A 461373-nucleotide genomic window follows, 5' to 3' on the forward strand; every position below is an offset into this window, starting at 1 on the left:
GTGTCCCCATTTTAAAAAAAAAATATCAGTGTGGTTCATGAGACAAGCTGGTAGGTATTTGCCCGAATACATACAAATGTCTAGAAATCATACATTCTTTCAAATGTGTGACTCGCCTGAGATAGCAGCAGAAATAACAATGCAGCCTATAAAAAGGTTTGACTTCGATGCCGCAATAATCTTTTCAGATATTCTTGTTCTACCAAGAGCCCTTGGATGCAATATAGAAGTTAAAAAAGATATCGGACCCGTTATAGAAACCATAGATAAAGTCGAAAGTCTTAATTACGATGAATTCGCGAAAAAAATTTCTGGAACATTAGATGCAATCCGTATCACAAGAGGGCTACTTTCCAAGGAAAAGAAGCTAATAGGTTTTGCTGGAGGACCGTGGACAATAGCACTCTACATAATAGAGGGTAAATGGGATAAAACTTTTCTTAAAACGAAGAGTTTCATAAATAAGCGGTATTCCGACTTTAAAAACATAATAGATATATTGACGGATGCAACAATATCCTATCTTAAAAAGCAAATCGAATGTGGCGCGGATATAATACAAATATTTGAAAGTTTTGCTTCCGCTGCTTCTTTTACTGAATTCGAAGAATTCATCATTGAACCAACGAAGAAGATAGTCAGTTCTATAGATGTTCCTGTAATAGGCTTTCCAAAGGGTGCTGGGGCTTCGTATTTGAATTATGTCAGGGATACGTCTGTGGACATTATAAGTACGGATTATAGCCTCTCCCTTGACTGGATAGTGCAAAATCTACAACAGTATGCTACGATCCAGGGAAACCTTGATCCGTATCTCTTGGCTTTCAACAAGGATAAAGCACTTTACCAGACAGGGAAAATACTTGATTCACTTTCTGGTGAGGATTTTATATTTAATCTTGGGCATGGCATCTATAAGGAGACTCCAATAGCAAACATAGAGTCTGTGTTGGATAAAATAAGATCGAAAAACTGATTCTGCATTCTATACATTTGTGGTTCTGTTTGTTATTAATCTGGTGTATGTATTAATAAATGAAGTTTTTGACTAGTCTCGAAGAGAAAATCTTAGATATTAAAAAAAAAAAAATGCTGTAATACTATCTCATTATTACCAGGACAGTGAGATACAGGATTTAGCCGATTTCATTGGGGATTCACTTGATCTTTCAAGGGCTGCTGCAACCACGGATGCGGAAATAATAGTATTCTGTGGTGTGAAGTTTATGGGAGAGGTTGCAAAGATACTTAGTCCGTCTAAGAAGGTTCTCATGCCTGATCTGGACGCAGGGTGTTCACTTGAGAAATCTTGTAAGGTTGGTCCATTCAAGCATTTTATAAGCAAAGTTGATAATCCATTTGTTTTGACTTACATAAATTCCTCTGTTGAGGTGAAAGCTGTTTCGGATTCAATATGCACCTCTTCTAGTGCTGAAAAGATAATCAGGAATATTCCAGCTGATAAGACCATAGTATTTGGTCCAGACAGATATCTAGGTGATTATCTACAGAAAAAAAACAGGGAGAAGTATGGAAATCTGGAACGGGACTTGTATCGTCCATGAGAACTTCTCTGAAAAGCATGTAATATCACTAAAAATGAGTAACCCTGACGCAAAAGTTATCGCTCATCCTGAATGTAAAGATACACTTCTGAATTATGCTGACTTTATAGGGTCTACATCTCAACTTCTTTCTTATGTTAAATCATCTGGTTTTATGGAGTTCATAATACTTACTGAGCCAGGTATAATACACCAAATGAAGAAAGTATTACCCGGTGGTAGGTTTTATGAAGTCGGTGCAAGTGGTGGCGTCTGTGAAATGTGTAGTAAATGTCCTTACATGAGATTGAATACCATTGAAAAGTTATACAACTGTCTGAAGAAGGAAGAACCCTATATAACTATAGATCAGAGTATCGCACATGCTGCTCGCTCTTCAATTGACAAAATGTTTTCCTTGTTAGGATTAGAATAGTGTCATATTACTGTGATAGTACATCAGTAGATGTGGTAGTATGACTCATGTAATCATTTTATATTCAAGCCTAATGGACTGGACTAATACTTTTCTGTTAGGTCAGTACAGTATCCATGGTGATAGGTTTATTTGCTGCAAATAGATTTTCTTACCTTATTGATTATCTGAGATGGTAGTAATTGTGACAAGTCACCATTTAGTGTTGCAACTTGCTTTACTAGCGTCGATGAGAGAAATTGTGTTTCATTTGATGCTGGAAGAAATATCGTCATTATGTCTCCAGCAAGCTTGTGATTTAGCCAGCTTATTTGGAATTCGTATTCAAAGTCTGATACTGCTCTGAGGCCACGTATTATTATTCTACAGTTCTCGTTCCTCATGAAATTAACTAAAAGACCGTCAAAAATTTTTACTTCTATGTTTCCGGATATTTCACTGATTGACTCAGTGACAAAGTCGAGCCTTTCTATACTCGAAAACGTTGGATTCTTTGAACTTTTTTCTGCTATTCCTATGATCAGCTTATCCACTATTAGCAGTGCCCTCTTAATTATGTCTAGGTGTCCCAAAGTTACTGGATCAAAGGTTCCAGCATATACGCCAATTCTCATAATAAATTATCCGACTAGCTCAATAACCAAAATTTTTAATTCATTTTGAAAATCTTCCTTTATTAAATTTCCATTCATTATCACAGTTCTTTTTGTCGAAGGTTGCATTCCTATCACGAAGTTCTCAAATAGAGCAGATTTTCCACCTATTTTTATATTCGCCTTATCCGAAATTATTTTTTTTCCTTGTAGATCATACACTTTGTATTTTATTTCCGCTCTATCACCACACATCTTTGCTTTTTTGTTAGTTATTCTTCCATCTAATATGATAGGTTCTGATTCTTGTATTGAGATATCGCTATTTTCAATATCTACTATCTCCATTTTGAAGGATGTGAAATCACTAATATCACTATTCGGGAACATCTCTCTTGCTATATAGTTAGAGACTCCTATAGTTGCTTCCTCAGTTTTTTTCATTCCTATTGGAGCTATATTAAATACAGGAATGTTGTGCATTCCGACCTGATATTCAAGTTGTTGTATTACACCTATTTTATCCCCAAAAGCATTGATCTTAATTTTATCACCACATTTTATAGGAGTACCTTCTCCAGGCTTTATTACTGAATGGTAAATGAAGTTATCATAAAACAATCTATTCCTTATTCCGTCAAATAAACCATAATTGTCTAATCTAGAATCTATGTAGAGTTCAAGTATTGGCTTAAATATGTAATATCCAATAGAGATCAATATGTTATTCCCGCTGTGTACCTGTAAATTATACTTATTTTCTGGGTCTGAGTCCCTTACGTAAATTGCGAGAAACAACGATGAGAAGAATAACAAAAGCAGTAATATTATTACCTTCAGAAATTTTGACATTTTATATGGAGCGCTTATAACCAACTTAAGCATAGTATAATGTTCCACGTGGAACAATTATAAAAAGCTGTTCGTAATTTATGGAATTTTTTTCCTAAAATTTAGTTATACTGATACTACCCGAGGTGCTATGATTTTTTATCGAGTGATATGCAGATGTTAGATGAAATCGTTAATCTTAATACTGATGAAATAGATGCAAATGAAAATCAACCTAGGAGGAGTTTTGATGAAGCATCACTATTGGAATTATCAGAATCAATAAAAAAGAATGGAATAGTACAACCGATCGTTGTTAGAAGAAAAGGAAATAGATATCAGCTAGTTGTTGGGGAAAGACGACTCAGAGCTGCAAAGAAATTGGGTTTAAAAGTCATACCCGGAATTATAAAAGAATTTACAGATCAATCATCGCTGGAAATTGCTATCATAGAGAACGTACAAAGAGAAGATTTAAATTCGATAGACGAGGCGATTGCATACAATAGACTCATAGAGGAGTTTAAATATACTCATGAGGAAGTTGCAAGTATTGTAGGAAGGAGTCGTAGCTATATTACGAACCATGTAAGGATATTATCGCTTCCTGATAATGTAAAAATACTTTTAAGAGATAAGAAGATTTCTCTTGGCCACGCGAAATTATTAATAAGTGTGGAGAATAATGAGTACATAGCTGACGAGGTAGTAAGACTTTCTTTAAACGTCAGGCAGACCGAGGATTTAATAAGGAAGATTATTAATAAGAAACAAAGTTGTTCTGATATAAAGAAGAGCAGCGAACTGTTGATGTTGGAGAGAAAAGTCTCTGAGAGGTTAGGGATGAGAGTAGTAATAACCGATACTAATGGGAAGTATGGTAGTGTTAAAGTGACTTTTAAGAATCTTGATGAATTACGGAACGTATTAGAGAGACTGAGTCAGTAAATATTTTTATGAATGCTAGGATATATGATATTATATATTATATGTGATATTAAAAAAATGTAACTTATGCAACAGAATAGAAGTCGGTTTGGGAGAGTTTTGGACAGTGTTGGATCCTTTTTTAGAATTAGAGTCGGGGAGTCAATGAGGAACTTGTCCAATACTATTCTCAGAGAGAAACCAAAGGGGAAAGTATCTCTAGGTTTCTACTATGCTCTATTCAAGAGTTTGTTTTCCACGGACTTGGCGAAGAGATTAGAGAAAGCCGAATATTTTACTCTATCCTCTAGGAGGAATTTTTATAACAAGGACAGGGTTATGAAGATTCCTCATTTTCTTGCTGAGTTCAAGGATGAGGAAGTAGTAAAAACGAATAGAGATACTCTAACAATTAATGTAAGAGGAAGACCGTATACTCTTGAGCCGATAGCTATAAATGATGAGCAGAGCGTATCAGGAAAGAGATTGTATGAGATAAAGGGACTAACTGATGGATTGATAACTACGCGAAGAAAGGAACTATCTGCATACTGTATATGGGTGGATGCAGATAATAAGATTTCTGATCCGCCATACAATACTCCAGGTAACCTGAAGATGTTATTTCATGGCTCCGTCAAAGCATTTAGTCCGGTTGTCAGGGGCAAAAGAGATAGAAGTATAAATATTGTTGCCACTCTAATAGCGTTTCCTGTTCATGTTGGTACGTTAGTTACGAAAGGAGCTGTCTACGCTGCTATAGAATTATTAAAGGTAGCTGTACGCCTTACAACTCATGTTGTTATACCAGTCTTATTTATTGTAATATCCTCCATTGCCTTGACTGTTGGTCTTTTTACGATGCCTTTTCTCAGCAAGCAGGGAAGAAAAGATTATCTTTCTCATTATCCCACTGTCCTGAAGACGGCAGGTGAAATGTTTTGTCTTGGTACTTTGGGTTATGTGAAAAAAAATCTGCTTGATTCAGAGAATATCTATTATAAATTGGAAAGTATAAAGAATGGGGCTCTCGAAGTAAGTGACGATGAATTAAAAATACTTAATTCAAAAAAAACAGCACTATCAGTACTTAATAAAATATCAATAGTATTGGAGTTCCCGATCGTTGTACTCAGGGGTGTGACAAATTTTTCGTGTTCATTACTGAGGGCGGTAGCAAGTTCCGCGATTGGGGTACTTACCCTAAATCCCGATTATTTTAAGGCTTCTAAATTTTTAGTAAAACAGCCTTTCCAGGAAATAAAGGATGATGTTTCAGCAACTTTAAATGGAAAGGGGGTATCTAGTCCTACTAAAATGGAACAGGTGATAGGTTTTGACGAAACTGCCTTTAATGAAGCTATCAAAAAAATGGATGAAACAAGCTCTAGTATGGACCTCGATGGAGTTGCATTACTCGGGATGAGCTTGAGATCAACTGGCTTCTCCGAAGCGGGCGAAGATAGTGGGACACCACCTTTTGTTCCTAGAAGCTGCATAACAGCGATGCGAGGTCAAGCTATATAAATAGTCCTGTAATGTTGTGGTCCTCCATGAAATGGCTACTACTACACAAAATTGACTTAGTAGTGAAGTTCTGTATTTCTGCATTCAAAGGTCGATGGATCCTATGCTAGATCAAATCCTTCTCGTTGTGAGGTAGACGTATCTTCACAATAGTTCCACTTCCCTCCTTACTGTTTATCTCGAACACTCCCCCCATTAGTTCGACTAACTTCTTACTGAGCGGGAGTCCTATACCTGTGCCATCATATTTTCTCGATAGTTCAGTATTTGATTGTCCAAATACTGATAATGCCTTTGCTATATCCTTTTCTGGGATTCCCACACCGTTATCAGATATTTCGATTTCAATTTCGGATGGTAATTTACGTATGGAAATGTTTATATCTCCATTCTCATCAGTGAATTTCACTGCATTCGAAAGTATATTAAGTATCACCTGTTTGACCCGTTTGTGATCGCTTTTTATCAGAATTTTATTTGAGAAAAAGTTCTTCGATACCTTTATATTTTTCCTCTTGGTAGTCGTCATCCTGATACAAGTCTCCATGAGACGTGTTAAGTCAAATAGACTCGGCTTTATCTTCAGACTGTTCAATTCTGACTTCGAAAAATCCAGTATATCATTGATTAGATTAAGAAGGTGATTCCCAGAATAGTATATATCATTTGCATAATCTTTATGCTCTTTACTTGCTGTATCCGCTGTACGTATCAGATCTGAAAATCCTATTATCGCGTTTAATGGTGTTTTTAATTCGTGACTCACGTTCGCCAAAAACTGTGATTTTTGCAGACTGATCTCTTCTATATTTTCCTTAGCTTTTTTTAGCTTTGTATTTATGGAAAATTGTTCATTTAAGACTCTTGAGCCTTTTATTATCTTCCTGACACTCCAAGCGAAAATAGCGATGCAAACTAGAATGACGACTAGTGTAAAACTGATCCATAGAAAGCGAATAGGTCCTACTATATTATTCGCATTGTAAGTGATCTCCATAATAGATGGAGTTTCCTCATCTGCATCTAGGGAAACAGTAGCTATGATATTTCCTTTGTTATCGCTTGATAGGAGTGAGATATTTTCTTTGAAGTCATAATTCGACGGGTGATGGACATGTTCGAAATATTTATTCAAACTGAATATTTTCATTTCTCCCTTGTATAATACTTCCACTTGTACAACATCCAATGTTTCGAAGAAGAGTTTTGCTTCATTTTGGAGATGTATAAATTGTGGTTTTCCCTCTATTTTTATTGGATCGGAATCATACATTTCCAACATGAATGAGTACTTCTCCCAGATCAAGTGATTAAAAACATTGCGAATATTTATGGCATTTTTCCCCACAGTATTTGCCAATACCACTTCTTCAGTTTTTACGTACCCTATAAATGATGTTATTAATATTAGCGCTACAATGAGTATAAATGATGTTACGTAATTCGACATTGGAGACCAGCTAGCATTATGCAATAATAATCAATGAGATAGTTAAAGTATATAATTTTTGTTCAAATCATACAGATGTACGATTATGTAGTGATCGGTGGCGGTGTAGAGTCATTTCTTTTCAGTTTTTTTGTTTTATCTAGATTTGGTGGTTCTAAGATAGCATTCGTAACAAAAAGTACAGCTGACATATCAGATTTTTCATCTGTTTCAAAAGTAGGTTTTAGGCATGTTAGTAAGTTCGAGTACACGAATTTTTTATCAGGATCCTATCTTAGACTTCTAAAAAGAAGGATATCTTTAGGCGGTTGGAGAAGTACAACCAGAACCCTCAGAAAGTATGAGAAGAATTGGTTAAAAAAGAGATTTCAAGCAAAGCTTTCGGATAGGTTTATTGGGGATATAGATCGCAGATTGGGAATTTTAGCTCATGAAAGTGGAGTTTCATGGGATGAGTTTTTACAGAACCATGCAGAATTTGGATTGGATGTTGACTTGAAAAGGAAAGTATATCGATTTTCAAATTGTCCGGAGGAGGCTGAAGAGAAGAATGATTTAAGTCCTATTGAGATAGATGGCGTAGAGAAAGATAGCCCATTTCTTAGAGGTGCTATATATGATGATAGATCTTTTAGTTTTAATTCTTTAAAATTTTGCAGAAAAATCTTGAATTTTTTACGCTCTAATGGTGTCGATTTTTTCTGTAATACGGAGATTTCGAAATTAAATTTCACTTTAGAAAGAAAGTTAAAAAGTGTTGTATCTTCCAGTGGGAAAGTATTTACTGGACGGAATTATTTTATTGCCATAGGTGCGAATTCCTTCGGTTTGAATGATTTTTTTGGGCTTAAATATTTGACTCAACCTATCCTAGGATTATGGTTTCTTATCGATGGGGTCAGAGCAGAAAATCCATTCAAGTATCATCATTACGTTAATTCGAATCTAGCTTTTTGCCAGAGTTATACACCCATATCTTCAATTTCTGATGGGTTTGGATATTCGACAGGAGATAATGCTCTAGTTGTAGGAACAGGCTGCGCATGGACGAGATCTCTGTATGGAAAAAGTTGTTCTGGAAACGCTTTCGTTCAGATGAACGAGAAACTACTTAGGAAGCTGTTTCCTGGGAAAAAAATAGTGCAGATACATGGTAATTGTATCAGAAATTTTTCATATAACGGGCTACCTATAGTATTCTCTGGGGATAGCCTGAACGGAAAATATTTTTTGATTTCAGGTACTGGGACTTTCACAACTGCCGCTTCAGTTAGAAACGTCGAAAGGGCAATAGAATTCTTCAATAGTTAGAGACTTCCTAGTAGAATGATAAGTCATTACTTCCAACCATTTTCGTCTGCTATGAGTATTGCGACTGACATATAAGGAGCTATTTTAGAGAGATCTGTAGAATCAAGCTTGTAGGCTCCCCAACTCTTCAGTATCTCGGAATTTTCCACAGAAGCTAAAATAGGATACTCATGGTTTTCTGTAGCATACATCTCTTGTGCTTTTCTACTAACCATGAATTGGAGAAATTTTATTGCGTTTTCCTTGTTTTTTGCATATCTAGTCACTCCAGCACCGCTTATATTGACCATCGCTCCCCTGTTATCCTGATTCGGAAAAATGACCCCTATCTTTTCTGCGACTTTCTTGTATACATTCTTGTCTGACGCAAGGATCCTGGCCACATAATAGCTGTTAACGACAGCCAGGTCTCCCTCGCCGGAAGCAACTCCCTTAATTTGATCTATATCCCCACCATAAGGAGGCCTGGCCATATTTCTAACCACTCCCTTTATCCAGCTTTCAGTTTTCTCCAGGCCGTTCGCAAATATCATGGATGCTATAAGAGACTGGTTATACGGAGAATTGGAAGATCTGAGCAATAATCTGTCTTTCCATTTTGGATTAGATAGATCCTCATAATCCTTGATCTCGGAGGGATTAACTCTATCTTTTGAGTAGACTATCAGTCTTGTGCGACGTGTAAGACCAAACCAATAACAATTCCTCAGATTTGAAGGGATTGCTGATTCAAGTACAGCAGAAGAAATACACTGCAGTAGATTCTCACGTTCCGCGAAAGCCAAGTTGACGACATCCGCTGCTATGAAAACATCCGCAGAAGTGTTCTTGCCCTCACTCTTCATGCGCGAAATCAGTTTTATTGCATCATCAGTGATGTAATTCACCTTTATACCTGTCTCCTCAGTGAAAGCAGCAAAAACGTCTCTGACCATCTGCTCCTTCCTTGAAGAGTAGACATTGACAACATTGGACTCTGAAGAGGAATCTTTATCCTGGTCAGCGTCTTGTCTTTGATAAAACAAGAAACATAGAAGCAACAGAGCTATCGGTACCAGATAGTACAGCTTATTAGACATTATGAGGGAATTTTATCACAGCACCAGCAATTCATGATTGTACACAACGTTTCTTCTAATATGCAATATGCAGAAAGTTTATCTTTCCATTTTCTTTGCCTGTTCCTGGATGTTTTTCCGATTATATTTAGGGCCTTAATAGTCGATAGAGATTCATCCTGCATAAGAATCGGTTTTCCTGTTGTATCACTCAGTTTAGCTGAAAATTTATCTATAAAGGATAACCAGCCGTTGTTTCTTGTATGAGAGAAAGGTGTACCAACTACTATCCCTGAATAATCTTGCTTGATTTTTTGTATATACCAAGCGTCACAACTCCTACCTCTTGAATCAAACTGAAAATAGTCCTGGACATATTTCAGTTGAGGATCGCTCACTGCTACTCCTATACTTTTTCTCCCCAGGTCAACAGCTATTATTCCCTTACCTTTTTCGATTGCAGCCAGGAACTCCAGTAAATTGAACGTTATCATCTGCGGACACGAAAACCCGGATAACCTAAGTCATATGATATCCACACTAAGGATATTACTTCACACTCTGAGATTTCAAGTGCTGAAAATAGCTAGAGGAATAACGTTGGATTTCTTTTGTGGGACGAACCAATAATTGCTTCCTGTAAGGATCCTTTAAAATGTATCTATAAACTTCTATTTATTTTTACTGAGGGATGCTAAAAAGCATCTTAAAAAAAAGCACGAAGGGACAGAGCCCCATGTCTAGAGAATGTACTCAACAGCATTACATGTAGGGGAGGTGCTTGCAACGAAATCTGGAGCGGGCGAGATTACAGCGCATTCGCTGAAAAAGCGTATATAAAGAACGTGATTGCCTCGTGAGCAATCAGTATAGTAGCAGTGGCCGCCTCTTCTGTGCCAATACAGCTCTTCGAGTGTAGAGGGACGGAGAAGAAACTTCGCTTAATTTCGCACCCGCTCATTGATTTATTAAATGAGCCTAATCCAAATATGTCAAGAGTAACATTGATAAAGAATGCTGTTACGTACAAATTGATAAGTGGGAATTTATACTTCCTTAAGATAGGTGAAGAGGTTCCAAGAGAACTACATCTTTTACGGCCTGATAGAGTTACTGTAATTCCGGGGAATGAATGGGTTATGGGTATAGGATCGGGGATTATGAAAGAGAGTACTATATGAACAGATTCACAGGTGATTGTGATGTCCTACATATAAAAAACTTTCATCCCTACAACGATTGGTATGGGCTCTCACTAGTGGAAGCTGCTTCTTACAGTATGATCAGCATAACCAAGCTAGCCTCTGGAATCAGGCGATGCTCAAAAATAGCGCAAGACCAAGTGGTGCATTCGTTACTAAATCAAAAGAACCACTTCCTAAGGAGCAGTTCAGACATCTCAGCAGACAGATATGCGACTATACCGGAACAGAAAATACCAGAAGACCAATGCTCCTGGAAGATGGTATAGAATGTGGTATAGAATGGAAGGAAATGAGTGTATCACCAAGAGAAATGGATTTCCTTCAAAGTAAGTGCAACTCCGCCAGAGAAATTGCTTTAGCATTTGGTGTTCCGCCACAATTGTTAGGCATACCAGGGGATAATACTTACAGCAACTTGATAGAGGCCAGACTATCATTGTGGGAGGAGACCGTATTACCTATCCTCGACGAAATAGTAGATAGTCTTAATGTTTGGCCATCTCCGGTCTTTGGTGATAATTTGGAACTCGCATACGAAAAGGACGGCATAGAAGCATTATCCAAGAAACGTGGAAGACTCTGGGATTATATAGAAAATGCTTCATTCCTAACAGTCAACGAAAAGAGGCAGGTCTTTGGATATTCGACCATAGAAGATGAGGATGTGATCACAAGAAAAAGTAAGAGTATCAAAAAGAATAGAAATAAAAACGGATAGACTATGAGGTAATTACGATAAGTAGAACTTTTGATTAGTTGTACCTCCACGCATTTCACCTGGTTGTCTTGATTCCAGCACGCGTTCTACAAGCACGTCACTCAGGGAAACATGAATCGTTTTGAGTCCTTACTCTCTTCGGCGCCTGATTACGTAATCAGGTTTTTTATCTCCATCCGAATCTATACCAATGTATGAAGGTGTACTTATTATGTTTGTATCTGGATTATGTTTGTATCTGGAATTCCATCGTCTGTGATATCAACTCCAACTGTTATATGCAAGATCTCCGCTAATTTGCATAGCATCAGAATAATAAAAGCTATCCAGAATGACTTCTTCTTAAATATCAGAGCCGCTGCATAAATCTACTCATTATAACGTGGATGAAAAACAGCAAGTATAAGGTATAAAGGGGTTCTAAGGGCAACAATAAATGTTTCTGATATAATTGAGTAAATTTTTATCTCTTCAGTAGGGCATCTTTGTTTTCGTAGAAGTACAGACATGCAGATGCAAGACTGGTCAGGCCAGCTACCCAGATAAAGAACGTTGGTAGAAAATCTGGAATCCAATCTTTATGCAGAAGGTACAAGAGTATCGCTACTATTTGCGAAATAGTTTTCAATTTACCCAAGCTGTTCACTGGAAAAGTTTTATCATCTCGAGCTAAGTACTCTCTTAAACCAGAAACGAAAAATTCCCTGCAGACAATAATGATTGCAGGTATCAAGGTGGTTCCAGTGATATATTGCAGGTGCACTAACATCAGGATTGCAGTAGCAACAATCATCTTATCAGCTATTGGGTCGAATAGTTTCCCGAATTTTGATTGAGCTTCTAGCGTTCTTGCCAAATATCCATCGAAAAAGTCGGTGAGACTCGCGCTTGAAAATATCAGCACTGTCACCAGCCAAGAGAATTTGCTCTCGATATAGAAACTCAAGCAAAACAAAGGTATCAGAATTATCCTCAGGATCGTGAGCAGATTGGGTAAATCCTTCATTTGAATTCGTTATAAGATCCACGAGTATTGCACCAGCAACAAACCCTATCATCTAATTAATAGTCTTGGAAGGTTCATATGCTTAGGCAGTTTTCCTTTGGTTGATGCTGCAACACGTAATGGATGCTTGCGATGCCTAAATTCCGCGATTAGCATAAACTTATTTCTCAATTGAAATACGACCACTAATCGTGGTAGAAATACCATGTCAATATGTGGAATTCCAGTGGCTTTGATCATCTATTTACTAGCCTTTGTAGTAATTTTTTCCTCTATTAGGGCAGTTTCTTGTAGAAATGCAGTCCATTCAGTCCTGTATCTAGTGCTGACGTTCTTTACGGCTTCCATCGTGCTGTTGGCGTCTGGTGCAGAGGTAATCGCGTTTATGCTACTTATCGTATACGTAGGAGCGATAGCTATACTGTTCCTTTTCGTCGTTATGATGCTCAGAATTGATGAATTTGATCTATCTGTCAAATTCTCCGTAAGGAAATGCGTAGGTTGTGGAATTCTGGCATCAGCTTTTTGTTTTTGGTTAGTTGATTCGTATACGTTTCAGGGACTTGAGCGTCCTCACGTGAGCATCAAAGACGTAGGTCTAGTGCTATATACGGATTATGTATATCTTTTTCATTTGTCTGGGGTGTTGTTGCTTTTCGCGATGATTGCTGCAGTGATTATCACTCTTGCTAGGAAGAAAAATGTGAAACGTCAGGTGATCAGAGAACAGATCTCCAGATCATCCGAAGTACGACTTTTGGATGTACCATCAGGGAAAGGAGTGGATTACTGACATATTTATGCTGGAGTAAAGAATGTCCTATCCAGTGAAATTGCAGTATCGTGATTAGCTGACTCTAATTATGAGTGTGGTTTTCGTGGTAAGGTTGGGAAGTACCAAAGTACCCATAACTTTGCTAGAATGTCGGGATCTGTATGCGAAAGTCCTATGAATCTTGTGTTCGTGACATTTTTTATTGCTAGTTGTCTATTTTCAGTTGGTCTTTTCGGAGTCCTTCTCTCTACGAGGAATCTAATTAGCGTACTCGTATCGATAGAGGCGATACTGTTAGGTGCGGTGCTGAATTTTTGTGCTGTTGCGACTAGCGTACTTGAGGGTCATGTGGCTGCTATTCTGGTGATTACGGTCGCTGCAGCTGAAGCCGCGATAGCGTTGGCAATAGTCGTCGTATACTTTAAAAAGTCTGGTGCCATAGACGTAAGAAGTATGAGCCGACTAAAAGGCTAGAGCGCATTTTGTGCTGTTCTTCTACTACTTGGAAAAGGTGTGGATGCCTCAGGTTTTGTGGACTTTGAGTTTCGTGAGTTTACTTTAAAGTTGGAAAAACTATAATGGTTAGTGTGATTCGACCTGATTGGTCGCTCTCCGTTTTTGCACTAGTGGGGTCTTATACTTTTTGCTTTCGTGCTTAGTTCAATTTACGAGGTCAGGAAGTTCATCCATGTTTGAGTATCTAGTAGTTTTTCTGCCGCTCATATCATTTTTCTCCTGTTCGCTTCTGATAAAGTTCAGGGAGTCAATATGTCTCCAGCTTTGGAGTTCACTTCTTGTTGGGGTTGCTGCTATTCTTTCATGGAAGCTTTTTTACTCACTTGGGGATGGTGAGACCCTCTCGCTTCCCGTTTATACCTGGATTTCTGTGGGATTCTTGGAATCCAATTTCAGCTTGCACGTGGATCGATTCATTAGTCTGATGTTCGCAGTTGTGAACACCGTCTCCTTCGTTGTTCACTGCTATTCCATCGGGTATATGAAAAGTGATCCACATAAATCCAGATTTTTCGCGTATCTCTCGCTTTTCACTTTTGCGATGCTTGTCCTAGTGTCCGCTGGGGATTTTCTTCAGCTTTTCCTAGGCTGGGAAGGCGTCGGAGTTTGTTCCTATCTCTTAATAGGATTCTGGTTTAAGAAGGAATCAGCGAATTTAGCTTCCATGAAAGCTTTTATAGTCAACAGGATTGGAGATTTTTGTTTTTTAGTTGGTATATTCGCGGTATACAAGATTTTCGGAACTCTAGATTTTACTGATGTTACTTCCAGTATAGAGTTGCATCTGGATACGAAGATACTTGGTTTTGATGCTATTAGCTTCATATGTTTGATGCTCTTTATTGGATGTATGAGCAAGTCGGCACAACTTGGTCTACACACGTGGCTGCCTGACGCAATGGAAGGCCCTACACCTGTGTCAGCACTTATACATGCTGCTACCATGGTTACAGCTGGTGTTTTCTTGGTGGCGAAATTATCATTGCTATTCGAGAGTGCACCTCTGGTAAGGCAACTGATTATGTGGATAGGTATCGCTACGGCAATATTCGGGGGCGTGATTGCCCTATATCAGGATGATATTAAGAAGACAATTGCTTATTCTACTTGTAGTCAGCTCGGATATATGTTTGCGGCTTGTGGTGCTTCCGCGTATGTAGCTGCTGTTTTCCACCTAGCGACGCATGCCTTTTTTAAGGCTCTGCTGTTTTTGTGCGCTGGAAATGTTATCCATTCTGTTCATGGTGAGCAAAATATGCATAAGATGGGTGGTCTCAGGCGTAGAATGCCATCAACTTACTACATGATGCTCATAGGAAGCCTTGCTTTATGTGGCATTTTTCCGTTTGCAGGGTTTTATTCAAAAGACCTTATAATCTTGTCTTTATCATTTTCGGAGGTACCTTTTATACTTTCGATTCTTGCTGTACTTTGTACTTCTCTTTACTCTTGCAAGCTGCTCATACTAGTCTTCTCCGGGAAAGAGCGTTTTGATGTTAAGAAATTCCATTCCCCATCTATAAGTATGACACTACCTTTATCATTGTTGGTATTCTTTTCCGTGACCTCGGGCTATTTTGGTGCACCCTTCCTCCTTGAAGGAAATTTTTGGGCCAATACGGGATTGGTTTTCAAAGCCCCTATAGAGGTCCATGGATTCAAGCATTTTCTGCCAATAACTTTCGCTTTGGCTGGCTTGATTCTTTCTTATAGTTTCAGAGATGTCCTATTACAGGTAGGTTACCTTTCTCGGAATAGGTGGTTCTCTCTTTTTGGTCTGCTGTTGTTCCTGCTCCTATTTTTGAGTATCGATCTAGCGATAGTAGCCGGTGTGCTTCTGATAGGGGTGCTAGTTGTCGATCGTAAGAGTTTCATCTTTTCTAATCTGTGTAAGCTTCTACGCTCCAAGTTCTACTTCGATGAGATCTATCATTTCCTCTTTGTCAAAAGGATTGCGTGGCTAAGTAATTTCTTCTGGAGAGATATCGATATTGCCTGTATAGATTCCATACCAGGATTGTGTGCCAAGATCGTTGACAAGACTTCTTCTGTGACACTCAGCTGGCAGACCGGTCTCATATACCATCACGCTCTATTTTTTATACTCGGATTGCTGCTTTTCTTGTGGGTTATCTGAAAACCTTTTCATTGTACTCCTATAGGGTTCGCTTTTGTGAATCTGAGTATTGCTTTGCGCCAGAAAACTAGGCTCTTTTTTTGTAAATGAATATATCAATTATGAGATTTTATACCAATATGTATTATCATATCAAGTATATTCCTAAATTTATAAAATCTCGGAGAAATAAATGAAGCTTACCAATACTTGTTCCTTCGATGAGTTAAAAGAATCAGTTTTAGAGCAGAACACGGAGCTTTTCAGTGATCTTCTGGATAGTTCTGAGGTGACTGATATATTCAAAATGACCGATATTCAAGGTGAGACAATACTTCATATTGCTTGTGGCGCAGGTAATGTAAAGGCAGTCATCTCTGCCCTGGAGTATGATGCGGATCTGAATGCCAAGAATAAAGTCGATTCTGACACTCCACTTCATATTGCGGCAAGGAATGATAATTTGGTTATACTCATGCATTTACTGAATAGTGGCGCATCCGTTATCGAGAAGAATGCTAAAGGTAATACTCCCCTGCATGAAGCGGTTCTGTTCAATGCAAAAAGGAAAGTGTTGAATAAAATGGTTGAGTGCTGCATTACCACTAAGGGACGAGGAATTGCTTGTGATATGCTCAATAATGACGGGAAAACACCACTGGATCTTGCGCTTGAATCGCTGAACGTAGGAGCTATTGAAGCATTGGCGCCTCTCAAGGATATCCTAAAAGTTAAAGTGGAGCGACTAAGTCCTCAGACTCTTTATTTAAGCTCGGTGGAAGGACAAAGAGTTCATTTGCGTAGTAGATGAGCAGAAGAATAAAAAGTTTATTCATTAACCGCAATAGTGTTTTTGCAGTTGCTTGAGGTCTAAATTGTTCTTGAGGGTATATCGGATTTTTTCCATCAGGACGTTCATGAAGTACACATTGTGGTATGTGATTAAGCTAAAGACGATATTTTCCTTTACTGATAGCAGATAATTCAAATACCCCCTGGAGTAAGTTTTACATATTTTGCAATCACAAGATTCTTCAATTGGGAGATCACAGCGTTTAAATACACTGTTCCCTAGATTTATGTATTCTCTATTGATGTACTCCAAACTGGAAGAATGCTTTACCAGTGCTCCACCATGTCTAGCTATCCTCGTGGGATGGACACAGTCGAAGGTATCTATACCTCTTGCCACACCCATAAAGATATCGGAGATGCCTCCTATACCAAGTAGATGGACCGGCCTTTCTTTACTGAGGTCTTCCATGGACATCTCTACGACGTCCATCATCTCCTTTTTATCTCTTCCGAGTGATCCTCCTATCGCGTGTCCAAAGAATTCCCTGCTATTATTAAATGCAGCACTTTCCCTTCTTAGATCGTTGAAGGTTCCACCGTGTATGATCCCGTATAATCCCTGCCATCTTTTTTTATGCATTTTTGCGTAAGCCAAACTTCTATCAGCCCACCTTTCGTTCCTTCTGAGCGCTTTTGTGTTGTAGGTCTTGTCCTTCGAAAATTTAGTGCACTCATCCAGTACTACTATGAGGTCTGCTCCTAATTTTATCTGTACATCGATTGATTTCTCCGGTGAGAGAAAAAATCTCGTGCCGTCATAATATGATTTGCATTCTATTCCCTCTTCGGAAATTTCGATAATGCCTGACTTGTTTTGCTTACATGAATATTTTCTTTTTAATTCATCTACTTTCGCTGTATCCTTTGAGTTTAGACTGAAAGCCTGGAACCCTCCAGAATCTGTTAACATTGGGCCATCCCAGCCTGTGAATCTTTGTATACCCCCTGCATTTTCTATATACTCTCCTCCAGGCTTAAGCATCAGATGATATGTATTCGAAAGTATAATCTGTGAGCCGGCTTCCTTTACTTGATGTGTTCCTAATCCTTTGATGGTCCCCCTGGTCGCACAGAATATAAAGGCTGGCGTGTGAACAACGCCGTGTTTTGTTGTAATTGTTCCTATCCTTGAGGGTCCCGCCCCATTTTGTATATATTCGAATCTAGGGAAAGTTTCAGAATCGGTCATGAAGTTTTCTGTCTCTTTGTAGATATTATACCTTTTAGTGTCTTTTTGTCTTTATATAACAACGTCTATGAAAAAGTGTTCAGAACTTTTCCAGGAGTCGATAATATGGCTGCTGTGTTGCAAAAACTATTTTCTAGTAGGATGCTGTCCTCTTGTAGGAACTAGATGAAATTTATGCCCAGTATACAAGAGCTGATAAATGGATATAGAAGATTCTATGGACAGTATTTTCTGGATAAGAAAAATCCTGTTTATAAATCCCTTATTAGAGGGCAGAGTCCTAGTACTTTATTTATAGGATGTAGTGATTCCAGGGTGGATCCAGCCATACTCACTGATGCCAATCCAGGAGATATTTTCGTAATCAGGAATATTGCGAATCTAGTACCGAAGTATGAACCAGAATGGTCTACCTGTCATGGCGTAAGTGCTGCTATAGAGTTTGCGGTTCAGATCTTGAATGTTAGCGATATCGTAGTCATGGGTCATAGCTGCTGTGGCGGAATAAGAAGTCTGATTGATAACGATTTTAAAAAGAACAGTTTCATAGCCGGGTGGATCGATATCGCGTCTCCAGTAAAGACAGCTATTCCAGATATAATGAAGAAAGGAGAGTGCAAATATTCCCTATCCGAACAACTTGCGATAAAGCTGTCACTCAAAAATTTGCTGACGTTTCCATACGTGAGCTCCAGGGTTGAAACCGGGACAGTAAAGCTACATGGTTGGTACTTCTCGATAAATACAGGGGAACTGAAAATCTATAGCCAAGAAGAAGATGTATTCGAGCCAGTACGCGGAGTCTGAGCTTGGAAATGCGTAAGGAAGATCAGCGCTAGAGAAAGTAATACTGCAACCACCTGGCTCGAAAGAGAAGCATTGAGATATACGACAGTATATCTCAATGACATGGACTACTTTTTATCATCATCCTTGACTTCTTCGTACTCCGAATCTACAACTTTTTCCTCTCCCTCGGATTTTTTCTCGTTATCGGATGAGCCTGCCCCAGTCGAAGTACTTTGCTGATTCTGGCTCTGTGAATCTTTATACATTGCCTCACCTAATTTCATGGAGGCTTTGGAAAGAGCATCAGTTCTTTCCTTAATTGCTACAGGATCTTCATTTCCCATTACTTCCTTCAGGGCCTTAATTGCCTCCTCGATGTTTTGCCTGTCGGATGCTCCTATCTTGCTACCGTACTCGCTGAGAGATTTTTCTGTAGAGTGGATTAAGCTTTCTGCATTATTCTTTGCTTCTACTAGTTCCCGTTTCTTCCTATCTTCATCAGCTTTGGCAGCGGCCTCATCCACCATCTTCTTGATCTCTTCATCTGTCAGACCACCAGAAGCCTGTATTTTCACAGTTTGTTCTTTCCCAGTGCCCTTATCTTTCGCTGATACATGTACTATACCATTCGCGTCTATATCGAAACTTACTTCAATTTGCGGCACTCCCCTCGGTGCTGGAGGGATTCCTTCTAGACTGAATTGACCGAGTAGTTTATTATCATTAGCCATCTGTCTTTCGCCCTGGAACACCCTAATTGTAACTGCAGATTGACTGTCCTCAGCTGTAGAGAAGGTCTGAGACTTTTTAGTTGGGATGGTAGTATTACGATCGATCAACTTTGTGAACACTCCACCAAGTGTTTCTATACCTAGGGAGAGTGGTGTGACGTCCAACAGCACTATATCCTGAGCATCACTTCCTCCGGCTAGGATATTCGCTTGAATCGCAGCTCCCACCGCTACTACCTCATCTGGATTTACGCCTTTGTGTGGCTCCTTACCGAAGAACTCAGTAACTTTCTTGATAACAGCCGGCATTCTTGTCATACCGCCGACTAGCACCACATCGTGAATTTCTTCGCGTTTCAGGCCAGAATCTTTCAGGGCCTTTTTACATGGCTCTATTGTTCTATCAACCAGATCGGAAACTAACGACTCGAGTTTTGCCCTGGTGAACTTAATATTCAAATGTTTAGGACCAGAGGCATCAGCTGTGATGTATGGTAAATTAATATCAGTTTCCTGTGTACTTGAGAGTTCTTTTTTCGCCTTTTCTGATGCTTCTTTTAACCGCTGTAATGCAAGAGGGTCAGTCCTTAGGTCCATGCCGTTCTCTTTTTTGAATTCTTCGACCAAAAAATTGAGGATTACCCTATCAAAGTCTTCACCGCCGAGGTGCGTATCACCGTTCGTTGCTTTCACCTCGAAAACACCATCGCCTAGCTCCAGAATAGAGACGTCAAATGTACCACCGCCCAGGTCAAATACTGCTATGTTTTTGGTTGTGGAAGTTTTATCCAGTCCATAAGCAAGTGCTGCAGCTGTAGGTTCGTTAATGATTCTAAGGACATCCAATCCCGCAATCTTACCGGCATCCTTTGTTGCTTGACGCTGTGCATCATCGAAGTAAGCCGGAACAGTGATCACCGCTTTTGTTATCTTGCTTCCTGAGTGTGCTTCGGCTGCCTCCTTTAGTTTGATCAGAATGTTCGCTCCTATCTGACTAGGAGAATATACCTTTCCACCAGCTTCTATCCAGGCATCACCGTTTTTCGCCTCCGCTATTTTGTATGGATAATCTTTCTGTGCTGCCTTGACCGCTTCATCACTGAAGCGCCTACCTATGAGCCTCTTTGAAGCCATTACAGTATTCTTGGCATTAGTGACTGCCTGCCTCTGTGCTGGAGCACCAACCAATATCTGATTATCCGCTGTAAAAGCAACGACAGATGGAGTCGTACGTGCACCCTCAGCGTTTTCTATTACCTTATCCTTGATAGCTACGCATGAGTTGGTGGTTCCCAAATCTATACCTATTGCTATTTCGCCTGCCATAATATTTTTATATTTCTCTATGGCAGTATATGTAATGATCAAATACCTGAATTACAAGATAAACATCTGTAACACATGAATATTTTCTTCTCGGAAAAGGATGCCTAGCTAAATTGGATATCACTTTGCTATAGGATAATAAATCTCAGTATGTCTATCAGTATGTCTAAATTCTATAACCTTCATGCTAGGTCAATTTTTCGTGCCATAATTTTCCGGATGTCTGAAAGGGATAAGTACTCTCATTAGTCAACTCAAGAAACTAACCATGCGTTATAAAGCGACTATAGAATATAATGGATCCGAATTCTCTGGCTGGCAGAGACAGAAAGATGCCAGATCAATACAAGGAGAACTCGAAAAAATCCTCCAGCTCCTGTTCAGAGAGGAAATCACAATAACCGCTGCTGGCAGAACCGATTCAGGTGTACATGCCCTAGGGCAGGTGATTCATTTTGATGTTGAGTATCCGAGACTACAGCCCTTTCAGATAATGAATGCAGTGAATAATCATTTAAGAGATAGTCTGATTGCGATCACTAACGTAGAAATTGTCGATGAAACCTTTGATGCCAGGTTCTCTGCTAAAAGGAGGCACTATCAATACAGAATCATCAACAGGAGAGCTCCATTGACTATCTACAGAAAACTTTGTTGGCATCTCTTCCAACCTCTAGATTTTGATCTGATGCTTGAGCAAGCAAAGTATCTGATAGGAAAGCATGATTTTCAGAGCTTCCGCTCTGCAAAATGTAGTGCCTCGAATGCGCTAAGGACACTTGATCAGTTCGATATAGTCAAGAATGGTGAGGAAATATTATTTTCAATATCTGCTAGATCATTTCTGCATAATCAGGTTCGAATCATGGTGGGGACTTTAGTTGCTATTGCTTTGGGCGCACAGAGTAGTGTTCCAGAAATTCTTTTGAAGCGAAATCGTTGTTATGCAGGTCCAACAGCGCCAGCTCATGGACTCTATCTAGTGAAGATAGATTATTGATTTCTTGAAAGTTGTGCTTAAAATTTCTGAACTTAGTATATAATATAGCCGATATCGTAGTATAGCTTAGAACAGATTAGTATAGATGTTCATAATTAATCCTGCTTACTGCCGCTAGCAGCGCCATGCGGCTTATCCACAGAAATGTGTCAGAATGTGTTTTGTATTTACAATTAATCGAATTGTACACTTATTAATCAAATTGTATACTTATAGCGTGTATTATATAAATAAATTCACAATTATCACTGATTATCTTCAACAGCAGAAGGAAAAGTATCATCTTATAGGGGGAGGAGAAAATGAATAATAATCCACATCAGGGGGTCAATCAACCACAAGATCAACAACCACAAGATCAACAACCACAAGATCAACAACCACAAGATCAACAACCACAAGATCAACAACCACAAGATCAACAACCACAAGATCAACAACCACAACCAACAACGTCTAATCTTGTTCTCTACTGTGGTAGTGCATATTCTCTTTCCGGTGATGATACTTCTGAGATTTATAACTGCGTGCTTCAAGGTGTTCCTAGTTTTCCAAACATTTCTGATCCAAATTTGTCTGCTGAGAGGTGCCTGCTTCTTGCTCTGAGTCCAGTTACTTATGTGGGTGGCGGCAGTGATGGGTCATGCGTTCTTGATCATATTGCACGTACCGGTGATACAGAAGGATTAAGGCAAGTAGCCGTAGCTATAGCGCAGGGCAAGCAAACCGGAGGTGTTAGCCCTCTGCATATATTGTTTGTGTTTCTGAGTGCGCGTTCTGTTCCGATTGCAGCCAGAGCAGGTAATGTAGATTTTCTCTCGACCATTTCTGCTCTTGCTCGTAGCGCAAGTTTAGATCCTGTTTACGCTATACACTCTCCTATGCATGCACTCGGACCGGAGTTGTATGCAGCAGTGTTGGCGTCTGGGCTCTATAGGGAAGCAACTGGAAAGGGTCTATCTCCAGTTGATTACGCGGGGCGCTCTGTCTGTGGTTTACTAATTGAAGGCGGTGTGTCTTGTGCGACACTGCAAACTTTCTTAGAGAAATTTCCTAAAAGTCGGCGTCATTCGTTGTTTGTATGCATGGATGAAGTCCCTGGTTTACCTGCTCCAGATGGAATCCAGAGAGACAGCGGCTCTGCTTTTACAGATCTTGGATACTCACTGTTCAATAGATTTTGTAATCCTACAAGTGCTCAATCTAGAGAATCTGCATTTGGGATCCTCATGAGGCTTGCGAAGCTGCTAGCGCCGGAAGATCTGGAGCGTATTTTCACTTCTCAAGATTCAACTGGCGCTTCCTTAGCTGTCTTGTGTCCGAGAATGGTCAGTCACGGAGAGTTTAAGAAACTTGCTGCGCGTGTGCCTATTCTGCTGTGTAATGATGTAGTTAGGCAAATGTTACTCTCTCCTGGCTGTGAAGGGACGCTTCTACATTGTCCGATGAATCCAGAGCGGCGTCCTTTAATTAGGCATCTAGTCAGGCGATTCAGTCCTGAGGAGAGGGCCAAGCTCCTGTTTGACCTGTTGGTAATGCGCGGTCCTTGTGGGGTTTCTGCTGCTTACAGCTTAGCATTAAATGGGGAAAAAGGGCTTCTTGAAGAATTTCTAGGCTGGATCTCAGATGGAGTAGAGAAAGAGAGGGCTGCTCGAATATTTGCGCACATTTTTAGTGCACCCTTAGACCTCCTAGTCAGCTCTGGCACTCTGCATCCAGTCCGCCCCGGTGAGAGGGGTGTGTCAATGCGTGAATCGTTGCTGCAACTTACTGCTCGTACCGGCAATATACAACTTCTAGAATTGTATCTGAGATGTCCTGGTGTACAGTTGGATGTATTTGACGTTAGAGATGACAACGGTTACGGACCAGTCGGTGCGGCACTTGTAGGGGGACATGAAGGTCTGGCTGTCAGAGTACTGGGCGCACTTGTGCAGTGTTCTGACCAACGACTTAATGTAGGTGAGATACTATGCGGTCCGGGCCCAGGTAGTGCACCACTACTAGTTGCAGCTATGCAGGGACAGAATGCTGCTCTTGCTCTAATGCTTGAACTTATAAGGAGAAAGTGTCCTGATGCGCAAGTGCGCGATCTCATGACTTCCTCTAATAGTGCTGGCCAGACCACTCTCCACATCATGATGGAAAATGAGTGTGGTGCCGCCATTGGCCCACTCCTTGTAATGCTTAGAGAAAGAATCAAAGCAGATGCTGGTACTGCTACAGCCTTGCTGATGCCGCTTCTCTGTGCTCGTGATGCAGATGGTAATACACCACTACACCTTGGATTACAGCGTGGAAATGGTGGTCTGGTATTGTCTCTGCTTAAGTTGCTATCTCCAGGAGATCTCCTGGAGGTGTGCAAAACCTCTAATTCTGGTGGTGTGTCAGTTTTACAGGCAGCCTTGCTATGCGGTAATCGTCAAGTTCTCAAACTGTTGCAAAAGTCTCTGAATCCAGATCAGCTTGGGGAAATCCTTGTGTGCGAAGATCATACGAGTAGAACACCTCTCCATGCTGCCACACTCTCTGGGGATGTAGAGCTCTTTAGCCTTGTTCTGGGTCTACTCGGTAGTGAGGCTGCGGCTGGTCTGGCGAGTCTTTGTGATATAAATGGTAATGGTCTGCTTACCGCAGCTGTGGGCAGTGGGAACGGTGGTATGGTTAGAGCAGTTCTTGCTGCTTTCCCTGACTTTCTGAAGGAGACTCACGACCATAACAATGAAGGTCAGAATATTCTGCACGCTGCCGTTGGTAGTGGGGATCCGGCAATTCTACATCTGATTCTTGGGCAGTTAAGTGCGAATAGTGTAGTGCAGCTGTGTTGTTGTAGCGATAGGTATGCGAACACCCCTTTACATATGGCCGTTGCTATGCGGAATATTGCACTGCTCCGTTTGATGCTGCAGAAAGTGAAGCAATGCAGTCTTGGAGATCGAGACGGTATATTTTGTACGACCGATTCAAGCGGGAGTACTGTTCTACATCTAGCGGTAGCCCTCGGAGATGTGGAGATGGTGAAACTAGTTGCCGATACTATGTCTACAGAGGCGTTATACGGTGTAATGCTACTTGATGATGTTAGTCAAGCACGTGGACCACTTCATACAGCTGCCGTTTTCGGTAATGTAGAGATTGTTAAATGTCTTGTTGAGCGTTTGTCACCCGAGCAGCTATTCAAGGTGCTAAGTCGCGTTGACCTGTCGGGTAACACACCTTTCTGTTTGGCAGCTGCTCACGGCAATGTGGAGATAGTAAAGCTCTTTATTAAGAGACTGGGTAAAGAGTGTTATTGTAAATTCCTGAGTTCTTCTATTCGCGAAGTACTTGCTGAGACGAGTGAAAGAGCGCAGGAAGATCCAAGTTCTAGGGGCGATGCCGCACTGAATATATTAGTCAATGCCGCAGTAGCCAACCATCCTGGGGTTATCACGCAAATACTAAAACCACTATCTGCGGAGCGTAGGTTTGCCATTTTGGCACACTATACGTATGGATGTGCCTTCACCCCACTACATATGGCTGTTCTCCATAATAATTTAGACTGTGCAAACGCACTCCTTAGGAGTCTGATGTTGTCCGGTGGAGATTCGTCGTATGTGTGTGCGATTCTTGCACAACCTGTGTCTGGGTTAACCCCATTGCACTGTGTTACCTCTGTGAATGCTGTTCAGACAATCGCCAGATGTAATATTGGACGTCCTGATATGTGTGAAATGCTCAGGATTGCAGCAACTACACCACAAGTTCCTGGCGCACCAGTTTGTGTTCCTAATGGGATGAACCCTATGCAGGCGATCATAATGGGTCCGAGTGGTGATGGTAGTACTGTAAACCCGAACGCAGTTGATATTGTTATTGCAATGCTAGGGCTCCTTGGAGATGATCCGCGTCTAATTCAGCGTGCTGTTGCATCAACTGACAGTCTAGGGCGTAACCTACTTGGTGTTCTGGTTAGTTCTGGGGGCATCTCATATGGGGCTGCGCGTAGGATGTTTAGCTATTTGGTTCAACATGATGTAAACGTTACAGCTCTACTTCATTACAAGGGTGAGCCTATTGGCAAGTCTGCCATGGATATCATCAATGAAAGAGCTGTTGGCGAACCCGATATGTTCCAGTTTATCCTGAGAGATTATGCCGCTGAGGTAGTAAGAGCGCAGTACAAAAGGAAACATATAGATATACCTGCAAGACGCAGAAGAATAGAGGTGTCTACTTGTCTATTACTTTCCACGGCGCTGGTGTTGACACTTGGGGTTGCCGCCTTGGCTGTATCACATGCGTCGCGTGATAAATCGGATATGCTTCTTGTTAATGTTTTGATCGGGGTTGTGGTTGCCGCTGTGCTCTGTGCACTGTTCGCGCTTGTTGTGTCTTGTATGCAAAGCAGCGACAGTCCAGCCCTTGAAGGGCAGGATGTTGTGTGTAACACGGGAACTTTCCCTGCACCAGGTCTGCCACCAGCAGGTGAAGGTGCCACTCAAAGGCCGCCTTTGTCTGGATCGCGAGATCCAGTACTGGGTTTGCGCGCTGATAGTTTTGTCCCAGATTCCAGTGGTGGCTCCAGCGGCTCTGTTGTGTTAGCTGAATCGGAGGGGGGCCTTTCCGAGCAGCCAGAGCAGGGTCCTTCTTCATCAGTCGATCCAGTGGATGGAGTTGTGTCACGGCCACAACGACGACGGAGTATCTAGTAGGTAAACAGATAGGAGCTCCTGCAAAGCTCCTACCGCTGCATGTCTATCCGATTCAGAGAAGAGGGACGCTATTTTCTTTGGCTGATCGGAGTGAAGTACCACTGAAGTTCTTTATTCAATCCGTTTTCCGGAAAGATCTAATAATTCAAAGAAAGTCATTACATATTACATTGGTAGTTTCACTTCCTAAGAAGGAGTGCTATGTGGGTTTATCCTGCCAGTGCGTGAATACCATGTGAAAATCACAAGAATATTTATGGATTTAATAGTCTTCTGAAGCGAGTTGGGCAGCCGATAATAGGAGTGCTTCGCTTCTTACACAATTCTGATTACTATCTTCAAATCCAGGTGAGTCTATAAATAGGAATTCTGTGGACCTTAATCTTAGAGCTTTCCGGATAGTGGTCTTAACTATATAAGGCTTTTAGCCTTCAAGATCATAGTATTACGCTATATAAAAGCGAAAACTTATAACCGGGAACGGCTTGGAGAGATTGCTGAACCCGTGAACTATGCGGATTGTCTAACTCTCGACTGATTGTTTTAGATATTCTAGCTCTTTTGCGGCTATGGAGAAGAATCCTTTAGGTCGCTCTAAAGGAGCTAGGGTTATTAAGAGCTCCTTTTCATCAATGATGCATCTTACAGAAAAACTTTTATTCTGATCCAGGCTCCTTATACAATCGTAACACTGTGACCTATCCAGCCCTATTTTTGTAAGGAACTCTTCCATATTGAGTTTCCTCCAACCCTTTCCAACGCGCTCTGCACAAGGGGCATCCATGTAAAGAATGCTTGCTTTCGAGATTATAGCGTAAAAGGTCGTACTGTCCCTCATAGCGCTCGCGAAAAGAAGATTTTGAAACTCGGTTATGACGAGCATCCTCTGCATTCTATAGATCAGATAAGTTGCTGCAGAAATCAATAATGAGAAAATTAGCCCCATCACCATCATAGATACTGCTAGGTTGTCTAAAGAATACTTAGATAAATCAGCAGTCAATATGCCAGAAGTACAATACATCAGGGTAAACGTAACCATGATAATAATGCAGAGCCAGTATATAGCCTTGATTGGGTTGAAGCCGTGAGATCTAATATGAAAGTCTCTGGAGCTCCTGATAATATTGTATATATTCCTATGTGAGACGATCCGCCTAGAATGCATATTGGACTCGCAGACTTATCTTATACGGATATTTTAAAACAAATAAAGTAAAAATTTTCTTGAGTATAAAACTTTTAATTGGCTCGAAAGATTAGCGTTGAAGATGTCTATATAATATACCAGAATGGCGCTAATAGGTCGTGTTATACTGAAAGTGTGGATCGAATCAGGCACCTTCATGCAGCTGTGCGAGAAGCTGGATCAATGATTCTATTGTAAGACGCTTTTTTTATTTAGAGTGACCTTTGTTTCTTGCCAGATGGACCAAGATCTTGAAGGTTTTCTGCGATTTTAGGACCACCGCAGAATCCAGCCTCGCATTCTCGTACGAGAATATTGAGGTTCCCTGATGCGAAAGGTGAACCCATGATATTTTGTGGCAGGTTGCAGAGATCCCAGATAGCTAATGCCGGCCAAACCATCATTACGATAGGAAACATAGTCAAACCAGCTCCAGCGAGCGGGATACCTTGAGGTGCAGCTACTGCGACCATTATACCCTTCACTAGAGTAAGTGGCATACTAACACTCTTAGCCCCTTTGATTGCTAATAAACATTCCATGTCACTTTTTGTTTTTGTTGGATCGCTATCTCCGCCTTTTGGTCCGATTTTACTCGCGAGTCCCTTCATTAAACCAGAGAATCCTTTTGACATATCTATCCCAGTCACGCTTTCTAGACCCGACATGAGCTTTGCAGCTACCGTCCCTGAGTGACCAATTGCTTTTAGATCCTCTACAAGCATCTTTTTGGCTTTAGGGTTTGCCTTGCCGAGATGCTCGCTTGCTTTGAGCATCTTAGCTTGTAGTTCCTTTACCTCATCTTTCATTGCGGAAGCAGCTTCATAGCCCTCAAGGAAAGACTGTGCCTGAGTTCTGACTGCCTCTTCTGAGATCTTACCCAGATCCTGCAGACCAAGGAATGTGGCATGTCTTCTACAAAACTCTGCTAAATCCGGGTTATGGAGCGCCACCTCGCTAAAGAAGATTTCTTTATGCTTCTCTAGGGTCGCACTACGAGTTGTAATGCCTTCTGCAAGTTGACCTATGATCCCAGACCCTTCTAATTTTCTTTTCAGCGCCCTAGATATTTTACCATCTTTCCCTTGCATAACCTGACCCAATAAAAATTATCTAAAACAGAGGTACCCTCATAAGCTGGGTTCTGTTAGTCATAGTCATTCATCTAGGATGCACATTGCTATGCACCTCAAGCGACCCACCCGAAAGATCAAACGTGCGAGAGTACACTTTCTTTCTAATTTGGTCTTGCTCCTGGTAGAGTTTACTTTCGCCATCCATGTTGCCACGGACGCGGTGTGCTCTTACCACACCTTTTCACCCTTACCTGAAAACAGGCGGTTGTTTTCTGTAGCACTTGTCCTGAAGTCACAGACTCCGGCGGACGTTATCCGCTACCATTCTCTCGTGGAGCCCAGACTTTCCTCTCCTCAATCCCACAAAACGCGGGAACAAGCAGCGACTATATCAGGTACCTCAATTTACATTATATCATACCAATTAACTTATAAAAAATGACTTCCCAGTGATGTCTATTTTTGACGGATATGTGTATGTTTAGCAATGTAAAGAAAGGGTGTCCCAAAAAGACCTATTAACACTCTGATCCAGTACGTACCCAGTATATACGTGAATATCAATGCACTTATCTCGACTGGGTTTGTTGTTAACACGTACCAGGCAAGCGTGGAGAATATTATGTTATCCACCAATGAAGAGATCATTACGCCTATCAAACTACGTAACCATAGAAATCTCGGTAGAAGATGCTTCAGTCCTGCAAATATATAGATATCTGAAAATTGACTAATCAAATATGCGGTCACCCCTGAAATCAGTAGGGTAGCACTGTTCTGAAACAACTTTTGCATGCAAGGATAGTACGCATCTGTTTTGGGCTTGTAGCTGAGTGTGATTATCATTGCCAGAATGAAGAATGCGTATAGTGCAAAACTTAGAAATACATTTCCTTTAGCAACGCCAATTCCATATCTCTCGGTTAGGATATTGTTTGCCAGAAAAATTGTTGAAAATGCAATAGTCCCGAGCGCTATTGGCGTCTCCTGAAAGAAAAAGTGAGCTTGTCTCAAAACTTGTATATTCGCCAATATAAAGATACAGCTGCTAAAAGCATAGATTCCCATTTTTCCAAAGTACTTGAAACTTATCATCATCATTGTCATACACAAGAGAAATTCTAGGATTCCAAGTATGTGTGAAGGAAAAGTTCCGATGTACTCTACTAGTCTGAGAAATATTTGTTCCAAGATATTGAGGAAGTTATACGGAGTCCTATCATTATCTAAGATTTTAGATCCCATGCCAATCCAAGATTTGCCTCTCTATATAGTTCTATAAGCAGGATCCTAGCTCCAGCAAGAAGACATTCCATCTCATTGAGGTTGGTATAGAGTGGATTCATAGAGGGATTAGTACAGGAGGCCAGTTTGAATCTAGACTTTAATGAATGATGTGACCCCTGCGTTAATTAAGTCTGCCCACCAGGTGATGGAACCACTTTACTCGAGATGTCCAAGGATTGAGGCTTCCGTATCGAATATTTTCATTACGGTGTCCACGTTTTCCTGCGCGACGACTAAGATCATTCCAATACCACAGTTGAAGGTACGCAACATTTCTTCTCGCTCAATCCGGCCGTTGACCATTAACCAATCGAAAATATCTGGAAATTTATACGGCTTCATGTGAATTCTTAATTCTTCCGGGACCACGCGTCTTAGATTTTCTAGGATGCCGCCCCCGGTAATATGTGCGATTGCTTTTAGAAATTTCCTTGCTTCCAACACTTGTTTTACATATATCCTTGTTGGAGTCAAAAGTATTTCACCCCAGCTTCGTCCATGGTGTATCGTGTCGTATGTGATCCCGAGCGTTTTAAAGACCTTTCGTATTAACGAGAATCCATTCGAGTGAAATCCTGAAGATTTCAAAGCAACAATGACATCTCCACCTGCCACATTTCTAGGAAGGATTTCATCCTCTTCTACTATCCCAACCGCGAAACCAGCTAAATCATAATCACTTTTACTGTACAAACCTGGCATTTCAGCTGTTTCACCCCCTATGAGAGAGATACATGCTTCTCTGCAACCGTCCGTAATGCCGGATATGATAGCTTTTGAAGTTTCAAGGTCTAATTTCCCAGTTGCATAGTAATCTAGAAAGAATAAAGGCTCGGCACCATGACAGATCAAGTCATTTACACACATTGCGACTAGATCTATTCCAATTGTTGCATGATTATTCAGTTCATTAGCTATCAACAATTTTGTTCCTACGCCGTCAGTGGATGAGGCTATGACCGGTTTCTTGTAGTTCAGATTGCCCAGAGAAAATAGCGATGCAAAACCCCCTATTCCATTAATGCAGTGCCTATTAGAGCCAGCCTTCTGTTTGATAAATTGAATAAGATGGTCGGAGGCATCAATGTCCACACCAGAACTTTTGTATGAGAGTTTTTCTTCCATTTAAGCGACGAATTTAAGAGAATCAAACTATAGTGAGTCTTGTATTTTCCTCCATCTCGAGAAGCCACCCCAAAATATATGGCTTTCCACTCAGTGAGAGGCCTAGCAACAAGGTCTGCATTCTTCTGCAGCATCCCAGAGGTCTCATAAAGGAAACTATAGCAGTTTTTCGCTTGGCAGTCTCTAGTCTTGCTAGGCTGGACCTAATAGATTGAGTGATACCTCTATTACAGAGCTCCAGAGAAGCATTCTACGTTAAATAGCGTGTATGAATCCTCTGAGAGGAGCAAGGCGTGCCTAACTCGACGACTTGTTTATCAACACCACTAGTGCTAGTCCCAGTGCTAGTGTTGCCACGCCAACAACGATTGCTGTAAGCATCAGAACATGAGGTAGTGGATTGACGTAATGTTGTGTTTGACTGGCAATAATGGGGACAGCACCTCCGTCGATATATGAGAGAGATATGTAGAACAACAACACAGATGACTGAAATACACTTAATCCAATGAGTTTTTTTATGGCCCTAGGGCTTGCCATAATGATATAGAGTCCGACCATCATCAACCACACTACCACAAAGTAGTTGTAAAACGTGAACATGGGAAGCCACTTACCTTGAATCTCGCGATGATGGTAACAAATAACAACGATGTAATAAAGACAACCGAGTTTGGAGCAAAAATTCACAAGATGCTACTCTTTCCAGATTGCTTTACTGGAAACCAGATCTGCGAAACATAAATAGAGCGCCAAAATAGAACTGAATACTGTCAAACCTACACCTAATTCCAGGATGAAAATACCAATCTCTTGAGACAATAGTGGCATACCCTCAATGATATGAGAATGCTGAAGAAAGTTCCCTCCCCTTAATACGGGGGCTAGTCCTACGAATAAGTAAATCAGTGCTCCGATGGCACCATAGTGAATCAGTGTAGTAAGTCTGAAAAGTCTAAGAATGGGCTTCCTACCAAAGGCAAGTGAATATCCAATAAATGCAGCAGCCAATAGCACTCCAGCCTGAAATCCACCACCAGGTGTTATTTCTCCGTGCATCTGAACGTATATAGCAAACAGGATGATGATCGGCACCATTCCTGATACTACAACTTTGAGTAATTTATCACTTATCATCTTTTTCAGAAGCGCTTAGCAGAAAAATCAACGAAAATGCAGCTGTAAACACAACTACAGTCTCTATCATAGTATCATACCCTCTGAAACCTGCTAATATCGCAGTCACAACATTTGGGAAGCCGAAGAGTGATTCTGTGTTTTCCAAGTAGTATTTGTAGATTTCATTGTTCGCTGGTGCGGCTAAAAGACCATATGTAGGAAGGTCATACGTTACACAAACCAGTGCACATCCAGCTGTGACACTCGCCAACAGAGCCAACCATTTATCTGACCTAGTAGGAGTGGGATCATTTTTTTTATCGATTACCATACCAACCAGAAGAATGAATACAGTAGTAACATAACTCCCTACCGCGCTTTCGGTTATAGCAACATCCGCTGCATTCATGGTCATGTACATCAAGGTTAGTAACAGACTTATTATTCCTGAATATACAACTTCAGTTAGCAGATCCTCGGTTGCTGCTAGCGCGATGGATATCAGTACTAGACCCAATAGCAGTACAACTTTTATTATTACTAATTCCATAAAAATTACCGTTTCGAGTGGCGCTTTTACTGAGAATCATGCTTATCTTGGTTGAGCCTTGATTTGCATAACAGGTAGGAACCAACGGACGAAGTAATCCAAAGTATTGGTATGATCAGTATCACCTTCAAAGATGTCATAGAGATTCCAAACTTTAATGCACAGCCGAGTATAGTGAGTGGTGCTCCAAATGAATCAGTCATACTCGCTGCATGTACCTTAGAAAAGAAATATGGAAACCGTACAATACCTATAGTCCCACTAAGCATGATAAAAGTCCCAGCTAGCATGACCATTAAGCCTAAATACTCAGAGACAACCATCTTCTATGACCACGTAATTAATATTAATTCTTTAGTAAGACTCACTACTGACTCTAAATGTCTAAGTCATATTAGCCTACTGTACCTAGTAAAGATAGGATACGCTCCTTATCCAAAGCAACTACATCATGCCAATTTACACTGATCTCGCGAGCGATAGATGGGACTTGGACACTACAAATGAAGTTCTTATGAAATAGGTCTAGTGAGATGACTATGCACTGCTCTAATTTGAGATATAGCAGCAACCACTGCGGTATCACAGCGTAGCACCATTTTTCCCAGGGAGATTCTGTGACCCTCTAAAGAAAGTTCTGCAGGTGAAAAGCCTCCTTCAGGGCCAATCACTATGGTGTATGAATTCAGAATGGGAATATCACAAACAGTGGCATCCTCTGAAGTTTCATCACAAATTATTACGTTCTTGTACTGGATAGAGATCTCTTGGAAGGAAATGGGGGATAAAATACGCGGTATGCTCATCCTGCGACATTGTTGAGCTGCTTCGATACTCCAAAGCTCAAGTTTGTCTGTATCTTTGATTCTGTTTACTGTATGGTCGGAGTGGATTGGCTGTAGAGTCGTTGCCCCTAATTCCGTGGATTGCCGTATTATAGTCTTCAGTGTCTTACTCTTTGGAATAGCAAAACATACGGTAATCTCATATGAGTATTCCTGCACCTGAATCCGGGATTGTTGGTGGGGTATCACATAGTCTTTTTCGAATTTAGCTAACCATTCTCCGTCTTTGCTATTAAAGATTAGGACATCACTATTCTTAGGAAGGCGTATCACATTCGATAGATAGTGTTGTTGACCCTGATTTAAGAGAATTTTTTTGTATTTCTCTATCGTGGTGCACCCAACAAATATGCGTGTGATCCTCATGAAACCAGTTAGAATGAAGTACTTAGTATTCTACACGGTAAGTGGATTCTGACACAGTGGCTTAGGTTCTGGATTCTGCGACGAAAATAAGCAAGTATCTCCTCCACTCAAATGCGGTGGCATGGACGAGTAGAAATGTTTCCTTTGTAAACTATAGGAACAGGTAAGCTATAAATTGTCAATTCTTCTAATGGAATGATTAATCATAACAGAATGATTAATCGGAAAATAAGTAGACATCTCTAAATAATTCTGCTCTAATACAAAGCGCGGATTTTTTAGTAGTCCTGACACAAAGCTTCGCGTGCCTACTGGTATGGACTGGCTTCAAAAGATTCCCACGACCGGTTTTAGGCGTTTATACTGCGACTTATGTGTGAAGTTCATAATAAATATAGTGTTTTTTCAAATTAAGAAATGTTATGTAGTATATTATTTATGGATAATTTACCTAATATTGTTTATAATACCATTCAGTATAGTAGTTGGGACGGGAAGAATGATGTTAAAAGATGTTATTAGAAGTGACGAAACAGAAGAAGGCGACTGTGTCGATATAGATCGCTTCAGTATTTCTGATACTAGCCAGCTTAGCGACGTTAGAAGCATTCTTGTTAAAAGAATCTCGCAAATTATAGCTTATAATAATTGGAGCCAAAAATATGCTGCTAGTCTTCTAAAGATCGACCAGCCTAAGATTTCACAGATAAAAAATTTCAAAACAGAGGGTTTTTCTTTGGAGAGACTACTGAAGTTTTTTATCCTTCTTGGATGGAAAGTAGATGTGAGGTTGACTAAATAGGTTGTTAGCTTCAGTTTTTCGTGATACCATAAGACTTTACTTTCTCTTGCAATGGGCGATTGGCGTTTCTTTGAGGATAATGATCTTGCTTGTTCTAAGTTTGAGCTCGTTGTACTTACGAGCCAGAGGGCTTACGATCTTCAGAGCGGGGCTCTGGCTGAGATTGAGCACGATGAAAGCGATAAGAGTCCTATAATTGCATTGAAGGAGCTCTACTCCAAAACACTGGATCATGAAAAGCTTTTTCGCTCTGCCGTGAAGCGAGTTGTACACTTCTCTGGGTCTGGATACTCAGGTGTGTCCGCTGGTTGTGGTGTAGCGAAACTGCCTGCTCAGGCTCTTGTTGAGTCCATAGATCGTGAATTGATTAAGGAAAAGGAGCCAGGAAATTTTGTTGATACCGGTTTTTCCTTTATTGAGGACGAGGAGGGTGAGTAGAAGGTCTTTCTAGCTATCTCTAACTCCCGCTAATGGAAGTTTATTCTGTTCTTCAGCGGATCCAGTATCCGTCTGTCGTAACTTTCGGGAATTTTGATGGTGTTCATTTGGGGCATGCCGCACTCTTTTCTGTTGTCTGCGATCTCGCGAGAGTGCACTCACTGCACAGAGTTATTATTACTTTTGACCCTCACCCCTCGTGCTATCTGGAAGGAAAGGACGATTTTCTGATTCTCGATAAAATGTCGAAAATCGAACTCTTGGCTCCATACACGGACTCATTATATTTCATTAGGTTCGACCAAAGTTTCAGTAAGCTTTCTCCTAGAGACTTTTTAGCTCTACTATCCTCATACATAGATATCAAGTATTTAGTGAATGCCGAAAACTGTAGATTTGGTAATGGCGGTTCCGGTAGTATACAGGATGTAAGGGATTATCAGGAAACATTTTCCTATAAATCAGTTGTTCTCGAGGTAGAATCTAATGGAGGCGCAAAATATTCTTCAACTCTAATTAGGAATGCAATAAAAAATGGTGATCTAACTGGAGCGAGACAATTTTTGGGACGCTTCCATAGCATACGTGGTGTTATAGAAAAAGGCAGAGGATTGGCTGCTACAATTGGATTTCCAACAATCAACATCTCCATTCCTGATGAGATCATTAAACCTAAATTGGGTGTGTACCTGGCGGAAGTTGTTCTTGGTCCTGAAGTACACCAAGGTATTGTTAATATAGGTAAAAGGCCTACTACATGTAGTAGTGGAAAAGTCATCTTGGAGATGCATATTTTCGACTTTGCTGCTGAAGTATATGGGGAAATCGCCCGAGTATATTTAAAATCTTTTTTACGTGAAGAGAGGCAATTCGATTCTCTCGCTCAGCTGAAAGAGCAGATTTCTCGCGACATTGGAGCTGCTCTTTCCAATAATTTTCTTTCTTAACCAATCTATCTATCTTTGCCACCTGAACACAATCTTCTCGGGATTTTGCGCCCCTTTTATACTAATATAAAAATCTCATAATAATTTTATTTAAGCTTAAATCTAATAAACTATATTTACATTGCTAATCTCTTAATATTAATGCTATAATTAAAATATACTAGAAGTAGGCAATAATTATGGATATCAACGAATTGGCGAAGCACATGCAAACTATTTTTGCGGAGAAATTGAAATTAAACCTCGATGTTGGGGTTTTTCAAGATGCATTAGGTAAGCTTGACCCTTTTACGCTTTCAGACCTTCAGGTTTATGTGGATAAGGTCATGAACTTCAGTTCGAATGATTCAGTGGTGATGCAGTTATTGAATGCTGTATCTGCTGAGAAAGGCAGTCAGGAAAAACTACAAGATTTGATTGCTAGGTGGAATGGTCACTTTCCAGATAAACCACTTCCTTTTATTCCTCTTTCTCCTGCGTCAGCTAGTCCTGCAGCACTCAGTTCCGGACCAGACGTTGGAACCATAATCTCGGGTATCAGTATTGTTTTACTGATGATTGCAGTAACGTTCACTATCTACCAGACGCATAAACTAAATAAGCTAGAGAATGTATGGCCTGGAGCGAAAGGTGGGCATGAGGTGCCCAAAGATGTCGCAGCCCGGAAAGAAGAGTTAAAAGCAGTAGCAGGCGTAACGCAGAGTACGTTTGATGCTCTTGATCGAGTTGTTAGGGAGCTCAAAGAGCGAAACAAGGGAGATGATAGCCTTAAAGCCAAAATTAAGTATTCCAATGAGAAGGTAAAGGCTGCGTTTAGTAAGCTTGGTGATAAGATTGCTGAGAGCAATGAGAATCTTAGAACCAAAGTTAAGTATTCCAATGAGAAGGTAAAAGGTGCGCTTAATGAGTTTGGCGAGAAAATTAAAGACACACTCACTACGAAGAAGGGTAGTTTCACACTTCCTACAATAGATCCTGTTGCCTTACGGTACACTTCTTATGACGGTGTCCGCGAAAATGCCTCAGGTGCTGGTCCTCGTGGTGAGGATGCCCGAGCGAATGTAGGTGACCCAAACTTACCTAGATCAAGTTCTCTACCAAACCCTAATGTTTCTCATGGACAAGAAGCTGGTGAGGATGCCCGAGCGAATGTAGGTGACCCAAACTTACCTAGATCAAGTTCTCTACCAAACCCTAATGCTGCTCCTAGTGGAAAAGTAAATGGCGTAGAACTCGAGCAAACTATTAGGGAGGGGCAAGTAGGTCGGTCGTAATCTTCTAGTTGCCATTCCCTTTTAACTGACCAGCATCGGTTTTCTCTTGCTTGTGATGCTCTGAAAGTTGCGCAATGATGTCGTCCTTCTCTCCCAATAGGGCAATCATTCCATCTTTCACCATCATGAGCCAATCCACCTCACTCAGTAGGGAAAATTTGTGTGTCATTACGAAGGTAGTGATCTTCATTTCTTTTGCATATCTCAGGGCCATTATCAAGTGTGCTTCACCTACTGAGTCTAAATTTGCATTAGGCTCATCCAACACTAAAAGTTTCACGTTTCCGTAGAAAGCCCTGGCTATTCCTATGCGCTGACGCTGTCCACCTGAGAGAACAGAGCCACCCGCCCCTATAACGGTGTCATACCCATCAGGGAAACGGAGGATCATTTCATGTACACCAGCGATTTTCGCAGCTTTTACAACCTCAGCCGGATCCATGTTAGGATCAAATCTTGAGATGTTTTCCTTGATTGTGGCGTTGAACAACTCAATATCTTGCGGCAGATACCCAACGTGCCTACCGAAGTGTTGCCGTTCCCAGGTATATGTATCTGCTCCGTCGAGGCGTGCTACACCTGCTGCTGGCTTCAGTACTCCCACGATGAGCTTGGCAATAGTGGATTTCCCTGCAGCACTACTACCTACAACTCCTACGATTTTACCTGCGGGCACTGTAAACGAAACGCCCTTGATCGTTGGTCTGACGCCCCCAAACGGAGTGTATATTACTTTATCAAATTCGACTTCCCCTACAGGCTCAGGTAACTCCATTGCCTGATTTCTTCTTGGGGAGGTGATAAGTAAGTTCTGTAGTCTGCCATAAGAGGATTTTGCTTGTGATAAATTCTTCCAGTTCGAAATTGCAGCTTCAAATGGTGAAAGAGCTCTGCCCATAAGTATCGAAACCGCTATTATGCCACCAGCAGTCTTATAGCCAGAAAGCGCTAAATAAGCACCAATTCCTATGACCGCAATCTGCAATATGAACCTCACTGCCTTAGTAAAGGACATGATCATATATGAACGGCTCAGCACTAATGTCTGTGTATTGCGCACCAGTGTATTTCTCTTACTCCACTTATCGACAATATACCCCATCATTCCCATGGCCTGTACCACTTCTGAATTCCTGGTTGCTATCTCTATTTCATTTAAGTTACGTACGTTTGCCTCATTGCTTTGTCGCGCGAGGCTCCTAGTGGCAAAATCGTTCAACAGCGCAATACTAATGAGTACAACTATCCCTATTACCGCAACAAAACCAAGTACAGTGTTTATCAGGAATATCGCTATCAGGTACAAAAGTGACCACGGGGCATCGAAAAAGGCAAAAACACCCTGTCCAGTGAGGAAACCTCGAATTATTTGTAAATCCCGCATGGCTTCACCGCTTGAAACTCCAGGTTTCACAGATATGAGTGCAATTGTGTTCTTAAGAAGATGCGGTGTAAGTGTACTATCAAGCCAATCCCCGACTTTGACCGTGATCATCGAACGTGATGAATCGAGTACTGACGAACAGAGGAGCGCACATAATGTGATAACGGTAAGCATAATCAAAGTGGACGTGCTGCCACTCGATAGAACCCTATCCAGGACCTGTGAGGTATATAGAGGCAAAAATAGTGCCAATATGTTGCTCCCAGAACTGAACCAAAATAGAGTCCAAAAAACGGATTTACACTTTTCTAACGTCTTGTGTAGAACAGTATTCTTGAGTGTTTCTTCAAGAGCCGCATCCACTGTTCTCATCATTCTGGATAGTATCTTCTATTGTGCACTGTAGGATTATCACAGAAGACTTGGGGTTATTCAAATGCAATCATTAACGCTCAGTTAAGCAAGCAAGAGATTTTCCCCGAATGCCTGATCTGTTTTTGACTTCCTCAGTCTTCGTTAAGCAGATGGTACATCAAAAAATACAGCAGGCAAATAGAATGCTCTTTTTAGAAGTCAGGGGCATTTCTGGCAAAAAAGCCCAGGATAGATAGATCGAATCTAAGTTCTATTTTCTGTGTCGCTATAGTACAATACTCAAGTTGTTTTATTCAGCACTTGCTCGATGTTAGAAGGAAAATTAGGATTAATACTCGGTATAGCAAATGACCGCTCAATCGCCTACTCCATAGGGAAAATCTGCAACGAGAATGGTGCTAACTTGATACTTACATATCCAGTTGATCAGTTTAAAAAGCGCTTAGTCCCTATAGCAGAGGAATTCGGTGGTGCTGAACTCGTGTGCTGTGATGTCTCTAAAGAAGAAGGAATAGCAGGACTTTTCCATATCATCGCGGAAAAATATGGTAAGTTAGATTTTATAGTTCACTCTGTTGCTTTCTCGGATAAGGAAGAACTCCAAGGCGAATACATAAATACTTCGCTTGCGAACTTCTTGAATTCTATGCACATTTCATGCTACTCGCTGACAGCGATTTGCAGGTATGCCCTGCCATTGATGAAGGAAAATGGTGGTAGCGTCCTTACATTATCGTATTACGGCGCTGAAAAAGTCATTCCACACTACAATGTGATGGGTGTCTGTAAGGCAGCACTCGAAGCAAGCGTCAAGTATCTGTCTGTCGATTTGGGTAAATATAGCATCAGAATAAATACTATCTCTGCTGGCCCGATTAAGACTCTTGCTGCTTCAGCGATTGGAAAATTCTCCTACATACTAAAGTGGAGTAAACACAATTCCCCCATAAAAAGAAATACCACTAAGGAAGATGTCGCAGGTGCAGCCTTATACTTTTTGAGTGACCTAAGCAGCGGGACTACAGGTAGTACCCTGCACGTCGACTGTGGATACCATGTTGTTGGTATGAGAGCCGTCGACCTCCCCGAGGATATTATGGACGTCTAAGATCTAGACGCGGAAAAGGCAGGACAATACGAACTCAGCCACCGCCGACGAATTCTACTATTTCTATAGAATCTCCTGCTTTTAAGGCGTGTTCTTTGTACATGGACTTTGGAATTATCGCTCGGTTAACCTCGATTGCAAGCTGCGATGTATCAAGATCCAGCCTGATTACTAAATCGAACAGTGTGCAGCTGTCTGCCACCTCAAGATTTTTGTCGTTTACCTTGATTATCATTCTCTCGACCCCGGGCGTCAATCGTACTATGAATACTACGTATCATGAAGATTAAACAACGAAAACTCCGAATCAGATATAATCTACATTCTATGAGTGCAATACCAATATGGCATGGATCATCTCATGTATTGTCTTGCGAGTATGGAATACTTCTCTGCTGATTTCCTGATATGTGAAATTTCATCTGTTGTGAGTCTCCTAGCGAATTTCGCCGGTCTACCTAGCCAAAGCTCACCTGATCTTATATGTTTTCCCTCGGTTAGCAGCGAGCCTGCTCCAAGCATTGCATTTTCTTCAATCAGCGCACCATCCATAATAAGTGATCCCATACCCACAAATGTGTTGTCCATGAGTGTACATGCATGCAGTAGACAGCTGTGACCCACTGTCACACATTGTCCAATGATAGTACTACCATCCTTGTGACTTCCCACATGTATGGTTGTTCCATCTTGTATGTTGGTGGACTCACCGATAACGATTCGATTTACATCTCCGCGAATGGTGCAGCCATGCCATACACTCGAATCAGCTCCGATGGTTACATCACCTATGATGAATGCATTCTGAGCTATAAAAGTCAGCTCGCCAATAATAGGGGAAATTTCCCCAAATTTTATCAGTGGCATAAGATGGAAATGTAAATACCACCAGAAAAAGTCGCTGGTGATTACGATAAAATATTTTCTTCATTATCCTGAACTCATTAATATTTGCCAAGTGCGTTTCGCTTCGGGATGAAGTGTCCTCTCCCGAAATTGATATAAAAACAACAAAATAAAATCAAATGTGTTGACTCGTAACACTTTGTATAGTATCTATAACTGGTATGCGTCCCGGTGGGGTGCATGGGAGCGAAGGCTCGCTCAGTTGTTTGAATAGTAAGAAAGTAAGTAAAGACAGCGAAACGTTAATTTATAGAGTTTGAATTAAATCGAATTCTCTTTTTTGAGAGTTTGATCCTGGCTCAGAACGAACGCTAGCGGTAGGCTTAACACATGCAAGTCGAACGGACTTTTGACTGCTTGCAGTCGAAAGTCAGTGGCAGACGGGTGCGTAACGCGTGGGAACTTACCTGGTAGTAGGGAATAACCAATGGAAACATTGGGTAATACTCTATACGCCCTCAGGGGGAAAGATTTATTGCTATCAGATAGGCCCGCGTTAGATTAGCTTGTTGGTGAGGTAATGGCTCACCAAGGCGACGATCTATAGCTGGTCTGAGAGGATGATCAGCCACACTGGAACTGAGACACGGTCCAGACTCCTACGGGAGGCAGCAGTGAGGAATATTGGACAATGGGCGAAAGCCTGATCCAGCCATGCCGCATGAGTGATGAAGGCCCTTGGGTTGTAAAGCTCTTTTAGTGGGGAAGATAATGACGGTACCCACAGAAGAAGTCCCGGCTAACTCCGTGCCAGCAGCCGCGGTAATACGGAGGGGGCTAGCGTTGTTCGGAATTACTGGGCGTAAAGGGTGCGTAGGCGGTCTCGCAAGTTAGGTGTGAAATCCTCGGGCTCAACCTGAGAACTGCATTTAAAACTGCGAGACTCGAACGTGAGAGAGGGCAATGGAATTTTTGGTGTAGGGGTGAAATCCGTAGATATCAAGAGGAACGTCAGGGGCGAAAGCGATTGCCTGGATCATAGTTGACGCTGAGGCACGAAAGCGTGGGGAGCAAACAGGATTAGATACCCTGGTAGTCCACGCTGTAAACGATGAGTGTTAAAAGTGGGTTATTTTATCTGCTTTGTAGCTAACGCGGTAAACACTCCGCCTGGGGACTACGGTCGCAAGACTAAAACTCAAAGGAATTGACGGGGACTCGCACAAGCGGTGGAGTATGTGGTTTAATTCGATGCAACGCGAAAAACCTTACCACACCTTGACATGTAGATCGTATCTCCCTGAAGGGGGAGAGTCAGTTCGGCTGGATCTAACACAGGTGTTGCATGGCTGTCGTCAGCTCGTGTCGTGAGATGTTGGGTTAAGTCCCGCAACGAGCGCAACCCTCATCCTTAGTTGCCAGCGGTTCGGCCGGGAACTTTAGGGAAACTGCCAGTGACAAACTGGAGGAAGGCGGGGACGACGTCAAGTCATCATGGCCCTTATGGTGTGGGCTACACACGTACTACAATGGCAATTACAATGAGCTAGCTATACTGCAAGGTAACGCAAATCTTTGAAAAGTTGTCTCAGTACGGATTGCCTTCTGCAACTCGAAGGCATGAAGTTGGAATCGCTAGTAATCGCAGATCAGCATGCTGCGGTGAATACGTTCTCGGGTCTTGTACACACTGCCCGTCAAGCCATGGAAGTTTATTTTACTCGAAGCTAGTGAGCTAACCGCAAGGAGGCAGCTATCTACAGTGGGATAAGTGACTGGGGTTAAGTCGTAACAAGGTAGCCGTAGGTGAACCTGCGGCTGGATTACCTCCTTTTATTTAGGCTTATGCCTAACAAATCTTTCGCTGTCTTTACATGCGTTCTTTCCGTCGCTCTTTATCATGGAACCTCCTATTTCTCCTCATCTTCAGATCTATAGGCTTCCTTTTGCTGCGCTTTTATCCATAAGTCATAGGATCACCGGTTTCCTCCTGTCTCTCCTTCTTATTTCCTTTATCTGGTATGTCTTTGCTTTCCTGTATTTTCCATCCTCTTTTTTCTGTTCCATTTTAGGCTTTTTCTTTTCGGGACTTATAGGAAGGTTTTTTTCATTCTCTTTTTTGTTATTTTTTTGTTACCATTTTTGTAGTGGTCTCAGGCATCTTTTTTGTGATTATTGCGGTGGTTTTTCCCAACTTGCCGTAAAGCTTGGCAACTTTTTTGTTGTTGCTTCTTCCATTTTGCTCTTTCTTTTCGTACTTTTGTCTACTTCTCTGGTTTTATGAAGGCTGATGTTAGATTTTGGCAGATGCAGCGTCTTACTGCTTTCTTGCTAATTCCATTATTCCTTTTTCTTCTAATTTCCTTGACTCTTTCTATCGAGGGGGTTCTCCCACTGGATCTGGAGATCTTGAAGGATCGCTTTTTTGTCTTATCAGCGATTCTCTTGTTTGCTTTGGTTTCTTTATACCACTCTATGTTGGGTCTACGTGTGATAGTTGAGGATTATATTTCTTCAGTTTTTTTGTGTAAGCTTTGTCTTCTATTGGTGAATTTATTTGTTGGATTTTCCGTATTTGCGGTTATCGGAATTATTTACAAGCTCCTGTAGTACCTTTTTATGGACTTGATATCAAGACTGGATCTTCTTTTGGCTGAGCTTGTGAGTTCAACTTTCGGGTTTGTTCTTGATCCTAGGCTTTCTTTTTGGGTTCCAGCGAAGAAAAGGGAACATGGGGATTTTTCTACGAATGTCGTGTTCTTTCTCGCGAAAGAATTGATTATGCCTCTTGAAGAGCTGGCTCAGCGTATTGCCATAGCTCTTGAAGAAAGAGGGAATTTGATCAAGGTAGTTGCTGTTGCTTCAGGTGGATTTATAAATATCGTTTTGAACCCTCTGGTTTGGGAAGATTTTCTGAGATCCGTGAACCAGCAAGGCTCAAATTATGGTTTTTCAAATATTGGCTGTAATACTCCAGTTAATCTTGAATTTGTTTCCGCAAACCCTACAGGGCCGTTACACCTAGGTCATGTTAGAGGGGCAATCATCTTTGATGTGTTTGCAGAATTGCTCAGCAAGTTTAATTTCTCTGTGACACGTGAGTACTATATCAATGATGCGGGAAAGCAGATAGATTTGCTTCTTTTGTCGGTTTTCATACGCTGTACTGAACAAGTGACAGGAAAGTCCGTGGAGAATTTTCCTGCTGGCTGTTATGCTGGTGATTACATAAAAGAGATAGCAGCGGAGTTACAACTCGTTTGTCCTGGGGTGGATTATGGGAAGTTGAATTTAGATGAGTTCATAGAATCTTTTAAGGAAATAGTGCTGGATCTGATGATGAAGATGATCAGGGTAGATCTGGAAAAGCTGAATATCAGTTATGATTGTTATGTTAGGGAGCAGGATTTGCATAAGGACGGCTATATCGAGAGTGCTATAAGCATTTTGGCTGAGCGTGGCTGTATAAAGGAAGAGGAGCTTCCGGCTCCAAAAGGTAAGGTGGCGGATTGGGTAGAAAGAAAGCAATTAGTTTTCCTTTCTAAACACTTTGGGGATGATGAGAATAGAGCGTTAAAAAAAGCTGATGGAAGCTGGACATATTTTGCGTCGGATATAGCTTATCACTTTCACAAAATCCAGAGAGGTTTTATGAATATGATAGTTGGGTTAGGAGCTGACCATGCTGGGTATGTAAAAAGGCTTTCTGGTATAGTAGAGGCTTTATCTAAGAACACTGCAAGCATTTATGTTAAGCTGTATAATCTTGTGAATCTGTTTAGGAATGGTAAACCGGTAAAGCTCTCTAAGAGGAATGGTAATCTCATTACAATCGAGGATGTACTTGAAAGTGGTATAACAGTAAACGAGATAAGATTCGCTATGTTGACCAAGAGCAGTGAGGTTGTCTTGGATTTTGATTTGGATAGATTTGTCAATACTTCATATGACAATCCATTATTTTATGTCCAATATGCGCATGCTCGTTGTGCATCGCTTCTGACGAAGCATAAAATGTCCGGTGAGTGTAATGTTTCTCTAATGCAAAGTGGGTACGAACTCGAACTAATGAAGGTACTGAGCAAGTTGCCGTCATTGTTCAAAAGTATTGTTGGCTCAGGGGATGTACACAAGCTGACTTTCTATCTGCAGGAAGTCGCAGAGAAATTCCATGCCTTATGGAATGCTGGGATGAAGGATAAGCAACTTAGGTTCATTGTAGAAGAGAACCCAAGTCTTACCAATTCGAGACTATTCTTGGTGAGTGCAGTGAAGAACACCATAGCATCAGTGCTCGGAGTGCTGAAAATACAACCAGCTGAAAGCATGTAAGGAAATACCCGACAAAGGGAACTCAGCTCCACCTCTGGAGAGAAATGGAGCACAAGAACAGCACAAGCGGGGTCCAGATGCCACTGTATTACTTCCGCTCACCCATTAAGTTCAGAAGACTGATGAAAATATTGATGAAATCAAAATATAAAGTGAGTGCACCCAGTATAGCAACCTTGGAGAGTGCCGATTCACCAGCGTTGCTTGCCAAGTAATATGAATCTTTGATGCGCTGTACATCATAAGCAGTGAGTCCTGTGAAGATTATCACGCCAAGAAAAGATACCGCAAAGTACACAGCAGCGCTTTGTAGAAAAATGTTCACTATAGAAGCGATCAGAATACCGACTACCCCCATTATCAGAAAAGAGCCCATAGCTGTAAGATCGGCCTTTGTATTGTTTCCAAAAAGTGCCATCGCCCCAAACATCGAAGCTGAAATAAAGAAAACCCTTGAAACGCTAGTGCCCGTGTATGCGACAAATATCCAAGATAACGAGAGTCCCATAAGCACCGAAAATCCCCAGAAAAGTAACTTAGCACTATCAGAGGTCATACTTGACACCTTCGCACTAAAGATGAAGACGAAAACAATGGGTGCGAACATAACTACCCACTGAAGGGGAGTCTGATACAATAGCGATAGCATACTAGGAGAAGTCGAGACAAGGTACGCAGTAACGCCAGTGATGCCTAAAGCAATGGCCATATAGTTGAAAACCTTTACCATATATGAGCGAAGACCCTCGCTCTGAGAAGTCGATTCCGCAAAGGTAGAGGAATAACGATTTATAAAACTCATATAAGCACAACTTCCTAGATAAACAAATGTAATTGTACAACAACTGAGTGTGTTATTACACCCCTTTATTTTCGAGAGTGAACCTTCTACTTGCTGTTAACAAATTCTGTACATATTTTGACTTCTGAGGAAAGTAAGAAGCATCCTCCAGTGAAAGCTGGAGGAGTGCACCAGTTTATTTTTCATTCCTGATGCTATCAAGCCTCATGAAACGAGGCTTGATAAACGATAAACTGCTATAATGACCGTGGTGAGTCTTGATTTCTAAGGTTCCTTTGCGCTGCGAGAGGGTTTTGCGCATCAGAGAGACTGCTCATTTTAGACTTTCTTAGATCTGCTATCACACGCGGATGGCTCAATAGTTCCCCGAATTTTTCTGAGTCCCAAGATATTTTTGTTGGACTTTGTTCCCTGCTGAGAGCTTTTCTCATTTCGGTTAAATCTCCGTGTGATCTTGTAGGAGAAGGTTCCCTGCTGAGAGCTTTTCTCATTTCGGTTAAATCTCCGTGTGATCTTGTAGGAGAAGGTTCCCTGCTGAGAGCTTTTCTCATTTCGGTTAAATCTCCGTGTGATCTTGTAGGAGAAGGTTCCCTGCTGAGAGCTTTTCTCATTTCGGTTAAATCTCCGTGTGATCTTGTAGGAGAAGGTTCCCTGCTGAGAGCTTTTCTCATTTCGGTTAAATCTCCGTGTGATCTTGTAGGAGAAGGTTCCCTGCTGAGAGCTTTTCTCATTTCGGTTAAATCTCCGTGTGATCTTGTAGGAGAAGGTTCCCTGCTGAGAGCTTTTCTCATTTCGGTTAAATCTCCGTGTGATCTTGTAGGAGAAGGTTCCCTGCTGAGAGCTTTTCTCATTTCGGTTAAATCTCCGTGTGATCTTGTAGGAGAAGGTTCCCTGCTGAGAGCTTTTCTCATTTCGGTTAAATCTCCGTGTGATCTTGTAGGAGAAGGTTCCCTGCTGAGAGCTTTTCTCATTTCGGTTAAATCTCCGTGTGATCTTGTAGGAGAAGGTTCCCTGCTGAGAGCTTTTCTCATTTCGGTTAAATCTCCGTGTGATCTTGTAGGAGAAGGTTCCCTGCTGAGAGCTTTTCTCATTTCGGTTAAATCTCCGTGTGATCTTGTAGGAGAAGGTTCCCTGCTGAGAGCTTTTCTCATTTCGGTTAAATCTCCGTGTGATCTTGTAGGAGAAGGTTCCCTGCTGAGAGCTTTTCTCATTTCGGTTAAATCTCCGTGTGATCTTGTAGGAGAAGGTTCCCTGCTGAGAGCTTTTCTCATTTCGGTTAAATCTCCGTGTGATCTTGTAGGAGAAGGTTCCCTGCTGAGAGCTTTTCTCATTTCGGTTAAATCTCCGTGTGATCTTGTAGGAGAAGGTTCCCTGCTGAGAGCTTTTCTCATTTCGGTTAAATCTCCGTGTGATCTTGTCGAGCACGATTCTGCCTGGCTGCCGATATCCTTTTCCGTTGAACTCAGAACACTATTCCCTTTTCTAGAGGGTGCCACTACTCTTTGTTCGTCTTTATTGATATTGCGCTCTTTATTGATATTGCGCTTCTTAACGACAGGGCTAGCGGAACTAGAAGAGTTAGGACTTATTTGCGTAGAATTGCTGCTTTCCAGGAAACGTTTTCTAGGAGTTGGTTTTGGTACTGTTCCGTTGATATCTGTCTGAGTTATCCCCCTGATGTTGTTCTGCGTGATAGTTGGAGCTGTAGCACTCGATGGAGTAATACCTTTAGCGCTATTCACTTGAGTTGTTGCATGCGTCCTATTAACTTGCGCATAGATTGGAATAGCCTTACCGGACTTCTCCATTGCGGGATGATCAGTTCTGAAAACCGGGTGGTACACTACTTGTTCACGGGTATTTAGTATATAATGCAGAGGTTTTTTATCCCAGGGTTCGTCATAAATTTGTTCTTCATTATTACTGTTGCTTGGCACTGTCTGTTCTGATAGAAAATTGTCTGGGCATATCTGATTAGTAATGCCATCTACATCTTCGTATATTCCATGTATAGTACTGTTACGTTTGGTATCTTTATGGGGCTCTTTATCTACGCTACTGATAGGATCTGAGTGATCAAGAGCGAGATTCGTGGATTCACTAGTATTTGTTCGAGTGGCATCAATATAATCTGTTCTCAGCGAGGAAAGAATATTTTCGTCATTTAGGGCATCTGGTGATGCACTTGCCGTTAATAGCTCTCTTGATATATTGACGCTATTGCTCTGTACTACCACGTCAATATCCACTGCTGAATCTTTTGTTGATGTGTTGTTCTCTATAGAAGTCTTGGACGCAACGTTTTCTTCAGTGGCAGAATGATGCGCTGAATTTTTGTTTCCTGAAAAAAATTCCGCCATTTCCACGTCTTTTACTGTGCCATTGACGTATTTTTCTAGATGCTTACTTGTAATAGGGCGTCCATTGACTACAACTTGATGCATTACCACGTCTGTTGGTGAAGAAATTTCTAGCCCCTTTTCTGGCTCCTTTGTAGCTTTGAGCGCGTTTCTAAGACTGCCGAAGAAGGATTTGATGAGACTTGTAGCTGGAGAACCACTCTTTCTCTTTTTGAGGTCACTCTTTGAGTGTGTCGAATCTGTATCTCCGTCAGATAGACTAGAGTTTATAGATCTTAGTGTTCCTTCAGATTTATTTGAAGACAAGGATTCGTTACTACTTGAATTGCTTTCTTTTGACTTGTCTTTCCTTTGGAATCCGCCTGGAAGCTTGATCAGTGGGGTCCCTTGAACTGTGGGCATGTTATAAGTGAATAATTAGATTATTCTAATGGTAGCATATTATTACTAATAAAATCTTGTAATTCTATATTTCTTCATAAAAGCCACTAGCAGGATCCTAGAAATTAATACTTCCAGGCTTCTAGTTTACGGATGTAAATGGATTCTCCTTCGCGATGTAAGTCAATTGAGGTAAAACCTTGCAGATTCCGATCAGAATGTTACACTGGACGGGTGTGGTCAGCGTAAGCTTTTCTATAGTAAAACTTAGTACGTTACTTTCACAATCATGTTAGAGAGGTTTTGTATATGGCTAAAGTAGCAAGTAAAACAAACCCAGGTAGACAAAAGGGTTCGAAAGCCACAAAAACTTACAACGGGAAACCGGTGCAGCCCTCTATGTATATTCACAGACACTCCAAGGGGAAGAATATTTCTTACATGGGTGCGGAGTATGAGAATGGAGATCCTGTAGAGGATGGTGATTCATCCAGTGGGATGCCAGTAAGGTGGGATAGTATCTGATTCTATGATAAGCGTTACTATCAACGGCAAAAAGCTGTCTGTGGAGCCTGGATATAGTGTTATCCAGGTCTGCCAGATGGCGGGTGTCGAGATCCCGAGGTTTTGCTATCATGAACGTCTAAAAATCGCTGGAAATTGCAGGATGTGCTTGGTTGAAATCGAAGGTGGTCCTCCAAAGCCGATTGCATCTTGTGCCATGCCTGTTGCTGATGGTATGGTGGTTCACACTGATACACCTAAAATCAGAGAAGCTAGGGAAGGAGTAATGGAATTCCTTCTTGCAAACCATCCGCTTGATTGTCCCATATGTGATCAGGGTGGTGAGTGTGATCTCCAGGATCAAGCGATGCTCTATGGTAAGGGTGTGAGTCGTTTCCCCTACCAGAAGAGGGCGGTGTCCAGAAAGGATTTCGGGCCCTTGATTGCCACGGAAATGAATCGGTGCATACTCTGTAGTAGATGCGTCCGTTTTCTCTCTGACGTCGCTGGTGTGGACGAGTTAGGCATGACCGGAAGGGGTGGCGATGCTGAAATAAGTACTTATATCAAGAAAGCCATTTCATCGGAAATATCAGGTAACATCATCGATCTCTGTCCTGTTGGAGCACTCACCTCTAAGCCATATGCATTCACTGCGCGCTCGTGGGAACTCAATAAGATTGACAGCGTAGACGTGCTTGATGCTGTTGGTAGCAATATCAGAGTGGATGTCAGAGGGCAATCCGTGATGCGTATATTGCCAAGATTAAATGAGGAGATAAATGAAGAATGGCTCTCTGATAAAGCGCGATTTTCCTATGATGGTCTCAGGGTGCAGCGATTGGATAGATGCTACATCAGAGTTAATGGAAAACTCGAGGAATGTACATGGGATAGAGCTCTTTCCGAGATTGTTAAGCGGATTGATATCGTGAGCCGTGAAGAGATCGCGGCTATTGCTGGGAATCTGATTGATGTTGAATCAGCTTTTCTCCTGAAAAGAATGATGGATAAACTTGGTGTTTCCAAGCTTGAGTGTAGGCAGGATGGCGCTACTTATCCCGTCTCTGATCGGAGTTTGTATACCTTTAATTCCACTATTTCTGGAATAGAAAAATCAGACTTGTGTTTCCTGGTGGGCGCGAATCTCAGAGTGGACGCTCCACTCATCAATGCAAGATTAAGAAAGAGATGGTTAGCTGGTGATTATAAGGTGATTGGTCTCGGCTGCGGTGATGTTAAGCATACCTTTGATGTTCATGACCTAGGTGATTCGGTGTCTACGCTGGTGGACATAAAAGAGGGAAAACACGAAGACTTTCTGAGTTTAGTCGGAAAGTCCATGAATCCGATGATGATAATTGGTCCGGATATGCTGGCTCGCCCAGATGCTAGTTACGTTCTATTCTTGCTGCGTTCGATTGCTGAACAATTTTCTTTCATTCGCGATGACTGTAATAACTTTTCCGTCTTGCAGCGGCACTCCGGTACTGTTGGAGCGCTGGATATAGGTTTCCACCATCAAGGTGGCTTGAGTTCGGTTTTATGTGGGGATACCAAGGTGGTGTATCTCCTCGGTGCTGATGAGTGCGTTGACAGCATACCAGAGGATGCCTTTGTTATATATCAAGGACATCATGGTGATAGAGGTGCAGGTAGGGCAGATGCGATTCTTCCAGGATGTTCTTATGTGGAGAAGGACGCAATATACGTCAATACTGAAGGTAGAGCACAGCTTGCCTTTAGAGCGATCTTTCCTCCTGGTGAAGCGAAAGATGATAGAGAAATAATAGCGGACCTAGCACAGAGACTTGGTGTTCCATTCAGTAAAGCCGGCCTTCCTGAAATCAGAGAAAAATTAAGAAAATTGGGTCCCCAGTTTGGGCATATAGGATCTGCTGTGAAGAACAGTGTTACTCCCTATAGGTTCAGTGGTGATTCTGTATTTTCAAGCGATAAAATCACTTTGAGGAGAATAAGTTTTTATATGACAGATCCGATAAGTAGAGCTTCCAGTACTATGGCTAAATGTAGAGAAGAATTCGATGCTTTTGCTAATAATTGTTAAGTTACTACATATAATCTTACTCGCGCTGGCAGTGATACTCTCTGTGGCGTATCTCACGTACGCAGAGCGAAAAGTAATCGCTGCGACGCAACTACGTATAGGTCCGGATCTAGTTGGTCCATTCGGGCTATTGCAGCCAATCGCTGATGCCATGAAGGTGCTGCTCAAGGAGATAGTCATTCCAAGAGCTGCTGGTGCTAAATTGTTTCTCCTTGCACCGGTGATTGTGTTTGTCCTAGCATTAGTTGGTTGGGCTGTGATACCACTCGGTACCTCAGAAGTCGCTGGAGTCGAAGTCCCCACAGTCATAGCGGACATTAATCTCGGTGTGATGTACTTGCTTGCCATCGCTGCCCTCGAAGTATATGGAATAATTATTGCTGGTTGGTCAAGTAAATCTACTTACTCCTTTCTTGGAGCTCTGAGGTCAGCATCGCAGATGATCTCATATGAAATAGTTATTGCACCAGTCATCATAAGTGTCATTCTTCTTGCTGGTTCTCTCAACTTAGCTGAAATAGTGATTGCCAAACATAATCTGCCTTATTGGGTGGACATCTTAATGCTTCCGATGGCCTTTATCTTTTTTGTCTCGATTCTGGCGGAGACAAATAGGCATCCGTTTGATCTGCCGGAAGCTGAAGCTGAGTTGGTCTCTGGATATAATGTTGAGTATTCTTCCATACCATTCGCGTTGTTTTTCCTAGGGGAGTACGCAAACATGATACTTAGCAGCAGCATAATGACTGTATTGTTTCTGGGTGGTTGGTATCCTCCAATTGACTCCTACTTCTTCTCATTCATTCCTGGGTTCGTTTGGTTTATAGCCAAGGTTTCCTTTGTGCTGTTCTGGTTCATAATAGTGAGGGCGACGCTTCCGCGCTATCGTTATGATCAGCTCATGAGGCTGGGCTGGAAGATTTTTCTACCGGTGACTTTTCTCTGGATTCTTATTGTGGGTGCACTGGTATCCTTCGGTTTTATTTAGTGCTTGCCTGTTTTATTTTTGGGGTCAAGTGTGATACCCATACTCGGTGGAGAGGTTTTCTGATTCCATTAATGGGAAGGCCGTCATAAGAAGCTATTATTTGATTTTTATTTTGTATGTCCTGGATGCGTACTTTTTTTGGTTTCCTATTAGTAGTATCTTCTTTGTCCTCTTGTACACCGCTTCTTATAGGTACTACGGCTGCGACCCTTGCAGTGACTTCAACGCAGGAGAAGAGCATCGGTGCAATCATCGATGATAAGGCGATCTGGTTTAGAGTTGTCAGGGCTCTATCCAACAAAGGTTTTGGTAAAAATATTACGATTTCCGTGAATGAGGGAAGAGTCCTAGTGTCCGGTAGCGTCCCAAGTTCTATGGATAGGATCGCAGTCAGTAAAGTGATATGGACCCAAGAAGGCGTAAGGGAAGTAATGAATGAGCTACAGGTTGAGAAAAGAGAGCAATCTTTTGCTAAATCTGCATGGATTACTGCTCAGATAAAGTTATCCATGCTTTTGAAAAGTTCCGTGAAATCGTTCAATTACACTGTCGAAACCCACGACGGTACAGTCTATCTTCTTGGTATTGCACAAAGCAAGGATGAGCTTAAAAAGGTATACGATATTGTGAGAAGAGTCGACGGAGTGAAGCAAGTTGTCAGCCATGTTAGACTTAAAAACAGTCCTATACGGAAGATGTAGTGGGTGCATTATCAGCAAAGTGATGTTACAATCAGCTAAGCCCGGATGGAATTTCATGGGAACCCGGTCAGGGTAGGAATACAGCAGCCGTGCCTTGAGATTCCAGGCTGGGCTTCCGGCTTAGTTGCGTGGCTCCACCATGGTTTCTGGGTCAACTATTTTATCGAACTCCTCACCTGAGATCAGTTTTAACTCTACTGCTGCTTCTTTCAGAGTGCAGTCCTTTGAGTACGCTAGCTTAGCAATACTAGCTGCCTTGTCATATCCGATGTGTTTGTTCAGTGCGGTTACTAGCATCAGTGACCTTTCAAGTATAAGGCGGATCTGTTTCTTATTTGCAGTTATACCGCAGACGCACTTTTCAGCGAAGCTTTTCATACTATCTGCTAATAAACGTGCTGATTGCAGCACATTGTATATTATCACTGGTTTGAAGGTGTTTAGCTGAAGCTGTCCGCTTGCTCCAGCGACTGTGACTGTAAAATGATTCCCCATCACTTGTGTACATACCATAGTCAGAGCTTCACACTGTGTTGGATTGACTTTGCCCGGCATTATAGAAGACCCTGGTTCATTTGCGGGCAGAGTAAGCTCCCCTATGCCACATCGTGGACCGGAAGCAAGTAGTCGTATATCGTTACCTATTTTCATCAACGACGTTGCTAACACATTCAAATTGCCGCTGAGCTCAACTAGTACATCGTGTGCAGCAATCATCTCACACTTATTTCCGGCTGGAAAGAAAGATACACCTGTGATTTTTGAAATCTCGTCGACTATCTTTTTATCGAATCCCTTCTTCGTATTGAGACCAGTACCTACTGCCGTGCCTCCTTGTGGTATTTCATATAACCTATTTAGATTCTCATTAAGGCGTTCTTTACTCTTAGCAAGCTGGGCCCGGAAACATGAAAACTCCTGTGCAAGTGGGATAGGAGTTGCATCCTGCATGTGAGTTCGTCCGATTTTTATGATACCTTCGAAGTCTGTTATTTTTTCCGAAAGTACATCCATAAGATATGATAGAGATGGTATAAGCGATTCTCCAATCATCTTTACAGCAGCAATACGCATGGCTGTAGGGAATGTATCGTTGGATGATTGGCACATATTGATGTGATCGTTCGGATGTATTGGGCTTTTACTACCTAATACACCATTGAGTTTCTCTATTGCCCTGTTTGCAATGACTTCATTAACATTCATGTTTGTTTGGGTCCCTGAGCCAGTTTGCCAGACTGAGAGTGGAAATTGATCATCTAATTTCTCAGAGATAATTTCATTACATACTTCCTCTATAACCGGTAAATATTCCTTTCTGAGTAAACCTTCATTTGCATTTACACGCGCTGCAGCCAGTTTTATCACAGCAATAGCTCTGATCACCTCAATTGGAATCTTTTCCGTACCTATCTTAAAATTCTCTATAGATCGCTGCGTCTGAGCTCCCCAGTAACTCTTTTTCGGTACATTTATTTCCCCTATTGAGTCCTTTTCAATTCTGTAGTCCATTGGCGCTAGTGAAGATGTACACACGGTATTATAATCCCTCCTTTAGCGATCCTCAAATAGAGCTCCTTTAATTTTGGTATATAGGCAAGGGCCAATCACTTATGATGTGAGAGCCTATACAAGTTTAGTAAAGCATTTATGATACATTCTCGATTTGAGTAAATTCAGTGTTCGAATAGGATATTTGTCTAAGTGTATTTATGATATTTTTTTTTACGTGAACAAAACTCTCATCTGGAAGGCCGATCACAATCTTGATCTCGGTTGTGATGAGATACTTTACATCAGCCGATTCAAGCACACCAAGAACCTTGTTTAAATTCTCGAATTCCGTCAGAAAAGAAGAACCAACAATCGTAATGAGTGTTAGGTTGGGGGTGCACTTGAATCCAGCTGGTAGATCTATTTTTCTGTACTCAGAGACCTCAAGAATCGCTGAAGCATTGCTCCCTATTACGGAAATGGATTCAACTTCTATTAAGGATTGTTCCAGAAATGTTAATAAGCACTGTTTCTCAGCGTCGATCATAACTCTTTCTTCGCTGAAGGTCAGGCCAAAAATTTGTAGTTCTTCGATGTTATCTACGATCTTTGTTTGTACAGACGTGCTTGGTTCAAAACTGGATTTGATAAGTATATTACTTACACCTTTCCGTGCGATATCAAGGGCCCTACTATGTAACACTTTTTCCTTCAGCGACATTTCCAACAGCTGTGAATATCCGATTTGTGGAAGATGTTCGGCTTCTTTAGCATGTGCCCTAGGGTCCGTAGAAAATACACCTTCGACGTCTGTATAGATCTCGCAGCTGATTGCATTGAGGGATTTTGCCAAGGCAGTAGCAGTAATATCTGAGCCGCCACGACCAAGTGTCGTCAATCTACCAAGATACACACCCTGGAAACCAGCTACTACCACTACATACTTTTGGTTTATGTAATCTAGTATTTTCTCAACACAAACACTCCTTATTCTCGCTTTTGAATGGAATCCATCTGTTTCTATTGGTAGCTGCCATCCCATCAAGGATATCGCTTTGATTCCTATCTCCCCGAGTGCCAGTGTAAAAAGTCCACAGGAGACCTGCTCGCCAGCTGAAAGCACGACATCTGAGGAATCATTATCTTGAACATCGAAAGCCTCAATATAGTCAACTAGGGAATCAGTGTAACTTCCCATAGCGGATACAACCACGACAACTGAGAATCCTTCGGACACGGCACGCTCAACTATTGATACACACCTCCTTATATGCTTCAGGGAGCTCAGTGAAGAGCCCCCGAATTTTTGTACCTTGACCTTAAGGGCACCTTCTTGTGAAATAGGCACAGTTGCTGGATTCCCTAAAAGAAGCGCTTCCTGTTACTATAGCCATCATCACCATCTGTGGCGTGAGACTTGTCAGCACGTGGTCTTCTGTGACCTGAACCCGAGCTCGAGCTTGAGCTCCGCTGATCCCTATAAGATGGTCTACTGGTACTACTGCCAGAGCGTCCCCCAGATCCCGAATCTCCACTAGAACCCGATCTATCCTCAGTGACACGCATAGTCAACTTGATCTTTCCGTCAGGGCTGATGTCCTTGACACGGACGGTTACAGCTTGTCCCTCAGTGTGAGACGCACGAATATCATTGACACGCTCTTTACTGATTTCACTGATGTGGACCAGCCCCTCCTGCCTGTTTGGAAGAAGAACAAATAAACCAAAATCGACTATGCTTACTATTTTCCCTTCATATATCTTGCCGATGCTGATTTTTACAGGAGCACTACCCGTATTCTCAGTGAAGCCAGAGACTGCATCAATTCTGGCTTTCGCCTTCATTAGCGTTTCTTTGCTGTCGGCCATGATATGCACGAAGTTATTTGCATCGATATCGATCTTACTTGCAGTATCGCATGAAATCCCTTTGATTGTTTTTCCTCCGCTACCTATGACCTTGTGCACAACGTCTTTATTGATTTCATAACAAAGTATTTTTGGTGCGGAGCTCTTTACATCTTGTCTAGGGGCACTTATTGCATCTAGCATCTTTCCAAGGATGTACATCCTTCCTTCTAATGCCTGATTTAACGCCTTTTCGATGATCTCAACACTGATTCCTTGGACCTTCATGTCCATCTGCAGTGCTGTGATACCACTTCCCGTTCCCGCGACTTTGAAATCCATGTCACCAAGTGCATCCTCATCTCCAGAAATATCACTTAGGATGGAATACTTCTCGCCATCGGTTATTAGACCCATAGCGATCCCAGCAACATGCTTTGTCACCGGAACACCAGTGTCCATGAGTGCCAATGAGGAGCCACAGACTGTAGCCATAGAGGAAGAGCCATCAGATTCCGTGATTTCAGAAACTATTCGTATGGTATACGGGAAAGTAGCCTTTGTTGGTAACATAGCTTTTAGTGCTTTGAGTGCCAAGCGTCCGTGACCGATTTCCCTTCTTCCAGGGGCGCGCAACGCACCGACTTCCCCAACTGCATAAGGTAGGAAGTTATAATGTAAAAGCACAGACTCTCTTCTTTCACCATCGATGTCATCCATGATCTGCTCGTCCTGGTAAGATCCGAGTGTTGTGACGACAAGACTTTGTGTCCCACCACGTGTGAACAAAGCAGAACCATGCGTTCCGGGTAAGTAGTCTAATGAGATGCTAATAGGACGTATTTCAGAAAGACCTCTGCCATCGATTCTTACTCCGTTTTCTAGAGTATTTCTCTTGACAATTTCCTTCTCCACTTTCTTTATGAAGAATCTGACCTCAGCATCAGTGAAACCCATCTCTCCAAATTTAGCGTAGGCATCAAGGTAAATCACATCGAGTAAGGTGTAACGCTCCTCTTTATTCTTTATCTGTGCATCATACACTGCCTTCAAGCTTTCCTCATATGTCTCCTTGACTTTGCTATAAAGCTCAGCATTCTCATATAACACACCGACAGACTTCTGTTTAGGAATACCAACAAGAAACTCATTGATGAATGCCACGACTGGCTTAGTACTTTCCAGTGCATCTTTGAGTGCAGAAACCATCTCCGGCTCTGAAACTTCATTAGCTTCAGATTCGACCATGACCACTGAATCTTCTGTACATGCAGCGAACAGTTCTAGTACAGAATCAGATTCCCTACTTTGGTTATGTGAGATTGTTCCATCAGCATTTTTGACGATATTCACTCCGACGACTGGTCCTTCAAACGGAATTCCGGACAATTTCAATGCCACGGAAGCCGCTATCAAGGCAGGTACCTCGGGTAGGACGCTCTTGCTATCATGTGCGAGCAGTTTACATACGATATTTACTTCATTAACCAGGTTTTCCTGGATAAGTGGCCTGATCGCTCTATCAATGACCCTAGAAGCTAGAATTTCTCTTTCTGTGAGTTTGCCCTCGCGCTTAAAAAAGCCGGTCGGAATACGGCCAAGAGCATAAGACTTAGCCAGGAAATTTGTCACCAGAGCTAAGCCCGATAAATCAGATGGCTTACCTGCAACAGCAGAATCTTTCTGAACTGTCACAGCAGCCAGTATTACAGTTCCACCATAAGATACGGAAGCAACTCCCGCAGTTTGGCGTGCCACCTCGCCCGTTTTTATGTGCAGATCTTTACCTTTCCATTTTATGGAGGATTCCTTTATTTCAAACATTATTTATTTTCTTATATTGAGCATTTTTATCAAATTTTTACAGCCCTGTTGATCATTTTTTGCAAGATAGTTGAGTAACCTGCGTCTCTTGCTGATGATTTTCAGCAAACCCAGTCTGGACGCATAATCTTTCTTAAACTCCTGCAAATGCCTGGTTAAGTTGTTTATACGCTCGGTGAACAGAGCAACTTGCACAAAAGCAGAACCCGTATCATTGTCTGCGATTCTGAACTTTTTTATTATCTCAGATTTTTCATTAATCATAATCTCCTACAAAAAGTCACGTAAAAGGCGAGTCCACATAACACCCTTTGTTAAAAGAAATTAGCAGACTAGAACACATTCTAATACGAATTACTGAAAAGATCTATGAGGATGATCCTTCCATAGAAAACACCACTTTGACGATCATCACGATATCATTCTGCCGGATGATGGAGATTTGAAGGTAATCATCTATAGAGCAGACAAGCTAACCCCTGCTTTGTGATGATATAATTGTTTTTGATATTACTCGCCAAAGACATTCTCGAATATGTAATCAACATGTTTCAGATAGCCTTCATAACAAAAAAGCCTTTCTATGTTATCAAGATCAACACGCGCATCTTTTTTCAGGTGTTCGATAAACGAAGAATTCTTATCGTTCCAAGTTTTCATAGCGTTTTCCTGGACTATTTCATAAGCTTCTTCCCTAGTCTTGCCAGATTCCACGAGTGCCAGCAGCACTTTTTGCGAGAAGATAAGTCCACGAAGAAGATTAAGATTATCAGTAATATTATCCTCGAAGACTAGTAGTTCACTTACTACTTTGGAAAGTCTATCTAACGCGAAATCCAGGGTTATGCATGCAGTAGGTGCAAGAACTCTTTCAACTGAGGAATGGGAGATATCCCTTTCATGCCACAGGGGAACGTTCTCAAGGAATGGAATGACAGTGCTTCTGACTATACGTGCTAACCCCGTCAGGTTCTCACTGAGAACGGGATTTTTTTTGTGTGGCATAGCAGAACTACCTTTTTGACCCGGGGAAAAGAATTCGGCGCATTCGAGGACCTCAGTCCTTTGTAGATGCCTGATCTCAGTTGCGATATTTTCCATGGAAGACGCTATCACAGCCAGTATTCCGAAAAAAACTGCATATCTGTCCCGTGGTATTACTTGTGTCGCCGGAATCTCAGGAACTAGATCTAACTCTTTTGCGATGTATTCCTGTATGAAAGGGTCTATACTAGCGAACTGCCCTACAGCTCCTGAAATCTTGCACACGGATATTTCCTTTATTGCATCTAGCAGTCTAGCACGATTTCTTTTGAACTCTTGGTAAAAACGTGCGAATTTTAGACCTAAAGTCATTGGCTCAGCGTGGATTCCATGACTTCTACCAACACAGGTAGTATCTTTATATTTTAGAGCCTTCTCCTTGATTGCCCCAAGGACGCGATCCAGATCATCCAACAGCAACAATCCTGCTTTCCTAAGCTGCAGCGAGAAGCAGGTATCTATGACATCGGAACTAGTCATGCCCATATGTATATATCTGGAAGCAGGGCCGACAGACTCAGCGACGCTTGTCAAGAACGCTATCACATCATGTTTGACTGTTGCCTCGACAGCCGCTATTCTCTCGAGGTTGAATGAGGCTTTAGAAAGGATCACTTCCAAGCTATCGGATGGGATGTTGCCAAGCTTACTATGCGCCTTGCATACGAGAAGCTCTATTTCCAGCCACAGCGAAAACTTAGTCTCATCGCTCCAAATAGAGGCTGCCACCTCCCTGGTGTACCTGGGGATCATAAGGGAAGAATTATAAATTACACTTCCAGCGTATCTCCAGCATCTGACGGTCTCTCTTTAGATGCATCAAGTACATGGACCCTGAGAAGGCACTCAACCTCTGGATGTAGGAAAATCTTGACTTCATGAGCACCCAGCTCTTTTATGGGTGAACCGAGGACTATATTTTTCTGCGATACTTCGATTCCCTTTTTGGATAGCGCTGCGACTATATGCTTGGCATTAACTGCCCCGAACAGGAAACCCCTCTCTGCCTGTGCGTATATAGGGAGGACATCAATCGCAGAAAAAGACTCTGCTAATTTCGAAGCAGCCTCCAATTCTGCGGCTTGCTGCATAGCCAACTTTTCCTTTTCCTGTTCCAAGATGGCCAGATTAGCTTTCGTGGCACGGACGGCCTTGCCGAGAGGAATAAGGTAATTCCTGGCGAAACCCTTCTTTACAGTCAAGACATCACCTACACTACCGAGTTTCCGCGTAGTCTCCTTCAGAATAACTAACATAATGATTGAATATTATCTATTTTTTGTGACGATCGCAGTAAGGCACAAGTGCGAGAAACTTCATCTTTTTCACTTCCTTTGCCATTTTTCTCTGTTTTTTCGCTGGTAGACTCGTAAACCTCCTCGAGAGCGTACGCCCAGCTGAAGTCATAAAACGCTTCATAAAAGCTACGTTTTTGTAGTCAAAGTTCTCAATTGCCAGGTCGACTTCTGACTCGCTTTCCGGATCGATCGGGGCGTCGGTACGAGATTTTCTAGCTTCTTCCATAAATCTGGTTATAAACTCTATGATTGCTCTACTGCTGATACTGAGGGAGTTTTAGTGAGATACCCTCTTCAGACAATTTTAATTTCTTCTTCTTCTGTAAGAGATAGCGTAACACGAGGTCGTTGTACTTTAACTTCGCTTCGAACTTGTGCAAGGAAGACGGCTCAGCCGAGATCACAAACATGAAATAATTCGCTTTAGTATGATTCTTTATCCTATATGCGGGACTTAAAAGTCCCCAGCTTTCTTGCCTGAGAACCTTAATGTTATTCTCAGCGAATATAGCATTGAAGTTATCCATCAAGTTGCATACACCACCCTCGGTGAGAGAGCTACTGGCAAGAAACACACATTCATAAATGTGAAAGCCCATACAACACCAGTTACACTTAAAAGGTCAATGCTAGCAAGAAAATTTCTATTTGACAAGTATGACCTGGCTATCCTCTCGAGTTGAGATGTTGTTCTTTTCAGAGGGATATTTTTGATATTTTTTGGAATTCAATCTCTGAAATTCTTCTCGAAAAATTATGCTTGAGGCCATGGTTAGTATTTACTGAATAATGAATATCTTCAGTATTCTCTTAGTCGCGCGTTTTTGCAAAGAATCCAGTATGGGTGTAGTATTGTGGATGCGTGCTTTATATGTCAGTGGATGTTTCGTCTTTTTTTGTTTTGCATTCTCCTTACCAACTTTGTCGGTGCTAGGGAACACGTACAAATTGTTGGTTCGAGCACTGTGTTTCCATTTATAAGCGTCATCTCTGAGGAGTTTGCGCGGACCTACAGGGTGCAGACTCCAATGGTGGAATCCACAGGTACTAGTGCTGGATTCAAGCTTTTCTGCATGGGTGTCGGTGAAGCTCATCCTGACATTGCAGTTTCGTCGCGCAGGATTGATGAGACGGAGTTGGCCTTGTGCAAGGTGTACTCAGTCGATAAGGCAGACATATTGGAGATAAAACTTGGTGAGGATGCCCTTGTCATAGCCAGTGATGCCGGGAGTAATTTTCGTTATCAATTTTCCAGTGATGATATTTTCAGAGCGATTGCGTTTTATATTCCTAGCGGGATGAGCCTGATTAAGAATCCGAACAAGCGCTGGATTGATATAGATAGTAAAAGATTCTATGATTCAGAGATAAAGATATACGGACCACTCAAGAATACTGGTACCTTTGAATCGATAAAACAGCTTATTCTGTTTCGCCATTGTTTGAGTGATCCTGCATTCAAACTCGCTTACGAAAAGGATAAGCTTAGGGGAGCGTGCTCAGTCATACGAGATGATGGTGTCTATGTCGAAGCAAGTAGCGATGAAAACGTAATAGTCCAGAAGCTCGTACGCAATCCTGATGCGTTCGGTCTATTCAGCTATAGTTTTTTTATTAGGAACGCTAGTAAACTTAAATCGCATCAAGTGGATGGTGTGCAACCCAGTTATGAAAGCATAATGAGTGGTGAGTATGGTTTAACCAGGCCGATATATCTTTATGTAAAAATTCCGCACTTGGATTTTGTTCCGAACCTTAAAGGTCTCCTGAGGGAGGTTCTGAGTGATAATGCGCTTGGGACTTATGGTTATTTGCGAGCTCTTGGTATGATCCCGGTTCCCGATAAAGATCTGCAAGCTGTGAGGGAGCATGTTAGAGATTTAACTTCTTAACCTTTCTGTGAACTATTTATTGCATACAACCCTGATTACCTTAGTTGTACTCGTGGCTGATATTGCTGTGGAAATCTATGTTCCTGCTCTTCCGAGTATAGCAGCTTTCTTTTCTGCTAGCGCTGAAATCATAAAATTGACTATGGGCAGTAATATACTTGGTATTGCCGTTTCTAGTCTATTCTATGGGGCTCTTTCCGATGCATGGGGCAGGAAACCAGCGCTTATCTTAGGTCTTTCGATTTTTGTAGTGGCTAGTCTTCTTTGCATTTTTTCGACCAGTGTTTTTGTTCTGATATTTTGGAGATTCTTCCAAGGAGTAGGGCAAGGTGTAGCCATGGTTGTCGGATTTGCTAGTGTCAAGGATTTCTACTCTGGTGAAAGATGTGCTCAGATCATATCCAGGTTATCTACTGTAGTCGCAGTTTCCCCTGCATTTGCACCGCTTTTAGGAAGTATGATCCTCGTACATTTTACTTGGCATTACATTTTTCTCTTCCTTGCTTTGATTGCTTCTATATGCCTGTTAATGCTGATTTTTTTCTTCCAGGATACGCTGAAGCATAAGAATCCTTTATCTCTGAGGGCTATATTTGCATCTTATATGCGGGTGATAAGGAATAAGAATTACATTTTATACTCTTTTGTGGTTGTTATAACGTTCATGTGGCTATGGAACGTGATTACTTCTGCTCCATTTTTGCTACTCGAAGACATGAATGTGCCTATGACTGAGTACGGATATCTTGTCGCGATTAACGTCTCTGGATTCGTGATTGGAACGATCTTGAATCATAGATATCTTCACTATGTTGGTCTGAGGAACTTCATAAGATTTGGTTTAACACTTCCATTACTGAGCGAAATACTCCTCATTATTCTCCACTATACTACAGGTTTTTCTGCGCTTCTCCTTGAGTGTATATGGTTTTTCAGCGCTATGGGCCTAGCCTTTGTTATAGGGAATGCTACTACCCTCGTCCTAGATCAAGTAGATGAGCGCGATAATGGCAAGGCAACTGCGTTACTTGTCTTTTTTGAGATGGTTTTTGGTGCTTTAGGTGTCTACATAAACGCACCCTTTTATGATGGAACAATAGTTCCGTTAGCTATTTTCACAATCGGGTGTGTACTTGCCACTATGTTGATGTTGTTAATACTTTTCCGTGTCGATAGAAAAGAAAACACTACCAATCAAGTAGTCCGTTGAGTATGCATTTAAATTAATCTTGTACTCTTCTGTTTCTCCATAGACTTCTTTATTTGGTATTCGCGGTATGCAATATAACTCGTACTTCCTAGGATAATAGTGGCTCCAAATGATGTAGATAAGGAAACGCTTTCTGAGAAAACATAATATCCAATAGCAGTCGAGACGACCAATACAAGGAAATAAAATGGCATCACTACACTGAGTTCGTTTGCGTGCATGATTGCTGCTATTCCACTGACAAAGTAGAACACCACAATCAGACCAAAATAGTGGAAATTCTCCCAAAACAGTGGAGAAACATTCGTGAAATCTTTGAAAGACGCAGGTAACGCGGAAAATAAAGTGACAAATAACATCACGAAAAATGATTGTGTTATGAGGGACTCAGTTTTGCCCCACTTGGAGGTTGCAAGATCGTATGCAACCCATAGGAATGTCACAAGAATGACATACAGCGAGTAATGATTAAAAGCGTGGTAACTAGGGTTTATAATGATTACCGCTCCAATGAAGCCGGTGACTAATGCAGAAGCTCGTCTGATACCGACTTTCTCTCTGAAGATCATGCATGATGCGGCGCTACACATAAGAGGATAGAGAAGAGTGATTGCTGATACCTGAGCAAACTCCATATTGTTATATGCGTACACAAGTAATATCTGCGACGATGCAGTCAGGAGTGCGCGTAACATGTATATTCTCCATAGGGTACTTTGCGCAAGTTCCTTCCTTTTCCAAAGCGCGAAGGGTATGAGAAAGATAAATCCAATTACATTCAAATAAAAAGCAACTACTGCTCTATCCATTTCTGCTCCCAGAATTCTGTAAGACGCGCAAATGAGGGCAGCCGTAAACATATGAAAAAGCATCCATAGTATTGCTCTTAAGTTATAGTTTTTGTGATTCGCATTCATACTCTCAATATTCCTTGCAGTGTCTTTGTAGCAAAAGAATCTCCACAATAATCAGGAGCCCATATTCTACTCCAATTTGTTTTGTCAGAAAGACTCCAATTTTCGTGAAAATTTTATCACTGTACAATACCAGGGAACCGGAAAGATTCAAGTAGATAATATGGTGCCAGATGTCTTCGAAAACTCTGTAGTAAACTTTTGTTAACATAAAGTTATCCTAAATTGCGACTTCTTAATTGTAAGGTCATAACTTATACTAAATTGAAATTAATAAGTCCAACTGCATGGGCGAGAAGATGGTGCAAGTAGGTCTCCATCGATGACTTTTATGTAGAATCTTTTCTGTCATGAGGGGGTCAAAGTGAGATTGACATTCATCTTTTGTATAGTACTGGCTTTCTTATTAGGAGGTTGGCAGGTTAAGAGGTTCCTTATCAAGCGAGGGTTTACAGATAATTTGGAGCGTTGTGCTGTCACGACACTCAACTCTTTCGGTCAGTACTGCAGTTTTACTGGTAAGTTAGTGATCCGGAAGGATAATGTATATTTTCTTTATAAGGATGGTGAGCACTTTTATGTACTTATCTCTGGTGCTACTGATAAGGAATCTTTCTTGGTAAACATCGGCTACGTGAAGAAATCGTCAAAAGAAGAAGCTATAGATATAATCAATCAAAGGCTCGAGTATCCGAAGGAGATGAATCTTGTTGGTCATTTAATACCAATGCGTAGCACGAAGGTCCCTTTCATCAAAAACGACTTGACTAACCTGGAATTATACTACCTGAATTCAAAAGAGCTCTCGAACGTGTTCCAGCTGCCTATGTCTGACTATGTGATTTATTCCACCTCAAATGATTTGATAGAAGATTCTCCCGAAGTATTTGTCCAGCTTCCGAGACCCATTATAAAGGTGATTATGCATCTCTGGTATGCAATCATGTGGTACTCCATCTCTGGCTTCGGATTAGTTTACTACGTGTGTATTTCGCGCAGAAGCAAAAAGTAGTAACCCGAAAAAGATCATAACGCATGCGTCAACCACACTGAAATAGTGTGCTTGATGAGCCCCCTGATGGATATTATCCATTTGCCTTCTTATCCATGAACAAGAAAAACTCTTCGTTATTTTTTGTTCTTTGGAGTTTATCTATTACAAACTCAATGGCATCCGCATCTGTCATCTGGTTCAGGATGCGTCTCAGCACCCACACCTTGTTTAGAATAGATCTATCAAGGAGGAGCTCCTCTTTTCTCGTACCCGATTTAGTTATATCAATGGCCGGGAATAGTCGCTTCTCAGCTAGTTTCCTATCAAGAATTATTTCTGAGTTGCCAGTGCCTTTGAACTCCTCATAGATGAGCTCATCCATCCTGGAACCAGTATCAACAAGTGCCGTACCAATGATTGTCAGCGAACCACCACCTTCAATATTACGAGCTGCGCCGAAGAGGCGTTTCGCCTTTTGCAAAGCGTTGGAATCGACACCGCCGCTTAGAAGCTTCCCAGAAGAGGGAACCACGGAGTTATACGCCCTAGCCAAACGAGTAATTGAATCAAGCAGTATTACCACATGTTTCCCTTGCTCGACGAGTCTCTTTGCCTTCTCAATTGCGAATTCCGCTACATATACATGCTTATCAGCTGGCTCATCGAATGTTGAACTCACAACTTCAGCATTTACAGATCTACGCATATCGGTGACTTCTTCGGGACGCTCGTCGATTAGTAGAATGATGAGATGTATGTCCGGGTAATTACTAGAAATAGAATGTGCGATATTTTGTAATAAAATGGTCTTACCTGTCTTAGGCTGTGCGACGATCAGCGCTCTTTGCCCTCTTCCTAGAGGGGCAATGATGTCAATAATTCTTCCACTTAAATCGCTACTTCTCGAATCTGAAGATTTTTTGGGTTTCTCACATTCCAGTTTTATGGGTGTGTCAGGATAGAAAGGTACCAAGCTCTCAAATGCAATGTACCTCCTAGAGGTGGAGACCGGATTATTATTAATTTCCAGGGCCTTTGCAAGAGCAAAATATCTCTCACCTTTTTTTGGTGCTCTGACCTCACCATAAATTGAGTCACCAGTTCTGATTCCGAGTCTTCTAACTTGTCCCGGGGAAATGTAGACGTCGTCCTGACTTGCCAAGTAGTTGTATGCTGAGGATCGCATGAAAGCAAAACCCTCATTTAAGACCTCTGCTACTCCAGAACTCACTATAGTTTTCCCATTTGGATGATCTGCGACCTCTTTCTGTGCGATCAGGACTATCAAATCCTGCTTAGATGTTCCAGCTAGATTTTGTAAGTTCAGGTTCTCTGCTCTTTTGAGGAGCTCACATGCGGTTTTGGAGCGGAGTTCAGACAGATCTATGAATGCCCCATGATCTGCTTCTTCATTTTGTTCGGGTTGTTCTGCAGGCGTATCCAATTCCTCCTTGCTGCTCCTGTTGGAAAGTTTTAAAGTATTTCTTTTGCCTGACACGTCATCTTGCTTATCTTCTACTAACAATGTGTCATTGGTCCGTGTTTTTAATGCGCCCTCTTGGGCTAAATCTTTGATTAGGGTCATATACTAAATCAGGATGGGGAGTACAAAAATACCAAGTAAACTATAGCGAAAAGAAAATGGATAAGAAAGAATGCAGCTAAACTTGGTACATCCGAGCAAAGGATGTAGGACGAGGAAGTCCAAAGCTAGTCATTAACACGTTTCATCTACCTAGTCAAGCCGGAGATCAGGCCGCAGCACTACGAGGCGCTCACAAGAAAACAATGGGAACCCCCGATCGAGCTTGGAAAATAAATGCACCCAAGGGCAACTAACTGAATGAATTCTATCACCTTATAAACGACTTTAGAAGCGAGCAAACGATTTTGACATCCCATGTATAAGTATCATACTATATTACCATTTATTAATTAAGTAAGTGATAAAATGATCAAGCGCGTTGCGGAATAAAAAAAGATGCACTACGTTCACCTAAGTGTTGTAGATAGGTTAGATCGATTAATATTGTCTTTTCTGTGGATGCAGTCGCTTGTTTGTTGAAATTAATACCGTTTCGATTCAGGGTATTTATCCGTAAAGATAGTGGTACAGATTTCTATAGTGCGCGGACTCCCATGTTTTAATATTGTTGGGTTGCCGGATAAGACAATCAGTGAGTCCAAGTAAAGGATCAGAGTAGCACTTTCTCATATAGGTTTTCCACTACCTAGTAAGAGAATGACTATCAACCTCTCACCAGCAGGGATCATAAAGATGGGTACATATTACGACCTACCTACAGCTTTGGGTATTCTCAAACTACTGGATGTCATTCCCTTTAGAAAATAGCTATCGGAATTCTTCGTTATGGGCGAGCTTGCTCTTGATGCATCTATAAAAGGCGTGCAAGGTGTATTACCGGCAGCCATTTATGCTAGAGATGCCTCACTTGGAATAATCTGTCCTTGGGAAAATAGAATTGAGGCACGTGTTTCCAAGAATAAAAAATATTGGCAGTCCAGTCTTTAAAGGAGTTGATATCCTGTCTGACTGGTGATACAGAACCACAGAGAATCGATGATGCTTTTGTCCTAGAAGAGGAATCCTATCCTGATATGGAGGAGGTCAAAGGACAAAAAATCGCAAAACGTGCGATCGAAGTAGCTGCTGCTGGAGGTCGCCATATTCTCATGCGCGGTCCACCAGGTACGGGTAAGTCGATGCTCGCGAAGAGAATTGTTGGTATTATGCCACCCCTGTCCTCTAAGGAAACCATGGAGATCAACATGATCGCGAGTGTCGCAGGTAATTTCACGAATAAAATCTATAAAAGAAGACCATTCAGGAGCCCTCATCAATCAGCTTCAGTGGCAGCAATCATTGGTGGTGGAGCCTTCGCTAAACCTGGTGAAGTGACACTCGCACACAACGGTATATTGTTCCTTGATGAGATAGCTGAATTCCCGCGACATCTGATAGATACACTGAGACACAGGTTCTGGAATCAAAGAAGGTCGTAATCTCTCGTGTGAATGCTAAGGTGAGCTATCCTGCTTCCTTCCAGCTGGTCGCCGCGATGAATCCGTGTAGATGTGGCTATCTGGGCTATTACCCCGATAAGGAATGTAGAAACGCTAGAAGATGTGGACAAGAATACTCGAAAACACTTTCTGGGCTAATTCTTGATAGAATAGACCTATTCGTGAACATATCCAGGATAGAAAGTAGACAAATTCTTGATTCGCTACCTGAGGAATCGTCAGGCCAAATAAGACAGAGCGTGATCTCTGACAGAGCAAAGCAGCTTGAGAGATATCAAGGGATGCACTTTAATCTGAATTGTCATATAGATGCTGCCGCAATCGCTGAGTATATCTCTCTTGATAGGGAGACCACGGAATTCTTAACTCATGTTGTAGAGCAGAATTATCTTTCCTTACGTGGGTATGATCGTATCTTAAAAGTTGCTCGTACGATCGCAGATCTGGAAAATTCAGATGAAGTTAACAAATCCCACGTTACTGAAGTACTGTATTACAAACTAAGTGTGTGATCCAGAGTTATCAGATGAACCTGATTGCATTTCAGGGTTGCTAGGTATGCGCTACTAGCATTGGCAGATTCCAAGAACTCTGATTTGTGCGCCATCTTTTAAGTTTTCTCTTCCTCTGTCCACTAAGCCTGAGTCTGCTTGTTTATCAAAAGAGATTGCTTTGTTTGGAATGCTAATTTGGGACTTACTTTTTTTTTGCGTATACAATCTCTGGTAAAGAATTAAAAATTAAACGTAAAGATGCCAAAAACAAAACAAGAAGTTACTACTCAGGGGTCAAAACGAGGCATTACTTCTAAAATCAGATGTGCATTTATTGCATTTATAGCTCTTGCTACTCTGCTTATGTATGTTGCGGTGCGTATGCCTTTTACTACCAATGGGAAATATCTCGTACCTATGATGGATTTTCTTGTAGGGATCTCGCTTTGCCTTTGTGGGGCGGCCATTATGAAATTTTGTGAGGAGTCTCCAAGAGCATATGTTCAAGAGGGCCGAGTACCAAGAAGCGGAAACGGGAGTGGTGCCCGTGTGATGGTCACCACTAAGAACGAGACGCCAGCTTTTGTATTTCTAGCTTTGATACTCTCCCTGATTGGACTAGTGGTTATGGGTTGCTGCAATGATGTCTTTCCGTCTGATTCGTTGCTTCTGGGAATCGTAAGACACGCTGCGGAGATAGTGTTTGGAGTTGTTTTCGTATGTTTGACGGCTTACGTTGCGATTGGGCACCCAGAGCCCAATACGCAGGTCCAGGTCACTCCTGATGTTGAACGGAGCGCTGCAGGTCGACAAGTGGCACGGCAGAATCGTCCTATTACTCAGGATGCACCTCAATGCCCTATTCTGAATGGGGTTCCGGAGGGTGCGTTGCTTGTATCGGAAGAGTTCTTAGAAGAGATACTTGATAGCTCTCAGCAGCATCATGGGGGACCTAGAGGCGCAGTTCCAAGCGCACCGCCATACGATGATCCTCATGGAAGGGGGAGTTGTCCAGGCAGGATGTACAATCCTAGGATAAGCCAGCTCTATCCTAGGTTTTGTTCCGAGGATCTCATCCAATTCTGATGCATAGGACCTAGTAGGACTTAAAGTACCTACTAGTGCCCGTTGTAGTACAAAAATGTTGAGTTAATTGGATGCGAGAGTTGAGGTCTCGCTCCAAAGCTTGATGAGTTGATAGTTAGCATAATAAGCATAGATATAAATATGAAGAGATCAAATGAAAAAGTGACGGGCGAAAGTAATGCAAGTCTATTCCAGATATGGGAACCAAGGTCAGATGGTATTGAGGTAGTAGCCCGCGTATTCTTTGCTGTATTGGTGCTCGGGATGTTGCTGGCGTACATTACGCTACGTACATATGGATCTAGGGCTGGTCTACCAGGCTATCTGGCTTGGATTATTGCAGCAGCTTTTGTTGCGTCAATGTTTTTATTACCGATTGTTAATCGCCCTACAGGCAGGGAGTCTTCTGAAGGCGCAAGCATCGGGGGCCTGACTGCTCTACCGGGGCAAAGAGGTAAGTGTGTCGCCGCATTTGGCGTCTTGTCTGCAGCGTGTTTCATAACTGCTCTCGTCTGTACTATCTGTCTGGATTGTAGTGTTGCGACAGATCCCGCCCTCAAGTATGTGGAGCTGCCTTTCTTTATCCTGGGTGTTCTACTTGCTGCGCTATCATACTATGTTTCCCATGTACGACCCAGTCCAGTTTGTCCAGATCCTGATCTTGGAGCTCTTAGCGTGCTGCCATCTGATTATGAGGAGCCAAGGAGAAGAAGAGCACAGACTGGTCCTTGTGGAGACTTGGGTTAAGGTGGGGGAACAAGGTCGTCATCATTGTCATCAGTATCTTTCTCTAGCAATGTAAGTTACGGATCCATTCCATTGACTTGCCCATTCCATTGACTTGCTGGTCTGGCCTAGATGATGGGGGGTGATGTTACGCTTATAAGCTACGCACAGCTTCCTCCATCGCCTTGCCTGTCTGATACGGAGTGCACTCGGGAAGTGGATTCTGCTGTGGAGCATTCTTAGTGATAATCACTGCTCTATCCACAGAAGTGATTGGTCAGAGAATTTGTCTGGACACGTTCTCCTACCATAAGTGGATGTAAAACACCACGAACTTTAATTGCAAACCTTGCAAATCAAGTTAGAAAAGATTCCCCGGTTGCAAGTGTTGCAAATCCTGTTGGAACAGCGCCGTTTGAGATGTTTTCCATGGCGAGAGCTGTAATAATGAATAAAATGAATGATGTAAATGGAATAAATCAAGGAAATCAAGATTTTAAAGCAGCACTGGATCCAAATATTGGAGTTGGATCTGGAGAGCGAAGTGCCATGATCTTTTTCTTAGCGATAGCTTGTTTGGATATCTTGCCATACTGGCAGGGTGCATCGCTTCACGTGCGCCTTGGAACGGTATGTGTCCTGTAAAAGGCTGGCGTATTTGATTAGTTGCGATCTTTGTGCTACCGGTGACTGCTGTGCTTGATAACGTAAGAAGAAAGGCTGCTGATTCGTGCATTACGTGCGACCGATGTGTGCAAATCGCTAAGCCCGATATGCGCTATGGCTTGTCTTCATATGTTTTGCTTGATTACCGCTGGCGTCACCGCTGGCGTCCTTTCTGCGATCGTGGACTACGCTGCGAATATTGCTGAGAGCACGCAGAAGAATCTTGCTACCGCAGAGGTGCGCCTCTTTGCCATCTCTAATCTTGCTGTGTTAGTTGTGTATGTGTGGTTTTTATGTCTTGCATGTGTAGTGCATCGATCCGTATATGCAGAGCGTGAATGCGCCTCTTCTATAACTATTGAGCAAGTATCCGGAGAAATTCAGGCAGGCATGGAAAAGTAAATCTCTACATTCTGAACACTATTTACATGGTTAATCAGAGGTTTGGCTTTTTCTGTTAGAAGCGCAGTTTAAGGTGGCCCTTATTACGTGGAAGGATGCTCAGTACTTCAGCGCGAAGGTGATAAAGTTCAGCTCGGAATCCAGCCAAAGAGTTCAGGACTGCAGTAACAACAAACCGACTTAAGTGTTCTATTTCTGATGCTTACCCAGCTGTGATGCACCGCGCTTTAGATGCTTACTGGCCCCAATTTTAGCACAAAAATTCTTAAATTAGTTAAGCTATAGTTTGAAATTATTATAAACTTGTTGTACAACTCCTAAAAGTCGAGTTATAGATACAGGGATGCTAAAGAGGTTAATTGGGGGTATGGATCTCCATAATGAGGTTGAGGATCGCACTGGACAAAATGATGGTGCGAATTCCCGTGATGAAAATGAAGATTGCACCGAAGGAGATCCTCTCGTAGGAGGAGGCGAATCAAGAGGGTATAAGTGTGTTTTGTGTGCGCCTGGTGTTGCAGCGAGTCTGTCCGTCTCGATGTTACTATTGATGGCGGCAGCATACGTTGTTTTGCGTGCACCTTGGAAGGATGGTGACCCTATTGCAAAAAGCTATCATGTCTTCCCAGTTATATTCGCAGCGGTGCTGCTAGCTGGTCTAGTGTACCTTTCTTTATTCATTAAGAAGGTGCTCGCACCTGTGCGCGCTGCATACCGAGAAGGTGGGCGAGTCGGCAGAGAGGTACTACATGAAGAAGTGCGAAAAGCGACGTGGGGGGTGCGGCCAGGGTTTACAATGGTTTGCATGGCTGTCCTCTTTCTTGCTGCTGGCACTGTTTTTGCTGCTTTCCGGGATCGCTGCAGCGGTTCTCCTACCTCAGTGGATCAGGTCGTTTGTTCTGTCCTGGAGCTTATGTGCGCTAGTATTGCCTTCCTGGCTATCATAGGTACTGTGTCATTGCAATGCTGTCCTGTAAGAAAGGATCCGGGTTCTTGCTATGAGCTCCCAGACGGCGGGCCATGCGATAATGTCTCTTGTGAGCCTGTGGGCGTGCCCCAAAGCTCTGCGGAATGCTGTAAAACATAGGGCGCTCTTGTGCCAGAGTCATTATCTGAAGTACCGCACGGTGCTTTTTGTGTGGAAGGGAGCTCAGTACTTCAGTGTGAAGGTAGTGGGGTCCATGTTTGATTCCGATCCGAGTGTCTGGCATCGCAGTAACGAAGAACCAGACGGCTCGGGTGTTCTGTCTCTTTTTCCCAACACTCATACGGCTGTGATGTATAGTTGCAACACTTGCCATTGGTTGGAACTTAGGGTTGAAATTTTGTCCAATTTATCGTACAGTTAAAATAAGAACTATATCATAGCGTAGCAGTAAGATATGAAAACGCTTGGTAATACGAGCGACAAGAAGGCAGCTGAAGAAAAAAGGATAAGACAAAAGAAGTTCTGGCGCAACTGTGGGCTTGCTACATGTTGCGTTTTATGGTTACTTGTGCTAGCGGCATACAGCGCTTTGCGTCCACCTTGGAAAGATGGTAAAGGTATTGCAAAGGGCTTGCATCTTTGGGTAGCCATACTCTCTCTTATGGTAGGGCTTTGGGTGCTATCTTGGCTGCTGGATGCGAACAGGTCGCGCGGTGCAGGAGAATCTGAAGATTCGGACACTCGTGCAGCCGTGTTCGCAGGGTTCTCACTCTTCCCTTTTGTTCCTGCTGCTATGATTTTTATCGTCCACGACGCTCTCTTTGTGGGTGCTTACCCTGGTTACTACGATCCGGCTGCGGTAATTGCTGAAGTGTTCTTCCTTTCTCTAACTCTCCTTATACTGTTTATAGGATCACTTGTGGCGCTCTTTGAACGGCGGCCTTCAGAAGAACCAAATGAGTGGGTGAGGGAGGGTACTCCTTCTCCACGAAGCGAGCTGTCTCAGCCAAAAGGAGAATCTGTTGTAAACAGGAGTATGCACATCTTTAGTCCTGACTAGCACTTCGTATTGGTGATTGACTAGAGAACGCACCTGGATGTATTTTCCTATTGGAGCAGATATCCGTAATACTGCTTCGTGACGATTATGAGGTGAGTCCAGATAAAATTTTAAGAGGAATGTCCGCTACAGGAGTCGACTCATTCTGTCGTGCTTAGAAGATGATAATTATAGGAAACTTAGGTAGTTATCTGGTTTAATCCCATTAGGATTCATCTAGTTTTCCTCGAATCGAGTCCTCTCTTTATCAAGATTGTCTACAGCCAGAATTTGAAGTTTTGCATGTTAGTGATAGACGTTTTCCTTTATCTTGGAGTTCATCTTATACGTCGCACCGCATTAGGTGTAAGAGCAAAATAAATTAATCTATATCCAAAATTAACTCAGATTTTACTCCTCCTAGTGTATGATGCTGAAACTAGAGTTTAAGACATCAAAATGTGTACAGAAGTAAGAAAAATAAGACCGAGTTTCAAACGCAGAGTTTTCTTTCTCATTTTTGGATGGCTAGCTGTACTAGTGGCACATGTAACCTTGCGTGCACCTTGGAAGAATGGGGAGAGCCTTATGAAGGCTTGGAAGGTATCTCTGTTCCTTATAGTGCCGGTGCCGGTGCTAATGTTTGCGACACTTGCATTAGAGACATCTCCTATTCTAAGCTGTGATATCTGGGACGAACTTGATCCAGAGGAGGAGAAAAGACGTCTTGCTAAGTACTATAAGGGGTGCATGGATCACTATCTATCAAATAAAGTACAAGTATGGCTTGTAACACTGTGTTGCTTTGCAGCTGTCTGTATTTTAGCCAGTATCATTGATTGGGTACCTATTCAAGATAATAGACTGAAGATCGGTCTCATAGTTGCTGAATCCCTCTGTGTAGGGTTCGCGATCTGTTTTTTCTTGTGTCCTTATCTTGTTTTAGCCTTTAAAGTGGAAAGATTTCGCTGTGATTATGATCCTGAATATAGGATTTCAAATTCAGAGTCCGAACTTCTTTTCTCGTACTCCGAAGAGTCTTTGTTATCTCAAGAACTCAATAGCTCTCTATCTAGCCTGGGGTAGCTGATCTAGGGGTTCATTGTGCATTTCATAGGATTTTACAGTATTGGGCTACATTCTGCTATTGTGATACCGCCCTGAAGTGTTCGCTCGCCAAGATGTGAAATAGTCTAGGGCGGTGTCGCTTTAGATTTTTCTCTGACCAAATGTGCATTTCCTAAAGTGAGAGTTGTAAGCGTCAAAATACGATAAAAGCTACAGGCTCTATGGAACTGGTAACTGTAGGGAGACAAGAAATTCATTAAAGACAGAAATGATCGTTCTTTTAGGTGGGTGCGTATTTTGTGGTGTATATGATGCTGAGCCTACCTCCTGTGTGTGCAGTCTGCAATAAAGTGCTTACATATTTGAGTGACCATATTCCAATCGTGGCAGTGCTTATTATGCTCTCATCCGAGGTGCGATGCAGGTTTAAAGAATATGTCATATTTCGGCAACGCTCCTAGAGCTGTAGTTAAGAAGACAAACGAAGAATTGTTGCCATTATTGTTGTAGCTTTACCTGAGTGTGTGAGTGTTCCTGACAAAAGGTAGGGGATTATTGAGGGCGCTGTGTTTTTGTGCGGTTGCAACTTAATATTCAATGTTATGCTGCTGGAATAGATGGCTCCTAAGAAAGAGGCATTGTGAATCCACAGCGGGGATTCAGTCGGTGTTCGGGTAGAAGCGTTTCTTAAAGGAGATCTAAAGCGGGATAGCTCAGCATAACTGATACAGAAGCTGACTGTATAGGGGTGAATCAGGTGGTAGCGTTTCAAGGTTGTCCTTCCTGTGATGCCGGGAATGGGTAACTCAAAACAAGCTAACTAGGATTCAACAGGAAAGAGTGCTCGTGCGGAAAGGCTGTGGTTTCTTTAGTGCGTATAGGATTTCGAAAAAATAAGAATCCAGTGATAGCGGTTAAATGAAAGTGTACTAATACCTGCTAGAGCGCTGTTCTTGCGGTTCTTAGTCTGCTATTGGTGATCCGCCGTTACTGGTAGCCTTTGTTCATTTTCTACTAATGTCTCTAGTGTTTCTACGGATAGACCTGTTATGAATGTACTTTGATTCTTATTCAAATAAAAACACATCGTAGCCATGATGCAGCCAAATATCACCCCGAGAAGTACTGATTCGATGAGTGCAAGCGCTATTTGCGTCCTATAATCCACGGCATTTTCCAAGAATCCGGTTACTATACAGCATCTTATTGCAGCAAGAACAAAACAGAGTAATAATGCAACCGGATATTTCTTTCTAGTGGCTGTAAGTGCTGCATCCTGGATTTGTATCAAACTCTCTTCAGCTTTTTGATCAGTCTCCTCATACAAAATTTCCAGATTTTTTCACAAACTCTGAATTTGTTGAGAATCTTGGTTGCACCAGTATCGCCCTAGCAAGGGTCAGAGCAAGTAAGAGTAAAGCCGGGACAGACAGGTAAAGAGAAGACCAACCGATATGCACGAACTTATTGTTATGAGGTATTCTGCAAACGACGTGACAAGTAAGGAAGGCTACCCAACCTAGTGTCAGGGCAGCTATAGTCAGCTTGCATTTCCAATGAAAAATGCATCCTCTTAACGCACGAACAGTTTCCTTGGGAATTAGTCCCTCCGTCATATCACAAAGGCACTTGTTACTCAATCAAGGATTTGCCCCTTATGGCAGGTTGTTAACTGAGAAAGGGTGAAACCGCAAAAAGGAACTATTGACTGTGATATCATATTTTGGCCTCTATTTAATAGACTTCTTGTATAAATACCACCCAGAGTATTGAGGAACATTTAGATCTCATCTACTGTACTTTCTCAGTCGAATTGTCATAAGAGTATCGCTAATCTTCCTCTGGGCACTAAGTGTCGGTGTTATAAAGAGTCTCACTACCTTCGATTCTGCCAGTCGTTTTCCGTATAGGAGTCCTATTAGTTTTTTGCTACACATTCATCGTTAGATCATTTGTAGCATGCATCACAAAAAGAAGAAAAGTAAATGTAATTATAAAAAATCTCACGATGATTCTCATTAAAGCTGAATCAAATCTTATCTTGGTTATATTAGTTGATATATTATCATCTGATGGTTGACATTATCTATTTAAAAATTTACAATCAGTAGCTGAGAGTCGCGCACTATTTGATCTTTTATCAATAACCTTTTTGGATAAAAGCAAGTCAATACCCTCAGTTTAAAGTAGCTCTAATTGTGTGAGTATTACAAATGAGTCCTGCCTATATGAAGCCTGAAAGTGGTCGAAAACGTAGATTGCCGCTTGTGCACGCTTTTTTGAGTTGCACTCTTTTTCTCGCTGCTACTGCAATGACGTTCCTACAGCATTGCAAAAGTGGGTTGATTGCACATTGTTGTCTTGGACTGGCTATGGTTTGCTTGGTCCTATCTTTCGTTGCTGGGGTGGCTAGTATATCGCAGATGATTCAGAATCCCAGACCTCTAGACCCTGAAGATGAGTCGGAAATAGATATGCTTGCTGGAGAGTACGTAATCCCAGACTTTCTCGATGGTATAAAGAAAGGACATTTTTCCCCTGAGTCGGTTAGCGCTTTAATGACGGATCCCTCAAAAACACCATCTGGCTTTAGATTTGCGTGGCTTGCTTTCAAAACGAGATTTAAGGTCGGATGGGCTGGGTTAGTTAGTGCAGTGTCATGTGGGATTGTTATCTCTGCCGGCTTGTGCGCTGCGTGTTACCTTGGCTTTTGGGTAGCTCAGCGCGGTGACTCAAGCACTTTGGCATCGTGGGCTCTAATGTTTGTGCAGATAGTAACACTACTTGTTACTGCTTGCGCACTGTGTGGTTTCATCTACTCAATTGAGACTTGCTGCCACGAGGGACTACAGTACAAAAGAGTACTGGCTATAGCTTCCGAGAAAGCTTGTGGGGGTAGTGGTGACAAAAGTCGATCTCCATCAGACGATTCCCCAAGGGGAAGACTTGAGAGTCCAGAATCATTCTGTTGTCAAGATAATGTATGTTATCACTGAGACGTGTAATTCTCGTGAGTGGATTTCTTGAATTTGGATTCCACTTTTCATTGAACGTTTTTTCCCGAGTATTCTGTCCAGATAATCTGGTAGCTGTTTCCGTTAGATAGTAGTGTTCGCGTTGAAGGTGGTCTATTACCTTTGGTGCATGTAGCTATGTGATTACTTTTTTGTAATTCCCTGTACCTGAGGCTGGGGTTCGAATAGAATAGTCTTTTGATTAGATGCTCTAGTGCCATGTACTATATAGAAGGAAATACATCTAAGTGGGAAGTTGTCATTGGATTAGAGGTGCATGCCCAAATTCTTTCTAAGAATAAACTTTTCTCCGATGCTCCGTGTGACCACCGTAAAGAGCCTAATACATCAGTTACACTCTTCGACGCGGCAATGCCTGGTGTACTTCCTGTACTGAACTTCAATTGTATCGAGAAAGCAGTAAAAGCTGGCCTTGGGTTGCAGGGGAAGATCAATTTGTACTCAGTGTTCGAAAGAAAACACTACTTCTATCCGGATCTCCCACATGGATACCAGATCACACAGAATACCTATCCACTTATTACAGGTGGTTGTGTGAGGATAAAAAATCCTGAAAAAGTCATTAGAATACATCATATACATATCGAACAAGATGCTGGAAAAAGTATTCATGATCTCTCACCGGATAAGACTTACATAGATCTTAATAGAGCCGGCGTCCCCTTAATGGAAATAGTTTCAGAGCCTGATATAAGATCTCCTGCTGAAGCAGTTGCGTATGTGAATAAATTGAAACTCATCCTACAGTGTGTTGGTGCCTCTAATGCGAACATGGAAAAAGGCGAATTGCGCTGTGATGTAAATGTCTCGGTCCGCAAATTGGGCGAGGAAAAAATGGGAAATAGATGCGAGATCAAAAATCTCAATTCGACAAAGAGTCTCGCCCAGGCCATAGAATATGAGGCACGAAGACAAGTCGAGATTCTAGAAAGTGGTGGCTCAATTGAAGTAGAAACAAAATTGTTTGATGTCAACAACTTGAACACAAGAGCAATACGCTCCAAGGAGTCCGTGATGGATTATAGGTATTTTCCAGACCCTGATCTGCTACCGCTAGTCCTGGAAGAGGAATATATCGAGAAAATTAAGAGCTTCCTGCCAGAGTTACCTGATGCAAGAGAAGAAAGGTATGTGAATGATCTGAAGTTGCCAACATACGATGCTGAGGTGATTGTTTCGAATGTACGGGCTTCGCATTATTTCGATTGCTTATTGGAGATGGGTCACGCTGCGAAGCTTGCTGCTAGATGGTTGACTGTTGAGCTGTTTGGCCTGTTGAACAAGAATAATATTAGTTTTGAAGACAATAAGATCACGCCTGAAATATTAGGAGAACTCCTTACACTTGTAGTAGATGAAGAGATTTCCGAGCGTACAGCAAAAGAGGTTTTAGCGAAAAGTTTGGATGGCGTAAGTTCACCAAAGGAAATTGTCAAACGTGATGGTCTACAACAGATTACAGATCAAAATATTATTCTTGGTCATGTAGAGACTGTACTGAATGAAAATCCGGATAAATTGCAGGAATATCTCTCTGGTAGGGATAAAATTCTTGGATTTTTTGTTGGTCAGATAATCAAGAGAAGTAATGGGAATGCCAGTCCACACGTAGTCAATAAGATACTTATGCAGGAAATCGCAAAGCGTCGGTAGTAAATGTGAATATGAAATTTATGAAACTGGCCTTAGAAATTGCGCGTGAATCGGATAAAGAGGTGCCAGTTGGTGCGGTATTGGTACAAGATGGTGTAGTTGTAGCATCATCAGGGAATCGTATGTTTCGGGATTCTGATCCTACAGCACATGCTGAAATGATTGTGATCAAGGTCGCTCTAAAGAAATTAGGTAGTGGGTTTCTTGATGAAGCAGAGCTCTATGTCACTCTGGAACCATGTCCCATGTGTATGTATGCTATCTCTTTAAGTAGGATCAAAGCACTTTATTTCGCTGCTTACGATGAAAAGCGTGGCGCCATTTCGAATTGTTGTTTGGGCAATGATGTATATTTCCATATACCACAGGTGTATGATGGCCTAATGCAGGAAGAGGCTAGCTCGTTGTTATCCGATTTTTTTAAAAAGCTTAGGAACAAGAAGGACAGCACTTGAGATATGTAAGAAGTCTATTCAATGTCTAGAATTCCAAGTGCTTTAAGTGGAAAAGTATAAGTGGGAATGGCATTTTCCAAATTGTGGGATTCCTTGAATTTAGTGTTATGGCAGTCCTCTAAGGTATCACGGGTAGTATCTGTCGCGACTTTGTAGACGAATGTGATAGCTCGATAGTCTAACTCTTTAATATGTCCAGGACTTTTTGTGTTGCCTGTTGATGGCTGAAAAGAGTCAATTTCTCTAGATAGAATGGGAGTCCAGTGAATACTTTCTCCATTGCAGCGATCAGTGATTCTTGAGTGAAGTTCTTCTCCTCGAGCAGAATACCCATATGGTTGTCATCAACGAATTTCGCATTGAAGAATTGGTGGTTATCCTTTGCTTCGGGGTAGGGGATGAATATACCGGGTCTCCCTATTGTAAGGATTTCGCTGATAGAGATTGCTCCACTACGGGAGATCACTAGGTCTGCGTGTTCAATTTTCTCCGGGATGTTATTGAAAAAGTGTGATACTTCCGCCGTTAATTTATTTTCTATGTAAAAATTCCGCAGTGCTATGACGTCTGCCTCCTTGCATTGGTGTGTTATCTCGAGATTTGTTTTTTCAGCGAATTTTGCTAATATCCTGGCTACTGCCAGCCCTAAGACACTACTACCCTGACTTCCTCCAATGACTAAAATACATCTTTTTGAATTCTTGGGATATGGTTTTGGAATTACGTCCCTTGTTAGAGGGTTGCCGGTTTCCACAGTCCTACTTATTTTATCTTTCAAGGGAAGTCCTATCATGATCTTCTTCGCGAATCTCATAAAGATCCTATTCACTCTGCCAGGTACAGTATTGGATTCGTGTAGGAAAATTCGTCGTCGTGTCAAGAGCGCTGCTGTCAGAACGGGAAGACATGGATATCCACCAAATGATAGTATTCCTTCTGGTCTATGAATGATTATAAGCTTAAGAGTCTTAAGGACGCTCGGTAGAAAGGAGATCAGAAACTTGAATTTTCTTGCACTAGAAACAATTGGCAGAACACTGCATGGAGCTATAATGTTCCTATTACCGTAGTTTCTGGATCGTTTATCCGTTATGAAGAGTCCTTCATTTCCGAGTGCCTCTGCTACCGCTAGTGCTGGAAAAATATGTCCGCCCGTCCCGCCGGCAGCAATAAAATACCTGTACTTCGTTGTCATATAGTGATAGCAAAGTCTCTGGACGAACATCATTCTAGACGCTGCTGCCCAAGTTACAATAGTAGGAAAATAAAATCATGGTCCATAAATGGAGAGTCTGATGTTTTCGGGATTTTGGATGCATCAAACTACCGTGATGCTATCATAAATTGGATTCTATTGGAGGAGTCCCTAATTGATATTTTTTCCGCCAGCCGGTTGCGTACTCTTCCTCAGTATCCTTAAATCTGATCTGGACTCAGAGATTCACTATGTTGGATATCCCATTCAGGAAATCTCTTACTGGCATCTTTTTCTTGTTAACTGGCTGCACGATCTTTATCAGTACTTTTCCGTCCCTGAATTGTAGGAACAATTCTTTCGTTTCTTTTTTGAAAACCAATCCTAGTTCGTCTGTATACAGATGTGCATCGGATAACGAAGCTTCCACTATCTTGATACGCATATCAAAGGCTTCTGCGAAAACAGCGCCAAAAACTCTGAGCTTTCTAAAGAAGATTTCCACACTTTCCTCAAAATCGACATCCACAGAGTTTGGGAGTTTTTTTGTATATGTTGCCTCCTCAGCAATTTGCGGTATGGGCTTAATATTTCTTATATTTCTAACAACGTCGCAGAGCATCGAGGCACCAAGTATTGCAAGTCTGTCGTGTAGCGCACTATAGGTCTCCGTGCCATCCAGAATTATGAATTCCTGCGCATATATGGCTCCAGCGTCTAGCTCCTGTGTGACGTCTATTATTGAGACACCTGCCTCTTTGTCTCCTCCGAGAAGTGTGTACTGGATAGGAGAAGGTCCTCGCCAGCGAGGTAAAAGGGATGGATGAATGTTGATCGCCGCAATTCTAGGGTGTGCCAAGACGCTATTTGGAAGAATCAAGCCATACGATACTACAACTATTACATCGCAGTCCTGGAGTATCTCTTCCTTCAACGAACTAGGTGTCTTCACAGACAAATCATGCTGCAGTGCTATAGAATGTATCGGTGTAATAACGGTCTGCAAGCCGCGTCCCTTTGGTTTTGGAGGTTTGCTGTAAACCTCTACTACTTCAAGCTCAGGAATTGTCAGAAGCTTCAAAAGCGTAGGGATCGCAAACTCCGATGATCCCATGAAGATTATTTTCACTCTCGATTTACAGAAAAAACTGGAACACCCAGTAGGGCTAACTGGACTTGAACCAGTGACCTCTCCGTTATAAGCGGAGTGCTCTAACCGACTGAGCTATAGCCCCAAGCACTGGAATTCTATCAAGAAATTTTTAACATTACAATTTGGGAGAGTTCTGATGTTCGTTCGAAGTGCTGAACATGTTCCAATATTTGCTCCATGCAAGGCAACTTATGTTAAGGGAGGAAAGAAACGGGTTGCCTTGCAGCGTATGATACAATATCAATACAAGGTTGATGCTAAGCACTAAATATTAAAAATAAGTTGTGGCATCTATATTCAATTTTTAGGTTAGGCAAAAAAATTTTTAATCCAATAAAGAGAGATTCGGACTGACTGGTAAATATCTTCGTTTATATTCGGATTTCTTTACCATATCAGCAACTCTAGACACTACTTGTTCATCAAGCTGTAGTGCTTTCGCTACATCTTGGATACCCTGTTTCTGCAGGTCCAGTGCCAGAATCTGATCAAGTATTTTGTACTCTGGCAATGTGTCCAGGTCTTTCTGTGAGTATCTTAGTTCAGCGGTTGGTAATTTCTCGGATATTGTTTTAGGGATAATGTATCTTTTTTGTAAATTTAATCCCTCAACGATGTTTTCGTTGCGCCACCTAACCAACTCATACACTTGTGTTTTAAAGAGAGAGGAAATAGGCGCATAGCCACCGCATGTATCGCCATGCAACGTGAAGTAACCAGTAAGAATCTCAGATTTGTTACTTGTTGCGAGTACCATCTTGTTGGTTTTGTTTGATAGTCCCATTAGTATCACGCCTCTTATACGCGCTTGAAGATTTTGTTCTGTGATATCTTCAGGTTCCCATTCCACGACTCTTGAGAGTGAAGCCTCAAATGATTTCATTATGTGGTTTATGGGGATAATGGTATGTTCTACTTCCAAACGTTTTGCGATTTCTTCTGCGTCTTCGATACTTTGCTTGCTTGTGTAGGGTGAGGGCATCATAACCGTGTAGACACGTTCACTGCCAAGCGCGTCGACTGCAATTGCAGCGACCAGTGCTGAGTCTATCCCTCCAGAGAGACCAATCAAGACGTTTGAGAAACCTGATTCTCTCAGATATTTTTGCAATTCCTGTACTATGAATAAGTAGTATCTTCTCATTTTTTGTGAGACCTCAGACAGGATTTAATTGTACTCCGTACAAGCCCATATTGAAATTGTGTTGTATATCTGGTGATGATTATGTGCATGTTAAGCTTTGAATCCCATACAAATAAGTAGTAGAAAACTGGTCTGGAAACTGAAATCAGTGGCATATGGAATGGAGAATTGATACGGGTTTTGTTGATTATCAGGAATCACTAAAGCTGATGCAGGAGAGGGTAACTCAAATTATCTTTGGGACAGGCGATGAGTTAATCTGGATGTTGCAGTATCAGTCATTATACACAGGTGGTTCGAGCGCAGACACAAGCGAATTATTGAATCAGAGTACTTTTCCCGTTTTCCATGTGGGTAGGGGTGGCAGGTATACTTATCACGGACCTGGACAGAGGGTTGTATATTTAATGTTGGATCTAAAAAAACGTGATCTATGTGATCTTAGACGTTACATTTCTCTTTTAGAAGAGGTCGTTATACGCGCGTTGAGTAAGTTTGGAGTAATGGGAATCAGGAAGGAGAAATATATCGGTGTCTGGGTGGAGACCAAAGACGGTCTCCAGAAAAAAATTGCAGCTATCGGTGTGAGAATCAGTAAATGGGTAAGCTACCATGGTATTGCAATTAATTTATATCCAAGTTTGGAGCACTATTGTGGAATAGTGCCATGCGGGGTCAAAGAATTTGGTGTGACTTCATTGAAGGAAATGGGTATCGGGGTCAGTGATTTTGGAGATTTTGATCGATACTTTCAGGAAGCATTTCAGTCTGTTTTCGTAGAGATATAGTTTAGGTGTTCGTGATGTCGGGGCAGCAGTGCGTTGAAGGTTGGTTAAACTTGGATAAGGAAAGAGGTATCTCCTCTTTTGGTGCGCTTCGTTTAGTGAAGCGTAAGCTCGGTATAAAGAAAGCAGGATACCTCGGAACATTAGATCCATTAGCAACAGGAGTTCTCGTGATTGCCGTAGGGAAGGCAACTAAATTGATCCCCAAAATAGACGACTCAGAGAAGGCATATGACTTCACAGTCGAATGGGGCGCCGAAACCGATACCCTAGATTCTGAAGGTCAAATTATCCGGAGCAGTGATAATATTCCCGGCCGTGAGTCGATTTTAGAAGTTCTGCCACTTTTCATTGGAGAGGTAACGCAGATACCACCGAGATTTTCTGCAGTTCATATAAATGGTCGTAGGGCATACTCGTTGGCAAGGGCAGGCATTGAGTTCGATATTAATCCTAAGACAGTTGTGATCCACGCTTTGGAGTTAATCGAACATGTATACAAACGATCAATCTTCAGGGTGCTGTGCGGAAGGGGGACATACGTTCGAGCTATCGCCAGGGATATTGCGCACAAACTGGACTCTTTGGCTTTTGTTAGCGGAATCCGCAGGACAAAATCTGGTATCTTTGGACTTGCTGACTCGCACACATTATCTGAGATCACACTGAATCACTTAGTTCCCATAATTCAGGAGATGCCTCTCCGCGCCTCATAATCTTCGTGTACGACGTTCTGCAACTCTATGGAATGCAGATGCTCCGAGTGTTTTCGTTTCTCATCATTGCTTCTCTTGTCCTCACAGCACTGGTGTAGTACGAGGTACAGGATCGCCGCAAACGTAACAGCTAGGAGTCCAAGAGCGCAACCTATTAATACTTTACCAGTTGTTGGCATATCAATATCTTCTTTCTGATGTATTATATATATTGATTGTAAAATATTTTTTAAAGATAATCAAGTTATTTAAGAATTTGCGAAAGCTAAGATATATCTATTTCCAGAATCCTTATACAAGATAGAAATAGATGAGCCCGTCCAAGGGTATGTTCTGCTATCAGTGATGTACGCAAGTTTGTTGCGGTAATCAGGTGTGTACTTTGGTGATATGCAGTGCTCTCAATGCTGATGAAACAACGCGAAGTTAGTCATAGGCGTTCTTTAGAGCTTGTTATCTGGATACTGCAGGAGATTGTTGTCTGCGGATTGTAATTTAGTTAAAAAGTAAACTATTCATGCTACAGAATAGTCATAATGTTTCCGCAATTTCAGAATGCCTGGTAGCAATACAACAGCAATTATACTTGCAGTTGTGGTACTTGCTGTCGCCATTGCAGCGCTCTTGTTCTGGTATTGTTGTCATGCCAGAAGAGCTCCTAGCAGTAGACTAGCCGCACCTCAAGTGTGTGCTTATGGAGCGTTAGGCTTGAGTGCAGTTACGTCTGATCTACTTTATGAGGGCTGTGAGCCTTCTAGGCAGAATCCTTGGGCGGGTGGCAAGATTATTGCTGTTGAGATGCATGACCATGAATCGTGGATCGCTGGAGCTCTAGAGTCGCCTGGAAATAGAGCGCTGCGTCAAAGATTGGGTGTCAGAGATCATCCTATATCCGACATTGAGATAGGGTTGATGGCTGCTTTTTCCTTCGGCAGATTCCACCCTAGGATATCACCCAATGCCCCTAGTGCTTCTGCACTGCATGTAAGGATGTGTTTTCCAAGTATAAAAGAATACTGCGACTGGAACGGTAATATAGATAAAGCTGGACTGTATGCTGCAATGAAGCTTTCATTCTGCGCGTTGTTCAGCAGTCTACGTTCCACTTGTTGGTCAGTCAGTGGCTCGCTACTTTTGCTTCCTGTAGGTGAACTCCCCGATTCTGCTGAAGGGAAACAAGCGTATGCCGAGGTATACGCAGAGGCTTTCTTGGCTGCATTGGCAAGGGTGAGCAACGGGTATCGCGCATCGTTTACACAATTCCTTGATATCGCTGGTATCCGGATTTGTTGTGGTGACCCAACGGCGCATGAAGTCATACACGGAGCTCTTAACAGAGCAGTGTATGAATGGATTCAGCTCGAGCGTGTTGATTGTCATGCGCGTTGATACTTTAATATCGCTAGCATCCGCATTAGTTGAATGCCGGATGTATCGTGCATGTGCTATCGTTTTCTGATATCTTAATTACTAAATAATTATTCATATAGCTATGGACACAACAATAAAGCTTTGTATCGCACTTGCTGTGGTCTGTGCACTTCTCTTGCTGCTAATATTAGCCTTACTCGCCTGCTTGCGGTGTCATAGAGGGCAGATTCAGGTGGAGGTTCCAAGCTCCGCAGTTAAAACGCCTAGTATCGTCGTGTATGATAAAGCGAACCCCGCACCACGTCCTATCGGTGAGTACCCTGGGTGCTTTGTGAAGCATAATGGGATTTATCTGGTGCTGCCTGCAGGCTCGGTGGCAGCTCTACATACGACTATATCTGATCTCACGAGAGTGATGAAGCTCTTGTATGGGAGCGTGTCTCCTATACCACGTATCGACGGAACTGCGTTCTATCTGGCTGGGGCAGGTTTCAGTAAACCGCAAGATTGTTATGATAGTACCGGGATACGGTTTTTAGGTATTAAGTGTGAGAAGGATCCTACTGAAGTCCCACAATCTGAGCTAGAGCCGTACCTGTATGGCCTTATCCTTAGGACATTTGAAGCTGTTGCCGGCACGCATACCAGTCCTGGCGCAGCACTTTCAATGGCGTTTTACCCGGATATGTTCGAGGGTAATACTGAGGAGAGGTGTGCAATATTAAAGCGGTCCTTCGAGAGGGCAGTGAAAAAATTCGCAGGAGATGATCCTGGCTCCTTAACGCAAAAACTAGGTGTGAGTCAGGTATGGATACTTATACCTGATCGCGAGTATGCGAAAGCCGTAAGTGAAGCATTCTCATGTGAGGAACCTCAACAAAGCCGTGGGCTTTAGTTGGGTATGTATCATGCGTGCGCTACCGTTTTCCGATATCTTGATTACTAAATAATTATTCATATAGCTGTGAAGGATGTAACAATAAAAAAACTTGGGATTGCAGCTTGTGCGTTCATCACTGTGCTTATCGCACTGGCATTATTGTACTGGTGTCTGTGGCTTCATCATGGGAGGCAGATTCAAGTAGATAGAGCGAGGCCTAAAGGGGGTATAGAACAGCCTCAGAAGGTTCCAGATATTCCAAGCTCTGAAGTTACAGGTTCTGTACCTGAGTCAGCCTGGGAAAAAAGAGCTATTCCTGGGCACCTTGGGTGCTTCGTAAAGTGCAACGATGTGATGTGTGCGAGTGCGCTGCAGTCGTTGCCTCCAAAGTTGCTGCTAGTTGGATATCTAGAAGAGAGTGGACCGCCTTTCTATCCGAGCCACGCTTCGAGATTGTGCGAACTTCTTGGTATCACTAGTGAAGCAATCGATCTGCCTGGGCCTGATGGGCTTCTCTCCGACGTATACGAGCATGATACTTCTCAGATACAATTTTTAAATCTTCGTTGTACGAGTTCTGGTGATATCAGAAGAGCTCATCCTGATGATCGTGCTGCACGAATGAGGCTATTACTACAAGGACAACGTTGCGCTTTTCTTCGGTGCTTTCAAGCTGTTGCAAGACAATGCAGTGATCCTGAAGTATCACTTTTGATCTCGGCTGACAGTAGTCTATTCGCCACTTACCCTAGTGGGGCTGGTAAGATGCGGATATTTGCGCAGGCCTTCCAGGAAGCGGCTACAGAATTCGCAGGAGATGATCCTGGCTCCTTAAAGCAAAAACTAGGTGTGCGGGAGGTATGCATCGTTCCTCCATATTTGATGCATCAATATGCATATGAAGCATTCTCATGTGAGGAACCCCAACAAAGCCGTGGGCTTTAGTTGGGTATGTATCATGCGTGCGCTACCGTTTTTGCGATATCCTAGTTACCGAATAATTATTCATTGGCTGTGGACGTAATAACAAGATTTTGGATTGTAGTTGGGGTCGTCGTTGCGGTTCTCGCGCTGATGGCGTTACTCTACTCCTGCTGGCTGTGTCATAGAGGGCAGATTTGAGAGAGTAGAAGCGGAGGCCTTCCAAGACCTGAGCCCGAAGATTCCTGTACCTGAAGCTCCAGAGGCCGGACTAACCCAAGCCGCAGCTCTCAGAATAGCATCATACCGGGATACCCTGGATGTTTCCTAGATACAAGAGATATGTTGCGTGGCGACTTTATATCGCTACCTGAGGAGCGAAATATGATTTTTATTTTTATTGTACCATACCACAATTTCCATGAGTGTTATGGTAGAGAAACGCTATTCGAAGCTCTTTGTGTCAGCGGTGAAGAGACTTGGCCCCGCGGTGCGGAAGAGCTCCAGGGCGCTGGCTTTACTCGATCTCCGCTCTATATCTATGAGAACTATATCTATGAGAATGATTGCAATGTCAGTATTGCATTTGTTCAGTATTGTATTTGTTCGTACTTGTGAGTATCTCAATAGCGGTCATTCGGATTATGATGCATATTCATTAACCTAGTGCGCGCCTTGTTTAGGGGTTTGCGCAGCGAGCGTAATGTGGAAATTATAGAGCGCGGTGGAAATGTAGTACTTTTTATATGTATGTTGTCCAGAAAATCCCGCTGAGGCTTGTTCATTTTGTATAGTAGTACTGCGTCTACTTGCTTATATGAAAGAGACTATGTATCGAGTCAGGATTGATGAGTCGCAGGTGCCTTCTATATTCTGTGTGACGAAGAATTGGTTGCACTCTTACTTAATTGAAGCCAAATCTCAAACCGATTCGATAATGCAAGGCTGCAAGGGTCTAAATTAATAAATCATGGTATTAGTAAATTTGATAAATAAAACGTGGTTATAATTATTGATGAATTATTGAATAGATGATTCGCATGTGCTCTAAATAAATAGAGATATAACACTTTGGTTGCCAAAATGGATCCTCTTCTTAAGCTGGTTGGTACGGTCAGGAGCGCCATTTCTAATAGTAGCGACCGCTGCTGCATTGCTCGCTTGCATCAGCTCCTGTATCAGGTCTGGAGAAACGCGTGGGTCCTCTGGCCCTAGACCGAGAGTAATGCCGGGAGCGCAGCCTCAACTGGGGTTCGATCGTGGCCCAGGTCGCCCCTAAGCGGCTCATTGTTTGATGTGGATGATTATCTGATCCGTGAAATAAGTCTGTATTCAACTCCGGAAGGTGTAGTTATGGATCCACAGATACTCACCTGTCCTGCGGCGTAAGTGCGGTGTGAGTCGTACACACTCCTCGAAGGAGTTGGCTCCATGGAAGCTCATACTCTACCGTGTAGTTTTCTCTCGTGGGTTGATGAAAGCATCTTTTAGTCTTCGTAAGATTGGGTAACTATAATAGTTAATTAACAATCTTCCTGTAGAGAGGATAGATCAATAATGTTTTCATAGTTATGCAGAACAGTAGCAGTCACAATCTCACCTCTAATGGCACTAATGATATTGGTGGTGGAGTCGATACCGGGGATCCCACTTTATTGGGCCTTATTCTGCTGGTGCTTCCTTTTTTATTTTGGTGGATGTACAAGAGGTGGCGTGGTGAGAATATAAACCCGTATCAGTGTGGTCACGGCTGTGGCCAGATGGTTGAAGGGTTTGTTGAAGGTGTGCGTGATGCACAGCAAGGAGATAACCAAAATGGTCCTGGATCTGATGGTGCTCCATCGTCTAATCTAATGGATCCTGATGTTGACGGCGGCAAATCTAGACAACGAAGCCGGGAACATTGAATTCGACGGGATAGCTGGGCACAGGTGAGTCTGTATTCAACTCCGGAAGGTGTAGTTATGGATCCACAGATACTCACCTGTCCTGCGGCGTAAGTGCGGTGTGAGTCGTACACACTCCTCGAAGGAGTTGGCTCCATGGAAGCTCATACTCAGCTTAGAGTTCCGCCAAGTAAGTACGATGTGAATCGTACACACTATGTCAGATAAGCTACGTAGGGACTCTTACCTAACGTAATATTTTACCGTGTAGTTTTCTCTTGCTGATTGGTGAGAAGATTTTTCAGACTTGATAAGATTAAATGGTTGCAATTTAAACGACTAATTAATAACATTGCTGTAGAAGTAATTAATTTAATAATTTTTTCATAGCTATGACTGGCGATACTATCCTGACTGCAACCGGCGATGAAGGTAGTGGGGGTGGGAGTCTAACATCTACCCTTGTAGGTGCTCTTAGTAGTGTTACTAGCCCGGGTAGTAGCACGGTTCCTGGTGCTGCTTCTCCTACTAGCGCTACCACAACATCTGCTACTACTCCTTATGATACTACTTCCGATCCTGGTGGTGGCAACTCGCATACCCTTGCTTTGGTGTTCGTTTGTGCGTTTATCTTTCTCTTTCTGGCTTGTCTATGGAAGTGTCATAGGAATCGGTGTATCCAAGGCGCTGGACGCTGTGCAAGCGAGTGTCTGTCTGCCGTTGAAGAGGGTAGGGGTGGTTCTGGTACTCGTCCTCGAGATAGGAGGAGTAGTGGTGATGATAGAAATGGGGATAGTGGTCCTGCCCCTGACACTCCCTTGTTTACCCTAAGGGATCCTGGTGCTACCCAAGGGGCTCGAAGACATCGGGAAAGTAGGTATTGATGGGATGCTTAGGCGCAGGTGAATGTGTATTCAACTCCAGAAAATGGAGTGACGGATTGTAAACTCATCTATCTTGCCTCATCGGCGTGATGTGAGTCTGTGTGTGTAATTTCCCTTGCTGATTGGTAAGAGCATCCTTTAATCTTTACAAAATTGAACGACTATAATAAAATTGATTAATAATATTAATTGATTAATAACATTCTATTCATTATGAATGGTTCTAATAATTCGTTCCCTTTTGATTTGAGTAATAATGGGGCCGCTACTGATGCTGGGAGTGGTGTTACTGCCGGGCTGTTCATTGCATTAATAATATTATTGGTCGCTGTAGTAAATAGGGTTATTGGTGCGGGACATGGTAACCGAGGTTGTGAGCAGTTGGTAAATGGGTGCGTGAACGATTATGAGGAGTGTATCTGGGAGTGTCAAGATAATTGTAGACAATCTTCCCAGGATGATTCAGACCCTACTGGCAGTGCTCATGTAAGGAATACGCAGGCGGGAGGAGAGGGTGATCTTCAACTCGAGATGGTGTTTATGCATGTTGCTGATGGCGGTCATGGAGAGAATGAGGAGAGCGAGGAAGGCGCTAATCCTCCAAGTAGCGCGATAGAGTCAGTATGTGTCTCTGATGGTGGTGTTCAGAAAGAGCAGAAGGAGCTGAATTAGAAAACCCAGGAGTGATAGGGTTCCACATGGCTGACAATTTGTAATGATCGTGTGAGCACATCTATATGGAAACTATCTGGCTATATGGAAACTATCTGGAAAGGTGAGTTCACCACAAGAGCGTGAGAGATGGATTACAGTAAAAATCATAATACAAAACTTGCTTTTTAATTATATCTTTGTTAAAACTATTAGTAGATTGATGTGAGATATTACATCGATTTTATTCTTAACCTTGTTAAAGGCTTGCGTGAAAAGTACAAGGGCTTTATGGGCTATCGTCATGAGTACTGATCTCTCTTCGATGGAAGATTATTTGACGTGCGTGTTCCTGGGAATGCAACTGTTAGTTGCTGCTATGATGCTTTGTGCATTGATTTTCTACTGTAATATCAAGACATAGTCTGGAAGCCTATATCCGAGTCAATGAGCCTTGTGAGACTCATTGACTCCTAAATTATTGATGATCCGGTGTAGCCGTCTCCACCGGATCATCGTGTCGGTTAAGATTGGATCACCAGTTTATCATCGATCTGATCGATGAGTATTTTCCCATCAACGGCAACCTTGCCTGAGAGAATTATTTGTGCAAGCGGATTCTGAACGTGTTGCTGAATCACACGTTTTAGTGGTCTGGCTCCATATATAGGGTGATAGCCCTGTTCACATATCCAGTCTTTGGCTCGTTGCGTGAATTCGATCTCTAGGTTCTTGGATTTAAGGAGATTCTGGAGTTTGCACAACTGTATCTCAGCGATTTTTCCTATATCTTCATTACTCAGACGATTGAAAAAGAGAATTTCATCAAGCCGGTTGAGAAACTCAGGACGGAAAAATTTTCTAACTATTTCCATTATTTGTGTCTTTTCAGTGTCAGTGATCCTTTCAGTTTCCGAGAGGACCTCTGCTCCGAGATTTGATGTCAGTATAAGAATCGTATTCTTGAAATCCACAACGTGACCTTGACTATCAGTTAATCTTCCCTCGTCAAGGACCTGTAACAATATATTGAAAACATCATGATGTGCTTTTTCTATTTCATCGAACAGTATCACTTGATAAGGGCGACGCCTTACTGCTTCTGTCAGGACACCACCTTCTTCATAGCCTACATAACCTGGAGGTGCACCAATCAGTCTTGCTACTGAGTGCTTTTCCATATATTCCGACATATCGACCCGGAGTAGAGCTGACTCATCATCGAAGAGGAACTTCGCGAGTGCTTTACTAAGTTCAGTTTTTCCGACGCCAGTCGAGCCCAAAAACATAAAAGAACCAAGTGGACGATTTGCATCCTGAATCCCAGCTCTTGCACGTTTGACAGCATTACTGACAGCTTCTACCGCTTCGTTCTGACCTATGACTTGTTTCTTCAGCGCATTCTCTATATTGAGAAGTTTTTGTTGTTCGCTTCCCATCATCTTCTCGACAGGGATGCCGGTCCACTTCGCTACTATGGCTGCTATATCATCCTCTGTCACCTCCCGTTTTAGAAGAGTACCTTCTGCATGCTTTTCTTCGCGAGTCAGTCTGCCTTCTAAGTCACGGATGGTACCGTATAGAAGTCTTCCGGCTGTTGCAAGATCTCCGTTCCTTTGAGCTACCTCCAGGGACTGTCTTGCTTCGTTGAGTTCTTCTTTGATTTTCTGGATCTCTTTGAGTTTCGACTTCTCAGATTGCCATACGCTTTCTAAGTCCGCTTGTTTTTTCTCTAGACTTTCCAGATCCTGCCTAATTTTTTCCAGCCTGCTTACCGAATTAGCATCTTTTTCCTTTTTTAATGCCTCGGCTTCTATCTTCAGCTGGATGATTTTTCTATCAAGTTCATCTATTACTTCCGGTTTACTATCAGATTCGATTCTAATTTTGCTGGCTGCTTCGTCCATTAGATCTATTGCCTTATCCGGTAAGAATCTGTCGGTTATATATCTGTTAGATAGTGTCGCCGCAGAAACAACAGCGCTATCAGCTATTCTTATTCCGTGATGGACCTCGTATTTTTCTTTTATTCCGCGCAGAATCGATATTGTATCTTCTTCAGTAGGCTGGCCAACGAAAACTGGCTGGAATCTCCTTGCCAATGCTGCATCCTTTTCTATGTGTTTTTTATATTCATCCAGTGTAGTTGCGCCTACGCAGTGTATTTCCCCGCGCGCTAGAGCTGGTTTCAGCAAATTCGATGCGTCCATTGCCCCATCAGTTGCGCCGGCTCCGACCAGGGTATGAAGCTCATCTATGAACAGAATGATCCCTCCGGCTGAATCTGTGAGCTCATTAATCACAGATTTTAGCCTTTCTTCGAATTCTCCCCTATATTTTGATCCAGCTATAAGTGCACCCAAGTCCAGCGAGAGCAGCGAAGCACCAGCCAAATTTTGTGGGACATCCTTTGCAACCATGCGCATCGCGAGCCCCTCTACAATGGCAGTCTTTCCAACACCAGGATCTCCAATGAGTACTGGATTGTTTTTTGTCCTTCTTGAGAGTACTTGCATCACTCTCCTGATTTCCTCGTCTCTGCCTATGACAGGGTCAAGTTTTCCGGAGCGTGCAACTTCTGTCAGATCTTTTGTGTAGCGTTTTAAGGCATTGAAGGTACTTTCTGCATTTGCAGAGTCGGCCTTTCTGTTTCCTCTTGTGGCATCGATGATTTGTTGTAGTTTCGGTGCGCTGACACCTTGATCCTTCAAAATCTCGGAGGCTTCTGATTTCTCTGCTGCAATCCCTTGCAGTAACCTTTCGACGGTCACGAAACTATCCTGAGCTCTTTGCGCAATACCCATAGCTCCTTGGATGGCTTGTGCTGCGTCTGGTGTTAGATGTATATGTCCAGCTCCTTGTCCATGCACTGATGGCAACTTCTGAAGAGCGGTGCTTATTTTTTTCAGTATAATTTCAGGATTAGCATTGCACTGTTCAAGCAACTGCGGAATAAGGCCATCCGTATTATTAATTAGCGATTTCAAGATGTGGAGTGTGGTGAGCATCTGGTGTCCCATACTTACCGCATCGAGTTGTGCACTTTGTATTATTGCTGCTGAATTTTCCGTGAATTTGTCGAGTCGCATATTATTATCGGATTGTCTAAGGTATATATAAGCAGTATTAGCAAATTTTCACTGTCCGGGAAATTAGATTTTTTAAACCAGTGGAAGTAAAAGTAAGTTCAAATGCGCAGGATTGGTCGTGTCCGAAGTTAAGGCTATTTTTTCGAGTCTAGCGAAGTTCCCCTCGTTCCTATGGAGCAGAGTTTTCTTTGTATAAACCGTGATCTTTGATGCCTACAGTTCTACACATCCATATAGGAGTTCTGTGTGGTAAAGCGTAAGATTCCGATAGTACTCTTTGGTAATATTAACTTTGACAATATTTTGCTTTCGCTGTTTAAAATTTCATGAGCAACTTGGTTTCCTGTTTCTTGCTGAAAGGAGAAAGGTCAGATAGAATGAATTTTTATTCCAATATCTTAAAAACTCCTTGAAAAAGATACTCATAGATTCAACTGAAGATGAAACCAGAGTCGCTATCCTGAAGGATGGCCTGTTGATCGGATATGATCTCGAAAGTGCTTCTAACCTCCCTCAAAAGGGAAATATCTATTTGGGTGTAGTCTTCAGGGTCGATGATTCGCTTCAGGCTGCTTTCGTTGAGTACTTGCCTGGAGAATACGGGTTTCTACCGTTCTCTGAGATTCCCGTGACGTATTTTGATCTCCTTGAGGATGTGAAGGTCAATGCTATCGCAGAAGACAAGCATGTGTATCTTTACAAGAACTTCAATGCGACGGAAGTCATCAAAAAGGGATTGGTGATCTTCGTCCAGGTTACCAAAGAAAAGCGACGCAATAAAGATGTTACCTTGACCGCCTATGTGAGATTACCCAATAGATATTGTGTTCTCATGCCTTTTTCCAAAGATTTTGTTTTATCTAAGCAAATTTCCGATGAGAAAGCTGTGAACCGCTTGACACAACTTGTAGAGGAGAAAATAGGTGATCGAAAGTATGGTGTTATATTCAAGTCCTACTGCGAGAATGCTGATGAAAAAAATATCATCAATGATTATAACCTGCTGGTCTCCCAGTGGGATGCAATAGCATCCAGAAAAGAAGAAGGTAAAGCACCCAGGTTGATTTTCCGTGAAGCAAACTTGGTCAAGAAAATTCTCAGAGATTCCTATGATAGCAGTGTTGGAGCAATAATCATCAATGATAAGCATGTCTACCAGGAAACAGTCGATTATGTGCAGAGTGCTCTATATTTTGATAACCACCATGTCACTCTTTATGAAGAGAGATTACCTCTTTTCGATAAATATAAGGTAGAGGCTCAAATTGATAGTTTGTATGAGGAAAACGTCCCTCTAAGAAATGGAGGTTATATCGTCATCAATACAACTGAAGCACTCACAGCAATAGATGTGAACTCCGGGAGAATGAAAAAGGAAACTAACATCGAAGAAACTGCCTACAAAGTCAATATGGACGCTGTCGTCGAAATAGTACGTCAGCTGGAGCTCAGGGGAATAGCAGGAATCATCGTGATAGATCTCATAGATATGAGTAATTCCAAATATATCGCGAACGTCGAAAAAGCCCTACTTGATGGATTTAAGCGCTATAAGGCAAGAGTCCAGATTACCTCAATTAATAAATTCGGACTTGTTACAATTTCCAAGCAGAGGACCAGACATAATATTTCCGAATTTCACATGGCTAAGTGTCCACAGTGCGGAGGTAAAGGAAAAACGCTCAAGCTAGAATATCAAGTTCGTAGAGTCTTCTCGAGCATATATACCTCTCCTCCGTGTAGGGAGGTCTCCATTATAACAGGCCCCGAAATGGCAGCCTTTCTATTCAATAATTATCGTAGTAAGATAATCCGCGCTGAAGAGGAAATTGGAGTCAAGATCAGCATAAAAGTCGATGTGCACATGGATCCGCTCAAAGGATTTGAAATCTCTGTCCAGGGCAAGGATAAGGGTGTGAGTATATCAGCGATTCAGGAAAAAAATCATGATGTTGCCCCGATCTCTGAAGGACAGGTTGCGATCAAAGAAACGCCGATCCAATCGCGATCTCTAGCCAGTGCTTCTAGGAGATCCTGGGTTGCTTCGTGGATCCGTAGATTAGTAGGATCGCAGTAACCTTGTTTTTCCACAATGACCGTGTCGCCCATCGGAGTCGCTCTAATTAAGCTCCCTGGCTCTTTGGCTTTTTCTCCTTACTAGCTTCGAAGTAAGCAGGATCACAAATAGTGCTCCAGAGAAGATACTCAGAGTCCCACCGACCATGAAAATCGCCTTGTACAGAATAGTGCTTTCACCTGTCATGCCTGCGCTTTTTCTTAATGCTCCGTATCCACCCATCAGCAATAGCCCGGTTATATGTCCAAACTGTCCAATGGTGTAAGTCGAAAGCTGTATCATGGACAATTTCGATGTTAATGTCCCGGTCACGTGATAGGCAAAAGCCATGAAAGCCACTGTTATGCCGATAATTGATCCGTGATAGTGTGCTGGAATAATGATATTACTTTCTCTTATTAAGAAGCCTAACAATCCACCATAAACGAAAAGGCTTGCTGAGAGAGCGAATGCCCAAAAATAGGAATGTGGTACTTTCTGCTTTGAAATGAATAGCAAGTAAAGGATATAGGTAGTCGGCACTATTCCACCGAAGATACGCATATGATAGGTGAAAAATTGTATCAAAATTTCATTATCGGGTGTGTAGTAGTATATTAATGGAGTAGGCAAGATCAGCAACAGGTTGAGCCAGGATAGACTAATTAACACTTTATCAGAGCCTCGAACGCTGAAAAGTATAGAAAAGACAATTATCAACGATTGGCAGAAAACAAACTGTAAAATATGTCCTCCACCCCAACATAAGTATTCATGGAACTGATGAAGAGTCAGTGCACTAGGCATCCGTGCATATGCGAGGCACATGCATACCTGAGAGATTAAGAAAATAGTAGCGGTTATCCTATCACATCTTTCGGAATTACTTCTGATGATTGTGTCTAGACTATTAATCAGTATCCCAAACAAAAGTAGTGCTACCCCGGTGATGTAGGGTAGATTATCGAGGAATGGTATATAATTACTTTTTATTACATCAGTCCCTGGGATAAAGCCAGAAAGGAAAATCAATATCACTGCGATGAAACAAAGATTGTAGCTGAAGCGTTGTACTAATCCTTGTCTGTCCCAGGTACTCACTGTGATAGCAAGCATCCAGACATTGATGCCAAGTGTCACATGGATGATGAGCGAGACATCAAAAATGTTGGGTATCAACCCAACGAAGAAAGGTAGCCTCAGAAGCAGCACGAAACAGGAAAAAACACCTGATAACGCAAGTGCTATTATACCAAGATAGAGCCACTTAATTCGCATACGGAAAATAGTAGGTATTCCTCCTCCATGTATAACACTCAAACTGATCCTGAAATAGTATGAATGTCGTGTATTGGAACTACCTTCAAGAGTGCCATTTTATGTTTCATTATGTTTCATTGGAGCTCTGTCGATATATCAGAACTTACGTTTGTCAACCTCAATTAAAGTTGAGAGCATCTTAAGTCAAACGATGCTCCGCTTCAGTTTAGTAAAACGTCCAGGGAAAACTAGTAGAGAAGCAACGAGTCACGTTATACTTGTGACGCCGAAAATTACATACCTTTGCATGAATTACGATGCTCTGAAGAAAATTGCTGAACTTGCAATTGCAGAAGACCTAAAGGCTGGATACGACATCACATCTGACAATGTTATTGATCCGGATCTAAAAGTTCCGTTCGAAGTGAACACGCGTGACGCAACGGTAGTGTGCGTGCGACCAGTGACTGAGTTACTCTTGGGACAAACTGGAATAGAGTATATTCTTCATAAGTCCGATGGTGAAATGGTACAGGAAAATGAAACTATTATCTCTGGGTATGCGAATTCACTTGCTCTACTCAAAGTGGAGCGGGTTTTTCTGAATTTCATACAAAGAAGCTGTGCAATAGCAAGTATCACAAGGAAATTCGTTGATAAAGTAGCTCACACGAACGCGAAAATACGAGGTACACGCAAAACAACACCTGGTATGCGATGCATGGAACTATATGCTATCAAAGTAGGAGGAGGGGAAAATTACCGTGATTCCCTGAGTGATAAAGTGCTATTGAAAGATAATCATATAGCTATCAGTGGGGGTGTAAAATCAGCCGTGAATAGCCTTAGGAGCTCATTGGGAGAAGTTTACATAACTGTCGAATGCGATACTTTTCAGCAAGTCAGGGAAGCAGCATCGCTTAATGTCGGGACCATACTGCTCGATAATATGTCAGTAGAAGAAATTAAAAATTGCGTTGGGTATGTCAGAGGTGTACGTCCATCCATAGCCATTGATGCATCTGGAGGTATTACTCTCGAGACTGTAGTTAGAATCGCAGAAACCGGAGTGGACTATATCTCTGTAGGTATGCTGACGCACTCTATAAATGGCACAGATATCGGGATTGACGTCAGTGTCGATGACTGTGTTTCTTGAGCTTGGTATAGGTCTCAGATGCATAGTCCCATTACTGCTAGTGTCGATGATTGAATTATCTCCAGAGAACTTTTCAGTGGAGGAGTCTTACTAATTTAGGCTCTTTCTTGGAAGACTGTGGTATTGCAGTATGATCGATATCAGTGATCGGTTCTCGATGAGAGCAGTAATTCGGTTTCTGCAAATGTGGATCTTGATATTCCGGGCAATTGAAATCTCCGCGAACGTTGATTAGAATCGTTAGGTGTATTATTCGCTGTATATGCTAAAAATAAGACTAGCAAGATTTGGTAGGAAAAATCGTCCTTATTATAAAATCGTTGTGGCTAACAGCAGTGCTCCTAGGGATGGGAAGTTCTTAGAGCAAGTCGGTAGCTACGATCCTCTGTTATCGAAAGATAATCCATTACGTGTTCTCCTCAATAAGGAGCGTATCCAGTATTGGACAAGTGTTGGCGCTAAGCCTACTGAGAGAGTTTCTAAATTTGTTTCCAGTATCCAGGAATAATGATATGTGCTGGGCGGGTCGCCTCTACACATGGTGTTAGAGGATGTATACGCGTCCAGTCCTATATGTGCAGTACCTTCGGGTTCGTTGGTGCTGAGGTTTCTATTGGAGGGATCTCCTATACTGTCAGGACATCCTTTAATAGGAAGCCATCCTTAGTTGTCTTGTCCCTTTTAGGTGTCGATAGTGCGTCTGAAGCAGAGTCCCTTGTGGGTTGTGATGTCTTTGTTGCAGAGGCCTTACTTCCTCCACTGCCTGAGGATGAGTATTATTATAAAGATCTTATCGGAATGGCTGTATGTTCCAAGGGTGAGCACGTCGGTTCTGTTCTGATGCTGTATGACTTTGGTGCGGCGGCTCAAGTTCTTGAAATTACTTCCCGTTCAGGGAAGAAGATCATGATACCCTTCACTAAGGAGTTCATCGTTAAGGTTGATCTTTGTGCTAAGATGATCGAAGTTATACTTCCCGAAGAGGTGTGATCCAGATGTTATTGATTCTGACTATCAGTAATGTAGTACTTGTTTTGATTGTAGGGTATCTTGGCTATCTGAGGGTCCGTGCTGGACTCATCTTGGAAAGGGAGCGTGAGAAAATAGAGAGATTGTCCGCGGAATTGTTGGAGATTCGCGCACTTTATGAGAAGGAAGGGGCCTCCAATGATGAACTTACCAAGCGTGTGGTGCAGCTCGAAGCTGAGAAAAAAAGTTTCGAGTACTCTCAGAAGGCCATGTATATGGAATTCGAAAACTTGGCCAATAAAATTCTGGAGAGTAATACAAATAAGTTCAGAGAACGTTCCTTGAGTGATCTGAGTACACTTTTAGATCCTCTCAAAGTGAAGATTGCTGAATTCGAAAAGAGAATAGAGGATTCCTTCAGTGTTGATATTAAAGAAAGGTATTCCCTCTCTAGGGAGATCGCTCGTATGGCTTCTCAGACTGAGAAAATGATTGATGAAGCAAGTAAACTCAGTAAAAGTCTGCGTGGTGATAATAAAGCCCAGGGACTCTGGGGTGAATTGGTGTTGAGTAAAATATTGGAACATTCCGGGTTGCAGAAGGATCGAGATTATACCCTACAGCAGAAGTTAGGGAATAGTAGTATCCCGGATGTCATTATCAATCTTCCTGACGAAAAACACCTCGTGATTGATGCGAAAACCTCACTCAAGCACTACGATCTTTATGTGCAAACTAATGAGAAAGAACATTTAGAGCTTTTTCTGAAGTCCATAAGGAGTCATATCAAGAATCTTGCTGGGAAAGAGTATCATGCAGCTCATGAGCTTTTCACGCCTGGATTCGTTTTTATGTTTGTCCCAATTGAGAGTGCATATATGTTAGCGCTTTCCAGTGATTCCGAGTTGAAGGAGTTAGCTCTACGGAACAGAGTGATGCTTGTTTCCCCGAACTCACTTATAGCGATGTTGCAAGCTGTGTCATCAGTCTGGAAAATTGTTGATCAGAACAAAAATGCCAACGAAATCGCTAAAAAGGCTGGTGCTATGTATGATAAGTTCGTGCTTTTTGTAGAGGAGCTGGTAAAGGTAGGTAATGCGATTGCACATTCCGACCGTCTCTATAAAAGCGCGATAAATAAACTCAGGGATGGTAGAGGTAGTTTGTTCAAGCGTGCAGAGGATCTTAAAATGATGGGAATATCAGCTAATAAGGAGCTCAAAGACAATCAGTTTCATGCTGAGCCAGAATAGCAGTGATTCCGGTCACATTTGAAAAGACTCTATTTCAGATTCTCTTCTCTACGGGGCCATCACATGGAACTGGCATAAATCTTACTTCGATTCACGAGGTCGTCTTTGATGTTCAGTACTGGGTGCTCGAGCAAATTGAAATACTTGAGTGTCGCTCCTTTATCAAATTGCCTCACCTTGCTGATAATGCGCGACATGGGTCTGTCAGCTATTTGCGGCTCGCATCCGATTATGAAGACGACAATTACTCTCCCTATTGCGCCTATTTGATCAGTGCTCCTAATCGACTTCTTGAGAATCTCAATGACTTGCAGCATGGACGTCCTTGACGAGTCAGATAGTTGTATAAATCCGACAACACAGTTTTGACGATACTGCTTACAGAACCGTGAGAGAAGTACAATTTCAGCTTCTGTGGACTGTGAATCCATTATCCTCAACGTGTCATTTATGGAGTATTCAAAATGATCACAGCTTCTCCGGAAGTCTGCTAGATGATCGATGCAACCATATTCCCTAGCTAATATTTGATATCTTTTTTCCCTGCTCGATGCGCTGCTGGAAGGGAAGATTTTAATCTTAACCGGAATATTCGCTCCATGTTTGCTTTTCAGCGAAAGTTCTCTGAGTCTTGTAAGAATTGATTCAATATCTATTCCATATTCTTCATATTCTAGATGTTCCAATATCCTGTCTCGATCTTTTTGTTCTAGGATATCGAAAAATGGGCGACCTTTGAGTTCAGAACTCGTGTAGAACAATAACGATAGCAGTGCCTCATTTGCATCTGATATCATAACTGTCTTATCATTGTTATCCTGGACTATGGATATCACAAGATCACTTTTTCTTCGTGCGATTGATATTTCCACAATTGTAACGAGAAGCCCAACTCATAAATGTTACATTGATTTGATTAACTTTTAATAAATTATATTTTATGTTAGGTTAACATATAAATCCGTCCTCCCCTCTGATCGGGGTCGGTAAAGCGGATCTCGGTGCATGATGCGTCGAAAATCATTCGCTATTATACTGGCTATATAGTTGCCTTCCAGATCGGAGTTGTGATGCCGGGATGGTGGAATATGATGCATCTATGTGACAACTTGTTTTTCTAGTGGAGCTGCTATATGGACTTTGGAAGCCATCTCTCTGAGTTAAGGTATAGACTAGTTATCTCGGTACTTTTTTTCCTTGGAGCGTTTTGTTTATGTTATTACTTTTCTGAGGAAATATATAAATTCTTGCTCAGGCCCCTGGCTGAAATAGCGAATCAGCGAGATGGAGTCACAGGAAAGAATTGTAGTTTTACTCTGATTTATACAGGCCTTACTGAGACATTCGTAGTTTACTTGAAGGTTGCCTTTCTTGGTGCGATTTTACTATCTGCACCATTTTTTATATGGCAGATATATATGTTTGTTGCACCAGGACTCTATCCAACTGAAAAACGTGCCTTCATTCCGTATATTGTATCCGCTCCTATACTATTTGTTCTTGGATGTTCGGTAGTGTACTACTACGTTTTTCCGCTTGCGTGGCAATTTTTCGTGAGCTTCGAATATGATGGTAGTAAACCAGGTACATTGCCTATCGAATTTATGCCTTCCGTTTCTGAGTATCTCGACCTTGTTGTACAGTTCATGTTTGCATTTGGTATAGCCTTCCAATTACCTGGTATTTTGACTCTGTTATGTCATATTGGTTTGCTGGATCACAATGCCCTAGTGAGAAAGCGGAAATTTTCAATAGTATTGATATTTATCGTTGCTGCGATTCTTACGCCACCTGATGTTCTAAGTCAGATAGGACTTGCGATTCCTATGTTGTTCCTATATGAGTTATCGATTCTCTCATGTAGGTATGTTTGTAAGAGGCGTTCCTCAGCAGAAAAGAAAGGAGGTACCTAGTGGCCATGGAGTCAAGTAGAGATGGATATCACTGATAAATAAAAGGACGAAATTCTTGATACTTGCCGTGGTTTCCTATATTTGCTTACTTCTGTTTAGTGCGTTTAATGGAGTTTTTGTTGGATAAAAGTATTGGTGCTCAATTGAAATTCGCTAGTGTTCAGTTGAGAGTATGTTCGCAGACACCCAACCTTGATGCAGAGTTGTTGCTCACGCACGTACTTGGATCCACACGAGAGAAGCTACTTCTCAATTCCAATGACGGCCTTAGCGAGGAAAAAATAAGCGAATTCCATACACTTATAGAGCTGAGAAAAAAATATTCAGTGGCTGCTATCACGGGCAGGAAGGGGTTCTGGAAATCCGAGTTTGTTGTCAGCAAGAATATTCTTATTCCGCGTCCCGACACCGAAACGATAGTTGCCGCGGTCCTGTCCAGGTACGGAAAACACAGGCGATCCCTCAGAATATTGGAGCTGGGCACTGGAAGTGGTTGCATCATTATTTCGCTGTTAAATGAATATAGAAATGCTATAGGTTTCGGTTTTGAGAAATCCAATGCAGCATTCCGGCTAACCAGGATCAATTGTCATAGACACGGATTGCAGTCAAGATTAAGACTTTATCACTCTGACTTTAACCGTGTTCCCGCGATTCTTAGAGGTAAGGTGGACATTATTGTTAGCAATCCCCCTTATATTAAGCGAGCAGATCTTCCAACTTTGCAAACAGAAGTGAGAAGTGAGCCGCGTCTTGCGTTGGACGGAGGTTTCAACGGCATATTGCCATATTTTGCTATATTGAAACTCGCAAAAAAGATACTCAATCCTGGTGGGGAGGTCTTTTTAGAGGTCGGAGATTATTGGAAGGACTCGATGTTGTCGTTACATAATAGTGCATTTAGGATCTCTGGAAGATTCTACGATTTATCAGGATTCCAGCGTGTTGTTACTTTGAAGCAACAGGGATCAGTACTGCAATAAGACAGCCAGTATACAATCCCAACATAAAATCTTTTTGGACCCTTAAATCTTAAGTAATTATGAAGATGTATTCCTATAGATTTTTCTATGGATGGACTTCCTAAAGTTAAATGCTAGGATGGCTAATTATATATTAGGTAAGTAGCTATGATAGATTTTACTTTTGTTGACCCACCTACAAATGATGGTCAAGAAGGTGATGGTTGCTGCATCCTCGATGGTTCACTGGTTGGGGTACAAGATCCTGATGAAGAGTAACTGCTGAGTTTTGTAGTTGCACTGAGGCAAATCATGGGCCAGTGGGTATTAGAGAAACGCCTGCTGGAGCTCTTCTGGTTAGCTTGTGACTCTGCTTTTCAGAACGGCAGCACTGCGAATTGTGCCTCAGATAGTGGCTCCGGTTGCGCATCATAGGTTTCTGTTCTTGGAATCAGGTTGTCGCGATCATCAAGTCCGATTGCTATGTCGCAGTATGAAGCCACTGTGATGATAAGAGATATCAGCGCTAGTATGCCGAGGGTGAGTACAAGGCCAGTTGCCGGATCTGCTGTTTTAAAAAGTGTCTCCTCGTTTAGGGCGCCGAAGCACCAGTATAGAGTGAATGCTAACATTGATAAGTAGAGCGTACATAGTATCGCTGTGCCATGCATCACCGTTGGAGTGAATTTGTTCAGGAGTTGTTCTGCGTTGATTTCTTCTGCTTTGTAGTCGCGTAAGTTCTTCCCCTTAGACGCGTCATATATGAACAGTGCTAAACTGAGTAGCGTTATAAGGCCTAGCACACTGAGCATCAGTATCTCTGCTGCTGGCTGGCTTCCACATAAAGTGGAGATTCTATTGATGATTCGTACTATAAGCAGCGTTATTGTCCCTATTATTATGAGACCTAGTAAAACCCGGAGGATTACCCTGGCCCATCTCATTTTCCCAAGGATACTGTGATCACCTCGGTAGTATTCTAGAAAGCGCGCAGATATGGCACCGGCTTCTTCTAAGAAAGGCTGTATGCGGCGGTTAAAATATTCTGTGCGTGGGGCGTGAGCAAACCGGTAAGCTAAGAATATGATCATCAAAGCATGTGCTTCTAAGCTATGCGGATTCGCTACTTGCTTACCAAAAATTCTTTTTTGTGTGACTGCAGTTGATAATTTCTTATTTGTATAATACTCAAACTCAGCTGTAAAACTGGTCACCTTATTAGTAAGCTTCTTATCGCGTGCGTTCAAGGCACGTTTCAAGTTAGTTTTATAACGTTTCACGGTTCATTCCCTAATCGGAGTCTAGAGTAGCGGAAAAATATTGCAAAATCCTAATGTTTTGCGTATTTTCCGTAGATTATATAGACAAGAATTTTTTTCTCAATAAGTAAAGTAGCCTTTTCGCTGAAAGCTGAAGTGAGATAAGCAGAAGCAAAGGTCCATGGGCTGGTGCTTTGCATACCAGGCACTAGACTAAGGTCATCCAAGAGCCCGCGTGAATAGAAATTAGCGAGAGTTATCCAGCACGAAGGCTCAGTGGATGCGGATAGTGGTAAGTCCAATCTATGAGTTTGCGCAATAATGATTCATCGCATCTGACAAGGTACCAGACTCTTCTATCATTCCAGTCTCACGGATACTTTTCAAAAGATCCGGGTGGTGTAAGTGGAAAAACTCTAAGAGTTTCTTTGCAAAGTCACCGACTTCAGAGACAGCGACTTTGTCAAGATGACCCTCATTTGCTGCAAACATGAGTACTACTTGTTCTTCCATGGTGAGGGTCTGGTGCTGATTTTGTTTTAGGAGTTCAGTTAACCGCTTACCTTTGGCTAGGAGTGCTTGGGTTGTCTCATCTATGTCTGACCCGAATTGCGCGAACGCCTCCATTTCCCTATATTGGGCAAGAGTCAACTTAACCGACCCAGCAACCTGCTTGATTGCCTTGACCTGTGCAGCTGATCCAACTCGGGAAACAGAAAGTCCGACGTTTACTGCTGGCTTGATGCCTTTGTTGAATAGCTCAGACTCAAGGAAGATCTGTCCGTCGGTGATGGAGATAACGTTCGTAGGGATATATGCTGATACATCTCCAGCTTGTGTCTCTATTATTGGGAGTGCGGTAAGTGAGCCAGCACCTTTTTTATCCGACATTTTTGCCGCACGCTCCAGGAGTCTTGAGTGGATATAAAAGACATCCCCAGGATAAGCTTCACGTCCTGGTGGGCGACGTAGCAACAGAGACATTTCTCTGTATGCAACTGCATGTTTGGACAGGTCATCGTATACGATGAGGCAATGCATTCCATTATCTCGGAAGTATTCTCCGATGGCACAACCTGCGTACGGTGCCAGGAACTGTGATTGCGCTGAATCAGATGCACCTGCGAGAACGATAGTAGTATAATCCATAGCTCCGTGCTCCTGTAAGGTTCGTGTGATCCTCGCGACTGTTGAGCATTTCTGTCCGATTGCTACGTAGATACAGTACAGTTTTTTGTTATCAGGGAGGTTCTTATTGATTTCTCGCTGATGGATAATTGTATCCAGAGCGATGGTGGTTTTTCCAGTTTGTCTATCCCCAATGATCAGTTCTCTCTGTCCACGTCCAATTGGGATCAATAGATCTATCGCCTTTATCCCTGTTTGAACCGGCTCATGTACGGATTTACGCTCCAGGATTCCAGGTGCTTTTAGCTCAATCGGGGAATAAGTATCACTGAGAATTTGTCCTTGACCATCAAGTGGGTTCCCAAGCGGATCTATGACCCTGCCCAGAAGCTTTTTACCTACCTGAATGCGAAGTGTTTCTTTACCCCTCTTGACTATATCTCCCTCTTTGATTTCTTGGGTATTGCCCAGCACGACGATCCCTATGTGATCGTACTCTATACTCTGGACCAGACCAACTGTCCCGTCCGGGAAAAAAACTTTTTCGTTGAACTCTACACTTTCCAAACCACAAGCAATGACCACACCATCCTTCACTGAGATCACTTCACCTACCTCTTCAGAGAAGATTTGCTGATCGAAATCCTTTATTCTCTCCTTTATTATCCTCAGTACTTCGGATGCATTGATATCCAGACTCATCTTTTCTCCTTCTTATTAAATCATCTCAGAAATAGCCCCATGGCTCATACTTCTATATTTCTCTAGCCTTCCGATAATGGAGAGGTCTATCATTATCGAATTCATTTTGATTGTAAAACCGCCTAATAGTCCGCTATTTATCTTTTGGACGATATTCACTTTTTTGAATTCAGGGAAAATACCCACCAAGGCAGCTATAATACTTTTTTCAGCTTTGGTGTTTAAATCAGTATAAGACTCTACTAGTACATCGATTTCTCCCCTGTTTTTCTTTACAATTTTTAGGTATTCCGTGAGCACTTTCGAGCATAAAGCACCTCGATGATTTGTCAGAAGAATCTTACATAAATTCCTCAGTGCAACTGGGACTCCAATGTTTTCGACGACGTGCACCTTCATGGCTGAAGCTATCCTAGTTGAAGAAAGAAAATCATTTTCTCTGAGCAACGCGATGAATTCATGAGCAACTTTTTCTAATTCATCCGCGCAAACCTCATACAAGGAGCGCGCATACCTATTAGCTATATATTCCTGCATTTAGATTTTTTTAGATGCCTTACACATTCTCTTACAGCTGCAGAGTTTTTGCAAATCTTGGGGTAATAGATTCCTTGCTGTTACCTGAATCCAGTATTCCTGGTTTTGGTAATAGTCTACTTCGATATTTTTGACGATTTTTCAAGAGAGTCTACTTTCTTCTATATACCGTGCTCTGGGTGATGATGGAATCTAGTGGTTGATCATGTTTTTCTATTTTTAGCTCAGCGCAGAGTTGTTCATCGTATCCAAGACCTATGTAACGTGTATGAAAACCATTTGATCTTGAAGAATCAATGAACCTATCAAAGAATCCCTTACCGAAGCCTAATCTATGACAGTCTTCGTTGAATGCTATCAAGGGGACAAGTACCACGTCAGGAGTGATTCTGACTCCATTCTTGGGTTGTCTTATCTGAGAATTTTTGAGTTGTATTAACTCATCACCGTTTTTCCATGTTCTGAAAAGCATTTCTCTACTCCCTGAGGTACATGGTAGACACAAGATTTTATCTGTTAGATTATTCAATAGAAGCATAGGATCGACTTCACCATCAAGTGGAATGTAGAGACCAATGCTTGCATATTGCCTCAAGCGAAACTCCCTAAGAAAGTTCTCCATTATTGATGTATCCAGTAGAGGCTTATTCGGTAATTCCTTTCTTATTTGGCGGTACTTTTTCCTCAATGGGGCCTTATTCATTGGTTGCCTATAGGTGTTGTTTTCAGTATGGAGATCACATTTTCGTCAGCACTGAATAAGTATATCATCATTTCCGAGATCAACTGCCAGGATCACTTTTGATCAAGGATACAACGGCATAAGTCGAAATCCCTTCCTTCCTACCCTCAAATCCGAGCTTTTCCGTTGTTGTTGCCTTGATACTCACTTGGCTTTTTGCAACTCCGAGCAACACCGCTACTTTTCCCCGCATCACATCTTTATAACTCTGAATTTTTGGTGCCTCACACACTATCGTCAGGTCTGCGTTGTTCACCTGATACCCCTCTCGTGAGAGAAGTGATATCACTTCTCTCACGAGATAAGACGAAGCCTTTCCCTTCCACTGCGGATCTGTGTTGGGAAAAAGTGTACCGATGTCATTTGCGTATTCTATGTTAGCCGCCCCGAGGAGAGCATCGACTAGAGCATGTAAGGCAACATCGCCATCCGAGTGTGCTATCACCCTGTAGCTACAAGGAATTTGAATACTACACAACATCGTGAACCCATCATCTTCGCTTTGAACTCTCTCTATCCTATGAACGTCGTATCCAAATCCAATGCGAAACATTTAATGTCTACCGAAAGCCTACAAGACCTAGGATGTCATAACATGAATCTTGTGAAAATTGAAACGTCCACAGAATTTCTTGAACATGTTGGAGAATCAGTAAACTCTATGATTTCAGGTGTTTTCGATATTGGAGATTCCAATAGTAGTGCACATAAGCAATTTTTACATCTAAATCTACCTGGTAAGTATGATATGGTCAGTGGCGCAATATTGTAGTAAGATATCCTGGAGTCTCGCCGCTATGGCTCAGTGGTAGCGCGCTTCATTGGTAATGAAGAGGTCTCAAGTTCGATTCTTGATAGCGGCACCCCTTTATAGAATGTTTGTCCCAAAATTAGAATTAGAAATCGCTTGGAGCTACTTGGCTTCGAAGAGCTTCAGGGGGCTTGTCTCCATCCTCTCGCTACTAGGGATAGCTATAGGCGTTGCTTCACTGATTGTTGTGACCTCAGTGATGGATGGTTTTAGAAACGAATTGTTTTCAAGTCTTATTGGTATTGGTGGCCATGTCAATATTAGAGTGCGGCACTATACCTATGATGACTTTGCAACTCTGAACGCTTCCTTATCTGAAATAGAACACATCTCTACCGTAGTACCTGCGCTTGAAATGCAATCCATTGTTTCAAATGGCAATGAGGTGACAGGAGTCCTAGTTAAGGCGATGAGTCTACAGGATTTTTCCGATGACCATTTCGTAATGGACAAGATAGTTGCTGGGGAAGTTTCGGGATTTCAGGATGGTGTGATCATCGGAAAGAGAATAGCCGATAGTCTTGGAGTCGGTGTTGGTGATGAGATTACTTTCTTATCAGCATCGTATAGCAACACAATACTTGGCCCAATCCCAAGGATGAAGCGTATAAAAATTGCTGCAATCTTCTCGTTCGGAATGGTAGAGTACGATAGTGCGCTGATCTATATGCCCTTTGATATTGCATCAATTTTTTTCCGCTCTGGTTTGAATAACGTCAGTATTTATCTAGACGATCCTGGCATTGCTCATGATGTTTCTAAGAAGATAATGTCTAAGTTGCCTGAAATGGATATATCAAGTTGGCAGGATGAGAAAAATCCGTATTTCCGTGCAATAAAGATTGAAAAAAGTATAATGTCCATCATTCTAATGATGATTGTCTTAGTGGCAGCATTTAATATCATTTCGAGTTTGTTCATGTTGGTGGACGAAAAAAAGCAATCTATTGCGATCCTGAGGACAATGGGAATGACGAAAGCTAGTATCATCAGGATCTTCATTTCATGTGGTAGTATAATCGGGGTAGCAGGTACAGCTCTTGGGGCGTTCCTGGGGGTACTTTTGAGTCTGAATATCAATGGTGTGAGGTCCATGATAGAAAAATTGACAGAAGAGCCTCTCTTTGATCCTTCTGTGTATTTTGTGGATAAAATACCAGTTTCTCTGAGTTTTACTGGAGTGACGGTAATATCACTGTCAGCGATGTTGATTGCATTTTTGGCGACTATTCCGCCAGCTTATAAGGCTTCCATACAGAATCCTGGCTCTGTGCTGCGCTGAAAGTGTAAGCTCCCTTGTGACCACTTCCATAATTATTTCAAAGGTATTCTAAGCTCCCGATCTATCTGAGCTTCTGTATACAGCGGTATTGATCTACCTAATCCTCTCTGTCATGATATCTCGGGGCTGCCCATATTGCGAGTGGATTCACTTAAACTATGGCATCTAAGTTTCTCTGTGAATGCGTATATAATCTCAGTCGGTTCAATGTAGAATTTTAGTTCCTCATGTGTCAGTGGATGGGTAAATTGAAGCGAATGCGCCCATAGTCCATGATGTTCCATTATTAGATCAGCTTCTTTTTTCAGGCCGTATAACTTGTCACCGAGAATGGGACAACCTAAGGATTTCATGTGTACCCTAATCTGATGTGTTCTTCCAGTTTCTAGTGTGCACTCTATGACGCTATACTTCCTATCGCTACTTTGAGCTATGACGTTGTAATATGTGATAGCACTTTTCCCAGTGTGCTGGCTCACTACCATTTTTTTGCGATCCCTCTTGATTAGTGTTCTGATGGCCCCTGATGTGAGTCCCGGGACAGCATGAGTAATAGCCAGATATTTGCGCCTAACTTCTCGATTTTTGATCATCTCGCAAAGTAGTGCGTGCACATGATCAGTTTTTGCCACGATAAGAAAACCTTCTGTATCTTTATCTAGTCTATGCACTATCCCTGGTCGTATGGACCCTGCATTGCTTAGCTGCTCTTGGGTATAGTGATGTAAGAGTGCGTTCACTAGTGTGCGATCTTTGTTTCCTATTCCTGGATGTACTACTAATCCTGCGGGTTTATAGAGTACGACTAAACCTTCATCCTGGTATCTGATATCGAGTGCGTGGGAGTACGGCTTGCGTTGTTTTTGCGCGGTTGCCATACCCAATATAGAGTACTCCTGTCCACAGAAAACACATTGTGAGGGTTTTAAAACACTTTTCCCAGCTAATGTAACCATTCCCCATCTTATCAGCTGTTGAACCTTGCTGCGTGATAATACAGCAAGGGCTCGCAGCAGAAAGAGATCCAAGCGCACACCATGTTCGTCTTCTGATACAATGTACTTGTCTTTCACCAATCTTCATTCGGAGGATCAACCTACAGATTACAGTAGATAGGACTCTCAAGTAAATTAGCCTAGGGCGCTATTTTGGATTCTTGCCCTGTTACCACTCCTTGAAGCTTTGGATCCGTTATTTGATTCTTTGCTTTAGTTTCTAGCTCAGTGAACATGTAAATTAATCCCGCAATACTTGCTGCTATCACCACGGCTGAGGCAACGGTGGCAGTAAAGAGAAGACCTCTGCTAACAGCATCAACAGTCGCATAATCATGGACAGCCCTGTTCAGAAAAAAAGCAAATGCAGCGATATTCAGGCAGAGAACAGCTGTGCAAACAGGAATCCAAATGCACACAGCTTTTCTACTCAGACGCAGTCTTTTCAGTATTTCCTCATCTGGAAGACCTACTCCTGATTCTAATGCATCGTAGGCATCCATTACATTCTCGCAAAATGAATGCGTGTAATCACATTCTAATAAACATTTGTGTTTAGAGATATCCCTACTGTGTTCTTCCCTTATAGCATTAAGTGTGTTCTGCAGCTCTACTCCACTTTTGTTGATGATCCTTTCAAGATCAGGAGCAAGGATCGACAGCTCTTCAGCTCCGAGAAGGTTTTCTTTTTTATGAGCAAGTGCTTCCGCCACATTCCGTGGGTTGTAAGTAAAATGTTTTGCAGCTTCAACAGCGAATACACCACAAGAATACGAATCACATTGCAGGTATACACCATCCTGAATGAATAAAACATATGCCTCTAGAGCCTTCTCTACAGTAAATCTACTAGGAGAGCTGTTTAAAACTAGTGTATATATTCTTTCGCTTTGCTCAGGATCCCTGAAAGTGATAAATGTTTGCCAGTGTCCATTATCTGGAAGGCCAGTCTCCACAACTGTTGTTTGTGCAGTGTGACTTTTTTTTATTAATAACTCAGTTCTTGCCGCTGCTACCACTGAATTCAGGAAATTATTGCGACTCTGTAAATCATTGAGTTTTTCAGGCCACAAGCGAGCTCGGACAAATGACGCATGGTTTACGACACAAAACGTCGCCTTCCCCTTTGCTCGTGCACCAATAGAAGCTAATAACAGTGTCACAACACCGTCCATATACATAGAATCCGGACCTGTGAGGTCTTTAACAGTAACGTCAGAGCCTACCTTTAGTATCATTTCTGATTTCAAACCGGATATGCTCCCAAGCATACCATTTTTGTCATACTCTGTCCACAGAGTGTATCTATAAAGTTGTATTTTAGTGTTGCTTTTTCCATTGGTTAGGGATTTTTCTTTGAAAGAGGATGGTGAGAAATCACCTCCCTGTGTAGCTCTTGTTGTGAAACGTGAGTATAGATCTGTGTGGTGGTAATCTGTGAATGTCCAAGGAGATCTTGTACAAGTTTTATGTCCATTCCCCTGTCCAGTAGGTGTGTCGCGAATGAATGTCGGATAACATGCGGCGAGATTCTTTCTGGGGCAATATTGCACTTTATTGCCAGTTCCTTTAGAAGTTGACCCAATCTTTGTCTGGATATGTGCCTGTTTTTCCCACCGGTGCCCGGGAAAAGCCATTCCGAAGTACTTTGATGGGAGTGTAAATATCGTATCAGTACTTCTATAGACCTCTTGGAGAATGGCAGTATCCTTTCTTTTCTTCCTTTGCCCTGGATAATGATGTGCTGTTGCCCTTTCAAAAGTGGCCCTATGTCTGCAATCTTTAACCGTATTAACTCAGAAACCCGCATACCTGATGCATATAACATTTCTAGCATCGTATGTAGACGTAGTGTGTCCGGATAACCCTGCCCAAGAAATGTAAGTAATCCTTTTATCTCCTCCTTGATTAGATATCTTGGCAGTATCAGGGCTTTCTTTGGTAACTCAATATCCTTCATGGGATTAATGTAAATGAGCTTCTCGAAGTACAGGAAAGTATAAAATTGTCTGAGTGTGGCGATTTTTCTTCTTATTGTGGCGCTCGAGTATCCTCTCTCTTTAAGTCCGGTGATGTAACTACATAGATCTTCCTTTGAAGCTTGGATGAATTCAGTCTCTTCAAGGAACTTCTGCAAAAGCACTAGATCTGTTTTGTAACTGGCGATCGTATTAAATGATGCATTCCTCTCCACAAGCATCTTTTCCAGAAAATGCTCAATGTATTTATTATCATTTATGCTCATGAATTCTCCCACACTTGTTTCAATGTATCCATCTACTCTTCCTATAAGGGCAGTACTTCTGTATCATCGACGGCACCTTGATCTCTCAATCCAGCTCCGAAGCGAAGGAAGTTTTCCTCAAGAACGTTACTCAGCGAGTTTCTTTGTGATATCCAGTTGTCTTTCCACAAGTGTTTCACGCGGGAGAGTGAGATAACTGAATACAAATATTAATCCTAAAATGGATAACACCAACAGTATGATCTTCTTTCTTATGGATTTATTTTTTTTTCGCATTATTTGTCTCCGATGCTTAGTGTTGAACCCTTTCATCTTACATCCTTAATGCTTGCTGTGGCTATAAGGTTTTCCATCATAGTGTGTTTGACCTCAAGGAATTCACTGAGTCATAGTGATTTCTAAGTGTTGATTTCGTTAGAATAAATTTTTACAATCTCCCTTTGATACCGACTTTATGATGCGCATCGATACAATATTATCAGCCTATTCACATAATTCTGCCGGCTCTAGGGCGAATCTCGCTAGGGTTCTCATGCATGGGCGGCTTGCGAATACAGGGAGGCTTCTAATACTGCCAGTAGACCAAGGCTTCGAGCATGGTCCAGATGAAAGTTTCCATGGCAATTTGCCTTCTTATGATCCGGAGTATCATATTCAACTGGCTATCGAAGCCGGTCTTAGTGCGTATGCTGCTCCACTTTCCATGCTTGCGGATGTTGCTCATAAGTATCCTAACAGGGTTCCTCTGATTCTGAAACTTAATAGTGCCAGTAAGCTTTTCCCTAAGAGTTGCCCTCCGGATCAGGCTTACATTGGAACTCCTGAAGATGCTCTCAAGCTCGGATGTGTTGGGATAGGTCTCACGATTTATCCGGGCTCTGAAAACTATAGGTTGATGTTAGGTGAATCTGCTAAAGTTATAGCTAAGGCCAAGTCTCTTGGACTTCTAGTTGTGATATGGGCTTATCCGCGTGGAGGTGATCTACCCTCTAAGGATGAGATCGCATTGGATATTGTGTCTTATGCGGCGCACATGGCCTGTCTCGCTGGTGCCGACATTGTGAAAGTGAAACTACCTAGTGCCGATCTTGCTAATGCTCATAGTAAACTTGGGGTAGTAGAGGATCTTTCTGATAGGGTAAAGGTGATTGTAAGATCTTGTTTTGCTGGGAAAAGGCTGGTTTTATTTTCTGGTGGGCAGAGTAAGGGTTTACCTACTCTTTATGAAGAGATAAAAGCTATCAGAAATGGTGGTGGGGCAGGCTCTATAATGGGAAGAAATGCCTTCCAGCGGCCCCAGAAGGAAGCTCTTGAGATGCTTTCGGAGATTATCTCACTATATAGGCAGTGAGTATGAGTTCGCATTTTTGTGTAGTTACAGTTCGTTAGTTGCTCAGGTTTACAACCTTTTCAACGAGGATCAATGCACTGGCGACCTGTGGATGTTGAATTCTTTTCCACAAAAGCGCTACCGACTATTTTCCTCGCTTTGGTCTGTAGCAGAACTGCCAAATACTGCTGATTGTAATCTCGCACTCGCTACGTCTTGTAAAACATAATCATCCCGTGTGCGTGGTTGAGCGTGGATCCCGTTAGGACTTGGTCCTGGGTGAGGACTCTGATTCTCTGGGCCTTGCTGGGCAGAATCTTCATTAGCGTTTAGATAAGATCTGTTCTCAAAAGCTAGAATTGGTGCAGCTTCATCAGAGGGTAGCTCGCATACATAAATCTCCGCGATTTCCTCCTCTTTTTGTTCTGCTTCTAGTGAACTCCAATACGGACTATGTACGGCGTCTGTGAAATCCAAAGCCTTAGGTAGTTGCGGCTCACCTCCCAACCCAAGATATTCCCTGGCTTTGACTAGCAGGTAATAACAGAACGAAAAGATTAGAATCAACAGGGCAATTATATTGAGTGCCAGTGTTGTTTCGCAATCACCATGAAGGCTGCACTTGGTTATTGCTATAGTCAGGTTGTACACCAGGACTGCGACGATAAAAATCAGCGCAAGGGCTATACAAATATTTCGGTGTAACAGTTTCGTAGCTTGTGATTTAGTACAACTCCTACTTGAAGGAGCCTGACTAGCTATGTTGTTTATATCTATATCCTTATTGATCGGAAGATTTTGTGGGCCGAGCATGCTTTTTACGATGAAGGTTATTATCTAGTCAAAATAGACTTACAATGCATTCTATTACATTCTATAATCGTCCAAATTCTGTTACTAACTCTTGGAGAAGGAAAGTTATAAGCTTCAACTTTAGCCTAACGTACGTTGCTACTCCAACTTACACCCAGATCAAAATGCGATTGGTTGCCTTTATTAGTCTGTAGTTTAGAGGTAGTGCTACAACAGCTATATGAACTGTTAACACGATCACCTCTCTCAGACCCCAAATACAATTTTGGCTTTCGATTTCTTCCCGGTGATGTAGAGACCCTCTTGGATTAGTCGTATTTTCCAATAGCTGGAATTATTCTACATTAGAGAAATAAGCCTATCACTTTCTTACAAATTTTACCATCTATCCTCGCAAGAAGATAGTATTAGTGCTTTAAACCTGTACTAGTACCAATACTTCCACCAATACCCGAGCTGAGGATGTATAACAGATATTGCACAATGTTAACGAATCTCATGCCTTAAGGTTGATACAGCCTGTGAAAATAGAGATCAAAAATGCTTCTCAGATCGAGCATTTTTGTGCTCCAGAGAAATATGTCCAAGTGTTACCACGTATACCAAGCAAGTGAGGTTCTAGTAGCCTTGATAACTACTCCTGTCCTTGGTGATGTCGTTTCTTGGCTTATCCAGCACAAGAAAATCTGATTGTTTTGCTTTCCTCGCGTTTGATTTGCGCTGTATCGCCGTTTGTACTCAAATCACCGTTTCCATTGAGTTTGCCATCGAAAATCTTTACTGCTTACACCGTCGGTATTTCCCTACTTGCCTTATGGACGTGCTTGGCGATGCGTGTTGTTCGGTCATTGATAGTATACTTTCTCAAATAGATAGATTGCATGTTCGTACTATGAGAATATTGCAATTCTGGGTTTGTAGCAGTACGGATTCCTGGTCTCTTGTTTCAGTTGGAAATTGAATTTGCAAAAGTTTATACGAATTTATACGAAAACGAATTGAGAGCTTCCCTCTTGATAATTTCTAGCATGCGTTCAAAGGTTATTCCTGATAGGAGCTTCTGTGCTATTGCTACAAACCTCCAATGAAATGTTGTCTTTTTATCAGAAAAGCTCTGAGAATTTAGATCCACGAGAAATCTACTAGAGTGCTGAGGCATGGATAGTTTCTTCAGATTGGTGTAGAATAGCTTGTGTTTAAGGCTGGATGGCAGATTGGTTATGCAGAGGACTGCAAATCCTTGTAGGTCGGTTCGATTCCGGCTCCGGCCTCAAAAGAATGATCATGATAGCCCTTTTGTTCTCTTCTTTCGTCCTCAGGCATTTTCCAGTTGTTGACTTTCGAGGTGATCGCTTTGTTTCGTCGTTATGAGGTTTTCTCTACTAGTCCTGCTATGCATGGTTATTTTCTTGTGCTCGTGCTTAAAGGATAGCGAAAAGGAAGTTGAATCTGCAGTGGTGGAGTCGCGTTACTTCAAGACAGCTGTAGTAACGCCGTCTTTACGTCCAGTCGTAATAAGTGGGTATGGCTTCGTTGATACTGTACAGCGATATTTTCTTTACCCGCAGGTGCAGGCTGAGGTAGTACAAAAAGTCTCTAAGGATGGAGAAGTAGTACAACAAGGTGACGAAATATTACGTCTTGATAGTAGTGTACAAGAGATTCATTTACAGAGTTTGAGAGCTCTAGCTGAGGAAAGAAGAATGGAATATCAAGCTGCAAAGGATTTACACGAATCCGGATATCTACCAGCAGCGAAATTTTCCGGAGCACTTGCGGGTTTGAAAAAAGCTGAAGCCGACTTGAAAGCATTGGAAAATCAAATAGAAAAGCACATTATCAGAGCGCCGGTCTCCGGGGTGTTGAGTAAGATTAATGTATCCCATGGGGATTTGGTATCCCCGGGCGTAACTTTGTTGGGGGAGATTATACCCTTCGGTGATTACCTGGTGCGCATCAAGGTGTCGGAAAGGAATATCTTAACTTTGAAGGAAGGTCTAGATGCTGAGATTGAACTTTCTGGATTAGGGGACTGTAGAGGTAAGGTGAAGTTCGTTTCATTAGTTCCTGATACAGCAACTCGCACTTTTCCAGTTGAAATAAAAATAAATCAGGGTTGTATAGGCGAAAGTATTATTCCTGTAGGAACCACAGCTCAAGTGAAAGTTATAATAGAGAAACGATTTCTTTATAGAGTTCCTGCAAGTGCGCTGGTACTGGATAAGGATAATAATATCACCATGAAGGTGATAAGTGAGGGAGCGGTCAAGTCTGTACATGTAGAGGTGATAGAGGAAGAAGGGGAATGGTTTTGGATCTCCCAGGACGCTTTAAAGGGAGAAGTAGAAGTAGTTGTTGTCGGGAGTAGTTTGCTTATAGAAGATAAAAAATTATAAATGATTGAGTCCATATGTTATGTGAGCATGACTAAGGACAGTCAGATTTTTCAGTGTTTTTTCACGGAAATGGGTCATACAGATGCTTGAGTTTTTCTTTATTTTTCAGAATTATTTTCTTCAGTTTTTCGTGATCCCTATGCTTATCTGTATAGGTTTCTGGACTTCCTGCAAGATGGGTTGGATTCATATCGTGAAGTTGCCGACTGCAGTCAAATGCCTTTTTATACCAGCTAAGGGTTCCCATAGAAATATGTCATCCTTTTCAGCTTTCTCTGCTATATTGGGTGGCAACCTTGGTGTAGGCAATCTTTCCGGTACTGCGATCGCACTTTCTATCGGTGGACCTGGTTCGATAATCTGGATGGTTCTTATTATTCTTTTTACTGCTTCGATCAAGTACGTTACCTGCTATCTGAGCCTAGTGCACAGAATAAGACGAGGTAGCCGCTTTATTGGTGGTCCGATGTACTTTCTTCGTGATGGTTTTGGATCTAAAGCTCTGGCAGCTTTGTTTTGTTTGGGCACGATCTGTACAGCAGTTATCGGTGGAGGACTAGTGCAAGTCAATTCACTTGCTTTACCCATGGATTACATCAACATCCCAAGAATCTATGGGGGGCTATTTTTTGCGTCTATCGTCGCTGTTGTGACATTAGGTAAATTGAGAGTCTTCACCAGAGTGATCTCGTTTGTTGTGCCATTTATGGCGATCGCCTACTTAGGGATTTCTATATACATACTTGTCATAAATGCTGGTAAGATTCCTGCCGCTATCTCATTGATATTTAGTTCTGTTTGGAACACTACGGACGTCCAGGGTGGTGCTATCGGTTTTGTTTGGAGTCAATTTTTCGCTACCATGCAAATGGGTATCTCAAGAGGGATATTCGCTTCTGACATAGGCTTCGGATTGGAGGGGATCCTTCATGCCAACGTGAAACATCAAGAGGGCCATACGCTCCCTTTAGAAGTCGAACAAGGTCTTATAGGGGTAATCTCCCCTTTTATTGTTCTGTTAGTTTGCTTCGTTACGGCCCTGGTGCTGATGGTAACGGGAGTTGTAGCGGGTCCATTCGAGAGTACTAACATGTGTTTCGAAGCCTTCAAGGTAGGTACTAATAGTGAATTTGCAGGTTACTTCCTCATTGTAGTACTTTTCTGCTTTGCTTTCACGACCGTTCTGACCTGGTCCTTTTGTGCTCAGTGCTCGTTCGAGTATCTAACAAATTATGATCCTAAGGTGCTCAAATTATGGAAAGTTTTCTTTGTACTTATCATGCCACTTGGTGCATTATTTGATGTGTACTCCCTTTGGAGAGTTGTTGATCTTGCTTCCGCGATTATGCTTATTACGAATCTAATAGGGATAGCCTTCCTAGCGAAGACAGTCGTGCATGAGACCAATAAGAGTGTATAAGACTCTGAGTTTGCTGCCTTATCAGCATTTGATATGCTGGAAATGGCAGTTCTAGTGGACTCCTTAATCACTAGACGATTATAAGAAGTAATTCTGTGGAGTGAAATGGCAAAATGGAATCTACCCGAAAGGAGAGATAAGAAAATCGCATTTGTCGATGCAAATATCATTGATCCTGAGAGTGGACTAGAGATTTTCGGTGATCTTGTTGTGTCTGATGGGAAAATTAGCGATTTTGGTGAATCGCTGTTAAGTGAAATTGAGCTTAAGTCCTTCGATGAGGTGATAAATTGTTCCGGATACTTTCTTATTCCTGGTGTCATAGATATACATGTACATCTCAGGGATCCCGGTCAATTGTATAATGAGGACATACATTCTGGGACTAAAGCTGCTGCAGCCGGAGGTGTGACGACCGTCGTTTGCCAGCCTAATACAAAACCTCCAATTAATACAGTAGAGACATTGAAATACATACGGGATAAAGCTAGGACAGAGGGTTTCGTTAATGTGTTGTGCTATGCAGCAATAACTAATGATGGTAACGAGCTCACCGATATGTTTGCTCTACATAAAGCAGGTGCCGTTGGTTTTACTGATGACGGATTACCAGTAATGAATCCGCTTTTGATGCGTCAAGCATTTGCAAATGCTGCTTTTTTGAAAGTCCCTGTAGCGCAACACGCTGAGGATCTTTACCTCTCCAATGGGGGATGTATCAATGAAGGCGTGATGTCACATAAATTAAATGTTCCGGGTATTACGGATTTAGCTGAGTCAGTGATGGTTGCCCGAGACGTAATGCTCCTGGATCAACTAGATTCTCACTATCACGTGTTACATGTTTCAACGAAGAAAGCGGTTGAGATTATAGAGACAGCCAAGTCCAGAGGTATGAACGTCACATGTGAGGTCACTCCTCATCATTTCTTACTGACTGAGGAGGCTGTGGTGGACTACAACACTGACGCTAAAATGAATCCACCTTTGCGTACTGAGCAGGATCGTCTATATATGATCGAGGCATTGAAAAATAGCACAATTGATGCTATTGCATCTGATCATGCGCCGCATAATGGTCTATATAAGAATCTTCCATTGAGGGAAGCAGCTTTCGGTATTATAGGATTAGAGACAATATTACCTCTTTCACTTGAGCTGTATCACGATGGTGTTATGGACTTACACTCACTATTAGCAAAGCTGACCTGTAATCCTGCCAGAATAATTAATTCTAGCGCTGGTCGGATTAAGGTGGGTGCACCAGCTGATCTGGTTCTACTGGATTTAAATGCAGAGATTGTAATCGACTCCGCGAAGTTTGTGAGCAAGTCTAAGAACTCTCCTTTTGTTGGGCGCAAAACTAAAGGTAAGGTGCTACGCACGATTGTCGCAGGAGATTCTGTTTATACTGCGGATTAAAGATTGCCTACGCGGAAATGCGGATATCAGGTTCCGATTTCTGTGCGCGATTTTAGCATGTTCTATCCTGTCTATCCGACAGAAGAAATGTATCCGGACAGCTTTGTAAGACACATTTCAAGATTCGCAATACTCGGGAGAATAGCTTGTATAATATATGGTGCTGATGGAAAAATGTTGCCATAGGATTCTTCGATTAGCTTCCTGATAGAGCTTATTAATTTCCTATTTCCCATAAGGTCACTGCCCAATATAATCAGCAAGTATACCCCATTAGCGACGTTCGTATGCATGATCAGTATGTCAGCCATAGACCTCATACTTGGTGCTAGTCCTACTAACACTTCTTTAGGGACGCTGTGAATCTTCTTGATTACTACTTTTAGTGATCCATGTTGCTCTACTTTTGTCTCCACGTTCTCCATTAAGCAGTGATATATATGAGTAACTTCCCTTTGATGCTGCTTCTGTAATGCTCTGAGTCTTAATTCAAGTTCATCGAGCTTATTTAGATGGTTTCGCTCTTTCTCCCTCAGGTACTCAAGAGCGGCAAGATGCGTTACCGCTTCTATTCTCCTTGTTCCACGTGCTATTGAAGACTCAGATAAAATTTTCACCAACCCAATACTTGCGCTACTTCCAACATGTGTACCACCACATAATTCTACAGATCCCCCTATGGAGACGACACGGACCGTATCATCATATTTTTCCCCGAATAAGGCTATCGCACCCGATTTGATAGCATCATCAATATTTTTTATGTCTATGCTGACTGTATGATTATTCCAGAGCATCAAGTTGATGCCGTCTTCTATGTCAGAGATTTCTTCTTCCGTCAGAGAGTGATTATGAGTGAAATCAAAACGAAACCTATCTGCAGCAACAAGAGAGCCCTTTTGCATCACATGCATACCAAGTTTTTTTCTTAATACATGGTGCAGTATATGTGTTGCAGAATGATTCCTAGCAAGCTTATTTCTACGATCAAGATCAATCTGTAGACTCACTTGTTCGTCTCTACGCACTGTGTGCCCGTCCACGATGCAGCAGTCGTGAAGAATGATCCCATCAGCTGATTTGTACACCCTTTCAACCCTTAATGTGGCACTTTTGGCAAATATGATTCCATGGTCACTTTCCTGGCCACCAGACTCTGGATAAAAGGTTGTTCTGTCTAACACTAGTGTCAATTTTTTTGATAGTTGGACTGACTCACTGCTGATGACAGACAACACCACCGCCGATCCTGAGAAGGATTCATATCCTATAAACTCTGTCTTTCCATGTGCAAGAAGAATTGCCTTTATTTCGTTGTTGGAACTGTCAATCCTATTGCCCGTCCACGAAGCTCTTGCAAGTGCTCTTTGTCCCTGCATTTTTTCCATGAATTCTGATTCATTAACAGAGATCTTTCTTTCTTTGAGTATATCTATTGTCAAATCCAATGGAAAACCATGGGTGTCATACAGGGTGAATGCAACATCTCCAGGTAATACATCCCCTTCTTTCAGTGAATTAGAGATCTCATCCAGCATCTTCATTCCAGCTTTGAGTGTGCTGCGGAAAGAAATTTCTTCAGTTTCAAGGGTTTCCAAAATTAGATCGCGTGCTCTTGTGAGTTCTGGATAATGTTGTCCCATGAGCTTTTCCAGTGTATGAAAAAGCTCGGGTAGTAAGGGCTTCTCGAAACCTAACATATTGGAATAGCGTACTGCTCTACGTGTGATCCTTCTAAGAACATATCCCTTCCCGGTATTACCAGGAAGCACTCCGTCTGCTATCAAGAAGGATGCAGAACGTATGTGATCAGATATTACTCTGTGTGCGGTCACATTATTCTTGTTTCTAGTAATTCTCTGGGACTCCTGAATAAGTTCTCTGAACAGCGCTATCTCATAGTTATCGTCCGTGCCTTCAAGGACTGCTGCGATTCTTTCCAATCCCATTCCCGTATCTATGCAGGGCTGCTCAATCCGTGTGAGATTTCCATCCTGCCCTTTTACGTACTGCATGAAAACAAGATTCCATATTTCTACATATCTTTCTCCTGTGTCTCCTGTGTCTCCAGGTAAATCACCATCCAAATGTGAGCCGTGATCATAAAATATCTCTGAGCAGGGTCCGCACGGGCCTGTATCACCCATCTGCCAGAAATTATCATCAGTGCTGATTCTTATAATCCTGTCTTCTCCAAATCCTGTAAGTGTGCTCCATATCTCAAACGCTTCATCATCTGTGTGATAGATTGTTATGTAGAGTCTATTTTTCTCTAGTTTCAGCTCTTTTGTTATGAATTCCCAGGCTAACTTTATCGCCCCCTCTTTGAAGTAACCTCCGAAACTGAAATTGCCTAGCATTTCGAAAAAAGTATGGTGACGCTTAGTATGTCCTACATTTTCTAGGTCGTTGTGCTTTCCTCCTGCTCTGACACACTTTTGCGACGTCACAATATTCGTGTACGGAGCTTTACGAGTATCCATAAAATACTCTTTGAAAGGCACCATACCAGCATTTACGAACATCAACGAAGAATCATTGTGTGGTATCAAGCTCGCTGAAGATAGACCCTTATGGCCATTAGCAGCGAAGAAATTTATGAATCTTTTTCTAACGTTATCCAACATAGACGATCCAAGAGGGCGGAATCTAAATGTTATGTCTTCGATTTTTCAAAGTAAAGTACGATATTAATCTTGCTATACCGGTACTGATTTGATAATCCCAGGGCTCTATTCTGATTTTCCAGTAACACTGTTTTTGTGCGTCAGTTCTTGATCTGTTTACTCTTCCCACGAGGCTTTACAAATCAATAGTGTAAAGATCAATAGTGTAAAGGCAAATATTCTAGACTTGTTATTTCAGGAAAGGCTTAATTTACAATATCCTGAGAATATCGGAAATTGATCTTTTTTACTCCGATGTTTGATGGATTTCTAATCGATTTCGCTCCGATATATGTGATTTCTGTAATGCTGTTGAGTACATATTGTTTGATCACGGAGAAATTCAGAGCTGAAGCCGTGGCTTTTACATCTATTGGGTTGCTTGCGTTTTATCAAGGGATTGCATTCTCAAAGCCACTTGTACTTTTAGAGGGTATGATGAACGGCACAGTAATTACAATTCTTGGTATAACTGTGATGGGAAGAATGGTTGCATGTACAGGTGCTATCAACAAGTTCGCGAGCTTAACAATGAAGACAGATTATGTCGCTCTCATTCCCATGATCCTGATACTGGTGAGTTATTTTTCCAGTGCTTTTATTAATAATACTCCAGTGGTGGTTCTGCTTATTACTTTTCTTTCTATTTGCAGTAGAAAAATAGGCATCGCGAATTCAAGTGTGATGATGCCAATAGCATTCGCTGCTTCGTTAGGTGGAATGTTGACTGTTCTAGGAAGTAGTACAAACCTATTGATCTACTCAAAGGCGGGTGAGCTCGGGGTAGATATAGGTTTCTTTGGATTTTTTACTCCTGCACTCTTCATAGGTTTATTTGGACTGGCATATGTGGTGGCACTTACTATTATACTCCCTGTGCGAGGGGGTCAACTCGAATATTTTAGAAGTTTCTTCTTTGCACTGAATCCTATCGAGGAAACAAGATCTATCTTTTCATCGGTCAGCTTACGGGAGATCAAAAGTATATTGTACAATCGAAAATTTAGTAAGAATCTGCTCATCGATGAAATTGTAATCACCGAGAAATCTGAATTGATAGGTCTAGATATTCTATCACAAAGAGTTATCAATTACTTCCAGGCTTTAGGTATTGGTATTTCAGGCGCTTCAAGGAAAATCGTGCCAGGTGTGAGATTAGTTATCGTCCATGAGGGACATACTCCTACACTCGAGGATGTGATAGTCAAGAAAAATAATGCTTATATCCTGAGTCATCATAATGGTCTTAGAGTAGTATTCACGTTCATAGCGGTGATTTTCTTATCTGCAGTCTTCAAGTTGCCACTTGCATTCGGAGTCTCGGCTGGCCTCACGTTATTGGTACTTTCTGGTACTGTTGATGTCGCAGAAATATTTGGGTCGATTGAGGTGAAGCTGTTTTTGATGCTTATCTACTCTCTCGTACTTGGTAAATCACTCGAAATGACGGGTGTACTGGAGGTGTTTACACAGCTTCTGTACGAGTGGACCTATGATTCCCCATTAATTGCTTTAATTGCTGTGACTTTCCTTATAGTAAGCCTATTGAACGAAATCATGAGTAATAATGCTGTTGGTTTGATTTTCACACCAGTTGTGTTCAAGTTGAGTAATATGATGGACATCGATCCAAAGTATCTTGTTTGGACGCTTGTTTTTGCAGCTAATAGTGCATTTTCTACGCCATTCGGATATCAGGCGAACTTGATCGTCATGGAATCTGGTAAATACAAATATTCAGATTATTTGAAATTTGGTACCCCACTTAACTTCATTGTTCTAGGAGCATATTTGCTCTATTTATACCTCTTTTCCAACCTTGATCTTTTTCATAGCAGCTCCGGAGCTTGAAATTGAGGGCAGTGTAGATCTTTTTGAGGTGATATTTGAATCATCTTAGTTTTGCAAGTATAATTGGATCCGGTTCTGCGGTCGTGGTGGAACTGGTAGACACGCAGCGTTGAGGTCGCTGTGGCTCATAAAGGCCTTGGAAGTTCAAGTCTTCTCGACCGCACATTTGGCTCCTGATTTTCAGAGTTACCGGTCCGGGCCCCGGATCTGTTCTAGTTTCCCCCCGTGAGTCCTTGTCGGTATTTATAAATTCTCCAATACTTCTCTTAACACGATTTCTATTATTACCGGAAAGATGCTCACAATGAGGATATTTCCGACCAAGATGAAAATGAATATACCAAGATTCTCCAAGCTGCCATTCAGAATGAACATTGACATGACTATTCCTGGTATAGAGATCGGTGCAGCAATAATGAGATATGTAATGCGATCTGTGGTGACAGTGAAACAGTTACATAATGCTCCTATAAAAGAAAAAGTGATCGTCGAATATATGAGAGAGCCACTGAAAAAAAGTAGATCCCTCAGATGAATGGAATAATAACTTAAAAGACAGTAGAGAATAGTTGCAAATAGTATCAACGGTAATCCTATACTTATCCAAAAATCCACTATGGTCCTGGAAATGAACCTACGAATATGAATATTAGAAGTGCTAAGCTGCTCAAGGACGCCGCTGGACCAGTATCGCGTGAAGATGCTACTAATGGAGGCTAAATATAGTATATTTGTACTTATCCAGATGATATGTTTATCCATTGTACAACCAACTACTTGTTTGTACAAAAATAGCTGAAAAAAGCTGATCAGTAAAAATGCTAGCAGTACTATTGACCTTTTGGGTTTAAACATATATTGTTCCATTTTCGAGCGTAAGTGTAGCATAAATAATTATTTAAGTTTGTGTTGCTACGATCCAGATGATATAATGCCTTTTCTCTTGTCCAATGGCTACTGAAGAAATAAAAAACGCTGAGTACATGGGAGAAAGAATGATTTCTTACTTCCGTGATAAGTTACTCAGATTGAAAAGTGACTTGTTGAGTGAGGGTAGAGTTGTCCAGGACTTCCTGCGTAAGTGCGCGAATTCCTACGAGGCAGATGATATCATCCTTTCTACTCAGAAGCGTGCTCTTCTGCTAAAGGAAATAGATGAGGCACTCGAACGTATAGAGCAGGGTGTATACGGGTACTGTGAAGAAACTGGAGATGAAATAGGCTTCAGTAGGCTGGACCTCGAACCTACAGCAAGGTGCTCAGTAGATGTGCAAGAAAGATTAGATAAGAAAAATCGTTTCCTCCAGTCCTCCAACCTCAACGAAGACGTGTAGGTCCTGGATGGGGTTCTACAGCCTTCTTATATCGGTGCAAAATAAGTCGGATGCCTTATTCTTGCGCTGTGTCCGACAGTCAATCTTGCCAAACTAAAATGGACGTATTAGTGTTCTACGATACATCAGGGTAGCTCTGTAGCTTTTTGACAATTCTCTTGTGTTGGTGCAGAATAAGTCGGATGCCTTATTCTTGCGCTGTGTCCGACAATCAATCTTGCCAAACTAAAAGAGCCATATCAGAGGCTTTGGAGCAGAACCTAGATAAAAGATATCAGGTTCTGGATAAGGGCTTTATAAGGGTAGTTGATTATATGGGTAATGATCAATCCATTGTCCAGGCTGCGAGGGTCTCCTATGGAAAGGGGACAAAAACTGTAAACCAGGATCGTGCACTGATACATTACTTAATGCGTCACAGTCACACCACTCCTTTCGAAATGTGTGAAATCAAGTTCCATATAAAGATGCCGATTTTCGTTGCCAGACAGTGGATCAGGCATAGAACTGCAAATGTAAATGAGTATTCAGCTAGGTATTCGATAGTTGATAATGAATTCTATATTCCCGAAATGGAAAAAGTATGCTATCAGTCTGCCACGAATGCTCAAGGAGGAAGCGATCAGGTGGATCAAGTTCTTGCTCAGGAGTTCAATGATGCTTTAAATGAGAATAGTAGGGCACTGTATGAGGGGTACACACATTTCATAAATTCGGGATTGGCTAGAGAAATAGTGCGTATAGCGCTTCCATTGAATGCATATACGGAAATGTATTGGAAAATCGATCTTCATAATTTACTTCATTTCCTGAAATTGCGTTCCCACAGTCATGCTCAGTATGAGATTCGTAGATACGCTGAAGTGATGGAAGAAATCGTGAAATTATGGGTCCCTATAGCTTACGAGGCCTTTTTGGAGTACGTAAAATGCAGTGCAACCTTTTCCCGTAGTGCGCTTCGCTATATACGCGATAATTTAAAGGACAGTATTATTACCGAGAGAGAACGATATAACATGGGTGCTCGCGAGTTTACCGAGGTACAAACTGTTCTCACGGAGAAGGATGATACCTAGTGTCGAACAGTAATCCCTATTAATGGAAAATTTATACCGATCTAATTTGTGTTATGCTGACGTCCTTGAAGCATCTAAGAAAATCCATTAGATTTAATGAGTGAAATTGGGACGGTGACTCAGTGTGATTTTGATGAAGTATGATGATCCTTGGGGATCCGAAGAGGAGCCGAGGTACAAGCCCAGAGGCTCAAACAAGAATATCTATGATGTAGATGCTGTCCTGCTCAGTATAAGAAATAGGTTTGGTCGTAATTATCGATCAGGGCTTAGTTTTGATTCATGGTTCCTGTACATTTTGCTTCTTGCGCTACTTGCTGTCTGGGGTGCATCTGGGTTTTATGTCGTGAATCCAGAAGAGCAGGGAGTCCAACTCACGTTCGGTAAGTATGTCAGTACGTCTGAACCAGGTTTGAGATATCATCTTCCTTTCCCTATAGGGCGAGTCGATAAAGTGAAAGTTGCTGCGGTGAATCGTGACGAAATAGGTTTCTCATCGGGTAGAAAGGGTGAAGGTGAAGGTATAATGCTCACCGGTGACGAAAATATAGTGAATGCTAATTTCGAGGTTCAATGGCGTATCAAGAATGCTTACAATTTCCTCTACAATGTCAAAGATTACGGATTTGGGACGAGCGTCAAGGGAGCTGCCGAAAGCGCAATGAGAGATGCGATCGGGAAAAATGAAATTTCATTTATTCTCCGAGGTGAGGGAAGAGCTCAAATTGCTGCGGATACTAAGAAGAACCTTCAAGCAATTCTTGACGGGTACAATATGGGAGTCGAAGTCCTCTCAATACAAATGAAAAAGGTCGACCCTCCAGAAAAGGTGATTAATGCTTTCCGCGATGTTCAAAGTGCTCGTGCTGATAAAGAAAGGGAAATTAATCAGGCCTACTCCTACAGAAATGATCTGTTGCCAAGAGCAAAAGGTGAGGCCGAAGTTGCTATACAGAATGCTGAGGCCTATAAAATCGAAGTTATAAATCGTGCATTGGGTGACACTAAGAGATTCACCGAAATATATCAGCAGTATAAGAGCTATCCTGAAATCACAAAGATGAGAATGCGATTAGAAATGTTGGAGCAGGTGTACAAAGAAACTGACAAAATTGTTGTCGATGACAGTAATGTATTGAAATTCTTTGATCTGCTAAAGGGTGGTGCTAAATGAAAAGGACTCTTGTTGTTTTGTCAATTGTTGTAGTTGTGCTACTGGGGTTGAGTGTGTTTGTCGTGCCTGAGGGCCGTCAGGCGATAGTGCTGCAGTTTGGAGAGGTGGTGACAAGCGAGCCGCTGAAGCCTGGCCTTCACTTCAAGATTCCGTTCATCAATAATGTTGTTAGGATTGATACTAGGATCCTAGATTTGTCTTCCGGGTCAATAGAGGTAATAGCAGCTGATCAAAAGCGATTGATAGTAAGTTACTATGCTAAATATAGGATTACTGATCCTGTTCAGTTCTACCGCTCGGCAAAGAGTATCACAAATCTAGAAAGTAGATTGAGCCCCGTCATTGAATCGAATATGAGAGAACAGGTTGGCCTAGTTCCACTGATCGGTATTCTCACAGAGGAAAGAGGGAAGGTCATGAGTAACATCAAGCTTCAGGCTGACAAGGTAGCCTCTGACTTTGGAGTCGAAGTCGTTGACGTGCGTATCAAGAGAGCGGACCTCCCCGGAGAAAACAGTGAGGCGATTTTCAAGAGAATGCAAACAGAAAGGGAAAAAGAGGCAAGGGAGATAAGAGCGCAAGGATACCAGGAAGCACAGAGGATAATTTCTACAGCTGATAAGGAAAAGAAACTTATTATCACTAACGCATACAGTAAAGCGCAATCCATCAAGGGTGAAGGTGATGCTGAGGCCGCAAAAATATATTCAATAGCTTATATGGTCGATCAGGAATTCTATAAATTCTATAGGAGCCTGATTGCCTATGAAAGGGTCTTCGAGAAGAATAATACTAGATTTATTATAAACTCCGGCGATAGATTTTTAAGCATATTGAAAGATAGTAATGAGAAAAAATAAGTTTTTCACAATCATTGTAGTGGCAGTTTTGCTCGCTTTTTCGACTTCCTACGCAGTCGTGCCAGTGGAGGGTTTTTCTAAGATCGTATCGAAACTGACACCAGCGGTCGTAAATATTTCAGGTGAATACAAACTGAAAATGGATAGTCAGAGTTTGTGCAGTAATCCCGCTATGCTAGAGGAATTTTCAGATTTCTGTGAGAGAGTCGAACCATACTTTGGAAATAAGAATCAGGGTAATAAAAAACGCTGGACCTCACGAGGATCTGGATTTCTGATTTCCGATGATGGCTTGATAGTCACAAATTATCACGTTGTCTCTAATGCCGAAAAAATAAAGGTCGTACTGAGTCAGTGTACTGAAAATTGTCAGCAGTATGATGCGAAGATTATTGGTTATGATGTAAAGACTGACCTTGCTGTGTTGAAAATTCCGGGTGTCAAGGGTTTGGCACATCTCCGTTTTGGTGATTCGTCCAAAGTAAGGGCCGGAGATTGGGTACTCACGGCAGGTAATCCTTTTGGTTTGGGTGGTTCGGTCAGTGTTGGAATAGTATCTGCTATCAGTAGGGAAATTGGGTTGTTCCGTAGTAGTGATTTTATACAAACGGATAGCGCCCTGAATCCGGGAAACTCAGGGGGTCCTTTGTGTAATACCAATGGAGAAGTAATTGGTGTGAATACAGCAAGTATGTATTCTAATGGAAGTAATGCCGGGATTGGGTTTGCTGTTCCGTCAAATGTTGCTGTCCCAGTGATAGATGTTATCTCCAAAGGTGAGCAGGTTCAGCGTGGTTGGATTGGTGTCGTGATGCAGGAGATTACTAATGAAGTAAGGGATTCACTGGGAGGAGATTTTTCCGGAGTACTGGTAGCCAGCATCGACAAAAAGGGTCCAGCGTACAAGTCTGGTCTAAGGGTTGGCGATGTCATCACAGCTGTGGGTGGAGAAAAAATTAGTGGATCTAGAAGGCTCGTACGTGAGGTCTCTAGTAAAAAGATAGGTGACTCTCTCACTCTATCGGTGGTTAGGGATCCTTTGAAGGCTAAAGAATCATTATCATTAAAAGTCAGTGTTGAACGAGCACCAAAGAAACACGTTAATGAAATCGTTTCCGAGTTGGAGATAATAGGGATAGTGGTCTCCAGCTTAACTGATAATATTAGAGCTTCTTTTGGTTTAGGCGATGATACCAAAGGCGTAATCGTGCTCGCCGTCGATCCCAATAAAGACACTTTCCTTAGGGCTGGAGATATAATTGTTGGAATCGGTGGTAATAAGCAGATTTCTACGGTACAAGAATTCAAACAGTACATAGAAGCGACAAGAAAGAAAGGTCAAAGATCGGTCTTGATGCTTATAAATCGCGGTATGCAGACAATTTTTGCTGCTGTTAACATTGATGATTGATCTCACTTCTGATGCGGCAACGGGTATTTATCCACCTTCGTGTTCGAAGTGACTATTCACTTTTACGTTCCGTCAACAAGCCAAGGAAAATTGTCGACTTAGCAAAAGCAGCTGGGATGCCAGCTGTTGCTATTACCGATGTTAATAGTATGGCTGGTACTCTGGAGTTTGCTGAATATGCGAAGTCCTCAGGTGTGCAGCCAATTATAGGAACGGATCTTTCCGTTTTCTATAAGAACGTCGATTCAAGTATTCTCCTCATTGCTAGGAACGAGGAGGGATACAGAAACTTAATTAAGTTGTCTGGAGCTGTATCGCGCAGAAAAATCACACTCGAGGATGTCTTTGCCTGGCACCGTGGATTAATTGTGCTTCTGGGAAACTTTCTTATTGATGCTATTAATAGTTACTCGATCGATGAAGTAGCTCTCCTCTCAGACTTTAAGCAAGTATTTGAGCGGGACTTATTCATAGAAATACAACGAACCACGATCAATGGACCACAGGAGAGGCAGCTCATAAAGCTAGCTTATGATAACGATATTCCATTAGTTGCGACAAATGAAGTTCTGTTCCCGGATCGAGAATTCAGGGAAGCACATGATGTGCTGACATGTATAGGTGCAGTTACCTACCTCAATGATGTAAATCGCATGCATTATTCCGCTGAGTGCTACTTCAAAAGTACGGATGAGATGTTTTCTCTTTTTTCTGGTCTTGAGGAGGCGCTACATAACACGGTTCTAATCGCGCGACGCTGTAGCTTTATGCCGGAGGTCAGGGATCCCGTACTGCCAAAATTTGAATGTGCAACTACTGAAAACGATGAACTCCGAAAATTAGTATATTCCGGTTTGAGAAAAAGGATGAAGGACAATATTCCGGGAAACTATTTGGAGAGACTGGAATACGAACTAAGTGTTATCATCGAAATGAAGTATGCAGGATACTTCTTAATCGTAGCGGATTTCATAAGGTGGAGTAAGGAAAATGGAATAGCTGTAGGTCCAGGAAGAGGATCTGGTGTTGGATCTATAGTTGCTTGGAGCCTCGGAATTACAGGTCTAGATCCAATCAAATTTGCGTTATTTTTCGAGAGATTTTTGAATCCAGTTCGTGTATCAATGCCAGATTTTGATGTGGATTTCTGTCAAGAAAAGCGTCATCTGGTTATAGAGTATATCAAAAAGAAATATGGACACGTTGCACAGATAGTCACTTTTGGGACGTTGCAGCCAAGAGCCGCGCTGAGAGACGTCGGACGGGTACTGCAGTTACCTTACAGTCGAGTGGATAAGATATGCAAGATGATTCCTAATAATCCTGCTAATCCCATCTCCCTACAGGAAGCAATCGATCTGGACAAGGATCTCCAAGAGGAACGCAAAAATGATGAGACAATGGATAAGCTTCTCGATCTGGCGCTAAAGTTGGAAGGCACTTTGAGACATTCTTCGACGCATGCCGCTGGAATAGTCATCAGTGATAAGCCCATAGAAGAATATCTTCCCATCTACTACGATCAGGATTCGGATATACCCGTCACTCAGTACTCGATGAAGTATGTCGAGAAGGCTGGATTAGTGAAATTTGATTTCCTTGGTTTGAAAACTTTGACGGTTATTAATCAAGCATGCTCTCTGATACGTGAAAAGATACCTGACTTTGATATAGAGTCGATACCGCTAAATGATCGAAAAACGTACGAACTGCTATCAGCCGGTAAGGCAATAGGTGTATTCCAGTTGGATAATGCATACATGTGCGAAACGTTGAAACGTCTTCATCCGGATTCTCTTGAGGACATCATTGCGCTGATATCACTCAATAGACCGGGTCCAATGGCGAACATTCCTACATACATTGCGAGGAAACATGGTAAAGAAAAAGTTGAATATCCACATCCGCTTCTTGAATCTTCATTGAAGGAGACCTTTGGTGTTGTGATCTATCAGGAACAAGTAATGGAAATAGTAAAGCTCCTTGCTGGATACACACTTGCCGAAGCAGATATCCTACGTCGCGTCATGGGAAAGAAAATACGTTCAGAGATGGCTGAGCAGACGGAGAAATTTATAGAAGGAGCGAAGCAAAATGGGATCGAATCTGAAAAAGCGCGAGAGATCTTTGAAATGGTGGAAAAATTCGCAGGCTATGGTTTCAATAAATCCCATGCGGCGGCATATGCTCTGATATCATATCAGACAGCTTTCTTGAAGGCTAACTTTCCAATTGAATTCGTCACTGCTGCACTGAATCTAGAAATACAACATACAGATAAATTAGCAATTCTCATCCAGGATGCAAAAAATTGTAGTATTTCCATCCTTCCACCTGATGTGACAAAGTCCAAAGTTTTGTTCTCCATCGAGGATAATGCAATTCGATATTCACTGGCAGCGCTGAAGAATGTGGGAGAAGCAGCAGCAACGTTTCTCCAGGAAAGAAATCAATTTAGAACAATTGAGGAGTTCAGTGGATGTATCGATGCAAAGATAGTCAATAGAAGAGCCGTAGAGAGCCTTGTGAAATCAGGGGCAATGGACGCTATCTCTCCTGACAGAAGCAATCTTTTCTCCTTGGTAAATGACATCATGGAAAAAAAGAGTGACAGCAGACAGATGTGCTTGTTCGATGTGGATATGAGGACCACGATTCACAAGGTAAAACCCTGGAATTTCTTTGAAAAAACTCAATACGAATTCGAAGCGCTTGGCTTATTTCTAAATAGCCATCCTTTACAGCCCTATCAGAAATTTCTTAAACTTTCCCCTTACCAGATTGCTGGTGTGATTACTGCTCTCACAATCAGGTCAAGGAGAGAGAGGAAGTTCGCTGTATTACATGTTTCCACCGTTACGGACATTCATACTGTGATATGCTACGAGTCCGAACTCATAGATGTTAAACGTGAGCTATTTTCACTTGGAGCGCAGGTGGTCTTGGGTATTGTAAAGAATGATAATGGCTACGTGTGTAATAGCATATCTGGGTTACATGATTTCCTCTATTCAGAGTTTGCCGGAAAAATTGCAATTCTCGTAGATCGGAGGGAGCAAGTGGATGAGTTAAAAAAGATACTAAAACATGGTGGTAAATGGGAGATCACTATTGTTGTGAATAATGACTCTAGATATGTCCGCATAGGACTTGGAAAAGGTTTTCATTGTCCACTGGAAGAATTAGCTCTAGTAGAAGATATAGGGATCCTTAGACATAGAGCATGCATTGGGTCCGTTGATACGTAAGTGTTGCGCACCTTTCTGCTTAATAAAAAGTAAAGTGGAGTCCCTATAAGTGATATTTCATTTTCTTCGGTTTTGGGGGAATTTAACAGTGCAGAAAAATATGTTACACTCTCGACTGTTCTTGGGATGTAGCCAAGCGGTAAGGCAACGGTTTTTGGTATCGTCATGCGCAGGTTCGAATCCTGCCATCCCAGTTGGGCTGAACCCTCCAATGCGCCCGTCTTCTATTGTTATCCTTGATTCAGGTTCTTGTGTACTGATTTCCAGTTATCTTTTTCTTCTGAGGAAGACGTAGTACGCCCCTTCTCCCCCGTGTTGAGGTAGAGCTTCCTCTACTAGCATTAGCAGTTCTCGAGTTTTACAGTGATTTTCCACCCAGGATGCAAGACTATCTCTTAATTTCCCTTTGCCGTTTTTGCCTTTCCCAACGATGATTAGTAAATAACGTAGACCTGCTTCATAGCTTTCTAATATAAACCCAATTGTTTTCTTATACGCGCTTTCTTCAGTTTCCCAGTGCAGGTCTAATGTTCTCTCCAGACGTATTTTGCTACGCCGTATCTTTCGGATAATCTCGCAACTTTCGTGATTGCTTAATTGTACTCTTCTTTTCTTTACTTCAATATCGGAGTCTTTGTGATTGCTATAGGGTTTCTCATATCCATCTATGATTACTGACACAGGATGTCGCATTTTCTGTATATCCTGAGGCAGGCAAGCGCGTCTGTTCCGAACTTTATTCACTTTTTGTATGAAGTCTCCCCACTCGTCTGGATGCTTATCATCATTAGTCATTTGGTGTTTGTCGTTATCTCTGTTAATGACAATCGCACTTATATTTCTGTACGTATCGGGATTATTTAGATGTCTTGTGCGGCGATAACTGGATATTCCAGTGTTAGTGTAGGTGTCCACTTCCGAAGTATGGATCTCCCTTATACCTTCCTTCTTCAGTATGTCCTGGCAACATCCGAGCAAGTCGAAATAGTATTTACCCTGTTTCAATCTGGAGAATTCCTTTCCAGTACTTCCGAAAGCTTCGAGGAAATCTTCCTGCACCTCGTAATTCTCACGAAGAATACAAGGCCCTATAGCAACGTTGATATACTTCGATTGAGAACCAATATCAATCATTTTTGCTATAGCGTTCTGTATCACTCCTGAGTTAAGGCCTTTCCAGCCAGCATGTACAACCCCTATTATGTGGTTCACTGGATCAGATAATAGTATTGGGACACAATCAGCCGTTTTCACTACCAAGGTGAGATTCGGTTGGTCTGTTACTATGGCATCACACTTCAGAGAATTAGCGCTAGGAGTTCTAGTGAACATACATATGTTCGAATGAACTTGTTTTGGAAAGACATATTCATTACGTTGTAAATTCGCGTGGAAATACGTGTCTAAGGTCTGACTTAGTTTATCATCCAGGAGGACGTTACATAAGAAAATATGCTTTATTGTATCACTATTTATTTCATCGAATTCTGGTATCTCTATTTTTATCACGGCTTTCTGGACGACCAGTTTGGTAACTACGAGTGGCCCGCTGAGAGTCTAATACGGTAACAGGTTACCTCATCAATTGCTTGAATGGAATCTCTCGGCGTCTCAGCGTTGGTGCGATGAATGTGGTTCGAGGATCTGGATTCACATTAGTGGAATAACTTGCTACAATCCTATGGATTTCTTTCGGGCGCATGGAAAAAAATAGATACGTCACCATAGTTGTGAAACAAGAAGATCTTTCTAGGGTCCTTTCTAATTTGGTTGGTGTATCGACGAGGAAAAGTACAATAGCTTATCTTTCTCAGGTCAGGATTTTCTTATCTGGTGGTGCTGCTGAGTTCACCACTACGGATAATGAGCTCTCACTGACTGACACTGTCGTGGATATAGCAAACGTCGATGATGTAGCGATTTCTGTGGACGTCTTTAAGCTTCATGAGATAGTTAGACATCTTCCGATTGACGCAGAGGTCAGGTTGTCAATAGATCAAGTAAATCTCGCGATCTCCAGTGGGAAGATAGAGTTCGCTCTGCCTTATCTTGACGCGGCGACTTTTCCATCGATAAGTGAGGAAGAAAAACAGGGGGAAATAGAATTCTCAAAGGATGAGATAAAGACTCTTTTCAACAAGGTCAAGTTTGCAATCTCAACTGAGAGCACTAGGCAGCACCTAAATGGAATATATCTCGAGTCAGATGGAGAGAAAATTACAGCTGCTGCGACTGATATTCACAGATTAGCCGTTGCTACGCTGGATAAAAAAACAGGGTTCAATTTTTCTTGCATTGTTCCCAAGAAGACGGTTCTGGAAATGATAAAGCTTTCTACTATGGGGAAAGTTTTGCTCTCTCTCCATGGCAGGGAGTACACAAATAGAGTGAAGGTAGTTGTCGGAAATGTATATCTGAATTCGAAATTAGTTGCTGGGACATTTCCAGATTTCACTGCTGTTATTCCCAAAACTTTTAAATTCTCTCTATCCATGAATAAAAAAGCCATAGCGAGAGCTGTCGAGAGAATAGGATTGGTTTCTCCGGACCAGAGTCGTGCAATCCGGCTGACTATTCGTGAGAAAACACTCAGTGTAGAAGCGAGCAATTCAGATGCGAGCTTTGGTCGCGAGGCCCTGGAATTGGATTCGGAATTTGATGGAGATATGAGTATCCATTTCAACCATGCCTATTTGCTCGATATATTTTCTGTCCTGGAGAGTGAGGAAATGGTGATGTGTTTTAATAATCCTACTTCTCAGGTGCTGTTCAAGGATGGTAGTGATGAGAGTGTCCTGTACATCATAATGCCAATGTCGATCTAGTGAAGCGGTACCATTTGTGCGGCTGTGTGGATGTTTACAAAGCAGCTCCCAAAGATTAGAATTTTCCTGTTGGCCTGATAGCTCAGTTGGTAGAGCAAAGGACTGAAAATCCTTGTGTCACTGGTTCGATCCCGGTTCAGGCCACACCTTTTTGTCCCGGTCTACGAATATGGACCTGTACCAAGTTCCACTCCCCTTAGCGTTGCTGCCGCACCCGCCCTAGTGTCACATCCTTCGGGCTACTGCAAATTAGTGTCTGAAAAGGTCTATATGACTTTCAAATTTCCGAGAAGCCTAGCTTATCACCAAAGGTATAGAGTTTCTCCATTCTGGTGACTTCTATTGCGTTGTTTTCGATCTCTTCCATCAGTGCGTAAATGTCTCTGGTAGTGAGATTTCCATTCGGTTCTCCTAAGAATCTACAGCACAGCGTATCACTGTAAGGAAGTACGATGCTGCTTTTATCTGGCCAGATAGAGATTCCTTTTACACTGATGCTTCCCAAGATGATTGCTTTGGAGACCTTGATACCTTCGAGCAATGTAAGGAGTTTTTGTAGATTTGTACTTTCCCATGTGATGAATAAATCCACTCCTATTAATTTCTTTTCTGTACAACTCTGATATTTAGTCTGTAACCTTTCCTTCTCAACCAGACTGTGACACGAGAAAGGTATGATGTTCTTCCTATCGATATTGTTTATAACGTGCTCAGTAAACTTCTTGGTTCCTACTTTTATTTTACTCCAGGAAGGATGATATATGTCTGCTGTATGTACACCATCTTTGATTGTCTTGAGCCAAGCTGAATATACTTTCTGTGCTACTTCTTTCTGCCCTATGTAGCTCAACATGTACGTTGCCGCGTTGAGTAGTCCTGACGGGTTAGCGATATCCTGATCCGCGATATCCGGCGCTGAACCGTGGACCGCCTCAAACATTGCGTATTCCTCGCCTATATTGATGCTCCCACCCAGACCTACAGATCCGGAGATTTCAGCTGCGATGTCCGAGATGATATCTCCGTAAAGATTAAGCGTGACTATTACGTCGAATTTCTCAGGAGTCTTCGCGATTCTTGCTGCGCCTATATCTATGATATAGTTCTCGCTTTGTATATCGTTGTATTCGGAGGCAACATCTCTGAACAGTCTATGGAACACTCCATCGGTCATCTTCATGATGTTATCTTTCACCATCACGGTGACTTTCTTTCGATTATTATTTCTTGCGTACTCAAACGCGTATCTGCATATTTTTTCGGAGGTTTTTTCTGTGATGACCTTTGTGCAATTGTATGTATCGCGAGTTTGTCTATACTCTATTCCTGAGTAGAGATCTTCCTCATTCTCTCTTATGATGACTATATCTACCTTTTTATCCTGGCTGCTCAGATGCGAGACACATGGTCTTACATTAGCGAATAATCCTAATTTTTTCCTTAACGTCACGTTTAGGCTTTTCACACCACCACCGCGCGGAGTCGTTATAGGTCCTTTCAGTAATATTTTGTTCTTTTTTATAGTGTCCCAAGCAGAGTCCGGAATCCCAGAAGGCCAACCCTTTTTATAGATTTTCTGGCCGATTTCAATTGTATCAATCTGGAGTGCCGCACCGGCTTCGAAGATAATTTCAAGTACTGAAGTCATGATTTCTGCTCCGATTCCGTTGCCGTACGCTACTGTTAAATTAGACATGTTAATCTTGTATATACTTTTTTCTTTCATTTCAGCGAAAACTGACATTATTATATTTGAGAGTTCTGCTTTTATCAAAACCGAGTGTTCTTTGAGGTTTTAAGCAAAATATTGCCGCTCTATCTGATGATATTGCTTGGCTACATTGCTGGGAGGTCGCTAAATACTGATCGTAATACGATTGCTACTTTTCTTTTGTATCTTCTTTCCCCACTGGTTATTTTGAACGGACTCCTCAGAGTCGATGGAATGGGAAAGTTATTCCTTCTTCCGATAGTAATTCTCCTGATCAGCTGTTTTATGTGCTGGCTCGTTTACACGGTGACTTATCTTTTTTATGATAATAGTCTCAGGAATATCATCGCGTTTAGTTCGGGTAGTTCCAATACTGGACACTTTGGTCTACCTGTTGCGCTAATGATAGTCGATGCTGAGACAGTTGGTATATACATACTGGCTTACAGCGGTATTATACTGTTCGAAAATACGTACGGGTTCTATGTCGCTGCTAAGGGGACTCTGTCTCCCACTTACTGCATAAAGAGGACACTTAGACTCCCTCCACTACACGCTGTTTTGATTGCATTCCTGATGAAGCTGTTGGATCTAGATTTGCCCCAAGCATTGGATCCTTTTTTTCTTAATCTTAGGGGTACCTACGTCACACTTGGTATGAGTACGATTGGTCTGGGTCTTTCCACCATAAAAAAGTTCGAAATCGATTGGAAATGTATCGGGATTACTATGTTCGTTAAGTACTTTCTGTGGCCCGCGCTGACACTGAGCCTTGTTTATCTAGACATATATTACTTACATTTATTCAACAACAATAAAGTGTACAACGCTATGTTGATTCTTTCTGTAGTGCCAATATCAGTGAGTACGATGCTCATAGGATGTGTCTTCAATTATCCTGCTGAGAAGCTTGCTGTAGTTGTCTTGATCAGTACGTTGACAGGAATATTGTATATTCCGCTGATAGTTAAATTTTTCCTGTAGTCCGCAATTGAATGACTTGCTTCAATGTAATGGGAAAACTGATTTAGTTTTAAGTTCCTGAACTGATAACAATCCAGTATTTTTGTAACAGATCTAAAGATGCTGATCTCATAGTAAAGATCTGATAGTGCAATTGAATGTTTGGTTGATTGTAGTTATTGCTGTGGCAGCGCAAGAAGCTAGCTCATGGAATACAGAAGTAATGGAGAGCGGGTAAGAGTCTATTGAAGTACGAGTTCTAGCAAGGCATCTTTAGTTTCTTCTCGGGTACATGCACAAGCTTTAGTTTTGGCTGCTAATACAGGTAGTCTGGTGGAATCAGTCTGATCGCGAATTCAGGTATCGACGATGTGAGTTAAGAGGCCGCTCGGATTATTAGCGTAAGAACTAAACAGCTATGAGTTTTCTATTGCGTAGATGGAATGGGTCGCCCACCGCGAGTGTACAAGGACACCATCTTGATTTGATCATGCAGACCATCTGGGATAGCCGAAACTGAATAATAAGACTTTCCGACAGGGGGTTGTGGTGCGACTCACCTAAGTGGATCGATTTTAAAAATAATCTCATGTTAGTCTATCTACATAATAGTGCATATTAGTCTATCTACATAATAGTGACTTTTATATTAACAGATAGTACAATTAAGGCATTATTATAAAATGTTCCAAGTGAATAAAATGTTAAAGGTGAACAACAATCTCATTGATAAAAAATTCCTTATTGTCACTTCCGTTGCGGCAGTTGCCTTCGTTGCGGTGATGTCTATGTTGATCGCTCTGTTGATACAGAGCCGCTCTAACGCAGCTAAATTGAGTAATATTGAAGGCAAAATTTTCGGGCTTGACATGGAGGTTAAGGACATAGAGATTAGGAATATTGCGCTTCAGGGTTCAGATCTGGACAGGTCTTCGGAAGAGCGAATTTCAGAGCTGTGTGGTCCTACTACAGTCCAAGTTCCACTCCTGAACACGCCTGTTGAGCATGCGCTTCAGATTGTGGAACGCGGTAAAGTTCCTGACACTACTGGGGCAAGCGTAGATACTGCCCAACTTTCTAAAGTACCTAATGCTAGTGTTAAACCGAATGGCGAAGACAAAGAGCAAGTAACTACTTCTGGCGCAGGCGTTGATGGTAGTGCTACGTCAAAGGGCATCTATACTGTGCAACAGTCTATTACGGATGCTTATTCCTTGAAATCGGGTAGTAAAAAACAAGTACCTAATCCTGGCGCAGCGAAACTTAATACTAGTGTTACACTGAATGGCAAACGCGAAGAGTACACAATTACTTCTGGCGCAGGCGTTGATGGTAGTGCTACGTCAAAGGGCATCTATACTGTGCAACAGTCTATTACGGATGCTTATTCCTTGAAATCGGGTAGTGAGCAGCCACTTCCTGTTATAACCATTTCTTCTAGTCTTGTACCAAATAGTGAGCAACAAGTACAGAATGATGATACACTGGTTAATCCTGATACTAATCTGAATCAGAGCAGTACTGCTCCTCTTGCTCAAGAAGAGTTCAGCAATGGCCTCTAACTTTCCTTATATTGCTGGAGAGGTGTAATTCTCTTAGCGTTTTTAGATAGGGGTCGGTATCTCTTCCCGGTGAGACGAGTTCTATGGTGGCTTCTAGCCCTCTTGCGTTGCTTTTTCAGCACCCCGGTGCTAGAATCAGCGCTAAGTTTTTCCTCTGGAAGTGCAAAATCTGATACAAACTCGTCTCACGAACGGCCTTTCCGTTTTCGTGGATAATATTCCGGGTAACTATTCTGTTTCGATTAAGATATGGGTTAGAGCCGGTAGTAACTACGAACAACAGGAGAATAATGGCATTGCTCACTTTCTTGAGCATATGATCTTCAAAGGTACTAAAACCAGGACAGCAGAGCAAATAGCAAAGGATTTCGATGAACTCGGCGGTCATTTCAATGCCTGCACCGGTAAGGGCTACACTATATACTATGCGAAAGTATTAGCAGAATACCTAGATAAGGGTATGGAGCTCCTTTCAGATGTGCTCAATAACTCTGTTTTCCCGGATGTGGAGCTGCAACGTGAAAAAATGGTGGTTCTAGAAGAAATCCTGCAGACCGAAGATACTCCGGATGATATCATTTTCGACCGTTTCTTTGAAACCATTTATCCTGATCAACCATATGGTAGACCAATTCTTGGTTCTAGGGATAATGTGAGAAATTTCACAAAGAACGATCTGACTTCATTCATAAGTGAACACTACTACCCAGAAAATATGATGCTGATTGTATCGGGTGGTGTGGACATTAATGTCTTCCTTGTCTTAGCTGAAAAATATTTCGCGGATATGAAGTCTGTGGATGTAAGTAAAAAAGATCCGGCACCGGCTGTATACCAACCCAGGGAGTACAGAGAAGAGCGAAAGTTGGAACAGACTCACATAATTTTGGGCTTTCCAGGTGTGTCATATCAGGATAGCATCGCTCAGATATATTCTTCCAAGATTCTGACTATACTCCTGGGTGCAAGCATGTCCTCAAGATTGTTCCAGGAGGTCAGGGAGAAAAGGGGGTTAGCATACTCCATCAGCGCTTTCCATTCTCCTGCTGAGACTTCCGGGATCATAGGTATTTATTCTTCCGCGGATCCGAAAAAGCTCACGGAACTGGTGACAGTTGTCCTAGAAGAATTAGTTCGTCTCGAGAGTACGCTGACTATGGAGGAAATCGAAAGAGCGAAAAAGCAAATTAAATCCTCACTCCTAATGGGTTTGGAGAGTAATGAATCGCGTGCTTCTTATATAGGAAAGTCGTTCCACTATTTCGGGAAGTACCTCGATGGTGAAACCATTACTAGAGTGATTAATGAGATAACAGTACAGGATGTTGCAGCAATTGCGAATCTCATGCTTACGGAAAAGAAAGTAAGTCTTGCTTCTATTGGTGCAAAAGATGGGTTGCCTGAGTATGAAAAGTTGCTAGATATACTAAAATGAGTCGTAATGTTTGTCTGAGAATGTGAGTCCGCTTGGAGTAAGATTGTTCAAGTTGGGTTTTTGGAGATTGTAAATGGGTATTGAGTTGCACGGGACTACTATTCTTTCTATCAGGAAGGATAACAAAGTTGTGATTATTGGGGATGGACAGGTCACTATGGGAAATGCAGTTGTAGTGAAATCAACTGCGCAGAAAGTAAAGCGCCTCTCTAATGGAAAGATTATTTCTGGATTTGCTGGTTCCACTGCGGATGCTTTTACCCTGTTTGAGCGTCTTGAATCGAAATTGGAAGCCCATCCAGGACAGTTACTGAGAGCTTGTGTGGAATTGGCGAAAGATTGGCGAACGGATAAATATCTTCGTAGGCTGGAAGCAATGATGATAGTTGCTGATGCTCGTGGTACATTTATACTGAACGGTGCAGGAGATGTCATTGAACCGGAAGACAATGTGGCTGCGATCGGTTCAGGAGGAAATTATGCCTTGGCAGCTGCCAAGGCTCTATCTAGATATGCTGACAATCTGGATGCTTATCAGATCGCAGAGTCTGCCATGAAGATAGCAGCTGGAATTTGTGTTTTCACAAATGAGAATTTCACAGTCGAAACAATTGATTGTGCTTCAAAAGATGAATGATTGGTAGTTAGATTGGCGTTTGAAAAATGAGTACAGATAAAGTCTTTAAATATTCTGCTGCGGTCGAAAAGGATGTTGCACCTCTTTTAGAGGATGCTTATTCTGCATCCCCTAAAGAGATTGTTAGCTATCTAGATAGGTTTGTCATAGGACAGAAGTTGGCTAAGAAAAAAATTGCCATCGCTATAAGGAATCGTTGGAGGAGGAATAATGTTCCAAAGCCGCTACAGGATGAGATAATTCCGAAGAATATATTGATGATCGGACCTACGGGCGTCGGAAAGACTGAAATAGCGAGACGTGTTGCAAATCTATCAGGCGCCCCATTTATAAAAGTCGAAGCAACAAAATTCACAGAAGTTGGCTATGTCGGGCGGGATGTTGAATCGATTATCAGGGATCTTGTAGATAGTGCCGTGGCACAAGTGAAAGATCAAAAACGTAGAGAGTTTGCAAAGGAAGCTGAAAGTTCAGCCAAAGAGAAAATACTTGATGCACTTGTAGGAAAAAAAGTTGAGGATGATGAAGAAGATCTTGAAGGTGGGGACTCAGGATCTGGAAAGGCTAATACAAGAGCAGTTTTCGAGAAGAAATTAGACGAGGGAAGTCTAGATGAGTCAGAGATTGAGATAAATATACGTGATATTCCGCAAAATAGTTTTCCCACAATGGATGTCCCGGGAATGCCAGGTACACAGATCGGCATGATGAATATCGGCGATATGATGAATAAGGTCTTCGGCGCCGGTAAGAAGTTCAAGAAAAAACGGGTAAAGGTAAAAGATGCTTGGAAAATTCTTATCGATGCTGAGGTCGAGGAACTTTTCGATGAGGATGCGATAGTCAAAGATGCACTTGAGCTGGTAACAACCAAGGGAATGGTCTTTATCGATGAAATAGATAAGATCTGTGCTCGCTCGGAAGTCCGTGGTGAAGTGAATAGGGAAGGTGTGCAGCGGGATCTACTGCCGTTGCTCGAGGGAACCGCAGTAGTCACGAAGTATGGGGTCGTGAAAACTGATCATATATTATTCGTCGGTTCAGGAGCGTTCCATTTTGCTAAACCCTCCGATCTTCTACCAGAGTTACAGGGTCGTCTACCAATAAGAGTGGAGCTTGATTCCCTAGATGTCGGTGATATGACACGCATACTTACAGAAACTGAATCTAGTCTACTTAAGCAGTACTGTGCGTTGTTGGAAACTGAAGGGGTCTCTCTTGAGTTTACTAAGGATGGCGTGAGTGCCATTGCTGAAGCCGCTATTACCGTCAATAGTGAAGTCGAGAACATTGGTGCAAGACGTCTTCATACGATTATGGAAACGCTGCTCGAAGAAATCAATTTTGAATCCGGGGAGAACAAGGGTAAGACCTTCTCTATTGATCGCGAGTATGTTGATAAGTATCTACAGAGCATTATCAAGAAGCTGGATCTGTCAAAATTCATTTTGTAGTATTACATGCCACGAATCGCTGTAGTTATTGTTGCTGGAGGATCTGGGTCCAGGATGCTGTCTTCCGGTTCCCCCAAGCAATATCTGAGATTTTCCGGTAAGGCAGTGCTGCAGCATACTATTGAAGCGTTTTTGGCGCATCACGAAATTAGCCGAATACAATTGGTAGTTAATCCTCTACATGATGTATATTATTCATCGATATTAGAGATTTTCGATAGGAGAATGGTTTCTAGCTCGAAGGCTGGTAGTACTCGTGCTGAGTCCGTATTTTCCGGTCTTATGGATCTAAAACGACATGAACCCGATTACGTACTCATACATGATGCGGTCAGACCACTTGTCTCACTCGGATTAATCGATGCTGTGATAAAGCATCTATTGAATGGTGCTCAAGGCGTAGTGCCTGCAATCGAGGTCCGGGATACCGTTGTGAAAAGGAGGAGTGATTATGTGGAAGGTGTTCTCGAGAGAGAAGAGTTAGTTTTTTTACAAACCCCACAAGGTTTTATTTTTAAGGAGATTCTGGATGCGTATACTGCTTCCTCTGGAAGTTATACGGATGATGTCACATTAGCGGAGACCAGCGGTATAAAAGTGAAACTTATCCCAGGGGATCAGAAAAACTTCAAGATTACATTCCCGTTCGATCTAGAGGTCGCGACTCTTTTGTTATCCTAGGTTTATCAAAGCAGACTTGATCTATTACCGTTGCCCCTCTAATTCATACTGAACTTGAAAATATAATTGAGATAGTCGATAATTTGGCCGCGCGTCTTCTTTCTCAGATAAAGTGTGTGAAAAGCTCCTGGTAAGCTTGCTGCAATGTTTACCGCCTTCTCTTGCTCATGAAATCACCTGCATAGCCTTGAGATGCTTTCCCGGCATTAGTAGGAACTCGTTTGAGGATCCCGTTTTGGAAAATGAAGTCTGCGGTTTGTCTTTCAAAAACCCAGTAGGGATCGCGGCAGGCTTTGATAAAAATGCTGAATGCGTCAATCCTTTAAGTAGGACAGGTTTTGGTTTCCTCGAACTTGGGACTGTCACATTAAAACCGCAAAAAGGGAATCCAAAACCGCGTCTGTTCAGGTTGCCTGAGGATCGTGCTGTTATAAATCGTCTTGGATTCAATAACAAGGGTGTCGAATATTTTCTAAAGCGACTTGTGAAAGCGAAATATAATCGATCGTTGCCGCCTATTGGTGTGAACATCGGGAAAAATGCCACCTCACTAGATGCCATTTCTGATTACGCACGATTAGCGAAAAGAGTGTCCAAGGTTGCTGATTATGTGACATTGAATATTTCCTCTCCAAACACTGCTAAGCTGAGGGACATGCAGAAAATCGAAATACTACAGCAGCTCTTGGTTTCCGTTAAAGCTGCTGTAGTAGAAGGGATGCCGATTTTTATTAAAGTTGCACCTGACCTCACCGATGAGGCTAAAGTAGACATTATGCAGCTTGCTGTGAAACAAAAAGTTACTGGGATCATTGTGGCAAACACTACAATTGGGTGTCGGGAGAAATTGAAGAGTAAATGTAAAGTGGAATACGGGGGTTTAAGTGGTGCTCCGCTCTTTGAGCTTTCCACGACATTGTTAAGAGAGATGTATAAATATGCAGGAGGAAGGCTTGTATTCATCGGTTGCGGTGGCGTTTCAGATGTGGAAACGGCGTACATCAAAATCAGGAATGGAGCTACACTGATTCAGGTTTATACCGCTTTCACTTACCAAGGTTTTGGGCTGCTTAATGAGATAAAAAAGGGATTAGCACAGAGAATCAAATCAGATGGATTCCGATCCATAAATGAGGCAATAGGTCTTGATGTCTAGCTGTCGTCCAGGACTAACTGTGTGTAGACTTTTTTCCATTATGCGATGGTTTCACCTTATCTGCATTATAGTACAGGTCAAACCAGTGAGGTCTATAATTATACATTGTGATCGGTTTGCGCGAGACAAAACCGGATAGGATCAATATGTTACCCAGAAGGTAGTCATAGCGGGCATTGATTGACTTTCCACCATCTAAGGTCGTGCCTTCAATGTTGATGCTTGTATCTGTTACCTCAATTATCGCGCCCAGCTCCTGCATTATTTCTATGAATTTATGAAGTTTACTACTTATCTTGAGTCCCTTGTTGTTCTCTATGGAGCTTTTACCATTTGCAGTGCAAAGCAAAAAGAGTAGAATCTGAAAATTATCTATAGAAATATCAGATTCCTTAATCGTGACACCATTGAGTCGAGCGCTTTTGACATTAATGCTACCTATTTTGTTTCCTAAATTCTTACCTGATATTGTTGTATTAATGTCGGCAGACATTTCTCTGAGGATTCTGTATACTCTGAGACGATCCTCATTCAAGCAAATACCCTCTATCGTGATTTCGGAGCCAGGGATGAGTGTTGCTGCTGCAACCAAGAAGAGCGTAATAGAAGGATCACCCGGGATTATAATATCCTGTGGACGCAGTTCAGGTATCCCACAGATGGTTGTTTTTGTATTCTCTTTGCTGCGAATGATTGTGATATCCGCACCTAAATGTTTAAGCATCAACTCAGTGTGATTCGTGCTACCAGAAAAAGGTTCCACAATGGTTGTAGTACCCTTTGTATTGAGTCCGGCCATCAAGAGCGCGCTTTTAATCTGAGAACAGGAATGTTCAAGTATATGTATATGTGGAACACAATAATCATTTCCTTTGACAATAGTTGGTAGAGTACATGAAGTTATTTCAATTCCAATATCGGAAAAGTGTTTCACACCCTTTATCTTGAACTTATCAAGGAAGTGTCCATACCCAGTAATTATCGTCTGAAAAGAATAACTGGCAACAACTCCAAGCAGGAGATGCATGGCTATTCTGGAGTTTCCAATGTTCAATACGTCCGTAGGTGCACTGAGTCCGCGTACACCGACACCATACACTTCTATTCTGGAATCCGAGATTCTTTTAATCTCCACACCGAGATGCTGTAGACAGCACATTGTACTGACGGTACTGTCAGAAATAAAAGAAGGAGAGATAGTAGACTTCCCCACAGCTTGAGCCAGAATAAATAGACCTCTTTGCAACGACGACTCGTCGGGCGGAACCTTATACAGTCCCTTCAAAGGTGCGATCTTTCTGATTGTGCAACCCTGGGTTTCCATCGTTTTTCTTCATAGAAAGCCTACGAATTCTTGTAGCTGTCGTTAGTACTGAATAAAGTGAAGTAAAGGCATCGTAGGCTACAGGTAAGTATAGACCTATTACCTTTGCATTGAAAGCAAAATATCTAAGAAGTTCATACATATGAAAGGAAGTAACGATTGTAGGCTTCTCACGCTTTCGAAGATCTATAAGTCTAGAGCACTTTCATCGACTCAAAATCCGCCAGACAGAAACACAATGACCGATCTAGTCGAATACCTTGAAAAACTTATGTAATACCGTCGGTGTAAACGTCGTCAACGTGTGGACAGATACATTCGACTTTCCTTGTTTCCTGGTCAGAGTATATTCTGCTGCGATGACTCCGCGATTTCTTCCACCTGTCAACAATGTTCCTATGATAGGCATTTTCGAAATTAATTGATTGATTCGGTACAGTGGTACTACGCTTCCGTGTAGAATGAGCTTCTCTTCAGGAATGCTCAGAATACCCATCACACTCAATCCAATAGGTGTAGCCTCCAACCATGACTCAGAAATATAAAATACATCATCTGCATACTTAAACTCTGAGAAAAATCTATCAAAAAAGATCCCTTCACCATTCAAGATATTCATTATCCCATTCAGTGAAGCTAGAGAAAGGATACGCGCCAGTATTGGTGCATCTTGTATATAGAAATTTTCTATTTTCAGGACCCCACTATTAGTTCTCATATTCTTCGTACCCATGTGTAAGGCTCCTCTACCACCTATTATACCACTTTTAAATCCAAGACCTTTTAGAAGTGTCCCAACATTTGTGCTATCTACATTGATACCTCCATCTTTACTGAATCTCGCTCGCAGAATGCTATCATCACTGAAAATCCCTGAAAGACTACCGTCACCTTCTTGTAAGGTCAGACTCAGATTATTCATTGAAATTTCATTTTTTAGTTTCAGGTTGGCTATTTTGATTGATATATTCTCATTGAGGTCACTTTTTCTATTTTCGAGCTGTGTCAGAGAGGCCAGTTTTTCTGCTCTAGACAAATCTATTGCCTCTGAAGTGATTCTCAAATTCGATGTATTTCCTTTAAGCACGTAGCTCAAATCCAGATGTGAGTCATTAATTTGCAATGCCTTGCTGTTGAATAGTGCTTCCTTGCCGTTGCTTTTACCCTCAAAACGGATGTCCATCTTTTTCCCTAAAATTTCGAGGACTTCGAAATTATGTTCCCCATCCCGAGTCTTGATTCTAAAATTAAGAATTGCACCCGGATCTTTCTCCCACCCAAAAAGTTGGGAAATGTCTTCTTGTACGTCTTTGGTTCCAATCCTACCTACTGCATCTACTTCATTGTTCGGGAGGAGGTTTATTGCTACTTCCCCAGTGACTTTACCCGCCAATGAGATAAACTCAGGCAAAAAGCCGGATTCTTTGATAGGTTCTAACTTGCTTGTACCCTTGATCGTGAACTTCGTTATTTGGTCCGTTGAATTTCTATCCAGATATAGATCTATTTTTTCTCCCGAGGAGAGTAATGTTGCCCGCATTGCGGCATCATTGTTAGTGATCTTTAGTTCCATGCTTCCATTTTCTATATGAAAAGCTTTATAGAATCGTGCTGCTTGAATATTGTCTGCCTTGATATTGATAACAGTATCTATCTCCTGAGTTGCTGAAGTTGGTATCTGCACAAGAAAATCTACAATACCTTTGCCTTTGAGCGTCCTTATAGCTACTTGCTCAGCCACCTCAGCAATAATCTGCGGGCTGAATTTTTCACCAAGTAGCACGAGTTTATTTAGATTGTTAACAAGCTCGCCCTCTATTTTGATTGCGTCGTCGTTGATTCTGATTTTACACCCTTTGCAATTTGTGCCATCAATTTCCCCCGAATGAATTATAGCTTCTAGATTACCGCCCAATAGACTCAGTTTGCCTGATACTTTTTCTACGTCAATGAAACGTTTTTCTATATCTGCAGGCTCTGTGATCGCTATTCTCGCTTTTACACCTTCGAGAATCGCGTCCTCGATTTTTAGATCTCCTGACTTACTTTCGAACTTGATATCCGCCTGTTTTATAATTCCACCTTGTATGCTTTCCTCATACCACTCTCTTGCTACAGGATTAAGATCATTCCCCCAGTATTTTAGTATGTCTCCTGCTACTAGATTCTCGATCTTTCCTTCTAATGACAGCCCGTCTTTTAGCAAGAGTCTGCCTCTGAATTCTGTACCATCGATTTTGATTTTCACATTATTGAGTTCTAGGTTTTCTAGGGTTCCATTGAACACAAAGCTTCCATTCTCGAATTGAAAATTTGATTCCTTTCTGATTTTTTTGCTTACAGATCCGCGGAGATCCCTGACTGCTCCTTGAATCTTTTTCTCATTTAAGTTCAGGACAGCATACCCACTGAAGGTGAAACTATCATTCGAAATATCAATATTGGATAGCCCTTTGATCAGAGGTGAGAAAACACTCTCGTTGGGATCGAAATTAGTCACTCTGACCGCAATGGTATCGTATTGAGACTGCACCATTTCTAATTCTATTCCCGCTTTCTCCTCGTGAATCCCAAGTTGTAAAACGTTTCTATGATTCATTTTCTTTATTCTTATGAATCCCTCACTGACTGTATAACCGTTGAATCTGATGTTTTGTATAAATAAGTCAGTGTTCAAAAGCGCGATGACGGAAAAAATATGGTCTACCTGATAGTTTTCTAGACTAATCATTTTGTCCCTCCCAGCTTCGAATGGTATCTCTATGTCTGCACCCGAGATAGTCATGTTTATTGGATACAGTTTCGTGAAAGGAAAGTTCCAATGAAAAGAGAATCGGAGTTCCTCGATGAAAGCTACTTTTTTAGATCCCAGATCGACGGTAACTTTACTTAGTACTAACTCTTTAAAATTATCGGAATTCCTAATATCGAAGTCAGTGAAGGAAATATGGCTTCCAGTCTTGAATTTGCTGAAACGGCTGTTGATGTAATATTCGACAAACTTCTGTGATAAGTTCTTGTTGTACTTGTAGACTAAAAACGGCGAGAAAACGGCAAGCAAGAAGAGAAGTATAACGATCTTTACCTTCATCGACAAAAATACCCCGGAGGAAGTGGAAATGCAAAAGTCTGGACAAAGCAGCTGATCGAACTATTCCGTGCTAGCTTCCACTCTGGAAAAGATGTTCTAATCTAATGATCTGGCCACATACATCCAATCCCAATTCTATTGTATAAGTTCAGCGTTTTCCAACACCTCCGTACAGGACGAAGCTTGTCACGGCTACCAATCCGATGAACGCAGTGAGTGAGTACACCAGAGCGATATCTATGGAATTGCTATCAACTGTGAGATTTGGATATAAACAAGCGAGGATCATTGCATGTGTAGCTAGAGAGTTAGCAGCTAGGATCTTACTATGTTTTTCTGAGAAAAATATCACACCAAGCAGGAGTACAGCCATGCTGCTCAGTAGTATCGTCAATGTAGCAAAAAACATCTAAGTTGTTGAGACCTTTTAGAGCTTCGCCTTTAATAGTAAACCAGATTCTCATAATCTCATAATTGGATGGGAAGAGAGTCTTTGTAGTCTAGATACCGAGTTTGCAAGATAGGTACCTTGCCCTTAACATGATTGCTAGTCTAGCAGGTAAATTTATCACCTTAATGAGTCTTGGAGTTTCAACTACGCAGGCCTTGATACTTGCCGCGGGTAATTCTAGTCGAATGAATTCCCAGTTACCGAAGGTAGTGCATAGAGTAGGTGGCCTCGAACTTATTAATCACAATTTGCTTTTACTGCAGGAGCTTGGATTTGAAGAGGCTGTTATGGTCTGCGGTCCCCAATTGGATTTTGTTGATGTTACCCATATTTCCGTTAGGAAGGTTTTCCAGCGTGAAAAGAAAGGTACAGCTCATGCGGTGAAATGTGCCTTACCAGAACTTCATAGCAGGAATGTCCTGATTTTATATGGGGATGTTCCTTTGATTTCTAAGGGGACAATAGAAGCGTTGTTAGAAAGTCAGGAAAAGTATGATGCTACACTACTTGGCTTCCCAGTGATGGATTCCTCTTCAGAGTATGGACGTCTTATGATTACCGAAGGGAAAGTTTCTAGGATTATTGAGTATTCAGAGCTTGAGGGGGAACAGAAGCAAGTACTAAATTTTGCCAATTCTGGTATTCTCTGCATAGATGTGAAACTACTCAAAGAATACATCAGCCTTGTCGATGCTTCAAATAGGCAAGGGGAGTACTATTTGACGGATGTTGTGAACCTCATGGCCCGGGATTCCAGGAATGTAGGGTTCAATATTATCCAGGAAAGTGAGGGGATAGGTATCAATACTCAGGCTGATCTTTCTCGTGCTGAGAGATTCTTTCAGGAGAGGAAGAGGGCTAGATTTCTAAGTGCTGGTGTTAGGTTGATTGATCCTGATACTGTCTACTTCGCATATGATACGTATATAGAGTCCGATGTGATAGTGCATCCGAATGTGATATTTTTCCCTGGTGTGAAGGTATTCCGAGGTGCTGAGATTCTACCATTTTCTCTTTTGGAAGGTGTCGCCATTGGTTCTGCTGCGAAAGTGGGGCCGTTCGCAAGAATACGCGGTAGCAGTGATATCGGTGGAAATGCAGTCATAGGGAATTTCGTGGAAGTAAAAAACAGCACAATTGGGCAAGGTGTGAAGGTCAAACATCTGAGTTATATAGGTGATGCATCAATTGGTGATCAGACCAACATTGGAGGGGGAACTGTGATCTGTAATTTTGATTTTGAAAAAAAGCATCATACGCAAATTGATAAAAAATGCTTCATAGGTGGAAATAATACTATTGTTGCCCCAGTGAGAATCCACGCTGAGGCTCGTACCGCTGCTGGGAGTACCATCACATCAGACGTGCCGCCTAAAAAGTTGGGAATCTCAAGGGCAATGCAAGTAAACAAATCCATAAAATAACATCCATCACTACTCCTCAGGTCATCGAGTGGATTTCCCTGCATCCTACGCAGAGGACTTGTAGCATGGCAGCATCACTATGTATTGTAAGCCTCAATGTCTGAAATGCCTCATCCTTGTGAAGATCATTCCGATGTTATGTTTGTTAGCTGCTTCTATTACTTCGTTATCTTTTATCGAGCCACCAGGCTGGATAATGGCAGTGACCCCACTTTTCGCAGCAAGCTCTATACTGTCTGCAAATGGGAAAAAAGCATCTGAAGCCATCACGAGCCCTTGATTTCCCTGCGTTTTTTCAAGCGCTATTTCGACACTCTTAACTCGACTCATCTGACCTGCACCTATTCCCACAGTGGTGTAATTCCGAGCAGTGACTATAGCGTTTGATTTCACATACTTACAGACTTTCCAGGCAAAAATCAGTTGATTTGTCTCTTCATCATCTGGAGCTCTGTTCGTGACAACTTCGAAATCCTGGAAAAGTTTGGCGTTACAAGACTGTACCAAGAAACCTCCAAGTAAACTTATGAAATGTCTATCAGGCTGTGTGTATTTCTTATATATAAGGACTCGCAGATTCGTTTTAGTTTGTAGCATTAGTTCTGCATCCTGAGTAATACCAGTCGCAACTACGACTTCAAAGAAAGTCTTGGATATTTTTTCCGCTACGTCTTTTGTCACGATTTGGTTGAAAGCGACTACGCCTCCAAATGCACTCAGTGAATCTGCAGCAAATGCGTTATCATAGGCCTCATATAAGCTATCCTTGCTTACGGACACACCACAAGGATTGTTGTGCTTTATGATCGCACATGCGGGACTGGAAAAATTAGCTACAATCGCTAGTGCACTATCGAGATCCAATAGGTTGTTGTAACTCAGCTCTTTGCCCTGGATCTTTTTAAATGGAAGCTCTCCGTCAGAGTAAAAAGAAGCGTTCTGATGAGGATTCTCTCCATATCTGAAATCAGTTCTTTTCGTCAAGGATATGTTTATGTTCTCGGGCAGCGTCAATGACGAGGAAAACCAATCTGCGATTTTACAGTCATACCTTGCTACACGCATGAAGGTTTTTCTTGCCATCTTGGTCCTGAAAGCTAACGTGCAGTTCACGTCAAACAGAGCGTAATCACTTGGATCAGAGAGAACACAAACATTCCTGAAATTTTTTGCAGCTGACCTCAATAGTGAGACCCCCCCTATATCTATATTCTCGATTATCTCATTTTCCGAAGCGCTTTTTCGTACATGCTCCTCAAATGGGTACAGGTTGACTACGACCAAATCTATCGAATGTATTTCATACTTTGCCATCTCGGAACTATGTAAATCGGGATCTGCCAGTATACCCACATGAATAGTCGGATGAAGAGTCTTCACTCTGCCATTTAATATTTCTGGAGAGCCTGTATAATCAGATAGCCTTATTGCATCGATTCCATTCTCCAGAAGGTATTCATAAGTTTTTCCAGTTGCAATGATTTCGGCGTTTACAACTTTCAATTTATTTGCAAGTGACAAGAGGTTGGTCTTATCATAAACAGATATCAGGGCTCTTTTTATCATCTTACTCTGATCAAATTCAAAGAAATCTTTGTGCCACTCTTTATCCCGAGTACACAAAATAAGACTTCATCAACGAAACTACAGCACTAAGATAGATGAGAAACATCCAACAGTAATCCTAGAATAAACTGCCTTCTTACGCTATATGAGAGTACTACCACTTTCTATTTTTATTGTCTAGAACTCCAGGAAATGATTCTCTAATTGATGGAAATTTTTCAAGGATTGTCCCTACTTTTTCCTAAGCCAGATCATTTCCTCGAACACATCGAAACACTTTGCCGCTGAGTTTATGTGGTAGAGTTGATGTAGTTCAGCGATGCCTGCTATTGATGTGACATTTATTTCCGTTATTTTTTCTGCAATTAGGTCTATTCCTGCGAGGGTTATACCACGTTCTTTCAAATCTGAAGCGATTCTATAGCATTTCTCTTCCTCATTCGAAGTGAGTATGCAGGAGGAAAAATCTCCTCCCTTGCACATGTTGGTGATGAAACTACCCTCTTTCTTCCTTCGGAAACAGCCAAGGAGTTTCCCATCTAACACCACGACTCTCTTATCACCGTCTTCAAGAACGGATTCCTCAAATTTTTGAGCTACTATTGGCGTTCCAGTTTTGGAGATAAGTTCATGGATTTTTTCCTGTGTTGACTCGTCGAATGATTCAAATTTCATTACGTCATCTCCACCGAACTCATATAATGGCTTCAGTACCACTGATTTGTATTGTTCGAAGAACAATTGTATGTTCCGGATTTCTCTGGAAATAAGGGTCGGCGGAGCGTCATTATAGTAGTCCACGAATTTTTCAGGGAAACCACGTACTGCTTCTGGTTCATTGATAACAAGTGTTCCACATCGCTCGAGCATGTAGGTCGCAGTGATGTAGCTCATATCAAATGGAGGATCGTTCCTCATAAGTAGCATATCCAAGGTACTGAGATTCACCTCTTCTTCCTTCTCGGATAGTGATACTTTTCCCTCGGAGGATGTTGTAACCATCTTTCCTCTTGCTGATACACGACCATCCCATATAGAGAGCGTCTCTACCGGATAGATGAAAATATTACACTCTCTTTCTAGAGCTTCTCCGATGAGGTAAGTAGTACTTTTTCCGAGATTGGACAGAGATATTACTTGGATTCCTATTTTCACTACCGTTTTCTTTCTCAGATCTGTTGAAGTTAAGTTATACAGTTTCTTTTTGAGAATCAAAATGTGTCTTCGTTTTGGACTGACTGAGTCCAAAAAATTATCAAGGGAACATCCCAGTTTTTCATCAATGGAGTTACAGTTTGTGCTCTCACATTGTCAGGCCAATTGAATTATGAAATCTGAGAAAAGTATCAAGGCGGATTTCCGTTTTAATGAGTGGAAGGTCAGTTACTTACTATTCCAGGTGCTTCTGCTACTTTGTTCGACGTATATTGGTTCCTAATGCATTCTCCTCACGATGTTGACAATACGCTCTGCTTCCCCGGGGCCATATCTGTCATTATATGCTCTAGTATCAAATGCATCACCTGTTAGGTCTACATTTATTGGGGTTCCATTGTGTTGCGAGACTTTCAGTTGATAATCCGAATGCCGACGCATTATGTCATTCCTTGTGTTCTGTTGTTGAGTCAGTAATGTGCGTAGTGCCTTTTCTAAGGATGGGAGCAGCATCCGAACTGGGTGTCCTGGACGAAAACGTGACCCAGTTGCAAGTGAAAGCGTTGCATAAGTTAATTGGAATATCCCAGGATGCAATGCAGGAGTATACCTTAAAAGTGGCTGATTTTTTATCACAGCATTCTTGATCAACCCACTCATAATCTGCTGTTTATTAAGGCCCTTTATATCTATCATTACGATAAATGCTGATACTCGAACTGGATAATGCTAATTCTGGATCGCAAGGATTGTGTCATTAGATAATCTTTAGATTCTGACATTACCTTCCTATACTCTTTTTGTAAAGGAGTAACCCTAGGTTGCTTTGCATGCGTGAGTGTTGTGTTATAATCTTGGTGTCCGTATTCAGCTAGGTCAAATTGAAAATTATAAAGAGATTATGTATTTCAGGGCGTTCTGTGTGGCCTATCATAGAGGGTGGTAAAGGAGTCGCTGTCAGTGACGGTGTTTCATCTGGCGCTTTCGCTGCTGCCGGTTGTGTTGGGACGTTCTCCGGGGTGAACGCAAAACTCATCGACGATAATGGTGAGGTGGTGCCACTCAGGTATCACAGCAAGACCAGGAAGGGTAGGCACGATGAACTGATGGAGTATAGCATCGAAGGTGCTATAAGCCAGGCCAGGATCGCTCATGAGTGCTCCAGAGGTGAGGGAAGACTCCACATGAATGTGCTCTGGGAAATGGCAGGTGTCGAAAGAGTATTGGAGGGCGTGCTTTCGAAAGTGAGTAACTTGATACACGGCATCACGTGTGGTGCTGGTATGCCTTATAAGCTTGCGGAAATTGCGACTCGATATAGAGTGTATTACTATCCGATAGTTTCCTCTGCTAAGGCGTTTAGAATATTATGGAAGCGCTCCTACAGAAAGCTTAGTGAGTTTCTCGGAGGTGTTGTGTATGAAGATCCGTGGCTTGCTGGGGGACACAACGGCCTGAGTAATACTGATAGGCCGGATAATATTCAGGATCCGCATCCCAGGGTTGTCGAGCTACGAACACTGATGAATGAAAACGGGTTGACACAAGTTCCTATAGTCATGGCTGGCGGAGTTTGGTCTCTTTCGGATTGGCAGCACTTCATAGACAGTGATGAGGTTGGAGCTATCGCATTTCAGTTTGGTACGCGGCCTTTGATTACCCAAGAAAGCCCAATTTCCAGGCAGTGGAAGGAGAAACTACTCAGAACAAAAAAGGGCGAAGTTCTATTGCACAAGTTCAGTCCGACTGGATTTTACTCATCGTCACTAAAAAATGCCTTTATACGAGAGCTTGTCGATCGCTCAGAAAGGCAGGTTCCTTATGTGGAAGTTGAGAAAGAAGAGTTCATTGTCCCATTTGAGTATGGTACTCGAAGGAAAAAAGTCTTTATCCGACATTGTGACGAAACATCAGTCAGGAAGTGGCTATCAGAGGGATATGAGGAAGTTGTTAAAACCCCAGATGGTACTATTTTGTTTCTCACGCCCGAGAAGTTTGCCGAAATTAGAAATGATCAAATAGAGTGTATGGGCTGTTTGAGTCATTGTAAATTCAGTAACTGGAAGGATCATGATGATTATACAACCGGCGAATTACCAGATCCGCGGAGTTTCTGTATACAGAAGACCCTACAAAACATAATATACGGCGCTGATCCTGATCGTGAGTTGGCCTTTGCTGGACATAATGCACACAGATTTTCCACAGATCCTCTATACAAGGATGGATATATACCAACGGTAAAAGAACTAGTTGAGAAAATCTTAGCTGGTGAGTGATTTTTCCGAGCATCATCCCTAAGTAAGTGTATTTGTTCTGTTGATAGTGCTGTCACAGCCATCTCTTAGGGTTGTGATTTCCTGTAAGAGCCTGGTCGATATAGGTTTCCCTTTGCGAAGTGCTTCTCTATCCAGCAGACTGATAAATTCTATAACTGATTCTATTGATCTCTCCACACGATGCAGTATCAGATCAACAATTCTCTCAGGGACCCTAATCTGACGTAAATAAAACTGCTTCCTTACAATAACACGTAACAATTCATCATCCGGCGATGGAATTGTGAATGTCGTAGTCGCGCGCAGCCTTGAACGTAGGTCAGGTAATACATTTGAGAATTCCAGACTTCTTGTAGTCATCAGAAGCATTTTTTTATTTTCCACGGCGTTATTGTAGATGTGGAGTAGTGCTTCAATTTCCGCTTGAGTCTTTAATTCATCTATATCATCGACGAGACAGTTATGATACATCGAAAATGTCGTTTCTTTCTCCAAATTGGAGAGGATGCGTGCATTGTGCTTCGATACCCAAATCCTTCCTATATGTGTCTTCCCGGATTTAGAATCCCCCTTGATGATGATTGGCGGCTGATGTGACTGATTTCCAATCACGGAATTATACACTTCTGCATTGCTGTCAGAGATGAAATAGTCCACCTCTGAATAATCATTTTTCCTTTCTGGGTGATCAATGAGTATCAACTGTTTCATCTATGTAGTATGAGCTTTCCTTATAATATGCGACACCCAACCGAACAAATCCCGCAGCTATGGATGCAAAAGGTACTGCTAAAAGTATACCAGTAAATCCAAACAGGATACCTCCAATCGTGATCGCGAATATAATCCAAAGTGGATGTAAATTCACACTTTTACTCAAAAGTTTTGGGGATAGAATCATACTCTCTGTTATACCGCATGCAATGAAGATTAGGGTTATGGGTAGCACATCGAGAACATTCGAAGCATTAGAGAAAGCTACTAAGTGCGCGATAACCAGTCCAGTTATATTCCCAAGATAAGGTATGATTGTGAGTATGCCTGTCGAGACACCGATGAGAAAGTAATATGGTAGGCCAGCGAAAAATAACAGAACTGTATATAAGATCGCGAGAATAAGGGAGATTTTCGCTTGTCCTGAAAGATATCCAGATATACTCGCACTTATCAATTGCGCATCGATTTTGAAAGCTTTCCTATACCTTAAAGGTACCATTTCCCTTACCGAGGAGACTATGACAGGCCAATCGTCGAGTAAGTAGAATGTAATTAGCGGAGTAAAGATCACCAAGATGATGCCATTTGCAACCGCAAGTGTGGAGTCCCATAAATGCTGAGTAATTTGCGAAGAAAGTTGTGGTAGGAGTGCTAATGTATAGTCCAGCACTGATGCTATCCCTTGTGTTTCGAGGAAATTGTATAAGTTTGGAGCAACAGTCTGCAGGTGCTTGTTGATCGAAGCAAGAAGCTGTGGAGCTCCACTCAGAAAAAGGATAAGTTGATGATACAGCAGCGGCAGAGCTAGTGACAATATTATGACAACTAGAATGCTTAAGAGAGTCACTATGAAGAAAGAAGCAAGCTTCCGTGAACCCAGCATGATAGCTAATTTTGTTGTATATCCTTCGAGAAAACATGCAAAGATAAAAGCAAATACAAAAGCTAAGAGCATAAGATACGGAATCTGCGTCTAGGTGAGTTTATAACAGTAACATTTTTGTGTGCAAATTAAACTTAACAGTCTGATAATGCACACAATTCTGTCTGAATTGATTGTACACCACGGTCAATTTACTTTTCTCTCCACGTCCGAGTAGCGCAAGTATTACTCTTCAGTTTAGCAGATCATTGCTGTAGTGTGGGCTCATTTAGTTTTTGGTTTATCAGGCATGAGCATCAGCAGAGCAGGTGTCAGGAACAACGTCAGAATAGTCGTAAAAGATAATCCTCCAGCTACAGTGGTTGAGAGACTTTGCCACCACTGTGTCGCTGGTGCTCCGTATGTGATCCCGAAGTTTATAAAATCTATAGTAATGCACCCTACCATTGGTAATAGCCCTAACACTGTTGTTCCAGAAGTGAGTAATATTGGTCTGAATCTGGATAATGCAGCCCTCATAATCGAGTGCTTCTTATCCTCAGATTCACTTGCATAGTCGTTATATGCATCAATGAGGAGTATATTGTTATTCACCACAATGCCCGCCAGAGAAATGATCCCTATACCACTCATGACAACTATGAACGGCTGATGTGTGATTAGCAAACCTAAAATTACTCCACCAGTCGATAAAACCACTGCGGCGATGATAATGAAAACCTGATAAAAACTGTTGAACTGTAATAACAGTATTAATATCATGCAGAATACTGAAGCAACAAATGCTACTAACAAAAAGCGTGAAGTCTCCTCTTGTTCCTGTTGCTCGCCTTTGAACCTAATACTTAACGATGATAATTCTGGCCGGTTTTTAATTGCTTTCTCTAATGTGCTCACTATGTTATGTGCCAGGAATCCAGGCAATACATCTGCATGTATGTGTATTGTCGGATCAGAGTTTACACGCTTCACTGAAGTGACTTTGTTTTCAGGCTTTATTGTCAGGAATGACGATAACGGCACTAGGCCATTATGCGAAGGAATCATCATATTCATTACTGATGCTACGTTTCTCTCCTTTTCAGGGAGAACTAATAGGATGTCCAATTTCTCATCATAGTCGTCTCCCCTGTATTCACCAACAAGTGCACCCTTAGTTGCGAGCATAACATAGTGTCCAATAGTAGCTGTATCAACCCCATATAGACTAGCCTTCTTCTTATCTATCACTATAGACCAGCCAAGTTTTTCAGTTATGGCATCATCCGTAATACTCGTTGCGCCTTTTATATTAGTAATGAGACTCTTAATGACCATAGCGCCATGTCTGACATTTTCATATGACGTGCCGCTTACAGCAATTTTGATTGGCTTCTCCTGTATAGGGCCATCCCTCTGGATTAGAAGCTCGAACTGTATTCCTTCAATTGAAGCAATTTTTTCTTCCACCTCACTGTTGATCTCACGGACAGTCCTACGTTTCTTCCAGTCGATTAATTCGATTTGTATCTTTCCTATCGCATCATTGTCTAGTGTCCCGATCGTTGTATAACAGGTTTTTATTCCAGGCAACGAACAAATTTTCTCCTCAGCACTTTCGACAATTTGCCTCTTTTGCTTGAGTGTGAGGTTATCACTTGCCTTGATCAAGACTGTAGTACTCTTCGGATCTACGTTAGGTAAAAATTGGAATCCCTTACCGAAAAACCAGTAACCTACTATACCAAGTAACACAATCATCAGAATTGATGTAATCAGTGTTTTGGGGTAGTCCAAGAATTTATCTAATAACTTGTAATATTTTGCATGTATACCACTCATTGCGCTTGCATCCCCTGAGTCTATTGCAGCGATTCTTTTTATCTTGTCTGGGTCTGAGGTTGATGGGGTACCTATCATGCTTCCTAGTACCGGTGTGAATACTATGGACATTACCACTGATGCAGAGAGCGTAAAAATCAGCGTAATCGGAAGAAATTTCATGAATTTCCCTGCCAAGCCCGGCCAGAAAAGGAGAGGTACTAGTACTATCAAAGTCGTGCCGGTAGAGGATAATACGGGCCAGAACATTTTTGCAGCTGCTGCACGATATGCAAGTGTAGGTGAAAGACCAACAAGCATTTTCCTATCGGCATACTCATTGACTATTACTGCTGCATCTACAATCATCCCAATTGACATGATTAGGCTGAACAGAACTACGATATTCATCGTGAATCCCATTACGTAAATCAGAAGCACTCCGACAAGAAGGGAACCTGGTATTGTAAAAGCTGTCATGAATGCTATTTTCCATCCTATGTAGATAGCCATCACTCCTACCACCAAGATGGTCGTCAATATGACATTATTTTTCAAATCTATTAGTACCTCTGTGACCTCTTTTGAAGTATCAAACTCTATTGAGATCCGCACACCCTCGGATAGAGTTCTTTTCAGTGATATTACTTCCGCGTTTACCTGTTGGATGGTTTCTAAAAGGTTTTTTCCGATCATTTTGGACACCTCAACAACGATTGTGTCCACCCCGTTGATCCTTGAGATGCTTTTTTCTTTTTCAAGTACCGTTTCGACCTTTGCTACATCACCAATGGTTAAGAGGCTGTCTCCATGAGCCAATACAGGGAGCTCCTTAATTTTATTTACTTGTTCGACTAAACCATTCACCGAGATCGAGTACTCAGTGCCAGGGAAACTCCCAGAAGGAATGAGAATATTATTCTGTGTTAATGTCTGGACAATGTTATGCATGCTTATGTTGTATGCCATCAGCATTTTTGGATCGACTGTAATCTCTACAATCGTATTGCGTTTTCCGATCATCTTAGTTGAAAGCACATTCGGAAGAGAATTCAGTCTTTTCTGGAGTTTTGACGCAATTTTTAATGTCTCTTCCGTTCCAAGATCACTCGAAACCACTACTGCCACCACCGGTATCAATTCTGTGCTGATGCGTTTTATAGTCGGTCTGAAAGTATTATTTGGTAATTTATTCATTACCTTGTCCAGCTCGTCTCTTATACTTGCTATGGCTTTCGCACTATCGAATCCAAAATCAAACTCCATCAGTATGTGCGATGTATTTTCCATCGACTGTGATGTGATTTCTTTGAGATGCTCTATAGAACGAAGTGAATCCTCAAGTTGCTGTGAGAGAAATTTAGCACTGTCCTTAGCCGAAATTCCGCCTAGAACCGTATTCACCAGAATATATGGTACTTCCGCACTAGGTGCTTGTTCTTTCGGAATCACGAAGCAGGCATAAGATCCAAAAGCGATCAAGATCAACCAAAGCACTATGACCGCTTTGTTTCTTTTCAATAAAAAGTCCAACATCAACTCAATCAAGATGAAATCATGTCGATTCTAGACTGATACGGCTTAGAGCTCTTAGTACTATCTACGATAGGGGAGGGAAGCATTAGGAGTATCAACTTAGTGGTTCAAAGATACCATATGTAACTCAGCAAGTGCTAGCATGTAACTTTGACCCATACTGAAACCCCCATATCAAGTGATGTCCAGCATCATGTTCCATCTTCTACGATTTTAGATATGAATCTGGGATCTTTAAGGTATCTACCAGTGTAAGGATCTCACTTGATGGGATAGTCACCTGTGAAACAAGCATCGCAGAAGTTTTTTCGTACATCACTACCTGAGACTGCTTTATAGAGTCCTTCCAGACTCAAGAAATATAGGCTTGTCGCACCTAAATATTTTCTTACCTCTTCGACTGAAAGATTAGCTGAGATTAAATCCTTTTTATTTGGAGTATCCACGCCATAATAACAAGGATTCATCATTCGTGGACTTGCTATCTTTACATGGATTTCTTCGGTTCCTGCTTCCCACAACATGGCGATCAGGAGCTTAAGGGTGGTACCCCTCACTATACTATCGTCTATCAAAATGATTTTCTTGGACTGCAGCAATTCCCTATTTGCATTATGTTTCAGTTTGACTCTAATGCGCCTGAGGTCTTGTGTTGGTTCTATGAAACTCCTACCTGAATAATAATTTTTTGTTATAGCAAGCTCTAGTGGTATACCTGAAGTCTCTGCATATCCGATACTGGAAACCATTCCAGAGTCTAATACAGGAACTACCATATCAGATTTGGTATTACTTTCATGTGCCAGCTGCATTCCTATTTTCTTTCTGGATGTGTATACGCTTCGACCCTCTAGTAGACTATCAGGTCTGGAAAAATATACATATTCGAATATGCAGAATTTCCTCTCCTTTCTTTCAAGTGGGAAGTGTGATATTACGTCATTAGTCTTTATTTCGAGCAGCTCACCGGGTGCAACGTCTCGTACGAAAGTTGCTTTGAGAATATCAAGTGCGCAGGTTTCGGAAGTTATGACTATCGCATCTCCCAATCTACCCAAGCTCAGCGGTCTTACACCGTGTGGATCTCTCACTGCAAAGACTTCGTTGTTTATCAATAAAACCAATGAATATGCGCCTTTTACCTGCTGTAATGCCTCTGTGATTTTTCCTATATAGGTTTCTTCCTTTGATAAGGCTAGTAAATGTACTAGTACTTCGGTATCGACATCTGATTCGAAAATACAGCCCCTCTTTTTTAGAATTTCCCTCAGCTCATCAGCATTGATAAGGTTACCGTTATGCGCTATGGCTATTTCACCGAAAGGGCACCTCAAGTAGACTGGCTGGGAGAAACTAGCGTTCCCACTCGTTGAATATCTGACATGGCCTATAGCTTTGTCGGAAGAACACTTAGGTACGTCAGCACTATTAGCCATGACCGTCCCCAAGCGATGTGTGACATTTATCTTGCCGTCAACCGAAGATGCCACACCGAATGCTTCGTGACCTCTATGTTGCAGGGCATGGAGCCCCGTGAGACAGAGTTCCGCTGCATCAGGGACTCCTGTGACGCAGATAACTCCACATTTTTCCTGCAGTTTTGCTTGGTCACTTATCTTCATGATTTTGTTCTTCTTCACTTAAGTTATTTTGCTGTGTGGAGGAATCTCGATGTATTAGGTCATAGAGCCTCATCCTTGCGCTGTTCGGAGCAAAGCTATCCGGACTGTAACGTTTTTTGCAATCTACACACTGCTTTGTGATCACGGGGAGCGTAAGTTGCGAATGTGCATCCAGGTCACTGATCAATGATAAAAGAGCTCCCTCAATCATTTCTCGGCACGTTCGACATAAGTTCCGTCTTCAGTTTTCACGACTACCTGGTCCCCAATTTTGATAAAAGGAGGGACCATTACCTTCAATAGGCCACCGTTTAAGGTAGCAGGTTTGTATGAGGATGTTATAGTCTGCCCTTTGATGTAGGGCTCTGTCTCCTCGACTGTGTAGACTAGATTGTCTTTGAGTCTCACTCCTACGACTTTCTCATTGTGCTTGAGCAGCTTCACACAAACGTCTTCCTTAAGATATTTTGATACGCCCTCAAACAAGGAGGCATCAATAGAGATCTGTTCATAATTTGATAGGTTCATCAATATGACGCTCTTAGCTTCACTGAAGAGGTATTGGTATTCCTCCTCGTCAATGAAAGCTTTGAAAACTACTTCTTCTGACCTAAATCTGTGATTCAGCTTAGTAGCGCCGTCTATACTTTTCATTTCGACGTTCACGAATGCACCACCTTTACCAGGTTTCACATGCTCACGCTTCAGTACATAATAGAGGCCGTTCTTATGTTCAAGGATATTACCGACCTTGATATCATTTCCCAGTATTTTTTGCGACATAATAAAACGAAAGAAGAAGGCAGCGACACGATGTTACCCGGAAAACAAGATATTTTCAATATATAGGTACCTGATCGCAGCCCGCAAAAGGATTAACGTAACAGATAGTTCAGTCTTTCTTGCTCTCTGAGGCAGAGAAGGCTTTCCGTAACTTCAGTAGCGCCTTTTTGGAGTCCCCATCTGCACTTCCTTCTCTACTAATGTGGGTTGCCTTTTCGTTCGTCATGGTTATCTTCTTGACGTCTTTGACGATTTCACCATCGAAAGTCACCTGTATCACTGTGGATGAATAGTTGTTTCTCAATCCCACAGAATCTGAGCGTGTATTTATCCTCACGTAGTACCAGTTGTTACCGTCGATCAAAGTTGGATCACCTGACATTATCTGCACTACCGCCTTACGCTCCCCAATCTTGATTGGACTTTCTGTTAGGTAGCCATGTATGGCATTCCTATACGTACATGAGGGAACCAACAGTAACAAGAGAGTAAAGATATATTTTTTCATATCAAAGAAAAAGCGACGCCGCCCTAAGACTTCCAGCAGTGATAACGGCAAAGCCTCGGGTGACCGATCACCCTACCACCCAGAAGGCTTAATAAATTAATTCTAGGATGAGTACAACAAAACAAATGAACTCACACACATCTAGAATCTACTAAATTTCGTTCAAAATTACAATTGTGCCTTTTGAAATCGAAGCGGCGGATTTGTGCAGGAAATCAGGCACGTTGACAATGTGATGCTTTCCAGAATAAGTGAATAGCAATAAAATTAAGCTATACAATTTCCAGAATAAGTAGTAGAATCCCAGCAGTTGAGAATTCCAGAAGTCACATAAAAGAAATGCGCATCCTCAATTTGATCACCATATCGCTGATTGTTGCTATCATCTTGTTCCTTGGGTACATTCCCATGGATGTGCGTTCTGCTATGTATGCGGTGAGCCTGACAATACAAGATGTCATCCTAATGATTCTTCCTTTTATCATCTTCAGTTTCATATTAGATCTGATCATTAAGATGAGAGCTAAGGCATCCGGTTTACTGTTTCTATTTGTGGTAGCGGTAGTTATATCGAATACTACGGCAATTTGCTTAGCCTACTTCATAGGCAACTTCTTCTTGCCAAGCGTAGAAAATGTTGTAAGTGGATCTACGGTAAAGCTTATTCCTATGTGGAGGCTATATCTGCCACAACTGCTTCCGACTGAGTATGCAATGCCTTTGAGTGTGGTTATAGGTGTGATGCTACTCGTTTTTTTTGGGGAAAAAGTCAATTCTTTGAATACAAAAATCTACAATGCGTGTGATTTCCTATTGAATAAGGTAGTTATGCCGGTGATTCCGGTTTTCATTGCTGGTCTGGCTGTAAAGATCGTGAGTGACAAAATGTTACAACCGATTGTGGATCACTATTCAGTGATTCTCCTCATTGTATTACTTAGCTCTATTACTTATTCGTCGATTTGGTATCTTGCCCTTGTTGGTAAAAGAATAGGTTCGGTGTTGGTGAACATCGCTCCTTCCTTAGTGACGGCATTTACTACGATGTCGAGCGCAGTGACTCTACCATCTCTTCTTGTGGCGACCAGAAAGAACACAGATGATTCTTATGTTGCTAGCGCGATATTGCCTCCAGCCGTGAATTTCCATGTTATGGGAGATACTTTTAATATCACTATTACAGTCATTGCAATTCTTTTTACGTTCACTGGTAAGGTGCTTGGTATCTCTGATTTGATGATCTACATTTTCTATTTCATCATTTACAGATTCGCTACGGTTGGAATTCCTGGTGGAGGGATAATCATTTTGTTACCTTTTTTCAGTGAGAAATTCGGTTTCACTCCTGAAATGCTGACTTTGATCACCACCTTGTATGTGGTTTTTGATCCTTTTCAAACAGTGCTGAATATTTTCGGAAACGGTGCTTTTGCGATCTTCTTTAGTAAGATATACAGAGTTAAAGAACAGAAACCACCAGAAAACGGATGAAGCCATATATTACGGAGATCTTATTAAAAGATTTCCGTAATCATTCTTTCTATAAGACGAAGTTCAATAGTAAGCATGTATTATTCTTCGGCAGAAACGGCGTCGGGAAGACAAGTATACTCGAAGCAGTATCTAAGTTATCTCCAGGACTCGGAATAAGATCTGCAAAAAATTCGGAAATCATTAGTATTGGAGCAACCTCTTGGGAAGCGAGTTTCAAGTTTGTCAGTGATAATCACTTAAGCGAGATTGGGACTGGATATTGTTCCAATAGGAGGATCCTGAAGCTGAACAAACAACCTATCATAGGCTTTGGAGATATTCTGAGTCTTGTGAGGGTGATGTGGTTCACTCCACAAATGGGCAACGTCTTCATTACTGATAAATCGGTTAGAAGGAAGTTTTTCGATCGCTTGGTTGCATTGTCTGATCCACAACATTTAGATAATCTAGTAACATATGAGAAACTTAGATCCGATCGACTAAGAATACTCAGTACTCAACCCTCGAAAAGATGGTTAGATGTCATTGAAAGAAAAATCGCCACTCTATGCGTTAACATTTCTGCTTCGCGGGAAAGCTTTATCGATTTATTAGAAGGACATTCTTTTTCAGAGCATTTTGCTTCTCCCAGGGTAAAGTTGATCTGTACAGTAGCAAACGACATAATGACCGTTAGCACTGATAAGCAGGTCCACGTAGAAGATATTTCAAGAATACTGCGTGATAGCAGAGCAAAAGACAGCATTACTGGAAAGATGGATTTTGGGATACATCGTGCGGACTTTCTTGTCATACATGGTAGGAATGCGAATACTGCAAAGTCGTGCTCTACCGGTGAGCAGAAATCACTTATTCTTGCGATACTCCTAGCTGCTAGTGAGTTGGTAGATATAATGTTACTTGATGATATTTTTTCGCATTTGGATCAGCGAAATTTAGAGCTCTTTCTTGAGGAGGTAATGCAAAAAGATTGTCAATTTTTCTTCAGTGATCTCGAAAGTAATAAAATTTTGCGTTTCCAGGATAGAGTGCATGCAGTGGCACTGTGATCGTGAGCTTCACAGGAGAATGGTCGACTTCATTATAGATCTGATGCTACTTCGTGGTTCTACATCAGTTCAGTTGTGTCTTTATAGAGGTATTTCGGGATCTTTATAATGGGAGTCTTACCTGGTGATAAAGCCGTTTTGATTATGGTAGACTGAGTCTATGCCGTTTGTTTTGTTATAGAAGATGCGTGTTATCTCAGGTAAATACAGAGAGAAAAAAATAGATCTAATCAAGGGTGTAACAATACGTCCTACCATGGGCAAAGTACGTGAAGCGCTGTTCAACATTCTCGCGCATTCCTCATTGATGAGTAAAGCATTTGAGGAGATACATTTTCTCGATCTTTTTACAGGCACTGGTTCCATAAGCATAGAAGCCCTTTCCAGGGGATGCAGAAGTATCACTGCTGTTGATATTGATACTCGCTGTATACGAGCAAACCTCGAGAGATTGGCTATAAGTGATATCACTGTGCTCGATAGGAATATTATCAATTTGGATTCTTCACTCATTCAGTATGATGTTGTCTTTATGGATCCTCCGTACATGAAAGAAGCTGTGAAATATCGTCCAGCTACAATAGTGGAAAAGAGTTTTGATAATCTTCATAAACACCACTGGCTTGCCTCTGGAAGTATTGTGATCCTGGAGAAAGATAGGAAAGATAATTCTGAGATGAATCATCAAGGCTTTGAGGTGCTCGACCGTCGAAGATATGGTACATCCGAACTACTGATATTCAGATATAAGGAGATGGCGTAATTTAATCCTATGTCTAAATTGATTAGATGCGAACTCTGTGGTAGACCTAGGTTGCTGTCTATGATGTGTCGAAACTACTGTGCCAGTCCAAAAAGAAGAAATCCTGGATCTGTTGATAGCGAATTTTCCTGATGTTGATCCCGAAGCTGATATAGCGCTTATGGATACTGTCGGTGATGGAGATCATTATCATCTTAGAATTAGGTCTTCTAGATTCATTGGTAAGGCTTCCATACAGAGGCATAGGCTTGTTGTTTCGGCACTTGGTGAGCTCTTGAAGAGTAGACTCCATTCCATTTCTATCGAAACCGAGATTAAAAAATAAAATGCGTGATATTTTCCGAGAAATAAAAAGTTTAATTGAAGGGCATGACGTTGTGCTTTTCATGAAAGGTGCCCCAGAAATGCCAATGTGTGGTTTTTCCGGGGTGGTTGTTAGTATCCTTAATGCTTTAGGGGTCAAGTTCCACTCGGTGAATATCTTGGAAGATCAAGAAATGAGGGAAGGGATAAAAAAATTTGCCGATTGGCTTACCATTCCGCAACTGTATGTCAAAGGTGAGTTCGTTGGTGGCTGTGACATTGTAAAAGAAATGTATCAAAGTGGAGAACTACTGACTTTACTAAAAGAGAATTCAATTACCGTCTCTAGCATACGATAGAGATGTTCTGCATGCGCAACCTGATTGCACATTCTCGCTGTAGCTATGGAAGTCCGGTGATTTTCTCTAAGTCTTGTATCTTTTTGACATTGACATCGAAATCGCGTTAAGAGCCCAAGTGAGAGCGAAAAGTGTGATTCCAAGTGCATAGGCAGAGAGACTCTCTTTGCTATTGAATGTCTGATCGCCCGTCAGTGTTGTCACTATCTGTACTGTGATCGTCGTAATTGGTTGCAGGACGTTGTAATCAAGATTAGCAGAGACCCCTGTCAACATCAGTACTACCATTGTTTCCCCAAGCGCACGGGAAAATGCTAGTAGTACTACTCCTACCATTCCGGGAAAGCAGTAGGGCAGTATTACACGAAAGATAATTTCAGTTTGAGTACTTCCCAGAGCTGCTGCTCCGTAGTATAGGCTCTTTGGCGTCGTACGTAGTAGATCATCCGTCATGGACGTAATGAGTGGAATGATCATAATTCCTATGACTATTCCTGCAGATAATGCACTTTCACTCGATATGCTTACGTGTAGCAAATGTCCGAGGTCTTGGACAAGTTTTGAGATGAAGGTCAGAGAAAAGTATCCGTATATGATCGTTGGTATTCCAGCCATCACCTCTATCAAAGGCTTGATGAATCTCCTGACTCTCTTCGAAACAAAATAGGTCATTGCTATTGCTACTCCTATCCCGATCGGTGCCCCGATGATGCTTGCCAGGAGCGCGATCATTGTCGTCCCAAAAACTAGAGGAAGGATGCCAAATAACTTCACTACTTGACCATTAATGATCGTTCCGTTTGGTGCCCAGACTGTTCCAAAAAAGAAATCCAATGGCGACACTATGCGGAAAAAGGATACCGTCTGGGTAATGAGTGAAAGAATGATCAACGCAGTGATTGTTGAGGTCGCAATAAGCGCCACGGATGCGCAGATGGTAAATGCTTTCTTAGATGAACATAAAAACGCGAAAAATATAGCTACCAAAAGAAAAAAGACATTGTGGAAAAAAAATACTGAAATCACAGAAGCAAGCGATATCAGCACTGAATTGTGTTTAATTGTTCGATTTAGAGCTTGCACTTGATTCGAGAAAATGTCCGTTCATCTGCCCATTGTATTGTTTCTGTGATTTTTCCACAATCTAGGATTTTTGAAGTGTCAAAAATATTTTAGTTGTGGTACAAATGCAGTTGCTGTATTCCAATATTTGAAGTGATAGTGGTAATTCCTTATGAATAATTTTTCAAGGATATTCTATGAATTCTCTTGCGCTTGTAACAAAGGTTCTTGATACCTACACCCGAACGGAAAATTTTTTTACTAAGGTCACATGTTCTGTAATGGAGTTCTAAACCGGCGGAAGGTTGGGGTTGTGTCTTTCTTTGACTATTTCTGCGTACTGCTTTTATTTGCAGGGTTGTTGACTCACCCCGTTTTTGCTAAGCCAAGAATCGGCCTTTTAGCAACGGATCTGTCGGTTTATGAGTATGAAACTGAGTGGTTTGCTAAATTCGGTGGACTAGCAACGCAGCTTGATGTTGATCTTGTAACGATCGATTATAACTTGATTTATTCTGATTATCTTCGTGGGAGAAAGTCTGTCCCACTTGTGACGCTGCTTGAAAGAGAACTTCAAGCAAAAGGCGTGAACAAGGTTATCATCCCTGGTGATTATTATAATCTTGATAAGCCGCCATTCTCACCAGTGCAAAATAGGAGAAGGGTCACTGACGCGATGGTGAAGCTGCGGAATGAAGGAAAAGTATCCATCTTCGCCATTTGTGGAGGTATGCAACAGACGCTCGATAGCGATGGTATACGTATAGTAGACTTATCAAGGATCGGAATCACAGAGTCACATTCAAGGATATCGGATGATTCCACGAATTATGGAGCTAGAGGAGTTTTCAATACGCTTCTTAAGAAGGTTATGATCAATCCCTCTAGCAAGATCGCAAGCATTATATCTGACGTTTCAGTCGAAGTCACACCAAATGGCTGGTTGGTATTATATCTACCTGAGTGGCATCTGGAAGGTGTCGATCTCGATAAAGGTAACTTGAAGGTTCTGAGAGAGGCTGGGTACAATATAGTGGGTTTTTCCGAGGATGGTGTGATCGAGGTGCTGGAAGATAAATATGGAAACTTTTATTTCCAGTCTCATCCTGAGAATCTTCTTCTGAGGCTCACGCAAGAAGAGTTGATGCAGCTTCCATTGGGGATTCGAAAAAGCGCTGAGGCTGTAAAGAAACTGTTCAGTTACTTTGTCACAGCCACAGTCTGAAGTCCAAGCTACCGTCGGCTCTTTCATGCTTGATTCCCTCATTAGGATGGGAATGGACTTTTTGGTTTTTCACTTGGATGGTAACATCAAACGGATCTGTGATTTCTCTTTCTAAATGCACCTGAAGGTAGTATTGCCCCTTGCTCTGGATGAAGAATTTCTGTATTCCTCAGGAGAATTGATGGTGCAGGTGGGCAACCTAGTTATGGTGAATTTCAATGGAAGGAACATTATCGGACTTGTCATATCTGTTGGGCCTGAAACTTCTGTCCAATACACGGTAAAGGAAATAACTTCAGTGCTGCCATTTAAGCTACTGCAAGCCTCATACATAGAATTTCTCTTCTGGGTTGCGCGCTACAATTTTGCCAAGATTGGATTGGTTTTGCGCTCTGCAATTATAAGGGAAGCATGTGATGATTCGGTCTACACACTTAATGCGGACAAAGTAGAAGATGGGCACAGGTCCACACCCGCTATGCGACGGCTTCTCGAATTCTTCCGGCGAAACGAGTACCTCACTGCAGATGATCTACATGAAGCGAAGATCCAGAAACGAACAGTACAAAAGATGCTAGAAAGTGGATTAATAAGACGTGTCGAAGGCTTCATAGAGTCTAATGGGTCAAAAACATCCAATGCTGATCTTGCTACACTGGAATTCGATTTATCAGAAGAACAGCGTCAAGTCAAAGATAGAATTTTCTTGGAAAAATTTACGGCACACTTACTGGATGGCATCACTGGTTCTGGGAAGACGATGGTTTATTTAGCATCGGCTTTAGAGATTCTTAAACGTGAAGAGAATGCTCAAATCATAATTATTCTTTCGGAGATAGCGCTCACATCATATATTTTTGAAAAGATTAAATCCCATTTTGCTGGGAAGATCGAGATCATAGAGTGGCATTCGAACATGTCTCCGTCCCATAGAGCAAGAAATTGGCGGCGTGTCGTGAATAACAAAGCGAGAATAGTAGTCGGTGCAAGATCAGCGATTTTTCTTCCTGCGCCTAATCTGAGGATGATCATTGTCGATGAGGAGCACGATCAGTCATTCAAACAGGATCAAGGCGAGTTGACGTATAACGCTCGAGATCTGGCTATAATGCGAGCTAAATTATGTGACATCCCGATAATACTATCATCTGCGACACCATCCTTGGAAAGCGTTTACAATATCGAGGATAAAGGCTTCGTCCATCTCAGGCTTGAAAGTAGATTTGGAGGTGCACAGCTACCCACTGTGAGAGTGGTCGATATGCGTGCGGCATCGAAGGTGAGTCAGCATATCTCAGAGGAGTTATACGAAAGTTTGAAACAAAATCTGGATTCCGGCATGCAAAGCCTGCTGTTCCTGAACAGGCGTGGTTATGCTTCACTTGTTGTATGCGCAAGTTGCGGGCACAGAATAAAGTGTCCAGACTGTGTTGCATGGCTGGTTGAACATAAGTGGAACAATAGTCTATTATGCCATCTTTGCGGGTTTAAACGTCCAATGATCATTCAATGTGAGCGATGCGCTTCCACCTCACTTATTCCTTTCGGTCCGGGGATAGAAAAAATCAGCGAAGAGATAGAAGAGCTTTTCCCAAAAAGAAGGGTAGTTGTTATGAGTAGTGATAGTCAACTCACTGAGAATCTCCGAAAAATAGAGGCAAATGAGGTCGATATCATAATAGGTACTCAGATTATCTCGAAGGGATATGATTTCCCCAAGCTCACTCTTCTGGCAATTATCGATAGCGATGCTTCTGTCTGTGCTGGCGATCTACGGAGCGCAGAGAAGAATTTCCACATATTACAACAGGTCATGGGTCGAGTAGGGAGGAGAAAGATTTATCCTGGTACCGCGATAATGCAGAGTTATTCCCCAGATGGATCGGTTGTCCAGGCACTGAAAAATGGTGATAGGGAGGGTTTCTATGCAGAGGAGTTAGGCACAAGAAAAGCTGAAAATATGCCACCTTTCAGTAGATTGATAGCAATTGTGATCTCAGGATTAGTCGAAAGTGAAGTGATATCTCAAGCTAGATATATGGAGCAAACAATTTCACTAATAAAGGAAGTGACAATGTTTGGTCCCTGTCCGGCTCCCATAGGAGTGCGAAACAATAGATTCAGATATAGGATTCTCCTTGTTACACCGAAGAGTTATAGAATTCATAATATACTGATGGCCTCATTCAAACAGCTACCGATTAGAAAGGGTGTGAGCGTCCAAGTGGATGTAGATCCATTGAATTTTTTATAGCTTTTGCGGTATGTAAGAACGCAACATTTACTAAACTGTGAAATAAAAACACAGCTTCATTTATGAATCCATTATTTGAGCTCTCTAAAATTGTTACTAGGTTGTGTATTGTTAGCTGTTTTTTGATTGTTAGCTGTCTTTTTGGTATGTTTAAATAAATTATTTACTATTTGTTTTTATTTATGCCAGAACAACGTAAGCAGCATTCGCCTACCACGACCTCTCTATATAGATATTACCTTTGTGAAAAGAGGAAGATAAGGAGATTGTTATGTGCTATGGTGGCTCTTGAGGTACTCCTTACGCTTGTATTTGTTGTAGTTTACGCAGTCTCAGTATTTACCTTTTTGAAGCCTAAGCATCTGACGAGCGCGCTTATTAAAGGAATAGAAATGACAGTACTTGTTACTGTAGCGCTATCCCTCCTTACTTTCCTTGTGAAGGAGTGTGCTCTGGCAAAGTATTGTGGCAAGTTGAAAAACAGGCTCAATGAATTTGAAAATGTTTCCCACAATCCTGAAGAAGATGAGGCTATTACGCGTTTGACAGAACTGATGCTACAGGATTGCGCCTCTCATACTAAAAGCGCAGTCGGTAAGGTTACTACAGCTCTTGGCTTGTTTACACTGTCTGCGTCCCTTGTACTAGAAATTCTTCTTGTTATTGATCTGTACTGTCCTTTTGGGATGCAGACTGCGCATGGTGATTTCATCTCGAGAGTTGAGGACGCTTGTGAATTCATTTTTGCGACGATCGGATTGTTCTGTATTGGGTTGCACCTTTGCCAGTACTTCTACAGTCGAAGAAGGGGCTATAGGTCACTTGGTGAAAAGGAAAAAGGGGCTGAATCTTTAATGTTAATGCCGCCAGCATCACTCTGTATGTCGTTTTTTCTGGCTACCCTGGCCTTGGTAACAAAGGTTTTCAAAGCGTTAGAAGGTACTAATACGGTTATGCCTTTGAAGGTAGGCGACGGGTATTTAAGGTTGGGTTTCTGCCTTGGAGGAATAGTGTGTTTTGCTGAGCTCATAACTTTACTTGTGGACAAGCTACCCATTTGTTATGCACCTGAGCCGCTTACTGAGTTGAATATAGAGTGTGCTCTTGATGCTGTTCACCAAAGCGCTTTAGCGATCAACATGCCATAACGCTGGTTAGATTTTAAAGCCTAGTAATGATAGAAGTTCAACCACCACTTTGTGCCCTAGGATGATTACAAGGGTTGAGATAAAGATTCCTGTGAAGGATACTACTATGCCTAGGATACTGATTACTCCATCCTTGTTCAGCATACCCAGGGACATTAGTGCAATACCTCCAGCTGGGATAAAATTAGTGAGCGGCAAAGGTATTGCAATCGACACTGCGCAGATGAACGATATAATGCCGTAGATTTTTTCCCCGAAAGCATTATTCAGTACTGGAAACCTGGGCCGCGTGAATTTTTCTACCTTACGCAAAATTGGAACAGTTTTTTCGATGAGAAAGGCCAAGCTCTTCCGTTTTATCGCCTTATTCTCGAGAAATTTCGGTAACCAGGGGGAATCACAACCTAACGTAATCTGTATTGAAAAGAACAATATCGGAAGTGATAAAATAGTCGTATACCCCGGAGGTACAGGAAGTGGAATGGAGAGGGGAAGGGAAAAAAGAAGCAGCAAAAGCGCGAATCCGCGCTCATGCAATATGCGTTTTATTTCGAAAAGCGTTATAGTATCACGAACCCCTTGTACAACAACAGATTCAAGAACATCAGAAGTGCTTTGGCGTTCTTTATCCATGTGAGAAGATACCTGCGGTTCTAGTGGTTTTCATTTTTCTGTGCTCTTTCCTGGAGTCAAGCTTCGTGTTGAAGACACAAACATACTCATCTCCATGGCGAAGAGTAAAACGTGATGCAACTTGCTGGATCACAAGGTACTTCCCTGATATGTGATAATTTACAAGTGACTCATATCCCTTGGAGTCCACGAGGAAAATTGCAGGGAGATTCGCGTTGACACTATGGAACTGCATGTAAGTAAAATGTCCGTCATCGAAGACTTTGAGTGGCTTTATGTTATCACTACCGGAAAGCTTATATTCGAAATTCAAATAATCCTTTTTTGCAATGTCCAAGCCTGGCTCAACTCTGTCACTTCCTTGCATATCAGCCATACCTGTGTTCTGGACACTCACCGAGCTAGCGGGATATCTGAAGCGTACTTCATATGAAAGCTCCGGATCATCGATATCTTTCGCTTCCTTGCCGCGGAAGACAAAATGGTAGACCCGCTTATTTGTCAATATCGTCACATTAGTGGTCGAGTTATCATCGGTAGGCTTTAAGAAGAGTCTATTGCCCTGCGGATTAAGCTGCCATGCAGTCGAGTCACCCATGGAAATGGTGCCTATAATCTCCCCATCTTCGAAAACAATGCTAGACTGGTACCCAAAAAATCCTGTGTACGTATGTATAGCATTCGGATTGTATACAATCTCCTTAATTTGTGGAGTAGAGCCTAATGGATGAGGTCTCTGATCTGCAAATGCATTGGTCAAACAATAGACCACAAAGAAAAGGAAAATGCTATAATTCTTCATAACCGCTCACTATAAGCTCCAATGATATAATGTTTCTATGAGCTAGTAAAACATCCGTTGCTCTGAAAGCAACCCTGATTACTTTCTCCTGAATCTCTTCACCCCTGTAGAATCTTACCTTTGCTGTTGCGACTTTTCCACTACCAGTTGGGGATCTTTTAATTTGAATATCCAGCATCTTTATGTTGTGTGTCTTAATAGACTTCTCTTTTCTGCGAGACTCAAGGAATTTTTCATACACCTGATGTGAAGAATTCAACTTCACATAATTATCCTCGGGACCTTCTGTTTGTTCATTCTTCCCCCACGCTTCTACGTACTTGGAAATCAGATATTTTTCCACTACCGTTTGCAGATCATCATTCTTCCTGTACAGATCATACAACCTTATTGGGATGCTTATCTCATTATGGATATCGTCTGTGTACCGGATAAATGTGACACTTGTCTTGGTTGGTAGCATGGAGTATACGTTGAAACTCAGGATGCACAGAGTAGAAAAAAGTAGAGCACAAAAGATAATCAGCCAGCTACGCTCGATAAAGACATAGTAGTTCTTGGAACAATGCCAGAGTAATCCTTCCTCGTAGTATCTGCCTTGTTGGAGAAGTGCATCTTTCAGATCTCTTTCGTGCATGGAAAGTTTCAATTTATCGGATTCGATAATATAACCTATACTGAGCTTGTATAATAATAAAGTTAATCAAGTAGAATTCTTGCGCACAAGTATGAGTGAAAACAAATCAGACAAAGAGACAAAAAGAAATGAAGAACGTGATCCTATCTTCAAAAAGATTATTCAAGAACGCGCTCCCAAAAATGAAGAGAGTAGCGGAGCTGGATTTATCTCAGAAGAGGACTTCAAGAAGGAGGTGGACCTATGGAAAAAGAAACTCATGTATGCCCTTGCTGAGCAGGAAAATCTGAAAAAGAACGTCGCTAGAGAAATAGAAAAGACTCGTGATTTTGCTATTTCGGATCTCGCTAAAGAGATACTCACGAGTGTTGAGAGTCTTGAGAAAGCAGTTGCCCATATGGTGGAAAACAAAATAGAGGGTCCATTGCTTGAGGGGTCGAAGCTCACACTGGAGGCGATCTTCTCAGCACTCAAGAAAGGTGGTGTCGAAAAAATTGAAGCAAAGGGTGTATTATTCGATCACAACGTGCATCAAGCAGTGAGCACGGTGAAAAATGATGAGTTGCCTAATAATACTGTGTTCGAGGTGCTGCAGGATGGCTATATAATAAAGGGACGTCTACTGCGTCCAGCAATTGTAGTGGTGGTGGAAAATGGTTGCTCAAGTTGACAAAATTGAGTGCATAATAGGAAACTAACAAGTTCAATTTAATGAGAAAGCATCTAATGCGTTCGATAGTTGTAGTGGTGGTAAAAAATGGTTAATCAAGTTGACAAAATTGATAAAATTGTTCTTTCAGCTGTGCAGCCTACTGGCTCCGTGCACCTTGGTAACTTGTTCGGCGCTATTGATTTGTGGGTAGATCTGCAGTCGAAGTATAAAACGAAGTTCTACTGTATAGCTGATTTGCACTCTTTGGATGGAGGTGGAGCAGCAGATACTGCTAGACTTTCAGTGGAGGTGGCATGTATATACATCGCTTGCGGAATAGACCCGACTGACTCGCATATATTTGTGCAGTCACATATACCTCAACACGCGGAGCTCTGCTGGTTGTTGAGCTGTATCACGCCAACCGGTTGGCTCAATAGAATGACTCAGTATAAGGAAAAGTCTGCTGCCAGAGAGAGTACGATGCTTTCTTTGTATTCATACCCAGTGCTGATGGCTGCTGATATACTTCTGTATAATGCTGAACTCATTCCTGTAGGTGATGATCAAAGTCAGCATGTCGAACTCGTCAGGGATATAGCAGCACGCTTTAACCAATTATACGGAGTAGATCATTTGACTCTTCCGGCTACACTCAAATGTGAGCTTGTCACAAGAGTAATGGGTTTGAGGGATCCGACGAAAAAAATGAGTAAGTCTGATCCAGCTGATTTTTCCAGGATCAATCTATCGGATTCAAAAGATTTGATCGCTGAGAAAATAAATGCTGCAAAAACAGATTCCATAATGGGTTTCTCAGTCGAAAACATAGAGGATAGACCTGAAGCATCGAATCTACTTAGGATGGCCTCTTATCTCAGTGGGATCCCTATTGAGAAGCTTTGTTCCGACCTGAAAACTTTTGCTGAACTGAAATCCTTACTCATTGATCTTCTAGTAGCAAGACTCTCGCCGATCCAGGAAAGAATGCAGAATCTCGAAAGGGAAACTGTGAGCAAGATATTAAGAGACTCCGCCGATGTCGTAAGAGAAATAGCCGCTGCAAATCTGGATGAAATAAAAAGAATAATGCAGGTCAGCTAAAAATGTATTGGTGCTTCTCGTAGCTGTTTGTTGCCGTGTGATGAAATCGATGTTACTATTCCCGCGTGGGGTTTTGAAAGATGCCTAAATTAAAAACCAATTCTAGCGCGAAAAAAAGATTCAAAGTGACTGCTGCCGGTAAGGTCATGGTTACCCAGTCCGGTAAGCGTCACAACATGCGCAAACGAAACAAGAGGATGCTTCTTGCTCAGAAGGGTCGAGTTCTCATTACCAAGAGCAAAATGCGGCTGATGAGAAGTGTCATGCCGTACAGTTTTTAGTCGGAGGAGTAAATGGCGCGAGTGAAAAGAGGTGTACAAGTCAGGCAGCGTCACAAAAAGGTGATCAAGCAGGCTAAAGGGTTTCATGGTAGGTCGAAAAATTGCTATAGGATAGCTCTGCGTAGATTAGAGAAGTCTTGGCAGTATGCCTACCGTGATAGAAGGGTCAGAAAACGTGATTTCCGTAGCCTGTGGATCCAGAGGATAAATGCCGCTGTCAGATCTTGTGGTATGGTTTACTCGACCTTCATGAAGGGCCTAAAGGATGCTGGGATCGATATTAATAGAAAAATGCTCTCGGAGCTTGCCATAACGCAGCCCGATGCTTTCGGGGAAATAGTAAATAAGAGTAGAGCTACTTTCTAGATGTGGACGTGGATCTGAGTGTACTTAGGGAACGCTTCAGTGCAAAGTTGGCTGAAGCTTCCTCTGCTGAAAGTCTCCGCCAGCTCAGGATCGAGTACCTATCCAGAAATGGACTAATTAAACAGGGTCTGGCTTCAGTCATGAAGGATGGCGTTGATCCTGCCGGTGTGCAGTCTTGGAATGCTTTTCTCAGGGATGCCAGTGCAGCCATAACAGAAAAACAGAATCTCGTCCATTGCGTCGAATTGGAGCGAAGGCTCAGTGCAGAAGCCATAGACGTTACCTATCCTGCAAGACCAGCTTCCCTGGGTGTCGAGCATCCGCTCTGTAAGGTCATCGATTCAACAAGAAGGATCCTCACTGCACTCGGCATGGAATATGTCGAGGGTCCAGAAATCGAAGATGAGTACCATGTCTTTGATGCACTTAATACTCCAACACACCATCCATCAAGGCAGATGCAGGATAGTTTCTACTTGTGCGATCCCGCTAGGCTTTTACGTACACATACTTCTTCCGTCCAGATACGTGCTATGGAAGGTAGTAGACCACCTTTCTATATTTTTTCTCTGGGTAAGGTCTACAGAAATGATTGGGATGCTACTCATACGCCGATGTTTCATCAAGTTGAAGTTCTTTGTGTGGATGTAGGTATCAATATGTCGCATATGAAATATTGCGTTTCTTTTTTCCTCGAACAGCTTTTTGGCTCGATTGAGGTGAGAATGAGACCAAGTTATTTCCCATTTACTGAACCTTCAGCTGAAGTCGATATAAAGGATAAAAATGGCAATTGGCTGGAAGTCATGGGTTGTGGCATGGTGCACCCTAATGTTCTGAGTAAGGTCGATATATCACCGAATGAGTATACAGGCTTTGCTTTTGGTGCCGGGTTGGAAAGGTTGACAATGTTGCGTTATGATATTCGCGATTTACGCAATCTTTATCTCAATGATTTGAGGTGGAAAGTGATCTAGGAGTGATGTTTTGCGCTGTAAGTATAGGACGTTATTTTTGATCTAATGAGGATTTCTATAGGTGTTGACCATGCCGGGTTTAATCTTAAGAGTTCTTTGTTAGCCTTTTTCAAAGAGAAGGGTTGGGCGTTGCTCGATAGGGGTGCCCATTGTTCTGGTATCTCTGATTATCCTGACTTTGCCAAGGCTGTAGCCATGGATGTGGCTGAAGGTAATGTGGATTTTGGTATCTTGATTTGTGGATCTGGCATCGGTATGAGCATAGTAGCAAATCGATATAAGAAGGTCAGGGCTGCACTATGTGGGGATGTCCAGAGTGCAAAGCTGGCTAGGGAGCATAATGATGCAAATATCCTGTGTTTATCAGGGCGGTCGCTCACCGTAGCTGAGTGCTTTGAAATTGTACAGGTCTTTATAGATAGTAAATTCAGTTTTGAGGACCGTCATAAGCAGAGAATAGAGAAAATTGATAAAGGAGAAAGCTAATGTTTTTTGAAGCTAAAATTTCTACAATCGATCCACAGGTTAGTGAGATCATTAAAAAAGAGGCGAATAGACAAAGGAGTGGAATACAGCTTATTGCATCGGAGAATTTTGCTAGTGCTGCAGTCTTGGAAGCACAGGGTTCCGTTTTTACGAATAAATATGCGGAAGGTTATCCTGGGAAAAGATATTATTGTGGCTGCGAATATGCTGATCAGGTAGAGCGTCTAGCAATAGAGAGAATATGTAAGTTGTTTAATTCTTCCTATGCTAATGTTCAGCCGCATTCCGGTTCTCAGGCGAACCAGGCTGTGTTCTTTAGCCTCCTTAAACCTGGGGATACTATTCTGGGTTTTTCACTTGCTTCCGGGGGGCATCTTACGCACGGGTCAAGTGTGAATCTCTCAGGGAAGTGGTTCAATGCTATCCACTACACAGTCAGGAGAGATGATTTTGAGATAGATATGGATGAAGTTCGTGAATTAGCGAAAAAGCATTCTCCAAAACTGATTATTGCAGGTGCTTCTGCATACGCGAAAAAAATGGATTTTCCTTTGTTCCGTGAGATTGCTGATGAGGTTGGAGCATATCTTCTTGCTGATATGGCTCACTATGCTGGACTCATAGCTGCTGGTGAATATCCATCACCTTTCCCATATGTAGATATTATGACCTCCACTACCCACAAGACTCTGCGTGGACCAAGAGGTGCAATCATCCTGACCAACAGTGAAGAACTGATAAAAAAGATAAATTCTGCTATTTTTCCTGGATTACAAGGTGGACCTCAAATGCATGCTATAGCAGCAAAAGCTGTTGCTTTTGGTGAAGCGCTTGCACCTGAGTTCAAAGACTATATTAGGAACGTCATAAAAAATGCGAAGGTTCTCGCTAAAGCCCTGGAAGATAGAGGTTTCGTGATACTTTCTGGTGGAACCGAAACGCATATCGTGATGGTCGATCTCAGGACACTTAATCTAAAAGGTAATACAAGTGCAGCCAAACTTGAGAGTGCCGGCATCATCTGTAATAAGAATGCTATTCCATTTGATGAAGAAAAGCCGTTTGTGACGTCCGGTTTGAGATTTGGAAGTCCAGCCGAGACTACCCGGGGCATGCGTGAAACGGAATTCTCACAGATCGGGGAAATGATAGCCGATCTGCTCAGTGAAAAAATTAGTGTAGATGAAGCAAAGGTAGCTATTGAGGAACTCACTAAGAAATATGATTTCTACAACACCTAACCACTGAAGAACTGTCCTCAGTGGATTATTGCGGTACTGGAATCTTTAAGCAGCTTCAGTAGTATCAGCTGTGTCTTTGTGCTTTCTGTGAGCCTCAATAAACTGTAGTATGATGCTCTCTAAAAGCTCTGGATCTGTTGTGCAGTACATATTTATTACTGGTTCTTGTGTCCCCTGGATAACATCAGATTTTTTATCTTGTAAGAGCGAAGTACGATCTTGTACTGCGTCTTTCGAGTTATAATATTCTTGATGTTCGTATTGATTGTATGATGGTTGTGCTTGCTGGTACATATCGAAGTCTGTGGCGTTATAGAATCTCGGGACGTATTTCTCTGTGTAGCTTTCTATATCGTCTGCCAGATCAGATTGAAATTCATTAATTGTATTTCCGACCATACCCATGGATGACCCAAGTCCCATAAGTAATTCTGAAGCGTTGTTTAAATCTAGGAATTCAGTGATAGACATGTGTTTTTTCAATATAAATGTAATACTAGCAGAGATATATTAAAAACCTATAAATGAAAACACGTATATAAAAATAATTCAAAATTTAATATTTCACCTATTCTTCCTGTATCTTTCTGTTGGGTGCAGTTATATTCAGGGTCGTTTATGTTGAATAAAAAACTTCTTTATATTCTCTCTCCGAATCGATTTCTGAGAGTGAAGGAATTCATTGCATTGGAACGGATCTTCCGGGAATTTTCTGCATATTTGTACGCGTTTCAGTTGCGTATCAAAGACAGAGAAAGTCTTATGAAGGCAATTCCAACATTCTTAGTACTCTGTAAAGAATATATGATCCCACTAGTCATTAATGATTTTCCGGATTTAGTTACTGAATTCAATGCCGATGGGGTGCACATCGGTGAGAGTGATAGTATCTTCGAAGATTGCAGGTCTCTTCTTCCCAAAGAAAAAATTATCGGTGTGAGTTGCTATGCCGATGTCGGAAAAGCTGAAATGTATAAATCCGCTAGTTATGTTTCGTTCGGATGTTTTTTTGAGAGTGCCACTAAGCCAAACCCAGTTGCTAGAGCCACAGTTACGGTCCTGGAAGAATGGAAGAGTCTTGGTTACCAAACGCCCTGCGTTTGCATTGGGGGGATCAATAATGACAATTTTATGAGCCTGATTCATGCCGGTGCTGATATAGTTGCAATTTCAGGATACTTGTGGGAATCCGCCTCTCCATACGAGAGGTTCATTGAATTAATCCGCGAACTTCAATGAAGTCTAAATATCCTATTTACTGTCCAGAGTCCTATGCAAGGTGAGTTCATCTATGATTCCTGTATTCATGAAAAAGATCCCGTTTAGCGCGAGTCTTGATTTGAGTAGATTTTTGTACAAACTCTGCTGATATTGAGCTACAATCATAGAGAGATTTCCGAGAAAGATGCATCAGAAAAAGTATACGATAATGGTAATAGGTGCCGGCCCTATAATCATAGGACAGGCATGTGAGTTTGATTATTCAGGTACCCAAGCCTGCAGGGTCCTAAAGAAACATGGTCACAGAGTTGTGTTAATCAATCCGAATCCGGCGACCATTATGACTGATCCTGAAACTGCAGATGTAGTCTACATAGAGCCAATCACTTCCAAAATGATTGAGAGCATCATTATCCTGGAAAAGCCAGACAAACTCTTACCGACCGTAGGTGGACAGACAGCGCTCAATGCTGCGATGGAGTTGGTCGCGAAAGGAATACTGGCAAAGTATGGTGTTCAATTAATCGGGGCATCGAAGGAGGTCATCGAAAATGCTGAAAAGAGAAGTCTCTTTAACTCGATTATGCGGGAGATCGGATTGCAAGTGCCCAAGAACATGGTTGTCACGCATGTCAATGAAATAGAACAAGCGCTCGAATTCATTGGTATCCCAGCGATTATTAGACCATCTTTTACTCTTGGGGGACTCGGAGGTGGAGTTGCAACAACGAGATTCGAGTTTTTCAAAATCATCAATGAGGGATTAAAATTTTCGCCCGTAAGTGAAGTGCAAGTCGATGAATCTGTATTAGGTTGGCAAGAATTCGAACTCGAAGTAGTACGGGATTCAGCAGGAAATGCAATAGTTGTCTGCCCCATAGAGAACACAGACCCGATGGGTGTACACACAGGAGATAGCGTGACTGTTTCTCCGATTTTCACTCTTCGCGATGAGGAGTATCAATTAATGAGGGATGCAGCATTCAAAGTCCTAAACAGAATAGGTGTCAACACTGGTGGTGCAAACGTACAGTTTGCTGTGAATCCAGAAAATGGCGAAATACGAGTAATTGAAATGAATCCTAGGGTTTCAAGATCTTCAGCTTTGGCATCGAAGGCTACGGGTTATCCAATTGCTAAAGTTGCTGCACAATTAGCTACAGGACTCACCTTGCCTGAGATCTGTAATGATGCAGTACCAAAAATCCCTGCTTCTTTTGAGCCAGTTATGGACTATGTAGTTGTAAAAATACCTAGATTCAATTTCGATAAGTTCTTATGCGCAAAGCATCAGTTATCTAGTTCCATGAAATCTGTAGGCACCACTATGGCTATAGGGCGATGCTTCCAGGAGGCACTACAGAAAGCATTTTGTTCGCTCGAACAGGGATTTGACGGTCTAAATAGAATCCTTGAGGGTACTATATCACGCGAAGAAGTCTCATGGAAATTGAGTTCACTCATACCTAATAAGATTCTGATAATTGCCGATGCAATGCGAATGGGCTTCAGTATTGAAGAGATCGCTAAATTGAGCAAGTATAACGAATGGTTCCTTTTGCAGATCCAAGTACTTGTGGAGCTGGAAAACGAAATAAAAACTGCCAACTTATCTCCAATAGTTGTCCTAAAGTGGAAGAAAAGGGGATTCTCTGATTCCAGAATAGCTACATTGAGGGGTTGTAATGAATCCGAAATAAGGAAAATCCGTAAAGAAATGTCTGTACTGCCAGTTTTCAAGAAAGTGGATACATGTGCTGCAGAGTTCGAAAGCGATATTATGTATCTTTACTCCACTTATGAGGGGGATACATTCACCCGTGCAGAGTGCGAATCCAGTCCATCGGACAGAAAAAAGGTGATTGTCCTTGGGAGTGGTCCAAATAGAATAGGTCAGGGAATAGAGTTCGATTATACTTGCGTACACGCTATAGCAGCAATCAAAGAAATGGGCTACGAGGCAATAATGTTGAATTGCAATCCGGAGACAGTTTCGACGGATTATGATATCTCAGATAAGTTGTACTTTACGCCAATCACAGTTGAAGCTGTTTTGGATATTCTAGAAAAAGAATCAGAAAGGGGTGAACTGCTTGGTGTGATACTCCAATGCGGTGGCCAGACTCCACTTAAACTCGCAAAAGCCATTGAAGCTAGCGACACAAGAATAATAGGGACTAGTTTCACTGCAATAGATACTGCTGAGGACAGAGAGAGTTTCAATCAATTGATTGCTAAATTGGATATGTCTCAGCCCAACAATACTATTGCCTTTTCAAGAGAGGATGTTGCTAGAGGTGTCGATGAAATTGGATTCCCAATGATAGTGCGTCCTTCATACGTCCTTGGTGGGGAGTCAATGCAGATCATCTACGATACCGAAATGCTTGCCGACTATCTAGGGAAGCATAACCAAATATTCAATGGTTCTTCGTTGTTGCTGGATAGATTCCTACTAGACGCAATCGAACTAGATGTTGATGCGATTTCTGATGGCGAAGATGTATACGTTGCTGGAATCATGGAACACATAGAAGAAGCAGGAGTACATTCTGGTGATTCAGCGTTTGTCTTTCCACCACAGAAATTGTCATCGCAATTACTCAGGAAAATTAAAGATTATACTAGGCGCATAGCGCTTACACTGAATGTCATAGGATTTTTGAACATCCAGTTTGCCATAGAGGAAGACGAAATATATGTGCTGGAGGTGAATCCACGCTCAAGTCGAACAATACCATTTGTTGCTAAGGCCTTGGGTATACCACTAGCTAAGATCGCCACCAAAGTGATGCTTGGGAAAAAATTAAAAGATTTCCGCTTAGAAGATTATGAGTGTTACCTGAAACATGTGTTTGTGAAGCAACCTGTATTTTCATTTGAGAAGTTCCCAGAATCTGATGTCTTACTGGGTCCAGAGATGAAGTCAACAGGTGAGGTAATGGGAATAGGTGAGGATTTCAATACTGCTTTTGCCAAAGTCTGCATAGCCAGTATGAAGAAGTTACCTGTTTCAGGGAATGTGTTTTTTTCGATTCGAGATGAGGATAAATTAAAGTCTGTCGAAATAGCAAAGATTCTGTCTGAGTTGCGATTTACGATTTTCGCAACTAAGGGTAGCGCTGCATTTCTGAAGGATCACAACATCGATGCGATCGCTGTGAATAAAGTAAAAGAAGGTTCCCCACACGTGGTTGATATGATAATGAATAGCGAAATCTGTTTAGTTATTAACACCTGTTCACATGTAATCGAGTCTGTTAGGGATAGTATGAGTATTAGGTCAAGTTCAATTATCAATCAGATACCGTGTTGTACGAATATTCATTCTGCACTTGCTCTGGTAAGAGGTATTAAGAAAATCGCTGAGGGTAATTTACCAGTTTATCCATTGCATCAGCGATGATCTTTGTAGCGCATGATGTGGAAGTAATTCTTGAAAAGTTGTTATTTTATAGAGGTTTATTTCTGTGTATTGCTTGTGTTACAATGATGCCGATCCAGGGGTAGTTTACAAATATGGGCTTGTAGCTCAGCTGGTTAGAGTACACGCCTGATAAGCGTGAGGTCGGAAGTTCAAGTCTTCTCAAGCCCACCGTTTTCTTATGCTGAATTCAGATGAGTTGGTTCCTCTTGTTGTGTCTGTGCTCAACAGATTCGATGGGGGTGAGCTCTTTATTGAGTACTTGTGTAGCGAGTCTTTGAAGTTCCAGGATGGAGGCTTGGTTGCTAGTACCTATGCTGATTCCTCCGGGTTTGGACTTAGGGCGTTTTATGGTGATAAGGTGCTCTATACTCACTCCTCCGATGTAAGCTATAAAAGTATCGTCAAAGCAACTGAATTCATCCTTCGTAACAAGTTTGCTGCGACCGCTGGTGGAATCTCCGAGACATCCCACAGTGATACTGCGGTTAGGGATTCGCTTTACTCTTCAGGATTGCAGGATGACGATTTTCCTTTTGAAAAGAGAGTTGCTCTTCTCAAGGATATGTACGACTATGCCTTATCGAAGGGTGGTAATATAGCTAGCATCTCTGCTACTTTTTCGGCGTCTATACAAAAGGTTGAGATAATCAAAAATACCGGAGAAATACTCACGGATGATAGACCAATGCTAAAGTTGGGATTCTCTGTTGTACTTAGAGGTGAGGATGGTAGATCAATTGGTGCTACTTCCGGTAAAGGAGGAAGATTCGGGATCCCTAGATTGATAGAAAATTGGAAGGACCTTGTCGATCGTGCATTCCGAAAAGCCGAGGTTAATTTGATAGCAGTACCTTGTCCTTCAGGGGAAATGACGGTTGTTTTAGGTAACGGTTGGCCTGGTATTCTCCTGCATGAAGCTATAGGACATGGTTTGGAAGCGGATTTCAATCGCAAGGGTGCTTCAGCTTTTTCTGGTCTTGTAGGCGGGAAGGTCGCATCTGATGTGGTCAGTGTCGTGGATGACGGTACGATCGAAGCCGCTAGGGGATCGATTAATGTTGATGACGAAGGTACACCATCTTCATATAACGTGCTCATAGAAAGAGGAGTGCTCAAGAATTACATGTTCGATCTCATGAATGCTAGATTAATGAGTGCACAACCAACCGGTAATGGCAGACGTGAGAGTTATATGAACGTTCCATTGCCGCGTATGACGAACACTTATATGTTGCCAGGAAGTCAAACACCTGATGAGATAATAAAGACAGTAGAGAATGGTATTTATGCCGTCGATTTCTACGGAGGACAGGTAGATATAACTTCTGGGAAGTTTGTTTTTTCCGCTTCTGAGGCATATCTCATAGAGAATGGTACTGTGACTAAGCCAGTCAGGGAAATGACATTAATAGGTGACGGACCTAGTGTTCTCAAGCAGATTTCCATTGTTGGAAATGATCTCAAGCTTGATGACGGTGTTGGTACATGTGGTAAGGACGGTCAGTCCGTGCCTGTCTGTGTCGGGCAACCGACTGTCAAGGTAGATAGAATTACTGTCGGGGGTACTGCCTGAGTCGAAATTAGTGTTGTCTAAGTTAATATGAGTCTATTGATCGAGCCTCTTTGTCACTGTACTGACTTCATGTTACAATTCTCGTGTTTCCTGTGTTTTTAGATGTGAACTGTGTGGATGCCGCTGTCATAGGTTTGCAGTGGGGTGATGAGGGTAAAGGCAAAATCGTCGATTACCTTGCTGGTAGTTTTGATAGTGTGATCCGGTTTAATGGCGGGAACAATGCTGGACATACCGTCATAGTAGGTGAGAAGAAGCATAAACTTAGGATTCTCCCATCAGGAATATTAAGAGATGATGTTACTTCAGTGATCGGTAACGGTGTAGTTCTCGATCCATATAGCTTATTAGATGAAATTCGTCTCTTGGGTGAGAATGGTGTCTCCATAACGCCGGAAAAGTTACTCATTGTTGATAGTTGTCATCTGATTCTTCCATTGCATAAGGAGTTGGATGAGCTATTTGAGAGGACACAAAAAATAGGGACCACTAAGTGTGGAGTTGGCCCATGTTATCAGGATAAAGTAGCTAGACGAGGGATTCGATTATGTGACCTTCGTTCTGAAAAGTATCTAAAGGATGCCATCGGTAAATTGTTGTGTTATCACAACATTATCCGTAGAGGTGCTAGTCTCGCTGAAGTCCAAGTAGATGAAGTTCTGGATTCTCTAATGGCGATCAGAGATGAAGTAATACATTATGCTATTTCACCTTGCGAGCTGCAGGTCAGATTGTCCGGTAAACGGAAACTCTTCGAAGGTGCGCAAGGTATGCTTCTTGATATCGACCATGGGACATATCCGTTTGTCACCTCAAGTTCCTCTGGAGTAGGGCAGGTCGCGAATGGTGCGGCTTTGGGACCAGTCAAAAGTGTTATAGGAATTATGAAGAGCTATGCTACTAGGGTCGGTGAGGGTGCGTTCCCTACTGAGCAGAATAACTCTATAGGGACCGAATTGCAGAAAAGAGGCAGAGAAATAGGAACTGTCAGCGGTAGAATCAGAAGATGTGGTTGGTGCGATTTAGTTCTGGTTAGATATGCCTGTATCACTGCTGGTGTGACAGCGCTCGTTGTCACTAAACTTGATGTACTGGATTCTTTTAATGAAATCTCTCTATGTTATGGGTATAAGACTAAAGAGGGTAAAGTACTTGATGTCTGCAGTCCGAGTCTACTTAGCTCTACTGAATGTGAGCCTCAATACCTGAGACTGAAAGGTTGGAATTCATCCACAGTTGATGTTACTTCTTTCGAAAAACTTCCGAGTGAGGCAAGAGAGTTCGTGGGAAAAATAGAGGAGCTCCTTGGACTTCCTGTTCTGATGGTGTCCACGGGTCCCGGGAGGGAACAAGTACTCTGGAAGAAAATATAATCTTTTAAGATTTAGTTATACATTGATCAAGATAAAGTATAGAATATACCTTGTTATGTCATTGAGTTCGCATATAAAAGAAGTGCTTGTGCTTAGTTTCCCAGGCTTTCTCAAGAAGCTTGTCGATATAATCATACCTTCCAGGATGATAGCGACTTTTTTTTGGATAGGTTACCTACCTGAGTGGCAGAGTCATTGGGCTGCTTTCTTCACTATTCCTTTAGTATCATTGATTGTGTATTTTACTGTCGGATTCTCCTCGTTGGTCAGTATAGCTCAGGTTTTATTGATCACGTCAGCAGCGTTGTTGCTGTTGGGTTTGCTTGGTATATATACCTTCCAGAAGACCATTTTCTCTGAAAACAGATATGAGGTCACTATACATGTTGTATTCGGGCAATGTCTGATGCTAGCTCTTTCCGTTCCCCCTGTTACTCAGATTGTTGCGCAAGTCTTCTTGTTTAATTCGTTTCTCTGTGACCGCTTTTTGAACTGTGCAGGTTGGTTCCTTAGGGTTTCAACTTATTTTGTCGCTGGGCTCATTCCGTACTTCACTTTCAGATTAATAGATATAGTCAAGCCATGGCCCTCTTGTTGGATCGAAAGAGATTACCATAATGCCGTGAGTAACATGTTCGAAGGATTTTGTAATGCCGTCTATGCAACCTTATTGCTTTACCTTGTTACTTTTATGGTTTTTGATTTGCTCTTAATTGATGTCGTTGAATTCTATACCAGAGTCTTTCACGGACTTTTTTAAGAGTTGCGTGTATCTAAGGAAGTAGTCTGTTTTTATAGTGCTACTCAGTGCTTGTACCCTTGTGCTGGTCAAGTAGTGCCTGTATAGTCTCTTTGCTCTTGCTTCCAAGGATTTCAAGCAGTCCTTTTCCTGGCGTGATTTCCCTACCAAAGACACGTACTGTTGGAACTGCTGTTACACCCCATTTTCTACCTAGATCTTCTCCGTTTTCATTGCTTGCTTTGACGTTCATTTTATAAAAATTCATATCTGGATTATCTTTCGCCAACTCCTCATAGACTGGCGCGAAAGATTGGCATGCCCGGCAGTGTGGCCAGTAGAATTCCACTACGTTATGAAAGCTGCTCCCTAAATTGAATAGATCAATTACGCTCAATTCTAACACTTCTCCCATATAGGTCTTTTTTGTAAAATTAATTAATTATTTAATAAAATTGATAATTTTGTATTAATAATTTCTATCCACCTCTTTAAGAATGAGAGGGATATACTCTGAATAACACACAATATTATTACTTATATAGTGTAGAATGAGACAAGATCCGCAGTTCCCTATTTTCTTATTTGAAGCCTATTAGTAGTGTCGAAGAATTTGGTTGAAGGCTAAGTCTAATTTATTCCTGACTTCATCCTTTAGTGATGTCAAGTTCTTGGTTCTGCTCGTGATTATGTCGTGTAGGGTATTAATCAAGATGCAATTTATATCGTGTTTTTTCGCAAGTTCATAAAGTGACTCTAGTGTAGCTCTACCTTCGACCAGTGTGTTATTTTCTTTTCCGTCGATCAGTTCATATCCGAACTTGAAGTTACGCGATTTATCCGAAAAACATGTAAGGACTAGATCTCCTATCCCACAAAATTCGGTGATAGTATTTGGATCTCCATTTTTTACTTCCACGAATCCTTTGACTTCCGTCAACGCGATACTGACCAATGCAGCTAGTGTATTAAATTCCGAGCCTAGCCGAACTAATAGTCCACACAGTATTGCCACGGCATTTTTGAACGCGGCTATAACTTGCGCTCCGTTTATATCTTTTATGTATTTTGTGAAAAAAGTCCTCGTCGAGATTGCTTCGGAGAGCTCCTTATATTTTTCGCTATCAGCGGATGCTAGATTGGCAAACGAGTACTTTTCTGCTATCACCTCGTGGGCAAAATTTGGCCCCGAAAGGAAAAAAATATTGTTCTTGATTTCATCCTGGACTACTTCACTGATTAACATCATGGAACCTTTCTCTATTCCCTTATTGCACAGGATGATTTGAGCATCTTTTTTGATATTTTTTTTTATTTCTTTTAGTACCGCTCGCGTGCTTTGAGATGGTATTGCAATGAAAACTGATTCAGCTTGAGTTAGGATTGCAGGGTCGTTCGTAGCAATGATGCCCTGGTTCAATTGGAAGCCATCAAAGTATACGGGGTTTGTATGAGAGTTATTGATGCTATCGATAATTTTGTGGTTTCTACTAAGGATATGAACTTTTGGTGAGTTAGATGCAAGGAGATTTGCTATTGCTGTTCCCCATGCCCCACCGCCAATTACGACCGACTGCATGCATTCTCAAGGTGCCAATACGTGTCAATTTTACATTAAAGTGAATGTGCTGTCATTATCATTACAGTAATCCATTGACGACAAAGCTGAAATGCTCATCAGGTGTGATGATAAAGTGATCTATTAATTGTATGTCCACTTTTTGACAGATTTTCTGCAATTGTCTTATGATAACTAAATCTGGTTCAGAGGGTAGCGGATTTCCGCTAGGATGATTGTGTGTAAGCACTATTGCACTTGCCCCACAAGACAAACATCTTTTGATGATCTCCCTGGTACAAATCATGGTATGATCGACTGCACCGAAGTCCTGAATATATTCTTTGATCAGGGTATATTTTTTATTCAGTAGAAGAACGCATATTGCCTCAATGGGTCTATTACCGATGCTGATTCGTAGATAATCCACTACCGATTTCCATGATTTTAATACAGGCTGTGTCTCAAGATCCTCTCTTAGAATAGCTTGCATACTTTCGTGTACGATCTTTATGATTGCTACAACAGCGTCATTGACGCTTCTGACACTTTTCAAATTATCCTGCTCTGCGCCAAAGAGTTTTTTTTGAAACTTCCGAGTTCGTTGGGCAATGTCTTTGCCATAGGCTTCACGTCGACTCTGGGATGAGTCGCGAACAGAAGATATTCTAATAACTCATACTCTGATATAGTTCCCGCTTGTACTTTGTATTATACGCTGCCTAAGGCGTTCTCTGCGTCCTTTATGCAGCACACCCGTCCGGTCGACCTACCACTCCTTTTTCTCGGACCGTCGAGGCATTGAGTTCCAACTTCATCTTCTACGGTGCTTGTCTTTTGCGCAGTGCAACACAGTGGTATACAAGATAAGCAAGAGATATTTTACATCTCCGACATTTCTTCCTGACTTGGACTCTTTTCAGCATAAGCTTGCGACATAGTTTTCACCAGTGAAAGTACTTTACTTCTCACTGAATCCTGTGTGATCGCTTTGAAAGCACGTACTAAAACTAATAATTCCTTATTATGTTCATTTTCATGCTCGAATTCTATGCTGTTTTCTGAGTCGTATAAAGTATCGCATTCTCTTTCTTTATCGAGGGAATCGAAGAAGTAAGAGGGAGAAACTTTGCAGAATTTACATATATCGAGGAGTCTACTCACACAAAGACGATTCACGCCGCACTCGTATTTTTGGAACTGCTGGAATGTCACCCCAATCTCCTTTGCGATTGCTGCTTGACTATATCCTTTGAGCGTCCTGAGTCTGCGGATTTGTTTGCCAATCATTACGTCTGTTTCTGCGTGTTTTTTGAAGTTGTCGGAAATTTTAGGCATATGAAGATACTGTACTGTGAATAAACGCAAAGTGTTATGGTAACTCCTAACTAGTAGATAAACAATAACAATTATATTGAGATTATTAACAATAGTATAATGATAAATCCCATTTCTACATTCATTGGAGAATTCGGCAACTTGAGTGGGTGATGAGGTGAAAATAATTGTGAGATTTGCGCATTCTACAACCTTTTGGAAGGTATAAGTGTACTACATGGCAACATTATTTTGTCAGGATGACAGGCCAGGCGCCGGTTTGATTGTGGTGAATTCGAAGCTGTTGATTTAATATGAAGAAGCTAAGTAGTGTCCCTGTGAAGCTGCTCCACTAGTTTGACCCTTATAAAGGACGCGAGTACATTCTCATGCCACCGTTTTGAAAGCTTTTGAAAAGCATGAAAAGCATCATGTTTGAATTCAATTAGTGGATTCTTTTGTGCAACAGCCCTCAGATTGGTACTTAGTCTCAGATTTTCAAGAAACTGTAAATGTTCTTTCCAGAGCTGGTCCAGTATCCCAATCATTATTCTTTTTTTCACCAGTAACAGTAATTTGGGATCTGTATACTCTTTTTCCTTTTTTGAGATAATTTCTTCAGTTTTTCTTTCTATGAGTTCAACAATGTCCTCAGTCTTAGCTAGTGCCTCGAAATCTTCATCATAGACTGAGTGCATTGCTTTGGTTAGACTTGGAATATCATAGAAATTTTTTGATCGAGCGTTCTCAAGCAATTGGGAATTCACATCTCTTGCTATTGGGAGCAGATCTATGCTTTCGCTATCTATGATACTGTTACGTTGCTCAAAGATGACTTTTCTTTGTTCATTGATTACATCGTCAAACTTAAGCAGGTTCTTCCTAATTTCGTAATTTCGGTTCTCAACTTTTTTCTGAGCTTTCTCAAGAGAGCGTGTGATATATGAATGTTTTATAGCACCATTATTGGATAACTGTTTTTTCAATATATTGCGGATTCCGGGTGTTCCGAATATCCTCAACAGATCGTCCTCCAATGACAAAAAGAACTTGGATTCACCCGGATCTCCTTGTCTGCCCGACCTGCCTCTGAGTTGGTTATCGATTCGGCGACTTTCGTGTCTTTCTGTTCCGATGACATATAACCCCCCCGCATTTTGGACTATTTCTTTATTTTTCGCATATTCCTCTTTCATGCTATCGTCGTTGGCAGAGGTCTGAAAATCGATGTTGCCTCCTAACTGTATATCTGTACCTCTTCCAGCCATGTTTGTAGCGATCGTTATTGCGCCTGGTTTTCCTGCTTGCGCGATAATCTCGGCTTCAAAGGCGTGCTGTTTTGCGTTCAGGACGGAATGTTTGAGCTTCGCTTTTCTGAGTGCTGACGAGATTGTCTCGGATTGCTCTATACTAGTCGTGCCGATGAGGACCGGTTGTAGTTTATTTTGGCACTCTTTCACCGATTCCAGGATGGCTTGATACTTTTCTTCCTTTGTTGCATAGATTTCATCATCATGATCCATTCTGCGAATAGGTAGATGTGTAGGAATCTGTACGACTTCTAATCCATATATATTCGACAATTCTTCTTTTTCCGTGGCTGCAGTCCCAGTCATTCCTGAGAGCTTATTGTACAACCTAAAATAATTCTGGAACGTGATAGAAGCCAGAGTTTGATTTTCATTCTGAACCTTCAAGTTTTCCTTTGCTTCTAGTGCCTGATGTAAACCTTCAGAATAACGTCTTCCTTCCATCATGCGGCCAGTGAACTCATCTATAATGACTATTTGTCCATCCTTCACTATGTAGTCTTTGTCTTTATGAAATAATTTATTTGCCTTCAGTGACTGATTTAGGCAATGCACCAATGGAAGGTTTTTTGCTTCATATAGTGAGGAGCTGGCTTCAATGAGTTTTTCCTCGAGTAGCAACTTTTCAGCTACTTCCTGTCCTTCTTCTGTAAGGAAAACACTTTTATACTTTTCATCTACCGTGTATAAGTTGCTGTCAAGCTTCTTAGCGATTTTGTTCGCACGCGAATATAAATAGGTACTACTACTAGCTGCTCCGGAAATTATTAGTGGTGTACGTGCTTCATCGATGAGGATCGAGTCAACCTCATCTATGATTGCATAGTTGAGCCCCCTTTGAACCATCTCCTTCTTTGTAAACTTCATATTGTCTCGGAGGTAGTCAAATCCGAGCTCATTGTTTGTGGCGTACGTTATATCTGCTTTATAGGCATTGATTCGTTCGCTGTCCTGCATATCCGAAGTAATGCAGGAGACAGTCAAACCGAGATACCTATAGATCTGTTTCATCCATTCCGCATCCCTACGTGCTAGGTAGTCGTTCACGGTGACTATGTGGACACCCTCACCCAAAAGCGCATTCAGATATGCTGCTAGGGTAGCCACCAACGTTTTTCCCTCACCAGTGTGCATTTCACTGATCATGCCCTGGTGTAGAACAATTCCACCCATAAGTTGAACGTCAAAATGCCTCATACCTAGCGTCCTAATGGACGCTTCTCTTACACAAGCAAAGGCTTCCGGAAGAAGATCTGCTAGTTTGCTGTCTTGATTCAGTATGCGATCCCTAAATTCATTCGTTTTGCCGCGCAGCGCATCGCTGGAAAGACGCTGAATCTCACCCTCAAGAGAGTTGATGCAGCGCACGCTACTTTTCAGTTGATCCATAATCTTTCGATTCCGAGAATCGAAAATCCTATGTATTAGACCTAACATTTCACCTTTTGAGTGGTACTACACAGAGGACACTATTGTATGATCTTGTTCAAAGATTATCAAATATCCATAGATAATCTTCTTTTCTGTTACTCTTAGTTATGAAAGTTAAATTCTTACATTTGTGATCAGTGTTTTCCCCAGCTAAAACTAGGCTAGGCAGAGAAAGTCTGCGCGAATATTGGGACCCAATGAAAATATAAATCTATGGAAACTGATATTAAGGAATGCTATAATCAGGATGGTTGTGTAACAATGATATTGGTTTTTGGTTTATATTCTCGGAATATGATAAAGGAGCCCTTACTGCGGTTCGTTGCTTCTCGAAATCATAAGTGCCGGTTAGCATCTGGTTAACGAAAAGTTTACACACTATGATATAAGGTTGTCTACAGTCTTGGTTGTCATGTGTGATAGGTTTTGTGACGTGCTTCCGAGGTTTTTGCGGGTGGGCTATTGATTTATACGAGTCGGACTAATAATAATCGTCTTATTGCTAGATTTGTTGTTTGTCCGCGATTTTGTCTGAGCTATTGCTTTCTGCTTTGTGAGTGTTTTCTCGTGTTTTTAGCTAAGTTAATTTTTCGGTGTAGGGTGGAGGTTAAATGCGTATACTAGTCGTTGATGATGAACAGAAAGTGACAGATTGTGTCAAAAGTATTATTACCTCGGTGGGGTATGTGTGTGATACGGCGTCGTGTTGCCGCGATGCTTCTGCACTGATTAACTCAAGCAAAGGTGACTATCAGTACGATTTGATAATCTTGGATAGGGTCCTGCCAGATGGTGATGGTCTGGACATGATTCTGAATCTGCGTTGTAAGAATATAAAGACCCCAGTGATCTTTTTCTCTGCACTCTCTTCGTACGAGAATAAGATTAAGGCCTTCGATTTCGGTGCGGATGACTTCATTGCAAAAAGTGAGCTGCATAAAGGTGAGTTCCTTGCGAGAATAAGAGCTGTTCTTAGACGTTGTTTTAGTCATCACTTTTCCAAGTTCAAGATAGGGAACATGTTGGTCGATTTTCACATGCAGGTGTGTAAGATGCGTGGTAAAGTCGTCCAGCTGACGAACAAGGAGTATTCGATGCTGGAACTTATGTGTCTGCATGGAAGAGGCGCGATTATATCCAAAGATAAGTTTATAAGTCATCTGTACTCTAATAACGAACCTACCGAGCAAAAGATCATCGATGTATTTGCGTGTAAATTACGTAGTAAGCTCGCCGCTCACAACGACGGTGTTAGCTATATAGAGACAGTCTGGGGTAGGGGTTATACCTTGAATGAGAACGTTCCGCCTCTCAGGAGCTCTTCCGCGAAGATATCCAGCGGACGCGCAGAGAGTCGCAATCATGAAGATGAGTCAACTCATGCTCTTCAGGACAGCCACAGCTAGTGTCTTGGAGTTCTTGTTGCTATCTTTTGATGACGTAATAGCTGGATTTTCCCTGGTTTTGGGATCTACTGTATATGTGCGGTCCTCACCTTTGTTCTGGGTTTGGGCTGATTGGTACTGCCTCTGATTGCTGTGTGGTTCGCTTGAGGACCCTCTTTTTTAATTCTTTGTTATTCATGCCTAGGATTCTACCTGCGAAAAGCGCAGCATTTTCCGCACCTGCTTTTCCTATTGAGAAAGTGGCTACTGGTGTTCCTGAAGGCATTTGACATATTGATAGCAAGCTGTCGATGCCATGTAGAACTCTTCCCTCGATTGGTACTCCTAGAACTGGTACTGATGTCATCGAAGCTACCATTCCTGGTAGGTGTGCTGCACCTCCTGCACCTGCTATGATTATCTCAATACCACGATTCTCTGCATTTCTTGCAAATGTGTACAATCTTTCTGGTGTTCTGTGTGCGGATATCACCATTGTTTCAAATAGGATATCTAATTCCTTTAAGATTCTCTCTGCGTGGCACATCACCGTATAATCGGATGTGCTTCCCATGATCACAGATACCTTGTTGACACTCATTTATAGTCACTACTTCAAACATTAGATTCTAATTGATACAACTAAGACCATTCAATATCTTTCCGTATAATGCATAGGTGCGTTCTTTAAGTACAGCCTTTCTACAGAGATTCGAATTTCAATCGCGGTTGCGGTTCTGGAGATAGTTCTTTACATCCAAAATTCATTCTTTCTATTGCTGCCCATGCGATCATTGCTGCATTGTCAGTGCATAACTGCACAGGGGGGAAGTAAAGTGATAAGCCCCTCTCGTTCGCGAATTCCTGGATGCTTTCCCTTATATAGAGGTTTGATCCTACTCCTCCTGTGAGAACTATTCTGCGGTGTCCGGAGATTTTGACTGCTTGTTCTAATTTACTCGTTATTATTTTCACTACGCATGCCTGGAATGATGCACAGATATCTGCTTTATCCTCGGAAGTCACTATAGGTAGTGAATCAATGATTTTCTTCAGGGCTGTCTTTATACCTGATAAAGAGAAATTACAATTAGATTGATTTATCATTGCACCCGGTAGATGGAATCGAGAAGGATTTCCATTTAAAGCGAATTTCTCAATAGTCTTGCCACCAGGATACGGGAAACCCAGCATGGTTGCCAGTTTATCAAAAGTTTCACCGAATGCGTCGTCCAAAGTTTCCCCTAGAACGTTGTACTTCCCAATACGTTCTGTGCATACAAGCTGTGAATGACCTCCGGATATCAAAAGCGCGATAAAAGGAAAATCAATTTCATAAAACAATCTGGATGCAAGTATGTGTCCTTCTAGGTGATTAATGGCTAATATTCGTTTTCCCAATGAGAAAGCAAGCCCTTGAGCCATCATTGTTCCGACTATTAGTGAACCTATTAATCCTGGACCTTTAGTATAGGCTATAGCGTCTAAGCTTTTCAGATCATGCGCAAGGGACGCTTTTTCCAACAGCAATGGAAGGATTTTCAGATGCTCCCTGGAGGCAAATTCAGGATAGACGCCGTTATAGATCCTGTGGTCTTGCGTGAAGATTTCATGGAACAATACGTGTTTATTGCTGGAGACAACAGCAACTGATGTTTCATCGCAGCTTGTCTCTACACCCAAGACCAATATCGGCTTAGAACCCATTCGAGACTGGAAGAAAATTAGGAATCACGTAACAGGCCAATGTGTTTATAGTATTTCTGTGCCCCTGGATGTATAGGTGCATCAACATTTTCCGGCACCAGATCGACCTTTATCAGATTCGCGAAAGCAGGATGTATAGATTGTAGGGTTGAGAAATTCTGGAAGATACTACCTACCAATTTATAAGCTTTATCTTCAGGGAAGTCTTTCCTAACGTAGAACACTGACTTAACCGCAACAGTCTTGATACTTTCCTGGGGAGTCACACCTGGATAAAGGTCAATCGGAATGTGGTATGAGTAGTAATACGGGTAATCTGAGACTAATTTTTGCTGTGTTTCTTCATCAAGGGAAAGGAACTGTACACCACAAGTTGCTAGTGCTTCTTGGAATAGACCACTAGGATGCCCTATCACTGTTGTCATTACATCAATTTTTCCATCGCATAGTGCCTGAACTTGCTCGGATGAATTTAGTTCAGTAGCAACCTTGAAATCACGAGTTGTCCATCCTTTAGCTCTCATGATGTTTTCTATAGTACCTCTCACACCTGTTCCTGGTGCACCTATGTTTACAATCTTACCTTTGATCTCATCGAAAGACTTGATATTCGAATTTGTTCTGACTAGTACAGTAAATGCTTCTTTGTGAGTCGCGAAAAGAGAGCGCAGAGACGTCATAGGTTTCATTGATGAGAATTGACCTACTCCATGGTATATGTCGTACGCCCAGTCTCCTTGCGAAGCAGCTATTTCTAAATCACCATGTCTAAGTGCATTCAGATTATACATCGCACCCGGTGTGGACTGAACAGAGCAGAAAATGTCCAAGGTCTTATCCGCTACAGAATGCTTTTTCAGGAATCGACATACCGCATTCCCTGTTGCATAGTAAACCCCAGATATAGAACCGGTACCGATCCTGAGAAAATATCTTTCTGTCGCATACACAGATGTCGTACTCAGAAAGAATAGTAGCAGCAGCGCTATTTGTCTGAAACTGGAATTCAACATCTCCACAGGACTTTCGTTTTTCATGATCCAGGGTTAATTATATTTTACAAGCATACCTAATACAAATCTCTTATGTGAGATTGTATTCACTTGAGAGAAGCATTTCTTTTAAGGATTGGGCTTATGTATTTACGTACGGTTTATCATTTAAAATGAAAACACGCGTCAACGACCTTTCCTTAGATCCGGGTATTTTTGTATACAGCTCCGCAGGAGATTCTAAGGAATGATATCTTTCCAATTGGTGTACGTGTAGATTATATTCTTTATCCTTTTATAACAGCTGGAATGTGCGATGTTTTAATCGTAGGAATGGGTAGAACAGGGAAATCTCTTCTATCATTTTTCGCAGCTAGAGGCGCGAAAAAAATTTTGGTTTTCGATGACAAAGAGAAATCTGCAGATTTCGGCTACCCACAGATTGTAGAACATGTTGATCATAAAAATCTGGATTGGAAGAAAGTAAGAAACGTTTTTGTTTCTCCAGGAATACCAATTAAATATCCCTTCTGTCATGAAATCGTTTCATTTGCCATACAAAATGGCTGCAAGCTTACTAATGATGTTCAGTTTTTCCTGGATCTGTTAGAAGGGAAAATCGCGGTAGGTATCACAGGTACGAATGGGAAATCGACAACCACTGCGATGATTTCACACATCTTGGGAAATAATTTTATTTCTGTGGGAAATATAGGTAGGCCTGTGATGGAGCATATCAACGATGGTGTTGGATACATTATTGAACTCTCATCTTATCAGCTGGAAATGTGTAGTGATCTACCTCTTTCCAGTGCTGTACTGCTTGATATTACACCTGATCACATGGATAGGTATGCAAGTCTTGATGATTACGTGAAGGCGAAGGTCCGGATTTTCGATAATCTGGAGACCACAGCTATCGTTGCGCTGAACTCCTGTGTAAATAAAAGAATTTTTTCTGAGCTCAGCAATCGACGTAAAATAGGAATGTCTGTAACTGAAATGCTTAATCAGGGTTTCTCAATGATTGGAAATACGATCTATGAGAATTCACGCGAAATTCTTACAATTCCCCGTTCTGTAGTACAGTTTCAAGAGAATTTACTTGCTGCGTTTGTCTGTACGAGATTATATAACATTTCGGAAGAAGAATTTTTCAGGAAGATTATTTCTTTTAAATCCCTTCCACATAGAACTGAAAAATGCGGTTCATACAAAAATGTGACTTTTGTTAATGACAGTAAGGCTACCAATATCGAGTCATTGCAAAAGGCGATTTCCCTATACAGTGGGAGCAACCTTTATCTCTTGGCTGGAGGCAGGGAGAAGCATAAGAATGCGGTTGGAGATAGTGAATCCTTGAAAGGGGTAAAAAAAGCATATTTTTTCGGTGAAGCTGCTCAGAATTTTGCTATGGCGCAATCTGGGAGTCTTGAATATAAGGTTTTCCGTAGATTCAAAGATGCATTTCTCGGTAGCGTGAGTGATGCACTTGCTTCCAGTGATGAGATAGTAATACTTCTTTCGCCTGGCTGCAGTTCTTTTGATGAGTTCAAGAATTTTGAAGAAAGAGGTGATTATTTTAAAGGCATGGTAAGGTCGCTTCTTGGACAGCCTCACTGAATATTTCTTTGACAAATACTCCATAATTCATATTAAATCCTGGGCGGTGTTTTATTCTGTACCTGGATGGTATACTTCATCTATCCGAAGTGGTGATTTATCCCGCTTATACCTACTCATCTATTACTCACGACCATTGTATCTCATATGAGTGGAACTTCTTGTGCATTTGTGAATGAATACCTGGTGAAAAAAGTGGAATCAGTTGAACAACTGATTTGCGAGTCTATTATCACCCAGCTGCGAAGTGTGGAAGATGCGAAAAAAATGGTTGCAGCAGGAAAAAAAGTTCGTGCATTGTTAGCATTGATTTCGTTTGCGTTATGTGGAAATGCCGATCAGGATACGGAGATTCGTGCAGCTGCGACCATTGAGCTAATCCATAATGCTACCTTAATGCATGATGATGTAATAGATGAGAATTATATGCGTCGTGGGAGGGCAAATATAAAGAGTATCTACGGAAATAAAATCAGTGTTTTGACCGGTGATTTCATCCTAAGTGTCGCCTTCGAAATAATACTTGAATGCAAAAATTTAGCTGCAGTGTCATTACTTTCCAAAACGGCGAAGCAACTATCCGAGGGAGAAATGCTACAGTTGTGTACTATCGGAAGGATAGTGACTGAGTCTGAGTATTTGGAAATCATCGGGAAGAAAACTGCCATATTATTTTCGGCTGCTACTGAAATTGCTGCCATATTGAGTAATAGGAAAGAACATATACTTCTTTTCAGAGAAGTGGGGCACTTAATTGGAATAGCCTTCCAAATCATTGATGATGTCATTGATTATGATTCCTCGTCTAAAATAGGGAAAGAGGAGGGTAATGATTTTCGGGAATCCAGATTCACATTGCCGTGTATGATTGCGTATAGAGATGCAAAATCCAAAGCAGCGAAAAAGTTTTGGAGCGAAGAATTTTTCAGCGCTGCGAAAAATATAGAAGATGCTCGATTCTTTATGAACGAGGTGAGTGCTATGGAAAAAGCGTCAGATATTGCAGTGGGATACATAAAGGAAGCTGAAAAGAAACTTAGTATTTTCCGTGAGAGTCCACATTTTTTTCTTATGCAGCAGTTCCTCAAACACATCTCTGAGCGATTGCGCTGATATTGCTAGTATAGTGTGGTTCAATAAATTCTGCGCTGTTTTATGGTGTTTCTTCTGTTAATAATTGGTTAAAATTTCCAAAATATGGCATTAGGTGCCATTTGAGTTGGGAAGAATCATAGTGATGGACCCATTATGTTTATTTGCAGCCGAATTCCAATAAGGGGCCGCTGCGTTGGCGTTGTTACTGTTTGAGTGCTTGAGTCGGTATTTCAGTAGTGAGTCGCGCGCTGGTGTTGTGTTATTACAGGTGTTTTATCAATATTAAGATATTCTAGATGCAGATTTATTTTCCAATAGCTGAGATCTCGATTCCTATTTACGTAGTGATGGTGGTGGGTCTGATTTCCGGTGTGATGGCAGGTCTTTTTGGTATTGGTGGGAATTTTATCACCATTCCTACGCTGATTTTTATGAATATTGCACCTACAGTTGCATTATCTAGTGCGATAAATCAAACAGTTGCTTCATCATTTGCTAGCTTTCTCAACCAGCTGAAGCAGAAGAATGTTGACTTATCAATAGCTTTCTATCTGTTTCTGAGTGGCGCATGTGGGACGCTACTAGGTTCTTTCCTGCTCATGTATTTACAAGAGAAGGGTAATATCGATATAGTCATATTCCTTATATATATAGGAATGCTTGCCAGTATGGGTTCAATTATCTCGGTTGATAGTGTTTGCAAGCTATTTGCAATGCGTCTTGCGAAAACTACCTATCACGAATCTCCTTCTAAAGAGTCAGTCGCTGGTAAATGTTCGAGGTTTGTGAATAAGCTACCTTTGAGACGTTACTTCCATTCAGCGAAGACAGAAATCAGTATAGTTGCGCTTTTTATAGTTGGTCTGATTGTTGGTTTGATACTATCTCTTTCCGGTGTAGGTGGAGGCTTTTTACTTGTCCCGACTCTTATATATCTCTTCAATCTACCAACTAGAATGGCTATAGGCACCTCAGTATTCCAGTCGGTTTTGGTGTCTGCATCCGCTACTTTTCTCCATGCTATCACGCTCCACACGGTTGATGTTCTTTTAGGTTTTTTTCTGAGCCTCGGAGCAATTTTTGGTGTTGCTCTTGGAGCAAGACTCAATCTTACTCTACATCCACTGATACTTAGACTATTATTGTCTGCTGTGATGTTTGCAGGGGTTTTTAGATTACTTTGCGCTTTGTTTCTTACGCCGGAAAATTTGTATTCCTTTTTTACTCTCAAGTAGTGAAAGTCGTAGTATTGATTGTTGTAATCTCGCATATTCTTTTTTTCAGCTCAGCAGAGGCGTTCTCTGTGATTGCTGATCTGTCCCCGAGTAGAATCGAGATTCATTCCAAGTTTACAGGCAAGAATATCCTAATCTTTGGTGCCCTGATGGAGAAAACAGACAATATAGTGATAATTATCCATGGACCCGAAACAAGTATGGCTATACACAAAAAGGTCAAAGTATTAGGTCTGTGGACAAATGGAGCAAAAGTTCTTGTGAATAGGGTACCTTATTTTTTTTCCTTCTCTTCAGCAACGATGCCGTACAGGAAAATCAAGCAAATTTTTTATGAGGAATTTATTCCATTTTCACATGAGAGGGATCTGAGCAACGATGAGCGGGAAATGGTGGAAGCACTCATACAGAACAAGATTCGATCTTCCCTGTACCAATTTGAGAACGCAGTCGAGATCATCAATGACAGACTTTTTCGTGGGAACATTTTCTTGCCCGGCAATATTGTCAGAGGGAAGTATACCGTAGAGATCATTGCTCTAGACGACAATAGGATCGTTGGCATTGAATCAATACCGCTCGTTGTTGTGAAGACCGGGCTAGATGCTTGGATCTTTGATATGAATCATTCTCATCCCATACTATATGGCTTCGCCGCGATTATAGGAGCCATTTTCATAGGGTGGTTAGGGTTCTTCGCCACGAACAGAAAGAAATTCTTTAATAAGAGCGGTAGCTGAATCAATCACATACACCTCATAAATCCTGATCATCCGATAGATCGCGGATCATCTCGTCTATATTGTTGACTCTACCGTAATATTTTTCACCCTTGTCAACTATGGGCGCGAAATTTTTGGCTCCACAACCGCAGAGGAAGAGTACAATCACAGCACAGAGCGTTAACCGAAAAAATCGTCCCATAACTGACGTATCTCTTATATCAAATTATCAATATGATACTTTGAGACCTGAAGAAATTACATAACCTTTGTTATTATCACCTTTTGGTACACCAGCTTCTGAGGTGACAAAATATCTTCCACTCACATAAGGAGTGAGTTCATATGCTTCTCCTGTTAAGCGGTAGTGTGTTCCAATAGAAATAACATGCAATGTACTTTTGTCGGATTTTTTCAACATATTATCGCTCTTCATGTAGTTGACACTGAACATCATTGGGCCACTTTCGAATGCTGTACCTAATGTCATATAGGTAAGTTGACCGTTTGTACTGACAAATTGCTTTGGATCATCTATACCCTTTGAGAGATCAAGTTGCATGTTTTTATTTATTTTAATTCCAGAAAGGAAAGAATTGCCAAATGATCCTGCAAGCTTGATACCATACATCTCTGCCATTCCGCCAATCTCGAATCTCTTTAGAGGATGGTGCAGATTTCCAGTTGGCTCTATGAGGCTGGTTTGCCCAGTGATGGAAACACCATAGTTCAGATTCTTTGCAATTCCAGTATATCCACAACCGAAATCCAAAATATCGCGATATATTCCATCAGCAGTTCTGTTTGTGTAACTCACTGCTAATTTGAATGCGCCGAGTCCAGTAGTGGTGAAATTCGCTCTGATTGGAGCATCATATGCTACATAATAATTCGGGTGGACCAAGAACGGGTGAGTTACATTTTTATGTCTTTTATGCTGTGTGCTACTAGTGCTGGTATCAAATACAGCGTGTTCAGGCCTTCCTTCAAGGTTTGCGACTTCAGTCCAATCCAAATCTCTGATTCCTGCGCCGGTAGCTGCAACTGACGATGCATCAATTTTCAGTGCTGAGGTTGCGCTATCATTAACTTGGCCCATCTCAAATCTTCCATACGGTGCTTCAAGGAAGATATATGCGTTCCTGGTGCTGACTGTTTTACTCATATCGAACATCGGTTCTAGCAGAACTCCATAAGAGAAGTCTGCCATTTTACGTCTTGCCTCGATTGATATCCTACTTTTGCTGAGGATTTTATTTGGACGGTCATACTCACCTGAGATACCTACGTTATATAGGGGTTTAACATCACTAGCGCTAGTTGGTGTTCCACTGTGCGGAAGGTTCTTGATTTTCAATAGGTTTTTACTAAGTTCGAAAAAATCTTCATTCTTCCCATAGTGGAACGAGAAAACACTACTTCCCTTTATTGTGAAAGATGGTTGATTTATTGTATTATGACCAGAAGAAGTACCTGTATGGACATTTTTGCTACATCCACAAGTTTTCTTACATCCACAAGTTTTCTTACATCCACAGCTTTTCCCTTCTAGAGGTGGTCTTGTTCCAATTGATGGGTTCTCTACAGAAGCGTATACAGGACTTGTGAGCAATGTAGAAATGAATAGAATTTTAGCGATGTTGCATATCATAAGTTTTGATAAAAAATAATTATTAAACTAAAATATCCATGGAATCTCTGTTTCACCCAGGATATTTCTGCTTAGCAGCACATAAAAAAGCGCAAAATACCAAGCTTAACAGAAAGTACATTGTACTGATCAAAAAGTCTAGTGGAAAAATGATAACTTTTGCTCTCTGAGATTAAGGATCGGCTTCCTGAGCTGGAAATTACTGAGTCGTTACTGTCTCCTGTATTGTGTGTACATCACTGATGTGCAAAATCCTGTCTTTAAGGACCTGTTTTGACTCATGCCCCCTACCAGTGATGACTATTATTTCTGACGGTTTGGCTGTCCTTATTGCGTATTTTATTGCATTCTGTCTACCATCTATTTCCAGTGCTTTGGGACAATGATGGAGCAGTTCTTTTCTGATCTTTTCGGGTGCTTCACTACGCGGATTATCGTCAGTAATGATGACCTTGCTTGTCATTTTAGATGCGATCCGTGCCATGAGCGGTCGTTTTTGTTTGTCACGATCGCCGCCGCAACCAAATACGAGTGTAATATCATTGTACGGGAAGTGCCACTTCAATGACAGCAGAAGATGTTGTAGTCCATCTGGTGTATGAGCATAGTCGATCATAATCTTACAGCGGTCTCCTGGATGTTTAATAAACTCCATTCTTCCTATTGGAGCAACGATCTTATCATATTCGATGTTATGAACATCTATACCACATGACAGCGCTAATCCTATGGCTGCAATCAAGTTATTTCCTTGGAATTTACCAAACACTTTCAATGGGATTATGAGTTCCTTATCAAGCACTTTTACTTTCAGGACCTGACCAATTTGATTCGGAAGCTGCGAGATTATTTGTATATCACCTGTATTGCCATAAGTAACGACATGTTTATTTGGACAAATTTGTCTTATCCTTACCGCGTATTCATCTAGTGTAGGTAGTACCATGGTTCCATCATCAGGTAGGATATCCGAGAATAATCTCAACTTTGCCTGGAAGTACTTATCCATATTTTCATGGTAGTCTAGATGTTCATGGGTCAAATTACTGAAAGCTACAGCTTTTAATCTAACACTGTCCAATCTTTTTTGCTCAATTCCTTGACTGGAAGCTTCAAGACAGCAGTATTGGACGGCGCTTTGAGCAAGTTTATCTAGGAGCTTGTGAAGATCCGCGGCATCTGGGGTGGTGAGTTTAAGTGGCTGATTTAGTTCACGGACGTTACTACTCACCCCGAGTGTGCCAAGACTAGCTGCTTTCTCCCCTGCCAAAACGCATATTTGAGAGAAGAATGAGGAAATACTAGTTTTCCCATTAGTGCCTGTGGCCGCGCATACATATTCTGGTTGCTTGTTCCATAGAAAAGAGCATATCCTGTGATATATTTCCCTTGGGTTCGAGTGAAAAAAGAATTTTACCTCATTTCCTCGATATTGTGGTTCTTGCTTTGTGAGTACTATTTTTGCTCCTCGCTTCAATGCATCTTCGATATAGGAATGACTTTTTTCGGATGGAGCGCAGAATAGAAAATCCTTTTCCACTTCCCTTGAGTCCATAGTGATGTCTGGCACTTTGTTCTTCAGTATCTCAGAGCAAATTTCCTCGTATAACTCAGCCATTTTTGTAATCATGGATCTTCAGTTCATTTCACTGGATAAGCAAGCACTTAACTCAAGCGAAGTCCCCTATGATAAATCTACGTCATACTTGGGTTATTTGATACCTTTTTTTAAATTCGCATACATCGTTAATGATACAAACCCTACATTTTGGTTGCTTTGCTTTACAAATATACCTTCCGTGTAATACGAGCCAGTGATGTGCCTGAGGTAGAAAAGATTCGGGTACGATTTTCAATAATTCCATTTCAGTAGCGAGGACATTTTTTGTTTCTACTAGTCCTATCCTATTGCTTACCCTGAAAACATGTGTATCTACTGCGATTCTTTTAGCTCCGAACAGTGTACTCAATATCACGTTTGCGGATTTTCTCCCTATACCGGGTAGGGATTGTAAATATTCGAAATCGTTTGGTATATCAGCTTGGTTATCGGCGATTAATTTTTTAGATAAAGCAATGATATTCCTGGCCTTATTGTTGTGTAGTCCAATGGTTTTTATATATTCCTTTAGTTCCTCTGTACTCATTTTTGCATACTGCTCTGGTGTATCAGCGATTTGGAAAAGTACTTTCGTTGCTTTGTTCACGCCTACATCTGTGGACTGTGCTGATAACAATACTGCAAGTACAAGTGTGAATTTATTTTTATATTGCAATTCGATTTTGGGATCGGGTCTTGCTTCCTGAAACCTTTTGAGTATTTCTATGACTTGTGATTTGCTAAATGACATCATTATCCTCACACTGGCGGAACTGCATTGATATATTTTTGAAAGATAGCTGCAGACTAATTCCGATTCTCTTCTGTGTTGTGCTCCTGCCGCGAGTAGAGAAAAAAACTAACCGGTATAGAAAGAACATAACACAGAGATAGAATCGGTATAGTGATCCAGGGCTTGAGTATGAATGCAACTGCTGTCACAGCAAAGAAAAACATTAATATGGACTCCAAATACTGCGGAACAGAAACATTCTTGAGAGAGAATGTCGGGATTCTACTTACAGTAAGTACCGAGATGACGAGTAGATAAACAACCAAGAAATAATGGTTAATCACGATAGGGGTGATTATTGTGCACCCCTCGCAACCGAAAGTAACAATTACCGGCAAGACAGCTAGTATTCCGCTGGCGGGTGCCGGAATTCCATCAAAAAACTTTAATGCTCTCCCTTTATCTTCCGTTGAAGCGGACTTGACATTGAAACGAGCGAGCCTTACTGCCATGCAAACTACGAATATCATAGTGATGCCCCACCCGAAGACCTTAACATTATGTAGTTCCCAGAGGTACAACATGAAGGCGGGCGCTATACCGAAACTCACCATGTCAGCTAGGGAATCTAGTTCTGCGCCAAATCTGGAACTGGATTCCAACATTCTCGCTATGCGACCATCTATTCCATCTATGATTGCTGAGATCGTTATTGCGGCGAGAGCGAGCTCCCACAATGCCCCCAACGAAAATCGTATCGAGGTGAGACCAACACACAATCCCAAGAAGGTGATGAGGTTAGGAAAAAATCGTGCTATAGGTATAGATCGGGTTCGCACGGTTATTAATCAAGTATGTGTCCAGTCACCACAGGCAAGCTATCGTTGAGTAGACCTAACACCGTCTCTCCAGCGATGACTGTCTGTTGCTCTGTGACAAGGATCTTCATATCTTTAGGGAGATACACGGTGACCCTACTACCGAATTTAATAATTCCAAAACGCTTCCCAGCCGAGACCTGTTGGTCTTTCTTTAGATCGCAGACAATACGCCTTGCAAGGAAGCCAGTCTGTTGGACAACGACTATCTTCCTTCCATCCGATAACTCTATGACTACTTCTTGTCTTTCGTTTTCATCCTCTGAACTATCGTAATCTGCACGGAGTTTCTTTCCGGGTATGTAATGAAGATTCCTAACTACCCCATTTATAGGAATCCGATTAACATGGACATTTAAAGGACTGAGAAAGATGCTAATCTTATTCATTTCATCTTCTATTCCACTACTTTTCGGAGGTACTGTACTCTCTATTCTGCAGACAATCCCGTCCGCCGGGCTGAGAATAAATTCTTTGCAAACAGGCACGGCACGTTGCGGATCCCTGAAAAAATAAATCACTAAAGCAGAGATGGCGATTCCACAAAGTCCAAGCAGGGGGAGGAAAAAGAAGGCCAGAGCTGTACAGAAAACTACAATGCCTACTGTTAGGAGGCCTTCCTTATGAAGAGAAAACTTTGTCACGACTCAAAACCAACTTGCTTGCCAATACAATCAATTCAGTACTATATCAGGCATCATTTTGCAATTACCCAGTGAAGTGTAATTTCTCTAATATCCCTCGTTCTTTTTTCTCCATGACTAATGCCTCCTCATCAGTGCAGTGTGAGTATCCCAGGATGTGCAGTATTCCGTGCACCAACATGTGCTTGAAGTGTTCCTCGAATTCGATCTGATATTCCAACGCCTCAATTAGTATCCTATCGAATGATAGTACTACTTCTCCTATTATCATTCCCATGCAATTAGCTTCGTTCGTGTAATTAAATGAGAGTACATTGGTAGCCGAATCTTTACCTCTGTAATTTCGATTTAGCGTCCTTATAAAATCGTCATCTGTCAGGACAATTGAAAACTCAGCTTTCTCTCCATCCAGGGTCTGTGAGATGACTGCCTCTAAAAGTTTTTTTGGATCCTTTGCAATTTTTCTTTTCCAACGCGGGTCCATAATACAGATATCTAGCATGCAGTACCGATAAAATGAATGTCATCAATATGACGCCAATAAGTTTTCTGAACCTATTTTTTGAGGAGATCTGCGATAGTCTTGCCTATTAATGCTGGCGTTTCAGCAATCACGATACCAGCGGCTTTCATTACTCTCATTTTGCTTTCTGCTGACTCATCACTATTGGAGACGATTGCGCCTGCATGTCCCATTCTTTTTCCTGGCGGCGCAGTGACCCCAGCGATGAAACCAACTGTTGGTTTCTTTACTTTAGATGCTTTGAGCATTTCAGCAGCTTTTTCTTCTGCTGAGCCACCAATTTCACCTATCATTACGATTGCCTCCGTTTCTGGATCATCGAGAAACATTTGGATGCAATCGATAAAGCTCAATCCATGCACAGAATCTCCACCTATACCGATGCAAGTAGACTGCCCTAGACCCATTTGAGTTGTCTGTGCGACTGCTTCGTAAGTGAGTGTGCCCGAGCGAGATACGATTCCGATTTTACCGCGTGTATGAATATATCCGGGCATTATCCCGATTTTGCATTCTCCAGGAGTTATGATTCCTGGACAGTTTGGTCCTATGAGTATACTGTGAGAATTTATTAATGCATTTTTCACGCGCATCATATCGTGTACCGGGATTCCTTCTGTGATACAGACTATGAGCTCAATCTCTGCATCGATTGCCTCGAGAATCGCATCTGCAGCAAAGGGTGCTGGTACATATATCACAGTTGCGTTTGCATCTGTCTCCTTTTTTGCATGGTAGACGGTGTCAAAGACTGGTAAACCTAGGTGTGTTGCTCCACCTTTTCCCGGTGTGACACCGCCGACCATCTTGGTACCGTATGCGATTGCTTGTTCAGAGTGAAAAGTACCCTGATGCCCTGTGAATCCCTGACAGATAACCTTTGTATTTTTGTTGACTAAAACTGACATTAGATACCCTTCCTTATTAGGTTTACGATTTTTTGTGCTGCATCACCCAATTCGGATGCGGTAGTGATGTTCAGCCCTGAGTTTTTTATAATTTCCATTCCGGCGGCATGATTGGTTCCAGAAAGCCGTACCACGAGTGGCAATGTCAACCCGACGTCTTTGGTTGCCGCGACTATACCCTCTGCGATAATATCACAGCGCATGATCCCACCAAAGATATTCACGAATATAGCTTTCACACACTTATCCGCGGATATTATTCTGAAAGCATTTGTGACTTGTTCAAGGTTCGCTCCACCTCCGACGTCCAAGAAATTCGCTGGACTGGAGCCGTAGTATTTGATGATATCCATTGTTGCCATCGCTAATCCTGCACCATTTACCATACAGCCTATTTCTCCTTCCATCTTGATGTAGTTCAGATTGTACTTTGATGCTTCGATCTCTTGTGGATCTTCTTCGTCTAGATCCCTAAGCACAAGGATATCGGGATGACGATACATGGCATTATCATCGAAGTTTATTTTTGCATCCAGTGCAATAAACTCTCCCTCATCATTTTCTATTAGCGGGTTTATCTCAATTTGAGATGCATCCTTGGCCACAAACAAAGTATATAACTTTTTCACTATAGGGGCTAATGCTTTGACTTGAGTAGCACTCAATCCAAGTTCGAATCCTATTTTTCTTACGTGGAAGTCAGATATACCAATACTCGGATCTACGAAAGTTTTCTTTATTTTCTCTGGATCCGATTTTGCGACCTCTTCGATTTCCATTCCACCTTCGGCTGAGGCTACGATCGCGATCTTCGAGCTGGCCCTATCTAGTACTATGCTGAGATAGTACTCCCTCATAATGGATTGCCCACCTTCGATGTACACCTTGCGCACTCTCTGTCCTGAAGGTGAAGTTTGATGTGTAACTAAGTTCATGCCCAGCATTCTTCTTGTGGTAGCTAGCGCCTCGTCTGCGGAACGGCTAATCGCGACTCCACCAGCCTTTCCTCTACCTCCAGCATGGATTTGAGCCTTCACAGCAAAGACGCTACCACCAAGTCGTTTGAGATTCTCTATAACCTCTTTATCCGCTGTATTTTCCGGAACTAGAAATCCAGCAGGCGTGGAAATGCCATAAGAACGCAGTATTTCCTTTGCTTGATATTCGTGAATGTTCATTTGCTAGTTATTTCGAAGAGTTTCTACGTGATTGAGTACTGTTTAGCACGTAAGGTTAATTCAGGCAACATGAGCTTCATTTGTTGTGGGATTTTCTTGAAGAATAATTGCTCCGCGGATTATACCGTGAATAGAGCAAGTAACCGCACTGATTCCTATGGGATCGTTTACTGGTTAGGTAGTAGAACCCATCTTTTTGGTGTTGGAAAATCGTAGGATGGACATCAACTGTGTTGTGTTTCTGTGACTCTCATAATACAATTACGGACGGTCTCTCAGATGGCGATGTAGCTCAGCTGGTTAGAGCGGCGGAATCATAATCCGTAGGTCGTGGGTTCGAGTCCCACTTTCGCTATCCTTTCTTCTATGGACGAGCACGAGTTCCTTTCGAAAATTATTTCTGAAATTGCCGAGCCTTCCTCTCTCTCTAACGACGCCTTCGTACTTGAAGATCTGGTGATTACCAAGGACCTACTTGTAGAAGGTATCCACTTTTTTCCAGATGCGCGACCCTTTGATTTAGCTAGGAAGGCATTGCGCGTTAATTTATCTGATCTAGCTTCCATGGGTTCTGAGCCACTTGGATATTTCCTGGGTTTAGCTCTCGGAGAAAAAAATAGGAGTCCAGAGTGGCTAAAGGAGTTCGCCGATGGCTTGCTTAGCGATCAGGGACATTATTCACTGAAATTGTTCGGTGGCGATACGACAATGCATTCTGGACCACTCGTTATAAGTATCACTATGGTTGGAAGAAGATCAGGACGCATATTGACTCGTTCTGGTGCAAAGATCGGCGATAAAGTATGTCTGAGTGGTGTCATAGGTGATGCTTACCTCGGGCTGCTTTCGTACAACGGTGAACTTGAGCCCAATACATATCTTCGAATGAAGTATGATCTGCCAGAGCCTCAAATAGATGTAGGGAAGAAAATCGCACCATTTGCTACCGCATGTATAGACATCTCGGATGGACTACTAAATGATGCTGAGCACATTGCCAGAAACTCAAATGTAATGCTTATCATATACTTGGAAAATATCCCTTTGTCCCGGAGTGCGAAAGAGATACTATCTGATAATCCAGAAATGCTTCGTGAGATGGTGACTGGTGGTGATGATTATCAATTACTTTTCACGGTAGCTAAAGACTCTCCATTGATTCACAGTTTTCCAGTGATAGGTGCCGTCTCAAGCGGAAAGGGAATAAAAGTTCTTGGAGCATCGAAGGAGGAGATATCTTTTGAAAGACTAGGTTTTACACATAAATGACATTGTTTAGCACTGCATGTGTTGAACAAAGAATCGTCTGAGCATAGTGTATAGTTTTTAGTGTGTTTCACTTAGGTATTTAGGATTTCTCCTGCAACGTGAGTTGGAAATGATAAAATTTTGCATTAGTGAGTCTTTTTTTTATTTGCTAGAACTGATATCATGGATCTTTCCGAAGATTGCTCTAAAGAGATGGAGACACAAGCGCGACGATTTGTGATTGCAAATTGGAAAATGAAGGGTAATCAGCAGTTGTGTGATACCTTTGTGAAGCGTTTTATTGATTTCTCGTTTAATCCAAGGGTTGCCGTTGTGATTGCGCCACCTGCGGTATACTTGTGGCATATGGGGAATTTAATTTCCACCACTGATCTTCCGCTCAGGCTGGGTGCTCAGGACTGCGCTGTAGGCGACAATGCTGCTAATACTGGTGATTTGAGTGCTAGAATGCTCAGGGAGGTTGGCTGTAGTTACGTGTTGGTTGGTCACTCTGAGCGAAGGTCTCTGCACTGTGAGTCGAATAAATTGATCGGGATGAAGGCTGGTAGTGCTTTACATAGCCGTGTCATGCCTGTTATATGCGTTGGACAGAGTACTCGAGAGATCCGCAGAGAGGAGCTGGTAAAGCAGTGTAGAGAGTCAATTCCCATCAATAGTCGAGACTTCATTGTTGCCTATGAGCCGGTCTACGCTATAGGAACCGGTCTTGTCCCTTCAGTTGAAGAAATATTAGAGGCTGTGCTCTTGATTAAAGATGCTGTCGGAGATCATATACCGATACTTTATGGAGGTTCTGTATCTTCGAGTAATTGTTCTGAGATATTGAGCGTCGAACATCTAGATGGCCTACTTGTTGGAGGTGCTAGTTTGGATGTCGACAACTTTATCAGAATCTGCGAGATTGCAGGATCTGTATAAGAAAGGAAATAATTTGCATTATTTGGCATTCGATACGGCTCATGTTACCCTCAGGGTGTCTTTGATTGCTTGTTTTTCATTTTGGAATTCATATGGAGAAATTCACATTGATCACCTTTTACCACTTTGTGGACCTGGAAAATTACGAAGATATGAAGGACGAATTGTTGGAATATTGTCTTCGTAATAACATAAGGGGGACTATCATATTGGCTGAGGAGGGTATTAATGCTTCGATCGCTGGCGAAAATTGGAGTATTCGTGGCTTCCTATCATTTATCCAGACAGATGATAGGTTCCGTGATCTGGAATGGAAAGAAAGTCTGGTTGATTTCCAGCCTTTCCAAGAGATGAAAGTCAGGCTCAAGAGGGAGGTAGTCGCTTTGGGTGATGCAGATCTTGAAAAGATGACGGGAGCTGAAGTTGGTGAATACGTTCAACCTGAAGACTGGGATGCCTTCATTGCCCGCGATGACGTGAAGACAATAGATACACGAAATCTCTACGAAACTAAAATTGGAAAATTTAAGTATTCCATAGATCCGGAAACGACTAACTTCAGGGAATTCAGAGATTGGGTGCAGAAGTGGATCAATGAAAATAACATCAGCATGGACCAAAAGGTGGCCATGTATTGTACTGGAGGTGTGAGGTGTGAGAAGTCGACGTCCTACATGAAGAAAATAGGATTTAAGAATGTCTTTCACCTGAAGGGGGGGATTTTGAACTATTTCATAAAAACCAGGAATAGAGGTGGTTCATGGCTTGGGAATTGTTTCGTGTTCGATGACAGGGTTGCGGTAAACGAAAATTTGAAACCAGTTGAACTTGAGTGTCTGGTATGCAATCGAGTTGTTGATACCGATGATTTGAAAAATATCCCTAGAGGAAAAGTTATGTGCTCAAAATGCTCTCATCAGGAAGCTGTTAATCAATAGCGCGCTGTCTCAGTACATTTATAGTTCGAATGGGGCCTCCTAAAGTTGATCGTATCTTTACACTGTAGGCTTGCTTGATTATCCACTCATGAATCTTTGTACTCTGCACACTCGAGTTTGCTAGTAGTGTGGTGGTAATTTTCATGGAATACACTTAAAATGCCTTGGCACACGTTGGTTTTTGGATGTATTAGGATAATGAAAATAGGGAAATGAGTTAAAGATGGATAGTTTGATTAAATTAAGCATCACTGAAATGCATGCCGCTCTCATGAGTGGCGAAGTATCATCGTGTGAACTCGTCGAAGCTCACCTCAGGCAGATAGAGCAACGAAACTCAGAGTCGAATGCCTTGATCCTTGTTACTCCAGAGGAGGCAAGAAGAAGGGCAAAACTTGCCGATGATCGCATCAAAAAAAGGGAAGATATCAATATGCTCACTGGTATACCATGCGTTATCAAGGACATGTATTGTACCAAGGGATTCAGGACCACTGCAGCTTCCAAAGCACTGAAAGATTTCGTGCCAACCTATGAGTCCACTGTAACCGACAAATTGATGGACGCTGGTGCTGTGATGCTTGGTAAGGCCAACATGGATGAATTTGCGATGGGTTCCGCTAACATTTACAGTTATTTCGGAGCAGTTAAAAATCCACTCAGGGGTAAGAAGACATCTGCTTTAGTTCCGGGTGGTTCATCAGGCGGTTCTGCTGCGGCCGTAGCAGAGCACTATGCGCCTTTCTCATTGGGTAGTGATACAGGAGGTTCTGTCAGACAACCGGCATCCTATTGTGGATTAGTAGGTCTCAGACCTACCTACGGGAGATGTTCCAGATGGGGAATGATTCCATTAGCAAATTCACTTGACCAGGCTGGCATCTTCACTAGAAATGTTGAGGATAATGCAGCAGTCTTCGAAGTGATTTCGGGATATGATCCTAAGGATTCTACATGCGCCAAGCTCGAACCTTTCAAGTATGATAAAAATCCTGATATACGTGGTATGAAAATCGGCATACCTAAAGAATGTAAGGTCGAAGGTCTGGATCCGCAAATAATAAGACTGTGGGAGGAAATAGCTGATAAATTAAGACAGCTCGGCGCCGAAATCACAGAAGTACGACTGCCATGTATGGAGTACTCCTTGATGGTCTATTACGTCATATGTTGCGCTGAAGTTTCCTCTAACCTATGTAGGTATGACGGTGTGAGATATTGCCCTAATCCAGCCATCAAGGCTGAAAGTATAGAGGAAATGTATGAGAAGTATCGCTCTGATGTCTTCGGTAAGGAGGTCAAACTCAGATTGCTCATGGGAACCCATATATTGTCCTCTAATGGATATTCAGACTACTACGCAAGCGCAAAGAAATTGCAAAATACTATAGTCCAACAGTACTCCGATATTTTCGAAAAGGTCGATATCATACTTAACCCGACCGCGCCGAGTGATGCTTTCCCGATCGATGGTAAATTAGAGCCTCTGGAAATGTATATGAATGATATCTTTACTGTTCCAACGAGCGTCGCAAAGTTGCCGAGTATCTCTGTTCCTGCTGGTTTGTCCAGTGACGACATGCCTCTGGGGATGCATTTCACTGCGAATTACTTCAGCGAAAACACTCTTCTCAATGTTGCACTGGCACTTCAGAATGCTTTGGCGAACTGATCTTTTATCCCTCAAAGGGTTTTTAATCTTGTACTTCCGGTAGCATTAAGCTATAATTTTGGCACTGCGGAAGTACTAGATGTTATGGCAAAAGCGAAAAAAAAAGGTGTCACTCTTTTTAAGTTGGTGAGTAGTGCTGATACCGGTTTCTTTTATCTTGTGTATCGTAATTTGAAAAATAAACAGGAGAAGTATTCATTCATGAAGTACGATCCTGTTATACGTAAGCACGTCCTTTTCAAAGAGGCTAAGTTAAGTAAATAAATTTATTGGCGGGGGCGTGACATGGCGGAAAAAAAGCGACGCCTGTTACCTTTTCTTTTGTTACTTCCCGCTTTCATGCTGTGTCTTGCATTCGCGTCCGTGCCTCTGTATAGCCTCTTCTGTAAGGCTACCGGTTATGCGGGTACTGTCAAAAGGGTCGAGCGCTCCTTTAACCTAGCTGTCGGTACTCGGGATATCACAGTGAGGTTCAATGCGGATGTGGATAAGGACTTACCGATAAGGTTTCGTGTCAAAGATGATCCGGTGATGGTCAAACCTGGTCAGAATGCTCTTGTGTTCTATACAGTCCAAAATCTCACGGACCAGCCAATTGAGGCGATTGCTGTATATAATGTCACTCCCTATAAGGCTGCTAAGTATTTTAATAAGGTTGCGTGCTTCTGCTTCGAAAGACAGGTACTACCACCAAATAAGACAATTGTGATGCCGGTCTCCTTTTTTATTGATCCCGAAATAGAAAAAGATCCCGAGATGAATGATATACGAACATTTACTTTGTCATATACTTTTTTCAGGTACACCGAGTATAACGCAAAATGGCTGAAATAAATTTTATATCACCTTGTGTATTTTGGGTAAAAATCTTTTTGATTTTTCCAGAGAGAAGCACAAGATATTGAGCTGGTCATTCGAAAAGACAATATGTTGTTCCGCGTCTTGCCTGGACATCCTAACTGGCTGTGTTTGCCGGAAATTTAGTAACTTGATATAATGAGGACGTCCTCTAAGTTTAAGATTCTGCGGACCTTGGATCCTTTAATATTACTATGAGCATTATTAATAATAGGTTTATAAGCGCGTTTTTAGATGCGTTCCCTGTTCCAAAAAAAAAGGTGTTCGAGCCAGTTAGAAACACAGATGCTTATTTAGATAATGATAGTCTTGGTATCAGTGCAGCTGGGTCAGTTGCTTCCGAAACTAAGATTTTCGATACGATAAATGTCAGTCCCGCTCCTGTACTGGATTCAAAATTAGTGGAAGGAAAGATCACCGATTGTGAGAAGTGGGAAAGAATCACAGGAAAGTTGCGTAAATTTTACGGAGAGAAAATCTATAGAAGTTGGTTGAAGTTCCTGACCTTCGTAAAAGTAGAGAACACACAGCTAGTTCTCTCTGTCCCAACAGGCTTCATCAGGGAATGGATTATGGTGAACTATTCCGATAACATACTCGAGTTCTTCCGAATCGAGGATCGAAGCGTCTCTTCTTTGGAGATATTGATCAGGGAGGAGAAGTATAAGGAAAATGGGAATAAGTCGCTTCAAGTAAATGCTCCGTCCGTGCACATCAAAAGTGATGAAGAGAGTGTTAACTCAAGCAATAAAAGTGGTCTCGCTGATAATCTGAGTAGTAGCTTGGATTGGAATAGAACGTTCGATAATTTTGTCGTTGGAAAACCGAATGAGCTTGCTTTTACTGCCTCCAAGCGCGTCGCTGAAGCTGCTGAGTTACCAATCCCGGGAAGTAATCCACTGTTTCTGTATGGGGGTGTAGGGCTCGGGAAAACTCATCTAATGCACGCGATTGTCTGGCATATAAAGGAACATTATAAGAATCGCAGGGTCATATACTTGTCAGCTGAGAAGTTCATGTATAAGTACATCACCGCGCTCAGGAACAAAGATATGATGTCTTTCAAGCAGATCTTTAGATCCGTCGATGTGCTAATGGTTGATGATGTGCAGTTCATCAGCGGTAAAGATAGCACTCAGGAGGAATTTTTTCATACCTTTAATGCGCTTATAGAGCAGAATAAACAACTCGTTATTTCTGCTGATAGATCGCCTAGTGATCTTCAAGGGGTCGAGGAGCGTATACAATCGCGTTTGTCCTGGGGACTCGTTGCAGATATCAATCATACAACGTTCGAATTGCGCGTTGGTATCTTAGAATCCAAGCTGGAACAAATGACATCCAGGGTTGTCGTGCCAAAAAAAGTCATTGAGTTTATGGCTAGGAATATTGTTTCGAATGTTCGCGAGTTGGAGGGTGCCCTCAATAAGGTCATTGCGCATGCTGATATCACTGGTAGCGTTATTACAGTTGATTCGACTAAGGACCTGCTAGCGGATATCCTCAGGACAAACAGCGTCGCTGTGACCTTGGATAACATTCTATTGAAGGTATCTGAGTACTTTAATATCAAAATTTCTGACCTTAAATCCCAGAGGAGAGTCAAGGACGTGTCATATGCTAGACAGGTCTGTATGTACCTCTCTAAGCTCTTGACGCAGAGAAGTCTCCTAGATATCGGGAAATTCCTTGGTGGGAGGGACCATGCCACAGTCATACATGCAGTGAAGAAAATAGAAGTATTGATCAAACATGATGTCCGAGTTGCCGAGGATATAAAGATTCTCACCAAGAGGCTGACATAAATTGCTTTATAATATTTCTCGGTTTATAAGGTAACGGTAGGGTATTGTGACGTCGTTTTTATAGTGAATCTTCGTGTAGCAGTTGTTGGCGCAACTGGCGTAATTGGTAAGGAGTTAGTCAAAATCCTTGTTGATAAGGGGTATAGAAAGGAAAATATCTCCTTTCTTGCTTCCAAAAATTCCGTTGGAACGCGGATTAGTTTTGGTGAAAATGAGTCGGTCATGATAAATGATGTGAATGAACATGATTTCTCCAAAGATAGAGTAGCCTTTTTTGTTGCAGGTTCGGGTATCTCTCGTAATCTTGGGAGATCTGTTGCTTCAATTGGATGTCTTGTGCTGGATGGTAGCTCCTGTTTTAGAATGGAAGAAGATGTTCCTCTGGTGATCCCTGAAGTGAATCCCCATGTGCTCAATGAATTGCCGGGTAGTAATATAATCGCTAGTCCGAACTGCTCTACTACCCAGATGTTGGTCGCATTGAAGCCTCTTCATAGCTTAGCTAAGCTATCCAGAATATGGGTGAGTACTTATCAGTCTGTCTCGGGTGTGGGCGAGTCCGGAATGGATGAGTTATACGAAAATACAAAAAGAAGGTTTGCGTTTACTCAGCAGGGATCCAATGTCTTTCCAAGAAATATAGAGTTCAACTGCATCCCTCAGATAGGTGAGTTCGATAAGTCTGGATTTTCCGACGAAGAATTAAAGCTGATAAATGAGACACAAAAAATTTTAGAAGATAAATCCATAGAGGTGTTCCCTACTTGTGTTAGGGTTCCTGTTTTCGTTGGACACGCGGAGAGCATCACTGTTGAGTTAAAAGAGGACGTGTACGAAGAAGATGTGTACGAAATTCTCTCAGATGCCGAAGGTGTCGTGTTTTCTAGGAATCAGTACAAGTGTCAACCCGAAGTAGTCGGGTATGACGATGTTTTTGTTTCACGAATTAGATTTCATTCTCCACGAATGATTTCCATGTGGGTCGTTGCTGATAATTTGAGAAAGGGTGGTGCTCTCAACCTTGTTCAGATTCTAGATCTTCTTCCTAGAGGATCTGACCTGAACAATAGGAATGGTTCTGTATTATAGTACTACGGCTCCCGTATATGCGCCTGTAGTTACTCTAGCTCCAAGGGGAAAGTGCAGTCCACAGTCCCTCCTGATAAACGATCTTGAGGGGTAATGCTTTGTTGAATGTCCTCAAGCGTATTTTTACCAGGAATCCAAGCTTTTTCAGTTAAATTAGTCTTCTTTCCGGATTGATATCCTGGTGGCGCTATGCAATTTGATGGATCTATATTCTGCATCCTTTCCAGTTTGCATAGGTAAAATGAGAGGAACGGCATTCCGGCAAGTACACAAGTTATTGCAATAATTTCTGATATGTGTTGCTTTGCGGGGGTCATGTGATCACTCATCCAGTCGCAGAAGAAGGTGATACAAAGAACGATTAATCCTCCTATGTGTACTTTCACTATGAACGATAGCTCCTTGAAGGAAGGTAATTTGTCTGAAACCTGGAGGTTCTTCTGATATGTAATCATCCTTGGCACGTTAGTGCTTGCTAGATCAATCTTTGTATTCAGGTCAGAGTCCCTTTTTACTCCCTTGATGAGTAATTTTGATAACCCAAAAGTAAAATGCAGTAACGTTATCAGGATTAAAGAGTCTTTTATGAAACTGAAGATTCCATATTCACAATCATTGCCTCTGATAAGTTTTGCATTTACTGCACCACAGTAATACACTACTGTTGCTACTTGCATTAGTATCAGTAGCAATGCGATTCCATTACTAATATTGCGTACTGCTAGTAGTGCTCTCCTTCTTTCTTCGCGATCTAAATCCGTGATAGGGGCAAATCTCAGAAGAAGAAGTCTATCTGCGTTTAGTTTCATTGATCTCGCAAGAATGAGGAAAAATTTAGAATATTCAAAGTTCCAATACCGAGCGCTAGGAATGATCTCCAATTATAAGGCAGATACTTTTATTTCTGAGTAAATATCCCGAGTAGTTCATAAAATCTAAATTCTAGGAGTTGATCTAGGAAGAATTCCTTAAGATTGTGTGTAGAATTTAAACATTGCTATAGCAGCAGCACTAGAAACATTAATACTATCAAAACTTTCACAAGCATGCATTGGGATAGCGAGTACCTGATCACATCTGGATTTGAGTATTGGGGATACACCTTTCCCTTCTGATCCAAGGATAAATACTGTTTTATCAGGTAATACCTCATTAGTGATCTTGGATTGTGTATCTCCATCCAATGCGTAACAGAAGTAGCCACTATCTTGTAGGGTCTTTATTGCATTTCCGAGATTACTGACACTGCATATGGGAATACTTTCGAATGCACCGCTGGCAGCTTTTGCAATGATTGAAGTTTCATCCGGTGAATGTCTTTCTCTCATAATGAGGAAATCTACACCAAATGCCTTGCTCGATCTTATTATATTCCCAACATTGAATGGATCAGTGATGTTATCCAATATGATCACCAACGAACGCTTCCTTGTTACGTGAAGAACTTCCTTTAAATCAGGTTGGGTGAGTTTTTCAGCGACTACTGCAATTCCTTGATGTAGCGCATCTTTGCCGCAGATTTTTGCGATGCGGCGATTATCGCAAAATGAAATATTCTTCATTGCGGATGGATTCAATAGTTGACAGTATTCTTTTCTTCTTTCTGTTGAGATGAAAAGTGAAAATATACGTCTATTAGGGTTATTCGCTGCTGCAATTGCTGCATGTTTTCCGAATATTACGATTCTTTCCTGTTGCACTTGTTCGTTAGAGTGTTTAGAATTGACAACGACTGATTGTAGCAAGAAAAGTTTTCGCGTAACAGTTTTTTATTGGGAGGGATGGCTGAGTGGTCAAAAGCAGCAGACTGTAAATCTGCCGACGTGAGTCTACGTAGGTTCAAATCCTTCTCCCTCCAGTAGTTTTGTGCGGGTGTAATTCAATGGTAGAATATCAGCCTTCCAAGCTGGTTGTGTGGGTTCGATTCCCATCATCCGCTCTTCATTCCTGTTTTTTGTTGGGTCTGTTTTATCGTTTTAGAGGCTTTTGGCTCTTCCAATTGTTGCGGTTTTGGGTAGAATGTATTTGTATGAAGAAAATTAGGATAAAACTCAGGTCGTTCGATAGCGGTATCCTGCATCGCTCGGCTAAGGAAATTGTCATGGCAGCCAAGCGCAATGGAGCGTTGGTTTCAGGGCCGATACCTTTGCCTACTAGGATGAGTCGCTACACAGTGAATAGGTCTCCTCACGTCGATAAGAAATCCCGTGAGCAGTTTCAGCTTGGTGTGTATAAATGTCTACTGGAACTTTCTAGTTTCAATGCTCACCTTCTGAGTACTTTCACTAATTTCCAATTGCCTGCTGGTGTCGATGTGAGTGTTGAGGTCAGGGATGAGTAGGGTTGGTTTGTTATTGAAAAAAGTAGGCTGCACTTCCGTATATGACGATAAGTGTGCCGTTGTTCCGATTACCCTTTTGAAGTTGGAGGAGAATGTTGTTCTTTCGAATGAGGATAAAGGGGATTCCGTGGTTGTGAAGCTTTCCTTTGGTAGAAAGAAACTGAAGAAGCCACAAGCTGGGTATTTTAAGAAGCTTGGCCTCGATGGCGGTGGGAGGATAGTTGAATTTCGCACTTCGCGTAAATTCGCTCCGGAGCCGCTTAAGTCGCTTACCGTTGAGCATTTTCGTCCTGGCCAGTACGTAGATGTTGTAGGTACTAGTATAGGTAAGGGTTTCGCTGGGGTGATGAAGAGACATAATTTTGCTGGACTCCGAGCTTCCCATGGTGTCTCGATTTCTCACAGGTCTGGTGGTTCTACCGGGCAGTGCCAGGATCCTGGGAAAGTTTTTAAGGGCAAAAAGATGGCTGGTCATATGGGTGCCGCGCGTGTTACCATTCAGAATCTGTTTGTGCAACTCGTGGATGTCGAAAGTGGCCTCATAGGGGTTCGTGGGAGCGTTCCCGGTTGTAAGAACTCCTATGTTTTATTGAAAGATGCTTTGAAGAAAGGTTTATTTGTGTGATGAGTAGCGTAGAAATAGGGGTGCTAGATTTTCAGACATCCGGCGTTTCAGAAACCGTGAAGGTGGGCTCTGCTCTTTTTGAGGCACCCTTTCGTCCTGATCTGATGAGTCAAGTGATAAATTGGCAGCTTGCTAAGAGGCGTGCCGGAACTCATAAGACCAAGGGTATCTCGGAGGTCAGTGGTACTACTAGGAAGCCGTACCGACAGAAGGGTACGGGAAGAGCTAGGCAGGGTAGTTTGCGTTCTCCTCAGTTTCGTACCGGGGGCGTGATATTTGGACCAGTCGTCAGGCAGCATGGCTTTTCTGTGAATAAAAAAGTAAGAAATCTTGCTCTGCGCTCGGCTCTGTCTCTGAGATTCTCTGAGGGTCGGCTGTTCGCTCTGAGGGATTCTAATTTTCCTGAGCCTAAGGCTTCAGAGTTGGCGCAGTGGGTCAGCGCTCATGCTGAGCTGGCACGTGGAAAGAAACTTTTAATAGTCATTGATCAAAGGAATGATGCGCTTCTCAGGGCTGCATCAAATCTTCATTGGGTCAAGGTTCTGTGGGCTTCCTCTGCTAATGTATATGATCTTGTTTTGTCGGATTTTGTGTTGCTTGAGAAAGCTTCTATCGATGTGTTGCTTGAGAGGTTATCGCAATGAAGTGTATTAGCAGCCCTATCGGGCCCTTTGTTCTAACTGAGAAGTCTTGTATATTGAAAGATTCTTTTGGAAAGATTTCATTCTTCGCTCCTGTCTCCGTAGATAAAAAGCAGATTCGGTCTGTTTTTGTGGAAAGGTTCAGGGAATTGAAGGTGCTTGCTATAAATTCTATTGTGGTTAAAGGCAAATTCAAGCGTTTTAAGGGGAAATTTGGTAGACGCTCTGATAGGAAGAAGTTTGTTCTGACTGTTGAGGGTGGCGCTGGACTTGATTTGGATAAGTTATGAAGGAATTATGGCAGTAAAAGATTTGAAACCTTTCAATTCGTCCTCTAGAGGAGCAGTGCTGATTGACTACTCTACCCTCTGGAAGGGCGCTCCCGAAAAGAGTTTGTTACTACCTAAAAAGTCTCATGCTGGTAGGAATAATGCGGGGCGTATTACTGTTCGACATAAAGGTGGAAGGCATAAAGTACGCTATCGCCTAGTGGATTTTAGGCGTTTGTCCGGGAGTAGTGCTTCGCCTTTTTCTAAAGCGATTGTAGAGCGCGTGGAGTATGATCCGAATAGAACGGCCTTCATTGCACTTATAAGAGGCGTTGAGGATGGCGTACTTTCATATATCATAGCGCCTGAGAAAGTGAAAAAGGGTGATGTCATTTCAGCTGGCTTGCAGGATGATGTGTCACCTGGTTCCTGTATGAAGTTGGAAAAGGTGCCTTTGGGTGCTATGGTCCATAACATCGAACTTAAACCCGGCGCCGGTGGACAGATTGCTCGTTCTGCTGGTGTTTCCGCATGTGTCGTTGCACGCGATGGCAATTATACTCTCGTTACTCTCCCCTCCGGAGAAAAACGATTGATTCTCTCAGCTTGTCATGCTACGATTGGCGTCGTCTCAAATTCAGATAAAAAAAACGTAAAGTTGGGAAAAGCTGGGCGATCACGATGGCTAGGTATCAGGCCTTCCGTAAGGGGCGTCGCAATGAACCCTGTAGATCATCCTCTCGGTGGAGGGTCTGGAAAAACATCTGGAGGTCGTCATCCTGTGAGTCCCTGGGGATTTCCTACCAAGGGCAAGAAAACTAGGAATCCTAACAAACTGAGCTCGAAGTTTATAAAATCAAAAAAGAGGTAATGTATCTTTATGCCTAGATCTGTTTGGAAAGGTCCGTTTTGTGATAATTATGTTATTAAACTTGCCAGGAGAGCTAAGGGTAATCCACATGCTATGATCAAGATAAGATCTAGGCGCTCGGTCATTCTTCCTGCTTTCGTCGGATGTACATTCGGTGTCTATAATGGAAAGGCTTTTGTGCCAGTTAAGGTTAATGAAAATATGGTGGGCCACAAATTCGGTGAGTTTTCCCCAACCAGAACATTTAACGGTCACAGCGGCGATAAAAAGGTTGGTAAAAAATGAGGGCTACGTACAAAAATATAAAGTCTAGCGTGCAAAAGATAAACTTAGTCGCTGATTTGATTCGCGGGAAAAGTGTCAGTCTTGCGAGATCTAGACTCTTGTTTTCGAAAAAGGTTGCTGCGAGAGCAATTTCTAAGGTGCTCATGTCGTCCGTCTCAAATGCACAGAACAATTTTAGCGTCGATCCAGATGTATTGTATATTAAAGAGATTTCTGTTGGTAAAGGGATGTCTCTAAAGAGATTTTCGGCTAGAGCCAGAGGTAGGTCTGCTTCTGTGAGAAAGCATTATTCGAACGTATCTATATTGCTGGGAGTTTTGGATGGGTCAAAAGGTTAATCCAGTCGGATTTCGTCTGTGTGTTCATGATCTGCATGATTCGGTTTGGTATGCTAAGTCTTCCGATTATGCGAAGACTGTCGCTGAGGATTGTGCGATCACCAGGTATTTCAGTACTGAATTTGCACATGTCGGTGTGTCTAGAGTGCTGATTAAAAGGAAGGGGTCGGTATGTGATGTGACTCTTCATTGTGCAAAGCCTGGTTTGATGATCGGCAAGAAGGGCGCGGATCTCGAGATATTAAAATCCAAGCTAGCTAAGAAATTTGGGTTTGTACCTAATTTGAATGTAGTCGAAGTCAAGAAGCCTAATAGCAGTGCTGTGTTGATCGCAAAAAATATTGCTTTCCAGTTAGAGAAACGTTCTTCGTTCAGGAGGGTTATAAAGAAAGCAATTGCTACTGTAATGAGGGAAAGCGATGTGAGAGGTATAAAGGTTGCTTGTTCCGGCAGGCTTTCAGGCGCTGAGATTGCTAGAACTGAAGTTTTTAAGGAGGGCTCTGTTCCTCTGCACACTTTGCGCGCCGATATTGATTACTGGATTGCTGAAGCTAATACTAGTTATGGCGTAATCGGTGTCAAGGTGTGGATCTACAGAGGCGATGTGTTTAGAGTGTAGGGTTGTTGATCTAAGATGTTTGCACCAAAGAAAGTAAAGCATAAAAAATTCAGGAAAGTGAGATTCTCACCGGCTAGTTCTAGAGGTTCCGGGCTTGCGTTTGGTGATTTCGGGTTGAAGGCTGTGGGTAGTGCTCGGTTAAACGGTAAGCAGATTGAGTCAGCGCGGCGCGTCATCACGAGGATTATATCTAGGGCTGGAAAATTGTGGATTAATGTCTTTCCTGGTATACCGCTCACTAGAAAGCCTACAGATGTTCGGATGGGTGGTGGTAAGGGATCGGTTGATTCCTATATTTTTCCAGTTTCACCTGGAAGAGTGCTCTTCGAGTTGAGTGGCGTCGACAAGACTGTGGCTAGGCTTGCTTTGTGTAAGGCGTCTGCTAAGCTTCCATTTTCTACTAAGTTTATCGAGAGAGCGGTGGTTGATTTATGAAAATAGCTGATCTTAGAAATATGTCAGTCGCTGAATTGCGTGGCTTGCTCTCCTCTATGAGGTCTGAGTTGTTTAATTTGAGTCTCAAGCCGCGAGGCCTTTCTGGTAATGCAAGAAGTTCCAGAAGGTATATTCGCAGGGGTGTAGCTCGGATATTGACGTGTTTAAAGGAAAATAAAAGAGGTTGATGTGTCTGCGTTAGTATTAGAGGGAGTTGTTGTTAAAGCATCCCCGGATAAGACAGTTAAGGTGGAAGTAACTCGCAAAGTCTTGCATCCTAGGTATAGAAAGGTGTTGCGTTTATCAAAATCCTACCTTGCCCATGATGCGTCAGGGTCTGTTGGAGTCGGTCAGACCGTTAGGATTCGTTCGGTTAGTCCAATCTCCGCTAGGAAGGTGTGGTTGGTGGTTTGATTAGGTGTCTTGCTTTATGATAAAAAAAGAAACTATATTGGATGTGGCTGATAATTCGGGTGCCAAAAAGGTGCTGTGTATTGGTATCTCTGGATCGCGGAGAACAGCTTCTATAGGTGATGTAATCGTCGTTTCTGTGAAGAAATGTGCCCCTTCAGGTAAGGTGTCAGCAGGTTCCATATATAGAGCAGTCGTGGTGCGTGTCAAAAAGAGACTTCCTTCCAGTGTTGTCGTATTCAGTGATAATGCGGTTGTTCTACTGAATCAGCAGAATGAAATGATTGGAACTAGGGTCTTCGGACCTACTGATAGTCTGCTGAGAAAAAATAGAGGTTTTGCAAAAATCTCTTCTTTATCTCAGGAGGTCTTTCAATGAGAAGAATTGTAACTGGCGACCAAGTCAAGATCATTTCTGGTAGTGAAACTGGAAAGTCGGGTGTCGTCCAAAAGGTGATTACTTCTTCCTCCGCGGGCGTATTGAAACAATATGTAATTGTGTCTGGGATCAATCTCCGCAGGTTTGTGAAAAAAAGTCAAGCCGGTAAAAGATTCGAAACCAAAGCCTGCCCAATTTCTGCTTCAAATGTTGCGCTTGTTTCCGGTGCAGTGTTTTCCAAAGTCGGTTTTAAGCTTAAAGACGGAGTAAAAAGGCGATTTCTCAAGAAGACTGGTGAGTTTGTATAGTTAGGTGTAATATAGATGCTCGAGGATGAATATCAAAAATTTATCTCAGATAAGATAATGAAGGCTGTCGGTGCGACTTCTATTATGAAGGCTCCACGACTTGAGAAAGTCTGTCTTAGCGTTGGTTTGGGTGCTGCGAGTTCTGATGATAAGCTCTTAAAGTCAGCTGTGGATGACCTGTCTTTGATAGCGGGTCAAAGGGCGGTTGTTACCGTTGCTAAGAAGTCGATTTCGTCATTTAAGTTGCGTAAAGGCTTCCCGGTAGGATGTAGAGTGACCCTCCGCAAAAGGAATATGCTGGATTTTATAAATCGTCTTTTGTATGTCGCTCTCCCAGATCAGAAAGATTTCACGGGGTTTACTATGCAGAATTTTGACGGGCGTGGCAATATGGCTTTCGGTATGAAGGAGCATATAGTTTTCCCTGAGATAGATTTCGATAAAGCCTATCGCGTTATAGGAATGAATGTTGTGGTCGTTACAACTGCTCCTACTGATGCTCTTGCGCGTGTGTTATTGTCCTGTTACGGGTTTCCTTTTCGTGATTAGCAGTTAAGTTTATGGTGTTTTTATGGCAAAAAAGTCGTTGGTAGTAAAAGATGCGAGACGGAGAGAATTATCTCTTCGATTGAGGGAGAAAAGACAGAGTATACGTAAAATGCGCAACGACAAGAGTATTTCTTTGAAGGAGAGAATTTCTTTTCAGGCGCGCCTTAATTCTCTTCCTCGTGACACTTCTCCTGTTAGAAGTAAGAATAGGTGTGCTATTACTGGAAGACCAAGAGGTTATTATCGTAAGTTCGGTATCTCAAGGATACAACTTCGAGTGTTAGCTAATTGGGGCAGATTGCCTGGTGTCGTCAAGTCTAGTTGGTGATTTTTGGAGAATTTTAGGATGTCAAATAGTTTGATTGCTGATGCTGTTGCCAGGATTAGAAACGCTCAGTCCGCTAGGCTCAGGGAGGTGGTTATTTATTATTCGCGCTTGTTGGTGGATGTCGCCTCGCTCTTGGAGGACGAGGGGTATATTTCTAGCTATGAGGTATTCGAGATAAGACCGTCAGTAAAGAGGATTGTTCTTAGGCTGAAGTATTATGCCAATGCGCCGGTTATTAACAAAATAAAACTTTTTTCCCGACCTGGAAAAAGGATGTATTCAAGTGCGAAAAATATACCGAAGTTCTATGGAGGATTAGGTATTACTGTGCTATCGACTTCTAAAGGTGTTTTGCCTTCGTATAAGGCTATGAGTTTCAATTGTGGTGGTGAGTTGCTGTTTGGGGTATACTGAATATGTCTAGAGTTGGCCAGAGTGTTATCGATATTTCCGGGTTGAAGTGTACGTTTGATCCCAGCATCAGTACAGTAAGTCTCTCTTTCGGAACTGCGACGTCCGAGCATGTCCTGCCTTCCGGTATAACCTGTGAAATTGATGGGAATTGTATGCGTCTAAAAACAGAAGATACCTCTGCTTCGGTTTTGCTCGGATTGCATAGAAGTCTCTTGAACAATGTTGCCTCCGGATTGAAGAGTAAGTTTCAGCGTAGGCTGTTACTCAATGGAGTCGGGTATAAGGCTGAGGTCAGGGGTAGATATCTGATCCTGTGGTTGGGCTATACTCACAATATAAAATATTTTATTTCCAGTGCTGTCTCTATCACTTCCCTCAAGCCAACAGAGCTTTTGATCGAGAGTTCCGATAAGCATATATTGGGTCTGGTTGTATCGGACTTGTGTTCTCTAAGAAAGTATGATCCCTATAAAGGTAAGGGTATATTCCCAAGTGACGTTGTGATGCTTAGAAAAGAATCAAAGAAGAAGTGATAGTTTTTGTTGTTTATTATGTATTCGAAGTTAGATAGACAGAGAAGGAGAGTCTCTAGGTCCCATTATAGGAAAAGGGGGAAACTTCCTTTCCGTTTAGTGGTGTCTCGTAAGAATCGTAATTTTCACGTACAGTTGATTGATGACATAGAAGCCAATACGTTGTATCATGTCTCCACGCTAAGCAAGGGTTTCTGCAGAAAGGGTGGTGTCTTGAATTCAGCCGTCGTTGGAGATCTGGCCGAGTATTTTGTCAAGCACATACCTGAGTCACTTAGTGGTTCTAAAGTTGTGTTCGATTGTGGTGCGTCAGCTTATCATGGGCTTGTTGCTCTCTTCGCAGAAAGGGTAAGGGAGTGTTTGGAGTTTTAAAGTATTTGCTAAAGCATGAAAAAAATAGATTATAGAAATTTAGAGCTACTTGAGAGTGTCGTTGATGTTGCTCGCGTCAGTAAAGTGACGAAAGGTGGTCGCCAGTTTTCTTTCAGGGTTGCAGCCCTAGTTGGAGATAGGAAGGGTTGCGTAGGTTATGCCGTGGCCAAGCACGATGAAATGCTTGATGCAAGAAATAAAGCTGTAAGAAAAGCAAAAGGAGCTATGCGTTATTTCCATTTGAAAGCTGGTAGGACCATCCATCATGATTGTTTTTCTAAACTTGGTGCAAGCAAGCTTTTTGTTAGGCCAGCCCCAGAGGGTACTGGGATAGTTGCCGGTGGTGCAGTGAGAAAGTTTTGTGAGATGCTCGGTGTGTCTGATATCATTGCTAAGTCTTATGGCTCTTCAACGTCTGACATTACTATACGGAATGCTATCAAGGCATTCTCATCCATATACCCTCCTAGATACATAGCTAATAAGAGGGATAGGAAAAAATCGAAGTTTACTAGAGATTCTGTTGTCCAATGATAAAGATTAATAATATCTTGACTTCTCTCGTGGTCCGCCGCTCTAAAAGGTGTGGCAGAGGTATAGGTAGTGGTAAGGGAAAAACATGTGGCCGAGGGGTCAAAGGTCAGGGTTCTAGAAGTGGTGTGTCACTTTCTCGCATGGAGGGGGGTCAGCAATCGTTCTTAAGAGCGCTCCCGAAGCGAGGTTTCCGGCCTTTGAATAAGAAGATCTACTCCATAGTTAGTGCCGAAAGGATTGCTAGTCTTGTGCAGTCGGATTTGTTCGATTCCGGTGAGAGACATCTATCTAAGGAGATGATGTTAAAATGTGGGTTGGTTAGGGAGGGCTTTCCAGTAAAAATCTTAGCTTCTCACAATGTTTCACTGGCGGAACTTGGCTTATTATCGTGCGAATATGATAAGGCTTCCTCCGCAGCAAAGCGATCTTTTGGGTTTGTTCAATGAGCCGCGTGAATTTTGATCCATTTTTTTCCTCCAAGGATCTTATCAATCGGGTATTATTCCTTCTGATGGTCCTTGTTGTCTATCGATTTGGTACCTTTATAACTCTGCCGAGTGTCAATCCAGCTCGTGTATCCGAGATTTTTGCCGCTAACCTTTCGTCTGGCGTGATAGGTATGTTTAATACATTCTCCGGAGGTGCACTGGGAAGAATGACTCTTTTTGCATTGAACATAATGCCTTATATCGTTTCTTCGATAATTGTGCAGGTCTTTTTTTCTATGCTTAAGAGCGAAGGTAAGATAAGTTCTGAGTCTATAAGTGAATCCAAGTTGTCTTTCTACTCTAAAATTCTTGCGCTCTTCCTTTCAGTTTTTCAGGGTTTTGTGATCGTCATTGGTCTGGAGAAGTCGCAGGCCTTCATAGGGGGAAGTACTGAATTTTATTCGCTGCTAAGGTATCTTTCCGTTTTGAGTTTAGTTTGTGGAACGTTTTGTCTCATCTGGTTGGGTCAGCAGATCAATACTAAGGGTATAGGCAATGGTATTTCAATGATTATTTTTACCGGTATAGTTGCTGAGATGCCTTCTCTCTTCGGTAATTTGTTTATGGGGATTGGGTTTTCTGGTTCCGGCCTCTTCAATATCCTGGGTAGCCTGTTTTTGTTCACTTTCATCGTTGCTCTGATTGTCTTAGTAGAGAGATCATATAGAAATATCCCAGTAAGCTATCCTAGGCGTAGGAACTGGGGTGCCATGTATGATTCTTCGTCAGGTATACCAGTGAAGCTAAATGTCTCTGGTGTGATACCTCCTATCTTTGCTAGCGCTTTGATTCTGTTTCCGTTGACGCTCGCAAATTTTTCATCCGATGGCTGGTTGGGTGGATTCTTTATAAAGTACTTTTCTGCTGGACAGCCTCTTTATTTCCTCTTGTATTCAGTGCTGATAGTCTTCTTTTGTTTCTTTTATAGCGATTTCGTCTTCAATACAAAGGAAATCTCTGAGTCACTTAAAAAAAGTGAGGCAATAGTCGCTGGTAGAAGACCAGGAGTCTCAACGAAAAATTATTTAGATTACGTCTTAAATAGGATTACGGTCATTGGTGCTTTATATCTTGTCTTTGTTTGTGTTGTGCCTGAAGTCTCCAGAAATTATTTCGGATTCAATGCTGTTGTTAGTGGTGCTAGTCTGTTGATCATTATCAATGTCATTACAGATTTGATAACACAAATCCAAGTACATCTTTTTAGTTCTCAGTATGCTTCTTTTGCGAAAAAGGGTGGTTTAGTCTTTAATAAGCGATGAATTTAGTTGTTTTTGGACCTCCAGGTTCTGGAAAAGGAACTCAGTCTTTGCGTATTTGCTCGTATGTCACAGCATCTGTTGTGGATTGTGGTAAGCTTCTCAGGGGGATTCGGCTTTCCCAGGATCAGTTGAAGAATTTAAATTCTGGTGATTTGCTCTCCGATGACTTTGTCATACAGGTTGTGAAAGATAAACTGAGTCACCTAACGAAGCTAGGTAGTAACTTCATTTTGGATGGATTTCCTCGTAGTATTACTCAGTGTAGTGCTTTGTTTGATATGTCCTCTGAATTGGAGTTCGAGATCTCGTGTCTTGTGAAATTCGAGTTGTCTGAGAAAACTGTCTTCGAGAGGCTTCTCGGAAGGCTCGTGTGCAACAAGTGTGGCGATCTTTATGATACTTCGTTTGGAAAGTGTCTATCTTGTGGTAGTCTTACATATAACAGGCGTCATGATGATAGTAGTGCTGAGGCAGTGAAAAAGCGACTCCTCCTCTATAGCGCTGTCGAGAGAGATATTGTAGACTTGTTCAAGTCGAGAGGCATAAAGGTCCTGAGTATCGATGCAGACCGTTCTGTTGATGAAGTCGCTACTGATCTTAGAACGCAACTTTTGGTTTTCATATAATTTGTTTTGTTTGTGTAATTTATGAGATTTTTAGGAGTAAACTTACCGGATAATAAAGCCGTCGTAGTTGCATTGACTTATATATATGGAGTAGGATTTCCAACATCCAGAAAAATTTGTGCTGCTTCTTCCGTCAGTGAGTCTGCTAAGTTGTCTGATCTGCAGCAGGGACAACTAAATGCTATCATGACTTATATTAAAAACGAGATCCCTTTTGAAGGAGATCTCAGAAAGTCTGTTGCTTTTTCCATTAAGCACTTGATGGATATAAAGTGTTATAGAGCTACAAGACACAGGAAAAACCTGCCGGTCAGAGGGCAGAGAACTAGAACTAATGCTCGTACCAGAAAAGGAAGAGTTAGGATTCCTGTAGCTGCTAAGAAGAGAGTTTAGGGTTTAGTTTTATATGAAGGAAAAAAAGAATATAGTTTCGGGGAATGCCCATATTATTGTGACTTTCAATAATGTCTACATCAGTGTCACTGATCACCAAGGAAACGTCCAAGGATGGGCTAGTTCCGGGTCTGTCGGTTTCAAGGGTAATAAAAAGTCAACCGCCTATGCCGCACAGTCTGTTGCTACCACTCTGATGGCAAAATTAAGACGCATTGGTCTTAGAATTCTCAATGTTTATTTAAGTGGTTCTAACCCAATTAGGGAGGCCGCACTTCGCGCGATACGGAACGCTGGCGTTGTAATTATATCTCTCCAGGATATGACACCCGTCCCTCATAACGGCGTTAGGTTGAGAAGGAGACGTAGAGTTTAATTTTTTATGATAATCATGTTCTTATTTGACCCTATATAGTTGCTATGAATTCTACTTTAGAAAAAAGTTCTTCCCTTGATAGTATCTTTTCTTCTCCCTCCGTTGTCGTCAACCAGATTCGCAATGGCTACTCAGCTGAGTTCATCGTGGAGCCACTCTATACAGGATTCGGGTTGACCATTGGTAATGCAATGCGCAGGGTCCTCCTGTCATCGCTTGGTAGTGTCGCTATAAGTGCGATTGGCATAAAAGGGCTGACTCATGAGTTCTCATGCGTCCCTGGTGTGAGGGAGGACTTTTCTGATCTTGCCCTAAATCTGAAAAAGGTGGTTCTGCGTAGTGTTTCCGGTGTGAAGGAGGGGTGTTTGTATCTTTCAGTGAGTGGTGCAGGGCCTGTTCTATCCGGGATGATTTCGCCGAGTGATGATTTCGAGGTAGTAAATACTGATCTGCTGCTATGTAATGTTGCGGAAGGTGCATCCCTGGAAATGAAAATAAAAGTTAGTTGGGGGTTCGGATATGTATCGTCCGTTTCCGTGAAGAGGGATGAGTATGATCTAGAAGGTTTCGTCCCAATTGATACCACATATAATCCTGTCAGGGCAGTGAATTTTGCAGTTAAACCAACCGGAGTTGGGGGTTTTGTGGGTTATGATAGATTGATTCTATCAGTCGAAACGAATGGAGCAATTGATCCTAAGGATGCTGTACTTGAAGCGAGCAGGGTACTTGCGACTCAGGCAAAGTGCTTTTTGAATATAGCTGATCCTAGTCTTGATTCTCGGGCTGTGGCCCGTAGTAGTGCCGAATTGGAGGCCAATGATACGAATGATCTCTTGTCCGCAAAGGTCGATCGATTATACCTATCTGCACGCTCCAGGAAGTGTTTGAGTAATGAGAATATAGTGTATATAAGGGATTTGGTTTCTAAAACTGAGGCTGATCTCCTTAAGGCACCAAATTTCGGAAGACGCTCTCTTGATGAGGTGAAAAAAGAGCTTCTTAGCAAGGGCTTGAGTCTTGGTATGAACATTGATTCCTAGCCGAGTGGCTCTGGGGTGATTATGTATATTTGTTGTTTTTGTTTATGAAGCATAGAGTAAAAAAGCATAGATTGGCAAGGAATTCTTCGCACAGGATGGCCTTGATGTGTAATTTATCGATTGCCTTGATAACGCATGGGTGTATCAGTACTACCTTGGCTAAAGCAAAGGCTCTCAGGCCCTTTATCGAAAAATTGGTTACTAAAGCCAGATCTTCATCACTTTCTTCGAGGAGATTGCTAATTTCTCGCATTAAGAATGAGGTTGCAGTATCAAAGCTTATTGATGAGGTTGCAAAGAAATACTTGGACCGTCCCGGCGGGTATTGCCGTATTATGAAGAACGGCTACAGAGCGGGTGATGCGGCTCCTATGGCTGTGATAGAGTTTGTCTGATTAGTGGTTTCCTCTACCAATACTATTCGTCTGAGAATTTTTTCAGGAAATCTCTTAGAGATTTCAGTTGCTCTATAACAGATTCTGCCTCTTGATACTTTGATCTGCTCTCAAGTGCCATAGCTGCACCTTTTATTGTCATTCCCTTAACGTGAAGGAGCTCTTGTATCTTTCTGATAGTGTTTATATCACTTCGAGTATATAATCTTTTTCCTGACTGCCTCTTCGGATTCAACAGCTTGGGGAACTGTGTTTCCCAGTATCTGAGAACATATTCCTTTAGTCCAACGATCCCTGCAGCTTCCTTTATAGAGTAATACAGTTTTTCCTTCTCAACACGAAACATACAGTATTAACAAAAGTACAATCAAACTAGCAATTGCAGCAAGCAGATCATCGAACATCACTCCGAATCCGCCTCGCATACTTCTTTGGACTACACTTATAGGCCAGGGCTTTACAATGTCAAAAAATCTGAATAACAAAAATGAAAGAATACATAAAACCAGAATCATTGTGTTACTATATCCACGAAAAATGTAATTCGTGAATAAGATGAGTATTGTCTGAGCGACGAACTCATCTATAACTACATTCCCAGGATCTCTCACAGAATAGAGCATCTCGTATTTATGGCAGCTGTATGTTCCTAGAGCAAAGAGCAACACGGAAGCAATCAGAATAGATGCAAGCGGGAGATCGAGAAATACAATCAGTGGGAATAGCAAGAAGACTGCTGCACTTGCAACTGTTCCTGGAAAAGTGGTGAAGTTACCGATTCCAAAGCACGTAGCGATCTTTGTGAAAATACTTCCCTCCTTATTTTGCATTTGGCGCTAAGACTATGAAGAAATTGTTGTTATTTTGGACGACTTCCTTTTCTAATTTAGCGATTTCAGAGCCGATTTCAGTTATGACTTTATTGAGCAAGTTCAGCGCGAGATTCTTATTAATCATCTCGCGGCCGCGCAATCTCACCACTACCTTGACCCTATCCTCATCCAACAAAAATTCTCTGATCTTCTTGAGCTTAGTATTTAAATCGCCTGCGCCTATACACTGGCGCAACTGAATCTCCTTTATAGTCGGCGATTTCTGTTTTTTACGTTTTAGATTAGTATCCTTTTTTATTTCGTACTTATACTTTCCGTAATCCAGTATTTTGCATATAGGAGGGACGACAGTCGATGAGACTTCTACTAGATCCAAATTTCTCTCTTTGGCTAGTTGGAGTGCGGCTGCGATTTTCATCACCCCAACGAACTTATCATCTGCATCTATTACTCGCACCTCATTGTCGACAGTTCCGGGACGCCACACAATCCTTTTATCGTCGCTCGCTCTACGCGATTCGCGTCCAGCAAAACCTTTCTCTTTACTTTTCAAATTTACTAAACCTCAATTTTCTTTTACACTAATATCACTTCTTTACTTAAGATTTAACTCATCCAATACTTCATAAAGCGCATCATCCACACTTTTATTTTCAGATCTGAGGGATCCCAATCTTCTCACCGAAACAGCGTTACTCTGAGCCTCAATTTTACCAATAATCCACAGTATTGGAACCCTTCTGGTGGTGTGGTGTCTGATCTTATAATCGATTCTCTGATTACTGAAGTCAAAGGTAGTACGAATATTCTTTCCTAAAAGTAGCTCTACTATTTTCGCGGCATGATCCTGTACCTTTTCAGTGATAGTTAAGACGCAGACTTGTACCGGTGCGAGCCACAGCGGAAACTTTCCGTTATAATGCTCGATCAGTATACCTATGAATCGCTCAAATGTCCCAAGCACTGCTCGATGCAACATCACTGGATGCTGTTTTCTACCCTCAGCATCCACATAGGTTGCACCTAGGCGTCCAGGCAAGATGAAATCGACTTGCAGGGTTCCGCATTGCCACTTTCTGTTCAGGGCATCAGTTAACACGAATTCTATCTTTGGGCCGTAAAAAGCGCCTTCACCTGGATTTATGCCATATTCCAATCCTGCTTCTTCCATTGCTGACTTCAGTGCATTTTCAGCTTTATCCCATGTCGTGTCGTCTCCTAATCTGACTTCTGGACGGTCTGAAAACCTGATCTCTGTTTTACTGAATCCCAGCTGCGTATAGATCTCCTTTAGCAATGCACAGAATGCAACAGTTTCAGGGCAAATCTGTTCCGGGGTGCAGAAGATATGTGCATCATCCTGGACGAATCCTCTTACCCTCATCAATCCGTGCAGGGCGCCTGAGGCTTCATTTCTGTGGCACATCCCGAACTCCGCGAGACGCAGTGGTAAGTCCCTATAACTTTTTATGGATTGTTTGAAGACTTCTATATGTGCTGGGCAGTTCATTGGCTTCAGCGAGAACTCTCCATCGACTGAATCGATTACGAACATATTTTCCTTGAACTTAGCCCAGTGACCTGATTTCTCCCAGAGGCATTTACTGAACACGATTGGTGTCTTTATCTCGTGATAACCGTAAGCCTTGAGTTTTCCTCGGATGTAGTCTTCTAATATTCTATACAAGATCAGACCACTTTCATGCCAGAAAACTTGACCCTGCGCCTCCTCCTGTAAATGAAAGAGTTCCATATTTTTGCCTATCAGCCGATGATCTCTCTTTTTAGCTTCCTCCAGGAAAGTGAGATAATTATCTAGCTCTTCCTTTGTTGCCCAAGCGGTACCATATATTCGCTGCATGGAGTCGTTTTTTGCATCGCCTAGCCAATAAGCTCCGGAGACCTTGAGTAGTTTGAAATGTTTCAGCCATCCGGTTGATGGTGCATGTGGACCTCTGCATAGATCCACGAAACCATCCTGTTTATATACAGAGATTTTCTCTCCGATAGGGATCTTATGTATCAATTCTACTTTATACTTTTCACCATTTTCTTGGAAGAATACAATTGCATCATCTCTCTCCCACTCTTCTCTTATGATTGGATAATCTTTTCTAACTATCTCAGAGATCTTTTTCTCTATATTCTCCAAATCCGATTCTGAGAAGCTCCGTCCTGATGAGACATCATAATAGAATCCATCCTTAATAACAGGGCCGATCCCTAATTTGGCTTCTGGATACAACTCTTGTATAGCCTGTGCCATGATATGAGCCGCATCATGTCTGATGATTTCCAAGCCATTATCACTATCCAGTGTGATTGGTTCTATATGGACACTCTTGGTGACAGCGAAAGAGAGATCAACTTCGACTCCATCCACGAGTGCCGCCACAGTCTTGGACGAAAGATCAGGGTCAAACCGTGAAACGATTGCGCCTACAGTTTCGCCGACAGACACTTCCATATGGGAAGATAGAATGGTTGCAATCAACATAATGCTTCGTGAGCGGCAGGTCCAAACTGAAGCAACGCCATGGACACAAGAAAAGTATAAATGTAAAAATGATCTCGGTGCGATTCGAACGCACGACCCTTTGATTAAAAGTCAAATGCTCTACCGACTGAGCTACGAGATCAATCGATAGGAATTCTACAATGAAAGGACCCAATAATCAATTAGAATTATCGTCATAAAAGGATCTCATTCAGAGCAATTCGGATAAAAGTTTTTGTCTTTTTTTATTTATGAGCAGTATATTTCCATCATCTTCCTGGACACACATGTCTAGAGTATTAGAGGTGGGCTCATCAAAGAATTGCAGTATAGCTAGAATTTTCCTTACCTCGGGAGATCCATGGGGATCTTTGCTATTATTCAAATTCTCTTCCAGCTTAGAGAAGAAAGCAGCGGAATTTTTCGCAACTAAGCATATTTTTCCATCTATCATGCTTCTGCGACCAGTGGATAGACTAATTGCACCATTGAGGTTGCAACTATATTCTGGTGTGACAATGCTGACCTCCCGTAGATTTACGAGGTAGACAGGGTCGAGGACATTCTTACTCCCCATTGATAGGTCAACATTGATCTTTCTCATACTCTCATCGACTTTTATGAGAAATTTCGTTGTTTTTTCTCCATGATCTGTGACGCGCTCAACTCTTAAATCAAGATCGAACAACAGTGCAACGTCCTCTACCTGATTAGCTTGCGTATGACATTCAACTCCTTTCTGTAGAATCGAAAAAACATTAGTCGCTGTATTTTCGGAGTTCTGAGTTATCACAGCATGTCTGAGGTTTTGGCAGTTGAACTTGTTATTCTTGAATATCCATGTAACAGAGGAGTTTGGATTTTCCACTATGAGTTCGTTACCGTAGAGTTTTCTATTGAATGTTAGGCTATCGAAAGTGACAGAGATGGTTCCAGAAGATGTTCTAATCTCGAACGTTGGTGTAGAGAAAGTAACTAGAGACTTTCCTTCTAATAGTCCTGCAAGCTTATAGTCTGAGTATCTGAGTGTCGCGGATTCATTTATGCTACGAAGGATCTGCGATTTAAGAGACTGCGTTGAATAAAACCAATATCCAACAAAACCTGAGGCAAGGAAAACAATAAGCAGTAGACTATACAAGAAAAAATTAGTTCTATTCATGGCTGGACTTCATCAAGTTACTTTATATTTCTTGTTGCACTTGGCAATCTAACTTTGATTCCATCTATACTTTCGTTCATTGTTATTTGGCAGCCAAGACGCGACGTAGATGCCAAACCAAATGCAAGATCGAGCATATCATCTTCTTCTCCAGAGATTGGTTCTAATTTTTCGAACCATTCCGCATCGACTATTACGTGGCAGGTAGAGCAGGCCAAGGAGCCTTCGCATGCTCCCTCCAGATCTATATTATTCCTGTGTGCTACAGTGAGGATAGTTTCCCCCTCCTGAGCAAAGCAGTGATGCTCCACACCATCTGGCGAGATGAAAGTTATATTTAAATTCTTTGACACGCTATTACTCACTATTAAGATCCAAATTCATTTCTCTGAATAAAAAACTCAACCTTCTTTTTAGAAAGGGATCTACAATCTTTTCTAATTCTTCTGTGCTTTCTCTGATTTTAATGCTATCACACTTTTCCATACTTGCTTCCACTGTTTTGGTGTATTCAGCGATTTTCTCAGCTTCATTCCCGATAAGTAGGTTTCCATTTTCCTTTATAGCTCTCCTTACAACTTTCAAGACCCTATCTGCATGACATTGTGCTTCTATGACGGATCTTTGAGCCACATCCTCTTCCAGGTTTGCGAATGAGTCTCTGATCATTTGATCTGCGATATCTCTATTTAAACCGTAGTGAGGATTCACTTCAATTTCTTGTATTTTTCCAGTGATGAGTTCTTTTGCGCTGACTTTCAATATGCCATCCTCATCTATGCTGAATGTCACCTCAATTCTTGCTTTACCTGCAGGCAGTGATGGTAGTTCGTTCAGTGTGAATTCGGCGAGTGATCTGTTATCTTTTGCGAGTTCTCTTTCCCCCTGTAGGACATGTATCTTAAACGAAGTTTGTCCATCGACTGCATTTGTAAGTACTTGCGATTGCCTTATAGGAATAGGGCTATCCTTCATGATTATTCTTTCAATTGTTCCATCTAGTGTTTCTATGCCCAGGGATAGTGGTAACACATCCAGTAGCACTATTTTCTCAGGGTTTCTGCCATTCAAGAAACTCCCAAAGAGCGCTGCGCCCATTACCACGATTGTCTCTGGATTAATTCCAGATATGATTTTTTCCTTCCCAAACAACTCTGATATCTTTCTGTGAATTAGACCTATTTTAGTGGAGCCTCCAACTAGCAGTACACCATCCACCTCAGCGACTGGAATATCACTTGATCTAAGGGCGCGCTTTAAGATGGCGATTGTCCTATCTATATCTTTCTCTATTGTTTTTTCGAAATCTTCCAATGTGACATCAATGCAAGCATCATTCTCCTGATAACTGAAGTATCGCACTATTCTATCTTCGTGCGCTAATTCCTCTTTGATTTCTTTGCAGAAATCCAGAAAATGCACTTTCTCTTCCCCTGAGAGATGTAGCTCATGTTTCTGAATTAGGTGTTCCATCAATCTCAGATCGAAATCATCGCCACCTAGATGATCATCGCCGTCGCTGCAGGAGACTTTGAATATGCCCCTGTGAAACTCCAAAATCGAAATATCGAAAGTTCCTCCTCCGAGATCATAAACTACGTATTTACCCTCTTCTCTTTTTTCATCGATTCCGTAGAACAAGGCCGCAGCCGTCGGTTCACTCAACAGACGTATTACATTCAGGCCAGAAATTGTTGCTGCATCCTTTATTGCGCTACGTGAGGTGTTATCAAAGTACGCTGGTACTGTGACTACAGCATTTCTTACAGCGTGTCCCAGATATTTCTCTGCACTTTTTTTTAGGCTGGAAAAGATCTTTGATGCATATCCTATAGTGAGTGCATAGTTGCTCTGAGGGTCCTGTGTCTGAGTATTGATGGTACATGCATTGGGTATCACGAGGTTTTCCTTCGTTGCTATTATCCTCTTGATTGAAGGGATGTAATTCTTATATTTTTTTGCCTCTTTTCCGACGATGATGTTCTTATCCTGCACTGCAATCAGAGAGGGGAGGAAATTTTTCCCAGATTCTTGCGGTATGACTACACACTTTTCATCTTGGAACACGCTTATGAGGGAGTTGGTTGTACCGAAATCTATTCCCACAATTATTTCTGTACAAGTTTTTTTTGGTTCCTTAACTGTTGTGAGTTGCATGAATTCTATTCCTTAGTTTTGTAATATATTTCAGTGCTACACGGTGCGAGTCTGCGATTCCGTATTCTTCCTTTTCGAAGGCAGTTTCCATGAGTTCCAAGTGTACTTTATACATCTCCTCGACTGCCGTGACGGTCTCAGGAGATTCCTTCTCTGCAAGCTTTTCCTCCAGCTCGATGATTTTAGATAGAAGTTCCATAGGAGCGCCATTTGTGAAACTCCTGAACCCTCCTAATTCCAGCAGATGCTGAGCCCTATTTACAGGATCCTTTAGGAAAAAGTATGCCTTATTAATCTGCGATATTTTATTGTCGCTCTGATCATCCTCTCTGAGTTTTTTTTGGAGTCTAAGGTATTCATTTTCCAGTTCACCGGGACTCAGCTTAAATCTCTGTTTCAAGCCCAGAATTTCGAAATAATTTTCCTTTCTATTTTCCATTGTTTGTAGGTCACTCAGTAATAGAAACTTTTACCACATCCACATCTAGCTTTCTCTCCTGGATTTTTGAAAACGAACCCACTTTTGAATTTTGTCTCCTCATAATCTATGTAAGTACCTAGTATCTTAAACATCGTCTTAGGATCGATGAATATCATTATCGTGGCACCAGATTTATCTACATATTCCACGACTTCATCATATTTCTGAGGTTCATCAACGTATTCCATTTCATATTCGTTGCCCCCGCAGCCCTTGGAGACTAGGGCTACTTTTATCCCAAGTGTGGACTTGCCTGTATTCCTCCTGTTTTCGATAAGCTCGCTGAGTTTTTCCAAGGCTAAGGCACTGACGGTAATTGGTTGTTTTTTCACATTGACCTGAATCAGTACACGATCATCCTATTACTAATTGCGGTTGACGCACAAATTGATTATTCAGTTACTCTCCTTTTCAGGATTACCATCCTCGAGTGCATTATAGCCCTGTTTTTCCTTGAAGTCCCTGATTGCTGCTTTTATTGCATCTTCTGCGAGCATCGAGCAGTGCATCTTGATAGGAGGTAGGTTGAGTTCAGAAGCGATTTCAGTATTCTTTATTTTTTCTGCGTCCTCCAGTGTTTTGCCGATTATGTATTCCGTTGCCAATGAGCTCGATGCTATCGCAGAACCACAACCAAAAGTCTTGAATTTTGCATCGACAATACAACCCTCATCATTGACTTCGATTTGTAGTTTCATTACGTCTCCACAGGCTGGAGCACCGACTACTCCAGTGCCGACATTTTTCTTTTTTTTATCTAGAGCGCCGACATTTCTCGGGTTATTGTAGTGATCTAGTACGGATTCGCTATATGTCATAAATATCTCCATAAGTTAAATAAATATCATCATTTTTCGTTTTAGTGGACATCCCATTTTATTGAATTTAAATCTATTCCCTCTTGCGCCATTTCCCAGAGCGGACTCATTTCGCGCAGACGATTGATCTTCTCTACAACCAGCTTACCTGCCATTTCTATCTCCTCTTCAGTATTGTATCTGCCAATTGAGAATCTTATCGAGGAGTGTGCAAGATCATCTCCAACACCAAGGGCTCTGAGTACGTAAGAGGGCTCCAGAGAGGCCGATGTACAAGCAGAACCGGAACTCACTGATATATCAGTAATGGCCATTATTATTGATTCCCCCTCCACATAGGGGAAACTTATATTCAGATTGCCCGGTAATCTTTGTTCTGGATCACCATTTAGTACTATATCGGGTATTCCTGCCTTGATTATCCCGTACAGCTTTGTTGACAGATATTTTATCCGATTATATTCCTCCTGCATGTTTTGCGCAGCAATTTCCGCTGCCTTTCCTAGTCCAGCGACCAGTGGTGTAGGGACAGTCCCGGAACGCATACCTCTCTCCTGGCCCCCACCATTGAATACTGGAGTTAATCTTATTCTTGGATTTTTTCTGCGTATGTAGAGCGCTCCGACTCCCATTGGGCCATATATTTTGTGACCGGAGATACTCATTAATGAGATATTCATCTCCTCTACATCCAGTGGAATTTTCCCAAATGCTTGAGCGGCATCCGTGTGAAAAATAACAGATGCTTCTTTACATATCTGTCCGATCTCCTTGATAGGCTGTATTACACCTATTTCATTGTTTGCAGCCATTATGGATACCATGATAGTTGAATCCTTAATTGATTCCCTAAGGACATCTAGATCAACGATTCCATTTTTCTGTACAGGTAGGTAAGTCACTTTAATACCGATTTCCTCTAGATGCCTACAACTATCGAGTACACATTTGTGTTCGGTGGCTACGGTGATCACGTGATTTTTCTTGTCTGAATGGTAAAAAGTCACTGCACCCTTGATTGCTAAGTTATTCGATTCTGTTGCGCCGGAGGTAAAAACAATGTCCTTAGGAGAGGCATTTATCAGCTGTGCTACCTTTTCCCGCGCATTCTCGACTGCTGCTTCGGCTTGCCACCCGTATATATGTGTCCTTGAATGCGGGTTACAAGGTGCTTCGAAGAACTTAATCATCTCCTTTAGAACTGCAGGATCAGTTCTTGTCGTGGACTGGTTGTCAAAGAATACCGGCAAATCCATTTTTGTTTCCCTAATTGAAACTATGTCATAGTCAACTTAGACAGCTGAATTGTACAATATTTCCCATATGGATACAAGTTTATTCACATCTTCTTCTGTGTTTGAGATTCCTAGACTGATCCTAATTGCTGATTTGGCCATTTTGTGATCAAAGCCCATAGCGAGCAGGACATGAGAAGCCTCTGTTTGTCCGGACGAGCAAGCTGAGCCATTACTGACGCATACTCCATGTATATCGAAGTGCATTAATTGTGTTGCACCATCGATTTCCGGTATGATGATACAACTGGTATTTGGGAGTCTTTCGCTTTCCTTGCCTACCACGACAGCTGACTTCATTCTAGACAATATTTCAGACTCCATGTGATCTCTCAAGAATCTTATATTCTTCATACTCTTTATGGAGGCATTAATAAAGGTGGCTGCTACACCAAATGCTGAGATCGCTGCAATGTTCTCCGTTCCCGAGCGTAGACCTTTCTCCTGATTGCCTCCCAGGATGAGTGCCGTTAGTTCCGCGAATCGTGATTTTTTATAGACTAGTGCCCCAGCTCCAATGATGCCTCCCATCTTATGAGATGAAAGTGTTATAAAATCTGGTTGCGTCTCGTTAAATCGACAATGAATTCTCGATACCGCTTGTACCGCATCAGTGTGCACAAGTGCTTCATGCTTTTTCGCTATATCCAGGAGCAGATCTAATGGCTGTATTATTCCGGTCTCGCTGTTAGCAAGTGATACAGAAATAAGTGTTTTACCAGGTGCTTCCTCTAGAATTCTTTCCAAATGATCCAGTTTTATAATGCCATTTTTATCTACATCTACTTTTATTGGATTTCTTGCGGCTCTCAGTACTGAACTATGATCTGTGCTGCAGACTACATGCCTATAGTTGCCCATACTGTGGAAGACCATATTATTTGCCTCCGTCCCAGATGAGGTGAATACCAAATCATATTCCTCATTGAGGTTTAGATGTTTTTTTATTGCTCTCCTGGATTCTTCTACTCTCTCTCGTGCGACCTGGCCCTGCCTGTGAATAGAAGATGGATTATATGCTGTCCTGATAATGGAATAGGCCTTTTCCACTGCATACCTAAGCGGTGTGGTTGTTGCATTATTATCCATGTAGATGATGATTTCCTGTGGCTTCTCATTAGCAACAGCCAAACTAGGGACTTCTTTTCTAAGAACATCATTGGAGATGATATCCTGGATCGTTATGGATTCGAAGAAGTTATTGAATTTTCTTTCGAGTATGGACCACAGATTGTGTGTATAGCATTTCTTATCGCCATTCGTGCAGCTTTGATGACCATAGCCATCGCATCGAGTAATTTTTGCGTTATCAGTTACAGCCTTGATTATTTGCATCAAAAAAATCGTATCTGGATCTTTTGCTAACTTGTAACCCCCGCCGGGCCCGAGTAGAGATTCTAATATTCCTTGCTTTCTTAACGATGGTAGTATTAGTTCGAGAAATTTCTCCGATATGTTCTGTCTAGATGCAATCTCCGAAGTTTTGATGTATTTTCCTGATACAGCATGCATTGCTATATCGACAGATGCCATAATTGCATATCTTGCTTTTGCCGTAAGCATGATTCTTTATATTACCTGATACACGGAAGCCTCATCCATTGTAGCAACTTTTTTCACCTTCCGAGTAGTATTCTTTGATAAATTCTCTTTTAAAAACTAGGGCATTATCTTTTTTCCTCTTCCTGCAGGCAGAACAGGAGTACAATGCTACTAGTAGAAACTCGGTGTTCTGCTACTTCATCCGGACGTTACGATCAGATTTGGAAAATGTGATTTCCTGTTCCCAGGAAGCCTTATAATAGCTGAAACGTCGCAACCAACTACAAGATGATGCTAAAAGTATCTGGAGTAGGGATTCTATTGAATACGCGATTCTTATTGCTTATCATTTCCAAGTAGATGGTGAAAAGGCGCTTAATGCAAAAGTTAGTTTGCAATGGACTCATTTTCTTATTTTTCGCCCCGACGCTCTCTCTGATCTTGCCTTCCTTCAATTCCTATGAGCCCGGTGGAGTGTTCAATTGGCTGTTGGGGGAGTATGTCCTCAATACGTTGATAATACTCTCTGGGGTGGGCTTCTTGACATTCGTATTTGGTGTCGGAGCTGCTTGTGCCGTCACTTTCCTCAGATTTCCTGGGCGCGGACTTCTGAGGGTGCTTCTGTTTCTCCCTCTTGCGGTTCCTGGTTATATTACTGCTCTTTCGTACGTTCAGTTTTTTGATTTTTCTTCAGATTTTTCGCTTTTCTTCAGAGAGGTTTTCGGATTCAAACATTTGTTCAGGATACAGTCTCTGTACGGCGCAATCTTCGTGATGAGCGTTGCTTTCTATCCATATGTGTATATGTTTTCCCTTGCCAGAATTACTTCTGCTGGCAATTTTGTAGCCATCTCCAGAAGTTGTGGTAAATCCTTCCTCGCAACGATGCTAGAAGTCGTAATTCCAGTAGCTAGACCGGCTATCGTTGGGGGTCTTACTCTGGTTTTGATGGAAGTCATCTCTGATTTCGGGATAATGCAGTTTTTTGGTTTGCAGACCGTCGTAACCGGCATATATCGAAAATGGTTCTTGCTCAATGATGTGATAGGTGCTTCGAGATTAATTCTATTTTTGCTGACCTTCGTTGCACTGATGATCTTCCTTGAGAAAACGTCGAGGCAGAATGCGTTCTATGGGAACGGAGTGGTAAACTATGACATTAATCCGTGTTGGTCACTGACGCCTCTCAAGGGCATGACCGTAACCATTGTATTATCACTTCTGCCGCTTTTTGGTATTGGCTTTCCTATTTTCTCACTGATATCCATGACGCTGAACGCAACACCAGATTATCAATTATTTTCCCTGATTATTGGAAGTGTTCAAATTGCTTTATTCGCATCCTTCTTGACCATACTGATAGCCTTCTTCTTTGTCTACATGAAAAGGAAAAAGAAGATAGGAGCTGCACTTTTTCAGATGTCTAATCTCGGATATTCGATTCCCGGTCTGGTAGTGGGAATGGGAATAATAAACTTCTTTACAAGTAGTTCTTCGATACTTTCGTATTTTACATTCTCCGGCTTTCAGATTCTCACCGCTGGGACTTTCACTGCATTGATGTATTCGTACATTTTTCGTTTTCTCGCCTTGGGTTGCAACAGTATACAGTCAGGAATAGAAAAGATACCCTCTGAAATCTCATGGACTATGAGACTCGTTGGTAAAAATAGTTTCCTGGACGCAATCCAAGTATACTCGCCAATGCTGATACGATACTTGGTCAGTGGTGTTATACTAATCTTCCTTGATACCCTTAAAGAGCTTCCTGCTACTCTACTGGTTAGACCTTTCAATTTCGAGACGATGTCCATTAGGGTCTATGAACTCGTCGTAGATGAGAGGTATAACGATGCTGCAGTACCTGCTTTAATTATGACTGCGATTTGTCTTGCTGTGATACTGTTCCTAATAAAGAGTATGTACAGCAGAGGTTTGCACAATCGGAAAAAAGGGGCTAGAATTGGTTGTCTCTGCGATGTTTGTCTGAGTAAGAATGAGTGTTAGGATAGAGTACTCACCTAGGGTTGCGTTTGGTTGCCGTAATACAAGAATCTTAAGGGAGTCGGGTTTCGTTCCAGCTGTTGTTTATGGTGGTGGTGCTGAGACTATCAGTATCGCTTTGTCTGTCCGCGAAGTGGATAAGAAGATTTCGAGCTTGATGAGTAAGACTGTCGTGGAGTTGTCATGCGGTGATGTTGTGCATAAGGTCATTCCAAAGGCATATGAGCTCCATCCGGTTACTTCTGCTGTGCTGCACTTGGATTTTGTGTTTGCTAGCGACAATGTTTCGAAGTTTGAGGTGCCTCTCAACTTCATAAACAAAGAGAAGTCTGAGGCAATAAAACTCGGAGCCGTATTGAACATCGTGAGAAGGACAGCTCTAGTTAAATGCTCCTCTTCAAATCTACCGAAAAGTATACCCGTCGACATTGAGCATTCTAAGGTTGGTGATTCGATCAAGCTTTCTGATCTTATGTTCGCGGATGGAGTGACGCCTATCGCAAAGGATGCCGATTCTGTAGTTGCTACAATCGTAGGTAAAAAAGCGAAGGGTGGTGCTGCGTCTACTGCCGGGGCATAGATAGAGTTCCGGTGTCTCAAGTATTTGTGCTGTGTGGCTTGGGAAATCCTGGTCGTGATCATTCATCATCTAGACACAATCTCGGCTTCATGCTTGTCGACTACCTCAGAAATAGCTTATCTTTCCCTGATTTTGTTAGCAATTTTTCAGGATTCCTTTGTTTCGGGGTTACCTCATCCATAAAATTATATCTCTTCAAGCCAATGACTTTTATGAATAATTCAGGTTTTCCGCTCGCCCGGCTTGTCAATTTCTATAAAGTGCATCCCTGTAATGTTTTGGTCTTCCATGATGATGCGGATCTGGGTTTTGGCAGAATAAAAATAAAAAAAGGTGGTAGTTCCGGTGGCCATAATGGATTGAAATCGATAGATTCAAATCTGGGACGTGATTACTGGAGGTTTCGTTTCGGTGTTGGTAAGGAAGAGAATAGCAATTTAGCTAAGTATGTTTTATCTTCTTTTACTGAGTGTGAGATAGGGCATCTGAATAAAGTGTTTGAATTCATTGCAAAGAATATTATACTACTGCTCTCAGATATCGAGCGACAAAAGTCCACTTTTTTGATGGACTACATGTCTGTACTTAATACTATTTAATGAATTGCATTCATAAGCTTGAGACCTCAAGAGCGTTCATCCTCATGAGTTCCTGCGATTCTTTTTCTGCTGCGATAATTGCGAGGTTACTTATAATCGGTAACACCTTATTGCTTTGATAGTTCTTTGTGCATTCCGCGAAGAGCATTCCAGCGCTATTGAGATTTTCTCGTCTGTTGTGTCTGTCATTGTAGCGCTGTATAAAAGCAATTTGCTCCCCCAGTACCGAATACATAAGCACTTCAGAAGGATGACTGTTATATGATTCAATAGTCTCTATTCCTTCCTGTACGATTATATTCGTGACTGAGGTACTTCCTTTTGTTGTTTTCAGTTTATTGCGGTTTTTCTTATTCATGTTCAGGACATCTTTGCTGTTGGTTGCGGTTGAAATTCCTATCCCATAGCTTCCACTATTTGCCTTGATAAAGACGAAGGGTTCGGATTTTATCTTATATTGTTCATATTTTTTTTGTACTTTTTCTATTATTTCATCTACTGTATCCGCGAGTTTTGAGAAAGTTGCTTGCACAGTGAAATCGATGTTATTACACTCCTTGGAATATGGATGCAGAAGCCATGGGTCGATATCGAATGCTTTGGAAAATTCCTCTACAACCTTCTGGTAGTGCGAGAAGTAGTGACTTTTTGTTCTTCTGTACCAGCCTAGCAGTGGTGAGGGGATACAAGGTTGTATGATATTCGAAAGTGTTTCTGGATCTTCCGAGATCATATCATTATTCAGAATAACTAGATCTGGAATCACATTATCTTCGATTACTATATGGTTTCCGCTTCTATGAAACTTAGTCATTTCTAGTTTCTCTATTCTCTGGTTCGCGAGATTACCTAAGATGAGCTTGTTTCCAGCTATTTCGAGTATTTTTTTCAGGGCTAGTACGTTACTGAGATATTGCGAATTTCTCGTGTGACTCTCTGTGATTAAGAGAATGATTTTATTAGTATAATGCTTAGCGATCAAATGAGCTGCTCGCATTTGACTTTCTTCGCTGATTATATGGAAACCAGCGGGAAACATATTCACATCTACGGGGGCGACTTTGAAACCTGCATTTCTGATATCTGCGGATAGGTAAAATAAACTTCTCGTACATTTACTCTGGCACCACCGTGCTATTTCCTCGGAGTATCTAAGAAAAGCTGAGAAGTGTGTATTCATTTAAGACATTATATCCGAACACTCTTAGTGTTCCATTTTACAGAATAATGGAAGGGAAGCGAACAAATTGTATCAATAACGCTGAGGCAAATCTAGGTGAAAGCATTTATCCTGCGCTATGCGATCAGCAGTGATACCTAGAGCGGATTCCTTGCTATGCTAGAGTAAACATACTTAAATAGCTCTCTCTTATCGGCTCCGGATGGAACCAACCGAATCTTTTTTTGTGCTTCCCTGGGTAGTATGAATTTTCTTCTGTGTAATGGCTTGATATGTTGGACATCGTTGTACCTTTTTCTTAGTCGGTGGACGTTCGTAATCTTACTCGATTGTAAAATAATGATCGTATCGCAGATTTTATCCGCGGCAATTTCGAAGAGAAGTGGAATATCTAAGACTATGATACGTGTATTGTCTCTTTTGCAGAGCTTTATAAATGAGGTCAGCTTTGCTTTTACATTGGGATGCACAATCTCTTCGATTTTTTGTAATAGAGATGGCTGTCTTATAATGGCAGCGAGGAGTCTTTTTCTATCGATGCTACTCTCTCTGATCCCAGTACTTATCGCATCGTTAATTGCCCGAGTTACAGATATGTCATTCTGATAGAGCGCATGAACAACTTTGTCAGCATCAAAGATCTTGCAGCGGAAAGTGCGTCTCAAAATTGATGAAAAGTATGTTTTTCCAGAAGCAATGTTGCCTGTCACACCTATTATTCTCATTGCTGGAACTGGGCTTTCAGGATTTTCTTGCGTAGTGAATTATCTTTCCTGAATAGGGCTATAACACTGTTCTTGCGATCTATCGATATTCTTGCTTTTTTTATATTTGTGAAAACTTGGGCATCCAATGCTGCCATGACTGGACGTCTATCTGGATAAAGTACATCTATTTCTATAATGCTACTGTCTAGTAGCACAATACTTCTACATTGTTTCGGTATGAAAGCATTTATAGTTGTTAAAGTAATGCAGTTTGAATCCAAAGCCAGAATTGGCCCGCCTGCCGCAGCGTTATATGCTGTACTTCCGACTGCAGTTGAGACTATCACACCATCACCGACAAAATTTTCTATTAATAACTCGTCATCCACGGATATCCTGAGCTTCGAAGCCTTCCCATGATTTCTTAGAATATAGAAATCATTAATCGCAGTACCTGATATGGTGCCGTTCTCATTGGAGAGTTCAGCTTTTAATATGTTGAGGTTGTACTCTTCAGCACTCTCTATATCCGCTAAGAGCTGATCAGAGTGGAACTCATTCAACAGGAAGCCTACATTACCACAATTTATTCCATATACCGGAATGTTGTTCCCCATCCTGCGACGCAGTGTGTCGAGCATGAATCCGTCACCGCCCAGTGCAAGTATCAGAGAAGCTTCGATATCTGCATATCTATCTATCTTTTTTATCCCGTAACGCTCCTCAAGTACGGATCCAACCGATCGCGCCTTTTCCGCCCCTGAGGAAGAATAAACCATTTTTTCCAATCTATTTTTATTCCGCATTGCCTGTGAGAATCTTGTCAAGCTGAGCGCTATCATTTAAGCGATTTAGATCATCAAAGCCACCTATGCACTTTCCGTCTATGAAGATCTGAGGAACAGTTCTCCTTCCTCCAGATTTTTGAGTCATTTCAAGCGCAAGAGTCGGATTATCGCTGATGTCTATCACAGTATATCCAACTTTCTTCCTATCGAGTAAAGATTTGGCTTTTTCGCAGTATGGACAGGTCTTTGTTGCATATACAATCACTCTATGGCTCATAGTACTTCTATTAGTAAGTAATCCAGGATATCTAATCTTAGATCGGAAGAAATATCAACCTTCATGGAGGCCTTTGTATTTCCGCTTTGTTGCCGATCGAGCTAATAGCTGGTCTGGATAGGGCCCGTACAGAGTCCGAGGTGACGCGTTGATATACATCGGGGAAAATCACCTGCAGAGAATCAAAAACAACAGCAGAGCTACAGAGACAAACTGTAGAAATACTCTTAGGATCATCAGCTTATTGCCGTAATTCCTATCCAGGGAGAGCATACTTAACACTCCCGCAATCAACACGAAAAAAGTCGCTGCGATCAGGAAAAGTAACTGAAACACTATCAGTATTTAAGGAAAGTTCTCAGCTTTATAGATCGACTCGGACTTCTCATTTTCCGTAATGATTTAGATTCAATTTGTCTGATACGTTCCCTGGTGACATTGTAGAGTATTCCCACCTGCTCTAATGTGAGGTTGGTACCCTTATTTAGATCGATCTTGAGAGATTTTAGATAATGTTCATCTTCTGGACTGTGTACCGTGTTGCACAGGCCGAACCTATATCTAAGAATCTTTTCTTCCCTGGGAGAAAGCATAGAAAGTGCTTCATCTAAAACCTTGCGGAGATTCTTAGACAACACTACATCCACTTGATTGATGGCGTTTTTGTCTTCTATAAAGTCCCCAAAAGAGCCGCTATTATTATCATCTCCCACAGGTGATTCTAGACTTACAGGGTCCTGATTTACTTTCAGCGATTTCTTGACTTTATCTACTGAGATTCCAAGCAAGGATGCAATTTCTTCCACTGTTGGCTCCCTTCCATTTAGGTTATATAACTTTCTCCTTGTACGCATTACTTTGTTTGCTGTTTCGTGGATGTGTACAGGCTTCCTCACGATACTTCCACAGTCTGCTATCGCGCGAGTGATCGCTTGCCTACACCACCAAGTAGCGTATGTCGAAAATTTATGTCCTCTTCTATGATCGAATTTATCTACTGCTTTCATTAATCCGATATTTCCCTCCTGTATGAGGTCAGGGAATGGCATTCCCCTATTTGTATACTTCTTTGCAATTGAGATAACTAGTCTGAGATTGGCTTCGACCATCCGATGCTTCGCGACATTTGCATTATCGAAGTGAGTGGTAATCTTTCTGATTAGGAATTTAATAGTATCATAATCCATTCCTTCTGCAGATTCTATTTCCCACACAGGTTTGAGGAATTCCTCTACTGAAAAATTGGGATCACTGATCGCATATTTTGTTAAAAGAGAGCGCAGGACGCCCTGATCTAATATGAGGAGTTTCTCTTTAACTATCTTACTACGGTCAACGCCGTGTTCAGAGAGATAGGTCAAGAGTTTCTTTTCCCGATCAAGGATGAGATCATGTTTTGCCTGCAGTGTCGCGAACAATCCGGAAAGAACCTTTGGATTGAGTTTCATTTGACTCAAACTACTCACAAGAAGTGAATGCAGATTCTCATATTCCGCGTCTAGTACGATATCTTTGTTGGAAATCTGTACTACCTGTTTATCCTTTATTCTCTCTAGGGCAGACTGGATAGTTGTTCTCAGATGCTCGAAGATCTCGAACACTCTTTTCATGAGTTCCTCATCGGACATCTGATTTGCTTCATCTAATTTTCCATCCGCACTGTCGAAGAGTTCATCACTTCCTCGTTCAGCATCTTCCGTCAGTTCACTTTTCAGTCCGGAGTCGGATTCTATTACTTCCCGTAGTGAAACACTTTTTTCTTCGAGTCTGTTACCTAACTCCATTATCTCCCTGATCGCTGATGGGAAAAGCAACATTCCGGATAGGGATTCTGATTTTTCTGCTAGGATTGTCTTTGCGATCTCTACTTCATCTTCTCTGGACAGGAGCTTTACATAGCTCATCTCGCGCAGGTATAGTCTGACCGGATCATCTGTATGACCTAATATTCCTGCAGCTTCGTCCTCTTCTTCTTCCTCTTCTTCTTTAACCCCATCCGTTAATTCATCTTCCTCATCCTTTTCTAGGATATCAATTCCAGATTCCTCGAGTTTACTGATCGCTTCTTCTATGCAATTCAAGTTTTCGAAATCTTCATCCGAAAACGAATTACTCAGTTCCCCGTAGGTGACAAATCCCTTTTTCAGCCCCTTAGTAATTAGAGCTTTAACAATCTGATGAAACTTAGAACTATAACCTTCTGCCATAACTATAATATAACCACTCTACCTCTAGGGACCAAACACTGAGACTTTTCCCGAAAACCACTACTGTCACCTGGAGAAGTTAGGACGAATTACGAGATAATACTCAATTGGCACAACTTATGCATCCACTTCTGACGACCAACACTATCTCATTAGGCTTGGACCGCAACATTTTACTTGAGATTGCCTGCATTATATCATCCTTGACTTTCTTTTCTACACTTCTAGCATTTATTTTTCCGGATGCATGACTTCCAGTTAGATGCTTCACAACATCCTCTGCAAATTTCAATTTGATTCCCTTGCCTTCAAGAAGTAGACGCATCTCGATTATAGACTTATTTATTATTTTTTCCAAACTATTTTTATCGAGTCGATTGAATACTAGTGCTAGATCCAATCTGTTTAGCAGTTCTTTAGTGAAAAACTTAGCGAACTGATCTTCTCTATCAATTTTGACGCAGTCTTTGCTGAATCCTAAGTGATTACTTTCGATGAAACTTGAGCCGACATTTGTCGTACATATCACTATGCAATTTTGGAACTTACTTTTTCGTCCCGTGCTGTCTGTGATACATCCATAATCCATGATTTGGAGAAGTATATTTTGTATATCTTTGTGGGCCTTCTCGATTTCGTCGAACAGTATTAAGGTGTTCCCATGCTTGAATAATGCTTCGACCAGGAAACCACCTTTGTCATGACCCACATACCCTGGAGGTGCGCCCAGCAATCTGGAGACGGAATGACTTTCCATATATTCCGACATATCAATCCTGACGAACTGCATACACAGATTTTTTGCGATTTGTTTCGCTAATTCCGTTTTTCCGATACCTGTTTCACCTCCGAAAAGGTAGGTTCCGATAGGTTTTTCGCCTTTCAAGCCGAGTAGGCCGGGTCTCAGTGAATGCACTAATCGTTCTATGATTTCATCTTGATCATAGATTACTTCCTTGAGATTTTTTTCCAGGGACTTGAGCATATCCTCGACAGCGCAGTTAAGTTGCGCGATAGGAATATTAAAGCGTTTTGCCAATGTCTCTCTGACATATTTTACATCTATCTTTCTATCTCGTCTTTTGTTTACCTTTGATGAATCTGCGTTATATGAAGCTCCTAAATCATCCATCAAGTCGATAGCTTTATCCGGAAACGCTCTACCTGGAATATAACGATGCGCTAAGTTCACTATTTCATTTAGCGATGTCTTCGTGTAGCGGACCCTATGGAAGTCTTCATAGTATGCTTTTGCCCCATCAATGATACTTAGGGTGTTTTGAAGTGATGGTTCTTCTATTTCTATCCTCTGGAATCTTCTATTGAGTGCTGCATCTTTTTCGAAGTGAGCAGAGTATTCTTTATAGGTCGTCGCGCCGATACAGCGTAGAGGTCCTTTTGTCAGGAACGGTTTCAACAGATTTCCAGCATCTATGGATCCGTTACTTGTGGATCCAGCACCGACTATTGTATGGATCTCATCTATGAAGAGGATTGTGTTTTTACAGTTGGCGATTTCATTGATGACCATCTTAATCCTTTCTTCGAAATCCCCTCTATAGCGTGTACCAGCCAGTAATGAACCTATTTTTAGAGAGTATACGCGAGCATTCCTCAGTTTATGTGGAACATCGCCATTTACGATAGCATGAACCAATCCTTCCAATATAGCTGTCTTACCGACGCCTGGTTCTCCGACATATATGGGATTGTTTTTAGTCCTCCGTAGTAAAATCTCGATTGTTCTTTCTATTTCCTTTTCGCGATTGATCAATTTATCTATCTTTCCTTGAAGCGCAAGCTCATTCATGTCCGTGCAGTATTCTTTGAAACTGCTTGCATCTGTACCTCTAAGTATATCTGCGTGGCACGTGGCGCCATTCTCAGGAAGTTTATTCTTATACGTCTTTGGTAAATGCGACATCAATCCTATCATGGTGATGTTGCTCTGTGTGAGAAATGCAAATGCATGCGAATCCTGCTCACAAAAGATCTCTATAAGTACGTGTAGTCCCGTAATCTGATTCAGCTCTGCTATACTGGCATGGAATTGCGCTCTTTGAATGACTCTTTTTAAGCCCAGTGTGGGCTTAATCTTGCTAATATCGGAATAGTCCATCGAAAAGTACTTAAGAGAGTGAATCGTACTCAGAAACTGCAGCAGTAGGTCCCTCAACTTCCCGAAATTTATCCCGGAATTGGATGCAATCTGAACGATTTCTTCGTCTTCAGTAAGAGCTAGAAGAAGATGTTCAAGCGTCACATATGAATGCGAAAAGCTGTGTGCTAAAGCAAGTGCATTCTGCAGCGTACTCTCTAAACTGGGCGAAATCATTGTTAGAAATAGGGAAAAGATAACTACTCTCCGATTGGAGAGATGCTCAAATCAAGGCCACAGTTCCTGAAAGAAGAACTTAAATCTTTCACAATTGTCTCCGCTAAATCAGCTGAGTATGTCCCTAAAACCCATTCACTTTGCTGCGCCAGAGAATCGTATAAGCTATTTACTTCGGTTACCTTTAGCTTCAGGATCTCAGTTGCTAGTTTTTTTATTCCAGTGAAATCCAAGTCTGTTGCAGTTTTCCTGATAAATACCTTGTAGAAAGACGGCCTTACATCTACGATGTCAGACCTTTCAAAGCACCAACTCTGTTTTCTTTTATTTATCATAAACGCGAAACCCGGAAATATTGCACTCAATCACATGGATATTCTAGGAAAAATAGGTAAAAAAAATCCTATACTATGCTGAAAGTGTAATTGGAGATCTTAAGGGTTCTATCTGCTTCCTCGAGAAAAGATAGATTATGTGTTGCTAGAAGTACTGCAGCTTTACTCTGTCTTGCAAATCGGAGAATCAATTTGAATACATTCTCTGCATTTTCCGGATCCAGATTACCTGTCGGTTCATCTGCAATTATGAGTTTTGGTTTTTTTATGATTGCCCTTGCGACGGCTATACGTTGTCTCTGTCCACCAGACAACTCCACTACGGACTTGTTTGCTACATCGCCTAGATTCAAGGCACCTAATACTTTCTCTGCTTCTGCTTTTGCAATTTTTTTTTGTATGCCTGCTATCAGAAGAGGAAGCATAATGTTCCGTATTACGCTTAGATCCTCCAACAGATGGTGGAATTGATATATAAAGCCTATTTTTTCTCTACGTATTGCCGTCGCGGAATTGAAATATTCGATTTCAGTATCGTCTATTTTGATTATTCCGGAATCTTGTTGATCCAGTAGTCCGGCCAACTGGAGTGTCGTAGTTTTCCCGACTCCCGAAGCTCCGACAAGAGCGACAACTTCACCCTCAAAAATTCTTAGATTAGCACCCTTTAGGATTACTATCCTTTTTCCTCCATCGCCCTGAAAGGTTTTCGAGACATTTACAAATTCTAGTACCAACTTTGTCATTCACAGGAATAGCTCGGTAGTCAATGATGTTGCGAATATTATTAGAAATCAAGAGTGTGTAAATAAAGTGAGAATGTTGGCTCTGGTATGATATTATCTTGACAGTAAGAGCAATGTTAACACTGACATGATATCGCTTCGGCGCGAGTTGATAATTATACATTATATAAGTAGAATTTCTTTTGTATTATTAAAAAGACAGTTGATTTATAGGTGAGTGTGAAATTAAGTAGGATGTGCTACTAGATTTGCGTTCCGCCGGCACTATTTATGGGGCTTCTTTATTTCGGAGCAGTTGCGTCTTTTTTAAGAGTTTGAGGTTTTGTATGGTTATTGATTCCACGACAGTGAGTTCGATTATTGTTTTTGTTGTCTACGTGCTTATCACGACCCTCTTGTCGTGTTTGGTGGGCTTGATGTTGCATCGCAAGCGTTTAGAGTACCGAAGGGTTTCTTTTCATCCGGAATGTGGATCTCAGGAGAGTAGCGATGATACTGTGTTAGTACTCTGCGCACAAGAGATAGGCCCTAATACTGATCTCAGCTTCCCTACGGAGGAATTCGTGGATGATGATTTTTCTGATTTATACAATACCCTTATCTTGCCAGAGAACCTCTCTCTTGATACTAAAGAGAATTCCCCTATAACCGTGAGATCTGATTCCAGTCAGTCATTTACAGATGATTTGCCTGGATGCTTTCCCCAGAAAGGGCAGTATTTCTTACCTGTGCGTTGTGTACACTCTGATCCTTCTATCGGACATTCGACCGCAAATTTTAATGCTCCTATTTGTTTTAGTACCCCAGTATACACTCTTGGGGATAAGTTAAATCCCAATAGCTCTGCACATGATCCCGTAGCACAGCCTCCAATGGAGGGTATTAAAAGATGTTCCGTCATGGAATCCACTGTAACGGTAAATTCTATACTGGTTGATGCCAGTGCGGAATATTACGCTGTTGATACTGACTTTATAGATTTGTCAACTAAATATCTCACTGCTGAGGGCGAGTCTGGTGTATCTTCTAATGAACCAAAGCACGCTCCAAGTCTCCAGATTGTTTTTTGTCCTGAACTAGAGAAAAATGACGCATCTAGCATGAGGATGCGTAGGATCACGATCTGAGAAGATAATCTGATGCGTAAAAGGCTAAAGGTGGAATTTCTTTATGAAGTCGACTTGGCCGCCCAGTTTTTTGCTTTCACTACCCTTACTGTGTTGGAGTCGATGAAAATAAAGGTATTTTGATTTCTCCTGATCTCTTCCAAAGTCACAGTATTCTTACCTGACATCCAATCCGAGACGGTTCTCGGCGTGATTACTAAATACATAGCGCTGTTTTTGTTCAGGGTTTTGACTGTTGTAATCAATCAATATTACTTTTCCGTTCTTCCTGTACAGGTATGAGCTTTGATCCGTTTTTTCTATTTCTGGATTATCTGAGTGTGACACCGTGTTGCGATAATCTCCCAGGTACTGACTCCAGTTTCTTGCTGTGAAGTTCTTGGGTGCATTTCTTGCATTGAGAAAATAGGTAGAGTCATTGTATCCAGGTATAGCGATATTTTTCTCCGAAATGAAAATATCTGGAAGTTCACTGTGTTTGATCAGCATTCCGCCGACTGTAATAATTGCTATCCCATAATACTTCTTGGAAGTCTTACCTATGAGTAGGATCAGAGTGCCGAATGATATTAATAGTAGTGTCATACCAGAAAAGCCGTGTATATCTGTATAACCAAAGTTTAATCTATTAAAAGCTTCCATGAGCCGGATTAAGGATTCTATTTCGATTTCGAGGAGGATATATAAGGTATGCGAGTCACATATAGGCATCGAAGCTAGAATCGCTATCAGTGTTGGAATGATCAAAAATGTCGTCACCGGTATTGCGACAGCGTTTGCAAAGATCCCGGTAAGTGAAAAATAGTGAAAATGATAAATCACAAAAGGACTTGTAGCAGCAGTCGCGAAGATAGAGATCTTTGCTATTTTGCCTGTGTAAACAAGAAGTCTGGAAAGTGTGACAAGAGTCTTCCTTATTAGGTAATGTCCTGGTTTTTTCTCACTTGGGTTATGGAGATGTGAAAAATTTCCGAGAATCTTCTTTTTCAGCGTCGGTCGGAACAGTGTGTCATGGTTGTTGCTCGTACACGAACATATCCCGGACACTGCAAAAAATAACATCTGGAAACCCGGTTTGAAGATGTTCTCTGGATATAAAACGATCAAAATTATCGCTGCAAGTGTAGTAGAGCGGAATATATCCGGCTTTCTGTCAATGAGTATCGAGAGGAAGAAAGTACAGGTCATGATGCATGCTCTTTGTGCCGATACCTGTCCACAAGAAATTTGTAAGTAAAAAAGACTCGATGCTATTCCAGCGAAGGCAGATATCTTTTTTATGTCATATCTAAGTGTCAGATACTCGGATAGTGTGCAAGATCTCCTAAATAGAGCGAAAAAGAATAATCCTACTAATCCCATATGTAGACCCGAGATTGCCAACAAATGGAAGGTCCCAGATTTTCTAAATGTTGCTATTACGTTGTTGTTTATTCCATCTTTTTTCCCTATTGTCAGCGCTGCTGCTATTTCAGCGTGTATTTCTGGTAAGTTATATTTTAATTTTTTGTGTATTTTTCGCCTTATTATCCAAAAAATTGGTTTGTGTTTCGTTGCTTGTATTACTTGGACCTCTCCAACGATCCTACCAGTTGCCCTTATGTTAGCGAAATAGTGAAATTTAGAGAATTCGTGACCAGAAGGTGTGACCGCCCCTCTAGAAGGCTCTATATACGCAGAAAACCTCACTATGTCACCTGGATTCAATTCTTCAAGTTTCTGTCTTGAATACAACTTTAAGAGACTTTTCTCATGTTCGATTGTGATCGAGATCCTATTTCCCATACTCGAAACACTTTTTATCGTTCCTAATTTGTTTCGTATGTAGCTAGAGGAGTCCAGCTATCTCCGCGTAGGAAATGACTGTTCGTATTTCTGCAATGGCAAACCCGACGCAGATGGTAATACTTAAGAATAGTGCTTTTCTACTAGCTTTGATCTTCAAAGCCAATACTACTTGCCCTAATAGCACCCCGAGTGCACACAAGAAGTGAGTCAGTTTTGGGTAGAATGTGTATTCGAAAAAGATGATGACCCCTATACTCAGTAAAGATGGTACCCACAGGAAATAATTCGTTTGCCCCGATATAAGCAAAATCTAATCTTTTAAAAATATTGCTACGATTTTAATATTTTTTTCCGGAACATCGGGAGTGTGGCGTTCATAATAGAAATATGTTTGTGACGCTACAATGGTCCCAGTGATTGATGTAATAGTGAAAATCCTAGTTTGAGAGATATAATTGGATGGCAATCTTCCTATAACTTTGGCTTATGAACTGTTTCAAAGTGGATACAGTGCTCTACTTAATCACTGGGAAAAATGTAAAGTCTTTTCTTCAGGGAATAATCACTCGGAATATCGGGTACTTGAAAGACTGTATCTACGCATTGATATTGACCCCAAAGGGGAGATTAATATGTGATTTATTCGTTTATAGCTATGATGCTTCCAGTATTCTGTTGGAGACACACAGCTGTAACAAAGAAGCAATTTTGAGTCTACTGAACCTATATAATTTTAAGAAAACAATCGAAGTCAAAGAAAAATTTTATTCTTCATACATCACTTTTGAGGTAACAGATTCGGATGATCATATCATCTGTGTCAAGGATCCACGTAGTGCCAGCCTGGGATTTCGTGTAATTACATCAGGGGCTGCCTATGTCAGTTCTATGGAATGTTCAGAGCGGTATCAGTTAGAGAGAATTCGAAATAAAATCCCAGAAGCCGGAAAAGAACTTACTTTCAATGTCTTTCCACTGGATTATGGACTGAATTATGCATTCGATTTTGATAAGGGATGCTATGTCGGTCAAGAAGTGATTTCTAGATTCAGATTGCAGGGTCTCGTAAAAAGAGAATTATTTTGCGTCGAATGTACCGGAGGTGTTCATTTTGAAGAAGGAGAAAGCCTATCCGTGAATGGTGAAATAATCGGTTACCTATCCTCATGTTGCGGGAATTGCGGACTGATTTTACTGGAAAAGGATAAGATATCTAATTTTCTGGATATTCAGTATAAAGCTAATAAAGTAATCATATCCTAATGTAGGTAATTATACTTTAACTTTATTATTTAAAAGAATATCGTTATTATGATAAAACCTAATATCATAACACTTTTATTTAAATACTTGTAAAGTTTTATTTGAATTGGTAAGGTTGTGAAACCTATACAGAATAAGAAGGCATCATAGCTAGTTTAGCTTTTGCTATCAGTTTTATGTAAATAGTGTTTTATTCAAATTATAGGACCGATAGCAATCCTCTACTCTTTGTGAAAAATAGAGATGTAGACTATTTCATCTTCACCTGTGTGTAAGATAGGTTTATGGTGAATGCTATATGTTATATTCTAGTCATTTGGTTCGAAGACTTTTATGCTTTTTTCAAACATCCTCGCAAGTGCTAGCACAGGTTCGGATTCTGTGTTCATGAGTTTGGTTCCTTTAGGAATAGTCTTTCTTGTTTTCTACATTTTTGTGATCCGTCCGCAGAGTAAAAAGGTTAAGGAGCACCAAGCAATGCTTGATGCCCTAAAAATTGGTGATTCGATAGTCACGAGTGGAGGCATTTCCGGAGTGATTACAAAAATAGATGAGAAGAATAATATGATACATCTGCAAATTGCTGACGCTGTGGTGGTAAAGATTTTAAAGAGTTTTGTTTTAGAGAAAAAGTAGGGAGGCTACGATCATGACTAGGATAAGTATCAATTTGAATAAGGTTGCTCTCATTAGAAATGCGAGAGGTGGTGATAGTCCCGACATAAAATATGTTGCGAACTTGGGCATTATGAATGGTTGTACAGGTATCACACTCCATCCCAGAGCCGACGCGAGGCACTCTACTGTAGAAGATGTCCAGACCATACTCAATCTGAAGGAGGTCAGCTCAGGAGAAGTTGAATTCAACCTTGAAGGTGATCTAAGAGAGGAGTTATTAGATCTTGTGAAATCTCATGGTATTCATCAGTTCACTATTGTTCCGGTAAGAGAAGGTGAAAAGACAACTGAGCGAGGTTTCTCCCTCAATGAGAAGAGAGATAGTCTTATGTCTGCGATCAAGGACTTGAAAGCAGCGCGAGATGTGAGGATCAGTCTTTTTATCGAGCCGGAACCTGCATCCGTTGCGTACGCCGCTGAAATTGGTTGTGATGCAGTAGAACTCCATGCAAAATGGTACGCACGCGCTTTCTGTACACATCGTGAGTCCAAGGAAGTGAGAAGACTGCATTTCGCTGCACTCGAAGCTAGAAATCTCGGATTAAAAGTGAATCTGGGTCATGATATCAGTCTTGTAAATATTTCTACTGTCATAAACAAAATAAAACCAGATGAAGTGTCCGTTGGGCATGCACTGATCGTGGAGTCATTCTTGCAAGGTTTTCCTAGGACGCTTAGGAAATATGTTTCGATTGCTAATGGATGAGAGTGTAGCTGGTATTCCACTGATGCTGTGTTATATATCTAGTAACTGATACTAGTCTTTTGTTAATCAGAAATGAGTAATGCTTGTGAGTTAACTGGCCACAAATGGCAGAATGGTAATACCGTCTCCCATTCTAACCGGAAATCGAAGAGAAAGTTTATGCCGAATCTTCAAGATATCACGGTCTGTAGCCAGATCTTGAATCAAAGGTTCAGATTTAAAGTGTCTGTTAAGACAATTCGCACGATTGATTTCAAGGGTGGACTGGATGATTTCTTGGTGAATACCAAAAATGCAAAACTCAGCAAAGCAGCTTTAGCTTTGAAGAAACGTATCGCTAAGAGAATCGATGCATCAACTCGTCAAGAAGCCTAGGGTCCGTGTAGCACAGAGTAATCCTGCTTTTCAGGAGACTCTCGATCTTGTCACTTTGTACAGCTTGAATACTGTCTGTCAGGAAGCTGCCTGCCCCAATGTTTCTGAGTGTTGGAGCAAGAAGCATGTCACGGTGATGATTTTAGGGTCGGTGTGTACAAGAGCGTGTAGATTCTGTAATGTTGCTACCGGAAAGCCTGATCTTCTTGATCCTCATGAGCCGGAAAAACTTGCGAAGGTGATTTCCAAGTTGGGACTAAAGCATGTTGTAATAACTTCTGTCGATAGAGATGATCTCGAAGACGGCGGTGCTGCCCATTTTGCAGAATGTATTAGAAGAATCAGAGAGACTTCTGTGGATACTACTATCGAAGTTCTTACTCCTGATTTTCTAGGGAAAGCGAGCGCACGAGATATCCTCATTGAGGCAAATCCTGATGTGTTTAATCACAACATAGAAACAGTTCCGCGGTTGCATCCAAAGGTGAGAATAAAAGCTAAATATTTCAACAGCCTGTCGCTGCTGGAAGAAGTGAAAAGAAAAAATCCTGCGATTTTTACGAAATCTGGATTAATGGTGGGACTCGGTGAAGAGCGAGGTGAGATCCTGCAAGTCATGGACGATATGCGTGTTGCTGGAGTCGATTTCCTTACAATTGGGCAGTACCTTCAGCCGACGACGAAACACATCGAAGTCAAGCATTATGCTACAGATGAAGAGTTTCAGTACTATAAGGATGCTGCCTACTCAAAGGGATTTCTGATGGTTTCATCCAGTCCACTGACGCGTTCTTCATATCACGCGGATGAGGATTTTAAACGCCTCAGAGAAGCACGCGCTGCTGCGTCCTCTATGGCGGTCTAGAGGTCCTTGCTTTACAATTTTTTCTGTCTTCTTCTTTACCCCTTGGAAGTAGTATGATGTTCAAGAAAAGTTCTTATCGGGATGAGAGAGTCTTGCCTTTTAGTGCTATGCACGTCTTTGAGATTGTCCTGGACATTGAGTGTTATCATGAGTTCATCCCATGGTGTCAGAAGATCAGAGTCATCTCAAAAGCAGAGAACGAGATTAAAGCTGAAGTGGTAGCCTCATTCAAGGGAATAGTAGCTACCTATGTATCGTTGATAAAGTTCTTACCTCCGGGAAATGAGGAAGCTGGTTTCATTGAGGTGAAGTCAACTGAAGGTGCGTTTAAGTACTTATATAACTTATGGAAATTTCATCCCGAAGGAAAAGGATCTAGGGTAACTTTCTATATAGAATACTCATTTAGATCGAAGTTCATGCAGTTAATATTGAATATGATGTACAATATCGCTCAGAGGAGGATTATCAGCGCCTTCGAGAACAGATGCGGCAGCCTACCTGATAATGGATGAGTATGTAAGATCAATTGTGCGGCATTGCTCAGAGTAGGACGATTAATGCTTTCTCTTCATGGATGATGTTGGCGATCACATAATGATTAATACTGCCTTATTGTGAGTTCCTTTATGATTGTTGCTGCGATCTCTTCAACTGATCTATGTGTTACATCAATGATTGGCCAGTTGTTCTGCATAAATACTCGTTTTGCGTTAGTCAGCTCATCCAATATTTGCTCCCTGCCCGCGTATACTGGATTATCATGGTTTTGTGACAATGAAAGTCTTTGTTTCCTTATTTCAATCAGTCTATCTGGGTTGATTGTTAGCCCAATTACCAGGACGTGTTTTAGCTTGATCAGACTCTCCGGCAGAGGAATATTATTAACGAATGGTATGTTCGCGACCTTATAGCCTCGATATGATAAATACACGCTTGTTGGAGATTTCGAAGTACGCGAAGGACCAACGATAATGACATCTGCTTCATCCAGATCCCAGGTATTCTGTCCGTCATCATGTGAGAGCATATAATTCATTGCGTCAATTCTAGCGAAGTAGTCCTCATTAAAACGATGATACTCTTCCTTTGATGCATCAGTAGGTCCCTGATTTAGGTATGATGAGAGTTCCCGTATTATCCTCGAGAGAATCGGAATACAAGGTATCCTCATTGTTTGACAGAATTCCTTCAATGTATCACGTATCAACCGATCCTTTATTGCGTACAGGATAAAGGCTTTGCCATTGATATTCGTGAGTATCCGCTGCAATTTTTCGACGCTGTCTGTGAGTGGCCAGACACTCTCTATAACTTCCAGGTTCTTGAACCTGGCTAGTGATTCTCTTGAGACTGATAATAAAGCATCAACTCCCTGGTCTGAGATCAAGTGGACGTTCAGTTGTTTCATTTGCGATATTGATTTATACTCTCTGTCGGATGGTTTCAGGCTACCTCCAATATTCGATTTACATTGTATGCGCCCTTAGCTCAGCTGGATAGAGCAACAGCCTTCTAAGCTGTGGGTCAGAGGTTCGACTCCTCTAGGGCGTATTTTTGTTTACTCGTTCTGCTTCTAAGTTTGGTTTTCATCTTCCTTTTTCGGACAAGCTGATTTGGAGTCCTAATTTGTCGTGTGGGACCCTCAAGATTATTCATTTTGCCCGTTTGCGCATCTGCTTCATGACATTTCTTTCGCAACGTGAGTCGTGTGTTAATACTTTGTTCATAGCCTTCTTCTACCATGATGCTGCAGTAGCTTCCCATTGGTCTTCAGTTTTGCAAGGATGATCCCTTATTTGGTTATCACTTGATTTACAAAGTAAAATTTCTGGATTAGAATGTCTGCTCGTCTATGTGTCTTTGGTAATCCCATACTTAGTTTCTTTAAGAGGCTAATTTCAGAAAAGCCGAGTGAGCCTGTCAATTCTGCAGGTTCGCTGATTTCAAAGCTGGATAGTATATATGTGGAGGACATCATGGTGGAACGCTCCAAGATAGTGGCTATTGACGTATCGATCAAAAGTGACGATCTGAGGTCATTCAAGGAAATTAGTCACAGTAGGACGCCAGTCTTCGATGGTAACTTAGATAAAATCATTGGTTTTATCCACATCAAAGATGTTCTGAACAATGTCGGTAATGAGTTTAGTATTATGGATGTTCTTCGCAAAATTATCTGTGTCCCGCCCTCGATGAAGGTCTCCGCTTTGCTTATGAAGATGAAGGTGGCTCATGTACACATGGCGATAGTAGTGGATGAGTTCGGTGCGACTGTCGGGATTGTAACGATGACGGATGTGGTGGAGCAAATTCTTGGAGACATCCACGATGAACATGATATCAATTCGGAACCATTCTTGCTGAGACTCTCTGAGCACAAGTTTGAGGTTTCCGCAAGAATTGAGATGAAAGAGTTTCTTGATAAGTCTGGTCTAGAATTCGAAGTAGGGGATAATTTTAGGACATTAGGTGGGTATATCTTTAGTATTGCAGGTAAGGTTCCTTCAGTGGGTGATATTGTGACGTCGCCTGAAGGGGTTATGTTTTCCATTCTAGATGCCGATAACAAGAGGATAAATGTGGTTCTAGTAGATGCCTCTAATTGTGAAAAGTGATTGTCTAGTATTTGGGTTTATCTCTTAGTTCATATATGTTTCTTTGTGGTCTATCAGACCACTGTGGTATAATTGTACTATTCCTAAACAAAAAACGGAATTGGCAGGTGTGTAGGAGGGTTATATGCTAGCAAGAACATGGAAAGTGCTCAAAACGGCTGGTGGAACATTAGCTAGGGGTGTTGGCGCTGTTGTGACTGCAACTCCGCGTGGAATAAAGCGGAGTGTCGCAGAGAAATTCGATGGCATGATCTCTGGCGCGAAGGACTGGAATGTCTTACATAAAGCTAATACAAGTAATTTCACAAAGAATAAATTGGATGCAGATTGGAAGCGTGCTGCAAAGAGTCTAGCCGGAGCTAATATAGTCGAATTCGCTGTGCCAAGGGCGCTTGTGCCGCACAGCGATATCGTAAAACTCGAGTCGTACTTTGAGAGTGTCAGTTTGGGGTTAGATCTAGAAGAATCAAGGAAACTTAATGAGGGCAATCCGCTCTACAAGTTACACATAGAGCTATTGGCTTTGGGTGGTGGAGGAATTGACGTAAGGGAGACCGGAAAGAGTAACCAGGCTTCAGTTGTGGTGAGGATCCCACTTTGCGCGGATAAGGATGAGTTTACAAGACGTGTTGCATCAGCGATAAGTGCTCTTGGTATAGAGCATCGGGAATCAGTAGAGGAGGCTGTCCATAGGTTGTGGAAGCCGACTGGAGTTGATTTTGGTACTACACAAGAAGGCGGGCTTGATCAGAATCCTGCTCATAACCAGGAGCGTAATGTTGAAACGCGGCCTGATGCTCCTGAAGAACCTGAGAGGAGTACTGGTGCAGCATCAACCCAGACGATGAGTGAAGTAGAGGTGCAGACAGATGCTCCTGAAGAACCTGAGAGGAGTACTGGTGCAGCATCAACCCAGACGATGAGTGAAGTAGAGGTGCAGACAGATGCTCCTGAAGAACCTGAGAGGAGTACTGGTGCAGCATCAACCCAGACGATGAGTGAAGTAGAGGTGCAGACAGATGCTCCTGAAGAACCTGAGAGGAGTACTGGTGCAGCATCAACCCAGACGATGAGTGAAGTAGAGGTGCAGACAGATGCTCCTGAAGAACCTGAGAGGAGTACTGGTGCAGCATCAACCCAGACGATGAGTGAAGTAGAGGTGCAGACAGATGCTCCTGAAGAACCTGAGAGGAGTACTGGTGCAGCATCAACCCAGACGATGAGTGAAGTAGAGGTGCAGACAGATGCTCCTGAAGAACCTGAGAGGAGTACTGGTGCAGCATCAACCCAGACGATGAGTGAAGTAGAGGTGCAGACAGATGCTCCTGAAGAACCTGAGAGGAGTACTGGTGCAGCATCAACCCAGACGATGAGTGAAGTAGAGGTGCAGACAGATGCTCCTGAAGAACCTGAGAGGAGTACTGGTGCAGCATCAACCCAGACGATGAGTGAAGTAGAGGTGCAGACAGATGCTCCTGAAGAGAAAGGTACTGAGGCACCGAGAGTGGTGTTTGATACTAGTGCGTCGTGTACAGCAGGATTGAGCGGTCTTCAACAGCAAGTCCTAGCGCTTGCTGGATCCATATCTAGATCTGGTAAGGCCGCGCCTTCCACCCCTGTTCCGCTATGGGCAAACAAAGGACTAATGCTTAAGCCGGTCGGTACTGGGGATAAACGTGCGATAATCGAGGGTGCTTCCCGGATGCTTAATACGATGGACAATAAGTATTTTGATCTTGAGAAATGTATCGATAGAAATGATCTTGAGGGCCTAAAACTAGTTGCGCAGCAGCTACAATCCAGTGGTTCCATGTATTTGTCGGGGGAGCAGAAAGATTTACTACCTACTAATATAGCGGCTTGCCTGGATAGTCTTGTTGAAGGATGTAACCAAAAAATCTCTGACTTAGAATCTAAGCGCGGATCTCAGGGTGTTGATGTTGGGGTGAAGTTCATGTATCAGAGTCTTGCGAATGACGCTGCTGAGGTAAAAGCCTCTATGGCTGCCATTCCTGGGTTGGTTGAATACTGTTGTCTTACCCCTATAGAGTCTAGTCAAAAACCTTTGCTCTCTGGGGTTCTTCTGGATCCAAGGAGCGGTTTACCGATTACTAGTGGCGTCACTGCTGCTAATGAAGTACATATTGCACCTGATCCTACACCTAGTGCAGGTGCTGCAGCTGACGTGTGTAGAGCTAAATAAACGTGTTTTTCGAAGGCTATGCGTAAATCGAGTACTGAGTGTACTCCATCCTAATGATACTCTGGAACATTTCCCGGAGCACGCTTCTGTGATTTGATCAGAATTATCTCAGTGTGGATGTGTTCTCATGGTTGCTTAGATATCACTATGATTGTGGATTTGATTAGTTTTCCTATATTAGCTAGACTATAATAGTCAAGTGCTCAGTTGAGTTCTATAAATGCCTCACGTTGTCACAGAGAAATGTGTGAAGTGCAAGTATACTGATTGTGTCGAAGTGTGTCCAGTTGATTGCTTCCATGAGGGAGAGGAGTATCTTGTTATCGATCCTGAGGTCTGTATAGATTGTGGTGTGTGCGTCCCTGAGTGTCCGATAGAAGCTATAGTCAACGATGAAACTTATATCGACGGAAAATCCTTGGAGGCTATTGTTTCCGAAAAAGATTCTTCAGTACTCACTGAGAGGCAGTCTAACGTGAAATTCATGGCGACCTTCAATAGAAAGAGGTCAGCTGAACTCCCAGTGATAGTTGCAAAGAAAGACCCTATGGTAGAAGCCGATGTTTGGAGTGCAATTGACAATAAGATACAGTTTATAAAAGATGCAGAGAATGGGTGAATATGTGGTTAGTTAAGTTTTATGAGTGCCGATAGTAAAGAGTCATTTCTTGACCGTCTAAAAAAAAGGAAGCCTTCTGGTGAAGGTGGTGATAGCGGGGGAGGTGGTTTTGCCTCTCGTTTCAGTAAGAGTACTCCTGTGACTTCTGGTAGATTCTCTGAAAAGTTTGCGACTTCGAAAGCGAGTGGTGATTTTGCATCCCAGCGGAGTGTGCAGAAAAGTAGGAAAGATGCCGCCGGGTTTGCAGAGGGTGTTAGGAAAAAACGTAGTGATTGCGTCTACCTCGTGCGTGGTAAGGATAGAGACAGAGCAGCTTGGCATTATGTGCTGGTAGACAAGGTAAAAAAGGAGATGTTTCTTGCAGCAGCAAAAAGCGGTTCACTGGATGTCAAAGATTATGGGGAAGTGTTGTATTCCGGCTGGGGAGAGGATCCGCCTGAGCACATCAAGAAGAAGATCGATGAGGAATATAATTAGTCTTCCGGATTCCTCTTCGGAGCTGGTAGGTATGTGGATTCGCGTTCCTGCTTGTCTGAGTCCGCTTGGTTCCGGTAGTTTGTTCTAGTCTCTCTGGTCGACTTGTCGAGGTGTAATGAAAATAAAGGTTTATGATACTCTTTCCGGAGTGAAGAGAGATTTCATTCCAATAAATGGGGATGAGGTCCGCATGTATGTGTGTGGTCCGACCGTCTATGATGTGCCTCATATAGGGAATATCAGGGCCGCTGTTGTTTATGATATCGTGTATCGAGTATTGCGCAAAGCATTCACTAGGGTTGTGTATGTACGTAATATCACTGACATAGACGACAAAATCATAAATGCTTCGTTGACTCAAGGTGTTGAGTACTCTGAAATTGCACTGCGCTATGAGAAAATCTTTCGCGAACATCTAAAGCTCATGAACTGCCTTCCACCGAGCTTCGAGCCAAGGGCAACTGAAAATATAGAGCAAATGATTTCAATTATTCGATCGCTTGTTGAGAGCGGGAACGCTTATCGTGCTGGTGGAAGCGTCTATTTTGATGTGAGCTCTTTCAAGGATTACGGTGCACTTTCGAAAAAAAAGATAGATGAGTTGGTCTATGGCGTTCGGATAGATGGTGATGAAAATAAGAGACATCCTGGAGACTTCGTCTTGTGGAAACATGATGATGAGGTATATTGGCCGAGTCCCTGGGGAAATGGAAGACCAGGGTGGCATATAGAGTGCTCAGCTATGATCCTGACAACTCTAGGAGCGGATTTTGATATCCATGGGGGCGGTGCAGATTTGAAGTTCCCACATCACGAAAATGAAATTGCTCAAAGTGTGTGCGCTAATCCTGGCTCGAAGTTTGCCCGTTACTGGATACACAATGGCTTTCTCACAGTCAACGGGGAGAAGATGAGCAAATCTCTCGGTAATATCATCAATGTTGATACCCTGATCAAGAATGGAGTCACACCGAATACCATTCGTTTTATCCTGATAAGTACTCATTACAGTAAACCTATGGATTGGTGTCCGAAAATTGTACAGGAAGCAGTAAACTCTTTGATGAAGTTCAAAATTGTACTGATTGACAACAATGCTCTCTCCAAAACCACGGAAGATGATTGTGACGGATATATGGAGAAGTTCTTCATCAGTATGAGCGATGATTTCAATACTCCTGCTGCGATCGCTCTTCTATATGAACTAAGAGATAAAATCCACTTAGGTGATCATAGTAAAGCGCAGCAGTACGCAGTTCTTCTTAATACCTTATTGTTATTTCTTGGAATCGATTTACAGGCGAGTCAGTCCGTGATATCTGAAGATTTTATTACTTCTCAGATTCAGGAAAGGGTTGCCTTCAGGCAGCAAAGAAATTTCGTGGAAGCGGATAAAATTCGCGATACCCTCGCCCAAAAGGGGGTTTTGCTTCGAGATTTAAAAGACGGTACCACGGATTGGATAATGCTCTAACCGGTATACCCCCCTCTTCCTAGACTTGCTTTTGAGTGTGGCTTGTTGTATACTATAGGTATAATCCCGGAAAGAAGCTCTTTACTGTATATCAGCTTACGCCTATGCTAAACCCCCTACCCAAAATTGAGGAAGAAGTTAGTAGTAGTTCTGCTGAATTGCAGTCTAGGATTCTGCAGCTCGCGAGTGATATTGGTTTGCATCAGAATCTCAATGAAGAAGCGTTCAAGGTGCAATCCCTTGGTAATCCCAAAGGGGTTGGTACGGGTGTAGAAAATAGGAGATAATTCTATTTTTCCGGTCGTGTTTTTTAGATATCAGAGAGTCTACCTCCGGCTCTACGTAGATATCTAGAAGTTCGTGTTCAGTGCCCTGATGCAGCGATTTTTATAGGGTCGGGTGACTTTTATGAAATGTTCTTCAATGATGCGAAGGAGGTCCCAGCACTTCTTGGGCTCCAACTTACTCGTAGAGGTACTCATAATGGCAAAGATGTCCCGATGTGTGGGATTCCAGCCTCGTCATGTGAGACATACATCAGTAAGCTGATAAAAGAAGGTCGTAAAGTAGCGATTTGTGAGCAAATAGAAACCTCAAAAGAAGCAAAAAGCGTGGTTCGTGCGCCATCGTGAGGAGGGGGGTTGCTCGACTTATTACCCCAGGAACATTAACTGAGAAAAGCCTTGAGAAAAGCCTTCTTATAGGAGCTGAACATAATTACCTTCTTTGTATTACACCTAAAAGGGATGAGCTCGGTGTTGCATTGTCAGATATATCAACTAAGAAGTTTTTTTCACTAGGAGCCTGCCCGAATATTTGGGAACCTATCTTGAAAAAATTTCGCCTAAAGAAATCTTGATTCCCGAAGATATTAGTGTCGCTCTGAAAAAATTGATTGAGCAGACGCATGTGCCAGTAACAAAGCATCCGCGCAATATGTTCGATAAAGAATCAGCTGAAAATGAGATCAAGGGATTCTATAATGTTGCTCAGCTCAGTTTCATGAATATCCAGTCCGACTGTGAAGTAATAGCATGTGGTGTCCTCATAGCATACGCTAGGGCAACACAAATGGGAGAGTTAAAGCAACTCGAATTTCCTAAAAGTATGATCAGAGTTGTTATCTTGAGATGGATGCTTCAACTGTCAGAGGTTTGGAGTTAATACAATCACAGTGTCCAGGTGAGAGGAATAGCCTCTTCCAGACTATAGAGCAGACATGTACCGTACTCGGAAAGAGATTACTCAAAGATTATCTGATTTCTTCAACAGACATCAACGGAGAAATCAGAAATAGACAAGATAAAGTAGAGTTGATAAAGTAGAGCTCTTTTTCTTACAAGAGTCGCTCAGAAAGGGTGTGCATCAGCTCCTCAGTAACGCCTCTGATGGTGAGAGAGTGTTATCTCGCATCAGCCTGAATAGAAGGGGCCAATAGATTGTCTCACACTTCTGAATTGTATTAAGGCATCGTTGTTGTTAGCTAAATGATTCTCTCATTTTCTCAAGAATGATTACATCGGGGAAGTGTATAAGAAATTCAGCCCAGATGATGAGTTCATGGGCGTATTGAAGAATGCAATTCTTCCATCCGCGAGTAGAAAGGTAGGTGGTTCTTTTTTGGATCCACATTATCATCCGAAGTTGCTAGAGCTATACGAATTGTCCGTCAACGTGGATAAGGTGATCAATGATTTGTGTCTCACGTACAGGGGAAGCACTAAAGTTTCCAACTTAAAACTTGGTAAGAAGAATCTCATAGGTTACTACGTCGAAGTTCCTAAATCTGCAGGGATCCTCGATAGTCAAATTTTATCCACCGTCAGTCTCTTCTGAATAACATACGTTATACTGCGTTGGAGCTCCAAAATCTTGAAGCGCAGATTGCAAAGGCCAAGGAAAATTATAGAAACTTGGAATTAGAATTGTTCAGTGGACTATATAGGAAAATTCTGGATTTCGAGCAACCCCTGGAGGAACTCATCGCTACGATTGCAGAGCTTGATGTTGTAGTTTCATGTGTGGAGCTTGCAGCTCAGAGGAAGTATGTTCGGCTGAAAGTCGATGAAAGTAGTGAGTTACATATAGTTGCTGGTAGGCATCCGTTTGTTGAACAGTCAGGTTCTTTTGTGCCAAATGATACGCATTTCACTAGTGAGGAGCGTATTTGTCTTCTCACGGGTCCCAACATGGCAGGGAAAAGTACATATCTTCGCCAAAACGCATTGATTGTGATTCTTGTTCAGATGGGTTCATTTGTCCCTGCTGATTATGCACACATTGGTGTTGTCGATAAAGTCTTCACTCGTATTGGTGCTTCGGACAATATTGCCAAAGGCAAGTCCACGTTCATGGTTGAAATGCTTGAAACAGCAAATATAGTGAATAATGCTACGGATAGGTCCTTCGTCATTCTGGATGAGGTAGGGAGAGGTACATCGACTCTAGACGGCATTTCGATTGCTCAGGTGGTCCTTGAGTATTCACACGACTCGATAAACTGTAGGACCATATTTGCTACACATTACAATGAACTGTGCGAGCTAGAAAAAAGCTTAAACGGATTAAGTGTCACTCTGTCGAAGTGAAAAAGTGGCGAGATGAGATCTTTCTTATGTATAAAGTGATTTCAGGTAAGGGTGATAATTCCTATGGTATTCACGCTGCTATGTTATCCGGTATACCAAGGCCGATCATTGATAGAGCAAAGGAGATCGCAAGAGAGAAGGATTCCACTGTGCACAAACAATGTGAGCGTGAGTTACGGTAGCTTTATTTAGTATCCTGACTTGCTTGGATCGTGGCTATTCTATAGATGGAAGCTATACTTTTACTAAAAGCGTGTTTCGCCTTAGAATCTACTGGATTGAGTTGTAACTGTGCCGAATGATAAAAGTCTCACCTTCCTTGTTATCAGCTGATTTTCTTAATCTAGGGGCTGAAGTAGCTCAAATAGAGAATTCAGGCGCTGACTCCATACACATCGATGTCATGGATGGGCGATTCGTGCCTAACTTGACTTTTGGTCCTCTCATAATACGACAGGTGAAAGGTATCACAAATCTGCCGATCATGGTGCACCTGATGATTTCAAATGCTGAACAGACTTTCCAGGACTATATCGATGCGGGCGCCAATACTATCTTTGTGCACAGTGAAGCCTGCGTTCACGTGGATAGATTACTCACTATGATAAAGAAGCAAAATGTTAAAGTGGGATTAGCGATTAATCCTTCCACTCACGAGAGCGTTCTTGAGTATTTATATTCTTCTATAGATACGATTCTAGTCATGACTGTGAATCCTGGTTTTGCGGCACAGAGCTTCCTGATGTCTCAGTTAAGGAAAATCGAAGTACTGAAGGAGCGTATCACAAAGCTTGGTAATGACATTGAGATCGCCGTCGATGGAGGTATAGACTATGAGATTGCTGGATTAGTCGTTTCCGCTGGCGCAGATGTCCTTGTTACAGGTTCCTACCTGTTTTCCGAGCCTAGTTCTTTTGGACAAAAGGTGAAGTCCCTTAAATCTTTGATTTCAAAGAAATCCCCGAGTAAAGTCTGAGACCTAGGTCGCTGCGTGACTATCGAGTCTGAGGTATCGGTCTTTCCGCTGAGCTGATATTGATTTTCCTAGAGGCGTGGCCTTTGATCGATATGTATACTGGCTTCCACGAGTATAGAATTGGACGATTATATAAATAACAGAGTCTCTAAAACTTTGGGTGATGTAGGCCGGCTGGTGAAAGAGTAAATATCTCATAACCGTCCTCCGTGACTGCAATGGTGTGTTCAAACTGTGCGGAAAGAGACAAATCTTTTGTCCTGACGGTCCAACCATCATTTTTATCGACAATAGCATGTGGTTTTCCCTCATTGATCATTGGCTCGATTGTGAAAAACATTCCCGGTTCCAGGATAATGGTGTTACCAGAATCTGTGGCATAATGGACAACACTTGGTGGTTCGTGGAAGGATCTGCCAATACCATGCCCACAGTACTGATCCACTATAGAGTAACTATATTGCTGTGAAATATAATCCTCTATTGCGCATCCGATTCTGTTCAGAGGTATACCCGGCCTAACTACTTCGATGCCAGCCATTAGAGCTCCATATGTGGCTTCACAGAGCCTCGCACCTTTAATTGATGGTGTTCCTACGAAATACATTCTACTCGTATCACCATGCCAGCCATCGAGAATGACTGTCACATCAATATTGAGGATATCGCCCTTTTTAAGTGGCACTTCATCCGGGATGCCATGACAAATCACGTTGTTCTTCGAGGTACATATCGATTTCGGGAAACCTTTGTAATTCAGTGGCGCTGGTACCGCTCCAGCTTTTACTATGAATTCATGACACAACCTATCTAATTCATTAGTTGTGACATCTGGTTTCACGAATTCCGTTATATAGTCCAGTACCTCAGCAGCGAGCCTGCCAGCCCTTCTCATATACTCGAAATCGCTTTTGGGGTGTATCTTTATTTTTGACATCGTTGAAAGATTGAGAAATCATCTGTCCGAATGGAGTCCAGAGTAGAACAAATTAATCATAAAATCTATAATGGGTGCTACTTTTGGGATCCTCATAACATGGGAGCAATCTGGAGATCACAGTGAAAAATAATGTAATATTCAGCGCAGCCGAGATAAAAGTGTTGTATGTAAGATACTCGATTCCTGAGATTTGTTTGAGGAAAGAGATTCCCAAGTAGATGAGGATAAAGGTCAATAACGATGTACACTTCCTGGAAGCGATTAGCTGCGAAAGAAAGAATGATGATAACGACAAAACAGCAGATGAACCTAATAGCTTATGCGTCATTACATCTCTAAAAAGGCCCAGAGTGAAAAGCCCCAAACCCGCAACGGATTGAGGAAAGGAATATATCATCATCAGGATTGTGAGTAGGTAGCAGTTGAGAAAATAGGCGCCATCGACTCTCGACAAGGCAAGCTCGTATATGGTACACAGAACAAGCAGGACGAACAACCACGACAAAGATTTTAAAGAATGGTACACTAGCTCAAAGACATCCACACTTCTTTTTCACACGGTTTCGCGGAGTTTACAAGTAACTCGGGAGTGAAATTGATACGCCAAATCGAAAATCCATCACTAGATCCGCCTAGATCCGCTTAGCAACAAAGATACCAACCCTGCAACAGAACTTCGTTATCCCTGTGATAGCGACATAGCAAGGTGCTTTTCTTGCCTCATTTTCCATAGCTATGTTCCTATGGTCTAGCTCATCCTGGCGAAATTGTACAATTTTCTTTAGTAACCGAGTATCAGATAAGCTAATTTTCTCTAGTAACCTTATTTGCTTTTGGTAGTGCTCATCGATGACTTCCTCTATAGCTACAGTACATGCCATCGCAGTCGGTACACCAGCTCTTGCACTCAGGTATCCCAACCCAAATGCGAGAGATTTCCACGTTGCGAGTAATAGACTCGGTCTCGTCTTTAAATTAATGATCTCGCTGCGAAAGAACTGCAAGTGTGCCTGCTCGGATTTCATCATCTCAGAAACGAGCTTCTTCTTTTCTAGATCATCACCTAGACCTCGCAGCTGACCCCTATAGACTTGAACCGCCGCGCATTCTCCAGCATGGTTCACTCTCAGTATTCTGTCGATGATACGATTAACTTGCATATCTTCTATGTATGAAAAGTGTCACGGTTATGCTTAGCATGGAATATAGCAGATTTATATGAGTTAAGCGTATACCGAATACTGTCTGGGGAGTATTACATCTTACTATCTCGTTTGATATGAGCTGCTTGTGTAAGCTGTCGATTTCATGTATGTTGTGGTACGTGATACTACAACTCTCCTCCTTGATAAACAGGTGGTATTCGATTCCTATGTGGTATAGCGTGATCAGCGCACCAGCTGATAGAGCTGCAATAGCAAGGTAAAAGAAAAGCGGAGTTACTTCATCCAGGAAAAGCATCCTCACTGAGATTAGAAGAACGATGAAGTAAGGCCACCTTTCATATATACATAGAGTACATGGGTGGTAACCGAATGCGTATTCCAGTATGACTGCGAACACGAGAGCAAACAAGCTCGATAGAAAAAGGTTAAATGCGACTAACTTCTTTGAAAACAGCATCTCAATTACAAATTTATCACAGAGCTGCAATAAACTTCTGGGAACACCCAATGTGTGTACCAATTATACATCAGCTCATAAGTGTTGAGCAGTACAACAGAAGCATGACCACACAGGACCACTCGAAGCGCTGGAAAACTAAGCAAGTCCATAGGGCAGGGTCAGACTTTCAGTAATACGTAATGGGGATTGTATATCCTCTAGATTTATACTGGAAGCTTTCCTTCTTGTATTCAGAAAATTAATTGCCAATTTCAATTATAGAACACAAAAATATCCGAAAAAAGGATAGTATTCATATAGAATTGTGTTGTAGATCAATAACGCTGCAAGCGATGTGATTATAATGCGATTAGTGATACAATGACTATCGATTGTTGTAATACGGTTGCAGATGGTAGGGTTCTTGTTATCTCTTGATAATTCAGAGTTTGATCGCTATGCAAGGAAGGTTTTAGCGATTCCAATGCTTGAGGAGGATGAAGAGCGCTCACTGCTGGAGAGGTGGTGTGTACACAAGGATGTGGAAGCAGCACAGAAACTCGTAGAAGCATATTTGAGACTAGTAGTCAAAGTAGTGATGCGTTTCAAAAATTATGGTCTCCCGCTCATGGATTTGGCTTCCGAGGGTAATATCGGTCTGATGAAAGCGATCAAAAATTTTGATAATACCCTGGGATATAAGATTGCTACTTATGCTGTCTGGTGGATCAAAGCAGCGATAAATGAGTATATTATTCGTTCTTGGTCAATGGTCAAGATTGGTACCACTGCTGCGCAGCGTAAACTTTTTTTCAATCTTCGCAAGTTAAAGAATTCCATAGACAGTTGCGGCCTCGAAAAGGGTCAGATGGTCGAGAAAATATCGAAATTGTTAGATGTGCCTGAAAGCGACGTGAAGGAAATGGAAGCGATCTTGAGTTCCAAGGATGTCTCTCTGAACGCGCGAATAGGCGAGGATGATGGAACCGAAGTCCATGATATGCTTGCAGGACCGGGTCCTGATCAGGAGTCCTTGTTGTCAGATGAGCAGCAGAGACGTATCAAAGCTAATCTACTGAAGGAAGCTGTCGACTCACTTGATGACAGACATAGGAAAATCTTTATTCTCAGAAGTTTGAGTAGTACTCCCAGTACACTGAAGGAGTTGAGTGAAAAATTTTCTATCTCTCAAGAAAGGGTTAGGCAGATACACGTGCGGGCGATGGAAAAAGTCAAAGAGTATGTGCAGACACACAGAAGTGCTCTCGGAATGGTGTAATTGCTGATGACGTTACGTCTCTCTGTGCCTCTTAATCAGAATCCTACGTTGCTCCCTAAGATCGCTGTGATTGGTGTCGGAGGCGCTGGTGGCAATGCTATCAATAATATGATCAACTCCGGATTGTGTGGTGTGAAGTTCATCGCCGCTAATACCGATGCGCAGGCCCTCGAATACTCACTCGCTGACACAAAGGTCCAGTTGGGAGTTAATCTCACTAAAGGTCTGGGTGCTGGCTCCATTCCCGAAATTGGTAGACAAGCTGCCGAGGAATCCATTAACGAAATCGCTGATGTCATAGAGGGTGTAGATATGTTATTTATCACTGCTGGGATGGGCGGTGGTACTGGTACAGGTGCTGCACCTGTGATAGCAAAACTAGCATCTGAGCATAAGGTCCTGGTTGTGGCTGTGGTTACTAAGCCATTCTACTTTGAGGGCGGTAGGAGAGCTAAAGTCGCCGAAGCTGGTGTCGAGACACTCAGGAAATACGTAGATACCTATATAGTGATCAATAATCAGAATCTTTTCAAAATTGCAAATGAGAAGACAACGTTTGCTGAAGCTTTCAAGGAAGTCGATAAGACACTTTATTTTCATGTCAGAGAAATCAGTAGTCTGATGGTGAATCCTGGCTATATTAATCTGGATTTCGCTGATGTACGCTCTGTAATGAGCAAAATGGGTAAGGCATTAATGGGTACTGGTGAGGCATCCGGTGAAAATAGAGCAATCAAGGCTGCTGAAAACTCAATAGCGAACCCTCTTCTGGATAATTTATCAGTCCAGGATGCTAAGGGTATTCTGATGAATATTACCGGTGGCCCTGATATGACGTTGTTCGAGGTAGATGCAGCAGCGAATTGTGTGAGGGAAAAAGCTAATGAAAATGTAAATATTATTTTCGGCTCCACTTGCACTGAATCAATGAATAATGCAGTAAGAGTATCCGTCGTTGCCACCGGTATCTCTACGGAAATTGAGCACCAAAATGAGGAAGAGGATTCTACACATGATGTGGATGGTCTATCTGAATGGAAGTCACATAGATCCGATGAGCAGAGAGAAATAGAACTACTCGAAGTACCTGCGTTCATACGTAGGGTCAAGCGGAAAATCTGAGTAAGCTCTAAGCGTTATTGCTTTCCATTTCTATTGCGACACTTTTTTCAGTTTGTCCTCCTGAAATATACTTAACCAAGATAATAAAATTGCCACAGCATCTCAAATGAAGTGGAAAAAAATTGCTAAGAGAAAGTTACTATTAGTGAAGCTCATAATGGGTACCTATTTTCTCATTGTCTGCGGGACTCTTTTTAGTAGATGTATCATCAAGTTGGAGGTCAACAAAGCAAACTTCTCGAACAAAGTGGAATATCCACCAGTGCTATATGATCGAAATGGTGAAATTATCGCATTTAATCTTCCAACAGTTTCCGTGTATACGTTTGTGAAAAAATTACGTGGTGATCATTCAGAGATTTCTACAAAACTTGCTGAGGCACTTCTGAATACTTCTAGGCAAGAGCTTATGAAAAAATTTGCTTCCACTGAGGGTTTTGTGTGGCTGAAGAGGTATCTTACACCTAATGAGTTGCATAGGATTCTTCTTCTAGGTATGCCCGGACTATATTTTCGTGAGGAACACAAGAGAGTATATATTTCGAGGAATCTGTTTGCACACGTACTTGGGTATGTAGACAATGATAATCTCGGGATTGCTGGATTCGAGTATTACTTGCATTCTAAGAAGAATCCTCAGACGTATAAAGATGGTGTTCATTTAAGCTTGGATTCTCGTGTACAGGCTGTTCTGCGTTCCGCAATGCAGGAAGCAATCGAGCGTTTCGATGCAATAGGCGCTGCGGGAATCGTGATGGATGCGAATACGGGTGAAGTAATAGCACTTGTTAGTCTACCGGATTTTGATCCAAATCATGTTCAATTATCCAGGGAAGAGGAGCGATTCAATAGAGTCTCCTTGGGAAGATATGAGTTTGGTTCAATTATGAAAATTTTCACTGTTGCGTGTGCGATGGAGAATGGTGTAATTTCAGGAGAGGACACATATGATGTAGTGACTCCACTAAAGATTAGTGGTTACACTATCAAGGACCTGTACAAGGCAAGAAAGTCCATATACAACGTCGCAGAAATACTCAAGTATTCGTCTAACGTTGGAATGGCACAAATTGCAATGAAGATGGGTAGCGAAGTGCAATATAATTGCTTCCAAGAGTTAGGTTTTTTCGATGATATAAAATTCGAAATTCCAGAAAAAAGTATTCCTTCCAGACCTAAGGAGAGTCGTTTAACTTCTGTGACTCTTTCGTATGGCTATGGGTTTACTCCGACGCTTCTACATGTGATGAAAGCCACTGCAATACTCATCAATGATACGGGATGTTTACCTACCATAACCCTGCTCAAGGGAAATAAAGAAAATAATACTTGTATTCCTGTTATAAGAGAGGAGGTCCGAAAAGAAATGCGGAAGTTTATGAGAGGGGTAGTCTTAGATGGAAGCGGTAGAAGAGCGGATGCAGTAGGATATCAGGTAGGAGGCAAGACAGGGTCTTCTGAAAAGAACATCAACGGTATATATCTGAAAGATAAGAATCTTGCTTCTTTTGTTGCAGTATTTCCTATGGAGAATCCACGGTACGTGATTGGTATTAGCGTCGATGAGCCAAAATCATCTAGGGCAGTCACAGGTGGGGTTGTTTCCGCGCCGATTGCAAAAAAGGTGATCATGTATATGGCTCCGCTAATGAACATCAAACCAGTCAATGATATCAAAAGGTTGCGCAGTTAAGTTCACCCACGACTGCACATATTAGTGGTATATCTATTCGCTGTGAGATTGTTGGAGTTTCCTTATTATTTCCACGACTGAATCATCTAGTTTCCTGTTGTAAATATTTTTGGTAGTCTTTCCTTTTTGGAGGGGTATTTTTTGACAATGAAAGTAATAGTTGCTGGGCATGGTTTCAATTTAGGTTCTAGTTTGTCTGAGCATATAACTGATCATCTTTCTTCGAGTGTGGAGAAATATTTTTCTCACGCTGTCAGCGGTAGAGTCTCATTGTCCAAGGTGGGTCGTCTTTTCAGTGCCGATATCGTTGTCAATGATGGCGTACCTAATAAGCCTGTCATCAAGGCTAGTGCTGAATCCAGTGATCCATACTTAGCTGCTGATAGTGCAATCGCCCGGATTTCTGCAAAGCTGCGTCGCTATAAGCAGAAGCTAAAGGATCATAAGACCGCATCTAGATTCAATATGAAGCTCTCGCTTCATCAGCAGGATTATGAAGAGGGTGGAGTAAGGCAGTTGGTCGTGAAAGAAGAAAAAATTGAACTAAGACAGCTTTCTTTAGAGGATGCGATAATGCATATGGACTTGATATCTGCTGCAGTTTTTGTCTTTATCAACATTGAGAGCAATAGGCTCAGTATCATCCACAGGGAGGATAAGGGCGATCACATCGTGCTGCTCGACACCAACCAGACATTCAAGGAATCTGAGTCGTGATGTGTCTGTCTCTATTTCTGCAGGATCCTGAGACGCCTCTTTCCTACACTGATAGTGCATTGTTGTGGTAGCACGTACTCTAGCTCCGATATCTTCTGATTGTCTATCCTGACCGCGCCGGACTTAATTAGTTGCTTGGCCTGGCTTCTGGAGGAGGCTGCTTCTATCTGTATTAGGATCTCGATGATACTTGGATCTTTTTCAGTGTAGACCTCTGGAAGCTGGGAGAAATCATGTTTTTCAAATGCCTTGATTAGGCTTTCACTTACCTTCTTTGCCGTATCAGCGCCATGACATATTTTAGTTGCCTCTGTTGCCAGGATCTTCTTTGCTTCGTTGAGCTCTGAACCCTCCAACTTGGATAATTCTTCGACTTCTTTTTTGGAAAGCTCCGTGAAGAGGTATAGGAATTTTCTTACATCTGCGTCTTCTGTATTTCTGAAATACTGCCAGTAGTCGTGTGGTGAATACAAATCAGCATCTAGCCAGACTGCTCCAGCTTCAGTTTTGCCCATTTTCTTTCCTGAGGCAGTCATGATCAATGGCACTGTCAAGCCGAATAGCTGACTACCTTTCAATTTTTTGCTCAACTCGACGCCGTTAACTATGTTACCCCATTGATCGCTTCCGCCTATTTGAACGTTGCAACCATACAAACGATTCAGTTCAACGAAATCATAGGCTTGGAGGATCATGTAGTTAAACTCTAAGAAGCTGAGATGCGATTCCCTCTCCAATCTGCTTTTCACGCTGTCGAAGGTGAGCATCCTATTTATAGAGAAATATCTACCTATTTCACGAAGAAAGTCTATATAACTCAGGTTTTCTAACCATTCGGCATTGTTGACAAACCTCACTTCCCCAACGAGACACTTGATAATTTTACCGATTGATTCGGTATTCTTCTGTATTTCTTCCTTACTGAGCATCTGTCGCGCTTTATCCTTCCCTGATGGATCCCCAATAAGCGTCGTACCACCACCAAGTAAGATTATGACATCATGGCCATACCTCTTGATCAGCCTAAGTAACATCAGAGGCACCAAGTGTCCCAGGTGGATACTGGATGATGTACAGTCAAAGCCTAAATAGAAGACTAACTTTCCGCCTGAGGTCACGAGCTTTGATAAAGTTTCCTCATCAGTACACTGATGGAAATAGCCTCTTTCACTTATTTCAGCCAGCATCTGCATTAGTTAGAGAAGAACATGGAAAGTACTATCAACCGTGTTTTACCAGGTACTGTTGAAGGCCAAGGGATTTTATCAAAGATAGCTGATGTTCCAGCCACTCGACATGCCCTTCTTCATCTTTTAACAACGTTCTTATCAAAGAGGCGCTTCCGAAGTCTTTATGCGCTTCCAGATACGCAATGGCCTCATTGTATAAATTTACTGCGTCACATTCCAGCTTTAGATCTTTCTCAAGCATTCCTTCGACTGTTGGAGACAATGGTCCCATATCTCTGTAACTGATTTTTGGTAAACCTTTGCAATATAATATTCTATCGATTAGGGAATCTGCGTGCTGCATTTCCTCTATGGAGTGCTCTCTAAGAGCTTTGGAGAGGCTTAGAAAACCCATATCCTTGAACATCTTGGAATGAACAAAGTACTGATTGATAGCTAATAGCTCATTAGCTAAAGCTTCGTTCAGTTTCACTACTGGCGAAAAATTCATCTACAAACCCACGATACGACAACAGTACTCATTGTAATAGAAGTCTTTCTGCCTTCCTAGTATACCTTACCAGAATATCTAGCTTATCTGATCAAACCCTATGTCTCTCCTTATCCGATAGAGGCATCCGAATTTGTATCTGGCCAAACATCAGTAGAGATTTGCACTGGTTGTCTGGATAATGTAAATGTAAAGGCCTCAGATACCGTGGAAACCGGGATAATTTTAATTGCACTTTTAACAGATTTAGGGATATCAACAAGATCTTTTTCATTACTTTTCGGGATTAATACTGTTTCTATACCACCACGTACTGCGGCTAGGAGTTTCTCTTTTAATCCACCAATCTCCATTACTTTACCTCTCAAGCTTACCTCTCCTGTCATTGCGACTGTCGAGCAGACCGGTATTCCTGTCATCACTGAGACTATCGAGGTACATATAGCGACTCCTGCCGACGGACCGTCCTTTGATGTTGCGCCCTCTGGGACATGTAGATGTATATCCTTGCTTTTGAAAAACTTGGATGTAAATCCAAACTTATTACAATTGGAACAGACGAAACTATAGGCTGCCTGGATCGACTCCTGCATGACCTCACCAAGCTTACCTGTGGATCGTATTTCACCCTTTCCTGGAAGCAACACTGCCTCTATAGTGATTAGATCTCCCCCAGTTTGTGTATATGCCAGACCAGTTGTCATGCCTACTAAGTTCTGCGTCTCAGCGGTACCGAAATTATATTTTGACACACCTGCATATTTTTTCAGGTTTTTTGTCGATATATTGATACCAGATTTAACATTCTTTTCTATACTCAACTGTTTGACCGCTTTTCGCATCAAATTAGCAAGTTCCCTCTTTAGACTTCTTACCCCACTTTCTCTTGTGTACTGCCTTATTAAGGCCTTCAATGCGTCCCGAGAGATACTCCACTCACCCTTTTTCAATCCGTGTTCTTTTCTCAGTTTTGCTATCAGATAATTAGAGGCTATTTCTACCTTTTCTTCTTCGGAATAGGCTTCCAGTCTTATTATTTCGAGACGGTCTAATAGGGCTGGAATCATATTCAGGCTATTCGCAGTTGCAACGAACATGACATTACTTAAATCGTATTCGACTTCGAGATAGTGATCCACGAAGTGCGCATTTTGTTCAGGATCTAATACCTCGAGTAATGCGAACGCTGGATCGCTTCTGAAATCCATGGACATTTTATCTATTTCGTCTAACAGGAAGACTGGGTTAGAAAGCTTTGCCTTTTTCATGTGCTGAATTATTTTTCCAGGCATTGCACCTATATAGGTTCTCCTGTGGCCTTTAATTTCGGACTCATCTCTGATCCCGCCGAGCGACATTCTTACGAATGGACGTCCAGTAGCTTCAGCGATTGCCTGTGCTAGAGATGTTTTTCCGACCCCTGGTGGACCAACTAGGCATAATATTGATCCCTTTAGAGATTTTGTACGATTTTGTACTGCTAGGTATTCTATAATACGCTCTTTGACCTTTTCCATGCCGTAGTGACTAGCTTTCAGTATTGTTTCTGATGCTGAAAGATCTGCGATCATCTTCCCCTTTTTCCCCCATGGAAGGGAGATTATCCAGTCTATGTAATTCCTTACTACAGTCGCCTCTGCAGACAGTGGTACCATAGTTTTTAATTTTCTTAATTCCTTTAATACCTTTTCCTTTGCCTCTGCAGAGAGCTTTATATTGTTTACTTTTTTTTCTAAATCAGTGATCTCATCATATTCCCCACCTTCTTTTTCGTACAACTCCTTAGTGATTGTCTTGAGTTGTTCATTGAGCAAGTATACCTTGTGTGACTTTTTAATCTGGCTTTCAGTTTTTTCCTTGATCTGCTGCTTTATTTGTAACACGCCGAGCTCTTTCTCCAGGAAAACATGCACCTTTTTTACTCGCTCTCTGAGGTTTATGGTTTCCAAGATTTCCTGTTTTTCAGACAGTTTTAGACTTATACTTGCCGTAATTAGATCGACTACTCTACTAGTAGAGTCTATTTGCGATACGAGTCCAATGATTTCATCCGGTATTGTTTCACTGAGTTTGACACATTTCTCAAAATCCTGAATGATTTCCCTTCGATAAGCCTCGATATCGAGACCGGTAGTCTTATCTTCTTCTACCGCTACGATTTGCGCTTCTAGGATACCTCCATTTTTTTTGAAGGACAGCACTTTCGCGCGTGATTCAACGATTACCATGAGCTTGATACCTCCATCTTGGAGGTTGATTTTTGGTTCAGCAATCCTTGCTATGACGCCTATCTTATATAGATCTTTTCCTTCTGGTATTTCCTTTTTTGGATCTTTCTGTGCCACAAGCAAGATCTTACCAGCTCCATCAGAAGAGTCTGCAATTGCTTTATCCATAGCTTTTATAGAAGCTTTCCTTCCCACGAATATCGGAAGATAATCCCCAGGGAAAAAGATCACCTCTCTCAGAGGTAATACTGGAACAAGAAGTTCCTTAGAATCTATTTCCAGATTCACATCTTCATCAGGATCGCTGTCCATCCTGAGATCATTGCTATCTAACTCTTCTTTAGACATGACGAAATTCTACCGATCTACCTGATATATAATTGTTAAAATCTTGTATTCAAGCTCATAAGCTGTGATTATACAGTCTAATTCCTGCAATACCAGCTTTTTTATGTGGACGCTTTAGTAGCCGTATATTTGATTTTGATGTTCCACCAAGGGCAAAGATATTTATCTTACGCGTAAGATAGCAGTGTTTGATAAACCTCAGGTGACCTATTGTCTTGGTTTTAGAATCCTTGCTCGTGAAAACCGGTGAATAGAGTGCTGCATCCAAATTTGCGGACTGTATTTCAAAATTTCTCCTTAGGCTGTGGGATGCGGCGCTTACGAACCATCTTCCATGAGTTAAATTCTTCCATTTTTTCATTTTATGGAAGTCTGCGTCCCTAAGATGGATCCCTGATGCGTGAGACTCGATTGCGATTGGTAGATCACCGGCCACAACGAAAAAAAGATTGAGTCTTCTGCATTGCCTGGATAGCCAAAACGCAATATTTTTCCTATGTGGATGCTCATAGCTCCTCAGAAGGACGATACTTTCGCGAGGAAAACGATTTAAGGTATATTCTATATTTCGCAGAGCAACCTCATCAACGATGAACAGCCATCTAAACAAATGGGAATACCGTTTAAGTAGCATCAAAATGGTTTTATCACCGCCAGGATCACAATAATGATGAATGAAATAGTGACAGACTCATTTAGAAGCTTGAAAAACCCACTCGGATGATGATTTCTTCCCTCACGGAATGCGACTAGGCATCTCCAGAAAAATATGTGTAGTAAGACCAAGATACCGACGAAAATGAACTTCAGATGCAGCCACAGGCTCACAATGTGACCCGTAGCCAAAGCTAGTATTAACCCTAAGGAAAGAGATGCAACCATAGCGGGTGTCATGATGTAGTAGAACAGCCTTCGCTCCATTATACGGAGAATATGATCCACATCGCTACCAACCGATACGGTTGCATGATACACAAACAGCCTTGGAAGGTAAAAGAGCCCCACCATCCACATAGTCACGGTGATTAGGTGAAGCGCTTCGAGCCAATCAGAATCAATATACATAAGATGCTCTGGAAGAAAATTCTAAACGCTGTAATACTTGATAAACTCGATAGGTACCGGATGTTTCATTAACTCCTCTATATCTTCAGTCTTTAATGCTATATATGCATCAATCTGTGCATTTGTGAAGACGTTCCCTTCAAGTAGAAAATCTCTATTTTTATCTAACGATACCAGCGCTTCCTCCAATGATCTACATAGAGAGATGCTACCATCAGCTGACTTCTTAAGTTCTGCCGTCGCTGATTCCGGTGTGATCTTTTCGTTTATACCTGCTATCCCCGCCATGAGTAGAGCACTAGTACCAAGGTAAGGATTAGTACCTGCATCTGGGAATCTTACTTCTACCCTTTTCGCTGAAGGTTCTCCTCCAGGGGAGTGAGGAATCCTAATAGCCGCCGAGCGACTGAGTGGAGAACAATCTAAATTGCACGGTGCTTCGTATCCGGGAATAAGGCGCTTATAACTGTTTGTTAAAGGGTTGAGAATGGCGTTCAGCGCCTTGCCATATTTTATGACTCCGCCGATATAGTATGTGCATAATTCAGAGACATCACCCCTTGAGTTATCCGGCGCAAATAAGTTCCGATCACCTTTCCACAAAGAGGTATGTATATGCATCCCATTACCATTGTCGTTCTTGAACGGTTTTGGCATAAATGTCGCAGACTTACCATAAGAGCTAGCGACATTGTGTATGACATGCTTACATTTCTGCGCATTATCTGAGGTTTTTACGGCTTCCCCGTATTGGAAGCTGATTTCACACTGTGACGATGCAACTTCATGATGATGTAAAAGAGGTTTCACTTTTACCTCTTTGAGTGTTTCTAATATTTCTGCGCGTATATCATTTAGCGAATCAGAAGGCTGACTTGCTAGGTAACAGCTTTTTCTTTGGTTCCGATGACCATGGTTATTATATTCATATCTTTTTCCGGAATTGTATGAACCTTCGGCTGAATCTAACTCGAAGAAAGCCCCATTATCCCTAACAGCGAATCTCGCATCGTCCAGTACAAAGAACTCCATTTCGAAGCCAAAGTAGCTTTTATCCGCTATTCCAGTACTCCTGAGAAACTGCATAGCCTTCCTCGCTGTTGCACGCGGGTTATGATCATAAAGGTTGTTTCCGTTTGGTTCTACGACATCGCAGAGGATGCAGAGTGTGGGCTGTGCAGCAAACGGGTCCAGAAAAGAAGTTCCTGCTTCCAAATCTGGGATCAGTAACATATCAGATTTCCCCACACTGCTCCAGCCTGGAACAGATGAGCCATCAAACGAAACCCCATTTGTGAGGGTTTTTTCAGTCACGCTATCACTGTGGTGTGTAATGTGTAGAAACTTCCCCGAAACCGAAGTGAATCTAAAATCAACTAGTTTAATTTCATTTTTTGTTATGAATTCCAACAAAGAAACAACCCTGCTATCCATTATTTGTAAGAGCCGGAAAGGAATAAGTACAATTGTATTATTCGTTTACTCATTGTGCAATCTATTCCAGTTGGCTCTTTCCTAGAAATTTATCTTTACTTTTTAAAAGCGCGGAATAAGCTTTTTAGTAAAATTGTGTTTTTGAACATCATCTTTACCTTGTGTGCAGAAACTTGTATTCTAGTCGTGATTTTCTGAGAATCAGATGTTCTGATGCTAGGGCATCGAGTTTGGTGTATTCGTTTTCCAATATATGAAGTGTCCTTTTTGTGGTAATACAGATACTAGTGTCAAGGATTCGCGTTCTGTAAATAGGGGGGCCTTCATAAAAAGAAGGCGTTCCTGTGATGAGTGTGGCGCTAAATTCACAACCTTTGAGATGATTCAGTTGAGGGAGATTAAGGTTCTCAAAAAGGATGGTAGTTGCGAAAGTTTCGATAGGGAAAAAGCGATGCGCTCCATTGAGGTTGCACTGCGCAAAAGACCTGTTACAAGGGAAAGCGTCGATGCCTTAATGAATAGTGTTGTGTACAAAATCGAGCGTGTACACGATACGAAAGTCACGGCAAAGATGATAGGTGAATTAATCATGGAACAGCTTTCTATACTTGACAGGGTTGCCTTCATACGATTTGCATCAGTTTATATGAACTTCAGCGACGAGAAAGACTTCATTGAATTGATTAAGAGTATTGCTTCTGACTAAGATCCGGCAAGCCCTTCTGACACTGTTGCTGGAGTGCGGGGCAGTGTGTTCCTATGTTACTTGGACTGAAGGCATACCGCGGTCTTGAGCTCTTGGTGCTATAGCAGCACTATCCGAAGAATGAGATCTGTGGTTACCACCGCATGACGTAGTAGGATAATCTGCAGTACCTAAGCCTAATCCCTGGAACGGTAATTACAGAAACATTATTCTTGTTTGGCCGTTATCCTGTATTTCCATGCTGAGACAGGGGCCAGAGAACTGGTCCCTGAGCTTCTATATTTCTGGTGGAAGTGCTAGGCTATACTAAGGAAAGATCTAAAGGAAAGATCTAAAAAGCTGCAGAATGAGTCGCCTGTATTCGTACCGGCTGAGTAGTAGCTTGCTCAATCTTGTTCAGATCCTGTCTTTCTAGGTACAGCACAGCCGCAAAGTTATCAGATGCTTCTTGAGTTGCTCCAAAAATTTCTTCACAAATCAGCTCGAGCTTCTTACAAGTTTGTTTCCATGTCTCTGGAGTGTGGGCATAGCCAAAACTTGCATCTAGACTCCTAAGCTCCCTGATTGGTGGCAATACCTTACTAAGTAGTATATCATAACCATCACGTATGAATATGTTGGATATATTCCGATATTTATTTGTTTTCTCAATGTTGCCTTCAGTGGAAGCTTTAATTGGGTCTGCAGTAAAATTAAGAGCGTGATCTGATGTGCTGTGGTTACTACTATTTGCATAGCGCTTAGCAAAATTCAATATTTCCTTAATCCTCAGATAGTCTTCCCTGGACGGGTATCCGTTCTTGAGATCATCCTTGAGAGGGAATGCCATTTCATGAATATAATTCAAGTCACTATACAGTTTTAGAGATTCCTTGGTTTCAGATGGGAGAGATTGAAGCCTTTCAGTAGAAAACTGTTGATTGTGCAGTTCTAGCTCCTCAAGCAAGTATTGCACTTCGAAGGTCGATACAAAACGCTTTGCCTCTTTTATTATCTGCTCTTTGACAGCTTGAAGCTTTTCAGGGGGGCACTCTAAACCCAGCCTTAAGACCTCATCGATCGAGGATTGCAATTTTGAGGGCAACACAAAATCTTTTGCCTTGTTTATTGTGCATTGTTTATACAAACAGAACAAAACAACTGCCAGTATGACAAAAGCAACCGCAGCAAGTACAGCGATTATTAATTTAGCCATAAAATCTCGAACAATCTGATAACTTATACATATATTATACTATATATAACATGCTAAATATAGTAAGCACTATTGCTACTTAATCAATAATGAAAATCTACTCCATACTTAATATAGTTAAGTAGACCTAATACAGAATATTCATTGAGGAAGTGTCTAGATGGAGTACTTCACTTTCACTAGGGCGCTTGTGATGACCTAAGGCTACATTTTGGTGATGCTGGGCGTCATTCTTGTATTAGTTCTAGCAAGAACCGCGATTTTGAAGTATTCTGCCAGCAATTTTTCATTAATCTACGGCGTGCGTTCGTGATAGTTAGAAACTTCTTTGCTCTGGTTATTCCGACGTATGCTAATCGCCTTTCTTCTTCAATTTGGTCAGCGCTGTATAGAGATCTTGCGTGCGGAAATGTTCCATCTTCCCAGCCGGGGAGGAAAACTTGTTCGAATTCTAGTCCTTTGGATGCGTGCAACGTCATTATATTGATCGCGTTGCTGTTGTACAGCTGTGAATCATTATCTGTTAGCAAAGATACATGTTGAAGAAAGTCTATGGCATTATCGAATTCCTGAACGACACGGAAAATCTCATCGATGTTTTCTAATCTGGATTCATCTTGTTCCCTCAATGCAGAAATGTATCCAGATTCGATCGTGATTTTTTTTAAAAAGTCATGGAGGCTGTAATTCACTGATTCCAACTGCCATTTTTTCACTTTTTCTATGAAGTCAGGGAGGATTTTTCCCTTTAGAGTGCCATCCTCTGAAAGTCTTATGGAGGCTTCGAACATAGAGCAGCCATTCTCGAGAGAGAAGTTATATATCTTATTCAGGGAGGCAGTCCCCAATCCTCTCTTAGGCGAATTGATGATCCGTTCGAACGCCAAATTATCGCTGGGATTAGTGACAAATCTCAGGTAAGCGATAATATCCTTTACTTCCTTCCTATCATAGAATCTCAGTCCACCTATTACTTTGTACGGTAGTTGCTGTGAAATAGCTGCTTCCTCAAAGGCTCTTGTTTGAAATCCTGCTCTTACAAGAATAGCGGTGTCACTGTAATCGCAGACTGATGCTCTTTCCTTAATCATTCTCACAATAGCCCTTGCTTCCTGCTCACTATCAATGTATGTCAGAATTTGGATTTCCTCACCCCCTGGTTCCGCTGTCCATAGTTTTTTTGTCAGGCGTGCCTGATTGTTCCTGATGACGTTATGTGCAGCTGATAATATTTTATTCGTCGAACGATAATTTTGCTCAAGTTTAATTACTTTTGCTCCATCAAAGTCCTGGGAGAATCTCAGAATATTTCCAACTTCTGCGCCTCGCCATCCATAAATCGATTGATCATCATCTCCGACACAGCAGATATTAGAGTGTTTTTGCGCAAGTAACCTGAGCCATAAATACTGGCAGAGGTTTGTATCTTGATATTCATCCACCATGATGTACTTAAACTTTTCTCTATACCTTTCGAGGACTTCTGCATCCTTCTTAAAAAGGCTAACGTTGTGCATCAATAGATCACCAAAATCCATACTGTTGTTCTCCTTCAAACGCTCCTGGTAGAGTTCGTATATGCAGAGCGCCTGCTTCTCGAACCATGTATTCGCTGCATTGTTATATTTTACTCTTCCTGGAGTGAATGCTTTATCTTTCCAGTTGGAGATGATGGTCAAGTATTTCTTTATCAGTGACTTGTCAGTCTCTATCTGTACTTCCTTTGCAATTTTCTGGAGCATTCTCATTTGATCGTCAGTATCCAGGATTGTAAAATCTGGTCTGAACCCTATTTTCTCTGCTTCTATGCGTAATATTTTTGCTGCTATTGCGTGGAATGTCCCAATCCAATTAAATTGCGCTTCCCCAACGATTTCTGTGATCCGATGCATCATTTCCTTTGCTGCCTTATTGGCAAACGTGACAGCCATAATCTGATTCGGGTATGCATAACCCTCTTTGATGAGATTAGCTATCCTATGTACTAGTGTTTTTGTTTTTCCTGTTCCAGCGCCTGCCAGTATGAGTAGGGGGCCATTAATTGTTTCTATAGCAAGTCTTTGCTCGTTGTTCAGGCTCATAAAAGTCAATAGTACGGACCATCAATCCTATCACATATTCCCCTTTTCTACATGGCAAGGGATGGAGTTCGTGATCCCCGGTATAGAGCGTGACTCTGCTTCCTTGAAAAATGAATGATTGTTTCGGCGTGCTAGATATGTAGCAACTTCCGTTATACTAGATATGTGGTACCTTCCTGAATGCATTGAAAAAGTTTTCCAGCAGTATGTGGGAAAGTTTTTCTAGATTCATGTCTCTGAGTGAGCTCAAGTATCGCAATACGTGGAGGACATGAACCGGATAATTTCTCTGTCCTCTGACTGGAACTGGTGCGAGATAAGGCGCATCTGTTTCTATAAGTATTCTATTGAGGGGAGTTTCTCGTGCGATCTGTTGTATTTCCAGAGCATTCTTGAAAGTAAGTATTCCTGAAAAGGAGAGGTACCAAGAATTCCTCACTGCTGCTTCGAAAAGTTCTCTGGAGGATGCAAAACTATGCAGGATCACTGGAATTCCTGAATCTTTACTTTCTGTTTCCAGGATTTTAATTGTGTCTGCCTCAGCATTTCTTGAGTGCACTATAATCGGAAGATTGAGATCTGTTGCTGCTTTGATATGTTCAATGAACGATATGCGTTGATCTTCCTTTGCCGTGTGGTTGTAGTAATAATCTAATCCTGTTTCTCCTACACTGATCACTTTTGGATGAGCTGCTAGATTTATAATATCCTGGTATGCTTGTCTCCCTGCATCAACGTGATTCGGGTGGACACCAATGGAACAATAAACATCTGAAAATCTTTCACAAGTAGCTATTAGTTCTTCATACTCGGAGAGGCGCGTAGCTATCGTATGTAGAATCTTCACGCCATTGCTCTGTGCATCAGCGACGATACCTTCTAATTCATCTTCTTGGTAAAAAATGAGATGGCAATGAGAGTCAAAAATCATGCTGAACAACTCGAAAAATATAACCTACGCTGCAAGATCGAACTCACCTCTCTAAAAAATCACAGCATACGGCGGCGATCGCCGCCGGACTCAGAAATCCAATAGATACTCAGACTTTCTGGTAAGAGTATCAAATTAATCCTTTTGGCTTTCCGTGTACTTCTGAGCAAAGTTTATAGGAGCAAGCATCAAAGGTGGAAATCCGGCATCAGTAGTAGCCGTCGCAATGATCCTTCTCGCAAACGGGAACAGCAACGTAGGTGCCTCTACTAACAAGGCCTGTTTCAACTGATCCTGTGTTAGATTCCTTATTGTGAAGACCCCACAATACTTCAATTTGCAGACGAAGGCGATGTGCTTTCCATCAGGTGAATTCTCATCTGAGATTCGAGCCTCTGTTTTGATATCTAACAATACTTCGTATATACCGTTCTGCTCATCTATGATTCTGCTATCTATGTTGCACTGTACATCAACCTCAGGGGGATTCTTCATTATACTGAAAACCTCAGGTGAATTCGGGGTGTCAAGACTGATGGACTTCATGAATTGACCTTCAGGACGTGCCATTGGGAGATCAGCTTCATTGTTGTCGGAACTGTTGTCTACAGAACTCGAATCGTAATTATTGATATTCTCTTCGTTGAGCATTTTTGTATTCTTTACAAATATAGGTAATACTGTGAGAATAGGTTAGAGTACCTATGGGATTTTGTCTAGCTTTCTACGGGTGCAGAGTCTCCTGGGAAAGAAAGTTGTCTCGTGTTTGTTGTTGGATTTTTGTTGAACGGGTTTCTCCGCGTTTTATGGAAGTAATTGTGTATGCTATATTAGCGTTCTTCATTTTTAGCAGATTGTATGTGTCTCTTGGTAGGGTGTCGGTCGAGCGGGAAATGAAGTTCAGAGCTGCTGAGATAAGGGAGATTCTAGATCAAAAGGCGAAGTCAATTGATCAGCTTATGTATGTGGAGAAAGAGAATCTCTCAGAGATCCTTTCCGCGAAGAAAGAAATTGAATCCTCAGGTAAGAGTTTCTCCACTGATCAGTTTATGGAAGGGGCAGAGCGCGCATTTGAGTTGTTTATCAGTGCTTTTGCTTCATGTGATTTGAAGATTCTAGCAAGACTTCTCTCGAAAGATGCTTTTGCGATCGTCTCTAGGAAGATAAATGAAAGGAAGTCGCGGGGAAATACTTTAGAAAGGACTCTCGTCGCTTTGCAGTCCAAGAGTTTGCTTAAGCTGAATGTAGCCAAGGGTATGATATACGCAACGGTGAAATTCGTATCTGAACAGATTAGTCTTATGCGCGATGAAGCTGGCTCTATTGTCTCCGGAGATAAGGATACAATAGAGGTAATAGAGGATCTATGGGTGTTCGAGCGTTGCTTATCGTCTGCATCTAATTCTTGGACTGTGTCTCAGCTTTCGTGAAAGAATAGCGATAGTTGCTGGGCGGATTGCCAGATCGGTGTCTGTCTTGTTCTCCTCTGAGCGCCGTGTTGGATACATGCTCTAAGAACATTATTGCGCGAGTGATTGCTTCAGAGAGACCGATCGTACATTGTCTATTAAATTGTTTGATCGTATAGAGATAGTGCGCATATTTGTCCTGGTGTGAGCTCTTCAATTCTCATACTTGGATTTGCACCTATACTTTCCAGGGCTACATGAAGTTGCTTTTGACCTCCAAAAATGCCTTGCAGAGTTGTATTCATTGTTTTCCTCCTGTGTGCGAAGCCGTGTCTTAATATTGTATCGAGCCTGATTTTCTTATACTGCCACTTTGGGATCTCCAAAGGCGTGATCTTCAAAACTGATGACAGTATTTTTGGAGGAGGTGTAAAAACCTCAGGTTGGAGAATAAATTGTGGCTCCAGCTTGCACCTAATCTGTATCAGAACCGATAAGGCCCCGTAATTTTTATTTCTAGGTTCCGCACAAATGCGATCAGCGACCTCTTTTTGAAACATAAGTATCATTTCCTGAATGAGATTCGATTCTTCCAGCCAGTTGAGTAACAATCGCGTTGCAATGTTGTACGGAAGATTTGCAATAATTATAACTTTTTCCCCTTTGTAAACCCGCTCTAATGGAATAGAAAGTGCATCACCAATAATGAATTGATAATTCTCGTATTGTCTTTCGAGCGATAAATGTTCTTTCTCAAATCGCTGATCCTTCTCAATCGATGTCAAAAGCGAAGGATCAGTTGCAAGAATTTCTTTCGTTAACGTGCCGATTCCAGGCCCTATTTCTACTATGTGTTTCCCCTTCGTCTGTGTCGCGGCGCCAATGATCTTGCCTAATACTACTCGATCGTAGATGAAATGTTGCCCCAGCGACTTGTTATAGTAAATTTTTCCCACGAAAAGCTTTCAACCTCAAATTTTACCTGTGATTTGTCCCCGAAAGTAGACGTTGATTGTGTTTCGCACTGCCGATTCTATTGAAAACACAATCTTATTATCACAAATCTTTGTATAAATCATTCTAATTTGAGGATTTGTATTGTTTCTTGTTATCATTCCGCGACGATTTGTTGTTAGTTCCATTGAAATTACTATCTTTTAGGCTGTACTGCAGTATCTATTTTGTCATCAGTCTTGCTTTCTGTTTTGCTATTTTCTGTGTCACACGTGAGTCTATGGAATCACATAAGGCACGAGCGTTAATGGAGAAATATTCAGTTCAAATAGAGTTCGTCACAGAGCAGGCAACGGAGTGGCTATACAAGAAAATTGCCGAACTCTATGATAAGGTGCTCGATAATGAATTCATAGAAAGAGAGATAAGCAAATTCAATGAGGAAAATGATGGCTTGTCTGTTTATTGGATCAAGCAAGAAAGTGATTTGAAAATTCTTGACAGTGTAAATGACGATGTATTGAGTCGTGTCTCTATAGGTAGATCTTTGTTACAGAAGAGCTTCGAGTCTACAGAAAGTAAATCCATTCTCCCTATTGCAGTCACAGTAAAAAGCTCCAGGAATGCTGGCATACTATTATTCCACGTTCCTCTTGCCCAAATCCAGGATTTAATAGAGGGAATCCTGGATTCAGATCGACGTATGAGCGTCGCCATCCTAAAGGAAAATATGGATGTCTTGTTAGCGATGAATCTGCATCAAAAAATAGATCTAACGGACGCATCGAATAGTAGATTGACGGACTTTATCAATCTGCTCAAGGGAAGATATACGAAAAGTACTGTCACGAAACTAGATAATTTCCCTATTAGCATATATTATTCCTACAGCGCTGATGTTGATCTCTTTTTACTTTCAGGTTTCAAGGGTGTCTTCTTTCTGTGTTCTTGCTGGTTCATGGTTTCATTGCTTGCCCATCTTTTTCTGAATAGTGAATTAATCAAATTATTGCGAGTGTATAAGTTACGGAATGTCAATCAGACATTCTACTTGAAGGAATTTGCTAATTTGCGTCTTCATGCCAGTCTCTTTCTGAACAAAATTAGAAGCTATGAGTCGGAGATCGCGAAATTAGTAGATGAAAATACAAAACTTCAGGATTTGAATAAGTCTTATGCTTTTGAGAGAATCAGGGTCAATACAGTCCTAGACGAGTTGACCGCAGAAAAGGAAGTATTGCTTATCGATAAGATGATTCTAGAAGAGAAAATAGATTATCTATCCCGAAAGGTAGAAAGAAATGCGGAATAGGTATACGGATGATGTTAGGAAGAATAGATTAAGTTTTGTAACCAGGTATCCCAAGAGGTTCTATCTGATCTTCGGGCTCATATTGTTACAACTTCTGTTGAATTTCGTGCTTCTTGGGGAATTCGACGCGACCAGCTTCTTGCAGAGTGATCAGGTGAGAGTGGTGTGTTATTGTGTAGCGGTCCTGACCTTTTTCTCGTTGGTATATAATCTCAAAAAGCTCCATCTTGTACTCGTAGCTGCTGAGTTCCAGAATATGTTTTACTCCAATGCAGCGAAGGCTCTTACAGCATTTTACATGATCATCACAGGCGAAGGCGAGCTCGTGTACAAAGACGAGAGAACCAAAGCAAATGAATTGAAGGATGTATTGGGTGAAAAATATGATGCAGTTATGTCTGGTATAAAAGAGGGGGTCTTATATCATCGATTTCATAATGGTTCAGAGGTAATCGAAATAATACCGATGATGAGGCCAAATGGCTATTTATTAATCACAGCAAAGGAAACCAGCGAAGAGAAAATCTATGATTCCCTTCTGGATGAAGCCGGAATATCAATGTACAAAGTTACTGGGATCTCCGTCCAGAATAGAGGTAAGTCATGCCTCGAGGCAATTGGGGGGAAAAATGTTTTCCTTAAAGAGGGACTCTACAAGTTCCCGACGATACACTCAGTAAATGCGCATAGTCACAATTTGTTTTTTAGAAATTACTCAACAAGGATCGATGGAAAGTATTACGGAATAATCATGCCTAAATTGGTTGAGATAAGTGAATTGGCTTCCAACACAGCAATTGGTGTTGCGTTTATGACTAAAGATCTCAAGGTTCTTGATGTGAATGATGCATTCCGTGAAGTCTTTGGAGGGAAATGTAATCTCGAACAATTTTTTCGGAGCAAGATAAATGACCTGAGCATTGACAGTTCGCCATCAATTGCTAATTTGACATTGGATAGTGGTGATAGTGTTAGAGCGTACCTCTCTGATTATTACGGGATCATTGTGGGGTTTTTTATCGATCTAACTGAACTGAGTGACTTGCAAAAGAAATTCCAGCATTCACAAAAAATAGTTTCCCTGGGTGAACTCAGCGGTGGAATAGCTCACGATTTTAACAATATTCTCACAGCGATCTTGGGTTTTGCGGAAATGCTTTTGGATGATGTGCCACTAAAAAGTAAGCATTATTACGATATCGCGCAGATAAAATACAGTGCAAAGAAAGGTCAAGCTTTAGTGGAGAAAATCCTAGCTTTCTCGAGAAATCAGACGCTGCATGCAGAAGTGTTGAATGTCAATGACGTAGTGAAATCAATGCGTCAATTGATGGAAAGGTTAGTCCCTGAGAATATTAAACTGAGCTTCAGAGCAAGCCCGAATCTGAAGAATGTAAAAGTTGACAAAACTCAACTTGAACAAAGCTTAATGAATTTAGTAGTCAATGCACGGGATGCACTTGAGTCAGGAGGCGCAATCGTCGTTGAGGTGAGGAATGTACTAGTGGATAAAAAACGCACTGTCCTAGTCGGAAGCCAAAATGAGGAAGTTGTATTAAAAGGGGAATATGTCAGTGTCACAGTGGAAGATAATGGTTCGGGCATATCCATGGATGTGCTTCCAAAGATCTTTAATCCCTTTTTCTCGACAAAAAGTGTGGATAAAGGTACCGGTCTTGGTCTCTCAACTGTGTACGGGATAATCAAACAGATGAGGGGATACATAAATGTCGAAAGTATCGAAAAACAAGGGTCCACTTTTACACTATTGATCCCAGTTTCATATGAAACCTTTGTCAAAAAGGAGGAAAAAATACAGGATGAATTGATTCCTTCTGCTGCAAGTAGTGGGGCAACGATACTCCTTGTCGAAGATGAAAAGATGGTGAGAAATTTTCTGGTGAAGGCTCTACGAAAGCAGTCCTTTAACGTCGTAGAATGCGAAAGTAGTCAAGTTGCCCTGAAAACTTTCTTAGAAATGAAGCAGCGAATAGAGCTAGTGATAACTGACATAGTAATGCCTGGAATAGATGGGCCGGAAATGGTAACTGCAATGAGAGAAGATAAGCCAAATTTGAAAGTGCTTTTTATGTCCGGATATACGCGTGATAAGCTTCACTTAGATGATCATAATCATAATGAGGATTTCATTGCAAAACCTTTTGAAGTCAATGAGTTGATCTCAAAAATCATGAAACTTATAGATAATGAAAATTCTGTTGTGTAAATGAAAGATAAAGTAAGAATCTCTGAATACTATCTTCCTTTATTGAAGGAGGTTTCAAGTGAGGTCAAACTACGCTCACATAAATATGCATTGAGGGCAGGCCTGGTGAAGCAGTGTGGTTCCGGACTATACAGCTGGCTGCCTCTGGGACTGAGAGTGCTGAAAAATATCGAAGCGATAATACGCCAGGAACTCGATGATAGAGGAATGTTGGAAATGTTAATGCCCTGTATACAGACAGCCAAGTTATGGGAAGAATCCGGACGATATTCAGATTATGGAAAGGAATTATTAAAATTCAGGGATAGGCATGACAATGAAATGCTTTTCGGCCCGACAAATGAAGAGGTAATTACGTCGATCGTTCGTGATAGCATCACGAGCTATAAGCAGCTTCCAAAGATACTATATCACATCCAATGGAAGTTCAGAGACGAAATAAGGCCAAGATTCGGTCTTATGCGTGCACGGGAATTTCTAATGAAAGATGCTTATAGTTTCGACGTGGATGAACAATCCGCAAGACTCTCATATGACAAGGTCTATCAAGCTTATTTGCGTATCTTCAATAGGCTTGGTTTAAATCCTATTCCCTGTAGAGCAGATGCCGGTGTAATAGGTGGAAATCTTAATCACGAATTCCATATTGCTACTGATGCCGGAGGGGAATGTTCAATCTTTTACCCTAGTGAAGTTGAGTCTCTAGTACAAGAATTCTGTAACACTGATCCAGGTGACGCTGCTGCAGTAAAAGCAATGACTGCTAGATTACAAGCCCTGGATTGTTTTACAGATGAATGTAAGGATTCCAAAGATCGTGTCATGGAAATGATTTCAACTAAACAAGGAATAGAGGTTGGACATATTTTTCTATTTGGGGATAAGTATTCTCTGCCTATGAAAGCGCAATTTCTCGATAAGGACGGCAACAGAAGCAATTTTTACATGGGTTCTTATGGAATAGGCATTTCCAGGCTTCTCGCGGCGATAATTGAGGTGCATTCTGATGAGAAGGGTATCATTTGGCCAGAATCCATTACGCCCTTCAAAGTTGGACTCATAAACTTGCATCAAGAGTCCGCTGCGCTGGCGGAAAATCTCTTTGCCAACCTGAATAACGTGATATACGACGATACTCTAGATAGCCAGGGCGTCAAATTCGCTAGAATGGATCTGATAGGCGCGCCATTTCAGATAATCGTGGGAAAGAGAAGCCTAGAAACCGGTATTGTCAATTTAAAATATCGTTTGGATTCAAGTGAAGAGAGCTGCATTCCTGACGAGCTGGTTTTGAGGTTTTGAGCGTTATATGCTAGAATCCGTGCCTGAGCTAGCCAACTTTTCAGAACCTTTAAATATCTACCATTTAAATATCTACCATGCTGTCTGACAGGAATGAACTGCTTCTTCGTATTGAAGTGCTAGAGCGAGAAAATCGTGAGCTGCGAAAGAGAGCGAACCTGAAAGCAATTTGTCTGCCATTTCTTTTCTCTGCTGTTGCGGCAGCTGTAAGTTTCTTTGTGAAGGTGGGAATTCCAGTTATATCAAGGCAGTGGTTCTCTGAAGGAAAGGAGTTTGCTGTTAGGATTACTATGTATGTGATGGCTCTTTGCATAGTCCTCCCGATTCTTGCTTGTGTTATAACCAACAGTGTAAACAATATTGCCGTCAGAAAGGCCATAGAACTCGATGAACCCGCGGTTCCAGAGGAGAATAGAGAGGGAAATGCTGTTCAGAGATGGTGGGCAAGATTTAGTGATACTCAGAATCTGGTGGTCAATTTGTGTTACTATTCAATTGCCTTGCTTGTAGCTGGATTCCTGTGTTTTGTCCAATACATAGCAGTCAAAGGAATAGCTGAGCTATTTAAGTCATTAGAGAAGAGTAGAATTGAAACAACCATTGTAGTGTCGATTGTGGTTGGTATTTGTACTGCTTTTCTTGGTGTACTATTTTCATCTTCACTACAAATGTTGCTTTATCATAAGAATCCGAAGTTATTTCCCAGTGAGTGCCGCGTGTATAAGTCTACTGGTAATGGTGACGGTATGAATGGCTCTGAGGAACCGAAGTCGTCTTCTACTGAGTGCCTTGTGCAGCCAATGCAGTCCTCTTTCTCTAAGTGTGTTGCGCTGTAGGTGGCGCTGTATAGTTATTTTAATGCTATGTATTTTCTTGGATGGTGTATAAAATAAGATATGGGCCAAGGATACACCTAATGTCATTGAAATCCAACATAACCAATAAAGGGAGTTCCGTTTTTATCAGGCCTTCCACTGTCTATCTAGGTCGGTACCTTATTCGGGAAACAGAGTATCACTTCTGGAGCTATACAATCAATATGACAAACTGCTCCTCTGAGGATGTAAAAATAATCGAATGCTGGGCTGAAGTGATTGATTCAAGAGGAATGGTGACGAAAGTTCGATCCGTCGATGGTGTATGGAACAAAATAATCAAGAAAAATGAAGCACTGGAATATGTGACTGGAGTATATCTCAAAAGTGTTTCTGGTGTCTTGCGATCCTGGTATGAGGTGGAGTTTCTTCAGAGCGATTTCGTGTTGCGCATCAATGGAGAATTGTGCTCTGTCGATGCGTCATTTGGAGATATTCTTCAATAGGAGTTGCATATAAGGCTTCTTGTACCTAATATTTAGGTGTAGCCCGTGGGTTTCCTATGTTTAAGAAGCTTGTATACAAATTTTTTCCTCCGTCTGCAGAAGGTGATGCTTCCATGTTGGACATACTCGGTGGTAAGGGCGCTAATCTTGCACAGATGTGTAATATGGGATTGCCTGTCCCACCTGGTTTCACGATTTCTTCCCGGGCCTGTGATTTGTATTATAAGGATAGGGAACACTTCAGGAGCTTGCTGGATGTGGAAGTGCAAAAGGCTTTCCATTCATTGGAGAGTGCTACAGGGAAAGTGTTCGGCTCTCCCACGAATCCTCTTCTCGTATCAGTCCGCTCCGGCAGCAGGTTCTCTATGCCCGGAATGCTTGACACAGTTCTGAATGTCGGACTCAATAACGAGATAGTTGCTGCTCTGGATAGTAAGTTCATTCTTGATAGCTATAGGCGTCTAATACAGATGTATGGAAATGTTGTCCTCAAAGTGGATTCGTATCATTTCGAGGAAGCACTATATGACTATAAGCACGCTAGATTGCTATTAAATGACAGCGATTTAAGTAAAGAACATCTACGGCAGATTATTGAGCTCTTCCAAGACATAATAGAAAAACATTCGCATGAAGGAATGCCGCAGGACGTCTATGCGCAGGTTATGAATTGTATAGAAGCAGTTTTTCAGTCCTGGAGTAATGAGCGTGCCAAGACGTATAGAATGATTCACAACATACCTGAAGAGATCGGAACAGCAGTGAACGTCCAAAGTATGGTTTTTGGAAATTTTAATGAGCACTCTGCTTCTGGTGTCTTGTTTACACGTAATCCGTCGAATGGACGAAAGGAGATTTTCGGAGAATATATCAAGAATGCCCAAGGGGAAGATGTAGTTTCTGGAGTAAGGACTCCAATGCCTATAGAGGAAATGCAATCCGATAATCCGTCTCTGTATAAGCAACTCTCGGACGTTTGTGATGTCCTTGAGAAGCATTATAAAGACGTCCAAGATATAGAATTTACCATTGAGGATGACGTTCTTTATGTACTCCAAACTAGAAGTGCTAAACGTTCCGCAGAAGCAGCTATAAAAATAGCCGTCGATATGGTAGGGGAGGGGCAAATCAGTAAACAGGAAGCAGTACTCAGGATAGATGCGAAATCTCTTGAAGGTTTACTTCATCCAAGAATAGATGATGAAGTAAATCATCAAATAATAGGAAGAGGTCTACCTGCCTCACCTGGCGCAGCATCCGGTAAGATAATCTTCTGCACAGAGGAAGCTGTGAAGTGTGCTCATAGCGGGGAAAAAGTAATCCTGGTGAAAAGTGAAACTAGTCCAGAAGATATCGCGGGAATGCATGCTGCAGTCGCGATTGTCACAACAAGAGGCGGTATGACTTCTCATGCGGCAGTAGTTGCAAGGGGTATGGGGAAACCTTGTATCTGTGCGCTTTCCGGTGGTAGCGTCGATCAATATTCTGGAATACTAAAAATCTCCCCAGATATCGTCCTGAACAAAGGTGATAGAGTTACGGTCGATGGAGCAAGCGGCAACCTTATTCTAGGTAGTGTAGCTACTTCTGAGTTTAATTTCTCGGAGGAGTTCGAGATCTTTATGAGTTGGGTTGATGAGTTCAAGAAGATTGGCGTCAGAGTAAATGCAGAGACAGAAGAGGACATAGAGGTAGCACTTAAGTTTGCCGCAGATGGAATAGGTCTCTGTAGAACGGAGCATATGTTTTTCTCTGAAGATAGAATAAATATTGTCCGCGAGATGATCATCGCAGAGGAATCACAGCAAAGAAGTGAAGCACTGAAGAAGTTACTTCCAATACAACAGGAGGACTTCGTTGCTATATTCCGTGGGATGCAAAGTAAGTGCGTGACAATAAGATTATTGGATCCACCGTTACACGAATTCCTTCCTTCAGATGAGGCGAGTCTAGAAAGTTTCAAGAAGCATTCTGTGTTAGCAGAAAGTTTTATTCAGAGGAGAATCAAGTCCCTCAAAGAAGAGAATCCAATGCTTGGACACAGAGGTTGTAGATTGGGTATATCCCATCCGGAAATATATGAAATGCAACTTCATGCTATCTTCGGTGCAGCGCAGGAAGTGAAAAATATTGCACCAGAGATAATGATCCCATTTGTAATGAATGCTGAGGAGCTGCTTTTGATTAAGCGACTTGTTGAGTCAGTGGCTGCTAATTACTCAGTTGAATACTCTTTTGGAAATATGATTGAACTACCTTCAGCTGCTATCCTCGCTAACAGAATTGCTGAGCACTCAGACTTTTTCAGCTTTGGGACGAATGATCTAACCCAGACAACCTTGGGTATTTCGCGAGATGACTGTGGTATGTTCTTAAATATCTACAAGGAAAAGGGGCTTCTGAAGGATGATCCTTTTGTTACTATTCAAACAGAAAACGTCGGTGTCTTAATAAGAGATGCGATCAACAAAGGAAGAGCAACTAAGAAAAATATCAAGATAGGTATTTGTGGGGAGCATGGCGGTGATCCCGATTCAGTTGAGTTTTTTGCCTCTCTGGGGGTGGACTATGTTTCTTGTTCGCCATACCGTGTTCCTATAGCGAAAGTTGCTGCCGCCCAATATGAGTTGAAGCACCGTGTTTCTGAGGCTGATCTTTGATTAGACTAGCATTCCTATAGTGAGGTCGGGTCCTACATACAATATACCTCCTCTTAAAGCAAAGAAATTCTTTCTTCTTGTTCACAGTCGTCAAGATGACGTCAATCTAATTGTTTGGATACGCTACCTCCCGCCGAAGTACTCAGACTTATGGATATAGTCTTGAGATTTTCCATGTTTCATCTGGTTGTAGCGTATACAAGAATCTCTTATTTAGTCTGTATTTGTCAGCAATAAAAAACTCCATAGAGTCTGGTTTTAAGCGGAATCCTTCCCAGTGCTCAGGACGCTCTATCTCATTTGTTGAATCTTCTAATTCCTGAATTTCTTTTAGAAAGAGATCTTCATCCTTTAGCTCTTGAGATTGCTTAGATAAGGCAGTTATAGCCTTACTCCTACGTGGACGTAAATTAAAATAGGCATCCGCCTTTTCTTTTTCCGCTAAGTAAACATCCCCGCGTACTGTGACCTGTTTGCTGTCCCAGTAAAAAACCATAGCCGCTTTTGGATTCTCTCTCAGATTTTTTCCCTTATTGCTGTTCACGTTCGTGTAGAAGGTGAATCCATCGTCGTTGACATCTTTTATCAGCACAGTCCTGGCAGAAGGTATTCCGGCTTTCGTGCACGTTGAGAGTATTGCGGCTGTCTTATCGGGTACATTGATGCTGTTCTGCCATAAAATGAATTGTGTAACAGGATTCGAATGCATTGTCTGGAATTCCTATCTTGCATACAGTTTAGATTCTGATTATCTTGAATGCAAATATTACTAAGTTGAGGTTTTTATGGACATAGCTGAGTACAAGAGTGTCATCGAAGATGCTTGGGAGAGTAGTAATTATTCCGATAAATCTCTTTTAAAAAGCATAGAAGCCGTAATACAGCTTATAGAAATGGGTAAGTTGAGAGTAGCGGAAAAGCAAGGTTCCTCATGGGAAACAAATCAGTGGGTGAAGCAAGCCATACTGATATACATGCGGATCTCCGAGAATAAGCTGATCACATACGGGCAGCCTGAGAGCAGCTGGTTTGATAAGATCGATCAACGATTTATGCTCTGGCAAGAAGAAGATTTCAGCAAGGCTAAAATAAGAGCTGTCCCTGGTAGCTTTGTAAGAAAGTCAGCGTATATAGGTACCGATGTTGTGATTATGCCATCTTTCATTAATGTTGGTGCTTATGTTGGTGCTAAGACGATGATAGATACGTGGGCGAGCATCGGCAGCTGTGCTCAGATTGGTAAGAATTGCCATATCGCAGGAGGTGTTGGTATAGGAGGTGTCCTGGAGCCACTGGCAAGTAATCCCGTCATTATCGAAGACAATTGCTTCATAGGTGCTAGGTCCGAAATAGTAGATGGTGTCCTGATAGGTGAAGGGTCCGTGTTAGCTATGGGATGTTATATAGGTCCTTCTACTCGTATTGTTGATAGGGCTACCAACAAAGTCACTTACGGATCGATACCCCCCTATTCCGTTGTGGTTCCTGGGAGCATTCAGCTTAAAGATGGTATTTCGATCTCTTGTGTCATCATAGTTAAGCAGGTCGATGAAAAAACTAGAGCTAAAGTCCAGATAAATCAGCTACTGCGCTTCCAGAGTACAGCTCCAGGGGAATCGCTTTCTTGAAGTATCAACGATCACGAGACTTTCCTGGCTAAGCAATAGAACATTCTCTTTTGCTGCACTCACTCGGAGTGTTTGTGATACAACTTTATACCAAGTTTAGTCTTTGTTTACATTACCTGCTCTATCCTATAGATCCTACTCAGGAATTTTTCTTTTCCATGACAAGCAGCATAGACAACATTGATGAATCCAAAGTTATTTCTTTTGTTCGAACTCCGGCACTACTTCTGCATTTTAGTGAATATGTCCTTGCGAAACCTAATATCGTGGAGAAGTTTGTGATTGAGCAGAATGATGAAAATGTTGACATTATATTCCTGTTGCTCTTGATTAAGGCATTTGTCGAATTCAAGAAAGGTTGTTCTTGTCTTGTCGCCGAAATCATGCTTGGGTGTGCGCAATTCGATGATAAAACAGTAAAAGAGCAATCATTCTTTACAGGGAAGGAAGGTTATATATCAGAGCATCTACTAGGAAACATCGCTAAAGAATTCTTCCTGAATAGCAATTCAGCTGCAGAGAATCGGGGGTACAGCAATTTTGTAGATTTCTTCGAAGATGCTTGCAAGGAAACATCAAAATTTTTAGCTATTTTCGAAACAAAGAGGGTCGTTGTGACAGTTTTCCTTGGAGTGCTCATAGCATTATCAAAGCGTCAGAGTCCCGAAGTAATTATAGAAAAGCGCGATACATCTGAAGCAGTTAAAAAATTGCATGAGTTTTATGATGCCATAGCGGAGGAACTTTCGTTTGAGGAGTTTTATTTTTTCTACAGATATTGCATTTTGAGGGGTCTCTCACCGATTGCCTTACCTGTGAAAATCAAGAAGATCGCCAAAAGTGTTCCATTGATAGGCTCCTTGCTTGCATGCGTTAAGCGAGCTGTTTTATGGTTTCGTAGGTTTACTTAACTCTAGTGTAAGGACTGGCAATTTTTAATACTTAGGCTACCGTGCAGTGGCATAGAAGAGTCGAGTAAGTATCTCGCTTTTGAGTGAGCTGTTGTTTGTCTGATTATTAGCTGGAATGTGACAGTATAGAGGGGCTGCTTTGGGATGGGAGTGTCGTTTTACCTATTGATCGCGCTCTGTGGTGCAACAGTAGAAAAAAAATCTTCTATCTTAGATAACATTCTCTCAGACGAGCTTTCTCCACATATTTCGCATCTGAACTCAGCGGAGTTTTTATATGTCGCGCTGTACCAGAGAACATGTTTTCTTGCGATCCTTACACCTGTTTCTTCACCGTAATGGTTGACCATTGCCCTTATGTGTCGTGTGATTATCTTGACTTTTTCTTGAATATTGGGTTCCGCTAATCTTTCCCCAGTTTTTAAGAAATGTAGTATGTTTCTTATGATCCAAGGCTTTCCATATGCTCCACGTCCTATCATGATGCCATCTGCGCCAGATTCGGAAAACGCTTTCTCGACGTCGTCATAAGTTTTTATATCGCCGTTTGCTATCACTGGAATCTTTACTGCATTTTTTACTTCCCCAATGAAATTCCAATCTGATTTTCCTTTATACATTTGAGCACGAGTCCTTCCATGAATGGTAATCATCTTTATTCCAAGATTTTCTGCGATTTTCGCCAGTCTTGTAGCATTCTTATGATTTTCATCCCATCCGGTGCGCATTTTTAGAGTCACTGGTATTTTGACTGCATTTACTGTAGCTTCGAGAATTTTTGCCGCATGGAGTTCATCTTTCATCAGATAGGAGCCTGCATAGCCGTTCACGACTTTTTTCACTGGGCATCCGAAATTAATGTCAATGATTCTAGCTCCCATTTCTTCATTCATTTTGGCAGCCTCTGCCATTACATCGGGTTCGAAGCCGGCTAACTGGATTGCAGTGATATCCTCATTTTCTGAGATAGCAATTTTCTTAATAGTATCCCTGGTTTGAAGGATCATTGCTCGGCTTGCAACCATTTCGGAGACGACCAAGCCGGCACCGAAGGTTTTCACAAGACTACGATAAGGCATATCCGTTACCCCTGACATTGGTGCAAGGATCACATTATCAATCACCGTTTTGCCGTCTAGATGGATCTTCATCGAGAGCTTTCAGAACGCTATAATCCGTGAGATCGGAGCCTATGGGGGTCACAGTAACGTAACCACTGCTCAGAAACTGGCAGGACTGAGGCGATCCAGTAGTTTCAATCGTAATATATTCTTCATTGTCTATTGAGTGCGTGGATATTGCAATAGCAGATGCATCTGTGGCTTTTTTCTCTTCAGTGTTGTACTGCTTTACATGTTTTATTCCAATGATCCTCTTTGAAGGCAAATTGATATTCAGAACACAGTTCTTGAAAGTTTGTCTATTTTCGAGCACTCCGAGAATATAATCTTTGAGATGGGAACTATGTACGTTCCACCGGATTCCTACTCCGGATTCATAGAATTGGCTCAGAGCAAACGATGGTACTCCAAAGAACATTCCTTGCATTGCTGCTGCGACTGTGCCTGAGTACATAGTATCTATTCCCAGATTAGCACCAATGTTCACTCCTGAAAACACGACTTCCGGTGTACCATTCCCGGTACATCGTGGATCATAAAATGCAGTAATAACACAGTCTACAGGTGTACCATCAACTGCGAATGTATTATTTTCTATTTCTTCGATTTTTAATCTCTTGTGTATGCTAAGTGCATGCCCTGAAGCTGTTTTATCTGTTTTCGGTGCAACTACGACAATATCACGGAAACCCATACTTAGAATTAATTCTCTGAGTAATCTCAATCCTTCCGACGTTACCCCATCATCGTTTGTCAAAAGTACGCGCATCTTTCTCTCTACACCTGTGCCAATTATGCGATCTTAATTTGGAGACTATATTTGATTAGAATGGTGACAATACAACTACTCGTTCTATTCTACCTGAATTCGCAGCACAGTAGAAGCGCAGATAATGAGACTTAAAACTTCCATACTGCAGGTCGATAAATGTATATACGTCTATTCAGGTGAGCTTACATCATATTCGTGTATGTGTGGTACATGGATATTACCTTATTTAGGTGAGTCTTCAGCTATTCAAAGGTTCAATAATGTCCTGCGGCTTGGTTAGTCCATTAAGCCTAATATACTGAATTTGGCACAATATCTTCGGAGAAAGAGTGAATCTGGTTTTATTCATTATGATGGATTTCCTAGATTGCTTGGAATACAATTCAGAGTATTAACAAGTGCGTTCTTTCTATGACTCTCAATAGCTATCCGATCGTTGAACATGAATACGATGTTGTTGTAGTTGGTGCGGGTGGTTCAGGGTTAAGAGCGACTTTAGGTATTGCTAGCCAGGGCTTGAAGGTCGCATGTATATCCAAGGTATTTCCTACGAGGAGTCACACGGTTGCTGCTCAGGGTGGAATAAGTGCAGCTCTGGGTAATGTCAGCGAGGATGATTGGAGATGGCACGCATATGATACGGTGAAAGGTTCAGATTGGTTGGGAGATCAGGATGCAATCGAGTACATGTGTAAGAACGCGGCTGAGGCCATAATAGAGTTGGAAAATTTCGGTGTACCATTCTCCAGGACTGCTGAGGGAAAAATTTATCAGCGTCCTTTCGGAGGTATGACTACTCACTATGGAAATGGAAGTGCCATACGTACTTGTGCAGCAGAAGATAAGACTGGTCACGCTATACTACATACGCTTTATCAGCAGTCTATAAAGCATAAAACCACGTTCTTTGTGGAGTATATAGTCCTGGACTTATTGATGGATGGTCAGGTATGTAAAGGTGTAATAGCTTGGGATCTAAAAGATGGATCCTTGCATAGATTCAGAGCGCATATAGTTGTCATCGCTACCGGCGGTTATGGTAGGGTGTACTTCTCAGCTACTGGCGCACACACATGTACTGGAGATGGAAACGCATTTGTTCTACGTGCAGGATTACCTCTCCAAGACATGGAATTTGTTCAGTTTCATCCTACTGGCATCTATGGTGCTGGATGCCTTATCAGCGAGGCAGTCCGAGGTGAAGGGGGTTACTTAGTCAACTCAGAGGGGGAGCGCTTCATGCCTAGATATGCTCCTACTGCTAAGGATCTTGCATCTAGGGATGTCGTCAGTCGCTCCATAACTATGGAGATCCGGGCTGGTAGAGGGGTAGGCCCGAAGAAAGATCATATCTTCCTTCAGGTTTCCCATTTAGATAGGGACATCATAGAAAAAAGGCTTCCGGGTATAAGTGAAACCGCTCGTATATTTGCAAACGTGGATGTCACTAAAGAACCTATCCCTGTACAACCAACCGTGCATTATAATATGGGTGGAATTCCGACAAATCGTCATGCTGAGGTACTTACAGTAGATGGGGATGATAAAGAAAAAGTCGTACCTGGTCTGATGGCAATAGGTGAAGCGGCATGTATTTCTGTGCATGGTGCGAACAGACTCGGTTCTAATTCCCTATTGGATCTTGTGGTCTTTGGTAGAGCTGCCGCAATGAGAGCTAAGGAAGTCATAAAACAAGGTGAAAAGCATTCCACGATTAGCGAAGAGATCACTGATAGGATACTTGCACGCTTTGATAAGTTCCGCCATGCAGATGGTGCTTTCTCGACTGCGATATTGAGGAAAAAAATGCAGTCCATCATGCAGGAGCATGCTTCAGTATTCAGAGTGCAAAGTGTTCTAGATGAGGGTTGCAGAAAAATGCGGGAAGTCCTTAAGGAATTGAAAGAAGTGAAAGTTACAGATCGCTCACTAATCTGGAACACTGATCTTGTAGAGACGCTCGAGTTGGATAATATGGTTGGACAGGCAATTGCGACTATAGAGTCTGCTTCTAATAGGAAAGAAAGTAGAGGCAGTCATGCCAGGGAGGATTATCCTGAAAGAAACGATAATGATTGGTTGAAGCATACGTTATTTTGGCTTAATCCGGGTAGCGGTAAGACAAAATTTGATTATAGACCTGTGCATCTCCAACCTATGACAAATGAAATAGAATCTTTTCCACCTAAGAAGAGAGTCTATTAAGATATTCTCCGGCCTGCGAAGAAGTCTCCACTTTCCTGGAAGGAAGCTGGAATCTCCTTTCTTCTTATGAATTTCATGTGACAGCCATAACTGCACGATTTCTTGTGGGTCACAGATTCTTCTACGAGTTGCTCCGTTCCTAGCTTGTTCTGGGTTTTATAGTGTTTCGCTTGCGAGGACAATCTTTAACAAATTGTTTTTTTCTACGTTCAGCTCTCTTTCTATTGCTAGTACCTCGCTTATTTGAAGCCACCTGTAGTGCCAGAATATCTTAGATTTCTCCAGATTTTTTAGTAGTACTTTTTCTGTCTGAAAAATCTCTTTATCCAGGAGTCCGTGGTGATACTTTATTATCCTGCTGAATGAAAAACAAATGAGCCTTTTTAAAACATCGTCTGGGAGTTTTCTCTGGAACAGAGTCTGATCTCGTGCTGATTCTAGCAATTCCCTATAGTGGCTGATCAGGATAGAGTCCTCATGTGACTCATCAATATACGGAAAGTGTAAATTAAAGCAGCGTGACCGGATTGTGCTGATCACTTGATGTGCATGTTTCGTGATGATTATGATTGTCGCAAGTTGATTTGTCTCTTCTAAGATTTTTAACATCGCATTTGCTGCACTGAGTGTCATACTCTCAAAATGACTGATAATGATCACCTTCTGCGTACATGAACTAGTTGTCAATCTGAGAAACTCAGTGATTTTTCTTGCATGTTCGATCTTCAGAATTTTTTCCTTGAGTATCAGTAGGTCGCCGATTGCATTCTCTGATTTGAGTATCCATTTTGCATAGTTGTTTGCAATTTCGAAGATATTGTCCACGTGGATACCTGTGAAAAGCCAAGCATGTGATTTCTTATATCCTGCAAGTAGGATTTTCTTCTGAGCTTTGTACATACTGATTCTCGTTTGATTAATTCTAATCATTCTACAGGGTATGCGATAGGAGTCTCTCATTTTCGTGGTCTCATGCCGGATATCTGACTAGATCGAACCCACATGAATATGTGAATCAGGTTTATTATGCCTGTCCGATCTAAAATGACATCCTCTCTGATAGTAGTTTATTAAAAATTGCTGGGATAGAATTCTCAGGAAGATTGAAAAAGAGTTTATGGTTAAAGCACTTCTTATAAAGAAAACCGGTGGTCCAGAGGTTTTGAAGCCTACGGAAATTAAGTTCAGGGCGCCAAATAAGAACGAGGCTTTAGTTAAGCACACTGTAATTGGTGTGAACTATATAGACATCGAGCAAAGAAGTGGTTTTTATAATTTACGTGAAAATGCTAGTAGACTGAGATTACCTGCAATTGTTGGGTGTCAGGCGGTTGGTGTTGTCAAGGCTCTAGGTGAAGGTGCGAGTGCCGATGTCAAACCAGGTGATAGAGTCTGTTACACTAGTATACCTTATGGGGCTTATTCCGATGAGAGGGTCATACATCTAAAGTACCTACATAAGATCCCTGACTATCTTTCGGATGTCGATGTGGCGGCGTGCTTACATACTGGAATGTTATCTTTTTATCTCACATGTAGAGCTTACCTCGTAAGAGATGGCATTACAGTGATGGTCCATGCCGTGGATACGGATGTCGGGGATATGTTATGTCAGTGGATCAAGGCTAGGGCTCCTGAGTGCAAGATCGTGGGTACAGTGAGCTCACGAAGAAAGATTGAGAGTATTAAAAATATCAGATGCGATATGCTGCTCAACTACTCGGATGATTTGGAAGTTCTAAGAGAAAAGGTCCAGAAGTTTACTCGTGGATACGGCGTCAGCGCTGTCTATGACTGCATTGGTAAGGATACTTATTTATTTTCTCTTAATTCTCTATGTACTTTTGGTATATATGTTCTGTATGAACAAAGGTCGGGTGAAATTCCACCAATGTCCTGGAAAGCTTTCAGAGCTAGATCTTTGTTTTTCACTCATCCTTCATTGTTCCACTATTCTCGGAATCATATGGAATCTGTGCTGGCTGTTGCAGAGGTGTTTCACTATATGAAAACTGGAAAGATTGTTCCAAACATCGCGAACAGGTACAAAGGCTTGGAGCAGATACATGTAGCACATAAGGAGATCGAAGCTGGTAATGTCAGTGGTGCGACAGTAGTCTTGCTTTGATGTCAAAGCATGGTTGTTGGCACTACTCGCGGAGGTCTCTTTAATGAATTTCTCATCTGCGCGGAAGTGATTAGAAATCTGCGCCCATTGTGTTATAAGTATTATAGAAGTGGTCGGCTTGGGACCGGATCACGTTCATCGAATGTATGAGAAGTGCTGTGATATATATGCCGAGCGCTAGTGTTGTGCAGTCTGGCCGTGGCAAACGTAAGTGGGTTCTTAAATTCGTTTCTCGTAGGGGTAAATACCAGGAAGCCTTGATGGGATGGGTTGGTAGCTTCGAAACAAATTCTCAGGTGTCGCTGGAGTTTAGTACACTTGAGTCGGCGGAGTCCTATGCGAAAAGGAATGGTATCCCTTATAATGTTATCTATCCTCAGGAGTCGCATATGAGGTTCAAGTCTTATGCAGATAATTTCAAATAGCAGTGTTTTGTGATTTTATAATTTCTGGTGCCGGACTTTCAGGGGTGCTAGCAGCTCAGTTACTGAAAAAGCTCGGATTTTCCTACTATATTTTTGATAAAAGCAATGGTTCCCGCGTTGATTACAGAACCAGTGCCATAAGTTATGAATCAGCAAGATTTTTCGAGACATTGGGATTATGGGATGCTATTGCTCCTTCTGCCGTACCAATATTGGATATATACACTTTTCAGGAGAAAAGTGCCTCTTTTCTTCATTTTGAAAGTGGTGATGCGGATATAGATTCGCCAATGAGTTATGTAGTACCTAATCTGGTTCTGCAGGATGTCCTATATAGGGGAATCGAAATAAATTACGCGCAAGCCTATGAAAAGATAGACTATTCCCATGACAGAGTGCGTGTGAATTTTCAGGATGATACTATAGTCGAGGGTAGGTATATGCTAGTCGCAGAAGGAAGGAATTCCAATACTGCGGGTTTGCTTGGATTCAAAATGATTTCCGCTGGTTATAGGCAGGCCTGTGTCGTCTGTAATCTCAGAAGTACTGGCAGGGAACATTATAATATTGCCGTTGAGCTGTTCCTAGAGGGTGGACCGTTCGCGCTCTTGCCACTAAGTAAGAAAACGGATTTTTCTTTGATCTGGACAGTTAAGTTCCCTTTTGCTGAGACGCTTAAAAACATGGATGAGCAGCAGTTCTTGGGGGAAGTACAAAAAATTTCCGGTATTGAATTCAAAAAAGTTTTAACGCCTCGAATTTCTTATCCGCTTTTACTGAGTTTCTGCATAAGTCCTCGTAAGGGTCCAGTGATTCTTATAGGGGATTCGTTTCACGCTATACACCCAGTCGCAGGACAGGGTTTTAATTTGGCGGTATACGATCTAAGAGATCTGTACAATGTGCTGAATAAATATGGTTTGGATGCATTCGATGGTCTGATTGACACCTACATTAGTAAGAGGAGAAAAAGTGTTCTTTCGATGGTTGCCTTTACTGATTTTCTCGTTAGGTCGTTTTCCGGAAAATCCGTACTTATGCGCTGTGCTAGAGGTTTAGTACTGGACTTCATTGAATCAAATATGAAATTGAAGCGCTTCTTCGTGACTCGTGCTGCTGGTAAAGATCTATAATTGCCTTGGCTGGACTAGTTATTCTTGTATATGACATCTCTCAGGATAGGGACGCGCTCCTCACCTCTAGCTTTAGCGCAGACGGAGATAGTGAGAAAAGCGCTAAGCCCGTACTGCAAAAAAATCGAAGTGATTCAAGTGAAAACTTCTGGTGATGCTACTGATATTCCCCTGACAGAGATAGGTGGGAAAGCCCTATTTCTAAAAGAATTGGAGGGTTCTTTACTCAAAGATGAGATAGATATTGCAGTCCACTCGATGAAAGATGTTCCTGCTTTCTACCATCCAGATCTGCAAGTCGTGCCGGTCTTGAAGCGTGCTTCCCATAATGATGTATTTATTTCCTTTTACTATTCGAATATGGCTTCCATGCCGGATGGAGCGAGAATAGGGAGTTGCTCTCCTAGGAGGGTGATTCAGCTTGATAGGAGATTCCAGAGCACTCCGCTTAGAGGGAGTATTGGCACGAGAATAGAAAAAGCTAAGAATCTCGATGGTATTATTCTTGCTCTTTGCGGTATAGAGCGCCTTGGTATCACGGATTTTGTTTCCGAGGTGCTACATGAGGACCTCATGATCCCTGCTGTAGGACAGGGAACACTCGCTGTCGAATTAAAGCGGAATAATCACTGGGTAGCTGAGTTGATCTCAAAGATTTTCGATGAGGAGACAACTACTTGCGCTATAGCTGAAAGGGCTTTCCTCGAGGAAATTAATGGAGACTGCAAGACTGCACTTGGTGGTCTTGCAACGATGCGAGGAGACATTTTACATTTCAAAGGGATGCTGGGAAAGGGTAATCAACCGTTTTTCGTTGAGAAGTCTGGTCCAGCCAGAGATGCGGCTCGGATTGGTAGATGCGCAGCGTCAGAATTGTTGACGAAGCGAGCTCGTGAGTCCTAGGTATGTGGAGAGTCGTCTGCAACTTACGGCAAAACTGCGAAAAGCAACATTCTCAGACAGAAATGCTTGTGTGTAATCATAACTTTCTCTTAAGCAGAGCTGGAGAAATCCCGGCAATGCATTCTCGTTGGAGGAATAGTTTATATGTTTTCCACGTATAAGGGTAACTTTTCCTCAAGCAGAGTTGGAGAAATCCCGAATTCTGGCAATGCATTTTTGTTGGAGACGCTACTATACTTTAGCATTCTCACCTGTTCGCACGTCACTATTGGAGCAGTTCTACCATAAAGCAGTTTGTTCATCGGCTTGAATAGTGAAAACCCAATTATCCTTGCCATGCAGAATATCAACCAGTATGGTACATGGAGGCATAACATCTTCATTTTCAGATTCTCACGAATTATTGAGCATATTTGTCCCAATGTATACTCTTTCGGTCCGGTGACTGTATAAACCTTATTTCTCAGATTGTCATCCTGAACTACTCTACATACAAATCTTGACAGATCGGCTACATATACCGGTTGAAAGACCGCTTTCCCGCCCAATGGTAACGGTATGATACGTAATCGTTTGCCCAGCTTTATAAATGAATTAATGAAATTATCTTCTTCACCGAAAACAACACTCGGCCTTATTATGATGCTATCAGGGAAAGCTGCCCTTACAGCGTTTTCTCCTTCGATTTTACTTTTTCCATAACGTGTAGTTCCAGCGCAGCCAACCAGTGCAGAGAAGTGGATGAATCTTTTTACACCGCACTCCGCCGAAATCTTCGCCAAAGCTCCGCACGCCAAATTATTGATCTCATCCATCGAGGAAGACGAATTTCCACCTAAAATAGCGACTAGATTTATCACAATCTCAGATCCCATAATGCTGGTGCGTATATCATCAGGATTTCTTATATCACCTCTGCGAACCGAGATTTGCCCTAGATTTCCTGATAACTTTAGTTCTTTCTCCTTGATCATCGAGCGCGAGACAACAGTGATCTGATAGTTCGCTTTAGCAAGTTCTCTTACTACATAAGGCCCTATGAAGCCGCTTCCACCGAATATAGTTATTTTTTTCATGGTGTAAAAAATAAAAATACCCGAGCAACCGTTTCCAGCTTCTTAAACTTGAGACCTGTTCGTATAGGTGGAAACGGCAGCCGCTCAAATCACGATGGACGTGAGTGTTTTAGTCTCCTTCAAGTTTTTCGTAGCTCAAAGTTTCGAGGCTTTTCACGCGTAGCCCAGGCATAGGATAGTCTTTCACAGTCTAAAACAGAAAGCAAGGTATCTGACTTGGTAGCACGTTTCCAGTATTTCTTTTTATGGATATTGTAGTGGTTCAATTAAGGTAAAACGTCTACTGCTACTCGAATTGAGTGGATCGGTGATCGAAATTGCCTCGTACGAGAAGAATACCTTTTGTCGTGAGTTTACTACTTGAGTTATTGTATCTCTATTCTGTTAGGCTAATGCGTGTTTACTTTCGGTAATTTTCCGTAGCGAATCAGAGGATTCAAGTTATGAGTCGTACAAGATGGAGACCTCATCCGCTATTAATCTGGATATTTTCCTCTCTATTTCTAGCTCAATGATTGCCTTTAGAAGAGTGCTTTCATTGAGATAAAGTCTGTGCATCAGTTCATACATGGAGACAGGAGTTAGTTCTAGTTGTTCTAGGATTTGAGCTTTGGTGTTTTTTATTTGTTCGGCATCATCTTCAAAGCTGCTGAAATGTGTGAATCCTTCTTCAGCATCCAAAAGAGTTAGATAATCAGTTGTCCTGCTTGTGTTGCGCAAGGTATTCAATACATCATATACATCTTCGATTAGTGTAGCACCCTGTTTGATCAGTCTATTGCCACCTGCAAATCTTTCATCCAATGGTGATCCAGAGGCGACAAAGATGGGTCTCCCTTGTGCTAAGGCGTATTGTGCCGTGAGAAGAAGTGAACCAGGGCTCTCAGATGCTTCGATTACTACTATGCATTCTACCAGTCCTGAGATGATGCGATTTCTCCTAGTAAAATGTATAGATTATCCGCGCTCTCCAAAAGGGACTTCTGTGATTACTAAGCCACCATTGTTGATGATAGAGTCTTTGACTCTCAACTGGATAATAACGATCTATGCCAGTTCCTATTGCAGCGATAGTCGGTAGACTCTTATTGATGATGCTATGAGCTGCTGCATCTATACCAGTAGCTAAACCAGAAACAATGCTGAATCCTTCATTTGCCAGATCAAAAGCGATTGAATAAGCAAAATTGCAACTATTTGTTATTGCATTCCTCGAGCCTATTATTCCTATGCTGGGTTTTCAGTAACTCCACGTTTCCTTTGGTCGCAATGATAGGTGGTGCATCCCTGATTCTTCTGAGCTTGGAACTATATTTTTCCTCACACGACACGATGATGGTGCCATCGAAATCTTCAACTGCCTCTATTTCTTTCAAAATTGCAGTTTTTGTAGGTGAATTGATTTTCTTGCTTGTACGTTTTTGCAGCGTCGAAACCTGTATCAGAGCGTTCTCTGTCGTTTTGCGCAGTTTTAGCATCGAGTAGAAAGTAATCTCGCCTACTGTCCTGGATAACTGCATCAAGGAGATCAAGTCATTTCGAGATAAATTCTTAATAATTATAAAGTATTTCTAATATACTCTGCGTGAATTGTAAATCTTGGATGTATTTCTTGGCGTTAGCACCTTCTTAATTGCTATATACTAGAATCGATGTAAAGGGAGGAGTTGTGTTCCATATGAATCAGAATTTCGTTGAGCGTCGCATCATGGGCCAGTTATGTGAATACTGGAAACAGATTCAAGGTGGGAATAAGTTTCCTAAGAAAAGTGATCTAGATGTTGACGAGATAGGCCATATAATGCCTTACTGTGTGGTTGTGGATGTTCATCAGGATGATGGGAAGATAGATTATCATGTTGGATATGTTGGTTCCAAGGTGAGGCAGTTTGCTGACAAGGGTATTTTTCATGAAACGTTCATACAATTTGTTTCACCAGATACAGAAACTTTCCAGGAGTACTTGGATGAGGTACTCGAAACTCAAGAGCCTATGACAGATTCAGGTGAAGCACTAAATGGCAATCAAGAAGAGGTCAGATTTAGACAATGCATCCTGCCACTCAGCGATGATGGGGAAAAGGTGACCTCAATGATCTGCGCGGTAAACTGCAAAATCTACTAGGTCAACGCAGATAAGAAAAAAGAACTGGATATGTGACTCCTACGGGAATCGAACCCGTGTTTCCACCGTGAAAGGGTGATGTCCTAACCGCTAGACGAAGGAGCCAGAAAGCGCTAAAGCACGGGACAAAGCTTAAGCTATACTGGCTTTGTTGTCAATATTGATAGAAATTAAACCTCTGAAGAAGCATCCTCTTCGAGATGGCGCCTCTTTATTTTTAGTGCTTTTTTTGTTGCCATGTCGAATTTAAGCCTAGATAAATGAGATATGAAAAGTTTTCCGTCGATATGATCAATCTCATGTTGTATGCACCGTCCCAGCCAACCGTTTGCCTTTAAGACAGTCTCTTTTCCATCATAACCCAGATACTTAACGGTGATTGCATCAGGACGGCTTACTTCATATTTCTGTTCCGGTACAGACAGGCATCCCTCATAAGCGAGAACATGATTTTCGGAGAACTCAATTATTTCAGGATTAGCCATGTAGTACGGGCCTCCGCAACTCGTGTAATCAGGATGGTCAAGTGGTGAATAACGCCATTCCTTTCCTTCTGAGATGTCGACAACGATGATCCTCTTCAGTACACCAACTTGAACCGCCGCTAGACCTATTCCACCGGATTCATACATTGTTTCGAGCATATCATCCATGAATTTTTTTGTTTCGTTACATACACTATCTACAGGTTCGGAGACCATCTGGAGCCTTGGATCGGGAGCTATGACTAATGTTAATAATGTCACGAGAAATTTCTCAGCGGTGAAAATACATACGCCAGTGTATTATGTAAGAACTTTTATGTAAAGATTTACCAGACCCTTAAGTGAGGGGATCACAAGCGCATATAGCTGAATTACTTCATAAAAGGGTCAGGCGGACTCATCCTCAACTTCTCATTGCAAGTAAGATGGGAAACTCCAACTACACAGAGTCGACCCACACGACGGAGCAGGACCTCCAATGCGCAAACCAGAGGAAGCGATTTGAGCACGACCCACATGATGAATCAACTTCAATAGAGCAGATACAAACCAGAGGAAATAACCACCAGCATATAGAGCCAGACCCGCTCAACATGAAAGAAGTGGTGGGTAGTAACGGGCTCGAACCGCTGACCTCCTCGGTGTAAACGAGATGCTCTACCAACTGAGCTAACCACCCAATGAAGTACATTGTATATTCGTTTTTCGCTGCATGTAAAGTCGAGTTCTATGATTAGGAAGTCCTTCGCATGGATTATTTTTGCCTTGGTAGAATCCCTATAAGTCGCTACCACCGCTCGGATAAATATAGATCCGGATTAATAGCTATTTGCCGATCAGTATCCAGGAGTGATATCATCCAGGAGTTGGATTCAGAATATCAAAATGATTACCACACCTTTTGTTCGCTTGAGAAGGATTCGTGAAAATCCTATTATGCGGGATCTAGTTGCGGATACCTTCATCTCTCCATCACAGTTTATTTTTCCAGTGTTCGTTGTGGAGGGTGAGAATCTTGAGTTATCGGTCGAAGAAATGCTCGGAGTAAATGTATACTCAATCGATATGTTGGGAAAAGTAATAGATCGCGCCTTATCCTGCGGGGTACGTAGTTTCATGCTCTTCCCGAGAGTAGATGAGTCTAAGAAAAGTGATAACGCTGAAGAAGCATACAACCCAGATAATCTAATTTGTCGCGCTGTACGCGGGCTTAGGGAACGCTTCAGTAGCGAAATAGTCATAATCACTGATGTTGCAGCTGATCCCTACACAATCAGCGGCCATGATGGATTACTACAGAATGGGAAAATCCTCAATGATGAAACATTAGAATTACTAGCGAAACAAGCGTTGGTACAGGTTGCTGCCGGTAGTGATATGATTGCACCATCAGATATGATGGATGGAAGGATCCTTGCAATCCGGAATGCCCTGGATCTTGGAAACCTTAGTAGCGTTCCCATCCTATCTTACTCAGTGAAATACGCATCCAAACTGTACAAACCGTTTAGAAGCGCCATAGGAGTAAATAAAGGCCCAATAGATAAACGAAGTTATCAAGTGGACTGCAGGAATTCTGGTGAGGCTATGCGAGAAATAGAAGTGGACATAGCTGAAGGGGCGGATATTGTAATGATAAAACCAGCAAACTTATTCCTCGATGTCATAGGGAAGGCTGTGGATCAATTTTCTGTTCCGATCTTTGCATATCAGGTGAGTGGTGAGTATCAGATGTTCAGGCAATACGGTGGAATAGAAATGTTAATAGAATCACTTATTGGAATAAAAAGAGCAGGTGTGAGCTCGATTTGTACATATGCTGCCATTGAGGTCGCGGAATACTTGAAGCCCTAGGTATCTGTACAATTTTCCGCCGTCCTTTGATCAGGATTCTAGGATCGCCGTATCCTTGATGGAGGTGTTTCTTTATACTCACCATCCACTGAAGTTGTCATCACCGAGTCGCTTATTCAGCGCATTTAGCTCCGCTCCGTATATAAAGCACAAGTTGATGAGATAGAAGTATGTCATTATCACAATTATCCCCGCGATGCTGCCATATATCAGGCTCATCTGAGTAAATGAGCGTAAGTAAAATGAAAACGAAACTGAAGTAATAATCCATAGTGCCACTACCGCCACACTCCCAGGGATGACATCAATGAATTTCTGTCTTTCCTTTGGAAAAAAAATGTACAGGGCCGCAACAAAAAAAAACATGCAGAACGTCGTGAGAATATTGTACGGAATCCAATCCGGTTTCACGACCAAGGAAAGGAATTTCAAGTTCTTCGTCAGCAGAGGATATATCGTCGGAAATAACAAGAAGAGCAAAATAGTCATGGAGATCATAAGAAACTGTACTATGCTTATGCATCTTCTGAAGATGTATTCATACACCAAGGCATCAGTACTGAAATTATAAGCTCTATTCACTGCAGCTTTGAGTCCCTCGACTATGGATGATGCAGTCCATATCGCACCGAGAATCGTAAAAGTAAGTAGACTTTGAGTTGGGCCTTCGAGGATTTCCTTGATGTAGGGCATTATACCTTCGATGATGTTTTCCGGAACGCCATCTATGAAAAGGGAAAGTAATTTCCTTGTGATTTCGTATGATGATTCATCTACGATGCTACCTATGTGTCCCGCAACGGCAGTAAAAAAAAACAAAAATGGAAAAATCGATAATAGCAGCAAAAACGATAAGTAACCCGCATACTCAGAACCACCATGGTAAAGCATGTTGTAAAGAGATATCTTTAATAGGATAAAAATCCGCTTCATATGTTTTGTTGGCTTAGCTACTCCTGGAGAGACAAGTATAAATACTAATCAGATTATTTGACTTTTCCAGAATTCTAGCAGACCATGCGATTATAGGAACTAGTTCTCATATGAGTCCCCTAAAGCAATTTGAAGTATTTCCAATTTTCGCACTTCCTGATTTTTTCGGTTGGAATGTGGATTTCACTAACTCCTCACTGTACATGGTGTTGGCAGTTGTCCTGGCTTCGCTCTTTCTTTTTTCTGGTATAGTGCGGACCAGGATTGTACCGGGTTCGATGCAGTCTTTTATTGAGATCGTCTATAACTTCGTTGCGGACATTGTGAAAAGCAATTGCGGTAAGGCGGGTTTAGATTACCTACCTCTGATCTTCACGGTATTTTTATATATACTTTTCGCTAATTTAGCCGGAATGCTTCCTTTGCCCATGAGTTTCACCGTGACGAGCCATATAGTAGTGACCCTAGCACTGGCAATTGTGGTCTTCGTCTACGTGACCGTGATCGGATTCAGGAAACAGGGAAAGGCTTTTTTTTCGATCTTCCTCCCTAACGGAACACCTCTTTGGATTGCTCCTCTGATGATTCTTCTCGAGGTCTGTACTTATTTTTTTAGACCTATCAGTCTGGCGATAAGGTTGACTGCGAATATGATTGCGGGTCACACGATTCTGAAGGTCATTGCTGGATTCGTTCAACCAATTTCGCTGCTAGTCAGCCCTTTATCTTTTGCATTTGTGGTGGTACTAATAGTCTTTGAGGTGTTTATTGCAATGTTGCAGGCATACATTTTTGTTGTATTGGTCTGCGTTTATCTGAATGACTCGTTGGTTAGACACTGATTTATTTATTTTTATGAATTGACCTATGGAACTCGAAGGGCTTAAGTTTTTGGGAATTGGATTCTCCGTGATTGGAATGTTGGGCGCTGCTCTTGGTGTAAGTAATATCTTCTCTATGATGCTCAATGGTATTGCTAGAAACCCGGAATCCGAGGAAAAATTGAAAAAATACGTTTATGCAGGAGCGGCTCTTACTGAAGCAATGGGTCTTTTCTCGTTTGTCCTTGCCTTATTGTTGATCTTCGTAGTGTAGATGCCTCAGTTCGATATATCTACCTATTTTGGTCAGATATTTTGGTTCTTCATATCCTTCTTCCTGTTGTATTTTTTTGTTAGATTTGTCTTCCTCCCTAAACTGAGCGTGTCGCTCGGTACCCGAGCAGCATTCCTCGGGGAAAATAAAAGACTCCTCGAGGATATTAACTCAGACCTTGTGCGTTTTAAGGAAAAGCGCGACGCTGCTTTATCTGATGCTAGGTTCGCTGCCGAGAACATTCTGAAGGATGCGAGTATAGCTATATCTCAATTGGAAAAGTCGGCAAACGAAAAGCTCTCAGCGATTGTCGCTGATTTGAGAGAGGAGAATGTTGCGCTTATCAATAATTTTCTTGCTGACAATGCTGATGTTCTTGAGCAGCTCTTTTTTGAGCTTTCGCTGGATTGCTATGTTGTAGTTTATGGTCGATTCATGCCTCAGAGTGCTGATACTGATTCTCTTAGACATAGGGTGTCGAGTGATTTTACTTCTATCTTTGAAAAGTTCCGAAAATGTCAGTCGAGAGTATAGTAATAAATGTTGCTTTTGTTGCAGCTGTGTCGCTGCTTTTCAGGCCCGTCACTAAGGCAATAAGGAACATTCTAGATAAGTACTCCAAGGGGATTGCGACTGGAGTTGATTCACTCGAGGAGCGGCTCCATGTGGCTAAGGAGTCCTTGAGGTCTGCAATCCAGAGTAGTGCTCAGCTTGATGATGAGGTGGAGGAAATACTGGCTCGCGCAAAAACCCGTGCAGCCAAGATCACTGAAGCTGGTAAAAAAAGAATAGAGAAAGAGTTTGCTTCTGCTTTGGAGAGAGCACGAGTTGCTATTACAGAGGAGAATCGAATTTTTCTTGTAAGGCTGAAGCTTTCTTTGATGGATGAAGTCTGTGCTTTTGTTAAGGATTTTGGCATAAAATCCATACAAAACAGTGAGCATGAGGTCATGATTAGCCGCATGACGGAACAACTTTCGATGAATTTCACTAGGTTAAAAGAGAAGTGACCACCTCTTTTGATGAGCTCTCTGCTGGGGTTTTCGAAGAAGTTGTCACGCTCGTCGAAGGATGTAATTCCTGTATTGATTATGAGTGCCTTGCTAGTAGTGTGGAGATTCTCACAAAAAAGGGCGTGCTCCTGATAAATAAAAAACTCGATCTCATGGAATTATGGATTTCAAATACTGTTATCGGGTCCATGCGTTTTTCAATGGATCAGGATAGAGGTTGTTTCATTAACAAGGACGGCGAAGAAATCTTCGCCTGGGTGAATAACTTTCTCTCAAGCGAAGGGTAGTGCGCGGCAACCCCCTGATTCGGAGTAACTTGGCGCGTCTCAAATACCGGTGGACCCGGATTTCAGCTATAAATCCGAATCCTCGCAAGACTCCTCTTCAAACAGACTTCTACTCCGTTCCTTCAAATTGATCATTGATACGCATGCTGCGACTGCTGCTTTTGCATATGGTACGATGCGTTCCAATGCTTGCTCCATATTGTTTGCAGTGATCACACCAAACCCTAAAGCTAAATTTTTTTCAAGAGAGACTTGCATTATTCCACGACAGGCTTCGGAAGACACATAATCGAAGTGTGGAGTCCCTGATCTAATGATACATCCAAGCAAGACGTAACCAAGAAAACAGTCAGCTTGCAACAGATTCAGTGCGGAAGGCAACTCGAACGCGCCAGGTACGTAGACCGCTTTATACCGTAAACCCCTTTGCTTGAGCTCTTCTATCGCAGTTTCATAGAGTTTTTTACAGATCTCTGGATTTACTTTGCTGCATATCACCAAGATTTTACGTCGCATTTCCGCATTTTTGAAGAGATAGGAACACCGGGAGCTCTAGCATAATTTAAAGAATCAATCAAGATGTTTTCTCAGCTCTGCTCGCATTCTGTTTTATATGCTTGGAAAGTAGATATCTCCCTATCGCGAACTGCTGCAACACTGAAAGTATATTATTGAATACCCAATACAAAACTAAACCTGAAGGAAAATTCGCGAATAGTAACATAAATACATATGGCATCGATTTTATCATGAAAGCCTGCGTGCCGTCCTCGTATTGTGAAGGAGTAAGATTCTGTTGCACGATCATCGTGAGTCCAAGCAAGATTGGTAGAATGCCTATTGAAAGAAAAGTTGGGCAATTCCAATCGAGGAGACCAAATAAAGTAAATAGATTGGTTGGGTCGGGTAGCGAGAGATCCTTAATCCAAAGGAAGAAGGGTGCCTGACGCATCTCTATAGTGATGAAAATGACCTTATACAATGCAAAAAAGACCGGTACCTGCAGAATAGTAGGGAGGCATCCAGACATTGGTGTGACATTGTATTTCTTAAAGAGTGCAACGCTTGCCTTATTCAATGCGATTTTATCATCCTTATACAACTTTTTGATTTTCAAAATTTCTGGTTGCAATTCCTTAATCTTAACCATCGAGACTCCTGATTTTACGGAAAGCGGAAGCATCAGTAGTCTGATGAATAGTGTCAACAAAATGATTGCAACTCCAAAATTCCCGACTACGCGATAAAAGATTTGTAGCAGTCTGGAAATTGGTTTGGTCATAACGTAGAGTATCCCGAAGTCCACCGCCCTATCAAAGAAAAGAATTTTCATGGACCTGGAATACTCCTCCAATAATGCTAGTTCTTTTGGCCCAGCAAAAAGCTCAGTTTCCTGAGTGATAGAGCTGCCACTTCTTATTATTCTATGCGGATGGAAAGTCGTCACCTGAAAAATGTCGTTATTGTTATTGTCCAAAGAGTGACTTATGTATACTTTTCCTTCAGTGGGATTCCTGAGGATTTGTGATACCAACCAATATTTTTCTGAGAAACCGAACCACTTGGAGTAATTACGTGGATCTTCTTCTATTAATAAACTTTTATTTTTCTTTACCAATTTGTTGTATTTCAGCTCAATCAGCTTGTCCTTGATGACTCCAATAGGTCCTTCATGCATTATCAGCATACTCTTCTGTGTGTCCTGAGATTGCTTAGTGATAGTGAAATGTGGAGCAACGCTAAGATCATTCGATGATTTATTCTCAACAGTTTGCTTGAAGGTAAACATATACTTGTCATCGATGCTAATGAGTACCTTGAATAACAGCCCAGATCCGTTATCCCAGAAGAAAGTCACAGGATTTTCCGGCGTGAGTGATGTACCATCGGACTTCCATTGCGTATTCGAATCTGGTGTTTTGAGTTCTACATCATTTCCCGTGCTCCACCCGGGATTCACTGAGTACGCACTGGCGGTTCTAACGGGACGCAGCAATTGATATCTATCAGTGCCATCATCCGACTTATATTCCTTCAGCGACAAATTATCTAAAACTAATCCCTTTAAAAGGATGCTTCCCTGTAATTTTCCGTTACTGAGAATCACTCTGTCTGCCTTTAGGGAATCCTCTATAGAATCATAAACTTTCACTTTTGTTTTGTTCGTTGCTTCCCTGGGAGCATCCCTATGCGCAGAACTATCAAAGAGAAGGTTCCAGCCGATTATCACTAGGAAGGATAGAAAAGTAGCTATAAAGACGTTATAGGTCTGCTGCATCTAGTATGTAATACTAACGAACTCGAGATAGTATCATAGCATAAAAACTCTCGACATACAGAAAATTTACAATTATAAGTAAACTGATTGCCGGCCTGAGCTATTGATAAGAAGATGTTCCTGTTGGTTACAGTTGTATGTGTCCTACGTGGACTTTGTGTAACTGTGAAAAATCTTTCTTGTGTGTCCATTACGTGGCGCCTAGACTGTTGCAGAAACAGTTAGATAATAGGTAGGTTTTTGATGTCTGGGTTGCTGGTCGTTTTTTTTCTCATTCTTCTTTTTGCCTCTCTCTTGCTTTCCTGTGTCTTCTCAGGCAGCGAAACTGCAATTACTGCTGTCAATCCAGCGAAGTTGACGCAGCTCAAGAACAAAGGTAGTACCAAGGCCGCTCTTTTACTGGAACTATATGATGATAAGGAGCGTGTCATCAGTACGGTTCTGTTGTGTAATAACGTAGCTAATATGTTTGCATCCTCAGTATCGGCCTTCCTTGTGATCGACGTGTTTGGAAGTTTGGGAATAATAATCTCCACGTTTGTTGTGAGCGCAGTTGTAGTAGTGTTCGGCGAAATATTACCTAAGGCATATGCAATCAGCCATCCCGAAGATTTAGGAATGTTTCTTGCCTATTTCATTTCCTTTGTAGTGAAAATTTTCGGGCCCTTGGTTCAATACCTGAACATTGTTATCAAGATTTCACTTAAGTGGTTCAACCCATTAAAGTGTTCTAGTGAGATTCTGTCGCCATATGATACGATTCGTGGATTGCTGGTGTTGCACAAGAAGTCACACTCTCAACAGAATGTACAGAAAAACTTGGAAGTCATAGGTAACATACTCGATATCACAGAGATTCATGTTGACAAAATTATGACTCACCGTAGGGATGTTTGCTCGATCAATATAGCACTTTCCAAGGAGGATATAATGCGTACGGTCCTATCTTCAAGATATAGGTGGATCCCCTTGTGGAAAGATAAGGATGATAATTTTGTCAAGGTTCTTGATGCAAGTCGACTCAGAATTGCATGTGCTAACAAGTTCAAAATTAATCTCAGAGATTATCTAGAAGAACCACTTTTTGTTCCAGGGAGTACCTTGGTGAGTGTGCAGTTGCATAATTTCAAGGTGAACAAAAATGATTTTTCCATAGTTATCGATGAATACGGTAATGCGATAGGTGTTATCACTTTTTCCGATATTATGGAGGAGATAATCGGGGAAGCAGTCTATACGCATAACTACCAGGATATCAAAGAAAGTGGTGATGGAGCCTACATAATAAATGGAAGAATCCCTATACGAGATTTGAACAAAAAAATGGGATTCAATTTCCCTACGGAGAATAATCATACATTCGCTGGTATGATCATCGATGAAATAGAAAGAATTCCAAGTGAAGGAGAGATATTCGAGATGTGTGGCTGTGTGCTCGAGATCCTAAAGAAAAAGAGTAATAAAATCGTATCGGTAAAGCTGAAAAGAGTAGGACGCTCATCTCAATAAGTTTGTTTACATGTTTTTCCCGGGTGTAGAAAAAAAATCCATATTCGTGATATAACTTCTAGGTGCCGCATTGTGGTAATGGAAGCTCTATGTCGCGGTTATCTGAGGAGAAGTAATATAAAATTGGACTGTTTTTCATGAGCATGGGTGGTGTAGCAAATCTTCTTGATGAAATTGTAAAAAGGTGCCTCTATCTCGAAGAAAAACTCCGCTTCCCCGAAAAAATAGACTCTCAAGAGTTTGCTAAACTCTCTAAAGAGTATTCGGACCTCAGGCCAAAGGTTGAACTCATAGATAAGCGTAAGAAGCTACAGGATGAAATTGAGTACTTGAGCGCTTTGCTAAAAAATTCTTCAGAAGATCCAGAGATCCGAGAAATAGCGAAAACTGACTTGCAAGAACTGCAGGTACTTCTCCCTAAGCTTGAGTTAGATATAAAAAAAATGCTTATCCCCAAGGATAAAGACGATTCACTCAATGTGATATTGGAAGTCAGAGCAGGTACCGGCGGGGATGAAGCAGCTCTTTTCGCAGCAAGTCTCTTCAATATGTATCACAAATACGCAGAACGTATGAAATGGAAGTTCGAAATTATAAGCATCTCCCATAATGAAATAGGTGGTTATAAAGAAGCGACTGCGAGTATTAGTGGATCAGATGTTTTCTCGAAATTGAAATTCGAATCAGGAGTGCACAGGGTCCAGCGCGTACCGGAAACTGAAAGTTCTGGAAGAATACATACTTCAACTGCGACCGTAGCGGTGCTTCCGGAACCAGAAGATGTCGATGTGAAAATAAATGATAAAGATCTACGTATCGATGTGTATCGTTCAAGTGGTCCTGGAGGTCAATCCGTGAATACCACTGATAGCGCGGTACGTATCACACATATACCAACTGGTATAGTCGTGATGCAGCAAGATGAGAAGTCTCAACATAAAAATCGCGCTAAGGCAATGAAAATTTTAAAAGTCCGCTTGTATGAAATAGAGCGTAGTAAAGTCGAAAAGGAAATTTCTTCAATGAGGAAATCACAGATTGGCTCTGGGGAACGCTCTGAAAAAACTAGGACGTATAATTTTCCACAAGGGAGAATCACTGATCATAGAATCAATTTAACTGTGTACAGGATCAATGAGACAATCAAGGAAGGTGAGCTGGAACCTATAATCGATGCCCTTGTCAGAGAAAATGAAGTGCGAATTCTAGCGGGAATTGAATCAGAGAATACTAAGTTTTCTTGAGGAATCGTTTACCCAGATGAAATGTAAAATCTGTAAAGACATGAAATATATAGGCGCGAATTTCTTATTTAATCTATTTTTCGTGCTGTGGACCGTGATCTACGGGATAATTATGCTTCCTTCGATTTTCTTGCCTCCCGAAAAAGTAATCGAGGTCAGAAAATTTTGGGTTAAGGGGATTCTATTTTCCCTGAAGCTTTTCCTCGGAGTAGAGTTCGAGGTCAGAGGTAGAGAGAATATAGAAGTATATGAAAAGTTTATTGTTGCTTCTAAGCATCACTCTCCGCTCGATGTACTGCTGTTAGCCGATCTTTTCGTTAAACCAGCTTTCATCCTGAAGAGAAGTCTTGTTTACATTCCCATCTTCGGACTGTACATGATTGCGACAAAGATGATCACTATCACCTATTCAAAAAAGTCTAATGGAGTAGATGTACTCAGAAAAATGCTCAGACAAGCAAAGGTACTTGCAAAAAATAGAACCATTATCCTGTACCCAGAAGGTGGAAGAACCAAAGTCGGGCAACAAGTGGAATATAAAAGGGGAATAGTGGCTTTATATAAACACCTGAAACTACCTGTGATACCAGTCGCATTGAACGCTGGCCAGATCTGGCCCGTGGGGTACTTCAGTAATAAGAAAAGTGGGAGAGTTGTAATACACGTATTGCCTCCAATCCCGCCTGGACTCAGAGACGATGAATTCCTGCGAACACTCAGAAAAACGATAGAGGAGCACACAAATAATCTATTGGAAAATGTTAACACTCATCTCGCTCCCTCCACTGAATGAAAGATGTATGTTACGGTGTCCCAGGTTATTTCTCTTTAGAATCTTTTATATTATCATCTACTCTTGTCCTCCTAAAACAAAGATATAAATTCAAGTATGAGCAAGCAACAATTTTACATTACTACCAGCAGATCCTCTGAAAGAAAGTTTTATTCTCAGGTTCCTGAATATACCGAGGAGGATTTCACTTCCATTCTCGAAGAACAATTCTCCGACTCCATGATCAAAGAGGGCGATGTTGTAGAGGGGATAATAAAGTCAGTTAGTCCGCACTTTGTACTGGTCAATTTGGGCCTGAAATCGGAGGGTAAAATCCCTATCCAGCAGTTCCCAAATGTCGATGAACTGCAAATCGGATCGTCAATAATGGTATATGTTGAGAAGACAGAAACCGGTGGAGGAAGCTTAGTACTAAGTTATACTAAAGCACTCAAACAGAAGGTCTGGGATAGACTGTATGATATGTACCTCAACGATTCAGAGCAAGACATCGAAGGTGTGATACTCTATACGATAAAAAGCGGCTGTATAGTAGAAGTCGAAGGATTAAATGCTTTCCTCCCTAATAGCCACTTGGATGTGAGGCCTGTATCCGATCCAGCAACCTTAGTTGGAGTAAAATTGAAATTCAGGATTCTCAAAATGGAGCCGAAAACAGGTAAGATTTTCGTCTCCAGGAAAAAGGCACTAGGAGCCGTTCACGAATCCGCGAGAGCTGAGTATATCTCCACAATCAAAGAGGGGGAAATAATAGATGGCCGAGTGAAAAGTATCGCTAGTTATGGTGTGTTCATTCAGATCCACGAGTCCGATAAAGTCGGTGTAGTAGATGGCTTGCTCTATATCAATGATATTTCATGGGCTAGGGTTACACATCCATCATCAATCTACTCCGTCGGCCAAGAAGTCCGTGTAAAGGTGATAGGTGTAGATACAGAAAAAGGCCGTATCTCCTTAGGTGTGAAACAACTCACTGATAACCCTTGGAAAGATATCTCAAAAAAATATACCCCGGGAAATATATATCCTGGAGTCGTGACTTCAATAGAGGATTATGGCGTCTTCGTGAGATTGGAGGAGGGTGTTGAGGGTCTGGTTCACAGCGGAGAAATCTCTTGGACGAGGGAAAAGCCTCTTTTTCTACCTAACCAGAAGGTAAATGTGATGCTCCTCTCCGTCGATGAAGAAAGTCACAAAATAGCCTTGAGTATAAGACAGTGCAACACTAATCCATGGAAGAAATTCCTAGAAGCATATGGGTTAGGAGTCCTGCTCAAGTGTAGGGTGGCAGAGATCACTGATTCCGGAATGGTACTGATGTTAGTGGATCAAGATTATTCATATGTCAGAGGATATGTGAGGGTTGCGAACATAAGTTGGTCCCAGAATCCTAGAAAAGATCTAAAACGCTTCAAAGTCGGCGATGAAGTGCAAGCTAAATTAGTTCACGTCAATGCTGACCGCGGAAGGGTGATGTTTAGCTTGAAGTACGTTGAATATGATCCTTTCGAGGAGTTTATTGAGGCAGTCAATGAGGGTGAGTTGATTGAAGCTAAGATAATGCGTGTCGAAGACGATGGAATATACATTGAAGTCAGAGAAGGCTTGGAATTCTTCACTGCGCAGGCAGATGTGAGTCGCCTAGCAGTGGGTCAGAGACTTAAGTTTGTCGTTTGTGGTAAGGAGCGATATTCTATAAAGTTGAGTATCGCTGAAGATCAGAAGTCTATGGCAGCTGAGGAAAAGGAAGTAGATCATTCCGTAGAAAACCGTGACGAGTAGTAGTTTATGAACTTTTTCGGGGATACAATTGTTGAGAATCTCCGTCTGCGGAAGGCGGTTCTTTTCTGGAAAGTAGTCACTCTTGCAGTGGGCGTTGGGCTCGTTTTTGTGTGCGGTTCCTTTTTCTCTGGTGAATATATATCTGACAAGTCTGTTAGTCCTTACATAGCTAGGGTGGCCCTGTCCGGTTTCATTGATTATGACTTGGATCGTGATAGGCGCATTGCTTCCTTTGCATACAACCCGAAAATAAAGGCTGTTATATTGCACATCAATAGCCCTGGAGGTGCTGTAGCTGCTTCCGAGGCTCTCTATAATGCCTTGAAATCAGTTGCTCAAGTGAAGCCCCTTGTGGTGGTGAGCCACGGGGTGATGGCTTCTGGGGCATATATGGCTGCGATGGCTGCAGACCATATTATAGCTCACAATTCGAGCATTGTTGGCTCCGTGGGTGTGATGGTGCAGGTGACTAATCTACATGATCTTGCTAGCAGGATTGGGGTTAAAATGGAAGTCGTGCGTTCAGGGAGATTGAAGGCTTTACCTTCAACTTTCGAGAAAGTTCCTAATGAGACTCGTTTTGCACTGCAGCGCTCTGTGAATGCAGCTGGTGAGTATTTTCTTTCCTTGGTGACTAAGCGTAGGAGAATCTCCGATCCAGCAGTCATCGAAGAAATTTCTACTGGGAAAGTTTTCCTTGGAACTGAAGCTATTGCGATCTCATTGATCGATGAGATCGGTGATGAAAATAATGCTGTAGAGTGGCTAAAACAAAATGGCGTAACTGGAAAGATTAAGAATCTTTCACTTGTCGCTCACGGAGGATTCCAGTTGAGCCAATTGAGTCCGTCTTCTTTTTTGGAGGCGTGGAGATTATTTGGTACTCCCTATTCAGGGTTACTCGCCGTTTTCCCAGGTGCTTTTTATCGTTAAGTTAGTGTTCACTTTATGTACGATGGTATTTTATTATCCCACGTGAGGAAGTCTATTTTCCTTGTCTTTTTGGCCGTGCTAACCGTCTTCCTATCTGGATTTCTATCGATAGCTCTAGGTAAGATCATTGGTCATTCAGTCCAGTCTATCTCTGACGGTGGCATAGGGGGGTCGCTACTGTTGATGATTGTTTTTTTCTCCTTATTCCTTTCTCTAATAGTTTCTTTCAGAGGTATTTTCTCGGGATTGTTGGGAGTAAGGATTGCGGAGGGATTATTGTTCGATTTGTATGGAGTGCTGATCAAGGCGAATCTTGAGACTATCAATCGCAATGCAAGACTGATACCGACTATTTTAGGTTCAGATGTGATGGTTCTGCAGAATTTCTTTGGATCTGGTGGTCCGGTCCTGCTACGTAATATCATGACTTTTTTGGGATCGCTTATTATTCTTTTCTATACTGAGAAGACACTCTTTTTGTACCTCATTTTATCGATCCCGGTAATTCTTTTGCTGTTGCTCCTATTTGGTGTGAACGTCAAGAGACTATCTTTTATTGCCACAGGTAAAAGCGATAAAGTTTACTTGGAGATTAAAGAGAGCCTCAGTAATATACAGATTATAAAGGCCTTTCTTAAGGAAAGATTCTTCTTTAACAGAGTATTTAAGCTGACGAAGGAATTTTCCCGTTCCTTTGTAAGGTATGTCATAATAAGATCGGTTTTCATAGGGATTGTCATGGCACTAGTTTTTCTCGGAGTCAGCATCTTCATTGATTTCGGGGTGGGTAGTGTTTTGGATAATAGGATAAATAGCGCTACGCTTTCTGAATTCATATTTTATGCGCTACTGGCATCCACTTCCATTGGAAGAATTATGGATCTTTACCCTGATCTACAGCAAGTTTCGAATGCTCATGCTAGGATAGAAAATCTATACAAAGATCTTTTCGGTAATCAGGAAGATGAAACAACTGGTCAGCATGTGGAGCAGTTCGATGAGCTCGAATTCAAAGATGTACAGTTTTCCTACAAATCCTCTGAAGATAATGTTGTAATAAATAATCTTAGTTTCAAAATCAATCGAGGTGAGCATGTTGCTTTTGTTGGCGCATCTGGTGGTGGTAAAAGTACCATCCTTGCATTGATCTTAGGGTTCTATTCTGCGTGTGCTGGGTGTATCACCATAAATGGTATACCCGTCTCTAATTTGTCTAGAGCTTGTGTACGTTCTCTCTTTGCTTGGGTTCCACAGGAGCTCAGCGTTATTTCTGGAAATCTAAAGGAAAACGTTTGTATGAAATCAGAAGGAAATAGCGATAATGATGATCACTTTGCTGATATCTGTGCAGCTGCGAACATTCATGATCTACCAAAAAATACTGATATCTCTGACCTTTCAAGGGGGCAGAAGCAGCGGATCAATATTGCCCGTGCAATCTTTGCGGATAGGCAGGTCATTCTCTTAGATGAAGCAACTTCCTCATTAGACAGGAGTAATGAGAAAGATATAGATTCCATTATTGCTGCAATGCCACGCGATAAGACAGTCATCATGGTTGCTCACAGATTCTCTGGGATAAAGAATATGGATAAGATAATCGTGATTAAGAAGGGAAAGGTTGAAGCTATGGGAACTCATGAAGAATTGCTTTCAGCGAGCGCGTTCTACAGGCAGATGGCGGAAGAGTAGTAAGATGGGTCACTAAGGCCTTATAGTTTTGGTCTTGCGTGCTGAAAGTATCCTACTGGCAAGCCAGGCATTCGTCTTGTTCTATAATAGGCTTTTTTGGCGTGAAGCTTTGGTGCTTGTATCCATGAGATATCTTGTACGCTCTCTGGATGGACTTGGATCTGCAGTAGTAGAGACTTTTGAGGCCTTTTTTCCAAGCAAGTAAGTGGATCTGATGCAATTCCCTTTTGTGTAAATCAGAATGCAAAAATAAGTTCACTGACTGTGATTGGCAAACATAAGGAGTACGATCGGCTGCATGTTCTATGATCCAGCGCTGATCTATTTCGTAAGCGGTTCGGAAAACCATTTTTTCATCTTCAGTTAAAAAGTCCAAATGTTGTACGGATCCTTCATGAGTAATAATAGATGACCATGTCTCCTCGTTATTTTCCCCCTTTTTCTCCAGAAGTTCATCCAGGTGTTTGTTCCGCACGATGAATGAGCCACTCAGAGTTTTTTGAATGAAAACATTCGCTGCATATGGCTCAATTCCTGGTGATGTGTTTCCAGCGATGATCGAGATTGATGCAGTTGGAGCAATCGCGATTTTATGCGTGAATCGTTCTACTAACCCACAGTCTATCGCATCTGGACAAGCACCCTTAGTTAGAGCCATTTCCCTTGAGACCCTATCTGCTTCGCTTCGTATTTTCTGGAAAATTTTTAAATTAACGCTCTTTGCAATTGCGGACTCGAATGGTATTCCCTTCTTTTGCAGCAGAGAGTGGAAACCCATTACACCCATACCTATGCTTCTTTCACGGACAGCTGAATACTTTGCTTTGCTCATTGAAGATGGAGCTTTGTTAATAAAGTCCTCCAATACGTTATCCAGGAAATGCATTACATCCCTTATGAAATGTGTATCATGTTCCCATTCGTCGAATTTCTCCAGGTTGAGTGAGGAAAGACAACAAACCGCTGTCCTATGATTGTTAAGATGATCCAAACCAGTCGTCAGAGTAATCTCAGCACAAAGATTCGACATTTTTACACCTAAGTTGAGTCTTTTATATATCTCAGGTCTTCTCTTCTGCGTGTTGTCGATATACAGAATATATGGCTCACCCGTTTCGAGGCGTGCTGTGAGTATTTTTATCCATATATCTCTCGCGCTGACAGTCGTTATAATCGCGGAATCCTTTGGGCTGATGAGGTTCCACCCTTTATTATGGATAACTGCATCCATGAAATCATCGCTGATTACGACAGCGTGATGTAAATTGAGTGCCTTCCTATTAGGGTCTCCACCAGTAGGTCTCCTCAGGTCGAGGAATTCCATTATCTCTGGATGGTTTACCGGTAAATAGACGGCTGAACTTCCTCTCCTAAGTGATCCTTGAGATATAGCAAGTGTCAGAGCGTTCTGCACAACGATGAAAGGTATTATTCCTGAAGTCTTACCACTGCACTTCACCTTTTCGCCAATTGAACGAAGGTTCCCCCAGTAGCTACCGACTCCACCTCCATGTGCTGCAAGCCATACGTTTTCATTCCATAGATTCACTATCCCCTCAAGTGAATCCTCTGTCTCGTTCAGGAAACAGGAAATCGGTAAACCACGTTTTGTTCCTCCATTGCTCAGGATAGGTGTGGCCGGCATAAACCAAAGATTGCTTATGTAATTATACAGCCTTTCTGCATGCATTGGATCATCTGCATAGTAATGCGCGACCCTCGCAAACAAATCTTGATAGCTCTCGGATTGCTGGAGATATCTATCCTTGAGTACAGCCTTCCCGAAACTAGTGAGCAACACATCCCTCTTAGGGAACGTTTGTATTCCTCCATCTAAAGAGTGTTGGACCTCTTCATGAAAATCCGGAGAAAAACCCAATACTTTAATTTCGTTACTCATAAAACCGAGATAATGTTACTTTTGCTAGATGCGGGATTTATAGAGACCATTGTCTATATACAAAATTGATCTATATCTAGTAGAGATATCGAGACATACTACCACATTTATGGTGAAAATCAATATGAATGGGTGCAACTCATTAAGAAGATACTAATGATAACTGGGTTACCCTGATACGGTGATTATTCTAGTGTAAATTGACTTTATATTACTTCTTACTAACAGGAGGGACAAAACAATCTTATCCATTGAAGATGAAAGCGATGCTACCCGATGAATTATTGATTACATGGATACATTCATCATAAGCCTCGATTTGTAGACAAGATACGCTTGACAATGAATTCTTCACAAGAGATAATACTAACCGGTGCGCTGTTGCATTAAACATTGTCGCGGAATGGAGCAGTCTGGTAGCTCGTCAGGCTCATAACCTGAAGGTCGTTGGTTCGAATCCAGCTTCCGCAAGATTTTTCGATAGGTGTCCGATGCTGTCGAGGCCTCGGTTTTCCTGTCTGACTATTCTCTTTTGGCGTGTATACCGTGGATCCGTGATGTACGATGATCAAAATATCTTCGCAAGGATTTTAAGGAAGGAGCTGCCTTGTAAGAAGATTTATGAGGATGATGAGGTTCTTGCGTTCCATGATGCTTTTCCCATGGCTCCTATTCATGTCCTTGTGATACCGAAAGGGAAATTCACGTCATTTGCAGATTTTGTTGCGAGTTCCGCTGATGTTGGATCCTTCTTCAGCAAGGTGGCTGATGTCGCGCGGATCCTGGAAGTTGAGAAGACTGGATATAGAGTTGTAACTAATCATGGAAGCGGCGCTGGACAGACTGTAAAACACTTCCATGTTCATATCCTAGCCGGGAAAGAGTTAGGGAGTTTTGCTTGATAAATCAGTTACTCATATTTGTAGCTTTTAGTCGCTGCCTGTGGATCGTGCGGTGCCGATATTTTCTGCTAGAGCAGTACTCTGTATTGAGGAACTTCGTAAACACTAATACAATTACCGGTTTCTGCTTTTGGATATGAAGAAAATCGTTGAATAATCACCAACTCCTAAAAATCGCCACCTGGAATGTTAACTCCATAAGGCAGCGCGTCGAACCTGTCCAGAGGTTTTTGCTGTCGGAGAAAATAGATGTGCTCCTTCTACAAGAACTGAAATGTCAGGAAGAGAGTTTTCCTTTTCAGGTATTTCAGGATCTGTCATATAACGTGATTCTCAGATGCCAGAAAGCCTATAACGGTGTCGCTATATTATCTCGTTTTCCAATTGTAAAAGTGTCCGATTCTTTGGTGAATGATGATGAAGCTCGCTATATAGAGGGAACAGTAGAATTCCCGGGGAAAAGGATACGTTTAATTAGTATATACGTTCCAAATGCTCAGTCCCCAGATTCTCCGCGCTTTGAGTATAAGATGCAATTCCACGATGCGCTTACTAGGCGGATCACTGAATATCTTTCACATGCAAATGAAATTCTTTTATTAGGTGGTGATATCAATGCTGCCCCCGAGAATATAGATGTCTATGATCACGTCAAGCTAGATGGATGTACAGGTTTCCATATCAAGGAGCGTAACAAACTCAGAGAGCTTCTTAATATTGGTATGTTTGATACGTTTAGAATGAAATATCCCGATAAGCAAGAGTTCAGTTGGTGGGATTACAGAGGCGGTGGCCTGCAGAAAAATGAAGGTATGAGAATAGATCATATTCTGACTTCTGCTGAGGGGGCAGATAGCTTAGTCGATTGTTATATAGTGAAAAGTCTTCGCTACATTGAGAAACCGTCAGATCACGTCCCTGTGGTCTGTGTGATTGCTGTGTGAATTACTCCTATATGGAGAAGCCTGAGCATCATGCCGTTTTACTGCAGAATAGATCTAGCCAAGGTAATCACGACGATTCTCTTTGGATTATGTTGAGCCAGTAGTTCAGCGCAGCTAGATGCGGTTGCACCAGTGGTTATAACATCGTCGAGAAGTATGATGAATGCATTTCTGATCCCTACCGAGTTCTTGATGCTAAATGCGTTCTGTAAATTCTCTCTACGTTTCTCCACGGACAGTGTCGCTTGAGGAATAGTATTCCTTGTTTTGGATAGTACATCCAAGCGCACTGATACTTTAATCAGTTTTGCGATCTGCATCGCAACTAGAGAAGATTGATTGTATTTCCTATGGGTGAGTCTTATCTGATGAATCGGTGCAGGGATGATGAAATCACAATTTCTATATCCGTTCTAAAGTGTTTTATGATGATTTTGGCAGCCGACTTTGCTAGGAAATGTCCCATCATGAAATTTGATCTTCCTTATAAAGTGGGCAACGTATTTGTTGTAGAGAAATGCCGCTTTTACGTCATCAAATTTTGGCTTTGAGATTTCGCAGATTATACATAGCTCGGGATTCTTCATTTTTCTCCCACAACCATAACAGTGAGGGAAGTCCTCTAAAAAGAGGACCTCCGATCTACAGTTTCCACAGATGTTATCCTCAGATAGATTCTCCTTAGCGGAGCATACAATACAGAAATCAGGGAATAAAAATCTGAATATTCCATGAACCAACGTCTTTACTTGAGGAAACAAAACATGCGCCAACACTTCATACGATTTTTTCAGCATTATGCCTTTTTAAGAGCGCGAGAGGAGCTGAAATGAAAATCGAAGAATAAGTACCTATAGCGACGCCAGACAATATCATAAGAGCAAATGTCTGTATATCTCCATTTGAGAGTAGTGCTACAGGTGCTATGGCCAGCATTGTCGTGAAAGAGGTGAGGATAGTCCTAGAGAGAGTCGTATTTACGCTGATATTGATTCGTTTATACAAATCTTTTACTCCTATGTTTTCGCGGAGCTTGTCGAAAATAACTACAGAATCGTTTATTGAATACCCTATGATTGTCAGAACAGCCGCGACAGAGGATGTATTGAATTCAATTGCCAGCGATGAGTAAATGCACATTAGGAATATAACGTCATGGATTATTGTGACGACCCCAGCAAGCGCAAAACTATAACTGAATCTGAAAAGTAGATATATGAAAATCCCCAGTACAGAAAAGCCTATGGCCAAAATACTCTTGTATATCAACGAGTGACCTATTTGAGGACCCACATAATCTATTCTTTCGTACTGGAAATTGTATGGCTTCAGGAATGCTTTCACACGATCTAGAGTTTCTTGACTGTTTTTTGAGCGAACCTTTATGGAGATATGTCTTGGGTTCTCGAGACGTTGAATAGATGCTGCAGGTAAGTCTTGTGCTTTCACCATTTCATCCCTCAAGTGATCGATGTTAATATCACCCTGGGAACGTATTTCCAGCACTAAGCCACCAGTGAAATCGATTCCAAAATTCAATCCTTTTGTTCCGAGAAAGAAGAAAGTCGTGACAGTAAGTACGAGACTCATATAGAAAGCAATTTTTCTATACCTGAGAAAATCGAAGTCACAGTGATCTAAAAGTCTACTGAAAACGAAATTCATTTGCAGCGCTGTAAAATGCAGATCTTATTATTTACAGGCGCAAATTGCAATCAACCTTTGAAGTTTCGTTCATAAGAGGCTATAGCTCTAGACCCGGTTAGAACATTTTCAACTATATGACTTTCGGAAAATGATATGCTTCTGTATTTTTCCGCAGTGTCTTGTGTGCTATAAGTTTGACGTAGGCCTTTTCACATTATTGAGTCCATGGCAAAAGCAAAAAGTAGAGAGACGATCAACATAGAAGCGTTGCAATATCACTCCGAGGGTAGACCAGGGAAACTGGGTGTACATGCTACGAAACCTTTACTTACTCAGGAGGACTTATCTCTTGCCTATTCTCCTGGTGTGGCGCAGCCCTGCTTGGAGATAAAAAATAATCCACTGGATGCCTACAAGTATACTTCTAAGGGTAATTTAGTAGCTGTGATTTCTAATGGTACGGCGGTTCTTGGTTTAGGGAACCTAGGTGCGGCTGCCTCTAAACCGGTGATGGAGGGAAAGGCTGTATTATTTAAGAAATTCGCGGATATCGAATCGATTGATATTGAAGTCAATACTGAAGATGTCGAGGAATTTATATCGACTGTAAAAAATATTGCTGGCACTTTTGGTGGTATTAATCTCGAGGATATAAAGTCTCCTGAGTGTTTCGAAATAGAGCAGCGTCTCGCGGAAATGTTGGATGTCCCAGTATTCCATGATGACCAACACGGTACGGCGATTATAGTCTGTGCAGGTCTGATCAACGCTGCCGATCTGACTGGTAGAAGAGTGGAAGATCTTTCAGTGGTGGTCAACGGGTGCGGTGCGGCCGGAATAGCATGTATCGAGTTAATGAAAAATATTGGTGTAAGCAAGATTATTGTTTGTGATCAGAGTGGTGTTATCAAGACTAGTAGAGAATTTGCTCCCGGAGATCGTAAGGCTGCGTATGCTGTTGATATCAATGCTGATACTCTAGAAGGAGCATTGAAGAATGCCGATGTTTTCGTTGGATTGTCGGTTGCTAACGTTCTGAAACCGGAATGGCTTTCCAAGATGAATAGGGATCCAGTGATCTTTGCATTGGCAAATCCAGACCCTGAAATAGATCCAGAATTAGCAAAAAAAGTCCGTCCGGATGCAATTGTGGCAACTGGTAGATCGGATTATGGTAACCAGATTAATAATGTGATGTGTTTCCCTTATTTGTTCAGGGGTGCACTCGATGTTAACGCAAGCAAGTTCAATACAGAGATGAAACTTGCTGCAGTAAAGGCGATTGCAGATATTGCTAGAATGCCAATCTCAGCTGAAGTTATGGCTGCCTATTCAAATACACACATGCAGTATGGTAAGGACTACATCATACCTAAGCCTTTCGACCAACGTTTGATTGTCGAAATTGCTCCTGCAGTTGCGCGTGCAGCAATTGAGACTGGAGTTGCAAGAAAGACTATAAAAGATTTCGGAGAATATCGTGAAAGCCTGATCAAGCGTGTGGCTCAGGTTTCGACGAATCTTTTCGGAATGATAAGTGGTATGCTCAGGGAGAACAAGAAGCGTGTTATCTTTGCTGAAGGTGAGGAGATCAGAAGTATTCGTGTTGCTGTTCAGTGGCGTGATATGGGCTATGGTACCCCTATTCTTGTAGGACGCAGTAGCCTCATAGAGGAAAGGATGCAAGAAATGAATCTATCAAGTCGTTCAGGAATAGAGATACTTAACGCCGCAGTCTCAAAGAAAAATGATGAATATATAGAGTATATGTATCGTACCCTGCAAAGAAAGGGTTTTCTCCACAGAAGGTGTGTAAGAGATATAAAGACGGATCGCAATGTGTTTGCTGCTTGCCTTCTTGCCGCAGGTGATGGTGATGCGATGATCACTGGACTAACGAGAAGCTATAGTGATTGCCTTAATGATGTTGTTCCGATCATTGGTGTTACTGATACGGTATTTTCTATGTCGATTATAATCACTGATAAGGACACTTTCTTCGTCTGTGATGCCGGGATCGATAATATACCGGATGCTCAGGATTTGGCTGAAATTGCTATCAAGGGTGCTGAAGTTGTACAAGGTATAGGTTCTTCTCCGAGGGTCGCTATAATCGCTAATTCGAATTTTGGTAGCTCAAATGGCGAAAGTGCGTTAAGAGCAAGAGAAGCTGTTGAAATTCTCGACGATCTTGGGGTGTCATTCGAATATGAAGGCGAGATGGAGGTTGATACTGCTCTAAATGAAAGATCAAGAGATATATATCCGTTCTTGAGATTGAGTGGGGCAGCGAATGTTCTTGTCATGCCTAGCGCTGAAGCTGCAAGTGCATTGTGTAAGTTCTCCAGGGAGATTATGGGCACCACGGTTATAGGCCCGATCCTGTTGGGTTTGAATAAGTCTGTGCAGATAGTGCAGCCTTCATATGATGTTTCAGAGATACTGAACCTTGCACTCATCGCTGCAAAAACGAGCTCAGATTAATACCTAACTGATTCAAATCCAGTCAGCCGTGCGAAGCAATGGTAGGTATTAACATTCGGTGTGCAGTTTGTGCTTCTCAAAGAATCTGAGCTGAGCACCGACGATGTTCGGAGCTATGACTATTCCACATAACTTATAGTCCTTTCTTAAGAGATGTGATTCCCTGATTGAGTGCCATAAAAATCCTAGCGAGAGTGGTAGCATCCCTTGTGCAAGTAGTGATAGCGGCGCTGGTAGGAACGTCGATATTTGCTGAAGTAGCATCTGGAGTAATATTGTAAGTATCAAGGTGAGCCACATTCTGTGATACAACACCCAAAGATGCGAAAAGAAAAACGCTCCAAAAGAAAAACTGGATTTTACAAATACAAGAGAACCTATATCTTGTCTGATATCGGTGATGTTATTCGGGCGGTATACGTAGAAAGACTTCATTTTATTGTTTATCCTCTTCATCAGACAGATCTGAATCCAGAGACAGATCCGAATCTAATGTCTCCAACATTTTTTCATTCATATCACCTTCCTCGACGTCAATTGATGATCTGGAGACAGTTTTTTTATGTACACCAGTTTTTTTAATAATCTCTTCCCCCCTTATCAGTGCAGACAACTCTTCACCAGTAAGTGTTTCATATTCCAATAAAGCATTTGCTATTTTGTGCAACGAATCCAAATTTTCATTCAGGATCTTAGTTGCGTTCTCCAGGGCATCGGTTATCAAGATCTTGACTTCGCTGTCAATGAGATTAGACATTTCGGTTGAAAGTGTGTGATTATCTGTTGGGTCACCATATAGCAGCGGCCCGACTTTTTTACTCATTCCCCACTTCGTAACCATCGATCTCGCTAACATAGTCGCCTGTTTTATGTCAGAAGATGCGCCACTCGTTACTTTGTCCTCACCGAAAATTATTTCCTCTGCCGCTCTTCCACCCATTGCAACGATTAGATCAGCATGCATCCTTGCTCTAGTAAAAGATACTCGATCGTGCTCAGGAAGTCTCATCACTAAACCGAGTGCTCTACCACGTGGGATTATAGTTGCTTTGTGTATCGGATCAGAGGCTTCGAGTTTCAAACTAGTTATTGCATGTCCTGCTTCGTGATATGCCGTTAGCAATTTCTCCTCATCCCTCATCACAAGGGACTTTCTTTCCATTCCCATGAGGATTTTATCTCTTGCGTACTCAAAATCCTCATTTGTTACGACCTTTCTATTTCTACGTGCTGCTATGAGCGCAGATTCATTAACTAGATTTGCGAGGTCAGCACCTGAAAACCCAGGAGTACCACGTGCTACGATTGATACATCCACATTAGGCGCTAGCGAAATCTTTTTCAAATGGACTTCGAGTATTTTTTGTCTTCCAGCTATGTCAGGAATGGAGATTGTAATCTGTCTATCGAATCTACCTGGTCTCACGAGGGCCGGATCCAAGACATCTGGTCTGTTAGTCGCTGCGATGATTATCACTCCTTCATTTGCTTCGAATCCATCCATTTCGACCAGAAGCTGATTCAGAGTCTGTTCTCTTTCATCATTTCCACCACCGAATCCAACGCCACGATGTCGCCCGACAGCATCTATCTCGTCTATGAATATTAGACATGGAGCATTCTTCTTTCCCTGATCGAACATATCTCTAACCCTGCTTGCACCTACACCTACGAACATCTCAACAAAATCGGAGCCGGAAATACTGAAAAATGGTACCTTTGCCTCGCCAGCAATCGCTTTTGCTAATAACGTCTTACCTGTTCCAGGTGGCCCTATGAGCAGACAACCTTTAGGAATTTTACCTCCAAGCTTCTGGAATTTTTTTGGTTCTCTCAAAAAGTCGACAATTTCTGCAAGTTCTTCCTTAGCTTCATCTATTCCTGCGACATCCTTAAAGGTTACTTTATTGTTTCGATCACCTAGGAGTCTTGCTTTCGATTTCCCAAAGCTCATAGTCTTGTTGCCACCTGACTGCATTTGTTTCATGAAGAAGATCCATACGCCGATCAGTAGCAGCATTGGAAACCAAGATATGAGGATGTTGAATAGTAGATTCAGAAAGCCGTCGCCTGATGCAACCTGGAAATTGACATCATTTTTCCTCAGAAATGGAACTAAATCAGGATAAGTAGTGGCTTTAGTATAAAAATGAACCCCATTCTTTAACTGTCCTGAGATATTGTAGCCATCTATTAGTATTCTCTGTACTTCTCCCTTTTCCACGAGATTCAGGAATTCGGAAAACTGGATCTTTTCATTTCTTCCTCCGAAGCCAAGATTGAGTGCAACCTGCCCGAAAAGAAGGGTGACAAAGACAATTATTCCTATCCAGAGAGAAAGATTTTCTAAGATTTTTTTCATTCAATTCTTGCAGAGAAAACGAGGTGCAGTTCCGATTATAAAATTTTTCTTGTATTTATCAATTCTAGGGAAAAGCAACCAGAATTAATCATTTTTCCAATGGAACGTAGATTTGAGAACTTTTTCCTCACATCCCGAGGAGTCTAGTTGTGAAACCCTGCGATTACTCAAAACGAGTATATTTTTGCTCGGAAAACATCAAAAAAACTTCTGACAACGTAAGTATATCATGTTATCCTATCATTTCGGTGATCTTTCTTCTTATTAAGTGAAGTTTACGTTTGGATGGCTATTAGAACACTTAGATACGAGTGTTTCCTTAGAGCAAATAATAACGGCATTGATCTCTTTAGGATTCGAGGTTGAGCGTTGTCACAGTATAGGATCTGGTTTTGTGGTTGCAAGGGTCGAGGAAGTATCTAAGCATCCGCAGGCGGACAGATTGAGGCTTTGCAGGGTCTCTGATGGAAATCAGGAATTCCAGATCGTTTGTGGTGCACAGAATGTCAGGGCGGGTCTGAAAGTTGTTCTGGCGTGTATTGGTGCAGTGATTCCATCTAATTCAATGAGCATCAAGAAGAGCAAAATCAGGGGATGTGAAAGTATGGGAATGCTTTGCTCTTCCAGGGAATTAGGTCTATCAGAGGAGGACGACGGTGGTATCCTCGAACTCGGTGATGAGTATGAAATTGGTACGGAATTCAGTATTGATCCCCTAATAGAAATCTCTGTGACTCCGAATAGGGGCGATGTCCTGAGTATTTACGGTATAGCAAGAGAATTAGCTGCTGCTGGATACGGAAGACTCATTCAGTCTAAGATCAAGTACTACCCAATTGAAACCCAAGAGACAATAAACTTTGAGATCCATTCTGCTGAGGCTTGTAGTAAATTTGCGGGGTTGTCCATAACTGGCGTGAAAAATACTGATTCACCTGAATGGCTGAGGAAAAGACTCAATAGAATAGGTATAAGATCAGTTTCGGCTTTGGTTGATATAGTGAACTATGTCATGCTCTCCTATGGTTCTCCTATGCACATCTACGATGCAGATGAAATTAAGGGCAGAAGTTTATCGATATCCGTTTCGGTTGGTGAGCGGAAGTGCAAGGCTCTCGATGGAAAAGAATATACTATCCCAGATGGCTCTATAGTAATTGAGGATCAAGTGTCGGAAGTCCACGCGATTGCGGGGATAATAGGTGCTGAAAAAAGTGAATGTACACTCTCCACAACGAACATCTTTCTAGAAGCTGCGGTCTTTAATTGTGTGAATATCGCTCTGACAAGAAGGAAGTTAAAAATTAATACAGAGTCTGCATATAGATTCGAACGTGGAGTGGATCCAGGTTTCACTGAAACTGCATTGCGTATTGCTGGATCCATGATTATAGAAGTCTGTGGCGGGAAAATGGGGGAAGTCCAAATTTGCGACTCAGGAATAAAAAGGGAAGTAGTTAAGTTTCCTATTTCTTTCTTTTCTTCGATGACTGGCATCGAAATCGAGATATCTAGAATGATTCAGATTTTAACGAATCTGGGCTTCGAAGTGACCCAAAATGGCAAAGAACTTGATGTAATTTCACCAAGTTGGAGAAATGATATTTCCACGCAGGCATGCATAGCTGAGGAGATGCTAAGGGTGCACGGGTATGACCATTTAAAAGAAAATCCGCTACCTAATAGAATACCAGTAATTTTTCGGGAATCTCTTGAAGAGAGAATCAGAGGTCTGATGATAGCTAGAGGTTTCTCAGAAGTGATAACTTGGTCATTCATGTCGGAGAGAAAATGCGCTGAAAAGGACGATCTTGTATTGATCCAAAATCCATTAGGACTGGAGTTCAATGTGATGCGACCTAGTATTATCTACAATCTACTCGATGTCGCACAAAAGAACCATAACAATGGCACGCACATCGTTAGAGTTTTTGAAATAGGTAGAGTCTATTCAAAAAATGCTGAGAATAGCGTTATTTCTGCATTGAAGTCCGGTCAGTCCTTTCAGAGGAATGTGCATGAAAAAGCTCACAGTATGGATTTCTTTGACCTTAAAGCAGATTTGGAAATGTTATTCAATTATCTCAATTTGGAAAATATTTCTTTTTCAAAAGAGGGATTGCCTACTTGGTACCATCCGGGAAAAGCTGCTGTAGTCTCCATAGCAAAACGTAGGATTGGCTTTATGGGTGAGATACATCCTGAAATTTCTTTCGGAAAGAAAATTGTTGCGTTTGAGTTATATCTAGACAGGATTGCCTATAGACAGCCTTCCAAGGAAAGTGTTTTCAGTAAGTTTCCAGTTGTGGAGAGGGATTTTTCCTTTGTTTTCGAGCTGGATAAGGATCCGTGTTGGGAGGCTCTCGAAAAAGAAGTCCGATCCATAAGTAAGTTGATTAAAGACGTCACCCTGTTCGATAGATATGAAGGTGATTTCAATGGAATGAAGAGACTTTCCTTAGCATTTCTTGTGACCATGGAAAATGACCTCCATAGTATGTCTTCTGAGGAAATAGGTGGGTTGAGTGATAAAATTATCCAATGTGTGGAAGAAAGGTTCTTCGGAACTCTGCGCGTAAGTTATAAGTAGATCGTAAAATTTAAGTGTTAATTAATGTGGATGTGATAGGTAGGAGACCCGGCACAGTTTTTTAGAGAAGGTATGGAAATAAGGCCTCAATCGCTGCGCGATAAAGCACATGTAACTATTCTGGACTTAGGTAGTGATAAATTGAGATGCATGAATTTTAATTTGATCAATTCTTCAGAATTGGAAGTCACAGGCTTCGCTGAAGTCCCCGCGGTCGGAATCAAAGGCGGAATAGCAATCAATATAGAGAAGGCAAAACGCTCGCTCCTGGGTGTCATTGAAGCAACTGAAAAAGTCTCCGATGAAGGTATAGAGGATATCTACATCATTATCTCCGATCCTAGTATTACCGGAAAGCAATACAGAGCAAAGCTCGAAGTGGATAATAAAAAAATCTCTGAAGTCGACGCCGAACTACTAAGGAAAAAGGTCGCTGAAAAAATAAGTACTCCGATAATACATATGGTTCAGCAGGAGTGCTTGATAGATGGTGTACAAGAGGTCTCCAATCCAATAGGAATGTATGGGAAATCTTTGAGTGCTTCGTTCTACGTAATAACGGGCATCAGGACAATGATGCTGAATCTCGAGAATCTTATTTCCCAGTGTAATCTTAGATTTGCAGGTTGTGCTTTTTCTCCTTATGTATCAGGTTATTCAGTCCTCTCAGAAGATGAGCGCGAAGTAGGCGCCATAATTGTCGAGATGGGCGCAGCATCTACTTCGATGGCCGTTTTTAAGTCTGGGAAAGTCCAATTTATTTCGAGTATTCCAGTCGGTGGATCACATGTGAGTAAGGATATAGCCTTCGGTTTAAATGTCGGAATATCTATCGCTGAGTCACTGAAGAAAGATTGTGCTCACTTGTTGCTGGATAGAAATAGCGAAAGTAATAGGATAGATATTTCTGGATATTCTGATCTTGTGCATCAGCAGGATGTCAGTATCAGAGAGATCGCGGATATGGCTGTTCCGCGCTTGGAAGAGATTTTCGAGATGGCTCATGAAAAAGTGAAGGACAGTAATTTTTCCACAGTTGTTCTAACAGGTGGCGGAAGTAAAATAACTCAGATCAGGCGTATTGCAGAAAAAATCTTCATGAAGAAGGTCAGAGTGCAAGGCGATTTTAGGGTGCGAGATGTCGTCTATGGATCAGAGTATAGTAGTGTCTTCGGTCTAGCAGCTATACTGAGGGATTTCCGTAAGGAAAGCATGCAAAAGAAACCTATAGGATATATAAGAAGGATATTGGAAGCTGTATCCATCAGGATAGGGTAGGCGCCACCGAGAGCTGCCTACAATAGAAGCTACACTGTACTGGGAAGATGGGGCGATCCCAGTGGAAGTTAAGTAGCTGGGTAGGTTCTGCTGGTTTCTGATTTTCTCATTGAGTCCACAGAGAAAAAGCCTGAGCCGAAAAGCACCAGAATACTAAGCGCAATAAACCAAGGATAGTACTCAGTAAACTGATTATAGGTGAGATAAACAATGGTCGTAACAACCAACATCTGGAATGACGCAAGTCTAGTCAGGAAACCAAGTCCAATGAGTAAAGCTGATACAAAATCAGTAGCCGTGGACAGAACTGCCCAGAATACGCTCCCAAACAAAGGCAACCTATACTCGTAAAGAAAGAGAAGGGATGTACTAGACCAACCAAGCACTTTCGAAAGCCCTGAGTCAATGAGGACCTTTGCCATCCATAAGCGAACCGTCAATATCAGAAGTGGAACAAAATACTCTTCCAATACTATCAGGCAGCACTTAAGAATGTTTACTAGAGGCTTCATCAAGGACTTAATTCTTAGATCTAGATAATATTCTTAGAAATGGTGCCGTAATTGTATACTATTTTTTGTTTACAGGACAAGTATGTTGCATCTAAAGAAGTTATTAGAATATCAAGTAAAAACGTCGAATAACTATTTCACATAAAACGACAAAGGTGTTAAGATTGTCTACTAAGCAAAACGTAATAGATAAATGGAAAATTATCTCTTCATAGGGCTCTTCTTTCTTGTAGCTTGCCTCATTAGTGTTATCATGCTTTTTTTGCCGTCTTTGATTGCTCCTTCCGTTTATAGTAGGCATAAAGGTGATAGCTATGAATGTGGTTTTGATAAGCTGAGTTCAACTGGTGAGAGATTCCATGTTAGATTTTACATTGTTGGGATACTTTTTATTATCTTCGATTTGGAGATAGTTTTCTTGTTTCCTTGGGCCGCTGTTGCTAGAGAGTTGGGACCAGCAGGGTTTATTTCGATGTTGATATTTCTTTCGATATTGACTGTTGGCTTTGTATATGAACTCTTGTCTGGTGCTTTGGAGTGGGAGTGAGATTTTTCTGAGGTTCTTTGGAAAATTTATCGATTTTTCCCACATCTTGGATCTTCGTTTTTGTGTTCCTCAGTGTTTGTTTATTGAGTCTTCTGTGTTTTATAGTTGGTAGTGGTGTTTGATCTGATCTTAAAAATTTACTAGAGATGCAAAATGACTTTAACAAAAATACCGCACTTCCTGAAATGAATAATAACGGCTATTTTATTGCAAAACTCGATGAGCTTGTGAATTGGGCGCGCTCGGGTTCTTTGTGGCCTATGACGTTCGGATTAGCCTGTTGTGCCGTGGAAATGATGCATTTCACCGCTAGTAGATATGATATGGATAGATTTGGTATGATTTTTAGACCTAGTCCAAGGCAATCTGATGTTATGATCGTAGCTGGTACACTGACTAATAAGATGGCACCTGCCTTGCGTAGAGTGTATGATCAAATGGCAGAACCGAAGTATGTTATTTCGATGGGTAGTTGTGCTAATGGTGGTGGATATTATCATTACTCCTATTCTGTGGTGAGGGGATGTGATAGAATCATCCCAGTTGATGTTTATGTTCCCGGTTGCCCGCCTACGGCTGAAGCTCTTCTGTATGGAGTTCTTTGCTTGCAGAAAAAAATTGGGCGGCAGCGGAATATTGTTCGTAGGTGAGGTATAGTGAGCGATAGTGTAGCCTTTGATCCAAGGGAAATAGATAAACTCATCGATGAATCTGATCCTGCTGTTCTAGGTATCTGTTCGGATTCCTTGATGGAGGTCCTTGGGTATGTGTCTTCTTTAGGGTTCACTCTTCTTGTGGATGTCTTTGGTGTCGATTATCCTGAACGTGAAAAGAGGATAGAGCTCATCTACATATTGCTTGACATGAAGCAAAATAGAAGGTGTCATGTGAAATTAGCAGTTGATCCTGCTTTAGAGAAGGTTCCGACTTGTTGTGGCATCTTTCGGGCCGCAGATTGGTTTGAGAGGGAGGTATATGACATGTATGGTGTTATTTTCTCTGATCATCCAAGGCTCGAAAGAATCCTAACTGATTACGGGTTTGAAGGATTCCCAATGTTGAAAGATTTTCCACTTACTGGGTATAAAGAAGTGAGGTATGATCTTGAGACTAAAAAGGTTGTCTATGAAGATGTGAATCTTCCACAGGAGTATAGGTCTTTCGATTTTCTTACTCCGTGGGAGGGGACAAAGTACGTAGATGAGATGTCGGGCGAGAAAAAAGATTAGTGCTGTGCCCTTGTGGCGGAATGGTAGACGCGGCAGACTCAAAATCTGCTGTCCTTGCGGATGTGCTGGTTCGAATCCAGTCAAGGGTATTTTTCTTTTGTTCCCATGGGGACTTTTAGTGTTTGATGTTTACTTAGCTTAGTAAATGAGGGTAGCTATCAATGGATTTGGTCGCATAGGTAGAGCTGTGTTGCGGATACTTATGGGCTCCAACCGCGGTGACGTGGAAATTGTTGCAGTGAATACTCCGGGTTCAATAGAGAATTGTGTTCACCTCTTGAAGTATGATTCTGTTTATGGACGTTTCCCGTGTGCTGTTTCCTATGCTAGTGAGGATGTTGTTTTACTCGAAGGTGCGCCAGTTCGTTTTTCACGTGAGCTGGATATTTCTTTGCTAGATTGGGGAAAGCTAAATGTCGATCTGGTTTTGGAATGTAGCGGTGTTTTTAATTCTTATGAGAGAGCGTCTGGGCATCTGAGAGCTGGTGCTAAATTCGTCTTGGTGTCTGCACCGGTGCCGGATGCTGATGCAACGATAATCTATGGTGTTAATCAGGATATTTTGAAGCCTTCTGATAGGATCATTTCGGTTGGATCGTGTACGACAAATTGCCTTGCTCCTTTGATAGACGTCATTCACAAGGGTTTTGGCGTGAGTAGTGCATTTATGACTACTATACACTCGTACACCAATGATCAGAATGTCGTGGATAATAATCATAAAGATCTACGTCGTGCCAGAGCGTGTGCAATGTCGATAATACCTACCACCACTGGGGCAGCGAAGACGATAGGAAAAATATTCCCGGAATTGTCTGGTAAGGTCGATGGAATTGCTATGCGGGTCCCTACACCGAACGTATCTATGGTCGACTTGACCCTCAATACAGAGCGTGATGTCAGTGTCAAAGTGGTGAATAATGCCTTTATTAATGCTGCGTCTTCCTACTTAAAAGGGGTACTCAGTACATGTGACGAACCATTGGTTTCGGTGGATTTCAATGGAGATCCGCATAGCGCAGTCGTCGATCTGACAGGAACATATGTCGTATGTAATAGAATGCTTCGTCTTGGAGCTTGGTATGATAATGAAGTTGGCTTTTCCTCGAGGATGATTGATATAGCTAGAATGATTCGCCAAAGAATATACTAGGGATTAGAATTGTTCCAGAGAGAATCCGTATTGGTCGGTGTATTGAGTAAATGATTGGCATAGACAAAGTCCGCAGTTGCAGGGTTATTCTAAGAGTCGATTTCAACGTTCCAGTGACTGCTGATGGAGTAATAAATGATTTCTCCAGAATTGCTGTAGCCCTTCCAACAATAGAATTACTTCTGAAGAATAATTGTAGTGTTCTTCTACTTTCCCATTTTGGAAAGCCAGACTCGGGATCGAAAAGTACATTCTCTTTCAACAGAATTATTGAGCAAATCCGTGAATTTAGTCGCCTGGACATTCGTCTAATCCAATCTGAATATCTGGATAATGCATCGACTTTAAAACTCAGGGAAGTAGCCCTACTAGAGAATATAAGGTTCTTTGATGGCGAAGTCAGTAATGATCCCGAATTTGCGAGACGTCTTGCTCAATATGGGGACGTATACATCAATGATGCATTCTCGGTTTCTCATAGGGAGCATGCATCTGTTGTGGGAATCCCTAATTATCTTCCGTCTACTACGGGATTGGCTTTTGCGCAGGAATATAGTGCGCTTGACAGTATCGCCTCGAAAGATTCTGCAGCAATTATAGGTGGAAGTAAAATCTCCACGAAACTTCCATTAATAAAAGGGTTACTGAAAAAAGTCGGCACTGTGATACTTGGGGGTGCTCTAGTAAACGTCGTGCTAAAATCCAGAGGATATGAAATAGGTCGCTCGCTATGTGAAGGTGTCCATTGCGATATTAGCTTAGAGAATCTATTTATCCCATTCGATTTTATTACTTCCTCTGGGGTTGAAGATGAGAATTATCATATCGTAGATGCAAGGTTCGTACCAAAACATGAAATGATGCTTGATGTCGGTCCCGCGTCCCTGATCGCTATAAAGACAATCCTCGGAAGATATAAAAAAATTTTGTGGAATGGCCCTATCGGTGCTTTTGAGGTAAAACCTTTCGATAGTGGGACAATCGAGTTGGGTAATTATATTTCCTTTCTCACTAGGAATTCTGGTGTCATGAGTGTCATAGGTGGAGGTGATACGTTAGCAGCTATCAAACTTATTCAGGACCCTTGTTTTTCATATATCTCGACTTCTGGTGGCGCTTTCCTCAAGTTCCAGGAGGAAGGTACTCTGCCAGGGATAGAAGCGATAAAATCCAGGCAATTCTAAGAAACTCCTGAGGTGTTTGTGAGATCACAGCTGAAGATTATTGCGCTGTATTTTTCAAGACAGGCTAGTTTCTGTGAAGTTCATGTTGTAATTGGGGGCTCCAATTAGCTGAAGTCATATTTGCTCGTATCCACATTGTATTTTTTTCTTGTGAGGGCGAGCATTATTCCTATCGCCATGCCTGAGGATATCATCGATGAACCGCCATAGCTGATGAATGGTAATGTCATGCCTTTTGTTGGTATGAGATTGAGATTTACACTGATATTAATCAAACATTGTGCACCCAGATAGGAGATGATTCCCATGCCTGCTAACATCGAGAACTCATTCTCCAAATCAGAGATTTTCGAGAGATTTGTGATAATCAGAAGTAGATAGAGTATTACAATACTCAGCGTCAGCACCAATCCGAACTCCTCTCCTGCAACTGAGAAGATAAAATCAGTGTGAGCATCAGGTAAATGCATTTTCACCTTGCCCTCAGAAGGGCCAACACCTAGTAAGCCTCCCCTAGCAAGTGATTCTGTTGCTTTCTGCACCTGGAAATTATTCTCACCTTTGGAGTTGAAAAAATTATCGACTCGATACTTGACGTGTGGTATGGTCAGGTAAGATGTCAACACAATGATGGAAAAAATACTCATAAAAACTGGAATCAGAAAGATTGTTGTTCGTGAAAGAAATATTATTGAGAAAAATATAATACTTACTGTCACGAACATACCAAAGTCCGGTTGCAGAAGCAGAAGTAATGTGATTCCTAAATAACAGAAGGACGCGTAAAGACAATTCCTCGGATTATTTGATAGGATCCAGGCGCAGAACACCGAAAATGTTGGCTTGATAAATTCAGAGGGTTGTAGTGAAAAGCCCACAATGCTGATCCATCGCTTTGCGCCTTTGATGTTTGTGCTTTTCAGAAGTGTGACGAACGTGAGAATAATCATTACTCCCAGAAAAAAGGTGCAGAGAATTTTGAGTTCCTGCGTTGAAAGACAGGAGAAAAATACAATCATCGAGTATCCAAGAATGATATTCAGTGTGTGATTGTGTATGAACTGGTAGTGATTGATGAAGCCTATTTTCATTGCTATCGCAGGACTCGCAGATGCAATAAGACTCATCCCAATTATGATGAGAATCGATACAATAAGCAGAGTCACCTTGTCTATACTCCTGAACCAGATTAAGATTGCATTTCTTCTTGACATCTCTAGATATTCGGGAGTTTGAATTTCACATTTTCCCCTTTGAACACGAAATCTGAGGACTCAGTACAGTCGAAGTTGTTCTTTAAAAATTCGACGAGTTCCTGAACCAGTAAATCCGGCGCAGAAGCACCTGAACTTATACCTATCCTGTTTACCCCTTCAAACCAGTGAGCTTCGGCTTCTTTGTAGTTGTCTATGAGGAAAGCTTTCGGACATATTTCCCTTGAAACTCTCATTAAATTGTTCGAGTTGGAGCTATTCTTCGAGCCAACTATTAACATCAGATCCACCTCTTTTGCGAGCGCTTTCACTGCATCTTGTCTATTTTGTGTTGCGTAGCATATATCCGATCTTCCCACTATATTTGGGAATTTTCTCTTCAGTGCGTTTACCATCACCGACACGTGATCACAAGATAGAGTGCTCTGAGTCACGTACGCTAATTTTCCTTCTAGATCATCGAGTTTTTCTATATCCTCAAGTTTTTCTAGGATGTAGGTCCTTGCCTTAACTCTTCCTGCAGTACCCATGACTTCTGCATGATTTCTGTTTCCTATAATCAGAACAGTGAAATTTTCTTTTTCATAGGCTTGTGCCTCTCTGTGGATCTTTAGGACCAAAGGGCAACTTGCATCTATGAGTATCAGATCCATGGATTTGGCATGATCTTCGACTTCGCTTGAGACACCGTGAGCATTGAGGATAAGTACTGAGTTTGCTTCTGCTTCATTGACGTTTTCTATGAACACTACCCCCCTAGCCTTAAAGTCCTGGATTACTCTAGTGTTATGAACTATCTCATGGTGTACGAATATTTTTTTTTCTGGATAACGGTCGATAGCAATATCAACTGTATTTACAGCCCTCTCTACACCAGCACAGAAGCCTCTAGGTGCAGCAATTAATATTTCCATGTATTTTGTAATTATTTAACTAGTATTGCCATGTTTGTGAAGTAGCATCCTATTTATTCCGCGTCAATGTAGCTTATAGACGTCTATGAAGGGATTTTGATATACTGGCTGTTGTGAGCTCTCTTAAATGATTTACTCAGCATGGCAGACCTATCTTGAAATATCAATTGACTCGTCAGTTGTGGAATTCAAGGAGTGTCTGTATGACGCTCAGTGGACTTCTCTAATGCGTGCAGTGATAGGAAAGGTTGCCTGGTGATTGAGTGACTTAGTTTAGAATCTTCTCTGAAATGAAAAAACTTGAATTAGTGTTATCGCAGTTTGATCGTGGACTAATTTCCCAGTACGGTGGTGCGAAGTTCTTGATTTATTATCACTGGAAAAGAATCACGAATGAGGAGGAAATTCTTAAAAGAGTCTCGATCAAAAAGATTTTGTATGCTGTTGGTGGACAAATTACGGTGTACGTGTGCGCCGAAAATCCTGGAGTTTCGCTGAAGCTACATTACCGTTTTCAAGAGTTGGTGGAGCGGGTAAAATTACATACCAAGATTGGTGCCGAGATTAAGATGGTATTGACGCGATGATATTGATAACAAGAGCGATAGAGGATGCACTACCTTTACAGGAAGAATTGGCTAAATTGAACATAGAAAGTCATATAGAATCACTTTTTAATCTGCAGCCATTAAGTTTCGACTGTAGTATATTGGTTGGTGCAAGGATTGTTGTGACCAGTAAAAATGCAATCAGAGCGCTTAGTCTCCTGGACGCGAGTAAGGATCTAAACATCTATACAATGACTGATAATATTGCAAAGTTTGCAAAGGATCTTGAGTTTTTCAATGTTTCTTCATGCGGCTGCAATACAGTAGAAGAGTTAGAAAAGCATATAATCTCCACCTTCGATAAAAGTAATAGATTTATTTATTTATCGGGAATGGAGATTACCAGAGATATAGTATTCATTTGTAATGCTTATGGGTTTACCTTCGAGCGGCTCATCTGTTACAAGATGAATGCACGTGAGAAGTTCTCTGAGGTTTTGGTTGAGCTGTTGAGAACCGCTCGTGTTAAGTGTATCTCCATATTTTCAAGGCGTGCAGCTGTTGTATGTCGATCCTTGCTTACTGATTATCGATTCGAACCTAATCTTTTTCACTACTTCCTTATGAGTAATAGAGTTGCCTCAGTTTTAGACTATCCTAATATTCATGTTCCGCCATTTCCAACTCAGAGCGCACTTATTGATATAATAAGGAATCATTATTACACTGAGCAGGAAAATTGAACTATTTAGTCGCACTATTTCAGTAGTGGGTTGTTGTTCCGCTGCTGATCGTACTATTAGAGGATCTTAAAATGCTTTTGAGTTGCAACTACTTCATTAAAAGAAAAATTCTAGCACTTAAGTCAGGAGTATTAGTTGTAGTGAGGATAATGAATCCATTATCTTATAAGATTTTCTCGGATGGTAAGAGGAAATATGAAAAAGAACTGTCAGAGTTGGAAAGGCAGATTAGGACGCTAAAGTTGGATATCGTTAAATATGATTCAGAAAATTTCCTGTTACTTATTGACGACGAAGGTGCGATTGAGGGTATTCATGCTAAAGTTACGGAACTTGCTTCGAGTGTCTTCCTCGAATATGTTGCTATCCTGCTCGGTTATTATGTCTTTTTGTCTGAGGCGCCAGATGAAGTAATACGAAAAGCTTTCACTGCAGCTTCGTTTGGTGAAAGACATTCAAAGCCGCTTGTGAATTATTTGGACTGTGAACCCCAGTTGCAATGCTTCTGTGATGCAATACGTAAGTCGACAGTCTTATACAACGCTCTCAGGAATTCAAATTTGTACGGTGTTTTTCAGCCTATCGTCGATATACAAAATTCCGAAGTTGTTTTCAACGAGTTTCTCCTCAGAATAAAAGGTCAGGAGACTATCCAAGACTATATCACTGCCGCTGAGAAAACAAATCTTATCTCCATCATAGATGAGTTCGTCTTTAAGCATGTGATGACACTACTTGAGAGTAATCCAGATTTAAAGTTGTCCTTTAATATTTCAATGTTCAGCATCAACAATGGGAGGTGGGTAGATGACATCCTTAGACTATTTGTAAATCTTCCATTTATTGCAAAGAGGGTCGTCGTAGAAATCACAGAGGAGATGATGTTACGCAATTTGGACAAGGTTTTTGATTTCATTTTTAAATTGAAGTCCGTGGGATGTAGTATTGCGCTAGACGACTTTGGTAGGAATTTTTATATTCCCTTTCTCCAGTTGGAAAAGCTTCCTATAGACTACATAAAGCTTGATAAGGAGTTTGCTAAAGGAATCACAGATAGTAAGAACGTACCTATATTCATGAGCAGCATACTCGAGATTGCAAAAAACCTGAACGTCAAGATAATCGCTGAGTTCGTTGAAGATAGTGATGTTTTCAAGGCATTTAAGCAGCTTGGGATTAGATATATGCAGGGTAATTATCTTCAAAAGGCCAGCACCGAGGTGAAAGATACAATTATCACATGAAGAGGATCTCTATTTTAGGTTCCACAGGCTCTGTGGGATCCCAGATTGTGGAAGTAGTTTCCCGTTTTTACAAGGATACCATCGAAGTTGATGCGTTGAGCTGCAGGAGTAGTTATCTATTGCTTGCCCAGCAGGCTCTGGATTTATCACCAAAAAGGGTCTTTATATCCGAGGAGAGTGCTTATCCGAAGCTAAAGCAGATACTATCCTCCACGAATATCGAGGTTATTTGCGATCGTAGTGGCGATATAGGCAATATCTTTGCTGATAATGATATGCTCATCGTTGCGACTTCAGGAATTGAGGGTCTGCTTCCAATGTATGATGCACTTAGTTATGGAATTCCAGTTGCAACCTCAAATAAGGATGGTATCGTATGCGGCGGAAAATTGCTGTTACCGTATGTGGACAAGATTTCTCCGTTGGATTCTGAACATTATGCAATCAATGAGTTGCTTCGCTCTAGGGATCCTAAATTGCTTAAGGGTATCACTCTGACTGCTAGTGGAGGTCCTTTTTTCCGCAAAAAGAAAAGTGGTGTTGGTATAGCCGATGCTCTTTCGCATCCAGTTTGGAAAATGGGAAAGAAAAACTCAGTGGATTCCGCTACGTTGGTCAATAAGATCCTCGAAGTAATAGAAGCTCATTATCTTTTCAGAATCAGCAAAGAGGATATTTCTATTCTGATCCATCCAGAGGCCATCATTCACGGAATGGCGGATTTCTTAGATGGATCGCAGCATGCTTTTATTTCATCTCCTGATATGAAAATTGGCATAAATAGTACTTTGTCTCGCCTGGTTGGTGGAAGTGCAGAGACCACCCAGAAATATGCGAATATTTCACTTATTGGAAAAAATCTTACCTTCTATCCAGCCGAAATCGAAGAGTTTCCTGTTCTCAAGTTTCTTAGAACAGGTCAGGAAATTACGTTCAATGTCGCAAATGATCTTGCGGTCTCAGAGTTCTTATACGGAAGAATAGCTTTTCATGCTATTCCTGATTTTATCGCTGCCGGTATGGAGAGTTTTCATTATAACGAAAACTCTATCAACAACATCGATGATGTGTTGGCCACGTATAATGAGGCTAAACAAGCTTTGAGTAATAACAATAAGCTCTTCGATCGTCGCAGATCCGCTGTCTCCTGAAGTGCTTCTCGGGTAAATAACTTAGATCTAGCTCCGGGGATGCTAATATTTTCTCAGCTTGTTGCTAAGGGATCATATTTTCTGTGTGCGTTGTCATTTTTTTTGTGGATTTCAATCAATTCCCTTGCAATCTGGAGACAGGCATCCAGCTTTGTATGTTTCCCAGTTGATAGCGCCACTTTTCCTGTATTTTTCTGTGTGAGGAGACATTTTTCTTTTGCTTCCGCCTCACTGATGAGGTCCGCCTTTGTCAATACTATGAAGTGATCTTTTTCTTCTAGGTCATTCTTATACAATGCAAGCTCATTCCGTAGTAGCTCGTAAGTGGAAACAGGATCTTTTTCGGTGCCGTCTATGAGGTATATAAGTCCTTTACAGCGTTCTACATGTTTGAGGAATCTGAAACCTAAACCAATGTTCTTGTGAGCTCCCTGGATAATTCCTGGGATATCGGCAATGACAATCTGAGTATCATTGATCTCCGCAATGCCCATTATAGGCTCGAGCGTCGAAAATGGATAGGCGGCGATTTTAGGTTTTGCATTCGAAGATCTAGATAAGAAAGTTGATTTTCCAGCATTTGGGAGACCGATTAAACCGATATCCGCCAGTATTTTCAGACTCAGTATTATCGTTTTTTCTTCTCCAGGAACGCCGTGAGTAAACTGCGTCGTGGACCGATTATATGAGCTCTTAAATGTCGCATTGCCGCGACCCCCCTACCTCCTGAGGCACACATGAAAAGTTCACCATTTTTCTTGAGATCGCACAGCAGCACGCCATCTTCAGAGATGATCTGCGTTCCTATTGGTACCCTGCAGATCAGATCTGAAGCACTTTCGCCACGTCTATTTGCTTTTTTCCCTGCTTCACCGTTATGTGCTTTCAAATGTGGTTTGTAACGATAATCTAACAGCGTATTCAGATTCTCATCTGCGCAGAAAATAATATTTCCACCGTTGCCTCCGCAGCCGCCATCCGGACCACCAAACTCAATGAACTTCTCTCTGCGAAAACTCGAACAACCATCACCACCATTTCCTGCTTTTAGGAATATCTTTACTTCATCTATGAATTTCAAATTTGACCTCCATTTGTACAAAGGAATCGTAACGGGCTACACAGCAACTTATCGTCGAAGGTCTTTATATTTCCAGATTGCCAACTGCGTATAAATAATCTAAAAAGAGACTTCTTAAAGGTTAACGAAATAGTTACCCACTATATCTTATCGTTTTTCGGGGCATTTGTGTTATTTTGCAAAGATCATTCTGCTATTATAAGATCTTGTACTTGGATTTCTATTTACTGTTCGACAAATTTTTATGATGCTGGGGAAAATAGTACTTATTACTGGTGCACATAACAAGATTGGTGCATCGGTCGCAAGAAGATTTGCCTCCGAAGGGGCGTCGCTAGTTTTACCCGCAGTGGATTTGAGTGATTTAGGAGAGCTGGATCAGGATATTAGAAAATTAGGTGGCGAATCAGTTTTAGTACAGACCAACATATCGGATATTTTGCAGATAGAAGCCTTAGCAGCATCCATAACCGGGATGTCGAAAAAATTGGATGCCCTAGTCGCTGCACATTTCTATACCAGCAAACCAAACGTTCTTGTGGACTATGAAGTCGATGAATGGAAAAAAATATTAGAGGAGAATTTTTCCCTAAATTGGTATCTGCTCAAGCACTTCGATGGCTTGTTGAAACTTTCTGGTTCTGGAAGGGTAATATTTATTTCAGTGGAAAGTATTGTTGGGAAAAATCCTCTATATTTTTCTCCATACGTTGCCAGTAATGCAGGCCTAGTGCAGCTTATGAATGGTTATTCGAATGATGTGCAGACGCATGGCATAAAAGTGAATATGATTGCACTAGAAGGATACGAAGATAGCCCCTCCTTAGAACCACATCCTGATTGTCTGGAATTGTTCGTCACTTTGGCTTCTGACAGGTATAAGATCTCTGGTAGAAAGCATTATGTTTCTTATACTTGAGAGGTGAATGTTCTAGCTTGTTACTTTTCGAATAGCGCTGATCATGGAAAGTAGTCTTGACTCAGCTCTGCTAGCCTTGGTCTACGGATGGATAAATTGGTTAAGTGGAATAAAAAATTTTTCTAGTAATACCGTTGCCGCATACAAAATAGATTTACTTTCCTTATTAGATTTTCTGTGCAGATTTCATGGCAGACCGGTGCTTGTTGCTGATTTGACCATCATAAACAATACGACGCTCCGCGGATGGTTCGCTGATAGGAGAAGGAGGAAGATTTCTTTTCGTGCAAATAGTAGGGCCCTTTCCTCGGTGAAAAATTTTTTTAGATATCTGGGTAAGCACCAAGGGATAGTCAATGAGGAAGTGTTGTCCATGGCGCTCAAGTTCAGGGGAAACTCCATTCCAAAATCATTGACCTTAGATGAGATAACGGAAGTGATTGAAAAATTTTCGTCTTTAAAAAGCACTTGGATAGTACAAAGAAACATTGCTTTATGCTATCTGCTGTACGGATCTGGATTAAGGGTAAGTGAAGCCCTAAACCTCAGAATAAAAGATCTTGAGCAATCTTCCATAAAGGTTCTCGGTAAGGGGAATAAGGAGAGAATGATACAGATCTTACCAGTCGTTAGGAAAGCATTAGAGGATTATCTCGAGCTTTGTCCATTTCCCTCTGAAAGAGAAAATTTTCTTTTCTTGGATCGCTATGGCAACAAGCTATGTAGGACTGTGATAGCCTCTGCTATGATTTCTCTACGAAAGAAATTTAATCTTTCGCCTAATATTACCCCTCACGCGCTGAGACACAGTTTTGCTACGCATCTTCTTCAATCTGGGATAGGGATCCGTAAGATACAGGAATTGTTGGGTCATTCTTCATTAGCTAGTACTGAGGTGTATACTAAACTCGATGTCGCATCCCTGGTGAAGAAATATGCTCAGTTCTCGCCACTTGATGATGATTAGTGAGGCCTGATCCTAATACAAGATCGATGTCGCATCCCTGGTGAAGAAATATGCTCAGTTCTCGCCACTTGATGATTGGTGGGAATTAGACCTAATGCAAAACTATCAGCTTGCGCTTAATATTCGATGCTGAGATGAAAAGAGAATAGAATACGCCTTTGGGTTACTTCCTCGAATTTATATAGTATCTCACACGGTGTTCCGAGACTCCTCCGATTGCTTAAAGGATTAACTGAAATAGTCGTATGCATTGCGAAAAATTTGCATACCGGGACCTTCGCTAGGGTGCTCCACAGCTTTTCTTCTATATTCCTCACGTCTGAGATAATAATCATCCATTTGTGTTGCTGTGACCGCTCTTTCTGGATGAGGCATAGTGATTAACATTCTGCCCTTATATTCAGTGATTGCAGCTATTCTATCAGATGATCCGTTTACATCCTCTAAATATTGCATGGCAATTTTACCTTTCAGTTCTTTCGTGTTGAGTGCCTGTAAGTTTCCTTCGCCGTGTGCGATCGGTAACCTGATTTCCCCGATATTCTTTAACCATATGGATTCGGTATCAGCGACGCTTAGGTCGTACCAACCACACTGATACCGGTTGGAGATGTTTGCCTCGAACGTTACTCCAATATCCGTAAAAAGACGAGTGAGTATCTGGGCTCCATTGCAAATTCCGATGACCAACCTGTCCTTGTTGAGAAAGTTATCTATTTGTTCAAGTACAATCCTGGCTTTACACGCGAACGCGTTTCCTGCGCCCGTGTGGTCCCCAAATGAAAAACCTCCAGGAATCGCAATGACCTGATAATCCTCTAGGATATACGGATCTGTGATCAATTCGTTGATATGAAGTATCTTACCTGAGAATCCCGCTAACTCGAATGCGTAGAGGGTCTCAGTTTCACAATTTATTCCGTATCCAGATAATACAAGCGCTTTGGCCATTTTGCTATATAAATGCAAGTACAATGTATCACGTTTATTTGAGGCTCGCACCTCGAGATTTTGTTATCTAGAAAAATCTCCTTGTTATCTTCATTCTCTGAATAGCTAGTGGATTGCTATTCCCTCTCCAAGCGTTTTTCCATACACTGTGTGACGGCGCAATGGCCTACGAGAGCTATAGATACACCGGTGAGCATGCTTCCCACGATTTTTAACCAGTTTGGTAGGTCTCGCAGTTTTGACACGTTGTCCAGTAGCGTGTACACTATCCCCGCTATGACTATCGCAGCACCTGCTGCGATAAAGCAGCCTTTCAGTTTTGCTGTGGTGCTCATTTTTCTTTTAACTGGTTTTTTTTCTTTGTCGGTGGATTTGAAAAATGAGAAGAATCCTGAGCCCCCGCTTGCTCCTTTAGAGGCTGGAGCTCCTACTGTACTGCCACTCTGTTGCGTGAATCTTTTTCTGAAAGCAGCCAGTATTCCACTGCCTGTTGTTTTTTGAGTTTGTTCCGGTTCCAGCGCTGTCACAGGTATTTTTTCCACTTGCTCCGCTATTAGTTCGATTTGGGAACGCATCGCCTGTATGGCACTTGATATAACACTAGTAGGGCCCTCGAGTAGTGGTGCTTCTATGGCCAGTCCAGTATCAAAGCAATGTATAGACTGCCCACTTGCGCTGCTTCTAACGCTTAATCTATGACCATATTGAAGACAAAGTGTCTGCCATGATATATGAAGTGCTGGTGTTGTTACACCGTCGTGCTCTATGAAATTTGGATCGAGCTGTAGCATCAAACCTTTCTCTAGCTCTTCATACGGCACATCAAGTGGGAGGATGTCGTGGATGTATTGCACAACCGCCTGCAGGTTTTTGGAGAAATTTAAGGCGCCTTTTAAGGCTGCTGCTATTTCAGGGCCATATGCTGTTTGACACTCAGGATTAACACACACCCTCTTAAGACCGCCACCTGCTTCTTCGATGATCAAGGTTCTGGAAATATCTCGTACGCATTCTAACCCCAGTACTAGATCCATATAGCGCTGAGGGCAGGTCAATTGTGTCCGTACCAGTACACAATTCTCTTCGAAGGCAACTGTTGCGCCTGCCACAAGGCCGCAGATTGCGTTACTTCTAGCGCGAACAATCATGGCCTCCTCAAAACCCGAATAGAGCTGCTGACAGTTCCCAGGTAGTTCAAGGAGTACATCTCCGCCAGTAGCTTGAGGGGAATATCGAGTACAGCTCTGCCTAACGGATGGAAGGCTTCTGCCCTGTTCATGTGTAGATGAATGGATGGCAAAAGACTGTCGTGTTACCCAATATCGTACCCAAGGAGAGTTGAGTGCTGCCTCTGGAATAGAAATATAGCTAGCCTGAGTATACGGATCGAAATGCATACGTGGCCTTTGTGCTGGGCTACCAGTTGTCTCCGCAGTAAGTGCGCTGAGTCTATTGCAGAAGTCACCGAAAGGTGCTGTCAGTTCTACTGAGAGACATTCAAGTCCCCTTAAGGCATGCAGTAAAAGCCTGCCACCACCAGGAAAATTAAGAAGCCTTAATGCACATTCTTCTGTGCCTGTCTGCTCTACTAAGATGTGACGATTAGGTAAGCAGAATCTTGTAGGGTCTATACCCGAGGCAAAACCTATTAACTTCTGTACCCCGTCTTGGGAGAGACCAGTGAGCTTAAATACGACTTCTGATCGTACCCCCGGGATACCATTGCTTCCTGAACTCGTAGATTGTTCTTCGAGCGTCCTGCGCGTTGGGGATCCTCTCTCTACTGCTGGAGTCTCTCCTGTAGCATTCTTAATAATGCCCCAAATAAGCTCACTCTCCTCCAGAGTTGGAGCACTTACTGCGCCTAGCCACTGATGGAGTTGTCTTAGATCGAGGAAAGACAAATAGCATTCAGTTTCATTCCATTCTGGTCCTTCCTCAGCCAATTGTGATGCTTTCGGAAAGAGCGTGGAGTAGGCATCCAAGAGCGGTACTCTTAGACCGATTTTATTTTTATCTTTTGGAGACGTAGGTGGAAATAAAGAGACACCTGTGAGCCCGAGTACTCCCTCTATTTCAAGTTGAAGTAGCCCTAGTAGTCGTGTGTCTTGAAAAAGCTCGGACATTTCCTGAGTTTTCTGTAGTTTTTGTTTAGTTTTCTCAGTACTTTCCCCAGGTAATGCTGCATCAAGTCTCTGTACAGCCCTTCGAAGAAATCCTCTAAAATCAGATGTTGTCTTAACAGTTGGTGCTACTTCAGCTGCTGGCTGCTGTGCTACTTCAGCTGATGGTATAGGCTCGGTTGCTTGTTGTACTGGCTCAGCTGCTGGCTGCTGTGCTACTTCAGCTGATGGTATAGGCTCGGTTGCTTGTTGTACTGGCTCAGCTGCTGGCTGCTGTGCTACTTCAGCTGATGGTATAGGCTCGTCTTCTGGCTGTGGTTTTGTCTTCCGGCGTAATGCTGACCTAAATACTCTTGTAAACCCATCAGTGAATTCTTTAAAGGGGGATAGCCCTTTAGATGGTGAAGCTCCTTCCACTGATGGTATAGGCTCGGTTGCTTGTTGTACTGGCTCAGCTGCTGGCTGCTGTGCTACTTCAGCTGGTGGTATAGGCTCGATTGCTTCTTCGATATTATCCGCGCCTGTGTTATCATCAGAACCTTGCTCTACTTCAGCTGATGGTATAGGCTCGGTTGCTTGTTGTACTGGCTCAGCTGCTGGCTGCTGTGCTACTTCAGCTGATGGTATAGGCTCGGTTGCTTCTTCGATATTATCCGCGCCTGTGTTATCATCAGAACCTTGCTCTACTTCAGCTGGGCTCGTAAGATACGGTTTTTTTGGATCATCTGGTCCTTGCATCAGAACTGTATATAACTAGGAAGAGAGATATTTCTACTGAATGTCCATATTGGATGGATATAACAGACATTTTATAAATTTATTCGTAAACTTACAATTTATTCGTAAACTTACAGTAAAATTTATGGAATAGGATAATAAATTGTATTTTTTTACAATATATGAAACAAGGTTAGCGAAAATGATAATCCTAGCAAAGGCTTGTTTGCGGTATAGTCGACTTATCAGATAAGACCAGGTAGTTTACCGGCAATCATACAACATCTTGTCGTGAGTTTATTTGTTAAAAACGCTTGTGCCGAGTTGTTGCAGTAAAATTTTGCTTAAGATATATTTACCTTGGATCTAACGTTTTACTTAAATGGAATCATTACAAGAGAAACTAAGAGATGTAGTACTCGAGCATACCATCAAGGTGTCTATCATAGGTGCTTTGAATCTCTCAGAAGAAAAATATGATGAGCTAAAGCTCGAAACTGATCTTGCTTCAGACCTCGGTATGGATAGCCTTGATGCAGCTGAGATTATCATGCGTATAGAAGAAGATCATGACCTCGAAGAGATCCCAGAGGATTATGCGAGAAAGGCGAATACAGTAAAGCACATATATGATTACGTGCTTAAGCATTGTGAGAAGCCGTTGGATAAGTTGTTAAACTTCTCTGATAAGAATTATTTCTTTAAAAAACTCATTACTAGGATTGCGGAAAATGCAGGTCTTGAGGTCAGCGACCTGGAAGGCGTTGTGGGCATGGATGAATTGAAATCGAAACTTGGCATTTCCGATCAGTGATAAATGCGAAAAAGAGTTGTCGTAACTGGCCTGGGTCTAGTTACTTGCTTGTCTTCTAAAAGGGAAGAGTCCTGGAAACTTATTCTTTCCTCTCGTTCAGGGATTAGGAAAATTTCTACTTTCGATACGGAGAATCTTCCTGTCTGTATAGGTGGGGAGGTCCTTGATTCCGAATCTGGAGGGGATTTTGTAGTCAAGGAGTTCGGGGATCCACGGAGACACGATAAGTATATACTATACGGTTTTGCCGCTTCCAGGGAGGCAGTACTGGATTCTTGTTTACTTGATTATCCAAGCTTAGATAAATCAAGAGTCGGAGTCTCGATCGGTTCTGGCATTGGTGGTCTGCCGCTGATTGAGAAGAATTCTATCCTGTTACATGAAGGTGGTCCGAGGAAAGTGAGTCCATTTTTCATACCGGCGAGTCTGATCAATCTTACTTCCGGGAATGTTGCAATCGAACATGGCTTCACTGGACCCAATGATGCGATTGTCACTGCCTGTGCTACTGGAGCGCACTCGGTTGTCAATTCCTACCGCATCATCTGCAATGATGAGGCTGATGTGATGGTTGCTGGCGCTTCTGAGGGAGCACTTTGTAGAGTCGGTATTGCTGGATTTGCGAGTATGAAGGCTCTCTCTAAGAGAAATGATGAACCAGAGAAAGCTTCCAGACCATGGGATGTCAATAGAGATGGTTTCGTGATGAGTGATGGCGCAGGAATTCTAATACTTGAGGAATATGAGCATGCCAAAAAGAGAGGCGCTAAGATCTATGCTGAGTTGATCGGCTTTGGTGCTTCCGGGGATGCATATCACATAGCTGCTCCACATCCCGAGGGTGATGGCGCATTTGCATCCATGTCGCGCGCTATTAGGATGTCAGGTAAGACTCTCGAGGAAGTCGATTATATCAATACTCATGGTACTTCCACTCCAACCGGCGATATCGTCGAGTTAAACGCTCTGAAGCGCCTATTTGGAAATTCTCTGAGGGCCGGTGTCTCTTCAACCAAATCGTCTATAGGTCATGCTCTAGGTGCTGCAGGTGGAATAGAAGCAGTTTTGTGCATACTTGCTATGCGTGATTCCGTCATGCCTCCTACAATAAACTTGGACAACCCTGCGGAGGAAGCCAGTGGATTTAATCTTGTTCCACACGTACCTCAAGAGAGGAAGTTGAATTGTGTCCTCTCTAATTCTTTCGGGTTTGGTGGTACTAATGTATCATTAATGTTTGAAAAGCATGAGTAATTTATTATGTTTGAAGAATATAAGGAAATTGCCTCTGCATGGTTCAGGGATTTAAGAGATCAAATAAGGGATGAGTTCTTGTCCATAGAAAAGGAATTTGATCCAAGTTTTCAGTCCGGTTTTGTCGTTGAATCCTGGAAAAGAGAAGGCGGTGGTGGTGGCGAAATGAGTCTCATGTACGGTTCGGTCTTCGAAAAGATCGGGGTGAATATATCCACTGTCCATGGTTCATTTAACGGCGAATTTGCAACCAAAATCCCGGGTGCGCTCAAAAGTGAAAAGCAATTTTGGGCAAGTGGTATATCTCTGGTTGCTCATATGAAATCTCCGTTGGTTCCAGCGGTGCATATGAATACTCGCATGATTGTCACGGATAACTACTGGTTCGGTGGTGGCGCTGATCTCACCCCAATGTATTACAATGAAGAAGATGCGTGTATTTTTCATAGTGCCTTTAAGGAAGCCTGTGATAAACATGATGATGATTACTATAACAGGTTTAGCAAATGGGCCGATGAGTACTTCTTCCTGAAGCATAGAAACGAGCCCAGAGGTATAGGTGGAATATTCTTTGATTATCTGAGAACAGATGATTGGCAAAGGGATTTTGCGTTCACTCAGGATGTAGGTAAGTGTTTCTTATCGGTTTACCCAAAGCTTGTGAGGAGAAACATGTATCTGGAATACACTCCTGAACAGAGGGAATTTCAACTTCTAAAGAGAGGTAGATACGTCGAGTTTAACCTTCTCTATGACAGAGGTACAGAGTTCGGACTGAAAACAGGGGGTAATACCAAGGCAATTCTGATGTCCCTTCCACCTGTGGCGCAGTGGAAAGATTTTTAAGTGTTTTTCGCTACCTTTTTAATATATCCAGTAGTTTTGTTTAGATTTTTGTGCAGTTTCTCTATTTGCTCGTTGTTCTAGGGACTTTTGTTGTTGCGTTGCTTCAACTTTCTAAGGAGTCGAGAGCTAGACGAATTTCACATATTCTTTTCTGGTGCGCTGGTGTCTGCGTGATAGCTTTCTTCTACAATGTACAGGAGAGATTCTTTCAAAATCAGCTAGTCGAGCAGATACGTGATAAATTTCGTGAAAACGCTCAAAATACAGAGATGGTTTTCAAGAAAGCTAGGGATGGACACTTCTATGTCGATCTTTTGTTTAATGGCGTGCGAGTAAAATGCCTTGTGGATACCGGTGCAAGTGATACTATTCTTTCAAGAAAGGATGCGCGTAGATTAGGTATAAACCTGGACGCACTGGATTATACTAAAGAGTATCAAACGGCAAACGGAAAAATAAATGCTGCCCCAGTACTTTTTGATGATGTCTGTATAAATAGATACTGTATCCCTTCGTTAAGTGTGAGTGTTTCAGTGCTTGAAAATTCTGGTACTTCGTTGGTAGGGATGTCGTTTTTGAAGCACTTTGATTTTGTTGTAAGAAGAGATACTCTCTTTCTATTTCGTAAGGGATCTTAAATTTCTAATATCTCATTGGTAGGGATGTCGTTTTTGAAGCACTTTGATTTTGTTGTAAGAAGAGATACTCTCTTTCTGTATTACAAGGGATTGCGAGGATCGGACTTATCCGAAGTTTCCAGTTTTATTTTGTCTGAGGCAACATGAGTCCGTTCTATGCTAGTAGCTTTGTAGAAAATTAAAACTTTCTTGCAAAAATGACTGTAATTTTGTAATCTGGTGTTTAATGAAAAACCTTAATAGTGTCTTTAGACTGAAGCTTGCGTTATTTCTTTCTGGCCTCCTCTTTTGTGAGCCTGCAGCATCCAGTGCCCTGAAATTAGAAGTTCATAGAGATACTATAAGTAGAAAGTTAAGTTCCGGAGTAAGTTATGGTAACGGCTGTCCGTGTGCAACTGCACCAGTAGTAGGTGGTGACAATAAAATAGAAAAAACTCGTAAAAATGGTGGATCAAGAGAGTCTCAAAAAAAGGTAAAAAATAGCTCTCGCTGTTCTGAAGAGGGAGGACAAATTTTTCTTGATTCGCAGGGTAATGTGATTCAATTTAATCAAGGTCCTCTGATGCCTGAGGTGCTAGATCGATCTAACAATAAAAAAAGGAAGAAGATCTCTATTCTACCGAAGGAGGATATCAGTAGTTCTGATGCGATGGCTAAGAAGGATGCCAGTGAAAAAATCAAGAAAAAAAGAATTATCAATGGAAGAAAAGCTGATGTTTTCAGTACAAGTGGACATTCAAAAGATACCCGGGCAGAGACTCAGGGTCGTAGTCGCTATAAAAGAGGGATGACGTTGACCGTCGGTCATGAGCTTACCTCATCTTTTTCTGGAAGCATTCTTGGTCGTACAAGAGAATATGGCGCTCTGATTCCGCTTATAGGTAGAGATAAAGGTCTTGCGTACTTAGACTCGAAGGTGAAGTTCTATGACAGTAAGGCGCAGGAAGTCAGTGCGGGCGTTGTTGTTCGAAGAAAATTAGGTAAGTCGATGATAGGTGGCCTGAATCTCTTTAGAGATATAAGGAATACGCCTGAGCATATGTATACATGGTATTCTTTTGGAGCAGAAATGTTCTTCAAGACCCTTTCTATAAGTGGTAACTGCTACTTTTCCAGTAAGGATGGCTATGTTAACGAAGTGAAAAAATTGTCTTTAGATTCTGAAGATCAGAGAAAGTCCAGGGTTCTGCTTAACGAAAAACTTCCGGCAGATGGCTATGATGTCCGAACTGCTTTGAAAATCAATAATGTAGTTGGAGTGTATGGAGGTATATTCTCCTTCCATAGTCCTTACGACAAATCTGTTGAGTTGAGTGGTTACAGACTTGGATCTAATATTTCATTTAAGCTGAACAAGCGCTTTGTGTTTTCAGTGAGCCCTGAATTCAAAAGAGATAACAAGCAGGATACTTTTTCTACTAGTTTTGGCTTTACGCTTCCGATAGGAAGAGGGTACGACAATCTATTAGAGCACGTTGTTAGGGATAAAGATATAGTATTGCTTGAGTCTAGTAATGAGTATCCAGTCAAGGGTGTTTTCCTAGATGCTGGAACGAAGCGTAAGATTACAGAAGTTGTCGAGGCTAATACAAAAGATAAAATACAAAAAGCGGATAAGGCAAACGGCAAATTATACCATATCAAGAATCCTGAAGCAGAGATTACACTCTCAGATGAATTAAAGAATGTCATTCTTGTTGGTGATGCAGATCTGGAGGTGCATATACCTGACACTAAAGGTACTAGGGTGGTGCCATACCACATTACCAGCAATGGTAAAGGAATAAAATTCGGAATGAATGGTGAGGGTGATAAGAAGTTAGAAAATCTATTAATTAGTGGTTTAAGAGTAGATTTGGGAGACTCTGCTAAATACACGATGACAGATGTTGAATTCCGTAATAATGAAATAAAAAGCAATAATGAGCGGCCGTTCCAGGATGATGAAAATGTAGTGGTAACTGGTTCCAAACTTGTGTTGAGTGGTACTAGTGGTGATAATGGGCAAAATGGTCCAAAATCCGTGTTTTACTCTAGTAAGACTATTGGGCCAATCAAGTACCACATTGCAGACTCAACGATAGAGATGCCAAATATTGACCTCAGCACCGACGAGAAAAGGAAGAAATTTGCAGTCTTTGATGCAAAAGACGGAGCAAAGATACATGCTAGTGTCGGTGGTACTTTAAGTATAAAGACAAAGACTACTCCAGAAAAAGAGTAGTAGGTTAGTTTAAGCCTACTGAGCATCACTCCATAGGAATCTAGGTAAGAAGTCCAAGTCAGGATTGGTACATAGTTCTGACTTGACAATCTTCATGGTTGTATTTATGATCTTGCCTATCTTCCCACACAAACTTATCAGATATATTAGATGCCCGACCTTCTGTAGTCGATGCGGAGCCAGCCCCTGAACTCAGATGCTATAGCCCTAGGTGGCGGGATTCACGACTAAAAAAGACACAGGATCAGATAGCAAAGCTGTTCCCACAGCTGCACCTGGACTTTGAGTTTGGATTCCTTATCACGAATTTTTCACCGACTAACTCTTTCACATAGTCCACTTGAGAGTGCTTAATTAATTCCAACGATGCACTATCTATCTCCACGATTACCCTTTCACCCTTTAGGAGATAATATTTTTCTGCTAGAGTAGCGCTGTGTATTCCATTTGGGTCATTGACCTTTATATCGTCCGGTATCTTATCACTGGGTTTGGTTTCAAATCTATACTCGAATCCATTACAACCCCCTGGTTCAATCGTGATTTTTAAGCACTCCTTCTCCTGAGTTATGGCAAGTATTTGCTTGAGTGCCGATTCAGTAATCGATAGTTTTGGTGTAGCGCCGTTCATTCTAGCAAGTGATAAATTAACCTCTGCTTCTGCATCTAGTGTAGCATTTTGTTTCTGATTCCACAAAAGTAGTTGGTGCATGCTTATTACTTCGTTCATCGAGGATTACCCATGTTGATTATTAATTGAAGTATATTTTTGAGTAGGTTTAATTCAGGTAATAATTACGATAAAATTCCACTACCTTTTTGCGATAAAATGCTTGCTTCGTACTCATCCTCTCCAAGAAATTCCAAGGGCAGACTGTTCCCTGAAAAGGAAGATGTACATAGGGATTGTTATCAAAGAGACAGGGACAGGATAATACACTCTTCCGTTTTTAGGAGACTCATGCATAAAACACAGGTCTTTACTTGTCACGGGAATGAGTACTATAGAAGTCGTCTGACTCATAGTTTGGAGGTCTCGCAAATTGCGCGTTCCATAGCGAGGCTAGTGAATGTGAACGAGGACCTTACTGAGACAATTGCGCTGGCACATGATATTGGACATCCTCCGTTCGGTCATATAGGGGAGGAAGCTCTACTCGAAGTGATCTCTGAGCATTATAAGTTTGACCATAATGCACAGACAATCAGGATACTTACAGAACTCGAGCGTCAGTATATGGAATTCAATGGACTGAATCTTACTTGGGAGACTATAGAAGGTATTGCGAAACATAACGGTCCTATCAAAGACCCACATCAGATAATAAGGGAGTATAATGAATTAGTGAGTCTAGACCTCCAAAATTATTCGTCCCTAGAAGCGCAGATCTCAGCAATAGCAGATGATATTGCTTATAGCTCTCATGATATAGATGATGGATTATCTTCGAAGTTGATCACTTATCAGGATTTGAAGGATCTACCGATCATAGGAGAAAATATAACAAGGTTTGAAAAAGTTTTTCCGAATACAGACGAGAGTCGTATAATATATAAGGCGATAAGAAAAATGATAGGTTTCCTGATCAATGATGTGGTTGCCGTGATTCGCAAGAATATAGAATGTAATTCTATCAAAACTGCTGAGGATATAAGGAACGCTGGTGTCTCTGTCGCACATTTTTCCCCAAAGGTCGAACAAGATATAAAAAAAATCAAAGCTTTTCTGTACAAAAACCTCTATTTCCACTATCGCGTAAACAAGAATAGAAGTAGGCTCAAGAGAATAGTGAAGGATTTGTTCGAAATTTTGTTTGAAGATCCGCAGTGCCTACCCGATCATTGGTACGAAAGAGTAAAAAAATCCTCCTCTACGAATAGGAAAGCTCAGGTAATCTGTGATTTCATCTCTGCTCTGACTGATAGGTCAGCTATGAGAGAGCATCAGAGATTTTTCAGTACATATGTTTTTGATTCTGACTATTAGAGTGTCCATATAGTAGGGGGTCTTGGACATTTGCTGTGCACTTGTTAGAAGATTGTCTATTCATACAGGTTGCTTATTGGGGTCTATGCACTGGGAAAGCGAAGGGGTAGTCCTTGCAAATAAAGGATTAATGGAAAATAAAATCGTAGCCACTCTGTTCACCAAGCATTATGGATTGAAAAGGGGACTTTATTCAAGAAAAGCTATGCTTGATATGGGTAATATAGTCTACTGTAGGTGGAGCGCCAGATTGGAAAGCCAATTAGGTTACTTCAAAATAGAATCTAAAGAAATAATTTCGTCATTTTTATTTACTGATTATAGAAAACTAAAACTACTCAATGCAGTTATAAGTGTCTTGCTTAAAGTTCTTCCAGAGAATGAAGTAAAGGAAGAAACATATCATGTATTCACAGAATTGCTGCATGTGTTAAAATCAGTTAACTTGTGTTACTACAGGAAATTCATAGAGATGGATTTATCGATACTCCAACATTTGGGATTTCAATTAGATCTTTCCAGGTGTGCCGTGAGTGGTGAAACAGAAAACTTATTCTATATTTCCCCGAAAACCGGGAGAGCAGTTACTAAAGCTGTAGGAGATCCTTATAAAGATAAATTACTACTTCTTCCCCAACTGCTGTATAAGATCAGTAATAATTTTACTTTTGAGGAACCAATTTCACGTGAGGAATTCATAGAGTGCGTCACTGTGACTGGATTCTTCTTAAGGACGTTTCTGTTTTTTTCTCTGAACCTTGATCTACCCTATTATAGGAAGTCAATGCTTGATAATTTTTAATATACCCCTGCATCGATTTTGGAATACACAGACTTTGTCCCTAGATTGAAATTGTGATAGTTATTTGCTAGAATACGGATGTACGTTTCGTACTATGGCGATAAATGGTTTTTCATAATAGGTGTTTTGGACCCGAAGGCGGAATTCGGCGCCTCCACCGTTAGTATGGGGGCGAATTAGTATCGACAGGCATTAAAGGTCTAACTTTTGCTCGGTTGAGTGATCCCGTGATTCACAACACTTTTTATAAGTGCAAACGATAATTTCGAAGCTGAGCCTGCAAGTCTTGCAGTAGCTGCTTAGTTCTCTAAGTAGTCAGCGCGGCTTGGGGCAGCCGGGCAACAGAATGCCCCACTTTTTTGTTTATGAAGGAAGAGAAATATAAGACACTTGTAGACGCTGCAATGCTCGGCGTGGTTCGCTCCGTGGTGAGTGAGGCTTCTACTGGTACACCAATAAATTTTTTTATTACTTTCAGGACTGATGCATCTGGAGTTGTCCTCTCGGATGCTTTGCGTGCCAAGTATCCCAGCGAAATGAGTATCGTCTTGCAAAATCAGTTCAGAGATTTGAAAGTCTTTCATGACAGATTTACTGTGATACTAAGTTTTTCCCGTGTTGAGGAACGTATATCTGTGCCGTTTTCCTCGATATTGTACTTTCTCGACAGGGAGTGCAATTTTGCCTTGGAATTCCAGAATTTATATAACAAGTGTGATTCAGATGAAAGTGATACTTATGACGGTGGTAGTGGCCTTCGTTCTGAGACCAATGCTCAGAAAAATCAGGAAGGAAAAATCATAGATATCACGGATATGTTGACTAGGAAGTAATCTTTCACTCCTTTTTTGATTACCCTATCCCTCAATACATTGTACGTTGGCTTGTGTCTGGTATTGATTTTTGGGATTAGCTGTGTTCCGCTCTAGCTTTTCGTTTGTTTTATGTGTACTACTCGTATTTCTAGTTCCATTTAATGCAGTTTCCGACTTTAGTCGAGAGATATCTGTCCTTTCCGTGCGGAAGAAGCCATACCAGCGTGAATATGTGAATGCAGTTCATCCTGTAGCTAAGAAACCATATAAATCTTCGAAGAAATCTGCTCCGAGAGTTTTTCGCGCTAAGAAAATTGTCTCCACTGGAAAGAAAGATCGACACTCTCTGAGACTCCATCATAGGAAAAATCTTTTTTCGAAAAGTAGAAAAGGGGTTCAAGTAAAAGATAAGCTTATGGTAGCAAGCTATACTGTGAAAAAAGTCACTTATTACCCAGTGAAGTACAATAAATATCAGGAAGTAGGAGTTGCGTCTTGGTACGGTGGTACTAATCATAAAAAGATCACTGCTAGTGGCGAAGTCTTTGATAAACATAAGATCACAGCAGCGCATAAGCTATTGCCACTTCCTAGTATCGTAAAAGTGACAAATTTGGAAAATGGTAAGTCCCTGATAGTCAGGGTAAATGATAGGGGGCCATTTATAGAGGATAGATTAATTGATTTATCTGAGAAGGGGGCTAAGTTGCTTGGTTTTCAAGGTAAGGGCTTGGCTAGGGTGAAGGTTGAGCTTATTTCATATGGGTGAGACAATCTGAGTCGAAAGTTTAGGAAAAGTATATGTACGATATCGTAATCATTGGAGGTGGCCCTGCTGGATATCCTGCCGCGATTAAGGCGAGCAAGAGTGGTTTGAAGGTCGCGCTCGTAGAAAAAGATGAGCTTGGTGGAGTATGTCTGAACCGTGGTTGTATTCCTACGAAAGCTCTACTGCATATTGCTGAAAAATATCATTTCATAAAAAATGAGGCATCTACCTTAGGGATAGTGGTTCCTGATGTTTCCATGGATTTTCATAGAGCTATAGAATACTCAAGGGAGAAAGTTAGGAAACTCGCTGACGGAATCTCCTATCTGATGAATAAGAACAAGATAGATGTTTTTAAATCTCATGCCCGTATTTTACATGGTAAAAAGGTAGTACTAGCCGATCTAAAAAAAACCATAGATGCAAAGAATATAATTCTTGCGACTGGTAGTAGGGCCAGGATATTAAAAGGATTAGAGTATGATCATAAAATAATCTGGGACTGCAGGGATGCTATGATGCCTAATAATCAACCTGGCTCATTATTGATAGTCGGTTCTGGTGCTATAGGTATAGAGTTTGCCTGTATTTATAATTCCTTCGGGACCAAGGTGACTGTGATAGAGATACAGGACAGAATCCTCGCTACTGAGGATATCGAGATCAGCTCAATGGCAGAAGACGCTTTCAAAAAGAGTGGCATTGCGATACACAAATCTACGATAGTCATATCTTTGGAGGTGAAGGAAGATGGGGCATTAGTGAGTCTGAGTAATGGCAATACTTTGTCAGTGGACAGGATTCTTGTTGCAGTTGGTACTGAAGCAAACTCCAATGATATAGGGCTTGAGAACTTCTCCGGAATAAAATTGGATAGGGGTTTCGTGTGCGTGGATGAGTATTGTCAGACAGGCGAGCCAGGGATTTATGCTATCGGAGATTTAGTAGGTGCTCCATGTCTTGCGCACAAGGCAATATATGAAGCGAGTATTTGCATAAACAAAATCTTGGGCAAAAAGCCTTTTCCACTTGATAAGACGAATATTCCTAGTTGTATTTATTCGTTTCCATCTATTGCAAGTATTGGTCTGACTGAAGAAGCTGCAAAAAAGTTGGGTTATGAGATAAAAATCGGGAGAGTGAAATCCGACGGAAATGGCAAGTCTGTTGTCCTAGGGAAGACAAAGGGTTTAGTCAAGACGGTGTTTGATAAAAAAACAGGAGAGCTTCTTGGAGCCCACATGATTGGGCATGAGGTCACAGAGATGATTAATGGTTACGCTATAGCGAAAGCATCTGAAGCAACCAGTGAAACATTAAAGACCGTAGTATTTCCGCATCCTACTATGTCCGAGATGATGTATGAATCTGTTCTAGCTGCTGATAATGAAGAAATCCACTCTTAATGTTGTCGATGATATCATTGGACGCTTAGCGGAGATGGTGGTTGCTCTATATCTTTCGGCGAGGGGATTTAAGTATTTAAGTTAGTAAAATGGCGTTACAGGAATCCCATTTATGAAATAGACCTGATTTGTTCTAGAGACAAGACACTGCCGTTTGTGGAAGTAAAATTTCATAATTCATTGCATGGCATTGATGATGTAATTGACTATCGCCGGATGCATCGTATTTATGAGGCTTCAGAATGCTTCCTTGAAGATTTCCCTGAATATGAAAGGCACGAAAGACTATTCAAGATATTTTTTATTACTCCTGCGACAATGAGAATAATAAGCATATGATTCTATCTTTCCTTGATTAGAAGGTTACGGTTTATTTTAGCTTCGCTCGAACATTTAAAGTGACTGTGCGATCTCAGCCCAAAACGATCCTTGCTGTCGACAACAGGACCACGAATGCCAAGATGTCAGTAAAGGAGCTCGTAATTATTGAGGACGATAAGGCTGGATCACCACCGCACTTCTCAATTATAAACGGTATTGCCGCTCCTACAGAAGTCGCAAGTGTGAAAACAAGTACGATGGCTATCGTAAAGGTCGATTCAAGTGCAAGATTATGGAATCGCATTGCTATGATCATTACCATAAAAGCTGACATAATAACACCATTGCATAATCCCACCAATAATTCTTTCAGGAATAAACGGAAGGCATTATTATAAGCTAGTTTCTTTGTAATGATTGCTCTGACGGCTACAGTTGATGCTTGTATCCCAGCATTTCCCCCCATTGCGGCAGTAATCGGCATTAGGATTGCAAGTTCTACGTGTTGCTGTAGGGTCAGTTGGAAAAATCCAATCACATATGATGAAAAGTTAATACTCAAGAAAGTTACTATGAGCCACTTTATCCTATGGATCACGGTATTGGAGACACTCGCGTTAATATCCGATTCTGAAACCTTACCTGCGTGTAGGATATCTTCCTCTGCTTCTTCTGAGATAATATCCACCACATCATCGATTGATATCACACCAACGATTTTTTTTTCTTCGTCCACCACTGCTACCGAACGTAGGGAATACTCCCTAAATAGACGGGCTACCTCTTCTTGATCCTGACCTGTACCAACTGTCTCTATCTTCGTCTGCATGATCGATTTAACAAGCGATCTGCTTTTGGCGCACAAAATATCATTGAGTGAGACGCTCCCTATAGGTGAATTACTTTCATCCACTACAAATATTTCACTGAGATATTTCGGCATTTTTTTCTGTATGCGTATGAACTGGAGTACTTGTTCTATACTCCAATCTTTCGGTATTACTATGAAATCCTTGTGGATCAATCTTCCAGCACTTTCTTCTGGATAGGCCAGTATTTCCTTGATGACTCTATTGAGTTTTGATGGAAGTAAATCAATGATTTCTTTGATCGAATCTTGTCTTAAATTCTCGAGAACGTCGACTATCTCGTCTGTGGGTAGAGCCGTGATGATTTTACTGAATTGCCTTACTCCTAGCATCTCGATTATCTCGTTGATTAATTCTTCCGAGATCTCAGTCAGTACGTATGGATGCTCACTTAGATGCTGGTGTATGAATTCCCGTTTAGTCTCGCTTTTTGCATTAATAAATGCATCGACGAGCTCTCTCTGAGCGTGAATCTTCTCTTGCTCTGAGCTTACCTGTTCAAGTCTTTCTAAAATAGTACTAATTGTTTCAATCATGCAAATAATGATACACCAGAACTTCCAAAAAAGAGTTTATCAGTGGTTTTGACGCGGTCAAGTGTAAGGTCCAAGGACGCTACATCGAGGTAGGTACACTGATACCAATACCAGTGTACGCGTAAAAAATATCTTTAGGAAGCTTTCATTTCTAGGAGAGCGAAAGCATTTGGATTTATTACTTCTCCCCCAACTCTTTTTGTTATATAGAAGGAAATATATGGTTTTACTGAATATGGATCACCGAGGACCCTCATTTCATTTCTGTTGATGATTTGATAACTGCGCCTAAAATCCCCGAACATAATAGGACATGGACGAGGAGTAGCACTCTTTGTTGGAATGATAGGCATCTCTGCGCATTCAACTACTGCGATTCCCATTAGTGTGTCTGGCTCTCCGGAACGTAAACTCGGCTGAAACATATAATGCTCTGTTTGTTCATACTTCAGTCCCCTGACAATCTGGATGCTTGCACTGTTCATCAGGAAAGTACAGTTCACAGAAAACTCGCGCAGCAGTGAATAATGCAACTGTAGAATATCTTCGGCCGTGGTTTTACATGCCGTTGAACTCGTAATTTTACAAATTTGATCGGTATAGCAATCATTATACTTCAATATACCATGTGACTTATTTTCAGCATTCCCTGTGATGAATGCCTCATTTTCGAGTTGGGTGAACGCGAGAGCAGCTTGTTCTATCAACCACCTTTCTGCTTCGATTGCTGGGTCATCTAACACTTTTTGTGTATTTCGAGGCTGTGTGAATAGCTCATATGTAGTGATATTAGTTGTTATGATGTGATCCTTCGCATCATCTTCGGTATCATCGCTACTTTCATCAGAGACCCATTGTGCCTCCAATGCTTCACCGTTTCCTATGTATGTGATGCAGTCAGTTGAAATTGTATCAACTGAAGCAATCTTCCTCATTGGAGATAATTTTTTCATCTGATCATGAATAGAGTTTATCAGCGTGCTTTGCAGAGGAAATCCATTACTTTTGATCTCGACTGAATTTGTTGTACCTTTTCTAGATATTCCTCTAGATACTTTTTATACTGATGATTTTCTATGCTTTCAGAAGAACTAAATGGACGGTTTACTATTACAGAATAATTCTTTTTGAGTTTATCTAATCTTTTCTCTTGCTTAGATATTCTCTTATCCTCTTCTTCTTTGAAAGATTTATCTCTGACTCGAGGTTAGAGAGTAAAGCATGTATATCTTGCTCCATTTGCTTATCAAAAATTAAGAAAGGCTAAGTATATCATCCATTTTGCTGCCTGGAAGCAAAACATTATACTCTCTTCGATATTCCATATGGAGATAAAATCTAGATCCAGAGTATTTCAGTCCTTATGTTTTTTTCTGGATAGATGGATTGCATAGCTCTTTGATATAGCCGCATTTGCTGTACGATAGTATCGGTGATTTCCCTATTTTTGCCTGTTTTATAATCCCTAATTACTATTTCGTTGTCTTTGAATTCCACATGATCCATTCGTATTAGCCTACCTGCAAACAATACTTCAACCTCTCTTCTGCCGCTTGGAATTGAATTATTTTCTACAAATTTCAGGACGGTTTTGGATATTTCATCCTGTTCTTTTTGGTTCAGTGCCAGTGCACGATTCTCAAGGAACCCCTTTAACCATATTTCTGGCTTCCCGACTATGAAGATGTACTCGAGAATTTCATGGATGAGCTCCCCACGAAGAATTTCAAATGTTTTACGTGGTAGTACTGTTTTCTTGTCTATTTTAAGAGTTTCTCCCATGACCAAAGTGTTATCCTCATCGACTTTCCGCTGCTCACTATTAAATAGTGAAGATATTTCTTGGGCGGTGTTTTGCTTGCGATTGTCGGTGAGATTTTCATCAAAGTATTTGTGCTCATTTGTATGATAATAGGACCCATCTTCTTTTGTTGATCCGATCTTGATAATGCTGTTTGTACAAAGCTCGTGCCATGAGTTTTTCTTGATTTTTTCCCCAGTTCCTACTACATATAACTCATCTTCAGCACGCGTTAGAGCAACATATAAGAGTCTCATGTGCTCATGGTATATTGTCACTTTTTGCCTCTCTTTGATCCTGTCCGTAATCTCTATATTCTTTTCTGACGAGAGAATCGGAAGACCATCCTCGGTATGAAGAAAAATATTTCTATTCTGTGGGACGTAGTTGCTATCTGCAACAAAAACAATTGGATATTGCGCACCTTTGCTTCCGTGTACAGTCGAAATTGTTACACCATTCTCATTTGCATTCTTGATTCTTATAGTAGCATCATCCGTGCCGAAAATATAAATAAAGTCGTATATACAGTCATATTCCAATGTATTGTCAAGGAATGTGTCTATGTAATAATCAGTTTCACTGCCATACCAACGACCTAGTCTAGAAACAATTTCCTCATCAAGTAGCTTTGAGTATATCTGAAAGGTTGTGCCATATAGCTCCAACCACCTTTTGAGTATGTTTCCGCTGTCTGTGTTCTCAATATGATGAAACAATGGAACATCCTTATTAGATGTTTTAATTTTTAAAATCTCATCATCGCACCACCCTAATATGGGAGACTTTAATATTGTCACTAGCGCTTCTTCGTCATACTTATAAGTTATGAACTTTCCTAGATTTATTAATAAATCGAAGATCGGATTGGTTTTTACACTGGATTTGCCAGTGAAGTTCACAGGAATGTCAGCACTATTCAACTGAGTATAAAGATGGTCGACGAACGCTGTCCTATGCGCGACCAGAATTGCTATGTCACCTGCTTTCACGGATCTTTTTTTTGCCTTGATCATCCGCTTGTTACTTATCCAGCTTTGAATTGTATTTTTAATAGAAATTGCTAATTGGAGTTCAGCATCGATATCAGATTTTTTTATTAGAGGTCTGACTTCGACATAGCCTGGAGCATCTTCTCTATTTGTTTTATGTTGGATTGTCTCTGTATGCGATGCGCATAACGTAATATCAGCGAAGACGCTATCAACGAATTCCAGAATCGGATTGGATGATCTATAAGATTTCTCTATTTTCAGCTGAATTAGTTTTTCCTTTGGATCTCGTTGTTTCAAGATATTATAAAACGCAAGAAATGCATCAGGACTAGCCCCCTGGAAGCCGTAGATGGATTGCTTATAATCTCCAACTATAAAGAGACTTTTATCTTGACTATCATCCATTAGAAAGTCTGAGCAAAACCTGGAAATTATATATAATTGCTTCAAATTGTTATCTTGTGCTTCGTCTATGAGTACGTGATCTATTTTCGATGCGACTTCATAGATATTCCATATTTCCTTGCTTATTGCCGTTTCTATCACCGCGTTGTGTGCGATGTATTTCCTAGAGAAATTTCTATTCAGGTCTAAAAATTCACTGAACGCAGATAGTATATCTAGTGTATTTACAGGTAGTTGTTCTATTGGATTATCTTTCAGCTTTTTTATTATTTCCGCGTAGTCTAGGTGAAAATTATGAAGTAGTGAGGAAAATATCTCGTATAATTTTTGCTCAGTAATACCTTCAGATGTTCTTTCCGGGAGTCTACATTTCTCGAAAATGAACTGAGCAAGCATCTTGCAGAAGGTATGTTGATTCTCTTCATAGATTTCCTTCGAATTATACCCCGGATCACATTCTTTGATTGATTGCAGGCAAAATGCGTGGAACGTCTGTATTCGTAGAAATGAATCTGCTATGCATATAAGATTCCTGATGTAGGAGAAGTCATCGGTATTGATTTCTAGTTCGGAGCGTAAGTACCGTCTCATTTCGACATTACCCATTGTAGAGAGGATGCTAAGTGCCTCAAAGACGCGATTATACATCTCTGCGGCAGCCACCTTTGTAAAAGTAATGCACAGGATGTTTTTTCGTTTATGTATCAAGAGTGAGAGTACCCTCTTTACCAGTAGGGTTGTCTTGCCGCAGCCAGCGGAAGAATTGATCCAAATTGATGATCTGGGGTCGGTGATTTTTCCTATCATCTATGTAGCTAGTGGATCTAGAGGTTCATGATAACACAACCATTTTTGCATAGCACGTTCTTCTAGATATGCCTGAACGCTGTGAATTTGGGCAGCATGTATTATTTCTATGTCTACTCAGATGGTTACCATACTACAGTTACAGGACGGGGCCTGGCTTCAGTAACGCATAGGCAACTTTTCCCCCTTATAGACCTCTGTGTTACTGTTGTATGTAGCTTAGCAGGGTCTACTACTTTATCAGGGCCCGCTTCTAAATGAATTGTAGGATAGGCGTCAATCTCCTCAACATACTGCCAACTCGTCTCTGTTACCACGCTTTTTAAGTTATGCGGATCTTCAGATTTGTGTTCTAAGTTATACAGGGTCTTAGAAATCTTGCTGGATTCCTTAGAAAGAAAACCTGCGAGAAGTGAAACGAGGATTCCAAATGTACAAAGAAGTGCCAAGGCGGTCTTATTTGGGGTAAAGTGCACCTCTAAGGTATGAGAGAGATTACTGAGCCATGAAGAAGATTTACCATAGAGGTACCTTGCGCATTTTTTTAAGACACCAAAGCGCTCCAGAAGGAGCAATATAACAAAAACTGTAGACGCCGATGCTACGAGCGCCCAGATAAGATGGTTCAACCTTGATGCTATTCTAGCGGATACAGGGATGCTTTCGGAAGACAAGTTACAACGCTATTTTACTTTGCAAGATAGTATAATCTAATTATACCTTATTCGTACAGGGTGAGCTGCTAATCCTTATCTGGTCTATATAGCTGGTGTTATTTCATAATCCAGCCACCCCCTAACACTTTGGTACCGCGATACATTACGCATGCTTGACCTGGCGCTATAGCACATTTGGGTTCCTCATGTAGTGTAATTTTTAATCTCTCTTCTTGAGGGAAAAGACTTGCTTTTACCACTTCAGATCCTGATCTTAATTTTACTTCGACCTCCATGGCAGGGATTAATTCCTGATTGTCTAGCCAGTTTAATTGCCTTATATATAATGAATCTCTCTTCAGTGCTGAACGTGGTCCAACAGCGATTGTGTTGGTGACATCCTCTATCTTTATCACATAGAGAGGCTCTGATGCTGAAATATTCAGACCATGTCTTTGTCCGACGGTGTAATGCAGTATTCCCGAATGAGTTCCGAGCACTTTTCCTTGTAGATCCACTATTTTACCCGCTCTTTGGCTACCTGGCTTGAATTTTTCCACTATGTCTGCATATGACCGACTTTTCACAAAGCATATATCCTGGCTTTCCGATTTCTCTGATATAGTTATTCCCAATTCTCGCGCAAGATCTCTTGTTTCGCTTTTTTTGAGATTTCCCAATGGAAATCGTAGGAATTTTAATTGTTCCTTTGTGGTGTTGAACAGAAAGTAACTTTGATCTTTTAAGGAATCCACACCTTTATGTAGCTCTATACTATTTTTTGCGATGACCCTCCTAACATAATGTCCTGTTGCGAGAGCATCGACGTTCAGGCTTTTTGCTATCTTCAAAAGATCTCTGAATTTGACCGTTTGATTACATTTGACACATGGTATGGGTGTCTCACCCTTCAGATAGGACTCTGCAAAATCCTCTATTACTTCTTTCTTGAAGGTATCTTCCATGTTTATCACGTAGTGTAGGAATCCAAATTGTGCCGCTACACTTTTCGCATCGAATATATCCGAACCGGCGCAACAAGTTTTTTTCCTGGTTTGCGATACCTCATTAGAGCTGTAGAGTTGCAGCGTCACTCCGATAACTTGGTATCCGAGTTGGTGAAGATATGCTGCAACAGTTGAGCTATCTATCCCGCCTGACATTGCGACCATGACCTTTGTATCTCTTGGAAGCTTACCCGGTGCTATTTCCATGAAATCCAGCATACCTTAACATTGAGAGAGTTATCACGTAAGAATTACATATCCTATTGATAACGGCTAGCGCCTGGTTGAAGTATATTGTTCGTGGAATGGAACTACCATAGTAACCAATGTTATATTAATCGCGTGGTATATTTGAATTGTGCGCAAGACATTTACGTATGGAAAAACCTATTCTTTACACATCCGATACTCGAGTTAGTTGCTCTGGGGAAACAGATTCTATGCATCCTTTAATATATCTGGACCTACAGAGAGAAGGGAAGGTTAGCTGTCCTTACTGTGGAGTTATGTTTGTCTATAGGAGAAGGGTTGATGACTCGGAATCGTAAAATTGTACTGGATACTGAGACTACTGGTCTGGATATAAAGAATGGAGATCGTGTTATAGAGATCGGTTGCGTGGAGGTGATCGATTCGTTTCTTACAGGAAATGTCTTCCATGTTTACTTGAATCCAGAGCGTGAAATTTCCAAAGAAGCAACACGAGTGCACGGTATTACTTTGGATCAATTACAAGATAGTCCCAAATTTAACGAAATCGCAGATGAATTCATAGCTTTTATAGGCTCTGCCAGTGTTGTTGCCCACAACGCAAGCTTTGATGTGAGATTCCTTAATTCAGAGCTTATGAGAGCCAGATGTAGGACAATAATAAAACCAGAAAATGTCATAGATACCTTAGCAATAGCTAGAAAAATGTTTCCCGGTTCCCCGGCATCACTGGATGCGTTGTGTAGGAGATTTAGAATTTCCCTTGAACAAAGAACAACGCATGGCGCCTTGCTAGATGCACAGCTTCTAGCGCGTGTCTACATAGAATTGAGTAAAGGTAATCAGGGCAATATCAGCTTTGTAAAGGAGTTAAGTGATAGCGCTTCCACTTCAGTCACGTTAGAGGCCAGAAAATTTCTTAATACTCATGAGGAAATGCTAGGTCATGCGGAACTTATCAAGCGTATCAAGAATCCGATTTGGGATGAAATATTATCTGAGGACACAGAATACTTATAGGAACAGATAAGATATCTATACTCAAGGAAAGCTTAGCAAATAGTGTAGCTCTCTATGCTGATGTGGATGAGTTAATCAATAATTTTTATAGAGATCATCCGCTGACTCAGGATACTGTTATAGCAATAAAGGGATCACGCTTTATGAATCTTGAAAAATTCGTACAGCACATAATAGCGAAAGCAGATCAACTGTTACCAAATTTTCACAAAAATCTGCGATAGAGATTCCTCTTCCAGTAGCTTAGTTTGACTATCATGCTATTTATTGTTGGATTACACTCTAGCTGTGTGAGTTTTTTGTATGCTCAAGATGGAAGAAAGGTTAATAGCACTTCGGTCGGTGATGAGAAAGCTGGGATTAAAAGCTTTCCTCATACCAATTAATGATGAATTCCTTCTGGAATACCCTTTGGCATCCAATAACAGACTTGCTTGGCTTACTGGATTCACTGGTTCATTTGCGATGGTGATCGTCACGCAGGAAAAGGTATATTTTTTCACTGATTCCAGATACCTGATCCAGGCAAAGAACGAACTTCATGAACATTATACAATCTTGGATGCTGGTCACACTTCGATATTATTAGCCATCCGCGGAGACAATATCGAGGAAATAGGTTATGACCCAAAATTGCTCACCGAAGAGACTTTGAAGCTCTTTCCATGCACAATGATTCCCGTCAATGAGAACCCTATCGATCTGATCTGGGAAAGAGATACTCCCATAAAATCTGAAGTGAGATCTCATGATATAAGATATGCTGGCCTGAGTAGTAAGGAAAAGTGTTCTGCCGTACTAGATGCCATTGGTCAAAATAGATATTTTTTTTCGAATTCTGAATCTGTCTGCTGGTTAGCAAATATACGTGGCTCTGATCTTGATTGTATTCCGGTGCTATGTTGCAGGGGAATTCTTTATCCGAATGGCTTACTTAAGGTATTCACTCATTGTAAATTTGAGAAATCACCTTTTCTGGAGGCGCATATAGAGATTCTTTCATTAGATGATTTGGAGATATATCTAGCCTCCTTGGATTCGGTACTCCTGGATGAGCGGAACACTAGTGTATATTACCTCAGTTTGATAGGGGAAGAAAAAATTATCCATATGACTGATCCATCAGTGTTGCTCAGGGCGTGCAAAAATGACACTGAGATTAATGGTGCTATTTCTGCGCATAAGCGGGATGCGATTGCTTTTATGGGATTCCTGGATTGGCTGAAAAATAATCAGGATACCAGTGAAATAGAAGCAGAAAAAGTCCTACTGAAATTTAGAAAAGAACAGGATTTATTTTATTCCGCGAGTTTTCCTACAATATCTGCATTTGGAGCAAATGGTGCGATTGTTCATTATCATGCTACTGAGAAGAGTAATCTCAATTTTGAGTCTGGTAATCTGTATCTATGTGACTCCGGAGCACAATACCTTGATGGTACCACTGATATCACTCGCACGATCGCTATAGGGAAGCCGACTGAAGAACAATGTTTCCATTATACGTTAGTCCTGAAAGCTCATATTTCACTTGCCATGGTGATATTTCCTGTAGGTACGACGGGCAAGCAACTAGATGCAATAGCGAGGTCGAAATTGTGGAAATACAAGTTAGATTATGGACACAGTACTGGTCACGGTGTCGGAAGTTTCCTGAACGTGCACGAAGGGCCACATTCCTTTGGGAATAATGTTCCGTTGCAGCCTGGCATGATTATTTCGAATGAGCCTGGCCTCTATTTCGAAGGTAAATACGGAATAAGAATTGAAAACCTTATGTATGTCACTGGGCTTGGTGATGGATTTCTTGGTTTCAGGCAACTCACGCTTGTGCCATTCGAGGAGAAATTAATACTGTCTAACATGCTCTCCAATGAAGAGAGTGCCTGGCTAGAAGAGTATTCGGACTCAATAAAAGCAGTGAGGAGTGACATCTTTTCTAGCGCCATTAACTGAAATCCCACTGAGCAGAGCACCAATGGAGAATAGATGGATTATTCCAGTTAAATAAGTGCTCTAACAGTATCGGTGAGTACAGTAATACTTGTAGGATCACTCATACTATGATCAGCGCCTTTTATCAATCGAACTTCTACGGGCGAAGACTCAATGAGCTCTGCTAGTTCAATGGATTTTCTATAAGAAACGATGTCATCAGCTAGTCCGTGTAATAATACGACCGGGCAGGGTACCTTTATTCTTTGTGTTAGTATTAGATTTTTTTTTCCATCATCGAGGAGCGTCTTCGTGATTACTAACTTCTCGTCTCGATTGCGTGTGAATGTAAAATAGCCATTTTTTTCTAAAGCCTGTTTTGTCTCATGAGTTAGTCCCTCAAGGAAATCTTCCGTGAAGTCGGGCGCAGCAGCGATTCCGACTAACCCTTTAACTTTTTCAGGATGTTTCTCCGCTATTTTAAACATCATCCAGCCACTCATGCTTGAGCCAACTAGAATCTGTTTCCCTGTGGTGACTCGCTCTAACACTTCGAGCGCATTTTCGGTCCATTTGCTTATATTTCCATGTAGAAAACTTCCCTCAGAACGGCCATGGCCAAAGTAATCGAATCTCGTGAATGCAACTTGATTGTTTTCACAAAAACTCCTTAAGCGCTCAGACTTCCTTCCTGACATATCTGATGCGAGACCAGTCATGAAAAGAACGCCAACTTCAGGATTATTGTCAAAGGTCTGATAGGCAATTCTGCCATGAGACGTGTCCAAGTACTTCGTTTGCATCACACACCAATTTTAACTTTCCATAATTTTAGTTTCCACAATGAAAAATATCCATACATCAGCACTACTTCATTCTTGAGACCTTCCCAAACATGCACAAGCGCCCACTATGGAATGGATAACCCTGACCCAGCTTCATCTCTATTGGGTAGTGGCTCCAAGAACAGATCTAGAAAGCCTCGCTCTCCTACTGTGTATTACCTGGTAGAGCTTCGGGTGAATCAGACAAGCTTCTCAGGTACACCACCAGATTGGCAATCTCCTCAGGCTTCGAAAGACCAGCAAAAGCCATCTTAGTCCCTTTAATGTAAGCGCTTGGCTTGTATAAGAACTGCACCATTGACCTATAGTCCCAAGTTCCACCCTTTTCTAGGAGTCCCTTTGAATATTTAAAACGATCCCCCAAATGAGCCTTATTCTTACCAAGAATACCCCATAAATTAGGTCCGACTTTATTATGTCCCCCATTTTCAAATGTGTGACAGGCAATACATTTTTTAGATATTTTTTGGCCCGCTTCCAAATTTGCATTCTTGAAAAGATCAGCTAAATCTGCAGTTGCAGGGTCAAAGGATGCTATTGATCCAGTAGAAGATGCGCTATGTTGCTCTACATTAGCGACGTATCCATATTGTGCAACTTCCTTCGGATGATAAAGAAAATCAACGATGTTACTCACTGACAGGATCGTTATTCCAACCAAGAGTACGGATGCAAAAAGTTTATTAGATTCAAGATTTTTCATTAAACTAGGTGCAAAGGCTATGTATCCTCCTATCTACAAAATAATACACGCAAATGTTGCATTTCTTCAATGGGCATAACTCAAGTGTTGTCAGCTTTAGAGCTAGTGCTTGGCATGACGGGTATCCAGGGTCAAAAAAGATAACTTTCTGTTTGGGAATTACTAAGGATTTTTTTTACCGCAAGGGGGAAACATTTATGTTCCATTTTCAGTATTCGCTCACTCAGTGAGTCAACCGTATCACCTTTTAGGACCGGTACTGCTCCCTGCATGATTATTTCTCCTGCATCGATTTTTGCCGTGACAAAATGTACAGTGCATCCGGCGATTTTTACGCCAGCAGAGAGCGCTTGCTCTTGTGCGTTCAAGCCTCTGAAGGAGGGCAACAAAGAGGGATGAATATTGATGATCTTACAGCCAACATTCGATATAAATTCTGCGCTCAGTACGCGCATGAATCCTGCTAGGCATATCAGAGCTACCTTCTTGTTGTGTAAGGTCTCAAGAATCTCCTTCTCCGACTTGCATACTTTTACTTCTATTCCATATTCAGATGCAGTTTGTATACCGGCTGCGGTTGGATTATTCGAAATAACAACGGAAACTTTAAAGATTCCCCTTCCTTCGTTTAAGGAGAAATCAAGTAGGGACTTCATGTTAGAGCCCCTACCTGAAATAAGAATCGCGATACGTTTCTCCACGAATACCTCAAGCTGACTTTTCAGCTATGTCAGATACGAATTGTGTTAATAGCCGTACTCCAAACGCGGAAGCTCCCTTAGGTGAAATATGCGAAGTACTATTATTCCAAGCGACACCGGCTATATCAAGATGAGCCCATTGTGTATCGTCTTTGATGAACCGCCGTAAGAATTGAGCTGCAGTTATACTATCCGCACCGTGACCTTTGGTGGAAATATTTTTCATATCTGCGGCATCTGAATTTATCAATTCATCATAATTCTTGGACATAGGCATCTTCCATAGTTTCTCACCGACTTTACCTCCTGCTTGTAGGAGTTTCTCTGCTAACGCATCGTTATTGGAAAACAGTCCTGCGTGATCGTGACCAAGTGCCACAACGATTGCACCTGTCAGTGTTGCGACATCTATGACATGTTTCGCTTTTAGGTGTTCTTGCGCGTACCATAGCGCATCTGCAAGGACCAACCGTCCTTCGGCATCTGTATTTAAAACCTCGATTGTCTGGCCGGATGCAGATTTCACTATATCGCCGGGACGTTGCGCATTTCCTGAGACTGCGTTTTCGACGATTCCTAGTACAGCTACCACATTCGCTTTGACACCCTGATTTGCTAATGCAGATATAGCTCCAAGCACTGCAGCAGAACCTGCCATGTCAGAAATCATATCCCACATTCCTCTACTTGGTTTCAAAGAAACGCCTCCAGTATCGAAAGTCACACCTTTCCCTACCAGAGCAATAGTTGGATCATCTTTATTTGATGATCCGTTATACTTCACCACCGCAAGCTTTGATGGACAAGCACTTCCTTGTCCGACACCTAGAAGAGCGTTCATGCCTAGTTTCTGCATGGCCTTTTCATCGAGGATTTCGACCTTCAAATTCGGGGAAGTTTTGTTTATATCCTTTACTATATTTGCATATGAATCCGGATTCAAAGTATTTGCTGGTTCATTTACAAGATTTTTTGCTAAAGTGATGCCTTCCAAGAGTGGCTCTACCTTCTCCTTAAAAATAGAAGAAGCATGCTCATGATTTTCTACAGCGAGAGTGACAGACTCCAGAAGATGTGTTTTTTCCTCAGCTTTTTTCTGGGTTTTGTACTTGTCGAATACATAGTCCTTCGCTTTGATACCAAAGGCGATATTCACTGCATATTCATCCTTTATTCCATCGAGTAGAACTGAAGCCTTTGAAATCTTATAGGACTTCATAATGGAAGTGATTTGTGTACCAAGCTTTTCAGCGCTTAGGGAGTCAAAATCCGCTTGCTTACCAAGTCCTACTGGGATTATTTGCCTAAGCTCTGGATATCCTTCAACTAAGTCGTTTACAAAGATTGATAGGCTTTCTTCAGGTTTCGCTGTAAACGTGCTGGACTTCAGTGCCTTGGAAATGAAAGATGAGCTCTGTTGATCCAATACCGAAATTCTTCCAAAAAGGTCAGTATTTTCGTATAGACCGACAAAAATCACAGACTCGTTCTGCATTACGTCCACCGGACTCGAAAAAAGTATCTCCATAACACTCCTAGAAATAAAAAAGAAAAGATCCAGTTTTCACCATTGCACGGCGCAGGTACACCCTCGAACTGAGAAATCAGGGATAGCTATGGGCGAATGACCAGATTCGAACTGGCGACATCCAGTACCACAAACTGGCGCTCTACCAACTGAGCTACATCCGCCATGACCATGCATGAAACCATCGCAGGGAATTGTACAAGAATATCGTGAATCTATCAAATTTAATTTGTGTGATCCATGTGGCTTCTTTTATGTATGTCCTATATGTCACAGACATTGTCAATCGACAAGTCATCTGGAATGTCTATGATTGAGTTCTAATTGGAACGAGTTATAATTTCTCCAGCTGTTTATCTGTGGATGGCGCAGATGGCATGTCCTAGCCCAAGACACAACTGATTCAGTGGATGCTTGGATGTGGGCGTATGTTTCAGGGGGTTGTTTTGTTTAAATCGAAGTATAGAGACTGTAGCATCGGTGAAGTATCAGATACCTATCTGGAGAAAGTGATAAGACTTTCTGGATGGGTTTTCAGGAAAAGGGATCATGGTTCGATCCTCTTCATTGATCTCAGGGATGCGTATGGAACAATACAGCTTGTCGCGTCAGAAGAAACTAGAGATTTTCACAAGTTCACCGCTATTCCGTATGAAAGTGTCGTGACGATTGAGGGTTTAGTTAAACGACGATCAGCTGAAACGATAAATACATCCTTGAAAAGCGGTGACTTGGAGGTGTTTGTAAAGTCATGGTTTGTGCAATCTTATGCCGATCCGTTACCTCTGCAGATAGAATCTGAATTTCCTCAACCTGAAGAGACGCGCCTGAGGTACAGGTATTTGGATCTAAGGAGATCTGATCTCAAGAAGAATATTGTACTTCGCTCGCATATTATCTCTGAGATTAGGAAGTTCATGGAAGCTGAGGGCTTCATTGAGTTTCAGACCCCAATACTTACAGCTTCTTCACCTGAGGGCGCGAGAGATTATTTAGTCCCGAGTAGAATACATAAAGGTAAATTTTATGCACTTCCTCAGGCGCCGCAGCAGTTCAAGCAGTTGCTCATGGTGGCTGGCTTTGATAGGTACTTCCAAATAGCACCATGTTTTAGGGATGAAGATTCGAGAGCAGATAGGTCTCCAGGTGAGTTCTATCAGCTGGATCTAGAAATGTCTTTTGTTGAGCAGGAAGACATCTTCTGTCTTATGGAGAAACTTTTGATAAAAATTTTCTCCAAATATTCTGATAAGAGGATTCATTCAGAGTTTCCTCGTATTTCTTATAAGGATGCGATGCTCCTATACGGTACAGATAAGCCCGATCTTAGAAATCCAATAAAAATCACGGATTTTACTACTGTTTTTCGTGAATCTAATTTCTCCATTTTCAGAGAGAAAGTAGAGAAGGGGGCATTAGTACGTGGAATTCCAGCACCCGGATGTGGCGCAAAATCGAGGAAGTTCTTCGATGACAGTATCAACTACGCAATGGAAGAACTTAAAGCTTCGGGTTTAGCTTATATAACTTTTGAGGCTGGTATTCCAAAGGGGCCGATTGCAAAATTTCTCTCTTCAGAGCAGATAGCTATGATAGTACAAGGCGCTCAACTTAAGGAGAATGATGCGATTTTTTTCTCATGCGACGCCAGACATAACGTCGAGAGAATTTCTGGTGGGGTAAGGAAAAAGCTAGGAGTGGAGCTGGCTTTAATTGATCCATCTGAGTTTAGATTCTGTTGGATTGTCGATTTTCCTTATTTCGAATTGGATGAAAAAACCGGTAAGTTAGATTTTTCACATAATCCTTTCTCAATGCCCAAGGATGGAGTCAGCGCCTTTGAAGGTGATCCGTTGGAGATTATTTCTCAACAGTATGATATTGTCTGTAATGGAATCGAGCTTTCCAGCGGTGCAGTCAGGAATCATAGACCAGATATCATGTATCGCGCATTTGAAATACTAGGCTTTGATAAGGATTATGTTGATCAAAGTTTTGGTGCATTGGTGGAATCGTTTCAGTATGGAGCTCCGCCGCATGCTGGAATAGCGCCCGGCATAGATAGGATGGTAATGCTTATCGCAGATGAAGAAAACATAAGGGAAGTAATTGCATTTCCGATGAACCAGAAATGCGAGGATCTTATGATGAAGGCACCTTCTATTGTTGATGAAAAACGCCTTTCAGAGTGTGGAATCAAATTAATGAGATAGGTGGAGTCCTGATTCTTGCTTGCGGTGATGCGATATCGCATGGAATCGCTACACTCCCTAGGAGATTGATTCGAGTGGTAACAGTTGATCTGCTTTCGCTATTATGTGCTGTACGAATTTTTCAAGATTCATAAAGCGTGATCCCTTTATTGCTATAACAGTATCCTGAGTCAGCGGATGATCTCTATAAAAATTATTGATTAACTCATCCACATCAGCATAGAGAGCTACACTATTTGCTAAGCTTTCCTTGAGTATAGATATCTTATCTGTTCCTATAAGTATTAGGGATTCCAGTGATCCCACTCTTTCGGCGAGTTTTCTATAGAATTCCTCTGCTCTTTCTCCCATATCACCAATCGAGCCAATGATTGTTATTACCCTCATATCCGAATAGGTGGATTGAACATATTTAATCAGCGCTGAGATGGATTCATAGTTTGCATTGTATGTATCATCTATTACAGTGATCTTTTTGCCGTCTATACTGAAATTGTGATGCTCGCCTCTACCCTTCGATGGCTGAAAAGTCGAGAAAGTGTTCTCTAGTAACTCATTTGTGATATCTAACTCCAATGCCTTTGCCACTCCTATCGCAGCTAAGCTATCATACACGAAGTGTAATCCATAATTAGGAAATTGATATGTATATCTAGCACCATATATTTCAATAGAAACTCTGCTGTTTGAATAGTCAAGCAATTTGATATCACAGTCTTTCCCTTCACCAAATGATAAGATGGTCGAATTGCTTTCTTTCGCCCTTTCTATGAGTAGATCACTGTAGGGTGCATTGGGATTAAGTACTACCGGGCATCCATTTTGAAATATTTTAGCTTTTTCGAGTGCTATAGCTTCTTGCGATCCTAGAAACTTTATGTGGGCAGAACCAATATTTGTTATAATGGTGACCTTCGGTAAGGCTATCCGATTTAGTAGGTCTATATCTCCATGATGTAGCATTCCCATTTCTAGAACAAGAAATTTACATGGGAAATCAGTATTGAGAACGCTCAATGGTAGACCGATCAGGCTATTCAAATTACCCGCATTACAATGCGTTTCTCCATAGTTTCTTAACAAGGCTGCAGTGAATTCCTTCGAAGTGGTTTTCCCATTACTACCGGTGATACCTATGACGATAGGTTGGTACTCTCTTATAAGCATAGTAGCTAATTTCTGCATTGCTGCAACCGGATCATCGACCTTGATAATGGGAATCGCTAATTCTGGACATTCAAGATGCTTTCTGGTGATGATCGCTGATGCTCCATTCAGATAAGCAGATTCTATGAAAGTATGCGCATCACACCTCTCACCCTTGATTGCAATGAATATTTCACCCTTTTCTATAGTCCTACTGTCTATGGAAAATCTGCTCTTCGAAATATCGATCCTTACATCATACTTTGATATTACTTCTGCTTTTAATACGCTTCTGATGAGGTTTGGAGTGAGAATCATCTTAAAACCTCCAAGAGATTATCCACTGACAAGACATGTTATTTATTTTATAAAAAAAGTAAAGCAAAGAAATTCAATTTTTAATACTTTATTATGCCTTTTAAAAAAGATTGACTTCATTATATATTCATGAATGACTAGTTTCGAGTGTATATCAGGATATTTATCCTTGAAAGAGATAAGATAATTAAACTATTCTTGGATGATAAATTTATCTCTATACTCGTTTTCTAAAGTTGTGATTTAAGGTACTTATTTGAGTTGTTTCTCGTTATCGCAGTATAATTATGTGATCTTGAGGAAAGTTTAGATAATGAATATCAATTATCTTCGTCTTAAACTCACGAAGCGCGGTTTTGTAAATAAGATTTTTTCGCTTTTCTGCATTCTTTGTGCGTTTGTGCCAGTGTTCTTACTGTTTACGATGCTGTTCAGTATTTTTTCTGGGGCATATAACGGGCTACAACAGACAAAGTTTTTTATTGATCTGGATGAAATAGGGATTACAACAAAGGACTCACGTTATCAGATACGTGAAAAGCTTATTAAGTATCTAAAGATACAAATTCCCTGGGAAACGGATATTTTTACTCTGATGAATTTCCTTAGTAACTATTCCACACACGAAGTAATGGATGCCATACACAAAGAGCAAAAGAAAATCTGGATTACTATTTCAGGCGAAGGAGACGTGCTTCACAAGTATAAAGGAACCTCGAACCCGGAAATGCGCAGAATATTAAAGTATTTCGATGAGCGCGCTCTACTGAAGAAAACGTTCAATTATAAGCTTTTTACCAATCCTGATTCCAGGGATAGTAGTCAGACCGGTATAATGGGTGCGTTAGTTGGTTCGCTGTACACGATTTTCGTTAGTCTGCTTGTATCTTTTCCTGTAGGTGTCCTAACTGCGTTATGGATAGGGGAATATCTCGGAAAGGGTAATATCACTCGGATCCTTGAAGTAAGCGTCAATAATCTCTCATCTACACCTCCAATTATTTTCGGTGTACTTGGTCTGTCTTTCTATATCAATTTTCTTGGTTTACCCAGGTCCTCTCCTCTTGTAGGCGGATTGACTCTTGCATTCATGATGTTTCCGATTCTGGTGATTTCATCTCTTCATGCGATCAGGAGTGTACCGGATACTATCAAACAAGCAGCTTTTGCTCTTGGCGCCTCGAAGGTTCAGGTGATTCTGCATCATGTTCTACCTCTATCAGTACCCGGAATTATGACTGGAACCGTCTTGGGTATAGCCAGGATTATAGGGGAATCTGCACCACTTTTGATGATAGGGATGGTTGCATTCGTAGGTAATATTCCTTCCAAGATCACTGAGCCCGCAAACGTATTTGCAGTACAAATCTACATCTGGGCAACCAGCTCCGATATTGCAATGACTGAAAAGACCTCTGTTATAATCTTGATATTGCTGCTGTTATTATTCCTTCTGAACTGTGTCGTTTATCTCATTAGGAAGATATTTCATTATGATTTTTATTAAGATTACATGAGCTTATCTTTGCAGGGAGTTGCCCATAATTATCAGAATTTTTCTTTAAAAAATATTTGCTTCGACTGTGATACTGGTCAGATTGTATGCCTGATTGGTGAATCAGGTAGTGGGAAGTCGACTCTCCTAAGATTGATCTCCGGTCTTGAGTCCCCGATTGCTGGTAGCATCAAAATCCTTGATAAGATGGTGTTTCATTTTTCTGATAAAGTGAGTCTTCCCCCCGAACAGAGGAATATTGCAATGATTTTTCAACATTCTTCTCTTTTTCCCAACAAAACGGTTTTTGATAATGTACAGTTCGCCGTAAACAAGGGAAATCCAAGGAAAATTGCCTCAGAAATGCTTGAACTGGTAGGTATGAGTCAATATAGCAATTCGATGCCTTTTCAGATCTCAGGAGGTCAACAGCAGTTGGTAACACTTGCTAGAGCTTTTGCGCAGTTTCCTGGCATTCTTTTGTTGGATGAACCCTTCTCAAGTTTAGATGCTACTTTAAGAATGAACATCAGGGAAAAGGTGATTTCTCTTATCAAAGAAAAGGGATTAACAACAGTCATTGTGACGCACGATCCTTATGAAGCATTGGAAGTATCAGATAAGCTTGTAGTCATACGTGATGGTAAAATTATCATGACTGGCTTGCCTGACGAGGTCTACGATAAACCAAAAGACCATAAAACAGCGGAGCTCTTTGGAATTATAAATCCAGTAGAGGGAAGAATTGTCGAAGGTGAATTTCTATGTGACTTTGGTAAGTACCAAATGAATTCTCGAGTTCCAGATGCTATTGCGAAAAATGCATATGTAAGGCCGGAAGGAATCAAGGTATGTTCGAGTGCTGAAGGTGTTGAAGCAGTTGTTTGCGAAGTGAGAAAGTTTTCTAGAATGATCAGAGTCGAGTTAGGTGGAAAAAGGTACTGGATTAAATCCTTTTTAGATATTTTACCAAGAAAATATGATAGAATCTTTCTTCGATTGGAGGTGGAAAATCTGATCTTTTTTAATTGATCTTATAGGAGGTTTTTTATGGCATTAGGGCCCTGGCAGATACTGCTTGTTTTCCTTATAATACTTGTCCTGTTCGGAGCTGGTAAGTTGCCACAAGTCATTGCGGATTTGGGCAAGGGTTTGAGGAGTCTCAAGGAGGAATTAAAAGAGTCTGAGAAAAAAGCTGAACGGTAGCGTCTTCTCAAATTGATTGTGGGATGCAGCATATTCATTAATTACTGTATCCCACTTAGGATTTCTTTCTTATAGCTCCATGACCGACTAGGCATTCTGCCCAAGTGTAGGTCTGCAACTATTTTTCGTGCTATGCTTATGACTGATCCATTAAAGATTGCTAATAGGAGTTTTGTATCTAGATTGATAGTCGGTACCGGCAAGTATGCGGACTTCGCTGAAACTGCCCAGGCGATAGAGGCTTCAGGTACGGAAATAGTCACAGTTGCTCTGAAAAGAGTCAATATTACCGATAGAAAACGTGAAACTCTACAGGATTATATTGATCCTAGGAAATATACTTATCTTCCTAATACAGCTTTTTGTTTCGATGCCGAAGAAGCGGTACGTCATCTTGTGCTTGCGCGTGAAATTGGTGGTTGGAATTTAGTAAAAGTGGAAATTTTTTCTGAGAAGGAATTTCTTTATCCGGATATGCAAGCTACTCTCAAAGCCGTGGAAATTCTTGTGAAAGAGGGATTCGCAGTGATGCCTTACTGTAATGACGATCCTGTAATGTGTAAGAAGCTGGAGGATATGGGTGCAGTAGCGGTGATGCCACTCGCAGCGCCTATAGGATCGGGTTTAGGGATACAGAATTTGTTTAATTTGAAAGTTATCATAAAACAGTCTAGGATCCCGGTGATCGTGGATGCTGGAGTTGGGACGCCATCTGATGCTGTGGTGGCTATGGAAGCTGGATGTGATGGGGTTCTCATTAATACATCGATAGCGAAGGCACGTTTCCCAGTACAAATGGCTGAGGCAATGAAATTGGCGGTACGCTCAGGTAGACTGGGTTACCTTGCTGGAAGAATGGAAATTCAAAGATTTGCGTCAGCATCGTCAGAGAGTTCAGGTATTGGCTCCTCCTGAGAAGTGTGTGTCGCTTGGGTATTAAGCAATGTGGTTGTGCTGTTGCACTTCTTGTTCGAAGCAGTGTTTGCTCCTTCAATTGTGCTCGGTGACAAAAAGAAGGAGGTGATCTCTCTGCTCCATTGGTAAGACTTGCGCTTAATGCGTTATAACGCTCATTTGGCAATAACAGATTACAGAACTAAAATCATTGCTCGAAGAAGTGTGAAAGCAGTAATCTATGGCCCCTGACTTCGTGGACCCTGATGTAATCGATTTTCTTTGCGAACAGTATTGCAGATATGGGTAGAGTGAATCTTACATTTTCACATTGGCTTTCTATCCTTCTTACGAACCTCTTGTTCGAGTGACCAAGCATTATAGGTAGAGAAAAAGATTTAAAGCTATCTATACTTTTTATAATCGTGTTGCACTGATCAGTAGTTTTCCCAAAACCGAGACCTGGATCAATGATGATCTTTTCTCTTGATATACCTATGGATTCGAGTATTGTAAGCTTTTCTGTGAACCATGCTTTGAGTGTCTCTACTACGTCTATATCATCAGGAAGATCCGCATCTATCTCTACAGGAATAGTCACTGAATGCATGAGTACTATCGGAATATCATTTCTACCTTTTTCCATGAGAATTTCTGCCATCTTTTCGACGTTCTTTTGTGGGTTGATGAGGTTTATTCCACTATCCAAGGCGAATCTTACCGTTTCTGGATTATAGCTATCAATCGAGGTAAGAACATTATGTTTCCTGCATAATGCAATGACCTCTTGAAGAACTCCATCCAGTCGTTTTATTTCTTCTCTCTGTGAGATGGAAACCCCATCTGGCTTAGTTGATTCAGCGCCTATATCTATTACGTCTGCACCATCCTGGATCATCGAAAGAGTGTGCGCTATTGCAGCATCTTTCTCAAGAAACTTACCACCATCGAAAAAAGAATCTGGAGTAATATTTAGCACTCCTATGATTTTCATAGCCATCTCCATGCAACAGAGAGAATCCTGATGAGAATTGTAAATTATATAATTTCTCCAATCTATATGCTGTGCCTCATTAGCTTGGTGACCATTCTACTCGCTCATGAAGCTATTTTATTTCTCCTGCAGTAATTTGAGAACGCCTGTTTCAAAGTAATACCAGCAGTAGGATGAATTAAGAGTGGACATACTGATGCGATTGGTTTCAACGTAAAAAATCTCTTTAGTACTTCTCTGTGTGGGGCTGTAAGATACCTTTCCGTGATCAACTTGTCACCCCAGAATAGAATATCTATATCGATTGTTCGTGGGGAATATTTACCAATTTTTATCCTTTTCATCTGTTTCTCTATTTTTTTTACCCGCTGTAGCGTTTCTAGCGGAGTAAATAATGGTTTCCCGATAACGATAGCGTTTAGATAATCTATGTCCCATGCGCTTGGGGCGTTTTTCGTGAGTAGCGCTTTTGTTTTGATAATTGGAGAGAGAATCTTATCTTTCATAGGAATCTTATTTCTCGCTTCGATGATGTTTTTTCTCGTGTTACCTATATTTGATCCGAGTCCGAGTATCACAATTTTTCTCAGGTCCATTGCAAAATGTTCATTTTTAATAGGAAAACAGGTGATGGTATCATATAATTTTTGCTTAAGGTACAAGAAATTTCTCCTGCAACATGCGTTTTGGATTTAGATATTTTACTAGCGAGGCTGTGCTTCCAGGACATCCTGATAAAATTGCTGACCAGATCTCTGATTTAATTCTGGATATGTATCTCAAAAAAGATCCATGCTCAAGAACAGCTATAGAGGTCATGGTGAGTCACAAGAAAATTATTATTGCCGGGGAAGTATATGGCCCAAGAATCAGTAACGCAGAAATAGAAGAGGAAGTGCGTTTATTTTTGAAGCATTTAGGTTATCCGAGCTATCTGTTGGACTGGGGGTCAGTGGAGATAGTAAACTTACTTCATGAACAGTCATCTGAGATTGCTACGGGTGTTCGGAGTTCTGCTAAGCATGGGGCAGGGGATCAAGGTATCATGTTTGGCTATGCAACCGATGAGACACCAGTTGGGATGCCTGCACCTCTGTATTACGCAAGGAGAATATTACAAGCTGTTGTTCAAGAGCGTTTATTTGGCCCAGATGGCAAGAGTCAGGTCACTATTGAGTACGATCATTACGGAAATCCTATAGGTGTTTCGAACGTCGTTGTTTCTGTTCAGCACCCTGAAAGTGTTACTCTCAAAGATCTTCGAGAGAGGATTCTTGAGAAAATAGTTGCTGTCTTGCCGAGTGCGTGGAATCTAGATCCTGATAACATCTTTATTAATCCGGCCGGTTCCTTTACTAAGGGTGGACCGATCAGTGATTGTGGTCTCACCGGAAGGAAAATAGTTGTCGATACTTATGGCGGCATGCTCCCGAATGGAGGTGGTGCGTTCTCTGGAAAGGATTCAACAAAAGTCGATCGATCAGCTGCTTACCTGGCCCGGTATATAGCTAAGAACATTGTATTTTCAGGTTTGGCACATCAATGTGGTGTGCAGCTATGTTATGCTATCGGCATCGATAGACCTTTAACACTTCAGGTAGCTACTTATGGCACAGCTCGATGTAAAGAAGGAGATCTTCTTTCACGTATCGAGGTCAATATAGATTCCTCACCGCGTGGAATAAGTGAACTTCTTCATTTAACTAAACCAATATACCTCAAGACAGCTTCCAGAGGGCATTTTGGAAATCAATATGATCCAGAAGATCTATCTTTCAAATGGGAGGATCTTGATCTAGCGCCCCTCTTATCGAGCGAAATTAAAGTATTGTCAAAAGTTGCGTATTGAGCTTTGTGATTCGGGTTCCAAGAGTGTTGCTGTAGTCGTGGATTTCAGTCTAGAAAAGGCTTGCCTGTAGCACCGCTCTAGGTTTTGATAGAATGGCTTCTATCAGATAGGTCTCGGGATTCCTATAGTAGCTATAAATTATTCTTCATCCATTTTCGGAATCTTTTTCAGTGTTATGCATAGTAGTTCCTCACTCATATGTGTGAGTACGACATCTGTACTACTTTCCAGTGTGGAATATATCATTTCCAATGTGCTTTTCTCAGACGACTGGGAAAATTCTGTCGGAAAATCATCCTTCATTAATTCCTTGAGCTGGTTGACCCATCGCATTATTGTTGGTGGAGAAAGATCAAACAATTTTGCTACTGAGTTCATAGATACACCAGATAGGAAAAGCTGAACAGCATGCATTTTTAGACGAAGTTGAGCACCTTGCTTCTCGCTTTTAGTAAACTGGCACTTGCATTCCAGGCATTTATATCGCTGTTTAGCGTTGACGGTACCACTTTTAATGAACTTTGTACTACTACACTTTGGGCAATGCACAGCGACAATTTAATTGTGCTCTAGAATGGTGGTTTCTTCATGTTAAACGGAAGAGGAAAATTCTTCAGGAGGTTATCTTCGGAAAACTGATCATCTTCATTAGCGACCTCCTTAGCGTTATTGTATGCCGCTATTATCAAATCAGCGATCATGCTCATTTCTTCGCCTTCCAAGCTATTATCTATCTTGATTTCTTGCAAATCTAAATTTCCATCGACTGTAACCTTTACTAATCCACCACCAGCTTCCCCTGAATATCGAGCAGCATTTTTCTTTTCTTGTATATCGCTCATTTTTTTCTGCATACCCTTAAGCATCCCCTGAAGATCCATTTGAACTACCACAGATATATTTTTCAAACCACGAAGAGGATCGTATCATTGTTTCCGAAGCTTTGCCAGCTCCACTTAAGCTATCAGTGCTGGTTTATAGTATCTGAACACCTCTAGACGCTTGTCCGTGTCGATCAACATATTATTTGAATAATCACTTGATCATTTCTAGGATTCTGTTGGTTTCATTCAGTGACTCTTTGCTTAGACTCCTTATGTCAGGTGATATATATCTAATCTAGCAATTTCGAACCCTTGAATTCCTTTAGTACGTAATCAGTTAACTCACTTGAATCGTGTTTTTCCTGAATACTTTGAGGTGCAGATTTTCTACTGAATATTTCAGCGATTTCAGTTGGAGATGGAAGGTCTGCTAGATATGACATTCTAACGATCGAAAGCTCAATCACATCATGATTATTATTGAACGCTTTAATCTCTTCCATACTTGACAGGACACACTTTGCTAGACGAGAGAGAAAGCTTATTTGTGTCTCATCCTTTGAGTTCAGTGAAGTGTGTATCCTGCGGTTAATCAGTTTTATGAGATCTTCGAGTATAGTAAGTGGGTCGTACCCCTTTTGATAGAAGGTGTTGAAAGTATCGATTGCAGCTCTACAATCTCCTGAAGTAATTGACTCAAGCAATGATGTCATTTCAGTTATATCAACAAGGCCCATCTTGCTTCTCAGGAGCTGGAGTGTGATTATCTCTTCATCTTGTTGCAACGCTGATTGTTCTAGAATGGATATTCCATCTCTTAGGGAACCTTCAGATTTCTCAGAGATAAAGTCTATCGCATCTTCAGTGATGTTGATTTTTTCTAGCTCGGCGATTTTTTTGATTCTTGCAGAGATTATTTCCTTGCTTAATCTGGAAAGTCTGAAATGTTGACAGCGTGAAATTATAGTCGACGGAATTTTTTGTAGTTCAGTTGTAGCAAGGAAAAACTTGATGTGTTCAGGTGGCTCCTCCAAAATCTTCAGCAGCGCATTGAAGGCACTCTGTGAAAGCATATGGACCTCATCGATTATGTAGATCTTATATCTGGACAGTATAGGTCTATATGAAACACTGTCTATTATCACTCGGACGTCTTCGACACTAGTATTACTTGCAGCATCGATCTCCAGGATATCGGGGTGTGAATTTCTAAGAACAGCGGAACAAGAAGTGCACTGCATGCAGGGCTGGGAACTCTCAAGATCTGAACAGTTTATTGATAGCGCCATAGCTCTAGCAGCTGTTGTCTTTCCAGTTCCATAAGATCCAGAAAACAACAAAGCACTCGCGACCTTTTCGAGCGCAATAGAGGCACTAAGTGTCTTTACTAGGAAATCCTGTCCTACGATCTCATTGAGTGATCTGGGGCGATACTTATTTGCTAGTCCTATGTAAGCCATTCTTAACGTTCTTCCAGAGAAATCATTGTTAGAGTGGAAAGTTAGTGCACTCATAAGATGCTGAAACTCTAAACAATGAACAGATCCCTACATGTTTTGGTAACTCTGACTAAACATTCAAGTAATTCTTGGTCAACCTGACTTGTTCCATTCCATCAAGAAACTTCCATAAGGCAGATGCGAGCTTTAGTGCTGCCTCCTTCGCGACTTCTATCTCTGATAAGTTCATTCTTTTGAGTAGATTTTCACATTCCTCTGAATGCCACTCGTCTGCCTCAATATGGACAGAGAAGAACTTTAGCTCTTCATCTTTTTCGATTCCGTAGAACTTTTTAAGGCTTTCTATTTTCACGCGAGCTATATCCGGAATTTGCCTTTCGTATGCATATAGAGCTCCTATTCCTTCAGAAACTGAACTACTAGAGAGCTTGAAAAAAGTATCACTGAGCTGTTTTGTCGCCCCAAGCAACTTTGCATTTCTGACTTTCTCCTGTGTGAGACCCAGGGCAGCGCAAAAATCCAGCCAGAGTTTTGGATGGTTCTCCTCACCTCTCTCCTCATCGACCAAGTTATCGAGTAGGACTTGTCTTACCTTGATATCCCTGCACTTCGAGTGAATTGTACTCAAGTATCTTGGAGTCTCATTGACGTGATTGAAGTATTGGCAAGCATACTCCTGGAGATCTTCTCTGGATAAGTTTCCGCTCTCCCATGATTTATAGAAGTCATGCTTCAGTATGGATAGGGGTTCCAACTCTTTTGTAAACATCGAATAGAAATATGGAAGACACGGCACAAGTGAATCATAAAATTTCCTAATTTGAAAGTATGCTCTATCCGTGAAATAAAATTGGGTAAGATCTATTTCGATAGTTTTGTGAAAGTAGTGTTTCCGGGATTGAAATTATCCTACAAGATGCTTACATCTGCGTAGTTGATTCGAAAACAAATCTATACCTATGGAAAAGACTGAGCATGCAAATTCTTATTCGTTTGGAGCAGATGCCTCAAAGATCCTGAATCTAGTAATACACTCTCTGTATAAACATAAGGATGTCTTCCTTAGGGAATTGATTTCCAATGCGTCTGATGCGCTTAACAAACTTAGGGAAGAGTCAAATCTTGACCAGGAACTACTGGAGGATGATACTGAACTTAGTATTCGTATCTCCTTTGATAAAGAGAAAAAATTGTTAGAGATCTCAGATAATGGGATCGGTATGAGTAAAGAAGAACTCATCGAAAATTTAGGGACAGTTGCAAGATCAGGGACAGAAAAATTCTTGGAATCCCTGAAAGACAAAAAAGTCGACCTAATAGGTCAGTTTGGGGTTGGTTTTTACTCAGTCTTCATGGTTGCCGAAAAGGTCGAAGTAGAAACCAGAAAAGCAGGAACTGAAACAGGTCATCTCTGGACATCTAGAGGTAAAGACAATTTCTACATAGATGAAGTAAAGGGTAGCGTTCCTAGGGGTGCTAGGATTCGCATTCATCTCAAAGGTGATGCAGAGGAATTTCTAGATAAGTTCCGGATAGAGCATGTCATCACAACTAACTCGAATCATATAGGCTTCCCTATATACTTGCTGGACGAAAAGGGGGAGAAGGAGCAGATCAATGCTGCTACAGCCATATGGACTAAGAATAAAGGCGACATCACAGAGGAAGAGCATCAAAACTTCTTCAGGGAGGTGGCTCACGTAGGTGGAAGACCATGGATGGTAATCCATAATAAAAACGAGGGAAGCATAGAATATATCAATTTACTTTATATACCATCGATCAAGCCTTTCGATTTGTACAACCCTGATAGACGAGCCTCAGTAAAACTATACATAAAGAAGGTCTTTATAACAGAGGAGAATGTCCATTTGATTCCTCAGTATCTGAGGTTTCTTAAGGGAATAGTCGATTGTTCAGATCTTCCGTTGAACATCAGCAGGGAGACTCTCCAATACAATAATACTCTCATGAAGATAAAAAAGTCTCTCACAAATAGAGTATTGAATGACTTGAGAAAAAAAGCGGAAAGTGATCCGGAAAAGTATATCTCTGAGTTCTGGAGTAATTTCGGTGCTGTCCTGAAAGAAGGATTGTGCGAAGCAATGCCAACAGATGAGAGAGAAAGATTGTTCGGTTTATGTCGATTCTACAGCTTGAATCAGGGGAAACTAATCAGCTTAGATGAGTACATCCAGACCATGAAGCCTGAACAAAAGGAAATATATTGCCTGGGTAGTACAAGCATAGAAAGTGCAAAGAATAGTCCACAGCTGGAGGGTTTTCTGAGTAGGGGTATAGATGTCCTTTTGTTTGTGGATCCCGTAGATGATTTCTGGATAAATGTTTCGGATGAATATAAATCCCATAATATTAAATCGATAACTCGTTCCAGCATAAACCTGGATGATTTCCAAGAACTGGAGAAATCATCTGAGCAGGAAGTTCATCAGCACGATGATAAGTCCATCGATCTGCTAATAGCAAAAATGCAGGAGATCCTAAAGGATGAAGTGGAATCCGTGAGAGTGTCTAAAAAATTAAAGGATAGTCCGGTCTGTCTTGCGGTCCCGGATGGTGCAATGGATATCAGGATGGAGAGATTCATGATAGAGCAGAAGCAGCTTCATTCAAAAACAAAGAAAGTCCTGGAGATAAATATCACGCACCCCGTAATTTCAAGAATCATAGAGAGACTTGATGATCCGGAAAGTGAAGAGTTTATTCAACTGCTCTATGACCAAGCGTGTATTCTACAGGCTGAAGAAGTGAAAAATCCTATGAGAATGGCAAAACTCATGAATAAGCTACTTCTAGGTGCTTAGAGTAGTCCTGCGCTAGATTTGTTTTGGTATGCCTAAGTGGTATTTCTTAAACTGTTTAGGCTATACTTGTAGTATTGGATCTTTCTTGATTCCATGCGGTTTTTATCAAGTGGTTCCGATATTTAGAAATTTTTTAGAGATTGGATTCATCCTTTTGAGGGGTGTCCCTGTCCTGAACGTCCTCCAGGTGTTTAGGTAGTTTTCCTGTTCTCTTTTGTTGTCTTACTGAATCATGCAGTCATATAAGGATCTACTTAGGGATATTAAAGACGGTAATTCTTCCAGCTTTGAACGTATATTTCGTGGCTGGCCGTTTGATTGTTCTGGGTACTCGTATGGTGCACCCCCGTTGTTTAATGCTGTTGCATCCAGTATATGCGAGGATTCCAAAGCGGATGATATCAGGATACAGGAGTTACTTCACGCGCAACCACCTGGGTATGAACAAGCAGTCGAAGCTGCCAAAGAGAGAATAAGTGGTAGGGAGAAGATTTTGCAGTTGCTATGTAATCATCTCCAAGTTGCTCATCTAATAAATGCTTCAGATTTGAGAAGTGGTCTTACCCCGATTCAAATTGCCTTGGAAGCCAATGATACCAATCTTATCAATACATTGTTTAGAAAAGGTGTAAACCCTGCTTCCAAGCTCAAAGTAGGTGGCGTGGAGCACTGCACTCTGTTCATGAAGGCGCTGGATTGCGCAGAAGAGGGGCGGTCAGTAGAGCTATTAGAGGGTGTAGCTCGGGGTTCTACTAGCAGAAAATTATTCGAATCTGAGCCTGGCGAAAAGGCGAGGCATAAGATCAAATCTCAGTTCATGGAGTATATCTTAGGTTTAAACGAAAATTACAAAATATCTCTCCCGGTTCTTTACTCATCCAGCGGTGCTTGCAAGAATATTTTCCACAGCATTATAGAAAAAAAAGATACACGTGCTCTTAGTTGGTTAAAGAGGCTTCTTCTATCGGAGAACCCGATAATTGAAGAAGTCGAAAAAATCTCAAAGGAACTAGGATTACCCGCAGATCTGGCAGACCGTATCTTGAAGGATACGAAAGAATCAAATGCGGGTTTTGTAAAACACAGAAGTAAGACTTGTGCCGCAGATTTAATATTAAATTCTCCTGCTATGGAGTATAGTCCTCTGGAGTTGAGTCTCAAAACATTGAGCGCTCCCGAAGAGCTTCCGTTTGTAATGCAAGTACCGATCAAAAAGATCGACGGAAAGGGTTATAAAACTGTAGGAGAGGCATTAGAGGAAGTAGGTTCTGAGGAAGCGCACCATGTATTGAGAGCATGTGTAAAATTTGCGACTCCTAACCTGCTAAAAGATCTGTTTTTAGGTGATAAAGGTAGAGCAAGGCTCGATGTCTTATGCGAGTTGCATATGGATGGTGATGGTAAAATCACAGATCAGAAGTGCATATCTGTCCTAGCATCTAATGCCCCTGAGAAATTAGCTGGACTGGTGAGAGAGAGTACTGTTGAAGTAGGCAAGGCACTTCCCGTTCTAGCAATATACGGTACTCCTCAGGTGTTGCAAGGAATTGAAGCGCATATCACAACTGAGGCCTTGAAAAAAGAAAACGCAGATGGATTAAATGCTCTCGAAGTTGCTATTACTTCTGGTAATCATACTTTTGCGGAGTGGATTTTGACAAAGCTAGAGAATGATCTAAATAGCCTTGCAGGTGGAGAATTAATCAGTCTACAGAACAAGACAGATAGGATCTTGGCAAAAGCTCATAAAGAAAGTGGTGGTAATCTTTTGCATCTAGCTGCGCAACATGCACCGCAGTTACTCAAACAGATTTTAAGGCTATCAACTAATTCTAATCATCTGCTAGGTAGTAAGGATTCTAAAGGACTTTTGGCAGCACATTATCAAACAAGTGAAAAATCGCTACTGGATGGGCTTAAGCCACTGATAGAAGAAAGACTTGAGCGGCCAGTGCAGGAAGCGGAGCTTAAAGCAGATGTGGAGCTCCATGCAGCGATTGCGAATGGCGATAAAAGTGCATTAGAAAAACTATTCATTTTAAAAAGTGAGAATGTTTATAAAGTCATTGATACCGTTGATGGGGGGAAAAGTATCCTAGAAGTAGCTGCGGAAAGTAAACAACCTGATCTTGTACGATATATTCTTCAGGAGCATAAGAAGCTTCAGGCTAAGTCCCAGAATGAATGCAAAGAGATTGAAATTCAGTTGAGTGCTATAGAAGGTATGCAGCAGCAACAGGGGATGGAGGCGAAGATCCGAGAGTTGCGCATGGCCAAAGAACAAAAATCAGAGCTGCAGCAGAGCAGAGGCAAGATGCTTTCGCAACAAGCCAGTAAAACAGTTCTTGGAGTATTAAGTAAACAAGCGGAGTCATCCTGGCATGTGGATATCCTAGGAATGGCGGATTCACTGGCAGATCTAAGCGAGGATGAGTATGTGGCATCTGCGTTGGATGCTTCTATGAATCCAGTGGTGACAGCTATCCAAAGTGGTAATAATCCGGTAGCTGAAAAGATTTTAGCTGCTTCGCCAAGGTTTGCGGATGAATCCTTAAAGGAGCTATTAGTTGAGAAGGGAAGTGGCAATGGGTTGCTGAAATATGGTTTTGGAGTTTCAGCTTTATATGATCGCCGTTATTCTCCGCCTGAGAAAAGTGAAAGCAAGATCCAATTTGATGTAAGCGCTGCTGCTGAAAATGTTGTACGCAGTGAAACAGAAAAGTATAGGTCTGCTGTTAGTGATAGATTCATGGGTAAAGGTGTTCTGCTTCCCTATGCTCATGCTGTCTCCAAAGATACTAATAGCGCAGAGAACCTTAAGGATAAACTCAATGATATCAAAGATGGAGATCCTACATTACTCTCTGTCCAAAGCGCAGACGGGCATAATCTTGGAACACTGATTGCAGCTTTTGGTAATATTGCCCAATGGAAGAGTTATGCCAATAAGTACAAAAAGTTGAAAGCGTCTGATAAAGGTGATCCTTCACCAATAGGTGATATGTCGGCAAAAATTGGGAGTCCAGCACAGGCAGTGTTGCTTGCGAAGTACTTTGCTCATAGTGATGATATGAGGAGGCACAAAGACCTCATGTTTGATCATTTCATGATTCATTATCCTCAGTCTACTCTTTTGCAAAATGGGGAGGGTGATAATCTCTTGCATACTATAGTCAGATGCGAAGACCTTGATGCCTTGCAGGCGGTAATGGAGCATGATTCCCATACAATCCAGGATCTCATCTCAGGTTTAAAGCAAAGAAACAATGGCGGTAAAAGTGTCCTGGAGTTGGCATTACATTTGAATAATGCAGCAATGCTGAAGTGTATTATCGAAAATAGCATGGCCAGAGGTGGTACCGATGCGGCTTGCTCCCTTTTGCTTGATTGTAGGTTGCTGCATGACGCCGTATTGAATGGTAACCGCGTGATGGTAAAGCTACTTGCTGAACTCCAACGAATGCTCAATATTGCCCTTTCACCGGGGGAGTGTACATGGAAAGACAGTTGGATACTAAGAAGCGTGATCCGTTTGCGCTCGCGGTTGAAATTGGAAATGCGGATATACTGAAGGAGATGGTGGACGCAGGTCTGCAGATGGATAAAAAATCTATAGAAGAAGCTTTGATCAAGGCTCCTGCCACTTTTGAAGAAACGAAACTACGAGAAATAGTACAGCTCCTAGGGATGAGCGAGCATGGGCAACAAGCTCTGCTGGAAAAACGTGAGCAGCATCTTGCTCAGGGGATAGCAGCTGATTTGAGTACAGTGAAAAGGGTAGAGCCAATTGGTGAACGATCTCTGAACAATTATATAACTGAGAGTACCAGATTAGCGGCGGAAGATGCAGCAGTATTTGAAAAAAAATCTAGGCGTGCAGGTAGGAGTGTTTTATCAAATTTCCAGTTGGAGTTTGATAAGTGCGGTGCAGCATTGGAAAATTTAATCACCACAGGGAAAGGAGAAGAGGCGCTTCATATACTACGGAATAATCGTGGGATTGTGGACTCTCTACCGAATAGAACGGGCGTCATTGAAGCTGCTCTTCATTCTGAGGATATGAGTCTTGTGAAGTCGATAATACGTTCCTCCAATAAGTTTGTTAAGGATGAGAACGGAGACAGTCTCTTGCACTTGATAATCCTCCACGGGTGTAATGAAGAATTAGTAGATTTGTGCATTGATACCGGTTACAGCCTATCTGATATCTCAGAAAGCACCGGTAAATCCGCTTTTGAGCTGATCCAGGAGAAATCTCCATCTACCGCAGCAAAACTATGTACCCGTAGTGCGGCAGATCTGCGAAACGATCAAGCAATCCTGCGTTTCCTGAATCTAGTACTTGATTCGGCTAATGCAGGGAAGAACTCAGATGATGTTGGCTCGCTGTGCTCGGAAATGAATTCACGTAAGCCCGGATATGCTTTTCCAGTTTTCTCTCATCTCTTCTCACAGATAAGCTCTGAACGGGAACATGGTAGTACCTCGCTATTACAAAAGCGTCTTGACCTGATCAAGTACATGTGCAAGAACGTTTCCCATCTAAAAGAAAGAAGTCCACATACCGGAGACAATATTTTGCATATGCTTTTCAGTGTGCTCACTAATTCTCCCTATGTTGTTACTGCGGTAGAGGATGTATTAAATTCGATCTTAGGAAATAGCGCTTTTTCAGCCGATCTGTTGCTTGAGAAAAATAAAGATGGTGTCTCACCAATGGATATACTGGCGAAGTCCAAGTATTGTACGCAGATGTTGAGCAACATACTTCGATTTGTTCCTAGTGTCGGGGGAAAAATAAGTTTCCCTAGGATGCTTATGTTATCCGTACTGCAAGGGAATTCTGAGGCAACAAGCCGCTTCTTGGATCAGTATACTCATCTAATGGATGTCAACGCAGTAGATTCAGATGGCATTTCAAGCTTGGAATGCGCCATTCTTAACAGATCATCTCAAATAGCAAATGTGCTGTTTAAACATGGAGCTGATATCAATTGCCTAGACCCTCAGGGGCGAAATCTATTAGATAGAATGCTTGATAATGCCATTGAGAAGGGTATTGCACCACCTAAAGAGATGATTACCTTCTTGATAGAAAGAGGGATAGATCTTACTCATTCATCTTCAGGGATATCTACCCTGGGTAGATGTAGAAAATTGGAGAGCTATAGAGATACTCAGCGGAATAGGTTCATCGACCTCGTAAACAAAGAAGAACTATCCCACTCTGAATATACGGAACTCCGTATTCTACAAAGTGCACAGTTACATTTGAATTATTGTGATATTTTCTATGCTGCTCAGGTAGAGCGGACTCGACTAAATGGGAATATCAGTAAGCAGGTTGCATCTACGCTATATAAGGCAAGTGATACACGATTCTTCGCGAATACTGCTGCTATGCCTACGCTTATACGCCGCCATTTTACCTTGAATGAAGAGAAAAGTAGCGCGACTATCGTAGGTGGAATGCTAAACGTCAAGATTCACCAGAATGCATCTGTCGATATAAATGGCCTGTTAAAAGTGGCTCAAGGTTCTGGAATATCCCGTAGTACGCTTTCCTTCAATGGAGGGAGAGATATCCTAGAAGTACAGAAGAGATCTGACGGACTTATTAACTATACCCCGAAGAAAGGTGCTGCGTTGATTTCTACAAAGGTTAGAGTCGATGGTCATGACAAAACGATACATTTACGCATCACAGCAGATGGTGGGGTGTCATTTGATCCTGAAGCTCGTCAGGATTGTCATAAGCTGAATGGGATGCTGAGTAGAGATAAAATTGATTTTGGTGATTCTCATGTTTATATCAATGGCATTCCTTTAGGGAAAGCTATGAAATCTCCTGCAGCTCCATCAACAGCACCACTGCGTGATGCGGCGAAGGCGCTAAAAGAGGCGGGTGCATCGACTGGTGCAGGGCAGGGACAACCTATTCTACCTCGCAGTAGACAACCAGAGACGCAGCGTCGGGAGAGCATCTAGTTCACTGGAGACATTCTGTGATGTCTTCAGAAAGATCATGTGGATAATTCTTCTTTCCTAATCCAAGCTTTAAGCTATCTAGGTAGGTTCCTTAAATCTAGTAATGCTATAGTATAAATATACCTTAGTTATCATCTTTTCTTAATATCATAATGATACTATATGAAGATAACGATATTACATACTTATTCATTTATGCTAAAAAACGCTTCAGGTGCACAACAGAATAGCGCTGCTACGGTTCTTCCAGTTGTTTTGTCAAAGGATTTAGTGCTTCGATATATTTCTCTTGGAAGTACCCTTCTTGCTGCTGTCTCTGGATTAGTAAGTGTGATAATGAAACTGAAAAACAGTAAAAACCTATCCGAAGCACTGAAAAATCCTGTGCATATCATGGAAATTATCAATTTAATTGCCATGTTTGTAGTCACTGCACTGAGCATTTCTATTCATCTTTCTACTCTCTATAAAGATTATTCCGAACGAAAAAACCAAATAGCTCAAGAAGTTCTCGCTAAAGGTGAAAAACTACAAGAAAATCCAGAAGCAATAACTGAAGCCACTGAAGTACAAGACGAAGTCAAACTAAATCCAGAAGTAATAACTGAAGCATCGGGAATTGTAGATGGAGAAATTTCAACAGGTCCAGAAGCAATAACTGAAGCCACTGAAGTACAAGACGAAGTCAAACTAAATCCAGAAGTAATAACTGAAGCATCGGGAATTGTAGATGGAGAAATTTCAACAGGTCCAGAAGCAATAACTGAAGCCACTGAAGTACAAGACGAAGTCAAACTAAATCCAGAAGTAATAACTGAAGCATCGGGAATTGTAGATGGAGAAATTTCAACAGGTCCAGAAGCAATAACTGAAGCCACTGAAGTACAAGACGAAGTCAAACTAAATCCAGAAGTAATAACTGAAGCATCGGGAATTGTAGATGGAGAAATTTCAACAGGTCCAGAAGCAATAACTGAACAAGATAGGATAGATGAAACCGAAGAAGCTCAAGAGCAGAGAAGACAGTTTTTGAGTAATGCTTATGGATTACTAGTTTCTTTATACTCATTCACTTTGGAGCTGGAAGGATTAAGCAAAATCGATGATAAAAAACTCAAGCAGAGCAATCAGGATGATGAGAGGAGAGCTTCGATGAAGCAATCTCTTAGTTCTCTAAGGTCTTCATACTTAGCGAGTGGAAAAACTGAAATCAAGAACTTTTTAGCTGAAATCTCTGCAAATATTTCAGAAATTGATTTCGGTAATAATAGTCTGCAAAATGTTGCGACAGAATTAGCGAAGAATCCTGCTGTACTTTTAATGATACTAGAACAGACACGGTTCCTTTCTCAGGAAGCAGTCGTGAATTTACACAAAGTTGTGTGCGATCTTCTACCTAGGTTAGGTCAAGAAGGATATAATTTCAGTAGTGCAGCACAGGTCTTACATGATGCACGTGAATTACGAAGCCGTCAGCATAGTCTTCTTGCTAGAAACGAGAATATTGGGGTGTTATATAACAAGGCTGCAGCTGAAGATAAGTCTGGTGAGATTTCGCATCCAAGATACGGCGCTGAAATGGAGGAGCTTATTAACGGTTTCGATTTAACCGCAAAAATAGCTCAGATAGGAAAAGAAAATGCTGCATTTCCTTATAATGCCGAAGAGCTTACAGTGATTCATTCGCTACTAGAAAGGACAAAAGCTGCAAAAGGAAAAGTTACTATCGCGGATCCAGAAATTATTAAACTTCTTGGGAATAATTCCAAAAGGACGGGTAGTGCGCTGAACTTTACTAACCTTGTTAAGCATCTTGTGTCTCGTAGATCTAATAAAGCAGATTCTAAAGCAGATTCTAAAGCTCCTACTAAAACAGGAGAGACAGAATCAGCTGTCTCTGTTGATACTCAAGGTGATCGCGAAATTGTAAGTAAAGCAACACCTGATAGCACGATTGATACTTCAGGTTATGAGGAGAGTATTAAGCTTGTACCGCTCAGCAATAGTGCACCAATAAGTCTTGCTATATAATTTCAGTGGAACAAGTTATGCAACAAAGTATAGAATGTTCTCCTACTATGTTTTCTTGGTATGGGGATATCTAGGATTCCCTGAGATGAGTATGGTATTCTAGCCAGAATTCTCCCATAAGGATCGATCACTGCTGAAATACCAGTGGTGGTTGATCTGATGATTGGGAGTCCATACTCTATTGCCCTCATTCTGGCCATCTGCAGGTGTTGATATAAAGCAGTACTATTTCCAAACCAGCTATCGTTTACGAGATTAATATTCCAATCGGCAGTGCAGTTGCCGTGTAGAGAAGATGTGAAAATACTTTCATAGCAAATAGTGGGAGCAGCATTAATTCCTTCCAATATCTTCCGTCTCTTTTTCCCATGAGTGAAATTACTTGCCCCGTTAACTATCTTATTTATGGGCAATATATTTCCTAAAGGAACGTATTCTCCTAGAGGAACAAGTTTTATCTTGTCATAGTAATCCTCGACTTGACCATCCTTGATCAGGAAAATCGAATTGTAGATATTATTATTTTCGATTCTAGTACCACCAGCTATGACGATTTTTCCGAGATTGGCGCTGATATATTTAGTGATATCGCTCTTTCTTGTATGAAGAAGAAACGGTACAGAGGACTCAGGCCAAATAAAATAATCAATTGATTGGAAGTCTTTTGCTTTGCTCATTTCAACATATTTTTGTAGTACCGTTCTGCTGTAGTCAGTGCTCCAGCGTTGTTGGTGAGGAATATTCGCCTGGACTATTCTCACTATTTTCTGTGAATTCCGTATTGGATTGTTATGCAGGCGGATTAGTCCAAAGGAAAAAACACATACCAACAAACTGACTGAACAAAGTATGTAGGTCCTGGCAACTTTTGAATCCTCGAATAATAGCTCTCCTAATGAAGCAGAAACAAAGGTCGTCAAGGCAGTTAGGCCAAAGATTCCAAATATGGAAGCAAATTGCAGAACTCCTAAGCAGTTCCATGTATATCCGATAAGATTCCACGGAAATCCCGAGAAACATATTTCTCTTAAATATTCCGATAGTGTGATGATGAATGTAAATGTAATTGGATTCTGATACTTGATGAATTTGAATATTCCAAATGCAAGGACAAAATATAGGGAAAGGAATATGGAAAGTGCAATTGGAGTTGGAATGATTAACCACCAAAAGTGTTCCATATCTGTTGCGAGGGAGAATGAAATCCAGTAGAGGGAAATCAAAAAGAAACTGCTACCAAACCAAAGAGAAAAGGATAATACTTCTCTTGCAGAGAGAGTGGATTTAAGTTTTTTATATGTTAGAGCGATACTGAGTACCAATAGGAACGTCATATGAAATGGCGCAAATCCGAGTGTCATACACGCTCCCAGAATTACGGGTAGGAGTTTATCCAGTGTGCCCATAGCTAGTTCTGGATTTTTCCCTTAATTGTTGCGAAGATTGCTTGATTATCAAAGAAAATCTTAGGATTCCAGATATTGCCTTCTATGGTTATATCAACAGGGATTGCCTCACCTTTCATTGGAAAGAATACTCTACTAACGGATGAGGTCTGCATGTTACTTACTTGAAAATTCGATGATAGGATTCCGCTAGTTGTTTTCGTTGAAAAGGCGAGAGAAGTGCCTAGTATACCATTTGAAATGTTGCTCGAACCGGTCACCGAAAGTAATGTTGTATCACCAGTAAAGAATTTTATTCTAGTGATTTCATCGAGATCTTTTGGCGATTTGACCTTTGGTATAGCACTCGAAAGCATGTCTATGTTACCCCCCTGAATATTGATTTTTGCAGAATTTAAAGCAAGCTTACCTTCGATATTCGATATCATTTGTTTCACAGTATTGCCTTTTGATGAGACATCAGCTTGAATGTTGGCCTTTCCGGAGATGTAATTGACATCAAAATTCTCTTTGAGGAGCGTCTTCAAGTCTATGCCGCTTGCATTTATTGATGCAACAACGGAGTTAGGCTGTCTGTTAAACGTGAAATTTGATACTAACTCTAGCAGAAAACCTTCTCTTTTCAAGGAAAGCCCGGATATTTTCAAGATATTGTTATTTATTTCAGATGCTAATTTAAAAGTCAGAGCATCGCTTGGGCTGTCCTGAAATACCTTGTTGAAAGCAATATTAAAGCTACAACATATCCCACTTGGGATCTCAGGGAAAGGATTGTCATTCCAGTGAATTTCGGGTCCTTTCTTTGTGTCGAGGAGTTTAAAAATCCCAGGGAACTTGATGAAGCTAGACTTCAGTGTATTTCCATCTACATCGATTTCAAGGATCCTTGCTATTTTATCGAATTTCAGTTTACCAACGAAAGTCAGGTTCTTTGAATCAACATCTATACTTGAAATGTGATACTTTTTCATCGAATGATGGATGAAATCAATATGCGAGACTTCTTCTCCTCCGAAATTAGTATTTATCAAATTCACTCTGATTGAAGTATCAATATCACTAATCTTATCGAGGAGGGAGAAAACATCTTTGATTGAAATTCTCTCTATGACAAGTGAATCAATGCTGATATTACTACCAAGTTTCCGTAGGGTATGATTATATCGTAGATCTGCGCCAAGTTTGAGCGCCCCAACTGCAACTACTGCGTCCTTGAATAAGAACATTTCAGGGCCCGCGATGATTTTAAGATTTGTACTAAATATCTGAGATAACCATCTATCAGCAGTCCTATATTGCTCAAGATTTAATAGTTTAACTATTTCATTTGAAAAAGTTCCTTTCCAGGTTACTTCGGAGGTCAAAATCGGATAGTTTGGATCTTTTTTTTCGATCTTACCCTTACTATTTATTGTGCTATCTGCAATACGCGCTGAGAGATCACCTATAGTGAGCAATTCCGTCGAGCTGGAGAGGCTTAAATGGACATCTTTGATTTCTGTATCTTTCAATTTCAATGTTTCTATGTCTAACAGAAGATCTGTTTCTTTGGTTTGCAGCTTTTGCAAGTTTAGAAGAAAAGAGGCGATTTCCTTTAACGAAGATAATCCTATTTGCCCTAGGCTAAAATTGTGGCACCTTATATCTATCTTCTGCTTTTCGTCTTTTTTTAGTGATACTTTTACGGAAGAATCAAGAAAATCTGACTGGATTTTCAAATTATATTCCTGAGCATTTCCATCATACTTATCACTGATAGAAAAGCTGGTACTGGAATTTGGCTCCCATTGAATTTTTGTAAAAGTTGAAAGCACTCCCATGAGATCCTTTCCTTCTCCTGAAATCTTTATGACTTTCTCGGATGAAAGAAATTGTATCTTATCCTCCTTAGAGGAGATTTCGACACTATAATATTTTTTTCTCCTATCAAAATTGAGGGAGAGGTGATACAGGTTTTCCGCTGCCTGACCGAAGTCCCCACGAAGCTCTGTTTTTACAATTGAGTTTCTGTATACAGCGTTCTTTACTTGCGTTTCGATTGAATAGTTAGGGATTTTAACTACCATGTTCTCCAGGTGCAAAGCTTGGACTTGTGTAGAGAAAACCTCATCTGTATTGTTCAGAATGATCTCCCCATCTCTCATGGTGATCTTCGAAATTTCTGGTCTCCCAAACAATATGGATTTCTTTGAGAAATGCAAATCGAGTTTTCCTATACTGTACCTGGAGTCAGAGGAGTATTGAACGATATTCACGGATGTGGCTCTCAGCGCAAGATCCAGGAAATTTATTGAAATCGTTCCATTTACTTCTACGTTTCCACCTATGAGTCTGCTGATCTCACTGGAATAGTGTTCTTTATACGAGTTGATCTTAAGAATGATACCCCCAAAGAAAGATAGAGCAATCACTAGGAGAAGAAAAATTAAGAATTTCGGAGAACGACCCATGATAATTTTAAGAACTAGAGTAAAATTGGAGATAAAAGAAAGCTACAGAAAAAGTGTCCACCAGATTCTAACTTACCAAAGAAAATACTAAAAATTCTTGTTGTTGAGTGAGATAAATGATAGTTTTATTGCTGCGATTCTACAAGCGATAAATCATTCTATGACTCTCCCGTGGATGGAAAACCGCATCCTATATTACATGAGGATCGCTGTCAACACATCTAGAACAGGATTGGCTTTTACCAGTAGTAATCCGTCTGTTGGATGTGTTGTTGTCAAGGATGGTGAGGTAGTGGGGAGAGGTGTTACTGGGTTGAATGGCATACCCCATGCTGAGGAGATAGCTCTGAGAGCTGCCGGAAAGAGTGCTATAGGTGGAGATTTATACACTACGCTCGAGCCGTGCACGCATTATGGCAAAACTGCTCCTTGTGTGGATAAAATCATACAATCCGGAATAAAGAGAGTTTATATCGGAATTAATGATCCAGATGAGCGTGTAAGCGGGCGTGGTATTGAAAAGCTCCGTGAGAACGGAATAAAGGTTGTATCAAACGTACTGAAATATGAATGTTTTTCTGCTAACATAGGCTATTTCTATCGGCAAATCCTGGGTAGGCCGTTTGTCATTTTGAAAGTTGCAACCACTCTTGATGGGAAAATTGCTTGTTCCAATGGGAAGAGCGCATGGATCACCTCCGCGAAGATGAGAAGAATAGCTCATAAGCTTAGAGCGATGACTACTGCCACAATGGTGAGTTATTCGACTGTCAAATGTGATAATCCGCAATTGGATTGTAGATTACCTGGTCTAGAAAAAGAGTCAGTGAAGATTATTCTTGATTCTAGAGCTGAGATCGGCAGCGCAGAGCTGAATCTATTCAAAAATGGCATTGTGTGGTCATTTGGTCGAAAAAATTCCTTCAAGTATAGAAACTTTTTTAATTTCGAGTGTGAGACTGTAGAGGATAGGGTGGACTTGCTGAAGATTCTTCATGAGCTTGGTGATATGGGTATAAACAGTTTACTCGTGGAATGTGGTAGAAAGCTTTTCACTTCATTTCTGAAGGAAAACCTATTTGATCAAATTGCATGGTTTAGGGCAAACAAGATTGCTGGAGATGATGCCGTGAGCTTATGTGGCGATCTCGACTTTTCTGATCCTTCAGCATTTATAAAGCTGCAAAAGACACATGAGATAAAGATTGATAATGAAAGTATAGATTTCTTTTCATGTAATCCATCTCTTCGTTTTGATGATGTGTTACGAAGAGTCTAAGTTTTTCTGTCGTCTAGATTTTGTGTGATCAGTGATTTAAAGTCATCCTCGTCTATGATTGTTATACCCAATTCTCTCGCTCTTGATAGTTTGGAGCCTGCTTTTTCTCCGGCAACTAAGTAATCAGCATTTTTCGAGATAGCGTTTAAAACGATTCCACCTGCATTTTTTACTATTTCTTTTGCCTCATCTCTTGTGATTGAGAGCAGAGTTCCAGTAAAGACAAATCTTTTATTGTTCAAGGAGCCCTTTTGGTTGGAAGTATTATCAGTGATCACGACCCTAGAAGCGAGGTTTTTGACTATATCCTGATTATCTGGATCAGCAAAGAATTCCTTCAGTGAGTCATATGCAGAGCCTCCCAATCCTTCGAGGTTTTTTATCTCAGTTTCCGTTTCTATATTGCCCTCCAAAGCTGACATTTTGGAGAACCATTTCTTAAAACTGACGTATTCCCTTGCTAAAATGTATGCCGTTTTTTCCCCGATACCCTTTATACCAAGACTGAAGATAAATCTATTTAATGTTATATTGCGTGCTTTTTTGATATTTTGAATTAAATTCTCTACGGATTTTTCACCCCAGCCCTCATATTTTTTTATAGCTTCCTTATATCTTTCTAGACGAAAAATATCTGCTAGTTCACTGACAAAGCCGTTATTGATGAAAAATGAAATATGTGATTCACCTATGCCTTCTATGTCGAATGCCTGACTCGAAACAAGATGTTTCACCTGTTGCACTAATTGATCTGGGCATTTTTTATGATTCATACAACGGATTGCTGCCTCGTTATTCTTCCTTAGAAGTTTAGATGAGCAAGAAGGACAATATTCGGGAAAGAGAAAGATCTGTTGTTTATCCCTATATGCTTTATCCACAGCTAATATTTTTGGTATTACATCTCCAGCTCTTTCAATTGTGACTAAATCTCCTTCTCTTATATCCTTTCTTTTCAGTTCGTCTTCATTGTACAGGCTGGCCCTGGAGACTACTACTCCACCTATGGTTACAGGCTTGAGGAGTCCGACCGGAGTAATGATACCTGTTCTTCCAACACTGAGTTCGATTTTTTCGAGTACAGTTTTCCCCCTATATGAAGGAAATTTATGCGCCACAGCCCATCTAGGTGCGTCGGCTGAGATTCCTAACCTTTTTTGTAGTCCTATATCATTGATTTTGTAGACCAATCCATCTATGTCGTAGGTGAGGTCGGCGCGCTTGTCATAGATAGACTGATAAAAATCCATGATCTCTTCTATATTGGAAGAGAGCAATTTTATGGAATTTGTACTAAACCCATTTGCGGCTAGTGATTCGAGTACTTCTTTTTGTGATCTTACTGTAGGTAGCTCATTAGCGCTATAAGCAAAGTACTTAAGATTACGTTGTTTTGTGATTTCTGGATCTAATTGCCTCAATGAACCCGCTGCTGCGTTCCTTGGATTAGAGAAACCCTCTAGTCGGCGAAACGTTTCGTGATCGATGAATACCTCTCCACGTACCTCCAATACTTTTGGTGCATTCTCTATTCTTGTAGGGAATCCAGAAATGACGTTTATATTCTCTGTAATATTCTCTCCTGTGTAACCATCCCCCCTTGTCGCACAGGAATGAAGTTTACCATCAATAAAACACGCGGAAAATGATACTCCATCTATTTTGGGTTCACACAGAAATTCAAAATTTTCCTTAGTATTCAAAAATCTTTTTGTTTTTTGGATATACTCAATGAATTCTCCTTCAGAGAAAACATTCCTTAAAGAAAGCATCGGAGATAAGTGCTCTACTTTGCTGAACTTCTCAGAGGGCGGATGCCCAATGATAGTAGGAAATTCTAACTCCGGATTTTCTTTGATGAGCTCTAGATATTGGCTCTTAATGGCGTCATATTCTGCGTCAGTTATCTCTGGATTATCATCTTGATAGTACTTTTCGTTATGGAGCAGAAGTTTCTTATATAGACTCTCAATTTTCTTTTCGACTTCCATTTCACAAGAAAGACAGCTATTTTCTATAATTTCATACTAAAGAATCTAATGAAGTTCATCCTATCTCCTTAATTTTTCTCCTGACTCGCATCTCATAAGAAAGACAGCTATTTTCTATAATCCCATAGTAAATAGTCTAAGACTCCTTCTTGTACTGAACCTGGATGGATGCATGTTCAAGTAATCTGGAAAGCGAGTGTTTTATGACTTCCAGTGAAATCTCAAGCGGAGAAAATTCCTTAACTAAGTCCGATAAAAGAGTTTCAGCTAATTCTTCGATATAGTCAAACTTTGTTGTGCTACTGGTGTTCTTAAGGAGATCAATGACGAGATTGTAGTCAACTAGATCTTCTGAAGAAATACTAAGATTAATCCAGACGAGACGCTTGAGCACTTTCTCCCAGTCACGGACGCCCAGGCTCACATACAGACAGAGTTTAGTCAGAGACAACTTCATGAAAAAAGTCCTCAAAGATATAATGCGAATCATGCGGACCTGGGGAGCCTTCCGGATGATATTGGATGGAGTGAATCTTTTTATTTTTTATCTTTACTCCCTCAACAGAATTGTCAAAGAGCGATCTATGGGTAATACCTACATCCCTAGTGAGTGTCGACTCATCTAGAACAAAACCATGGTTTTGGCTAGTTATTTCGACCTTTCCTGTGATGAGATTCATCACTGGATGATTAGCGCCTCTGTGTCCGACGAGCATTTTTTTCGTTCTACACCCGAAGGCAAGTACTATGATCTGGTGACCTAAACAGATTCCAAGGATAGGTATATCAGAAGAAAAAATCTTTGTGAAATCTTCGTAAAGGTATTCGTATGTAGCAGATGGATCTCCAGGTCCATTTGACAGTACTATCCCGTCAAAACTCGATGAGAGTACCACATCAGCGAACCCCCTTTTCCCGGCTATGACAACAACGGTAAAGTATTTCTGCAAGTTTCTTATGATGCCGTGTTTAATTCCGAAATCAATAATGCAGACCTTTTTCTTTTCAGGATCTGTGGGGAGATCATAATTCGAGTATCCCAAGACTCCGGCACTCAACTCCAAATTATTCATCTCTTTAGACGCCTTGAGTAGTTCAAGTGCTCCAGTATGACTGATTTCATCGATAGGAAAAATGATCCCGTTTTTACTGCCTGTGCGGCAGATCAGACGTGTAATAGCGCGAGTATCTACACCGCAAATACCGACAACTTGATTTCTAACAAGCCAGTCGGAAAAGTGCTCGATTCTGTAGTGATGGGAGAAATCTACTGGATCCTCGCGCAGAACTACACCTCGAGCGAAAACCTTATGACACTCATTATCTTGGGAATTTATACCAATATTGCCTATATGTGGTGAGGTGAAAAGAATTATCTGACCAAAGAAAGACGGATCCGTGATAACATGCTGATATCCTAGAGGGCTTGTAGTGAAGCAAACCTCCGCGACAGCAACACCTTTCTTCCCACAAGAGAAGCCGAAAAAGAGACTACCATCAGTAAATGCTAGGCACGTATCGTAGGCAAAAGTAGTGCTCATAGAAGACAAAAGGATACTTTAACTTCCAAAGAAATCTTCCCCAAACCTATCCTTGAATCTGTTTACTTTACTGGTTGCCTTCACATTCGTGGAGGCAGACTTAGTCCAAGCCTGATGTGTTTCAGGAGGCCAGTCACCAGCATTGTAGACAACCAATTCACCTTTTTTTCCTAGAGTAGACCTGACCTTGATTTTCATTCCATTCGTGAACGCCAGGATAATGTCATGAACCTCTGGGTGAATATTTTTTTTCATGTGTTTATAAAGGCTCGATCGATAACATTCTAAACGAATAGTCCTCTTGAATCAATCAAAGATATCTTGGATTCAACGAAGGCTTTTTGTTTTCCAACTTAGCACTGGAAACTATCTTTTCTTTTTCTCAGAATGGCAAATATTTCCGCTTCTGTAAGTTCTGGGAACTGATTTTTTTGATATTCTTTTATTCTGAGGAAGGGATTAATATTTTTTTCCTGCTCTAAGGTTGTTGGAATGGTAGAATATCTATGACCTTTAATACTGTTCCAGTAATTTTTGATAGCAATATTTTCCGGTTCTATGCTCATAGCGAAACGCAAATTATCTCTGGTGTACTCATGAGCGCAATATATTGTTGTGTCTCCAGGTAGACTTGCGATCTTTTCGATACTTTCAAACATCTGAAGATGAGTTCCCTCGAATACTCTTCCGCACCCCGCAGAGAAGAGCACATCACCGCAGAAGAGAAGTTTTTCTTCAGTAAAAAAATAGCCCACGTGACCCAGTGTGTGTCCGTGTAGTTCGAGAACTTTAACGTGTGTACCGCAGAGATATATTTCATCAACAGCTAAAGAATCCCAGCAGGGAAGCAAATCCTTTTCAGATAGCGGTACAATAACCTGTGCATCTGAGAATCTTTTCTTAATCTGAGAGATCCCGGATGTATGATCCGCGTGATGATGAGTCACTAGCACCCACCCCACTGACAGACCATACTTTGAAACATGATCCAGGACAGAATCTCCATCACCAGGATCCACAACAAAGGCAAGAGAACCAATATTGCCAATGAAGACATAATTGTCCTTCAATATTGGTAGTACCGCAATTTGCAGCACTACAATGAATCCTCCATTGCTTCCTCAATTTCCCTTAAATGTCTTTCGCTCTGTTCTGAGATTTTCACTTTTAGTAGAGCATCATCTAAGTCTTCCTGGGAACAAAGGTTGAAGAGTAGAGGATCCCTAGGTTTCAGGTTATCATAATTCCAGTACGTCTTTTCGCGAATGGACTTCACGATCTTTGCTGTGGTGCCTATAAGAGAAACAATCTGGGAATCGCTCAGTTCAGGATAATTATTGATCAGCCACAAGGAAGCATCGGATTTCACTCTTCGTTTTACAACAGGAGTATAGCCTCTTCCCTTCTTTTTCTTTTTATCAACAATGGATTTGATTATTAACCTTTTGTTTGGATCATTTTCGCATTCTTCAATATCACGCTGTTCTACTTCCCCTGTAATTCTCGGATCGCAGCCTATAAGGCCTTGGGCAACTGTCCCATCTGCGATGCCTTCTACTTCTAAAACGTGCAAACCACAGGCCTGAGCAATTTGCTCGAACGTCAAAGCAGTCTTATCTACCAACCAAACGGCGACAGCCTTGCGCATCAAAGGTGACGATGACATAACTAAGCAACCCCCCAAGATAAAAATATGACTCCGCTTTCAGAGTACTGGATACACACTAACACAGCTTAAATTTAACACTCTTAACATTCAGTTAACTAATCTTGTTGCAGAGAAAATTTATCACCCTGTTCGGGATATATATAACTCTATCAATTTTACAATTTTTGATCAATCTCTTCCCAATAGAGATTATTTCTGCTTCGAGGTGATTCCTTGGAACCTCAATTGTTTTAAGGAATTTCCCATTTTTTTGCACTGCTATCTTTATAGTATCATCCTGCAGGATACTTTCATCATATGAGACCCAAGGCGAACCATATAGTTTATTTGTATTTCCAAGCTCTGCGGAAAGATATTCTGAAAGGTGGGGTGCAAATGGCTCCAATACTCTGAGCAGTGTATATATTGCATTCCTGTCTACTTCCTTACTTGTGGAAAGCAAATTCACTAATTCATGGATTTTTGCGACTGCGCAATTGAGTTTTATTTCTTCTATATACTTTGTGATATCACGGAGGATCTTATGCATCTTTACATTGAACTCTTTATTCATCGGTGATTGAATCTCATCCTCAACAGCAAGATATTTTTCCGCTAGGTTTTTTATTCTGCGTAAAAATTTGAAAGCTGCCTCAATACCTTTATCAGACCATTCAAAAGTATTTTCTGGAGGATTGTCGGAAAGTATGAAAAACCTTGCTGCATCAGCGCCATATTTTGTTATAACCTCTTCTAAGTCGACTATATTTTTTTTTGACTTACTCATTTTCTCAACTTTTCCGACTGAGATGCTTTCTCCCCTAGCTGAGAGGAGTTTTGCCTCATCTGGATATAACCACTCTCCAGCATCGTTTTTATAAGTTTCATGACAGACCATTCCCTGAGTTACTAAATGCGTAAAAGGTTCCTTGATTGTTAAATAACCACATTTCTGTAGCGCACGCACGAAAAACCTTGAATAAAGTAAATGAAGTATTGCATGTTCTACTCCGCCGATATACATGTCGACAGGTAGAAAGTGCTTACAAGCTTCCTTATCTATACCTGCAGATGGATTGCAAAAAGCTGCAAAATACCAGGAAGATTCAAAGAACGTATCAAAAGTATCGGTATCCCTGAGTGCTGGACCCCCACATTTAGGGCAATTTGTATGCTTCCACTTGGGATGACTCTCCAGTGGATTTCCTTGCTTTGAAAAATCTACATCTTCTGGAAGAGTTATCGGTAAGTCCTCGACTTTTACTGGCTGCATTGAGCATTTCTCGCAATATACGACTGGAATAGGGCATCCCCAGTATCTTTGTCTTGATATTCCCCAGTCTTTTAATCTGTACGAGGTCTTTGCTTCACCTATTCCAAGTGATTCAATTACTTGGATAATACGTTTCCTAGCTTCTATGACTTCCATTCCGTCTAAGAAATCCGAATTGTACATCTCTCCTTCCAAGTCACAATAGGGGAGGGCGGTATCTGTGTCCCCTTTCTTGATTACTGGGGTGATCTTCAAATTGTACTTTTGAGCAAATTCAAAGTCTCTCTCGTTATGAGCTGGGCATCCGAATATTGCCCCTGTACCATAATCCATTAGTACGAAGTTAGCCAAGTATAGAGGAAGTTTAGCTTTGGAAAATGGATGTACTACTTCCAAATTAGTTGGGATACCTAATTTTTTATTGAATAAAGTACGTAATTCTTCGATTTTTTCCTGTTTTACTAAATCCAGTTCTCTGACGATGGGATGATCTATCGATATTGCACAGAACGATGCACCAAAAATTGTTTCCGGTCTAGTACTGAAAACTTCGACAAACTTTGAGCCATGTCCACTTAATCTGAGCTTAATTGATGCCCCTTCGGATTTACCTATCCAATTCGCCTGCATTGTCTTGACCTTTTCAGGCCACCCTGGAAGGCTATCCAGGTCCTGTAGTAGCTCCTCTGCAAAGTCAGTGATTCTTAGGAACCATTGAGGGATCTTCCTTTTTTCGATCAGAGCGCCGGACCTCCAACCACGACCATCTATGACTTGCTCATTCGCTAATACCGTTTTATCGACAGGATCCCAATTTACTTCTGATTCTTTTTTATAAGCCAGACCAGCCCTAAGAAAATCAAGAAAGAATCGTTGTTCATGCTTACAATATTCGGGGGAGCAAGTTGAAATTTCCCTACTCCAATCATACGAGAGACCAATATTTTTCAGTGTTGTTCTCATTTTCGAAATATTCTCCTCGGTCCATTTTCGAGGATGTACGTTTCCAGCTATGGCAGCCTTTTCAGCTGGCAGTCCGAACGCATCCCAGCCGATTGGATGCAAAACATTATATCCATTTGCTTTTTTAAAGCGCGCTAATACATCTCCTATTACATAGTTCCTAAGGTGCCCCATATGAAGTTTTCCTGAAGGATATGGAAACATACTCAGTACATAATACTTTTTTTCTTTATAGGTCTCAGCGGAGAAATTCCAGGAAGATCGAGCGAACTCCTCTATTTCCCGGAAGTCGTAACTTGACATGTACAACTAACCTGCTTGTATCACGGGATTTTATCATATAATCACAGCAATACTAATAGAGATTTCTGATGAGTGGATGGTTACTTATACCTTAAACTTACTATATTTGCTCTTCTATGAATTAGATAAGTTTTAATTAAAATTTGTAATACTTATCTCCACAAATCATAACGAGAAAATATGTCAACTTTAAACACTACTAGATGCTTACTTTGTGTTGCAATAGTATCATTGCTATCTGGCTGCGCACCAGTTTACAGGACTACCCATCATTTTGTTCCGCCAAAAACGGAATCAGGTAGACTTTGTGCAAATCAGTGTATTCTATCGAAGCAGCGATGTATAAAGGATTGCTTGGATCATGGCCTACCATACGGTGTGATCTCTGGTGTAACGAGCGTGGCAAAGTCTCTGATTACAGGTAGTCATGCTGGCGGTGGAGCTAATGAACAAGTCGTGAATGCTTGCAAGTCTTCATGCGAGGGGGATTATCGAATGTGCTTCGTCAACTGTGGTGGTAACATACAATCAGAGACACACTGCATCCAAAATTGCGATAAGGAGGGACAATAAAATTACTGAACAAGAAAAGGTTTCCCAAGATGAAAAACTCTCAGTTCATTGGGGGAAACCTTTGACACCGTCATTACACTCTCTTTATTGTAAAAATAACCCTTCCGATTATTTCGATTTCGTCAAAATGTTTAATATAGGTTGAATATTTCTCATTATCAGGGATTATCTTTATATCTTTTGTTCCAAAAATGTGCTCGACGCTTCTTACGATGCTGTTGAAATCATCACGGAGAAGGAATATTCCTGATTTTATCTTACTATTTTGATCAAATTCCCTAATTATCAGGGTTTCATTTGGCATAATACTCGGTGCCATACTATCATCATACATATTACAGGAATATAGCTTATATTCCTCACCTATCCATTCTTCGCAGAACATTCTGTTGAGTAGAATGTTCACGTTATGACGATTCTCCAAACTATGGACAGGGGCATAATTCTCGTAGTCTATGGAATCAGGAGACGCGTTGATTAAATAGGAAATAGAAATTCCCAACTCTCTAGAAATAGAATCCAGTTTCTTCGAAGTTGGATTTTTCGATTTACCATTTAATATGTCATATACAAATGATTTTCCCACTCCTGCTTTCTCAGCAAGCTCCCTAGCATTGATACCAAGTTCTTCCATCCGCTTCCTGATTTTATAAGCCATCATATTTGTTATCTGATTAGCGATCTCCGTCATATCCACTGCTCAACTAAAAAACTACATTGTGGATGTATCACAATTCAAAATTGCATACAATACTCCTGAAACGGTAATTTATAATTTTTTGGTTAAAATTAACGCAAGACATCAATTTTAAAGAGAAAGGTGTTATCCACTCCAGAAACCAATCAACTAATATATCTTTACTTAGCCGTATTTGCTGAGAGAATACTCTATCTATAGTGTACACTCCATCCAGTTTTCCGTGCAATGAAAAATAATATTTATATATCAAATAAGGAAAAAAAGAATATTCTAGCTTTGACAATAGTGTTGACACTATTATATTCATTGGCTTTTTATTTTGTATTTTCATCCCCCGTTGATCAGTTGCATGGCGAATTCGTAAGAATCATGTATGTACATGTCCCAGCGGCTTGGCTGGCTGTGCTATTATATTCAGTGATTGGATTACTTAATATCATATATCTATCTTTCTCCGTTCCTGTACTCGGGATAGTTGCTTATGCTCTGGCACCAATTGGGATGACCTTCACTATGATATGCTTGATCACTGGAAGTCTTTGGGGCAAACCAATATGGGGAACTTTCTGGGTCTGGGATGCACGTTTGACTTCGATGTTTGTATTATTCTTTTTATACCTAGGGTATTACCTTATCTGGGACTATAAGGAATTTAACATAAAATTAGCTTCGATCGTTAATTTGATTGGCCTGGTTAATATTCCTATTATAAAATTTTCCGTATACCTATGGGCGACTCTACATCAGAAATCCAGCGTTATTCGTCCTGAAGGGATATCCATACATCCATCGATGTTGACTCCGTTGTTACTGATGTTTTTCTCTTCTTTTGTACTGACACTGCTCTTATGGTATTTTAATTCATGTGCGGTGCTAAACCTAAGGAAAATCGAGAAACTACTTATACATGAGAAGTTTACTAAGTAATAGAGATGTCAGTGTTGATGAAATCTATCAGATTTTCGACTTGGCAGCCTTCTATCTGAAGAACGGTATTGAAAGCAACCTATCTGGGAAGTTACTTTTCTCCATATTTTTCGAAAGTTCGACGCGGACGGAGACATCCTTTTCAGTTGCCGCGTCCAGACTTGGATGTATAGTTGAAAAGGCTAATGTCAGTAATCTTGCTACTAGGAAGGGCGAACATCTTGTGGATTTAATTTCCACTCTGAATGCATTTTCTCCTGATTTATTCGTGATTAGACATAGCGAGAGTGGTGTCCTGCATTTATTGAAGGGGTATATAGACTGCGGCATCATAAATGCTGGTGATGGGACCAATGAGCATCCGACTCAGGGATTGATAGATGCCTTCACGATATTGCACATGAAGGAAAAAATCGAAGGACTAAACATACTCATATGCGGGGATATATTGAGAAGTAGGGTAGCGCACTCTACAATTCCGATTTTGCAGAGATTAGGCGCAGTCATATCTATTTCCGGACCACTTGCTTTGATGCCCAAGATCTTGGATGAAGGGATTAGATACAGTCCAAATTTTCACGATGCCTTGAGTGGAGCCGATGTGGTAATCATGCTACGGACTCAGAATGAGCGTGCTAGTCAGGACATTGATAATGGAATCGATTTTTGTTTAAACAAAGCCGCACTTGCGGTTGCAAAGCCTGATATTCTAATCATGCATCCTGGCCCAGTGAATAGGAATCGTGAAATCTCGGATGCGGTTTTAAATGATTCCAGAAATGGAATTCTTACTCAGGTCCGAAATGGGCAGTATATAAGAGCGGCTGTCATCAGTTTTCTATTAGAAGAATAAATTGCCGATCTTCTATGTTAGATTTATTTCTCCATGGGTGTTCCTATTGGGATTCAATTAAGCTTAGAAATTGAAATCATTGAGATAAAAAGTTAAAGTATTTACTATTAAAAGTAAATTAATCTAGATTTACTTTCCGAACGAGAACGGAATACCGTATCAGGTACGCTCCATTTACGGATATCACAGAGGGCGATATGACGCTTTTAAGTTATCTCAGTCATGCTGGTCATAAGTATAGGCTATTTTAAGAATCTGAGAATTCTCTCAAATTAGAGATAGAAAACTCATCCGGAGAAAGAGCTGAGAGCACCATCAATGGCGTTGACCTTTTATCTTTTAAGCCACAGCTTGATCAGCTTTCAAAAAGTAATACTGCGCAAGTGGTGCTCAGTTATAAACTGACTTCTGGTAACGTTAAGAGCAGAGTATATTAAGAGCAGAGTATATTCTTGTACCAGAGTAGTACACCATCACTGACTCAGATAAGTGAATACCAGCATACAAAGAGTGTTAAAAGTATAGGAGTCTGTGGCCCTATGAATCGTGAAAAATCATGCGCAGTTTATGAGGACTCTGGTATTAAATTCCAGTTACTTAGTGTCAATAGTAGTGTCAATAGTAGTACTGGAGAGATAACAGCAAGCGGCACCGAAAAAACTGTAAACAATACTGGTAGTAGTATTAATGCTGTTTCAGTAGCGGAAGGTAGTGGTAATCGTATTGTTGTTCTAGCAAGCGAAGGTACAACCCTTAAGAGCGGCTCAAGTAGTGGGGAGGAGGTAGTATTTCCCTGTCTAACTTTGCACCATCTACCCTATCGGGGAGGAGAGTAGAGCGTATTGCCGTAAATGCACGTAAGAACAATAAAGTCTCTGCAGTTGTTCAGACATCTACGGTGGACTCTATTATGTTAAAGCCGGTGGAAATACATTAAGCAGCTCCTCGGTAGAGCGACTAACAACAGTATCTGGAGTAATTTCAGATATGAAAGTGGCGCCAAGCTACAGTTCTGGTGCAACTGTCTCCAGGTTTGATGTATTTGTCACAAAGAATAATGGCGGTGTAGAAAGAGTATTATTTAGTGTCAGTTTTAGTGTCAGTGATAGCGATTGCAAGAAAAATGGTGGAGTCACAACTAGCACTGAAGTGCCTCCAAGTAGAGCTACTACCAGATCTAGTACAACCTCGAGAATTACCTCTACAACGACTACTACAACAAGTGCCGCCATTTCTGCAATCGGCAGAAGTCCTTCGCAGGGTATATCTTCTACGCGTGCGTCAAGTGTGCATGAGTCTGCAGCAAAGACGAGTCATAGAGCCGCCGGTACTATAGCAACAACGCAGAGTATAAAAACAACACAGACGCGATCCACGACTGGCGCACTGGCTCAGAGTTCTCATTCATCAACCGGAGCGCGACCAAAGAGCATTATCAGAGGGAAAAGAACTACTTCCAAAATAGGGGAAGTATCTAGCGCACCTAGTAGTCAGGTTGCTCCGATTTATCATGTTCAGAATAGCGCTACTCTGACCAGTAATAGTGGCAATCTTCTTGATAGTAGTAGTTCTAGTGCTACTGCAGCGATTGCCTTCTCCGCCTCAATATTGGGTTATTTGGACTGATTTTTCTAGTATTAGTAGCATTTGTGTGTAAGAGAAGACGAAGAGCAAGATTAGAGCTAGAAAGGTATGAACTTGGATTGATTAGCGGAAATGTACCTGAAGATTCACGGGAAGAAGATAGTGATGAGGAAATACCTTCTTCGAGCGGGGAAGTCAGGTTGACTCGATTACCCCCAAAGAATGAAGAGGAAAGTAAAGGCTATAAATTTCGAAGACACCATGGTATTCGAGCTAGCTTATTTATCTCAATATCATATACCCGTGGTGAGAATAGGATAGGGCACCCGACACGGTATAATCAATGAACTCATACTCGAGGTTTCATTTCATATGCAGACTCAAAGCAGAGAAGTACTCATTCTATCAGATATAACTACTCTACAGTGATCGACTTTGCCAGATTTCTTGGATAGTCCACATTTCTCCCATTCTTAACAGCAACCCTGTACGCGAGGATTTGCATCGCGACTGTATATACAAAAGGCATCGTTAGTTCAGAAGTATCTGGAAGTACTACCACTTCTACATCAAGGTGTTCTAACCTTTTTACGCCGTCCTTATCAGTGAAAATGAACAACTTTCCATTACGGGTATAAATTTCTTGAATACTTGATAGTACCTTTGCGAAAGATAGTGAACTAGGTGCCAATAATATTACAGGAAAGCCCTTTTCTATTAGTGCGATGGAACCATGTTTCAATTCGCCAGATTGGATACCTTCAGCCATTATGTAGGATATCTCTTTGAGCTTTAGCGCTCCCTCCACGGCAACGAAGTATCCAAGCCCCTTTCCCACGTAGAAGATACGATCACTGCGGTAAATCTGCTCAACTACCGTGTCGATGTTGAACTCCAAACTGTCTATGACTTCCTGCAGATCGTGTTCAATTTTTGTTAATCCGTCTAAGATCCATTCTTTATTCTTTCCTGTAAAAGCGACAAGATGTAAGAGTGTTGCTAGCTGAGAAGTGAAACTTTTCGTTGCTGCAACACTTAGTTCCGGACCAGCATTTGTATATATATGAAAGTCCGACAGTCTCGCGATACTACTCTCAGGTACATTAACCACGGAAATAATATAGGAACCAATAGAATAATTCCTGACTGTCTTCAATACGAGGAGTGTATCAGCGGTTTCCCCGGACTGGGAAATAAAGATAAATAATTCATCTTTCATAAAATCCCGCCATGTGAACTCTGATGCGACCTCTACGTTGACGCGAACATCTAAGTATTTTTCGATCCAAGCCCTTGCTATGCAGCCAGCGAAAAAAGAAGAGCCACAAGCAACGATATTTATATTTTTTGCTGACTTCAATACAGATTTTAAATCACTTTCTTGTAACTCAGCTGCTCTGGCTATTCTTCCGATGAGTGCTGGCTGTTCCAGTATTTCGGAAAGCATAAAGTCCTGCTTTTTATTAGAGGACCTCTTTGCGACCATGAAATTATGAAAGCTACTCTTAAATGCTTTCCTTATAACTTTTTTCCCGGAATTGAAAAAAAGGATATCACTCGGCGAAATGACTGCTATATCATTATCTTCCATGCAGTATCGTTCTTCGCTTAGGAAGGATACTGCGCTCAAATCTGATGCAACTACAGAAATATTACCGTTACTTGCGGCTATTAGACTAATCCCACGCTTCATAGCAAAGATCTCATTTGGATTATTCTGAAAAATCACTACTATAGCAAAAGAGCCATGAATCTGGCCCATTACTCTTTGTAATACGTCAATTTTTCTGTGATCCTGCGAGTGTCTAACTATCAACTTTAGGATGACTTCGGTGTCTGTATCAGTTTTGAACTCTAAGCTTTCCTCTTGGAGAATCTTCCTGAGCTCCGTTGCATTTTCAACTATGCCATTGTGTATTATCGCGACATCAGAATCATAGTGGGGATGTGCATTTTCTAGATTAATTTGCCCGTGAGTCGCCCAACGAGTGTGACCCATACCAACCTTTGAAAAAGGATTCTTATTCAAGATGTCTTTTATTAAACCTTGGACAGGTCCGATAACTTTCGTACAAGTAAACTTTCCACCATCTAAGAAAATGCACCCAGCAGAGTCATACCCTCTATACTGCAGACAACTTAAACCGTTCAGAACAAGCGGAACTACATTGTCTTTCGAGGAAATAACGCCTACTATACCACACATCAATCAAATCAGTACTCAGAGAAGTATATTCTATATAAGACTCCTAGATTAGGCAAATTAATGAAAGTCCTCAAGAACGACAATCCGACATTACTACAGTATTTCTACCTCTTTCCTTTGCAACGTAGAGGTTTGTATCAGCTCTACCTAATAATGTCTTTAATGTATCTCTATCTTGATACTCAGCCACTCCTATGCTGACGGTCAAATTGACTTTTACATCTTCATTAATGGTATCGAATTTTTGCTGTTCTATAACCAATCTTACCCTCTCAGCGGCATCATAGGCTTCCTGTAGTGTAGCATCCACTAATACAACAACTACTTCCTCTCCACCGAATTTTACAATTAAGTCATTGAGCCGTAGACAACTTTTAAGGCATAACGCCAATTGCTTGAGAATTAGATCCCCTGAGAGATGTCCGTAGGCGTCGTTGATCTTCTTGAAATAATCAATATCTATCATCATCATGGAGAACGTCTTACTTTTGGACTTCCTCACTGTCACTAGTAGTTCATCTACATATTTTTCGAAATAGTAGCGGTTATACAAAGAGGTCAGTGGATCAATGAATGCCATTTTCAAATTATCCTCGACACTTCTCTCAATGATATCTTGGTATTTCTTTCGCTTGACTTGCGTCGCAACTCTGGCAATAAACTCGCTCCTATTGATTGGCATATCAACATAATCACTTATTCCAAGTTCAGTGATTTCGCTAATCACCCCTTCATCATCTTCATCATTAATGATCAGTATAATTGGTATAGATCTACTCTTAGGGCGACTCTTGACTGTGGAACAGACTCTCAATAAATCTTTGGAGAGAGTAATGTTGACAATTAGTACGTCGAAGTTATGTTGTTCTATTTCTCCTTCACTTAGATGTATGACTTCTGCGAAAACGGGTTTCAACATCTTCTCTATCGGCTCGAATAATGATCTCTGCTGATCAACAACAGCAATCACACCCGAAGACACATCTCCTACGTAGCTGACAATTTCATTTTCTGTGCCACTTGTGAGCTGAGCTTTAGTGTTGATTCTTAGCCTCACCTCATCTAGGATCGTCTTGAATCTCAATAGAGACTTTATCCTAGTAAAAAGAGCGAAGTCCCTGACGGGTTTCACCAAGAACTCATCAGCACCTGCGCTTAGGCCTTCCACTTTATTCTCCATATCGTTGAGCGCAGTGACAATGATGACTGGAATGTGCATCGTTGAATAATCACTTTTAAGACGTCTGCATGTCTCGAAGCCGTCCATCTGAGGCATCATGACGTCCAACAGGATCACATCAGGCTGATTCCGCTTCGCTAATTCTATCGCCTCAATTCCAGAAGAAGCGGTAATGACTTGATAATACTTAGCAGTTAACTTGATTTCCAATATCTTGACGTTACTCGGGATGTCATCTACAACTAGGATTAGAGCAGTCATTATCTTCTTTCTATGCAACTATAGTATAACAATGTACGTTGTATATGTAACACCGATATATTATAATATTTACCAGGGACTTGGTTTATACTCAAGTGTGAACATATCTTTACGAATGAAATGATATGCCAAACAACTATTCTACCTTGGAATCCTCTTTTTTCTTATCAACTTCGCTTTTTTTCGACATCGGAACTTCACTACTCTCTACTTCATAGACCTCATATATCTTATCGTCATCACCGGTAATATGCTTAGATTCGTTGGGTGCATGAAAATATTCCACGATCTGGTATTTAAGCGCTTCAAGTCTCACATGCAGACTTTTAGCAAGCTTTAATATTTCATGAAAAGACTCTTTGTCTACCAGCAAGGCCGCTACTCCTAGTATTACTAGAAGCTCAAAGAACCCTATTCCAAACACATTAATACTCCCTTGAAAGCATCGAGCGTAATCGCTTTACGAGCATCATAAACTTATTGATATCAAGCTCACCGGAAGACATAATATCATTATAAAAGGTCTTGTACCTTTCGAGCTTAGCGGAGTGTTTGCCTTCCCACTGCTTAATTGCAGTGAAGTAGTTTACATCCTTCCTTATATACTTCGCGATTTCACGGGTGAAAGCAAGTTGTTCATCACAGAGCTCATCTGATAGACAGTATGCAGAGATCCTCTGCCAGTACGAACTATTCTCAAATTTTTTGTAGACAATCTCACGAAGTGATGCGAGCGATAAAGCAGCACCTAGCTCGAAATAAATCCTACTCACAACCATATGATCTATTTCAAAACCTTCGGCCTCGCAGAGATTTTTGGAGGTCTGCGCAATGCCCAAAGCAGCTGAAACAAACTGCAGTCCTGCCAATTTATTACTCAATTCTGGTGATAGACCAAACTTCTCGAATGATTGAAGAGATTCTCTATATTCGCTTAATGAATTAGAATCGAGAACATCCACAAGTTTTGTACTGATTTCTCGAACTTTATCAGAGAATTCTTCCACGGCAGAAGTAAGGTTGATAGGTTGAGGATAATTTCTCAGTAACCAATATACTGACTGGTCCAAAAATTGTATGACAAGAACATTAATTCGATAGAAGAACTGAATATCAATCTGTCCGATAAGATGGTCCAATTCTTCAAAGAGAGCAGGTAAGTCATATATCTCCATGACTGTGACCACAACTCTGATCACTTCCTTAGATGAAAATCCTGTATTCTGTACGGCATTCTGGATGAAAGTACATCCAAATCTATTGACTATATTGTTCGCTAACTTAGTCGCAATAATTTCTCGTCTCAACGGATGATCCAGTATGTCTGACAGGAATCTTTCTCTCATCAGACTTGGAAAATAATTAATCAAATAGTGATAAAGAATTTCACTATCTGGCAGTTCGGAAGTGATGATTTTTTCATATATGTACATCTTGCTATAAGCAGCCAGGACAGCTATCTGAGGTCTTTCGAAACTTCTACCTTCCGCGAATAAACGCTTCACTTCCTCATTGGAAGGTAGGAATTCCACTTTTTTATCTAGGAGTCCGACCTTGACCAATTTACCAACCAAATTTTGATATTGTTCTAGCCTTCTAGGAGATCTCATTGTTTCCATCGCCATCATTAGCGACTGAATTTTATTGATGTGTAGGAGTATCAACTCAACAACCTCTGGCTCCATTGCTTTCAACAGTATATCCCTCTCTCGAAGCGTTATCTTTCCAGATTTTATTGCTTTAGAGAAGGCTATTTTAATATTTACCTCTATATCGGAGCAGGATACGCCAGCACAATTATCTATGAAATCTGTATTGACTATTCCTCCATTTCCAGAATATTCTATCCTGCCGAGTTGTGTACAGCCTAGGTTTCCCCCCTCTACAATGACCTTAGCCCTGACATTTTTTCCATCCACTCTGATAGAGTCATTGGCCTTATCACCGACGACTTCATTTGTTTCTTCTGACGATTTTACATATGTTCCAATACCACCGTTCCAAATAACATCTACATCAGACTGTAGGATATATTTTATCAACTCATTTGGGGTGAGTTTTTCCTCATATATATCGAAGACTTTTTTCATTTCGGAAGAAATCGGAATGAGTTTTTCATTGCGCAGAAAAACACCTCCGCCCTTCGAAATAAGAGAGTGATTATAATCCATCCAAGTAGAGGAGGGCAGATTGAACATCCGCTGTCTTTCTTGGAAAGAAATCTCAGGATCGGGATTTGGGTCGATAAAGATGTGCATGTGATTGAATGCAGCGACTAGCTTTATTTTATTCGATAGGAGCATCCCATTTCCGAATACATCACCGGACATATCCCCTATACCTATGATACTACTTCCTTTTCTCTCCAGGTCATTGAATCTTTCCCAGAACGCCATCTGCATTGAGATCCATGCACCACGGGCAGTGATTCCAAGTTTTTTATGATCGTATCCACTAGAACCTCCAGATGCAAATGCATCTCCGAGCCAGAAATTGTATTCAGCAGACACCTCATTTGCGTAGTTGGAGAACTTAGCTGTGCCCTTATCTGCAGCGACAACGAGATAACTATCATCCCGATCATAGGTCAGGATGTCTTTTGCTTTTTCGCACTTTCCGTTGACTATGTTATCTGTGAGATCAAGGATACCTCTAAGGAAATCTTTATAGTAGCGGATTGCTGTTTCAGTAAGAAGTTGTCTATCCTCGATCTGCTCCTTGAGAATAAAACCACCTTTTGAACCAACTGGTATTATAGCGGTATTTTTAGCCATTTGAGCTTTCATCAATCCCAGGATTTCTGTCCGGAAATCCTGCAGTCTATCTGACCATCTGATACCACCACGTGCTATCTTCCCCCCCCTGAGGTGTATTGCTTCGAATTTATTGTGATACACAAAAACCTCCACGAAAGGCTTTGGCAGTGGCATATCAGTGATATCCTTGGAGGAAATTTTCACTGAGATGTATTCCTTATTCATATAGTAGTTTGTTCTCAGGATTGAGAGACAAAGCTCAATGCACGTCCTGATGATGTTGTCATACATGACGTTTGTCACAGAGGATAAAATTTTCTTGGATTTACCTTTTAGTATTTCCACTTTTTCCTGTCTTGATTCCTCCTTGATGTCGGGGGAGAAACGTGCATGAAATAAACGAATAATCAACACAGCTGCATCAGGGTGATGTGAAAGTGCCGCCTGAATATAAGAGGGATTATATTTAAAAGAAATTTGTTTCAGGTAACTCCCGAACATACGCAGAAGAAGTATTTCGCGCCAATCCAAGCCAGCCAGCACGATCAATGCATTGTATTGATCATTTTCCAGCTCATTTTTTACTATTCTTGTTAGTGCACCTTCGAACTTTTCCCTTATCTTATCCACGGAAAATAACATCTCTGCAACTGACTGCAAGCAAAAGTGATGTATCATAACCGTAGGCGAACACTTGACCTTATAGCAATTGTGCTCCATTACCTTCATCGACATATTTTCTATGACAGGGATTAGATGATGGAGTTCCAGTGTACCCTCTACAAAGTAGATCTTGAGATGATATTTTGAAGATTCTTCGTATAGCTTCACACTCAAAGGATTTTCAGTTGTGACTTTTAGGATCTTCCGTATATCCCTGTACCCAGATAACGCATCAAAAGATTCTTTATAACTTTCAGGAAATTTTCCTACATACTCCAAGTACCCATTTTTGTTATCCTTCGCTTTAGATTCCTTACAAATCACATCAGTAAGCTCTTCATCCCAATCTCTAGCCATCGAGATAAGTATTTTCTCAATCTCTTCATCAGAAGAGGAAGCTTCAAAGGAGTCCACTTTTAGTACTAATTGCAACCTCACTAATCCAGATTCACCGATAATTAGATATTCGTCTGAGACTGTTCCATTCAATATCTGTGCAATGAACTTCCTCATTTTATAGCGCAACTTCATGCTGAACTGTTCGTTAGGAACGAAAACAACGCAGTATATGAACATCCCTACTTTGTCCCTTCTGATGAATAACCTGAGGGTAGGCTTTATAGCCAGAGAAATCATTCCTGTGCAGGTTTCGTATAGTTCTTCGCTTGAAGTATGGAATAATTCCCCCCTTGGTAGTCCCTGGATTATAGCAAGCAAGGCCTTATGATTATGACCACCCTTAACGAAGCTTGCCATTTTTTCGACATTTTCTATTTTCTTCCTCAGGATAGGTATGAGACGCACATCCTGATAATATACCGTGGATGTAAAGAGTCCCAAGAATCTTTTCTCACCGATCACTTCTCCTTTGTCTGAGAGACACTTGATTCTTATACAATCAACGTTGACTCGTCTATGTACTCTGGATACGTATCCGGATCTACCCACGTATAACAGTGCCGTGTACTCCTTAAATTGATTGCTATTCCCAAGATTCCTTTCCAATCTGCATATACCAAGTAGAGAAGATGATTTTTTCTCGAGTTTTTCTTTATCTAAGGAGTATTCCTCATATCCAAGGAAAATGAAATTATGTTCATTCAACCATTCTAGGAAAGCTATTATTTCACTTGCTGATAAGCAGTTGTGATTCTTTTGCTCAAGCAGACAGGTTTGGTTGGATAGATCACAGGACTTTATTTTACTAATCTCTGATTCGAGTACAGTCACCATTTTCTTCCAATCGGAGACTACTGCAACAACGAGATTACTGACTTCCTCAAGCTTACTCCTAAGTATAGAGATTCTATTCTGATCTGTCTCGTCAATGAGGAAGTAGAGCAGGGATTCATTTTTACCTTCACCAGGATCTCTCCTGCTGTGTATCTTAATTAGGTTACCATTTTCATCCCTCTCAATCGGTAGGACGACATTCAATCTTTTATATATAGTGAAACCATTTGCCTTAATCTCCTCTGTGAAAGAATCAACTAAGAATGGCATATCTGGATTCAAAATTTGTACTACTACGTATTTCCCCTTTGACCCTTTATATTCCTTCTTTGAATTAAAGATTTTTATCTTCCTTCGACCCTCTATTCGGTTTTCAAGTAGTTCATAGACTTCCTTTGCAATCTTGAAGAAGTAATCCGGATCAGAATAGTCTTCCTCTCGAAGTGTTATATAAAACTGATTCACTAACGAGATAAAGCTTTCGGAAGGTACATCTCCAGACTTTGAGAGAACAGCAGCAATAAATTGTGAGTACTTCTTTCTATGCATTTACTTTCCCTGATAAGAGTGCAAAAACGGACTCGTAGATTGTATCACAACTTTTGTTGATTTTTAGTTTTGTATTTGTATCTTCGACGTATTTTTATAACTGGATTACAAAAAGATGCTGTAAAATCCACGACTCATCTGGACCAGATTAAATATCTCTGATTCTCTTTCAACTAGACTGAGAGATTACTGTAGTGAGTGAATTCGTATAACACGAGTCTATTTTTCTCATATGAATCCACTTATAATGCATTCCTGTGGAATGGGTGTTAATAATCCATAAGGAACATGAAGGATCTGAGCATACTTAAGAGTAAGAAGCTAGCAAGAATATCTCTCGCAGAAGCTGAAATAGAAGAATTTTCTCTTAAGATCAACTCTCTCTTTTCCTGGGAAAAGGGGATAACAAAGCTGGCGGCAGAAGAAATAAAAAGCCCCGACGCTGATATTCATAAGGAGAAGTTATTCACGTTTAGTTTCGAAGAAGAGTCTAAGTTTGATGAAATAACTTCGTACACCGACACTGAGCTCGGATACTTTATTGTACCGAAAGTGCTTGAATAGCTGCGTTATTTCAATGGTTGCGTGCGTCATTTCCGAGTATGAATCTAGCTCTCTTTGTTTATGGGGCTACTTCTGTACGTGTCTTAAGCTCTGATGACTACTCCTACGAAGGTATCCGCTGGTTGATATATGCAGAATCAACTTAGTGGAGTCAGTCTTCACCTGAATATAAACATAGTTTCCTTCATGTAGGGAATCGCTTCTACGTTCATGGAGAGCCCATCTATTTCTAATTTGATGACTTTTGGAGTGATTAAATCTTTAAGCTCGGATTTCTGCGCCATTAGCGCTTCCTCGACCCCCTTACACCTAAAAAAAGCCCTGGAGCAAGCAATTCTCTCGAGATTATGATTGAAAATTACAATTTTTTCCGATGTATTGCTAAGAAAAATCTCCATTCTTTGCTTGCATAGCCTTAATAGTTTACTGTTTTCTGCAAGGTTTGCATTATCTTGTCCGAACACTATGGTTATATTATCTCTGACCTTTGCCTCTACCAAAAGCGACTTCGCATCTGTATCAATACTGAAGGTGCAACTTTTGTTCGGTATACCAAAGGAATCCTTCCAGTACAAATATTCCTGATTATAAATCTTATTCTGACCATCGCTGCAGTAGAATAAAAAAGGCGACTGATCCAGTACTTCTTGGAAAAATCTTATCTTGGATCGAATCTTCTGATTCTCTTCTTTTAGAGCCAATATATCGCGCACGTTCTCAGAAAAATCAAAGAGAAGAATTGCACTCTGATTCGCATCTATCCTCCATAGATACACAATAAACTTAACTCCATTATCCTTCCCATGTAATAGGAACTTTCTATATTCGACCTTATCATCTAAGGCTTTCTGTACGTCTCTACCATCCACGAAGTTCTGTAGAAATCCAGCAAGCGAGTGATATTGACGACCCTGCAATTCAAGTTTAAAGACCTCTATATCAGAAGAAAAATCACGTATATAAAAACCGTCACGATGCTTAAGGATCCATTCAGGGAAAAGAATGCGACTCTCTTTATTTAGTTTGAGTCTCCTATTTTGAAGAACCAATAAAACAAGAAAAAATAAAAGGAAAAAGATTGCGAAATCAAACATCGTCTATTTGAGTTTTTAGTCTTAACAATATTCTTTCCCTGCCTATGAATGGTAGAATACCTCCTATTTCCGGACCGCTTTCTTTACCAGTTAAAGCAATCCTCAGATTAATATTGATCTCCTTTTTTGTATACTTGTGCCGTTCAAATAACAGAGCAAGCCATTGCTTATAGGTTTCTGGAGAAATTTCCCCTTCAGGCAATAGCATTATTGCATCTCGTATGATGTCAGTACTGTAAGGCTTCTTCTCGAAAATCAAGTTTGGGTCTGTACATATATTCCACCAAGTACTGACTTCACTCAAAAAAAAGAGATTCTTCTTTATTACCTCCCAGAACTCTCTTGTAATGGCCTTTTCCAGGCGCGATACAATACCTTCGTAAGCGATACTGTGTAGAAACTTTGCGTTTAGGTTATAAATTTCTTCCAACGAAACAATCACGGACGAGGAGGAGGAATAATGGTTAAGATTAAATTCCTTATATTCTTTGAAGTTTTTAAAATCAGCTGATGATCTACCGCCTAAATTGAGAAGATATGCGCAGATAACTTCTGGTTCTATATGGGCATTTCTTAGGCTTTCTATTTCATACCCACCAACCCTCTTTGAAATTTTCCCAGATTGCATTTTTAGAAGCGGCATATGAGCAAAATCGGGAATTCTATTACAGCCAAGTGCTTTGAGCATCTGGATTTGCACCGCAGTATTGGAGATGTGATCCTCTCCACGAATGATTGTATCAATACCATAGTCGATATCATCTATCACGGATGGGAACATATAGGTATAAATACCGTTTTCCCTTCGAATGATTGGATCACTCGTACTTCTCAAATCTATTGCGATCTTTCCGCGGAGTTTATCATCCCAGGATATAATGTCAGAGGAATCCAATTCGAAACGATAATAAGGAGATCTCTCAGAATTTTTGATTTCCTTTCTCCTTCTATATACGGGAGGTAGTCCGCGAGATAAAAGGGATCTACGTTCCATCTCCAGTTCTTCAGGAGTCTCATAGCAAGCGTATACCCTACCAGTTTGTATGAGTTGCTCCATAGCTTCGTCATACAGGCTAAAACGCTCGGACTGTCTAAAGCACAAATCTGATTCTATACCTAACCATTTCAGGTCGATGAAGATCTTCTCAATATACTCTTCTCTTACCCGTGTTTTATCGGTATCATCGATTCTCAATATAAATTTTCCCCCAGAAGACCGAGCGCAAAGAAACGAGATAATTGCTGTTCTCATATTTCCTAGATGCAGTAGACCTGTGGGACTAGGAGCGAAGCGTGTAATCATTGGTAGATATAACCAGAGATATGATTCTTAATATCGGGTATGCCAGCTTTGAAGCTATTATCAAAGCAGTGGAAGTAAATACGATTCTCACTGATAGACACTGTGACTGTACCTGGAGTCAAGGTGACAGAACACGCAAACAAGGTATTCGAGACATCATCTGCGAACAAATCAGAGAAAGAAACAAAAGTCTCATTATCGTTCAGTATGGGAAGCTTCCTCGAGTACACCAATCTCAGTAGCGAGGCGGAAGATAAAATGATCTGTAAGACGAGCCAGGATAAATACTTAAGAAAGTGCAGCGAAAAAATGGCTGAAAAATCAAAATGCGAAAAATAACGGAAGTAGATCGCATAGGATAAGACAGCAGAGCTCAGACCAAGACTTACGAAAAATATCGAATTCCGCCCAGATAAAAGAATCCAAAAAACAAATAGAAGTAATGTAGGTATGAGAAAGTGTCCCCTATGCATCATCGAAGACTCCATCCCAAGTTCCCTTTGTTGCAGCTCTAGAGTACTCGGTTGCCTTATTTTCAAAGAAGTTAGTATGTTCGACTGTATTTAGCATAGCTTCTAGCCAGAGTAGAGGATTCAATTTTTCCTTATAGATCTCTTCAAAGCCGAGCTGCTTCAGTCTCAGATTTGCTATATATCTGATGTACTCCTTCACTTCTGAAGCTTTCAATCCCTCTACATCACCCATCTCGAACGCGAGATCTATGAAAGCATCCTCATGCAAAACCATAGCGTCACATATTTCGTGAATTTCCTTTTCCAGGTCGGCTTTATTGATTCCGTTCTCGATGAGAAAAGTACGAAAAAGCTTGATAATTGAATTCGAATGAAGTGTTTCATCGCGGACAGAATAAGCAATAATCTGACCCATCCCCTTCATCTTATTGAAGCGCGGGAAATTCAAAAGAATCGCAAATGATGCAAATAACTGTAGACCTTCAGTGAAAGCGCCGTATACAGCTAGGGTCTTTGCTATCTCGATTGGGCTAGTCATTTTGAACGCTCTTAAATACTCGCATTTTTCTTTCATCTCCTGGTACTTGGTGAAAGCTAGATATTCTATATCCGGCATACCAACCGTGTCGAGCAAATGAGCATAGGCGGCGATGTGTATAGTCTCCATATTCGCAAAGGCCGTGAGCATCATGCACACCTCAGGAGGCTTAAAAATACCAGCATAGTGATTCATGTAGCAGTTATGCACCTCGACGTCAGCCTGAGTGAAGAATCGGAAAATCTGTGTCAGTAGATTTTTTTCAGCTTTGCTTATCTTGTTATGCCAGTCCTGAACATCATCTGCCATGGGGACCTCCTCCGGAAGCCAGTGGACCCTCTGTTGTATTTCCCAAGCCTCATAGGCCCAGTCGTACTGGAAGGGTTTATATGAAAGTCTCGGCTCCAGCAGGGACATAGAACACCTCGAATAAAGATAAAAGTAAGGCCCTAGTATTCTCGCAAATTATAGCGAAAATTCAAGAATGAAGTTTGTTCACAGGATTCCGTAGTCGTGCATGATGCCGTTTTGACTGGACAGCAAATGATACTATAAGCGAAAAATCAGATTGCTAGTTAAAAAACTTCCACCTGAGATGATTGATACGGACTTAAGTAGCGTTCATCTTGCCTTTCCAGGGATTTAGGCGTAATATTCCTGTCTGGGGCTTCTAAGAGGAATTTCATCATCAAAAGCCTTTCGTTTAGTTGATTAACCTGAATATACCGTTCTGATTTGGCTATGTCTTTCTCCAAAAGTGGGCTTAATAATCTCCAGATCGTGGAATCCATTAATTCCGTTGCAGAAAAGGAGGGATTGAATCCTGAAAATCTTTTTCAGGCTATTGGTGCTGAGCTCGCATATGAAATAGGAAAAAGACAATACGGTGATCCGAGGATTTCGGTCGAAATAGATAGGAAAAGTGGTGAAATCACGATCTCTAAGCGTCTGCTTGTTGTTGAAGACTCAGAAAAGGATAAAATGATGGCGCAGCTTCCCCAGGAAACACAAGGCGGTGTTGTAGAGGAAAAGGCATTACCAATAATCCATGAGACCCAAGAATATGACGATATAATTGCCTTGTCCACCGCAAAACTGAAGTACCCTGCTTCCGAGCCAAAACCTGGAGATGTAGTTGTTGAGCGTCTACCATCCTTTTCCTCGGGTTACCTGATCGCGAAGGTTATGAAACCCAAGATAGAACGTCTAATAAATTCCCTGGTTCGGGAGAAACAGTACAACTGTTATAAGGATCGTGTTGGTGAACTCATCGTCGGTGTCGTAAAGAAATCGATAGATTTTAAGGCTGGAAGCAGGAGTATGATAATCGATGTCGGAGGTGCTGAGGGTATACTTCCATTTTCCTCGCTAATAAAAGGCGAAAGTTTCAGGGCAGGCGATAGGGTCAGATGCGTAATACAGAAAGTCGAGTATTCACTCATAAGGCCACAAATTCTTCTCTCAAGATCCAGTGGTAACTTTGTTGCTGAACTGTTCGCTCAACAGGTCCCTGAGGTGTATGACCGCGTGGTCGAAGTAAAAAAAGTTGCCAGAGATCCTGGTTCCAGAGCTAAGGTTGCTGTCTTCTCTTCAGATAGAAATGTTGATCCAGTAGGCGCTTGCATAGGTATGGGAGGTAGCAGAATCAACGCAGTAGCCAATGAACTCAATGGAGAAAAAATAGATGTTGTTGAGTATTCAAGTGATACTACAGTCTTTTTGGTGAATGCACTCAAGCCAATCAAGCCTGTGAAGATAATGATTGACGAGGAAGCAAAAAGAATCGAATTGGTTGTCGGTGATGATAATCTAAGCATGGTGATAGGACGTAGCGGGCAGAATATCCATTTATTATCGTCTCTAGTCGGGTATAGAATTGAAGTGCTCAGTGATGCTGAAGTATCGAAGAAGAAAATGGAGGAATTCATTTCCGGTACTGAGCGTTTCGTCGAAGCGCTAAATGTTGAAGAGGTCATCGCGCAACTCTTGGTGACAGAGGGTTTCTCTACAGTAAAGGAAATCGCAGAATGTGAAGTCTCGAGATTAGCGTTCATCGAGGGATTCGATACAGACATCGCGGAAGAAATCAAGAATAGGGCCGTGGAATATGTGAATGATCAGCCAAAAAGGGTGAAAGCTTTGCTGGAAAAGTATGACGCGAATATGGACATGCTGTCTCTTTCGCATCTGGAACATGAAATGTTGGAAGTCTTGCTTTCCAGTAAGTTGACAAGTTTGGAAAAAGTTGCTGAGTTGTCTTGTGATGAGCTGAGAGAAATAATAGGAGAAAACCACTTTGATACTAACACAGTAGAACAACTGATTATCAAAGCAAGAGAGGCTCTAGGTTGGCTGTAAGAACGTATGGATAATAAGAAAAAGCTTAGTTTAAAGCTAAAAGACGGAAAGGAAGAATTATCAAAAAAGGCTTTAGATGAATTTATAAGCAGATCTTCCGGTAATATCGGTCACGTTAGCTCATTCAAAGGCAGCGATAAGAAGAATACAGATCGTTTGACAAAGCAAGAAGAGCGCAATAGATTGGATGCGCTGTATAACTATAAAAAGCTAAACGCAGTCGCAGCTTCTACACACACGAAGCAGCCTGAACCAAGTGACAAAGTACCGGAATCAGGAAAGGAGTCCGAAAGTCAGCATTCGCCGGATAAAAAAGAACTTTCTACTAGGACAACATCTACTTGGATCATAGATCCGGAGACGCCAAGATCTCGCCCTAGGTCTTCTTTTAATACTTCTTCATCGACTGAGCCTGTTACAGTATCAGCTGCTGAGCCTTCTGCGGAGACATCTGGGGACTCCGCAGACAGAAAAAGTGAGAAAAGTAAATACTCCGAAAAAAGCAATACTGATGTAAAGCGACCTCAACGGAACAAAAGAGATTCAGTGTCTGTTGATACTAAGTCAGCGCACTTGAGTTATGACGAGTACACTAAGGAAGATCCGTTGAAATCTTCCAATTTTAGAAAGAATTATAAGAAATCCTCTTCCAATAATCGAAAAAAAACAATTGTTAATCTTAAGAAGGGTCAACTTATCACTATAGAAAAACGTCTCATAACCCCTAGGGAGCTATCAATGTTGCTTTCCGAGCCTATGTCTAAGGTTATGACGTTACTCAAAAAGATGGGTGAGACTTTCGGAGAGGATGATTTCTTGAAGAAAGATATAGTGGAAATCCTAGCACTTGAACTTGGTCATGAAATAAAATATAAGCTCTCTGCTGCCGAGTTGCTCACTAAGGAAAGGGAAAATGTAGATAACAGTTCCATGAAAAATAGAGCTCCAGTGGTGACGGTCATGGGTCACATCGACCATGGAAAAACAACTCTCCTAGATACATTGAGGCATACCCATGTCACAGCCAGCGAGAGCGGTGGAATAACGCAACATATCGGTGCTTACCAAGTACAGACAAAAGATGGTAGGAGTATAACTTTCATAGACACACCCGGACACGCAGCGTTCACATCAATGAGGATGCGAGGCGCTGAGGTCACAGATATAGTCGTGCTGTTAGTAGCCGCCGATGATGGCGTCAATGAACAAACGATCGAAGCCATAAAACATGCAAAAGCCGCTAAAGTACCAATAATCGTTGCGATAAATAAGATCGATAAAGAGGGTGCCAATCCCTTGAAGGTTATGACTGATCTTCTTCAACACGGAGTAGTGGTCGAGGAAATGCAAGGTGACGTCATGAGTGTAAACATTTCTGCTAAAAATGGGACAAATATAGATAAATTAGAAGAATTGATATTACTTCAAGCAGACTTTCTTGAATTAAAGTACAATCCTTCGAAACAAGCAGAGGGCGTTGTGATTGAGTCTAAACTGGACAAAAGATGCGGGGCTTTTGCAACGATAATAGTGAAGGAAGGAGAACTAAAAACTGGAGAGCTAATAGTCGCTTCCGGATCCTATGGGAAGGTCAAAAGTATGACCGACTCGTCCAATAAAAAAGTCAAAAAAGCCCCAGCCGGAGTTCCTGTCGAGGTCCTCGGTTTAAATAAAGCACCAGAACCTGGAACGTACTTCTTCGTGGTAAAAAACGAGAAGGATGCTAAAGCAATGCTTGATAGTCAAGAAAGAGATAAAGTCGATAATACTAGATCACTTCGTGACTCATTCGAAAACGAGAAAAAGAAACTCAACTTCATCATTAAAGCTGACGTCAATGGATCGGTGGAAGCCATAACCGAGTCAATAAAGGGATTAAGCCACCCAGACATTGAAATAAGCATCATACATACAAGCGTCGGAGATATAAACGATTCCGATCTGCTCCTAGCAGAAGTATCCGATTCATATATAATTGGCTTCCGAGTAAAAGCTGAAAGAACGGTCAAGGAGCATAGTGCAATCCTTTTCCACTCAATAATATATGATGTGATAAAGCACGTCCAAGACCTGATGACTGAGCTTGTCTCACCAAAAACACGTGAGGTAGTTTTGGGTTCGGCGCTTGTTAAGGAGGTGTTTACCCTCTCAGATAAGTCTAGCGTCGCTGGATGCCAGGTTAAGTCTGGGGTGATCAAGAAATCCGCCAGAATAAGAATAGTAAGGGATGGTCAAATACTTAAGGACCTTTCAATCAAATCCCTAAAGCGTTTCAAAGATGAGGTCAAGGAAGTAAAACCCGGGTATGAGTGCGGTATACTACTGAATGGTTATAGCGACTTTAAGGTCGGCGATATATTGGAATCATTCGAGTCAGTGTCAAATGAAAAATAGGCAGTATCTTTATGAATCCTATAAGAAAATTGCGTATAGAGTCGGTCCTGTTGAAAAGTATAACGGAGATCATCAATAGAACTTTTGGTATGATCGCTACAGTGGCCAATGTCACCGTCGCTGATGATTCTAAGTCTGCCGTTGTTTCACTGTACCTTCTTGATGCCTCGCTCAATGCTCGTGATGTAGAGGCAGCAATCCGAGTGAGAATAGGCAAGTCTCTTACTCTCAGGAATACACCAAAGCTCAGCTTCGTTACTACGAGAAAGTCACTAGATGCTTTATAACATAGATATCAGGGATAATATTTACGATTCGATACTTTGTTATTTGTATAATCAGAACTCTTCAGATTCTCGTGATTATTCACATTGCCTTATCCTAACTCCCAATTACTCCTTCTCATACTCGCTAAAGAAGAAGTTCAGAGATGGAATGGTGTTACCCATGATCGCTGACTGTCAAAAAATAATTGAGAGATTTGCATTAGAGCAACAAAACTTCGAATATATTAATTTCAGAACTAAAGCAATAATAGCGATATATAAGTTCCTAAGAAACATAGGGCACCACTGTTCGATCAGTGAAGCAGCCTTACTTCTCACAAAACTAGAGGATGAAGAGAATTACACTGATATTCATCTTTTAGGGGTGGTCAGGGAGCAACTGAAATACTTAACAGAATATAAAGAATTCCAAAAATTGGCGCTATCAGATATTTTGAATAGGCATGAACAAGTAATCATAGCTGGAATCTACGTCACTGATGCAACATCTGAACACATATATAGAAAAAGCATCGAGCATAATTACCCAATATTCATCCAAGGCTTGGTAACGGATGAAAATTATCATCCAGATCCAAATCATTTTCTCTATAAAACTTGGAAATTCTATACAGAAGAACCCATCACGATAATAGATCAGAATAAGGATTTAGACGATAATTTCTTCCCACGAAACTCATCTAGCACTTCATTTGACACGCGGTATGAAATCAAAATCTACCAAACCGCAAATGACTATCATCAATTAAAAGAAGCAGAAAAACATTTGCTAAATTTGTTCCCAGATGTTGCGCTGGTCACAAAAAATCAGATGCTACTCAGGAAAATTCAATTAAACCTCAATCATAAGGGCATTTCGTTGTTTTTTAGAGAGAAGTACAAAGTGCATCCAGATGGAATTTTCTTACTGAAGCTTATAGATCTAGCCCTCTTAGGGAGCACAGACGAAAATATAATAGCGCTGCTAAAACATCGCTACATCTACAAATATAACTCCTCCATAGTAGATGAGATCGAGAAATCCCTACTGAGAACAATAAAGATCGATGCCAGAACATTAGAGAAACCTGCTTCTACCTATTTAGAGAGTATCAAAAAAGCTGCAGAACAACTCAGTGATGCAGAAAACTTAGCAAAGTATCATCTTGAGTGGGCAAATTCGCTGACTGACAACCTTGATCTAGATAGTAAAAAGATATTGAGGTTGATAGAAAATCACTTACCAGAGTTGCGAGATATAAACGATTATAAAGAGGTCCTTACATTTTTTCTGGAGAATCATTATTTTTATCCGTGCGAGAAAAATGAAAACTCCATCGAAGTCTTCTCACCAAGAGAGGCTTCGTTTTTGAATCATAAAAACGTGTTGTTGTTGGACTGCACAGAACAGGATTTTCCTGTATCTGACTCTCAGGTGATGCTGAACTTGTTCCAAATAATCAGCACAAAGAAAACCGTAGCTATCTCAAGTAAACAAAGAAATCTATCCAGGCTATTGCTGAAAATCCAGTATTCCAACCAGGCTGTAGGAGAATTATCTATTCCGCTCGAGAACACTGAATCCCTTCTGATAGAAAAAGTCGAAACTAGAAAAAATGAGCTCTACATACCAGCAGAAATGCTACCAAAAAAACTTAGTCCGACGATGATTGAGCTACTGATTAGTAGCCCATACAAATTCTATATGCGCTACATCTTGGGAATCAAAGAAGTAAATCCTATAGGAATAAAGCCTGGATACAAGGAATTGGGCTGTGTCTTGCATAATGTATTTCGAAGAGCAGCTAACGAAAAATTCTCCAAAGAGGAGTACAAACAAATATTACTGGACGAACTTCAAAAATACGCAACCCAATACCCATATGTGAAAAATTTATGGCTCCCACGAGGATTGAAAATACTGGAGCAGTTCAGCCTCTTTCATAATGATAGACTAAACAGAATATCAACTCTAGAAAATGAAAAAGAAGTGTCAATATCGTTTGAAGAGTTCAAAGGGGTAGAAATTCGTTGTAGATTCGATAGAATCGAGTTTCTCGACGATGGAACAGTAAGTATTGTGGAATTTAAAACCGGGATAGTGCCAACATTAAAACAAATAAAGGAATTCATAAAACCACAGCTTCTGATACAGGGATTGGTACTACAAAGAAGTCAGCATATGGAAATTAGCGAACTGCTATACTGCAAACCATCCGTTGATAAGATCGTGCTTAGACAAATTGCTGCTCCTATGCAGGAAATAGAATCCTGTCAGTATAAATTGAAGGAATTATTAAGGCACTATCTCTCAGGAAACTTTAACTTTTGTGAAGAGAATACGATATACTTCGCTGTGCACTAAATCATTTAAGAATGAGTGCTATTCTATGGAATGAAGCAGCTTTCTACTTTTATTTTCGCTGTAAAAATGATATAAGTTCGTAATGAAACAGGGATACACGTTCGACGATATATTACTTGTCCCGGGGTACTCAGAAGTATTACCGGCGGATGTTAACGTGGGGACTTACATCACCAGAGATATAAAATTGAATATCCCGCTGGTTTCATCCGCGATGGATATGGTGACTGGGTCTGCGCTCGCGATAGAATTAGCAAAACACGGCGGTATAGGAGTCATCCACCGAAATATGAGTCCGAAGAAGCAGGCTCTTGAGATTCGGAAGGTGAAAAAGTATGAAAGCTGGATAGTTTCTAATCCTATTACAATTTCACCCGATGATACCATACAGAGAATACTAGAGCTCAAAAAACTCCACGGATACTCAGGGTTACCAGTAGTGGACGAGGGTAATAGGCTCATAGGTATACTGACTAATAGAGATATAAGGTTCATTGAGGAGACTTCGATTAAGGTCTCTGATTTAATGACAACTAAAAATCTGATAACTGTCAGGGAAGGAGTCTCATACTCTGAAGCGCAGTTGTTGCTACATAAGAACAGGATCGAAAGATTAATTGTGGTAGATGATGAGTTCAAATGCGTTGGCTTGATAACTGTCAAGGACATCACTAATTTTGCCGCTCATCCTAACGCATCCAAAGATTCCAAAAGCAGACTGAGAGTAGGCGCAGCAATAGGAGCCACTCAGGACTTCCTGGAAAGGGCAGAGGTTTTAGTGAAGGAAGATGTCGATGTCCTTGTTATAGATACGGCACACGCCCACACTCGAATAGTAGGGGATGCAATTAGACAAATAAAAAATAATTTTATAGATATACCACTCATAGCTGGGAACATAGCAACTGCGGAGGCCGCAGAATATCTTATCAAGGCAGGAGTCGATGGAATTAAAGTCGGTATTGGACCCGGCTCAATATGTACAACACGTGTCGTCACTGGCGTTGGAGTCCCACAGTTTACTGCAATCCTCGATGTCGCAAATGCCTGTAAAAACACGGAAATAAAAGTTATTGCAGATGGTGGAATTCGTTATTCTGGTGATATAGCAAAAGCTATAGCAGCCGGTGCTGATTGCGTCATGATTGGCTCTCTCTTTGCAGGAACCGAGGAGTCACCTGGAGAAGTAGTCTTGTACCAGGGAAGATCTTATAAAAGTTACAGGGGTATGGGATCCGTTGGCGCTATGAGCATAGGTTCAGCTGATAGATATTTTCAAAATTCTTCAATGAAGCTTGTCCCAGAAGGTGTAGAAGGTCTAGTACCTTTCAAAGGTGCACTGGGTGATGTAGTGTATCAACTCATTGGAGGGGTGAAATCATCAATGGGATATACTGGTAACAAGAGCATCGAAGAAATGAAAAATAACTGTAATTTCATCAATATTACAGCCGCCTCGAACAATGAGGGTCATCCACATGATATCGTGATAACACACGAATCCCCAAATTATTCCAAGACCTGAAATATAACAGAATCTAGACTTACCTCTGAAGCCTCCCTATCTGCTGTGGAAATTTTATATCGCTACTTATGCTACTATAAATATTAGACAATATTAAACTACCCATATACTTGTAGTTGTAGTCTATACTAAATTATTCTATACTTATATTGATAATATATCAAATGATTTACCATGAATACTACAAATATGACTGAATCTGTACCAAATGGTATTGATCTCAGTGATTGGGATATAACTTCTATTGAGGAAGTGAATCCTATTGAGGAAGCGAATCCTATTGAGGGATTAGTGAATCACGTTCCAGATGAACAAGTTGTAGAATTGTTAGCCGATGCCATACAAACTGAGCACGTAGAAACTGGATTTACTTTACCAATGGAAAGTCATCCTTCGACACATAGTAGAGCATCCACATATTTAGCTTCGGCTATTAGCACAATAAGTAGTATTGGATCCGGTCTGGTAGATAGAGTAAGCGATGCTATGCCCGGAATACAGAAAGGCGCTAAATCTACTGTAGTCTGGACTGCTGACGCAGCAGGGCGTGTTGGAGCCGTTATGCTAGACAGAGTAGGAAAGGCTATGCCCGGAATACAGAAAGGCGCTAAATCTACTGTAGTTTGGGCTGCGGATACAGTAAGTAGCGTTGGATCCGCTCTAGTAGACAGCGCTGAAGAGATTATTCCAGGAACCAGATCTAATTTGGATTTAGCTATGGACACAGCAGGTCGTTTTGCATCCGCGACGCAAAGCAAAATGGTAGATGTTATGTCAGAAATTAAGTCTACTTTAAATAGAGTAAGTAATGCCGCATCTGCTTTGCTAGACAAAGCGGAAGATGTTGCGCCAAAAGTATCTAAGCCACAGCATGCTACTAAAGAATCTCAAACTCCTTCAGGTCTTATGTACAGCGCAGGTAATGTTGGTCGTAAAGCTAGGATTGTAAAGAGGCAGGGAAATTTGATTATGATGGAATTGATGGATACAGATTCTGTACCTTCTACGAACAGAGCAAATCACGTTGGGCACACTGTACCAAACATAGCAAAAAATTCTCCAACATATAGGGCGGTTCATAATGAAGTTCGTAGCCGATTGCAGCAAATCAATGGAGTGTCAGCTCTGGGGCAAAATATGGCGCTATCGAACTAGTAGAGAAGCGTTTCATTCTTGCAGAATTAGCGATTCTGCAAGAAGCTGGTAGTCCAGAAAGTGCCAGTTGTGTATTTACCCTAGAAGATCAATTTAGAAGACCAATTCTTTTGAAGCTTCTCGAAGAAAGTTCAAAGGTGCACTGGGTGATGTAGTGTATCAACTCATTGGAGGGGTGAAATCATCAATGGGATATACTGGTAACAAGAGCATCGAAGAAATGAAAAATAACTGTAATTTCATCAATATTACAGCCGCCTCGAACAATGAGGGTCATCCACATGATATCGTGATAACACACGAATCCCCAAATTATTCCAAGACCTGAAATATAACAGAATCTAGACTTACCTCTGAAGCCTCCCTATCTGCTGTGGAAATTTTATATCGCTACTTATGCTACTATAAATATTAGACAATATTAAAATATTTATATACTCATGATTGCGATTTATATTAAGCTATTCTATACTTATTATAATATTATGAATGATGACCTATTGTGGCTAATACAGAGAGACCTGTTCAATTAGATAATACAGATAGCTATGTGGGTGCTCATCGCATTCCAAATAATGTGCAGTATCCAGCTCCCTATGTATATCAAGAGCAACACCCTAGATCGTTTGTAGGAACTATAACAGGAGGTATTAAATCCGGTTCGGCTTGGATTGCAAACACCATATCTACTCTTCCAACTACTCTTCTGGGTGCAGCGCAAAATACTGGATCTGTTTTAATAAATGCAGTAGGCGCTCTTAAATCCGGCTTAACTTCGGTTGCAAGCGCAGTATCTACCATTCCAAGTACAGTACAAAATGCTGAATCTAACTTAGTAAATACAGTAGTGGGTATTGGACATACAGTGGAAAGTTCGGGTGTCAGGATCATTAGAGATGCACTCTCCACACAATTAAATGAGGCATCTACTCTCTTCAATACTGGGGAACGGGTACTCGAAAGTGTAGGAAAAGCTGCTGAAGGTGTAGAAAAAGCTGCTAACGATATCACCGAAGCAGCGGATTTAATGCAGGAATTAGTCACTGGGGTCAATCGATGGGTACGCGCAATAGCTGATACATTCGTTTCACTTCGGACAGCGCTCCGTCTTCATGAATCTGAAAAGATAGTAGCGGCGCTAGAGTTGATTGTGCAACACGCTACCAAATTGGAGCACTCTTGTCAGGTTTCTTGTTTGATTGAGTCTACTTACTCAGATACAGAAGCTACTACGAGGCTTGAGCTTATATGCGTGATGATTGCTCGTGCTAGTACGCGCCTAGATGAGGCTCGGTCTCCAGGAGTAGACTTCTCTAGTGATCGTTGGAAGCCCGATGTGCTACTCAAGGAGTTTCGCTTTCGCGACATAACCGAAAGTCTTCGTTGTTGCGGTAATGCAAAGAAGGTTATTCAGAGTATGAGCAGTCTTCTTCCTGAATTCAGAAAGGCATGTTCTAGTGCGGCTAGTTCGGCTAATAATATTTCAGGAATTTCGGACAACGTAAAGTTCTGGATATTGCTTGCCGCACTACATACTGCACCGATTGTAGTTTTTGTATCTCGCAGCGCAATTACCTCTCCTAGTTA

At 41.4% G+C, this 461373-nt stretch carries 434 protein-coding genes, 17 tRNA genes, 1 rRNA gene, 3 other RNA genes and 8 pseudogenes (1 of these 463 only partly in view); 268 read left to right on the forward strand and 195 right to left on the reverse strand.

Going from position 1 to position 461373, the window contains the following annotated elements:
• The first annotated feature begins 28 nt into the window (after window positions 1–28).
• Both hemE and nadA read left to right on the forward strand, forming a co-directional pair.
• On the forward strand, window positions 29–976 hold the full coding sequence (hemE, locus tag NHE_RS00005; RefSeq protein ID WP_269479138.1) for a uroporphyrinogen decarboxylase: 948 nt from the start codon (window positions 29–31) through the stop codon (window positions 974–976).
• Between the two features lie 59 nt (window positions 977–1035).
• Window positions 1036–1980: pseudogene (gene nadA / locus NHE_RS00010) on the forward strand (quinolinate synthase NadA).
• Window positions 1981–2108: 128 nt separating this feature from the next.
• Here nadA and coaD read toward each other — a convergent pair.
• Both coaD and NHE_RS00020 read right to left on the reverse strand, forming a co-directional pair.
• The gene (gene coaD, locus NHE_RS00015) at window positions 2109–2594 is read right to left on the reverse strand and encodes a pantetheine-phosphate adenylyltransferase (protein ID WP_038558636.1); all 486 of its coding nucleotides are present in this window, start codon (window positions 2592–2594) and stop codon (window positions 2109–2111) included.
• Between the two features lie 6 nt (window positions 2595–2600).
• Complete coding sequence (locus NHE_RS00020) at window positions 2601–3458, reverse strand: hypothetical protein (protein WP_232214985.1); 858 nt, start codon at window positions 3456–3458, stop codon at window positions 2601–2603.
• A gap of 123 nt (window positions 3459–3581) precedes the next feature.
• Between NHE_RS00020 and NHE_RS00025 the strand changes: the two genes are divergently transcribed.
• Together NHE_RS00025 and NHE_RS00030 are read left to right on the forward strand one after the other, a co-directional pair.
• A complete protein-coding gene (locus tag NHE_RS00025) occupies window positions 3582–4352 on the forward strand; it encodes a ParB/RepB/Spo0J family partition protein (RefSeq protein WP_232214986.1) in 771 nt (256 codons plus the stop codon).
• 66 nt (window positions 4353–4418) lie between these two features.
• Window positions 4419–5858 carry a hypothetical protein gene (locus NHE_RS00030; RefSeq protein WP_156927324.1) on the forward strand — a complete coding sequence of 480 codons (1440 nt, stop codon included), beginning with the start codon at window positions 4419–4421 and terminating at the stop codon, window positions 5856–5858.
• Between the two features lie 106 nt (window positions 5859–5964).
• Here NHE_RS00030 and NHE_RS00035 read toward each other — a convergent pair whose 3' ends face one another.
• Window positions 5965–7308 carry a sensor histidine kinase gene (locus tag NHE_RS00035; protein WP_038558642.1) on the reverse strand — a complete coding sequence of 448 codons (1344 nt, stop codon included), beginning with the start codon at window positions 7306–7308 and terminating at the stop codon, window positions 5965–5967.
• A gap of 75 nt (window positions 7309–7383) precedes the next feature.
• Between NHE_RS00035 and NHE_RS00040 the strand changes: the two genes are divergently transcribed.
• Window positions 7384–8619 carry an FAD-dependent oxidoreductase gene (locus NHE_RS00040; RefSeq protein ID WP_038558646.1) on the forward strand — a complete coding sequence of 412 codons (1236 nt, stop codon included), beginning with the start codon at window positions 7384–7386 and terminating at the stop codon, window positions 8617–8619.
• A gap of 26 nt (window positions 8620–8645) precedes the next feature.
• On the opposite strand, the gene NHE_RS00045 is transcribed toward NHE_RS00040, so the two are convergent.
• Together NHE_RS00045 and NHE_RS00050 are read right to left on the reverse strand one after the other, a co-directional pair.
• Window positions 8646–9698 (reverse strand): Fe(3+) ABC transporter substrate-binding protein, encoded by a 1053-nt coding sequence (locus NHE_RS00045; RefSeq protein WP_038558649.1) that lies wholly within the window; start codon window positions 9696–9698, stop codon window positions 8646–8648.
• Window positions 9698–10171 (reverse strand): RuvX/YqgF family protein, encoded by a 474-nt coding sequence (locus tag NHE_RS00050; RefSeq protein ID WP_038558652.1) that lies wholly within the window; start codon window positions 10169–10171, stop codon window positions 9698–9700. The genes NHE_RS00045 and NHE_RS00050 overlap by 1 nt, the downstream gene beginning before the upstream one ends.
• A gap of 399 nt (window positions 10172–10570) precedes the next feature.
• On the opposite strand from NHE_RS00050, the gene NHE_RS04390 reads away from it, so the two are divergent.
• Complete coding sequence (locus NHE_RS04390; RefSeq protein ID WP_232214987.1) at window positions 10571–10858, forward strand: phage portal protein; 288 nt, start codon at window positions 10571–10573, stop codon at window positions 10856–10858.
• Between the two features lie 136 nt (window positions 10859–10994).
• Window positions 10995–11600, forward strand: a complete 606-nt coding sequence (locus tag NHE_RS04395; RefSeq protein WP_232214988.1) for a phage portal protein — start codon at window positions 10995–10997, stop codon at window positions 11598–11600.
• A gap of 463 nt (window positions 11601–12063) precedes the next feature.
• Here the strand turns inward: NHE_RS04395 and pgsA are convergent, their stop codons facing one another.
• Window positions 12064–12606, reverse strand: a complete 543-nt coding sequence (gene pgsA / locus NHE_RS00060) for a CDP-diacylglycerol--glycerol-3-phosphate 3-phosphatidyltransferase (RefSeq protein WP_038558655.1) — start codon at window positions 12604–12606, stop codon at window positions 12064–12066.
• A 205-nt stretch (window positions 12607–12811) separates the two neighbouring features.
• Here pgsA and NHE_RS00065 point away from each other — a divergent pair, with 205 nt between their 5' ends.
• The 4 genes from NHE_RS00065 (at window position 12812) to NHE_RS00080 (ending at window position 16824) form a co-directional block, all read left to right on the forward strand.
• On the forward strand, window positions 12812–13399 hold the full coding sequence (locus NHE_RS00065) for an NADH-quinone oxidoreductase subunit J (protein ID WP_232214989.1): 588 nt from the start codon (window positions 12812–12814) through the stop codon (window positions 13397–13399).
• Window positions 13400–13555: 156 nt separating this feature from the next.
• Window positions 13556–13855 (forward strand): NADH-quinone oxidoreductase subunit NuoK, encoded by a 300-nt coding sequence (gene nuoK / locus NHE_RS00070; RefSeq protein ID WP_038558658.1) that lies wholly within the window; start codon window positions 13556–13558, stop codon window positions 13853–13855.
• Window positions 13856–14069: 214 nt separating this feature from the next.
• The gene (gene nuoL / locus NHE_RS00075; protein WP_038558660.1) at window positions 14070–16034 is read left to right on the forward strand and encodes an NADH-quinone oxidoreductase subunit L; all 1965 of its coding nucleotides are present in this window, start codon (window positions 14070–14072) and stop codon (window positions 16032–16034) included.
• Between the two features lie 172 nt (window positions 16035–16206).
• The gene (locus NHE_RS00080) at window positions 16207–16824 is read left to right on the forward strand and encodes an ankyrin repeat domain-containing protein (protein ID WP_051579473.1); all 618 of its coding nucleotides are present in this window, start codon (window positions 16207–16209) and stop codon (window positions 16822–16824) included.
• Between the two features lie 24 nt (window positions 16825–16848).
• Here the strand turns inward: NHE_RS00080 and tgt are convergent, their stop codons facing one another.
• A complete protein-coding gene (tgt, locus tag NHE_RS00085) occupies window positions 16849–18057 on the reverse strand; it encodes a tRNA guanosine(34) transglycosylase Tgt (protein ID WP_038558663.1) in 1209 nt (402 codons plus the stop codon).
• Between the two features lie 174 nt (window positions 18058–18231).
• Here tgt and NHE_RS00090 point away from each other — a divergent pair, with 174 nt between their 5' ends.
• Window positions 18232–18864 carry a carbonic anhydrase gene (locus tag NHE_RS00090; RefSeq protein ID WP_038560307.1) on the forward strand — a complete coding sequence of 211 codons (633 nt, stop codon included), beginning with the start codon at window positions 18232–18234 and terminating at the stop codon, window positions 18862–18864.
• Between the two features lie 107 nt (window positions 18865–18971).
• Here the strand turns inward: NHE_RS00090 and dnaK are convergent, their stop codons facing one another.
• A complete protein-coding gene (gene dnaK, locus NHE_RS00095) occupies window positions 18972–20903 on the reverse strand; it encodes a molecular chaperone DnaK (protein ID WP_038558666.1) in 1932 nt (643 codons plus the stop codon).
• Between the two features lie 268 nt (window positions 20904–21171).
• Between dnaK and truA the strand changes: the two genes are divergently transcribed.
• Both truA and NHE_RS00105 read left to right on the forward strand, forming a co-directional pair.
• A complete protein-coding gene (gene truA / locus NHE_RS00100; protein ID WP_038558668.1) occupies window positions 21172–21903 on the forward strand; it encodes a tRNA pseudouridine(38-40) synthase TruA in 732 nt (243 codons plus the stop codon).
• Window positions 21904–22205: 302 nt separating this feature from the next.
• Window positions 22206–26597, forward strand: coding sequence for an ankyrin repeat domain-containing protein (locus tag NHE_RS00105; protein WP_084473230.1), 4392 nt, complete (start codon window positions 22206–22208; stop codon window positions 26595–26597).
• A gap of 526 nt (window positions 26598–27123) precedes the next feature.
• Here NHE_RS00105 and NHE_RS00110 read toward each other — a convergent pair.
• The 10 genes from NHE_RS00110 to NHE_RS00150 all read right to left on the reverse strand — a co-directional run bounded on the left by NHE_RS00110 (window position 27124) and on the right by NHE_RS00150 (window position 34157).
• Window positions 27124–27642 (reverse strand): hypothetical protein, encoded by a 519-nt coding sequence (locus tag NHE_RS00110; RefSeq protein WP_232214990.1) that lies wholly within the window; start codon window positions 27640–27642, stop codon window positions 27124–27126.
• A 359-nt stretch (window positions 27643–28001) separates the two neighbouring features.
• On the reverse strand, window positions 28002–28880 hold the full coding sequence (locus NHE_RS00115) for a hypothetical protein (protein WP_232214991.1): 879 nt from the start codon (window positions 28878–28880) through the stop codon (window positions 28002–28004).
• 26 nt (window positions 28881–28906) lie between these two features.
• Window positions 28907–29267: RNase P RNA component class A (gene rnpB, locus NHE_RS04230), an RNA gene on the reverse strand.
• Window positions 29268–29321: 54 nt separating this feature from the next.
• Entirely contained in the window at window positions 29322–30110 is a 789-nt protein-coding gene (locus NHE_RS00120; protein WP_232214992.1) for a queuosine precursor transporter, read from the reverse strand.
• Window positions 30111–30308: 198 nt separating this feature from the next.
• Window positions 30309–31277: a phosphoribosylformylglycinamidine cyclo-ligase gene (purM, locus tag NHE_RS00125; protein WP_038558677.1), complete on the reverse strand. Its 969-nt coding sequence runs from the start codon at window positions 31275–31277 to the stop codon at window positions 30309–30311.
• A 297-nt stretch (window positions 31278–31574) separates the two neighbouring features.
• Window positions 31575–31880, reverse strand: coding sequence for a cation:proton antiporter subunit C (locus tag NHE_RS00130; protein ID WP_038560315.1), 306 nt, complete (start codon window positions 31878–31880; stop codon window positions 31575–31577).
• 93 nt (window positions 31881–31973) lie between these two features.
• Window positions 31974–32414 carry a Na(+)/H(+) antiporter subunit B gene (locus NHE_RS00135; protein WP_038558679.1) on the reverse strand — a complete coding sequence of 147 codons (441 nt, stop codon included), beginning with the start codon at window positions 32412–32414 and terminating at the stop codon, window positions 31974–31976.
• Window positions 32404–32946, reverse strand: coding sequence for a DUF4040 domain-containing protein (locus tag NHE_RS00140; protein WP_038558682.1), 543 nt, complete (start codon window positions 32944–32946; stop codon window positions 32404–32406). The genes NHE_RS00135 and NHE_RS00140 overlap by 11 nt, the downstream gene beginning before the upstream one ends.
• A gap of 26 nt (window positions 32947–32972) precedes the next feature.
• Window positions 32973–33269: a monovalent cation/H(+) antiporter subunit G gene (gene mnhG / locus NHE_RS00145; RefSeq protein ID WP_038558684.1), complete on the reverse strand. Its 297-nt coding sequence runs from the start codon at window positions 33267–33269 to the stop codon at window positions 32973–32975.
• A gap of 189 nt (window positions 33270–33458) precedes the next feature.
• Window positions 33459–34157: an RsmE family RNA methyltransferase gene (locus tag NHE_RS00150; RefSeq protein ID WP_038558687.1), complete on the reverse strand. Its 699-nt coding sequence runs from the start codon at window positions 34155–34157 to the stop codon at window positions 33459–33461.
• Between the two features lie 457 nt (window positions 34158–34614).
• On the opposite strand from NHE_RS00150, the gene NHE_RS00155 reads away from it, so the two are divergent.
• The 4 genes from NHE_RS00155 (at window position 34615) to NHE_RS00170 (ending at window position 37618) form a co-directional block, all read left to right on the forward strand.
• Window positions 34615–34959, forward strand: a complete 345-nt coding sequence (locus NHE_RS00155; RefSeq protein ID WP_232214993.1) for a helix-turn-helix domain-containing protein — start codon at window positions 34615–34617, stop codon at window positions 34957–34959.
• A gap of 51 nt (window positions 34960–35010) precedes the next feature.
• Window positions 35011–35397: a DNA-directed RNA polymerase subunit omega gene (rpoZ, locus tag NHE_RS00160; RefSeq protein WP_038558689.1), complete on the forward strand. Its 387-nt coding sequence runs from the start codon at window positions 35011–35013 to the stop codon at window positions 35395–35397.
• A gap of 32 nt (window positions 35398–35429) precedes the next feature.
• A complete protein-coding gene (gene ribF / locus NHE_RS00165; RefSeq protein WP_051579479.1) occupies window positions 35430–36344 on the forward strand; it encodes a riboflavin biosynthesis protein RibF in 915 nt (304 codons plus the stop codon).
• Window positions 36345–36523: 179 nt separating this feature from the next.
• Window positions 36524–37618, forward strand: a complete 1095-nt coding sequence (locus NHE_RS00170) for a hypothetical protein (RefSeq protein WP_038558692.1) — start codon at window positions 36524–36526, stop codon at window positions 37616–37618.
• A gap of 4 nt (window positions 37619–37622) precedes the next feature.
• Here NHE_RS00170 and NHE_RS00175 read toward each other — a convergent pair whose 3' ends face one another.
• Window positions 37623–39377, reverse strand: a complete 1755-nt coding sequence (locus NHE_RS00175) for a type I secretion system permease/ATPase (protein WP_038558695.1) — start codon at window positions 39375–39377, stop codon at window positions 37623–37625.
• Between the two features lie 107 nt (window positions 39378–39484).
• Between NHE_RS00175 and NHE_RS04490 the strand changes: the two genes are divergently transcribed.
• Together NHE_RS04490 and NHE_RS00180 are read left to right on the forward strand one after the other, a co-directional pair.
• Entirely contained in the window at window positions 39485–39613 is a 129-nt protein-coding gene (locus tag NHE_RS04490) for a hypothetical protein (RefSeq protein ID WP_269479139.1), read from the forward strand.
• A gap of 71 nt (window positions 39614–39684) precedes the next feature.
• Window positions 39685–40485 carry an enoyl-ACP reductase FabI gene (locus tag NHE_RS00180; protein ID WP_038558697.1) on the forward strand — a complete coding sequence of 267 codons (801 nt, stop codon included), beginning with the start codon at window positions 39685–39687 and terminating at the stop codon, window positions 40483–40485.
• Window positions 40486–40519: 34 nt separating this feature from the next.
• On the opposite strand, the gene thiS is transcribed toward NHE_RS00180, so the two are convergent.
• Both thiS and NHE_RS00190 read right to left on the reverse strand, forming a co-directional pair.
• Window positions 40520–40720: a sulfur carrier protein ThiS gene (thiS, locus tag NHE_RS00185; RefSeq protein ID WP_051579480.1), complete on the reverse strand. Its 201-nt coding sequence runs from the start codon at window positions 40718–40720 to the stop codon at window positions 40520–40522.
• A gap of 119 nt (window positions 40721–40839) precedes the next feature.
• Window positions 40840–41352, reverse strand: coding sequence for a gamma carbonic anhydrase family protein (locus tag NHE_RS00190; protein ID WP_038558699.1), 513 nt, complete (start codon window positions 41350–41352; stop codon window positions 40840–40842).
• Window positions 41353–41667: 315 nt separating this feature from the next.
• Between NHE_RS00190 and NHE_RS00195 the strand changes: the two genes are divergently transcribed.
• The 4 genes from NHE_RS00195 to argS all read left to right on the forward strand — a co-directional run bounded on the left by NHE_RS00195 (window position 41668) and on the right by argS (window position 45663).
• A 16S ribosomal RNA gene (locus NHE_RS00195) occupies window positions 41668–43165 on the forward strand.
• 66 nt (window positions 43166–43231) lie between these two features.
• A complete protein-coding gene (gene sdhC / locus NHE_RS00200; protein WP_038558702.1) occupies window positions 43232–43615 on the forward strand; it encodes a succinate dehydrogenase, cytochrome b556 subunit in 384 nt (127 codons plus the stop codon).
• The gene (sdhD, locus tag NHE_RS00205; RefSeq protein ID WP_038558705.1) at window positions 43612–43941 is read left to right on the forward strand and encodes a succinate dehydrogenase, hydrophobic membrane anchor protein; all 330 of its coding nucleotides are present in this window, start codon (window positions 43612–43614) and stop codon (window positions 43939–43941) included. Before sdhC ends, sdhD begins: the two co-directional genes overlap by 4 nt.
• A gap of 9 nt (window positions 43942–43950) precedes the next feature.
• Window positions 43951–45663, forward strand: coding sequence for an arginine--tRNA ligase (argS, locus tag NHE_RS00210; RefSeq protein ID WP_038558708.1), 1713 nt, complete (start codon window positions 43951–43953; stop codon window positions 45661–45663).
• An 88-nt stretch (window positions 45664–45751) separates the two neighbouring features.
• Here argS and NHE_RS00215 read toward each other — a convergent pair whose 3' ends face one another.
• Together NHE_RS00215 and NHE_RS00220 are read right to left on the reverse strand one after the other, a co-directional pair.
• Complete coding sequence (locus NHE_RS00215) at window positions 45752–46465, reverse strand: Bax inhibitor-1/YccA family protein (protein WP_156927326.1); 714 nt, start codon at window positions 46463–46465, stop codon at window positions 45752–45754.
• Window positions 46466–46701: 236 nt separating this feature from the next.
• Window positions 46702–49227, reverse strand: a complete 2526-nt coding sequence (locus tag NHE_RS00220) for a hypothetical protein (RefSeq protein WP_038558711.1) — start codon at window positions 49225–49227, stop codon at window positions 46702–46704.
• 288 nt (window positions 49228–49515) lie between these two features.
• Here NHE_RS00220 and NHE_RS00225 point away from each other — a divergent pair, with 288 nt between their 5' ends.
• From NHE_RS00225 to ffs, 5 genes are all read left to right on the forward strand, one after another.
• On the forward strand, window positions 49516–49731 hold the full coding sequence (locus NHE_RS00225; RefSeq protein ID WP_038558714.1) for a hypothetical protein: 216 nt from the start codon (window positions 49516–49518) through the stop codon (window positions 49729–49731).
• Between the two features lie 4 nt (window positions 49732–49735).
• Window positions 49736–51778 carry an NADH-quinone oxidoreductase subunit NuoG gene (gene nuoG, locus NHE_RS00230; protein WP_038558717.1) on the forward strand — a complete coding sequence of 681 codons (2043 nt, stop codon included), beginning with the start codon at window positions 49736–49738 and terminating at the stop codon, window positions 51776–51778.
• Entirely contained in the window at window positions 51756–52766 is a 1011-nt protein-coding gene (gene nuoH, locus NHE_RS00235) for an NADH-quinone oxidoreductase subunit NuoH (RefSeq protein WP_038558720.1), read from the forward strand. Before nuoG ends, nuoH begins: the two co-directional genes overlap by 23 nt.
• A gap of 125 nt (window positions 52767–52891) precedes the next feature.
• Window positions 52892–53467 carry a BON domain-containing protein gene (locus NHE_RS00240; RefSeq protein ID WP_038560329.1) on the forward strand — a complete coding sequence of 192 codons (576 nt, stop codon included), beginning with the start codon at window positions 52892–52894 and terminating at the stop codon, window positions 53465–53467.
• Window positions 53468–53498: 31 nt separating this feature from the next.
• An RNA gene (gene ffs / locus NHE_RS04235) (signal recognition particle sRNA small type) lies at window positions 53499–53593 on the forward strand.
• Here ffs and fumC read toward each other — a convergent pair.
• The 8 genes from fumC to rpsF form a co-directional block, all read right to left on the reverse strand.
• Window positions 53588–54979: a class II fumarate hydratase gene (fumC, locus tag NHE_RS00245; protein WP_038558723.1), complete on the reverse strand. Its 1392-nt coding sequence runs from the start codon at window positions 54977–54979 to the stop codon at window positions 53588–53590. The two genes, ffs and fumC, sit on opposite strands and share 6 nt — an antisense overlap.
• 136 nt (window positions 54980–55115) lie before the next feature.
• A complete protein-coding gene (locus NHE_RS00250; protein ID WP_051579484.1) occupies window positions 55116–56309 on the reverse strand; it encodes an amino acid kinase family protein in 1194 nt (397 codons plus the stop codon).
• A 14-nt stretch (window positions 56310–56323) separates the two neighbouring features.
• Window positions 56324–58633, reverse strand: a complete 2310-nt coding sequence (locus NHE_RS00255) for a polyribonucleotide nucleotidyltransferase (RefSeq protein WP_084473232.1) — start codon at window positions 58631–58633, stop codon at window positions 56324–56326.
• 3 nt (window positions 58634–58636) lie between these two features.
• Complete coding sequence (gene rpsO, locus NHE_RS00260; RefSeq protein WP_038558726.1) at window positions 58637–58897, reverse strand: 30S ribosomal protein S15; 261 nt, start codon at window positions 58895–58897, stop codon at window positions 58637–58639.
• Window positions 58898–59143: 246 nt separating this feature from the next.
• Window positions 59144–60430 carry an adenylosuccinate lyase gene (gene purB / locus NHE_RS00265; RefSeq protein WP_038558729.1) on the reverse strand — a complete coding sequence of 429 codons (1287 nt, stop codon included), beginning with the start codon at window positions 60428–60430 and terminating at the stop codon, window positions 59144–59146.
• 17 nt (window positions 60431–60447) lie between these two features.
• Entirely contained in the window at window positions 60448–60933 is a 486-nt protein-coding gene (gene rplI, locus NHE_RS00270) for a 50S ribosomal protein L9 (protein ID WP_038558731.1), read from the reverse strand.
• Between the two features lie 16 nt (window positions 60934–60949).
• On the reverse strand, window positions 60950–61201 hold the full coding sequence (gene rpsR / locus NHE_RS00275) for a 30S ribosomal protein S18 (protein ID WP_051579486.1): 252 nt from the start codon (window positions 61199–61201) through the stop codon (window positions 60950–60952).
• 28 nt (window positions 61202–61229) lie between these two features.
• Complete coding sequence (gene rpsF, locus NHE_RS00280; RefSeq protein ID WP_038558734.1) at window positions 61230–61574, reverse strand: 30S ribosomal protein S6; 345 nt, start codon at window positions 61572–61574, stop codon at window positions 61230–61232.
• Window positions 61575–61856: 282 nt separating this feature from the next.
• Between rpsF and NHE_RS00285 the strand changes: the two genes are divergently transcribed.
• The gene (locus tag NHE_RS00285; protein WP_051579490.1) at window positions 61857–62867 is read left to right on the forward strand and encodes a substrate-binding domain-containing protein; all 1011 of its coding nucleotides are present in this window, start codon (window positions 61857–61859) and stop codon (window positions 62865–62867) included.
• 7 nt (window positions 62868–62874) lie between these two features.
• Window positions 62875–64077, forward strand: coding sequence for a multidrug effflux MFS transporter (locus NHE_RS00290; protein ID WP_051579492.1), 1203 nt, complete (start codon window positions 62875–62877; stop codon window positions 64075–64077).
• Between the two features lie 8 nt (window positions 64078–64085).
• On the opposite strand, the gene NHE_RS00295 is transcribed toward NHE_RS00290, so the two are convergent.
• Window positions 64086–64994: a DMT family transporter gene (locus NHE_RS00295; protein WP_232214994.1), complete on the reverse strand. Its 909-nt coding sequence runs from the start codon at window positions 64992–64994 to the stop codon at window positions 64086–64088.
• Window positions 64995–65355: 361 nt separating this feature from the next.
• Here NHE_RS00295 and NHE_RS00305 point away from each other — a divergent pair, with 361 nt between their 5' ends.
• On the forward strand, window positions 65356–66003 hold the full coding sequence (locus NHE_RS00305; RefSeq protein WP_038558740.1) for an SURF1 family cytochrome oxidase biogenesis protein: 648 nt from the start codon (window positions 65356–65358) through the stop codon (window positions 66001–66003).
• A gap of 73 nt (window positions 66004–66076) precedes the next feature.
• Here NHE_RS00305 and rho read toward each other — a convergent pair whose 3' ends face one another.
• Window positions 66077–67570 (reverse strand): transcription termination factor Rho, encoded by a 1494-nt coding sequence (gene rho, locus NHE_RS00310; protein ID WP_232214995.1) that lies wholly within the window; start codon window positions 67568–67570, stop codon window positions 66077–66079.
• A gap of 657 nt (window positions 67571–68227) precedes the next feature.
• On the opposite strand from rho, the pseudogene NHE_RS04525 reads away from it, so the two are divergent.
• The 10 genes and pseudogenes from NHE_RS04525 to NHE_RS00350 all read left to right on the forward strand — a co-directional run bounded on the left by NHE_RS04525 (window position 68228) and on the right by NHE_RS00350 (window position 75457).
• Window positions 68228–68518 (forward strand): annotated as a pseudogene (locus NHE_RS04525) (magnesium chelatase domain-containing protein).
• 5 nt (window positions 68519–68523) lie between these two features.
• Complete coding sequence (locus tag NHE_RS04410; RefSeq protein ID WP_269479140.1) at window positions 68524–69009, forward strand: ATP-binding protein; 486 nt, start codon at window positions 68524–68526, stop codon at window positions 69007–69009.
• Window positions 69010–69017: 8 nt separating this feature from the next.
• The gene (locus NHE_RS04495) at window positions 69018–69542 is read left to right on the forward strand and encodes a magnesium chelatase subunit ChlI family protein (protein ID WP_269479141.1); all 525 of its coding nucleotides are present in this window, start codon (window positions 69018–69020) and stop codon (window positions 69540–69542) included.
• A 240-nt stretch (window positions 69543–69782) separates the two neighbouring features.
• A complete protein-coding gene (locus NHE_RS00320) occupies window positions 69783–70610 on the forward strand; it encodes a hypothetical protein (protein WP_038558744.1) in 828 nt (275 codons plus the stop codon).
• Window positions 70611–70751: 141 nt separating this feature from the next.
• Window positions 70752–71357 (forward strand): hypothetical protein, encoded by a 606-nt coding sequence (locus NHE_RS00325; protein WP_038558747.1) that lies wholly within the window; start codon window positions 70752–70754, stop codon window positions 71355–71357.
• A gap of 408 nt (window positions 71358–71765) precedes the next feature.
• A complete protein-coding gene (locus NHE_RS04335) occupies window positions 71766–71981 on the forward strand; it encodes a hypothetical protein (protein WP_156927327.1) in 216 nt (71 codons plus the stop codon).
• A gap of 150 nt (window positions 71982–72131) precedes the next feature.
• Window positions 72132–72404: a hypothetical protein gene (locus tag NHE_RS00335; protein WP_156927328.1), complete on the forward strand. Its 273-nt coding sequence runs from the start codon at window positions 72132–72134 to the stop codon at window positions 72402–72404.
• Between the two features lie 343 nt (window positions 72405–72747).
• On the forward strand, window positions 72748–73491 hold the full coding sequence (locus tag NHE_RS00340) for a hypothetical protein (RefSeq protein WP_038558756.1): 744 nt from the start codon (window positions 72748–72750) through the stop codon (window positions 73489–73491).
• 295 nt (window positions 73492–73786) lie between these two features.
• Window positions 73787–74392 (forward strand): hypothetical protein, encoded by a 606-nt coding sequence (locus NHE_RS00345; protein WP_038558759.1) that lies wholly within the window; start codon window positions 73787–73789, stop codon window positions 74390–74392.
• A gap of 567 nt (window positions 74393–74959) precedes the next feature.
• Window positions 74960–75457 carry a hypothetical protein gene (locus NHE_RS00350; protein WP_156927329.1) on the forward strand — a complete coding sequence of 166 codons (498 nt, stop codon included), beginning with the start codon at window positions 74960–74962 and terminating at the stop codon, window positions 75455–75457.
• Between the two features lie 952 nt (window positions 75458–76409).
• On the opposite strand, the gene NHE_RS00355 is transcribed toward NHE_RS00350, so the two are convergent.
• Window positions 76410–76766: a hypothetical protein gene (locus tag NHE_RS00355; RefSeq protein WP_038558765.1), complete on the reverse strand. Its 357-nt coding sequence runs from the start codon at window positions 76764–76766 to the stop codon at window positions 76410–76412.
• Window positions 76767–77667: 901 nt separating this feature from the next.
• Between NHE_RS00355 and NHE_RS00365 the strand changes: the two genes are divergently transcribed.
• The 3 genes from NHE_RS00365 to NHE_RS00375 all read left to right on the forward strand — a co-directional run bounded on the left by NHE_RS00365 (window position 77668) and on the right by NHE_RS00375 (window position 80582).
• On the forward strand, window positions 77668–78435 hold the full coding sequence (locus NHE_RS00365; protein ID WP_198014745.1) for a hypothetical protein: 768 nt from the start codon (window positions 77668–77670) through the stop codon (window positions 78433–78435).
• A 237-nt stretch (window positions 78436–78672) separates the two neighbouring features.
• On the forward strand, window positions 78673–80127 hold the full coding sequence (gene gatB, locus NHE_RS00370) for an Asp-tRNA(Asn)/Glu-tRNA(Gln) amidotransferase subunit GatB (RefSeq protein ID WP_038558774.1): 1455 nt from the start codon (window positions 78673–78675) through the stop codon (window positions 80125–80127).
• An 11-nt stretch (window positions 80128–80138) separates the two neighbouring features.
• Window positions 80139–80582, forward strand: a complete 444-nt coding sequence (locus NHE_RS00375; RefSeq protein ID WP_051579494.1) for a nucleoside deaminase — start codon at window positions 80139–80141, stop codon at window positions 80580–80582.
• 178 nt (window positions 80583–80760) lie between these two features.
• On the opposite strand, the gene NHE_RS00380 is transcribed toward NHE_RS00375, so the two are convergent.
• The 4 genes from NHE_RS00380 to nadE all read right to left on the reverse strand — a co-directional run bounded on the left by NHE_RS00380 (window position 80761) and on the right by nadE (window position 84074).
• A complete protein-coding gene (locus tag NHE_RS00380; RefSeq protein WP_038558777.1) occupies window positions 80761–81777 on the reverse strand; it encodes a UDP-N-acetylglucosamine--N-acetylmuramyl-(pentapeptide) pyrophosphoryl-undecaprenol N-acetylglucosamine transferase in 1017 nt (338 codons plus the stop codon).
• 238 nt (window positions 81778–82015) lie between these two features.
• Window positions 82016–82906 carry a methionyl-tRNA formyltransferase gene (gene fmt, locus NHE_RS00385; protein ID WP_038560353.1) on the reverse strand — a complete coding sequence of 297 codons (891 nt, stop codon included), beginning with the start codon at window positions 82904–82906 and terminating at the stop codon, window positions 82016–82018.
• Window positions 82907–82938: 32 nt separating this feature from the next.
• Window positions 82939–83012 (reverse strand) — tRNA-Ile (locus NHE_RS00390).
• A 243-nt stretch (window positions 83013–83255) separates the two neighbouring features.
• Window positions 83256–84074: an NAD(+) synthase gene (gene nadE, locus NHE_RS00400; protein ID WP_038558785.1), complete on the reverse strand. Its 819-nt coding sequence runs from the start codon at window positions 84072–84074 to the stop codon at window positions 83256–83258.
• Window positions 84075–84229: 155 nt separating this feature from the next.
• Between nadE and lipB the strand changes: the two genes are divergently transcribed.
• From lipB to NHE_RS04340, 10 genes are all read left to right on the forward strand, one after another.
• On the forward strand, window positions 84230–84862 hold the full coding sequence (gene lipB, locus NHE_RS00405) for a lipoyl(octanoyl) transferase LipB (protein WP_038558786.1): 633 nt from the start codon (window positions 84230–84232) through the stop codon (window positions 84860–84862).
• A gap of 14 nt (window positions 84863–84876) precedes the next feature.
• On the forward strand, window positions 84877–85575 hold the full coding sequence (gene truB, locus NHE_RS00410; protein ID WP_038558788.1) for a tRNA pseudouridine(55) synthase TruB: 699 nt from the start codon (window positions 84877–84879) through the stop codon (window positions 85573–85575).
• A 555-nt stretch (window positions 85576–86130) separates the two neighbouring features.
• On the forward strand, window positions 86131–86964 hold the full coding sequence (locus NHE_RS00415) for a hypothetical protein (protein WP_038558790.1): 834 nt from the start codon (window positions 86131–86133) through the stop codon (window positions 86962–86964).
• 214 nt (window positions 86965–87178) lie between these two features.
• Window positions 87179–87841 carry a hypothetical protein gene (locus NHE_RS00420; RefSeq protein WP_156927330.1) on the forward strand — a complete coding sequence of 221 codons (663 nt, stop codon included), beginning with the start codon at window positions 87179–87181 and terminating at the stop codon, window positions 87839–87841.
• Between the two features lie 69 nt (window positions 87842–87910).
• Complete coding sequence (locus NHE_RS00425; protein ID WP_038558794.1) at window positions 87911–88771, forward strand: hypothetical protein; 861 nt, start codon at window positions 87911–87913, stop codon at window positions 88769–88771.
• Window positions 88772–89131: 360 nt separating this feature from the next.
• On the forward strand, window positions 89132–89365 hold the full coding sequence (locus NHE_RS00430) for a hypothetical protein (protein ID WP_156927331.1): 234 nt from the start codon (window positions 89132–89134) through the stop codon (window positions 89363–89365).
• A gap of 953 nt (window positions 89366–90318) precedes the next feature.
• Complete coding sequence (locus tag NHE_RS00435) at window positions 90319–90654, forward strand: hypothetical protein (protein WP_038558799.1); 336 nt, start codon at window positions 90319–90321, stop codon at window positions 90652–90654.
• A 371-nt stretch (window positions 90655–91025) separates the two neighbouring features.
• Complete coding sequence (locus tag NHE_RS00440) at window positions 91026–91517, forward strand: hypothetical protein (RefSeq protein WP_038558801.1); 492 nt, start codon at window positions 91026–91028, stop codon at window positions 91515–91517.
• Window positions 91518–91730: 213 nt separating this feature from the next.
• Window positions 91731–92189, forward strand: coding sequence for a hypothetical protein (locus tag NHE_RS00445; RefSeq protein WP_038558803.1), 459 nt, complete (start codon window positions 91731–91733; stop codon window positions 92187–92189).
• A gap of 250 nt (window positions 92190–92439) precedes the next feature.
• On the forward strand, window positions 92440–92592 hold the full coding sequence (locus NHE_RS04340; protein WP_156927332.1) for a hypothetical protein: 153 nt from the start codon (window positions 92440–92442) through the stop codon (window positions 92590–92592).
• A gap of 100 nt (window positions 92593–92692) precedes the next feature.
• On the opposite strand, the gene clpB is transcribed toward NHE_RS04340, so the two are convergent.
• Window positions 92693–95257 (reverse strand): ATP-dependent chaperone ClpB, encoded by a 2565-nt coding sequence (clpB, locus tag NHE_RS00450; protein ID WP_038558805.1) that lies wholly within the window; start codon window positions 95255–95257, stop codon window positions 92693–92695.
• Window positions 95258–95666: 409 nt separating this feature from the next.
• Here clpB and NHE_RS00455 point away from each other — a divergent pair, with 409 nt between their 5' ends.
• Window positions 95667–97334, forward strand: coding sequence for an Rne/Rng family ribonuclease (locus NHE_RS00455; RefSeq protein WP_038558807.1), 1668 nt, complete (start codon window positions 95667–95669; stop codon window positions 97332–97334).
• A 42-nt stretch (window positions 97335–97376) separates the two neighbouring features.
• Here the strand turns inward: NHE_RS00455 and NHE_RS00460 are convergent, their stop codons facing one another.
• The gene (locus tag NHE_RS00460) at window positions 97377–98591 is read right to left on the reverse strand and encodes a heme-copper oxidase family protein (protein WP_038558809.1); all 1215 of its coding nucleotides are present in this window, start codon (window positions 98589–98591) and stop codon (window positions 97377–97379) included.
• 289 nt (window positions 98592–98880) lie between these two features.
• Between NHE_RS00460 and nadC the strand changes: the two genes are divergently transcribed.
• The 4 genes and pseudogenes from nadC (at window position 98881) to NHE_RS00480 (ending at window position 101954) form a co-directional block, all read left to right on the forward strand.
• Entirely contained in the window at window positions 98881–99732 is an 852-nt protein-coding gene (nadC, locus tag NHE_RS00465; RefSeq protein WP_038558811.1) for a carboxylating nicotinate-nucleotide diphosphorylase, read from the forward strand.
• 262 nt (window positions 99733–99994) lie between these two features.
• Window positions 99995–100222, forward strand: a pseudogene (gene rpsP, locus NHE_RS00470) (30S ribosomal protein S16); the annotation flags it as partial.
• Window positions 100223–100239: 17 nt separating this feature from the next.
• On the forward strand, window positions 100240–100722 hold the full coding sequence (gene rimM, locus NHE_RS00475; protein ID WP_038558816.1) for a ribosome maturation factor RimM: 483 nt from the start codon (window positions 100240–100242) through the stop codon (window positions 100720–100722).
• A 5-nt stretch (window positions 100723–100727) separates the two neighbouring features.
• Window positions 100728–101954 carry a DNA recombination protein RmuC gene (locus tag NHE_RS00480; protein ID WP_038560356.1) on the forward strand — a complete coding sequence of 409 codons (1227 nt, stop codon included), beginning with the start codon at window positions 100728–100730 and terminating at the stop codon, window positions 101952–101954.
• Between the two features lie 59 nt (window positions 101955–102013).
• Here the strand turns inward: NHE_RS00480 and NHE_RS00485 are convergent, their stop codons facing one another.
• Entirely contained in the window at window positions 102014–102826 is an 813-nt protein-coding gene (locus NHE_RS00485; RefSeq protein ID WP_232214998.1) for a PAS domain-containing protein, read from the reverse strand.
• A gap of 261 nt (window positions 102827–103087) precedes the next feature.
• Here NHE_RS00485 and tatC point away from each other — a divergent pair, with 261 nt between their 5' ends.
• Both tatC and prmC read left to right on the forward strand, forming a co-directional pair.
• Complete coding sequence (tatC, locus tag NHE_RS00490; RefSeq protein WP_038558819.1) at window positions 103088–103867, forward strand: twin-arginine translocase subunit TatC; 780 nt, start codon at window positions 103088–103090, stop codon at window positions 103865–103867.
• A 107-nt stretch (window positions 103868–103974) separates the two neighbouring features.
• On the forward strand, window positions 103975–104850 hold the full coding sequence (prmC, locus tag NHE_RS00495) for a peptide chain release factor N(5)-glutamine methyltransferase (protein ID WP_038558822.1): 876 nt from the start codon (window positions 103975–103977) through the stop codon (window positions 104848–104850).
• 356 nt (window positions 104851–105206) lie between these two features.
• On the opposite strand, the gene NHE_RS00500 is transcribed toward prmC, so the two are convergent.
• The 5 genes from NHE_RS00500 to ispF all read right to left on the reverse strand — a co-directional run bounded on the left by NHE_RS00500 (window position 105207) and on the right by ispF (window position 109750).
• Window positions 105207–106109: a hypothetical protein gene (locus tag NHE_RS00500; protein WP_038558825.1), complete on the reverse strand. Its 903-nt coding sequence runs from the start codon at window positions 106107–106109 to the stop codon at window positions 105207–105209.
• A gap of 282 nt (window positions 106110–106391) precedes the next feature.
• Window positions 106392–107918: a F0F1 ATP synthase subunit alpha gene (gene atpA / locus NHE_RS00505; protein ID WP_038558828.1), complete on the reverse strand. Its 1527-nt coding sequence runs from the start codon at window positions 107916–107918 to the stop codon at window positions 106392–106394.
• A 15-nt stretch (window positions 107919–107933) separates the two neighbouring features.
• The gene (gene atpH / locus NHE_RS00510) at window positions 107934–108455 is read right to left on the reverse strand and encodes an ATP synthase F1 subunit delta (RefSeq protein WP_038558831.1); all 522 of its coding nucleotides are present in this window, start codon (window positions 108453–108455) and stop codon (window positions 107934–107936) included.
• A 151-nt stretch (window positions 108456–108606) separates the two neighbouring features.
• The gene (locus NHE_RS00515; protein ID WP_038558833.1) at window positions 108607–109158 is read right to left on the reverse strand and encodes a 5-formyltetrahydrofolate cyclo-ligase; all 552 of its coding nucleotides are present in this window, start codon (window positions 109156–109158) and stop codon (window positions 108607–108609) included.
• Window positions 109159–109237: 79 nt separating this feature from the next.
• Complete coding sequence (gene ispF, locus NHE_RS00520) at window positions 109238–109750, reverse strand: 2-C-methyl-D-erythritol 2,4-cyclodiphosphate synthase (protein WP_038558836.1); 513 nt, start codon at window positions 109748–109750, stop codon at window positions 109238–109240.
• A 3-nt stretch (window positions 109751–109753) separates the two neighbouring features.
• Between ispF and NHE_RS04345 the strand changes: the two genes are divergently transcribed.
• The 3 genes from NHE_RS04345 (at window position 109754) to NHE_RS00530 (ending at window position 111290) form a co-directional block, all read left to right on the forward strand.
• Complete coding sequence (locus NHE_RS04345; protein ID WP_156927333.1) at window positions 109754–109969, forward strand: hypothetical protein; 216 nt, start codon at window positions 109754–109756, stop codon at window positions 109967–109969.
• A 19-nt stretch (window positions 109970–109988) separates the two neighbouring features.
• Window positions 109989–110060: transfer RNA gene (locus NHE_RS00525), tRNA-Thr, on the forward strand.
• A gap of 12 nt (window positions 110061–110072) precedes the next feature.
• Window positions 110073–111290, forward strand: a complete 1218-nt coding sequence (locus NHE_RS00530; RefSeq protein ID WP_038560362.1) for a lipoprotein-releasing ABC transporter permease subunit — start codon at window positions 110073–110075, stop codon at window positions 111288–111290.
• 110 nt (window positions 111291–111400) lie between these two features.
• Here NHE_RS00530 and NHE_RS00535 read toward each other — a convergent pair whose 3' ends face one another.
• The 4 genes from NHE_RS00535 to NHE_RS04350 form a co-directional block, all read right to left on the reverse strand.
• The gene (locus NHE_RS00535) at window positions 111401–112363 is read right to left on the reverse strand and encodes an RluA family pseudouridine synthase (RefSeq protein WP_232214999.1); all 963 of its coding nucleotides are present in this window, start codon (window positions 112361–112363) and stop codon (window positions 111401–111403) included.
• Window positions 112364–112425: 62 nt separating this feature from the next.
• The gene (locus NHE_RS00540; RefSeq protein ID WP_038558839.1) at window positions 112426–113556 is read right to left on the reverse strand and encodes a hypothetical protein; all 1131 of its coding nucleotides are present in this window, start codon (window positions 113554–113556) and stop codon (window positions 112426–112428) included.
• Between the two features lie 71 nt (window positions 113557–113627).
• Entirely contained in the window at window positions 113628–114530 is a 903-nt protein-coding gene (xerA, locus tag NHE_RS00545) for a site-specific tyrosine recombinase/integron integrase (protein ID WP_038560367.1), read from the reverse strand.
• Between the two features lie 126 nt (window positions 114531–114656).
• Entirely contained in the window at window positions 114657–114806 is a 150-nt protein-coding gene (locus NHE_RS04350; protein ID WP_156927335.1) for a hypothetical protein, read from the reverse strand.
• Between the two features lie 181 nt (window positions 114807–114987).
• On the opposite strand from NHE_RS04350, the gene NHE_RS00550 reads away from it, so the two are divergent.
• Window positions 114988–115881, forward strand: a complete 894-nt coding sequence (locus NHE_RS00550; protein WP_084473327.1) for a class I fructose-bisphosphate aldolase — start codon at window positions 114988–114990, stop codon at window positions 115879–115881.
• A gap of 117 nt (window positions 115882–115998) precedes the next feature.
• On the opposite strand, the gene NHE_RS00555 is transcribed toward NHE_RS00550, so the two are convergent.
• Window positions 115999–116673: a hypothetical protein gene (locus NHE_RS00555; RefSeq protein ID WP_038558843.1), complete on the reverse strand. Its 675-nt coding sequence runs from the start codon at window positions 116671–116673 to the stop codon at window positions 115999–116001.
• 1200 nt (window positions 116674–117873) lie between these two features.
• On the opposite strand from NHE_RS00555, the gene NHE_RS00565 reads away from it, so the two are divergent.
• The 4 genes from NHE_RS00565 (at window position 117874) to NHE_RS00580 (ending at window position 121911) form a co-directional block, all read left to right on the forward strand.
• A tRNA-Cys gene (locus NHE_RS00565) sits at window positions 117874–117944 on the forward strand.
• Between the two features lie 96 nt (window positions 117945–118040).
• On the forward strand, window positions 118041–119069 hold the full coding sequence (locus tag NHE_RS00570) for an efflux RND transporter periplasmic adaptor subunit (RefSeq protein WP_038558847.1): 1029 nt from the start codon (window positions 118041–118043) through the stop codon (window positions 119067–119069).
• A gap of 82 nt (window positions 119070–119151) precedes the next feature.
• Entirely contained in the window at window positions 119152–120489 is a 1338-nt protein-coding gene (locus tag NHE_RS00575) for an alanine/glycine:cation symporter family protein (RefSeq protein WP_051579501.1), read from the forward strand.
• Between the two features lie 105 nt (window positions 120490–120594).
• Entirely contained in the window at window positions 120595–121911 is a 1317-nt protein-coding gene (locus tag NHE_RS00580) for a dihydroorotase (RefSeq protein ID WP_038558849.1), read from the forward strand.
• Window positions 121912–121982: 71 nt separating this feature from the next.
• On the opposite strand, the gene alaS is transcribed toward NHE_RS00580, so the two are convergent.
• The gene (gene alaS / locus NHE_RS00585; protein WP_038558852.1) at window positions 121983–124538 is read right to left on the reverse strand and encodes an alanine--tRNA ligase; all 2556 of its coding nucleotides are present in this window, start codon (window positions 124536–124538) and stop codon (window positions 121983–121985) included.
• Between the two features lie 345 nt (window positions 124539–124883).
• Between alaS and NHE_RS00590 the strand changes: the two genes are divergently transcribed.
• Both NHE_RS00590 and NHE_RS00595 read left to right on the forward strand, forming a co-directional pair.
• Entirely contained in the window at window positions 124884–126428 is a 1545-nt protein-coding gene (locus tag NHE_RS00590) for an SLC13 family permease (protein WP_232215000.1), read from the forward strand.
• Between the two features lie 77 nt (window positions 126429–126505).
• Window positions 126506–126591 (forward strand) — tRNA-Leu (locus NHE_RS00595).
• Window positions 126592–126671: 80 nt separating this feature from the next.
• Here the strand turns inward: NHE_RS00595 and NHE_RS00600 are convergent.
• On the reverse strand, window positions 126672–127316 hold the full coding sequence (locus tag NHE_RS00600) for a heme exporter protein CcmB (protein WP_332248304.1): 645 nt from the start codon (window positions 127314–127316) through the stop codon (window positions 126672–126674).
• A gap of 62 nt (window positions 127317–127378) precedes the next feature.
• Between NHE_RS00600 and NHE_RS00605 the strand changes: the two genes are divergently transcribed.
• The 7 genes from NHE_RS00605 (at window position 127379) to NHE_RS00635 (ending at window position 135725) form a co-directional block, all read left to right on the forward strand.
• Window positions 127379–127762, forward strand: coding sequence for a TraR/DksA family transcriptional regulator (locus NHE_RS00605; protein WP_038558858.1), 384 nt, complete (start codon window positions 127379–127381; stop codon window positions 127760–127762).
• Window positions 127763–127944: 182 nt separating this feature from the next.
• The gene (gene thyX / locus NHE_RS00610) at window positions 127945–128838 is read left to right on the forward strand and encodes an FAD-dependent thymidylate synthase (RefSeq protein ID WP_051579503.1); all 894 of its coding nucleotides are present in this window, start codon (window positions 127945–127947) and stop codon (window positions 128836–128838) included.
• 133 nt (window positions 128839–128971) lie between these two features.
• Window positions 128972–130012: an FtsH protease activity modulator HflK gene (gene hflK, locus NHE_RS00615; protein WP_198014746.1), complete on the forward strand. Its 1041-nt coding sequence runs from the start codon at window positions 128972–128974 to the stop codon at window positions 130010–130012.
• The gene (gene hflC, locus NHE_RS00620; protein WP_038558864.1) at window positions 130009–130872 is read left to right on the forward strand and encodes a protease modulator HflC; all 864 of its coding nucleotides are present in this window, start codon (window positions 130009–130011) and stop codon (window positions 130870–130872) included. Before hflK ends, hflC begins: the two co-directional genes overlap by 4 nt.
• The gene (locus NHE_RS00625) at window positions 130859–132283 is read left to right on the forward strand and encodes a trypsin-like peptidase domain-containing protein (protein WP_038558867.1); all 1425 of its coding nucleotides are present in this window, start codon (window positions 130859–130861) and stop codon (window positions 132281–132283) included. Before hflC ends, NHE_RS00625 begins: the two co-directional genes overlap by 14 nt.
• Window positions 132284–132294: 11 nt before the next feature.
• Complete coding sequence (gene dnaE, locus NHE_RS00630; RefSeq protein ID WP_038560378.1) at window positions 132295–135531, forward strand: DNA polymerase III subunit alpha; 3237 nt, start codon at window positions 132295–132297, stop codon at window positions 135529–135531.
• A gap of 122 nt (window positions 135532–135653) precedes the next feature.
• A tRNA-Gln gene (locus tag NHE_RS00635) sits at window positions 135654–135725 on the forward strand.
• 73 nt (window positions 135726–135798) lie between these two features.
• Here the strand turns inward: NHE_RS00635 and pgeF are convergent.
• Entirely contained in the window at window positions 135799–137040 is a 1242-nt protein-coding gene (pgeF, locus tag NHE_RS04170) for a peptidoglycan editing factor PgeF (RefSeq protein ID WP_051579505.1), read from the reverse strand.
• A gap of 191 nt (window positions 137041–137231) precedes the next feature.
• Here pgeF and dnaN point away from each other — a divergent pair, with 191 nt between their 5' ends.
• Window positions 137232–138356: a DNA polymerase III subunit beta gene (gene dnaN / locus NHE_RS00645; protein ID WP_038558870.1), complete on the forward strand. Its 1125-nt coding sequence runs from the start codon at window positions 137232–137234 to the stop codon at window positions 138354–138356.
• Between the two features lie 71 nt (window positions 138357–138427).
• Window positions 138428–138500: transfer RNA gene (locus tag NHE_RS00650), tRNA-Phe, on the forward strand.
• A 133-nt stretch (window positions 138501–138633) separates the two neighbouring features.
• On the opposite strand, the gene icd is transcribed toward NHE_RS00650, so the two are convergent.
• A complete protein-coding gene (icd, locus tag NHE_RS00655; RefSeq protein WP_038560383.1) occupies window positions 138634–140052 on the reverse strand; it encodes an isocitrate dehydrogenase in 1419 nt (472 codons plus the stop codon).
• Window positions 140053–140136: 84 nt separating this feature from the next.
• Between icd and NHE_RS00660 the strand changes: the two genes are divergently transcribed.
• The 7 genes from NHE_RS00660 to NHE_RS00690 all read left to right on the forward strand — a co-directional run bounded on the left by NHE_RS00660 (window position 140137) and on the right by NHE_RS00690 (window position 147955).
• Entirely contained in the window at window positions 140137–141051 is a 915-nt protein-coding gene (locus NHE_RS00660; protein WP_038558872.1) for an AEC family transporter, read from the forward strand.
• Between the two features lie 680 nt (window positions 141052–141731).
• Complete coding sequence (locus tag NHE_RS00665) at window positions 141732–142592, forward strand: hypothetical protein (RefSeq protein WP_156927336.1); 861 nt, start codon at window positions 141732–141734, stop codon at window positions 142590–142592.
• 160 nt (window positions 142593–142752) lie between these two features.
• On the forward strand, window positions 142753–144027 hold the full coding sequence (locus tag NHE_RS00670) for a M16 family metallopeptidase (protein ID WP_038558877.1): 1275 nt from the start codon (window positions 142753–142755) through the stop codon (window positions 144025–144027).
• Between the two features lie 73 nt (window positions 144028–144100).
• Window positions 144101–144664, forward strand: a complete 564-nt coding sequence (gene hslV / locus NHE_RS00675; protein WP_038558880.1) for an ATP-dependent protease subunit HslV — start codon at window positions 144101–144103, stop codon at window positions 144662–144664.
• 26 nt (window positions 144665–144690) lie between these two features.
• Window positions 144691–146118, forward strand: a complete 1428-nt coding sequence (gene hslU, locus NHE_RS00680) for an ATP-dependent protease ATPase subunit HslU (protein ID WP_038558883.1) — start codon at window positions 144691–144693, stop codon at window positions 146116–146118.
• Window positions 146119–146124: 6 nt separating this feature from the next.
• Window positions 146125–146799, forward strand: coding sequence for a 2-C-methyl-D-erythritol 4-phosphate cytidylyltransferase (ispD, locus tag NHE_RS00685; RefSeq protein ID WP_038558886.1), 675 nt, complete (start codon window positions 146125–146127; stop codon window positions 146797–146799).
• 112 nt (window positions 146800–146911) lie between these two features.
• The gene (locus NHE_RS00690; RefSeq protein ID WP_038558889.1) at window positions 146912–147955 is read left to right on the forward strand and encodes a quinone-dependent dihydroorotate dehydrogenase; all 1044 of its coding nucleotides are present in this window, start codon (window positions 146912–146914) and stop codon (window positions 147953–147955) included.
• A gap of 13 nt (window positions 147956–147968) precedes the next feature.
• Here NHE_RS00690 and NHE_RS00695 read toward each other — a convergent pair whose 3' ends face one another.
• The 3 genes from NHE_RS00695 to NHE_RS00705 all read right to left on the reverse strand — a co-directional run bounded on the left by NHE_RS00695 (window position 147969) and on the right by NHE_RS00705 (window position 152779).
• Complete coding sequence (locus tag NHE_RS00695) at window positions 147969–149279, reverse strand: 3-phosphoshikimate 1-carboxyvinyltransferase (protein ID WP_038558892.1); 1311 nt, start codon at window positions 149277–149279, stop codon at window positions 147969–147971.
• Between the two features lie 247 nt (window positions 149280–149526).
• Window positions 149527–152370: a YhdP family protein gene (locus NHE_RS00700; protein WP_038558895.1), complete on the reverse strand. Its 2844-nt coding sequence runs from the start codon at window positions 152368–152370 to the stop codon at window positions 149527–149529.
• 148 nt (window positions 152371–152518) lie between these two features.
• Window positions 152519–152779: a monovalent cation/H+ antiporter complex subunit F gene (locus NHE_RS00705; RefSeq protein ID WP_038558898.1), complete on the reverse strand. Its 261-nt coding sequence runs from the start codon at window positions 152777–152779 to the stop codon at window positions 152519–152521.
• Between the two features lie 104 nt (window positions 152780–152883).
• Here NHE_RS00705 and glmU point away from each other — a divergent pair, with 104 nt between their 5' ends.
• A complete protein-coding gene (gene glmU, locus NHE_RS00710; RefSeq protein WP_232215002.1) occupies window positions 152884–154245 on the forward strand; it encodes a bifunctional UDP-N-acetylglucosamine diphosphorylase/glucosamine-1-phosphate N-acetyltransferase GlmU in 1362 nt (453 codons plus the stop codon).
• A 93-nt stretch (window positions 154246–154338) separates the two neighbouring features.
• Here the strand turns inward: glmU and purH are convergent, their stop codons facing one another.
• From purH to NHE_RS00725, 3 genes are all read right to left on the reverse strand, one after another.
• The gene (gene purH, locus NHE_RS00715; protein ID WP_038558901.1) at window positions 154339–155811 is read right to left on the reverse strand and encodes a bifunctional phosphoribosylaminoimidazolecarboxamide formyltransferase/IMP cyclohydrolase; all 1473 of its coding nucleotides are present in this window, start codon (window positions 155809–155811) and stop codon (window positions 154339–154341) included.
• Between the two features lie 231 nt (window positions 155812–156042).
• Window positions 156043–156966 (reverse strand): ATP-grasp domain-containing protein, encoded by a 924-nt coding sequence (locus tag NHE_RS00720; protein ID WP_038560389.1) that lies wholly within the window; start codon window positions 156964–156966, stop codon window positions 156043–156045.
• A 279-nt stretch (window positions 156967–157245) separates the two neighbouring features.
• Window positions 157246–157662 (reverse strand): hypothetical protein, encoded by a 417-nt coding sequence (locus NHE_RS00725; RefSeq protein ID WP_038558905.1) that lies wholly within the window; start codon window positions 157660–157662, stop codon window positions 157246–157248.
• A 185-nt stretch (window positions 157663–157847) separates the two neighbouring features.
• Here NHE_RS00725 and NHE_RS00730 point away from each other — a divergent pair, with 185 nt between their 5' ends.
• Window positions 157848–159245 carry an NAD(P)H-dependent flavin oxidoreductase gene (locus NHE_RS00730; RefSeq protein ID WP_038558908.1) on the forward strand — a complete coding sequence of 466 codons (1398 nt, stop codon included), beginning with the start codon at window positions 157848–157850 and terminating at the stop codon, window positions 159243–159245.
• 18 nt (window positions 159246–159263) lie between these two features.
• On the opposite strand, the gene NHE_RS00735 is transcribed toward NHE_RS00730, so the two are convergent.
• The 7 genes from NHE_RS00735 to NHE_RS00765 form a co-directional block, all read right to left on the reverse strand.
• On the reverse strand, window positions 159264–159956 hold the full coding sequence (locus tag NHE_RS00735; protein ID WP_051579506.1) for a P-loop NTPase family protein: 693 nt from the start codon (window positions 159954–159956) through the stop codon (window positions 159264–159266).
• Entirely contained in the window at window positions 159934–160917 is a 984-nt protein-coding gene (locus tag NHE_RS00740) for an AI-2E family transporter (RefSeq protein WP_038558911.1), read from the reverse strand. Before NHE_RS00740 ends, NHE_RS00735 begins: the two co-directional genes overlap by 23 nt.
• A gap of 192 nt (window positions 160918–161109) precedes the next feature.
• Window positions 161110–164181 (reverse strand): efflux RND transporter permease subunit, encoded by a 3072-nt coding sequence (locus tag NHE_RS00745; protein ID WP_038558914.1) that lies wholly within the window; start codon window positions 164179–164181, stop codon window positions 161110–161112.
• A 260-nt stretch (window positions 164182–164441) separates the two neighbouring features.
• A complete protein-coding gene (gene purF, locus NHE_RS00750) occupies window positions 164442–165803 on the reverse strand; it encodes an amidophosphoribosyltransferase (RefSeq protein ID WP_038558916.1) in 1362 nt (453 codons plus the stop codon).
• Entirely contained in the window at window positions 165790–166014 is a 225-nt protein-coding gene (locus tag NHE_RS00755; RefSeq protein WP_038558919.1) for a hypothetical protein, read from the reverse strand. The genes purF and NHE_RS00755 overlap by 14 nt, the downstream gene beginning before the upstream one ends.
• Entirely contained in the window at window positions 166011–166586 is a 576-nt protein-coding gene (gene efp, locus NHE_RS00760) for an elongation factor P (RefSeq protein WP_038558922.1), read from the reverse strand. The genes NHE_RS00755 and efp overlap by 4 nt, the downstream gene beginning before the upstream one ends.
• A gap of 109 nt (window positions 166587–166695) precedes the next feature.
• Window positions 166696–167145, reverse strand: a complete 450-nt coding sequence (locus NHE_RS00765; RefSeq protein ID WP_198014747.1) for a hypothetical protein — start codon at window positions 167143–167145, stop codon at window positions 166696–166698.
• A gap of 288 nt (window positions 167146–167433) precedes the next feature.
• Between NHE_RS00765 and NHE_RS00770 the strand changes: the two genes are divergently transcribed.
• From NHE_RS00770 to grxD, 5 genes are all read left to right on the forward strand, one after another.
• Window positions 167434–168585, forward strand: coding sequence for a cation:dicarboxylate symporter family transporter (locus NHE_RS00770; protein ID WP_038558926.1), 1152 nt, complete (start codon window positions 167434–167436; stop codon window positions 168583–168585).
• Window positions 168582–169637 carry a DNA replication/repair protein RecF gene (recF, locus tag NHE_RS00775; protein WP_038558928.1) on the forward strand — a complete coding sequence of 352 codons (1056 nt, stop codon included), beginning with the start codon at window positions 168582–168584 and terminating at the stop codon, window positions 169635–169637. Before NHE_RS00770 ends, recF begins: the two co-directional genes overlap by 4 nt.
• Window positions 169638–169821: 184 nt before the next feature.
• Window positions 169822–170400, forward strand: a complete 579-nt coding sequence (gene rsmD, locus NHE_RS00780; protein WP_038558929.1) for a 16S rRNA (guanine(966)-N(2))-methyltransferase RsmD — start codon at window positions 169822–169824, stop codon at window positions 170398–170400.
• A 79-nt stretch (window positions 170401–170479) separates the two neighbouring features.
• Window positions 170480–170725: a BolA/IbaG family iron-sulfur metabolism protein gene (locus tag NHE_RS00785; protein ID WP_038558931.1), complete on the forward strand. Its 246-nt coding sequence runs from the start codon at window positions 170480–170482 to the stop codon at window positions 170723–170725.
• A 1-nt stretch (window position 170726) separates the two neighbouring features.
• Window positions 170727–171062, forward strand: a complete 336-nt coding sequence (grxD, locus tag NHE_RS00790; protein WP_038558933.1) for a Grx4 family monothiol glutaredoxin — start codon at window positions 170727–170729, stop codon at window positions 171060–171062.
• A 66-nt stretch (window positions 171063–171128) separates the two neighbouring features.
• Here grxD and pstC read toward each other — a convergent pair whose 3' ends face one another.
• Window positions 171129–171953, reverse strand: a complete 825-nt coding sequence (gene pstC, locus NHE_RS00795) for a phosphate ABC transporter permease subunit PstC (protein WP_232215037.1) — start codon at window positions 171951–171953, stop codon at window positions 171129–171131.
• Between pstC and NHE_RS04420 the strand changes: the two genes are divergently transcribed.
• The 4 genes from NHE_RS04420 (at window position 171850) to NHE_RS00810 (ending at window position 176751) form a co-directional block, all read left to right on the forward strand.
• Window positions 171850–172149: a hypothetical protein gene (locus tag NHE_RS04420; RefSeq protein WP_232215044.1), complete on the forward strand. Its 300-nt coding sequence runs from the start codon at window positions 171850–171852 to the stop codon at window positions 172147–172149. The genes pstC and NHE_RS04420 overlap by 104 nt on opposite strands.
• A 246-nt stretch (window positions 172150–172395) precedes the next feature.
• The gene (locus NHE_RS00800; protein WP_038558936.1) at window positions 172396–173349 is read left to right on the forward strand and encodes a gamma-glutamyl-gamma-aminobutyrate hydrolase family protein; all 954 of its coding nucleotides are present in this window, start codon (window positions 172396–172398) and stop codon (window positions 173347–173349) included.
• A 115-nt stretch (window positions 173350–173464) separates the two neighbouring features.
• Window positions 173465–175603, forward strand: a complete 2139-nt coding sequence (gene priA, locus NHE_RS00805; protein ID WP_038558939.1) for a replication restart helicase PriA — start codon at window positions 173465–173467, stop codon at window positions 175601–175603.
• Between the two features lie 278 nt (window positions 175604–175881).
• Window positions 175882–176751 (forward strand): hypothetical protein, encoded by an 870-nt coding sequence (locus NHE_RS00810; protein ID WP_038558942.1) that lies wholly within the window; start codon window positions 175882–175884, stop codon window positions 176749–176751.
• Window positions 176752–176757: 6 nt separating this feature from the next.
• Here the strand turns inward: NHE_RS00810 and NHE_RS00815 are convergent, their stop codons facing one another.
• The 3 genes from NHE_RS00815 to NHE_RS00825 are packed head-to-tail and all read right to left on the reverse strand — an operon-like array spanning window position 176758 to window position 178823.
• A complete protein-coding gene (locus NHE_RS00815) occupies window positions 176758–177384 on the reverse strand; it encodes an exopolysaccharide biosynthesis protein (RefSeq protein WP_038558945.1) in 627 nt (208 codons plus the stop codon).
• Window positions 177377–178186 carry a P-type conjugative transfer protein VirB9 gene (virB9, locus tag NHE_RS00820; protein ID WP_051579510.1) on the reverse strand — a complete coding sequence of 270 codons (810 nt, stop codon included), beginning with the start codon at window positions 178184–178186 and terminating at the stop codon, window positions 177377–177379. Before virB9 ends, NHE_RS00815 begins: the two co-directional genes overlap by 8 nt.
• The gene (locus NHE_RS00825) at window positions 178173–178823 is read right to left on the reverse strand and encodes a conjugal transfer protein TraJ (RefSeq protein WP_038558947.1); all 651 of its coding nucleotides are present in this window, start codon (window positions 178821–178823) and stop codon (window positions 178173–178175) included. Before NHE_RS00825 ends, virB9 begins: the two co-directional genes overlap by 14 nt.
• 91 nt (window positions 178824–178914) lie before the next feature.
• Here NHE_RS00825 and NHE_RS00830 point away from each other — a divergent pair, with 91 nt between their 5' ends.
• The 7 genes from NHE_RS00830 (at window position 178915) to glyA (ending at window position 183930) form a co-directional block, all read left to right on the forward strand.
• Window positions 178915–179493, forward strand: a complete 579-nt coding sequence (locus NHE_RS00830; protein ID WP_038558949.1) for a nucleotide exchange factor GrpE — start codon at window positions 178915–178917, stop codon at window positions 179491–179493.
• 87 nt (window positions 179494–179580) lie between these two features.
• On the forward strand, window positions 179581–180579 hold the full coding sequence (gene trpS / locus NHE_RS00835) for a tryptophan--tRNA ligase (protein ID WP_051579512.1): 999 nt from the start codon (window positions 179581–179583) through the stop codon (window positions 180577–180579).
• Between the two features lie 80 nt (window positions 180580–180659).
• Window positions 180660–180860, forward strand: coding sequence for a large ribosomal subunit protein bL35 (locus NHE_RS00840; RefSeq protein ID WP_038558951.1), 201 nt, complete (start codon window positions 180660–180662; stop codon window positions 180858–180860).
• Between the two features lie 12 nt (window positions 180861–180872).
• Complete coding sequence (gene rplT, locus NHE_RS00845; protein WP_038558953.1) at window positions 180873–181226, forward strand: 50S ribosomal protein L20; 354 nt, start codon at window positions 180873–180875, stop codon at window positions 181224–181226.
• A gap of 8 nt (window positions 181227–181234) precedes the next feature.
• A complete protein-coding gene (locus NHE_RS00850; RefSeq protein WP_232215004.1) occupies window positions 181235–182203 on the forward strand; it encodes a phenylalanine--tRNA ligase subunit alpha in 969 nt (322 codons plus the stop codon).
• A gap of 45 nt (window positions 182204–182248) precedes the next feature.
• Window positions 182249–182689, forward strand: coding sequence for a ribose 5-phosphate isomerase B (gene rpiB / locus NHE_RS00855; protein ID WP_038558959.1), 441 nt, complete (start codon window positions 182249–182251; stop codon window positions 182687–182689).
• A complete protein-coding gene (gene glyA / locus NHE_RS00860; RefSeq protein ID WP_038558962.1) occupies window positions 182689–183930 on the forward strand; it encodes a serine hydroxymethyltransferase in 1242 nt (413 codons plus the stop codon). The genes rpiB and glyA overlap by 1 nt, the downstream gene beginning before the upstream one ends.
• Before the next feature lie 45 nt (window positions 183931–183975).
• Here glyA and NHE_RS00865 read toward each other — a convergent pair whose 3' ends face one another.
• On the reverse strand, window positions 183976–184401 hold the full coding sequence (locus NHE_RS00865; protein WP_038558965.1) for a hypothetical protein: 426 nt from the start codon (window positions 184399–184401) through the stop codon (window positions 183976–183978).
• A gap of 147 nt (window positions 184402–184548) precedes the next feature.
• Between NHE_RS00865 and NHE_RS00870 the strand changes: the two genes are divergently transcribed.
• From NHE_RS00870 to NHE_RS00895, 6 genes are all read left to right on the forward strand, one after another.
• Complete coding sequence (locus tag NHE_RS00870) at window positions 184549–185169, forward strand: thiamine phosphate synthase (RefSeq protein WP_038558968.1); 621 nt, start codon at window positions 184549–184551, stop codon at window positions 185167–185169.
• Between the two features lie 166 nt (window positions 185170–185335).
• Window positions 185336–188557, forward strand: coding sequence for a carbamoyl-phosphate synthase large subunit (gene carB / locus NHE_RS00875; protein ID WP_038558971.1), 3222 nt, complete (start codon window positions 185336–185338; stop codon window positions 188555–188557).
• 115 nt (window positions 188558–188672) lie between these two features.
• Window positions 188673–188746: transfer RNA gene (locus tag NHE_RS00880), tRNA-Ile, on the forward strand.
• 10 nt (window positions 188747–188756) lie between these two features.
• Window positions 188757–190151, forward strand: a complete 1395-nt coding sequence (locus NHE_RS00885; RefSeq protein ID WP_038558974.1) for a metallopeptidase TldD-related protein — start codon at window positions 188757–188759, stop codon at window positions 190149–190151.
• A gap of 92 nt (window positions 190152–190243) precedes the next feature.
• On the forward strand, window positions 190244–191524 hold the full coding sequence (locus NHE_RS00890; protein ID WP_232215005.1) for an adenylosuccinate synthase: 1281 nt from the start codon (window positions 190244–190246) through the stop codon (window positions 191522–191524).
• 55 nt (window positions 191525–191579) lie between these two features.
• A complete protein-coding gene (locus tag NHE_RS00895) occupies window positions 191580–192284 on the forward strand; it encodes a phosphatidylglycerophosphatase A (RefSeq protein ID WP_232215006.1) in 705 nt (234 codons plus the stop codon).
• A gap of 40 nt (window positions 192285–192324) precedes the next feature.
• Here NHE_RS00895 and NHE_RS00900 read toward each other — a convergent pair whose 3' ends face one another.
• From NHE_RS00900 to secA, 5 genes are all read right to left on the reverse strand, one after another.
• Window positions 192325–192669 (reverse strand): thioredoxin family protein, encoded by a 345-nt coding sequence (locus tag NHE_RS00900; protein WP_232215007.1) that lies wholly within the window; start codon window positions 192667–192669, stop codon window positions 192325–192327.
• 189 nt (window positions 192670–192858) lie between these two features.
• A complete protein-coding gene (locus NHE_RS00905) occupies window positions 192859–193842 on the reverse strand; it encodes an NAD(P)H-dependent glycerol-3-phosphate dehydrogenase (RefSeq protein ID WP_038558977.1) in 984 nt (327 codons plus the stop codon).
• Between the two features lie 61 nt (window positions 193843–193903).
• Window positions 193904–194377, reverse strand: coding sequence for a JAB domain-containing protein (locus NHE_RS00910; protein WP_051579516.1), 474 nt, complete (start codon window positions 194375–194377; stop codon window positions 193904–193906).
• A 326-nt stretch (window positions 194378–194703) separates the two neighbouring features.
• Window positions 194704–195159, reverse strand: coding sequence for a helix-turn-helix domain-containing protein (locus NHE_RS00915; RefSeq protein ID WP_038558980.1), 456 nt, complete (start codon window positions 195157–195159; stop codon window positions 194704–194706).
• Between the two features lie 302 nt (window positions 195160–195461).
• Window positions 195462–197885, reverse strand: a complete 2424-nt coding sequence (gene secA / locus NHE_RS00920; protein ID WP_038558983.1) for a preprotein translocase subunit SecA — start codon at window positions 197883–197885, stop codon at window positions 195462–195464.
• A 605-nt stretch (window positions 197886–198490) separates the two neighbouring features.
• Between secA and NHE_RS00925 the strand changes: the two genes are divergently transcribed.
• Entirely contained in the window at window positions 198491–199285 is a 795-nt protein-coding gene (locus NHE_RS00925; protein ID WP_038558986.1) for a response regulator transcription factor, read from the forward strand.
• An 85-nt stretch (window positions 199286–199370) separates the two neighbouring features.
• On the opposite strand, the gene purE is transcribed toward NHE_RS00925, so the two are convergent.
• From purE to NHE_RS00940, 3 genes are all read right to left on the reverse strand, one after another.
• A complete protein-coding gene (purE, locus tag NHE_RS00930; RefSeq protein ID WP_038558989.1) occupies window positions 199371–199865 on the reverse strand; it encodes a 5-(carboxyamino)imidazole ribonucleotide mutase in 495 nt (164 codons plus the stop codon).
• Window positions 199866–199966: 101 nt separating this feature from the next.
• Entirely contained in the window at window positions 199967–200971 is a 1005-nt protein-coding gene (gene tsaD / locus NHE_RS00935; RefSeq protein ID WP_038558992.1) for a tRNA (adenosine(37)-N6)-threonylcarbamoyltransferase complex transferase subunit TsaD, read from the reverse strand.
• Between the two features lie 17 nt (window positions 200972–200988).
• Entirely contained in the window at window positions 200989–202008 is a 1020-nt protein-coding gene (locus NHE_RS00940; protein WP_232215009.1) for a TAXI family TRAP transporter solute-binding subunit, read from the reverse strand.
• 264 nt (window positions 202009–202272) lie between these two features.
• On the opposite strand from NHE_RS00940, the gene murD reads away from it, so the two are divergent.
• From murD to NHE_RS00960, 4 genes are all read left to right on the forward strand, one after another.
• Complete coding sequence (gene murD / locus NHE_RS00945) at window positions 202273–203586, forward strand: UDP-N-acetylmuramoyl-L-alanine--D-glutamate ligase (protein ID WP_156927337.1); 1314 nt, start codon at window positions 202273–202275, stop codon at window positions 203584–203586.
• Between the two features lie 186 nt (window positions 203587–203772).
• Window positions 203773–204699, forward strand: coding sequence for a polyprenyl synthetase family protein (locus tag NHE_RS00950; protein ID WP_232215010.1), 927 nt, complete (start codon window positions 203773–203775; stop codon window positions 204697–204699).
• A gap of 278 nt (window positions 204700–204977) precedes the next feature.
• Entirely contained in the window at window positions 204978–205916 is a 939-nt protein-coding gene (locus NHE_RS00955; protein WP_038559000.1) for a sulfite exporter TauE/SafE family protein, read from the forward strand.
• The gene (locus tag NHE_RS00960) at window positions 205916–206656 is read left to right on the forward strand and encodes a TIGR02186 family protein (RefSeq protein WP_051579519.1); all 741 of its coding nucleotides are present in this window, start codon (window positions 205916–205918) and stop codon (window positions 206654–206656) included. The genes NHE_RS00955 and NHE_RS00960 overlap by 1 nt, the downstream gene beginning before the upstream one ends.
• A 16-nt stretch (window positions 206657–206672) precedes the next feature.
• On the opposite strand, the gene NHE_RS04355 is transcribed toward NHE_RS00960, so the two are convergent.
• The 9 genes from NHE_RS04355 to sucC form a co-directional block, all read right to left on the reverse strand.
• Window positions 206673–206840 (reverse strand): hypothetical protein, encoded by a 168-nt coding sequence (locus NHE_RS04355; protein ID WP_156927338.1) that lies wholly within the window; start codon window positions 206838–206840, stop codon window positions 206673–206675.
• A gap of 27 nt (window positions 206841–206867) precedes the next feature.
• A complete protein-coding gene (locus NHE_RS00965) occupies window positions 206868–208289 on the reverse strand; it encodes a porin (protein ID WP_051579521.1) in 1422 nt (473 codons plus the stop codon).
• A gap of 199 nt (window positions 208290–208488) precedes the next feature.
• Window positions 208489–209907: a Mur ligase family protein gene (locus NHE_RS00970; RefSeq protein WP_198014748.1), complete on the reverse strand. Its 1419-nt coding sequence runs from the start codon at window positions 209905–209907 to the stop codon at window positions 208489–208491.
• A gap of 82 nt (window positions 209908–209989) precedes the next feature.
• The gene (nth, locus tag NHE_RS00975) at window positions 209990–210640 is read right to left on the reverse strand and encodes an endonuclease III (protein WP_156927339.1); all 651 of its coding nucleotides are present in this window, start codon (window positions 210638–210640) and stop codon (window positions 209990–209992) included.
• 56 nt (window positions 210641–210696) lie between these two features.
• Window positions 210697–211461, reverse strand: a complete 765-nt coding sequence (locus NHE_RS00980) for a CDP-alcohol phosphatidyltransferase family protein (protein ID WP_038559007.1) — start codon at window positions 211459–211461, stop codon at window positions 210697–210699.
• Window positions 211462–211466: 5 nt separating this feature from the next.
• Complete coding sequence (locus tag NHE_RS00985; protein WP_038559010.1) at window positions 211467–212144, reverse strand: phosphatidylserine decarboxylase; 678 nt, start codon at window positions 212142–212144, stop codon at window positions 211467–211469.
• A 64-nt stretch (window positions 212145–212208) separates the two neighbouring features.
• The gene (ybeY, locus tag NHE_RS00990; protein WP_232215011.1) at window positions 212209–212628 is read right to left on the reverse strand and encodes an rRNA maturation RNase YbeY; all 420 of its coding nucleotides are present in this window, start codon (window positions 212626–212628) and stop codon (window positions 212209–212211) included.
• Between the two features lie 71 nt (window positions 212629–212699).
• A complete protein-coding gene (gene sucD, locus NHE_RS00995; protein ID WP_038559016.1) occupies window positions 212700–213575 on the reverse strand; it encodes a succinate--CoA ligase subunit alpha in 876 nt (291 codons plus the stop codon).
• Window positions 213575–214753, reverse strand: a complete 1179-nt coding sequence (sucC, locus tag NHE_RS01000) for an ADP-forming succinate--CoA ligase subunit beta (RefSeq protein ID WP_038559019.1) — start codon at window positions 214751–214753, stop codon at window positions 213575–213577. The genes sucD and sucC overlap by 1 nt, the downstream gene beginning before the upstream one ends.
• Window positions 214754–215034: 281 nt before the next feature.
• On the opposite strand from sucC, the gene NHE_RS01005 reads away from it, so the two are divergent.
• From NHE_RS01005 to NHE_RS01045, 9 genes are all read left to right on the forward strand, one after another.
• Window positions 215035–215108 (forward strand) — tRNA-Met (locus tag NHE_RS01005).
• Window positions 215109–215119: 11 nt separating this feature from the next.
• On the forward strand, window positions 215120–216022 hold the full coding sequence (gene thiL, locus NHE_RS04245; protein ID WP_232215012.1) for a thiamine-phosphate kinase: 903 nt from the start codon (window positions 215120–215122) through the stop codon (window positions 216020–216022).
• 192 nt (window positions 216023–216214) lie between these two features.
• Window positions 216215–216940 carry a triose-phosphate isomerase gene (gene tpiA / locus NHE_RS01015; RefSeq protein ID WP_038560417.1) on the forward strand — a complete coding sequence of 242 codons (726 nt, stop codon included), beginning with the start codon at window positions 216215–216217 and terminating at the stop codon, window positions 216938–216940.
• Window positions 216941–217032: 92 nt separating this feature from the next.
• A complete protein-coding gene (gene trhO, locus NHE_RS01020) occupies window positions 217033–217878 on the forward strand; it encodes an oxygen-dependent tRNA uridine(34) hydroxylase TrhO (RefSeq protein WP_038559024.1) in 846 nt (281 codons plus the stop codon).
• Between the two features lie 223 nt (window positions 217879–218101).
• Entirely contained in the window at window positions 218102–219550 is a 1449-nt protein-coding gene (gene gatA, locus NHE_RS01025; protein WP_038559027.1) for an Asp-tRNA(Asn)/Glu-tRNA(Gln) amidotransferase subunit GatA, read from the forward strand.
• Window positions 219551–219634: 84 nt separating this feature from the next.
• Window positions 219635–219814, forward strand: coding sequence for a 50S ribosomal protein L33 (gene rpmG, locus NHE_RS01030; protein ID WP_038559029.1), 180 nt, complete (start codon window positions 219635–219637; stop codon window positions 219812–219814).
• 21 nt (window positions 219815–219835) lie between these two features.
• Entirely contained in the window at window positions 219836–220384 is a 549-nt protein-coding gene (locus NHE_RS01035; protein ID WP_038559031.1) for a cytochrome c oxidase assembly protein, read from the forward strand.
• A gap of 218 nt (window positions 220385–220602) precedes the next feature.
• Complete coding sequence (gene dnaA / locus NHE_RS01040) at window positions 220603–222213, forward strand: chromosomal replication initiator protein DnaA (protein ID WP_156927340.1); 1611 nt, start codon at window positions 220603–220605, stop codon at window positions 222211–222213.
• Between the two features lie 63 nt (window positions 222214–222276).
• Window positions 222277–223302 (forward strand): aspartate-semialdehyde dehydrogenase, encoded by a 1026-nt coding sequence (locus NHE_RS01045; protein WP_084473244.1) that lies wholly within the window; start codon window positions 222277–222279, stop codon window positions 223300–223302.
• A gap of 29 nt (window positions 223303–223331) precedes the next feature.
• On the opposite strand, the gene NHE_RS01050 is transcribed toward NHE_RS01045, so the two are convergent.
• Window positions 223332–224111, reverse strand: a complete 780-nt coding sequence (locus NHE_RS01050; RefSeq protein WP_038559034.1) for a hypothetical protein — start codon at window positions 224109–224111, stop codon at window positions 223332–223334.
• A gap of 159 nt (window positions 224112–224270) precedes the next feature.
• Window positions 224271–225002 (reverse strand): 23S rRNA (guanosine(2251)-2'-O)-methyltransferase RlmB, encoded by a 732-nt coding sequence (rlmB, locus tag NHE_RS01055; RefSeq protein WP_038559036.1) that lies wholly within the window; start codon window positions 225000–225002, stop codon window positions 224271–224273.
• Between the two features lie 75 nt (window positions 225003–225077).
• Here rlmB and NHE_RS01060 point away from each other — a divergent pair.
• The 28 genes from NHE_RS01060 to rplQ all read left to right on the forward strand — a co-directional run bounded on the left by NHE_RS01060 (window position 225078) and on the right by rplQ (window position 238137).
• Window positions 225078–225160 (forward strand) — tRNA-Tyr (locus NHE_RS01060).
• A gap of 10 nt (window positions 225161–225170) precedes the next feature.
• Window positions 225171–225241: transfer RNA gene (locus NHE_RS01065), tRNA-Gly, on the forward strand.
• A gap of 90 nt (window positions 225242–225331) precedes the next feature.
• Window positions 225332–225643, forward strand: coding sequence for a 30S ribosomal protein S10 (gene rpsJ, locus NHE_RS01070; protein WP_038559039.1), 312 nt, complete (start codon window positions 225332–225334; stop codon window positions 225641–225643).
• Window positions 225636–226268: a 50S ribosomal protein L3 gene (gene rplC, locus NHE_RS01075; RefSeq protein ID WP_038559040.1), complete on the forward strand. Its 633-nt coding sequence runs from the start codon at window positions 225636–225638 to the stop codon at window positions 226266–226268. The genes rpsJ and rplC overlap by 8 nt, the downstream gene beginning before the upstream one ends.
• Window positions 226268–226912, forward strand: coding sequence for a 50S ribosomal protein L4 (gene rplD, locus NHE_RS01080; RefSeq protein ID WP_038559043.1), 645 nt, complete (start codon window positions 226268–226270; stop codon window positions 226910–226912). Before rplC ends, rplD begins: the two co-directional genes overlap by 1 nt.
• The gene (rplW, locus tag NHE_RS01085) at window positions 226909–227199 is read left to right on the forward strand and encodes a 50S ribosomal protein L23 (protein ID WP_038559045.1); all 291 of its coding nucleotides are present in this window, start codon (window positions 226909–226911) and stop codon (window positions 227197–227199) included. The genes rplD and rplW overlap by 4 nt, the downstream gene beginning before the upstream one ends.
• Window positions 227200–227206: 7 nt before the next feature.
• Complete coding sequence (rplB, locus tag NHE_RS01090; RefSeq protein ID WP_038559048.1) at window positions 227207–228049, forward strand: 50S ribosomal protein L2; 843 nt, start codon at window positions 227207–227209, stop codon at window positions 228047–228049.
• A gap of 9 nt (window positions 228050–228058) precedes the next feature.
• Entirely contained in the window at window positions 228059–228334 is a 276-nt protein-coding gene (rpsS, locus tag NHE_RS01095; RefSeq protein WP_038559051.1) for a 30S ribosomal protein S19, read from the forward strand.
• Window positions 228331–228672, forward strand: coding sequence for a 50S ribosomal protein L22 (rplV, locus tag NHE_RS01100; RefSeq protein ID WP_038559054.1), 342 nt, complete (start codon window positions 228331–228333; stop codon window positions 228670–228672). Before rpsS ends, rplV begins: the two co-directional genes overlap by 4 nt.
• Window positions 228656–229291, forward strand: a complete 636-nt coding sequence (gene rpsC, locus NHE_RS01105) for a 30S ribosomal protein S3 (RefSeq protein ID WP_038559057.1) — start codon at window positions 228656–228658, stop codon at window positions 229289–229291. Before rplV ends, rpsC begins: the two co-directional genes overlap by 17 nt.
• Window positions 229292–229306: 15 nt before the next feature.
• Entirely contained in the window at window positions 229307–229726 is a 420-nt protein-coding gene (gene rplP, locus NHE_RS01110) for a 50S ribosomal protein L16 (protein WP_038559060.1), read from the forward strand.
• Window positions 229723–229914, forward strand: a complete 192-nt coding sequence (gene rpmC / locus NHE_RS01115) for a 50S ribosomal protein L29 (protein WP_038559063.1) — start codon at window positions 229723–229725, stop codon at window positions 229912–229914. Before rplP ends, rpmC begins: the two co-directional genes overlap by 4 nt.
• Window position 229915: 1 nt before the next feature.
• Window positions 229916–230140, forward strand: a complete 225-nt coding sequence (gene rpsQ / locus NHE_RS01120) for a 30S ribosomal protein S17 (protein ID WP_051579528.1) — start codon at window positions 229916–229918, stop codon at window positions 230138–230140.
• 16 nt (window positions 230141–230156) lie between these two features.
• Window positions 230157–230516, forward strand: coding sequence for a 50S ribosomal protein L14 (gene rplN / locus NHE_RS01125; RefSeq protein ID WP_038559070.1), 360 nt, complete (start codon window positions 230157–230159; stop codon window positions 230514–230516).
• Window positions 230513–230824 (forward strand): 50S ribosomal protein L24, encoded by a 312-nt coding sequence (rplX, locus tag NHE_RS01130; RefSeq protein ID WP_051579532.1) that lies wholly within the window; start codon window positions 230513–230515, stop codon window positions 230822–230824. Before rplN ends, rplX begins: the two co-directional genes overlap by 4 nt.
• Before the next feature lie 15 nt (window positions 230825–230839).
• A complete protein-coding gene (gene rplE / locus NHE_RS01135) occupies window positions 230840–231373 on the forward strand; it encodes a 50S ribosomal protein L5 (protein ID WP_038559076.1) in 534 nt (177 codons plus the stop codon).
• Window positions 231374–231395: 22 nt separating this feature from the next.
• The gene (gene rpsN / locus NHE_RS01140; protein WP_038559079.1) at window positions 231396–231701 is read left to right on the forward strand and encodes a 30S ribosomal protein S14; all 306 of its coding nucleotides are present in this window, start codon (window positions 231396–231398) and stop codon (window positions 231699–231701) included.
• Window positions 231702–231719: 18 nt separating this feature from the next.
• A complete protein-coding gene (gene rpsH, locus NHE_RS01145; RefSeq protein ID WP_038559082.1) occupies window positions 231720–232115 on the forward strand; it encodes a 30S ribosomal protein S8 in 396 nt (131 codons plus the stop codon).
• A 2-nt stretch (window positions 232116–232117) separates the two neighbouring features.
• The gene (rplF, locus tag NHE_RS01150; protein ID WP_038559085.1) at window positions 232118–232648 is read left to right on the forward strand and encodes a 50S ribosomal protein L6; all 531 of its coding nucleotides are present in this window, start codon (window positions 232118–232120) and stop codon (window positions 232646–232648) included.
• Window positions 232649–232666: 18 nt separating this feature from the next.
• Window positions 232667–233020: a 50S ribosomal protein L18 gene (locus NHE_RS01155; RefSeq protein ID WP_038559088.1), complete on the forward strand. Its 354-nt coding sequence runs from the start codon at window positions 232667–232669 to the stop codon at window positions 233018–233020.
• Window positions 233021–233035: 15 nt separating this feature from the next.
• Window positions 233036–233554, forward strand: coding sequence for a 30S ribosomal protein S5 (locus NHE_RS01160; protein WP_038559090.1), 519 nt, complete (start codon window positions 233036–233038; stop codon window positions 233552–233554).
• Window positions 233551–234000 carry a 50S ribosomal protein L15 gene (rplO, locus tag NHE_RS01165; RefSeq protein WP_051579534.1) on the forward strand — a complete coding sequence of 150 codons (450 nt, stop codon included), beginning with the start codon at window positions 233551–233553 and terminating at the stop codon, window positions 233998–234000. The genes NHE_RS01160 and rplO overlap by 4 nt, the downstream gene beginning before the upstream one ends.
• On the forward strand, window positions 233997–235304 hold the full coding sequence (gene secY / locus NHE_RS01170) for a preprotein translocase subunit SecY (protein WP_038559093.1): 1308 nt from the start codon (window positions 233997–233999) through the stop codon (window positions 235302–235304). The genes rplO and secY overlap by 4 nt, the downstream gene beginning before the upstream one ends.
• Complete coding sequence (locus NHE_RS01175) at window positions 235301–235930, forward strand: adenylate kinase family protein (protein WP_038559095.1); 630 nt, start codon at window positions 235301–235303, stop codon at window positions 235928–235930. The genes secY and NHE_RS01175 overlap by 4 nt, the downstream gene beginning before the upstream one ends.
• A 21-nt stretch (window positions 235931–235951) precedes the next feature.
• On the forward strand, window positions 235952–236323 hold the full coding sequence (rpsM, locus tag NHE_RS01180; protein ID WP_038559097.1) for a 30S ribosomal protein S13: 372 nt from the start codon (window positions 235952–235954) through the stop codon (window positions 236321–236323).
• A gap of 13 nt (window positions 236324–236336) precedes the next feature.
• Window positions 236337–236699 carry a 30S ribosomal protein S11 gene (gene rpsK / locus NHE_RS01185; protein ID WP_038559100.1) on the forward strand — a complete coding sequence of 121 codons (363 nt, stop codon included), beginning with the start codon at window positions 236337–236339 and terminating at the stop codon, window positions 236697–236699.
• 44 nt (window positions 236700–236743) lie between these two features.
• Window positions 236744–237742 (forward strand): DNA-directed RNA polymerase subunit alpha, encoded by a 999-nt coding sequence (locus NHE_RS01190; RefSeq protein ID WP_038559102.1) that lies wholly within the window; start codon window positions 236744–236746, stop codon window positions 237740–237742.
• Window positions 237743–237786: 44 nt separating this feature from the next.
• Window positions 237787–238137: a 50S ribosomal protein L17 gene (gene rplQ, locus NHE_RS01195; protein WP_038559104.1), complete on the forward strand. Its 351-nt coding sequence runs from the start codon at window positions 237787–237789 to the stop codon at window positions 238135–238137.
• 22 nt (window positions 238138–238159) lie between these two features.
• Here the strand turns inward: rplQ and NHE_RS01200 are convergent, their stop codons facing one another.
• The 13 genes from NHE_RS01200 to NHE_RS01260 all read right to left on the reverse strand — a co-directional run bounded on the left by NHE_RS01200 (window position 238160) and on the right by NHE_RS01260 (window position 248943).
• The gene (locus NHE_RS01200; RefSeq protein WP_038559106.1) at window positions 238160–238483 is read right to left on the reverse strand and encodes a MerR family transcriptional regulator; all 324 of its coding nucleotides are present in this window, start codon (window positions 238481–238483) and stop codon (window positions 238160–238162) included.
• The gene (locus NHE_RS01205) at window positions 238470–238967 is read right to left on the reverse strand and encodes a phosphatidylglycerophosphatase A family protein (protein WP_038559108.1); all 498 of its coding nucleotides are present in this window, start codon (window positions 238965–238967) and stop codon (window positions 238470–238472) included. Before NHE_RS01205 ends, NHE_RS01200 begins: the two co-directional genes overlap by 14 nt.
• Entirely contained in the window at window positions 238957–239523 is a 567-nt protein-coding gene (gene infC / locus NHE_RS01210) for a translation initiation factor IF-3 (protein WP_051579536.1), read from the reverse strand. The genes NHE_RS01205 and infC overlap by 11 nt, the downstream gene beginning before the upstream one ends.
• Window positions 239524–239565: 42 nt before the next feature.
• Window positions 239566–241437 carry a threonine--tRNA ligase gene (thrS, locus tag NHE_RS01215; protein ID WP_408633467.1) on the reverse strand — a complete coding sequence of 624 codons (1872 nt, stop codon included), beginning with the start codon at window positions 241435–241437 and terminating at the stop codon, window positions 239566–239568.
• Between the two features lie 99 nt (window positions 241438–241536).
• Window positions 241537–241609 (reverse strand) — tRNA-Lys (locus NHE_RS01220).
• A 69-nt stretch (window positions 241610–241678) separates the two neighbouring features.
• Window positions 241679–242629, reverse strand: a complete 951-nt coding sequence (locus tag NHE_RS01225) for a hypothetical protein (protein ID WP_038559112.1) — start codon at window positions 242627–242629, stop codon at window positions 241679–241681.
• 17 nt (window positions 242630–242646) lie between these two features.
• A complete protein-coding gene (locus NHE_RS01230; protein ID WP_038560430.1) occupies window positions 242647–242982 on the reverse strand; it encodes a ferredoxin family 2Fe-2S iron-sulfur cluster binding protein in 336 nt (111 codons plus the stop codon).
• A 4-nt stretch (window positions 242983–242986) separates the two neighbouring features.
• A complete protein-coding gene (locus tag NHE_RS01235; protein WP_038559114.1) occupies window positions 242987–244786 on the reverse strand; it encodes an Hsp70 family protein in 1800 nt (599 codons plus the stop codon).
• Complete coding sequence (locus tag NHE_RS01240) at window positions 244767–245225, reverse strand: iron-sulfur cluster co-chaperone HscB C-terminal domain-containing protein (protein ID WP_038559116.1); 459 nt, start codon at window positions 245223–245225, stop codon at window positions 244767–244769. Before NHE_RS01240 ends, NHE_RS01235 begins: the two co-directional genes overlap by 20 nt.
• 14 nt (window positions 245226–245239) lie before the next feature.
• Window positions 245240–245599, reverse strand: a complete 360-nt coding sequence (locus tag NHE_RS01245) for a HesB/IscA family protein (protein WP_038559118.1) — start codon at window positions 245597–245599, stop codon at window positions 245240–245242.
• Between the two features lie 63 nt (window positions 245600–245662).
• Window positions 245663–246085 (reverse strand): Fe-S cluster assembly scaffold IscU, encoded by a 423-nt coding sequence (gene iscU, locus NHE_RS01250; RefSeq protein ID WP_038560433.1) that lies wholly within the window; start codon window positions 246083–246085, stop codon window positions 245663–245665.
• A gap of 41 nt (window positions 246086–246126) precedes the next feature.
• A complete protein-coding gene (locus NHE_RS01255; RefSeq protein ID WP_038559121.1) occupies window positions 246127–247341 on the reverse strand; it encodes an IscS subfamily cysteine desulfurase in 1215 nt (404 codons plus the stop codon).
• 36 nt (window positions 247342–247377) lie between these two features.
• Window positions 247378–248943 carry an aminotransferase class V-fold PLP-dependent enzyme gene (locus NHE_RS01260; RefSeq protein WP_038559123.1) on the reverse strand — a complete coding sequence of 522 codons (1566 nt, stop codon included), beginning with the start codon at window positions 248941–248943 and terminating at the stop codon, window positions 247378–247380.
• Window positions 248944–249300: 357 nt separating this feature from the next.
• Between NHE_RS01260 and NHE_RS01265 the strand changes: the two genes are divergently transcribed.
• From NHE_RS01265 to pth, 3 genes are read left to right on the forward strand one after another with little or no spacing between them, the layout of a single operon-like run.
• Window positions 249301–250929: an ABC transporter permease gene (locus tag NHE_RS01265; protein ID WP_038559126.1), complete on the forward strand. Its 1629-nt coding sequence runs from the start codon at window positions 249301–249303 to the stop codon at window positions 250927–250929.
• A complete protein-coding gene (locus tag NHE_RS01270; RefSeq protein WP_038559129.1) occupies window positions 250919–251506 on the forward strand; it encodes a 50S ribosomal protein L25 in 588 nt (195 codons plus the stop codon). Before NHE_RS01265 ends, NHE_RS01270 begins: the two co-directional genes overlap by 11 nt.
• An 11-nt stretch (window positions 251507–251517) precedes the next feature.
• On the forward strand, window positions 251518–252105 hold the full coding sequence (pth, locus tag NHE_RS01275; RefSeq protein WP_038559132.1) for an aminoacyl-tRNA hydrolase: 588 nt from the start codon (window positions 251518–251520) through the stop codon (window positions 252103–252105).
• 10 nt (window positions 252106–252115) lie between these two features.
• Here the strand turns inward: pth and gshA are convergent, their stop codons facing one another.
• The 9 genes from gshA to NHE_RS01315 form a co-directional block, all read right to left on the reverse strand.
• Entirely contained in the window at window positions 252116–253285 is a 1170-nt protein-coding gene (gshA, locus tag NHE_RS01280) for a glutamate--cysteine ligase (protein WP_038559135.1), read from the reverse strand.
• Window positions 253286–253422: 137 nt separating this feature from the next.
• On the reverse strand, window positions 253423–254010 hold the full coding sequence (gene coaE / locus NHE_RS01285) for a dephospho-CoA kinase (protein ID WP_038559137.1): 588 nt from the start codon (window positions 254008–254010) through the stop codon (window positions 253423–253425).
• Window positions 254007–254798 carry an NAD kinase gene (locus tag NHE_RS01290; RefSeq protein WP_232215013.1) on the reverse strand — a complete coding sequence of 264 codons (792 nt, stop codon included), beginning with the start codon at window positions 254796–254798 and terminating at the stop codon, window positions 254007–254009. Before NHE_RS01290 ends, coaE begins: the two co-directional genes overlap by 4 nt.
• Window positions 254788–255057, reverse strand: a complete 270-nt coding sequence (gene grxC, locus NHE_RS01295; RefSeq protein ID WP_038559140.1) for a glutaredoxin 3 — start codon at window positions 255055–255057, stop codon at window positions 254788–254790. The genes NHE_RS01290 and grxC overlap by 11 nt, the downstream gene beginning before the upstream one ends.
• Before the next feature lie 168 nt (window positions 255058–255225).
• Window positions 255226–255393 (reverse strand): HIG1 domain-containing protein, encoded by a 168-nt coding sequence (locus tag NHE_RS04540; protein ID WP_084473246.1) that lies wholly within the window; start codon window positions 255391–255393, stop codon window positions 255226–255228.
• A gap of 2 nt (window positions 255394–255395) precedes the next feature.
• Window positions 255396–257264 (reverse strand): sigma-70 family RNA polymerase sigma factor, encoded by a 1869-nt coding sequence (locus NHE_RS01300; protein ID WP_038559143.1) that lies wholly within the window; start codon window positions 257262–257264, stop codon window positions 255396–255398.
• A 103-nt stretch (window positions 257265–257367) separates the two neighbouring features.
• On the reverse strand, window positions 257368–259599 hold the full coding sequence (locus NHE_RS01305; protein WP_038559146.1) for an AAA family ATPase: 2232 nt from the start codon (window positions 259597–259599) through the stop codon (window positions 257368–257370).
• 23 nt (window positions 259600–259622) lie between these two features.
• Complete coding sequence (locus NHE_RS01310; RefSeq protein ID WP_038559149.1) at window positions 259623–259934, reverse strand: hypothetical protein; 312 nt, start codon at window positions 259932–259934, stop codon at window positions 259623–259625.
• 68 nt (window positions 259935–260002) lie between these two features.
• Window positions 260003–260680: an ABC transporter ATP-binding protein gene (locus NHE_RS01315; protein ID WP_038559152.1), complete on the reverse strand. Its 678-nt coding sequence runs from the start codon at window positions 260678–260680 to the stop codon at window positions 260003–260005.
• A 326-nt stretch (window positions 260681–261006) separates the two neighbouring features.
• Between NHE_RS01315 and NHE_RS01320 the strand changes: the two genes are divergently transcribed.
• On the forward strand, window positions 261007–261807 hold the full coding sequence (locus tag NHE_RS01320; protein ID WP_156927341.1) for a hypothetical protein: 801 nt from the start codon (window positions 261007–261009) through the stop codon (window positions 261805–261807).
• A gap of 156 nt (window positions 261808–261963) precedes the next feature.
• Here NHE_RS01320 and NHE_RS01325 read toward each other — a convergent pair whose 3' ends face one another.
• Together NHE_RS01325 and NHE_RS04175 are read right to left on the reverse strand one after the other, a co-directional pair.
• Window positions 261964–263592 (reverse strand): ComEC/Rec2 family competence protein, encoded by a 1629-nt coding sequence (locus tag NHE_RS01325; protein ID WP_051579540.1) that lies wholly within the window; start codon window positions 263590–263592, stop codon window positions 261964–261966.
• 43 nt (window positions 263593–263635) lie between these two features.
• Window positions 263636–263902 carry a hypothetical protein gene (locus NHE_RS04175; RefSeq protein WP_051579541.1) on the reverse strand — a complete coding sequence of 89 codons (267 nt, stop codon included), beginning with the start codon at window positions 263900–263902 and terminating at the stop codon, window positions 263636–263638.
• A gap of 179 nt (window positions 263903–264081) precedes the next feature.
• Between NHE_RS04175 and ygfZ the strand changes: the two genes are divergently transcribed.
• From ygfZ to NHE_RS01355, 6 genes are all read left to right on the forward strand, one after another.
• Window positions 264082–264858 (forward strand): CAF17-like 4Fe-4S cluster assembly/insertion protein YgfZ, encoded by a 777-nt coding sequence (ygfZ, locus tag NHE_RS01330; protein ID WP_038559158.1) that lies wholly within the window; start codon window positions 264082–264084, stop codon window positions 264856–264858.
• 333 nt (window positions 264859–265191) lie between these two features.
• Complete coding sequence (yajC, locus tag NHE_RS01335) at window positions 265192–265494, forward strand: preprotein translocase subunit YajC (protein ID WP_051579544.1); 303 nt, start codon at window positions 265192–265194, stop codon at window positions 265492–265494.
• A gap of 13 nt (window positions 265495–265507) precedes the next feature.
• Window positions 265508–266242: a pyridoxine 5'-phosphate synthase gene (locus NHE_RS01340; RefSeq protein ID WP_038559161.1), complete on the forward strand. Its 735-nt coding sequence runs from the start codon at window positions 265508–265510 to the stop codon at window positions 266240–266242.
• A 72-nt stretch (window positions 266243–266314) separates the two neighbouring features.
• Window positions 266315–266617 (forward strand): 50S ribosomal protein L28, encoded by a 303-nt coding sequence (rpmB, locus tag NHE_RS01345; protein ID WP_038559164.1) that lies wholly within the window; start codon window positions 266315–266317, stop codon window positions 266615–266617.
• Window positions 266592–267482 (forward strand): lipoyl synthase, encoded by an 891-nt coding sequence (gene lipA / locus NHE_RS01350; RefSeq protein WP_038559168.1) that lies wholly within the window; start codon window positions 266592–266594, stop codon window positions 267480–267482. The genes rpmB and lipA overlap by 26 nt, the downstream gene beginning before the upstream one ends.
• A 53-nt stretch (window positions 267483–267535) precedes the next feature.
• A complete protein-coding gene (locus tag NHE_RS01355) occupies window positions 267536–267997 on the forward strand; it encodes a type II toxin-antitoxin system RatA family toxin (RefSeq protein WP_232215014.1) in 462 nt (153 codons plus the stop codon).
• Between the two features lie 86 nt (window positions 267998–268083).
• Here the strand turns inward: NHE_RS01355 and NHE_RS01360 are convergent, their stop codons facing one another.
• Entirely contained in the window at window positions 268084–268893 is an 810-nt protein-coding gene (locus NHE_RS01360) for a pyruvate, water dikinase regulatory protein (protein WP_038560444.1), read from the reverse strand.
• A gap of 69 nt (window positions 268894–268962) precedes the next feature.
• Here NHE_RS01360 and NHE_RS01365 point away from each other — a divergent pair.
• From NHE_RS01365 to rpe, 13 genes and pseudogenes are all read left to right on the forward strand, one after another.
• Window positions 268963–269036 (forward strand) — tRNA-Arg (locus NHE_RS01365).
• A 287-nt stretch (window positions 269037–269323) separates the two neighbouring features.
• Window positions 269324–270100, forward strand: a complete 777-nt coding sequence (locus tag NHE_RS01370; RefSeq protein WP_038559171.1) for a transporter associated domain-containing protein — start codon at window positions 269324–269326, stop codon at window positions 270098–270100.
• 124 nt (window positions 270101–270224) lie between these two features.
• Entirely contained in the window at window positions 270225–272303 is a 2079-nt protein-coding gene (locus tag NHE_RS04180) for a hypothetical protein (protein WP_051579546.1), read from the forward strand.
• A 220-nt stretch (window positions 272304–272523) separates the two neighbouring features.
• A complete protein-coding gene (locus NHE_RS01380; RefSeq protein WP_038559174.1) occupies window positions 272524–272922 on the forward strand; it encodes a ferredoxin family protein in 399 nt (132 codons plus the stop codon).
• Window positions 272923–272943: 21 nt separating this feature from the next.
• Window positions 272944–273399 carry a hypothetical protein gene (locus tag NHE_RS01385; RefSeq protein WP_038559177.1) on the forward strand — a complete coding sequence of 152 codons (456 nt, stop codon included), beginning with the start codon at window positions 272944–272946 and terminating at the stop codon, window positions 273397–273399.
• Window positions 273400–273514: 115 nt separating this feature from the next.
• Entirely contained in the window at window positions 273515–274873 is a 1359-nt protein-coding gene (gene cysS / locus NHE_RS01390) for a cysteine--tRNA ligase (RefSeq protein ID WP_051579547.1), read from the forward strand.
• Window positions 274874–274977: 104 nt separating this feature from the next.
• Window positions 274978–275160, forward strand: a complete 183-nt coding sequence (locus NHE_RS01395) for a hypothetical protein (RefSeq protein ID WP_038559180.1) — start codon at window positions 274978–274980, stop codon at window positions 275158–275160.
• A gap of 102 nt (window positions 275161–275262) precedes the next feature.
• Window positions 275263–275505 (forward strand): MutS N-terminal domain-containing protein, encoded by a 243-nt coding sequence (locus tag NHE_RS04425; protein ID WP_232215039.1) that lies wholly within the window; start codon window positions 275263–275265, stop codon window positions 275503–275505.
• A 184-nt stretch (window positions 275506–275689) separates the two neighbouring features.
• A complete protein-coding gene (locus tag NHE_RS04430) occupies window positions 275690–276037 on the forward strand; it encodes a hypothetical protein (protein WP_038559186.1) in 348 nt (115 codons plus the stop codon).
• Entirely contained in the window at window positions 276028–276198 is a 171-nt protein-coding gene (locus NHE_RS04435; RefSeq protein ID WP_232215015.1) for a hypothetical protein, read from the forward strand. Before NHE_RS04430 ends, NHE_RS04435 begins: the two co-directional genes overlap by 10 nt.
• Window positions 276199–276400: 202 nt before the next feature.
• Window positions 276401–276709, forward strand: a complete 309-nt coding sequence (locus NHE_RS04440; RefSeq protein ID WP_232215016.1) for a hypothetical protein — start codon at window positions 276401–276403, stop codon at window positions 276707–276709.
• 353 nt (window positions 276710–277062) lie between these two features.
• A pseudogene (locus NHE_RS04445) lies at window positions 277063–277643 on the forward strand (MutS-related protein).
• Window positions 277644–277759: 116 nt separating this feature from the next.
• Window positions 277760–278437 carry a ribulose-phosphate 3-epimerase gene (gene rpe / locus NHE_RS01420; RefSeq protein WP_038559191.1) on the forward strand — a complete coding sequence of 226 codons (678 nt, stop codon included), beginning with the start codon at window positions 277760–277762 and terminating at the stop codon, window positions 278435–278437.
• 148 nt (window positions 278438–278585) lie between these two features.
• Here the strand turns inward: rpe and map are convergent, their stop codons facing one another.
• The 4 genes from map to NHE_RS01440 all read right to left on the reverse strand — a co-directional run bounded on the left by map (window position 278586) and on the right by NHE_RS01440 (window position 281000).
• The gene (gene map, locus NHE_RS01425; protein WP_038559193.1) at window positions 278586–279374 is read right to left on the reverse strand and encodes a type I methionyl aminopeptidase; all 789 of its coding nucleotides are present in this window, start codon (window positions 279372–279374) and stop codon (window positions 278586–278588) included.
• A 52-nt stretch (window positions 279375–279426) separates the two neighbouring features.
• Window positions 279427–279882, reverse strand: coding sequence for a hypothetical protein (locus tag NHE_RS01430; RefSeq protein WP_156927342.1), 456 nt, complete (start codon window positions 279880–279882; stop codon window positions 279427–279429).
• 127 nt (window positions 279883–280009) lie between these two features.
• A complete protein-coding gene (locus NHE_RS01435) occupies window positions 280010–280537 on the reverse strand; it encodes a demethoxyubiquinone hydroxylase family protein (protein WP_038559198.1) in 528 nt (175 codons plus the stop codon).
• On the reverse strand, window positions 280527–281000 hold the full coding sequence (locus NHE_RS01440) for a disulfide bond formation protein B (protein ID WP_038559201.1): 474 nt from the start codon (window positions 280998–281000) through the stop codon (window positions 280527–280529). The genes NHE_RS01435 and NHE_RS01440 overlap by 11 nt, the downstream gene beginning before the upstream one ends.
• 394 nt (window positions 281001–281394) lie before the next feature.
• Between NHE_RS01440 and NHE_RS01445 the strand changes: the two genes are divergently transcribed.
• The 4 genes from NHE_RS01445 (at window position 281395) to hpf (ending at window position 285793) form a co-directional block, all read left to right on the forward strand.
• A complete protein-coding gene (locus NHE_RS01445; RefSeq protein ID WP_038559203.1) occupies window positions 281395–282261 on the forward strand; it encodes an RNA polymerase factor sigma-32 in 867 nt (288 codons plus the stop codon).
• Window positions 282262–282267: 6 nt separating this feature from the next.
• Window positions 282268–283383, forward strand: coding sequence for a cell division protein FtsZ (gene ftsZ, locus NHE_RS01450; RefSeq protein ID WP_038559206.1), 1116 nt, complete (start codon window positions 282268–282270; stop codon window positions 283381–283383).
• A gap of 106 nt (window positions 283384–283489) precedes the next feature.
• On the forward strand, window positions 283490–285076 hold the full coding sequence (locus NHE_RS01455) for a peptidoglycan D,D-transpeptidase FtsI family protein (RefSeq protein WP_038559207.1): 1587 nt from the start codon (window positions 283490–283492) through the stop codon (window positions 285074–285076).
• Between the two features lie 147 nt (window positions 285077–285223).
• On the forward strand, window positions 285224–285793 hold the full coding sequence (gene hpf, locus NHE_RS01460) for a ribosome hibernation-promoting factor, HPF/YfiA family (RefSeq protein WP_038559210.1): 570 nt from the start codon (window positions 285224–285226) through the stop codon (window positions 285791–285793).
• A gap of 11 nt (window positions 285794–285804) precedes the next feature.
• Here hpf and tyrS read toward each other — a convergent pair whose 3' ends face one another.
• From tyrS to glnA, 6 genes are all read right to left on the reverse strand, one after another.
• Window positions 285805–286986 carry a tyrosine--tRNA ligase gene (tyrS, locus tag NHE_RS01465; protein ID WP_408633465.1) on the reverse strand — a complete coding sequence of 394 codons (1182 nt, stop codon included), beginning with the start codon at window positions 286984–286986 and terminating at the stop codon, window positions 285805–285807.
• Between the two features lie 28 nt (window positions 286987–287014).
• Window positions 287015–287473 carry a bacterioferritin gene (gene bfr / locus NHE_RS01470; RefSeq protein ID WP_038559212.1) on the reverse strand — a complete coding sequence of 153 codons (459 nt, stop codon included), beginning with the start codon at window positions 287471–287473 and terminating at the stop codon, window positions 287015–287017.
• 110 nt (window positions 287474–287583) lie between these two features.
• A complete protein-coding gene (gene lon / locus NHE_RS01475; RefSeq protein ID WP_038559215.1) occupies window positions 287584–290049 on the reverse strand; it encodes an endopeptidase La in 2466 nt (821 codons plus the stop codon).
• A gap of 55 nt (window positions 290050–290104) precedes the next feature.
• A complete protein-coding gene (locus NHE_RS01480) occupies window positions 290105–290659 on the reverse strand; it encodes a thiamine phosphate synthase (protein WP_232215017.1) in 555 nt (184 codons plus the stop codon).
• A gap of 23 nt (window positions 290660–290682) precedes the next feature.
• Window positions 290683–291114 carry a CopD family protein gene (locus NHE_RS01485; protein WP_038559220.1) on the reverse strand — a complete coding sequence of 144 codons (432 nt, stop codon included), beginning with the start codon at window positions 291112–291114 and terminating at the stop codon, window positions 290683–290685.
• Window positions 291115–291135: 21 nt separating this feature from the next.
• Window positions 291136–292548: a type I glutamate--ammonia ligase gene (gene glnA, locus NHE_RS01490; protein WP_038559224.1), complete on the reverse strand. Its 1413-nt coding sequence runs from the start codon at window positions 292546–292548 to the stop codon at window positions 291136–291138.
• 253 nt (window positions 292549–292801) lie between these two features.
• Between glnA and nrdR the strand changes: the two genes are divergently transcribed.
• The gene (gene nrdR, locus NHE_RS01495) at window positions 292802–293254 is read left to right on the forward strand and encodes a transcriptional regulator NrdR (RefSeq protein ID WP_038559227.1); all 453 of its coding nucleotides are present in this window, start codon (window positions 292802–292804) and stop codon (window positions 293252–293254) included.
• A 331-nt stretch (window positions 293255–293585) separates the two neighbouring features.
• On the opposite strand, the gene NHE_RS01500 is transcribed toward nrdR, so the two are convergent.
• The 4 genes from NHE_RS01500 to secB all read right to left on the reverse strand — a co-directional run bounded on the left by NHE_RS01500 (window position 293586) and on the right by secB (window position 298112).
• Window positions 293586–294449, reverse strand: a complete 864-nt coding sequence (locus NHE_RS01500; protein WP_038559230.1) for a hypothetical protein — start codon at window positions 294447–294449, stop codon at window positions 293586–293588.
• Window positions 294450–294676: 227 nt separating this feature from the next.
• Entirely contained in the window at window positions 294677–296530 is a 1854-nt protein-coding gene (locus NHE_RS01505) for an ATP-dependent helicase (RefSeq protein ID WP_038559233.1), read from the reverse strand.
• A gap of 157 nt (window positions 296531–296687) precedes the next feature.
• Complete coding sequence (locus NHE_RS01510; protein WP_038559237.1) at window positions 296688–297461, reverse strand: TatD family hydrolase; 774 nt, start codon at window positions 297459–297461, stop codon at window positions 296688–296690.
• Between the two features lie 135 nt (window positions 297462–297596).
• Window positions 297597–298112 carry a protein-export chaperone SecB gene (gene secB / locus NHE_RS01515; protein WP_156927343.1) on the reverse strand — a complete coding sequence of 172 codons (516 nt, stop codon included), beginning with the start codon at window positions 298110–298112 and terminating at the stop codon, window positions 297597–297599.
• 53 nt (window positions 298113–298165) lie between these two features.
• Here secB and NHE_RS01520 point away from each other — a divergent pair, with 53 nt between their 5' ends.
• Window positions 298166–298891, forward strand: a complete 726-nt coding sequence (locus NHE_RS01520; RefSeq protein WP_232215018.1) for a Tim44/TimA family putative adaptor protein — start codon at window positions 298166–298168, stop codon at window positions 298889–298891.
• Window positions 298892–299028: 137 nt separating this feature from the next.
• Here the strand turns inward: NHE_RS01520 and rsmA are convergent, their stop codons facing one another.
• Window positions 299029–299826 (reverse strand): 16S rRNA (adenine(1518)-N(6)/adenine(1519)-N(6))-dimethyltransferase RsmA, encoded by a 798-nt coding sequence (rsmA, locus tag NHE_RS01525; RefSeq protein WP_038559243.1) that lies wholly within the window; start codon window positions 299824–299826, stop codon window positions 299029–299031.
• A gap of 278 nt (window positions 299827–300104) precedes the next feature.
• Between rsmA and NHE_RS01530 the strand changes: the two genes are divergently transcribed.
• The 6 genes from NHE_RS01530 (at window position 300105) to ppdK (ending at window position 308646) form a co-directional block, all read left to right on the forward strand.
• On the forward strand, window positions 300105–301136 hold the full coding sequence (locus tag NHE_RS01530) for a hypothetical protein (RefSeq protein WP_156927344.1): 1032 nt from the start codon (window positions 300105–300107) through the stop codon (window positions 301134–301136).
• The gene (locus tag NHE_RS01535; RefSeq protein ID WP_038559248.1) at window positions 301126–303363 is read left to right on the forward strand and encodes an ATP-binding protein; all 2238 of its coding nucleotides are present in this window, start codon (window positions 301126–301128) and stop codon (window positions 303361–303363) included. The genes NHE_RS01530 and NHE_RS01535 overlap by 11 nt, the downstream gene beginning before the upstream one ends.
• Window positions 303364–304665 carry a proline--tRNA ligase gene (gene proS, locus NHE_RS01540; protein ID WP_038559252.1) on the forward strand — a complete coding sequence of 434 codons (1302 nt, stop codon included), beginning with the start codon at window positions 303364–303366 and terminating at the stop codon, window positions 304663–304665. It begins immediately after the preceding gene.
• 77 nt (window positions 304666–304742) lie between these two features.
• Window positions 304743–305501 carry a hypothetical protein gene (locus NHE_RS01545; RefSeq protein ID WP_198014749.1) on the forward strand — a complete coding sequence of 253 codons (759 nt, stop codon included), beginning with the start codon at window positions 304743–304745 and terminating at the stop codon, window positions 305499–305501.
• An 80-nt stretch (window positions 305502–305581) separates the two neighbouring features.
• Window positions 305582–305986 carry an ApaG domain-containing protein gene (locus tag NHE_RS04385; protein ID WP_269479142.1) on the forward strand — a complete coding sequence of 135 codons (405 nt, stop codon included), beginning with the start codon at window positions 305582–305584 and terminating at the stop codon, window positions 305984–305986.
• A 56-nt stretch (window positions 305987–306042) separates the two neighbouring features.
• The gene (ppdK, locus tag NHE_RS01555) at window positions 306043–308646 is read left to right on the forward strand and encodes a pyruvate, phosphate dikinase (protein ID WP_038559257.1); all 2604 of its coding nucleotides are present in this window, start codon (window positions 306043–306045) and stop codon (window positions 308644–308646) included.
• Window positions 308647–308794: 148 nt separating this feature from the next.
• Here the strand turns inward: ppdK and NHE_RS01560 are convergent, their stop codons facing one another.
• A complete protein-coding gene (locus NHE_RS01560; RefSeq protein ID WP_038559260.1) occupies window positions 308795–309355 on the reverse strand; it encodes a pyridoxine/pyridoxamine 5'-phosphate oxidase in 561 nt (186 codons plus the stop codon).
• 76 nt (window positions 309356–309431) lie between these two features.
• Between NHE_RS01560 and NHE_RS01565 the strand changes: the two genes are divergently transcribed.
• The gene (locus tag NHE_RS01565; protein WP_051579549.1) at window positions 309432–310274 is read left to right on the forward strand and encodes a 2,3,4,5-tetrahydropyridine-2,6-dicarboxylate N-succinyltransferase; all 843 of its coding nucleotides are present in this window, start codon (window positions 309432–309434) and stop codon (window positions 310272–310274) included.
• 158 nt (window positions 310275–310432) lie between these two features.
• Entirely contained in the window at window positions 310433–311185 is a 753-nt protein-coding gene (locus NHE_RS01570; protein ID WP_198014750.1) for a hypothetical protein, read from the forward strand.
• 158 nt (window positions 311186–311343) lie between these two features.
• On the opposite strand, the gene dusB is transcribed toward NHE_RS01570, so the two are convergent.
• Window positions 311344–312336, reverse strand: a complete 993-nt coding sequence (gene dusB / locus NHE_RS01575; RefSeq protein ID WP_038559266.1) for a tRNA dihydrouridine synthase DusB — start codon at window positions 312334–312336, stop codon at window positions 311344–311346.
• Window positions 312302–313063, reverse strand: a complete 762-nt coding sequence (gene surE, locus NHE_RS01580) for a 5'/3'-nucleotidase SurE (protein WP_232215019.1) — start codon at window positions 313061–313063, stop codon at window positions 312302–312304. The genes dusB and surE overlap by 35 nt, the downstream gene beginning before the upstream one ends.
• 426 nt (window positions 313064–313489) lie before the next feature.
• Between surE and sdhA the strand changes: the two genes are divergently transcribed.
• Window positions 313490–315283, forward strand: a complete 1794-nt coding sequence (sdhA, locus tag NHE_RS01585; protein ID WP_038559270.1) for a succinate dehydrogenase flavoprotein subunit — start codon at window positions 313490–313492, stop codon at window positions 315281–315283.
• Between the two features lie 156 nt (window positions 315284–315439).
• On the opposite strand, the gene NHE_RS01590 is transcribed toward sdhA, so the two are convergent.
• Window positions 315440–316183, reverse strand: a complete 744-nt coding sequence (locus tag NHE_RS01590; RefSeq protein WP_038559273.1) for a hypothetical protein — start codon at window positions 316181–316183, stop codon at window positions 315440–315442.
• 217 nt (window positions 316184–316400) lie between these two features.
• Between NHE_RS01590 and NHE_RS01595 the strand changes: the two genes are divergently transcribed.
• The 4 genes from NHE_RS01595 (at window position 316401) to hemC (ending at window position 319872) form a co-directional block, all read left to right on the forward strand.
• Entirely contained in the window at window positions 316401–317411 is a 1011-nt protein-coding gene (locus NHE_RS01595) for a quinone oxidoreductase family protein (protein ID WP_038559276.1), read from the forward strand.
• A gap of 167 nt (window positions 317412–317578) precedes the next feature.
• Window positions 317579–317836, forward strand: a complete 258-nt coding sequence (locus NHE_RS01600; protein WP_232215020.1) for an NADH dehydrogenase ubiquinone Fe-S protein 4 — start codon at window positions 317579–317581, stop codon at window positions 317834–317836.
• A 2-nt stretch (window positions 317837–317838) separates the two neighbouring features.
• Window positions 317839–318969 carry an FAD-dependent monooxygenase gene (locus NHE_RS01605; protein WP_232215021.1) on the forward strand — a complete coding sequence of 377 codons (1131 nt, stop codon included), beginning with the start codon at window positions 317839–317841 and terminating at the stop codon, window positions 318967–318969.
• A gap of 30 nt (window positions 318970–318999) precedes the next feature.
• Window positions 319000–319872, forward strand: a complete 873-nt coding sequence (gene hemC / locus NHE_RS01610) for a hydroxymethylbilane synthase (protein ID WP_038559284.1) — start codon at window positions 319000–319002, stop codon at window positions 319870–319872.
• A 140-nt stretch (window positions 319873–320012) separates the two neighbouring features.
• On the opposite strand, the gene NHE_RS01615 is transcribed toward hemC, so the two are convergent.
• The 5 genes and pseudogenes from NHE_RS01615 to NHE_RS04455 all read right to left on the reverse strand — a co-directional run bounded on the left by NHE_RS01615 (window position 320013) and on the right by NHE_RS04455 (window position 322468).
• Window positions 320013–320948 (reverse strand): complex I NDUFA9 subunit family protein, encoded by a 936-nt coding sequence (locus tag NHE_RS01615; protein ID WP_038559285.1) that lies wholly within the window; start codon window positions 320946–320948, stop codon window positions 320013–320015.
• A gap of 441 nt (window positions 320949–321389) precedes the next feature.
• Window positions 321390–321752 carry a DprA-like winged helix domain-containing protein gene (locus NHE_RS04450; RefSeq protein WP_232215022.1) on the reverse strand — a complete coding sequence of 121 codons (363 nt, stop codon included), beginning with the start codon at window positions 321750–321752 and terminating at the stop codon, window positions 321390–321392.
• Window positions 321753–321902, reverse strand: a pseudogene (locus NHE_RS04530) (DNA-processing protein DprA); the annotation flags it as partial.
• Window positions 321889–322179, reverse strand: coding sequence for a DNA-processing protein DprA (locus NHE_RS04505; RefSeq protein WP_332248307.1), 291 nt, complete (start codon window positions 322177–322179; stop codon window positions 321889–321891). The gene NHE_RS04505 and the pseudogene NHE_RS04530, both read right to left, overlap by 14 nt.
• Window positions 322142–322468 carry a hypothetical protein gene (locus NHE_RS04455; RefSeq protein ID WP_232215023.1) on the reverse strand — a complete coding sequence of 109 codons (327 nt, stop codon included), beginning with the start codon at window positions 322466–322468 and terminating at the stop codon, window positions 322142–322144. The genes NHE_RS04505 and NHE_RS04455 overlap by 38 nt, the downstream gene beginning before the upstream one ends.
• 158 nt (window positions 322469–322626) lie before the next feature.
• Here NHE_RS04455 and NHE_RS01625 point away from each other — a divergent pair, with 158 nt between their 5' ends.
• On the forward strand, window positions 322627–323073 hold the full coding sequence (locus NHE_RS01625) for a PAS domain-containing protein (protein WP_038560465.1): 447 nt from the start codon (window positions 322627–322629) through the stop codon (window positions 323071–323073).
• Between the two features lie 33 nt (window positions 323074–323106).
• Here the strand turns inward: NHE_RS01625 and NHE_RS01630 are convergent.
• The 3 genes from NHE_RS01630 to NHE_RS01640 form a co-directional block, all read right to left on the reverse strand.
• Window positions 323107–323178: transfer RNA gene (locus tag NHE_RS01630), tRNA-Glu, on the reverse strand.
• Between the two features lie 65 nt (window positions 323179–323243).
• Window positions 323244–323819 carry a peptide deformylase gene (gene def / locus NHE_RS01635; protein WP_038559288.1) on the reverse strand — a complete coding sequence of 192 codons (576 nt, stop codon included), beginning with the start codon at window positions 323817–323819 and terminating at the stop codon, window positions 323244–323246.
• A 342-nt stretch (window positions 323820–324161) separates the two neighbouring features.
• Window positions 324162–324237, reverse strand: a tRNA-Val gene (locus NHE_RS01640).
• Between the two features lie 206 nt (window positions 324238–324443).
• On the opposite strand from NHE_RS01640, the gene hemB reads away from it, so the two are divergent.
• Window positions 324444–325412: a porphobilinogen synthase gene (hemB, locus tag NHE_RS01645; protein ID WP_038559291.1), complete on the forward strand. Its 969-nt coding sequence runs from the start codon at window positions 324444–324446 to the stop codon at window positions 325410–325412.
• Between the two features lie 78 nt (window positions 325413–325490).
• Here the strand turns inward: hemB and NHE_RS01650 are convergent, their stop codons facing one another.
• On the reverse strand, window positions 325491–326303 hold the full coding sequence (locus tag NHE_RS01650; RefSeq protein ID WP_232215024.1) for a YihY/virulence factor BrkB family protein: 813 nt from the start codon (window positions 326301–326303) through the stop codon (window positions 325491–325493).
• Window positions 326304–326455: 152 nt separating this feature from the next.
• On the opposite strand from NHE_RS01650, the gene NHE_RS01655 reads away from it, so the two are divergent.
• From NHE_RS01655 to NHE_RS01675, 5 genes are read left to right on the forward strand one after another with little or no spacing between them, the layout of a single operon-like run.
• Window positions 326456–327187 carry a F0F1 ATP synthase subunit A gene (locus NHE_RS01655; RefSeq protein WP_038559296.1) on the forward strand — a complete coding sequence of 244 codons (732 nt, stop codon included), beginning with the start codon at window positions 326456–326458 and terminating at the stop codon, window positions 327185–327187.
• A 25-nt stretch (window positions 327188–327212) separates the two neighbouring features.
• Window positions 327213–327440 (forward strand): F0F1 ATP synthase subunit C, encoded by a 228-nt coding sequence (locus NHE_RS01660; protein ID WP_038559298.1) that lies wholly within the window; start codon window positions 327213–327215, stop codon window positions 327438–327440.
• Entirely contained in the window at window positions 327441–327974 is a 534-nt protein-coding gene (locus NHE_RS01665; RefSeq protein ID WP_038559301.1) for a F0F1 ATP synthase subunit B family protein, read from the forward strand. It abuts the gene before it with no gap.
• The gene (locus NHE_RS01670) at window positions 327956–328450 is read left to right on the forward strand and encodes a F0F1 ATP synthase subunit B family protein (protein WP_038559303.1); all 495 of its coding nucleotides are present in this window, start codon (window positions 327956–327958) and stop codon (window positions 328448–328450) included. Before NHE_RS01665 ends, NHE_RS01670 begins: the two co-directional genes overlap by 19 nt.
• A complete protein-coding gene (locus NHE_RS01675; RefSeq protein WP_038559306.1) occupies window positions 328447–328740 on the forward strand; it encodes a frataxin domain-containing protein in 294 nt (97 codons plus the stop codon). The genes NHE_RS01670 and NHE_RS01675 overlap by 4 nt, the downstream gene beginning before the upstream one ends.
• A 66-nt stretch (window positions 328741–328806) precedes the next feature.
• Here NHE_RS01675 and ribH read toward each other — a convergent pair whose 3' ends face one another.
• Together ribH and yidC are read right to left on the reverse strand one after the other, a co-directional pair.
• The gene (ribH, locus tag NHE_RS01680; RefSeq protein ID WP_038559308.1) at window positions 328807–329256 is read right to left on the reverse strand and encodes a 6,7-dimethyl-8-ribityllumazine synthase; all 450 of its coding nucleotides are present in this window, start codon (window positions 329254–329256) and stop codon (window positions 328807–328809) included.
• Window positions 329257–329314: 58 nt separating this feature from the next.
• A complete protein-coding gene (yidC, locus tag NHE_RS01685) occupies window positions 329315–331018 on the reverse strand; it encodes a membrane protein insertase YidC (protein WP_038559311.1) in 1704 nt (567 codons plus the stop codon).
• 243 nt (window positions 331019–331261) lie between these two features.
• Here yidC and NHE_RS01690 point away from each other — a divergent pair, with 243 nt between their 5' ends.
• From NHE_RS01690 to NHE_RS01715, 6 genes are all read left to right on the forward strand, one after another.
• Window positions 331262–332527, forward strand: a complete 1266-nt coding sequence (locus NHE_RS01690; protein WP_038559314.1) for an HlyC/CorC family transporter — start codon at window positions 331262–331264, stop codon at window positions 332525–332527.
• Window positions 332528–332670: 143 nt separating this feature from the next.
• The gene (gene prfA, locus NHE_RS01695) at window positions 332671–333771 is read left to right on the forward strand and encodes a peptide chain release factor 1 (RefSeq protein ID WP_051579551.1); all 1101 of its coding nucleotides are present in this window, start codon (window positions 332671–332673) and stop codon (window positions 333769–333771) included.
• Between the two features lie 16 nt (window positions 333772–333787).
• Window positions 333788–334564, forward strand: coding sequence for a lysophospholipid acyltransferase family protein (locus tag NHE_RS01700; protein WP_051579552.1), 777 nt, complete (start codon window positions 333788–333790; stop codon window positions 334562–334564).
• A gap of 96 nt (window positions 334565–334660) precedes the next feature.
• A complete protein-coding gene (locus NHE_RS01705; protein WP_051579554.1) occupies window positions 334661–336346 on the forward strand; it encodes a S1 RNA-binding domain-containing protein in 1686 nt (561 codons plus the stop codon).
• A gap of 6 nt (window positions 336347–336352) precedes the next feature.
• Window positions 336353–337279 carry a signal peptide peptidase SppA gene (gene sppA, locus NHE_RS01710; RefSeq protein ID WP_038559319.1) on the forward strand — a complete coding sequence of 309 codons (927 nt, stop codon included), beginning with the start codon at window positions 336353–336355 and terminating at the stop codon, window positions 337277–337279.
• 15 nt (window positions 337280–337294) lie between these two features.
• A complete protein-coding gene (locus NHE_RS01715) occupies window positions 337295–338971 on the forward strand; it encodes an ABC transporter ATP-binding protein (RefSeq protein WP_038559322.1) in 1677 nt (558 codons plus the stop codon).
• A 52-nt stretch (window positions 338972–339023) separates the two neighbouring features.
• Here NHE_RS01715 and NHE_RS01720 read toward each other — a convergent pair whose 3' ends face one another.
• Window positions 339024–340871, reverse strand: a complete 1848-nt coding sequence (locus tag NHE_RS01720) for a ribonucleoside-diphosphate reductase subunit alpha (protein ID WP_084473252.1) — start codon at window positions 340869–340871, stop codon at window positions 339024–339026.
• 397 nt (window positions 340872–341268) lie between these two features.
• Between NHE_RS01720 and NHE_RS01725 the strand changes: the two genes are divergently transcribed.
• The 3 genes from NHE_RS01725 (at window position 341269) to xth (ending at window position 342717) form a co-directional block, all read left to right on the forward strand.
• A tRNA-Met gene (locus tag NHE_RS01725) sits at window positions 341269–341342 on the forward strand.
• 86 nt (window positions 341343–341428) lie between these two features.
• Window positions 341429–341773 (forward strand): histidine triad nucleotide-binding protein, encoded by a 345-nt coding sequence (locus NHE_RS01730; RefSeq protein ID WP_038559325.1) that lies wholly within the window; start codon window positions 341429–341431, stop codon window positions 341771–341773.
• 149 nt (window positions 341774–341922) lie between these two features.
• Window positions 341923–342717, forward strand: a complete 795-nt coding sequence (gene xth, locus NHE_RS01735) for an exodeoxyribonuclease III (RefSeq protein WP_038559327.1) — start codon at window positions 341923–341925, stop codon at window positions 342715–342717.
• 38 nt (window positions 342718–342755) lie between these two features.
• On the opposite strand, the gene NHE_RS04190 is transcribed toward xth, so the two are convergent.
• From NHE_RS04190 to secF, 3 genes are all read right to left on the reverse strand, one after another.
• On the reverse strand, window positions 342756–343037 hold the full coding sequence (locus NHE_RS04190; RefSeq protein WP_051579557.1) for a ComF family protein: 282 nt from the start codon (window positions 343035–343037) through the stop codon (window positions 342756–342758).
• Between the two features lie 93 nt (window positions 343038–343130).
• Entirely contained in the window at window positions 343131–343514 is a 384-nt protein-coding gene (locus NHE_RS04195; RefSeq protein ID WP_051579559.1) for a double zinc ribbon domain-containing protein, read from the reverse strand.
• Window positions 343495–344382, reverse strand: a complete 888-nt coding sequence (secF, locus tag NHE_RS01745) for a protein translocase subunit SecF (protein WP_038559329.1) — start codon at window positions 344380–344382, stop codon at window positions 343495–343497. The genes NHE_RS04195 and secF overlap by 20 nt, the downstream gene beginning before the upstream one ends.
• Before the next feature lie 207 nt (window positions 344383–344589).
• Between secF and NHE_RS01750 the strand changes: the two genes are divergently transcribed.
• Window positions 344590–346848 (forward strand): NADP-dependent malic enzyme, encoded by a 2259-nt coding sequence (locus NHE_RS01750; protein WP_038559331.1) that lies wholly within the window; start codon window positions 344590–344592, stop codon window positions 346846–346848.
• 48 nt (window positions 346849–346896) lie between these two features.
• Here the strand turns inward: NHE_RS01750 and NHE_RS01755 are convergent, their stop codons facing one another.
• A complete protein-coding gene (locus NHE_RS01755) occupies window positions 346897–347304 on the reverse strand; it encodes a DUF2628 domain-containing protein (RefSeq protein WP_051579561.1) in 408 nt (135 codons plus the stop codon).
• Complete coding sequence (ftsH, locus tag NHE_RS01760) at window positions 347285–349210, reverse strand: ATP-dependent zinc metalloprotease FtsH (protein WP_038559334.1); 1926 nt, start codon at window positions 349208–349210, stop codon at window positions 347285–347287. The genes NHE_RS01755 and ftsH overlap by 20 nt, the downstream gene beginning before the upstream one ends.
• Window positions 349211–349478: 268 nt before the next feature.
• Here ftsH and pheT point away from each other — a divergent pair, with 268 nt between their 5' ends.
• Together pheT and ftsA are read left to right on the forward strand one after the other, a co-directional pair.
• On the forward strand, window positions 349479–351800 hold the full coding sequence (gene pheT, locus NHE_RS01765) for a phenylalanine--tRNA ligase subunit beta (protein WP_038559337.1): 2322 nt from the start codon (window positions 349479–349481) through the stop codon (window positions 351798–351800).
• 72 nt (window positions 351801–351872) lie between these two features.
• Window positions 351873–353078 (forward strand): cell division protein FtsA, encoded by a 1206-nt coding sequence (gene ftsA / locus NHE_RS01770; RefSeq protein WP_038559339.1) that lies wholly within the window; start codon window positions 351873–351875, stop codon window positions 353076–353078.
• A gap of 68 nt (window positions 353079–353146) precedes the next feature.
• On the opposite strand, the gene NHE_RS01775 is transcribed toward ftsA, so the two are convergent.
• Window positions 353147–353590 carry a DoxX family protein gene (locus tag NHE_RS01775; RefSeq protein WP_051579564.1) on the reverse strand — a complete coding sequence of 148 codons (444 nt, stop codon included), beginning with the start codon at window positions 353588–353590 and terminating at the stop codon, window positions 353147–353149.
• A gap of 193 nt (window positions 353591–353783) precedes the next feature.
• Here NHE_RS01775 and NHE_RS01780 point away from each other — a divergent pair, with 193 nt between their 5' ends.
• The 6 genes from NHE_RS01780 to NHE_RS01805 all read left to right on the forward strand — a co-directional run bounded on the left by NHE_RS01780 (window position 353784) and on the right by NHE_RS01805 (window position 357703).
• Window positions 353784–354137 (forward strand): NADH-quinone oxidoreductase subunit A, encoded by a 354-nt coding sequence (locus NHE_RS01780; protein WP_038559342.1) that lies wholly within the window; start codon window positions 353784–353786, stop codon window positions 354135–354137.
• A gap of 146 nt (window positions 354138–354283) precedes the next feature.
• Complete coding sequence (locus NHE_RS01785) at window positions 354284–354787, forward strand: NuoB/complex I 20 kDa subunit family protein (protein ID WP_038559344.1); 504 nt, start codon at window positions 354284–354286, stop codon at window positions 354785–354787.
• A 6-nt stretch (window positions 354788–354793) separates the two neighbouring features.
• The gene (locus NHE_RS01790; protein ID WP_051579566.1) at window positions 354794–355366 is read left to right on the forward strand and encodes a complex I 30 kDa subunit family protein; all 573 of its coding nucleotides are present in this window, start codon (window positions 354794–354796) and stop codon (window positions 355364–355366) included.
• 6 nt (window positions 355367–355372) lie between these two features.
• Window positions 355373–355455: transfer RNA gene (locus NHE_RS01795), tRNA-Leu, on the forward strand.
• A gap of 56 nt (window positions 355456–355511) precedes the next feature.
• Window positions 355512–356519: a type I glyceraldehyde-3-phosphate dehydrogenase gene (gene gap, locus NHE_RS01800; RefSeq protein WP_038559347.1), complete on the forward strand. Its 1008-nt coding sequence runs from the start codon at window positions 355512–355514 to the stop codon at window positions 356517–356519.
• Between the two features lie 50 nt (window positions 356520–356569).
• On the forward strand, window positions 356570–357703 hold the full coding sequence (locus NHE_RS01805; protein WP_038559349.1) for a phosphoglycerate kinase: 1134 nt from the start codon (window positions 356570–356572) through the stop codon (window positions 357701–357703).
• Between the two features lie 104 nt (window positions 357704–357807).
• On the opposite strand, the gene NHE_RS01810 is transcribed toward NHE_RS01805, so the two are convergent.
• Together NHE_RS01810 and ispH are read right to left on the reverse strand one after the other, a co-directional pair.
• Window positions 357808–358917, reverse strand: a complete 1110-nt coding sequence (locus NHE_RS01810; RefSeq protein ID WP_038559352.1) for an FtsW/RodA/SpoVE family cell cycle protein — start codon at window positions 358915–358917, stop codon at window positions 357808–357810.
• A 2-nt stretch (window positions 358918–358919) separates the two neighbouring features.
• A complete protein-coding gene (gene ispH / locus NHE_RS01815; RefSeq protein WP_038559354.1) occupies window positions 358920–359831 on the reverse strand; it encodes a 4-hydroxy-3-methylbut-2-enyl diphosphate reductase in 912 nt (303 codons plus the stop codon).
• Between the two features lie 127 nt (window positions 359832–359958).
• Between ispH and NHE_RS04510 the strand changes: the two genes are divergently transcribed.
• The 5 genes from NHE_RS04510 (at window position 359959) to NHE_RS01835 (ending at window position 363517) form a co-directional block, all read left to right on the forward strand.
• A complete protein-coding gene (locus NHE_RS04510) occupies window positions 359959–360090 on the forward strand; it encodes a hypothetical protein (protein WP_269479143.1) in 132 nt (43 codons plus the stop codon).
• Window positions 360091–360121: 31 nt separating this feature from the next.
• The gene (locus NHE_RS01820) at window positions 360122–360418 is read left to right on the forward strand and encodes a hypothetical protein (protein ID WP_038559357.1); all 297 of its coding nucleotides are present in this window, start codon (window positions 360122–360124) and stop codon (window positions 360416–360418) included.
• Window positions 360415–361122: a uroporphyrinogen-III synthase gene (locus tag NHE_RS01825; RefSeq protein WP_038559359.1), complete on the forward strand. Its 708-nt coding sequence runs from the start codon at window positions 360415–360417 to the stop codon at window positions 361120–361122. The genes NHE_RS01820 and NHE_RS01825 overlap by 4 nt, the downstream gene beginning before the upstream one ends.
• 71 nt (window positions 361123–361193) lie before the next feature.
• Window positions 361194–362366, forward strand: coding sequence for an EAL domain-containing protein (locus tag NHE_RS01830; RefSeq protein WP_084473255.1), 1173 nt, complete (start codon window positions 361194–361196; stop codon window positions 362364–362366).
• Entirely contained in the window at window positions 362363–363517 is a 1155-nt protein-coding gene (locus NHE_RS01835; protein ID WP_038559362.1) for a 1-deoxy-D-xylulose-5-phosphate reductoisomerase, read from the forward strand. Before NHE_RS01830 ends, NHE_RS01835 begins: the two co-directional genes overlap by 4 nt.
• A 53-nt stretch (window positions 363518–363570) precedes the next feature.
• Here NHE_RS01835 and obgE read toward each other — a convergent pair.
• Window positions 363571–364598 (reverse strand): annotated as a pseudogene (obgE, locus tag NHE_RS04545) (GTPase ObgE).
• A gap of 244 nt (window positions 364599–364842) precedes the next feature.
• On the opposite strand from obgE, the gene NHE_RS01845 reads away from it, so the two are divergent.
• Window positions 364843–365517 (forward strand): SDR family NAD(P)-dependent oxidoreductase, encoded by a 675-nt coding sequence (locus tag NHE_RS01845; RefSeq protein WP_038559365.1) that lies wholly within the window; start codon window positions 364843–364845, stop codon window positions 365515–365517.
• 43 nt (window positions 365518–365560) lie between these two features.
• On the forward strand, window positions 365561–366484 hold the full coding sequence (locus NHE_RS01850) for a tyrosine-type recombinase/integrase (RefSeq protein WP_038559367.1): 924 nt from the start codon (window positions 365561–365563) through the stop codon (window positions 366482–366484).
• 228 nt (window positions 366485–366712) lie between these two features.
• On the opposite strand, the gene NHE_RS01855 is transcribed toward NHE_RS01850, so the two are convergent.
• Both NHE_RS01855 and NHE_RS01860 read right to left on the reverse strand, forming a co-directional pair.
• Window positions 366713–367435, reverse strand: coding sequence for a phosphoribosylformylglycinamidine synthase subunit PurQ (locus NHE_RS01855; protein ID WP_038559370.1), 723 nt, complete (start codon window positions 367433–367435; stop codon window positions 366713–366715).
• Window positions 367436–367551: 116 nt separating this feature from the next.
• Entirely contained in the window at window positions 367552–370296 is a 2745-nt protein-coding gene (locus NHE_RS01860) for a hypothetical protein (protein WP_038559372.1), read from the reverse strand.
• Between the two features lie 361 nt (window positions 370297–370657).
• Here NHE_RS01860 and NHE_RS01865 point away from each other — a divergent pair, with 361 nt between their 5' ends.
• The 5 genes from NHE_RS01865 (at window position 370658) to NHE_RS01885 (ending at window position 376051) form a co-directional block, all read left to right on the forward strand.
• Window positions 370658–371089, forward strand: a complete 432-nt coding sequence (locus NHE_RS01865; protein ID WP_038559375.1) for an acyl carrier protein — start codon at window positions 370658–370660, stop codon at window positions 371087–371089.
• A gap of 3 nt (window positions 371090–371092) precedes the next feature.
• Complete coding sequence (fabF, locus tag NHE_RS01870; protein ID WP_038559377.1) at window positions 371093–372343, forward strand: beta-ketoacyl-ACP synthase II; 1251 nt, start codon at window positions 371093–371095, stop codon at window positions 372341–372343.
• 6 nt (window positions 372344–372349) lie between these two features.
• Window positions 372350–373189, forward strand: coding sequence for an oxygen-dependent coproporphyrinogen oxidase (gene hemF, locus NHE_RS01875; RefSeq protein WP_038559380.1), 840 nt, complete (start codon window positions 372350–372352; stop codon window positions 373187–373189).
• 50 nt (window positions 373190–373239) lie between these two features.
• Window positions 373240–373827, forward strand: a complete 588-nt coding sequence (locus NHE_RS01880) for a retropepsin-like aspartic protease family protein (RefSeq protein WP_038559383.1) — start codon at window positions 373240–373242, stop codon at window positions 373825–373827.
• A gap of 226 nt (window positions 373828–374053) precedes the next feature.
• Window positions 374054–376051 (forward strand): inverse autotransporter beta domain-containing protein, encoded by a 1998-nt coding sequence (locus NHE_RS01885; protein ID WP_038559385.1) that lies wholly within the window; start codon window positions 374054–374056, stop codon window positions 376049–376051.
• Between the two features lie 244 nt (window positions 376052–376295).
• On the opposite strand, the gene NHE_RS01890 is transcribed toward NHE_RS01885, so the two are convergent.
• Complete coding sequence (locus NHE_RS01890) at window positions 376296–376781, reverse strand: HesB/IscA family protein (protein ID WP_232215026.1); 486 nt, start codon at window positions 376779–376781, stop codon at window positions 376296–376298.
• Window positions 376782–376880: 99 nt separating this feature from the next.
• On the opposite strand from NHE_RS01890, the gene NHE_RS01895 reads away from it, so the two are divergent.
• The 7 genes and pseudogenes from NHE_RS01895 to NHE_RS04550 form a co-directional block, all read left to right on the forward strand.
• Window positions 376881–378038, forward strand: a complete 1158-nt coding sequence (locus NHE_RS01895) for a deoxyguanosinetriphosphate triphosphohydrolase (protein WP_038560491.1) — start codon at window positions 376881–376883, stop codon at window positions 378036–378038.
• An 85-nt stretch (window positions 378039–378123) separates the two neighbouring features.
• Entirely contained in the window at window positions 378124–378840 is a 717-nt protein-coding gene (gene recO, locus NHE_RS01900; RefSeq protein WP_038559388.1) for a DNA repair protein RecO, read from the forward strand.
• Between the two features lie 41 nt (window positions 378841–378881).
• Window positions 378882–379196, forward strand: a transfer-messenger RNA (tmRNA) gene (gene ssrA, locus NHE_RS04265).
• Between the two features lie 9 nt (window positions 379197–379205).
• Window positions 379206–379673 carry a ClpXP protease specificity-enhancing factor SspB gene (locus NHE_RS01905; RefSeq protein WP_038559390.1) on the forward strand — a complete coding sequence of 156 codons (468 nt, stop codon included), beginning with the start codon at window positions 379206–379208 and terminating at the stop codon, window positions 379671–379673.
• Between the two features lie 184 nt (window positions 379674–379857).
• Window positions 379858–380424, forward strand: coding sequence for a septal ring lytic transglycosylase RlpA family protein (locus NHE_RS04515; protein WP_269479144.1), 567 nt, complete (start codon window positions 379858–379860; stop codon window positions 380422–380424).
• Between the two features lie 32 nt (window positions 380425–380456).
• Window positions 380457–381830, forward strand: a complete 1374-nt coding sequence (gene lpdA / locus NHE_RS01915; RefSeq protein ID WP_038559392.1) for a dihydrolipoyl dehydrogenase — start codon at window positions 380457–380459, stop codon at window positions 381828–381830.
• Window positions 381831–381920: 90 nt separating this feature from the next.
• Window positions 381921–382169 (forward strand): annotated as a pseudogene (locus NHE_RS04550) (YraN family protein); the annotation flags it as partial.
• 73 nt (window positions 382170–382242) lie between these two features.
• Here NHE_RS04550 and mgtE read toward each other — a convergent pair.
• The 5 genes from mgtE to mnmA form a co-directional block, all read right to left on the reverse strand.
• Window positions 382243–383556 carry a magnesium transporter gene (gene mgtE, locus NHE_RS01920; protein ID WP_038559394.1) on the reverse strand — a complete coding sequence of 438 codons (1314 nt, stop codon included), beginning with the start codon at window positions 383554–383556 and terminating at the stop codon, window positions 382243–382245.
• A gap of 134 nt (window positions 383557–383690) precedes the next feature.
• A complete protein-coding gene (locus NHE_RS01925; protein ID WP_232215027.1) occupies window positions 383691–384509 on the reverse strand; it encodes a phage major capsid protein in 819 nt (272 codons plus the stop codon).
• A 385-nt stretch (window positions 384510–384894) separates the two neighbouring features.
• Window positions 384895–387564, reverse strand: a complete 2670-nt coding sequence (locus NHE_RS01930; protein ID WP_038559396.1) for a UvrD-helicase domain-containing protein — start codon at window positions 387562–387564, stop codon at window positions 384895–384897.
• 125 nt (window positions 387565–387689) lie between these two features.
• Window positions 387690–388238 (reverse strand): hypothetical protein, encoded by a 549-nt coding sequence (locus tag NHE_RS01935; protein ID WP_038559398.1) that lies wholly within the window; start codon window positions 388236–388238, stop codon window positions 387690–387692.
• A 98-nt stretch (window positions 388239–388336) separates the two neighbouring features.
• Window positions 388337–389446 carry a tRNA 2-thiouridine(34) synthase MnmA gene (gene mnmA, locus NHE_RS01940; protein ID WP_038559400.1) on the reverse strand — a complete coding sequence of 370 codons (1110 nt, stop codon included), beginning with the start codon at window positions 389444–389446 and terminating at the stop codon, window positions 388337–388339.
• A 158-nt stretch (window positions 389447–389604) separates the two neighbouring features.
• Between mnmA and NHE_RS04520 the strand changes: the two genes are divergently transcribed.
• The 3 genes from NHE_RS04520 to NHE_RS01950 all read left to right on the forward strand — a co-directional run bounded on the left by NHE_RS04520 (window position 389605) and on the right by NHE_RS01950 (window position 392413).
• Complete coding sequence (locus NHE_RS04520) at window positions 389605–389775, forward strand: zinc-finger domain-containing protein (RefSeq protein WP_084473259.1); 171 nt, start codon at window positions 389605–389607, stop codon at window positions 389773–389775.
• On the forward strand, window positions 389759–390457 hold the full coding sequence (gene dnaQ / locus NHE_RS01945; protein ID WP_038559403.1) for a DNA polymerase III subunit epsilon: 699 nt from the start codon (window positions 389759–389761) through the stop codon (window positions 390455–390457). Before NHE_RS04520 ends, dnaQ begins: the two co-directional genes overlap by 17 nt.
• A 312-nt stretch (window positions 390458–390769) precedes the next feature.
• The gene (locus tag NHE_RS01950) at window positions 390770–392413 is read left to right on the forward strand and encodes an aminopeptidase P family protein (RefSeq protein WP_232215029.1); all 1644 of its coding nucleotides are present in this window, start codon (window positions 390770–390772) and stop codon (window positions 392411–392413) included.
• 47 nt (window positions 392414–392460) lie between these two features.
• Here NHE_RS01950 and NHE_RS01955 read toward each other — a convergent pair whose 3' ends face one another.
• From NHE_RS01955 to NHE_RS01975, 5 genes are all read right to left on the reverse strand, one after another.
• Window positions 392461–393195, reverse strand: a complete 735-nt coding sequence (locus tag NHE_RS01955; protein WP_038559408.1) for an alpha/beta hydrolase — start codon at window positions 393193–393195, stop codon at window positions 392461–392463.
• A gap of 187 nt (window positions 393196–393382) precedes the next feature.
• Window positions 393383–393940, reverse strand: a complete 558-nt coding sequence (locus NHE_RS01960) for a c-type cytochrome (protein WP_038559411.1) — start codon at window positions 393938–393940, stop codon at window positions 393383–393385.
• 131 nt (window positions 393941–394071) lie between these two features.
• Complete coding sequence (purN, locus tag NHE_RS01965) at window positions 394072–394641, reverse strand: phosphoribosylglycinamide formyltransferase (RefSeq protein ID WP_038559413.1); 570 nt, start codon at window positions 394639–394641, stop codon at window positions 394072–394074.
• A gap of 7 nt (window positions 394642–394648) precedes the next feature.
• Complete coding sequence (locus NHE_RS01970; RefSeq protein ID WP_038559415.1) at window positions 394649–396169, reverse strand: leucyl aminopeptidase; 1521 nt, start codon at window positions 396167–396169, stop codon at window positions 394649–394651.
• 91 nt (window positions 396170–396260) lie between these two features.
• Window positions 396261–396333: transfer RNA gene (locus NHE_RS01975), tRNA-His, on the reverse strand.
• A gap of 264 nt (window positions 396334–396597) precedes the next feature.
• Between NHE_RS01975 and aspS the strand changes: the two genes are divergently transcribed.
• Window positions 396598–398382, forward strand: coding sequence for an aspartate--tRNA ligase (aspS, locus tag NHE_RS01980; protein WP_038559418.1), 1785 nt, complete (start codon window positions 396598–396600; stop codon window positions 398380–398382).
• A 57-nt stretch (window positions 398383–398439) separates the two neighbouring features.
• Here aspS and NHE_RS01985 read toward each other — a convergent pair whose 3' ends face one another.
• Entirely contained in the window at window positions 398440–399846 is a 1407-nt protein-coding gene (locus NHE_RS01985) for a UDP-N-acetylmuramoyl-tripeptide--D-alanyl-D-alanine ligase (protein WP_038559421.1), read from the reverse strand.
• 313 nt (window positions 399847–400159) lie between these two features.
• Between NHE_RS01985 and pstA the strand changes: the two genes are divergently transcribed.
• The 4 genes from pstA to NHE_RS02005 all read left to right on the forward strand — a co-directional run bounded on the left by pstA (window position 400160) and on the right by NHE_RS02005 (window position 403462).
• On the forward strand, window positions 400160–401353 hold the full coding sequence (gene pstA, locus NHE_RS01990) for a phosphate ABC transporter permease PstA (RefSeq protein ID WP_038559423.1): 1194 nt from the start codon (window positions 400160–400162) through the stop codon (window positions 401351–401353).
• A 6-nt stretch (window positions 401354–401359) separates the two neighbouring features.
• Window positions 401360–402373: an ABC transporter ATP-binding protein gene (locus tag NHE_RS01995; protein ID WP_038559426.1), complete on the forward strand. Its 1014-nt coding sequence runs from the start codon at window positions 401360–401362 to the stop codon at window positions 402371–402373.
• Between the two features lie 18 nt (window positions 402374–402391).
• Complete coding sequence (gene tatA / locus NHE_RS02000; protein ID WP_038559438.1) at window positions 402392–402547, forward strand: twin-arginine translocase TatA; 156 nt, start codon at window positions 402392–402394, stop codon at window positions 402545–402547.
• A 132-nt stretch (window positions 402548–402679) separates the two neighbouring features.
• Window positions 402680–403462, forward strand: coding sequence for a thiazole synthase (locus NHE_RS02005; protein WP_232215031.1), 783 nt, complete (start codon window positions 402680–402682; stop codon window positions 403460–403462).
• Window positions 403463–403649: 187 nt separating this feature from the next.
• On the opposite strand, the gene folP is transcribed toward NHE_RS02005, so the two are convergent.
• Window positions 403650–404435 carry a dihydropteroate synthase gene (folP, locus tag NHE_RS02010; RefSeq protein WP_232215032.1) on the reverse strand — a complete coding sequence of 262 codons (786 nt, stop codon included), beginning with the start codon at window positions 404433–404435 and terminating at the stop codon, window positions 403650–403652.
• A 104-nt stretch (window positions 404436–404539) separates the two neighbouring features.
• A complete protein-coding gene (gene folK, locus NHE_RS02015) occupies window positions 404540–405031 on the reverse strand; it encodes a 2-amino-4-hydroxy-6-hydroxymethyldihydropteridine diphosphokinase (protein WP_084473261.1) in 492 nt (163 codons plus the stop codon).
• 83 nt (window positions 405032–405114) lie between these two features.
• On the opposite strand from folK, the gene metK reads away from it, so the two are divergent.
• Window positions 405115–406284, forward strand: a complete 1170-nt coding sequence (metK, locus tag NHE_RS02020) for a methionine adenosyltransferase (protein WP_038559441.1) — start codon at window positions 405115–405117, stop codon at window positions 406282–406284.
• A 138-nt stretch (window positions 406285–406422) separates the two neighbouring features.
• On the opposite strand, the gene NHE_RS04205 is transcribed toward metK, so the two are convergent.
• The 4 genes from NHE_RS04205 to NHE_RS02040 form a co-directional block, all read right to left on the reverse strand.
• Window positions 406423–406833, reverse strand: a complete 411-nt coding sequence (locus tag NHE_RS04205) for an IS1/IS1595 family N-terminal zinc-binding domain-containing protein (RefSeq protein ID WP_051579577.1) — start codon at window positions 406831–406833, stop codon at window positions 406423–406425.
• A gap of 20 nt (window positions 406834–406853) precedes the next feature.
• On the reverse strand, window positions 406854–407192 hold the full coding sequence (locus tag NHE_RS02030; RefSeq protein ID WP_408633466.1) for a YbaB/EbfC family nucleoid-associated protein: 339 nt from the start codon (window positions 407190–407192) through the stop codon (window positions 406854–406856).
• 206 nt (window positions 407193–407398) lie between these two features.
• On the reverse strand, window positions 407399–408622 hold the full coding sequence (dnaX, locus tag NHE_RS02035; RefSeq protein ID WP_232215033.1) for a DNA polymerase III subunit gamma/tau: 1224 nt from the start codon (window positions 408620–408622) through the stop codon (window positions 407399–407401).
• 55 nt (window positions 408623–408677) lie between these two features.
• Window positions 408678–409337 carry a CADD family putative folate metabolism protein gene (locus NHE_RS02040; protein ID WP_038560511.1) on the reverse strand — a complete coding sequence of 220 codons (660 nt, stop codon included), beginning with the start codon at window positions 409335–409337 and terminating at the stop codon, window positions 408678–408680.
• 190 nt (window positions 409338–409527) lie between these two features.
• Between NHE_RS02040 and htpG the strand changes: the two genes are divergently transcribed.
• The 4 genes from htpG (at window position 409528) to NHE_RS02060 (ending at window position 419412) form a co-directional block, all read left to right on the forward strand.
• A complete protein-coding gene (gene htpG, locus NHE_RS02045; protein ID WP_038559449.1) occupies window positions 409528–411393 on the forward strand; it encodes a molecular chaperone HtpG in 1866 nt (621 codons plus the stop codon).
• Between the two features lie 232 nt (window positions 411394–411625).
• Window positions 411626–414964 carry an ankyrin repeat domain-containing protein gene (locus tag NHE_RS02050; RefSeq protein ID WP_038559452.1) on the forward strand — a complete coding sequence of 1113 codons (3339 nt, stop codon included), beginning with the start codon at window positions 411626–411628 and terminating at the stop codon, window positions 414962–414964.
• Window positions 414889–417381: an ankyrin repeat domain-containing protein gene (locus NHE_RS02055; protein ID WP_038559455.1), complete on the forward strand. Its 2493-nt coding sequence runs from the start codon at window positions 414889–414891 to the stop codon at window positions 417379–417381. The genes NHE_RS02050 and NHE_RS02055 overlap by 76 nt, the downstream gene beginning before the upstream one ends.
• Before the next feature lie 195 nt (window positions 417382–417576).
• On the forward strand, window positions 417577–419412 hold the full coding sequence (locus tag NHE_RS02060; protein ID WP_038559458.1) for a hypothetical protein: 1836 nt from the start codon (window positions 417577–417579) through the stop codon (window positions 419410–419412).
• A gap of 2 nt (window positions 419413–419414) precedes the next feature.
• Here the strand turns inward: NHE_RS02060 and lnt are convergent, their stop codons facing one another.
• Both lnt and NHE_RS02070 read right to left on the reverse strand, forming a co-directional pair.
• Window positions 419415–420818: an apolipoprotein N-acyltransferase gene (lnt, locus tag NHE_RS02065; protein WP_038559461.1), complete on the reverse strand. Its 1404-nt coding sequence runs from the start codon at window positions 420816–420818 to the stop codon at window positions 419415–419417.
• 2 nt (window positions 420819–420820) lie between these two features.
• A complete protein-coding gene (locus tag NHE_RS02070; RefSeq protein WP_038559464.1) occupies window positions 420821–423268 on the reverse strand; it encodes an AsmA family protein in 2448 nt (815 codons plus the stop codon).
• Between the two features lie 160 nt (window positions 423269–423428).
• Between NHE_RS02070 and ribD the strand changes: the two genes are divergently transcribed.
• Window positions 423429–424547, forward strand: coding sequence for a bifunctional diaminohydroxyphosphoribosylaminopyrimidine deaminase/5-amino-6-(5-phosphoribosylamino)uracil reductase RibD (ribD, locus tag NHE_RS02075; RefSeq protein ID WP_051579706.1), 1119 nt, complete (start codon window positions 423429–423431; stop codon window positions 424545–424547).
• On the opposite strand, the gene ligA is transcribed toward ribD, so the two are convergent.
• The 7 genes from ligA to leuS form a co-directional block, all read right to left on the reverse strand.
• Entirely contained in the window at window positions 424544–426538 is a 1995-nt protein-coding gene (ligA, locus tag NHE_RS02080; RefSeq protein WP_038559467.1) for an NAD-dependent DNA ligase LigA, read from the reverse strand. The two genes, ribD and ligA, sit on opposite strands and share 4 nt — an antisense overlap.
• A gap of 136 nt (window positions 426539–426674) precedes the next feature.
• A complete protein-coding gene (locus NHE_RS02085; protein ID WP_198014751.1) occupies window positions 426675–426989 on the reverse strand; it encodes a dihydroneopterin aldolase in 315 nt (104 codons plus the stop codon).
• On the reverse strand, window positions 426976–428079 hold the full coding sequence (gene carA, locus NHE_RS02090; RefSeq protein ID WP_038559472.1) for a glutamine-hydrolyzing carbamoyl-phosphate synthase small subunit: 1104 nt from the start codon (window positions 428077–428079) through the stop codon (window positions 426976–426978). The genes NHE_RS02085 and carA overlap by 14 nt, the downstream gene beginning before the upstream one ends.
• Before the next feature lie 18 nt (window positions 428080–428097).
• Window positions 428098–428334, reverse strand: a complete 237-nt coding sequence (gene rpmE / locus NHE_RS02095) for a 50S ribosomal protein L31 (protein ID WP_038559475.1) — start codon at window positions 428332–428334, stop codon at window positions 428098–428100.
• 98 nt (window positions 428335–428432) lie between these two features.
• Window positions 428433–429176: a hydroxyacylglutathione hydrolase gene (gene gloB / locus NHE_RS02100; protein ID WP_038559478.1), complete on the reverse strand. Its 744-nt coding sequence runs from the start codon at window positions 429174–429176 to the stop codon at window positions 428433–428435.
• Entirely contained in the window at window positions 429176–429745 is a 570-nt protein-coding gene (locus NHE_RS02105) for a cell cycle transcriptional regulator TrcR (RefSeq protein ID WP_232215034.1), read from the reverse strand. The genes gloB and NHE_RS02105 overlap by 1 nt, the downstream gene beginning before the upstream one ends.
• A gap of 94 nt (window positions 429746–429839) precedes the next feature.
• Window positions 429840–432266 (reverse strand): leucine--tRNA ligase, encoded by a 2427-nt coding sequence (gene leuS, locus NHE_RS02110; RefSeq protein ID WP_038559484.1) that lies wholly within the window; start codon window positions 432264–432266, stop codon window positions 429840–429842.
• 180 nt (window positions 432267–432446) lie between these two features.
• Between leuS and NHE_RS02115 the strand changes: the two genes are divergently transcribed.
• A complete protein-coding gene (locus NHE_RS02115; protein ID WP_038559487.1) occupies window positions 432447–432839 on the forward strand; it encodes a hypothetical protein in 393 nt (130 codons plus the stop codon).
• Window positions 432840–432912: 73 nt separating this feature from the next.
• Here the strand turns inward: NHE_RS02115 and NHE_RS02120 are convergent, their stop codons facing one another.
• Window positions 432913–433530 carry an XRE family transcriptional regulator gene (locus tag NHE_RS02120; RefSeq protein ID WP_038559489.1) on the reverse strand — a complete coding sequence of 206 codons (618 nt, stop codon included), beginning with the start codon at window positions 433528–433530 and terminating at the stop codon, window positions 432913–432915.
• Between the two features lie 234 nt (window positions 433531–433764).
• Between NHE_RS02120 and ccmC the strand changes: the two genes are divergently transcribed.
• The 4 genes from ccmC to NHE_RS02140 all read left to right on the forward strand — a co-directional run bounded on the left by ccmC (window position 433765) and on the right by NHE_RS02140 (window position 436945).
• Window positions 433765–434466: a heme ABC transporter permease CcmC gene (ccmC, locus tag NHE_RS02125; RefSeq protein ID WP_084473269.1), complete on the forward strand. Its 702-nt coding sequence runs from the start codon at window positions 433765–433767 to the stop codon at window positions 434464–434466.
• Complete coding sequence (locus tag NHE_RS02130) at window positions 434447–435319, forward strand: aspartate carbamoyltransferase catalytic subunit (RefSeq protein ID WP_038559492.1); 873 nt, start codon at window positions 434447–434449, stop codon at window positions 435317–435319. Before ccmC ends, NHE_RS02130 begins: the two co-directional genes overlap by 20 nt.
• A 539-nt stretch (window positions 435320–435858) precedes the next feature.
• Window positions 435859–436155 carry a hypothetical protein gene (locus NHE_RS02135; protein ID WP_038559495.1) on the forward strand — a complete coding sequence of 99 codons (297 nt, stop codon included), beginning with the start codon at window positions 435859–435861 and terminating at the stop codon, window positions 436153–436155.
• A gap of 151 nt (window positions 436156–436306) precedes the next feature.
• Window positions 436307–436945: a hypothetical protein gene (locus NHE_RS02140; RefSeq protein ID WP_038559498.1), complete on the forward strand. Its 639-nt coding sequence runs from the start codon at window positions 436307–436309 to the stop codon at window positions 436943–436945.
• Window positions 436946–437318: 373 nt separating this feature from the next.
• Here NHE_RS02140 and glmS read toward each other — a convergent pair whose 3' ends face one another.
• From glmS to NHE_RS02165, 4 genes are all read right to left on the reverse strand, one after another.
• Window positions 437319–439109 carry a glutamine--fructose-6-phosphate transaminase (isomerizing) gene (gene glmS, locus NHE_RS02150; RefSeq protein WP_038559504.1) on the reverse strand — a complete coding sequence of 597 codons (1791 nt, stop codon included), beginning with the start codon at window positions 439107–439109 and terminating at the stop codon, window positions 437319–437321.
• A gap of 70 nt (window positions 439110–439179) precedes the next feature.
• Entirely contained in the window at window positions 439180–440550 is a 1371-nt protein-coding gene (locus NHE_RS02155) for a PleD family two-component system response regulator (protein WP_038559507.1), read from the reverse strand.
• A gap of 136 nt (window positions 440551–440686) precedes the next feature.
• Window positions 440687–440974, reverse strand: a complete 288-nt coding sequence (locus tag NHE_RS02160) for a twin-arginine translocase TatA/TatE family subunit (protein ID WP_038559510.1) — start codon at window positions 440972–440974, stop codon at window positions 440687–440689.
• Window position 440975: 1 nt separating this feature from the next.
• On the reverse strand, window positions 440976–445751 hold the full coding sequence (locus tag NHE_RS02165) for an NAD-glutamate dehydrogenase (protein ID WP_038559513.1): 4776 nt from the start codon (window positions 445749–445751) through the stop codon (window positions 440976–440978).
• A gap of 288 nt (window positions 445752–446039) precedes the next feature.
• Between NHE_RS02165 and NHE_RS02170 the strand changes: the two genes are divergently transcribed.
• Window positions 446040–446315, forward strand: coding sequence for a hypothetical protein (locus tag NHE_RS02170; protein ID WP_038559516.1), 276 nt, complete (start codon window positions 446040–446042; stop codon window positions 446313–446315).
• Window positions 446316–446473: 158 nt separating this feature from the next.
• Here the strand turns inward: NHE_RS02170 and NHE_RS02175 are convergent, their stop codons facing one another.
• The 4 genes from NHE_RS02175 to NHE_RS02190 are packed head-to-tail and all read right to left on the reverse strand — an operon-like array spanning window position 446474 to window position 450140.
• Window positions 446474–447409 carry a hypothetical protein gene (locus NHE_RS02175; RefSeq protein ID WP_038559519.1) on the reverse strand — a complete coding sequence of 312 codons (936 nt, stop codon included), beginning with the start codon at window positions 447407–447409 and terminating at the stop codon, window positions 446474–446476.
• Window positions 447402–448712, reverse strand: a complete 1311-nt coding sequence (gene gltX / locus NHE_RS02180) for a glutamate--tRNA ligase (RefSeq protein ID WP_038559522.1) — start codon at window positions 448710–448712, stop codon at window positions 447402–447404. Before gltX ends, NHE_RS02175 begins: the two co-directional genes overlap by 8 nt.
• Complete coding sequence (locus NHE_RS02185) at window positions 448709–449200, reverse strand: Na+/H+ antiporter subunit E (RefSeq protein WP_332248299.1); 492 nt, start codon at window positions 449198–449200, stop codon at window positions 448709–448711. Before NHE_RS02185 ends, gltX begins: the two co-directional genes overlap by 4 nt.
• Window positions 449178–450140 (reverse strand): ribonucleotide-diphosphate reductase subunit beta, encoded by a 963-nt coding sequence (locus NHE_RS02190; RefSeq protein ID WP_038559525.1) that lies wholly within the window; start codon window positions 450138–450140, stop codon window positions 449178–449180. The genes NHE_RS02185 and NHE_RS02190 overlap by 23 nt, the downstream gene beginning before the upstream one ends.
• Window positions 450141–450464: 324 nt before the next feature.
• On the opposite strand from NHE_RS02190, the gene nusA reads away from it, so the two are divergent.
• From nusA to NHE_RS02230, 8 genes and pseudogenes are all read left to right on the forward strand, one after another.
• Window positions 450465–452081 carry a transcription termination factor NusA gene (nusA, locus tag NHE_RS02200; protein ID WP_038559531.1) on the forward strand — a complete coding sequence of 539 codons (1617 nt, stop codon included), beginning with the start codon at window positions 450465–450467 and terminating at the stop codon, window positions 452079–452081.
• A gap of 6 nt (window positions 452082–452087) precedes the next feature.
• Window positions 452088–454475, forward strand: a complete 2388-nt coding sequence (infB, locus tag NHE_RS02205; protein WP_038559534.1) for a translation initiation factor IF-2 — start codon at window positions 452088–452090, stop codon at window positions 454473–454475.
• An 11-nt stretch (window positions 454476–454486) separates the two neighbouring features.
• Window positions 454487–454762, forward strand: coding sequence for a ribosome-binding factor A (locus NHE_RS02210; RefSeq protein ID WP_038559537.1), 276 nt, complete (start codon window positions 454487–454489; stop codon window positions 454760–454762).
• Complete coding sequence (locus tag NHE_RS02215) at window positions 454752–457106, forward strand: PD-(D/E)XK nuclease family protein (RefSeq protein WP_051579579.1); 2355 nt, start codon at window positions 454752–454754, stop codon at window positions 457104–457106. The genes NHE_RS02210 and NHE_RS02215 overlap by 11 nt, the downstream gene beginning before the upstream one ends.
• Window positions 457107–457188: 82 nt before the next feature.
• A complete protein-coding gene (gene guaB, locus NHE_RS02220; RefSeq protein WP_038559541.1) occupies window positions 457189–458631 on the forward strand; it encodes an IMP dehydrogenase in 1443 nt (480 codons plus the stop codon).
• A gap of 174 nt (window positions 458632–458805) precedes the next feature.
• Window positions 458806–459786 carry a hypothetical protein gene (locus NHE_RS02225; RefSeq protein ID WP_156927345.1) on the forward strand — a complete coding sequence of 327 codons (981 nt, stop codon included), beginning with the start codon at window positions 458806–458808 and terminating at the stop codon, window positions 459784–459786.
• A 133-nt stretch (window positions 459787–459919) separates the two neighbouring features.
• Window positions 459920–460114: pseudogene (locus tag NHE_RS04285) on the forward strand (IMP dehydrogenase); the annotation flags it as partial.
• 174 nt (window positions 460115–460288) lie between these two features.
• A protein-coding gene (locus NHE_RS02230) for a hypothetical protein (protein WP_156927346.1) crosses the window boundary here: on the forward strand, window positions 460289–461373 show its 5' portion. It continues 472 nt past the right edge of the window; 1085 of the gene's 1557 nt are visible here — the first part of the coding sequence; its start codon is at window positions 460289–460291; its stop codon lies beyond the right edge, outside the window.

This window comes from Neorickettsia helminthoeca str. Oregon, from assembly GCF_000632985.1.
GTDB classification, from domain to species: domain Bacteria; phylum Pseudomonadota; class Alphaproteobacteria; order Rickettsiales; family Anaplasmataceae; genus Neorickettsia; species Neorickettsia helminthoeca.

Excerpts from the sequence above, each read along its gene's own strand:
- coaD (WP_038558636.1), bottom strand. The coding sequence starts at position 2,594 with ATGAGAATTGGCGTATATGCTGGAACCTTTGATCCAGTAACTTTGGGA.
- NHE_RS00020 (WP_232214985.1), bottom strand. The coding sequence starts at position 3,458 with ATGCTTAAGTTGGTTATAAGCGCTCCATATAAAATGTCAAAATTTCTG.
- NHE_RS00025 (WP_232214986.1), top strand. The coding sequence starts at position 3,582 with ATGTTAGATGAAATCGTTAATCTTAATACTGATGAAATAGATGCAAAT.
- NHE_RS00030 (WP_156927324.1), top strand. The coding sequence starts at position 4,419 with ATGCAACAGAATAGAAGTCGGTTTGGGAGAGTTTTGGACAGTGTTGGA.
- NHE_RS00035 (WP_038558642.1), bottom strand. The coding sequence starts at position 7,308 with ATGTCGAATTACGTAACATCATTTATACTCATTGTAGCGCTAATATTA.
- NHE_RS00040 (WP_038558646.1), top strand. The coding sequence starts at position 7,384 with ATGTACGATTATGTAGTGATCGGTGGCGGTGTAGAGTCATTTCTTTTC.
- NHE_RS00045 (WP_038558649.1), bottom strand. The coding sequence starts at position 9,698 with ATGTCTAATAAGCTGTACTATCTGGTACCGATAGCTCTGTTGCTTCTA.
- NHE_RS00050 (WP_038558652.1), bottom strand. The coding sequence starts at position 10,171 with ATGATAACGTTCAATTTACTGGAGTTCCTGGCTGCAATCGAAAAAGGT.
- NHE_RS04395 (WP_232214988.1), top strand. The coding sequence starts at position 10,995 with ATGCTCAAAAATAGCGCAAGACCAAGTGGTGCATTCGTTACTAAATCA.
- pgsA (WP_038558655.1), bottom strand. The coding sequence starts at position 12,606 with ATGAAGGATTTACCCAATCTGCTCACGATCCTGAGGATAATTCTGATA.
- NHE_RS00065 (WP_232214989.1), top strand. The coding sequence starts at position 12,812 with ATGTCAATATGTGGAATTCCAGTGGCTTTGATCATCTATTTACTAGCC.
- nuoK (WP_038558658.1), top strand. The coding sequence starts at position 13,556 with ATGAATCTTGTGTTCGTGACATTTTTTATTGCTAGTTGTCTATTTTCA.
- nuoL (WP_038558660.1), top strand. The coding sequence starts at position 14,070 with ATGTTTGAGTATCTAGTAGTTTTTCTGCCGCTCATATCATTTTTCTCC.
- NHE_RS00080 (WP_051579473.1), top strand. The coding sequence starts at position 16,207 with ATGAAGCTTACCAATACTTGTTCCTTCGATGAGTTAAAAGAATCAGTT.
- tgt (WP_038558663.1), bottom strand. The coding sequence starts at position 18,057 with ATGACCGATTCTGAAACTTTCCCTAGATTCGAATATATACAAAATGGG.
- NHE_RS00090 (WP_038560307.1), top strand. The coding sequence starts at position 18,232 with ATGCCCAGTATACAAGAGCTGATAAATGGATATAGAAGATTCTATGGA.
- dnaK (WP_038558666.1), bottom strand. The coding sequence starts at position 20,903 with ATGGCAGGCGAAATAGCAATAGGTATAGATTTGGGAACCACCAACTCA.
- truA (WP_038558668.1), top strand. The coding sequence starts at position 21,172 with ATGCGTTATAAAGCGACTATAGAATATAATGGATCCGAATTCTCTGGC.
- NHE_RS00105 (WP_084473230.1), top strand. The coding sequence starts at position 22,206 with ATGAATAATAATCCACATCAGGGGGTCAATCAACCACAAGATCAACAA.
- NHE_RS00110 (WP_232214990.1), bottom strand. The coding sequence starts at position 27,642 with ATGGTTACGTTTACCCTGATGTATTGTACTTCTGGCATATTGACTGCT.
- NHE_RS00115 (WP_232214991.1), bottom strand. The coding sequence starts at position 28,880 with ATGCAAGGGAAAGATGGTAAAATATCTAGGGCGCTGAAAAGAAAATTA.
- NHE_RS00120 (WP_232214992.1), bottom strand. The coding sequence starts at position 30,110 with ATGGGATCTAAAATCTTAGATAATGATAGGACTCCGTATAACTTCCTC.
- purM (WP_038558677.1), bottom strand. The coding sequence starts at position 31,277 with ATGGAAGAAAAACTCTCATACAAAAGTTCTGGTGTGGACATTGATGCC.
- NHE_RS00130 (WP_038560315.1), bottom strand. The coding sequence starts at position 31,880 with ATGTTCACGTTTTACAACTACTTTGTGGTAGTGTGGTTGATGATGGTC.
- NHE_RS00135 (WP_038558679.1), bottom strand. The coding sequence starts at position 32,414 with ATGATAAGTGATAAATTACTCAAAGTTGTAGTATCAGGAATGGTGCCG.
- NHE_RS00140 (WP_038558682.1), bottom strand. The coding sequence starts at position 32,946 with ATGGAATTAGTAATAATAAAAGTTGTACTGCTATTGGGTCTAGTACTG.
- mnhG (WP_038558684.1), bottom strand. The coding sequence starts at position 33,269 with ATGGTTGTCTCTGAGTATTTAGGCTTAATGGTCATGCTAGCTGGGACT.
- NHE_RS00150 (WP_038558687.1), bottom strand. The coding sequence starts at position 34,157 with ATGAGGATCACACGCATATTTGTTGGGTGCACCACGATAGAGAAATAC.
- rpoZ (WP_038558689.1), top strand. The coding sequence starts at position 35,011 with ATGGGCGATTGGCGTTTCTTTGAGGATAATGATCTTGCTTGTTCTAAG.
- ribF (WP_051579479.1), top strand. The coding sequence starts at position 35,430 with ATGGAAGTTTATTCTGTTCTTCAGCGGATCCAGTATCCGTCTGTCGTA.
- NHE_RS00170 (WP_038558692.1), top strand. The coding sequence starts at position 36,524 with ATGGATATCAACGAATTGGCGAAGCACATGCAAACTATTTTTGCGGAG.
- NHE_RS00175 (WP_038558695.1), bottom strand. The coding sequence starts at position 39,377 with ATGATGAGAACAGTGGATGCGGCTCTTGAAGAAACACTCAAGAATACT.
- NHE_RS04490 (WP_269479139.1), top strand. The coding sequence starts at position 39,485 with ATGCCTGATCTGTTTTTGACTTCCTCAGTCTTCGTTAAGCAGATGGTA.
- NHE_RS00180 (WP_038558697.1), top strand. The coding sequence starts at position 39,685 with ATGTTAGAAGGAAAATTAGGATTAATACTCGGTATAGCAAATGACCGC.
- thiS (WP_051579480.1), bottom strand. The coding sequence starts at position 40,720 with ATGATAATCAAGGTAAACGACAAAAATCTTGAGGTGGCAGACAGCTGC.
- NHE_RS00190 (WP_038558699.1), bottom strand. The coding sequence starts at position 41,352 with ATGCCACTGATAAAATTTGGGGAAATTTCCCCTATTATTGGCGAGCTG.
- sdhC (WP_038558702.1), top strand. The coding sequence starts at position 43,232 with ATGGAACCTCCTATTTCTCCTCATCTTCAGATCTATAGGCTTCCTTTT.
- sdhD (WP_038558705.1), top strand. The coding sequence starts at position 43,612 with ATGAAGGCTGATGTTAGATTTTGGCAGATGCAGCGTCTTACTGCTTTC.
- argS (WP_038558708.1), top strand. The coding sequence starts at position 43,951 with ATGGACTTGATATCAAGACTGGATCTTCTTTTGGCTGAGCTTGTGAGT.
- NHE_RS00215 (WP_156927326.1), bottom strand. The coding sequence starts at position 46,465 with ATGAGTTTTATAAATCGTTATTCCTCTACCTTTGCGGAATCGACTTCT.
- NHE_RS00220 (WP_038558711.1), bottom strand. The coding sequence starts at position 49,227 with ATGCCCACAGTTCAAGGGACCCCACTGATCAAGCTTCCAGGCGGATTC.
- NHE_RS00225 (WP_038558714.1), top strand. The coding sequence starts at position 49,516 with ATGGCTAAAGTAGCAAGTAAAACAAACCCAGGTAGACAAAAGGGTTCG.
- nuoG (WP_038558717.1), top strand. The coding sequence starts at position 49,736 with ATGATAAGCGTTACTATCAACGGCAAAAAGCTGTCTGTGGAGCCTGGA.
- nuoH (WP_038558720.1), top strand. The coding sequence starts at position 51,756 with ATGCTTTTGCTAATAATTGTTAAGTTACTACATATAATCTTACTCGCG.
- NHE_RS00240 (WP_038560329.1), top strand. The coding sequence starts at position 52,892 with ATGCGTACTTTTTTTGGTTTCCTATTAGTAGTATCTTCTTTGTCCTCT.
- fumC (WP_038558723.1), bottom strand. The coding sequence starts at position 54,979 with ATGGACTACAGAATTGAAAAGGACTCAATAGGGGAAATAAATGTACCG.
- NHE_RS00255 (WP_084473232.1), bottom strand. The coding sequence starts at position 58,633 with ATGTTTGAAATAAAGGAATCCTCCATAAAATGGAAAGGTAAAGATCTG.
- rpsO (WP_038558726.1), bottom strand. The coding sequence starts at position 58,897 with ATGATTAATGAAAAATCTGAGATAATAAAAAAGTTCAGAATCGCAGAC.
- purB (WP_038558729.1), bottom strand. The coding sequence starts at position 60,430 with ATGATCCCCAGGTACACCAGGGAGGTGGCAGCCTCTATTTGGAGCGAT.
- rplI (WP_038558731.1), bottom strand. The coding sequence starts at position 60,933 with ATGTTAGTTATTCTGAAGGAGACTACGCGGAAACTCGGTAGTGTAGGT.
- rpsR (WP_051579486.1), bottom strand. The coding sequence starts at position 61,201 with ATGGAAGAAGCTAGAAAATCTCGTACCGACGCCCCGATCGATCCGGAA.
- rpsF (WP_038558734.1), bottom strand. The coding sequence starts at position 61,574 with ATGGGCTTTCACATTTATGAATGTGTGTTTCTTGCCAGTAGCTCTCTC.
- NHE_RS00285 (WP_051579490.1), top strand. The coding sequence starts at position 61,857 with ATGTTTCGTCTTTTTTTGTTTTGCATTCTCCTTACCAACTTTGTCGGT.
- NHE_RS00295 (WP_232214994.1), bottom strand. The coding sequence starts at position 64,994 with ATGAATGCGAATCACAAAAACTATAACTTAAGAGCAATACTATGGATG.
- rho (WP_232214995.1), bottom strand. The coding sequence starts at position 67,570 with ATGACCCTAATCAAAGATTTAGCCCAAGAGGGCGCATTAAAAACACGG.
- NHE_RS00320 (WP_038558744.1), top strand. The coding sequence starts at position 69,783 with ATGCCAAAAACAAAACAAGAAGTTACTACTCAGGGGTCAAAACGAGGC.
- NHE_RS00325 (WP_038558747.1), top strand. The coding sequence starts at position 70,752 with ATGAAGAGATCAAATGAAAAAGTGACGGGCGAAAGTAATGCAAGTCTA.
- NHE_RS04335 (WP_156927327.1), top strand. The coding sequence starts at position 71,766 with ATGGCGAGAGCTGTAATAATGAATAAAATGAATGATGTAAATGGAATA.
- NHE_RS00335 (WP_156927328.1), top strand. The coding sequence starts at position 72,132 with ATGTTTTGCTTGATTACCGCTGGCGTCACCGCTGGCGTCCTTTCTGCG.
- NHE_RS00340 (WP_038558756.1), top strand. The coding sequence starts at position 72,748 with ATGCTAAAGAGGTTAATTGGGGGTATGGATCTCCATAATGAGGTTGAG.
- NHE_RS00345 (WP_038558759.1), top strand. The coding sequence starts at position 73,787 with ATGAAAACGCTTGGTAATACGAGCGACAAGAAGGCAGCTGAAGAAAAA.
- NHE_RS00350 (WP_156927329.1), top strand. The coding sequence starts at position 74,960 with ATGAAGGCTTGGAAGGTATCTCTGTTCCTTATAGTGCCGGTGCCGGTG.
- NHE_RS00365 (WP_198014745.1), top strand. The coding sequence starts at position 77,668 with ATGAAGCCTGAAAGTGGTCGAAAACGTAGATTGCCGCTTGTGCACGCT.
- gatB (WP_038558774.1), top strand. The coding sequence starts at position 78,673 with ATGTACTATATAGAAGGAAATACATCTAAGTGGGAAGTTGTCATTGGA.
- NHE_RS00375 (WP_051579494.1), top strand. The coding sequence starts at position 80,139 with ATGAAATTTATGAAACTGGCCTTAGAAATTGCGCGTGAATCGGATAAA.
- NHE_RS00380 (WP_038558777.1), bottom strand. The coding sequence starts at position 81,777 with ATGACAACGAAGTACAGGTATTTTATTGCTGCCGGCGGGACGGGCGGA.
- nadE (WP_038558785.1), bottom strand. The coding sequence starts at position 84,074 with ATGAGAAGATACTACTTATTCATAGTACAGGAATTGCAAAAATATCTG.
- lipB (WP_038558786.1), top strand. The coding sequence starts at position 84,230 with ATGGAATGGAGAATTGATACGGGTTTTGTTGATTATCAGGAATCACTA.
- truB (WP_038558788.1), top strand. The coding sequence starts at position 84,877 with ATGTCGGGGCAGCAGTGCGTTGAAGGTTGGTTAAACTTGGATAAGGAA.
- NHE_RS00415 (WP_038558790.1), top strand. The coding sequence starts at position 86,131 with ATGCCTGGTAGCAATACAACAGCAATTATACTTGCAGTTGTGGTACTT.
- NHE_RS00430 (WP_156927331.1), top strand. The coding sequence starts at position 89,132 with ATGATTTTTATTTTTATTGTACCATACCACAATTTCCATGAGTGTTAT.
- NHE_RS00435 (WP_038558799.1), top strand. The coding sequence starts at position 90,319 with ATGCAGAACAGTAGCAGTCACAATCTCACCTCTAATGGCACTAATGAT.
- NHE_RS00440 (WP_038558801.1), top strand. The coding sequence starts at position 91,026 with ATGACTGGCGATACTATCCTGACTGCAACCGGCGATGAAGGTAGTGGG.
- NHE_RS00445 (WP_038558803.1), top strand. The coding sequence starts at position 91,731 with ATGAATGGTTCTAATAATTCGTTCCCTTTTGATTTGAGTAATAATGGG.
- clpB (WP_038558805.1), bottom strand. The coding sequence starts at position 95,257 with ATGCGACTCGACAAATTCACGGAAAATTCAGCAGCAATAATACAAAGT.
- NHE_RS00460 (WP_038558809.1), bottom strand. The coding sequence starts at position 98,591 with ATGCGAATTAAGTGGCTCTATCTTGGTATAATAGCACTTGCGTTATCA.
- nadC (WP_038558811.1), top strand. The coding sequence starts at position 98,881 with ATGAATTACGATGCTCTGAAGAAAATTGCTGAACTTGCAATTGCAGAA.
- rimM (WP_038558816.1), top strand. The coding sequence starts at position 100,240 with ATGATATGTGCTGGGCGGGTCGCCTCTACACATGGTGTTAGAGGATGT.
- NHE_RS00480 (WP_038560356.1), top strand. The coding sequence starts at position 100,728 with ATGTTATTGATTCTGACTATCAGTAATGTAGTACTTGTTTTGATTGTA.
- tatC (WP_038558819.1), top strand. The coding sequence starts at position 103,088 with ATGGACTTTGGAAGCCATCTCTCTGAGTTAAGGTATAGACTAGTTATC.
- prmC (WP_038558822.1), top strand. The coding sequence starts at position 103,975 with ATGGAGTTTTTGTTGGATAAAAGTATTGGTGCTCAATTGAAATTCGCT.
- atpA (WP_038558828.1), bottom strand. The coding sequence starts at position 107,918 with ATGAGTCTGGATATCAATGCATCCGAAGTACTGAGGATAATAAAGGAG.
- atpH (WP_038558831.1), bottom strand. The coding sequence starts at position 108,455 with ATGCAGGAATATATAGCTAATAGGTATGCGCGCTCCTTGTATGAGGTT.
- NHE_RS00515 (WP_038558833.1), bottom strand. The coding sequence starts at position 109,158 with ATGAATAAGGCCCCATTGAGGAAAAAGTACCGCCAAATAAGAAAGGAA.
- ispF (WP_038558836.1), bottom strand. The coding sequence starts at position 109,750 with ATGTTTCGCATTGGATTTGGATACGACGTTCATAGGATAGAGAGAGTT.
- NHE_RS04345 (WP_156927333.1), top strand. The coding sequence starts at position 109,754 with ATGTCTACCGAAAGCCTACAAGACCTAGGATGTCATAACATGAATCTT.
- NHE_RS00530 (WP_038560362.1), top strand. The coding sequence starts at position 110,073 with ATGTTTGTCCCAAAATTAGAATTAGAAATCGCTTGGAGCTACTTGGCT.
- NHE_RS00540 (WP_038558839.1), bottom strand. The coding sequence starts at position 113,556 with ATGCTTGGGAGCATATCCGGTTTGAAATCAGAAATGATACTAAAGGTA.
- xerA (WP_038560367.1), bottom strand. The coding sequence starts at position 114,530 with ATGAGCATAAATGATAATAAATACATTGAGCATTTTCTGGAAAAGATG.
- NHE_RS04350 (WP_156927335.1), bottom strand. The coding sequence starts at position 114,806 with ATGCGAAAAAAAAATAAATCCATAAGAAAGAAGATCATACTGTTGGTG.
- NHE_RS00550 (WP_084473327.1), top strand. The coding sequence starts at position 114,988 with ATGCGCATCGATACAATATTATCAGCCTATTCACATAATTCTGCCGGC.
- NHE_RS00555 (WP_038558843.1), bottom strand. The coding sequence starts at position 116,673 with ATGCTCGGCCCACAAAATCTTCCGATCAATAAGGATATAGATATAAAC.
- NHE_RS00570 (WP_038558847.1), top strand. The coding sequence starts at position 118,041 with ATGAGGTTTTCTCTACTAGTCCTGCTATGCATGGTTATTTTCTTGTGC.
- NHE_RS00575 (WP_051579501.1), top strand. The coding sequence starts at position 119,152 with ATGCTTGAGTTTTTCTTTATTTTTCAGAATTATTTTCTTCAGTTTTTC.
- NHE_RS00580 (WP_038558849.1), top strand. The coding sequence starts at position 120,595 with ATGGCAAAATGGAATCTACCCGAAAGGAGAGATAAGAAAATCGCATTT.
- alaS (WP_038558852.1), bottom strand. The coding sequence starts at position 124,538 with ATGTTGGATAACGTTAGAAAAAGATTCATAAATTTCTTCGCTGCTAAT.
- NHE_RS00590 (WP_232215000.1), top strand. The coding sequence starts at position 124,884 with ATGCTGTTGAGTACATATTGTTTGATCACGGAGAAATTCAGAGCTGAA.
- NHE_RS00600 (WP_332248304.1), bottom strand. The coding sequence starts at position 127,316 with ATGCTACACTTACGCTCGAAAATGGAACAATATATGTTTAAACCCAAA.
- NHE_RS00605 (WP_038558858.1), top strand. The coding sequence starts at position 127,379 with ATGGCTACTGAAGAAATAAAAAACGCTGAGTACATGGGAGAAAGAATG.
- thyX (WP_051579503.1), top strand. The coding sequence starts at position 127,945 with ATGCCTTATTCTTGCGCTGTGTCCGACAATCAATCTTGCCAAACTAAA.
- hflK (WP_198014746.1), top strand. The coding sequence starts at position 128,972 with ATGAAGTATGATGATCCTTGGGGATCCGAAGAGGAGCCGAGGTACAAG.
- hflC (WP_038558864.1), top strand. The coding sequence starts at position 130,009 with ATGAAAAGGACTCTTGTTGTTTTGTCAATTGTTGTAGTTGTGCTACTG.
- NHE_RS00625 (WP_038558867.1), top strand. The coding sequence starts at position 130,859 with ATGAGAAAAAATAAGTTTTTCACAATCATTGTAGTGGCAGTTTTGCTC.
- dnaE (WP_038560378.1), top strand. The coding sequence starts at position 132,295 with ATGCGGCAACGGGTATTTATCCACCTTCGTGTTCGAAGTGACTATTCA.
- dnaN (WP_038558870.1), top strand. The coding sequence starts at position 137,232 with ATGGAAAAAAATAGATACGTCACCATAGTTGTGAAACAAGAAGATCTT.
- icd (WP_038560383.1), bottom strand. The coding sequence starts at position 140,052 with ATGTCTAATTTAACAGTAGCGTACGGCAACGGAATCGGAGCAGAAATC.
- NHE_RS00665 (WP_156927336.1), top strand. The coding sequence starts at position 141,732 with ATGTTAAAGGTGAACAACAATCTCATTGATAAAAAATTCCTTATTGTC.
- hslV (WP_038558880.1), top strand. The coding sequence starts at position 144,101 with ATGGGTATTGAGTTGCACGGGACTACTATTCTTTCTATCAGGAAGGAT.
- hslU (WP_038558883.1), top strand. The coding sequence starts at position 144,691 with ATGAGTACAGATAAAGTCTTTAAATATTCTGCTGCGGTCGAAAAGGAT.
- ispD (WP_038558886.1), top strand. The coding sequence starts at position 146,125 with ATGCCACGAATCGCTGTAGTTATTGTTGCTGGAGGATCTGGGTCCAGG.
- NHE_RS00695 (WP_038558892.1), bottom strand. The coding sequence starts at position 149,279 with ATGGAAACCCAGGGTTGCACAATCAGAAAGATCGCACCTTTGAAGGGA.
- NHE_RS00700 (WP_038558895.1), bottom strand. The coding sequence starts at position 152,370 with ATGAAGGTAAAGATCGTTATACTTCTCTTCTTGCTTGCCGTTTTCTCG.
- NHE_RS00705 (WP_038558898.1), bottom strand. The coding sequence starts at position 152,779 with ATGTTTTTTGCTACATTGACGATACTACTGAGCAGCATGGCTGTACTC.
- purH (WP_038558901.1), bottom strand. The coding sequence starts at position 155,811 with ATGATAAAAAGAGCCCTGATATCTGTTTATGATAAGACCAACCTCTTG.
- NHE_RS00725 (WP_038558905.1), bottom strand. The coding sequence starts at position 157,662 with ATGATAGATATAAAGGGCCTTAATAAACAGCAGATTATGAGTGGGTTG.
- NHE_RS00735 (WP_051579506.1), bottom strand. The coding sequence starts at position 159,956 with ATGAAACAGTTGATACTCATTGATCACCCAGAAAGGAAAAATGATTAT.
- NHE_RS00740 (WP_038558911.1), bottom strand. The coding sequence starts at position 160,917 with ATGCTCTTAGCTTTTGTATTTGCTTTTATCTTTGCATGTTTTCTCGAA.
- NHE_RS00745 (WP_038558914.1), bottom strand. The coding sequence starts at position 164,181 with ATGTTGGACTTTTTATTGAAAAGAAACAAAGCGGTCATAGTGCTTTGG.
- purF (WP_038558916.1), bottom strand. The coding sequence starts at position 165,803 with ATGAAGATAAGTGACCAAGCAAAACTGCAGGAAAAATGTGGAGTTATC.
- NHE_RS00755 (WP_038558919.1), bottom strand. The coding sequence starts at position 166,014 with ATGATTGAGGGAGCTCTTTTATCATTGATCAGTGACCTGGATGCACAT.
- efp (WP_038558922.1), bottom strand. The coding sequence starts at position 166,586 with ATGTCGCAAAAAATACTGGGAAATGATATCAAGGTCGGTAATATCCTT.
- NHE_RS00770 (WP_038558926.1), top strand. The coding sequence starts at position 167,434 with ATGCGCATCCTCAATTTGATCACCATATCGCTGATTGTTGCTATCATC.
- recF (WP_038558928.1), top strand. The coding sequence starts at position 168,582 with ATGAAGCCATATATTACGGAGATCTTATTAAAAGATTTCCGTAATCAT.
- rsmD (WP_038558929.1), top strand. The coding sequence starts at position 169,822 with ATGCGTGTTATCTCAGGTAAATACAGAGAGAAAAAAATAGATCTAATC.
- grxD (WP_038558933.1), top strand. The coding sequence starts at position 170,727 with ATGCGTGATATTTTCCGAGAAATAAAAAGTTTAATTGAAGGGCATGAC.
- NHE_RS04420 (WP_232215044.1), top strand. The coding sequence starts at position 171,850 with ATGATCGTTCCGTTTGGTGCCCAGACTGTTCCAAAAAAGAAATCCAAT.
- NHE_RS00800 (WP_038558936.1), top strand. The coding sequence starts at position 172,396 with ATGTTCTGTAATGGAGTTCTAAACCGGCGGAAGGTTGGGGTTGTGTCT.
- priA (WP_038558939.1), top strand. The coding sequence starts at position 173,465 with ATGCACCTGAAGGTAGTATTGCCCCTTGCTCTGGATGAAGAATTTCTG.
- NHE_RS00810 (WP_038558942.1), top strand. The coding sequence starts at position 175,882 with ATGGTGGCTCTTGAGGTACTCCTTACGCTTGTATTTGTTGTAGTTTAC.
- NHE_RS00815 (WP_038558945.1), bottom strand. The coding sequence starts at position 177,384 with ATGGATAAAGAACGCCAAAGCACTTCTGATGTTCTTGAATCTGTTGTT.
- virB9 (WP_051579510.1), bottom strand. The coding sequence starts at position 178,186 with ATGAAGAATTATAGCATTTTCCTTTTCTTTGTGGTCTATTGTTTGACC.
- NHE_RS00825 (WP_038558947.1), bottom strand. The coding sequence starts at position 178,823 with ATGCACGAAAGAGATCTGAAAGATGCACTTCTCCAACAAGGCAGATAC.
- NHE_RS00830 (WP_038558949.1), top strand. The coding sequence starts at position 178,915 with ATGAGTGAAAACAAATCAGACAAAGAGACAAAAAGAAATGAAGAACGT.
- trpS (WP_051579512.1), top strand. The coding sequence starts at position 179,581 with ATGGTTAATCAAGTTGACAAAATTGATAAAATTGTTCTTTCAGCTGTG.
- NHE_RS00840 (WP_038558951.1), top strand. The coding sequence starts at position 180,660 with ATGCCTAAATTAAAAACCAATTCTAGCGCGAAAAAAAGATTCAAAGTG.
- rplT (WP_038558953.1), top strand. The coding sequence starts at position 180,873 with ATGGCGCGAGTGAAAAGAGGTGTACAAGTCAGGCAGCGTCACAAAAAG.
- rpiB (WP_038558959.1), top strand. The coding sequence starts at position 182,249 with ATGAGGATTTCTATAGGTGTTGACCATGCCGGGTTTAATCTTAAGAGT.
- glyA (WP_038558962.1), top strand. The coding sequence starts at position 182,689 with ATGTTTTTTGAAGCTAAAATTTCTACAATCGATCCACAGGTTAGTGAG.
- NHE_RS00865 (WP_038558965.1), bottom strand. The coding sequence starts at position 184,401 with ATGTCTATCACTGAATTCCTAGATTTAAACAACGCTTCAGAATTACTT.
- NHE_RS00870 (WP_038558968.1), top strand. The coding sequence starts at position 184,549 with ATGTTGAATAAAAAACTTCTTTATATTCTCTCTCCGAATCGATTTCTG.
- carB (WP_038558971.1), top strand. The coding sequence starts at position 185,336 with ATGCATCAGAAAAAGTATACGATAATGGTAATAGGTGCCGGCCCTATA.
- NHE_RS00885 (WP_038558974.1), top strand. The coding sequence starts at position 188,757 with ATGCTGAATTCAGATGAGTTGGTTCCTCTTGTTGTGTCTGTGCTCAAC.
- NHE_RS00895 (WP_232215006.1), top strand. The coding sequence starts at position 191,580 with ATGTCATTGAGTTCGCATATAAAAGAAGTGCTTGTGCTTAGTTTCCCA.
- NHE_RS00905 (WP_038558977.1), bottom strand. The coding sequence starts at position 193,842 with ATGCAGTCGGTCGTAATTGGCGGTGGGGCATGGGGAACAGCAATAGCA.
- NHE_RS00915 (WP_038558980.1), bottom strand. The coding sequence starts at position 195,159 with ATGCCTAAAATTTCCGACAACTTCAAAAAACACGCAGAAACAGACGTA.
- secA (WP_038558983.1), bottom strand. The coding sequence starts at position 197,885 with ATGTTAGGTCTAATACATAGGATTTTCGATTCTCGGAATCGAAAGATT.
- NHE_RS00925 (WP_038558986.1), top strand. The coding sequence starts at position 198,491 with ATGCGTATACTAGTCGTTGATGATGAACAGAAAGTGACAGATTGTGTC.
- purE (WP_038558989.1), bottom strand. The coding sequence starts at position 199,865 with ATGAGTGTCAACAAGGTATCTGTGATCATGGGAAGCACATCCGATTAT.
- tsaD (WP_038558992.1), bottom strand. The coding sequence starts at position 200,971 with ATGGGTTCTAAGCCGATATTGGTCTTGGGTGTAGAGACAAGCTGCGAT.
- NHE_RS00940 (WP_232215009.1), bottom strand. The coding sequence starts at position 202,008 with ATGAAAAACGAAAGTCCTGTGGAGATGTTGAATTCCAGTTTCAGACAA.
- murD (WP_156927337.1), top strand. The coding sequence starts at position 202,273 with ATGTGCGATGTTTTAATCGTAGGAATGGGTAGAACAGGGAAATCTCTT.
- NHE_RS00955 (WP_038559000.1), top strand. The coding sequence starts at position 204,978 with ATGCAGATTTATTTTCCAATAGCTGAGATCTCGATTCCTATTTACGTA.
- NHE_RS04355 (WP_156927338.1), bottom strand. The coding sequence starts at position 206,840 with ATGGGACGATTTTTTCGGTTAACGCTCTGTGCTGTGATTGTACTCTTC.
- NHE_RS00965 (WP_051579521.1), bottom strand. The coding sequence starts at position 208,289 with ATGATATGCAACATCGCTAAAATTCTATTCATTTCTACATTGCTCACA.
- NHE_RS00970 (WP_198014748.1), bottom strand. The coding sequence starts at position 209,907 with ATGGCTGAGTTATACGAGGAAATTTGCTCTGAGATACTGAAGAACAAA.
- nth (WP_156927339.1), bottom strand. The coding sequence starts at position 210,640 with ATGTCATTTAGCAAATCACAAGTCATAGAAATACTCAAAAGGTTTCAG.
- ybeY (WP_232215011.1), bottom strand. The coding sequence starts at position 212,628 with ATGGACCCGCGTTGGAAAAGAAAAATTGCAAAGGATCCAAAAAAACTT.
- sucD (WP_038559016.1), bottom strand. The coding sequence starts at position 213,575 with ATGTCAGTTTTAGTCAACAAAAATACAAAGGTTATCTGTCAGGGATTC.
- sucC (WP_038559019.1), bottom strand. The coding sequence starts at position 214,753 with ATGAACATTCACGAATATCAAGCAAAGGAAATACTGCGTTCTTATGGC.
- thiL (WP_232215012.1), top strand. The coding sequence starts at position 215,120 with ATGGACGAGCACGAGTTCCTTTCGAAAATTATTTCTGAAATTGCCGAG.
- tpiA (WP_038560417.1), top strand. The coding sequence starts at position 216,215 with ATGGAGACACAAGCGCGACGATTTGTGATTGCAAATTGGAAAATGAAG.
- trhO (WP_038559024.1), top strand. The coding sequence starts at position 217,033 with ATGGAGAAATTCACATTGATCACCTTTTACCACTTTGTGGACCTGGAA.
- gatA (WP_038559027.1), top strand. The coding sequence starts at position 218,102 with ATGGATAGTTTGATTAAATTAAGCATCACTGAAATGCATGCCGCTCTC.
- rpmG (WP_038559029.1), top strand. The coding sequence starts at position 219,635 with ATGGCAAAAGCGAAAAAAAAAGGTGTCACTCTTTTTAAGTTGGTGAGT.
- NHE_RS01035 (WP_038559031.1), top strand. The coding sequence starts at position 219,836 with ATGGCGGAAAAAAAGCGACGCCTGTTACCTTTTCTTTTGTTACTTCCC.
- dnaA (WP_156927340.1), top strand. The coding sequence starts at position 220,603 with ATGAGCATTATTAATAATAGGTTTATAAGCGCGTTTTTAGATGCGTTC.
- NHE_RS01050 (WP_038559034.1), bottom strand. The coding sequence starts at position 224,111 with ATGAAACTAAACGCAGATAGACTTCTTCTTCTGAGATTTGCCCCTATC.
- rpsJ (WP_038559039.1), top strand. The coding sequence starts at position 225,332 with ATGAAGAAAATTAGGATAAAACTCAGGTCGTTCGATAGCGGTATCCTG.
- rplC (WP_038559040.1), top strand. The coding sequence starts at position 225,636 with ATGAGTAGGGTTGGTTTGTTATTGAAAAAAGTAGGCTGCACTTCCGTA.
- rplD (WP_038559043.1), top strand. The coding sequence starts at position 226,268 with ATGAGTAGCGTAGAAATAGGGGTGCTAGATTTTCAGACATCCGGCGTT.
- rplW (WP_038559045.1), top strand. The coding sequence starts at position 226,909 with ATGAAGTGTATTAGCAGCCCTATCGGGCCCTTTGTTCTAACTGAGAAG.
- rplB (WP_038559048.1), top strand. The coding sequence starts at position 227,207 with ATGGCAGTAAAAGATTTGAAACCTTTCAATTCGTCCTCTAGAGGAGCA.
- rpsS (WP_038559051.1), top strand. The coding sequence starts at position 228,059 with ATGCCTAGATCTGTTTGGAAAGGTCCGTTTTGTGATAATTATGTTATT.
- rplV (WP_038559054.1), top strand. The coding sequence starts at position 228,331 with ATGAGGGCTACGTACAAAAATATAAAGTCTAGCGTGCAAAAGATAAAC.
- rpsC (WP_038559057.1), top strand. The coding sequence starts at position 228,656 with ATGGGTCAAAAGGTTAATCCAGTCGGATTTCGTCTGTGTGTTCATGAT.
- rplP (WP_038559060.1), top strand. The coding sequence starts at position 229,307 with ATGTTTGCACCAAAGAAAGTAAAGCATAAAAAATTCAGGAAAGTGAGA.
- rpmC (WP_038559063.1), top strand. The coding sequence starts at position 229,723 with ATGAAAATAGCTGATCTTAGAAATATGTCAGTCGCTGAATTGCGTGGC.
- rplN (WP_038559070.1), top strand. The coding sequence starts at position 230,157 with ATGATAAAAAAAGAAACTATATTGGATGTGGCTGATAATTCGGGTGCC.
- rplX (WP_051579532.1), top strand. The coding sequence starts at position 230,513 with ATGAGAAGAATTGTAACTGGCGACCAAGTCAAGATCATTTCTGGTAGT.
- rplE (WP_038559076.1), top strand. The coding sequence starts at position 230,840 with ATGCTCGAGGATGAATATCAAAAATTTATCTCAGATAAGATAATGAAG.
- rpsN (WP_038559079.1), top strand. The coding sequence starts at position 231,396 with ATGGCAAAAAAGTCGTTGGTAGTAAAAGATGCGAGACGGAGAGAATTA.
- rpsH (WP_038559082.1), top strand. The coding sequence starts at position 231,720 with ATGTCAAATAGTTTGATTGCTGATGCTGTTGCCAGGATTAGAAACGCT.
- rplF (WP_038559085.1), top strand. The coding sequence starts at position 232,118 with ATGTCTAGAGTTGGCCAGAGTGTTATCGATATTTCCGGGTTGAAGTGT.
- NHE_RS01155 (WP_038559088.1), top strand. The coding sequence starts at position 232,667 with ATGTATTCGAAGTTAGATAGACAGAGAAGGAGAGTCTCTAGGTCCCAT.
- NHE_RS01160 (WP_038559090.1), top strand. The coding sequence starts at position 233,036 with ATGAAAAAAATAGATTATAGAAATTTAGAGCTACTTGAGAGTGTCGTT.
- rplO (WP_051579534.1), top strand. The coding sequence starts at position 233,551 with ATGATAAAGATTAATAATATCTTGACTTCTCTCGTGGTCCGCCGCTCT.
- secY (WP_038559093.1), top strand. The coding sequence starts at position 233,997 with ATGAGCCGCGTGAATTTTGATCCATTTTTTTCCTCCAAGGATCTTATC.
- NHE_RS01175 (WP_038559095.1), top strand. The coding sequence starts at position 235,301 with ATGAATTTAGTTGTTTTTGGACCTCCAGGTTCTGGAAAAGGAACTCAG.
- rpsM (WP_038559097.1), top strand. The coding sequence starts at position 235,952 with ATGAGATTTTTAGGAGTAAACTTACCGGATAATAAAGCCGTCGTAGTT.
- rpsK (WP_038559100.1), top strand. The coding sequence starts at position 236,337 with ATGAAGGAAAAAAAGAATATAGTTTCGGGGAATGCCCATATTATTGTG.
- NHE_RS01190 (WP_038559102.1), top strand. The coding sequence starts at position 236,744 with ATGAATTCTACTTTAGAAAAAAGTTCTTCCCTTGATAGTATCTTTTCT.
- rplQ (WP_038559104.1), top strand. The coding sequence starts at position 237,787 with ATGAAGCATAGAGTAAAAAAGCATAGATTGGCAAGGAATTCTTCGCAC.
- NHE_RS01200 (WP_038559106.1), bottom strand. The coding sequence starts at position 238,483 with ATGTTTCGTGTTGAGAAGGAAAAACTGTATTACTCTATAAAGGAAGCT.
- NHE_RS01205 (WP_038559108.1), bottom strand. The coding sequence starts at position 238,967 with ATGCAAAATAAGGAGGGAAGTATTTTCACAAAGATCGCTACGTGCTTT.
- thrS (WP_408633467.1), bottom strand. The coding sequence starts at position 241,437 with ATGGAAGTGTCTGTCGGCGAAACTGTAGGCGCAATCGTTTCACGGTTT.
- NHE_RS01225 (WP_038559112.1), bottom strand. The coding sequence starts at position 242,629 with ATGAATAGAACTAATTTTTTCTTGTATAGTCTACTGCTTATTGTTTTC.
- NHE_RS01235 (WP_038559114.1), bottom strand. The coding sequence starts at position 244,786 with ATGCAACTCACAACAGTTAAGGAACCAAAAAAAACTTGTACAGAAATA.
- NHE_RS01240 (WP_038559116.1), bottom strand. The coding sequence starts at position 245,225 with ATGGAAAATAGAAAGGAAAATTATTTCGAAATTCTGGGCTTGAAACAG.
- iscU (WP_038560433.1), bottom strand. The coding sequence starts at position 246,085 with ATGACATATAGCGAATCCGTACTAGATCACTACAATAACCCGAGAAAT.
- NHE_RS01255 (WP_038559121.1), bottom strand. The coding sequence starts at position 247,341 with ATGGATTTGCCGGTATTCTTTGACAACCAGTCCACGACAAGAACTGAT.
- NHE_RS01260 (WP_038559123.1), bottom strand. The coding sequence starts at position 248,943 with ATGCTTACGGCAAAAGCAAGATATGCAATTATGGCATCTGTCGATATA.
- NHE_RS01265 (WP_038559126.1), top strand. The coding sequence starts at position 249,301 with ATGCAAAAGTTAGTTTGCAATGGACTCATTTTCTTATTTTTCGCCCCG.
- NHE_RS01270 (WP_038559129.1), top strand. The coding sequence starts at position 250,919 with ATGAGTGTTAGGATAGAGTACTCACCTAGGGTTGCGTTTGGTTGCCGT.
- gshA (WP_038559135.1), bottom strand. The coding sequence starts at position 253,285 with ATGAATACACACTTCTCAGCTTTTCTTAGATACTCCGAGGAAATAGCA.
- coaE (WP_038559137.1), bottom strand. The coding sequence starts at position 254,010 with ATGAGAATAATAGGTGTGACAGGCAACATTGCTTCTGGAAAAACATAC.
- NHE_RS01290 (WP_232215013.1), bottom strand. The coding sequence starts at position 254,798 with ATGCGGAATAAAAATAGATTGGAAAAAATGGTTTATTCTTCCTCAGGG.
- grxC (WP_038559140.1), bottom strand. The coding sequence starts at position 255,057 with ATGAGCCATAGAGTGATTGTATATGCAACAAAGACCTGTCCATACTGC.
- NHE_RS01300 (WP_038559143.1), bottom strand. The coding sequence starts at position 257,264 with ATGGCAGAAGGTTATAGTTCTAAGTTTCATCAGATTGTTAAAGCTCTA.
- NHE_RS01305 (WP_038559146.1), bottom strand. The coding sequence starts at position 259,599 with ATGATTTCGCCCAGTTTAGAGAGTACGCTGCAGAATGCACTTGCTTTA.
- NHE_RS01310 (WP_038559149.1), bottom strand. The coding sequence starts at position 259,934 with ATGATAAATAAAAGAAAACAGAGTTGGTGCTTTGAAAGGTCTGACATC.
- NHE_RS01315 (WP_038559152.1), bottom strand. The coding sequence starts at position 260,680 with ATGACAAAGTTGGTACTAGAATTTGTAAATGTCTCGAAAACCTTTCAG.
- NHE_RS01320 (WP_156927341.1), top strand. The coding sequence starts at position 261,007 with ATGGTTATTGATTCCACGACAGTGAGTTCGATTATTGTTTTTGTTGTC.
- NHE_RS01325 (WP_051579540.1), bottom strand. The coding sequence starts at position 263,592 with ATGGGAAATAGGATCTCGATCACAATCGAACATGAGAAAAGTCTCTTA.
- ygfZ (WP_038559158.1), top strand. The coding sequence starts at position 264,082 with ATGAACTGTTTCAAAGTGGATACAGTGCTCTACTTAATCACTGGGAAA.
- yajC (WP_051579544.1), top strand. The coding sequence starts at position 265,192 with ATGCTTTTTTCAAACATCCTCGCAAGTGCTAGCACAGGTTCGGATTCT.
- NHE_RS01340 (WP_038559161.1), top strand. The coding sequence starts at position 265,508 with ATGACTAGGATAAGTATCAATTTGAATAAGGTTGCTCTCATTAGAAAT.
- rpmB (WP_038559164.1), top strand. The coding sequence starts at position 266,315 with ATGAGTAATGCTTGTGAGTTAACTGGCCACAAATGGCAGAATGGTAAT.
- lipA (WP_038559168.1), top strand. The coding sequence starts at position 266,592 with ATGCATCAACTCGTCAAGAAGCCTAGGGTCCGTGTAGCACAGAGTAAT.
- NHE_RS01355 (WP_232215014.1), top strand. The coding sequence starts at position 267,536 with ATGATGTTCAAGAAAAGTTCTTATCGGGATGAGAGAGTCTTGCCTTTT.
- NHE_RS01360 (WP_038560444.1), bottom strand. The coding sequence starts at position 268,893 with ATGAAACAACTGAACGTCCACTTGATCTCAGACCAGGGAGTTGATGCT.
- NHE_RS01370 (WP_038559171.1), top strand. The coding sequence starts at position 269,324 with ATGTCTGCTCGTCTATGTGTCTTTGGTAATCCCATACTTAGTTTCTTT.
- NHE_RS04180 (WP_051579546.1), top strand. The coding sequence starts at position 270,225 with ATGCTAGCAAGAACATGGAAAGTGCTCAAAACGGCTGGTGGAACATTA.
- NHE_RS01380 (WP_038559174.1), top strand. The coding sequence starts at position 272,524 with ATGCCTCACGTTGTCACAGAGAAATGTGTGAAGTGCAAGTATACTGAT.
- NHE_RS01385 (WP_038559177.1), top strand. The coding sequence starts at position 272,944 with ATGAGTGCCGATAGTAAAGAGTCATTTCTTGACCGTCTAAAAAAAAGG.
- cysS (WP_051579547.1), top strand. The coding sequence starts at position 273,515 with ATGAAAATAAAGGTTTATGATACTCTTTCCGGAGTGAAGAGAGATTTC.
- NHE_RS01395 (WP_038559180.1), top strand. The coding sequence starts at position 274,978 with ATGCTAAACCCCCTACCCAAAATTGAGGAAGAAGTTAGTAGTAGTTCT.
- rpe (WP_038559191.1), top strand. The coding sequence starts at position 277,760 with ATGATAAAAGTCTCACCTTCCTTGTTATCAGCTGATTTTCTTAATCTA.
- map (WP_038559193.1), bottom strand. The coding sequence starts at position 279,374 with ATGTCAAAAATAAAGATACACCCCAAAAGCGATTTCGAGTATATGAGA.
- NHE_RS01435 (WP_038559198.1), bottom strand. The coding sequence starts at position 280,537 with ATGCAAGTTAATCGTATCATCGACAGAATACTGAGAGTGAACCATGCT.
- NHE_RS01440 (WP_038559201.1), bottom strand. The coding sequence starts at position 281,000 with ATGCTGTTTTCAAAGAAGTTAGTCGCATTTAACCTTTTTCTATCGAGC.
- NHE_RS01445 (WP_038559203.1), top strand. The coding sequence starts at position 281,395 with ATGGTAGGGTTCTTGTTATCTCTTGATAATTCAGAGTTTGATCGCTAT.
- ftsZ (WP_038559206.1), top strand. The coding sequence starts at position 282,268 with ATGACGTTACGTCTCTCTGTGCCTCTTAATCAGAATCCTACGTTGCTC.
- NHE_RS01455 (WP_038559207.1), top strand. The coding sequence starts at position 283,490 with ATGAAGTGGAAAAAAATTGCTAAGAGAAAGTTACTATTAGTGAAGCTC.
- hpf (WP_038559210.1), top strand. The coding sequence starts at position 285,224 with ATGAAAGTAATAGTTGCTGGGCATGGTTTCAATTTAGGTTCTAGTTTG.
- tyrS (WP_408633465.1), bottom strand. The coding sequence starts at position 286,986 with ATGCAGATGCTGGCTGAAATAAGTGAAAGAGGCTATTTCCATCAGTGT.
- bfr (WP_038559212.1), bottom strand. The coding sequence starts at position 287,473 with ATGAATTTTTCGCCAGTAGTGAAACTGAACGAAGCTTTAGCTAATGAG.
- lon (WP_038559215.1), bottom strand. The coding sequence starts at position 290,049 with ATGTCTAAAGAAGAGTTAGATAGCAATGATCTCAGGATGGACAGCGAT.
- NHE_RS01485 (WP_038559220.1), bottom strand. The coding sequence starts at position 291,114 with ATGTATATTGATTCTGATTGGCTCGAAGCGCTTCACCTAATCACCGTG.
- glnA (WP_038559224.1), bottom strand. The coding sequence starts at position 292,548 with ATGGATAGCAGGGTTGTTTCTTTGTTGGAATTCATAACAAAAAATGAA.
- nrdR (WP_038559227.1), top strand. The coding sequence starts at position 292,802 with ATGAAGTGTCCTTTTTGTGGTAATACAGATACTAGTGTCAAGGATTCG.
- NHE_RS01500 (WP_038559230.1), bottom strand. The coding sequence starts at position 294,449 with ATGGCTAAATTAATAATCGCTGTACTTGCTGCGGTTGCTTTTGTCATA.
- NHE_RS01505 (WP_038559233.1), bottom strand. The coding sequence starts at position 296,530 with ATGAGCCTGAACAACGAGCAAAGACTTGCTATAGAAACAATTAATGGC.
- NHE_RS01510 (WP_038559237.1), bottom strand. The coding sequence starts at position 297,461 with ATGATTTTTGACTCTCATTGCCATCTCATTTTTTACCAAGAAGATGAA.
- secB (WP_156927343.1), bottom strand. The coding sequence starts at position 298,112 with ATGCTCAACGAAGAGAATATCAATAATTACGATTCGAGTTCTGTAGAC.
- NHE_RS01520 (WP_232215018.1), top strand. The coding sequence starts at position 298,166 with ATGGGATTTTGTCTAGCTTTCTACGGGTGCAGAGTCTCCTGGGAAAGA.
- NHE_RS01530 (WP_156927344.1), top strand. The coding sequence starts at position 300,105 with ATGGAATCACATAAGGCACGAGCGTTAATGGAGAAATATTCAGTTCAA.
- NHE_RS01535 (WP_038559248.1), top strand. The coding sequence starts at position 301,126 with ATGCGGAATAGGTATACGGATGATGTTAGGAAGAATAGATTAAGTTTT.
- proS (WP_038559252.1), top strand. The coding sequence starts at position 303,364 with ATGAAAGATAAAGTAAGAATCTCTGAATACTATCTTCCTTTATTGAAG.
- NHE_RS01545 (WP_198014749.1), top strand. The coding sequence starts at position 304,743 with ATGCTGTCTGACAGGAATGAACTGCTTCTTCGTATTGAAGTGCTAGAG.
- NHE_RS04385 (WP_269479142.1), top strand. The coding sequence starts at position 305,582 with ATGTCATTGAAATCCAACATAACCAATAAAGGGAGTTCCGTTTTTATC.
- ppdK (WP_038559257.1), top strand. The coding sequence starts at position 306,043 with ATGTTTAAGAAGCTTGTATACAAATTTTTTCCTCCGTCTGCAGAAGGT.
- NHE_RS01560 (WP_038559260.1), bottom strand. The coding sequence starts at position 309,355 with ATGCATTCGAATCCTGTTACACAATTCATTTTATGGCAGAACAGCATC.
- NHE_RS01565 (WP_051579549.1), top strand. The coding sequence starts at position 309,432 with ATGGACATAGCTGAGTACAAGAGTGTCATCGAAGATGCTTGGGAGAGT.
- NHE_RS01570 (WP_198014750.1), top strand. The coding sequence starts at position 310,433 with ATGACAAGCAGCATAGACAACATTGATGAATCCAAAGTTATTTCTTTT.
- dusB (WP_038559266.1), bottom strand. The coding sequence starts at position 312,336 with ATGAAGATCCATCTAGACGGCAAAACGGTGATTGATAATGTGATCCTT.
- sdhA (WP_038559270.1), top strand. The coding sequence starts at position 313,490 with ATGACTCTCAATAGCTATCCGATCGTTGAACATGAATACGATGTTGTT.
- NHE_RS01590 (WP_038559273.1), bottom strand. The coding sequence starts at position 316,183 with ATGTACAAAGCTCAGAAGAAAATCCTACTTGCAGGATATAAGAAATCA.
- NHE_RS01595 (WP_038559276.1), top strand. The coding sequence starts at position 316,401 with ATGGTTAAAGCACTTCTTATAAAGAAAACCGGTGGTCCAGAGGTTTTG.
- NHE_RS01600 (WP_232215020.1), top strand. The coding sequence starts at position 317,579 with ATGCCGAGCGCTAGTGTTGTGCAGTCTGGCCGTGGCAAACGTAAGTGG.
- hemC (WP_038559284.1), top strand. The coding sequence starts at position 319,000 with ATGACATCTCTCAGGATAGGGACGCGCTCCTCACCTCTAGCTTTAGCG.
- NHE_RS01615 (WP_038559285.1), bottom strand. The coding sequence starts at position 320,948 with ATGAAAAAAATAACTATATTCGGTGGAAGCGGCTTCATAGGGCCTTAT.
- NHE_RS04455 (WP_232215023.1), bottom strand. The coding sequence starts at position 322,468 with ATGCAGTTATCCAGGACAGTAGGCGAGATTACTTTCTACTCGATGCTA.
- NHE_RS01625 (WP_038560465.1), top strand. The coding sequence starts at position 322,627 with ATGAATCAGAATTTCGTTGAGCGTCGCATCATGGGCCAGTTATGTGAA.
- hemB (WP_038559291.1), top strand. The coding sequence starts at position 324,444 with ATGATTACCACACCTTTTGTTCGCTTGAGAAGGATTCGTGAAAATCCT.
- NHE_RS01650 (WP_232215024.1), bottom strand. The coding sequence starts at position 326,303 with ATGCTTTACCATGGTGGTTCTGAGTATGCGGGTTACTTATCGTTTTTG.
- NHE_RS01655 (WP_038559296.1), top strand. The coding sequence starts at position 326,456 with ATGAGTCCCCTAAAGCAATTTGAAGTATTTCCAATTTTCGCACTTCCT.
- NHE_RS01660 (WP_038559298.1), top strand. The coding sequence starts at position 327,213 with ATGGAACTCGAAGGGCTTAAGTTTTTGGGAATTGGATTCTCCGTGATT.
- NHE_RS01665 (WP_038559301.1), top strand. The coding sequence starts at position 327,441 with ATGCCTCAGTTCGATATATCTACCTATTTTGGTCAGATATTTTGGTTC.
- NHE_RS01670 (WP_038559303.1), top strand. The coding sequence starts at position 327,956 with ATGTCAGTCGAGAGTATAGTAATAAATGTTGCTTTTGTTGCAGCTGTG.
- ribH (WP_038559308.1), bottom strand. The coding sequence starts at position 329,256 with ATGCGACGTAAAATCTTGGTGATATGCAGCAAAGTAAATCCAGAGATC.
- yidC (WP_038559311.1), bottom strand. The coding sequence starts at position 331,018 with ATGCAGCAGACCTATAACGTCTTTATAGCTACTTTTCTATCCTTCCTA.
- NHE_RS01690 (WP_038559314.1), top strand. The coding sequence starts at position 331,262 with ATGTCTGGGTTGCTGGTCGTTTTTTTTCTCATTCTTCTTTTTGCCTCT.
- prfA (WP_051579551.1), top strand. The coding sequence starts at position 332,671 with ATGGGTGGTGTAGCAAATCTTCTTGATGAAATTGTAAAAAGGTGCCTC.
- NHE_RS01700 (WP_051579552.1), top strand. The coding sequence starts at position 333,788 with ATGAAATGTAAAATCTGTAAAGACATGAAATATATAGGCGCGAATTTC.
- NHE_RS01705 (WP_051579554.1), top strand. The coding sequence starts at position 334,661 with ATGAGCAAGCAACAATTTTACATTACTACCAGCAGATCCTCTGAAAGA.
- sppA (WP_038559319.1), top strand. The coding sequence starts at position 336,353 with ATGAACTTTTTCGGGGATACAATTGTTGAGAATCTCCGTCTGCGGAAG.
- NHE_RS01715 (WP_038559322.1), top strand. The coding sequence starts at position 337,295 with ATGTACGATGGTATTTTATTATCCCACGTGAGGAAGTCTATTTTCCTT.
- NHE_RS01720 (WP_084473252.1), bottom strand. The coding sequence starts at position 340,871 with ATGAGTAACGAAATTAAAGTATTGGGTTTTTCTCCGGATTTTCATGAA.
- NHE_RS01730 (WP_038559325.1), top strand. The coding sequence starts at position 341,429 with ATGTACGATGATCAAAATATCTTCGCAAGGATTTTAAGGAAGGAGCTG.
- NHE_RS04190 (WP_051579557.1), bottom strand. The coding sequence starts at position 343,037 with ATGCAGATCGCAAAACTGATTAAAGTATCAGTGCGCTTGGATGTACTA.
- NHE_RS04195 (WP_051579559.1), bottom strand. The coding sequence starts at position 343,514 with ATGCTGAAAAAATCGTATGAAGTGTTGGCGCATGTTTTGTTTCCTCAA.
- secF (WP_038559329.1), bottom strand. The coding sequence starts at position 344,382 with ATGAATTTCGTTTTCAGTAGACTTTTAGATCACTGTGACTTCGATTTT.
- NHE_RS01750 (WP_038559331.1), top strand. The coding sequence starts at position 344,590 with ATGGCAAAAGCAAAAAGTAGAGAGACGATCAACATAGAAGCGTTGCAA.
- NHE_RS01755 (WP_051579561.1), bottom strand. The coding sequence starts at position 347,304 with ATGAAGAGGATAAACAATAAAATGAAGTCTTTCTACGTATACCGCCCG.
- ftsH (WP_038559334.1), bottom strand. The coding sequence starts at position 349,210 with ATGAAAAAAATCTTAGAAAATCTTTCTCTCTGGATAGGAATAATTGTC.
- ftsA (WP_038559339.1), top strand. The coding sequence starts at position 351,873 with ATGGAAATAAGGCCTCAATCGCTGCGCGATAAAGCACATGTAACTATT.
- NHE_RS01775 (WP_051579564.1), bottom strand. The coding sequence starts at position 353,590 with ATGAAGCCTCTAGTAAACATTCTTAAGTGCTGCCTGATAGTATTGGAA.
- NHE_RS01780 (WP_038559342.1), top strand. The coding sequence starts at position 353,784 with ATGGAAAATTATCTCTTCATAGGGCTCTTCTTTCTTGTAGCTTGCCTC.
- NHE_RS01785 (WP_038559344.1), top strand. The coding sequence starts at position 354,284 with ATGCAAAATGACTTTAACAAAAATACCGCACTTCCTGAAATGAATAAT.
- gap (WP_038559347.1), top strand. The coding sequence starts at position 355,512 with ATGAGGGTAGCTATCAATGGATTTGGTCGCATAGGTAGAGCTGTGTTG.
- NHE_RS01805 (WP_038559349.1), top strand. The coding sequence starts at position 356,570 with ATGATTGGCATAGACAAAGTCCGCAGTTGCAGGGTTATTCTAAGAGTC.
- NHE_RS01810 (WP_038559352.1), bottom strand. The coding sequence starts at position 358,917 with ATGTCAAGAAGAAATGCAATCTTAATCTGGTTCAGGAGTATAGACAAG.
- ispH (WP_038559354.1), bottom strand. The coding sequence starts at position 359,831 with ATGGAAATATTAATTGCTGCACCTAGAGGCTTCTGTGCTGGTGTAGAG.
- NHE_RS04510 (WP_269479143.1), top strand. The coding sequence starts at position 359,959 with ATGATTTACTCAGCATGGCAGACCTATCTTGAAATATCAATTGACTCG.
- NHE_RS01820 (WP_038559357.1), top strand. The coding sequence starts at position 360,122 with ATGAAAAAACTTGAATTAGTGTTATCGCAGTTTGATCGTGGACTAATT.
- NHE_RS01825 (WP_038559359.1), top strand. The coding sequence starts at position 360,415 with ATGATATTGATAACAAGAGCGATAGAGGATGCACTACCTTTACAGGAA.
- NHE_RS01830 (WP_084473255.1), top strand. The coding sequence starts at position 361,194 with ATGCTTTTGAGTTGCAACTACTTCATTAAAAGAAAAATTCTAGCACTT.
- NHE_RS01835 (WP_038559362.1), top strand. The coding sequence starts at position 362,363 with ATGAAGAGGATCTCTATTTTAGGTTCCACAGGCTCTGTGGGATCCCAG.
- NHE_RS01845 (WP_038559365.1), top strand. The coding sequence starts at position 364,843 with ATGATGCTGGGGAAAATAGTACTTATTACTGGTGCACATAACAAGATT.
- NHE_RS01850 (WP_038559367.1), top strand. The coding sequence starts at position 365,561 with ATGGAAAGTAGTCTTGACTCAGCTCTGCTAGCCTTGGTCTACGGATGG.
- NHE_RS01855 (WP_038559370.1), bottom strand. The coding sequence starts at position 367,435 with ATGGCCAAAGCGCTTGTATTATCTGGATACGGAATAAATTGTGAAACT.
- NHE_RS01860 (WP_038559372.1), bottom strand. The coding sequence starts at position 370,296 with ATGCAAGGACCAGATGATCCAAAAAAACCGTATCTTACGAGCCCAGCT.
- NHE_RS01865 (WP_038559375.1), top strand. The coding sequence starts at position 370,658 with ATGGAATCATTACAAGAGAAACTAAGAGATGTAGTACTCGAGCATACC.
- fabF (WP_038559377.1), top strand. The coding sequence starts at position 371,093 with ATGCGAAAAAGAGTTGTCGTAACTGGCCTGGGTCTAGTTACTTGCTTG.
- hemF (WP_038559380.1), top strand. The coding sequence starts at position 372,350 with ATGTTTGAAGAATATAAGGAAATTGCCTCTGCATGGTTCAGGGATTTA.
- NHE_RS01885 (WP_038559385.1), top strand. The coding sequence starts at position 374,054 with ATGAAAAACCTTAATAGTGTCTTTAGACTGAAGCTTGCGTTATTTCTT.
- NHE_RS01890 (WP_232215026.1), bottom strand. The coding sequence starts at position 376,781 with ATGAACGAAGTAATAAGCATGCACCAACTACTTTTGTGGAATCAGAAA.
- NHE_RS01895 (WP_038560491.1), top strand. The coding sequence starts at position 376,881 with ATGCTTGCTTCGTACTCATCCTCTCCAAGAAATTCCAAGGGCAGACTG.
- recO (WP_038559388.1), top strand. The coding sequence starts at position 378,124 with ATGCACTGGGAAAGCGAAGGGGTAGTCCTTGCAAATAAAGGATTAATG.
- NHE_RS01905 (WP_038559390.1), top strand. The coding sequence starts at position 379,206 with ATGAAGGAAGAGAAATATAAGACACTTGTAGACGCTGCAATGCTCGGC.
- lpdA (WP_038559392.1), top strand. The coding sequence starts at position 380,457 with ATGTACGATATCGTAATCATTGGAGGTGGCCCTGCTGGATATCCTGCC.
- mgtE (WP_038559394.1), bottom strand. The coding sequence starts at position 383,556 with ATGATTGAAACAATTAGTACTATTTTAGAAAGACTTGAACAGGTAAGC.
- NHE_RS01925 (WP_232215027.1), bottom strand. The coding sequence starts at position 384,509 with ATGAAAAAATTATCTCCAATGAGGAAGATTGCTTCAGTTGATACAATT.
- NHE_RS01930 (WP_038559396.1), bottom strand. The coding sequence starts at position 387,564 with ATGATAGGAAAAATCACCGACCCCAGATCATCAATTTGGATCAATTCT.
- mnmA (WP_038559400.1), bottom strand. The coding sequence starts at position 389,446 with ATGCTGGATTTCATGGAAATAGCACCGGGTAAGCTTCCAAGAGATACA.
- NHE_RS04520 (WP_084473259.1), top strand. The coding sequence starts at position 389,605 with ATGGAAAAACCTATTCTTTACACATCCGATACTCGAGTTAGTTGCTCT.
- dnaQ (WP_038559403.1), top strand. The coding sequence starts at position 389,759 with ATGACTCGGAATCGTAAAATTGTACTGGATACTGAGACTACTGGTCTG.
- NHE_RS01950 (WP_232215029.1), top strand. The coding sequence starts at position 390,770 with ATGGAAGAAAGGTTAATAGCACTTCGGTCGGTGATGAGAAAGCTGGGA.
- NHE_RS01955 (WP_038559408.1), bottom strand. The coding sequence starts at position 393,195 with ATGCAAACGAAGTACTTGGACACGTCTCATGGCAGAATTGCCTATCAG.
- NHE_RS01960 (WP_038559411.1), bottom strand. The coding sequence starts at position 393,940 with ATGAAAAATCTTGAATCTAATAAACTTTTTGCATCCGTACTCTTGGTT.
- NHE_RS01970 (WP_038559415.1), bottom strand. The coding sequence starts at position 396,169 with ATGGAGATACTTTTTTCGAGTCCGGTGGACGTAATGCAGAACGAGTCT.
- aspS (WP_038559418.1), top strand. The coding sequence starts at position 396,598 with ATGTTTCAGGGGGTTGTTTTGTTTAAATCGAAGTATAGAGACTGTAGC.
- NHE_RS01985 (WP_038559421.1), bottom strand. The coding sequence starts at position 399,846 with ATGATTCTCACTCCAAACCTCATCAGAAGCGTATTAAAAGCAGAAGTA.
- pstA (WP_038559423.1), top strand. The coding sequence starts at position 400,160 with ATGAATATCAATTATCTTCGTCTTAAACTCACGAAGCGCGGTTTTGTA.
- NHE_RS01995 (WP_038559426.1), top strand. The coding sequence starts at position 401,360 with ATGAGCTTATCTTTGCAGGGAGTTGCCCATAATTATCAGAATTTTTCT.
- tatA (WP_038559438.1), top strand. The coding sequence starts at position 402,392 with ATGGCATTAGGGCCCTGGCAGATACTGCTTGTTTTCCTTATAATACTT.
- NHE_RS02005 (WP_232215031.1), top strand. The coding sequence starts at position 402,680 with ATGCTTATGACTGATCCATTAAAGATTGCTAATAGGAGTTTTGTATCT.
- folP (WP_232215032.1), bottom strand. The coding sequence starts at position 404,435 with ATGAAAATCATAGGAGTGCTAAATATTACTCCAGATTCTTTTTTCGAT.
- folK (WP_084473261.1), bottom strand. The coding sequence starts at position 405,031 with ATGGACCTGAGAAAAATTGTGATACTCGGACTCGGATCAAATATAGGT.
- metK (WP_038559441.1), top strand. The coding sequence starts at position 405,115 with ATGCGTTTTGGATTTAGATATTTTACTAGCGAGGCTGTGCTTCCAGGA.
- dnaX (WP_232215033.1), bottom strand. The coding sequence starts at position 408,622 with ATGAGTGCACTAACTTTCCACTCTAACAATGATTTCTCTGGAAGAACG.
- NHE_RS02040 (WP_038560511.1), bottom strand. The coding sequence starts at position 409,337 with ATGTTTACAAAAGAGTTGGAACCCCTATCCATACTGAAGCATGACTTC.
- htpG (WP_038559449.1), top strand. The coding sequence starts at position 409,528 with ATGGAAAAGACTGAGCATGCAAATTCTTATTCGTTTGGAGCAGATGCC.
- NHE_RS02050 (WP_038559452.1), top strand. The coding sequence starts at position 411,626 with ATGCAGTCATATAAGGATCTACTTAGGGATATTAAAGACGGTAATTCT.
- NHE_RS02055 (WP_038559455.1), top strand. The coding sequence starts at position 414,889 with ATGGAAAGACAGTTGGATACTAAGAAGCGTGATCCGTTTGCGCTCGCG.
- NHE_RS02060 (WP_038559458.1), top strand. The coding sequence starts at position 417,577 with ATGCTAAAAAACGCTTCAGGTGCACAACAGAATAGCGCTGCTACGGTT.
- lnt (WP_038559461.1), bottom strand. The coding sequence starts at position 420,818 with ATGGGCACACTGGATAAACTCCTACCCGTAATTCTGGGAGCGTGTATG.
- NHE_RS02070 (WP_038559464.1), bottom strand. The coding sequence starts at position 423,268 with ATGGGTCGTTCTCCGAAATTCTTAATTTTTCTTCTCCTAGTGATTGCT.
- ribD (WP_051579706.1), top strand. The coding sequence starts at position 423,429 with ATGACTCTCCCGTGGATGGAAAACCGCATCCTATATTACATGAGGATC.
- ligA (WP_038559467.1), bottom strand. The coding sequence starts at position 426,538 with ATGGAAGTCGAAAAGAAAATTGAGAGTCTATATAAGAAACTTCTGCTC.
- carA (WP_038559472.1), bottom strand. The coding sequence starts at position 428,079 with ATGAGCACTACTTTTGCCTACGATACGTGCCTAGCATTTACTGATGGT.
- rpmE (WP_038559475.1), bottom strand. The coding sequence starts at position 428,334 with ATGAAAAAAAATATTCACCCAGAGGTTCATGACATTATCCTGGCGTTC.
- NHE_RS02105 (WP_232215034.1), bottom strand. The coding sequence starts at position 429,745 with ATGTCATCGTCACCTTTGATGCGCAAGGCTGTCGCCGTTTGGTTGGTA.
- leuS (WP_038559484.1), bottom strand. The coding sequence starts at position 432,266 with ATGTCAAGTTACGACTTCCGGGAAATAGAGGAGTTCGCTCGATCTTCC.
- NHE_RS02115 (WP_038559487.1), top strand. The coding sequence starts at position 432,447 with ATGTCAACTTTAAACACTACTAGATGCTTACTTTGTGTTGCAATAGTA.
- NHE_RS02120 (WP_038559489.1), bottom strand. The coding sequence starts at position 433,530 with ATGACGGAGATCGCTAATCAGATAACAAATATGATGGCTTATAAAATC.
- ccmC (WP_084473269.1), top strand. The coding sequence starts at position 433,765 with ATGAAAAATAATATTTATATATCAAATAAGGAAAAAAAGAATATTCTA.
- NHE_RS02130 (WP_038559492.1), top strand. The coding sequence starts at position 434,447 with ATGAGAAGTTTACTAAGTAATAGAGATGTCAGTGTTGATGAAATCTAT.
- NHE_RS02135 (WP_038559495.1), top strand. The coding sequence starts at position 435,859 with ATGAATCGTGAAAAATCATGCGCAGTTTATGAGGACTCTGGTATTAAA.
- NHE_RS02140 (WP_038559498.1), top strand. The coding sequence starts at position 436,307 with ATGAAAGTGGCGCCAAGCTACAGTTCTGGTGCAACTGTCTCCAGGTTT.
- glmS (WP_038559504.1), bottom strand. The coding sequence starts at position 439,109 with ATGTGTGGTATAGTAGGCGTTATTTCCTCGAAAGACAATGTAGTTCCG.
- NHE_RS02155 (WP_038559507.1), bottom strand. The coding sequence starts at position 440,550 with ATGACTGCTCTAATCCTAGTTGTAGATGACATCCCGAGTAACGTCAAG.
- NHE_RS02165 (WP_038559513.1), bottom strand. The coding sequence starts at position 445,751 with ATGCATAGAAAGAAGTACTCACAATTTATTGCTGCTGTTCTCTCAAAG.
- NHE_RS02170 (WP_038559516.1), top strand. The coding sequence starts at position 446,040 with ATGAAGGATCTGAGCATACTTAAGAGTAAGAAGCTAGCAAGAATATCT.
- NHE_RS02175 (WP_038559519.1), bottom strand. The coding sequence starts at position 447,409 with ATGTTTGATTTCGCAATCTTTTTCCTTTTATTTTTTCTTGTTTTATTG.
- gltX (WP_038559522.1), bottom strand. The coding sequence starts at position 448,712 with ATGATTACACGCTTCGCTCCTAGTCCCACAGGTCTACTGCATCTAGGA.
- NHE_RS02185 (WP_332248299.1), bottom strand. The coding sequence starts at position 449,200 with ATGGAGTCTTCGATGATGCATAGGGGACACTTTCTCATACCTACATTA.
- NHE_RS02190 (WP_038559525.1), bottom strand. The coding sequence starts at position 450,140 with ATGTCCCTGCTGGAGCCGAGACTTTCATATAAACCCTTCCAGTACGAC.
- nusA (WP_038559531.1), top strand. The coding sequence starts at position 450,465 with ATGTCTTTCTCCAAAAGTGGGCTTAATAATCTCCAGATCGTGGAATCC.
- infB (WP_038559534.1), top strand. The coding sequence starts at position 452,088 with ATGGATAATAAGAAAAAGCTTAGTTTAAAGCTAAAAGACGGAAAGGAA.
- NHE_RS02210 (WP_038559537.1), top strand. The coding sequence starts at position 454,487 with ATGAATCCTATAAGAAAATTGCGTATAGAGTCGGTCCTGTTGAAAAGT.
- NHE_RS02215 (WP_051579579.1), top strand. The coding sequence starts at position 454,752 with ATGCTTTATAACATAGATATCAGGGATAATATTTACGATTCGATACTT.
- guaB (WP_038559541.1), top strand. The coding sequence starts at position 457,189 with ATGAAACAGGGATACACGTTCGACGATATATTACTTGTCCCGGGGTAC.
- NHE_RS02225 (WP_156927345.1), top strand. The coding sequence starts at position 458,806 with ATGAATACTACAAATATGACTGAATCTGTACCAAATGGTATTGATCTC.